The following is a 453,523-nucleotide window of genomic DNA, read 5'->3' as shown; positions in this document are numbered from 1 at the left end:
CCCAGGTCGGCAAGCTGCTGGAAAGCTCGCCGATCAGCGCCGCCGATATCGCCGACTACATCCATCAGCAAGTGGCCGCCGGCGAGTTCCTGATCCTGCCTCATGAGCAGGGCCGCGAAGCCTGGAAGCTCAAGCAGCGCAACCCGCAGATGCTCTACGACGAGATGGCCAGCATGGCCGAGAAAATGCGCGCCAAGGCGCGGCCGTCCCAGGCTTGAGCGTCGCCATCAGGTATTCTTGGCCATCCTTTGAACAGCCTTGAGTACCTGGTGTGATCAATTACCTGTGGTTTTTCCTCGCGGCGATCTTCGAGATCGGCGGTTGCTATGCCTTCTACATGTGGCTGCGCCTGGGCAAGAGCGCCTGGTGGATTGCCCCGGCCTTGCTCAGCCTGACCCTGTTCGCGCTGATCCTCACCCGGGTCGAAGCGGCGTATGCCGGGCGCGCCTATGCCGCCTATGGCGGTATCTACATCGTCACTTCGCTGTTGTGGCTGGCGCTGGTCGAGCGGGCGCGGCCGCTGGGCACTGACTGGATCGGCGCGTTGTTGTGCGTGCTGGGGGCCAGCATCATCGTCCTCGGGCCACGTTTGCAGAGTGCCTGAAGGGTCGAAAACTCAAGAAATCTGTAGGCAAAATCGCCCAGCTAAGTGGGATGGGTCTAATTCGCCGTCGGAGCATTGAAGGCGTCCGGCACCCCGTGCAGTCTCCGAATTCCCTGATTTGTGGAGGATCGGAGCATGTTGGTAATAGGCCGCGAAATAGGCGAAATCATCGCCATCGACGATGACATCAAGATCAAGGTGTTGTCGGTGGACGGCAACACCGTGCGCTTCGGCATCAGCGCGCCGCGGCACATCGAGGTGCACCGGGCGGAGATCTACAAGCGTATCGTCGAGCAACTGGCCAAGCAGGCCGGTTGAATCAGTCGAGCAGTTCCTTGGGCACGTCGTGCTTGGCCAGCAGCTGGCATTGCTGGCTTTCAAGGTCGAACAGAATGAACGCCTGTTTTTTTGCCAGCGCCTGGCGCACCCGCAGCACGCGGGTTTCCAGCGGGGTGTCGTCACCGTTGTCGGTGCCGTCGCGGGTGACGAAATCCTCGATCAAGCGGGTGAGGGTTTCGGCTTCCAGTTGGTCGTAGGGAATCAGCATGAACAGGACAGGTCTGGCGAAAAGGTAGCGCCATGCTACGCCAAACCTGTCCTGGCTGTGTAGGCGCTAGTTTTTGTTGCCGACCAGGCTGTCGACGGCCGGCACCCGGGTATCGCTTTCCATCTGTGCATCGTGCTCAAGCTGGTGGCTGAAACTTTCCAGCGAACTGCCGGTGGCTTGCGAGTCGCTGGCAAACACCGGCGGGCTGAGCAGGTAGGCGGTCAGCAGGCGGCTCAGCGCCGCCAGGCTGTCGATGTGCGTGCGTTCGTAGCCATGGGTGGCGTCGCAACCGAAGGCCAGCAGGGCGGTGCGAATATCGTGACCGGCGGTGATCGCCGAATGCGCGTCGCTGAAGTAGTAGCGAAACACATCGCGGCGAGCCGGCAGTTCGTGTTCGCGGGCAAGTTTGAGCAAGTGGCGCGTCAGGTGATAGTCATAGGGGCCGGCCGAATCCTGCATGGCGACGCTGACCGCGTGTTCGCTGGAGTGTTGCCCGGGCGCGACCGGGGCAATATCGATGCCGACGAACTCGCTGACGTCCCAGGGCAGGGCGGCAGCGGCGCCGGAGCCGGTCTCTTCGGTGATGGTGAACAGCGGGTGGCAGTCGATCAACGGCTGTGCGCCGCTTTCAACAATGGCCTTGAGCGACGCCAGCAGCGCCGCGACACCGGCTTTGTCATCCAGGTGGCGGGCGCTGATATGGCCGCTTTCGGTGAACTCGGGCAGTGGGTCGAAGGCGACGAAGTCACCGATGCCGATGCCCAGCGACTCGCAATCGGCGCGGGTGGTGCAGTAGGCATCCAGGCGCAACTCAATGTGCTCCCAACTGACCGGCATCTGATCGATGGCGGTGTTGAACGCGTGGCCGCTGGCCATCAGCGGCAACACGCTGCCGCGCAGCACGCCGCTGTCGGTGAACACGCTGACGCGGCTGCCTTCGGCAAAGCGGCTGGACCAGCAGCCCACCGCCGCCAGCGACAGCCGGCCGTTGTCCTGGATCGCCCGCACGCTGGCGCCGATGGTATCCAGATGGGCGGACACCGCCCGGTCGGGCGAGCTCTTGCGGCCCTTGAGGGTAGCGCGGATGGTGCCGCGACGGGTCAGTTCGAAGGGGATGCCGAGCTCCTCGAGGCGCTCGGCGACATAGCGCACAATGGTGTCGGTAAATCCGGTGGGGCTGGGAATGGCGAGCATTTCCAGCAGGACTTTCTGCAAGTACGTGAGGTCCGGTTCGGGAAGCTGTTGGGGCATGCGAACTCCTGTGCTCATGGCGCGGGTCGACTGTGGGGGAACAACAGGTCGACGAAGCGCTCGGCAGTCGGTTGCGGTTCATGGTTGGCCAGGCCGACGCGTTCATTGGCTTCGATGAACACGTAGTCGGGCTGGTCGGCGGCCTTGACCATCAGGTCCAGGCCCACCACCGGGATGTCCAGGGCGCGGGCGGCGCGGATGGCAGCGTCGACCAGCACCGGGTGCAGGCGCTCGGTGACGTCCTCCAGGCAGCCGCCGGTGTGCAGGTTGGCGGTGCCGCGCACAGCCAGGCGCTGGCCGGCAGGCAGTACGCTGTCGTAATCGACCCCGGCAGCGTGCAGGGTGCGCTGGGTTTCGTGGTCCAGGGGGATGCGGCTTTCACCGCCCGTTGCCGCCTGACGCCGACGGCTCTGGGCTTCGATCAGGGCGCCGACGGCGTGCTGGCCGTCGCCGACAATCTGCGCCGGGTGGCGGATGGCGGCGGCGACCACGTCGAAACCGATGACCACGATGCGCAGGTCGAGGCCGGCATGAAAGCTTTCCAGCAGCACGCGGCTGTCGAAGCGTCGGGCGCTTTCTACCGCTGCACTGATTTCATCGAGGGTGCTGAGGTTTACCGCCACGCCGTTGCCTTGCTCACCGTCCAGCGGCTTGACCACCACCGCGCCGTGGTCTTCGAGGAAGGCCAGGTTGTCATCGGCATTGCCGGCCAGTTGCTGCGCCGGCACCTGCAAGCCTGCGGCGCTCAGTACCTTGTGGGTCAGGCTTTTGTCCTGGCACAGGGTCATGCTCACCGCCGTGGTCAGGTCGCTCAGAGACTCGCGGCAACGTACCCGCCGACCACCATGGATAAGGGTGAACAGGCCGCCATCGGCATCGTCGACCTGCACCTCGATACCGCGCCGGTACGCCTCCTCGACGATGATCCGCGCATAGGGGTTGAGCCCGGTTTCAGGGCCTGGGCCGAGGAACAGCGGCTGGTTGATGCCGTTCTTGCGCTTGACCGCGAAGGTCGGCAGGTTGCGAAACCCCAGCTTGGCGTACAGGCGTTTGGCCTGGCGGTTGTCGTGCAGCACCGAGAGGTCGAGGCAGGTCAGGCCGCGGCTCATGAAGTGCTCGATCAAATGCCGCACCAGCACTTCGCCGACACCCGGGCGGGTGCACTGTGGGTCCACCGCCAGGCACCAGAGGCTGCTGCCGTGTTCCGGGTCGGCAAAGGCCTTGTGATGATTCAGGCCCATGACGCTGCCGATGATCGCGCCGCTGTCTTCGTCTTCGGCCAGCCAGTACACCGGCCCGCCCTGATGGCGCGGGGTCAGCAACTCGGGGTCGATCGGCAGCATGCCGCGGGCCTGGTACAGGGCGTTGATCGCCTGCCAGTCGCTGTCGCTCTGCGCCCGGCGGATACGAAAACCGCGAAACACCCGTTGCGCCGGGCGGTAGTCGCTGAACCACAGGCGCAGGGTGTCGGACGGGTCGAGGAACAATTGCTGCGGGGCCTGGGCCAGCACCTGCTGCGGCGCCGCTACGTACAGGGCAATGTCGCGCTCGCCGGGGCGTTCGTCGAGCAGGGCGCTGGCCAGGCTGGCCGGGTCGGGGTAGGTGTGGCCGATCAGCAGCCGCCCCCAGCCGCAGTGCAGCGAACGCGGCTGGTCGTGGGGCTGGCTGCCATCGCCGGCCAGTTGCGCCTGCAGTCGCTCATAGGACGGCACCTGGCCGCGCAGCAGGCGCTGGCCGTAAGGTGAGGCATGGGCTTTCATCGATCAGATTCCTTGTTCGCTGAGCCACAGGTTCAAGGCAGCCAGTTGCCAGAGCTTGGAGCCGCGCAGCGGCGTCAGCTGGCCGTGGGGATCGCTGAGCAGGCGGTCGAGGGCGGCGGGGTTGAACAGGCCGCGGTCCTGGCTGGGGTCAAGCAGCAACTCACGCACCCAGTCCAGGGTTGCGCCCTGCAGGTGCTTGAGCCCCGGTACCGGGAAGTAGCCCTTCTTGCGGTCGATGACTTCACTGGGGATGACCAGCCGCGCGGCTTCCTTGAGCACCTGCTTGCCACCGTCGGGCAGCTTGAAGCGCGCCGGGATGCGCGCCGAGAGCTCGACCAGGCGATAGTCGAGGAACGGCGTGCGCGCTTCCAGGCCCCAGGCCATGGTCATGTTGTCGACCCGTTTGACCGGGTCGTCGACCAGCATCACCGTGCTGTCCAGGCGCAGGGCTTTATCCACCGCATCGCTGGCGCCGGGCTGGGCGAAGTGCTGGCGGACAAAGTCGCCGGCGGCGTCGTGATCGAGCAGCCAAGGCGCTTGCACGGTGGCGGCATAGTCGTCGTAGCTGCGGTCGAAGAACGCCTCGCGGTAGGCTGCGAACGGATCGCGCGCGCCGTCCACCTGCGGGTACCAGTGGTAACCGGCGAACAGCTCGTCGGCGCCCTGGCCGCTTTGCACCACCTTGCAGTGCCTGGCCACTTCCCGCGACAGCAGGTAGAAGGCAATGCAGTCATGGCTGACCATCGGCTCGCTCATGGCGCGAAAGGCCGCGGGCAACTGCTCGATGATCTCCCGCTCATCGATGCGCAATTGATGATGGCGGGTACCGTAGTGGCGGGCGATCAGGTCGGAGTACTGGAACTCGTCGCCGCGCTCGCCGCCGGCATCCTCGAAGCCGATGGAGAAGGTCGACAGGTCATCGACACCGACCTCGCGCAGCAGGCCGACGAGCAGGCTCGAGTCGACACCGCCGGACAGCAACACACCGACATCCACCGCAGCGCGTTGACGAATCGCCACCGCCTCGCGGGTGCTGTCGAGGACGCGGTCGCGCCAGTCTTCCAGGCTCAGGTCCTGTTCGTCGGTGCGCGGGCCATAGTGCAGGTGCCACCAGACTTGCTGCTCGCAGCGGCCCTGGGCATCGATGCGCATCCAGCTGGCCGGTGGCAGTTTCTCGATATTGGCCAGCAGGGTGCGTGGCGCTGGCACCACGGCGTGGAAGTTCAGGTAGTGGTTGAGCGCCACTGGGTCGAGCACCGGGTTGATGTCGCCGCCCTTGAGCAGCGCCGGCAGGCTCGAAGCGAAGCGCAGGCGTTCGCCGGTGCGCGACAGGTACAGCGGCTTGACCCCGAGGCGGTCGCGGGCGAGGAACAGCTGCTGGCTGTCACGTTCCCAGATCGCCAGGGCGAACATGCCGTTCAGGCGCGGCAGCAAGTCGGCGCCCCAGGCGTGATAGCCCTTGAGCAGCACCTCGGTGTCGCCGTCCGAGTAGAAGGCATAGCCTAGGCTTTCCAGCTCGCTGCGCAGCTCGGGGAAGTTGTAGATGGCGCCGTTGAAGGCCAGCGACAGGCCCAACTGGTTATCGACCATGGGCTGCGCCGAGCCGTCGGACAGGTCCATGATTTTCAGCCGGCGATGGCCCAGGGCAATCGGCCCCTGGCTATGGAAACCCCAGGCGTCAGGGCCGCGAGGTGCCAGGTGATGGGTGATCCGCTCGACCGCGGCGAGGTCCGCCGGGCGTGGTGGGTGGGCAACAGGGGTGAAACGAAACTCTCCAGCTAATCCGCACATAAGTCCTTACCGGTTTTGCCGTTGGGGAAGGTGCCCGAAACCCGGGCACATGGAAACTGACCGGTGCGGATAGCGAGAGTTTTAGATCAATCGGTTATAAGCGGTAGCTGCAAGCGACAAGCTTCAAGCTGCAAGAGCACGCCGGGTCAATCAGCTTTTAGTGTGTGGCTTGGCGCTTGTCGCTGCTTTTTTATTCCTGATCAATTCACGCAACATGAAGCGATTCGGGTGGCAGGCTTCGGCCACGGCGCGGGGCACCGGCAGCGGTGCGTTGTCGGCCCAGGCGGCGATCATTTCGCCCGCCAGTGGCGCGGTGATCAGCCCCCGCGAGCCATGGCCGCTGTTGATGAACAGGCCTTCTAGCCAGGGGCAGGGGGTGGCGGGAATTTGCCGGGCATCGCGGGCCAGCACGGCGTAGTCCTGGTTGAACTGCGCCTGTTCGGCCAGCGGGCCGACAATCGGCAGGTAGTCGGGGCTGGTGCAGCGAAACGCGGCGCGGCCCTGCAGCGTATGCGGGTCGAGACTGTGGGCGCCCAGGCGCTGGGCCAGGTCGCTGGAGATCGCCTCAAGCAGGCCAAGGTTGCCGACGTGCTCGCCGGGGGTGGGCGTGAGGTCGGTGCTGTGAAAGTCGAAGCTGGCGCCGAGGGTGTGCTCGCCATTGCGCGGCGGCGCGACATAGCCGTCGGCGCACACCACCGTGGTCAATGCCTGGCTTTGCGCTGTCACGGGCAGGCGGGTGACCTGCCCGCGAATGCGCTTGAGCGGCAACCCGGCGCAAGGCTCGAAGTTGTGGATTTCGGCGGCGGTCGCCAACACCACCAGCGGCGCGCTGGCCAGCAGTTTGTCGCTTTCCCAGGCTTGCCAGAGGCCGTCGACCTTACGCAGTTGCAGTACCTGATGATGGGTCAGCAGGGTGATGTTCGGGTGCTGCAGTTGCGCCTGGCACAGCGCCGGCGGATGCACCCAGCCGCCTTCAGGGTAGAACAGCCCGCCGCTGTCCAGGGCAACCCCGGCCAGTTGTTCAGCCTGCTCACGGTCCAGGCGTTGCAGCAATTGCGGGTTGAAGGCTGCGGCCAGTTGCTGCTGGCGCTGGTCTTCCTTGGCGTCGAAGGCCAGCTGCAGCACCCCGCAGCCATCCCAGTCCTGGCCGCGCTGCAGGCGTTCGAGCAGCCGCCGGGTGTAGCCGAAACCGCTGAGGATCAGGCGCGACAACGCCGTGCCGTGTGCAGACAGCTTCAGGTACAGCACCCCTTGCGGGTTGCCCGAAGCTTCTGCTGCTGGCGTCGCATGGCGCTCCAGCACCTTTACCTGCCAGCCGCGGGCGGCCAGGCTGGCGGCGCTGGCGCACCCGGCAAGGCCAGCGCCGATCACCAGCGCCTGGCGTGGGCCGCGCAGGGCAGGCGGCCGGGCAAACCACGGCGCGCTGGCGGCCGGTTGCGGCTGCTCGGCCGGCCAGCCATTGAAGGTGCCGCGCAGCACTTCCCATTTCTTGCCGATGCCGGGAATGCGCTTCATGCTAAAGCCTACGGCGATCAGGCCGCGGCGCACCCAGCCGGTGCTGGTGAAGGTGCCGAGGGTGGTGCCGGGCGCTGACAGCCGGCCGATCTCGGCGAACAGCTCCGGGGTCCACATTTCCGGGTTTTTGGCCGGGGCAAAGCCGTCGAGGAACCAGGCATCCACCTGTGCATCGAGCTGCGGCAGTTGCTCCAGCACGTCGCCGATCATCAGGGTCAGGCGCACCCGGCCCTGCTCGAACGCGAACGGCTGGAAGCCTTCGTGCACTGCCACGTACTGGCTCAGCAACTGGCTGCTGAACGGCGCCAGCTGCGGCCACAGGGCCAGGGCGCGACTGAGGTCGGCGCGGGTCAGGGGGTATTTTTCGACGCTGATGAAGTGCAGCCGCGCATCAGCCGGGGCGCACTCGGCAAACAGCTGCCAGGCGCAGAAGAAGTTCAGGCCGGTGCCGAAGCCGGTTTCGCCGATCACCAGGCACTGGCCCGGCTGCATTGCGCTGAAACGCTGGCGCAAGTCGTTCTGGTCGATGAACACGTGACGGGTTTCCTCCAGGCTCTGCTCCTTGGAGAAATAGATGTCGTCGTATTGGCGCGAGTGCGGTCGGCCCTGGTCGTCCCAGTCGATCTGGGCGTATTGGGTTACTTCGGTCATGTTCGGCTCAGCATTGGCAAGAGGGCCATTTTAGCTGATCGGCGCCAGGCTGTTTGACTTGTGGCAGGCTTTGTTTTGTGCCGACAAAGGTTTCGACAATCCGCTAGTCTTGCTTATCCAAGTAGGGAGCCTGGTATGTTCGAATCCGCTGAAATTGGTCACGCCATCGACAAAGACACCTATGACGCCGAGGTCCCGGCGCTGCGTGAAGCGTTGCTGGAGGCGCAGTTCGAGCTCAAGCAGCAGGCGCGTTTCCCGGTGATCGTACTGATCAACGGCATCGAAGGTGCCGGCAAGGGCGAGACGGTCAAGCTGCTCAACGAATGGATGGACCCGCGCCTGATCGAGGTGCGCACCTTCGACCAGCAAACCGACGAAGAACTCGCCCGTCCACCGGCCTGGCGCTACTGGCGGGCACTGCCGGCCAAGGGGCGGATGGGCGTATTTTTTGGCAACTGGTACAGCCAGATGCTCCAGGGCCGCGTGCATGGCCAGTTCAAGGATGCCGTGCTCGACCAGGCCATCCGCGGCGCCGAGCGCCTCGAAGAGATGCTCTGCGATGAAGGCGCGCTGATCTTCAAGTTCTGGTTTCACCTGTCCAAGAAGCAGATGAAAGCCCGCCTCAAGGCGCTCAAGGACGATCCGCTGCACAGCTGGCGGATCAGCCCGCTGGACTGGCAGCAGTCCGAAACCTACGACCGTTTCGTGCGCTTTGGCGAGCGGGTGCTGCGCCAGACCAGTCGCGACTACGCGCCCTGGCATGTGATCGAGGGCGTCGATCCGCATTACCGCAGCCTGGCTGTGGGCAAGATTCTGCTCGAAGGGCTGCAGGCCGCGCTCAAGTCCGATCACGGGCCGATCCACCAGGCCAACATCGCGCCGCTGGGTGAAAGCATCGACCAGCGCAGCCTGCTCGGCAGCCTCGACCTGAGCCTGCGCCTGGACAAGGACGACTACCAGGAACAACTGATTACCGAACAGGCGCGCCTGGCCGGCCTGCTGCGTGACAAGCGCATGCGCCGCCACGCCCTGATTGCCGTGTTCGAAGGCAACGATGCGGCGGGCAAGGGCGGTGCCATTCGCCGGGTGGCGGCAGCCCTCGACCCGCGCCAGTACCGCATCGTGCCGATCGCCGCGCCCACCGAAGAAGAGCGCGCGCAGCCGTACCTGTGGCGCTTTTGGCGGCACATTCCGGCGCGTGGCAAGTTCACCGTGTTCGACCGTTCCTGGTATGGCCGGGTACTGGTCGAGCGGATCGAAGGCTTTTGCAGCCAGGCCGACTGGATGCGCGCCTATGGCGAGATCAACGACTTCGAAGAACAACTGAGCAATGCTGGCGTGGTGGTGGTGAAGTTCTGGCTGTCGATTGACGAACAGACCCAGCTCGAGCGCTTTCAGGAGCGCGAGCAGATCCCGTTCAAGCGCTTCAAGATCACCGAGGAAGACTGGCGCAACCGCGAGAAGTGGGGGCAGTACGCGGAGGCTGTGGGCGACATGGTCGACCGTACCAGCACCGAGATTGCGCCCTGGACCCTGGTCGAGGCCAATGACAAGCGCTGGGCGCGGGTCAAGGTGTTGCGCACCATCAACCAGGCGCTGGAGGCGGCGTTCAAGAAGCACAAGAAATGATAGCGGGGGCTGCGAAAGCAGCCCCAGCAGGAGCTCAGGGAATGAAGTACTGAATTCTTTTCCGCATTCTTGCCTGTCTCGCCACCAACCCAGCCCGTAGAATCCAGTTTCCCCCCACCAAAGGGCTATCGAGGCTGGTTATGCATATTTCTTCCGGACGCTGGGTCTACGGTCTGTCCTTGTCGCTGCTGACCGCCGTGCTCTGGGGCATCCTGCCGATCAAGCTCAAACAGGTGCTGCAGGTGATGGACCCGATCACCGTGACCTGGTTTCGCCTGCTGGTGTCCGGCGGCCTGTTGCTGGCCTGGCTGGCGGCAAGCAAGCGCCTGCCCTCGTTCAATGGCCTCGGGCGCAAGGGCTGGGGCCTGGTGCTGCTGGCTACCTGCGGGCTGGTGGGCAACTATGTGCTGTACCTGGTCGGGCTCAAGCTGCTCAGCCCCGGCACCGCCCAGCTGGTGGTGCAGATGGGCCCGGTGCTGTTGCTGGTGGCCAGCGTGTTCCTGTTCAAGGAACGCTTTAGCCTGGGGCAGGGCATGGGCCTGGTGATCCTGCTGCTGGGCTTTGGCCTGTTCTTCAATCAACGCCTGGATGAGCTGCTCACCTCCCTGAGCGTCTACACCACCGGCGTGCTGACCATCCTCCTGGCGACCTCTATCTGGGTGTTCTATGCCCTGAGCCAGAAGCAGCTGCTGACTGTATGGAACTCGATGCAGGTGATGATGGTGATCTACCTGTTTTGCGCAGCCTTGCTGACCCCTTGGGTGCATCCGTTGGAGGCGCTGCAATTGAGCCCGCTGCAAGGCTGGCTGCTGCTTGCCTGCTGTTTGAACACCCTGGTGGCCTACGGCGCGTTTGCCGAAGCCCTGGCGCACTGGGAAGCCTCCAAGGTCAGTGCGACCCTGGCGGTGACGCCGCTGATCACCTTCGTGGCGGTGGCCCTGGCAGCCTGGTTCTGGCCCGACTTTGTCCACGCCGAGCAGATCAACACCCTGGGCTACATCGGTGCGCTGGTGGTGGTGCTGGGCTCGGCGCTGACCGCCCTGGGCCCCTCGATCATGGCCGGCTGGCGGGCCAGGCGCGTTCGCCTGGCCCGGTGATTCAGCCCTTGGCGCCCGGTTCGAGCATTTTTTCCGGGCGCACCCACTGGTCGAACTGCTCGTTGCTCAGGTAACCCAGGCTCAGCGCCGCCTCGCGCAGGGTGGTGCCTTCGCTGTAGGCCTTCTTGGCGATTTCTGCCGCCTTGTCGTAGCCAATGTGCGGGTTGAGCGCGGTCACCAGCATCAGCCCGCGCTCCAGGTGCGCGGCCATCTGTTCGGGATCCGGTTCGATCCCGGCAATGCAGTGCTGCTGGAAGTTGCTGCAACCGTCGGCCAGCAGTTCGATGGACTGCAGCAGGTTGTGGATGATCACCGGCTTGAACACGTTCAACTGCAAGTGCCCCTGGCTTGCCGCAAAGCCGATCGCGGTGTCGTTGCCCAGCACCTGGCAGGCCAGCATCGACAGGGCCTCGCACTGGGTCGGGTTGACCTTGCCGGGCATGATCGAGCTGCCCGGTTCGTTGGCCGGCAGGCGTACTTCGGCAATCCCGCCGCGCGGCCCGGAGCCGAGCAGGCGCAGGTCGTTGGCCAGTTTCATCAGGGCCACGGCGAGGGTTTTCAGGCCGCCGGCGAGGGTGGTCAGCGGTTCATGCCCGGCCAGGGCGGCGAACTTGTTCGGTGCGGTAACAAACGGCAGGCCGGAAAGCGCGGCGAGCTCGGCGGCGATGGCTTCGGCAAAGCCGTGCGGGGCGTTCAGCCCGGTGCCGACGGCGGTGCCGCCCTGGGCCAGCTCGCACACCGCCGGCAAGGCCGAACGGATCGCCCGCTGGGCGTAGTCGAGCTGGGCGACATAGGCCGAGAGTTCCTGGCCGAAGGTGATCGGTGTGGCGTCCATCATATGGGTGCGACCGGTTTTCACCAGGTGCTGGTGGCGCGCCGAGAGTTCCGCCAGCCCCGACGACAGTTCGGTGATCGCCGGCAGCAGCTTGTGCTGCACGGCCTGGGCGGCGGCGATGTGCATGGCGGTGGGGAAGCAGTCGTTGGAACTTTGCGAGCGGTTGACGTGATCGTTGGGGTGCACTGGCGTTTTGCCGCCACGGCCATTGCCGGCCAGTTCGTTGGCACGACCGGCGATCACTTCGTTGACGTTCATGTTGCTCTGGGTGCCACTGCCGGTCTGCCAGACGACGAGCGGAAACTGGTCGTCCAGTTGCCCGTCGAGCACTTCGTCGGCGGCTTGTTCGATCAGCCGGGCGATGTCCGCCGCGAGGTCTCCGTTGCGGTTGTTGACCCGTGCCGCGGCTTTCTTGATCAGTGCCAGGGCATGCAACACCGCCAGCGGCATGCGTTCCTTGCCGATGGCAAAGTTGATCAGCGAGCGTTGCGTCTGGGCACCCCAGTAGGCCTGGTCAGGAACTTCGACCTGCCCCAGGCTGTCAGTTTCGATACGGCTCATGCTGCGCTCACTCCCTTGTGGTCTGAATTCGCAGTTTAGGTCCTTATTTGGCGTAGCGGTTCCATCGCGCGTCGACCCACTTGAGCACTGTGCCACTGTCGGCGCAGAATGCTCTACTCTGGGGTACTACCTCCTCTGTCTATTGAAGGAATTCCGATGACCCGTCTTCGCGCCCTCTGCACTGCTGTAGCGCTGGTCTGCGCCAGCGGCCAGGTGCTTGCAGATACCGCCAGCCACAACGCCAGTGCTGAAAAATTCCTCATGATGGCGCATGCCGACAAGCTCGGTACTCCGGTCTACATGCAGGTGCAGCAGATGTTTGCCCAGCGTTTCGAACAGACCAAGGCCCCAGCCTCGAAGAAATCCGTGCTCGACAGCTACCAGGCCAAGGCCAACGCCGCCCTGGACCAGGCCATCGGCTGGAACAAGCTCAAGCCGGACATGGTCAAGCTCTACACCACCACCTTCACTGAAAGCGAACTGAAAGACCTGGTCGCCTTCTACCAGTCGCCTCTGGGCAAGAAAGTCCTCGAGAAGATGCCGCAGGTGACCCAGCAATCGGCGCAGCTGACCCAGCAGAAACTGGAAAGCGCGGTACCGGTGGTCAACAAGCTGCTGGCTGACATGACCAAGGAACTCGACCCGAACGCCGGCAAGGCCGCCGCGCCAGCCAAGAAGTAAGCAGCGGAGCCCGACATGACCATGCAGCAAAAGATCGAGCACCGCCTGCAAGCGCTGGCACCCACGCACTTGCAGGTGCTCGATGAAAGCCACATGCACAGCCGTGGGCAGCAGACCCATTACAAGGCGGTGCTGGTGAGCGAGCAGTTCGAGGGGCTGAACAGCGTCAAGCGTCACCAGAAAGTGTATGCCACCCTCGGTGAGCTGATGAGCAAGTTTCACGCCCTGGCGCTGCACACCTATACGCCGCAGGAATGGCAGAAAATCGGTGTCGCCCCGGCGTCGCCGACCTGCGCCGGTGGCAGCAAGCACTGATTTCCTCGTCAGGTTTTTGCTAGAATGATCAACGCGCCGCTTGTCGGCGCGTTTTTATTTGGCATCCGGTCCGCCCTTTGCGAGGGTGACCACCTGGAGAAGTTACTGCATGTCCCAAGCTATCGTCGTTGCGGCGCTGTACAAATTCGTCACCCTGAAAGATTACCTCGAGCTGCGCGAGCCGCTGCTCGAGAGCATGATGGCCAATGGCATCAAGGGCACCTTGTTGCTGGCCGAGGAAGGTATCAACGGCACCGTCTCCGGTACCCGTGAAGGCATCGACGGCCTGCTGGCCTGGCTGCGCAGCGATGCGCGCCTGGTGGATATCGACCACAAAGAGTCCTACTGCGACGAACAGCCGTTCTACCGCACCAAGGTCAAGCTCAAGAAAGAGATCGTCACCCTTGGCGTGGCGGGCGTTGACCCGAACTACAAGGTCGGTACCTACGTCGAGCCCCAGGACTGGAACGCGCTGATCAGCGACCCTGAAGTGCTGCTGATCGACACCCGCAACGACTACGAAGTGGCGATCGGCACCTTCGAAGGCGCGATCGACCCCAAGACCACCACCTTCCGCGAGTTCCCCGAGTACATCAAGGCCAACTTCGACCCGGCCAAGCACAAGAAAGTGGCGATGTTCTGCACCGGCGGCATTCGTTGCGAAAAAGCCTCCAGCTATATGCTCGGCGAGGGTTTCGAAGAGGTCTATCATCTTAAGGGCGGGATCCTCAAATACCTCGAAGAGGTGCCACAGGATCAAAGCCGCTGGCAGGGCGACTGCTTCGTGTTCGACAACCGGGTCACCGTGCGTCACGACCTGACCGAGGGCGATTACGACCAGTGCCATGCCTGCCGCACCCCGATCAGCGTGGAAGACCGTGCGTCCGAGCACTACTCGCCAGGCATCAGCTGCCCGCATTGCTGGGACAGCCTGAGCGAAAAGACCCGGCGCAGCGCCATTGACCGGCAGAAGCAGATCGAACTGGCCAAGGCGCGCAATCAGCCTCACCCGATCGGTCACAACTACCGCAAAGCTGCCGAGGCCTGATTGATGTCCGCACGCCTGCTGTATGTGATGGACCCGATGTGCTCATGGTGCTGGGGCTTTGCCCCGGTCGCCGAGGCCCTGATCGCCCAGGCACAGGCGGCGGGCGTGCCGACCCGGGTGGTGCTCGGCGGCCTGCGTTCCGGCAGCCGTGCGCTGGATGCCTCGACCCGCGGCTACATCCTTGATCACTGGCAGGCGGTACACGACGCCACCGGGCAGGATTTTCAATTCGAAGGCGCACTGCCTGACGGTTTTGTCTACGACACCGAGCCTGCCTGTCGGGCCCTGGTCACCGCCCGTAGCCTTGACCCGCAATACGTGGGTGCCTTGCTCAAGCTGATCCAGCAGGCCTTCTACCAGCGCGGCGAAGACGTCACTCGTGCGCCCTTGCTGGTAGAACTGGCCGAGCAGGCCGGTTACCAGCGCGCCGCCTTTGCCGAAGCCTTTACCAGCGCCGAACAGCGCGCGGCCACGGCGGCGGACTTCACCTGGGTCCAGGACCTGGGCATTGCCGGTTTCCCGACCCTGCTGGCCGAACGCAATGGCCAGCTGGCCTTGCTGACCAATGGCTATCAAGCCCTCGAATCGCTTGAGCCGCTGCTCGGCCGCTGGCTGCAGCAGGCCGCCTGTGCTTGACCTGCCGGGTTCACCCGACCCGGTACCAGGGCCAGGCCCTGTGCATGCTGATCGCTTGAGCTGGGCAGAAATCCGCCGCCTGGCCCTGCGCCATAAAAAAGCCCTGTGGATCGCCAACGGCGTGGCCGTGCTGGCGGCGTTGTGCAGTGTGCCGATCCCCTTGCTGCTGCCGTTGCTGGTTGACGAAGTGCTGCTCGGCCATGGCGATGCCGCGCTCAAATGGATGAACCAGTTCCTGCCCGGCAACTGGCAGGTTGCTGGTGGCTACATCGGCCTGATGCTGGTATTCACCCTGACCCTGCGCTGCGCCGCCCTGGCCTTCAACGTGGTGCAGGCCAAGCTGTTCGCCGGCCTTGCCAAAGACATCGTCTACCGCTTGCGCATTCGCCTGATCGAGCGCCTCAAGCGCATTTCCCTGAGTGAATACGAAAGTCTGGGCAGCGGTACCGTGACCACCCACCTGGTCACCGACCTGGACACCCTCGACAAGTTCGTCGGCGAAACCCTCAGCCGCTTCCTGGTGGCCATGCTGACCCTGACCGGCACCGCCGCCATCCTTATGTGGATGCACTGGAAGCTGGCGTTGCTGATCCTGCTGTTCAACCCCTTGGTGATCTTCGCCACGGTGCAGTTGGGCAAGCGGGTCAAGCACCTGAAGAAGCTTGAGAACGACAGCACCTCGCGCTTCACCCAGGCGCTGACCGAGACCCTCGACGCGATCCAGGAAATCCGTGCCAGCAACCGCCAGGGCTATTTCCTCGGCCGCCTTGGCCTGCGCGCCCAGGAGGTACGCAACTACGCCGTCGCCTCGCAGTGGAAAAGCGACGCGAGCGGGCGTGCCAGCGGCTTGCTGTTCCAGTTCGGCATCGACATTTTCCGCGCCGCGGCGATGCTCACGGTGCTGTTCTCCGACCTCTCGATCGGGCAGATGCTGGCGGTGTTCAGCTACCTGTGGTTCATGATCGGCCCGGTCGAGCAACTGCTCAACCTGCAATACGCCTACTACGCCGCTGGCGGCGCCCTGAGCCGGCTCAACGAGCTGCTGGCGCGGGCCGACGAGCCGCAATACCCCGGTGGCATCGACCCGTTCAAGGGCCGCGACACTGTCGGCATCGAGGTGCAGGGCCTGCGCTTTGCCTACAACGACGAGCCGGTGCTCGACCAGCTCAACCTGTCGATTGCCCCCGGCGAAAAGGTCGCCATCGTCGGCGCCAGTGGCGGTGGCAAGAGCACCCTGGTGCAACTGCTGCTGGGCCTGTACAGCGCCCAGGCCGGGACCATCCGCTTTGGTGGCTCGACCCTGCAGGAAATCGGCCTGGAAACCCTGCGCGAGCATGTTGCGGTGGTACTCCAGCACCCGTCGCTGTTCAACGACACGGTGCGCGCCAACCTGACCATGGGCCGCGACTGCAGCGATGATGCCTGCTGGCAGGCGCTGAACATCGCCCAGCTCGACGCTACCATCGCCGCCTTGCCGCAAGGCCTGGACAGCGTGGTTGGTCGCTCCGGGGTGCGTTTGTCCGGTGGCCAGCGTCAGCGCCTGGCCATTGCGCGGATGGTGCTGGCCGAGCCCAAGGTGGTGATTCTCGACGAGGCCACCTCGGCCCTGGATGCGGCCACCGAATACAACCTGCACCAGGCTCTGACCCGTTTTCTCAGCGCCCGCACCACGCTGATCATTGCCCACCGCCTGTCGGCGGTGAAGCAGGCCGACCGGGTGCTGGTGTTTGACGGCGGCCATGTCGCCGAGGACGGCGATCACCAGCAATTGATCGCCGAAGGTGGCTTGTACGCCAAGCTGTACGGCCATTTGCAACAGAGTTAGGGCAAATTGGTTAGCAAGTGAGAAAAGCTCTGCAGGATTAATGGCAAATAGCCTAGGCTGTGCTTTGGTAGGTGGGATTCATCCGGCTCTGTTGCAAGGGACCTCATGAAGCGAAAACGGACTCTCGAAGCGCCAAAGTTGTTGGGCATTATCTGGCCATTTGTTGCTGTGGTGCTGTTTCAGGCCTTGCTCGGGAGCATCAGCCTGTACGCGCTGTCGGCAGTGCGTGGTTATGTGGCGGGCGAGAGCCTGTGGTCCAAGGGCCAGAAAGACGCCATCTATTACCTCAATCAATACGCTGACAGCCGCGACGAGGCGGTCTTCAAGAAGTATCGCAAGGCCATCGCCGTGCCCCAGGGCGGCCATGACCTGCGTGTAGCCCTCGACTTGCCGAGCCCGGATATCGACGCCGCGCGCCGTGGCATCCTCCAGGGCGGCAACCATCCCGACGACGTTTCCAGCGTGATCTGGCTGTACCTGAACTTTCATCAGGTCAGCTATATGCAAAAGGCCATCGAGCTGTGGGCAGTCGGTGACGGATTTCTGCGCCAGCTGGACGAAGTGGCCGAGCAGATGCACAGCGGTTTTCGCACCGGCCAGGCCGACGCCCGCAGCGTTGCCGGCTGGAAGGCGCAGATTGCCGCGATCAACGATGCCGTGACCCCGGCCGCGCGGGCGTTCAGCGATGCCCTGGGCGAAGGCTCGCGGATGTTGCTGCGGGTGCTGCTGGTCACTAACCTCGCTACTGCATTGTTTCTGATTGCCCTGGCCTGGATGCGCTCGAGCAAGCTGCTGGCCCAGCGCCAGGCCTTTGCCAATGCCCTTGAGGTGGAGAAGGAGCGGGCGCAGATCACCCTCGAATCGATCGGCGATGGCGTGATCACCACCGATGTCGAAGGCTGCATCGCCTACATGAACCCGGCCGCCGAGCAGTTGACCCACTGGCATGCCGCCCAGGCCCAGGGCCTGCCGCTGGCGGCGCTGTTCAGCCTGCTCGACGAGAACGCCGAAAAAGACAGCCTGACCCTGGTCGAGCGCGTGCTTGAAGGTGGCCTCAAGGGTGGCAGCGAACACACCAAGCTGATCCAGCGCCTGGACGGCAGCACCGTGTCAGTGACGCTGGTGGGCGCGCCGATCATGGCCGAAGGCAAGGTCAGCGGTATTGTCCTGGTGCTGCACGACATGACCCAGGAACGCCAGTACATCGCCAACCTGTCCTGGCAGGCGACTCACGACGCCCTGACTGGCCTGGCCAACCGTCGCGAGTTCGAATATCGCCTGGAGCTGGCGCTCAACGCCATGGCGCGCAAGCCGGCACGGCATTCACTGATGTTCCTCGACCTGGACCAGTTCAAGCTGGTCAACGATACCTGCGGCCATGCCGCTGGCGATGAACTGCTGCGCCATATCTGTGCGGTGCTCCAGGCCGGCCTGCGCGAAGGCGACACCCTGGCGCGGCTGGGCGGCGACGAGTTCGGCATCCTCCTCGAAAACTGCCCACAGGAGCAGGCCGAGCGGATTGCCGAGAGCCTGCGACAGGCCGTGCAGAGCCTGCATTTCGTCTGGAAAGGGCGACCGTTCATGACCACCGTGAGCCTGGGCCTGGTGCATATCGCCCAGGGCCCGACCACTCTTGAAGCTTCGCTGCGGGCCGCCGACATGGCCTGCTACATGGCCAAGGAGAAGGGCCGCAACCGCGTACAGGTGTACCACGCCGACGACAGCGAGCTGTCCATGCGCTTTGGCGAGATGGCCTGGATCCAGCGCCTGCACGTGGCCCTGGAAGAAAACCGCTTCTGCCTGTATGCCCAGGAAATTGCCGCCCTCGGCCCCCATGAGGGCGCCGGGCATATCGAGATTCTGCTGCGCCTGCATGACGAGAGCGGGCGCATTATTCTGCCCGACAGCTTCATCCCCGCCGCCGAGCGCTATGGCCTGATGACTGCGCTGGACCGCTGGGTGGTGCGCAGTGTGTTCAAGGTCATCCGCCAGTGCCTGGACGAGCAGCGCGAAGGCCCGTTGGCCATGTGCGCGATCAACCTGTCGGGCAGCAGTATTGGTGACGACAAATTCCTTGAATACCTGCAACGGCTGTTCAGCGAGTTCGCCATCCCGCCGCACATGATTTGTTTCGAAATAACCGAAACCAGCGCCATCGCCAACCTTGGCAGCGCCATTCGCTTTATCAACGAGCTCAAGGGCCTAGGTTGCCGGTTCTCGCTGGATGACTTTTGCGCCGGTATGTCGTCGTTCGCTTATTTGAAGCATTTGCCTGTAGACTTTCTGAAAATCGACGGAAGTTTTGTCAAGGACATGCTCGATGACCCGATCAACCGGGCCATGGTCGAGGTGATCAATCACATCGGTCACGTGATGGGCAAACGCACCATTGCCGAGTTTGTCGAAACCCCGTTGATCGAGCAGGCCCTGCAGGAAATTGGCGTCGACTACGCCCAGGGATACCTGATCGAGCGGCCACAGGTGTTCACCTGTGACAGCTTGCAGCGCAAACGGATTGCTGCAAGGCCCCTGTTGTTCAAGGCGCCGGGGACCTTTCGCTGAGATCCACCGATAATCACAAGGAACAAGGAGCTGACAGTGATTGACGCGTTCATACGTACTGGTCCATTGATGGACCCCAGCAGTTACCCGCTTTGGGCCCAGCAGTTGATCAAGGACTGCAGCGAGAGCAAGCGTCGGGTGGTGGAGCACGAGCTTTATCAACGCATGCGCGATGGCCGCCTCAGTGGCCGGACCATGCGCCAGTACCTGATTGGTGGCTGGCCGGTGGTCGAGCAGTTCTCGCTGTACATGGCCAAGAACCTCACCAAGACCCAGTACGCCCGCCACCCTGGTGAAGACATGGCGCGGCGCTGGCTGATGCGCAACATCCGTGTCGAACTCAACCACGCCGATTACTGGCGGTTCTGGGCCCAGGCCCATGGCGTCAGCCTCGAAGAGCTGCAGGCGCAGGAAGTTCCCAGCGAACTCAATGCCCTCAGCGACTGGTGCTGGCACACCTGTGCGACCGATGCGCTGGTAGTGGCGATTGCCGCCACCAACTACGCCATCGAAGGCGCAACCGGCGAGTGGTCGGCGGTGGTGTGCTCAACCGGTGTCTATGCCCAGGGCTTCCCGGAAGAGGGTCGCAAGCGCGCCATGAAATGGCTGAAGATGCACGCCCAGTACGATGACGCGCACCCGTGGGAGGCTTTGGAGATCGTCTGCACCCTGGCCGGCAACAACCCGTCGGCGGCGCTGCAAACCGAACTGCGCCGGGCCGTCTGCAAGAGCTACGACTATATGTTCCTGTTCCTTGAACGCTGCATGCAACAAGAACAGGAACAGCGCCAGCAGCCCGCCCGGGCCCGGGCGGAGCTGGCCGAGGGCTGAGCTTACTGGGCGTTGAACGCCTGGCCGTTGATGCCGGTGCTGTCCGGGCCCATCAGGTACAGGTAAACCGGCATGATCTGCTCTGGCAGCGGATTGTTTTCCGGTGTTTCTGCAGGGTAGGCCTGGGCGCGCATGCTGGTGCGGGTGGCGCCCGGGTTGACACTGTTGGCCCGCACCGGCGCCACCCCTTCAAGCTCGTCGGCGAGGGTCTGCATCAGACCCTCGGTGGCGAACTTCGACACTCCATAGGCACCCCAGTAGGCCCGGCCTTTGCGCCCGACGCTGCTGGAGGTGAAGATCACCGAGGCATCGGTTGACAGCTTGAGCAGCGGCAGCAGGGTGCTGGTGAGCATGAACATGGCATTGACGTTGATCTGCATCACGCGCATGAAGTTGTCGCCCGAGAGCTGCTCCAGCGGCGTGCGCGGGCCGATGATCGAGGCGTTGTGCAGCAGGCCGTCGATATGCCCGAACTCGGCTTCGATCATCGCCGCCAGTTCGTCGTACTGGTGCGGCAGGGCGGTTTCCAGGTTGAACGGGATGACCGCAGGCTTGGGGTGGCCGGCCGCTTCGATCTCGTCGTAGACCTGGCTCAGGTTGGCTTCGGTCTTGCCCAGCAGCAAGACGGTGGCGCCATGGGCGGCATAGCTCTTGGCCGCGGCCGCACCGATGCCGCGACCGGCACCGGTGACCAGGATGGTCCGGCCCTTGAGCAGGTCGGGGCGGGCAGAGTAATCGAACATGGGGTTACCTCCTGGAAATGGGTGTGACTTCATCGCGGGGCTGTGGGAGCGGGCTTGCCCCGCGATGCGTGTCTGAAATCAGCAGCCGCAAAGCGCGTTGTCGAGCACCTTGCGCAGCTCCAGCGGATGGTCGACCACCACATCCGCACCCCAGTTGTTGGGGTTGTCATCTGGATGAATATAGCCGTAGCGCACCGCAGCAGTACGGGTGCCGGCATCGCGGCCCGACTCGATGTCGCGCAGGTCGTCGCCGACGAACAGCACGCTGGCCGGGTCCAGGTTGAGGGTCTTGCAGGCGAGGATCAGCGGCTCGGGGTCTGGCTTGCTGTTCTTCACGTGGTCCGGGCAGATCAACAGCGCCGAACGCTCGCTCAGACCCAGTCGCTGCATGATTGGCTCGGCGAAGCGCACCGGCTTGTTGGTGACCACGCCCCAGATCAGCTTGCCTTTCTCGATGTCGGCCAGCAGTTCGGCCATGCCGTCGTAGAGCTTGCTGTGCACCGCGCAACCTTGCTGGTAACGCTCGAGGAATTCCAGGCGCAAGGCCTCGAAGCCTTCGTCCTCGGGGTCGAGGTTGAAGGTCACCGAGACCATGGCCTTGGCACCGCCCGAGACCACGTCGCGAATTTTCTGGTCTTCGATTGCCGGCAGGCCGCGCTCGGCGAGCATGGCCTGGCAGATGGCGATGAAGTCCGGCGCCGTGTCGAGCAGGGTGCCGTCCATGTCGAAAAGTACCGCTCGCAAACGCATGCTTATTCCTCGCGCAGGGTCTGGATCATGTAGTTGACGTCAACGTCGTTGGCCAGCTTGTAATGCTTGGTCAGCGGGTTGTAGGTCAGGCCGGTGATGTCCTTGACGGTCAGGCCGGCGTCGCGGCTCCAGGCGCCGAGCTCGGACGGGCGGATGAATTTCTTGAAGTCATGGGTGCCGCGCGGCAGCAGCTTCATGATGTATTCGGCGCCGATGATGGCGAACAGGTAGGCCTTGGGGTTGCGGTTGATGGTCGAGAGGAACACCTGGCCACCGGGCTTGACCATACGGAAGCACGCGCGAATTACTGAGGAAGGGTCTGGCACGTGCTCGAGCATTTCAAGGCAGGTGACCACGTCGAACTGCTCGGGCATCTCTTCGGCCAGGGCCTCGGCAGTGATCTGCCGGTACTCGACGTTGACCCCGGACTCGAGCTGATGCAGCTGGGCCACGGCCAGCGGCGCCTCACCCATGTCGATACCGGTCACAGTGGCGCCGCGCAGGGCCATCGCTTCGCTGAGGATGCCGCCGCCACAGCCGATGTCGAGGACCTTCTTGCCGGCCAGCTTGACCCGCTCGTCGATCCAGTTGACCCGCAGCGGGTTGATGTCGTGCAGTGGCTTGAACTCGCTTTCGCGGTCCCACCAGCGGTGGGCCAGGGCTTCGAACTTGGCGATTTCGGCGTGGTCGACGTTGCTCATGGAACAGTCCTCTGAAACTTGGATAATTTGCTTTTGCCCGCCAGCACTGGCTGCCGGACGTTTATTCGTTGCGCGCGCCGATCCGCTGGCCCCAGGCACAGGCGGTGGCGTGCAGGGCCTGTTCGTCCAGGCGGATCAGGCGCCGGTCGTCAAGCAGTGGCTTGCCGGCGACCCAGACATGCTTCACGCAGTCCCGGCCGCTGGTGTAGATCAATTGCGACACCGGGTCATACAGCGGTTGCTGGGCCAGGCCGGAAAGGTCGAACGCGACCAGGTCGGCGGCCTTGCCCACTTCCAGCGAACCGGTGATCGCCTCCAGGCCCAGTGCCCGGGCGCCGTTGAGGGTGGCCATGCGCAACGCCCGGTGGGCATCCAGGGCGCTGGCCGAGCCGGCCACGGCCTTGGCCAGCAGCGCCGCGGTACGGGTTTCGCCGAGCAGGTCGAGGTCATTGTTGCTGGCCGCCCCGTCGGTACCGACGGCGACGTTGACGCCGGCCTGCCACAAGCGCTCGACCGGGCAGAAACCGCTGGCCAGCTTGAGGTTGGACTCCGGGCAGTGCACCACACTGGTGTTGCTTTCTACCAGCAGGGCCAGATCCTCGTCGCTGACCTGGGTCATGTGAACCGCCTGCAGGCGCGGCCCGAGCAGGCCCAGGCGAGCCAGCCGGGCCAGCGGGCGCTCGCCGCGGGTGTGCAGCGATTGCTCGACCTCCAGGGCGGTTTCATGGATATGCATGTGGATCGGCGCGTCGAGCTCTTCGGCGATGACGCGGATCTTTTCCAGGTTGGCGTCGCTGACCGTGTACGGCGCGTGCGGGCCCAGGGCCACGGTGATGCGCGGGTGGTGGCGCAGGTCGCCGAACAGCTCGATGCCCAGCTGCAGGGCTTCTTCGGTGCTGCGCGCACCAGGGATCGGGAAATCCATCAGGGGCACGGCGATTTGCGCGCGGATGCCGCTGTGGTGCACGCGCTCGCTGGCTACCTTGGGGTAGAAGTACATGTCGCTGAAGCAGGTGATGCCGCCTTTTACCTGCTCGGCGATGGCAAGGTCGGTGCCGTCGCGGACGAAATCTTCGTCGACCCAGCGCTCTTCGGCCGGCCAGATCTGCTCCTGCAGCCAGGTCATCAACGGCAGGTCGTCGGCCAGGCCGCGAAACAGGGTCATCGCCGCATGGCCGTGGGCGTTGACCAGCCCCGGGCTAAGCAGGCAGCCCGGCAGCTCGCGGGTTTGCGCCGCGATGAACGCCTGGGCCTGGCTGCGCGGGCCGATGAACACGATCTGCCCGTCGCGCACGCCCAGGGCATGGTCCTGCAAAACCACCCCGGCAGGCTCGACCGGCACCAGCCAGGCAGGCAGGAGCAGCAGGTCGAGCGGCAAAGCGGGTTTGGGCATGTCAGGTTTCCCTGGGCGATAGAAGGTGAGGGCGAAGTATACCCGAGCGTCCGCGCCTGGGGCTCGCTATAATCGTCCGCTTTTGATGTCCGAATGATGGGGTGAGGCATGCGCGATCGACTAATGGCAGCAGAGAAGGTGAAAGCCATCGATTGGCGGGATGGCACCCTCTATCTGCTCGACCAGCGCGCGTTGCCGTCGGCGCAGGTCTGGCTGGCCTGCAAGGACGCCGCCGCAGTGGCCGAGGCTATCCGCACAATGGTGGTGCGCGGCGCCCCGGCCATTGGCATCAGCGCCGCCTACGGCCTGGCCATGGCGATTGCCCAGCGCCTGGCCGCCGGCGGTGACTGGGAAATGGCCCTGGAAGAGGATTTCGAGCTGCTGGTGCACGCGCGGCCGACCGCCGCCAACCTGTTCTGGGCCCTGAACCGCATGCGTGAGCGCCTGCTGCGGCTCAAGGATGGCGATGACGTGCAGGCCATCATGGCGGCTGAGGCCGTGGCCATTCATGAAAGCGACCGTGAAGCCAACCTGACCATGGCCCAGCTGGGCGTCGACCTGATCCGCAAGCACCAGGGCAACGAACAGGCCATTCTCACCCATGGCAACACCGGGGCCCTGGCCACCGGCGGCTTCGGTACCGCCCTCGGGGTGGTGCGCGGCGCTTACCTGGAAGGCATGATCGAGCGCGTCTATGTCGATGAAACCCGCCCGTGGCTGCAGGGCTCGCGCCTGAGCGCCTGGGAGCTGGCCGGCGAGGGTATCCCGGCTACCATCACTGCCGACTCGGCGGCTGCCCACCTGATGAAAACCAAGGGCATCACCTGGGTGATCGTCGGCGCCGAGCGCATTACTGCCAATGGCGATGTGGCGAGCAAGATCGGCACCTACCAGCTGGCGGTCAATGCCATGCACCACGGCGTGCGCTTCATGGTCGTGGCGCCGAGCTCGAGCATCGACATGAACCTTGAAAGTGGCGACGACATCCTCCTTGAAGAGCGCAGCCCCAGCGAGTTGCTGGAGCTCGGCGGCGAGTCGCTAAGCGCCGACTTCGAGGCGTTCAATCCGGTCTTTGATGTAACTCCGGCCGACCTGATCGACGTGATCATCACCGAGAAAGGCATCGTCGAGCGCCCGGACAAGGTGAAGATGGCGCAACTGATGTGTCGCAAGCGTTTGCATTGAGTCTTTGCCGTCGTCTGCGGCCTGTTGTAGCGGCTAACGGGCGTTATCGACGAGCAGTAGGGTAGTAGTGCCGCAGGCTACTCCCACCCTCTGGGCGATTGTGGTAACATCCGACGGTTTCCAAGGCCGCCCTGCGGGGCCGTCTTTACTGCGCAGATCCATGGCATAACTCGTTGATTTGTCGTAAGTCGTTGCAAGGAGTCACTTTGCAGCGGCGAGCTTCGTTCGTCCCATATGGATGTGACGAGGTTTCACCAGAAAAAGGAATCAGGCTTCTCATGGGCGAACTGGCCAAAGAAATCCTCCCGGTCAATATCGAAGACGAGCTGAGACAGTCCTACCTCGACTACGCGATGAGCGTCATTGTCGGGCGTGCACTGCCCGATGCGCGTGATGGCTTGAAGCCCGTGCATCGCCGCGTTCTGTATGCGATGAGCGAACTGGGTAACGACTGGAACAAACCGTACAAGAAATCCGCCCGTGTGGTCGGTGACGTGATCGGTAAGTACCACCCGCATGGTGATACCGCCGTTTACGACACCATCGTACGTATGGCCCAGCCGTTCTCGCTGCGTTACCTGCTGGTCGACGGCCAGGGTAACTTCGGTTCGGTCGACGGCGACAATGCCGCCGCCATGCGATACACCGAAGTGCGCATGACCAAGCTGGCCCACGAGCTGCTGGCCGACCTGCATAAAGAGACGGTCGACTGGGTACCCAACTACGACGGTACCGAGCAGATCCCGGCGGTCATGCCGACCAAGATCCCCAACCTGCTGGTCAACGGTTCCAGCGGTATCGCCGTGGGCATGGCGACCAACATTCCGCCGCACAACCTCGGTGAAGTCATCGACGGTTGCCTGGCGCTGATCGACAACGCCGACATCACTGTCGACGAACTGATGCAGTTCATCCCCGGCCCGGACTTCCCGACCGCGGCGATCATCAACGGTCGCCAGGGCATCATCGAGGCCTATCGCACCGGCCGTGGCCGTATCTACATGCGCGCCCGCTCGATGGTCGAAGACATCGACAAGGTCGGTGGCCGCCAGCAGATCGTCGTCACCGAGCTGCCGTACCAGCTGAACAAGGCGCGTCTGATCGAGAAGATCGCCGAGCTGGTCAAGGAGAAGAAGCTCGAAGGTATTACCGAGCTGCGCGACGAGTCCGACAAGGACGGTATGCGTATCGTCATCGAGCTGCGTCGTGGCGAAGTGCCTGAGGTGATCCTCAACAATCTCTACGCCCAGACCCAGCTGCAGAGCGTCTTCGGCATCAACGTGGTAGCGCTGATCGACGGCCGTCCACGGGTGCTGAACCTCAAGGAGTTGCTCGAGGCCTTCGTTCGCCACCGCCGCGAAGTGGTTACCCGCCGTACCGTGTTCGAACTGCGCAAGGCGCGTGAGCGCGGGCACATCCTTGAAGGCCAGGCGGTTGCCCTGTCCAACATCGATCCGGTGATCGCCCTGATCAAGGCTTCGCCGACGCCTTCCGAGGCCAAGGAAGCGCTGATCAGCACGCCGTGGGAATCCAGCGCCGTGCAGGTCATGGTCGAGCGCGCCGGCGCCGACTCCTGCCGTCCGGAGAACCTTGATCCGCAGTTCGGTCTGCGCGATGGCAAGTACTTCCTGTCGCCGGAACAGGCCCAGGCCATTCTCGACCTGCGCCTGCACCGCCTGACCGGCCTGGAGCACGAGAAGCTGCTGGCCGAGTACCAGGAGATCCTCAACCAGATCGGCGAGCTGATCCGCATCCTCAACAGCGCCGAGCGCCTGATGGAAGTGATCCGTGAAGAGCTGGAGCTGATCCGCGCCGAGTACGGCGACGTGCGCCGTACCGAGATCCTCGATGCGCGACTGGACCTGACCCTGGGTGACATGATTCCGGAAGAAGACCGGGTCGTGACCATCTCCCATGGCGGCTACGCCAAGACCCAGCCACTGGCCGCCTACCAAGCCCAGCGTCGCGGTGGTAAAGGCAAGTCGGCTACCGGCGTCAAGGACGAGGACTACATCTCGCACCTGCTGGTCGCCAACAGCCACACCACCCTGCTGCTGTTCTCCAGCAAGGGCAAGGTGTACTGGCTCAAGACCTATGAAATCCCCGAAGCCTCCCGTGCCGCGCGCGGTCGACCGCTGGTCAACCTGCTGCCGCTGGATGAGGGCGAGTACATTTCGACCATGCTGCCGGTCGAGGAATACACCGAAGGTCACTTCATCTTCATGGCCACCGCCAACGGCACCGTGAAGAAGACCCCGCTGGAATCCTTCAGCCGCCAGCGCAGTGTCGGCCTGATCGCCCTGGAGCTGGACGAAGGCGACGTACTGATTTCCGCGGCCATCACCGATGGCGAGCGTGAGGTCATGCTGTTCTCCGACGCTGGCAAGGTGACCCGCTTCAAGGAGTCCGACGTTCGCGCCATGGGCCGTACTGCCCGCGGTGTACGCGGCATGCGTCTGGCCGAAGGGCAGAAGCTGATCTCCATGATCATCCCGGAAGAAGGCAGCCAGATCCTTACCGCCTCCGAGCGCGGCTACGGCAAACGTACTGCCATTAGCGAGTTCCCGGAGTACAAGCGTGGCGGTCAGGGCGTAATCGCCATGGTCAGCAACGAGCGTAACGGCCGTCTGGTCGGGGCTGTGCAGGTGCTCGACGGCGAAGAAATCATGCTGATTTCCGACCAGGGCACCCTGGTCCGTACCCGTGTCGGTGAAGTCTCCAGCCTGGGCCGTAATACCCAGGGTGTGACCCTCATCAAACTGGCCAGCGACGAGACCCTGGTGGGTCTGGAGCGGGTCCAGGAGCCATCCGAAGAGGAAGGTGACGAGGACTTCGACGCCGACGTGGATGGCACCGAAGTGGACGCCGATGCGGCGCCACAGGCCGATGCCGTTGCCGACGAAGAGGCACAGCCGGAATAACCTATTAGTAGCGCAATCCTGGTGGGGGAGGTCGCGGCAGTCGGGCACGGCTCGCTGCCCGACCGGCTCCTGCGGACATCAAGAGCAGAGCGAGAGTGGATGTGAGCAAACGAGCCTTTAACTTCTGCGCAGGCCCTGCTGCGCTCCCTGACGCTGTACTGCAGCGCGCCCAGGCTGAAATGCTGAACTGGCGTGGCAAAGGCCTGTCGGTGATGGAGATGAGTCACCGTAGCGACGACTACGTGGCCATTGCCGAGAAGGCCGAGCAGGATCTGCGCGACCTGATGTCCATTCCTTCCAATTACAAGGTGCTGTTCCTGCAGGGCGGTGCGAGCCAGCAGTTCGCCGAGATTCCGCTCAACCTGCTGCCTGAAGACGGCACCGCCGACTATATCGAAACCGGTATCTGGTCGAAAAAAGCCATCGAAGAAGCCCGCCGCTACGGCAACATCAACGTTGCTGCCAGTGCCAAGGCCTACGACTACCTGGCCATCCCTGGTCAGAACGAATGGAACCTGAGCAACAACGCCGCCTACGTGCACTACGCCTCGAACGAGACCATCGGTGGTCTGGAGTTCGACTGGGTGCCGCAGACCGGTGACGTGCCGCTGGTGGTCGACATGTCCTCGGACATTCTCTCGCGTCCGATCGACGTCTCCAACTTCGGCCTGATCTACGCTGGCGCCCAGAAGAACATCGGCCCGAGCGGCCTGGTGGTGGTGATTGTCCGTGAAGACCTGCTCGGCCGCGCCCGCAGCAGTTGCCCGACCATGCTCGACTATAAGGTCGCGGCCGACAACGGCTCGATGTACAACACCCCGGCAACCTATTCCTGGTACCTGTCGGGGCTGGTCTTCGAGTGGCTGAAAGAGCAGGGCGGCGTCGAGGCCATGGAGCAGCGCAACCGGGCCAAGAAAGACCGCCTGTACGGCTTCATCGACAACAGCGACTTCTACACCAACCCGATCAGCGTCAACGCCCGTTCGTGGATGAACGTGCCGTTCCGCCTGGCCGACGAGCGCCTGGACAAGGCTTTCCTCGCCGGTGCCGACGCCCGTGGCCTGCTCAACCTCAAGGGGCACCGTTCGGTCGGCGGCATGCGTGCCTCGATCTACAACGCCCTGGGCCTGGACGCGGTCGAAGCGCTGGTTGGCTACATGGCTGAATTCGAGAAGGAGCACGGCTGATGTCGGAGCAGGAACTCAAGGCGCTGCGGGTGCGCATTGACAGCCTCGACGAGAAGATCCTCGAGCTGATCAGTGACCGTGCTCGCTGCGCGCAGGAAGTGGCGCGGGTCAAAACCGCGACCCTGGCCGAAGGCGAGACGCCGGTGTTCTACCGTCCCGAGCGTGAGGCGCAGGTGCTCAAGCGCGTCATGCAGCGCAACCAGGGGCCACTGGGCAACGAAGAGATGGCGCGGTTGTTCCGCGAAATCATGTCTTCGTGCCTGGCCCTGGAGCAACCGCTGAAGGTCGCCTACCTCGGCCCTGAGGGGACCTTCACCCAGGCCGCGGCGATGAAGCATTTCGGCCATGCGGTGATCAGCAAGCCGATGGCAGCCATCGACGAAGTGTTCCGCGAAGTGGCGGCCGGCGCCGTCAACTTCGGCGTGGTGCCGGTGGAGAACTCCACCGAGGGTGCGGTCAATCACACCCTCGACAGCTTCCTCGAGCACGACATGGTGATCTGCGGCGAAGTCGAGCTGCGTATTCACCACCACCTGCTGGTGGGTGAGAACACCAAGACCGACAGCATCAGCCGCATCTACTCCCACGCCCAGTCGCTGGCCCAGTGCCGCAAGTGGCTGGATGCCCATTACCCGAATGTCGAGCGCGTGGCGGTGTCGAGCAACGCCGAAGCGGCCAAGCGGGTCAAGGGTGAGTGGAACTCGGCGGCCATTGCCGGCGACATGGCGGCTGGCCTGTACGGCCTTACGCGCCTGGCCGAGAAGATCGAAGACCGTCCGGACAACTCCACGCGCTTTCTGATGATTGGTAACCAGGAAGTGCCGCCGACCGGCGACGACAAGACCTCGATCATCGTCTCCATGAGCAACAAGCCGGGTGCCTTGCACGAGCTGTTGGTGCCGTTCCACGAGAATGGTATTGACCTCACTCGTATCGAGACCCGTCCGTCGCGCAGCGGCAAATGGACCTACGTGTTCTTCATCGATTTCGTCGGCCACCACCGCGATCCGCTGATCAAGGCCGTGCTCGAGCAGATCAGTCAGGAAGCCGTGGCCCTGAAGGTGCTGGGTTCCTACCCTAAAGCGGTACTCTGAGGTATGAATGGCGTGCATGCAGTTTTGAACAGGGTCCAGCTCCGTGGTTGAAGTCGTGGTAAACAAGCCTGGGCCGATCATCGGCCGGCTGGTGGTGGTCGGGTTGGGCCTGATTGGCGGGTCTTTCGCCAAGGGCTTGCGTGAAAGCGGTCTGTGCCGCGAAGTGGTCGGTGTCGACCTCGATCCGCAGTCGCGCAAGCTGGCGGTGGAGCTGGGCGTGGTCGACCGCTGCGAAGAAGACCTCGCTGCCGCCTGCGTCGGCGCTGATGTCATTCAGCTGGCCGTGCCGATCCTGGCCATGGAAAAGCTCCTCGCGCGCCTGGCTCAACTGGATCTCGGCCAGGCGGTGCTGACCGACGTCGGCAGTGCCAAGGGTAATGTCGTGCGCGCCGCCCGCGAGGCCCTCGGTGCGCGATTGCCGCGTTTTGTACCCGGGCATCCGATTGCCGGCTCCGAGCAGAGCGGGGTGGAGGCTTCCAATGCTTCGCTGTTCCGCCGCCACAAAGTCATTCTCACGCCGCTGGCTGAAACCGAGCCGGCCGCGCTGGCGCTGGTCGATCAGCTCTGGCGTGCGCTTGAGGCCGATGTCGAGCACATGCAGGTCGAGCGTCACGACGAAGTCCTGGCCGCGACCAGCCACTTGCCGCACCTGCTGGCCTTCGGCCTGGTCGATTCCCTGGCCAAGCGCAATGAAAACCTCGATATCTTCCGTTACGCTGCCGGAGGTTTCCGCGATTTCACGAGAATCGCCGGAAGCGACCCGGTCATGTGGCACGACATCTTTCTCGCCAATCGCGAGGCTGTCCTGCGCACGCTGGATACATTTCGCAGCGACCTCGACGCCTTGCGCGACGCGGTCGATGCAGGGGATGGGCATCAACTGCTGGGCGTCTTCACGCGCGCCCGTGTTGCCCGCGAGCATTTCAGTAAAATCCTGGCCCGCCGGGCCTATGTGGACGCTATGAACTCCAACGACCTGATTTTCCTGGCAAATCCTGGTGGCCGCGTGTCTGGCCGTATTCGTGTACCAGGTGACAAATCGATTTCCCATCGCTCGATCATGCTCGGCTCCCTGGCCGAAGGCACCACCGAAGTGGAAGGTTTCCTCGAGGGCGAAGACGCCCTGGCAACCTTGCAGGCCTTCCGCGACATGGGTGTGGTCATTGAAGGCCCGCACCATGGCCGTGTGACTATCCATGGTGTCGGCCTCAATGGCCTGAAGCCGCCACCGGGCCCGATCTACCTGGGTAACTCCGGTACCTCCATGCGTCTGCTCTCCGGCCTGCTGGCGGCGCAGCCGTTCGACACCGTGCTGACCGGCGATGCCTCGCTGTCCAAGCGGCCGATGAATCGCGTGGCCAACCCGCTGCGGGAAATGGGCGCGGTGATCGAAACTGCCGCCGAAGGTCGTCCGCCGATGACCATCCGTGGTGGCCACACCCTCAAGGCCCTGACCTACACGCTGCCGATGGCCAGTGCCCAGGTCAAATCCTGCCTGCTGCTGGCCGGCCTGTACGCCCAAGGCAAGACCACGGTTACCGAGCCTGCGCCAACCCGCGACCACACCGAGCGCATGCTCCGTGGCTTTGGCTACAGCGTTGACGTTGAGGGTCCTACGGCTTCGCTGGAATCTGGCGGCAAGCTGACGGCAACTCATATCGAAGTGCCGGCGGATATTTCCTCGGCGGCGTTCTTCCTGGTGGCTGCATCGATTGCCGAAGGCTCTGAACTGCTGCTCGAGCACGTCGGCATCAACCCGACCCGTACCGGCGTCATCGATATCCTGCGCCTGATGGGCGGCGACATCACCCTGGAAAACCAGCGTGAAGTCGGCGGTGAGCCGGTGGCTGACCTGCGCGTACGCGGGGCTAAACTCAAAGGTATCGAGATCCCCGAGCACCTGGTACCGCTGGCCATCGACGAGTTCCCGGTGCTGTTCGTCGCCGCGGCCTGCGCCCAAGGCCGTACCGTGCTGCGCGGTGCCGAAGAGCTGCGGGTCAAGGAATCCGATCGCATCCAGGTCATGGCCGACGGCCTGCTGGCCCTGGGCGTAAAGTGCGAGCCAACCCCGGACGGCATTATCATCGACGGCGGCGTGATCGGCGGCGGCGAAGTGCACGGTCATGGCGACCATCGCATCTCCATGGCCTTCAGTGTGGCCTCGTTGCGCGCCACCGCGCCGATCCGCATCCATGATTGTGCCAACGTCGCGACCTCGTTCCCGAACTTCCTCGCCCTGTGCGCCGAAGTCGGCATCCGTGTGGCAGAAGAGGGCAAGTCGTGAATTCCAACGCACCGGTCATCACCATTGACGGGCCAAGCGGCTCGGGCAAGGGCACCGTCGCCGGCCTGCTGGCCCGCGAGCTGGGCTGGAAGCTGCTGGATTCCGGCGCGCTGTACCGCTTGCTGGCCTTCAACGCCAACAACCACGGTGTCGACCTGACCAACGAAGAATTGCTCAAGGCCCTGGCCGCACATCTGGATGTGCAGTTCATCGCCGCCGAGCCGGGCAAGCTGCAGCAGATCATTCTCGAAGGTGAGGATGTCAGCAATGTCATCCGTACCGAAACCGTGGGTGCCGGTGCTTCCATGGTCGCCTCGCTGCCGGCGGTGCGTGAAGCCTTGCTGCAGCGCCAGCGGGCGTTCCAGGAAGCGCCGGGGCTGATTGCCGACGGCCGCGACATGGGCACCGTGGTGTTCCCGAATGCGCCTCTGAAGGTTTTTCTGACCGCCAGCGCCGAGGAGCGTGCCCGCCGTCGTTACTTGCAGTTGAAGGGCAAGGGCGAAGATGTTAGTCTGTCGAGTCTGCTAGATGAGATTCGTGCGCGCGATGAGCGCGACACCCAGCGCGCAGTGGCCCCGCTCAAGCCGGCGGCCGATGCGATCCAGCTGGATTCCACGGAGTTGTCCATCGAGCAGGTGTTGCAACGCATCAAGAGCGAGATCGCCCTGCGCGATATCGCCTGATGACCAGGAGAGCAGGCAGGGGCACCAGTCAACGTCCTGTCGGCTTTCCTTTATATGAACGAAACCCACATTGTCTGGAATGTGGCTGATGGGCGTATGTCCCGCCCTAATCTACAGGAATTAAAATGAGCGAAAGCTTTGCAGAACTCTTTGAAGAAAGCCTGAAAACCCTCAATCTTCAGCCGGGTGCGATCATCACCGGTATCGTTGTCGACATCGACGGCGACTGGGTTACCGTACACGCTGGCCTGAAGTCCGAGGGCGTCATCCCGCTCGAGCAGTTCTACAACGAAGCTGGCGAGCTGACCATCAAGGTCGGTGACGAAGTTCACGTTGCGCTGGACGCGGTCGAAGACGGCTTTGGCGAAACCAAACTGTCCCGTGAAAAAGCCAAGCGCGCCGAGTGCTGGATTGTTCTGGAAGCAGCTTTCGCCGCCGAAGAAGTGGTCAAGGGCGTTATCAACGGTAAGGTTAAAGGCGGCTTCACTGTCGACGTTAACGGTATCCGTGCGTTCCTGCCTGGTTCCCTGGTTGATGTCCGCCCAGTGCGCGACACCACCCACCTGGAAGGCAAAGAGCTGGAATTCAAGGTCATCAAACTGGACCAGAAGCGCAACAACGTTGTCGTTTCCCGTCGCAGCGTCCTGGAAGCCGAGAACAGCGCCGAGCGCGAAGCTCTGCTGGAATCCCTGCAGGAAGGCCAGCAAGTCAAAGGTATCGTCAAGAACCTCACCGACTACGGCGCATTCGTTGACCTGGGCGGCGTTGATGGCCTGCTGCACATCACCGACATGGCTTGGAAACGTATCAAGCACCCATCGGAAATCGTCAACGTTGGCGACGAGATCGATGTCAAGGTTCTGAAGTACGATCGCGAGCGCAATCGTGTATCCCTGGGTCTGAAGCAACTGGGTGAAGACCCATGGGTTGCTATCAAGGCTCGTTACCCAGAAAGCACCCGCGTCATGGCGCGTGTTACCAACCTGACCGACTACGGCTGCTTCGCAGAGCTGGAAGAAGGCGTGGAAGGCCTGGTACACGTTTCCGAAATGGACTGGACCAACAAGAACATCCATCCTTCGAAAGTCGTACAAGTCGGCGACGAAGTGGAAGTCATGGTTCTGGACATCGACGAAGAGCGTCGTCGTATCTCCCTGGGCATCAAACAGTGCAAGTCCAACCCATGGGAAGACTTCTCTGGCCAGTTCAACAAGGGCGACAAGATCTCCGGCACCATCAAGTCGATCACCGATTTCGGTATCTTCATTGGTCTGGACGGCGGCATCGACGGCCTGGTTCACCTGTCGGACATCTCCTGGAACGAAGTCGGCGAAGAAGCCGTACGTCGCTTCAAGAAGGGCGACGAGCTGGACACCGTCATCCTGTCGGTTGACCCAGAGCGCGAGCGCATCTCGCTGGGTATCAAGCAACTGGAAAGCGATCCGTTCTCCGAGTACGTTGCTAGCAACGACAAGGGTGCAATCGTCAAGGGTGTTGTAAAAGAAGTTGACGCCAAAGGCGCCATCATCACCCTGGCCGACGACATCGAAGCCACTCTGAAAGCTTCCGAAATCAGCCGTGACCGCGTTGAAGACGCGCGTAACGTCCTGAAGGAAGGCGAAGAGATCGAAGCGAAGATCATCAGCGTTGACCGCAAATCGCGCGTCATCCAGCTGTCGATCAAGTCGAAAGACGACGCTGAAGAGAAAGAAGCTATCCAGAGCCTGAAAGAATCCGCTCCGGAAGCTGCTGCTGACACCACCATGGCTGCGCTGCTGCGTCAGGCAATGGCCAAACAGAACTAAGTTCTGCTGGTGTTAAAAAAGGGCGACTTCGGTCGCCCTTTTTTATGCCTGCGATTCTTGCTTGCGGCTGAAACCCTTACGCCAGTGAGCTTCGGCGTAATCAATGGCAAACAGCTATCATCCATTACGCCAAGGCGTATTTCTTCAAAATCCGATTAAGTCAAGAACCGCCCTGTTCAAATCCCTCAGGTCATGCTAAAAACAACGGAGCAATGATCTAGCTGCTTGATAAAGAAGGGAAAAATATGACGAAGTCGGAGCTGATCGAACGTATTGTCACCCATCAAGGGCTGCTCTCATCCAAGGATGTCGAGCTGGCCATCAAGACCATGCTTGAGCAAATGTCCCAGTGCCTGGCCACTGGCGACCGCATCGAAATCCGCGGCTTTGGCAGCTTCTCCCTGCACTATCGTGCCCCCCGCGTAGGTCGCAACCCAAAAACCGGTCAGTCCGTCAGCCTGGATGGCAAGTTTGTGCCACACTTCAAGCCAGGCAAGGAGCTGCGGGATCGGGTGAATGAGGAAGAGTCCCAAGAACACTAATCGGATAAAAGGAAGCCTCCGTGCGGAACTTCAAGCGGTTGATTTTGGTCGTATTTCTTTTGCTGCTAGCAGCGATGGTGCTGATTTTTGTGCTGGATAATCAGCAGCCGGCGTCATTGCATTTCATGGCCTGGACACTGCCTTCCCTGCCGTTGGCTGTATTTGTACTTATCGCATTGCTGGTTGGTCTGGCTGTGGGCCCCTTGTTGGTGCTGGCCGGCCGATTGCTTGGCAAAGAAGGGCGGGGGCGAGCCAAAGTTTGATTTTCGTAGCCTGCTTGGCGATTGCCAATGGCAAGGGCGTGGCTGTTATAGATGTAAAAACGCTCAACGATAAGAGCGCAGCGAAACCTGATAAGGACTGAATTATAAATGCGCAACACCCCCGAGAGTAATCGGTTAGATCCAGAGTTGGACGTGCTTGAGTTACTTGGAAGCCTTTGGGCGAAAAAACTGATTATCTTGTCAGTCATGTTCCTCGCCGTCCTGGCAGCTGTGATTTATCTGTTCATCGCCAAGCCTGTTTATGAAGCCCGGGTTTTTGTCATTCCGCCGACCCAGAATGGTATCGCCGATTTCAACTACGGTCGTACTGCCGAGGCTGAGCTGAAACCGTACTCGGTCAAGGATGTGTACGAGGTTTTTTTGCGTGATCTTCAAGCGGAATCGTTGCGCCGTAGTTTTTTTGAAGAGTTTTATCTGCCATCGCTCAGCGAGTCAGAGCGTGCGGGTTCGCAAACTCGACTTTACGAAAAATTTTCTCGTGAGTTGGTGATTTCACCCAGTGGAAAAGACTCCCCTGATCGCTATTCGTTGACAGTGCAAGGCGAGGATCCACAGCGTGTGGTCGCCTGGGCCAAGACTTACGTTATGCGCGCCGGTGATTCGGCTCGTGAAGAGATGATAAAGAACGTCACCCGCGAAGCAGAAGTTCGCGCGAGGAATCTGGCTCAACAGATTGATCGTTTGCGCGAAGGTGGGCAGAAGGTGCGCGAGGACCTTATTGTTCAGTTGCGCGAGGCGCTGAATGTTGCGCGTGCAATTGGTTTGAAAGAGCCGCCGATTATCAGTGGGAATTTGTCTACCGAAGTGTCTGCGGGTATGGATGGGCACTTGAGCTACATGCGTGGTACCAAGGCGCTGGAGGCGGAGATTCAGAACCTCGAGCAGCGCAGGTCTGACGATCCGTTCATTACCCGTTTGCGTGACCTGCAGGCCCGGTATGCGTTCTATATGAGTGTTGAAGTCAACCCTGAGAGTGTAGCGGTTTTTCGCATCGACGGTCCTATAGAACAGCCTGACGCCCCGATCAAGCCAAGAAAATCTGTGGTGCTGGCCATGGCTGCGCTGGCTGGATTGCTCCTGGGTGTAGGCTATGTCCTGTTGGCGGCAGCGATGCGCCGGCGGCCGGTTCGACCGCAATAATTAAAGTGCTCGGTCATGACTCCAAAAGCGGCGGCGCCGCTTTTGGTGTTTCCGGGGCAGGCTCTGTTTTATCGTGAGGCCCGCTTTGCTATCGTGCAGCAAGGCGGCCTGAAAGCGAATTTTCGAGGGTGTAGCATGATTCCGTTCAACAAACCACCTTACACCGGTGCGGAAGATCAGTACGTTATTGCGGCGATGCGCAGCGATAAAATGTCCGGAGATGGCGAGTTTAGTCAACGCTGCCAACAGTGGTTTGAGACAAGCTTTGCTTGCTTGCGCACGTTGTTAACGCCGTCCTGTACCCAGGCGCTCGAAATGGCAGCACTGCTTCTGGATATTGGCCCTGGCGATGAAGTCATCATGCCAAGCTATACCTTTGTCAGTACCGCCAACGCCTTTGTTTTGCGCGGTGCCAAAATTGTCTTTGTTGATGTTCGGGCTGACACCATGAATATCGACGAAACCTTGGTTGAACAGGCGATTACCGAACGAACAAAAGCGATCGTTCCTGTGCACTATGCCGGTGTTGCCTGCGAAATGGACACGTTGATGGCCATTGCCGAGAAGCACGGCCTGTTCGTTGTCGAAGATGCGGCTCAAGGCATGATGTCGACCTACAAAGGACGGCCGCTGGGCACCATTGGGCATTTGGCGGCTTACAGCTTTCACGAGACCAAGAACTATACCAGCGGTGGTGAGGGGGGCTTGCTGCTGATTAATGACGAGCGCTTTGTTTTGCGTGCAGAAGTCATTCGTGAGAAAGGTACGAACCGCTCGCAGTTCTTTCGTGGGCAGGTCGACAAGTACACGTGGCGTGACATTGGCTCAAGTTTCTTGCCGGGTGAGTTGCAGGCTGCTTACCTCTATGCACAGTTGGAAAAATCGAAAGAGATCAATGCCCGTCGACTGCAAATCTGGGATATGTATCACCAGGCCTTTGCGGCTTCGGAATTGCATGGGCTGGTTCAGCGTCCCCAGGTTCCGGAGGGCTGCGAGCACAATGGCCATATGTACTACCTGAAACTCCAGTCGCTCGACCAGCGTGCGAAGTTCATCAGCCATATGCGTCAGCGCGAAATCTTGACGCCATTCCACTATATCCCTCTGCATGCCAGCCCTGCAGGCCAGCAGTTCGGCAGGTTTGTCGGTGACGACGTAGTAACGACTCGTGACAGTGAACGACTGGTTCGCCTTCCGGTCTGGTTCAACATGACTGATGCCATGGTGGCTACCGTCATTGATGCAGCGCTCGAGGGGCTGAGTTCAATTCAATGAGTGCTGTCCGTTCAGCCCTGTTCACGGGTGGCGCCCATGCATCGAAAGTGCTCATGGGCTTCATCCTTCTTAAGGTCATGGCTGTTTATCTTGGTCCGGAGGGCGTGGGTAAGCTCGGGCACCTGATGAGTGTTGTCAGTGTGCTGACGATTCTTTCCGGAGGCGGCATCATCAATGCGTTGGTCAAGTACTGTTCTGAGTACCACCAGACGCCCAGGAAACTGCTGCGTTTCATTTCGGCTGCGGTCACCTATGCCCTGTTATTCTCCCTGTTGGTTTGTATTGCGGGGATAGTGCTTTCACGGCCGCTTTCACTGTTTGTATTTGGTGTCGATGACTATCAGTCGATCATCATTCTGCTGGCCATTGCCCAGTTGGCACTGGCGTTTGCAAATGTTGTTTTCGGTGTCACCAATGGCTTGCGTGTAACCCACGTTTTCGCCTACAGCCAGATTCTTGGCAACGTCCTGGCGGTCCCTTTGTTATGGCTCTGTATCTCCCGTTATCTGGAGTATGGGGCCGGGGTTTCCATCGTTCTGGCTTCATCCTTGTGCGCGCTACCAGCACTGTACTTTTACCGTCGCTCACCTTTTTGGGGGCGGATTCGCCTATTCAAGATTGATGGGCTGTCGTTCCGGCAATTGTTTGCCTATACCACAATGCTGGTGGTCAGCACGCTGGCATTCCCGCTGGTAGAAATCACTGTGCGCAGCATGTTGATTTCCCAGGTGGGCTATCACGATGCGGGGATCTGGCAGGCGGCGATTCGCTTTTCTGCGGCGTACTTGGGTTTCTTTACCATGTTCCTGGCCTTCTATTTTGTGCCACGGATTTCCCCTGAACAGAACAGTACTGTCGTGGTGAAGATGACACTCCGGCACCTGTATCTGGTTCAGGCTATTTTTGTCCTTGGTGCGGGGACGCTGTACCTGGGGCGAACGTTCTTCATAAAGCTTATTTTTTCCGAAGAGTTTAGCCCGCTGGCCGACCTGATTATTTATCAGTTGCTGGGGGACTTTTTCAAAATATCGGCCTATGTAATCGGTTTTATCGCCGTGGCGAAGGCGGCAACGAAGTTATATATTATTGCCGAGGTGCTCCAGGGCGGTTTGTTTTTGTTGGGTGCCTGGCTGATGAGTCGCGCTCAGGTGGGCGTTGAAAGTGTTATGCAAGCATACGTTGTTACTTATATCCTGTACTTCGTTATTTGCTTGATCGGTTTGCGGGTTTATATGAGGAAGCAGCGTTGAGTCTCAAGGAAACCGGTGCGTCCGAGCGGGCGCAGCAAGCGTTCAGTGCCAGGGTCATTCACTTGTCTACCAATGATTTTGGTGGTGCCGGCAGTGCGGCTTTGCGCTTTCACGCGTCCTTGCTGGCAGCCGGGCACGACTCGCAATTGTTTGTGGCTGAATCCCGATCGTCCCATACCGTGCCGGCGGTAACGCGGGTGGTGAGCGAACTGTTCAAGGTCCGTATCAAGGCGTTTGCCAGGAAGCACTTGCCATCAAAAGTGTTCTCCAGGGTGCGGGCCCACTTTGCCGCTCGCGAGCGATTTTCGGCAAAAAGAAAGTACCTGTTCTTTTCTGTCGGCGAGTCCGCGGTTCAAGGCATCAATCCCGAGCTGGTTCAGCGTATTACCTCGGCAGATGTGCTCTTTGTGCACTGGGTTGCGGGCTTTGCCAACAGCTTCGATGTCCTGCAGATCCAGAGAAAAACTGGTTGCAAGGTGTATTACACCTCAATGGACATGGCGCACCTGACCGGTGGCTGCCACTACTACTGGCAGTGCACGGGTTTCCAGGTCGATTGCTCTGATTGTCCGGCGCTCGATCAGCGCCAGAAAAATTATGCGGCTTATCAGTTGCGCGCCAAGTCGGTGAATATTCTGCAGATGAAGGCGACATTATTGTCGGGTAGCCAGCGCATTCATGAGGCCGGAAAGCGCTCTGCCATTCAATATGCTGACCATCAGCTGTTGTCGCTGCCGCTGGACGCCGACCTGTTCAAGCCAGAACTGGCGCAGCGTGCTCCGGAGCGTTCGGTGCAGTTCCGGATGCTTACCAATGCCAATGATGCTGACGACCCGCGCAAGGGTTTTGAATACCTCTCCCAAGTGCTCGTCTGTCTGGAGCAGCAGTTGCTCGCGGGGGAGGAGATTGGTCTCCTGTGCCTGGCGCCGGATCGCTTCTCTCATCTGGGTCTTGAGCGTGTTAAAGTGATCCAATTCGACTACTGTCAAGGCGATGCCGCGTTGGCGGCGCTTTATCGTAAGGCTGATCTGTTTGTCAGTACGTCAATCGAAGATGCTGGCCCTATGATGGTAGGGGAAGCGCTAATGTGTGGCGTACCCGTAGTGGCATTTGATGTCGGCATCGCCACGGAGCTCGTGGAAGAAGGTCGCAATGGTTTTATCGTCGACCGGCTTGATGTCCGGCAGATGGCAGTACGTATCCTCAGTGTTTACCGGGCGCAAGCGCCTGATCTCGAGCAACCCGGCGTCATTCACGAGCGCGCAGCGCGTGTGTTCAGCCATCTGCACTGGGCTGACAGGGTTTCTGATTTGATTTCGGCTGAAATATAGAACTGGATAATTGAAATGAAAAAGAAAGCTTTAATTACTGGCGTTACCGGGCAAGACGGTTCTTATCTCGCCGAATTGCTGCTGGAAAAAGGTTACGAAGTTCACGGAATCAAGCGCCGGGCTTCTTCATTCAATACCCAGCGTGTGGACCATATCTATCAGGATCCACATGTTGCCAATCAAAATTTCGTTTTGCACTACGGTGATCTTTCCGACGCTTCCAACTTGACCCGCATCATCAAGGAAGTTCAGCCTGATGAGGTCTACAACCTGGGCGCCCAGTCTCATGTTGCGGTAAGTTTTGAGTCGCCTGAGTACACCGCGGATGTCGATGCCTTGGGTACCCTGCGGATTCTCGAAGCCATTCGCTTGCTCGGCCTGGAAAAGAAAACCCGCTTCTATCAGGCGTCGACCTCTGAGCTGTATGGCCTCGTCCAAGAGACGCCGCAGCGTGAAACCACGCCGTTCTATCCGCGTTCGCCCTATGCGGTGGCGAAGATGTATGCCTACTGGATCACGGTCAACTACCGTGAAGCCTACGGTATGTATGCCTGTAACGGTATTCTCTTCAACCACGAGTCGCCGCGTCGCGGCGAGACTTTCGTGACCCGCAAGATTACCCGTGCCTTGGCCAATATCAGTCAGGGGCTGGAAGATTGCCTGTACCTGGGCAACATGGACGCGCTGCGTGACTGGGGGCATGCCAAGGACTACGTTCGCATGCAGTGGATGATGCTGCAGCAGGAAGTTGCTGATGATTTCGTCATTGCTACGGGTGTGCAGTACTCGGTTCGCCAGTTCGTCGAGTGGTCAGCAGCGGAGTTGGGTGTCTCGTTGCGCTTCGAAGGCACGGGTGTTGATGAGGTTGCGATCGTTTCCGCCATCGAAGGTGACAAGGCGCCAGCGCTGAAGGTTGGCGATGTCATTGTGCGTGTCGACCCGCGCTACTTCCGTCCTGCGGAAGTAGAAACTTTGCTGGGCGATCCAGCCAAGGCAAAAGAGAAGCTGGGCTGGGTGCCGGAAATTACCGTTCAGGAAATGTGTGCGGAAATGGTCAGCGAAGATCTCAAGGTGGCCCAGCGCCACGCGCTGCTCAAGTCCCATGGTCATGACGTGCATGTAGCGGTGGAGCGTTAATCGTGAGCAAAGAAACGGTTTTCGTTGCCGGTGACCGCGGTATGGTCGGCTCGGCATTGATGCGTGCATTGAAGCAGCAGGGCTACACCAACATCGTTACGCGAACCCGGGAAGAGCTCGACCTGCTGGATCAGCGCCAGGTCAGTGCGTTCTTTGCCGAGCAGCAGATCGATCAGGTTTACCTGGCAGCGGCCAAGGTAGGGGGTATTCATGCCAACAATGAATACCCAGCTCAGTTCATTTATGAAAACCTGATGATTGAGGCCAACATCATTCAGGGCGCGTACGCCAGCGGCGTAAAAAAGCTGCTGTTTCTCGGGTCTTCGTGTATCTATCCAAAGTTCGCTGAGCAACCAATTGAAGAGCGAGCGTTGTTGACTGGCGTACTGGAGCCTACCAACGAGCCTTACGCCATCGCCAAGATTGCCGGTATCAAGCTGTGTGAAAGTTACAACCGCCAGTATGGGGTGGATTACCGCAGTGTCATGCCGACCAACCTGTACGGTCCTCATGACAACTATCATCCGCAAAACAGCCATGTGATTCCGGCGCTGATTCGTCGTTTTCATGAGGCCAAGGTGCGGGGTGACCAGGAGGTGGTCATCTGGGGCAGCGGCACACCGATGCGCGAGTTTCTGCACGTAGATGATATGGCGGCGGCCTGCCTGCATGTCATGAACATGGAGTCGCAGGTGTATCAGCAGCATACCCAGCCGACCTTGTCACACATTAACGTGGGGACAGGCGTCGACTGCACTATTCGTGAGCTGGCTGAAACCATTTGTCGAGTGACCGGTTATCAGGGGCGTCTTGGCTTTGATGCCAGCAAGCCTGATGGCACGCCAAGAAAGCTGCTGGACGTCTCTCGTTTGAAGAACCTCGGCTGGCAGGCCTCTATCAGTCTCGAAGATGGCCTGGTCGATGCCTATCAGTGGTTTGTCGATCACGAAAGTTCGGCCAGACGCTAATGGCCGGCTATCTGCAGGCGGATGCATTCCGCACAGTCGTCATGCATACGCCTCTGATAGCGATTGACCTGCTCGTGTTGAATGAGCACGGGCAAGTGCTTCTGGGCGAGCGTTTGAATCGTCCCGCCCAGGGATACTGGTTTACCCCCGGGGGGCGGGTGCGCAAGAACGAGTCACTGGAACAGGCGTTTCGCCGCATCAGTCACTCCGAGCTCGGGGTGCAACTGTTAATGGCGAGCGCGACGTTTCGCGGTGTGTACGAACACTTCTACCGCGATAGTTACTTTTCGGCAGATGAGCACGATTCGGGCACTCACTATGTGGTACTCGCCTATACCCTGTTACTGGCAGATTCGGCACTTGAAAGCCTGCCACGTGAACAGCATGCTGAATATCGCTGGGTCGACGTGCGCACAACTTCGTTGCGCGTGCATCAGCATGTCTTGGACTATTTCGATCAGGGCTGAGGGTTAAGCGAAGCGGGCAGTTGCTCTGTTTCACATGGTCGCTCGGGGTTCTGTCTAGGGTTGCGTCGTATGCTTTTCTACTATCTGCCTTTCATGGTTTCGGCGCTACTCTCGTTGCTGGGTGGCAAGCGCAAGCTTTGCTACTGGGGCTTGGCCGCCTTGCTGATTGCCATGTGTGCCTTCCAGGCGCCCGGGGTATCGGACGATCACGGGAACTACCTTGATTATTATGCAGGTATTGTTTCTGGTGAATTTGGGCCGTTTTTTGTCGAGCCAACTTTTTTCGTTCTGGCGAAGCTGTCTTCGCTACTGACGGGTTCAGCGATACTGCTGTTTGTTTTTTACGCGGTTTTGGGCGTCGGTAGCAAATTTTATGTGATGGAGCGGGCAACACCGTATCGTTGGTTGAGTGTTGCAATTTACCTGTCTTACTTCTTCTTGCTGCAGGACTTCACGCAGATTCGTATCGGTGTGGCCACCGGCTTGGTAATGTGTTCAGCTTACCTGGTGTTTAATGGGCAGTGGTCGAAAAGTCTGGCGGTCTTGTGTGGGGCCGTGTTATTTCATTATTCGGCCATTCTGTTTCTGCCCTTTATGTTGCTCCGCGCAGCCGGGGTGCGTACGGTATTTTATATATATTTGTGTTGCTGCGCGCTGTTTGCACTCTACTTGCTGGACATCAGTGTGCTTAAAGGGTTTTTACAGCTCTTGTCGCTGCTGGAGAACCCTAGGCTCGACTTTTATATTAATAATATTCTTAGTGGTCAGGGTGGTTCGATCAACTTTTTTCGGGCGATATTTCATTTTGCGCTGTTATCGCCGTTGGTCTTTATGTTTGCTCGTATACAGCGCCAACAGCCCTTTATTGCTTACTCGGTGATCCTCCATCTAAGTGGCTTGCTGATCTTGCTGGCGTTGCACGATGCCCAGGTTGTGGCCTACCGGATATCGGATATTTTCAATCATTTCATGGTATTCTCGCTGCTTGCGTACGCCATTCTGTTTGGTCGCGTTGTCGGCGCTGCAGGGATGCTCGCAGTATCAACATTCCAAATCATCTATGTGTTGCAAGTCCTAGGCTTTGTGCAACCGTATACTTCGGTCCTGGGTGGCTTATGATTTTACCTATTGTGATGGCTGGCGGCTCCGGGTCGCGTTTGTGGCCAATGTCCCGTGAGCTCAACCCGAAGCAATTCCTGTCATTGGCAGATGAGCACACCATGCTCCAGGTGACGGTCGAGCGCCTGTCCGGTCTTACCGATCTGAAGCCGCAAATCATCTGCAACGAAGCCCATCGTTTCGTTGCCGCGGAACAGATGCGCCAGTTGGGTTTCGATGATTGCGAGCTACTTCTCGAGCCTGTGGCGCGCAACACCGCCGCTGCTATTACGCTTGCTGCCCTGAAGGCCGTACAGGACGGTCAGGATCCGCTCCTGTTGGTACTGGCGGCAGATCATTTGATCAGTGATGCCGAAGTTTTCCAGCAGTGCGTTCGCAGCGCATTGCCGCTGGCTCAGGCAGGCAAGCTAGTCACCTTCGGCATCCAGCCGCTGTCTCCGGAAACCGGCTACGGCTATATCGAACAGGGGCCGGCCGTGGGTTCTGGGTATGCGATTGCACGGTTTGTCGAAAAGCCTGACCTGGCCACCGCCCAACGCTATCTGGCCAGCAAGAAGTTCCTGTGGAACAGCGGTATGTTTCTGTTCAAGGCAAGCCGTCTGCTTGACGAGGTCAAGGCGTTTGCTCCGCAGATCCATGCTTGTTGCGCCGAAGCCCTGGAGCAAAGTTCCCGTGATCTGCATTTCACCCGCGTCGGTGCCGAGGCCTTTGCACGCTGCCCGAGCGACTCCATCGACTACGCCGTCATGGAAAAGACTGCCGATGCGGTAGTAGTGCCAATGAATGCCGGCTGGAACGATATCGGTTCCTGGTCCGCCTTGTGGGATGTTGGCCAGAAGGATGAAAGTGGCAACGTCGTCAGCGGCGATGTCATGGCTGATGAAGTGGAGCACAGCTACATCAAGTCGACCAGCCGCCTGGTGGCTGCCGTAGGGGTCCGCGACCTGATCATCGTTGAGACCAAGGATGCTCTGCTGGTAGCGCACAAGGACAAGGTCCAGGGGGTCAAGAAAATCGTTGAGAACCTCAAGGCCCAGCAGCGCCAGGAGTTTCATTGCAACAGCGAAGTGTATCGCCCGTGGGGTAGCTACGAGGCCATAGACCAGGGGCATCGCTACCAGGTCAAGCGTATCACTGTAAAGCCGGGCGCCAAGCTGTCGGTGCAGATGCATCATCACCGTGCCGAGCACTGGATCGTGGTCAGCGGTACGGCGAAGGTCACCAATGGCAAGGAAACCTATCTGGTGACCGAAAACCAGTCGACCTATATTCCTATCGGTCAGGTGCATGCCCTGGAGAACCCAGGAAAAGTGCCCCTCGAGCTGATCGAGGTGCAATCGGGTTCCTATCTGGGTGAAGACGACATTGTTCGTTTCGAAGATATCTACGGGCGGGCGTAAGCGAGGGGTTGCGGTTGAAAGTCTTAGTTGCGAGTTGTGTTTTTCCGCCGGAGCCGGTGGTGAGTGCCAGAACCAGTGCTGATGTCGCCCAGTACCTGCATGCCCAAGGGCATGAGGTGCTGGTGGCATGTCCGACACCAACCCGCAACGTCGCCGCCGAAGGGCTGGATGAGAAGATCGCCGGTTTGAACATGCCGTTTCCGGTGTCACGCCTGTTTGCCTTTTCTTCGAAAAAATCCAGCTTCGTCTCACGATTTCTGGAGAACATCTCTTTCGGGTTGTCAGTATTTTTCTTCATCTTGCGTCAGCGCAAGGTTGATGTGATCTACGCCAACGTGTGGCCGTTGTTCTCCCTCGGCCTGCTGCTGATGGCGGCCAGGCTCAAGGGCATCAAGGTGGTCGCCAGTGTCCAGGACCTGTATCCGGAGTCCTTGGCCGTGCAAAAGCGTATCGAGGAAACCGGCGGCATTTATCGCGGCCTGCTCAAGCTTGATACGCTCATCGCGCGTAACTGCGATCACTTGGTGGTGATTTCCGATGGATTCCATCGTGCTTATACCGAGACGCGAAAAATCGATCCATCGAAGGTGACGCTTGTCCGAAACTGGGTTCAAGGCAGTCAGATTCAGGCCTTACCCAAGGAGCAGGCGCGAGGGGAGCTTGAGAAGGTGATGGGCTTGCGCCTGGCGCCTGAGCAGTTTCTTTTCGTGTATGGCGGCAATATGGGCGTCGCTTCCGGCCTGGATGAGTTCATGGGTTATCTGGATGGCGTCGATCCACGGGCAGTGTTCCTGTTTGCAGGTGACGGATCGCTGGTGCCGGAGCTCAAGCGGTTGCTACAGGCCCGCGGTCTGGAGTCCCGTTGCCACTTCCTTTCGCCTTGGCCGTTCGAACTGACTCCGGCAGTGTTCGGTGCCGCAGATGCTTTGTTGCTGCCAACCGCCGCAGGTCAGGAGTTCGCCTCAGTGCCTTCCAAGCTGATCACCTATATGCTGGCTGGCCGGCCCATTCTGTTGCTGGCCGATGAGCGTAGCGAGTCGGCAATCGAGCTGGGCAAATCGGATGCGGGCCATACCATTGGTGTGCGTACCAATGCGGCAGTACTGGAGGGGATGAACTATTTGCTCAATGCCTCATCTGAGCGTCTGGCCGCAATGGGAAGCAACGGTCGTGAATACGCCCAGGAGTTTTACTCGGCTGAGCGAGCAGTGCCCAAACTGAAGGCAATTGTTGAGGATGTCTATGAAGCTTGAACGGGTTAGGTTGGTTGACAGTGCTCAGGTCCAGGCATTTGCCGACTTGCATGTTCAGGCGTTTCCAGGCTTTTTTCTCAGTCAGTTGGGGCCGAAGTTTCTGGCCTTGCTCTACACCCATTACCTGCAGTCCGAACAGTGCGCCTGCATCCTTGCCTCTGATGATTCGGCAGGCCGGGCGCCCAAGGGGTTGGCGGTTGCCATTCGCCAGCCATCGCTGTTCTACAAGGACCTGTTTGCCAAGCATTGGCTGGCATTTGCCTTGCGCGCCTTGCCGAGCCTGCTGAAGAACCCGTTGTTCGTCGCCAAAAAATTATGGGCGGCGGTGTTTTATCGAGGCGATCAGGTCGAGAGTCTCGATACCGAGAATGCGGTGCTGCTGAGCACCATTTCGGTGTCGCCGCAGGCGCAGGGGCAGGGTGTGGGCAGGCAACTGCTGCAAGAAGTAGAGGCGTGGGCTGCCGAATCCGGCGCCGCTTTTGTGTACCTGACAACTGATCGCGATGCCAATGTCGAGGTCAACGGTTTTTATCAACGCAATGGTTATGTGCTGGAGTCCACGCTGAAGAAAAGTGGCAATCGCATCATGAACCGTTACATCAAACGCTTGCGGTGAACCTATGCAGAATACTCCGTTCCTGCCCTTCGCTCTTCCTGAACTGGGTGAAGAGGAAATCAATGAAGTTGTCGACACCCTGCGTTCCGGCTGGGTGACCACCGGGCCAAAAGCCAAGCAATTCGAAGCGGACTTTTCCAGTTTTCTTGGTGGTGATGTTGAAAGCATTGCCGTGAACTCGGCAACCGCCGGGCTGCACCTGGCGCTGGAAGCCATTGGTATCGGCCCAGGCGATGAAGTCATTCTGCCGTCCTATACCTTCACGGCAACTGCCGAGGTTGTCCGGTATCTGGGCGGCACGCCGGTTATCGTGGATGTGCTGGAAGAGACCTTCAATATCGATCCGGCGGCGATCGAGGCGGCGATTACCGACAAGACCCGTGCGATCATGCCTGTGCACTTCGCCGGACTGAGCTGTGACATGGATGCGATTTTGCAGATTGCCCGTCGCCATGGCCTGAAGGTGGTGGAAGATGCTGCGCATGCACTGCCAACCACCTGGAAAGGCAGCAAGATCGGTACCCTCGAGTCCGATATCACAGTGTTCAGTTTCTACGCCAACAAAACCATGACCACCGGTGAAGGCGGCATGCTGGTGACCCGCAATGCGGAACTGGCCAAGCGCTGCCGGATCATGCGCCTGCACGGTATCAGTCGCGATGCCTTCGATCGTTATGTGTCGAAGACGCCGGCCTGGTTCTACGAAATTGTCGCTCCCGGTTTCAAATACAACATGAGCGACGTCGCCGCCGCCATGGGCATTCACCAGTTGCGTCGTCTTGAAGGCTTCCAACTCAAGCGTCAGGCCATGGCCGAGCGTTACCTTGAGGCGCTGAGCGATCTGCCATTGGTGTTGCCGCCAGTGGCCGCTGCTGGCGACATGCATGCATGGCATCTGTTCCCGCTGCGTCTGCGCGCAGAGGCAAATATCAAGCGCGACGACTTCATCATCAAGATGGCCGAACTGGGCATTGGTTGCTCGGTGCATTTCATTCCGCTGCACCTGCAACCCTACTGGCGTGAAAGCTGTGCCCTGAGTCCCGAGCAGTTCCCGGTAGCCCAGAGCCTGTTCGAGCAGGAGGTTTCGATCCCGCTCTACACCAAGATGACCGAAGCCGATCAGGAACGTGTGATTGCGGCGGTGCGATCGGTGTTGGCCAATGCTTAAGCGGCTCTTTGACATTGTCTGTGCTGCGCTGGGTCTCCTGGTGCTGTCGCCGTTGCTGTTGGCGATTTTTCTGTGGGTCAAGCTGGATTCGCCCGGGCCGGTATTCTTTCGACAGGAGCGTGTCGGACGTTTCGGTAATCTGTTCAGGATTCATAAGTTCCGGACCATGAAGCTGCACGCGGAAAGTGCCGGGCGCCTGACCATTGGCGAAGATTCGCGTATTACCCGCTCCGGTCGTTTTTTACGTCGCACCAAGATCGATGAGCTGCCGCAGCTCATCGACGTGTTGCTGGGGGACATGAGCCTGGTCGGACCGCGCCCGGAAGTACCAGAATTCATGAACTGCTATGAAGAATCGGTGCGCCGCAAAGTGCTCTCGGTGCGCCCAGGGATCACTGATCGGGCATCCATCGAGATGGTTGATGAAAGTTTGATCCTGGGCCAGTACCCGGATCCTCGGCAGGCCTATATTGATGTAATTCTGCCAATCAAGCAGAAGTACTATCTGGAGTATGTCGAGCAACATGGTGTGGTGACCGATATCAAGATCATTTTTGCCACACTTGCAAAGATCGTTTCTCGATGAGGTAGCCGTTACCCTGGTAAATCACAGGGTGGTGATGAATTGTTGCCACCGCTGGAGCGCCGGGAACGGGGTGTATGAACATGGAATGCTGCAGCAATGGCAGTGTCGGCTCAGGCGTAGTGGAGTTTGAAGATGGTGAAATACGATAGGCTACGGCTCTGGCTGGTTTCATTGCCGCGCCGTTACAAACGGTTGATTCAAGTCGCGGCAGACGTGGTACTGGTCTGGATTGCGCTGTGGATGGCGTTTGTCGTTCGCCTGGGTATTGAAGAAGCCATCAACCCTTTCACCACGCACCTGTGGATATTTGTTACCGCGCCGTTGATTGCCATTCCGCTGTTTATCCGTTTCGGCATGTACCGTGCGGTGATGCGCTACTTCGGCAACGATGCGCTGGTGACCATTATCAAGGCGGTGAGCCTGTCCTCGCTGATACTGGGCGTAGCGGTTTACTGGTACAGCAACCATCAAGTCGTGATCCCCCGTTCGATCGTGTTCAACTATTGGTGGCTGAGTCTGATCATGGTCGGAGGCTTGCGCCTGGCCATGCGTCAGTATTTTCTCGGTGACTGGTTCGCGGGCATTCAGAATGTACCTTTTACCAACCGTGACGATGGTTTGCCCAAGGTAGCCATCTACGGTGCCGGGGCTGCGGGCAACCAGCTTGTGGCCGCGTTGCGCATGGGCAAGGTGATGCGTCCGGTTGCATTCATCGATGATGACGCCAGCATCACTGACCGGACGATTTCCGGTCTGCAGGTTTTCAAGTCCAAGCATATCCAGCGCATGGTCGATATGACCGGCGCCCAGGAGATTCTCCTGGCCATTCCGTCTGCCACGCGCGCGCGCCGGCGGGAGATACTCAGTTACCTGGAAGGCTTCCCGCTGCATGTGCGTAGTGTGCCCGGCTTCATGGATCTGGCCAGTGGCCGGGTCAAGGTCGATGATATCCAGGAAGTGGATATCGCCGACCTGCTGGGCCGCGACGCGGTTCCGGCACAGGATGACCTGATCGAACGTTGCATCAAGGGGCAGTCGGTAATGGTGACCGGGGCCGGTGGTTCGATCGGTTCGGAGCTGTGCCGGCAGATCCTCAAGTCGCAACCTACTACCTTGCTGTTGTTCGAGCACAGTGAGTTCAACCTCTACACCATTCTCAGCGAGCTGGAGCAGACCATCAGCAGGTCTTCGTTGCCGGTAAGGGTCTTGCCTATTCTTGGCTCCATCCGTAATCAGGCGCAGTTGCTGGATGTCATGAAGACCTGGAGTGTCGATACGGTGTATCACGCTGCAGCCTACAAGCATGTTCCCATGGTTGAGCACAATATCGCCGAAGGCGTGTTGAACAACGTCATCGGCACGCTCAATACGGCGCAAAGCGCATTGCAGGCCGGAGTTGCCAACTTTGTCCTTATCTCCACGGACAAGGCGGTTCGTCCCACCAATATCATGGGCAGTACCAAGCGTCTGGCGGAAATGACCCTGCAGGCGCTCAGCCAGGAGCTCGCGCCGGTTCTGTTTGGTGACTCGGACAAAGTCTCTCAGGTCAACAAGACGCGTTTTACCATGGTGCGGTTCGGCAACGTGCTGGGCTCGTCAGGCTCGGTGATTCCGTTGTTCCACAAGCAGATCAAGGCGGGCGGGCCACTGACGGTCACCCACCCGAAGATCACTCGCTACTTCATGACCATCCCCGAGGCGGCCCAGTTGGTTATCCAGGCCGGCTCCATGGGGCAGGGTGGGGATGTGTTCGTGCTGGACATGGGCGAGCCGGTCCGCATTGCCGAACTCGCGGAAAAAATGATCCACCTTTCCGGGCTAAGCGTGCGTTCTGAAAAGAATCCGCACGGCGATATTGCTATTGAGTTCACCGGGCTGCGTCCAGGCGAGAAACTCTATGAAGAATTGCTGATCGGTGACAACGTCGTTGCTACCCGACACCCGATGATCATGAGCGCTGCCGAAGATCATCTGCCTTGGGAGACGCTCAAGGAGCGTCTGCACCGGTTACTGGCGGCGGTTGCCGGTGATGACTACGGGCGGGTTCGCCAGTTGCTGCGTGAAACCGTTAGTGGCTATACGCCGGACGGTGAAATTGTCGACTGGATCTATCAGCAGCGCCGCCTGGATCCGTGATCTGTACCATTAAATTGTGAGCCGCGCGCTGCCTTGTCTTCATCTGGGAGTGTTGATAGGGTGGTTCTTCGTGAAGCGTATAAAACGGTGAGGCGTTAATGGCATTCCTTACACCTGCTGAACTGGCGTCAAAAGGGTTCAAGAAACTGGGTTCCAACGTACTGATCAGTGACAAGGCCTCTATTTACAATTGCGACCAGATCGAGATCGGCGATAACTCCCGAATTGACGATTTCTGTGTCGTCTCCGGTAAGGTGTCGATCGGTCGCAATGTGCATATCGCCGTTTTCTGCAATGTTGCCGGGGGCGAGCCAGGTATCACCCTGGAAGATTTTTCCGGCCTGGCCTATGGCTGTCATGTATTTGCCCAGTCCGATGACTATTCCGGCAAGACCATGACCAATCCCACGGTCCCCGCGCAGTTCAAGGGCGAAACCAAGGCCGCGGTCCGACTTGGTCGTCACGTGATCATCGGCACCTCCTCGATCGTAGTGCCCGGAGTCAACGTCGAGGATGGCTGTTCTGTCGGGGCGATGACCCTGGTGACCAAATCCACTGAAGCCTGGGGTATCTATTTCGGAATCCCGGCCAAGCGAATCAAGAATCGCAACAAGGGCCTGCTCGAGTTGGAAACGCAGTACCTGTCAACACCCTGAGTCAAAACGCGCCGCCCTGGCGCGCCAGGATATTGTCGATCAATTGTGCTGGAATACCTTGCCTGCCGTTCGTCTGTTTCTGACGGGCAAACCCGAAAAAGTGCCTATTTTGCTGGGCTTTGCGACCTTTTGGTCGGGAACTTTTCCTACAAAGATTGGCCAGAGAGTGGTTTGCCTTTGCATAAACTGTCACAATGCGCGCCTTTCTCGTCTGATGACAGGGAAGTTTCTCCGGGATCGAGTCAATGGGGCAGGGAGCGCTGCTTACCAGGATTTTGGTGACACCTCGCTTGTCGTTGGAGCCATTGTTACTCGACCAGGCAGGCATGTGCGTGACCAGCATTTCCCGTATACCCCCCGTAAGCCAAAGTAGCGATATCGATTTTTTTGCCGTGGTTCAAAGCCTCTGGAAGCAGAAATTTCTGATCGTTGCTGTCACTCTGGCAGTTGGGGCGGCGGCGGGAGCCTATGCCTTCCTCACCACTCCCGAGTATCAGGTCAGCACCACGCTGCGCCCTGCTGCGCTCAACGATCTGGATGCCCTGAACCGCTCTGGTGTTTACTCGCTGCCGCGTGAGCAGGCGCTCACCCGCGTCGGCGCCGCGCTTGATTCCTACGATGTGCGCCTGGGTTACTTTCGCGCCAATCCTCAGCTTTTCGCTCCTTTGCGCATGCCTGGCCAGACCGACGAACAAGCTTTCGAAGAGTTCAACCGCAATTCCATCAAGCTGGTGCAGCCGGACCCCAAAAAGAAGGTTGACCTGCTCAGCGCCTACATTGGCATGGAGTTGCGCTATCCAAAGAATGTCGACGGTGACGAGATCCTCAACGGCTTCGTTAAATACGCCATTGAAAGCGAGCGCCAGCAAGTGGCCTCGGACTTGTCGGTCATTATCAAGAACCGCTTGAATGAACTGGATGGCAAGCTCGACGCAGCCCGTGCCGGATATGAAGCAGGCAAGGAGTCACAAATTGCCACGCTGCTGGAGAAGGACAATCTCACGCGCGCGCAACTGCAAGATGAACTTCGGGCACTGCGCGTTCAGCTCAAGGCGCGCCGTGCCGACCGAATCGCCCAGCTGGATGAAGCCATCAGCATCGCCCGTTCGCTGGGCTTGAAGAAGCCGTCTACCCCTTCGGCCATGGCCAGCGAAGGCGAGTCTGGTGGCAATGTGATCCGTACTGAGGTCAATAACCAGCAGATCCCGCTGTACTTCATGGGTACCGATGCCCTGGAGGCCGAGCGCAAGGCCCTCCGTCAGCGAACTTCCGATGACTTCACCGACCCGCGGGTGGCGCAGATCGGCAAAGAACTCATGCTGCTGAAGAACAATCGCCGGATCGAATCATTGAAACAGCGAGAGAACGAAGATGTGTTCTTGCAGAACATCGAACCGTTGCGTTCTGAAATGGCCCGCTTGAAAAAGCTCGATATCGATGTGATGCGCTTGAATCTGGTCACCATTGACCAGTACGCGCTGGAGCCACTCAAACCCGTCTGGCCGAAAAAGTCGCTGATGATTCTAGCGGGCCTGGCCGTGGGGGGGATGTTGGGGGTGTTGCTGGCGATCATTCGTTACTTTGTCGTCTTGCGGATGACGAAGGTGGCAAAGGGCGGCGAGCCATTGGGCAATCCCCAGTAAGTCAACACAGGTTCGCAGCCCTTGTACGGGCTGCGGGCAGGTCCGCTGCCTGGCTCCGTGAAAGGGGCATGGTTACTTCTCAAGTTAATGTGCACGGCAGACGGCTTTCTTGAAGGGCCGCGGCCAGCATTATTCAGTTCATCAAGACCAACTGGTCAGATTTTACATAGGGACGCGTTACATGTTCACTAACAAGACCATTCTCATCACAGGTGGTACCGGCTCCTTCGGCAACACGTTCGTGCCGATGACACTGGCCAAGTACAACCCCAAGAAGATCATCATCTTCTCGCGTGATGAAATGAAGCAGTGGGACATGGCGAAGAAATTCGAAGGTGATTCCCGCGTGCGCTTCTTCATTGGTGACGTGCGAGACAAGGATCGTCTGTACCGGGCGCTGGATGGCGTCGATTACGTGGTGCACGCGGCGGCAACGAAGATTGTTCCGACTGCGGAGTACAACCCGTTCGAATGCATCAAGACCAACATCAATGGTGCAATGAACCTGATCGACGCCTGCATCGACAAGGGCGTGAAGCGGGTCGTGGCGTTGTCCACCGACAAGGCCAGCAGCCCGGTTAACCTGTACGGCGCCACTAAACTGGCTTCCGACAAGCTCTTTGTTGCCGGTAACTCCTACGCTGGCGGCCATGACACGCGCATGTCGGTGGTCCGTTACGGCAACGTGATGGGCTCGCGTGGTTCGGTCATCCCGTTCTTCATGTCGATCAAGGACAAGGGTGAGTTGCCGATCACCGATGAGCGTATGACGCGCTTCATGATCTCCCTGGAAGAGGGCGTGGAACTGGTCTGGCATGCTTTCGAAGATATGGAAGGCGGCGAAATCTATGTGAAGAAGATCCCGTCCATGAAGGTGACCGACCTGGCACGGGTTGTCGCTCCCGAGGCTCGGCAGAAAGTCGTCGGTATCCGCCCGGGCGAGAAACTGCATGAACAGATGATCAGTGCTGAAGACGCTTATTACACCTACGAGTATGCCGAGCACTTCAAGATCCTGCCGGTCATCAATGACTGGGCCAACTGCGAGAAGCGCATCAAGGACGGCAAGAAAGTGCCGGAAGGTTTCGTCTACGCCAGTGACAACAACACGGAGTGGATGAGTGATGCCGATCTGCAAGAGTGGATCACCATCAACAAAGAAAAAATCGGGAGCATCTGAGCCATGATCCCTTATGGTCGCCAGGACATCAGCCAGGCTGATATCGACGCTGTCGTCAGCGTCCTGCAGTCCGACTTTCTCACTCAGGGCCCAATGGTGCCGGAGTTCGAGCAGCGGGTTGCACAGCATGTAGGCGCGCGTCACGCACTTGCGCTCAATAGTGCAACGTCGGCATTGCATGTTGCCTGCCTGGCCCTGGGGCTGGGGCCTGGTGATCGTTTGTGGACTACCCCGGTTACTTTTGTCGCATCGGCAAACTGCGCCTTGTACTGTGGGGCGCAGGTCGATTTCGTGGACATCGACCCACGCACCTATAACCTCTGCCCACAAGCCCTGGCGCGCAAGTTGGAGCTGGCGGAGCAAGCGGGGACGCTGCCCAAGGTTGTGGTCCCGGTGCATCTTTGTGGTCAGCCCTGCGACATGCAGGCGATCCATGCGTTGGCCGTGCGATACGGATTCAAAGTCATCGAAGATGCCTCGCATGCCATTGGTGGCCAATACCAGGGCGAGTTCATCGGTAACGGCAAGTACAGTGACATTACTGTGTTCAGCTTCCATCCGGTGAAGATCATCACCACCGCCGAAGGCGGTATGGCGGTCACCAACGACGACGCATTGGCACAAAAGATGGCCTTGCTGCGCAGCCATGGCATCACCCGCGACCCGCAACAGATGACCCATGAAGCTGATGGGCCCTGGTGCTACCAGCAGATCGATCTGGGTTTCAACTACCGCATGACCGAACTGCAGGCGGCCTTGGGTGTGAGCCAGATGCAGCGCCTCGATCAGTTCATCGCTCGCCGGCATGAACTGGCGGCGCGCTACAATGAACTGCTGGCAGCATTACCGCTGACCCTGCCGTGGCAGCATCCAGACAGTTATTCCGGATTGCACCTGTATGTGATTCGCCTGCAACTGGACAAGATCGACAAGACCCATCGCCAGGTTTTCGAGTCGTTGCGGGAGCAGGGTATCGGAGTCAATCTTCACTACATTCCGGTACATACCCAGCCTTACTACACCGCCATGGGGTTTGCCCGCGGCGATTTCCCTGAAGCTGAAGCCTATTACCGGGACGCCATCAGCATCCCGATGTTCCAGACCATGAGCGAGTCTCAGCAGGACGTGGTCGTCGCTGCACTGACCAAGGCCTTGCAGGCATGAAACTGGCGGTCATTCCCGCCCGTGGCGGCAGCAAGCGTATTGCGCGCAAGAACATCAAGATGTTCTGCGGCAAGCCGATGATCGCCTGGTCGATCGAGGCCGCCCTCAATAGCGGTGTTTTTGACCGGGTGATCGTCTCGACCGACGATCTGGAGATCGCCGAGGTGGCCCGCCAGTCCGGGGCACAGGTGCCATTTATCCGTCCCGCGCTACTGGCTGACGATCACAGCGGCACAGTGCCGGTGATTCAGCATGCCATTGAGTGGTTCGAACAGGACGGGCAGCAGATCGATTACCTGTGCTGCCTTTACGCAACGGCACCCTTTGTAAGGCCCGAGGATTTGCAGGCAGGGCTCGACGCCTTGATCCGTGAACAATGCGATTTTGCCTTTGCCGTTACCCGCTATGCATTTCCTGTCCAGCGGGCAGTACGGATCAACACCCAGGGCCGGATTGAAATGATCTATCCGGAGCAATTCAATACCCGCTCGCAAGATCTACAGGAAACCTTTCATGACGCTGGCCAGTTCTATTGGGGGCGTACGCAGGCCTGGCGGTTGGGCAAGCCCGTGTTTGGGCCCGGCTCGGTACCGGTAGTGCTGCCAGGCCACAGGGTCCAGGATATCGACACGCTTGAAGATTGGGTTCGGGCTGAATGGATGTTCCGGGAAATGAACCGGTAAACCTTGATCCGGCTCAGGAGTCGCGAAAGGGCTTTCAGGGTAAGTTGCCAGGGTTGTTGTGATGCTGCGTAAGATCATTGAGGTAGGCGGGTGGATCGATTGAAAGTTGTGTTCCGTGCAGACGCCTCCGTCGAGATTGGCATCGGGCATGTCATGCGCTGCCTGACCCTGGCCGATGAGCTGACCGCACAGGGCGCGCACTGTCACTTCATTTGCCGGGCGCATACCGGGAATCTGATCGAGCAGATCAGGTCCCGCGGCTATCAGGTCCATCCGCTGCAAGTGGTGACCGGCATTGCCGGCAATCCGGGGGCGGACCGCGGAATCTACGGTTATTGGCTGGGGGCCAGCCAGGTAGAGGATGCGGCTGCGTGTGCTGCGCTGCTTGAAAGCATCAGGCCGGACTGGCTGGTTGTTGATCATTACGCTCTGGACCAGCAATGGGAGGGCAGTATTGCGGGGTTGTCCCGCAAGTTGATGGTCATAGACGACCTAGCCGATCGAGCCCATCAGTGCGACCTGTTGCTTGATCAGTCGTTGGGACGTTCGCCTCAGGATTATTGCCGATGGGTGCCTGCGCACTGCAGGTTACTGTGCGGTGTACAGCATGCATTGCTGCGACCGGATTTTTCCGCGTTGCGGGGCGATAGCCTGCAGCGCCGGGCGGCATTTGCCCTCAGGAACGTGTTGATCACCATGGGTGGCGTCGATAAGGACAACGTCACGGGACGCATTTTATCGGTCCTGGAAACGCTTTCCCTGGCCACTATCTCCCGGGTAACCGTAGTGATGGGGGCTACCGCGCCCTGGCTCGAAGAGGTTCGTGCCCAAGCCCGGACCCTGCCATTCAGCACCGAGGTCAAGACCAATGTCAGCAACATGGCAGAGCTGATGGCTGCCTCTGACCTTGCTATCGGTGCGGCCGGTGCAACCTCATGGGAGCGTTGCTGCCTGGGTTTGCCGACGCTGATGGTTGTGCTGGCGGAAAACCAGGTATTTGCCGCCCGACAACTGGCAGCTACCGGCGCCGTGCTGACGCTGGCGCTGGATGAGACTTTGGGCCGCGACCTTGCCCGGTATCTGGAACAGGCGAGTGGGGATCCGTCCATGTTGGAACAAATGAGCCAGCAGGCACGAAAGATTGTCGACGGCTCCGGCTGCCGGGTCGTCGCGCAGGTTATGGCTGAATCGGAAAAGGATTGAACACGTGCAGGCATTTGGAAAACTGCGAAATATCGAGGCTGACGAAGTCGGCCTGATGCTTGAGTGGCGAAACGCACCCGCCGTGCGGGCCAACATGTACACCCGGCATGTAATCAGCGAGCAGGAACACCTGGCATGGTGGCAACGCCTGCAGCAGCGCCAGGACCAGCAGTACTTCATGTACGAGTGGCAGGGGGGGGCTGCGGGGATTGTCGGCTTCACCGACATCGACACCCACAGCGCCAATGCCAGCTGGGCGTTCTATGCCGCCCCGGATGCCGCCAAGGGCACTGGCAGCCGTATGGAGTTTCTCGCGCTGGAGCATGCGTTCAACGTGCTGCAGCTGAACAAGCTCAATTGCGAGGTGCTGGCATTCAACAGTGCCGTCATCAAGCTTCACCAGAAGTTCGCCTTCCAGGTGGAAGGTATTTTTCGCGAGCAGCACCGTGTGGACGACGCGTACGTCGATATATACAGGCTGGCGCTGCTGTCCCGTGAGTGGGATATGCACCGTGATGTCATGCAAGAAAAACTGAATAAATTAATTCGAGGCCAATGATGAATCCGATGATATCCATTGCAGGGCGGGCAATCGGTGCCGCGCATGCGCCTTACATCATTGCCGAGCTGTCTGCCAACCATAATGGCAAGCTCGAAACAGCAATGAGGATCATCGAGGAAGCGAAGAAAGCCGGCGCCGATGCGGTCAAGCTGCAAACCTACACCGCAGATACCATCACGCTGAACAGCGATGCTGAAGAGTTCCGCATTCACGGGGGGCTGTGGGATGGCCGTACCCTGTACGACCTTTATCTGGAGGCGCAGATGCCCTGGGAGTGGCACCAGCCGTTGTTCGAGCATGCCCGCAAACTGGGTATCACCATTTTCAGTTCGCCCTTTGACTTTACTGCCGTCGACTTGCTGGAAAGCCTGAATGCCCCGGCTTACAAGATTGCCTCCTTCGAGGCAATCGACCTGCCATTGATCAAATATGTGGCTGGCACTGGCAAACCCATGATCATTTCTACCGGCATGGCCGATGCCGAAGAGATCAGCGAAGCGATCGAGGCCGCGCGTGAGGGCGGCTGCAAGGAGCTGGCAATTCTTCATTGTGTCAGCGGCTATCCGGCGCCGGCTGCGGAATACAACTTGCGCACCATTCCCGACATGGTTCGCCGTTTTGGTTTGGTCACCGGGCTTTCCGATCACACCCTGGACAACACCACTGCGATTGCCGCCGTTACCTTGGGCGCTTCGATCGTCGAGAAGCATTTCACCCTGGATCGCAAGGGTGGAGGACCGGACGACAGTTTCTCGCTGGAGCCACTGGAGCTCAAGGCGCTGTGTCAGGACAGCAAAACCGCATGGGCGGCACTGGGTGACGTCAACTACGCGCGCAAATCCAGCGAGCAGGGCAATGTGCAGTTCCGTCGCTCGCTCTACTTCGTCAAGTCACTGGCCGCAGGTGATGTGGTTACCGCCGATGCGATCCGCAGCGTCCGTCCAGGGCGTGGTGTTGCGCCGAAATACTTCGATGACGTTGTTGGCAAGCGAGTAAAGACTGCGGTGCTGGAAAACACACCTGTCGATTTTGCCTCTCTCGATGTTGACTGAATAACCCGGTGCACGCTGGGCTCGAACCCGTAGTTCAAGGAGTTGAAAATGGCTGGGAGTACATTGAAGAAGATTGTCGGAAGGGTCTATCCGTTTCGTCGGCTGGCCTTTTTTACCCAGCGCCTGATCACCAGGCCTGGTCACCGCGAAGCGCTTTCCGAGGTGGCCTGCAAGCGACTTCCAGCCAAGTCTTCTTCGAGCCCATTGCCGCAACATGAACTGGGCGAACTGGGCCGCAACGGTTATGTCATGCTCGACGACCTGGTCACCTCCGACCAGGTTGCCCAGATGAAGGAATACTTCCAGGACAAGCAGGCATTCGACCGCTGGAATGCGGCGTCGGGGTTGTTCGATCCCGCGCATCCGCCTGCAGATTGCCATACCGCGCCATTCCTCAATTCCGATATCGCGCAGTCGCCATGGGCGTTGAAATGGGCCAACGACAGTCGCGTGCTGGCGATTGTTGAGAACTGGCTGGGCGCCAAACCGACATTGTCGAACCTCAGCGTGTGGTGGTCTTACCCCGGTCATGACACCCCACAAGAGGCCGAGTGCTTTCACCGCGATGTTGATGACCTGCGTTTCATCAAGTTGTTTATCTACCTTTCAGATGTCGACGAAGGCGCCGGTCCCCACGTCTTCGTGCCGGGCAGTCACAAACATGATGGTTTCAACAAGATCCGACGTTACAGCGATTCAGAAGTGATCGAGGCCTTTGGTCAAGACGGGATCAAGTACTTTACCGGAGAGCAGGGCAGTGCCTTCCTGGAAAACACCTTTGGCCTGCACAAGGGGCAACTGCCGACGCATAAGCCACGGTTGCTGTTTCAGGCGCAGTATTCACTGCATCCCATAGGTATTTACGAATATGCACCGGTAAGCGTCGAGCTGGGTGCGCCCCTGGATAATTATATCAATCGGTTGTACGTCAAATGAAAGGCACGCTGAAGCGCTTGTTCGAAAGCTTTTTCCGACTGTCGTTGGTCAGGGCGCTGGTGCGCGCGATGATTCATGTAGTTGATCTGCTGGGACGGTTCTGGACCTTTGTCAAAATCAGGGCTGTCGCCGATATTCCACGCGGTAGCAACTGTCACTGGAGTGTCGTCCTGAAGTACCCCGAGAACATCAAGTTTCATGGCCGGGTCATGATCAGTCCCGATTGCGTTATCGGGGCAAAATCACCTGTGCACCTGGGGAATGAAGTGCGCCTTTCCCAGGGTGTGCATATTGAAACGGCCTCCCTGGATATCAATGGTCCGTTGCCCTATCAGCATGTCTCGAAGCCGGTCTGTATCGAAGACGGGGTCTGGCTGGGCGCGCATTGCATCGTACTGGCCGGGGTAACCATTGGCCGTAACTCAGTGATTGGTGCCGGCGTCGTGGTCAGCAAAAGTGTCCCGGAAAACTCGATCGTAGTCGGATCGGGATTCAGGTTTATCGAGCGGAAAGAAAGCTACTGACCTATGAATATTGTACTGATAGAAAATAGGTACAAGACCTATTTCTGGGATGCGCTGGCCAAGTGCTTCATTGCTGATGGCCATAATGTCCAGTGGATTGTACAGAACCCGCTTTTTGCACCGGCCCATGGTCAGGCCAGGCTGATCGGCTTTCCCCGAGGGAAGGACTTCAGCCCGCTGGGTGGCGACGATCTGTTCACCCGGACACGTCAGTCAGATCGTTTCGTCAATTATTTTGGCGGTCAGCCTACCCACTACCACTACTACCGGCAGGCCATCTGGCAGGCGCTGGATGACGCCAAGCCGGACCTGGTCATTGGCGAGGCCACGCTGTTTCATGAACTGCTGGCGGTAGAATGGTGCAAGGCTCGCGGAGTAGCCTTTTTTCATCCCTCCATGCCCGGCTATCCGGGAGGGCGCTACAGCATCTACGCCGCAGACAGCAAGGAGGCTATTGGTACGTCCGCGGACTGCCCGGCGGACGAGGACTGTTTTGCCCTGGCTGAAGCTATTCGCAAGCGCGAGAAGGTTCCGGACTACATGCGTCCCGCCCTGCCTTCGGATCCGGGGCGGGTGTTTCCGTTGCACGGTTCCTGGCCCAACCGGCTGACGTTGATCAAAAGCTACCTGGGGGGGGAGCGGTTCAATACGCCTTCACCGGTAAAGAAGTGGTTGCTGGACCGGGCGGTAAAAGCGCGGCTGGCGCGTTGGGCGCAACTCAGTGGCGAGCGCTTCAGCCTGGATGCCGATCAACATTACCTGCTGTACCCAATGCAGATGCAACCCGAATCCAACCTCGACCTGTGGGGACAGGATTTCCGTAACCAGGCCGAGTTGATTGCAGCGTTGGCACGAGCGCTTCCCGCCCACTGGAAACTGCTGGTCAAACTTAACCCCAAGACCAAATATGAACTGGACGATGCCCTGCTTGAACAGATCGTATCCGTGGACAATATCATCCCGGTTCCCTACGAAGTCGCAATGGGTTCCCTGCTCGAGCACGTCAAACTGATCTGTACCGTTACCGGGACTATTGCCGTGGAGGCGGTCTTGTCGCGCAAGCCACTGGTTCAATTCGGTCCAGGCGTGCTTGCCGGCGAGCCAGGATACGTACAGTTGAGTGATGTCGAAGGGATTTCGCAGGTTATTCAGGACGTGGAAAGCGGAACATTCACGCTTGCCGACGATGCGGCCAGAACCCAGTTGGTCCGCAAGCTGTATACCACCACCTTTGCCGGGCTGGTCTCCGACCCTGCATCGTTGCCAGCAGTGCTCGACCAGGACAATGTCCGGCAAATTGCAAACAACCTGGTTCGAGTGGCGGAGCAACACAGATGAAACGCACCTTGGCGTCGCTGTTGGGGTTATGCCTGCCAGCATGTGCCCTGAAGAATATGATCCTGCGCGCCCTGGGCTGGCATATCGGTGCCGGGTGCCGAATCGGTTTTTCCTGGATTCGTGCCGAATCGGTCATGCTCGGCGAACGGGTTTCGGTTGGCCACGGTAACTACCTGGACTGCAAATGCCTGGTCATGCGGCCGGCGGCTTACATTCAGCACTTCAACCTGGTGAAGGGCGACATCTGGGTGTTCCTGTTGCCGAATGCGGCACTTGGCAACATGAACAAAGTGTACCGGGCACGCCGTGGCGTTACCTGGGGTCGGGCAGTGTTGCGGCTTGGGGTCTACTCGAAAATCACCTCGAAACACATCGTCGACTGTACCCGAAGTGTTCGCTTTGGCGATTACTCAACGCTCGCTGGATCGGGCAGCCAGATCTGGACGCATGGATACATGCATGCGCCTTCGGGGCTGGATCGTTTTCGGGTCGATGGTAGCGTGCGTATCGGTGACAACGTCTACATCGGCTCGATGACAGTGGTCAATGCAGCAGTGTCGATCAGCGATGGGGTTACGGTCGGGGCCGCTTCCTGCGTTTCCAAATCGTTGCTCAAGCCAGGGCTGTATGTCGCGCAGCCGCTGCGCTGGATCGCCCTGGATTATGAGCAGGCCATGGTTCGCCATCCCAAAGTCGAAGTCCGGGGATTGGTGGAGCGGGTCTATAACAAGAAGCCGGGGATTTAGCGTTGCTCATCCATGCCAAGCGGCTGCTGGTACAGGCAGGTCTTTTCGGGTTATCGAAATCAGCAGTGTTGTTCGCGCCGTTTCTCGCTGCCTGGACGTTGAGCAATGCCCAGTATGGTGCGGTTGAGTGGTGGCTATCAGTGTCGATGGCGCTGGGGCCGTTGCTTGCACTGGGCATGCATGGCGTCATCGCCTATGGCACCTTGGGTGGACCTTTAGCCAGTGGCGTACAAACTGCCACCGCGTATGTGCTTATCGCCTGCGCGACGGTCATGGCTGCGAGTTGGCTGGCATTTCATCTGGTCACGGAGCCATCGCTGGCTGCTGCCGCGGTTATCGGCTTGCAAAGTGCACTTGTCGTGCTGCAACTGGCAACCTCAGCCCGGCTTAAAGCGTTGGGCAAAGGCGCGGTGGCGTCGATATTCGAGAGTGCCCTGTATCTCACCCTGCTTTTTGGCTTGGCCTCACATTGGCTGGGTGTGGACTTCATGGCCTTCTATGTGCAGGTCATGGCGCTCTGTGGCGTGCTCATGATCGGGGTATTGCTCAAGGTCTCGCAACTGCCCGGGCGTGAGGCGCTGCGTTTGGGTGCGTTGCGTGGAGTATTTCGCCACAGCTACAAGTTCCTGCTGGGAGGGGTGTTGATGGGCGCGTTCATGGGCGGCCCGCGAATAGTGCTCGGGGTACTGGACACAGAAACCACCGTTGCGGCGTTTTCAATTGTATTTCGCTGGCTGTCCATTGCCATTGTCGTGCATCAATTTATCAACACTGTGTTCTTCCGGCGCGTCTATGGCAGCGTGGTCGCATTCAGAAGTACAGCAATCATGGCTTGCGTGACGCTGGTTGCCCTGGCTGCGGCCGTTATAGCGACAGTGCTCTGGTTTGTTCCCGGGGCCGAACTCGGCCTTCCCTGGCCGTTGCCGCAAGATCGCTGGTTGGTAAGTAGCATGGCGCTGGTCATGGTGCTCTGGGCGACCAGCGCAAGCCTTGAAGGCGTTTTGGCCAGTGCGGCACGACCGGGCTTGCAAACCCTGTGTGTCGCCGCGGGGATCAGTGTATTTGTGCTGTTTGTAGGCATTGGTTACCTGTTGCCGACTGTCAGCTTCACTGGGTTGATCACGCTGGCCTGGATCGCCGGATTTCTGATGATCGTGGGCATGCAACTGTATTGGGCAGTGAAACTGGAACTGTTCACCTTCAGGCTGGAGAACATATTGAAAGTGGGTTTGCGATGACGCCGTTGTTGATAAGGCTTGCGGTGTTTCCGCCCTACCGGATTTTTCTCTGGGGTGGCTTGTGCTGTCTGTTGATCTGGTTTTTTGCCCCGATTGACTACCTGTATGAAGCTGGCCCGTCTTCGCTCTTTATCCTCGTGGCCTATGTCTACCTGTTCTTCCTGGCCTTGTTTTTTTCGGCTGGCTTGACCCGGGCGAAAGTTCTGACGCTTGAATGTGATGCGCGCTCCATTGGCCGCCTGGTGTGGCTTGTTTATGGCCTTGGAAGCGTCGGTTTGGTGCTTCGGGTTATCGAACGGATCTTTATCCGGGCCGGCGGCAATATCAGTTCCGATTTTATGGAAAACCGCGAGCTGATTGCCACCGGTGGCTCGGGCAGCATTGCGCTGGTCGGTGCGGTGTTGTCTTCATTCTTTCTATTCTTACCCATCTTCATCTGCATGATGCGGGTGGCCGGCGCGCGCCGCTGGTATCACTTTCCGATGTTGTTCTGCTGCCTGTTGTTTGCCGTTTTCGACATGGTCCTGCAGGGCTCCAGAAGTGGACTGGTGGTGTTCATGGCGACTTCGTTGACCGCTGCACTGATGACCGGATATGTCAGGCTTTCCCTGCGCAACCTGTTGCTTGGCCTTGCACTGGCCGTTGCTTTTATCTGGCTGGGGGGCATGGTCTTCTGGATCCGTACCCAGCAAATGGGTCTGGATCCGGTAGCGTCAATGGAGCTTTCCGGTTATGCCCGATTTGCCCCAGCCAGCGCTCAGGTCGTGGAGTATCTGGGGCAGAACGACAGCTCGGGTCTGGCTGGACTGATTTATGCGCTGACCCACTTTTCTCAATACATCACCCACGGGTTGTACGAGTTTTTCTATCTGGCCTCGTTAGTTGATGGCGCCAGTACCTATGGGCTGCAGAGCTTCTACATTCCCGCCAAGATCATCATGTCGGCCCTGGGTAAAGGGGATATCGAGGAGGTGTTGATTGACGGTGTCATTCGCCCGGGTGTCTACACCACGTTGTTCGGGCCCGTGGTCTATGACTTTGGCATCTGGGGTGGGGCTCTGGCATGTCTGATCTTTGCCGTGGTGCTGGGGCTGGTAGCCAGGGCCGTGAGCCGTCAGGGTATCGCCTGGTTGCCGATGTACCTGATTTTTTGTTCGTTCTTGCCGTTCTTTCTGGTCGTCAATCTGTTTGTCAGTGGTATCGGGCAGTACGCAATGATTGCCGCAGTGCTCCTGGGATTGATACTCCGCGTGTTCTATTCAACGTTGTTCAAAGCGTCTGACGCGGTGTAACAGGCAGTCGCGGCAACACATTGATTTTTTGAAAATTTGCGATGGTGATGTAGTGAATATCAGGGTAGCGGTTGTTCATGATTGGCTGGTGACATTCGCAGGTGCAGAGAAGGTGTTGGCTGAAATTATCAGTCTCTGGCCTCAGGCAGATCTGTTCTCTGTGGTGGATTTCTTTTCTGACGCCGAGCGTAAAAAGATCGGTGGCAAAGTTGCCACGACGACCTTCATCCAGCGTCTTCCACAGGCCCGCAAGCGCTATCAACTGTACTTGCCGTTGATGCCACTGGCGATTGAACAACTGGACCTGTCGGGTTATGACCTGATCATCAGCAGCAGCCACGCGGTGGCCAAAGGGGTGATGACCGGCCCTGACCAGTTGCACATCTGTTATTGCCACTCACCGATCCGCTACGCCTGGGACCTGCAGAACCAGTACCTGATCGAGTCCAACAAGAGTGAAGGGCTCAAGGGCTGGCTGGCCCGTTACCTGCTGTTCAAAATTCGCAACTGGGACGCGCGCACGGCCAACAACGTCGAGCATTTCGTCTCCAACAGCAATTACATCGGCCGCCGTATCGGCAAGGTCTACAAACGTGAGGCGACCACCATCTACCCGGGGGTGGATGTTCAGGACTTTGCTTTCACGCCTGACAAGGAAGACTTCTACCTGACCGCTTCGCGCATGGTCCCCTATAAAAAAATGGACCTGATTGTCAGGGCCTTCAGTGCCATGCCCGACAAGAAACTGGTGGTGATCGGCGACGGGCCGCAGTTCGATAAAGTCACGCAGGCTGCCGGACCGAATGTGCAGGTGCTGGGGTATCAGCCTTTCGAGGTCCTGCGTGACCATATGCAGCGGTGTCGGGCATTTGTGTTCGCTGCCGAGGAGGACTTTGGCATCACCCCGGTCGAAGCCCAGGCTTGCGGCACGCCGGTCATTGCCTTCGGTAAGGGCGGTGCCCTCGAAACCGTCGTCGAGGGGAAAACCGGGATGTTTTTCTATGAGCAGACCGAGGCTGCGATTTGTGCCGCCATCAGCCAGTTTGAAAGCGCTGGGGATTTTGATCCGGCAAGCATTCGTGCGCATGCCGAACAATTTGCTCCCGAGATTTTTCGAGAGAGGTTCAAGCGTTTTGTCGATGACAAGTGCCAGACGTTTTTCGCTGGCTGGCGACACCATCAATAACGTGTGATGAAAGCTGGTGCTGTCGGGAGCAGACCAGCAGCCAGTCAACTTCGGGTTGGCTGCATCGATGGCGATCATGGGCAAAGAACCCAGGCGCCATAGGGCAATAACAAGCAACATTTTTATAGGACTTCCGGGGCGCGGCCAAGAGGCCGTCAGGCTCCGGAATGGGGGAGGATGTGTAGGGTATGGAACTGATCAATCGTTATCAGCCCACGTTTTCAGAGCGCTATCCGGTACCGTTCGTTGTAGCGTTGCTGGATATGTTGATTGTTATTGTGGCCTCCTTGCTTGCCCACGATTATCGATTTGCAACGTTTGACATGGCAGGCCGCTACAACACCACGACACTGCTGATCGCGGCGGTTGTTGTCCTGTGTATCACCTTTGGCGGCGGCTATGGATCGCAACGTGGCGTATCCATCTGGCGACAACTGGGCATTCTTCTGGCGTGCTGGTGTCTTGCTGCGGGAATCTTGTTGTCGCTGTCATTCTTCTTGAAAGTGTCGGGTAATTACTCGCGGATATGGTTTTCTTCGACCTTGATTCTGGGCGCAGTATTCAGCCTGTCGTTTCGCGTGATCGTTTATCTGGTCCTGCGCCAGCTGCGATCTTCGGGGATGAACCTGAAGTCTGTTTTGCTGGTAGACACCGGTGGCGAAACGGCACGGCGCCTGAACCGTACACGCAAGTTGAACGAGTTTGGCTTCAAGGTGGCGACGTCCTTCAACTATCGGGCAGACGAAAGCTGGTTGGCCGAGCTGGTCGAACAAGTTGAAAGGCATGGGGCTCATGAAGTCTGGCTGTGCTTGCCGCTTAGCGAGGGCGGCGGTATTCAGGCGGTAATGTACGCCTTGAGGCATCACACGGTGGCAGTACGCTTCATTCCGGAGTGGGGCGATATCCGCTTGCTCAATCATCGTGTCAGCTACATTGCCGGGCTGTATTCGCTGGACTTGAGCTGCAGTCCGATCGACGGGCCGGCGCAGATCGTCAAGCGCCTGGAAGATCTGGTGGTCGGCGGCCTGATCAGTCTGATGATCCTGCCGGTATGTGCCGTCATCGGCATTGTGGTCAAGCTCAGCTCGCCTGGCCCGATGTTGTTCAAGCAGTACCGCACCGGGATCAATGGGGTGCGCTTCAAGGTGTACAAGTTCCGTTCGATGGTCGTCCACGATGACAAGGATGTAACCCAGGCGACGCGCAACGATATGCGTGTGACCAAAGTGGGCGCGTTCTTGCGGCGCACCAGCCTTGACGAACTGCCACAGTTCTTCAATGTCCTTCAGGGGCGCATGTCTCTGGTCGGGCCACGTCCTCATGCACTGGTACATAACGAGTATTACAAGGACCTGGTCGAGTCTTATATGCAGCGGCACAAAGTCAAGCCGGGTATCACCGGTTGGGCTCAGGTCAGCGGTTTTCGTGGTGAAACCGACACCCTCGAGAAGATGCAGAAGCGGGTGGAGCATGATCTCTGGTACATCGATAACTGGTCGCTGTGGCTGGACCTGAAGATCATTGCCAGCACCGTGTTCAAGGGGTTCATCAACAAAAATGCGTTCTAGAAGGCGGTTTGATGTGAGTGCTGACCATGGGTAGCTACTGGAATGATGACAATCGTTGGCGGTACCTGACAGGCTGGGTGTTGGCACTGGGCTTGTTTGTGCTGATCAGTGGCAAGGTATGGTTGACCTCAGGGAGCGCGCGTAACAGTCAGGTGTATTTCCTCTTGCTGTTGCCGGCCCTGGTGTATGCAATAGCCGCCATCGCAAGCAGAAAAGTGCGCATGCCTGGTTTGTGCTATTGGATCTGGTCGAGCTACCTGGTGTGGGTCGCCTTATCCGGTTTGTGGGCAACCGGTAGTGAGCGTGATGTTCTGGCGCTGGCCAAGCGCGGTGTGTTCATAGCCTTGTTCATGGCTGCGGTTCACATCCTCGTCAATGGGTCGCCCCAGGTCTTTCGCAAGGCGCTCTACGCTGCGGTCATCGTCGTTGCCCTGGGGGCATTGGCTACGTTGTTCTTTCAGTTCTATTGGCTGGACCGCCCCTTGCACTACCGAGCCTTTCGCCTGGATCGCCTGGGCATCGGCGACTTTGCCAACTATCGCTATCCGGTCGCTGCCGGCATGTTTCATGGCGCTATAGCCAGCTGGGCGTTTGCGCTTGCAGTCGATAGAACAACTTCGTTGCGCAAGGCTGTTGCCTGGATGGCGGTGTTTCTGGTGCTTGCAGCTTATGTGCTGTTGACCTACGCGCGTGGCGCGTGGATCGGTTTAGCGGCGAGTTGTCTGGTGGCCATTTTGCTCCAGCGTTCAAAACTTGGGTGGTGGATTCTTGGTGCTGGTCTGCTAGTGTCCCTGGGCGTCGCGGTGATCTGGAAAGATCATGTACTCAACGAATTGTTGACGCGTCGTCTCTCCGGGCGTAGTCCCATCTGGGAGTATTTTTTCTCCAGTATGTCCGGCTCCTGGTTAGTCGGGCACGGGCTTGGTACTCCCTTCGCCTATCATTGGCCAGATGGCAAGACGGTGTCACCTCATGCACACAGTCTGTATTTGCAGCAAGTGTATGACAGCGGCCTGATCGCGCTGGGACTGCTATTGGCGGGGTTGGCCTGTGTATTTAAGAAAGCCTGGAGCATGCGCCGTGATCCGTTGATCTGCCTTACATTGCCCGCGCTGTGTTATGCACTGATCGTCATGCTGACGGATGTCGAGAGGATCTTCACCCGGCCGGGCGATTACTGGACCATAGTCTGGTTGCCATTGGCAGTGCTGCTTGCCGTTACTGATCAGGGCAAAAACCGCGGAAGTTGCACAGGCAAAGAGTGATCGGCCCTCGTTGCTGATGCCTTCACTACATGAAAAAAGTCGCCCATGGGCGACTTTTTTCAAGGTCTCAAGGCGTCAGTATTCAGGCGTCACTGAAGGGTAAAGCTTGACCGCCATTGTCGGTCAGGTACTTGCCAACACTATTGTTGGCGTGACGAAGTACCGAGCCTTCACCGGTAACCCGTACTGAAATGCCACGGGTATTGTCTTCGCTGCAGTGTTCCATCCAGACGGTACGTGAGCCCTGAACACTAAAGTTGATCGAGTGTTCACTCAGGCTGTCTTCGCAATGCACGCCATACCACCAGGAGATCCCCTGGCTAGCGATACTGCCGCCGTCGGCGATGTTCGTGCCAAGCGACTGTCGAATGTCGCAGCCAAGAACTGCCGCCAGGCCGCCGTCGCTCATCGACATGCCATTTTTGCCACTACGCTGATTGCCATGGGTGTCGATATCCCCGGCATAACGTACTTTAGTGTTGATGGCGATATGTTTAGGTTGCGCGTCATCTTTTTTGCGGGAACTGATGCCATGATCCCGACTGCGATAGATTTCACAGTTGTCGAGAACAACATAGCCGCCTTCGTTGGCGATACCTGAACCCGGGGAATACCAGAACGCGCAGTTCTTGAAGACCGCCTTGGACACCAGGCCAGAGGCATTCAGTACCCACGGCAGGACACCGAGGAACAATATGTTTTCGAAATAGGCTTCACCGCCTTGTACGCGCATTGTAGTGGTGCCGGGCTGGCGATACACAATGCCGAGGATATCTTTCAGTGCGTTGACATTAGTTGCAAGTTTTTTGCTGACATAGAGCGTGCGTTCTTTCTGATCAAAGAACCAGCCTTCCTCGCCAGCCTGTTCCAGGTCGGCGAACTCGCGCAGCGGCTTTGGCCGGGAGTATTCGTCCAGCACATTCGATACAGTAACGGCCCGTGGATCGGAGCCGGCCGGAATCAACGCGCGGTAAAACTTGCCGCCCTGGGCCCAGTCGAGCGCTTTGGGCTCAGGCCCCGGCGCGCGGATGACGGTCAGCTTGCTCAGGTCAAACGGGCCTTGGTTTGGATTGCTGGCGCCAATGAAACTGCGAGCACTGGCACCCGAGCCGTTGTCGATGCGGATCTGGAAAGGATCATGCGCGCCGGCTGCCAGCGACTCGGCATCGGCCGACGGCAGCATGGAAATCTTGTCCATGATCTTGGCCGCGTCTTTACTTACTGTAACGGTTCCATCGGCATTCAGGGCCAGCAAGTCAAACGGCAGCCAGTCCATGCCGGTTGGTGTTTTAAGTGCATTCGACGAACCCGAAACAATAACTTTCGTGGCGATCCCTGCCAGGGCAACCACGCCCAGGCCAACAATAAATTCCCTTCTACGCATTTGACTCCCCCTCACAAAGTGCGCGGGAGTTTACTACATCTGTTGTAGTGGGGCGCGTTTGCACAAGCGTTTGTGCTACAGCTACGCTCGAATACTGTTGAGACTTGTTTGGTAAAACAATCCGCTGTGGACACATTTGCGCCGACTCTCTTGCCGGTCTAGGTTTCGGTAGCAGCCAAGGAAATGCTGCTCTGCAAATTCATAGCCAAGGAGTTTCCCCATGCGCAACACCGTCCTGTCGTACCTCTTTCTGCCACTGTTTACTGCCGTCTCGCTTTCGGCAATGGCGGCGCAACCACAAGTCGAGCCGACGGCCGCCATGGTCACTTTGCCGGTTGCCAAGCTCGATTTGAACCAGGCCGATGCCACAACCCTGCAAACCACCCTGACCGGCATTGGCAAAACCAAAGCCGAAGCCATCGTCGCCTACCGTGATGAGCACGGCGCCTTCACCTCGGTGGATGAACTGCTCGAAATCAAGGGTATTGGCAAGGCACTGCTGGATCGCAATCGGGACAAGCTCACGGTCAATTGATCACCCACAGGGAAGGAGCCGGTCATTGACCGGCTTTTTCTTGGCTGTGCGATGCCTTTGGTCGGCTCGGGTTGATAAAATATTATGATCATAATATTTTTATCTGGCGCACTTGTTCCTCTCTTTCGTCGAGCCTTTGGAGATCACTGTCATGTCGAATTCTTCATTAACCACTACGGCACTGGTCACCGGTGCATCGTCAGGAATCGGTGCTGTCTACGCCGAGCGCCTGGCTGCACGCGGGCACGACCTGCTTCTGGTCGCACGGGACGGCCAACGCCTGCAGGCGCTGGCGAATGAGTTGCAGGCTCGTCATGGCGTAAGTGTCGAAGTGCTGACTGCGGACCTTGTCGAAGCCGCCGACCTTGCCCGGGTCGAGAAGCGTCTGCGTGACGACCACCGCATTGCGGTAGTGGTCAACAATGCTGGCATCGCCCTGCATGGCACCCTGGCGGAGGTTACCGCGCAACAGATCGATGCAGTGGTCGCACTCAACATCGTCGCTGTCACCCGCTTGGCTTCTGCTGCTGCGACACAGTTCGCCAACGCCGGCCGGGGGACCCTCATCAACATCGCTTCAGTCGTGGCCCTGGCGCCGGAAATGTTCAACGCCGTCTATAGCGCGAGCAAGGCCTATGTCCTGAGCCTGACCCAGACGCTGAGCGGTGAGTTGAAAGACAAGGGGATACAGGTTCAGGCTGTACTGCCCGGGGTGACCCGTACGGAAATCTTCGAGCGTTCAGGCCTTGACGTGAACCAGATCGACCCGCAGATGGTGATGGAAGTAGGGGAGATGGTTGACGCGGCACTGAGCGGGCTGGACCAGAACGAGCTGGTAACCATTCCTTCATTGCCGCAAGCGGCGGATTGGCAGGCGTATATCAAGGCGCGGGATGCGCTGGGGCCGAATCTTTCGCGCAGTTCGGCGGCGGCGCGCTACAAGTAACGCCGTGCGTTGCCGGGCCGTGCAGAAGGCTCAGCGATCCTGCGCATCCTTGGCATCCATCTCGGCATTGCGCTCATGCACACGTTTGAGCTGCTCCTCGGTCAGGGGCAGCTTTTTTGCGGTATCGCGCAGCAACATCAGACCACCGACGATGGAGCCGATTGCGAGCACCAGAATCAACCAGGCATACCAGGGCATGTAATTCTCCTTTTAAACAGCAAATGACACTGCTTCACTAAATTGGAGCCAAAGCATCATTCATTGGTTCAATTATAGGGGCAGGGGTGGGCCGCGGCCATTTCGCGATCATCGGCCCCCCACGGGCCGCCGCTTCGTTTACAATGCGCGCCGTTCAAGACTTGCCAAGAGACCCGCCCATGTCCGCCTGCCAGACGCCCATCATCGTCGCCCTGGATTTCCCTACCCGTGACGCCGCCCTGAAGCTGGCCGATCAGCTCGATCCTGCCCTGTGCCGGGTCAAGGTCGGCAAGGAGCTGTTCACCAGCAGCGCATCGGGCATTGTCGAAACCCTGGTCGAGAAGGGCTTCGAAGTGTTCCTCGACCTGAAGTTCCATGATATCCCCAACACCACCGCCATGGCCGTCAAGGCCGCCGCGGAGATGGGCGTGTGGATGGTCAACGTGCACTGCTCCGGTGGTCTGCGCATGATGTCGGCCTGCCGTGAGGTGCTGGCCCAGCGCAGCGGCCCGCAGCCGCTGCTGATCGGCGTGACGGTGCTGACCAGCATGGAGCGCGAAGACCTGGCCGGTATTGGCCTGGACATCGAGCCGCAGGAGCAGGTGCTACGCCTGGCGGCCCTGGCCGAGAAGGCCGGCATGGACGGCCTGGTGTGCTCGGCGCTGGAAGCGCCGGCACTGAAGGCTGCGCACCCGTCGCTGCAACTGGTGACCCCGGGCATTCGCCCGGCCGGCAGCGCCCAGGACGACCAGCGCCGCATCCTGACCCCGCGCCAGGCCCTGGATGCCGGCTCCGACTACCTGGTGATCGGTCGCCCGATCAGCCAGGCCGCCGACCCTGCCCAGGCGCTGGCAGCAGTGGTCGCCGAGATCAGGGCTTAAGCACCAGCTTGCCGAAATTTTCCCCGCTGAACAGCTTCAACAGTGTCTCGGGGAAGGTTTCCAGGCCTTCGACCACATCCTCCTTGCTCTTCACCTTGCCGGTTGCCAGCCAGCCGGCGATCTCCTGTGCCGCCTTACCGTAGTTGGCGGCATGGTCCATGACCACGAAGCCTTCCATGCGTGCACGGTTGACCAACAGTGACAGGTAGTTGGCCGGGCCCTTGACCGCCTGCTTGTTGTTGTACTGGCTGATGGCGCCACAGATGATCACTCGCGCCTTGAAGTTCAGACGGCTGAGCACGGCATCGAGAATCTCGCCGCCGACGTTGTCGAAAAACACATCGACGCCTTTCGGGCATTCGCGCTTGAGGCCTTCCAGGACGTCCTCTGCCTTGTAGTCGATGACCCCGTCAAAGCCCAGTTCATCTTTAAGGTACTGGCACTTTTCGCTGCCGCCGGCGATACCCACTACACGACAGCCCTTGAGCCTGGCGATCTGCCCGGCAATGCTGCCGACCGCGCCCGCAGCACCGGAAATCACCACGGTATCGCCTTCTTTCGGGGTGCCGACGTCGAGCAGGGCGAAGTAGGCGGTCATGCCGGTCATGCCCAGCGCGGACAGGTAGCGCGGCAGCGGCGCCAGTTTCGGATCGATCTTGTAGAAGCCCTGGGGCTCGCCGACAAAATAGTCCTGGATACCCAGGGCGCCGTTGACGTGATCGCCGACGGCGTAGCCCGGGTGTTTCGAGGCAATCACCTCGCCGACGCCCAGGGCGCGCATTACCTGGCCGAGGGCCACTGGCGGGATATACGACTTGCCTTCGTTCATCCAGCCGCGCATGGCCGGGTCCAGGGATAGATACAGGTTTTTTACCAGGATCTGGCCTTCGCCAGGTTCGGCCACCGGCACCTGTTCGTAGCTGAAGTCGTCGCGGGTCACGGCGCCGGTCGGGCGTTTGGCGAGCAGGAAGCGGCGGTTGGTCTGGGCAGTCATGGCAAGGCTCTCGATTGAAGGGCAATGCTTGTTGATAGACCTTGTTTGGCCAGGCGGCAAGGTTTACCCGCCTGGCGAATGCACGGTAATCCACTGCGCTGATCGATCCTGGGGAAGACAATCACCCAGGCCGATAGTGCGCCAACCGGCGCCCTGATGATGCTGCCCAATGGCGCTGATCGCTGCCTAGACTCCTGATCACTGACCTCACTTTGTTGCAGGAGCTAGCGATGAGCATGCGTTTTTCTGGCCAGGTTGCCCTGGTCACCGGTGGTGCTGCGGGGATTGGCCGGGCGACGGCGCTGGCGTTTGCCGCCGAGGGGTTGAAAGTGGTGGTGGCCGACCTTGATGCCGTAGGTGGCGAAGGCACGGTCGAGCTGATCCGCAACAGCGGCGGCGAGGCGCTGTTCGTCAGTTGCAACGTCACCCGCGAGGCCGATGTGCGGCAGTTGATGGGGCGCACGGTCGAGGCTTACGGGCGCCTGGACTACGCCTTTAACAACGCCGGCATCGAGATCGAGCAGGGCCGCCTGGCCGAAGGCAGCGAGGCCGAGTTCGACGCGATCATGGGCGTCAACGTCAAGGGTGTGTGGTTGTGCATGAAGTACCAGTTGCCGTTGATGCTCGCCCAGGGCGGCGGCGCCATCGTCAATACGGCATCGGTGGCCGGCCTTGGCGCCGCGCCGAAGATGAGCATCTACAGCGCTTCCAAGCATGCGGTGATCGGCCTGAGCAAATCGGCGGCCATCGAGTACGCCAAGAAGAAGATTCGCGTCAACGCCGTGTGCCCGGCGGTGATCGATACCGACATGTTCCGCCGCGCCTATGAGGCCGACCCGCGCAAGGCCGAGTTCGCCGCCGCCATGCACCCGGTCGGGCGCATCGGCAAGGTCGAGGAGATCGCCAGTGCGGTGCTTTACCTGTGCAGCGATGGTGCGGCGTTTACAACGGGCCAGGCCCTGGCAGTCGATGGCGGCGCCACGGCTATTTGACGCCTGCCAGCGCAGGCAGAGCGAGCGCCTTGTGGCTGCGTGCCAGGGCCAGGCCCACCAGCAGGCAGCCAACCACTAACACCAGGCCGAACACCAGCAGGGCATTACCCGGGCCGAGGCGATCGACCAGCAGCCCGGTAAGGATGACTGGCAGGCTGAAGCCCATGTAGGCCAACAGGAAGAAGCCTGCGCTGGCGCGGGTTTTTTCCTCGCCCGCCAGGGTGTTCACCGCTGACAGCCCGCCCAGGTAAATAAAGCCATAACAGGCACTGCTGGCGGCGATGGTGCCCAGCAGCACTGCCGCCAGCGCGCCGCTGTCGGCGCCCCAGGCTAGCAGCGCGTAGCTGCAGGGCAAGATCACCAGGCCAATGGCCGTGGCCCGCACCGGCGCCAGGCGCTTGGCCAGGGGCTGGAACAACAACCCGCAACTGATCACGCAAAAGGTCGAGAACCCCGACCAGTTGGCCAGGCCATGCTGTTTGAGGATCGACGGCAGCAAGGCAATCACCAGGCCGACACAGGCCCAGGCCAGCAGAATTGCCAAACCGTAGGGCAGGCTGCCGGCCGGGTAGCAGGGCAGGCGCAACAGCGCGGCAGGTGGGGCCAGGCGCCGGTCGGGCAATTGCCATACCGCCAGCATCGCCAGGCAGGCCAGCGCCAGGTGCAGGTGGAAGCTGCCCGGGGTCAGGCTTGGGCCACTGAGCAGGAACAGGCTGGTCAGCGCCGCGCCGAGGCCAAAGCCCAGCGAAGTGCTGGCGGTGACCCAGGTGGCGGCATGGCGGTTGTCGCCGCCGTGCATCAGTTCGCCCATGTAGGCAGTGCCGGTGGCCGACGCCAGCGCAGTGCCGATGCCCAGCAGCAGGCGCGCCAGGCCCAGGGTCTTTAGCCCCGGCGCCAAGAGCATGAGCAAGGTGGCAAGCATCGACAGGGCCAGGGCGATGAGGATCAGCGGCCGCCGCCCGACCCGGTCGGCCAGGCCACCGAGCAACAGCAGTACCGGGATTACCCCCAGCACATACCCGCAGAAGGCCATGGCCGTGGCCCCGGCGCCCTCACCGGAAAGCTCGGCGTAAGCGGTGTACAGCGGTGCCTGCAGGTTGACCGCAAAGGTGATCAGGCACAGGGCGAAGGCCAGGAGGGCGGGGTGGCGCGGGGTGGGCATGGTTCGGCTCCTTGTCGATGGGCCGACTATCCGGTGATCGCCTGGGCGTCACAAGGCACACTGGCGAGGGTTTTGTGGTTAACTGTTCGGATAAAATCAGCGAACACTTTGCCATGCACCTGAGCCTCGATCGCCACTCCTCCCGCCCGCTCGTGCAGCAACTGAGTGAGCAATTGCAGGCCTGGATCGAACACCAGCGCCTGCGCCCGGGTAGCCGCTTGCCGTCGATTCGCCAACTGGCCCGCGAGCAGGGTGTCAGCCAGTCCTGCGTGATCGAAGCCTACGACCGGTTGGTGGCGGCGGGCTGGCTGCAGGCGCGCCATGGCGCCGGATTCTTCGTCGCCGAACAGCGCCTGCAGGCGTCGCTGGTTGATCAGCCGATCCATGACGAGGCCTTCGACAGCCGCTGGCAGCAGTTCACCGATGACCCCGGCGAGTTGCTCAAGCTCTGCTGTGGCTGGGTACCTTCCAGCTGGCGCGCTACCGAAGCCATTGCCCAGGCGCTGCGCCAGGTCAGCCGCGGCGCGGTCGAGGACTTGATCGACTATTGCCCGCCGCTGGGCTTGGCCAGCCTGCGTACCCAGCTGCACAAGGGCCTGGGGCAGATCGGCATCGACGCCGCGCCCGAGCAGATCCTCACCACCCAGGGCGCCAGCCATGCCCTGGATTTGCTGGTGCGCACGTTGCTCAAGCCCGGCGACAAGGTGCTGGTGGAAAGCCCGGGCTACTACAACCTCTACAGCCTGTTGCGCCAGCATCACGTCGACATGCTCGAAGTGCCGCGTACCCCGCAGGGGCCTGATCTGCAGGTGCTCGAGGCGCTGCTCAAGCAGCACCGGCCACGTTGCCTGTACATCAACAGCCTGTACCAGAACCCCACCGGCAGCAGCCTGTCGCCCAAGGTCGCCTATCGCTTGCTGGAGCTGGCACGCGAACATGACCTGCTGATCATCGAGGACGACATCTACGCGGACTTTCAGGACGGTGCGGTGACGCGTCTGGCAACCCTGGACGCTGAACAGCGGGTGATTTACCTGGCGAGCTTTTCCAAGACCCTGAGCAGTTCGCTGCGGGTTGGCTACCTGGTGGCCAGGGCGGAACTGGTTGCGCGCCTGGCGGAATTGAAAATGGTCAGTGGCCTGGGGACTTCGCGGTTTACCGAGCAGGTGGTGGCGCAAATGCTCGGCAACGGCAGCTACCGCAAAAGCACGGCGCGTCTGCGCCTGCGCCTGGCCCAGCACATGGCCAAGGCGCTGGGCCAACTGGAGGCCTATGGCTGGGAGGTGTTTACCGAGCCCTATGGCGGCATGTTTGTCTGGGCGCGCTGCCCGGGACGCAGTTTTGCCGAGCTCAGCCGCGAGGCCCAGGCCTGTTCGGTGCTGTTGGCGCCGGGCAGTGCCTTTGACCCCCAGGGCGCTGCCTGTGACTGGCTGCGGATTAATGTCGCCTATGCCCAGGACCAGCGCGCGCAGGCGTTCTTTCAGCGCGCCGGACGACCTCGGCAGTCCTGAAAACGACGCAACTGTAGCTTTTTGCCATTATTCCGACGCCGGGATCTTGTGCCGCTGGTCGTGCCATTGCCACTCTTGAGGCTTGATGCATTTGCGGGCAGCAGGGGGTAGTGCGATGAGTTCGGCCAAGCGTGGTTTTTTCGCCAACCTGGGCATGGCCCGCAAACTCGGGCTGGGCTTTGCCCTGGTGCTACTGCTGACGGCGGTGGTGGCGGCAGCGGGGGTTGCCGCCCTGCACGGCGTCGGGCAGCGCTTCGATGGCTTGAAGCAGATGGCGGCGCTCAATACCGCGCTGCTCGATACCCGCTTGCAGGAACAGGCATTCGCCCTGCGCTCCGATCCCAAGTCGGTAGACGCGGTGCACCAGCGCCTCGAGGCCCTGCAAGAGCAAGCCCGGACGCTGGTGCAACTGAGCGGCGTCGAACAGGCGCTGAACGACTACCGCCAGGCCTTTGACCAGTTCGTCGAACTGACCCAGGCCAAGGAGCTGGCGCTGGACATGGCCAGCTGGTCGGTCTCAAGCGTGGCCAACAACCTGGATGTGCTGCAGTCCGGGCTCGCCGATGACGGCACCTATACCCTGAAGGACACCCAGGGCCAGCAGGGCGCCGAGTTCGTCGAGCAAGCCGGGCAGGTGGCACAAGTCGCACGGCTGATGCTGCAGGCCATGGACGAAGCGCGCGTGCGTCTTGAGCAGAATCGCAAGGGCGCCGACGATGCCCGCCAGGGCCGCATCGAACAGACCGAGCAGGCAGCAGCACTGGTCGAGCAATTGAAAACCGCGGTGACCGACGCTGGCTATCAGACCGTGCTCGGCGAGGTCAGCACGCACATCGCCAGTTTCACTGAAAAACTTGCTGAATACACCGACCTGCTTGGCCGTGAGCAGCAGCTCAAGCAGCAATTGCAAGCGCGTGCCGAACAGGTCACCCGCCAGGTCGACCAGGCCCGGCTCGCTGAAGACCAGGCCATGCAAGGCGAGCTGCAGCGCAATGCCGTGCTGATACTTGGCGCTGCGCTGTTGGCGCTGTTGGTCGGGGTGCTGGCGGCCTGGCTGATCACCCGTGCGGTGGTCGGGCCGTTGCGCCAGGTGATGGGCCGCGCCCAGCAGATAGCCGCCGGTGACCTGCGTGGTGAAATCAGTATCGATCGGCGTGATGAGGTCGGTCAGCTGATGCTGGCCATGCAGCAGATGGGCTCGGGCTTGAGCGCCATCGTCAGTGGCCTGCAAAACGGTATCGAGCAATTGGCGAGCAATGCTCAGTCGCTGTCGGCGGTTACCGAGCAAACCAATCGCGAGGTCAACAGCCAAAAGGATGAGACCGAGCAGGTGGCTACCGCCATGCAGCAGATGACCGCTACCGTGCATGATGTTGCGCGCAACGCCGAAGAGGCTGCCCTGGCGGCGCAAACGGCGGACGACAAGGTCGAGAGCGGTCAGCAGGTGGTGCGCCAGAGCATGCAGCGCATCGAGCAACTGGCGAGCTCTGCTGAATCAGCCAGCCAGAGCATCGACAACCTCAGCAGCGAAGTGCAGAACATCGGCCAGGTGCTGGAAGTGATCAAGAGCGTCGCCGAGCAGACCAACCTGCTGGCGCTCAACGCCGCCATCGAGGCCGCGCGGGCCGGCGAGCAGGGCCGCGGTTTTGCCGTGGTCGCCGACGAGGTGCGGGCACTGGCCCGGCGTACCCAGCAATCGACCGAGGAGATCGAGCGCCTGGTCAGCAGTTTGCGCAGCGGTGCCCAGGCCTCGGTGGCGCAGATCCAGGGCAGTGCCGAGTTGGTCAAGCTGGCCGTCAGCGATGCCCTGCATACGGAAAGCGCCTTGGGCAGCATTGCCGCGGCGGTGTCGTTGATCCAGCAGATGAACCAGCAGATTGCCGCGGCGGCGCAGCAGCAAAGCTCGGTGGCCGAAGAGATCAACCGCAGTGTCACCCAGATCCGCAGCAGCGCCGATCAGTCGGCGCTGGCCATGCAGGGCAACGCCAGCTCAAGTATCGAGCTGGCGCAGTTGGGCAATGACTTGAAGGGGATGGTCGGGCATTTTCGCCTGTAGGAGCGGCGTCCCTACGACTATTTACGCCAGTTGAGAATCATCAAGGTCAGCACCCCGGCGACGATCCCCCAGAATGCCGAACCGATCGAGAACAGGGTAAAGCCAGAGGCGGTGACCATGAAGGTGATCAGCGCCGCCTCGCGCTCCCTGGCCTCGTTCATCGCCACGGTCAGGCCATTCATGATCGAGCCGAACAATGCCAGGGCGGCAATCGACAGCACCAGCTCCTTGGGCAGGGCGGCGAACAGCGCCGCCAGGGTGGCGCCGAAGACCCCGGCGATGCCGTAGAAAATCCCGCACCAGACGGCCGCGGTGTAGCGTTTGCTGGGGTCTTCATGGGCATGCGGGCCGGTGCAGATCGCTGCACTGATGGCGGCCAGGTTGACGCCGTGGGAGCCGAACGGTGCCAGCAGCAATGAAGCCAGGCCGGTCACCGTGATCAACGGCGAGGCCGGCACCTGGTAGCCGTCGGCGCGCAGCACGGCGACACCGGGCATGTTCTGCGAGGTCATGGCCACCACAAACAGCGGAATGCCGATGCTGATGGTCGCCGCCAGAGAGAAACTCGGCGTGGTCCACACCGGGGTGGCCACTTCCAGGCTGAAACCGCTGAAATCCAGCAGGCCCATGGCCCCGGACAGCACCGTGCCGACCACCAACGCTGCCAATACCGAGTAGCGCGGCGAAACGCGCTTGATCAACAGGTAGCTGAAGAACATGCCCAGCACCAGCGCGGTCCGATGCTGGGCGGCAATGAAAATCTCGCTGCCGATCTTGAACAGGATCCCGGCCAGCAATGCCGAGGCCAGCGAGGCCGGAATGCGTTTGACCAGGCGCTCGAAACTGCCGGTCATGCCGCAGATCACCACCAGCACCGCGCAGGTGACATAGGCACCGATCGCTTCGCCGTAGCTGACCCCGCCCAGGCTGGTAATCAGCAGCGCCGCGCCGGGGGTCGACCAGGCGACGGTGATCGGGGTGCGATAGCGCAGCGACAGGCCGATACTGCACACCGCCATGCCGATCGACAGCGCCCAGATCCACGACGAGATCTGCCCCGTGGTCAAGCCGGCAGCCTGGCCGGCCTGGAACATCAGCACCAGGGAGCTGGTATAACCGGTGAGCATGGCGATGAAGCCGGCCACCACCGCAGACGGCGAGGAGTCGGCCAAAGGGCGCAATTGCGCGGACGTGGCGTCGGGCATGGGGGCATTCCTTGTTCTGGATGTAAGCAGTTTTTTCAGACTACCGTGCGTACTGTTGATCTTTGCCATACAGCAGGCATTGCAATTAGCCGTACAGTCGCCAACTATGGGCGCGGGTTCGATTCAGCATTACGAAGAGGGGGAGCGATGTACAAGGTTTACGGCGACTACCAGTCGGGCAACTGCTACAAGATCAAGCTCATGTTGCACCTGCTCGACCTGCCTTATGAATGGCATTCGGTGGATATCCTCAAGGGCGAGACGGAAACCCCTGAGTTCCTGACCATGAACCCCAATGGCAAGGTGCCGGTGCTGGAACTCGAGGATGGCACCTACCTGTGGGAGTCCAACGCGATTCTCAACTTCCTCGCCGATGGTAGCGAGTTCCTGCCCACCGAACCGCGCTTGCGCACCCAGGTGCTGCAATGGCAGTTCTTCGAGCAGTACAGCCATGAGCCGTACATCGCCGTGGCACGCTTCATCCAGTTTTACCTGGGGCTGCCGCAAGAGCGGCTGGAGGAGTACAAGACCCTGCACAAAGGCGGCTACAAGGCCCTGCGGGTGATGGAGAAGCAACTGCAGCTAACGCCTTACCTGGTGGGTGATCGCTATTCGATCGCCGACGTCGCGCTGTACGCCTACACCCATGTCGCCCACCAGGGCGGCTTTGACCTCGACGGCTACCCTGGCATCCAGGCATGGCTGGAGCGTGTGGCCAGCCATCCCCGTCATGTGACCATGCTCGGTTGAGCGATCAGGCGGCAAAACGCTTGTTGAGGTAGTCGATGATCACCTTGGATTCATACATCCAGGTGGTCTTGCCGTCTTCCTCGATACGCAGGCACGGCACCTTGATCTTGCCGCCTTCGGCAAGCAGGGCCTGGCGATCCTGTTGGTTGTTCTTGGCATCGCGCAGTGCCACCGGCACGTTCAGGCGGTGCAGGGTGCGGCGGGTTTTCACGCAGAACGGGCAGGCATGAAACTGGTACAGGCTCAGGCCCTTGGCCTGTTGCTCGACCAGGGCCTGGGCGGCCGGGTCGCGCTTGAGCTTGGCCGGGCGGCTGATCCAGTCACCGAACACAATCAACTGGCCGAGGCCCACACGCAGTGCTTTGACGATCATGGCAACTCCAAAGGATAAAAAAAGCCGACCACGAAAGGTCGGCTTGCAGTCTGGCCCGATTACTTGATCAGGCTGAGAAACTCGCTGCGGGTCGCGGCGTTTTCGCGGAATTCGCCGAGCATCACCGAAGTGATCATGGTCGAGTTCTGTTTTTCCACACCGCGCATCATCATGCACATGTGTTTGGCCTCGATGACCACGGCAACGCCCAGGGCGCCGGTGACCTGCTGGATCGCTTCGGCGACCTGGCGGCTGAGGTTTTCCTGAATCTGCAGGCGGCGTGCGTACATGTCGACGATCCGCGCCACCTTCGACAGGCCCAGGACCTTGCCGTCAGGGATGTAGGCCACGTGGGCCTTGCCGATGAACGGCAGCATGTGGTGTTCGCACAGCGAGTATAGCTCGATGTCCTTGACCAGGACCATTTCGCTGTTATCGGAGCTGAACAGGGCGCCGTTAGTCACTTCTTCCAGGGTTTGCTCATAACCGCGGCAAAGGTACTGCATGGCCTTCGCAGCCCGCTTGGGCGTGTCGAGCAGGCCCTCGCGGGAGACATCCTCGCCAAGCTGGCCAAGGATCGCGGTGTAGTTCTGTTCCAGGGACATGGATCTACCTGTGGGATTTATCGCAAACGCGAAGGGTACGGCGGCGACGGCGGCGCTGCAAGTACGGCGTTACTCGTCACGGCCTTCGAGCATGGTTCGCTTGAGCATGACATACACCGCGCCAGTACCGCCATGGCGGGCCTGACATGAGGTAAAACCGAGCACTTGAGGGTGCTGGCGCAGCCAGGTGTTGACGTGGCTCTTGATCATCGGTCGTTTGCCATCCAGGCGCACTGCCTTGCCGTGGGTGACGCGCACGCAGCGCACTTCGAAGCGGGTGGCTTCGGCAAGGAAGGCCCACAGTGTTTCCCGGGCCTTTTCGACGGTCATGCCGTGCAGGTCGAGGCTGCCTTCGAAGCCGATCTGGCCGAGCTTGAGCTTGCGCATCTGGCTTTCCTGGACGCCGTCACGGCTCCAGTGCAGATCGTCTTCGGGGCCGACATCAATCACAAACTGGTCCGACAGGCCATCGACCACGGTCTGGTCGCTACGGACCGTCGCGGCCTGGCGCAGGCTTGCCAGTTTCTTGCGGTCGGCCTTGGGTTTGCCGACTTCGGCGCGATCATGGGTGATCGGCTTGACGCCGCGCATCTCGCTTTTGAACAGGGAAAAATCGTCGTCTTGCATGTAAGCCTCCGCCAGGGCGGCGTAGTTTACGCGACTCCCCCAAAGCGTGCAGTCAATCGTGTTTTTTCATCAGGTGCGGTGACAGGTTGAGCTCGCGGCTGCGGCGCAGGCGCAAGCGGCTGCGGCGCCAGAACCACACGCCCAGGTACAGCAGCAACAGGCCAAGGCCCAGCAGGACGCTGGCGCCAGCCGGGTTGGCGTTGAGCTCGCCCAGAGCAGCGGGGTGGCCCAGCAGGCTGGCGGCGCCGGCCATGGCCAGCAGCACGCCGGCGGTTGCCAGCAACGCCGAAAACGCCGCCGCCAGGCGCATGCCCCAGTTACGGGGCGTGCGTGGGCGCAAGCGTTTGGCATCAAAACCATCGGATATTTTCATTCCGATTTCCTCTATGGATATCCGGCGTTGGACCGAAAAGCCTTGAGGTGGTTCCGCCCGGCTGCCGGGCGGTCGCTCAGATCAGGCTGGTGGTTGGTGCCACGCAGGCAAAGTTGTCGGCCATGATCGCCATCTCGCTCTGCTGGATCTGCGCCGCCGGAATCACGCCGTCCTTGAACGGCAGGTCGCGGGTGGCGCAGGCATCCTCGATCAGGGTGCAGCGGTAGCCGTAGTCTTTGGCCCGGCGCACGGTGGTACTGACGCTGGAGTGGCTCATGAAGCCGCAGACGATCAGGTCCAGGTGCCCGTACTTTTGCAGGGTCTCGTGCAGGGTGGTGTTCTTGAAGGCATTGGGCATGCGCTTTTCGATGATCACTTCATCGCCCACAGGCTCCAGGCCCGGGATGAATTCGCCGCGTGGGCCCTGCGGGTCGAACATGCCGCCGACGGTACCCAGGTGACGCACGTGGATGATCGGGCGCCCGGCCTTGCGGGCCGCCTCGAGCATTTTAGCGATGTTGGCCACGGCCGCGTCCATGCCCGAGAGCGCCAGGGGACCGCTGAGGTACTCCTTTTGCGCATCGATAATCACCAGGCTGGCGTTGTTCAGCTTGGCCGGCGGATAGCCGCGGCCGCTGAGGTGGAACATCGTCGTTGGAACAGACATCAAGGGCTCCTTTGGATAGGGCTTTTACCCTATTGTCCCCTGCCTGAGCAGTTATGTGAATCGCTTCGCGTACAAGCAGCGTCGTTAGTGGCCTGCAGCCACCCTGGCGATATCCTTACAGGGTGTTTTTGCCGATCATTTCTTTTGCCGGGCTGTTAGAATCGCAGGTCGTCTTTCAAGGAGTCTGTTGTGATCACTTCTCGCTTGCGCACCCTGCGCGATCATATCCGTTGGGCCGTCAGCCGTTTCCACGAGCATGGCCTGTTTTTCGGTCATGGCGCCGACAACGCCTGGGATGAAGCGCGGCTGCTGGTGCTGGGCTCGGTGCACCTGCCCTGGGAAGTCGCCGATGCCTACCTGGACTGCCAGCTGGAAGACGACGAGCTGGTCAACCTGCAGCGTATGCTCAAGCGCCGCATCGAAGACCGCGTGCCGACCGCCTACCTGCTGGGCGAGGCGTGGTTCTGCGGCTTGTCGTTCATCGTCGACGAGCGCGTGCTGATTCCGCGCTCACCGATCGGCGAACTGATCGAAAAACGCTTCGAACCGTGGCTGGCCAGCGAACCTGCGCGCATCCTCGACCTGTGCACCGGCTCCGGCTGCATCGGCATCGTCAGCGCCGAAGTGTTCCCCGAGGCTGAAGTGGTGCTGGCCGACCTGTCGTTCGAGGCACTGGAAGTCGCCAACCAGAACATCGAGCGCCATGGCCTGGAAGAGCGCGTGTATACAGTGCAGGGCGACGGTTTTGCCGGCCTGCCGGGTCAGCGTTTCGACCTGATTCTGTCCAACCCGCCGTACGTCGATGCCGAAGACTTTGCCGACATGCCCGAGGAATATCACCACGAGCCGGAGCTGGGCCTGGCCTGCGGTAACGACGGCCTGGACCTGGTGCGACGGATGCTGGCTGAAGCGGCCGATCACCTGACCGACAAAGGGTTGCTGATTGTCGAGGTGGGCAACAGCCAGGTGCATGTCGAGGCGTTGTATCCGGAGGTAGATTTCGCCTGGCTGGAGTTCGAGCGCGGCGGCCACGGGGTGTTCATGCTCACGGCTGAGCAGTGCCACCAGCACCAGGGGCTGTTTGCCTCGAAGGTGTAAGCACCAAGCCCGCTCCTGTAGGAGCGGGCTTGCCCCGCGATAGATTCAGCGGTGAGTCGCGATCCAGATCAACAACCCCGCCTGAAACACCGCAAAGGCCACCAGGCAAGTGATGGTAAAACGCAGCCCGCTGTCTTCACGGCGGTACTTGCTGACCCGCTCGTCACGCTCGCGCAGTTGCGCCTCTTTTTCCTGCAAGGTCTGCTCGGCCTGTTGCAGCATCTGCGCGGCATCGAGGATCTCGACCCGCTGCACCTTGTCAGTGTTCCAGCCGCCTTTTAGCTCGCCAACCTGGACATCGACGAAGCGCCCCTTCAGGTGCTGGGCATCGGCGTACTCGACCTCCAGGCCATGGCTGCGCAGCACATGGTCGCGGCGCAGGCGAGTGTCTTCGTTGAGCGCATCCTTGCTTGGCAGGGCCGCACCTTCGACCCGGTAGTGCGGCCACTTGCGCTGCGCCCACTGCACCGCCTGGTTGAGCAGAAAGCGCCCCAGGCCGCGGTTCAGCGGCTCGATCTGCAAGCCGGTGTCGGGCGTGAAGGTCACATGCTTTTCTTCATGGTCGACCCACACATCGAGGTGGTTCTGTTCCTTGCGCACTTTTTGCGCCGGCAGCTGGATGGCCATGCGCAGCAGGCTGGTCTGCTTGCTGTGGCGTTCGGCATAACCGTACTGGACAAAGCGCAGCGGCCGCGCACCGCTGTTGCGGTCGGTCGGCAACGGCGCCAGGCGCAGCATCTGGAAATGTTCGGGGGTAACATCGGCCCAGGGCAGGGGGGCAACTTCCGCTGCTGCCTGCTCGGCAGTCGTCTCGGCGGTGTCCTGGGGGGCGGCTTCGGTCATCACGGCAATCCTCATGTGCGCAGCGGGCTGGTCGCATTGACGATGCCAGCACCGCTTTATCGGCAGGATTGGCCTGGACTGGAGGCGTAATTTCTGCGAATTGGCCTCAGCTGGCGGGCAACCGCTGAATGAAGTCGACAACGCGCTGGCCAAGTTCGGCCGCTTGCGGCAGTTGCGGGTCAAGGTAGCTGTCGCGTTGCTGGCTGATTTCTTCGGGGGCGATGCGCAGCATGTGGTTCATGCCCTTGATCAACGCCAGTTCGGCATCCGGCTTGGCCGCCTTGAGGATCTCGGCGTTATCGACACCGACCTGGAAGTCATGGGTGCCCTGGATGATCAATGCCGGTACCTTGACCTTGGCGAAGGCCTCGGCCGGGTCCTGGCGGAACAGCGAAATCAGGTAGGGCTGCACGCTCGGGCGCAGGACGTCCTGCAGTGGCAGCGGCACGCGGGAAGAAGTCTTGCCGTTTTTCAAGCGGTCAAGGATGTCATGGGCACTGGCCATGTAGCGCCCGGGGATGCGGTCAAACATCTGCGCGCGCAGCGCCTTGTCGATCGGCCAGCCGCTGCCGGCAATGCTGATCACCGCGCTGGCGCCGCTGTGCTCGGCGGCAAGGCTGGCGATCAGCGCACCTTCGCTGTGGCCGAGCAGGACCAGGCGGCCGAAGCGTGGGTCGGCCTTGATTTTCTGGCTCCAGGCCACCGCGTCGGCAACATAGCGTTCCACCGTCAGGTCACGCTCATCCGGCGTAGCAGCCAGGCTGGCGGCGACGCCTCGCTTGTCGTAGCGCACGCTGGCGATATTGTTTTTCGCCAGGGTCAGGGCCAGTTGCTTGAGGTTGTCGGTATTGCCGCCGTAGGGGTTGTTACCGTCGCGATCGGTCGGCCCGGAGCCAGCAATGATCAGCACCACCGGTGGCGGCTGCTCGGTGCGCGGCAACAGCAGGCTGCCGTGCAGCACGCCGCTGCCGGTATCGAGGCTGAGCGGGCGCTGGAACACGACGGGGGCAGCAGCCTGGACCAGACCACTGAACAGCAGGGCGATTACTGCAACAATACGCAACATCATCAGGCCACTATCGAGAGAGTGCGGTTTGGACCGGGGCCAGCGCAGAAGGTTCGCCGTCAGGGATGAACTGAATGGTTAGCCTGCGTATACTGGCGGCCTTGTTCAAATCTGGCTGATTCGCGGAGCGTCCTGCATGTCCGGCAATACCTACGGCAAGCTGTTCACTGTCACCACCGCTGGCGAAAGCCATGGTCCGGCGTTGGTCGCCATTGTCGATGGCTGCCCGCCGGGCCTGGAAATTTCCCTGGCCGACCTGCAGCACGACCTCGATCGGCGCAAGCCCGGCACCAGCCGCCACACCACCCAGCGCCAGGAAGCCGACGAAGTCGAAATCCTCTCGGGTGTGTTCGAAGGCCGCACCACCGGTTGCTCGATCGGCTTGCTGATTCGCAACACCGACCAGAAGTCCAAGGACTACTCGGCGATCAAGGACCTGTTCCGCCCGGCCCACGCCGACTACACCTACCACCACAAGTACGGTGAGCGCGACTACCGCGGCGGTGGCCGCAGCTCGGCGCGCGAAACCGCCATGCGCGTGGCCGCCGGCGCCATCGCCAAGAAGTACCTGGCCAGCCAGGGTATTCGCATTCGCGGCTACATGAGCCAGCTCGGCCCGATCGAAATCCCTTTCAAGACCTGGGATTCGGTGGAGCAGAACGCCTTCTTCAGCCCCGACCCGGACAAAGTCCCGGAGCTTGAGGCCTACATGGACCAGCTGCGCCGTGACCAGGATTCGGTCGGGGCAAAGATCACCGTGGTCGCCGAAGGTGTCATGCCGGGCCTGGGCGAGCCGATCTTCGATCGCCTGGACGCCGAGCTTGCCCATGCGCTGATGAGCATCAACGCAGTCAAGGGCGTGGAGATCGGCGCGGGTTTTGCCAGCGTCGCCCAGCGCGGCACCGAACACCGTGACGAGCTGACCCCAGAGGGTTTTCTCAGCAACAACGCCGGCGGCATTCTTGGCGGTATTTCCTCCGGCCAGCCGATCGTTGCCCACCTGGCCCTCAAGCCGACGTCGAGCATCACCACCCCGGGCCGCTCCATCGACGTCGATGGCAACCCGGTCGAGGTCATCACCAAGGGCCGTCACGACCCGTGCGTGGGTATCCGCGCCACGCCGATCGCCGAAGCGATGATGGCCATCGTGCTGATGGACCACCTGCTGCGCCATCGCGGGCAGAATGCCGAGGTACGCGTGAACACCCCGGTACTGGGCCAGCTGTAATGCCGGCCTCGGCCAATCGCGCTGCGGCTCGCTGAGCCGTGGCGGCGATTCCCTACTGGCGGCTGTCCAGCTTCTACCTGTTCTACTTCGCCTTGCTTGGTTCGACCGCGCCGTTTCTGGCGTTGTATTTCGATCATCTGGGTTTTTCCAGCGCGCGCATCGGCGAGCTGGTCGCCATTCCCATGCTGATGCGTTGCGTGGCCCCCAACCTGTGGGGCTGGCTGGGTGACCGCAGTGGCCAGCGCCTGCTGATCGTGCGCCTGGGGGCGTTGTCGACCCTGGCGACCTTTTCGCTGATCTTCTTCGCCAAGAGCTACGCCTGGCTGGCGCTGGTAATGGCCCTGCATGCGTTCTTCTGGCATGCGGTATTGCCGCAGTTTGAAGTCATCACCCTGGCCCATCTGCAGGGGCAGACCGCGCGTTACAGCCAGATCCGCCTGTGGGGGTCGATCGGCTTCATCCTCACCGTAGTCGGGCTTGGCCGCTTGTTCGACTGGCTGAGCCTGGACATCTACCCGCTGGCGCTGGTGATTATCATGGCCGGTATCGTCCTGGCCAGCCTCTGGGTGCCCAATGCCCAGCCGCCGGGGCAGAATGAGCGGGCCAGCGGCGGCGGCTTTCTCAAGCAACTGGCCAGCCCCGGGGTTGCCGCGTTTTACCTGTGCGTGGCGCTGATGCAACTGAGCCACGGCCCGTACTACACCTTCCTGACTCTGCACCTTGAGCACCTGGGCTACAGCCGCGGCACCATCGGCATGCTCTGGGCGCTGGGGGTGGTGGCCGAGGTGCTGATGTTCCTGGCCATGAGCTGGATTCTGGCGCGGGTATCGCTGCGCCGGGTGCTGCTGGCCAGCTTTGCCCTGGCGGCAGTGCGTTGGGCGTTGCTCGGCAATTTTGCCGAACATTTGGGCGTACTGTTGCTCGCCCAGCTCTTGCATGCGGCCACCTTTGGCAGTTTTCACGCGGCCGCCATCGCCTTCGTGCAACGCAGCTTCGCGGCCCGCCAGCAAGGTCAGGGGCAGGCGTTATATGCCGCACTGGCCGGCACTGGCGGCGCCTTGGGCGCCCTGTATTCGGGTTACAGCTGGAACCTGCTGGGGCCGGCTACCACCTTTAGTATTGCCAGCATCGCAGCCCTGGCTGCAGCCGTTATCATTGCGCTTCGAATGAAAGAGGATAGTTGCCCCGATGAGCAGCCTTAGCGTGTATCACCAGTCCACCCCGGACACCCCAAACAAGGTACTGACTCACCTGGAGGACATCGCCGCGACCCTGCAAGAGCAGGGCGTGCGTTTTGCCCGTTGGCAGGCTGGCGCGCCGATTCAGGCGGGCGCCAGCGACCAGCAACTGATTGGCGCTTATCAAGCCAGTATCGATGCGCTAAAAGCCGAGACCGGTTACGCCCGTGTCGAGGTAAGCCGCGAAGCGGATACCAGCCTGCGCGATGAGCACACCTGTGGCGAAGAGCGACTGCACTTTTTTGCCGCCGGGCGCGGGCTGGTCAGCCTGCGGATCGAGGACTACATCTATGCGGTGTTGTGCGAGAAGGGCGATTTGATCGGCGTGCCGGCAGGGGTTCGGCACTGGTTCGACATGGGCGAGGAGCCGCGGTTCGTGGCGATCCGGGTGTTCAACCGGCCGGAAGGTGGGCTTGTACGGTTTACTGGCGATTCGATTGCCAAGATGTTCCCGCGGCTTGACGACTGATAAACGCCATCACGGGGCAAGCCCGCTCCTACAGGTAGGAGCGGGCTTGCCCCCGCGAAGTTACCGATAAGTCGGCAAGGCAAACCGCTGCTGGCTTTGCAGCATCGAAATCACCGGCAGCTCACTGGCCTGTTCAGCCAGGTCGCGGCGAATCGCACTGATCGCCCACGACAGTTGTTCGGCGCTATGCAGCTGGGCATAAGAAATCGAGCGCTTGGTCTGGGTACCGTCGGCTGCCCGCAGGGTCAGCAGAATTCCGCCATCGGGGCGCGCCTGGGTGGTGACATCGTAGGCGGAGAATACCGAGGCGAATTTTTCCTGGATGAGGTCCATATCAGCTCCTGACTGTTAGTGGCAGACATGGAGTGACAGGTGCAGCGACTGTGCCAGCTTTTTGATTTTATAAAATCTTTATAAATCAATGGCTTAGGATTTGGTTGGGAAAGGTGTGCCGTGCATTCTGCATGGTCGTGCATTTTGCACAGTGCATTTTGCAGTATCGCCTTGGCCAATAGATTTCTTCTGTCATGGCCATGACTTATCCACCGTTGACCCGCCGCGCTCCCTGCTCAAGACTTGGGCCTTTCCGATAGCCAGGAGGTTCCCCATGTCTGACCAACGCAGGCCAACGCCGATGAACGACGACGAGGCGGCAGCGTTTGCCGAAGAGGTCTTCGACCGGGCGCGCAAGGGCGACGCGGTGATACTCGGGCGCTTGCTGGAAAACGGCTTGCCAGTGAACCTGCGCAATGGCAATGGCGACACCTTGCTGATGCTTGCCAGCTACCACGGGCACCTGGATGCCGTGGCGGTACTGCTCGAGCACGGCGCCGACCCGCAGATCGCCAATGACAAGGGCCAGTTGCCGATTGCCGGCGCGGCCTTCAAGGGTAACCTGGAGATGGTCCAGCTGCTGGTGGACAAGGGCGCCGAGGTCGATGGCGCGTCCGCCGATGGACGCACCGCGCTGATGATGGCGGCGATGTTCAACCGCACGGTGATTGTCGACTACCTGCTGGCCCAGGGCGCCAACCCGCGCCATCGCGACGCCCGTGGCACCGATGCCCTGGGCGCGGCGCAAACCATGGGCGCGCCCGAGACCACCGAGCAGTTGCTCAAGCTGCTCGGCTAACCCCACGGGGCCTTTTGCGGCTATCCTTGGCGACTTTTTTCAGCGTCGCAGGGCCCCTTCATGAAACTCCAACTGGCCGAACTCATCGGCAAAATCAGCGCTGGCTGCATGGGCGAGGACGAAGTCGCGCGTATCGCCGACGAAGCCGCCCAGGCCTATGCCGACCCGCAGGCGTTTCTCGCCGCCAACCCGGACATCAACTACGACGACAGTTTCCCTATCCCGCTGGGTGAGTGGATTGTCGTCGGCAGCCTGCCCGACACCGTGTTGTTCCAGGCTGATAGCTATCAGGACCTGTTCCAGCAGATCACCGACTCTTTCGACAAGAGCGTGCCGTTCAACCTCAAGCCCAAGCAACTGGCCAAAGTCGAGGCGCTGACCGCGCTTAACCGCATCCAGGTGCAGATGGGGGCGATGAACAAGGAAGCCGGCGGCTATGTGCTGATGAACTTCAGCCAGTTGCTCGATGACGAGCTGCAGATGGTGCTGGTCGGCAACGACGACCTGCCGCGGGTGCTGGAGCTGTGTGCCGAAGTCGGCATCGCCGCAGCGCCGGCCCTGGAAGCGCTGCGGGTGGCCGTGCACGTTTAACCCAGGGCGGTATCGAGGAACATCATCACCGCAAAACCGCCCATCAGGCCCAGGGTTGCCGAGGTCTGGTGGCCGTTGCGGTGGGTTTCCGGAATCACTTCGTGGGACACCACGAAAATCATCGCCCCGGCTGCCAGGCCCATGCTCACCGGGTAGGCAATGGCAAAGCCGGTGGAAATACCCAGGCCGATCACTGCGCCAATGGGCTCCATCAAACCAGAACCGATGGCCACCAGCGCCGCCTTGAAGGTCGAGAGACCGGTGGCGCGCAGTGCCAGCGCCACGGCCAAACCTTCGGGAATGTCCTGGATGGCGATGGCGCTGGTCAGCGGCAGGCCGACATTAAGGTCACCGTTGGCAAAGCTGACGCCGATGGCCATGCCCTCGGGCAGGTTGTGCAGGGTGATGGCCAGGACGAACAGCCACACCCGGTTGATCCGCTCCGCCTGTGGGCCGCAGGGGCCGGTACTTTCGTGCTCATGCGGGGTGAAGCGGTCAAGGCCGAGCATCAGCAAGACCCCCAGGCCCATGCCGACCACCACCGTCAGTGCCGCGTACGGGCCGTTGCCGGTGATCTCCCGCGCGGCGTCGAGGCCCGGCAGAATCAGCGAGAAGGAGCTGGCGGCGAGCATCATCCCGGCGGCAAAGCCGAGCATCACGTCCTGGGTGCGCGCGCTGACCTCGCGCAGCACCACTGCCATGACTGCGCCAAGGGCGGTGGCGGCAAATCCGGCGAGGCCGCCGAGCATGGCCATGTGCAGGTTTTGCTGGTGGTCGCCATGCACAGCATTCCACGCGCTGGCGATCAGCAGGCCGAGCACCGCCAGCAAGCTCAGGCCCAAACCTGCGCTGAGCCACGGGCTGCTTTGTGCCTGTTGCATCCAGGCGTTCCACAAGGGGACGGGAGCGGGGCTGCTGTGACTGTGGGCGGGTGGCATAGGAACCTCTCTGGCGCAATTCAATCACTCGAGTGTAACCAGCGCTGCCTGGGCGCGGCGAACGATTCGCCTCTATGGGCCTGATAGCCAGCTATCCTGAGGGCAGACGCGACCAAGGGAGAAATACCATGGGTTCTACCTTCAATAGCCTGGTTGGGCTGATCATCCTCGCCCTGGACATCTGGGCGATCATCAATGTGATCAAAAGCGGTGCCAGCGGGGGCGCCAAGATTCTCTGGATCCTGCTGATTCTGCTGCTGCCGGTGCTGGGCCTGATTATCTGGGCGATAGCCGGGCCGCGGGGCAATGTGCGGCTGTAGCCCGGGATAATCTTCAGATCAGCCAGGTCCCCTCCAGTTCCAACAGGATCTGCTTGCGCTCGATCCCGCCGGCAAAGCCGGTGAGGGTGCCATTGCTGCCGATCACCCGGTGACAGGGGATGATGATGGCAATCGGGTTGGCGCCATTGGCGGTGCCCACTGCCCGTACCGACCTGGGGTTGCCGATGGCCTGGGCAAGTTCGCCGTAGCTGCAGGTGGTGCCGTAGGGAATGCGCTGCAGGGCCTGCCAAACCTCGCGCTGGAACGGTGTGCCGCGGGGCGCCACACGCACCTCGAAGGTCTCGCGCTTGCGCGCGAAATACTCGTCCAGTTGGCGCGCCACGTCGTCCAGCTGGTTGCTGGCCGGCAGCCAGTCCGCGGCCAGCTCCCAGGGCTGGGCGGCGTCCATGTGCAGCAGGCGCAGGCCCTGTTCATCGCCTGCCAGCAGCAGCGGGCCTAGCGGGCTTGGTAGGTAGCGAAAAAACATGGGGTAATGATCTCCCTGCGGATAACCCTGATTCTATTACGAAATTTTCACAAACGATTGCCGACAATTTGCGCGCGCAATTATCCGTTCGCCGAATGACCGTGCAACGCGCTCGCGTTTAGGGCACATTTGCCGATTCGTTTTACCGCCTTCCTCGAACCTGAACCCTAGGATCTTCCAATTCATGGCTAACACGGACGCCTTGAGTCAACAGCGGGCTGCGTCGCGCCCGTTGCAACCGACGCTGAAATCGCATCTGGCCTACACCCTGCTGTGCGGGCTGGTGATCATGCTGATGCTCAGCCTGGTCCGCCTCGCGTTGCTGGTCTACAACAGCGACATGATCGGCGACACGCCGACCTTGACCGTAGCCGAGGGTTTCCTCAATGGCCTGCGGTTCGACTTGCGGGTTGTGGTGTACCTGAGCATCCCGCTGCTGCTGGCGATCCTCAGTGCCCGCGCCATGGCTGCCCGCGGCCTGTTCCGGGCCTGGCTGACCATCGCCTCGAGCATCGTCATGTTCCTCGGTCTGATGGAGATGGACTTCTATCGCGAGTTCCATCAGCGCCTCAACGGCCTGGTGTTCCAGTACGTCAAGGAAGACCCGAAAACCGTGCTGAGCATGCTCTGGTACGGTTTCCCGGTGGTGCGCTACCTGCTGGCCTGGGCTTTTGGCACCTGGCTGCTGAGCCTGTTGTTCAAGGGCATCGACCGCCTGACCCGGCCTGCTGGCGGGTATGAAAGCCAGGTAGCAGGCACGCGCAGCGTTGCGCCCTGGTACGTGCGCGGCGTGGTGTTCTTCATGGTCTTGCTGGTAGCGGTCATCGCCGCTCGCGGTACCCTGCGCCAGGGCCCGCCGATGCGTTGGGGTGATGCCTTCACCACCGACTCGAACTTCGTCAACCAGCTGGGCCTGAACGGCACCCTGACTCTGATCGACGCGGCCAAGAGCCGTTTCGGCGAAGACCGCGCCAACATCTGGAAGTCGACCATCGAGCAAGGTCTGGCGACCCAGACCGTGCGCGACATGCTGCTGACCGCCAACGACAAGCTGGTCGATGCCGACAGCGCCGCCGTGCGCCGTGACTTCACCCCGCCGGCGGACAACACCCTGCCAATCAAGAACGTCGTGGTGATCCTCATGGAGAGCTTCGCCGGTCATTCGGTTGGCGCCCTGGGCAGCCCGAACAACATCACCCCGTACTTCGACAAACTGGCGAAAGAGGGCCTGCTGTTCGACCGCTTCTTCTCCAACGGCACCCATACCCACCAGGGCATGTTCGCCACCATGGCCTGCTACCCGAACCTGCCGGGCTTCGAATACCTGATGCAAACCCCGGAAGGTGGCCACAAGCTGTCCGGCCTGCCGGCGCTGCTCAGTGCTCGTGACTACGATGACGTCTACGTCTACAACGGTGACTTTGCCTGGGACAACCAGTCCGGTTTCTTCGGCAACCAGGGCATGACCACCTTCATTGGCCGTAACGACTTCGTCAATCCGGTGTTCTCCGACCCGACCTGGGGTGTGTCCGACCAGGACATGTTCGACCGTGGTAACGAAGAGCTGGCCAAGCACGATGGCAAGAAGCCGATCTACGCGCTGCTGCAGACCCTGTCCAACCACACGCCGTATGCGCTGCCCAAGGATCTGCCGGTCGAGAAGGTTACCGGCCAGGGCCGCCTGGACGAGCACCTGACTGCCATGCGCTACTCCGACTGGGCCCTGGGCCAGTTCTTCGAGAAAGCGCGCAAGGAGCCTTACTTCAAGGAAACCCTGTTCGTCATTGTCGGCGACCATGGCTTCGGCAACCACCAGCAGGTCACCGAGCTCGACCTCGGGCGCTTCAACGTGCCGCTGCTGCTGATCGCCCCGGGTATCCAGGAGAAGTTCGGTGCGGTCAACCACACCGTGGGTACCCAGATCGACATCGTGCCGACCATCATGGGCCGCCTGGGCGGCGAAACCCGTCACCAGTGCTGGGGCCGTGACCTGCTCAACCTGCCAGCCGGTGACCAGGGCTTCGGCATGATCAAGCCATCGGGCAGCGAGCAGATCGTCGGGCTGGTCAAGGGCGACCGGATCCTGATCGAGTCCAAGGACATGTCGCCACGCATGTACCGCTACGAGCTGGGCGCCAACTTCAAGGCCGAGCTGATCGAAGCCCCGGACCAGACCGAGCTGACCCACAAGCTTGAGTCGTTCATCCAGACCGCGACCAAGAGCCTGCTGGATAACACTGCGGGTGTAGTGCACGGCACCCCGGAATAACGACGTTGCGGGTGCTGTAAACAGGACCCCGGCTTGCCGGGGTCTTGGCTTTCTGGGCCATGGATGCTCAAATCGCGCGCTTGAGGAAGCGGGGGCTGCAACGGCGCCCATCAAAAAAGGATTTTTGCGTGCGCGTGTTCGTATTGTTTGCCGGCCTGTGCCATTCACTGTTGGCGCTGGCCGATGTTGCACCGGCGGATTACCAGACGCCCCCCGGCTGGCGTACCGAATGCATGGGCCGGGTGCAGTTCGATGTGCCCAAGGACATTGCCTGGCACACTTCCAGTGGCTACTGGCAGTACTACAATTTCGAGCTCCCCACTCCCACAATCACCCCTGGGGACAAGCAGATTGCCTACGGCGAAGGATTGACCGGCGAGCTGCCCTTTCTGGTCGACATTGAGGTCAGCCCGTTGACCACCCGTGCACTCTACGAACAGATCCGCTATGTGCAGGGCCTCACCCGTGGCCCGGCGCAGGAGCGGGTGGTGAAGGCGCAGATGGAGGCGCTGGATGCCGCCATCTCTGCGAGCCGTGACGACGAAACGCGCTACAGGGCCCTGAGTGATCAGTACTACGACTTGCGTGAAAAGCTCCAGCGCATAGGCTATGTGACTTCGCAACTGGTGGTGCTTGACGACATGATCAAGCAATTTACTGGCGAGGGGCGGTCGGTGGCGAAGCTGCAGGTCGAGCGCGATGCCTTCTTCGAGGAGCAGGCGCAATGGCCGACCGATGTAGAGTACGAGCATGAGCGCTTTATCGAGCTGGGTGTGCCAGACGCCTCTGCAAACTGGTATGAAGGCAATCTGACTGCCTACCTGTGGCGCGATCAACGCATCTACCGATTCAAGTTCTACAGTGGCGCCAATACCGCGACAGACACCGCGGCGCTGGCCCGGCTGGAGCCCAGGGCGCGCGCTGTGCTGGCCGCGTTCCGCATCCGCAAGCAATACGAAATTCCCCAGGACAACGGCTTCTGTGTGCCCTTCGGCTTCATTGCCGATGATGGCACGCCGCGCCATGCCATCACCTTGGGCCTCAACCCCGCAGACAACTCGAACCTGTTGCACCGCCTGAGCATGAGCAGTGACAGTGACAAGGCCGTCGAGATGGTGCCGATGCTGCTGGATCGACTGATTGCCAACCCGTTTCCGCTGCAGATCAGCGTCGATAAGTTCGGGCCCTCAAGCGTGCGGATCGGCGCCGCCAAGGGCAGGTTCGGCGGTGCACGCTTTCGCGTCTATGAGCCTGACAGTTTGAAGCCGGCGGCCACAGAAACGTTCAGGATGGTCGCCGGCGCCTTGGGCTCCGGCTACCAGCCCACTGTGGTGCTGGGAGTGACCGATGAACACTCCGAGCCGCCGCTGCAGTTCGAGCCTTCCAGGGACGATTTTCTACGCACGCTGCAAAGCATACGCGCGCTGCCAGGCGCTCATCGCTTCGAGCCGCAAGAAGACTGAACAACCACCGCTGTATCGAGGTCAACGGAAGGTAAGCCCGATTCACCCTGAACATCTGTACAGAGGAGAGTCCAATGAAAGCATGGGTCATTACCTTCGTTGACCAGAAGGGCGAGCGTACCTCGCTGCCGCTCAGCGCAGAGCTGGAACCGAGTATCGAAGAGGCGGCGCGGCTGATTCGCTCCCATCTGTTTCCGGTCCTGGGCGAGCTGGACCTCAATGATTTCCAGGACCGCGAAACCTCGCCAACGGCCAAATGGCTGAAGGAGCAGAACGGGGTGGAGATCACTGCCATCACTGAAGGGCCTTGAACCCGCATGCCGGCTGGCACGCTGGGCAATCAGGCGCTACGCTGCAGACAAGGTCGGGCGATTTTTTCTGATTGTCCGGGCTTGCCGATCCACGTCACGCAACAGCTCGAATTGCCCCCGCACGGCTTGTGTGGCGGGCAGGTGCGTTTTGCACTGAAAGTCTATCCATCGGTAATGAGGAGGACGATTCATGAGCAGCCAATACGAGGACATCAGCAGCACGGTCTTGCGTCGGATGAAAGAAGGCGGGTTCAACTTCGCGCAGATTCATCCCATCGAGTTTTATGCGGTCTTTCCGGACGAGGCACGGGCGCGGCGAGCGGCAGGTAAGTTTCGCGGCGAATCACTCAGTGCCCAGGTCCACGAGCGTGATGATGGCGCCTGGCACCTGGAGCTGAGCAAGGTGATGTTTGCAACCTATGGCGGTATCGGCGAATTCGAACAGGATTTCGAAGCGGTGATCGCCCCGCTGGGCGGAGAAATAGAAGGCTGGGGCGTCAAGCAGGAACGTCAACTGGCTTGACCGGCAAGCAAGCGCGGCGCTTCGCAATGAGGCGCCGCCGTCAAAGCGAGCGCAGCGGTTGCACAGATCTGGTGCGACCGTTCTTCGTTTAAAACGCAACATACTGAATAACAAGGAATTGTGCCGCTGGCACGGGGCTTGCGATGGCTCCGGTGCACGGGTGACAAGGAGTTCGGCATGATCCGCACCTTTTATGACGAAATGTACGCCGCTGACGGCCAGGTCCGTCCGCACTACCGGGAATTCGCCCGCTGGCTGGCCGAAACCCCGCCAGAGCTGCTGGCCCAGCGTCGACGTGAAGCCGACCTGCTGTTCCACCGCGCCGGCATCACCTTCACCCTCTATGGCGACGAGCAGGGCACCGAGCGCCTGATTCCCTTCGATACTATCCCGCGCAGCATCCCGGCCAGTGAATGGCGGGTGGTCGAACGGGGCTGCATTCAGCGGGTCAAGGCGCTGAACCTGTTTCTAGCCGACCTGTACCACGACCAGCGCATCATTCGCGCCGGGATCATTCCGGCCGAGCAGGTGCTGGCCAACGAGCAGTACCAACTGGCGATGCAGGGCCTGGACCTGCACCGCGACATCTATTCGCACATTTCCGGGGTCGACCTGGTGCGCGACAGTGATGGCAGTTACTACGTGCTCGAAGACAACCTGCGCACCCCCAGCGGCGTCAGCTACATGCTTGAAGACCGCAAGATGATGATGCGCCTGTTCCCCGAGCTGTTCGCTGCCCAGCGCATCGCGCCGATCGATCATTACCCCAACCTGTTGCTCGATACCCTCAAGAGCTCAAGCCCGCTGGACAACCCCAGCGTGGTGGTGTTGACGCCCGGGCGTTTCAACAGCGCCTTCTTCGAGCATGCCTTCCTCGCCCGCGAGATGGGCGTCGAGCTGGTCGAGGGCGCCGACCTGTTCGTGCGTGACGAGCGGGTATTCATGCGCACCACCGACGGCCCCAAGGCGGTCGATGTAATCTACCGGCGCCTGGACGATGCCTTCCTCGACCCGCTGGCCTTCAACCCCGATTCGATGCTCGGTGTGCCCGGGCTGCTGGCGGCTTATCGCTGCGGCAACGTGGTGCTGGCCAATGCCATTGGCACCGGGGTGGCCGACGACAAGTCGATTTACCCCTATGTCACCGACATGATCCGCTTCTACCTCGACGAGGAGCCGATCCTCAAGAACGTGCCGACCTGGCAGTGCCGCAAGCCTGAAGAACTGTCCCACGTGCTGGCGCACCTGCCGGAGCTAGTGGTCAAGGAAACCCAGGGTTCCGGCGGCTACGGCATGCTGGTCGGGCCGGCGGCCAGCCGTGCCGAGATTGAGGCGTTCGCCGCCCGGATCAAGGCCCGGCCAGCGGCCTATATCGCCCAGCCGACGCTGTCGCTGTCGACCTGCCCGACCTTTGTCGAAAACGGCATCGCCCCGCGGCATATCGACCTGCGCCCGTTCGTGCTGTCCGGGCGCGAGACCCGGGTGGTGCCAGGCGGCCTGACCCGGGTCGCGCTGCGCGAGGGCTCGCTGGTGGTCAACTCGTCCCAGGGCGGCGGCACCAAGGACACCTGGGTGGTCGAGGATTAAGTCATGCTGAGTAGAACTGCCTCTGATTTGTACTGGATGTCGCGTTACCTGGAGCGGGCGGAAAACCTCGCGCGGATGCTCGATGTCAGTTATTCGCTGTCGCTGATGCCGCAAGACGGGCGCGGCGATGGCCTGGATGAAATGGCCATGCCGCTGCTGATCACCGGCACCCTCGACGACTACCTCGAGCGCCATGGCCAGCTGCATGCCGAACGCCTGCTGCACTTCTTCGCCCTCGACCCGGAAAACCCGGCGAGCATTTACAGCTGCCTGGGTGCCGCGCGGGCCAGTGCCCATGCGGTACGTGGGCGGATCACCGCCGACATGTGGGAAAACATCAACGCCACCTGGCTGGAAATTCGTGGCATCGCCGAGCAAGGCCTGGGCCGTTATGGCATGAGCCGTTTCTGCGAGTGGATCAAGGAACGCTCGCACCTGTTCCGTGGCGCCACTTACGGCACCATCATGCGCAACGACGCCTTTCGCTTCATCCGCCTGGGCACCTTCATCGAGCGCGCCGACAACACCCTGCGCTTGCTCGATGCCCGCTACGAGATGCTTGGCGACGAGGCCGAGGCGGTCAGCGACAGCTCGGCGCGCGGTTACTACCAATGGAGCGCCTTGCTGCGCGCGCTGTCGTCATTCGAGGCTTACACCGAAATCTACCGTGATGCACCGGCCGCTCGCCATGTTGCCGAGTTGCTGCTGTTGCGCGCCGACGTGCCGCGCTCGCTGCGTGCCTGCACCGAGGAAATCGACCTGATCCTCGCCAGCCTGCCCGGCGGCAACGGCCGCCCGGCCCAGCGCCTGGCCGCCGAGGTGGACGCGCGCCTGCGCTACACCTCGATCGATGAAATCCTTGCCGAAGGGCTGCACCCCTGGCTGACCCATTACATCCCGCTGGTGCGTGAACTGGGCAACGCCATTCACAGCGCCTACCTGGAGGCCGTATGAGACTGACCATTAGCCACGAAACTGCCTACCACTACGAAGACCAGGTGCGTGCCAGCATCCAGTACCTGCGTCTGACTCCTCACGACAGCGAGCGTCAACAGGTGCTCAGTTGGCAACTGGACCTGCCGCGGCCGGTGCGCGCGCAACTGGACCCGTTCGGCAACATCCTGCATGTGCTGAGCCTGGAAGAGCCACATTCGGACCTGGTCATCGGCGCCCGTGGCCTGGTCGACATTGATGAAAGCCGCGAGGCCGAGCACGAGTTGCAATCGCCGCTGCCGTTCCTGCGCTTCACCCGCCTGACCGAAGCTGACGAAGCCTTGCGTGCCTTCGCCAGCCAGCAATGCCGCAAGCGCCGTGACCGCTCGACGTTGATCGAACTGATGAATGCCCTGAACCAGCGCATGGCCTACAGGCCCGGCAGCACCGCCGTGGATACCAGCGCCGCCCAGGCGTTTGCCGGCGGCGCCGGGGTATGTCAGGACCACACCCATGCCTTCCTGGCCTGCGCGCGCAGCCTGGGCATCCCGGCGCGCTATGTGTCCGGTTACCTGTTCGACAGCGACAGCCAGCAGATGGCCAGCCACGCCTGGGCCGAAGCCTGGCTGGAGGATGCCTGGTACAGCTTCGATGTCACCAACCAACTGGCCCGGCCTGAACGCCACCTGAAACTGGCGGTGGGCCTGGACTACCTGGATGCCTGCCCGGTGCGCGGCATGCGCCGCGGTGGTGGTTTCGAGCAGATGCACGCCAAGGTGCTGGTGACCCCGACCCTCAACGCCCAGCAGCAGTGAGCCTCAGGGTTTGCGCGTGGCCATGTGGGCCAGGTACGCCAGCAGCTCATCCAGCTCGCTATCGCTGATGACCGCTGCGGCAAACCCGGGCATTTTTGCCTGGGGCCACTGGCGCAGGCTTTGCGGGTCACGGATGTAACGCCGGAGGAAATCGGCCTGGAAGTACTCGGTCGGGTTGTGCGGCAGGTTCAGGTCCGGGCCGAACTGGGCGTCCCCGGCGCCGTTGAGGCGATGGCAGGCCAGGCAGTTCTTCTGGAACACGGCAAAGCCCTGGTTGACCGGGTTGTCGGCGTTAATGCCTGGCGCCGGGCGCATGGCCGGGAAGCGTTCGGCCACTGCCGCCAGGCGGCGAATGCTGGCGACCTGGAAAGGCCATTGCTCAGGGCTGATGCGCCCGGCTTGCGGGTCGGTCCAGACCAGGTAAAACGGCCCGGCACCGGGCTTGCCCTTGGCCAGTGCCGGCCAGGGTCTGGCCGGGTCTTCAATGGCCAGCCAGGCCCGCGCAGGGCCGTCCTTGAGCAAAGGCGCGGCGGGCATCTCGGCGGCGAAACCGTCCAGGGCAATGGCTTGCAGGTGATCATCGGCCTGCACTCCCTGTAGGAGCACAGCCAGTGGTACCGCGCGGTAATGCATGGTTCGCTTGTAGGAAACGTCGTTTTCAATCTGGATATCCTGCGCCAGCGGATGCGCCAGCAACTCGGCGCTCTGCCAGTGGCGGCTGCCGTTGCCCAGGTCGAGGGTCAACTGCGCCGCCTGCAGGGGCAGGCACAGCAGGGCGAGCAACAAGCTGAAACAGTGGCGCATGGGCAGTCTCCAACCATCAGGGTCGGCAGATTACCTGCACACAACCGGCTTGTGCCAGGCACAAACCGCGGGAAGAGGGCATGCCGCTCAGCCGAACAGGCGTGAAAGGTTCGGCAGGATCAACAGCAGCGTAGTGGCGAAGAGAATGAGCCCGGCTTGACGTACTTTGTGTTGTTTGAACATGGCTGACCGCCTTTTTGTTGTTATTCCTGAGTGCCCAGAGGCTTCCTTGTCGTCGATCTGGCGAACATCATTTAACGTGGTGAAACATTAAGTCGCGAACCGTTGCTAATGGGTATACAGCTAACCTTAGGGTCAACGTCACCCGTGTTTTAGAACGCTTTAATCTGTACTTATTACGCTTCAGATATTTTTCGCTATGAGGCCTTTGGCCATCCACCAGCATTCCCCTTGCTAGACGCCTGCGCCACATCGGCAAGTGGATCCCAAGCTCATGACCGTTCGTCCGAGCATCATACTTGCCTGCGCGCCTTATTCGGGGCAGGCTTTACGGGGCAATCCCGCCTTTGTCGTTCAGGACTATCTCTATGTCGCTACGCATCTGCATCCTGGAAACCGACGTCCTGCGACCGGAGCTGGTCGAGCAGTATCAGGGCTACGGACGGATGTTCGAGCAGCTGTTTACCCGCCAGCCAATCGCCGCCGAGTTTCGCGTCTACAACGTGTTGAACGACGAATACCCCGATGATGACCAAGTGTTCGATGCCTACCTGGTTACAGGCAGCAAGGCCGACTCGTTCGGTGATGATCCGTGGATTCACAAGCTCAAGGCGTTCCTGCTGGAGCGCTATCAGCGTGGCGACAAACTGCTTGGCGTGTGTTTTGGTCATCAACTGCTGGCGCTGCTGCTGGGCGGCAAGAGCGAGCGCGCGCACCAAGGCTGGGGGGTGGGTACCCACCGCTATGTGATGAACGCCAAGGCGCCGTGGATGAGCCCACAGGTCGAAGAGCTGACCTTGCTGATCAGCCATCAGGACCAGGTCACCCGCCTGCCGGAGAACGCCACGGTGATTGCCTCCAGCGACTTCTGCCCGAACGCCGCTTATCACATCGGCGACCAGGTGCTGTGCTTTCAGGGCCACCCGGAGTTCATCCACGACTATTCGCGGGCGCTGCTCGAGCTGCGCCAGGACAGCCTCGGCCAGGAGGTCTACCGCAAGGGCATCGACAGCCTGGCGCAGCAGCACCAGGGCAGCACGGTGGCTGAATGGATGATGCGCTTCGTCGCGCACAAGCCCCAGGGCAGTTCGGCCTGAGGCCTGCCGTTACAGCCAGCCGGAGCGCTTGAAGCTGGCGTACAGCGCCGTGCAGCCCACGGCGATCCCGCCCAGCACGGCAAAGTAGCCGTAGTGCCAGCTCAGCTCCGGCATGTTCTGAAAGTTCATCCCGTAGATCCCCGCCACGGCGGTGGGGAAGGCCAGGATCGCCGCCCAGGCGGCGAACTTGCGCTGCACGATGCTCTGGCGTGACGACTCCAGCAGCATGCCGATTTCGATGGTCTGGCTGGCGATGTCGCGAATCCCTGCCAGGTCCTCCATCTGCCGGGTGACGTGGATCTGCACGTCACGAAAGTACGGGCGCATGTTCTTGTCGATGAACGGGAAGGTCAGACGCTGCAGTTCTTCGCTGACCTCGACCATCGGCGCCACATAGCGGCGCAGGCGCAGGATGTCGCGGCGCAGGCTGTGGATGCGCTGGATGTCTTCTTCCTTGAGCGAGCCGCTGAGCACGCTGCGCTCAAGCTCCTCGATCTCGCCATGAATGGCTTCGCTGACCGGCTGGTAGTTCTCGGTGACGAAGTCGAGCAGGGCGTAGAGCACGAAGTCTTCGCCGTGCTCGAGCAGCAGCGGCCGGGCCTCGCAGCGCTGGCGCACCAGGGCGTAGGATTTCGAGTGGCCGTTGCGGGCGGTGATGATGTAGCCGTTGCCGGCAAAGATGTGGGTTTCGATGAACTCCAGCTTGCCTTCATGGCGCACTGGCGAATAAGTGACGATGAACAGCGCATCGCCGAAGGTCTCGAGCTTGGGCCGGCTGTGCTTTTCCAGCGCGTCCTCGATGGCCAGCTCATGGAGGTTGAACTGGCGTTGCAGGTTGGCCAGTTCCTGGGCGTTGGGCTCTTCCAGGCCGATCCAGACAAAATGTCCGGGTTTGCTTGCCCACTGGCTGCCTTCATCGAGGCTGATATTGGTGACTTTTCTGCCGGCGCTGTACACCGCCGCCGCAACGACTCGACCCATGGTTGTCCGCTTCTTCTGTTAACCGTGCCAGTAGCTTGGTATGACCGGCACGATTCGGCAACCGTTCACGCCTGGGTCAGTTCACTTTCCATGCGATCGATGCAGTGTTGCATCTGCAGGCGGCACTGTTCGGCCAGGGCCGGCACATCCTGCTGGGTCAGGCCGCTGGTGGCGATCGGCGCCAGCGAACGGATGATGACCTTGCTGCGCCGCCAGCCGTTGAGCTTCAGGCGGCTGGCATAGCGGCTGACGCACACCGGCACGATCGGCACACCGGCTTCCACGGCCATGTGGAAGGCACCCTTTTTGAAGGTGATCAGATGCTCGCCGGCATTGCGCGTGCCTTCGGGGAACACCCAGATCGAGGTGTCGTCTTCGCTCAGGGTGCGGGTGGTGGTCTGCATGGCCCGGCGCGCCTGGTAGGCATTGCCGCGATCGACCAGGACGTTGCCGCCCAGCCAGAACAACTGGCCGAACAGCGGGATCCATTTCAGGCTCTTCTTGCCGATGCACACGGTGCGCGGCGGCACCACATGGCCGAGCACGAACAAGTCGTAGTTGGACTGGTGGTTGGCGATGATCACGCAGCCCGGCGGCTGGTCGAACAGCGGGCCGACCTCGGCCTTGATCTCAAGGCGCATCAGCCAGGTGGCGGGCAGGCCGTAAAGGCGTGCACAAATTCGGCTGTTGTCCGGGTTGAACGGTCGGCACAGGCCGACCAGCACACCAAGAACACCGGCCAGGAGAAAATGCAGCCCCAACAGGAACATGCGGATAATAAAAAGCATTCGTACGACTCACACCAGGCAAACGCGGCGCAGTGTACGGGTGTGCACTTCTATCGGCAAACGCTCATTGGGCGGGACAGGCCTGATTACACAATTAGTTGCAATCAGGCCTTGGTAGGGGGTCAGCCGAGGTGTGCCTGGTCACGGATGATCGCGTCGTCGAGCAGCTCCAGCAGAGCTTTGCGCACCTTGAGCTTGGTGTGCTTGTGGGCGTTCATGTTGATCTTCTTCAACTGCCGGGCGGCAGTCAGCGCAGCTTCCTGAAGTTGCTCGACCGGCACGACCTTGTCGAGGAAACCGGCGTCCACGGCGCTGGCCGGGTCGAACATCTCGGCATTGATCACCGAGCGGTGGAATGCTGCACGGCGCAGTCGATCGCGGGCCAGTTCAATACCGGCGTGGTGCATGGTCATGCCGATCTGCACTTCATTAAGGCCAATGCTGAACGGGCCTTCGACACCGATGCGGTAGTCGGCCGAGAGCAGCAGGAAAGCGCCCTTGGCCACCGCGTGGCCCGGGCAGGCGACGATGATCGGGAACGGGTGCGAAAGCATGCGCCGGGCCAGGGTCGAGCCTGCGGTGACCAGGCTGACGGCTTCTTTAGGGCCTGCGGTCATGACTTTGAGGTCATAGCCGCCGGACAGAATGCCGGGCTGGCCGGTGATGATTACCACCGCGCGGTCCTGCACGGCCTGGTCGAGGGCGGCATTGAAGGCCTTGATGACGTCAGGCGAGATGGCGTTGACCTTGCCGTTGTTCAGGGTCAGGGTGGCAATGCCGTCTTCGAGGTGGTAGGTAATCAGCTCACTCATGACAGAGTTCCTTAAAGGGGAGTGGGGCAGACGTTACTCAGGCAAGTGCCCGAGGTAAAGCGCTGTGACTGACTGACCGGTCAGCTTGACGGCCCGTTCGCTCGTGCTGACGGGAGTAGGTGAATCGGCGCTGTCAAAGCACGCCAGAGAATGGCGGCTTTGCCCTGTGTACCGTGGTTTTTTGCTTGAATGGCTTAAGCGCATGAATATTCTGAAAAAACCTTTGCCATCAGAACCTCTTTCGACTACATTAGCGCGCCTCGACAGGCTGAACTGCTTGAAGAGAAACGGTGAAGTGTCCGAGTGGCTGAAGGAGCACGCCTGGAAAGTGTGTATACAGGAAACTGTATCAAGGGTTCGAATCCCTTCTTCACCGCCATATCTAGAAAAGCCCCCGACCTGAACAAGGTCGGGGGCTTTTTGTTTTGCCCATGAAAAAGGATGTTTCAGATGCTCAAAGAATGTTTTACCAAGGCGCAGATCCTCGCCGCCGAACAATTGCTGACCTTGGTCAGCCCGTCGGCGGCAATGGCCAGCCAGCATGTCCAGGCCCTGCGCGAGGTCGAGCTGGATGAAGACGACATCGAGGAATTCGAGGACGATCCGCAGCAACTGATGTACATCGTCAAGGACGTGGCGGACTGGGAGTCGGTGTTCTTTGTCGACTGGAAAGACACCGAGTCTTTTGTGCAGAGCGTGCAGCAGCTGGCCGAGGCACGGGATGCCGACGTTACGTTCGGCGTTGAGGACGCGGAAGATGAAGACTTCCTCGAAGGCACCACGGTGCCCGAACTGATGGTCACCGCCCACGACGAACTGCACAAGCAGGGCCTGGTGCTGTGGAACTGGTCTACCGACGGTGACTGCTACAGCGGTTTCATTACCACCAGGGACGTGGCGACGCAGCTGGTGGCGTTGGGTGAGGTGTTGGAAGTGGAAATTCGCGAGGGTAGCGAGCCGTTCTGACGGCGGTGTCTTCATCGCGGGTCAAGTCGACCCGCGATGAGCCCCTCAGAAGCTCACAGACGCCGAAACCCGTGCAGTGCGCGGCGCCCCCTGAAACAGATAACCATCCCCCAGGTACTCCCCGGCATCGCGCCAGTAGCGTTTGTCGAAGACGTTATCCACCATCAGCCGCAGCACCGTGTCGTAACCACCAATCCTGGTGCTGTAACGGCTGCCCAGGTCAAACACCGCATAGCTGCCGACCTCAACCGTTCCAGCCTGATTGGCGTACTTGCTGGCGCTGTAGCGCGCACCGCCGAGCAGGGCCAGGCCCGGGATCGGCAGGCTGTAGTCGGCCTGCACCGCAGCGCGCAAGTTCGGTACGTTGAGCGCCTGATGGTCTTCGTAGTCAGCTGTGCCGCTGTTTTTGACCCGCGCGCGAATTGCCGCAGCACTGGCGTTGATCTGCAGGTTGGAGGTCAGCCAGCCGCTGGCGCCCAGCTCCAGGCCGATGTTTTTTTGCTGGCCTTGCTGCACATAGGTGAAACCACCGGCACCGTCAGGTTGTGAATACTGATAGGCCTGGCGCAGCTGGAACAGCGCGGCGCTCAGGCTCAGGCGTTGCCAGTCGCGCTTGATGCCCAGCTCGATCTGATGCGAGGTGGTCGGGGCGAGGATGTCCTGGCTGTTCTGGGCAAACCATGGCGCCGCACTGCCCGCTGAAAGGCCTTTGCTGTAGCTGGTATACAGTGAGATGTCGGCCCGAGGTTTGTAGATCAACGCGGCATTGGGTAGGAGTTCGTACTGGCGAGTGTGCCGACGGTCGTTGCCAGCTTCATTGAAGGCTTTTTCGTCCAGGCGCACCACACGTGCACCCAGTTGGGTTTGCCAGTGCTCATTGAAGGTGATGCGATCGCTGGCAAAAATACCGTACTGACGGCTGTCCAGGCGCCGTTCGGAGTGCCCTGGCACGCCATCGAACGGCTCCAGTGCAGGGGTCGCCTGGTAGATGTTAGCGCTGCCGATGAGCTGGTTGAAGGTTGGTCGCTGGTCGAGGGTGCGCCGCTGTGCACCGCTGCCGACGGTCAGTTCGTGGCTCAACCCGGTCATTTCAAAGCGACCGTTCAACGCCACCTGTGCTTCGTCGATGCGGCGCGTGTCGTCGGGGCTGCGAAAATCATAGACGTCATAGTCGCCTTCCGGGCTGAAGTGGGCAGCCATGCCGCCTCCTGACCCCCAGGCAAACGAACTGTAGTCATCGATCACCACCTTGCTGCGCGAGGCGCTGACGCTGCCCGTCCAGTTGTCACTGAAGCGATATTCGAAGCGCCCGCCAAGGTTCAGCGAGTCGATGCTCACCGGGTTGGCCCAGTGCTGATAGGCCAGGCGGTCATGCGGGTCGATGCCGTGGGGCAGGCTGTTGCCGCCGAGCAACTGGTAGCCCGGCACCGAACGCTGCTCGCGCTGCTGGTATTCGGCATCCAGCTGCAGCACGGCGTCGGGGTTGATCTGCCAGTCGAAGGCCAGCGAGGCGAAGTCGCGCTTGCCGTCGGCGTGGTCGACGTAGCTGCGGATGTCCTCATGCGCCAGGTTGGCGCGCAGGCCGAACTGACGCTCGCTGCCGAACCAGCCGCCGAGGTCGGTGGCCAGGTAGCGCTCGCCTTGTTCGTTGCTTGAAACCGTCACCGAGCGCACATCCTCCGGGCGCTTGGTCACGTAGTTGATCAGGCCACCGGGTTCCGACACGCCGCTTTGCAAGCCCGACAGGCCCTTGAGCAACTCGACCTGTTGCTTGTTCTCCAGCGCCACGTTCTGCTCGCCGGCGATGGTCTGGCCGTTGATCTTGTAGCTGCTGGCGGCGTTGAGCTCGAAGCCGCGCACGTTGAAGTTTTCGTAGTATCCGATCGGCGCATAGCTTTCACCCACCGAGGCATCGCTTTGCAGCACTTCACTGAGCTTGCGCACCTGGCGGTCGGCCAGCAGTTGCTCGTTGAACACTGCAATCGAGGCCGGCGTATCGAGCAGTGGCGCCGGCTGGAAACCGCCGACCGCGGCTTCGCGGGCCTGGTACCCCTCGCTATAGACCTGCGACACCTGCAGCGGGGCCAGGGTGATGCTGTCCTCGGCCAGGCTGTGTGTAGCCGGCAGGGCCAGGCTCAGGCCGAGCAGGCGCAAGGGCAGGCGAGGGCGAGGCAGGGTCATGCAGGAGCTCCTTGAAAACGAACGCGAACGCGCCGTTATCGATCGGCTGCTGTCCGGCAGGGCGTATTTGCCCGATAGGCGATGAGGGGCGCGAGCCCGGGTGGCGAAAGCCTGCCGGGTATTGCGCCGGGCAGGCGGGGGCGCAATCTTAGCAGGGGCGACCGGTTGGCGGCGCCCCTGTTTTCAATCGATTGTCATGACCATGAACGTACGAGGGCTGTGCGGATTCAGCCGTTCGCTGCCGCCTGGCTGTGGCGTCGCCAATTGCCGTCGATTTTCGACCAGGTCTTCTTGTCGGTGATGGCCATCAGCTTGCGACCATCCTTGAAGGTCGCCAGGAAGGTCACTTCTTCTTCCTTGCCGCCTAGCCAAAGGCCGGCGATCAGGCCGACCGGGCCGGCCACCAGGGCGCCGGCAACGCCCCAGCCCAGCGCACTGCTCAGGCTGCGGCTGGATTCCTGATTGGCGACGATCAGATCGGTAATGCGGGTCAGGGCGATTTTCTCGCCAGGTGAGGGGCTGCGGGCGGTCTTGAGTGTGAGCGATCCATTGCGGTACTCGCCTTCACCTTGCAAGAAATCGCCGGATTGAACCGTGAGTCTTGTCATAGTGGCATCCAGGTTGAAAGGGCTGTTGACCAATCCCTACTCAGCGCCCGGGCCCGTCACAAGTCAATGGCCAGCCGACGGAGGGTCACCCGCTAGTTGTCACAAAAAAGTAAAGGCTCAGAATCAGCGGGTTATAACGGCATGTCGCATTCTTATAATTAAACTTCGATTATGCAACTAAAACTGTCGGGTCAGTTTTCGTCTAGGGCCGGGGTTTTTGTCAGTCTCGATATATCGTCGTTTGCGCAAATGTATACGCATTGGCTAAATCAAGGGTTTGCGCGTGTAGGACAATAAACAATTAGTCTTATTGAAAATTGACGTCAAAAAAAGCTGGACAGTTCAATTCCACCTGTGTCAGTTTTTCCCCGCCTCATTCAGGCGAGTGATAGGACGATCTCGCCGCAGGAGCGTCCTATCGGACAACAACTGCTTTTTTGTAAACAAGGAAGTGTCTGTATGTCGAAAGTCAAAGAAAGCGCTATTGTTTCAGCTGGCTCTGTATTGCAACCGCACGGTGCAAGTTCCGCTTACAGTCTGATCAATAGTTTCGGCCATCAATATGATCGCGGCGGCAGTGCGACAGTCAATGGCAAACCTTCGTTCTCGGTCGACCAGGCCGCTACCCAGTTGCTGCGCGACGGCGCTGCCTGGAAAGACCTGAACAAGGACGGCACCATCAGCCTGACCTATACCTTCCTGACCAAGGCACCTTCTGACTTCTATGGTCAGGGGCTGGGCTCGTTCAGCGCCTTTTCCGCGCAGCAGAAAGCCCAGGCCAAACTGTCCATGCAGTCCTGGGCGGACGTGGCCAAGGTCACCTTCAAGGAAGGCGCCTCGGGCGGCGACGGTCACATGACCTTCGGCAACTACAGCGATGGCAGCACCGGCGGCGCGGCATTCGCCTACCTGCCGTTCGACGGTCCGGGCTCGCACAAGGGCGAATCCTGGTACCTGATCAACAATCAGTACCAGGCCAACGTCAACCCGGAAAACGGCAACTACGGCCGTCAGACCCTGACCCACGAAATCGGCCACGTCCTGGGCTTGTCCCACCCCGGCGACTACAACGCCGGCGAAGGCTACCCGACCTATGCCGATGCTAGCTACGGCCAGGACACCCGTGGCTACAGCGTCATGAGTTACTGGGGCGAGAGCAATACCAGCCAGAACTTCACCAAGGGCGGTGTGCAGGTGTACTCCTCGGCACCGCTGATGGATGACATCGCCGCCATCCAGAAGCTCTATGGCGCCAACTACGCGACCCGCTCCGGCGACACCGTGTACGGCTTCAACTCCACCGCTGACCGCGACTTCTACTCGGCCACCTCGGCCTCGTCGAAAATCGTCTTCTCGGTGTGGGACGGTGGCGGCAACGACACCCTGGACTTCTCCGGTTTTACCCAGAACCAGAAGATCAACCTCAATGACGCGTCGTTCTCCGACGTCGGCGGCATGATCGGCAATATTTCCATTGCCAAGGGTGCCATCGTCGAGAACGCCATCGGCGGCTCGGGCAACGACCTGCTGATCGGCAACGCCGTGGCCAACGAGCTCAAGGGTGGTGCCGGCAACGACATCATCTACGGCGGCGGCGGTGCCGACAAACTCTGGGGTGGTGCCGGTTCCGACACCTTTATCTTCGCTGCCAGCAGCGATTCGACCCCGAGCAATCCCGACCGGATCATGGATTTCGTCAGCGGCCAGGACAAGATCGATCTGTCGGCAATGTCGGCCTTTGCCGTCAACAAGCTGCCGCTGCAGTTCGTTGATGCCTTCACCGGCCATGCCGGCGAAGCGGTGCTGAGCTTCGATCAGGCAAGCAACCTCGGTAGCCTGTCGATCGACTTCACCGGCAACAGCCTGTCTGATTTCCTGGTGACCACTGTAGGTCAGGCGGTCGCCACGGATATCGTGGTCTGATAGCAACCTGAAAGGGCGGCGCCGATGCGCCGCTCTTTCCGAGGCGGGCAGATAATGGCTTTGAAGCGAATGATCGCGCTTGGCGCGATTCCCCTGATGTTGATGACCGAGGTCGGTATGGCAAGCAGCCTGCTACTCCCCACGCCCGCGCAACTGGCCGGTGACTGGATGCTTTACCCCGAAAACGATCGGGCCGCGGGTTGTAAAATGCACCTGGATGCAGCGCAAACCTTGCGCGGCGATCTCGAATGCGTAGCAGGGCTGATTGGGCAGCGCCCCAGCGGCTGGCTGCCGACCACTGATACGCTGGCTTTGCTTGATGGCAGCGGTAGCGCGATGGTGCACTTTAACCGTTATAAGCCAGGTATCTTCAAATGGACTTCCATATCTGGAAAGATACTCTTGCTGGAACGTAAGAATAAAGAATAAAGCCTTGTAGGCGATTGCCGATTTTTCAGGGATAGAAAGGCGGACAATGAACAAGCCGACTCATAAAGCCGGGGCGCCCCTGTGGGCAGCACTGGCCGATCACAAGTCCACGCTATTGAGTGTGGGTTGTTTTACCGCGTTGATTAACCTGCTTATGTTGGTGCCCTCGATTTATATGCTGCAAGTGTATGATCGGGTACTGTCTTCGCAAAACGAAACAACCCTGTGGATGTTGACGTTGATGGTAGTCGGCTTCTTCGTATTTATCGGCGCGCTGGAAGCGATCCGCAGTTTTATTGTTATCCGGGTTGGCAACCAGCTGGAGCAGGGCTTTAACCTCAACGTGTACCGGGCGGCCTTTGAGCGTAACTTGCGCCAAGGCGACGGGCAGGCCGGGCAAGCACTTAACGACCTCACGCAAGTGAGGCAATTTGTCACCGGTCCTGCACTGTTTGCCTTCTTTGATGCACCCTGGTTTCCGATTTATCTGGCAGTGATTTTCCTCTTCAACGTCTGGCTGGGTGTCATGGCCTGTGCCGGGGCGCTGCTGCTGATTGCCCTGGCGGTGCTCAACGAACGCCTGACTCACAAGCCGCTGGTCGAGGCCAGCGGTTTCCAGCAGCAGTCCACGCACCTGGCCAGCAGCCAGTTGCACAATGCCGAGAGCATCCAGGCCATGGGCATGCTTGGCGCCTTGCGCCAGCGCTGGTTTGCCTTGCATTCGCGCTTTCTGAACCTGCAAAACCAGGCCAGCGATACCTCGGCGGTGATCACCGCGGTGAGCAAGTCGCTGCGCCTGTGCCTGCAGTCGCTGGTGCTAGGGCTAGGCGCCCTGCTGGTGATCGAGGGGCAGATGACCCCGGGGATGATGATCGCCGGTTCCATCCTCATGGGCCGGGTGCTCAGCCCGATCGATCAGCTGATTGCCGTGTGGAAGCAGTGGAGTGGCGCGCACATGGCCTATCAGCGCCTGGATGGCCTGCTGCGCGCGTTTCCTGAGCCGCCGGCGCCGATGGCCTTGCCAGCGCCAAGCGGGCGCCTGGGCTTCGAACAGGTCAGCGCCGGGCCGCCTGGCAAGCGCGTGGCCACCTTGCAGCAGATCAGTTTCAACCTGGGTGCCGGCGAAGTACTTGGTGTGCTCGGCACCTCCGGCTCGGGCAAGTCGACCCTGGCCAAGGTGCTGGTCGGCGTCTGGCCGACCCTGGCCGGTACCGTGCGCCTGGACGGCGCCGACCTGCACCGCTGGGACCGCGAGGCCCTCGGCCCGCATATCGGCTACCTGCCGCAGAACATCGAACTGCTGCGCGGCAGCATTGCCGAGAACATTGCCCGCTTTGCCGAGCTCGACGGCCTCAAGGTGGTCGAAGCCGCGCGCCAGGCCGGCGTGCACGAACTGATTCTGCGCCTGCCGCAAGGCTATGACACACGCCTGGGCGAAGACGGCGGCGACCTGTCAGGCGGGCAGAAGCAACGCATCGCCCTGGCCCGGGCCCTGTACGGCGGGCCGAGCCTGATCGTGCTCGATGAACCCAATTCCAACCTCGACACTAGCGGCGAAGCGGCGCTGGCCACTGCCATCGCCCAGATGAAAGCCCAGGGCCGCACCGTGGTGCTGGTTACGCACCGCTCTGCCGCCCTCGCCCAGGCGGATAAACTGCTGGTGCTCAGCGAGGGCCGGATGCAGGCCTTTGGCCCGACCCATGAAGTCATGCAGGCCCTGAGCCGGGCTCAGGAGCAGGCCCAGCGCCAGCCCGCAAATGCCGCACTGGCAACCGGAGGTGGCGCATGAGCCAGGTCGATAAAAGCCGCAGTGCCCGGTTTTACGTGCGCCTGGGCTGGCTGCTGACCCTGGTCGGTTTTGGCGGGTTCATTGCCTGGGCAACCCTGGCGCCGCTCGATCAAGGCATTGCCGTGCAGGGCACCGTGGTGGTCTCGGGCAAGCGCAAGGCGGTGCAATCTCTGGCCGGTGGCGTGGTCAGCCGCATCCTGGTCAGCGAAGGCCAGTTGGTTAAACAGGGTCAGCCGTTGTTTCGCCTCGACCAGACCCAGGTCCAGGCCGATGTGCAATCGCTGCAGGCCCAGTACCGCTTGGCCTGGGCCAGCCTGGCGCGCTGGCAGAGCGAGCGCGACAACCTCGGCGCAATCATCTTTCCAGCGCAGCTTGCCAGCAACCCCGACCCGCAGCTGAGCCTGGTGCTCGAGAGCCAGCGCCAGCTATTCAGCAGCCGCCGTGATGCCCAGGCCCGCGAGCAGGCTGGGCTGACCGCCAGTATCGACGGCGCCGTGGCTCAGTTGGCCGGCATGCGCCGCGCCCGTGGCGACCTGCAGGCCCAGGCCGATTCGCTGCGTGAGCAGTTGGAGAACCTCAAGCCGCTGGCAATTCAGGGCTACATTCCGCGCAACCGCTTGCTCGAGTATCAGCGTCAGTTGTCCCAGGTCCAGCGCGATCTGGCGCAAAACAGCGGCGACAGCGCGCGGCTGGAGCAGGGCATTGTCGAGTCGCGGCTGAACCTGCAGCAGCGGCGCGAGGAATATCAGAAAGAGGTGCGCAGCCAGTTGGCCGAAGCGCAACTGAAAAGCCTGACCCTTGAGCAGCAACTGACCTCGGCCGGTTTCGACCTGCAGCACAGCGAGATCCTCGCCCCGGCCGACGGCATTGCGGTCAACCTTGGCGTGCATACCGAGGGCGCGGTGGTGCGCGCCGGCGAAACCTTGCTGGAGGTGGTGCCCCAGGGCACCGCCCTGGAAGTGGAAGGGCGCTTGCCGGTCAACCTTGTGGATAAAGTCGCGATGCAGCTGCCTGTGGATATCCTCTTCACCGCCTTCAATCAGAGCAGCACGCCGCGGGTGTCGGGCGAGGTGGCGCTGATTTCCGCCGACCAGTTGCTCGACGACAAGACCGGCCAGCCGTATTACGTGCTGCGCAGCACCGTCAGCGAGCAGGCCCTGGCACGCCTGGACGGGCTGGTGATCAAGCCGGGCATGCCGGCCGAATTGTTCGTGCGTACCGGCGAGCGCTCGATGCTCAATTACCTGTTCAAACCCCTGCTCGACCGGGCAGGCACCGCGTTGACCGAACAATAAGGAAGCCCGTGGATGAGAAGCTTGATGACCGGGCTGCTTGCGGCGTTCGCCCTGACAACAGGGGCGGGCGCGCAGGCCATGGGGCCGTTTCAGGTGTATGAACAGGCGCTGCGCAAGGACCCGGTGTTCCTCGGCGCGCTCAAGGCCCGCGACGCCGGGCAGGAAAACCGCGCCATCGGCCGCGCCGGTTTGCTGCCAAACCTGTCGTACAACTACAACAAGGGTCGCAACGATTCCAAGGCCCGCTACCTGGGCGATTCGCGGCGCGAAGATGAAGACCGCCACTACAACAGCTACGGCTCGACCTTCATCCTTCAGCAGCCGTTGCTCGACTACGAGGCCTACGCCAGTTACCGCAAGGGCGTGGCCCAGGCGCTGTTCGCCGATGAAGCATTTCGCGACAAGAGCCAGGAGCTGCTGGTGCGGGTGATGACCAGTTATACCCAGGCGCTGTTTGCCGACGACCAGATCAGTATCAGTGTCGCCAGCAAGCAGGCCTATCAACAGCAGTTCCAGCAGAACCAGCAACTGTTCCAGCAGGGCGAGGGCACCCGTACCGACATCCTCGAAGCCCAGGCCCGCTATGAGCTGGCCGACGCCGAGGAGATCCAGGCCCGTAACGACCAGGACGCCGCCCTGCGCGAGCTGGGGGCGCTGATTGGCGAGCCTTCGGCGCGCATCGACGAGCTGGCGCCGCTCAACGACGGCTTTGCCCTGCTGGCGCTGCAGCCAGCGACCTACGAGGCCTGGCATGAGCTGGCCCTGGCCAACAACCCGCAACTGGCGTCCCAGCGCCAGGCCCTGCAAGTGGCCGGATTCGAGGTGGAGCGCAACCGGGCCGGGCACCTGCCCAAGGTCACGGCTTACGCGACTTCTCGGCAAATGCAGTCCGACAGTGGCAACACCTATAACCAGCGCTATGACACCAACACCATCGGCATCGAAGTCAGCCTGCCGTTGTTTGCCGGGGGCGGGGTGTCGGCGGCCACCCGTCAGGCCAGCCGCAACCTGGAGCAGGCCGAATATGAACTGGACGGCAATACCCGTACCACCCTGATCGAGCTGCGCCGCCAGTACAACGCCTGCCAGTCCGGCGTCAGCCGCCTGCGTGCCTATCAGCGCGCGCTGACTTCGGCCGAGGCGCTGGTGCAATCGACCCGCCAGAGTGTGCTGGGTGGCGAGCGGGTCAACCTCGATGTGCTCAATGCCGAGCAGCAACTGGCGACCACCCGCCGCGACCTGGCCCAGGCCCGCTACGACTATTTGCTGGCCTGGATCAAGCTGCACTACTACGCCGGGACCCTGCGCGAGGAGCACCTGGCGAGGGTCGATGAAGCCTTTGTGCGCCGTTAGGCGATACCCGGGCGCACGGCGCGCTGGCGTTCAGCCAGGCCCCAGACCAGCAGGGCCAGGGCGCCGATGCTCAGGCCGGCGATGACGATGCCGTCCCAGCCATAGCGCTGGAACAGCTGCGTGCCGAGCAGCGAGCCGAGGGCGCCGCCGATGAAGTAGCAGGTGATGTAGCCGGCATTCAGGCGGTTGCGCGCTTCCGGACGCAGGACAATCACCGCGTTCTGGTTGCTCACGTGCACCAGTTGCACCGCCAGGTCGAGCAACAGCACGCCAACCAGCAATGCCGCCAGCGACGACTGCGCAAAGGCCAGCGGTACCCACGAAAGCAGCAGTACCAGCAAGCCCACCGTGGTGCCCAGCGGGCCTTTGCCGCGGTCGGCCAGGCGCCCGGCCCAGTTGGCCGACAGGGCCCCGGCGGCACCGGCCAGGCCAAACAGGCCGATCACTGCGTCGGAATAGTGGTAAGGCTCGGCCGACAGCAGAAAGGCCAGCGGCGTCCAGAACAAGGCGAACAGGCTGAACGACAACAGCCCCAGCAGCGAGCGCAAGCGCAGGATCGGCTCGTCGACGAACAGGCGGAACACCGAGCCGAGCAGCGCCGGATAACTGAGCCCAGCGTGCTGGTGACGCTCGGGCAGGGCGCGGAGCAGGGCGATCGCCGACAGCCCCATCAATCCTGCCGCCAACAGGTAGATGCTGCGCCAGCTACCCAGTTCAGCCATGAAGCCGGCAGCCGTGCGCGCCAGCAGGATGCCCAGCAGCAGCCCGCTCATCAGCGTGCCGACCACCCGCCCGCGTTGCGCCGGATCACTCAGGCCCGCCGCCATCGGCACCAGCACTTGGGCGACCACCGAAAACAGGCCGGTGAGGGTGGTGCCGATCAGCAGCCATATCAGGCTTGGCGAAAAGGCGCTGATCAGCAGGCCCAGGGTGCTGATGGCAATCATGCTGACGATCAGCTTGCGTTGTTCGAACAGGTCGCCCAGCGGTGCCAGCAGCAACAGGCCGGCGCCGTAGCTCAGTTGCGCGGCCATGACGATGGCCCCGGCGCTGGCGGTGGTCAGGCCGAAATGCTCGGCGATGCTGTGCAGCAAGGGTTGTGCGTAGTAGTTGCTGGCGACCGCGAGGCCTGTGGCAGTGGCCATCAGCAAAATCAGGCCGCGGCTCAGGGGGTGGGTGGCAGAGGTCATGGACCGTCTCTAATCAGTGGCAGTTGGAGGTGACAGTATGGGAAATGCGCTAGCATGACGCCAATGTATCGTTTTCATTCTATCCATCTTGAAAATAGATCGATCCATGAATCTCAAGCAGATTGAATATGCCTTGGCGGTAGTCGACACCGGCAGCTTCACCCGCGCCGCCGAGCGCTGCCATGTGGTGCAGTCGGCCTTGAGCCATCAGATTGCCCGGTTGGAAGAAACCCTCGGCGTCAGCCTGTTCGAGCGTAGCTCGCGGCGCGTGCGCCTGACGCCTGCGGGGGAAGCTTTTGTGCAAAGCGCGCGGCCAGCACTGGAGGCGACTCGAAGGATTGCCGAGGATGTTGCCGCCGCCTGCGGTGAAGTGCGCGGGCAATTGTCGATCGGCGAGATCACCTCGCTGACCGAGCTGGACCTGGTCGATCTGCTGGCTGATTTTCATGCCCAACATCCACGGGTGGACATCCGCTGGCTGATGGCCAAGAGCGAGTTGCTGATCGCCGACGTGCGCGAGCGACGCCTGGACGTGGGTTTTATCGGAATCTGGCCGGGCGAGCGGCTGGAAGGCGTCGAGTACCGCCTGCTGGCCGAAGAAGAATTGGTGGCGGTGATGGCTGTCGAGCACCCTTTGGCAGGCAAGATTCGCTTGTCCCTGGCCGATCTTGAAGCCCAGCCGCTGGTGGATTTTCCCGCCGGTAGCGGCGCGCGCCGGCAAACTGACGAAGCCTTTGCTGCCGCCGGAGTGCGCCATCGGGTGCAGTTCGAAATGACCAACATCCGCCTGGTGGAGAAATTCGCCAAGCGCGGCCTGGCGATCGGCCTGGTGCCGGCGCGAATTGCCAACGGCTTCAATGGCGTGGCGTCGGTAGCGGTTGAGGATGCGCCGGTGCGTCACGTTTATGCGATCTGGTCGACGCACCCGACCCCGGCCGCCAGGGCCTTTGTCCAGTTGATTGAACAGCGCCTGGCCGACAGGGACGGTCATTGACTGGCCTCAGGCCGCGAAGCCGCCATCGATGCTCAGGCTTGCGCCAGTGATGTACGCCGCCTCCGGGCCGGCCAGGTAGGCGACGAAGCTGGCGATCTCATCGACGTGGCCGTAGCGACCCACCGCCATCAAGCCCATCAGGCTTTCAGCGAACTCGCCCTGGGCCGGGTTCATGTCGGTGTCCACCGGCCCCGGCTGGACGTTGTTGATGGTGATGCCCAGGGGGCCGAGGTCACGGGCCAGACCGCGGGTCAGGCCGACCAGCGCCGACTTGCTCATGGCATAGGGGCCGCCACCGGCGAAGGGCATGCGCTCGGCATTGGTGCTGCCGATGTTGATGATCCGCCCGCCCTGGCCCATGTGCCGGGCAGCGGCCTGGGTGGCGACGAAAACGCTGCGCACATTCACCGCCAGGGTACGGTCGAAGTCTTCCAGGCTGAAATCCGCCAGTGGCCCGACGGCCAGTACCCCGGCGTTGTTGACCAGGATATCCAGGCCACCGAAGGCCTCGACGGTGCTTGCCACAGCCTGCTGCACGGCGCTGGCATCGGCGCTGTCGGCCTTGATTGCCAGGGCCTTGCCGCCGGCGGCGATGATGCTCTGCTGCAAGGCATCGGCCTGGGCCGTGGCATTGGCGTAGGTGAAGGCGACACTGGCACCTTCGGCGGCCAGGCGTTTGACGATGGCGGCGCCGATACCGCGCGAGCCACCCTGGATCAGGGCTACTTTACCGTTGAGGCTGGATTGGGTCGACATGCTGTGCTCCCGAAAGAACAAGGCCGGATGCCTTGGATGGGGCCCAGTATCGGCCGCTGATTACCCTGCCGGTAGCCAGTAATCGCTATAGTCTGTGTAAACCAGAAGTATGGAATCGCCGCGATGGAGTCGTTCAGCAGTATCGAGTGTTTTGTCCGCAGCGCCGAGGTCGGCAGCTTTGCCGAAGCCGCGCGGCGCCTGAGCCTGACCCCGGCGGCAGTGGGCAAGAACGTCGCCCGCCTGGAGGCACGCCTGGGTGTGCGCTTGTTCCAGCGCAGTACTCGGCGCCTGACCCTGACCGAGGCCGGCCAGCGTTTTCTCGGTGAGGTAGCGGCGAGTTTCCAGACCATCCAGTACGCCGTGGCTAACCTTGCCAGTGCCGAAGGGCAGCCTGCCGGTACCCTGAAAGTAAGCATGGGCACGGTGTTCGGCCGTCTGTACATTGTGCCGTTGCTGGCTGAGTTCCTGCGGCGCTACCCGGCCATCAGCCCTGATTGGCATTTTGATAACCGCCAGGTCGACCTGATTGGCCAGGGTTTCGATGCGGCCATTGGCGGCGGCTTCGATCTGCCGCAAGGCGTGGTGGCGCGCAAGCTGACTCCGGCGCACCGGATTCTGGTAGCCGCGCCGGCCTACCTGCAGCAGCATCCGCCGATCACCCAGCCTGGCGACTTGCACGCACTCGATGGCATCCTCATCCGTTCGCCGCAAACCGGGCGCGTGCGCTCCTGGCCGCTGACCAGCCGCGAGCGGGAACAAAGTCCGTTGAGCCTGCGCCTGCGCATGACCATGAGCGATTCGGAAGCCGCCTGCGCGGCAGCGGAGCAGGGCCTGGGCGTAGCGCTGGTGAGTATGCCATTTGCCGTGCCATACCTGCAGGCCGGGCGGCTGCTGCGAGTGTTGCCGGGCTGGTATGTGGACGACGGCAACATCTCGCTGTACTACGCCGAACACAAACTGTTGCCGGGCAAGACCCGGGCCTTTGTCGATTTTATCATCGAGCAGTTTGCCAGCCAGGGGTTGGCGCAGCGCTTTGATGCCTTGGGATCTTTGTGAAGGCGCAGCCTTCCTGATCACAGAACCTTGAGGATGCAGTAACGCTGGGGCACGCCGCCAAGCACCAGGCTGACCTCATCCTCTTCGACCTTGCCGAGCAGTCCCTGACCCAGTGGCGAGCGCGGGGTGATCACCGTGACCAGGTGCTCGCCCTGGCCAATCTTCAGGCCCGCGCCTTCGGGGCCGAGGAATAACTGCTGGCAACTGCCGTTCTCGGCCTCGAGGGTCACCAGGTTGCTGACCTGGATGCCGCGTTGCGGGTCATAGTCGCGCAGCAGCAACTGCTGGTACGCCGCCCGCGCCTGGCGGATCTCTTCCATGCGCCGGGCTTGCCCGGTGGCCAGGTACGAAGCCTCAAGGCCCAGGGTGTCGTACTTGTTCTCGGCGATGTTCTCTTCGGCGGTGGCCGCTTCATAGGCGGTTTGCGCCGCGCGCTGGGCGACGTCCAGGTCGAAGGTCAGGGTATCGATGATGCGTTGCAACAGGTCGGCTTTGTTCATGGTGTCAGTTGCAAAATTCCAGGACATGGGCGCGACTTTTTTCCGTGGGCAGGTTGCGGTTTTGCTGCAGCCAGAACTGGCACTTGGGGTTGGACAGGTTGCGCATGCTGCCTTGTGCCTGTTCTTCGGCCTGCTGTACCTGCTGGTTGCGCAGGATCTGCTGGTACTGCTCGAACATCTGCTGTTGCGGGTCTGCCGCCGGCGGGGGCGCCGGGGCGATGGCGGGCGGCGCAAGCACCTGGCCGATCGGCGGCACCGTCGCGGGAAGCAGGCGCCCGGCCAGCCACAGGCTCAGGGCGATGGCCACGGCGCCAAGCCACAGGCCCAGGGCAATGCACAGGATCAGTTGCAGCGGCTTGAGGGTGATCTTCAGTTCGCGAGGGCGGGGCATGATGGCCTCCTGGCCAGGACACGGGTGGCCATTGTCGCATGGTGCAGCAGGTTTTTTACCTGCCATGCTTTTGTCTGCGATGATTTACCCGGACAATCGGCGCTTTTTCCAAGGGGCCCGCGATGAAAGCGCACTGGGACATCTTCTGTTGTGTCGTCGACAACTACGGCGACATCGGCGTGACCTGGCGCCTGGCCCGGCAATTGGTGGCCGAGCAGGGCCAGGCGGTGCGCCTGTGGGTGGATGACCTTAAGGCGTTCGTGCGTATTTGTCCCGAGGCCCGGGCCGATGCCGCCCAGCAATGGCAACAGGGCGTTGATGTGCGCCAATGGCCTGGCGAGTGGCAGGACACGGCGGTAGCGCAGGTGGTGATTGGCGCGTTCGCTTGTCAGTTGCCGCCCGCTTATGTGCAGGCGATGCTCGATCAGCCACGTGCGCCATTGTGGCTGAACCTGGATTATCTCAGCGCCGAAGACTGGGTCGAAGGCTGCCATGGTTTGCCGTCGCCCCAGGCCAATGGCTTGCGCAAGGTGTTTTTCTTTCCGGGCTTCACCCGCAAAACCGGCGGCTTGCTGCGTGAGGCGAACCTGTTGGCACAACGCGACGTGCTGCAGCAGGACCCTGCCGCACGCACCGCGTTTCTGCAGAGCCTGGGCGTGACGCCAGCGGCAAACGCCCGCCTGATTTCGCTGTTCGCCTATGAAAACCCCGGTGTGGCCAGCTGGCTCGAGGCCCTGGCTGGCGACAGCCGCGCCAATCATCTACTGGTGCCCGAAGGCCGGGTGCTGGGCGATGTTCAGGCCTGGCTCGGCGAGCCGCTGTGCGTCGGCAGTGTTGCCCGGCGCGGCGCACTGACCGTGCAGATCCTGCCGTTCGTCAGCCAGGACGATTACGACCGGCTGCTGTGGAGCTGCGATTTCAATGCAGTGCGCGGTGAAGACTCTTTCGTTCGCGCGCAATGGGCGGCACGACCGCTGCTTTGGCATATTTATGTGCAGGAAGAGTATGCCCACTGGGAAAAACTCGAAGCGTTTCTTGATCTGTACATCCAGGGCCTGAGCGCTGCGGCAGGCGACGCGCTGGTGCAATTGTGGCGCGCCTGGAACATGGACTGCGACATGGGCCAGGCCTGGCAGCAGGTGCTGCTGCACTGGGACGAACTCGACCAGCACGCCCGCCGCTGGAGCGCCGCGCAGGCCGCTCAGCCGGACCTTGCCACGGCGCTGGTACAGTTTTACCGAAATTGGCTATGATATGCGGCCTCGATTTTTGTAAATCCATCCAAATTCGGATATATCGCAATGAAAACTGGTAAAGAACTGAAACCCGGTACCGTGATCCGTATCGACAACGATCCATGGCTGGTTCAGAAGGCTGAGTTCACCAAGTCGGGCCGTAACAGCGCGATCATGAAAACCAAGCTGAAGAACCTGCTGACCGGCTACAAGACTGAAACCGTCTACTCGGCCGACGACAAGCTGGACGACGTAATCCTGGATCGCAAAGAAGCGACCCTGTCGTTCATCAACGGCGATACCTACACCTTCATGGACACCACTGACTACACCATGTACGAGCTGAACGCCGAAGACATCGAGGCCGTTCTGCCGTTCATCGAAGAAGGCATGGAAGACGTCTGCGAAGCCGTGTTCTTCGAAGAGCGCCTGGTTTCGGTTGACCTGCCAACCACCATCGTGCGTCAGGTTGACTACACCGAAGGTTCCGCTCGCGGCGACACTTCGGGCAAGGTCATGAAGCCTGCCAAGCTGAAGAACGGCACCGAGCTGAGCGTTGCTGACTTCATCGAAATCGGCGACTGGATCGAGATCGACACTCGCGAAGGCGGCTCCTACAAGGGCCGTGCCAAGGTCTAAGCCTGGTATTCCTGCGCAATCGAAAAACCCGGCCTTGGCCGGGTTTTTTTATGCCTGGGGTTTTATCACTCAGACAGTGACATGCAAGCGTACATCAACGTTGCCACGGGTGGCATTGGAGTACGGGCAGACCTGGTGAGCGGCGTCGACCAGTGCTTGCGCCTCAGCCTGGTCCAGGCCCGGCAGGTTGATGTTCAGGTCGATATCCAGACCGAAGCCACCCGGAATCTGGCCGATGCCGACCTTGGCAGTGATCGAGCTGTCAGCAGGCAGGGCCTTTTTCTGCTGGCCAGCGACAAACTTCAGGGCGCCGATAAAGCATGCCGAATAGCCGGCGGCAAACAGCTGTTCGGGGTTGGTGCCGTCACCACCGGCGCCGCCCAGTTCCTTGGGGGTGCTCAGTTTGACTTCCAGCTTGCCGTCGCTGGAGCTCGATTTACCGTCGCGGCCACCGGTGGATGTGGCTTGGGCAATGTACAGCGGAGTGACTTTTTGCATGATGAGCCTCGCTTGTGAGTGGCGCCGCGGCGCTGAGTGGGTACGGAAATTAAATTAGCGCGCAATTATTTAGTGCGCAAGATAATTTTTCGGCTGACCTACGAACGGTCATCTACCAGCATAGCCCTCAGAGGCTTTTTTGCAGGTTGGCGCGCAGTTCCAGCAAGTCGGCCTGCAGCTTTTGCAGGCGTTGGAGGTTCTCGCCACTGGCGGCGAGGATGCAGTGCGGCACATCCTTGGCCCGGGCTTGCAAGGCGCGGCCCTGGTCGCTCAACTGCACCAGCACGACCCGTTCATCTTCACGGCTGCGGGTACGCTTGAGCAGGCCTTCGGCTTCCAGACGCTTGAGCAAGGGAGTGAGCGAGCCTGGATCGGTGAGCAGGCGCTGGCTTATCTCGCCGACGGTCAGGCCGTCCTGTTCCCACAGCACCAACATCGCCAGGTATTGTGGGTACGTCAGCCCAAGCTTGTGCAGCAGCGGCTTGTAGACCTTGGTCATCAGCAGCGAAGTCGAATGCAGAGCAAAGCACACCTGGTTATCCAGGCGCAGTTCGTCGCAGGGAGCGGGCGCTTTCGGGTCGGCGTTCATGCACATCCTTTCATGGGTTGAGTCCTTTAAATTTAGCACGCAAGTCATTAGCGCACTTACTGCCAGCGCAGCTCGCTTTGCAGCGCCAGGTCCCATGGCGGGATCGGGCTGAAGCGGCTCTTGAGGAATTCGAGCAGCAAACGGCTGCGAGAGTTCGTTTCATGTTCCAGGCGCAGGGCATAGATGCCGCTGCTTTCGGCGCTGGGCAATCCGTTGTCACAGAATAGCGGCAGCAATTCGCCGCGCAGCAGGTACTCGCTGATCAGCCAGGTGGGCAGGTGGGCGATGCCCAGGCCGGCGAGGGCGCCGAACAGCAGGGTTTCGGCATTGTTGGCACTCATGCGCATGCGCGTCGGGCGGTACAGGCGCATCTGCCCCTCGACCGCGAAGCGCCAGGCGAAGGGCGGGGCCAGGCCGTCCCAGTCCAGGCCATCGTGTTCAGGCAGTTCAGCCGGGCTGGCGGGAATGCCGCGCTGGGCCAGATAGCCGGGGCTGGCGCAGCCGATGCGCACCATATAAGCCAGCGGCGTGGCCACCAGGCGAGTGTCGGCCAGCGGGCCGGCGCGCAGTACCAGGTCGACTTCGCCCAGGTGCGCGCCGTGCAGGTCGACGAAGCTGTCGATCAGGCGCAGTTGTACGTCCAGGCCGGGATAGGCAACGAGGAAATCGGCGATGGCCGGGGCCAGGTGGCGGCGGCCGAAGGCGGCCGGGGCGTCGATGCGAATCAGGCCTTCCGGGGCATTGCTCAGCGACACAGCTTCAGCCCGGGCCAGGCGCAGTTCTTCGACAATTCGCCGGGCGCGCTCGGCAAAGGCATTGCCCGCCGGCGTCGGCCTTAGCGCATGGGTACTGCGCACGAACAGGCGGCTGCCGACTGCGCTTTCCAGGCTGTCGATACGCCGTGCCACCGCCGAAGGCGTCAACGGATGACGCCTGGCAGTAGCGGAGAAGCTGCCGGTTTCCAGCACATCGAGAAACAGGCTGAGTTGTTCGGTCAGGGCGTCGGGGTTCATGGCGGCAGATCTGCTTTTGCGTATATGGCACAGCCATTGTGCGTTGCTGTGCGTTTCCCCGCTAGCGCCAGCTCGGTAGCATGCAGCGCTTGGCACTTAAGAGAGACAGCAATGATCGAGTGGGTGATGTACATAGCGCTGGGCGCGGCACTGGGCACCGTGGGCGGGTTGTTCGGCATTGGCGGCGGGCTGATCGCGATTCCGGCGCTGGGGGTGCTGTTCGGCCTCGACCAGCAACTGGCCCAGGGCACGGCGTTGGTGATGGTGGTGCCCAACGTGCTGCTGGCACTGTGGCGGTATCACCAGCGCAATCGCATTGAGCTCAGGCATGCGCTGCCTCTTGCGGCGAGCAGCTTTGTGTTTGCCTGGCTGGGTTCGATCTGGGCGGTGGGCGTCGATGCCCAGGCGATGCGCTTTGGCTTCGTGCTGTTTCTGGTGGCGCTGGCGGCCTGGAACCTGGCGCGGATGTTCATGCGCACGGCGCAACCGTCCAGCGAGCTGCGTCAACCCTGGCCGTGGCTGGGTGTGCTGGGCAGCGGCGCCGGGGTGCTGGGCGGCTTGTTCGGGGTCGGCGGGGCGGTGGTGGCAACGCCGGTGCTGACCAGCGTGTTCGGCACCACCCAGGTGGTTGCCCAGGGTTTGTCGCTGGCGTTGGCGGCCCCGAGCACGGCCGTTACCTTGCTGACTTACGGCCTGCATCAACATGTGCAGTGGAGCATGGGCATCCCGCTGGCGGTCGGTGGCTTGCTGAGCATCAGTTGGGGTGTGAAACTGGCTCACGCCCTGCCGGAAAAAGTCCTGCGTTCGCTGTTCTGCGGTTTTCTGGTGCTGTGCGCGGTAATGCTCGCGTTCAAGATCTGAAGCCCTCGATGATGTAGTCGGCCAGGCAGTCTGTCATTTCCGACTGCGTGGTGCGATTGCGCAGCAGCATGATGCTGGCGGTGGGCAGTGGGGGCAGGCCTTCGGCCTCGCCGATGATCTGCAAGTCGCTGGTGATCAGGCTCTGCAATTGCGCGGTGACCGCCAGGCCGGCGCTGACCACGGCCATGATCGCCGCGGTGCTGGCGCTGGTGTAGGCGATCCGGTACTCCTTCTCGATGGCATCCAGGGCGTTGCAGGCCCAGGTCCGGCAGTAACAATCGCAGTTGAACATCGCCAGCGGCAGCGGGTTGTGCTCATGCGGGCAGAAGCCCTGGGCCTGTACCCACACCGCGCGCTCGCGGCGCAGCAACTGGCCGATTTCGTTGCCAGGCTCGCGAGTGACGATGGTCAGGTCCAGATCCTGGCGTTGCATCAGCTGCCGCGAACTTTCGCAGTGCACCTCGACCTGCACCAACGGATAGGCCTGGGCAAAACTTGAGAGGATGCCTGGCAAAAAGCGCATGGCGTAGTCGTCCGGGGTGCCGATGCGCACCACCCCGACCATGTGCGGCATGCGCAGGGTATTGAACACCTCGCCGTGCAACTTGAGGATCCGCCGGGCATAGCCCAGCAGCACCTGGCCCTCGGCGGTCAGGCGCACCTGGCGGCCATCGCGCTCGAACAACTGGCGCTGGATGATGTCCTCCTCCAGGCGTTTCATCTGCATGCTCACCGCCGACTGGGTACGGTTGACCACTTCGCCGGCACGGGTGAAGCCGCCGTGTTCGGCGATGGCGACAAAGGTGCGCAGTACGTCGGAATCGATACTCTGGTACTGGGACAAGGCATCAATCTCCTAGATGTATTACATAAGAAACATTCGTTGGATTGATCTTATGCCCGAGCTGACACTGTCGTCATCCCAACAGGAGGGTAAGACGATGAAAGGTCAGAAATCGCTTGTTCTGCAGTACTCAACGTCCCAGCACAGCTGGATCTACCAGCTCACCCAAGGGGCGGCCCAGCAACTGCTGCGTTGGCGCCAACTGCGCCGTGAGCGCCGCGAACTGGCGCGCCTGAGTGACGCGGCGCTGGACGATATCGGCTTGAGCCGCGCCGATATCCTGCGCGAGGTGGAGCGCCCGTTCTGGGATGATCCGCTGAAAAAATGAGTCGCATCATGGCGGTGCCACGACTAGTGTAAGTGGGCTTGTTCACAAGGAGCCGGGCATGCCCACCACACAGTCGCTTTCCCTGGCCCAGGCGCGCCGCCTGGCGTTGTCGGCTCAAGGCTTCAACAATCGGCAGGCGAGCCCGTCGCTCGGTGCCGCGCAACTGAACCGGATGATCGAACGCCTGGGTGTGGTGCAGATCGATTCGGTCAATGCCCTGGTGCGTTCGCACTACCTTCCGCTGTTTTCCCGCCTCGGCAGTTATCCACAGGCGCTGCTCGATCAGCTGGCCTGGGGGCGCAACCGTCAACGCAAACTCTTCGAATACTGGGGGCATGAGGCCTCGCTGTTGCCGCTGCAGCTGTATCCACTGCTGCGCTGGCGCATGGAGCGTGCGCGCCAGGGGCAGGGGATCTATCAACAGCTGGCGCGTTTTGGCCGCGAGCAGCAAGCGACCATTGCCCGGGTGCTGGCGGCGGTGGCCGAGCACGGCGCCCTCGGCGCTGGCAGCCTGTCGACCCGCCAGGAGCGCGCCGGGCCCTGGTGGGACTGGAGTGCGGAGAAGCACGCGCTGGAATGGCTGTTTGCCGCAGGGTTGGTCAATGTCGCCGGCAGGCGCGGGTTCGAGCGCCTGTATGATTTGCCCGAGCGGGTACTGCCGGCTGCATTGCTTGAGCAACCACCACTGCCGGAGGCCGACGCTCAGCGTGGGCTTTTATTGCATGCCGCACAGGCGCTGGGCGTGGCCACCGAGAAGGACCTGCGCGACTACTTTCGCCTGGCCCCCGGCGACAGCCGCGCACGCCTGGCCGAACTGGTCGAGGAGGGGCAATTGCAAGCCTGTGCGGTACAGGGCTGGACGCAAGCGGCGTATTGCCTGGAGGCGCCAAAGGTGCCGCGCAAAGTGAGCAGCAGCGCCTTGCTTTCACCCTTTGACTCGCTGGTCTGGGCCCGTGAGCGCACCGAGCGGCTGTTTGACTTTCGTTACCGCCTGGAGATCTACACGCCGGCGCCCAAGCGCGTGTACGGCTATTACGTGTTGCCGTTTTTGCACAACGAACGCATTGCCGCGCGGGTCGACCTGCGCGCCGAGCGTGCCAATGACTGCCTGGCAATCCACGCGGTGCACGAAGAGCAGCCGGGGCTGGATGACGCGGGCATGCAGGCCCTGGCCGACAACCTGCAGCGCATGGCCAGTTGGCTGGGCCTGGCCGAGGTGCAGTTGCACTGCCCGCGCGCCAGCGCCGCACGTTTGCGCGTGGCGCTGGTCGCTGGCCGCGTTAGCGACGCACCTGCTTGAGGGTTTCGGCGATCAGGAACGCCAGCTCCAGCGACTGATCGGCATTCATTCGCGGGTCGCAATGGGTGTGGTAGCGGTCGCAGAGGGCGTCTTCGGTGATGGGGCGTGCGCCGCCGATGCATTCGGTGACGTTCTGCCCGGTCATCTCGATATGAATGCCGCCGGCATGGCTGCCTTCGGCCTGGTGCACCTGGAAGAACTGCTTGACCTCGCTGAGGATCTGGGCGAAATCGCGGGTCTTGTAGCCGCTGCTGGCCTTGATGGTGTTGCCGTGCATCGGGTCGGAACTCCACAGCACCTGGCGGCCTTCGCGCTCGACGCTGCGAATCAGCGCCGGCAGGTGTTCGCCGACCTTGTCGGCGCCCATGCGCACGATCAGGTTGAGGCGGCCGGGGTCGTTGCTGGGGTTGAGCACGTCGATCAGGCGGATCAGCTCTTCGGTGTTCATGCTTGGCCCGACCTTGACCCCGATCGGGTTGTTCACCCCGCGCAGGAACTCGACGTGGGCGCCATCGAGCTGACGGGTGCGATCGCCGATCCAGAGCATGTGCGCCGAGCAGTCATAGTAGTCGTTGGTCAGGCTGTCGCGGCGTACAAAGGCCTCTTCGTAGTTCAGCAGCAGCGCTTCGTGGGCGGTGAAGAAGCTGGTTTCCCGCAGCTGTGGCGAGCTGTCCAGGCCGCAGGCGCGCATGAATGCCAGGGTTTCGTCGATGCGGTCGGCCAGCTGGCTGTATTTTTCTGCCAGCGCCGAGTTGGCGATGAAGTCCAGGTTCCACTTGTGCACCTGATGCAGGTCGGCAAAGCCGCCCTGGGCAAAGGCGCGCAGCAGGTTGAGGCTGGCGGTGGACTGGTGGTAGGCCTGCAGCAGGCGCTCCGGATCGGGGATCCGGCTTTCTTCGTCGAAACCGATGCCGTTGACGATGTCGCCACGGTAGGCCGGCAGGGTGACGCCGCCAATGGTCTCGTCGCCCGCCGAGCGCGGCTTGGCGAATTGCCCGGCCATGCGCCCGATCTTGACCACCGGGCAGCCGGCGGCGAAGGTCATGACAATGGCCATTTGCAACAGGACCTTGAAGGTGTCGCGAATCTTGGCTGCGGAAAACTCGGCGAAGCTTTCGGCGCAATCACCGCCCTGGAGCAGGAAGGCCCGGCCCTGGGTGACTTCGGCAAACTGGCGGCGCAGCTCCCGCGCTTCACCGGCGAACACCAGCGGCGGATAGCTGGCCAGGGTCTGCTCGACCTTGAGCAGATGGGCAGCATCGGGGTAGCTTGGTTGCTGCTGGATCGGCAGGGCGCGCCAGCTGTCAGGACTCCAGGGGTGGTTCATTGCGGGCTCGATCTGTTCGGAAAGGGGCTGTCTGCCATGTTAACAGGTGGCGCATGCCTTGTTGCACTGGCGCTATTGACAGACAATGGCGGTTTTTGCGCGATACGGCGGCGTCTGCCGGGAGACAGCATGACAGTGGAACGGGTAGAGCGACTGCTGGCCCAGGTGCAGGACCAGTACGGCACCATCAGCGTGCTGGAAGTCGACGACTATCGCTTTCTCGAATTTGGCGAGGCGATCGAGCAGAGTTGCGTGTTCACCGCCGACCCGAGCTGGCTGGAGTACGACTACACCCGTGCCATGCTGATCGGCGCGCTGGCTCACGCCGAGCCCGAGAGCGCGTTGTTCCTGGGGCTCGGTGCCGGCACCCTGACCCAGGCCTGCCTGAAGTTCCTGCCGCTGGAAGACGTCGAAGCCATCGAGTTGCGCCCGGATGTGCCGCGCCTGGCCATCGAGTACATGGGCCTGGATGACGACCCGCGTCTGTACATTCGTATCGGCGATGCCATGGAACTGCTGGAGACGGCCGAATCCGCCGACCTGATCTTCGTCGACCTCTACACCGACCACGGCCCGGGGGTCGCGCACCTGGCCTGGAGTTTTCTGGAAAACTGCCAGAAACGCCTGAACCCTGGTGGCTGGCTGGTGATCAACCAGTGGGCCAGCGACGACGGCAAGCCGTTGGGTGCGGCGCTGCTGCGCGGCCTTTATCATCGGCATTACTGGGAATTGCCGGTGAAGGAGGGCAATGTGATCCTCATGGTCCCGGCTGACCTCGACCAGCAGCTCGATCTGCCGGGCCTGACCGCGCGGGCCGAGGCGCTGGCGCCGCAACTGGGCTACTCGTTGCAACCGCTGATCGGTGCGATTCGCCCGGCGTCCTGAGGCGCGTCACTGTGTCACTGGCGGAAAATCGATTCAGCCGCCAGTGTCGTCCACTTTCCGGGCCCGCCGTTACGTGGCCTGGCGCTGGTGTGTTTCATGAAAAAAATCTCCCGTGAATGGCGAATTCAGGTATAGTACGCGCCGGTCTTTCACCGGACCTCGTTTAAGGTGTGCAATTTCCCGAAGCCAGCTTCGGCTGCGCGTCCGCACTGCGGACTCTCCTTGACGTTCCTTTTTTTCTTCAATCGTTTTCGCAAATCCCCGCCGACAAAGCTGCCAGGGTGACCTTCGGGTCTTACAAGGCATGTGCAGCTTTGGAGCATGGGTCTTTGCGGATGCACTTAGAGGCAGACCCATGACCCAGGAAACCGGCGGCTTCGCCGCTCTCGAACTTCATCCGAGCATTGTTGCTGCAGTGCTGGCTACCGGCTACGAAGAGCCGTCCGCCATTCAGCAGCAATCGATCCCGATTATTCTCGCTGGTCACGACATGATCGGTCAGGCGCAGACCGGCACCGGTAAAACCGCTGCCTTCGCTCTGCCAATCCTGCACCGCATCGACCCGAGCAAGCGCGAGCCGCAAGCCCTGATCCTGGCGCCAACCCGTGAGTTGGCGCTGCAAGTAGCCACCGCTTTTGAAACCTACGCCAAGCAAATGCCGGGCGTAACCGTGGTGGCCGTATACGGTGGCGCCCCGATGGGCCCACAACTGAAAGCTATCCGTAACGGCGCGCAAATCGTCGTTGCTACCCCGGGCCGTCTCTGCGACCACCTGCGTCGCGACGAGAAAGTCCTGGCAACCGTCAACCACCTGGTGCTCGACGAAGCCGACGAAATGCTCAAGCTGGGCTTCATGGATGACCTCGAAGTGATCTTCAAGGCCATGCCGGAAAGCCGTCAGACCGTACTGTTCTCGGCCACTCTGCCTGCATCCATCCGTGCCATCGCCGAGCGCCACCTGCGCGAGCCGAAGCACGTCAAGATCCAGAGCAAGACCCAGACCGTTACCGCTATCGAACAAGCCCACCTGATGGTCCACGCCGACCAGAAGGTTTCTGCTGTCCTGCGTTTGCTGGAAGTGGAAGAGTTCGACGCGCTGATCGCCTTCGTGCGTACCAAGCAAGCCACCCTGGACCTGGCCAGCGCCCTCGAAGCCAAAGGCTACAAAGCCGCTGCGCTGAACGGTGACATTGCCCAGAACCAGCGTGAGCGCGTCATCGACTCGCTCAAAGATGGCCGCCTGGACATCGTCGTCGCTACCGACGTCGCTGCCCGTGGTCTGGACGTACCGCGCATCACTCACGTGTTCAACGTCGACATGCCGTACGACCCGGAGTCCTACGTTCACCGTATCGGCCGTACCGGCCGTGCCGGTCGCGAAGGCCGTGCGCTGCTGCTGGTTACCCCGCGCGAGCGTCGCATGCTGCAGGTGATCGAGCGTGTTACCGGTCAGAAGGTTGCTGAAGTTCGCCTGCCGAACGCCCAGGCCGTTCTCGATGCGCGCATCAAGAAGCTGACCAACAGCCTGGCGCCGCTGGTTGCTGACGCCGAGTCGACCCACGGTGATCTGCTTGACCGCCTGACCGCCGACATCGGTTGCAGCCCGCGTGCCCTGGCCGCTGCCCTGCTGCGCAAGGCTACCAACGGTCAGGCCCTGACCCTTGAAGCGGTCGAGAAAGAGCAGCCGCTGGTTCCGACCTACACTCCGCGTGAGCGCACTGGCGATCGTCCAGAGCGTGGCGAGCGTGAGCGTCGTGCACCCATGCCGCTGGGCGAAGGTCGTGCGCGTTGCCGTACCGCGCTGGGCGCGCGTGACGGTATCGCCGCCAAGAACCTGCTGGGCGCGATCCTCAACGAAGGCGGCCTGGCCCGCGAAGCGATCGGCCGCATCCAGGTGCGCGACAGCTTCAGCCTGGTCGAGCTGCCGGAGGAAGGTCTGGAGCGTCTGCTGACCAAGCTCAAGGACACTCGTGTTGCCGGCAAGCAGCTGAAGCTGCGCCGCTACCGCGAAGACTGATCCGCGAGCGATAAAAAAATCCCCGACTGGTTCGGGGATTTTTTTTGCCTGTACGAGGTGATGTGTTGGCTTGACCCGCGATCGGTCGCAATCCAGCGACAGGATCAATCGAACCGGTAAATATCCATCCCCAGCGCCCCCAGCGTAAACCCCTGATGGGCAATCCCGAATCGCCCGCCCGCACCCCGGGCGAAATACAGCGGCAACAGGTGCTCATCACTGGGATGATTGCGCACGGCAAACGGCGCCTGCTGGCGGTAGTCGTGCAAGGCGGGGGTGTCATCGGCTACCAGCTTGTCGATTATCCAGTCGCGAAACGCCAGGGCCCAGGGCTCGACGCTTTCGGGTCCAGCCTGCCAGTCGAGCTCGCGCAGGTTGTGGGTAATGCTCCCCGAGCCAATCAGCAGGATGTTGTCCTCGCGCAATTGCGCCAGCGCCTTGCCCACCTGCTCCTGCAGCTGCGGGCCCATCTGACTTGGTAGAGACACCTGTACTACGGGGATGTCGGCTGCCGGGTACATCAACGACAGCGGCACCCACACGCCATGATCAAACGGGCGCTTGGGGTCGAGGCGCGCGGCTAGCCCGGCATCGCCCAACAGGCCGATCAAGCGCTCGGCCAGTGCCGGCTCGCCAGGAGCGGGGTACTGAACGGCATACAGGGCGGCAGGAAAGCCACCGAAGTCATGCCAGGTTTCTGGTTGCGGGTGGCTGCTGACCCACAGCTCGCGGCTCTCCCAGTGCGCCGAGACCACCACAATGGCTTTGGGCCGCGGTAGCTCTGCGGCCAGGCGCGTCAGGGCCGGGCCGCTGGCACCGGGCTCGAGGGCGAGCATGGGCGAGCCGTGAGAAATAAACAGGCTGGGCAGCATGGAGAGGGTCCTGGCGGTTAAGATGGGTCCATCTTCCGGCAGATCATTGATCTGATTCCAATATAAGTTTTCGCATAATCTGATCGAATAATTCGAGGTATGCCATGCAGGCAGAGTTCTGGCACAAGCGTTGGGCAGACAACCAGATCGGCTTTCATCAGCGCCAGGTCAACGGCGACCTGCAACAGTACTGGCCCAGCCTGGGCCTGGCGCCCGGCAGCAAGGTGCTGGTGCCGTTGTGTGGCAAAAGCCTCGACCTGGCCTGGCTGGCCGGGCAGGGCCATCAGGTGCTCGGCATCGAGCTGTCCCAGCGGGCGGTGGAGGATTTCTTCAACGAACAGCGGTTGACGCCCGAAGTCGGCCAGCGGGGCGCGTTCAAGACCTATCGCAGTGGCAACCTGCAGCTGTGGTGTGGTGATTTCTTCGCCCTGAGCGCCGAAGATGTTGCCGACTGCACCGCGCTGTATGACCGGGCCGCAGTGATTGCCTTGCCGCCTGCGTTGCGCCAGCGCTATGCCGCGCTGCTCAGTGGCTATCTGGGGTCCGGGTGTCGGGGGCTGTTGATCACCATGGATTACGACCAGGCCCTGCTGCCGGGCCCGCCCTTTGCGGTGGTTGATGCCCAGGTGCGGCAACTGTTCGCTGACTGGCAGCCGCATGAGCTTGAGGCGCGGGATATTCTCGCCGAGAGCCCGAAGTTCGTTCAGGCCGGGGTGCCGATGCTATTTGAGCGGGTGTACCGCCTGCAGCGCTGAAATGCAAAAGGGCGACCGAAGTCGCCCTTTTTTATTGCTGCTACCGATCAGCCGCGACGGCGCAGGGCTTCGATGCGCTCTTCCAGCGGCGGGTGGCTCATCAGCAGGCCGGCCAGGCCCTGCTTGAGGCCGCCGTTGATGCCGAAGGCGTTGAGGGTGTCGGGCATGTGCACCGGCACACCTTGTTCCGAGCGCAGGCGCTGCAGGGCGCCGATCATCGCGTTGGTGCCGGCCAGGCGGGCGCCGGCTTCGTCGGCGCGGAACTCGCGTTTGCGCGAGAACCACATGACGATGATGCTGGCCAGGATGCCCAGTACCAGTTCGGCGACGATGGTCGCGATGTAGTAGGCGATACCCTGGCCTTCTTCGTTCTTGAAGATCACCTTGTCGACGAAGTTGCCGATGATGCGGGCAAAGAACATCACGAAGGTGTTGACCACGCCTTGCACCAGGGCAAGGGTGACCATGTCGCCGTTGGCCACGTGGCCGATCTCGTGAGCCAGTACGGCGCGCACTTCATCGGGCGAGAAGCGCTCGAGCAGGCCCTGGCTGACCGCTACCAGGGCGTCGTTGCGGTTCCAGCCGGTGGCGAAGGCGTTGGCCTCGTAGGCCGGAAAGATACCCACTTCGGGCATCTTGATGCCGGCTTCGCGGGACAGTTCCTCGACGGTCTGCAGCAGCCATTGTTCGTGGCGGGTGCGCGGTTGGCTGATGATCTGGGTGCCGGTGCTCATCTTCGCCATCCACTTGGAGATGAACAGCGAGATCAGCGAGCCGGCAAAACCGAACACCGCGCAGAAAATCAGCAGCTGGTCGAGTTTGAGGTCAACCCCGTTGGCCGCCATGAACCCGTTGAAGCCAAACAGGCTCAGGGTAATGCTGGCAATCAGCACAACCGCGAGGTTGGTGGCCACAAACAGTAAGATGCGCATCATGGTTGTTACGTTCTCCTGACGGATAAAAGTGTCACGTATGCGGGGTATATAAGGTGCGCGCTGCAGTGATTCAACCGGGCGACTATTTCAAACTGTGTACTTGCCTTTATTACAGACGAATTCCAGCAACCCGCACGCCAGAGCGGCGGGTGATGTAAGGGCTGAATGCTGGGTCTGAAAGGTCTGCGCCGAGGGCGGCGCAGACGTTTCCATATGCGCAGTAGGTTACTGCTGATATGTCTTCAGGAAGTTTCCGATGCGGCCAATGGCCTGCTCGAGGTCGTCGACCCGTGGCAGGGTCACGACGCGGAAGTGATCCGGCCACGGCCAGTTGAAGGCAGTGCCCTGGACGATCAGCAGCTTTTCCGACAGCAGCAGGTCGAGGACGAACTTCTCGTCGTTGTGGATCGGGCAGACTTTCGGGTCGATGCGCGGGAACGCATACAGCGCGCCCATCGGCTTGACGCAGCTGACCCCGGGGATGCTGTTGAGCAGCTCCCAGGTGCGGTTGCGCTGCTCAAGCAGGCGGCCTTGTGGCAGTACCAGGTCGTTGATGCTCTGGTAGCCGCCCAGGGCGGTCTGGATCGCGTGCTGGCTCGGCACGTTGGCACACAGGCGCATGTTGGCCAGCATGTCGATGCCTTCGATGTAGCTCATGGCGTGATGCTTGGGCCCGGAGATGGCCAGCCAGCCGGAGCGGAAGCCCGCCACCCGGTAGGACTTGGACAGGCCGTTGAAGGTCAGGCAGAGCAGGTCCGGGGCCAGCGAGGCGGTGCTGATGTGCACGGCTTCGTCGTAGAGGATCTTGTCGTAGATCTCGTCGGAGAACACCACCAGGTTGTGCTGGCGGGCCAGTTCGAGCATGCCCAGCAGCAGTTCGCGCGAGTACACCGCGCCGGTCGGGTTGTTCGGGTTGATGATCACCAGGGCCTTGGTGTTGGAGGTGATCTTGGCCTTGATGTCGTCCAGGTCCGGGAACCAGTCGGCCTGCTCGTCGCACAGGTAGTGCACCGGGTTACCGCCAGCCAGGCTCACCGCGGCGGTCCACAGCGGGTAGTCCGGGGCCGGGATCAGCACTTCGTCGCCATTGTTGAGCAGCGCCTGCATCGACATCACGATCAGCTCGGAGACGCCGTTGCCCAGGTAGATGTCTTCGATACCGACACCTTCGACCTGTTTTTGCTGGTAGTACTGCATCACCGCCTTGCGCGCGCTGAACAGGCCCTTGGAGTCGCTGTAACCCTGGGCGGTCGGCAGGTTGCGGATCACATCCTGGAGGATCTCGTCCGGCGCCTCGAAACCAAAGGGCGCCGGGTTGCCGATGTTCAGCTTGAGGATGCGATGGCCTTCCTCTTCCAGGCGTTTGGCGTGCTTGAGCACCGGGCCGCGAATGTCATAGCAGACATTGGCGAGCTTGTTCGATTTGCTGACCTGCATGATGTGATCCCGATTAGAAAAGATCGCCGCGCATTGCGCTGTGAAAACGTTTGAAATGCGTATGACGCGGGTGCCAGACTGATGTCTGATGAGGCGCAATAATATACGTGCCGCCCGCCCTGTGGAAAAGCCATGGCGCGGGGTTTTTGGACAGATGAGGCCTGATGATGGAAAAACTCGCGAAAACCCTTGAAGAATGGCGCGCCATGCTCGACCCCGAGCAGTACAACGTGTGCCGCCTGAAGGGCACCGAGCGGCCGTTCAGCGGCAAATACAACGGCACCAAGACCGACGGCGTCTACCATTGCATCTGCTGCAACGAGCCGCTGTTCGATTCGAGCAGCAAATTTGATTCCGGGTGCGGCTGGCCTAGCTTCTATGAGCCGATTGCCGACAGCGCGATGATCGAAATTCGCGATACCTCCCACGGCATGATTCGTACCGAAGTCACCTGCGCCAAGTGCGACGCCCACCTGGGCCACGTATTTCCCGACGGTCCGCCGCCGACCGGGCTACGCTACTGCATCAACTCGGTCTGCCTGGACCTGGTGCCACGCTGACAAAGGAGCAAGGTCATGGCCGACGCAATGCTGAAGATTCCCTGCATTACCCTGACCGGTGAGCAAAAAGCCCTGGCCGATTACCCGGCCAAGGCAGTGCTGGTGGTCAACACCGCCAGCCAGTGCGGATTTACCCCGCAATACAAGGGCCTGGAGCAGCTCTGGCAACGTTACCGCGAGCAGGGGCTGGTGGTGCTGGGCTTTCCCTGCAACCAGTTCGGCAAGCAGGAGCCGGGCGATGCGAGCGAGATTGCGCAGTTCTGCGAGCTCAAGTTTGGGGTCAGCTTCCCGTTGTTTCGCAAAATCGAAGTCAACGGCGCCGGAGCCCATCCGCTGTTTATCGAGCTGAAAAAGCGCGCCCCAGGGCTGTTCGGCTCCGAAGGCATCAAGTGGAACTTCACCAAGTTCCTGCTCGATCCGGCCACCGGCAAGGTCACCCGCTATGCTCCGAGCACCAAGCCGGACGCCTTGGCCGGTTCGATCGAGAAACTGCTCAGGTAGCCGTCAACGGCACCCAGTGATCGATCAGCGCCAGCAATTCCTCGCGGCGAAACGGCTTGGCCAGGTAGTCGCTCATCCCTGCGGCCCGGCAGCGCTCGCGCTCTTCGGGCATGGCGTTGGCGGTCAGGGCGACGATCGGCAGGTCTGGCCAGCGCCCGCTCTGGCGGATCCGCCGACTGGCTTCATAGCCGTCCATCACCGGCATGTTGCAGTCCATCAGCACCAGGTCGAAGGGTGACTGCTCCAGCTGTTCGAGGGCGTCGGCGCCATGGGCGGCGACGCTGACCTCACAGCCGAGCTTGGCCAGCATACCCTTGGCCACCAACTGGTTCACCGGGTTGTCCTCGACCAGCAGGATGCGTGCACGGCGTTCGCTGTGCGAGGCGCCGCCAAGTGGTGACTGGTTGATGTGGTCGGCGCCGTGCAGGGTGCGCCGCAGTGTCTGATACAGGGCGTTGCGGGCCAGCGGTCGGGCCTGCTGCTGCAAGGGCGCCAGGTGCGCGGCCTGTTCGCCGGGCAGGAAATTGCCATAGGCGGTAACCAGCAGGATTGGCGCACTGATCTGCGGACGCAAACTGAACAGGCAATCCAGGTCGTCGGTGATCAGCAGGTCCGGGGTCGCGTCCTTGAGTTGCTCTGGCGTGTCGTAGCGCTGGTAGTCCAGGCCCCAGCCGGGCAGCAGTGTCTGCAGCAGTTCGGCCAGGCCGCTGCTGGCATTGCTGATGGCCGCAACGCTGCCATGCAAAGGTTGCGCGGGCACCGCCGCGGTATGGCTGGGCAATGGCAGCTCGGCGCTGAACTGGCTGCCGAAGCCGGCTTCAGAACTGATGCTCAGGCGCCCTTGCATGGCTTCGCAGAGGTTATTGGTCAGCGCCAGGCCCAGGCCGGTACCGCCGTATTGGCGGGTGATACCGGCGCCGGCCTGGGTGAAGGGCTGAAAGATCCGTACCTGGGCTTCGCTGGGGATGCCGATGCCGGTGTCGCAGACATCCAGGCGAACGCCGCCGGCGTAGCTGCAAAGGCGCACATCGACACGACCAAAGCGAGTGAACTTCAAGGCGTTGGACAGCAGGTTGCTGACAATCTGCCGTACCCGTGTCGGGTCGCCGAGCACCATCGAGGGAAACTGCGGGTCGATCAGGCAGGTCAGCTCGACACTGGGCGCGGCGTTCTGCGACAGCAGGTTGGCGGTGTCTTCGACCAGCGCGCCGAGGTCGAAGGGAATGCGTTCAAGCTCCAGTTGCCCGGCATCGAACTTGGACAGGTCGAGAATATCGTTGAGCAGCTCGACCAGAACCTTGCCCGAGTCGTGGGCAATCGACAGCTGCTGGCGCTGCTCGGCATTGAGCGGGCTGTCCAGTGACAGCGCGATCATCCCCAGCAGGCCATTGAGCGGGGTGCGAATCTCGTGGCTCATGTTGGCCAGAAAGGCCGCGCGTGCCTGGGCCATGTCCAGGGCGCGGCGCCGGGCGTCTTCGAGTTCTTCGTTGGACTGGCTGAGGCGAGTGTTGCTGGCCTTGAGCTCGTTGGTGCGCGCCGAGACGATGTTCTCCAGCTCGTTGAGGTAGTCGGTCAGGCGGTTTTCGGCGTTGCGCCGCTGCTGGATCTCGGTGGCCATGCTGACGAACTGCTGGTTGGCGACCTTGACCAGCACGCCGATTTCGTCCTGCTCGTGGCCGGGTGGAAACGACAGTTTGGACTGCGCCGGGTTGCGCGAATCACTGTTGCTCAGGGCGCTGATCACCCGCACCAGCGGCTGGGTCAGCATGATGTAGAACAGGCCGAGAAGAATCCCGGTCAGGACCAGGCTGCGCACAAAGCCATTGAGCAGGGTGACTTCGGCGCGCTTGAGAAAGCGGCTGCCAAAGGCAAAGGTATCGACGTCCAGGTACAGGGTGCCGAGGTATTCGTCGGGCATATGGCTGAGAAACAGCTGGTCGCGAAACTGGCGCGATTCGCCGAAGAGGAAATCGCTGATCAGCCGGTAGCTGCTTTCCTGGCGTGGGCGCTGAACATCGGCGAGGACGGTGTCGTTGTTGTCGATCAGCCAGGCGCGGGTGATCGCCGGCGATTGCAGCAGGCCGCGGGTCAGTTCCTGGGCCAGTTCGGCATCGATGTTATAGGCGATGCGCGAAGCCGGGTTATGGCTGATTTGCAGCAGCGCCTGCATCTCGCGGTTGATGGAGGCGTCTTCACTGGCATAATCGATACCGATCTGGATGAGACTGAGCAATGTACCCAGGATGAAGCCGACCAGGACCGTCAGCCGGGCTTGCTTGTAGGACAGGCGATTGGTGAACTTGATATCCATGAGTCCCGAGCCAGTTTCACGTTCCGTGCGCTGCGCAAGCATAGCCGATCAGTCCCGGCTGCTGGCACGCCCTGTCACACATTCAGCTGTGCTTTTGTCCTTGCATCTGTCTTGAGGAATTCTTGTGGACTCACGTTTGAATGCTTTTCTGGAGCGCGCCGAAACCGTACTTGCGCGCCTTGAGCCCCTGTTGCCGGCGCCACGCCCGAGCATCGACTGGTCGCAATGCCTGGCTGCGCGCTGGCAGCGCGATGGCCGTAGCGGCTACCTGCTGCCGCTGCAGGTCAGCCTCGACATGCGCCTGTCCGACCTGATCGGCGTCGATCAGCAGCGCGAGCAACTGGGGCGCAACACCCGCCAGTTTCTCGATGGCATGCCGGCCAACCACGCATTGCTGTGGGGCTCGCGCGGTACCGGCAAGTCGTCGCTGGTGCGCGCACTGCTGGCCGAGCATGCCGAAGCCGGCCTGCGCCTGATCGAAATCGAGCGCGATCACCTGGCCGACCTGCCGCGGGTGGTCGAGCAACTGCAGAAACTGCCGCAACGCTTCGTGTTGTTTTGCGATGACCTCTCGTTCGAAGCCGGGGAGGGCGACTACCGGGTGCTCAAGAGCGTACTCGATGGCTCGCTCGAACAGGCGCCGGATAACGTGCTGCTGTATGCCACCTCGAACCGCCGCCACCTGGTGCCGGAAAAACAGAGCGACAACGAAAACTGGAAGATGGTTGACGGCGAGCTGCATCCCAACGAAGCGGTGGAGGACAAAATTGCCCTGTCTGACCGCTTCGGCCTGTGGCTGTCGTTCTACCCCTTCACCCAGGAGCATTTCCTCAACGTGGTCGAGCACTGGATCACCCAGCTGGCGCAGAGCGCTGGCCTGGCCTGGCGCCGCGACGAGGAGCTGGACATTCTCGCCGTGCGCTGGGCAACCGGTCGCGGCAACCGTAACGGCCGTTGTGCCTACCAGTTCGCCCGTTATTGGGTGGGACTGAAACTGTTGGAGCAAAAATCATGATCGACCTCAACGCTACCGGCGCCGGCCTCGAAGGCTACGGTCTGCTGGCGGCACAACTGGAAGCCCTGCTGGCCGATGAGCGTGACTTCATCGCCAACGCCGCGCAGTTTTCGGCGTTTCTCTACAGTCAGGTCGAAGACCTGAACTGGGCCGGCTTCTACCTCAACCGCAACGAGCAACTGCTGTTGGGGCCATTCCAGGGGCAGGTGGCCTGCGTGCGCATCCCGTTCGGGCGTGGTGTATGCGGCGCGGCTGCGGCCAGCCGGGAAACCCAGCGGGTGGAAGATGTGCACGCGTTTCCCGGGCACATTGCCTGCGACAGTGCATCGAACAGCGAGTTGGTGATTCCGCTGGTAAAGGATGGCCGATTGATTGGCGTGCTGGACCTCGACAGCCCTAAGCTTGCCCGTTTCAGTGAAGTGGATCAGGCGGGGCTGGAGCGTTTGGCGGGGATTTTCCTGCGACTGACCGATTGCTGACGAGCGCTTTGCACTCGATCGCTGGCAAGGCCAGCTCTCACAGGTCTTGTATGTAGCGAACCTTGTGGGAGCCGGCCTTGCCGGCGATTGGGTCAATTAGAACTCAGTCGTAGATGACCTTTTTCTTCCAGTCTTCGGTGGTATCGGTCTTCAGGCCTTCGGTCAGGGCGTTGGTTTCGTCCTCGGCCGGTTCCAGCTGGCTCAACACCTGGGCATTGGCGCGGGCCAGCAGCTTCTCCATGTATTCCAGTTGTTCGCGGTAAATCACCGGGTCAGGCTGCTTGCGCAGGTATTGCACGCCACGCTCGAAGGCCAGGCGCGCGTGCCCCGGCTGGTTCTGTTGCAGCGCCTGCTGGCCGAGGTTGTTGAAGAACTCGATGTGCAGCAGCACCAGGATGTGGCGAATTTCCTTGACCCAGTACTTGGCCTCGTTGGTCGGCAGGAAGCCTTCCTGGGCGGCGCGGGTGATCTGGTTGTGCATGCCTTCCAGCAAAAAACGCACATCCTTGGCCCGGGCTTCGGTCTGGATCGGCATCGGCGGGTTGTTCACCGGCAGTGCTTCACCTTTGGCAATCAGCCCTTCGAGTTCGGCGATCCGTGCGCGAATATCGCGGCTGTGCTTGTCCAGGGCCAACTGGCGCTGGTTGAGGTTGAGTTCCAGGCGGGTCAACAGCAACTTGAGGGCCGGGGTCATCAACTGGCCAGGAAAGGTTTCGGTGATTTCGCCACAACGGCGCAAACGTTCGGCCAGCTCGATCTTCAGCCGGGCACGCTCGAGCTTGTTGTTCTCGACCACGTTGTTCAGGTAGCCGATCACGATCAATAACGCGATCCCCGCTACTATAAGCAGGGTGATCAGAAGTGGTGTCACCGTTAACGCCTCATACAGGATGATTTACTGTTTGAGTGTAGTGGCTAAGCTTTTAGCCGGATAGAGCTGTTTGGCGGTTGCCCGGGGGCGATTGATGGCCTTTTGCTGGTAGATCGCCGTGGCTGCTGGGCCGAAGGCGGGTAGGGCGTCAGAAAATAATCGTCAAGCCTCAGGCGCGCGTTGCCCTGGCGCAAGGCTGCAAAGCGCCGGGAAGTCATTGATTTAAATAAATTTATACAGAGGGGTTGACGGCTTATCAAAGCATCCCTAGAATGCGCGCCACTTGCAGCGTAAAGCACACAGCGGAACGCGGCAGGGAGTGAATGTTGTAGCGTGTCCCCTTCGTCTAGTGGCCTAGGACACCGCCCTTTCACGGCGGTAACAGGGGTTCGAGTCCCCTAGGGGACGCCAATGCGGGAATAGCTCAGTTGGTAGAGCACGACCTTGCCAAGGTCGGGGTCGCGAGTTCGAGTCTCGTTTCCCGCTCCAGTTTACAAAGGCTTTGCTTAACGGCAGGGCTTGTAAAAACCCAGCGTCAGATCTTTATGGTTTGAGTTGGTAACTGAAGCATGCATTGCATGTTTCGGGCGTCGTCCCCTTCGTCTAGTGGCCTAGGACACCGCCCTTTCACGGCGGTAACAGGGGTTCGAGTCCCCTAGGGGACGCCATTTTTGCGGGAATAGCTCAGTTGGTAGAGCACGACCTTGCCAAGGTCGGGGTCGCGAGTTCGAGTCTCGTTTCCCGCTCCAAATATGGTGCTCCAGCGTTTGATAACGCTGTAGTGATGGAACAAGGGCGTCAGTGCTTGTTCTTGCCGGTCCGGCCGGTCGCTACAAATTTGCGGGAATAGCTCAGTTGGTAGAGCACGACCTTGCCAAGGTCGGGGTCGCGAGTTCGAGTCTCGTTTCCCGCTCCAAATAAAGAAACGCCGTTCGTTTGAACGGCGTTTTTTTTCGTCTCGATTTTATCCGCTGTCTGCGTGCGGCAGGGCTGTTGTCAGCCCTGCGCAGCTTCATCGCTTAATGCTTGCTGTCGTCGTCCGACATGCTCAGCAGCTGTTTTTCCTGGTTCCAGTCGAAGGGTTCATCATTCTGCTCGGCCTCGAAGCGGCGCTCTTCCAGTTCCTGGTACATGTCCAGTTCGTTCTCCGGCATGAAGTGCAGGCAGTCGCCGCCAAAGAACCACAGCAGGTCGCGCGGTACCAGGTGCGCGACCTGTGGATAACGCTGGATGACCTGGCACATCAGGTCCTGGCCAAGATAGGTGCTTTCCGGGTCGACGGGCAGTTGCAGCATCAGATCGTCGAAGCGCTCCAGAAACAACGCGTGGCTTTCTTCCGGCACCTGCTCGGCTTCGCCCAGGGCAACCAGGATGGTGCGCAGGTGGGTGAGCAGGGCGAGATGGTATTCCAGGCGATCGGTAGCCATGCAGGCAGTCCTCTTGAGCAAAAACGGGCGCGGGAGTATACGGCTCCCGGCGCCCGATGTCCCGGCCCTTAGCGAATCTTGCCGTCGGCCGGTAGCAGTTGCTCCTTGTCGAAGGCATCGACATCGATCACCCGCCGGCGTGCCGACTCAGCGGCATGCAGGCTTTGCGCCTCACTGGCTTGCAGCACGCCAGCGTGCAGCGCCGCGTCGATAGTCGACTCGCCTGGCGCAGGGTCAACCTGGCCACTCTTGACGGCCTGGTGCAGTTTTTTACGCAGCGGCGCGCCGGCGCTGAGTAAATCGCAGGCCTGTTGCAGGGCGGCAACCGGGTCGCCGTCCGCTTGCGGCCGATAACAACCGGCAAGCAGCTCCTCCAGCGCCGGGTCACCCTTGGCGCGGCCGATCAGTTCGGCAATCTCCGCGTCCAGTTCGTCGCTGGGCCCGGTATGCCGGCGGCCGAAGGGGAACACCACCAGGCGCAGGGCGCAACCGAGCAAGCGGTTGGGGAAGTTGTCGAGCAAGCGGTCCAGGGCTTTTTCGGCTTGGCCAAGGCTCTCCTCCAGGGCCCAACGCAGCAGCGGTTGCAGGTACTCGGGCGAATTCAGGTCGTGGTAACGCTTGAGCGCCGCCGAGCTGAGGTACAAATGACTGAGCACATCGCCCAGGCGCGCCGACAAACGCTCGCGACGCTTGAGTTCGCCGCCCAGGAGCATCATGCACAGGTCGGCGAGCAAGGCGAACGCCGCCGCCTGGCGATTGAGGGCGCGGAAGTAACCTTGGCTTAACGCGTCGCCCGGGACTTTCTCGAAATGGCCCAGGCCCAAGCCGAGCACCAAGGTACTGGCAGCGTTACCGACGGCAAAACCAATATGCTGCATCAGCAGGTGATCGAACTCCTTGAGCGCCTGGTCGTGGTCTTCGCGACTGGCCAGGGCCATTTCCTTGAGTACGAACGGATGGCAGCGAATCGCCCCCTGGCCGAAGATCATCAGGTTGCGCGAGAGGATGTTGGCGCCCTCGACGGTGATGAAGATCGGCGCGCCTTGCCAGTTGCGTCCCAGGTAGTTGTTCGGGCCCATGATGATGCCCTTGCCGCCGTGCACGTCCATGGCGTGCTGGATGCATTCGCGCCCGCGCTCGGTGAGGTGGTACTTGAGAATCGCCGACAGCACCGAGGGTTTTTCGCCCAGGTCCACGGCCTTGGCGGTGAGCAGTCGCGCACTGTCCATCAGGAAGGCGTTGCCGCCAATGCGCGCGAGGGATTCCTGGATACCTTCGAAGGCCGCCAGCGGCACGTTGAACTGCTCACGAATCTGCGCGTACTGGCCGGTCACCAGGCTGGTGTACTTGGCTGCACCAGTGCCCACGGCTGGCAAGGAAATCGAGCGGCCCACCGACAGGCAGTTCATCAGCATCATCCAGCCCTTGCCGAGCATGTCCTGGCCGCCGATGAGAAACTCCAGCGGCACGAACACATCCTTGCCGCTGTTGGGGCCGTTCATGAACGCCGCGCCCAGGGGCAGGTGACGCTTGCCGATTTCGACGCCGGGGGTGTCGGTGGGAATCAGCGCGAGACTAATGCCCAGTTCTTCTTTATCGCCCAGCAGGTGTTCGGGGTCGTAGGCCTTGAAGGCAAGGCCAAGCAGGGTCGCGACCGGTCCGAGGGTGATGTAGCGCTTTTCCCAGTTCAGGCGCAGGCCGATGACTTCCTCGCCTTGCCACTGGCCTTTGCAGATGATCCCGGTGTCGGGCATGGCGCCAGCATCGGAGCCGGCCAGCGGACCGGTGAGGGCGAAGCAGGGGATTTCGTCGCCGCGGGCCAGGCGCGGCAGGTAGTGATTGCGCTGCTCGTCGGTGCCGTAGTGCAGCAGCAGTTCGGCCGGGCCGAGGGAGTTGGGCACCATCACGGTGGAAGCAAGGTCGCCGCTGCGGGTCGCCAGCTTCATTGCCACCTGCGAGTGGGCGTAGGCCGAAAAGCCCTTGCCGCCGTACTCCTTGGGAATGATCAGGGCGAAGAAGCCGTGGCTCTTGATGTGCTCCCAGGCCGCGGGGGGCAAATCCAGGTCCTGGCCAATTTGCCAGTCGCTGACCATGGCGCAGAGTTCTTCGGTGGGGCCGTCGATAAAGGCTTGTTCTTCTTCAGTGAGTTCGGCCTTGGAGTAGCCGAGCAGGGTGTTCCAGTCCGGTCGGCCGCTGAACAGCTCGCCGTCCCACCACACGGTGCCGGCGTCGATGGCTTCGCGTTCGGTCTGCGACATTGGCGGCAAGGTGCGCTGGAACCAGCCGAACAGGGGCGCGGTGAGCACTTTGCGGCGCAGGTCGGGGAGCAGCAGGGGCGCGGCGACGGCGGCCAGCAGCAGCCAGAAAATCGTCAGCAGCCAGCCTGGGGCGTGGCTGAAAATGCCCATCGCCAGCAGGTACAGGGCAACGATGCCCAACGCCGGCAAGGCGGCGATGCGACGGTGGGCCAGGTAAGCCACGCCGATCACCAGGACCACTAACCACAACAGCAACATAGGAATTCCTCCGTGAAACATCGGGGCATTTCGCCATCCATCGAAGCTTAGACCGCATCGGCTAAACGGCTTGTCTGAACAGTGACAGGACATGACCTCAGGAGTTCGCCTGCACGCCAAACGATTGCCAGCGCGAGCGCCTGGAGTAGACTGGGCGACCAGCCAAATCATCAGGGAAACGACATGCTCAAGATCTGGGGCAGGAAGAATTCGTCGAATGTCAGGAAAGCACTGTGGTGCGCCGCAGAGCTTGGTCTTGAGTATGAGTCGATCGATGCCGGTGGCGCCTTCGGCCTGGTCAACGAGCCGCAGTACCGGGCGCTGAACCCCAACGGCCTGGTGCCGATGATCGAGGACGACGGCCTGGTGCTGTGGGAGTCCAATGCCATTGTGCGCTACCTGTCGGCGCAGTACGGCTGCGAGTCGGGCTGGTATGAGCAGAACGCACGCAAGCGTGCCGAGGCCGACAAGTGGATGGACTGGGTTACTTCCTCCCTGGCCACGCCGTTCCGGCCGTTGTTCTGGGGCATCCTGCGCACGCCTGCCGATCAGCAGGACTGGGTGGCAATCAATGCCGCACACAAGACCTGCGCGCAGTTGCTGTCGATTGCCGACCAGGCCCTGGCGCACCAGCCGTATTTGTCTGGCGACAAGCTGGGCATGGGCGATATCCCCCTGGGCTGCTTTGCCTACGCCTGGTTCGAGATGCCCATCGAGCGCCCCGAGATGCGCCACCTGCGCGCCTGGTATGAGCGCCTGCAAGAACGTCCGGCCTATCAGGCGGCGGTGATGACGGCGCTGACCTGATTGACGGTTACCGGGAAAGTGCGGTCAAGCTGATAGTTAATATCGATACACATGACTGTACTTGTCTGGTCTGCACAAGCACCATGCTCCTATTCACTGCGGCTGGCCTCGCCCGGCCGCGTCTAGAACCTTCCACACTGGTACGCGACCCGCTATGAGTTCTGCTCTGTCCATAAGGCAGCTAACCAAAACCTACGGCAACGGTTTCCAGGCCCTCAAGGGCATTGACCTGGATGTCGCCGAAGGTGACTTCTTCGCCTTGCTCGGCCCCAACGGCGCCGGCAAATCCACCACCATCGGCATCCTCTCGACCCTGGTCAACAAGACCAGCGGCAGCGTCAACATCTTTGGTCACGACCTCGATCGCCAGCCCGCCGCGCTCAAGCGCTGCATCGGCGTGGTGCCGCAGGAGTTCAACTTCAACCAGTTTGAAAAGACCTTCGACATTGTCGTCACCCAGGCCGGTTACTACGGTATCCCGGCCAAGGTCGCCAAGGAGCGGGCCGAGCAGTACCTGACCCAGTTGGGCCTGTGGGACAAGCGCGATGTGCCGTCGCGCTCGCTGTCGGGCGGCATGAAACGCCGCCTGATGATCGCCCGCGCGCTGATCCACGAGCCGCGCCTGCTGATCCTCGACGAGCCGACCGCGGGTGTGGATATCGAGCTGCGCCGGTCGATGTGGAGCTTTTTGACCGAGCTCAACCAGAAAGGCATCACCATCATCCTCACCACCCATTACCTGGAAGAGGCTGAGCAGTTGTGCCGTCACATCGGCATCATCGACCACGGCACCATCGTCGAGAACACCAGCATGCGCGCCTTGCTGAGCAAGCTGCATGTCGAGACCTTCCTGCTCGACCTCAAGCAGGACCTGCCCCAGGCGCCAAACCTGGTCGGCTATCCGTGCCGCTTGATCACCCCGCACACCCTGGAAGTGCAAGTTGACAAGGAAGTGGGCATTACTGCGCTGTTCGGCCAGCTGGCGCTGCAGAACATCGAGGTGCAGAGCCTGCGCAACAAGACCAATCGTCTCGAGGAGCTGTTCGTGTCCCTGGTTGAGAAAAACCTGGCAAAGGTGGCGGTATGAGTTCGGAACTGAGCGCCAACCTGGTCGCCCTCAATACCATCGTCTACCGCGAAGTACGCCGTTTTACCCGGATCTGGCCGCAGACCCTGCTGCCCCCGGCGATCACCATGGTTTTGTACTTCGTGATTTTCGGTAACCTGATCGGCCGGCAGATCGGCGACATGGGCGGCTTCACCTACATGGAGTACATCGTCCCGGGGCTGATCATGATGTCGGTGATCACCAACTCCTACGGCAACGTGGTCTCGAGCTTCTTCGGCAGCAAGTTCCAGCGCTCGATCGAGGAACTGATGGTGTCGCCGGTGTCGCCGCATACCATCCTCGTCGGCTACACCCTGGGCGGCGTGTTGCGCGGCTTGGCGGTAGGGGTGATCGTCACCTTGCTGTCGCTGTTCTTCACCGACCTGCAGGTTCATCACCTGGGCGTGACCATTGTCGTGGTGCTGCTGACGGCGACAATCTTCTCGCTGCTGGGCTTCATCAACGCCGTGTTCGCCCGCAACTTCGATGACATCTCGATCATCCCGACCTTCGTGTTGACGCCGCTGACCTACCTGGGCGGGGTGTTCTACTCGATTACCCTGTTGCCGCCGTTCTGGCAGACCGTGTCGATGGCCAACCCGGTATTGCACATGGTCAACTCGTTCCGCTACGGCATTCTCGGCGTGTCGGACATCCGCATCGGCGTCGCCATCAGCTTCATGCTGGTCGCCACGGCAGTGCTGTATATCGGCTGCGCGCGGTTACTGGTCAGTGGGCGAGGAATGCGCACCTGATTGTTTGACCTTGCGCCGGCGCCACTGCCTGCCGACCCACCAGCGCCAGTAGAGCATGGTCAGGCAGTAGGCGAGGGCGCCGAGCAGCACGCCACACACCACTGAGCCGAGCAGGAACGGCTGCCACAGGGTCGACAGCTGGTCGGTGATCCACTCGAAGGTCAGTTCTTCAGGCAGGGTGCGTGGTGGGATCTGCATCAGCCAGGCGCCCATCTGGTAGGTGCAGAAGAACACCGGCGGCATGGTGATCGGGTTGGTCAGCCACACCAGGCTGACCGCGATCGGCATGTTGCCGCGGACCATGATCGCCAGGCTTGCGGCCAGCAGCATTTGCATCGGAATCGGAATGAAAGCGGCGAACAGGCCGACAGCCATGGCGCGCGCAACCGAATGCCGGTTGAGGTGCCAGAGGTTGGGGTCGTGCAACAGCCGGCCGAGAAAGCGTAAGGATTTGTGTTCCCTGATGCTGGTCGGATCGGGCATGTAGCGTTTGAAGAGACGACGCGGCATGTGGGGTCTCGGCAATCTGAAGGGTGCCAGTATGCACGGATTCTAAAAGTGCCTTATTCAGACTTTGTGACAATTATTTAGCGAGCGGTTGCCGTCACTGATCTAAGCCTCAGGGGGTGGTTTACTTCTGGAGCTTCACGCTTATGCGCACAGGGATGTTGGCGCTTGCACTCGGGCTGCTCAGCCTCGGGTTCCTGCCGGCTTTGCCGCCCGTCTGGACACTTGTCCTGCTGGCAATTGCCGGGCTTTGCTGCCTGCCTACGCGGCTGTGGCCCGCCGGGCTGTTTCTGCTGGGCTTGAGCTGGGCCTGTGTCTCGGCGCAATGGGCGTTGGATGAGCGCCTGGCGGCGCAGTTCGATGGCCGTACCCTGTGGATAGAGGGCCGGGTTACTGGTTTGCCGGAGCAGGGTGCGCGCTCGGTGAGGTTCGAGTTGAGCGATGCCGAGTCGCGCCCGGGGGCAATTGCCAAGGCGCATGCAGCTCAGCTGGTTCGGCGGCCCGGCGGTCAATAGCAGTGAATACTGGCGTTTGGCAGTCAGCCTCAAGCGCCCCGCAGGTTTGCTCAATCCTCACGGCCCGGACCAGGAGGCCAACCTGTTGGCCCGGCGCATCGGCGCCACCGGCAGCGTCAAGGCCGGCGAGCGGCTGCTGCCGGCAACGGCGGCCTGGCGGGATGATCTGCGCCAGCGCTTGCTCAGCGTTGATGCCCAGGGCCGGGAGGCGGCGCTGGTGGCCTTGATACTCGGCGATGGCGGCGCTCTGGCGCGCCAGGACTGGCAAGCGCTGCAGGCCACCGGCACGGTGCACTTGCTGGTGATTTCCGGCCAGCATATTGGCCTGTTGGCCGGGCTGGTATACGCCTTGATTGCCGGGCTGGCGCGCCTGGGCTGGTGGCCGCAACGGCTACCCTGGCTGCCTTGGGCCTGTGCGCTGGCCTTTGCCGCAGCACTGGCCTATGGCTTGCTGGCCGGGTTTCAGGTGCCGGTGCAGCGCGCCTGCATGATGCTGGCCATGGTGCTGCTCTGGCGCCTGCGCTTTCGTCACCTGGGTGTCGGGCTGCCGTTGTTGCTGGCGCTCGATGCAGTGCTGCTGTGGGAACCATTGGCCAGCTTGCAGCCGGGCTTCTGGCTGTCGTTCATGGCCGTGGCCATTCTGATCTTCACCTTCAGCGGCCGCCTTGGCGCCTGGAACCCCTGGCTGGCCTGGAGTCGCGCCCAGTGGTTGATCGCCATCGGCTTGTTGCCGGTGCTGCTGGCGCAAGGTTTGCCGGTGAGCCTGACGGCGCCGCTGATCAATCTGCTGGCAGTGCCGTGGATCAGCCTTGCGGTGTTGCCAATGGCGTTGCTCGGCACTGTGTTGCTGCCGGTGCCGCTTCTGGGGGAAGGCTTGCTGTGGCTTGCCGGCGGCCTGCTCGACGGTTTGTTTCGCTTGCTGGCGCATGTGGCGGTTTGGCAACCGGCCTGGATCCCAGAACCATTGCCGTTCTGGGCCTGGTTGCTGGTGTGCCTGGGGGCATTGCTGGTGTTGTTGCCGCGTGGCATACCGATGCGGGTGCTGGGCTGGCCATTGTTGCTGTTGGCGGTGTTTGCGCCCCGGGAGCGCGTTCCGCAGGGGCAGGTAGAGGTCTGGCAGCTGGATGTCGGCCAGGGGCTGGCCTTTGTGCTGCGCACCCGGCACCACGCCATGTTGTATGACGCCGGCCCGGCCATGGGCGATTTCGATCTGGGCGAGCGGGTAGTGCTTCCCAGCTTGCGCAAGCTGGGGGTAAGCAAGCTCGACCTGATGTTGCTCAGCCACGCCGACGCCGATCACGCCGGGGGCGCCCGCGCCGTGCAGCGCGGGTTGCCGGTGCTGCGGGTGCAGGCTGGTGAGGCTGCGGCCTTGCCTGAAGTGCTGCAAGCGCAGCCGTGCAGCAGCGGCGAACGCTGGCAGTGGGACGGGGTGAATTTTTCACTGTGGCAGTGGCAGGATGCTGGCGACAGCAACCAGGATTCCTGTGTGCTGCTGGTCGAGGCAAACGGCGAAAAACTGCTGCTCACCGGCGATCTCGATGCCCGTGGCGAACGGGCCTGGGCGCGGGGCTGGCAGGCGACCACGGTCGACTGGCTGCAATCGCCCCATCACGGCAGTCGCAGCTCCTCCAGCGAGGCCTTGTTAAAGGCTACTACCCCGCGCGGCGTGCTGATTTCGCGCGGGCGCTACAACGCCTTCGGGCATCCGCACCCGGAGGTCATGGCGCGCTATCGGACGCATGGTATCCAGGCCTATGACAATGTCGACCACGGTGCCTTGCGCCTGCGCCTGGGTGTGTTCGGCGAGCCTGAGGGGTTGCGTGCCCAGCGGCGTTTCTGGCGTGAACCGAGATGACGACCTTCGGCAGATGAGCCCCCTGGGGTCCTATGGTAAAGTGGCGGACTTTTTCGAGGGGATGCTTACTGTGTGGGAATTGGTCAAGTCCGGTGGCTGGATGATGCTGCCGATCATTCTGAGTTCCATCGCTGCCATGGCGATCGTCGCCGAGCGTCTCTGGACCTTGCGCGCCAGCCGGGTCACGCCACCGCACCTGCTGGGCCAGGTGTGGATGTGGATCAAGGACAAACAGCTCACCAGTGACAAGCTCAAGGCCCTGCGCGCCGATTCGCCGCTGGGCGAGATCCTTGCCGCAGGCCTGGCCAACTCGCGCCATGGCCGCGAAATCATGAAGGAATGCATCGAAGAGGCCGCAGCGCGTGTCATTCACGAGCTGGAGCGCTACATCAACGCCCTGGGCACCATCGCCGCCATGGCGCCGCTGCTGGGCTTGCTCGGCACCGTGCTGGGCATGATCGACATCTTCAGCGCCTTCATGGGTACCGGCATGACCACCAATGCCGCAGTGCTCGCCGGCGGTATCTCCAAGGCACTGATCACCACCGCGGCCGGCCTGATGGTCGGTATTCCATCGGTGTTCTTCCACCGTTTCCTGCAGCGTCGTATCGACGAGCTGGTGGTCGGTATGGAGCAGGAAGCGATCAAGCTGGTCGAAGTGGTGCAGGGCGACCGTGATGTCGACCTGGCCGAGGGCAAGGCGTGAAATTCCGGCGCAAGCCACGGGAGACCGTGGACATCAACCTGGCCTCGCTGATCGACGTGGTGTTCATCCTGCTGCTGTTTTTCGTGGTCACCACCACCTTCACTCGCGAAACCCAGTTGCGTGTCGAGCTGCCGGAGTCGGTCAGCGGCGCGCCGGCACCGGATTCGGAGCTCAAGCAACTGGACATCACCATCAGCGCCGACGGCGTCTATTCGGTGAACAACCACCTGTTGCCCAAGAGCGACCTGGCGACCCTCATTGAAGCCCTGCAGCAGGAATCCGCAGGGGACACCAAACTGCCGTTGTCGATCAGCGCCGACGGCAAGACCCCGCACCAGGCGGTGGTGACTGCCATGGATGCGGCCGGCAAGCTCGGTTTCAGCCAGTTGCGCATGACCACGGTCGAGGCGACTCAGGGGACGCCCTGATGGCCTTTGCCGATCGTCTGCTCGATGCCTGGTACGCCGGGCATCCGGCCCTGGCGCTGCTGCGTCCGCTCGAAGCCCTCTATCGTCGCGTGGTGCTGGGCAAGCGCGCGCGCTTTCTCAGTGGCGAGAGCCCCAGCTACCGCGCGCCGGTGCCGGTCATCGTGGTGGGCAACATCACCGTCGGCGGCACCGGCAAGACACCGATGATCCTCTGGTTGATCGAGCATTGCCGCCAGCAGGGCCTGCGTGTCGGCGTGGTCAGCCGTGGCTATGGCGCCAGGCCGCCACAGTTGCCGTGGCGCGTGCGTGCCGAGCAAAGCGCGGCTGAGGCGGGTGATGAACCTTTGCTGATCGTCCAGCGCAGCGGCGTGCCGCTGATGATCGACCCGGACCGTTCGCGTGCGGTTCAGGCATTGCTGGCCAGCGAGCCGCTGGACCTGATCCTGTGTGACGACGGCATGCAACATTACCGCCTGGCCCGCGACCTGGAGCTGGTGTTGATCGATGCCGCCCGTGGCCTGGGTAACCGCCGCTGCCTGCCGGCCGGCCCCCTGCGCGAGCCGGTGGAACGCCTGCAGGACGTCGACGCGGTGCTTTACAACGGCGCCACGACCGACCGCGAAGACGGTTTTGCCTTTGCCCTGCAACCTACTGCACTGGTCAACCTGCGCAGTGGCGAGCGCCGTGGCCTCGACTTCTTTGAGCCAGGCCAGGCCGTGCACGCGGTGGCCGGCATTGGCAACCCGCAACGTTTCTTCAATACCTTGCAGGGGCTAAACTGGCGACCTGTGCCACACCCTTTTGCCGATCATGCCCAATACAGCGCCCAGGCCCTGAGCTTCAGCCCTGCGCTGCCCCTGGTCATGACCGAGAAGGACGCGGTCAAATGCCGCGCCTTCGCTGCCGACGACTGGTGGTACCTTGCGGTCGATGCTGTGCCTTCGCCGGCCTTCAAGGCCTGGTTCGACACACAGCTTGCACGCTTGCTGCCCGGGTCGCGGCCCTCCTGATTCGTTTCTTTTTCCGGCCACTGGCCTGAGGAATTTCCATGGACACCAAACTGCTCGATATCCTTGCCTGCCCGATCTGCAAGGGCCCGCTCAAGCTCAGCGCCGACAAGACCGAGCTGATCAGCAAGGGCGCGGGTCTGGCCTATCCGATCCGCGACGGTATCCCGGTGATGCTCGAAAGCGAAGCCCGTACCCTGACCGATGACGAGCGTCTGGACAAATGAGCCTGGCCTTTACCGTTGTGATTCCGGCGCGGCTGCGCTCCACGCGCTTGCCCGGCAAGCCGTTGCTGCCGATTGCCGGCAAGCCGATGATCCAGCACGTCTGGGAACAGGCTCGCAAAAGCAGCGCCAACCGTGTGGTAATCGCCACCGACGACGCGGATATCTTCAAGGCCTGCGAGGCCTTTGGCGCTGAAGTGCTGATGACCCGCGAAGACCATGACTCCGGTACCGACCGTTTGGCTGAAGTCGCCGCCAAGCTGGGCCTGGCTGCCGATGCCATCGTGGTCAACGTGCAGGGTGACGAGCCGCTGATTCCGCCGGTGATCATCGATCAGGTGGCGGCCAACCTGGCGGCCCATCCCGAGGCCGGCATCGCCACCCTGGCCGAGCCGATCAGTGACGTCGAAGCGCTGTTCAATCCCAATGCGGTCAAGGTGGTCAGCGATTGCAATGGCCTGGCCCTGACGTTCAGCCGCGCACCGTTGCCCTGGGCGCGGGATGCCTTTGCCCAGAACCGTGAGCAGATGCCGCAAGGCGTGCCGTACCGTCGCCACATCGGCATGTACGCCTATCGCGCCGGCTTCTTGCAGGACTTCGTCGCCTGGGGCCCGTGCTGGCTGGAGAAGACCGAATCGCTGGAGCAGTTGCGGGCGCTCTGGCATGGCGTGCGTATTCACGTTGCCGATGCCATCGATGCGCCGCCCGTGGGCGTCGATACCCCTGAAGACCTGGAGCGCGTACGGCGCTTGCTGGAGGCCTGATGCGGGTTTTGTTCGTGTGCCTGGGCAATATCTGCCGCTCGCCTACCGCCGAAGGCGTGCTGCGTCAGCAATTGCGCGCCGAAGGCCTGGCCGAACTGGTCGAAGTGGCGTCGGCTGGCACTGGCGACTGGCATGTCGGCAAGCAGCCTGATGCGCGCACCTGCCGCACCGCGCGCATTCGTGGCTATGACTTGTCGCAGCAGCGTGCGCAGCAAATCAAGGCCGCGCACTTCAATGACTACGACCTGATCCTGGCTATGGACAAGAGCAATCTTGGCCATCTGCAGGGCATGCGCCCGGCCACGGCCAAAGCCGAGCTGGACCTGTTCCTACGCCGCTATGACGGCGCGCTGGATGAGGTGCCGGATCCTTACTACGGCGCCGAGGAGGATTTCGAACAGGTCCTCGACCTGATCGAAATCGCCTGCAGCCGTTTGGTCACCGAACTCAAGGGTCGTCTATGAGCGGGCAGTGGCAGCAACAAGTTTCGCTCAAGCCATTTAACACCTTCGGTATCGACGTTAAGGCCCAGTTTTTCACTGAAGCCCACAACGACGAAGAGGCTCGTCAGGCCTTGGCCCAGGCGGCTGATCAGGGAGTACCGGTGCTGGTGGTGGGAGGCGGTAGCAACTTGTTGCTGACTGCCGATATCCAGGCGCTGGTGCTGCGCATGGCCAGCCGTGGCCTGCGCATCTTGTCTGACGATGGTGAGCGGGTGGTGGTCGAGGCCGAAGCTGGCGAACCCTGGCACCCGTTTGTGCAATGGAGTCTGGCCCAAGGCCTGGCCGGGCTTGAGAACCTCAGCCTGATTCCGGGCACGGTCGGCGCCGCGCCGATGCAGAACATTGGCGCCTATGGCGTCGAGATCAAGGACGTGTTCGCCGGGCTCACCGCACTGGATCGCCAGACGGGCAAGCTGCGCGACTTCAGCCTGCAAGAGTGCGCCTTCGCCTACCGCGACAGCCTGTTCAAGCGCAATCCTGGGCGCTGGTTGATCCTGCGGGTGCGCTTTGCCTTGAGCCGGTTCATGCATGCCCACCTGGATTACGGTCCGGTGCGCCAGCGCCTGAACGAGCAAGGCATCAGCCAGCCGACTGCGCAAAATGTCAGTGATGCGATTTGCAGCATCCGCCGGGAAAAACTGCCTGACCCGGTCGAGCTGGGCAATGCCGGAAGTTTCTTCAAGAACCCGGTGGTGGCAGCTGTGCTGGCCGACAAGATCCGTTTGCAGTATCCGGGGCTGGTGGCTTATCCACAGGCTGATGGCCAGTTCAAGCTGGCTGCCGGCTGGCTGATCGAACAGGCGGGCTGGAAGGGCCATCGCGAAGGCGATGCCGGGGTGCACCGATTGCAGTCGCTGGTGCTGGTCAACTATGGCCAGGCCACCGGTGTGCAGTTGCATCAGCTGGCGCAGAAGATCCAGGCCGATATCCTCGAGCGTTTCGGGGTTGAGCTGGAGATGGAGCCAAACCTTTATTAACCGCTCCCAACGGCAATAAAAAAGCCCCGCCAGTTACCTGGCGGGGCTTTTTTTCAGCCTGGAAGATCAGACGAGCGGTTTGTGCTCTTCTTTTTCTTCAACCACTTCTTCAGCCGGTGCAGCAGGCGCCTCTTCAGCGACTACAGCAGCGCTGGCTTCGGCGGCGGCCACTGCAGCAGCGGCTGCGGCAGCTTCGGCTTCACGCTTGCGACGGCGTACTTCACGTGGGTCGTTCGGTGCGCGACCGTTGCTGGTCAGAGCACTGGCAGGAGCTTCAACCGCTGGCTCTTCAACCGCTGCAGGCTCGGCAACTACTGGCGCAGGCGCTTCGACCACTTCAGCAACGACTACCGGCTCGGCCACTACAGGTGTCTGGACTTCAGGCGCTGGCTCGACCGCAGCAACCGGCTCGACCACTTCAGCCGGGGCAGCAACAGGGGCTTCGATAACCGGCGCGATGCTGGTTTCTACGGCTTCTGCTGCTTCGACCGGGGCAGTGAAGGGCTGTTCGACAACCGGCGCGGCAGCGACTTCAGCGACCTGGGCAGTTTCTACCACTTCGGTTGCTTCAGTTGCTTGAACCACTTCGGCGACTTCAGCCGCTTCAACGACTGGCTGAGTTGCTTCGACGACGGTTTCGCTGGCCGCGACTTCAACAACCGCCTGCTCTTCGACAGTAGCGGTGGCGCGTTCAGCCTGCTGGTTGGCTTGGGCTTCGGCAGCGGCGCTGATGTTGCTGGTGGCAACAGCGGCGGTCACGGCCAGGCCTGCGGCCAGTTCAGCACCCAGTTCGCTGGCTTGAGGCTGCTCGTCGCTGCCGTCTTCCGAACCTTCTACCAGGTTACCGTTGGCATCGCGTTGACGCTCACGACGGTTGCTGCGACGACGCTGGCCACGGGAGCGGCGGCGAGGGCGTTCGCCTTCGGTACCTTCCTGGTTGTCATCCTGCAGCAGCTCTTCGTTCGGCAGTTGCTCTTCAGCAGCGTCGGCAGCCTGTTCGGCCGGGCGCGGCTGGCGTTCTTCACGCGGTGGGCGCGGAGCGCGCTCTTCGCGTGGGTCACGCTCTTCACGCGGTGCACGTTCTTCGCGCGGTGCGCGCTCTTCACGTGGGGCGCGTTCTTCGCGTGGAGCACGTTCTTCGCGTGGAGCACGTTCTTCACGAGGCTGGCGCTCTTCACGTGGGGCGCGCTCAGGGCGTTCTTCACGGACCGCAGGGGTAGCGGCGTCCAGCGGCTCGCGCAGTTCGCGGACCGGACGCTCTTCACGGGAGCGGCGCTCTTCACGTGGGGCGCGAGCTTGACGCTCTTCGCGCGGCTGGCGTGGTGCACGTTCTTCGCGGGCCGGTGCTTCTTCGCGGGCTTCGCGAGGCTGACGCTCTTCACGCGGGGCGCGCTCGGCACGCTCTTCACGCGGCTTGCGGTCTTCGTCGCGACGGCCGTTGCGGTTGCGGCTCTGCTGGCGACCGTTGCGGCGCTCTTCGTTGCGCTGCGGGCGTTCGGTGGCGGGCTTCTCGGCAACCACAGGGGCGGCGGCAGGCTCGTCCTTGCCGGCGAACAGGCTGACCAGCGACTTCACCAGGCCTTTGAACAGGCTTGGCTCAGGAGCGTGGACTGGAGCAGCCACTGGCGCGGCAGCTTCGGCAGGTACTGGAGCGTTGGCGCGGGCCGGAGCGGTCTTGACCGCAGCTTCCTGGCGCACCAGGGTGCGGGTAGCGGCAGTCGGCTGGACTTCTTCGGTCTCGGCGGCGGCGATTTCGTAGCTGGACTGGCTGCTCAGGGCTTCCGGGCTGTCGTCGCGCAGGCGCTGGACTTCGAAATGCGGGGTTTCCAGGTGGTCGTTCGGCAGGATGACGATACGCGCCCGGGTGCGCAGCTCGATCTTGGTGATCGAATTGCGTTTCTCGTTGAGCAGGAAGGCGGCAACCGGAATCGGCACTTGCGCGCGGACTTCGGCGGTGCGGTCTTTCAGGGCTTCTTCTTCGATCAGGCGCAGGATGGCCAGCGACAGCGATTCGACGTCACGGATGATGCCGGTGCCGCTGCAGCGTGGGCAGACGATGCCGCTGCTTTCGCCCAGCGAAGGACGCAGGCGCTGACGGGACATTTCCAGCAGACCGAAGCGCGAGATGCGCCCAACCTGTACGCGGGCACGGTCGGCTTCCAGGCATTCGCGGACTTTTTCTTCCACGGCGCGCTGGTTCTTGGCCGGGGTCATGTCGATGAAGTCGATCACGATCAGGCCGCCGATATCACGCAGGCGCAGCTGGCGGGCGATTTCCTCAGCCGCTTCCAGGTTGGTCTGCAGGGCGGTTTCCTCGATGTCGCTGCCTTTGGTGGCGCGCGCCGAGTTGATGTCGATGGAGACCAGGGCCTCGGTCGGGTCGATAACGATCGAGCCGCCGGACGGCAGGTCGACGACGCGCTGGAAGGCGGTCTCGATCTGGCTTTCGATCTGGAAGCGGTTGAACAGCGGCACGCTGTCTTCATACAGCTTGATCTTGCTGGCGTACTGCGGCATGACCTGGCGGATGAAGGTCAGGGCTTCTTCCTGGGCGTCGATGCTGTCGATCAGTACTTCGCCGATGTCCTGACGCAGGTAGTCACGGATGGCGCGGATGATGACGTTGCTTTCCTGGTAGATCAGGAATGGCGCGGCGCGGTCCTGGGAAGCTTCCTTGATCGCGGTCCACAGCTGCAGCAGGTAGTCGAGGTCCCACTGCATTTCTTCGCTGCTGCGGCCAAGGCCGGCAGTGCGCACGATCAGGCCCATGTCGGCAGGGGCGACCAGGCCGTTGAGGGCTTCGCGCAGTTCGTTGCGCTCTTCGCCTTCGATACGACGGGAGATGCCGCCGGCACGCGGGTTGTTCGGCATCAGCACCAGGTAGCGACCGGCCAGGCTGATGAAGGTGGTCAGGGCGGCGCCCTTGTTGCCGCGCTCTTCTTTCTCGACCTGGACGATGACTTCCTGGCCTTCGCTGAGCACTTCCTTGATGTTCACCCGGCCTTCGGGCGACTTCTTGAAGTATTCGCGGGAGATTTCCTTCAGCGGCAGGAAGCCGTGACGCTCGGAGCCGAAGTCGACGAAAGCGGCTTCCAGGCTAGGTTCGATCCGGGTGATCCGGCCTTTGTAGATGTTGGCCTTCTTCTGCTCACGCGCGCCGGACTCGATGTCCAGGTCGTAGAGACGTTGGCCGTCCACCAGAGCTACACGCAACTCTTCGGGTTGAGTCGCGTTAATCAGCATTCTTTTCATGTAATACCGTCGGTTTCCGGGCTGCCGGAAACGGCGTTCGGCACACACGACTTCTCACGGTCGGTGTCAGGTGCGCAAGGGGTGGCGGGCCACCCCCGTGTCCAGCAACTTTCGAGTCCGACTGGTCACCCAGTACTGCCGAAGTCGCGACGACGCGTCCTGCTTGCTGTGGTGTCAAATGCACTCAGTCAGGAGGAGGAATCAGCCTTCGGCCGTGGACGCCCGTGGGGCATCTTGATCAAGACCGGGTCCGGTCGCCTGGCCAATAGGCCGGTGGACTGGACGCAGTACTACACGGTCCGACGGTTGTGCATCTCCACCCTACACGTATCCCTGATAATTCGGGTGCTGCCGCGCGCTGAATCCGCAACGGGTTGCATTTTCGCCAGCTCCATACGGGAGCCCGCGCCTTTTATGTCCAAGGCTGGTATTTCCGAAGCCGTCGCCATGACTGCGTGAAATTGACGGCACTGACAGAGTGGCAGCGAAAAAAACGTGGGGGAGGGTGAAATACCGCTCTTGTAGTTTTTTATCGGTCTTCTCTGCACGGCGCTGGTGGCGATTCCAGGCATTTCTGTAAACTGGCGAAAGCCCCGTCGGACGGCCTCGCGTCCTCGAGAATTGCGTCGGTCAGGGCCGGCTGAAAGCCGTGAGTCCGCTGGCCAGCCGCTTTTGGCGGCGTTCGCGACTATAGCAGCAATCATTAAGTGCTTCAAATCCATAAAAAATTGTTATGATTGGCAAATGACGACTACTGCCCCTCCGACCTCCGGCGTCCAGCTGATCGAGGTCGCGCCGGAACTTGCCGGCCAACGAATCGATAATTTCCTCGTAACGAAGCTCAAGGGTGTTCCCAAGACCTTGATTTACCGCATTTTGCGTAAAGGCGAAGTGCGCGTGAACAAGGGCCGGATCAAGCCCGAGTACAAGCTGCAGGCGGGCGACATCGTGCGCGTGCCGCCCGTTCGTCTGCCCGAGCGCGACGAGCCGGTACCGGTGGCTCAGGGCTTGCTTCAGCGCCTTGAGGCGGCGATTGTCTATGAAGACAAGGCCCTGATTGTGCTCAACAAGCCGGCCGGCATCGCCGTACACGGTGGCAGCGGCCTGAATTTCGGCGTGATCGAAGCCTTTCGTCAGATGCGCCCGGACGCCAAGGAGCTGGAGCTGGTCCATCGCCTTGATCGCGACACCTCGGGCCTGTTGATGATTGCCAAGAAACGCAGCATGTTGCGCCATTTGCACGCTGCCCTTCGCGGCGACGGTGTCGACAAGCGCTACATGGCCCTGGTCCGCGGTCATTGGGCCACCGCCAAGAAGCAGGTCAATGCGCCGTTGCTCAAGAGCAACCTGCGCTCCGGCGAGCGCATGGTCGAGGTCAATGACGAAGGCAAGGAAGCGCTGACGATCTTCCGCGTGCTGCGCCGTTTTGGCGAATTTGCCACCATTGTCGAGGCGCGGCCGATCACCGGTCGTACCCACCAGATCCGCGTACATGCCCTGCATGCCGGGCATTGCATTGCTGGCGACAGCAAGTATGGCGATGAAGATTTCACCCGTGAGATCCGTGATCTGGGTGGCAAGCGCCTGTTCCTGCATGCCTACGCCCTGACCGTGCCGCTGCCCGATGGTGGCGAGCTCAAGCTCGAAGCGCCGGTAGACGAAATGTGGGCCAAGACCGTGGAGCGCCTGGGTGCAGCGTAATTACGACCTGCTGATCTTCGACTGGGACGGTACCCTCGCCGACTCCATTGGCCGTATCGTCGAGGCCATGCACCTGGCCGCCGGTCGCGCCGGCTATGCCATCTGCGCGGATGACGCGGTCAAAGGTATCATTGGCCTGGCGTTGCCCGAGGCCATCAGCGTGTTGTATCCGCAGCTGGATGCCGAGCAGATCGTGCAGTTTCGCCAGCACTATGCCGACGTCTACATGGCCCTGGATGACCAGCCTTCGCCGCTGTTCGAGGGCGTGGTCGAGTCGCTGGAGGCCTTTCGGGCCGAGGGCTATCGCCTGGCGGTGGCGACCGGCAAGGCCCGGCGGGGGCTTGATCGGGTGTTACGCGCCAATGGTTGGGAAGATTACTTCGATATCACCCGTGCAGCCGACGAAAGCCGCGGCAAGCCGCACCCGCAGATGCTTGAGGAGATTCTTGCCCATTGCCAGGTCGAACCGCAGCGTGCATTGATGGTCGGAGATTCTTCCTTCGACTTGTTGATGGCCAGCAATGCCGGCATGCATTCGGTGGCGGTGGGTTACGGCGCCATGTCGCTTGAGGCCTTGAGTGCCTTCGGGCCACAGGTGTGTATCGATCATTTTTCACAGTTGCAGGCCTGGCTTCGCTGCACGCCTGCAGCAGTACATTCCAGGGTAGGTGAGCATGGCTGACGAGTGGAAGGCGCCCAGCGCCGAAAGTAACGACAGCAACGAAGAACAGAAGAGCTGGAAGCTGCTGGAGAAAACCCTCCTGGCCGGTGTTCAGGAGCAGCGTCGGGCGCGGCGCTGGGGGATCTTTTTCAAGCTGCTGACCTTTGTTTACCTGTTCGGCATTTTTGCCCTGTTCACGCCTTTGATGAACATGGACAAGGCGGCCTCGCGCAGCGTCAGCCATACCGCGCTGGTCGAGGTGCGCGGCATGATCGCCGACCAGGAGCCGGCCAGTGCCGACAATATCGTCAGCGGCCTGCGCGAAGCGTTCAAGGACCCGAAAACCAAGGCGGTGATCCTGCGTATCAACAGCCCGGGCGGCAGTCCGGTGCAGTCAGGTTACATCTACGATGAAATCCGCCGCCTGCGTGCCGAATACCCGACGATCAAGCTGTATGCGGTGATCAGCGATCTCGGCGCTTCCGGCGCTTACTACATCGCCAGTGCCGCTGATCAGATCTACGCCGACAAGGCCAGCCTGGTGGGCTCCATCGGTGTAACGGCGGCCGGTTACGGTTTTGTCGGCACCATGGAAAAGCTCGGCGTCGAGCGTCGTACCTATACCGCGGGTGAGCACAAGGCCTTCCTTGATCCGTTCCAGCCGCAAAAGCCTGAAGAGACGGCGTTCTGGCAGGGCGTGCTGGAAACCACCCACAAGCAGTTCATTGCCAGTGTCAAGCAGGGTCGTGGCGGGCGCCTCAAGGACAAGGAGCACCCTGAGCTGTTCAGTGGTCTGATCTGGTCGGGCGAGCAAGCCCTCTCCCTGGGCCTGGTGGATGGCCTGGGCAGCGCCGGTTACGTGGCGCGCGAGGTGGTAGGGGAGAAGGAGCTGGTTGACTTTACCGTCGAGGAGTCGCCGTTCGATCGCTTCTCCAAGCGCCTGGGGGCCAGTGTGGCCGAGTACCTGGCGATGTGGATGGGCTTTCAGGGGCCATCGCTGCGTTGATTGCCTGGTGCATTGAAAAAGCCGACCTTCGAGGTCGGCTTTTTTGTGCGCGTCAGGGCAGGCTGACGCCTTCGGCCAGCAGCATGTCTACCAGGCGGATCAGTGGCAGGCCGATCAGGCTGGTGGCATCCACGCCGTGGGTGCTCTGGAACAGGCTGACGCCCAGGCCTTCGGCCTTGAAGCTGCCGGCGCAGTCGTAGGGCTGTTCGGCGCGCAGGTAGCGCTCGATGCGTGGCAGGTCCAGTTCGCGCATGTTTACCGTGAACGGCACGCAGTCGACCTGGCAGTGGCCGGTGGCGCTGTTGAGCAGCGCCAGGCCGGTGAGAAAGGTCACATGGTTGCCGCTGGCTGCCAGCAGTTGCTCGCAGGCGCGCTCGAAGGTGTGCGGCTTGCCGAGGATCTGCTCGCCGAGCACCGCGACCTGGTCGGAGCCGATGATCAGTTGCCCGGGATGGCTGCCGGCCAGGGCCTGGGCTTTCTCCCGGGCCAGGCGCTTGACCAGCTCAAGGGCGGGCTCTTCGTCCAGCCGATGTTCGTCGATATCCGGCGAGGCCCAGCTGAATGGCAGGCGCAGGCGTTCGAGCAGTTCGCGCCGATAGGGTGAGCTGGAAGCCAGTAATAAAGGCAGCATGATAGACTCCTGAACAGGTGAAACGATTCTAACATGCTGAACGGAGCCGAATTTCCTTTGACAGGGGCGGGGGTCATCCCTAGAATGCTGCGCCTATGTTGAATGACCCGATTCCACCTCACGTTGACCCGCGCAAATTGGCCGATCGTGGTGTTTCCCTCGAAGGAACACTGCAGCTCGCCGATTTGGAGAGACTCTGCGACCCGCTTTCCGACACTGTCGGTACGGTGCAGGCTAAATTCGATTTTGAGCGCGACGAGCAGAAGGCTGTGGTTATCCACACCGACCTGCGCGTCGAGGTCAAGATGGTTTGCCAGCGTTGTCTTGAGCTGGTCACCCTGCCGATCCACAGCGAATGTACTTACGCCGTGGTGAAGGAGGGTGCGAATACCCAGTCGTTGCCGAAAGGTTATGACGTGCTGGAACTGGGCGAAGATCCTTTGGATCTGCAGGCCTTGGTCGAGGAAGAGCTTCTGCTCGCCTTGCCTATCGTGCCTGCTCATCATCCGGAAGAATGCCAGCAGCCGGCGGGCGCCGATGAGCCCGAACCGAGCAAGGACGAGGTAACACGGTCCAACCCGTTCAGTGTATTGGCGCAGTTAAAGCGTGACCCAAACGTTTAGGAGTTAATCAATTATGGCTGTTCAGCAGAACAAAAAATCCCGCTCTGCCCGTGACATGCGCCGTTCGCACGACGCCCTCTCGGAAAACGCTCTGTCCGTAGAGAAAACCACTGGTGAAGTGCACCTGCGTCACCACGTATCGCCAGAAGGCGTATACCGTGGTCGTAAAGTGATCGACAAGGGCGCTGACGAGTAATCCTTGTCCGCTCAGATCATCGCGATTGACGCAATGGGCGGGGACTTCGGTCCCCGCAGCATTGTTCAGGCGAGTATTGCTTGCCTGTCGGCTACCCCCTCGCTGCACCTGACCCTTGTCGGTCAACCCTCCCTCCTTGAAGATCTGATCGCTGGCCAGTCGGCAGCGGATCGCGCGCGCCTGCAGATCGTGGCCGCCAGCGAAGTGATCGGCATGGACGAGCGGCCGTCACAGGCGCTGCGCAGCAAGCCCGATTCGTCCATGCGCGTGGCCCTCGAATTATTGCGTGATGGCAAGGTTCAGGCCTGCGTCAGTGCCGGCAACACCGGTGCGCTGATGGCCCTTTCGCGCTATGTGCTGAAAACCCTGCCCGGTATCGATCGCCCGGCCATGGTTGCCGCCATTCCCACCCAGACCGGCTATTGCCAGCTGCTCGACCTGGGCGCCAATGTCGACTGCAGTGCAGAAAACCTCTATCAGTTTGCCGTGATGGGCTCGGTGGCCGCCCAGGCCCTGGGTATCTCGCGCCCGCGCGTAGCCTTGCTCAATGTTGGCACTGAAGACATCAAGGGCAACCAGCAGGTCAAGCTTGCGGCCAGCCTGCTGCAGAACGCCCGCGGCCTGAACTACATCGGTTTCGTCGAAGGTGACGGCTTGTACCGTGGCGAGGCGGATGTGGTGGTGTGCGACGGTTTTGTCGGCAATATCCTGCTCAAGTCCAGCGAGGGCCTGGCGACCATGATCGGCTCGCGCATCGAGGCGTTGTTCAAGGGCGGGCTCGGCGCGCGCCTGGCCGGCGCCGTGGCCATGCCCCTGCTGCGCCGCCTGCAGGCTGACCTGGCGCCGGCGCGACATAATGGCGCAAGCTTTCTCGGCCTGCAGGGCATTGTCATCAAGAGCCATGGCTCTGCCGGGGTGCAGGGCTTGCAGAGCGCTATCCAGCGCGCTTTGATCGAGATCCAGGAGAACCTGCCGCAACGTTTGCACGGGCGCCTGGAAGACCTGTTGCTTTAGGCATATGCCTCAGGAAGTGGTTAAATGTGACCGCTTGGTCCTCGCTACCATCCAACTCTTCAGTTTCTTGTGCTCAGCCTGGTGCTGGGCGCTTAATTTCCGACGACAAGATCACTAGGGGCTTGTTCAATGTCTGCATCCCTCGCATTCGTCTTTCCCGGTCAAGGTTCGCAGTCCCTCGGCATGCTCGCCGAGCTGGGCGGCCAGCATCCGCTGGTCATTGATACCTTCCGTGAGGCCTCCGAGGCTCTGGGCTATGACCTCTGGGCGCTGACCCAGAACGGTCCGGAAGAGCAACTCAACCAAACCGACAAAACCCAGCCGGCCATCCTTACCGCCTCGATCGCCTTGTGGCGCCTGTGGCTGGCTGAGGGCGGCGCGCGTCCGGCGTTCGTTTCCGGTCACAGCCTGGGTGAGTACAGCGCCCTGGTCGCCGCCGGCAGCCTGAGCCTGGGTGACGCCGTTAAACTGGTCAAGCGCCGCGGCGAGCTCATGCAAGAGGCCGTACCGGCCGGGCAGGGCGCCATGGCGGCAATCCTGGGTCTGGACGATGCCGCTGTCGTGGATATCTGCGCAAAAGCAGCCCAGGGCGAAGTGGTCAGCGCGGTGAACTTCAACTCGCCAGGTCAGGTAGTCATCGCCGGTGCCAAGGCCGCCGTTGAGCGTGCCATGGAAGCCTGTAAGGCTGCTGGCGCCAAGCGCGCACTGCCACTGCCGGTCAGCGTGCCGTCGCACTGTGAGCTGATGCGCCCGGCAGCCGAGCGCTTTGCCGAGTCGGTCAATGCCATCGACTGGCAGGCCCCGCAAATCCCGCTGGTGCAAAACGTCAGCGCTGCCGTTGCCGCGGACCTCGACACCCTCAAGCGCGATCTGCTGGAGCAGCTGTACAAGCCAGTGCGTTGGGTCGAGTGCGTGCAGACCCTGGCCGCCAATGGTGCGGTCAACCTGGTCGAATGCGGCCCGGGCAAGGTTCTGGCCGGTCTGAACAAGCGTTGCGCCGATGGCGTGACCACCTACAACCTCAATACCCCAGATGCTGTCGCCGCCACTCGTGCGGCGCTGGCCTGATTTAGGAGAAACTTGCATGAGCCTGCAAGGTAAAGTTGCCCTGGTTACCGGCGCCAGCCGTGGTATCGGCCAGGCTATCGCCCTGGAGCTGGGCCGTCTGGGCGCTACCGTGATCGGTACCGCCACCTCCGCTTCGGGCGCCGAGCGTATCGCCGCGACCCTCAAGGAGCACGGCATCACCGGCACTGGCCTTGAGCTGAACGTGACCAGCGACGAGTCGGTCACCGCTACCCTGGCCAAGATCCAGGAGCAGTTCGGTGCGCCGACCATTCTGGTCAACAACGCCGGCATCACCCGCGACAACCTCATGCTGCGCATGAAGGACGACGAGTGGTTCGACGTCATCGACACCAACCTGAACAGCCTCTACCGTCTGTCCAAGGGCGTGCTGCGCGGCATGACCAAGGCGCGCTGGGGTCGTATCATCAGCATCGGCTCGGTGGTCGGTGCCATGGGTAACGTCGGCCAGGTCAACTACGCTGCCGCCAAGGCCGGCCTGGAAGGCTTCAGCCGCGCCCTGGCGCGTGAAGTCGGCTCCCGCGCGATCACCGTCAACTCGGTGACCCCGGGCTTCATCGACACCGACATGACTCGCGAGCTGCCTGAAGCTCAGCGTGAAGCGCTGCAGACCCAGATCCCCCTGGGGCGTCTGGGCCAGGCTCAGGAGATCGCCAATGTGGTGGCTTTCCTGGCCTCCGAAGGTGCAGGTTATGTCACCGGCGCGACCATTCCGGTCAACGGCGGCATGTACATGTAAAATTGAATGTGACGGATTGCATCAAAAAAATGTCATACGAGCTGTCTAAAATCCGTTATAAAGCTGCAACCAGATTCTAGTCGGTTGGCAGGTGTGGTCTTGCAAGGCGTGTTGCGCTTGAAAAGCAGACGTCTTTCTATACACTTACACACCGGCCAGCTGCCTGACATATGTCCATTAGGAGTGAAAACAAGGTATGAGCACCATCGAAGAACGCGTCAAGAAAATCGTCGCCGAGCAACTGGGCGTTAAAGAAGAAGAAGTAGTGAACACTGCTTCCTTCGTCGAAGATCTGGGTGCCGATTCCCTTGACACCGTTGAGCTGGTGATGGCTCTGGAAGAGGAATTCGAGACCGAAATCCCTGACGAAGAAGCCGAGAAGATCACTACTGTTCAAGCTGCTATCGACTACGTCACCAGCCACCAGGCCTAAGACGTTGTAGTCGTCGCTTCTTGTCATGGAAAAACCGCACTGCCTTCGCCGGCGTGCGGTTTTTTCTTTACAAGAGATGTAGTCAATTGAATAAGGAGAGTGCTGTGTCGCGTAGACGCGTCGTGGTCACCGGTATGGGTATGCTGTCGCCACTGGGTACGGATGTGCCGAGCAGTTGGCAGGGCATTCTGGCTGGCCGCAGTGGCATAGGTCTGATCGAGCATACTGACCTGTCTGCCTACTCCACCCGTTTTGGCGGCTCGGTAAAGGGCTTTGAAGTCGAGCAGTACCTGTCGGTCAAGGAAGCCCGCAAGCTCGATCTGTTCATTCAGTACGGCCTGGCAGCCGGTTTTCAGGCAGTGCGTAACGCCGGCCTGGAAGTGACCGATGCCAACCGCGAGCGCATTGGCGTGGCCATGGGCTCGGGTATCGGTGGCCTGACCAACATCGAAGAAACCAGCCGGACCTTGCATGACCAGGGCCCGCGGCGTATTTCGCCGTTCTTCGTGCCGGGTTCGATCATCAACATGATTTCCGGTTTCCTGTCGATCCACCTGGGTGTACAGGGGCCTAACTACGCTATTTCCACCGCCTGCACCACCGGTACCCACTGTATCGGCATGGCTGCGCGCAACATCGCCTTCGGTGAAGCCGACGTGATGATCGCCGGCGGTGCGGAAATGGCCGCCTGTGGCCTGGGCATGGGTGGTTTCGGTGCGTCGCGGGCGCTGTCGACCCGCAACGACGACCCGACCCGCGCCAGCCGTCCGTGGGACAAGGGCCGTGATGGCTTCGTCCTCGCCGACGGTGCCGGTGCGCTGGTACTCGAAGAGCTCGAGCACGCCAAGGCCCGCGGCGCGACCATCTATGCCGAGTTGGTAGGCTTTGGCATGAGTGGCGATGCCTACCACATGACCTCGCCGCCAGAAGATGGCAGCGGTGCCGCGCGCTGCATGGCCAACGCCCTGCGTGATGCCGGCCTGAACCCCGGCGAAGTCGATTACATCAACGCCCACGGCACCTCGACGCCGGCCGGCGACCTGGCAGAAAGCTCGGCGATCAAGTCGGTGTTTGGCGATCACGCCTACAAGCTGGCCGTCAGCTCGACCAAGTCGATGACCGGGCACCTGCTTGGCGCTGCCGGTGCCGTCGAGGCGATCTTCAGCGTGCTGTCGATCAACAGCCAGGTGGCGCCACCGACCATCAACCTGGACGAGCCGAGCGAAGGTTGCGACCTCGACTTCGTGCCGCACCAGGCGCGCAACATGCCGATCGAGGTGGTGCTGTCCAACTCCTTCGGTTTTGGTGGCACCAACGGCTCGCTGGTGTTCCGCCGGTTCGCCGGCTGATGCACAGCTGGGTCGATGGCCTGCCGGCAGATGCACTAACCCTGCAAAGCCGGGGGCTGGCCTATGGCGATGGTCTGTTCGAGACCATCGCCGTGCGCGCCGGTCGGCCATCGTTGCTCGAGTACCACCTCGAGCGCCTGGCGCTGGGTTGCCAGCGCCTGGCGATCAGCGCCGATCACGGCCTGATTCGCGACGAGCTATGCCGTTATGCCAGCTTGCTGGGTGACGGCGTGCTCAAGCTCATTGTTACCCGCGGCGACAGCCAGCGCGGCTACGCGCCGGCCGCTGGCGTGGCGCCACGACGAATTCTCCAGGGCAATCCCTTGCCCACCTATCCCGCAGGGCATGCCGAACAGGGCGTTCGCTTGTTCGATTGCCAGACCCGTCTGGCCGAGCAACCCTTGCTGGCAGGCTTGAAACACCTCAATCGCCTCGAGCAGGTGCTGGCCCGTGCCGAGTGGCAGGATGCCGCGCACGCCGAAGGTTTGATGCGCGATGTTTCCGGGCGCATCATCGAGGGGGTGTACAGCAACCTGTTCCTGGTGCGCGACGGCCAACTGCAGACTGCCGACCTGAGCCGCTGCGGCGTGGCCGGGGTCATGCGCGCAGCCTTGCTCGATCACGCCAGGGACGCCGCAATCGCTGTGCAGATTACCGACCTGAGCCTGCAGGACCTGCAGCAAGCTGACGAAGTGTTTGTCTGCAACAGCGTCTACGGCATCTGGCCGGTACAGGCTTTTACATCGCTGAACTGGCCGCCGGGGCCGCTCACCCGTAAACTGCAGGCCATTGCCCGTACGCTACTGGATGCCTGATTTGTGAGACGTAAATTCTTGGTGCTGCTGGAGATCGGCTTGATCCTGGCCGGCCTGACGCTGGGCTATTCGGCCTGGAAGGTAAAATCGGCGCTGGAGCAGACCCTGCACGTGTCCCAGGAGCAGTTGCTCGACGTGCCCACCGGTACCACCCCCAACCGCATGTTCTACCGCATGCAGAACGACGGGGTGCTGGAAGACGCCTTCTGGCTGCGCCTGTACTGGCGCTTCAACATGGCTGGCGTGCCGCTGCATACCGGCGAGTACCGCATGACCCCGGGCATGACCGTGCGCGAGCTGTTCGAGGTCTGGCGTCGCGGTGATGTGGTGCAGTACACCCTGACGCTGGTCGAGGGCTGGAACTTCCGCCAGGTGCGTGCGGCGCTGGCCAGGCACGAGAAGATCAAGAAAACCATCGACGGCCTGAGTGATGCCGAGGTCATGGACAAGCTCGGCCATCCGGGGGTGTTCCCTGAAGGTCGGTTCTTCCCCGATACCTATCGCTTCGTGCGTGGCATGAGCGATGTCGAGTTCCTCCAGCAGGCCTACGCGCGCCTGGAAGAAGTGTTGGCCAAGGAATGGGCTGAGCGCTCCAGCGATGTGCCGTATCGCGACCCGTACCAGGCGCTGATCATGGCGTCGCTGGTCGAGAAGGAAACCGGCGTACCGCAAGAGCGCGGGCAAATTGCCGGGGTGTTCGTGCGGCGCATGCGTATCGGCATGCTGCTGCAGACCGACCCGACGGTGATCTACGGCATGGGCGAACGCTACAACGGCAAGATCACCCGCGCCGACCTGCGCGAGCCGACGCCGTACAACACCTACACCAACGCCGGCCTGCCGCCGACGCCGATTGCCATGGTTGGCCGCGAAGCCATTCATGCCGCGTTGAACCCGACGCCGGGCAGCAGCCTGTATTTCGTGGCGCGTGGCGATGGCAGCCATGTGTTCTCCGATGACCTCGATGCGCACAATTCGGCCGTGCGCGAGTACCAGATCAAGCGCCGTGCCGACTACCGTTCGAGCCCGGCCCCGGTTACCGAACCTGAACCCGAGGCCCAGCCGCCGGCGCCGCAATCGCCGGATGTCAGCCCTGAGCCGGCGACCGAGCAAGCGGCGCCGGCCAGCGACGCGGCCTCCCCGCAATGACCCACTGTAAGGACTGCCTGTGAGCGGCTTGTTTATCACCCTGGAAGGCCCTGAAGGCGCGGGCAAAAGCACCAATCGCGAGTACCTCGCCGAGCACCTGCGCGGCGCCGGCCTGGATGTCGTGCTGACCCGCGAGCCGGGCGGCACGCCGCTGGCCGAGCGAATCCGCGAACTGCTGCTGGCCCCCAGTGAAGAGAAGATGGATGCCGACACCGAGCTGCTGCTGGTGTTTGCCGCCCGTGCCCAGCACCTGGCCGAAGTCATTCGCCCGGCCCTGGCCCGTGGCGCGGTGGTGTTGTGCGACCGTTTTACCGATGCCACCTACGCCTATCAGGGCGGCGGGCGCGGCCTGTCGCTGGAGCGCATCGCCACCCTGGAGAATTTCGTCCAGGGCGATCTGCGCCCGGACCTGACCCTGGTGTTCGATCTGCCGGTGGCGATCGGTCTGTCGCGCGCTGCCGCCCGCGGCCGCCTGGACCGTTTCGAACAGGAAGGCCAGGCCTTCTTCGAAGCCGTGCGCCAGGCCTACCTGGCTCGCGCCCAGGCTTCGCCGCAGCAATACCGGCTGATCGATGCCGCTTTGCCGCTGGCCCAGGTACAGCAGGCGCTGGACGCCTTGCTGCCGCAGATTCTGGAGCGTTGCCGTGGCTGAGGCGTTTCCCTGGCAGCAGGCGCTGTGGCAGCAACTGGCCGGGCGCACCCAGCATGCCCATGCCTATCTGCTGCACGGCCCGCAAGGCATTGGCAAGCGGGCCCTGGCCGAGCGCCTGATGGCCTTGCTGCTGTGCCAGCGTGTGCAAGGGCTGCAGGCGTGTGGGCAGTGCAAGTCATGCCTGTTGCTCGCAGCCGGCAGCCACCCGGACAACTACGTGCTGGAGCCGGAAGAGGCCGACAAGCCGATCAAGGTCGACCAGGTCCGCGAGCTGGTGTCTTTCGTGGTGCAGACCGCGCAGTTGGGTGGGCGCAAAGTGATCTTGATCGAGCCGGTCGAGGCGATGAACGTCAACGCCGCCAACGCCTTGCTCAAAAGCCTTGAAGAGCCCTCGGGCAATACTGTTCTGCTGCTGGTCAGCCATCAGCCCAGCCGCCTGTTGCCAACCATCAAGAGCCGCTGCCAGCAGCAGGCCTGCCCGCTGCCGAGCCGCGAGCAAAGCCTGGCCTGGCTCGAACAGGCCTTGCCCGACTGCGACGAGCAGGAGCGCCTGGAGTTGCTCAGCCTGGCCGCCGGCTCGCCGTTGGCGGCCGTCAGTCTGCAGGCCCAGGGTGTGCGCGAGCAGCGCGCGCTGGTGGTCGATGGGGTGAAGAAGCTGCTCAAGCAGCAGCAATCGCCTAGTCAGCTGGCCGATGCCTGGAATGCCATTCCCTTGCTGCAACTGTTCGACTGGTTCTGCGACTGGTCCAGCCTGGTCCTGCGTTATCAGTTGACCCAGGACGAGGAGGGGTTAGGCTTGAGCGATATGCGCAAGGTGGTCCAGTACCTGGCGCAGAAGAGCAGCCAGGCCAGGGTCCTGGAGATCCAGGACTGGATTCTGGCCCAGCGCCAGAAGGTCCTGGGCAAGGCCAACCTCAATCGGGTGCTGTTGCTCGAGGCGCTGCTGGCGTCCTGGGCGATGTTGCCGGGCCAGCGTTGAGCTGCGCCGTTCCTTCATTTCTTTTCAGCGTTGTCATGCACCCATGCTTGTAGATTCCCATTGCCACCTCGACCGTCTTGACCTCACCGCCCACCAGGGCTCCCTGGATGCGGCCCTGGACGCTGCCCGCGCGCGCGGCGTCGGCCACTTCCTGTGCATCGGCATCAGCGCCGACAACGCCCAGGCGGTCAAGGACCTGAGCGAGCGTTACAGTGATGTCGACTGCTCGGTGGGCATCCACCCGCTCGACCTCACCCCCGATGGCGCGCCGCCGCTGGACTGGCTGCTCAAGGAGCTGGAGCACCCGCATGTGGTGGCGATTGGCGAGACCGGCCTGGACTATCACTACGAGCCGGACGCGGCTCAGGTGCAGCAGGACTCGTTCCGCCTGCACCTGGAGGCAGCCAGGGTAACCGGCAAGCCGGTGATCATCCATACCCGCGCGGCGCGCGCCGACACCCTGGCCTTGCTGCGTGAAGCGGACCTCAAGCAGGCCGGCGTTCTGCATTGCTTCACTGAAGACTGGGACATGGCCAGGGCGGCGCTGGACCTGGGCTACTACATTTCGCTGTCGGGCATCGTCACCTTCCGTAATGCCGATGCGTTGCGCGATGTGGCCCGCCAGGTGCCTGCCGATCGGCTACTGGTCGAGACCGACTCGCCGTACCTGGCGCCGATCCCCTACCGCGGCAAGGCCAACTTGCCAGAGTACGTGCGTGAAGTGGCGGAGTTCGTGGCGATGGTGCGCGGTGAAAGTTATGAGCAACTGGCTGAACAGACCACGGCCAACTTCAAGCGCCTGTTTCCGTTGGCGCGGGTGGCCTGAGCCTGCGGGCGGTAAAAACCGCAGGCAAAAAAAACCCGGGTTCTGGGGGGTGAATCCGGGTTAAGACCATTAGGAGTAAAACAAAGGCACGCGGTCCCTGAGCACCTTTATCGGCGCGCCACATGGGGGGATGCGCTGCGCCAACACCTGAAGTATTGGCCAGGATTGACGCGCCGCCAGCCACAGCTGGTCGTTTTTTAAACAGATTTGGAATACGCCTGCCGCTGCTGAGCACTCATCGCTCTGCGATCTCGCGCACAATGGCCAGAGTTTCGTCGATTATCTGCCTAGGTGTGTAGAAGTGCGGGGAAAATCGCACCCCGGGGCCACGCGGAATGCAGATCACCTGTTCCTGCTTGAGGCGCTGATAAACCTGGGCGTTCTCGACGCCCTCAATGCTGAAGGACACGATCCCTGAGCGACGCGCAGGCTCCTGCGGGCTGTGTACGCGGACCCCAGGGATCGCTGCCAGGCCTTCGTTGAGCCAGTGCACCCGCTCCAGCAGCGCTGTGGCCACCTGATCCATGCCCACTTCTTCGAGCAGCGCCAGGCTTGCCTCCAGCGCCGCTGCACCAAGCATGTTCGGGCTGCCGCATTCAAAGCGCCGGGCGCTGTGGGCCGGCTGCCATTCGCTGCGGCTGTAGTCGCCCATGTGTTCGAGCATGTGCCAGCCGTACTCGCTGAGCTTGAGCAGCGGGCGGACCTCGGCGCGGCAATAGAACACCCCGAGGCCTTCCGGGCCGAGCATCCATTTGTGCCCATCGGCCATGGCAAAGTCGCACTGATAGGCCTGGACGTCGAAGGGCAGGGCGCCCAATTGCTGGATGGCGTCGATGCAGAACAACACCTCACGCTCACGACAGCCTTGGCCCAGACGCACCAGGTCAAGGCGCAGGCCGCTGGCAAACTGCACGGCGCTGATTGCCAGCAGGCGCACCTTGGGGCCGCAGGCCGCGAGCAAGGCCGCCTCCGGGTCGCTGCCCTTGAGGCTTACCTGGATGACGCTGACGCCTTTGTCGACCAGGGCTTCCCAGACAATCCGGTTGGAGGGGAATTCTTCGTCGCTGATGACGATCTGGTCGCCGGCCTGCCAGTCGATACCGAAGGCGACGAAAGACAGCGCTTCGGAGGTGTTCTTGACCAATGCGATGTCATCCGTCGACGGTGCATTCGTCAGGCGCATCAGGCGTTCACGTAAACGCTGCTCCATGGCCATCCAGTCCGGATAGTCCCTTGCACCGAGCAAAACGTTCTCGCTGGCGAAGCGCGAAACCGCCTGGCTGGCGCGTTTGGGCCAGGGTGCGACCGCGGCATGGTTCAGATAACGAAGCCCCGGGGCCTGTTCAAACTCATCAAGAAACATAGACATGGTTGGATGATCCGTGCATTTTGGCGCAAGTTAGGCATAATAACCGGCTTCGATTTTGATCCAGTCCTTCTTATGCAGAAAGAACCTCGTAAGGTCCGTGAGTTTCGTCGCCGAGAGCAAGAAATTCTCGATACCGCGCTCAAGCTGTTTCTCGAACAGGGTGAAGACAGTGTCACCGTCGAGATGATCGCTGATGCCGTCGGTATCGGCAAAGGCACGATCTACAAGCATTTCAAATCCAAGGCGGAGATCTACCTGCGCCTGATGCTCGACTACGAGCGCGATTTGAACGAACTGCTGCACTCTGCCGACGTCGACCGCGACAAGGAAGCCCTGTCGCGCGCCTACTTCGAATTCCGCATGCGTGATCCGCAGCGCTACCGCCTGTTCGACCGTCTCGAAGAGAAGGTGGTCAAGGGCAACCAGGTGCCGGAGATGGTCGAGGAGTTGCACAAGATCCGCGCCTCCAACTTCGACCGCCTGACCCTGCTGATCAAGGGTCGCATCAGCGAAGGCAAGCTTGAGGACGTACCGCCGTACTTCCACTACTGCGCGGCCTGGGCCCTTGTGCATGGGGCCGTGGCGCTCTACCACTCGCCGTTCTGGAGCAACGTCCTGGAAGATCAGGAAGGCTTCTTCCAGTTCCTCATGGACATTGGCGTGCGCATGGGCAACAAGCGCAAGCGCGACCCGGATACCGCCGGTAGCTGAGACATTCAGCCAAACCATGGCGCTACTGGGATTGGGTGGCGAGGAATATACTCAGGTATGAGGCTTGCAAAAACCTGATTTTTGAGTCAGGTTTTGCAGGCCCGATTCACCCATGCCGGAGTCACCCATGATCGTCGACCGCCAAGGCAGGCGTTTTCGCAATTTGCGTGTCAGCCTCACGGCTGCCTGCAACTACGCCTGTACCTATTGTGTGCCCGACGGCAAGCGTCTGGTCGCGGCCCAGGACGAGCTCTCGGCCGAGGCCATGGCCCGCGGCGTGGCTTATCTGGTCGAGGCCGCCGGTATCGAGCGGGTGCGCGTCACCGGCGGCGAGCCGCTGGTCAGCCCCAAGCTGGAAACCTTCCTCAGCTCCATTGCCAATCTGGGCCTGGATGAAATCAGCCTGACCACCAACGGCCAGTTGCTGGCGCGCAAGCTGCCGTTGCTGCGCGCGGCGGGTATCCGTCGCCTCAACGTTTCCCTCGACACCCTTGATCCGGATGCCTTCCGGCGTATTGCCCGTGGCGGCGACCTGGCCACTGTGCTCGACGGCATGAGCCAGGCCAGCGCCGCCGGCATGCAGATCAAGGTCAACATGGTGCCGTTGCGCGGGCAGAACTTCGACCAGGTGCTGCCGCTGCTGGAGTACTGCCTGGCCCACGGCTACGAGCTGCGCTTCATCGAGCTGATGCGCATGGGGCACCTGGCGCGCGACAGCAATGACTTTTTGCAGCAGTTCGTCAGCCTTGAGCACTTGCTGCAATTGATCGGCGAGCAGTACGAGTACCTGCAGGCCAACGCGCCGGTGGATGCCACCGCCTTGCGCTACCAGATCCCGGGCCAGGGTTATTTTGGCGTGATCGCCAACGAGAGCGTGCCGTTCTGCCGTACCTGTTCGCGTTTGCGCCTGTCCTCCACCGGCTGGCTGCACGGTTGCCTGTCGTCGAGCAACCGTCACTATATCGGCGACCTGCTCGACAAACCGCGCCACCAGGCCTTGCCGGCGCTACAGGGCTTGCTGGTCAAAGCCCTTGGCGACAAGCAGTCGGTGGCGTTTTCCGGTGGCGCGACGGTGATGAAAATCATCGGCGGCTAAGACTGGCGCAAAAGCTGCATCTGCCAGCTGTTCGCCGGTTTTCCGTCACCGGCCACTGGAGGATAGATGCGTAGCCTGGTTTTGCTGCTGGCGCTGACGGCGCTGGGCGGCTGCATGAATGTCAGCGATATGGGCGAGGGTGCCCGTTATCACATGAGCGATGCCGGTCTGCTCGATCACAGCGACACCCGTCGTTCGCTGTCGGTGCGCCTGCAGCCTGATTCATTCATTTACATTGGCCAGGGTGCTTTCGTGCCATCAGGCAAGGGCCCGTACCCGCGGCCCAACGTCGTGGCTGAAGAAGCCTTCAAGGGCTTTGTCGAGTACTTCCCGCTGGTTCGCCGTGCCCCTGCGCCGCTGGGCCTTGAGCAAGCGCTGATCGAAGCGCGTGAAGTCGGCGCCCATTACCTGCTGTACACCCGTTTTGCCCGCGCCGACGATCGCATCGGCAATGGCGATGAGTGGTATGACGAGCAGGCGGTCGATCGTCTGGGTATCGATACTGGCGTGGTGCAGCTGATGCTGATCGAAACCAGCACCCGTTACCTGATCGACACCGCGCGGATCAAAAGCCGCGGCGGTTTGCTGACGTTCCACGACAACAAGCCGGAAGATTTGCTCCGCCCGCCACTCGAGGATTACGCTCGGAGTCTGTTGGGCATGAGTCGTTAAGGAGAGGGTGATGCAAGACACCGGCAAGGCCAATGATCTGCTGGCGCAGATTCCCAAGGCAGAAAAGGGCCTGCCGCCCGTGCACCTGTGGAACCCGGATTTTTGCGGCGACATCGACATGCGCATCGCCCGTGACGGCACCTGGTACTACCTGGGTACGCCGATCGGGCGCAAGCCGATGGTCCGGCTGTTCTCGACCATCATCCGCCGCGACGGTGACGACTACTTCCTGGTGACGCCAGTGGAGAAGGTCGGCATCAAGGTCGATGACGCGCCCTTTGTTGCGGTCAGCCTGGAGGTGCAGGGCGAGGGTGAGCAGCAATTGTTGCGCTTTACCAGCAATGTCGACGACCAGGTCGAGGCCGGCCCCGAGCATCCGCTGCGCGTTGAAATCGACGCGCAGACCCAGGAGCCTTCGCCGTACGTGCACATGCGTAGCAACCTCGAAGCGTTGATCCATCGCAATGTCTTCTACCAGTTGGTCGAACTGGCGGTGCCCAGGCAGATCGATGGCCAGCAGTGGCTGGGCGTCTGGAGTGGTGGCTGTTTCTACCCCATCGGCCGGACCTGATCGTCCGCCCGGTTTTCCCTGAGGGGTGACCGGGCTGCGCGATTTAATCTGCCAGAAACGAAAAAACCTCCAGTGCTCAGGGCAACTGGAGGTTTTTCAGGTGTTTGGCTCCGCGACCAGGACTCGAACCTGGGACCCAATGATTAACAGTCATTTGCTCTACCGACTGAGCTATCGCGGAATCTGTGGCGTATCTTACTGATTGCTAAGGGGAAGTCAAGCCTCCCCTATGCAATTGAGTAAATTACAGGACCTCGACGATCGCCTTGGTCACCACATGGATGTTGCTTTGGTTCAGCGAGGCGACGCAGATGCGACCGGTATCCAGAGCATAGATACCGAACTCATTCTTCAGACGCGCGACCTGCTCAACGGTCAGGCCCGAGTAGGAGAACATGCCGCACTGGCGACCGACGAAGCTGAAGTCCTGCTTGGCGCCGTACTCGGCCAGCAGCTCGACCATCTGCTTGCGCATGCCGTGGATGCGCTGGCGCATCTCGGCCAGCTCGTCTTCCCACATCTTGCGCAGCTCTGGGCTGTTGAGCACGGTGGCGACGATGGTCGCGCCGTGGGTCGGCGGGTTGGAGTAGTTGGTGCGGATCACGCGCTTGACTTGCGACAGCACGCGGGTGGCCTCTTCCTTGGACTCGGTGACGATCGACAGGGCGCCAACGCGCTCGCCGTACAGCGAGAAGGATTTGGAGAACGAGCTGGAGACGAAGAAGTCCAGGCCCGACTCGGCGAACAGGCGTACCGCGGCGGCGTCTTCAGTGATGCCGGCGCCAAAGCCCTGGTAGGCCATGTCGAGGAACGGCACGTGGCCCTTGGCCTTGACCACTTCGAGGACGTTTTTCCAGTCTTCTGGCGTCAGGTCGACACCGGTCGGGTTGTGGCAGCAGGCGTGCAGCACAATGATCGAGCCGGACGGCAGGGCGTTGAGGTCTTCGAGCATGCCGCTGCGGTTGACGTCGTGGGTGGCGGCGTCGTAGTAGCGGTAGTTCTGGACCGGGAAGCCAGCGGTTTCGAACAGGGCGCGGTGGTTTTCCCAGCTCGGGTCGCTGATGGCGACAACGGCGTTCGGCGACAGCTGCTTGAGGAAGTCGGCACCGATCTTCAGGGCGCCGGTACCGCCGACGGCCTGGGTGGTGATCACGCGACCGGCGCTCAGCAGTGGCGACTCGGCACCGAACAGCAGCTTCTGTACGGCCTGGTCGTAAGCGACGATACCGTCGATCGGCAGGTAACCGCGGGAAGCGTGCTGGGCAGCGCGCTGGGTTTCGGCTTCGATCACTGCACGCAGCAGTGGGATACGCCCTTCTTCGTTGCAGTAAACACCTACACCCAGGTTGACCTTGTTGCTACGGGTATCGGCGTTGAAAGCTTCGTTGAGGCCCAGAATGGGATCGCGTGGTGCCAGCTCGACAGCGGAAAACAGGCTCATTATTACCTTGGCTCTGAATGGAGAGTGGAAGAGGTCGCACGCTCCAGTCGCTTGCACTAGAGCGGTGCACAAACGGGGAGTCAGTATAGTGATACCGCTCGGTCACGGCGACAGTCTGTCGCAGCTTTTCCTGCTGTTTGACCGAATATTTTTCGACCGTTAGTCGATTTCACCGGTCCATACTCAGAAATGCCCGGGTTACTCAGTTGAAACTGGCGCAATGGGCCCTTAATTCGGTATAACTACTGTCTATAAATACAGTTGCCCGCGCCAGCGATGAAACCATCGCGATCACACAGAGGTTTGTCATGTCCGAGTTCCAGCTCGTCACCCGTTTCCAGCCGGCCGGCGACCAGCCCGAGGCCATTCGCCTGATGGTCGAAGGAATCGAGGCGGGCCTTGCGCACCAGACCCTGCTCGGGGTGACCGGCTCAGGCAAGACCTTCAGCATTGCCAACGTGATCGCCCAGGTGCAGCGCCCGACATTGGTACTGGCGCCGAACAAGACCCTGGCGGCGCAGCTGTATGGCGAGTTCAAGTCATTCTTTCCGAACAACGCCGTCGAGTACTTCGTTTCCTACTACGACTACTACCAGCCCGAAGCCTACGTGCCGTCCTCGGACACCTTTATCGAGAAGGACGCCTCGATCAACGATCATATCGAGCAGATGCGCCTGTCGGCGACCAAGGCGCTGCTGGAGCGCCGTGATGCGATCATCGTCACCACGGTGTCCTGCATCTATGGCCTGGGTAGCCCGGAAACCTACCTGAAGATGGTCCTGCACGTGGACCGCGGCGACAAGCTCGACCAGCGTGCGCTGCTGCGCCGCCTGGCCGACCTGCAGTACACCCGCAACGAAATGGACTTTGCCCGCGCTACCTTCCGCGTGCGCGGTGATGTGATCGATATCTTCCCGGCCGAATCGGACCTGGAAGCCATCCGCATCGAGCTGTTCGACGACGAGGTCGAGAACATCGCCGCCTTCGATCCGCTGACCGGCGAGGTGATCCGCAAACTGCCGCGTTTCACCTTCTACCCCAAGAGCCATTACGTGACCCCGCGCGAGACCCTGCTCGAGGCCGTGGACGGCATCAAGGAGGAACTGGCCCAGCGCCTTGAGTACCTGCACAAGGCCAACAAGCTGGTCGAGGCCCAGCGCCTGGAGCAGCGCACCCGCTTTGACCTGGAGATGATCCTCGAGCTGGGTTACTGCAACGGCATCGAAAACTACTCGCGCTACCTCTCCGGGCGCCCGGCCGGGGCAGCGCCACCGACTCTTTACGACTATCTGCCGGACGATGCCCTCCTGGTAATTGACGAATCCCACGTCAGCGTTCCGCAAGTCGGCGCCATGTACAAGGGCGACCGCTCGCGCAAGGAAACCCTGGTCGAGTACGGCTTTCGCCTGCCCTCGGCGCTGGACAACCGGCCGATGCGCTTTGACGAGTGGGAAAACGTCAGCCCGCAGACCATCTTCGTTTCTGCGACCCCCGGCAACTACGAGGCCGAACATGCTGGCCGCGTGGTTGAACAGGTGGTGCGCCCCACCGGCCTGGTCGATCCGCAGGTCGAAGTGCGCCCGGCCACCACCCAGGTCGACGACCTGCTCTCGGAGATCCGCAAGCGCGTGGCCGTGGAGGAGCGCGTGCTGGTCACCACCCTGACCAAACGCATGGCCGAGGACCTCACCGACTACCTGGCCGACCACGATGTGCGCGTGCGCTACCTGCACTCGGACATCGATACTGTGGAGCGGGTCGAGATCATCCGCGACCTGCGCCTGGGTACCTTCGATGTGCTGGTGGGCATCAACCTGCTGCGTGAAGGCCTGGATATGCCGGAGGTATCGCTGGTGGCGATTCTCGATGCCGACAAGGAAGGTTTCCTGCGTTCCGAGCGCTCGCTGATCCAGACCATCGGCCGCGCGGCGCGTAACCTCAATGGCCGGGCGATCCTCTATGCCGACAACATGACCGGCTCCATGCAGCGGGCGATTGGCGAGACCGAGCGGCGCCGCGACAAGCAGATCGCCTTCAACGCCGCCAACGGCATCGTGCCCAAGGGCGTGGTCAAGGACATCACCGACATCATGGAAGGCGCCAACGTGCCCGGCTCGCGCAGCAAGAAGCGCAAGGGCATGGCCAAGGCGGCAGAGGAGAGCGCCCGTTACGAAGCCGAACTGCGCTCACCGGGCGAGATCGCCAAGCGCATCAAGCAGCTGGAAGAGAAAATGTACCAGCTGGCGCGGGACCTGGAGTTCGAAGCGGCGGCGCAGTTGCGCGACGAGATTACCGCGCTGCGCGAGCGGATGATCACCACCTGAGGGCCTTATCGCTGGCCCTATGATTGCCATACCTGTGGGAGCGGCGGTGCGACGCCTCGACTTGACCCGCGATAAGGCGCCGCGATTAGTGCGCTTCCCCAGCCTTCAACCCCTGCGGCAATTTGCGCGTCATCACCACTGCCAGCATGCTGATCGCCAAGCCGATGCCGACAAAGTGAAAGGCATCGTTATAGGCCATGATCATCGCCTGCTGGTGGGTGATTTCACTCAGCTTGCCCAGCGCCGCCGCATCGCTGCCCAGTCGCTCTGCCAGTTGCGCCAGACGCTCCGCGACTTGCGGGTTGCTCGGCACGATCGACTCGCGCAGGTAATCGAAATACACCTTGGTACGTGCATCCAGCAAGGTCGCCAGCAAGGCGATGCCGATGGCGCCACCCAGGTTGCGCAAGATGTTGAACAGGCTCGAGGCCGAGCCGGCGTCCTGTGGCTGGATGTACGCGGTGGCAATCAGCGAGATGGTCACCATGATCATCGGTTGGCCGAGGGCGCGGATGATCTGGATATGGTTGAACTGCTCGCCGGCAAAGTCCGGGTTGAGCACCCCGGAGCCGAAACTGGCCAGGCCGAACAGGCCGAAACCCAGGGTGCAGAGGATCTTCGGTGAAATCACCTTCATCAGCTGCGGCACCAGCGGAATCAGGAACAGCTGCGGAATGCCCATCCACATGATCACTTCACCGATCTGCAGGGCGTTGTAGTTCTGGATCTGCGCCAGGTAAAGCGGCAGCAGGTAGATCGAACCGTACAAACCCACGCCCATGCCCAGGCTGGCAATGCTCGACAGGCCGAAGTTGCGGTTGCCAAGGATGCGCAGGTTGATCAGCGGGTTGGGTTTGGAAAACTGCAGGATCACGAAGGTGATCAGGCTGAGCAGGGCGATGCTGCCCAGGGTGACGATCAGGCTCGATTCCAGCCAGTCCTTGCGGTGGCCTTCCTCTAGAAACACCTGCAGGCAGCCAAGGCCGACGCCCAGCGTGACGATACCGGCATAGTCAGTGCTTTTCAGCAGTTCCCAATGGGCTTCTTTCTTCTCCAGGCCGTACAGCAAGCCGCCGATCATGATCAGCCCCGGCGGGATGTTGATGTAGAAGATGTACTCCCAGCCCCAGTTCTCGGTCAGCCAGCCACCCAGGGTCGGGCCGATCGAGGGGGCGAAGGTGGCGGTCATGGCGAACATGGCCATGCCCTTGGCCCGGTGGTGCTCGGGCAGCTTGATCAGGGTCAGGGTGAAGGCCAGGGGGATCAGCGCGCCGCCGGTAAAGCCCTGCATGGCGCGGAAGACGATCATGCTCTCCAGGTTCCAGGCCATGGAGCAGAGCAGCGATGAGGCCAGAAAGCCCAGCGACACCCACACCGCCAGGCGCCGCGCCGACAGCAGCTGCACCAGCCAGGCGGTGAGCGGGATCATGATGATCTCGGCCACCAGGTAGGAGGTGGAAATCCACGAGCCTTCCTCCAGGGTTGCCGACAGCGCGCCCTGGATGTCCTTGAGCGAGGAATTGGTGATCTGGATGTCCAGCACCGCCATGAAGGCGCCGAGCATCACGCTCATTACCGCGATCCAGTCGCGCCGGCTGGGTTCGCCGGCGGGACGGATCAACTGGTCACCGGCCATGGTCGGCGTTGTCGCGGATATCAACGGTGGCGGTTACCGACATGCCCGGGCGGATCTTGCCGTGCAGCGGGTTGTTGGCGGCGAAGGTCAGTTTTACCGGAATGCGCTGCACCACCTTGGTGAAGTTGCCGGTGGCGTTGTCGGGCGGCAGCAGGCTGAACTGCGCGCCGGAGGCGGCGAACAGGCTGTCGACCCGCGCTTCGATCGGGGTGTCCGGGTAGCTGTCGAACAGCAGTTCAGCCTTTTGCCCGGGCTGCATGTGGCCGATCTGGGTTTCTTTGAAGTTGGCCTGAATCCAGATGTCTTCATCGGGGACGATCGACAGCAGGTAGGCGCCGGCCTGGACCACCTGGCCATTGCGCGCGGCGCGCTGGCCGATGATGCCGCTGATCGGGGCGTGGATTTCGCTGCGGGTCAGGTTCAGCTCGGCCTGGGCCAGGTCGGCGCGGGCGTTGACGATCTGCGCATCGAGGCGCTTGATCTCGGCGGCCAGGGCGTTGACCTGCTGGCGCTGGCCTTGCAGGTCGGCCTGGGCCTTGCTCACCTGGGAGCGGGCGACGTGGTTTTCGGCTGACAGTGTGGTGACCCGTTCTTCCGAGACAAAGCCCGGTTTGCGCAGGGCCTCGGCGCGGTTCAGGTCCAGTTGCGCACGGCCGAGGGTGGCCTGGTTAGCGGCAACCTGCGCTTTTCCTGCGGCAATCAGGCTGGCTTGTTGGGTGAGCCGGCTTTCGGCCTGCAGGCGTTCGGCTTCGCGGGTATCGAGGGCGGCGCGGGCGCGTTCAACGGCCAGGCGAAAATCTTCGGGCTCAAGGCGCACCAGCAGGTCGCCCTTGGCCACGTGCTGGTTGTCCTGTACCAGCACTTGATCGATGCGCGCGCTCAGCTGGCTGGAAACCCGGGTTATTTCGCCCTGCACGTAGGCGTTGTCGGTGCTTTCATAGAAGCGTCCCTTGAAGTACCAGTGGGCCAGGAAGGCGAGGGCAATCAGCAGGACAAGGGCAAGAAAAATCAGCAGGCGACGCTTGAGTTGGGCAGGCATGGGTACGATCGTTGTAAAAATGTAAGCAAATTTAACAGCGTTTGCAGCCGTGCTTACAAGTGCCGATCGCGCCCATTGCTGGAGCCCGGTGCCCGCTCCCTGTTAACATCCAGCCTTTGTTTCATCTCTAGTTCGAGACTGTCCATGACCACCGTTCGCACGCGTATCGCGCCTTCGCCTACTGGCGATCCCCACGTCGGCACCGCTTACATCGCCCTGTTCAACTACTGCTTTGCCAAGCAGCACGGCGGCGAGTTCATCCTGCGTATCGAAGATACCGACCAGTTGCGCTCGACCCGCGAGTCGGAACAGCAAATCTTCGACGCTCTGCGCTGGCTCGGCATCGAGTGGAGCGAAGGTCCGGACGTCGGCGGCCCGCATGGCCCTTACCGGCAGAGCGAGCGGGGCGATATCTACAAGCAGTACGCCCAGCAACTGGTCGACCTTGGCCACGCCTTCCCGTGCTTCTGCACCGCCGAAGAGCTCGACCAGATGCGTGCCGAGCAGATGGCCCGCGGCGAAACCCCGCGCTACGACGGTCGCGCCTTGCTGCTGTCGGCTGAAGAAGTGCAGCGCCGCCTGGCCGCTGGCGAGCCGCACGTGATCCGCATGAAGGTGCCGAGCGAAGGCGTCTGCGTGGTCCCGGACATGCTCCGTGGCGACGTCGAAATCCCGTGGGACCGCATGGACATGCAGGTGCTGATGAAGACCGACGGCCTGCCGACCTACTTCCTGGCCAACGTCGTCGATGACCACCTGATGGGCATCACTCACGTGCTGCGCGGTGAAGAATGGCTGCCGTCGGCGCCCAAGCTGATCAAGCTGTACGAGTACTTCGGCTGGGAACAACCGACCCTGTGCTACATGCCGCTGCTGCGTAACCCGGACAAGAGCAAGCTGTCCAAGCGCAAGAACCCGACCTCGGTGACTTTCTACGAGCGCATGGGCTTCATGCCCGAAGCCATGCTCAACTACCTGGGCCGCATGGGCTGGTCGATGCCGGACGAGCGCGAGAAGTTCTCCCTGGCCGAGATGGTCGAGCACTTCGACCTGTCGCGGGTGTCCCTCGGCGGGCCGATCTTCGACATCGAGAAGCTGTCGTGGCTCAATGGCCAGTGGCTGCGCGAACTGCCGGTAGAGGAATTCGCTGCGCGCCTGCAGAAATGGGCGTTCAACAGCGACTACATGATGCAGATCGCGCCGCACGTGCAGGGCAGGGTAGAGACCTTCAGCCAGGTCGTGCCGCTGGGCGGCTTCTTCTTTGAAGGTGCGCTCAAGCTCGACGCCAAGCTGTTCGAAAGCAAAAAGCTCTCGGCCGACCAGGTACGCCAGGTGATCCAGCTGATCCTGTGGAAGCTCGAAAGCCTGCGCCAGTGGGAAAAAGAGCGGATCACCGCTTGCATCCAGGCGGTGGTCGAAGCCCTGGAGCTGAAGCTGCGTGATGCCATGCCGCTGATGTTTGCCGCCATCACCGGCCAGGCCAGCTCGGTTTCGGTGCTCGATGCCATGGAAATCCTCGGCCCGGACCTGACCCGCTACCGCCTGCGCCAGGCTCTGGACCTGCTCGGTGGTGTGTCGAAGAAAGAAAACAAAGAGTGGGAAAAGCTCCTGGGCACCATCGCCTGATTGCCTGACCTTGGTAAAACTTCGCGGGGCAAGCCCGCTCCTACCTGTTCAGTAGGCGCGGGCTTGCCCCGCGAAGAAGCCCGCAAACCCCTGTAAAACCGGGGTGTTTCATCCGCTCGGGCGGTAAGTGTTTGTTATCTCGGAAATTTTTTTTGAATTTTGTTGAAAATATATTTGACAGGTTCGCCATCCGATCTTAATATGCGCCCCGTCCACAGCGATGAACGAAAACGAAACGCGAAGCACCCAGCCAAGCGATTCAAGTTCAAAGCGACATTGTGGGGCTATAGCTCAGCTGGGAGAGCGCCTGCATGGCATGCAGGAGGTCAGCGGTTCGATCCCGCTTAGCTCCACCAAATTCCGATTCGCAGTCAGCTAGACTGACTGCGGAATCAACCGGGTTCCAGCGACCGGGTTGGTAAGGTAAGAAGGTTCGTCCCCTTCGTCTAGTGGCCTAGGACACCGCCCTTTCACGGCGGTAACAGGGGTTCGAGTCCCCTAGGGGACGCCAGTTTTACACAAGCGACGTCGAAATAAGTCGCTGGGCCGCGAGGCTAGAAATCTGGGGCTATAGCTCAGCTGGGAGAGCGCCTGCATGGCATGCAGGAGGTCAGCGGTTCGATCCCGCTTAGCTCCACCAATTTTGCCAGGATTCGTGAAAACGGATCTGCACGAAGGTTACAAGTCCCCTTCGTCTAGTGGCCTAGGACACCGCCCTTTCACGGCGGTAACAGGGGTTCGAGTCCCCTAGGGGACGCCATTTTACCCACTTTGTGGGATTTCAAGGCTCATTCGATTATTGAATGAGCCTTTTGTTTTTGTCTTGAAAAAACTTCTCCTCACGCCTTTCTTGCCTGACGCGACCAGCGGCAGCAATTTCTGCTTGCTAAAAAATATGATGAGAATAATATTCTAACCATAATATTTTGGAGGCGAGCATGAACGACAAAAAAGCCAAGACCCGCGAACGGATTCTCGATGCTGCCTGCAGTGCGCTGATCCAGCATGGCCCCGCCGAGCCCAGCGTCAATCAGGTGATGGGCGCCGCCGGCCTGACCGTCGGTGGCTTCTACGCCCATTTCGACAGCAAGGACGCGTTGATGCTCGAAGCCTTTCGCCAGTTGCTGGGCGAGCGTCGGGCGCTGCTCGCCGAAGTCGACCCGAACATGAGCGGCGAGGAGCGCCGGGCTCTGGTTGCCGCCTTCTACCTGTCGCGCAAGCACCGCGACGCCACCGAGCGTGCCTGCCCGCTGCCGACCTCGCTGGGCGAAATGGCGCGCCTTCCGGAAGCCTTCCGCGAAGTGCTGGCCGAACACATTGAACTGATGATGGCCAACCTCGCCGACAGCCCGGAAGAGGCCGACAAGGTGCTCGCCGACATGGCCCTGATGATTGGTGGCCTGGCCCTGGCCCGGGCCCTGGGCACTGACGAGCTGTCTGACCGCATCCTGCGCGCCGCCAAGTCGGCGGTTGTCTGAACTACGCGATATCCACCGGAGTGAAGCGATGAATACCTTGAGCTGGATTCGTAGTGTTAACGGCACCCTCGGGCATCTGGCGCCGGAACATATCGCACGCAAGATGCGCCGTGCCTTCATGACCCCGCGCAACCGGCCGCCGCGAGACTGGGAGCTGCCGCTGCTGGCCCGCGCCGAGCGCATCACCTTGCGTTTCGGCCTCTCGGCACTGCGCTGGGGCCAGGGCCCGACCGTGCTGCTGATGCACGGCTGGGAAGGGCGCCCGACCCAGTTCGCCCACCTGATCGACAGCCTGGTCGACGCCGGTTACACCGCCGTGGCCCTGGAAGGCCCGGCCCATGGCCGCTCGCCGGGCAACGAAGCTAACGTGGTGCTGTTCGCCCGTGCCTTGCTGGAAGCCGCCGCCGAACTGCCGCCGCTCAAGGCCGTGGTTGGCCATTCCATGGGCGGCGCCAGCATGCTCCTGGCGTTGCAGTGGGGGCTGCGCGCCGAAGTGGCGGTGAGCATCGCCGCGCCGGCGCAGTTGCTTGGCGTGATCCGCGGTTTCGCTCGTCACCTGGGCATGCCGGCGCGGGCGCGGGCGGCGTTCATTCGCCAGATTGAGCGCGATGTCGGCGTGCAGATTTCTCGCCTGGATGTCAGCGGCTACCAACTGGAGCTGCCCGGCTTGATCGTGCATGCCGAGGACGACCAGTTGGTACCGGTAGACGAGTCCGACGCCATCCACCGCGCCTGGTTCGACAGCCGCCTGCTGCGCCTGCCCGACGGTGGTCACCTGCGGGTGCTGGCTGACCCACAAGTGCGCGAAGGGGTGCTGGCGCTGCTGCAGCGCAGCAGTTCACCGGCCCGGCAATCGGCCTGAGCATCCGGTACACTCTGCCCGTTAACCACGGATCTGGAGCGGGCATGAGTTGGGACCTGGCAACACCGTTCATCATCGACCTGCGGGTCGCTGCCGACGACATCGACGGCCTCGGCCACGCCAACAACGCGGTCTACGTCACCTGGCTCGAGCGCTGCGCCTGGCGCCACTCCCAGCGCCTGGGGCTGGACCTGGCCGAATACCGGCGCCTGGACCGGGCCATGGCGGTGGTCCGCCACGAAATCGACTACCTGGCCGCTGCCTACGAAGACGACGAGCTGCAACTGGCAACCTGGATCGTCGACTGGGACCAGCGGCTGAAAATGACCCGGCGCTTCCAGCTGGTCCGCCCCAGCGACGGCACCACTTTGCTGCGTGCGCAAACCACCTTCGTCTGCATCGAGTTATCCACAGGGCGACCCAAGCGCATGCCGGCCGAGTTTATCGACGGCTATGGCCCGGCGCTGATGGCCGGAGCGCTGTAAGCCGCGGATTTTGCTAGACTGCCGGCCTTTTCCAGCCGAGATGCAACCCATGCAAATTGCCCTGGCCCCGATGGAGGGGCTGGTCGACGACATTCTTCGCGACGTACTGACCCAGGTGGGCGGCATCGACTGGTGTGTCACCGAGTTCATTCGGGTCTGCGACCGCCTGCTGCCGGCGGCGACCTTCGAAAAGCTCGCGCCGGAGCTGAGCCAGGGCGCCCGCACTGCAGCCGGGGTGCCGTTGCGGGTGCAATTGCTCGGTTCCGACCCGGTGTGCCTGGCCGAGAACGCAGTGCTGGCCTGTGAGCTGGGCGCGCCGGTGATCGACCTCAATTTTGGCTGCCCGGCCAAGACCGTCAACAAGTCGCGGGGCGGGGCGGTGCTGCTCAAGGAGCCGGAACTGCTGCACGCGATCTTGCGTGAAGTGCGTCGCGCGGTGCCTGCGCATATCCCGGTCACGGCCAAGATGCGCCTGGGTTTCGACAGCCCCGACGGCGCCCTGGACTGTGCCCGGGCCCTGGCCGAAGGCGGCGCCGAGCAGTTGGTGGTGCACGCGCGGACCAAAGTTGACGGCTACAAGCCGCCGGCCCATTGGGAGTGGGTGGCGCGGGTGCAAGAGGTGGTCAAGGTGCCGGTGTATGCCAACGGCGAGGTCTGGACCCTGGAAGACTGGCGGCGCTGCCGCGAAGTCAGTGGCGTTGAAGACATCATGCTGGGGCGTGGCCTGGTTTCGCGCCCGGACCTGGCCCGGCAGATTGCCGCCGAACGCGATGGCGTCGAGTTCGTGCCCATGGACTGGCAGAGCTTGCTGCCGCTGATCCAGGACTTCTGGGGCCAGGCCCGCGCGCAGATGACCCCGCGCCAGGCGCCGGGGCGTCTCAAGCAATGGGTGGCGATGCTGACCCGCACCTACCCCGAAGCGGTGGCGCTGTTCACCGAATTGCGTCGGGAAACCGACTGCAATCGGGTCGGGCAGTTGATTGGTGTACCGGTCAGCGAGGCGGCCTGAAAAATTTTTTGCAGGGTTGCTTGAAAAGCAGGCGAGGGTCCTTATCTAGGGAGTACGCGATGCCGAAGTCGGGTCGCGTTACTACACAACCTCGCTGATTTTCAGGAGATGCATCATGACTACTGCTTTTTCTCTGGCTCCACTGTTCCGCCATTCCGTGGGTTTCGACCGTTTCAATGACCTGTTCGAATCTGCGGCGCGTAATGAGGCGGGTAGCAGCTACCCTCCCTACAACGTTGAAAAACATGGCGATGACCATTATCGAATCGTCGTTGCTGCGGCCGGTTTCCAGGAGCAGGATCTGGACCTGCAGGTGGAGAAAGGCGTCTTGACCGTGACTGGCGGCAAGCGTGACAGCAACGCTGATAGCGTTACCTATCTGCATCAGGGCATCGCCCAACGGGCGTTCAAGTTGTCGTTCCGGTTGGCTGACCATATCGAGGTCAAGGCGGCTGGTCTGGCGAACGGGCTGCTGAGCATTGATCTGCTGAGGATTGTGCCGGAAGAGGCCAAGGCCAAGCGGATTCCGATCAATGGTGAGAGCAAGCCTGCTCTGAATTGATTGTTGTTTGTTCAGGAAAGGGTGCCTTCGGGCACCCTTTTTTGGCTCTGAGATTTTGGTGTTGATCCGGTTGTTTTGGTGGCGCGGAGTCACCTTTCCGCCCTTACGGCGGCTTACTTTTTTCAGTCGAAAAAAAAGTAAGCAAAAATTCTCGCCCCACCAGTGGGCCCTACGCTGCGCTTCGGGTTCCCTCGCTCCGGTGTCGCTACAGGGCATTGCGAACTACGAGTTGCAAGCAACTCTACGTTTCGCAACTTCGGCTACGCCGAAGGTGCTGCGCACTTGCCCCTTCGCAACACCTGCACTCGGCCCTTCTGGTTAACGGGGCCGGTAGATCAAGATCACAAGCAGATCAAAATCAAGAGCACAATTCGCGTTGCTTTTGTGGGAGAGCAAGCCTGCTCTGAATTGTTGTTTGTTTAGGAAAGGGTGCCTTCGGGCACCCTTTTTTCGCTCTGAGATTTGGGTGTTGATCCGATTGTTTTGGTGGTGCTGAGTCACCTTTCCGCCCTTACGGCGGCTTACTTTTTTCAGTCGAAAAAAAAGTAAGCAAAAATTCTCGCCCCACCAGTGGGCCCTACGCTGCGCTTCGGGTTCCCTCGCTCCGGTGTCGCTACAGGGCATTGCGAACTACGAGTTGCAAGCAACTCTACGTTTCGCAACTTCGGCTACGCCGAAGGTGCTGCGCACTAGCCCCTTCGCAACACCTGCACTCGGCCCTTCTGGTTGACGGGGCCAGGTGGATCAAGATCAAAAGCAGATCAAGAGCATGATTCGAGTTGCTTTTGTGGGAGCGGGCTTGACCCGCGATGCGATGTGGCGGGCGGGACGATATCGCGGAGCTAGCCCGCTTCTACATTTTCGAAAGCTTCAGTAGCCCGCCGGCGCTTCAAGCAACATCGCCCGAAACTCCCCCAGCGGCAACGGCCGGCTATGCAGGTAGCCCTGGTACAAGTGGCAGCCCAGCCGCTCAAGAAACTCCAGTTGCTCCGACAGCTCCACCCCTTCGGCAATCACCGCCAGGTCCAGGCTGCGGGCCATGGCGACGATGGCGCGGACGATTTCGGCGTCGTTGGGGTCGATCGGGGCGTCGCGGACGAAGGACTGGTCGATCTTCAGGGCATCCACCGGCAGGCGCTTGAGGTAGGTCAGCGAGGAGTAGCCGGTGCCGAAATCATCCATGGCAAAGCTCACGCCAAAGGCCTTGAGCTCGCGCATTTTGCTGATGGTGTCTTCGAGGTTCTGGATGACGATGCCCTCGGTGATTTCCAGCTTGAGGATCTTGTGCGGCAGGCGGTAGTCGTCAAGGCTGCGCATTACCCGTTCGACGAAGTCGTTCTGGCGGAACTGGCGCGGGCTGATGTTCACGCACAGGCTGAAGTCGTCGGGGTCGATCAGGCCGTCGCGCAGCATACCGGCGCAGGCGTCGCAGGCTTCGTCGAGGATCCAGCTGCCAACTTCGAGGATCAGCCCGCTTTCTTCCAGTACCTGAATGAACTGCGCCGGCGGCTGCTGGCCCAGTTGCGGGTGGTGCCAGCGCAACAGCACTTCGGCGCCGACGATGCGGTTGTCGCGGGCGTCGACTTGGGGCTGGAAGTGCAGGGCCAGTTCGCCGCGGGCCAGGGCCAGGCGCAGGTCGTTCTCCATGCGCAGGCGCTCGCTGGCAGCCTTTTGCATGGTGGTGTGGAACATTTGCGTGGTGTTGCGCCCGGAGTCCTTGGCCCGGTACAGGGCGATGTCCGCACGTTTGAGCAAATCGGCCGGGGTCGAGCCGTGGTCGGGGATCAGCGCCACGCCGATGCTCGGCGTCACCTGCAGGCGCTGGCCGTCCAGCGACATTGGCTCGGCCAGCAGTTCGCGCAGGGTGTCGGCCAGTTCGCGGACTTTTTCCGTGACTTCCTCGCGGCTGCCTTCAAGGCCGCTGAGCAGCACCACGAACTCGTCACCACCCAGGCGCGCGACGGTGTCTTCCAGGCGCACGCTGGCTTCCAGGCGCGCGGTGATGATCTTCAGCACCGTGTCGCCGACCGGATGGCCAAGCGAATCGTTGATGTGCTTGAAGTGGTCGAGGTCGAGAAACAGCAGGGCGCCACGCAGGTTGTGGCGCTTGAGCAGGGCGATCTGCTGGCTCAGGCGGTCCATCAACAGGGCGCGGTTGGGCAGGTTGGTCAGCGGGTCGTGGTAGGCCAGGTGGCGGATCTGCGCCTGGGCATTCTTCAACTGGCTGACGTCGCGGGCGGTGAGCAGCAGGCACTCGGTTTCGTTGAGGTTGATCGGCTCGATCGAAACCTCGACGGTGAGAATGTCGCCACGCTTGTTGCGCCCGAGCATTTCCCGGTGATGCACGCGGCCTTTGTCGTGGAATTCGTTGAGCAGCGCGGCGCGCTGTTTGTCGTCAGCCCAGATGCCGATGTCGTGCACAGTCTGGCCGATCACTTCAGCGGCGCTGTAGCCGGTCAGGCGGCAGAAACCGTCGTTGACCTCCAGGTAGCGGCCGCTGTCGCGTTCGGTGATGGTGATGGCGTCGGGGCTTGAATGGAAGGCCTTGGCGAATTTCTCTTCGCTGGCCTTGAGCGCCGCTTCGGCGCGCTGCTGCTGGGTGATGTCGCGCAGGGTGGTGACGCTGCAGGGCTGGTTGTCGACCTTGATCAGGCGGCTGGAAATCACGCAGGTCAGCGGCTGCCCGTCCTTGTGGTTGACCACCACGGCGACGTTGTTCAAGGCCTGGTCGCGGATCACCCGTTCGATGCGCCGGGCGCGTTCGGCCGACTCGGCCCACAGGCCGATCTGTTCGGCGGTGTTGCCCAGTACCTGTTCGGCGTTCCAGCCAAACACCTGGGTAAAGGCCGGGTTGATCTCGATGAACTGGCCGCTGTCCTGGCGGGTCACGCAGATCGGGTCGGGGCTGGCCTGGAACAGGCTGGCGAACTTTTCTTCGGAACTGGTCAGGCGCTGCTCGCGCTCCACTTGTTCGGTGATGTCCAGCAAGGTGCCGGCCATGCGCAGCGGGTTGCCCTGTTCATCGCGGTACAGGCGCGCGCGGCTTTCAATGAAGCGCGAGCTGCCGTCTTCCATCTGGATGCGGTAGGTGATCTGGTAATTGCCGGCCGGACCTTCGCGCAGGCTGCGGTAGGCCTGGCGCATGCTGCTGCGTTCCATTTCCGGCACGCCTTCGAAAAACGACTCGAAGGATTCGTGAAACGGCACCGGCTCAAGGCCGTGCAGTTCGGCGGCGCGCGCCGAGCCATAGAGCATGCCGCTGGGGATGTGCCAGTCCCAGGTGCCCAGTTGTGCCGAGTCCAGGGCCAGGTCCAGGCGTTCCTGGCTGTCCTTGAGCGCTTGTTCGGCGCGTTTGCGCTCGCTGGTGTCGACGAAGGTACTGAGCAGGTAGGCGGTGCCTTCCAGGTCGATGTTCTGGGTACAGAGCAGGCCGTCGTGGACTTCGCCGCTGCTGCCGCGAAACTGCACTTCGAGGGTCACCGGGCCGCTGGTGCCGCTGGTCGCCGCCAGCACCTGCAGGCGCTGCTGTGGATGCACCCACAGGCCAAGTTCGAGGGTGCTTTTGTTGATGATCTGGTGGCCCGGCCAGCCGAGGATGTTCTCGAAGTGCTGGTTGACCTCGTAGATCATGCCGTCGGCGCGGCGGGTCAGGAGGATGACATTGGGGCTCAGGTGGAAGAGCGTGGCAAAGCGCTTTTCCGAGTTGATCAGCGCCGCTTCCCGTTCACGCTGGCGGGTAATTTCGCGAATCACCCCGACCATCTGTCGCCGGCCGTTGCGGTCCTTGGTCATGCTGCCGTTGATTTCCAGCCAGTGCAGGCTGCCGTCGGGCCAGCGGATGCGATGGCGCAGGGCTTGCTCGACCGGCTCGCCGTTGACCACCGCATGAAAGGCCTGCAGGGCGCGGGCGCGGTCTTCCATGGGCACCAGTTCCAGGTAGTCCAGGTCATTGGGCAGCGGCTGGTGCGGGTCAAAGCCGAACAGCGCCTGGGTGCCGCGCGACCAGCTGATCTGCCCGGTCTCGACATCCCAGAACCAGGCACCCAGGCGCGCACCGTTAAGCGCCGCCAACAGTTGCGGGGCGTTTTCCCAGGTTTGCTCCGATTCCTGGGGGTCCGCTGCATGAATTCGGGGCATGCGCGGAAAACGGTTTGCTGATTTGGGCATCGATACCAGACCTTTGGCAGATAACGCGTCCTTGAGCGGGCGGGTGTGCCCGGGTACTACCTCAGTGGTTCAAGGGGCTTGCATGGCTGTCGAGCAATGCCATAAAGGCCCTGGCGGCATTCGATAACGTTCGTTCGGTGTGCAGAATGTAGCCTAGCTGGCGCGACAGCTGTATGCCCGGCAAGGCGATGGGCGCAACCTGCTCGTCGAGCATAGTACGCGGCAGCACGCTCCATGCCAGACCGATGGAGACCATCATCTTGATGGTTTCCAGATAGTTGGTGCTCATGGCGATGTTCGGCGTCAGGCCCTGGGCTTCGAACAGGCGCTGGACGATATGGTGTGTGAAAGTGTTACCACCGGGGAACACCGCCGGATGGTGGGCAATGTCGGCCAGGCTGACCGCGCCTTTGCGTGCCAGCGGGTGCTCTGGGGCGGCGACGAAGTCCAGCGGATCGTCCCATACCGGCACGGCGCGCACCAGATGGTGCGGCTCCGGGGCCAGGGTGATGACGGCGATCTCTGCGCGGCCATGGAGGATTTCTTCGTAGGCAACTTCCGAATCGAGAAACTGGATATCCAGCGCCACCGCCGGGTACTGGCGGGTAAAGGCTCGCAGCAGCGGCGGCAGGCGGTGCAGGCCGATGTGATGGCTGGTGGCCAGGGTCAGGCGCCCGCTGACCTCCCCGGTGAGGTTGGTCAGGGCCCGGCGGGTGTCGTCCAGCACATTGAGGATCTGGTAGGCGCGCGGCAGCAGGGCGCGTCCGGCCTCGGTCAGGTTGACCTCGCGGCCGAGGCGGTCGAACAGGCGCACATCCAGTTGCTGCTCAAGGCCGGCGATGCGTTTGCTGATTGCCGGCTGGGTCAGGTGCAGGCGCTCGCCGGCCCCGGAGAAGCTGCCAGTCTCGGCAATCGCGATAAAGGCATTGAGGTTGGCCAGGTCCACTACTCGAATTCCTTTTGGTTATCCAAAGCATAAAAATTATGAATTTGAGTTATTCAATCTATCGGCATAGCATCGTCCGTACAAGCCAAGGGGTTATTGGCATAGAAAGACGCTGATGAGGAACAGTCTGATGGCCGGCAAAACGCTTTACGACAAGCTCTGGGATTCGCATTTGGTCAAGCAGCGCGACGATGGTTCGGCGCTGATCTACATCGACCGTCACATCATCCACGAAGTGACGTCGCCGCAAGCCTTCGAAGGCCTGCGCCTGGCCAATCGCAAACCCTGGCGCATCGATGCCAACATCGCCACGCCTGATCACAACGTGCCGACCACCCCGGAGCGCAAGGGCGGTATCGATGCCATTGTCGACCAGGTCTCGCGTTTGCAGGTTCAGACCCTCGATGAAAACTGCGACGAGTATGGCATCGTCGAATTCAAGATGAATGACGTGCGTCAGGGCATCGTCCACGTCATCGGCCCGGAGCAGGGTGCGACCTTGCCGGGCATGACCGTGGTCTGCGGCGACTCGCACACCTCGACCCACGGTGCCTTCGGCGCCCTGGCCCACGGTATCGGTACGTCCGAGGTCGAGCACGTACTCGCCACCCAGTGCCTGGTGGCCAAAAAGATGAAGAACATGCTGGTGCGCGTTGAAGGCACATTGCCGTTCGGCGTCACTGCCAAGGACATCGTCCTCGCCGTGATCGGCAAGATCGGCACCGCCGGCGGCAACGGCCATGCCATGGAATTCGCCGGCAGCGCGATTCGCGAGTTGTCGGTCGAAGGGCGCATGACCATCTGCAACATGTCCATCGAAGCCGGCGCCCGGGTAGGTCTGGTGGCCACCGATGAAAAAACCGTCGAGTACGTCAAGGGCCGCCCCTATGCACCCAAGGGCGAGCAGTGGGCGCAAGCGGTCGAAGCCTGGAAAGACCTGGTCTCCGACGCCGATGCGGTGTTCGACACGGTGATCGAGCTGGACGCTGCGCAGATCAAGCCGCAGGTCAGCTGGGGCACCTCGCCGGAGATGGTCCTGGCCGTCGACCAGCGCGTACCGGACCCGGCTGCCGAGGCCGATCTGGTCAAGCGTGGCTCGATCGAGCGGGCGTTGAAGTACATGGGCTTGAATGCCAACCAGGCGATCACCGACATCCAGCTCGACCGGGTGTTTATCGGCTCTTGCACTAACTCGCGCATCGAAGACCTGCGCGCCGCCGCCGAGATCGCCAAGGGCCGCAAGGTGGCCGCGACCATCAAGCAGGCGATCGTGGTGCCGGGCTCGGGCCTGGTCAAGGCCCAGGCCGAGAAAGAAGGCCTGGACAAGATTTTCCTCGAAGCGGGCTTTGAGTGGCGTGAACCGGGTTGCTCGATGTGCCTGGCGATGAACCCCGACCGCCTGGAGAGTGGCGAGCATTGCGCCTCGACCTCCAACCGCAACTTTGAAGGGCGTCAGGGCGCCGGTGGCCGTACCCACCTGGTGAGCCCGGCCATGGCCGCCGCCGCCGCCGTTACCGGCCGTTTTGTCGATGTACGCGAGTTGATCCAAGGGAGCGTAGCATGAAAGCCTTTACCCAGCACACCGGCCTTGTCGCGCCATTGGACCGTGCCAACGTCGACACCGACCAGATCATTCCCAAGCAGTTCCTGAAGTCGATCAAGCGCACCGGCTTTGGCCCCAACCTGTTCGATGAATGGCGTTACCTGGATGTCGGCCAGCCGTACCAGGACAACAGCAAGCGCCCGCAGAACCCGGATTTCGTGCTCAACCACGCGCGTTATCAAGGTGCCAGCGTGTTGCTCGCCCGCGAGAACTTCGGTTGTGGCTCGAGCCGTGAACATGCGCCGTGGGCCCTGGAAGAGTACGGCTTTCGCAGCATCATCGCGCCGAGCTATGCCGACATCTTCTTCAACAACAGCTTCAAGAACGGCTTGCTGCCGATCATCCTCAGCGATGAGGAAGTCGACGAGCTGTTCAAGCAGGTTGAAGCCGATCCGGGTTACCAGTTGAGCATCGACTTGCAGGCTCAGACCGTGACCCGCCCGGACGGCAAGGTGCTGACCTTCGAGATCGATGCATTTCGCAAGCACTGCCTGCTCAACGGCCTGGATGACATCGGCCTGACCTTGCAGGATGGCGATGCGATTGCCGCCTTTGAAGCCAAGCACCGGGCCAGCCAGCCCTGGTTGTTTCGTGACGCTTGATTGATGCCAATCGCGGGGCAAGCCCGCTCCCACATGCCCCGCGATAAGGCCCCAGGAGATGCAGATGACCAGCACCACCCATAAGGACGTCGTCCAGCGCCAGTTCGGCGAACAGGCCAGTGCCTACCTGAGCAGCGCCGTGCATGCCCAGGGCAGCGAGTTCGCCCTGCTACAGGCCGAGCTTGCCGGCCAGGGCCGGGCACGCCTGCTGGACCTTGGCTGTGGCGCCGGCCATGTGAGTTTCCACGTTGCCCCGCTGGTGCGTGAAGTAGTGGCCTACGACCTGTCGCAGCAGATGCTGGATGTGGTCGCCGCCGCTGCCAGCGAACGTGGCTTCGAGAACATCGTCACCGAACGCGGCGCCGCCGAGCGCCTGCCGTTCGCTGACGCATCGTTCGATTTCGTCTTCAGCCGCTACTCGGCGCACCACTGGAGCGACCTGGGCCTGGCGCTGCGGGAAGTGAAGCGGGTGCTCAAGCCCGGCGGCGTGGCAGCCTTCATCGACGTCATGTCGCCGGGCAGCCCGCTGCTCGACACTTACCTGCAGAGCGTCGAGGTGCTGCGCGACACCAGCCATGTACGCGATTATTCGGCCAGCGAATGGCTGCAGCAGGTCAGCGAAGCCGGCCTGTTCACCCGCAGCCACAGCCGCCAGCGCCTGCGCCTGGAGTACAGCTCGTGGGTCGAGCGCATGCGCACCCCCGAGGTGATGCGTGGCGCCATCCGCCAATTGCAGCAGGCGATGGGCGAAGAAGTACGGCAGTATTACCAGATTGAAGCCGACGGCTCGTTCAGCACCGATGTCGTGGTGCTCTGGGCCGAACGCTAGGTTTTTTCCGGCAGGCCAACAGGGCGTGCCGCTTGAATTGAATAGAGGAAAGCATGAGCAAGCAGATTCTGATTCTTCCAGGTGATGGCATCGGTCCGGAAATCATGGCCGAGGCGGTCAAGGTGCTGGAACTGGCCAACGACAAGTTCCAGCTCGGTTTCAGCCTGGAGCACGACGTCATCGGCGGCGCCGCCATCGACAAGCACGGCGTGCCGCTGGCCGACCAGACCCTGGAGCGCGCTCGCAAGGCCGATGCCGTGCTGCTCGGCGCCGTTGGCGGGCCGAAGTGGGACAAGATCGAGCGCGACATTCGCCCTGAACGCGGCCTGCTGAAAATCCGCTCGCAACTGGGCCTGTTCGCCAACCTGCGTCCGGCGATTCTCTACCCGCAACTGGCCGACGCTTCGTCGCTCAAGCCAGAAATCGTCGCCGGCCTGGACATCCTCATCGTTCGCGAGCTGACCGGCGGCATCTATTTCGGCGCACCCCGCGGCACCCGCGAGCTGGAAGGCGGCGAGCGTCAGTCCTACGACACCCTGCCATACAGCGAGAGCGAAATCCGCCGTATCGCCCGGGTCGGTTTCGACATGGCCCGCGTGCGCGGTAAAAAACTCTGCTCGGTCGACAAGGCTAACGTCCTGGCCTCCAGCCAGCTGTGGCGCGAGATCGTCGAGGAAGTCGCCAAGGACTACCCGGACGTCGAACTCAGCCACATGTACGTCGACAACGCCGCCATGCAACTGGTGCGTGCGCCCAAGCAGTTCGACGTGATGGTCACCGACAACATGTTCGGCGACATCCTGTCGGATGAGGCTTCCATGCTCACCGGCTCCATTGGCATGCTGCCATCAGCGTCGCTGGATGCCGACAACAAGGGCATGTACGAGCCTTGCCACGGCTCGGCACCGGACATCGCCGGCCAGGGCATCGCCAACCCGCTGGCGACCATCTTGTCGGTGTCGATGATGCTGCGTTACAGCTTCAACCAGCAGGCGGCAGCCGAGGCCATTGAAAAGGCCGTCAGCCTGGTATTGGATCAGGGGCTGCGTACCGGCGACATCTGGTCGGACGGTTGCAGCAAGGTAGGTACGCAGGAAATGGGCGACGCAGTAGTCGCAGCGCTGCGGAATCTGTAATCTCTCGGGCCCGCTGCTGTTTTTCCTAGTGAAGCAGCGGCCCACTTTTTAGCAAAGGTGTAGTTGCGATGAAACGTGTAGGTCTGATCGGTTGGCGCGGTATGGTCGGTTCCGTGCTCATGCAGCGGATGCTGGAAGAGCAGGATTTTGATCTTATCGAGCCGGTGTTCTTCACCACCTCCAACGTCGGTGGCCAGGGTCCGGCAGTGGGCAAGGATATTGCTCCGCTCAAGGACGCTTACAGCATTGAAGAGCTCAAGACCCTCGATGTGATCCTGACCTGTCAGGGCGGCGACTACACCAATGAAGTCTTCCCCAAGCTGCGCGAAGCCGGCTGGCAGGGCTACTGGATCGACGCCGCCTCCAGCCTGCGCATGCAGGATGATGCGGTCATCGTTCTCGACCCGGTCAACCGCAAGGTCATCGACCAGCAGCTCGACGCCGGTACCAAGAACTACATCGGCGGCAACTGCACCGTCAGCCTGATGCTGATGGGCCTGGGCGGCCTGTTCGAAGCCGGCCTGGTCGAGTGGATGAGCGCCATGACCTACCAGGCAGCCTCCGGCGCCGGTGCGCAGAACATGCGCGAGCTGATTCGCCAGATGGGCGCGACCCACGCCGCGGTCGCCGATGACCTGGCCAACCCGGCCAGCGCCATCCTCGACATCGACCGCAAGGTTGCCGAGGCCATGCGCAGCGACGCCTACCCGACCGAGAACTTCGGCGTGCCGCTGGCCGGCAGCCTGATCCCGTGGATCGACAAAGAGCTGCCTAACGGCCAGAGCCGTGAAGAGTGGAAGGCCCAGGCCGAGACCAACAAGATCCTCGGCCGCTTCAAGAGCCCGATCCCGGTCGACGGCATCTGCGTGCGCATCGGCGCCATGCGTTGCCACAGCCAGGCACTGACCATCAAGCTGAACAAGGACGTGCCGATTGCCGACATCGAAGGCATGATCAGCCAGCACAACCCTTGGGTGAAACTGGTGCCGAACCAGCGTGAAATCAGCATGCAGGAGCTCAGCCCGACCAACGTCACCGGTACCCTGAACATCCCGGTGGGTCGCCTGCGCAAGCTGAACATGGGTTCCCAGTACCTGGGCGCCTTCACCGTTGGTGACCAGCTGCTGTGGGGCGCGGCCGAGCCGCTGCGGCGCATGCTGCGCATCCTCCTGGAGCGTTGATCGCCAGGCAGTGTTGAACCCAAGCCCGTGCTGGAAACAGCACGGGCTTTTTTGTGGGTGGTCCACGCTGTGGGAGCGGGGTTGACCCGCGATTCAGGTGTTCCGCGCATGAGAATCCAAGTAAAGTGCCGCTCCCGCCGTTTCAGCAGAGGATTTTTCCATGAGCCAGCCTATTGATATCGCCGTTATCGGTGCCACCGGTACTGTCGGTGAAACCCTCGTGCAGATCCTCGACGAGTGCGATTTCCCGGTCGGCACCTTGCACCTGCTGGCCAGCAACGAATCGGCGGGCAGCGGCGTGATGTTTCGCAGCAAGAGCCTGCGCGTGCGCGAGGTCGACAGCTTCGACTTCAGCAAGGTCAAGCTGGCCTTCTTCGCCGCCGGCCCGGCAGTGACCCGCAGCTTCGCGCCACGGGCCCAGGCGGCCGGTTGCGCAGTCATCGACCTGTCCGGCGGCTTGCCGGCCGAGCAGGCGCCGGCGGTGGTGCCGGAAGCCAACCCGGCAGTGCTCGACAGCCTCAAGGCGCCGCAGCAACTGAGCAGCCCAAGCGCCGCAGCGATTGCCCTGGCGGTAACCCTGGCGCCCCTCAAGGGCTTGCTGGAGCTTGAGCGCATTAATGTCACCGCGTGCCTGGCGGTCTCGGCCCAGGGTCGCGAGGCGGTCAACGAGCTGGCCCGGCAGACCGCCGAGCTGCTCAACGCCCGCCCGCTGGAGCCGCGCTTCTTCGACCGGCAAATGGCCTTCAACCTGTTGGCCCAGGTCGGTGCCAGCGATGCTGACGGCCATGGCGCCCTTGAACGCCGCCTGGTCAGTGAGTTGCGCGAAGTGCTCGGCTTGCCTTCACTGAAGATTTCGGTGACCTGCGTTCAAGTCCCGGTGTTTTTCGGCGATAGCTACAGTGTGTCCGTGCAAAGCCGCACGCCGGTCGACCTGGCGGCGGTCAACGCCGCACTGGAAGCCGCTGACAGCATCGAACTGGTGGAGGAGGGTGATTATCCGACGCCGGTGGGTGACGCAGTGGGCCAGGACGTGGTCTATGTTGGACGGGTACGGGGTGGAATTGACGAGGTTGAGCAGCTCAACCTCTGGCTGACCACCGACAATGTGCGCAAAGGTGCGGCCCTGAACGCGGTCCAGCTGGCGCAATTGTTGATAAAAGGCCTTGTGTAAAAGATACTTGCCGACAATTTGCTCCACTTGTTCTCGCTTGCCGGGGAAGGTTCATTCAAAGGAAGAGGTCATGCTTCGAATTCGCAAACTGGTCTTAGCAATAGCCGCGGCGTCGGCGCTGTCGTCCGGTATGGCGCATGCCCTCGGGTTGGGCGAGCTGACCTTGAAGTCAGCGCAGAACCAGCCCCTGGATGCCGAGATCGAACTGCTCGATGTCCGCGACCTGACCGCGGCCGAAGTAGCGCCGAGCCTGGCGCCGGCCGAAGAGTTCGCCAAGGCCGGTGTCGAGCGCCAGGCGTTTCTCAATGACCTGACCTTTACCACGGTGATCAACCCCAACGGCAAGAGCGTGTTGCGGGTGACCTCGAGCCAGCCGCTGCCGGCGCCGATGGTCAAGTTCCTGGTCCAGGTCATGTGGCCGAGCGGTCGCCTGCTGCGCGACTACAGCGTGCTGATTGACGCGGCCAAGTTCAACGCTCCGGCCGGGCAACCGGCGCCGGCCGGCGTTGCGCCTGCGGTAACCGCGGCCAACTACACCACCGTGCGTCGCGACACCCTGTGGGAAATCGCCTCGAAAGCCCGTCAGGGCGGGTCGGTGCAGCAGACCATGCTGGCCATTCAGGCGCTGAACCCGGATGCCTTCATCAACGGCAACATCAACCTGCTGAAAACCGGCCAGGTCTTGCGCCTGCCCGATCAACAGCAGATCACCAGTATTCCCCAGGCCCAGGCCGTTACCGAAGTGGCCGAGCAGTATGCTGCCTGGCGCGAAGGCCGGCGCCTGGGTCCGCGCGCACGCCAGCTGGACGCCACCCGGCGCAGCGGCACCGAGGCGGCGCCGGCACGTATCGCCAACCAGGACAACCTCAAGCTGGTCGCACCCGGCAGCAAAGGCGCTGCGGGCAGTAAAGGTCTCAACGACAAGCTGGCTGTGGCCCAGGAAAGCCTGGACACCAGCCGTCGTGACAATGAAGAGCTCAAAGGCCGCATGGCCGACCTGCAGAGCCAGCTGGACAAACTGCAGCGCCTGATCGCGCTGAAAAACGACCAACTGGCCAAGCTTGAAGCCCAGGGCGCCGCTGGCGCGCCGGCGCCTGAAGCTGCCGCGGCCCAGCCGCCGGCCATTGCCGCCGAGTTGCAGCCGGCTCCTGCCGAACCGGTGGTCACCCCGGCACCGGCTGCGGTCGATACCGCACCGGTTGATCCGGCGCAGCCTGCTGCCGACCAGGCACCGGCCGACTCGAACAAGATGCTCGACGATCTGCTCGGCAACCCGTTGTTGCTGGCGCTGATCGCCGGTTCCGCGTTGTTGGTGCTGTTGCTTCTGCTGCTGTTGCTGGCACGCAAGCGCAAGGCCGACCAGGAAGCGGAAAAACACCTGCGCATGGCCCGCGCCCTGGCCGAAGAGGGCGAGCGCGCCCCAGACCTGGACCTGCCGCCAAGCAGTTTTGAAGGCCTGGACATCGCGCCGCCGAGCGTGACCCTGGCACCGGCAGTGGTCGCGGCATCTGCCGCCGCCGCCACAGCCGCGGCCTTGCCTGCCGAGGAGCCGGCGCCTGTGGTGGCGGAGCCAGCGCCGAGCAAGCCGGTGCAAGGCCCGATTGCCGCGCCATTGGTTGCTCCGGCGGCCAGCCCGGCAGCCCCGACCGGCGACGCTGTGCTCGACGAAGCAGAGTTGAGCATTGCCCGTGGCCGCCTCAATCACGCCGCCGAACTGCTCGAGCCTGCGGTTGCCGCAGCCCCTGAGCGCAGCGACCTGCGCCTCAAGCTGATGGAAGTCTATGCCCGCCAGGGTGATCGCGATGCCTTTGTCGGCCACGAGCGGCAGCTGATTGCCACCGGCCAGAACCATGCCGATGTCGAAGCCCTGAAAAACCGCTTCCCGGCCATGCTCGCCGTCGCGGCGGCGGGCGTCAGCGCGGCGGCGCTGGCGGCCGAACTGGATGCCCAGTATGTCCAGGAGCTGCTGCAGGACGAGGTGCCAGCCGAACCGCTGGCAGAAGCCGAACCAGCCGTCGAGCCAGCCGTTGAGCCAGAAGCAGGGGCCGAGCCTGAACCTGAACCTGAACCTGTGGTTGAAGAATCGCTGGCCGAGCCTGAGCCTGTTCCTGAAGACGACCTGGACAGTGCCTTCGACCTGAGCCTGGATGACGACCTGCAAGGCCTGGAGCTGGACGCGCCGCCACTGCTCGACGAGCCCTCGCTGGCTGTTGAAGCGCCACAAGCCGAAGCAGTCGCGAGCGAAGCCAGCCCGGCGCAACCGGACTTCGACGCCTTGCTCGCAGAGCATCTTGCCGAGCCTGAGCAGGCCCTGGACGACCTCGCCGATTTCGACCTCGACGTCGCTGGCGACGAGCCGGCGCTGGCGCCGAACAGCGAGACCGTCGATATCGCCGCAGAGCTGGCGGCGTTCGATGAAACCATGCCCGAGTTCGACCCGTTGAGCGAGCTGGACCTGCCGGAAGACTTCGACCTGTCGCTGTCACTGGAGGACTCGCAGGCGGATAAAAACTTTGCCTCGGAGCTCGATGACGTCAACGCCGAACTCGACAAGCTGTCGCAAAGCCTGGAGCAGCCGTCGATCGAGCCGCACTTCAGCGAAGCGGACGCCGCGATCAGCGACGACCTCGACGATGATTTCGACTACCTCGGCGGCGCCGACGAAGTGGCCACCAAGCTCGACCTGGCCCGGGCCTATATCGACATGGGCGACCATGACGGCGCCCGCGACATTCTCGACGAAGTGCGCAAGGACGGCAGCGATGCTCAGCGCCAGGAAGCCGACGAGCTGCTCTCGCGCCTGGTCTGAGTTCACCCTGTGTAAAACCAACGGCAGCCCAAGTGGCTGCCGTTGTCGTTATAATTGCCGCCATCTGCTAAACCGACAGGCTGTATCCCCTTGGAAATCATTGATAACGCGGCTGCCGAAGTGGCCGCCGAAGGCTTCTTTCGTATCGCCCTGGGCGTTGAGTACAAAGGTTCGCGCTACCGCGGCTGGCAGCGCCAGGCCAGTGGCGTGGCAAGCGTGCAGCAAACCCTCGAAGAAGCCTTGTCGCGGGTGGCCGATTCGCCGGTCACCCTGCACTGTGCCGGGCGCACCGATGCCGGCGTGCATGCCTGCGGCCAGGTGGTGCATTTCGACACCCAGGCGGTGCGCAGCATGAAGGGCTGGACCATGGGCGCCAACATCAACCTGCCGCACGACATCAGCGTGTCCTGGGCCAAGCAGATGCCGGCGCACTTCCATGCGCGCTTCAAGGCCATTGCCCGGCGTTACCGCTACGTGATCTACAACGACCAGATCCGCCCGGCGCACCTGGGCGAAGAGGTGACCTGGAACCACCGGCCGCTGGACGCCGAGCGCATGGCCCTGGCCGCCGAGTACCTGGTCGGCACCCACGATTTCAGTGCCTTTCGCGCCGGCCAGTGCCAGGCCAAGTCGCCGGTCAAGAATCTCCATCACCTGCGTGTTAGCCGCCACGGCCAGATGATCGTCCTCGACATCCGCGCCAGCGCCTTCCTGCACCACATGGTGCGCAACATTGCCGGCGTGCTGATGACCATCGGCGCTGGCGAGCGCCCGCCGGAGTGGGCCCTGGAAGTGCTGCAAAGCCGCGAGCGGCGCGCCGGCGGGGTGACCGCGCATCCGTATGGGCTGTACCTGGTGCAGGTCGAGTACCACGACGAGTTCGAACTGCCCGCGCGTTACATCGGCCCACACTTCATTACCGGCTACGAGGCATTGACGGGCTGACGGCCCGCAAGCCATTTGCTAACATCCGGGACTTTCCGCTTTCTGCTGAGGTTCACAGGTCATGAGCGCCGTTCGCAGCAAAATCTGCGGCATTACCCGCATCGAGGATGCGCTGGCCGCAGCCGAGGCGGGCGCCGATGCCATCGGCCTGGTGTTCTATGCCAAGAGCCCGCGGGCGGTCGATGTGCAGCAGGCGCGGGCGATCATCGCCGCCTTGCCGCCGTTCGTCACCACCGTCGGCCTGTTCGTCAACGCCAGCCGTTGCGAGCTGACGGAAATCCTCGAAGCGGTGCCGCTCGACCTGCTGCAGTTCCATGGCGATGAAACCCCGGCCGATTGCGCAGGTCACAACCGTCCATGGATCAAGGCCTTGCGGGTGCGCCCGGGCGACGACCTGGAGGCCAGCTGCAAGCGCTACAGCGGTGCCAGCGGCATTCTTCTCGATACCTACGTGGCCGGCGTGCCCGGCGGTACCGGCGAGGCGTTCGACTGGTCGCTGGTGCCTGCGCAACTGAGCAAGCCAATCATCCTCGCCGGCGGCCTGTCGCCGGATAACGTCGCCCAGGCCATTGCGCAGGTGCGGCCTTATGCGGTGGATGTCAGCGGCGGCGTGGAGCAGGCCAAGGGCATCAAGGACCCGGCGCGGATCGAGGCGTTTATCCGCGCGGTCAAGCAGGCGTGAAAGCGCTGCATGCTGCGGATGTGACGGCTGGCCGCGCGCCATCGTCCATAGCTTTCGCAGCCCGGTGCTGCCGGATCGCGCCCATGGGCCGGTCGAAATTAGCGGGTGACGCCACGGGCGTCGCCCTTACAGGTTGACGAGGGTGCGGTATCGGGGTGGCTCGCTGCAGGCGGGCGCCGGAGCCGCATCTTCATCGCGTCATACACGAATTGAGCTCAAGGGCATACGCGCGAGCCGGCAGCCATAGCCTGCCGGTCGCCGCTACTGGAGAAAGAAAGCATGAGCAACTGGTTAGTAGACAAACTGATCCCTTCGATCATGCGTTCCGAGGTGAAGAAGAGTTCGGTCCCTGAAGGCCTGTGGCACAAGTGCCCGTCCTGCGAGGCCGTGCTGTATCGTCCGGAGCTGGAAAAGACCCTGGATGTCTGCCCTAAGTGCAACCATCACATGCGTATCGGCGCCCGCGCCCGTATCGACATCTTCCTCGATGCCGAAGGTCGCGCCGAGCTGGGCGCTGACCTGGAACCGGTCGACCGCCTGAAGTTTCGCGATGGCAAGAAGTACAAGGACCGCCTGACTGCTGCCCAGAAGCAGACCGGCGAGAAAGACGCACTGATCTCCATGAGCGGTACCCTGCTGGGCATGCCGATCGTGGTCAGCGCCTTCGAATTCTCCTTCATGGGTGGTTCGATGGGCGCCATCGTCGGCGAGCGTTTCGTCCGTGCCGCCAACTACGCCCTGGAAAACCGCTGCCCGATGGTCTGCTTCTCGGCCTCCGGTGGTGCGCGCATGCAGGAAGCGCTGATCTCGCTGATGCAGATGGCCAAGACCTCCGCAGTACTGGCACGCCTGCGCGAAGAAGGCATCCCGTTCATCTCGGTGCTGACCGATCCGGTCTACGGCGGCGTTTCTGCCAGCCTGGCGATGCTTGGTGATGTCATCGTCGGTGAGCCCAAGGCGCTGATCGGCTTTGCCGGCCCGCGGGTGATCGAGCAGACCGTACGCGAGAAGCTGCCAGAAGGCTTCCAGCGCAGCGAGTTCCTTCTGGAGCACGGCGCCATCGACATGATCATCCCGCGTCAGGAGCTGCGTCAGCGCCTGGGCAACCTGCTGGCCCAGATGATGGGCCTGCCGACGCCCACGTTCGTCGCCCCGGTGATCGAGCCGATCGTCGTGCCGCCGGCGCCTGCCACCGTATGACCCAACGTACCCTTGGCGACTGGCTCGCCTACCTCGAGCAGTTGCATCCGTCGGCCATCGACATGGGCCTGGAGCGTTCGCAACAGGTCGCTGCGCGGCTCGGGCTGGGTCAGCCGGCGCCACGGGTAATCACCGTGACCGGCACCAACGGCAAGGGTTCGACCTGCGCCTTCGTTGCCGCGTTGCTGCGCGCCCAGGGCCTCAAGGTCGGCGTCTACAGCTCGCCGCACCTGCTGCGCTACAACGAGCGGGTGCAGATCAACGGCGCTGAAGCCGGCGATGAGCAGCTGTGCGAAGCCTTCGCCGCGGTTGAAGCGGCCCGCGGCGACATCTCCCTGACCTACTTCGAAGCCGGTACCCTGGCGGCGTTCTGGCTGTTCAAGCAGGCGGCGCTCGACGCCGTGGTGCTCGAAGTCGGCCTGGGCGGACGCCTGGATACCGTCAACATCGTCGATGCCGACCTGGCGCTGGTCACCAGCATCGGCGTTGACCATGTCGACTACCTGGGCGACACCCGTGAGTTGGTGGCCTTCGAGAAGGCCGGGATCTTCCGCCAGGGCAAGCCGGCCCTGTGTGGTGACCTCAATCCGCCGCAGCCGTTGCTGGACAAGGCCCGTGCCCTGAACAGCCCGCTGTTTTTGCGCGGTCGCGATTTCGACCTGGCCAGCACTGACCAGTACTGGCAGTGGCGTGGGGTCAATGCCCGTGGCGAGGTGGTCGAGCTGCAGGATTTGCCGCTGCTCGACCTGCCGATGGAAAACGCCGCGTTGGCATTGCAGGCCTACCTGTTGCTCGACCTGCCGTGGGATGCCGGGCAGATTGCCGAGGCCCTGCGCAGCACGCGCATGGTCGGCCGCCTCGATCGGCGAGCCTTTACCTGGCAAGGCAAACCTTTGACTATCCTCATGGATGTCGGGCACAACCCGCATGCTGCCGAGTACCTGGCTCAGCGCCTGGCCACCCGGCCGCCGCAGGGCAAGCGCCTGGCGGTGTTCGGTTTGCTCGCCGACAAGGACCTCGACGGTGTGCTCAAGCCGCTGCAGCACCAGGTTCAGGCCTGGGCCGTGGCGCCGCTGGACACCGCCCGCAGCCGGCCGGCTGGCGAGTTGCAGGCGGCGCTGACGAACCTTGGCGCTGCGGTGCAGTCTTACCCCAGCGTCGCCGCCGCCCTGGAAGGGCAGTGCGCGCAGGCAACGGCGGATGACGAAATCCTGCTGTTCGGATCATTTTTCTGTGTCGGCGAAGCCCTGCAGTGGCTCGACCGGCAGGCCACGGAGGACGGGGCAAATGGCATTGCTGGATAAAGTGGTCAAGCAACGCATGGTCGGGGCGCTGGTGCTGGTGGCGCTGGCGGTGATCTTCCTGCCGATGCTGTTCTCGCGCGAAGACGAAATGCGCCAGGTGCGCGTCGAAGCCCCCGAGGCACCGGCTGCGCCGACCCTGCCGCAAGTGCAGGTAGAGCCGGTGCAGGTCCCCGAGCCGCAGGTATTACCCGAAGAGCCGCTGATCGTCGAGCAGGCCGCGGCACCGGTGCAGGCGCCAAGCACGCCGATTGCCCCGGCGCCCGCCGCCACGCCGCTGCCGACACCGGCCCCGGCCGCACCGGCTGTCGCGGCAAAACCGGCGACGCCGGCGCCCGCCAAGGTAGAAGCCAAGCCGGCAGCCACCGTCGCCGCTGCGACCAAGCCTGCTGCGGGCAAGATCGACGCCAATGGCCTGCCGGTCAGCTGGTCGATTCAGATGGCCAGCCTGGCCAACCGCGCCAGCGCCGACAACCTGCAGAAAACCCTGCGCAGCCAGGGCTACAACGCTTATATCCGTTCGGCCGAAGGCATGAACCGGGTGTATGTCGGACCGTTGATCGAGCGCGCCGAGGCCGAGCGCCTGCGCGATGTGATCAACCGCCAGCAGAAGCTCAAGGGCTTTGTCGTACGCTTCCAGCCCGAGCGCAGTTGAACCCTTGCCGCCCGGCCCGTACCGGGCGGTAAATCACTGCTTACCGACAGCCCGTTGCTCTGGTAAAATGCGCCGCCTTATCCGTTTGCAGGCAACACTGTGGCATTTACCTGGGTCGACTGGGCGATTCTCGCGATCATCGCCATTTCTTCGCTGATCAGTCTCAAGCGCGGCTTTGTCAAAGAGGCCTTGTCGCTGCTTACCTGGATCATCGCCGGTGCCGTGGCCTGGATGTTCGGTGGCTCGCTGTCGCAGTACCTGGAAGCTTATATCCAGACGCCTTCGGCCCGGGTCATCGCCGGATGCGCCATTCTTTTCGTCGCCACCCTGCTGGTGGGGGCCATGATCAACTTTCTCATCGGCGAGCTGATTCGCGTCACCGGGCTGTCCGGGACCGATCGCTTCCTGGGCATGGCCTTCGGCGCCGCCCGCGGGGCCTTGCTGGTGGTCGTGGCGGTCGGGCTGTTGAGCCTGGGGCCGGTACAACAGGATCAGTGGTGGCAGGAGTCTCGCCTCCTGCCACAATTTCTATTGGTGGCTGACTGGTCGAAAAACCTCATTCTGGGGTTCACCAGTCAGTGGCTAGCCAGCGGGATCAGCGCACCGGCTGATCTCCCGTTCCAGGAACAGCTGCTGGGGCCCAAAACGCCTTGAGCGCTTTTCAATCCAGTTTCATTAAGTAGGGGTTGCGTCGCATGTGTGGCATCGTCGGTATCGTCGGTAAGTCGAACGTCAATCAGGCGCTGTATGACGCGCTAACCGTCCTCCAGCACCGCGGCCAGGACGCTGCCGGTATTGTGACCAGCCATGATGGCCGGTTATTCCTGCGCAAGGACAACGGCCTGGTCCGTGACGTATTCCAGCAGCGCCATATGCAGCGCCTGGTCGGTCACATGGGTATCGGCCACGTGCGCTACCCGACCGCGGGCAGCTCGACCTCGGCCGAGGCCCAGCCGTTCTACGTCAACTCGCCCTACGGCATCACCCTGGCGCACAACGGCAACCTGACCAACGTCGAACAGCTGGCCAAGGAGATCTACGAGTCCGACCTGCGCCACGTCAACACCAGCTCTGACTCGGAAGTGCTGCTCAACGTCTTCGCCCATGAGCTGGCGGTGCGTGGCAAGCTGCAACCGACCGAAGAAGACGTGTTCGCCGCGGTCACCGACGTGCACAACCGTTGCGTTGGCGGTTACGCGGTGGTGGCGATGATCACCGGCTACGGCATCGTCGGTTTCCGCGACCCCAACGGCATCCGTCCGATCGTGTTCGGCCAGCGTCACACCGACGAAGGCGTCGAGTACATGATCGCCTCCGAAAGCGTTTCTCTGGACGTGCTGGGCTTCACCCTGATCCGTGACCTGGCGCCAGGCGAAGCGGTGTACATCACTGAAGAGGGCAAGCTGCACACCCGTCAGTGCGCGACCAACCCGCAACTGTCGCCGTGCATCTTCGAACACGTCTACCTGGCCCGGCCTGACTCGATCATCGACGGCGTCTCGGTGTACAAGGCGCGCCTGCGCATGGGCGAGAAGCTGGCCGAGAAGATCCAGCGCGAGCGCCCTGACCACGACATCGACGTGGTCATCCCGATTCCCGACACCAGCCGCACCGCAGCGCTGGAGCTGGCCAACCACCTGGGCGTCAAGTTCCGTGAAGGCTTCGTCAAGAACCGCTACATCGGCCGTACCTTCATCATGCCCGGCCAGGCCGCGCGCAAGAAATCGGTACGCCAGAAACTCAACGCCATCGAGCTGGAGTTCCGCGGCAAGAACGTGATGCTGGTCGACGACTCGATCGTGCGCGGCACCACCTGCAAGCAGATCATCCAGATGGCCCGCGAAGCCGGCGCGAAAAACGTCTACTTCTGCTCGGCCGCCCCGGCGGTGCGCTTCCCTAACGTCTACGGCATCGACATGCCGAGCGCTCACGAGCTGATCGCGCACAACCGCAGCACCCAGGATGTCGCCGAGCTGATCGGTGCCGACTGGCTGGTCTACCAGGACCTGCCGGACCTGATCGAAGCGGTCGGCGGTGGCAAGATCAAGATCGAGCATTTCGATTGCGCGGTGTTCGACGGCAAGTACGTCACCGGCGACATCGACGAAGCCTACCTGGACAAGATCGAGCAGGCGCGCAACGACGCCTCCAAGGTCAAGAACCAGGCGGTCAGCGCGATCATCGACCTCTACAACAACTAAGTTAGGAGCAGCGGCATGACACAGGAATGGGATGCCGGGCGCCTGGACAGCGACCTCGAAGGGGTCGCTTTCGACACGCTGGCGGTACGCGCCGGCCAGCATCGCACGCCGGAAGGTGAGCACAGCGATCCGCTGTTCTTCACCTCCAGCTACGTGTTCCGTACGGCGGCCGATGCCGCCGCGCGGTTCGCCGGCGAGGTTCCAGGCAACGTCTATTCACGCTACACCAACCCCACCGTACGCGCGTTCGAAGAGCGCATCGCCGCCCTTGAAGGCGCCGAGCAGGCGGTTGCCACCTCCACCGGCATGTCGGCGATTCTCTCGACCGTCATGGCCCTGTGCAGCGCCGGCGACCATGTGCTGGTGTCGCAGAGCGTCTTCGGTTCGACCATCAGCCTGTTCGAGAAGTACTTCAAGCGCTTCGGCGTGCAGGTCGACTACGTGCCGCTGACCGACCTGGCCGGCTGGGGCCAGGCGATCAAGGCCAACACCAAGCTGCTGTTCGTCGAGTCACCGTCCAACCCGTTGGCGGAGCTTGTGGATATTGCTGCCCTGGCTGAAATCGCCCATGCCAAGGGCGCGCAGCTGGTGGTCGACAACTGCTTCAGCACCCCGGCCTTGCAGCAACCGTTGAAGCTGGGCGCCGACATCGTCGTGCACTCGGCGACCAAGTTCATCGACGGCCAGGGCCGTTGTATGGGCGGCGTGGTTGCCGGGCGCAGCGAGCAGATGAAAGAAGTGGTGGGCTTTCTGCGCACCGCCGGGCCGTCCCTGAGCCCGTTCAACGCCTGGATCTTCCTCAAGGGCCTTGAGACCCTCAACCTGCGCATGCGCGCCCACTGCGCCAATGCCCAGGCGCTGGCCGAATGGCTGGAGCAGCAGGACGGCATCGACAAGGTCCACTACGCGGGCCTGCACAGCCATCCGCAGCACGAGCTGGCCAAGCAGCAGATGAGCGGCTTCGGTGCAGTGGTGAGCTTTGAGGTCAAGGGCGGCAAAGAGGGCGCCTGGCGCTTCATCGATGCCACCCGGCTGATTTCGATCACCGCCAACCTGGGTGACAGCAAGACCACCATCACCCACCCGGGCACCACCTCCCACGGCCGCCTGTCGCCGCAGGAGCGTGAGGCCGCCGGCATTCGCGACAGCCTGATCCGGGTTGCCGTGGGGCTGGAAGACGTCGCTGACCTCAAGGCCGACCTGGCCCGCGGGCTGGCGGCACTGTGATCGACTGGTCGGTGGGCGACAGCAGCCATAACGGCCGCGTCGCCCTGGTCACCGGCGCGGCGCGGGGCATCGGCCTGGGCATTGCCGCCTGGCTGATCAGCGAAGGCTGGCAGGTGGTGCTCACCGACCTCGACCGGGCCCGTGGCGCGAAAGTGGCCAAGGTGCTCGGTGACAACGCCTGGTTCGTCGGCATGGATGTCGCCGACGAAGCCCAGGTAATGACCGGCGTGGCCGAAGTGCTGGGCCAGTTTGGCCGGCTCGACGCCCTGGTATGCAACGCGGCGATTGCCGACCCGCACAACACCACCCTCGAAAGCCTGAGCCTGGCCCACTGGAACCGGGTGCTGGCGGTCAACCTCGGCGGCCCGATGCTGCTGGCCAAGCACTGTGCGCCGTACCTGCGCGCCCATTGCGGGGCGATCGTCAACCTGGCGTCAACGCGCGCCGGGCAATCGGAGCCCGACACCGAGGCCTATGCCGCGAGCAAGGGCGGGCTGCTGGCCCTGACCCATGCCCTGGCCATGAGCCTGGGCCCGGAGATTCGCGTCAACGCCGTCAGCCCCGGCTGGATCGACGCCCGTGATCCAGCCCAGCGCCGTGCCGAACCCCTCAGCGAAGCCGACCATGCCCAGCATCCGGCGGGCAGGGTAGGGACGGTAGAAGACGTGGCGGCGATGGTGGCCTGGTTGCTGTCGCGCAACGCCGGCTTCGTCACCGGCCAGGAATTCGTGGTCGACGGCGGCATGACCAAGAAGATGATTTATCGGTAGCGGCAAGCGACAAGCTTCAAGCGGCAAGATGTCCGCGTTGTGATTTTGCTTTTTCTTGTAGCTTGCAGCTTGAACCTTGAAGCTGTTTTTTCCACCTCCGTGAAAAAAACTTCAATCAGGCTATTGACTTAGGTTCGATACCTGCGTAAATTTCGCCACCTCAGCGAAGCACACGGGTGATTAGCTCAGCCGGGAGAGCATCTGCCTTACAAGCAGAGGGTCGGCGGTTCGATCCCGTCATCACCCACCACTTCCTGAGATGTTCCTGACCCGACACTTTCGCAAGAAGGTGTTACCAGAGAGGAACCGGACGCAAGTCCATATGCGCAGCGGTAGTTCAGTCGGTTAGAATACCGGCCTGTCACGCCGGGGGTCGCGGGTTCGAGTCCCGTCCGCTGCGCCACTTTTCTCCAGATCGGTTTAACGACCGGTTTGAGGTTCCAGGGCCAAACAGCCTTGTAGCCAGATCCCAGTTTCAAGCGGGCGCAAGCCTGTACGATACGCAGCGGTAGTTCAGTCGGTTAGAATACCGGCCTGTCACGCCGGGGGTCGCGGGTTCGAGTCCCGTCCGCTGCGCCATCTTCGCTTCGAGGCCCTTGAACTCCTCGAAGCAACAAAGAGAGCGACCTGAGGTTGCTTTTTTTGTGCCCGGGATTTGCAGCCTTTGCGCAGCCCGGGTGAGCACGACACGCAGCGGTAGTTCAGTCGGTTAGAATACCGGCCTGTCACGCCGGGGGTCGCGGGTTCGAGTCCCGTCCGCTGCGCCATATTGCAGTACCAGAGAAAGCGACCTTCGGGTCGCTTTTTTTGTGCCGAAATTTTGGCACCGTGGTACGTTCATCACCAGCAAGGCCGGCTCCCACTCTGTGGGAGCCGGCTTGACCCGCGATGCTTTTCAGGCCTGCTTGGTCTGCATCCAGTCCGCACAACCGGTATGCTAGCGCCTCAAGTCTTCCACTGAGGTTCAGGATGAACAATCTTCAAGACTCGATCGCGGTCATCACCGGTGCCGGACGCGGCCTGGGTGCCGCGTTGGCCATCTCCCTGGCCGACGCTGGTTGCAAGGTCGTGCTCTGTGGCCGCAACGAAGCAGCCCTGGCCCAAGTCGCTGCCACGATCGAAACCCGCACCGCTCAACTGCCATTGACTGTCCAGGTCGATCTCGCCGACAGCGCCAGCGTTACCCAGGCAACGCAGGCCATCAGCCAGCGCTTCCCCACTATCGATCTGCTGATCAACAACGGCGCCATGTGGCTGGAGCACAACGAGCAAGGTTATTCTCCTGAAGAGGTCCACGGCGTGATCAACGCTGCGGTCACCGGTACCTTCCTCTTCACCCAGGGCTTGCTGGCCTCTCTGCGCCGCTCTCAGCGCCCGGACATCGTCACCATAGGCTCGATCAGCGCGCTGCCCAATGCCGCCTTGCACAGCGTCTCAGTGCCGTTCTACGCCGCCAAGCAGGCCCAGCGTGCACTGGCAGAGGGGTTGCGTCAGCAACTGGCCGGTACGCCGATCCGTTCGCTGTGCGTGCACCCGCCGTACCTGGACGACATCTGCCCGACGCAACCGGCCTGGGAGGCCGCCGCCCAGCGCCAGAAGGGCGAGCGCGGCACCAACCGTGACGTGGTCGAGGCCGTGCTGTTTGCCGTGACCCGGCCGCGGCATGTGAGCCTGTCGTCGATCGTTATCGACAGCGACGACGGCGGCCTGTTCGGCTGACTTACCGGTTACACCCGAAAGCGCGCCACCAGCTGTTGCAGTTCACTGCCCAGGCGCGCCAGTTCCACCGACGAAGCCGCCGTCTGCTGCGACGCGGTGGACGACTGTTCGGCAACGTCGCGCACGCTGAGCACACTGCGGTTGATCGATTCGGCGACGCTGCTCTGCTGTTCGGCGGCGGTGGCGATCTGCAGGTTCATGGTCTGGATGCCGGTCACGGTCTGGGTGATGGCCTGCAGCTCGATACCGACCTGGTTGGCCAATTCCACAGTACCGCCGACCTGTTGCTGGTTGGCTTGCATCATTTCGGCGGCTTTCTGCGCGCCTTGTTGCAACGACAGAATCAGCGTCTCGATCTGCGCTGTTGATTGCTGTGTACGCTGGGCCAGCCCGCGCACTTCATCGGCGACCACGGCAAAGCCGCGCCCGGCCTCACCCGCGCGCGCCGCCTCGATGGCGGCGTTGAGAGCCAGCAGGTTGGTCTGTTCGGCAATGGCGTTGATCACCGTCATCACGGTGCCGATGCGCTCGCTTTCTTCCGACAATTGGCTGACCGCACTGGCGCAATTGCCGATGTCGTCGGCCAGCTGGCCGATCTGGCTCAGGGCCTGCTGCACTACGCGGTTGCCCTGTTTGGCCTGGCTGTCGGCCTGGTGCGTGGCTTCGCTGGCTTCTTCGGCGTTACGCGCGACTTCCTGGACGGTGGCAACCATCTCGCTCATTGCCGTGGCCACCTGGTCGGTTTCGACCTTCTGGCTGGTGATGCCAGCGCTGGTCTGTTCAGTGATGGTCGACAGCTCCTCGGCGGCGGTCGAAAGCTGGCGGGTGACATGCCCGGCCTGGCCAAGCATCTCGCGCAGGTTCTCGCCGCTTTGCGCCAGCGCCTGCAACAGCTGGCCGAATTCGTCGCGGCGCGGTTCGCTGGCAGTGTTGGTCAGGTCGCCTTGGCCAATGCGCCGGGCAATTTCCACCGCCTGACGCAGTGGCTGGGTGACCTGGCGGATGATCAGCGCACTGATCAGCACGCCCAGCACCAGGGCTGCGAACAGCAAGCCCAGCATCAGGCTGCGGCTGTCGCTGGATTCCTCGGTGCTTTTCAGGTTCTGCAGGGTGATCAACTGGTTGATCGCCTCCAGGCCCTGATGCACGGTCTGCAGCAACTGGTCATGCAGCTTGCTCTGCAGCAGGGTACCGCCGCTGGCCGCCTTGAGTTGCTCGAACTGTTGCAGGTACTGCTTGAGATCATCGCCAGTGGCCTTGAGCAGGCGCTGCGAGTCGGCATCGGGCAGGGCGCCGAGGTTTTCCTCGACCAGGCGGCTGGCCTCCTGGTGGGCCTGTACCAGCTGGCTGGCGAAGCTGCCTTCGCGGCGTTGCTCGAAGCTCAGCTGGGCGGCGCGCATTTCATTGAGGTTGTCGAGGATGTAGTTGACCGACACCAGGCGATCGGCGCGCTGGGTCAGGGTGTTCAAGCTGTTGATGGCGGTAATGGCGAGTAGCGCCATCAGTACCAGAATGGGCGCAAAGCCAAGCAGCAACTTGATTTTCACAGATAGGTTCTTCACCGAGATAACTCCTGTCGACCGGTAGGTGGTGATGGCTAGTTGCCAGCGTAGTCGTAGAATGGGCAGGGCAAAAGTCGGATGGGTCCGATCTGTTCGTAGGGCTCGAGCGAAGGATTTGTGGGTTTATCGACCAATGGTCAAACCCCGGCATCAGGGGCGATCACTGGCCCCTTGTATGAATTTTCTGCGGTGATTGCCCGCCTGTGGTTTCAGCATTCCGTCGATGTGTTGCACAATAGGCGCCGACCGTTTCCTCAGGATTTGCAATGTCAAAGTCAACCGTCTGCGGTGCGCTCGGGCTGGCCCTTGTGCTGGCGGGTGTTTCCGGCTGTTCTTCGAAGAAAGCTGCCATTTACGAACACGAGAATTTCGACGACTCGGGTACCTTCTCGCGCAACTTTGCGGTGAGTGAGGCCGGTACCTGCGAAGCGGCGCGCCGTGCCTTGCTCAGCCAGGGCTATATCATCACCAGCAGCGACGCTGGCCAGGTCAATGGCAACAAGAGCTTCCAGCAGACTGGCGATTCGCACCTGCAGATCAGCTTCAACGTGGTCTGTGCCCGCGACAGCGGCGACGAGCAGCGCTCGACCATGTTCGCCAACGCCCTGCAGGATCGCTATGCGCTGAAAAAATCCAACACCTCGGCCAGCCTCGGCGTTGGCGTGCTGGGTTCGGTGTCGATGCCGATCGGCTCCAGTGACGATTCGATGGTCAAGGTTGCCAGCGAGACCGTGACCTCGGCCAAGTTCTACGAGCGTTACTTCGCCCTGGTGGAAAGTTTCCTGCCCAAGGAAACCAAGAAGAAGGCTGAGGCAAAGCCTGCAGCCAAGCCAGCGGTGGAGCTGGGTGTGCCCGAGACCGCGCCGGCAGCACCAGCGGCCGCCCTGGCTCCGGCTCCGGTTGAAGCACCAGCGGCTGGCGTACCGGTCAGCGAACCGTCGCCGGCCCCGGCTGCCGAAGTGCCGGCCGCGCCGGTGGTAGATGACAGCAGTGGCTCGCAGCCGGTGCCGCCGCCCGCCGAAGCTGCGCCGATCAGCGTCCAGGACAGCAGCACACCGGCACCCGTAGAGCCGACCCCGACCATCGCCCCGGTAGCACCGGCCAGCAGCGAGCAGGCGCCGCTGTAAATTCGCCCGTCTCTGCTACGTTGTTTTGATAAGCGTCATTGTCATTTTTCTTTCATCGCGGCACTTTAGGCTCGTTGATGAATCAATGACATGAATGAGAAAAAACGGAGCAGACGATGGACGACTATCAAGAAGAACTACTCGAATACCGCGCCATTGAGCTCGACCCGGTCGAGCCGGCCGAAGACGCTACCGAGCTGTAATCAGCCGGTACGCCGCTGGCTGCGGCGAAACTCGCCCGGGGTGATGCCGTTCCAGCGCTTGAACGCACGCTGAAACGCCTCCGCCGAGGCAAACCCGAGCAAGTAGGCAATCTCGCCAAAGGCCAGTTCCGTGTCACGGATATAGGTCATGGCCAGATCGCGCCGGGTATCGTTGAGGATGGCGCGAAACTGCGTGCCTTCCTCGGCCAGCTTGCGCCGCAGGGTCCAGGTCGGCAATTGCAGGTGCCTGGCCACTTCCTCCAGATCCGGTTCCCGTCCGCCATTCAATAGCGGCCCCAGCAGGTGGGCGATGCGCTCGCCCAGGCTGCGTATCCGCGTGCGTTGCTCAAGCTCGGCCTCACACAGCTGCAGCAGGTGCTGCCAGGTGCTCGGACAGTGCGCCGGGTTGCGCAGGGCCAGGTTGGCGCGGCTCAGGCGCAGTTGATTGGTGGCGGCGCCAAACTGCACCGGGTTGCAGCTCAAGGCCTGGTAGTGGGCGGCGTAGGCGGGCGCCTCGAACTCGATCTCGACCCGTTCGGCCAGCAGCATCGTACCCGCCAGGCTCGACAGCTGCGCCAGCCAGCCGCCCAGCAGCGAATCCACCACGAAGCGGTTATAGGCGTTGTACGGGCTGATCGAATAGAACCGTAGCCAGGCGCCGCTGCTGTCTTCATGAAAGCTTGAGTGCCCGCGGTAGTTGGCCGCGTACAGTGGCTCGAAGCGCAACAAGGTGCGCGCCGCTTCGCCCACGGTGGGTGCTTGTGCCGCAGTGACGCCGGCCAGGCCGGCCTGGCCCAGGCGGCTGATGTGGCCCATGCGCAGGCCCAGGGCCGGGTCGCCGGTCAGTTCGATGGCGGCATGGCCCAGGTGCATATAGCGCGGGATCGACAGGCGCGCGCCGGCTTCGGCCAGGCGCGCTGGCTCCAGGCCGTAGCGGGCGAGCAGGGCCGTAGGATCGATGCCGCGTTGCTGCAGGGTTTCGCTCAGCGGCTGGATAAAACCGACCGACAGGTCGCCCAGGCGCACGCGGGGACGGTTCATGCCCTACAACCAGAGGTTCAGCAGGCGCGCACCGGGGCTGGACGTGCCGCCCAGGTTCACCCCGTTGAGCTGGGCAAAGCCCTGGCCATCGGCGGCCAGGTCCCAGAAGCGCCCGCGCAGGAACACACTCATGCTGCTGACCCTGGCGGCGTTGGCGTTCAGGGTCAGGCGTTGCCAGGCTTCGTGTTCGCTCACCTCACCGGGCTTTAGCGCCAGCGACGAGGCCAGGGGTTGATGCCGGTTGCCGCGCCACGGCGCGTTCCAGCTGTCATGGCCGCTGAGAAACACCGGGTTGGCGACGATCTGGGCAAACTGGTTGGCCAGTTGCTGCTGGTTGCTCGGGTACCAGCTGTCGCTGCCGATCAACACGCCCAGGCGCCCGGCCGGGGTTTGCAGCACCTGTGGCGGTTGATCGGTGCCGCTGCTGATAAAGCGCCGCACTTCACTGTCCGGGTGCTGCTGGCGTTGCGGCTGGCCGAGCACCGAGCCGTCGCTGGCGAACACCAGGCTTGCGTTGTACAGGGCGCCGGAGCCGATGCGCAGGGTACCGCGCTCGACGTAAGGTTCAGGCAGGACGATGGAGCCGGCCACCAGGGTCACGCCGAACTCCTTGGCCAGACCGCCAAACAGCTGCTGATAATCCTCGGCCATCTGCCCGGCTTTCATCCGCAGGTGGGCGTCGGCACGGCGGTCGTCACCCTCGGCGCCGAGCAGGGCCAGGCCGTAGCGCAGCGGGTTGCTCAGTTCCAGCCATTGCAGGGCTTCGCGGCGTTGGGTGACCTGGTACAGCTCGCTCTTCTCGCCTCGGGCCCACAGCCAGGTGCCGATGTGTTCGGGCAGGATGACGATGGTTTTGGCGTTGACCAGGCCCTGGGCGCGGGCGTGTTCAAGGTAGGCGGCCAGCTTGCGGTGCAGGCGCTGCAGGCTCTGGTAGTCACCGGGGAACAGCTGCGGCTCGACGCCCAGCAGGTTGCCGTGATCGGCCGGCACGCCTTCGCTCAGGGCCAGCTCGATGCGCAGGTCCGACAGGTAGTGCCCGGCCGGGCGCTGCTCGGTCCAGAAGCCGTAGCCACTGAGGACGGCAATGACAACCAGCGCCAGGGCGCTCAACAGAAGTTTTCGCATGAAACGGGACAGCGCCGAAAAGGGATTCGGCCCCTAGGGTAGACCCCGAGTGCAGCAGGATCAATAACTTGTCACTTTCGGTCATTGAGCCGCGCCCGCTGGCTCTTTAATGTCGGCCTCAGATAACTGACGGGCCCCGCCAGCCTTGGCGAGGCGCCCGCATTCCGTGATTACGCCTGTTGTGGAGTTCACTATGGCCGCCGCTCAATACCCGCATTTGCTCGCCCCGCTGGACCTGGGTTTCACCACCTTGCGCAACCGCACCCTGATGGGCTCGATGCACACCGGCCTTGAAGAAAAGCCCGGCGGTTTCGAGCGCATGGCGGCCTATTTTGCCGAGCGTGCCCGTGGCGGCGTCGGCCTGATGGTGACCGGCGGCATCGGCCCGAACGTGGAGGGCGGGGTGTATTCCGGCGCCGCCAAGCTGAGCACGCCGGAAGAAGCCGATAAACACCGCATCGTCACCAAAGCGGTGCATGAAGCCGGTGGCAAGATCTGCATGCAGATCCTTCACGCCGGGCGCTATGCCTACAGCCCCAAATCGGTAGCGCCGAGCGCGATCCAGGCGCCGATCAACCCGTTCAAGCCGCGTGAGCTGGACGAAGAGGGCATCGAGAAGCAGATCCAGGACTTCGTCACCTGCTCGCTGCTGGCGCAAAGCGCCGAGTACGACGGCGTCGAGATCATGGGGTCGGAAGGCTACTTCATCAACCAGTTCCTCGCCGCCCACACCAACCAGCGTACCGATCGCTGGGGTGGCAGCTACGAGAACCGCATGCGCCTTGCGGTGGAGATCGTGCGCCGGGTGCGCGAAGCGGTAGGGCCGAACTTCATCATCATCTTCCGCCTGTCGATGCTCGACCTGGTCGAGGGCGGCAGCAGCTGGGAAGAGATCGTGCAGCTGGCCAAGGCCGTGGAGCAGGCCGGCGCGACCCTCATCAACACCGGTATCGGCTGGCACGAAGCGCGGATCCCGACCATCGCCACCAAGGTGCCGCGCGCGGCGTTCAGCAAGGTCACCGCCAAGCTGCGCGGTGCAGTGCAGATCCCGCTGATCACCACCAATCGCATCAACACCCCGGAAGTCGCCGAGCAGATCCTTGCCGAGGGCGACGCCGACATGGTCTCGATGGCGCGGCCGTTCCTGGCTGACCCGGAGTTCGTCAACAAGGCCGCCGCCGGGCGTGGCGACGAGATCAACACCTGCATCGGCTGCAACCAGGCCTGCCTGGACCACACCTTCGGCGGCAAGCTGACCAGCTGCCTGGTCAACCCGCGCGCCTGCCACGAAACCGAGCTCAATTACCTGCCGGTAACCCAGGTCAAGCGTATCGCCGTGGTCGGCGCCGGCCCCGCCGGCCTGGCGGCTGCCACCGTGGCGGCCGAGCGCGGCCATGAAGTGACCCTGTTCGATTCGGCCAGCGAAATCGGCGGCCAGTTCAACGTGGCCAAGCGCGTGCCGGGCAAAGAGGAGTTCTATGAAACCCTGCGCTACTTCAAGCGCAAGCTGCAGACCACCGGTGTCGAGCTGTGCCTGAACACCCGCGTCGATGCCGAGCAACTGGCGGCGGGCGGTTTTGACGAGATCATCCTCGCCACCGGTATCGCCCCGCGCCTGCCGGCCATCCCTGGCATCGAGCACGCCAAGGTGTTGAGCTACCTGGACGTGCTGCTGCAGCGCAAGCCGGTAGGGCAGAAGGTCGCGGTGATCGGCGCTGGCGGTATCGGCTTTGACGTCTCCGAGTACCTGGTGCACCAGGGCGTGGCCACCAGCCAGGACCGTGAAGCGTTCTGGAAGGAGTGGGGCATCGATACCCGGCTTGAAGCCCGCGGCGGCGTGGCCGGGATCAAGGCCGAGCCGCATGCGCCGGCGCGCCAGGTGTTCCTCCTGCAACGGAAAAAAACCAAAGTCGGCGACGGCCTGGGCAAGACCACCGGCTGGATTCACCGTACGGGCCTGAAGAACAAGCAGGTGCAGATGCTCAACAGCGTCGAATACCTGAACATCGACGATGCCGGCCTGCACATCCGTATCGCCGAGGGCGAGCCGCAGGTGCTGCCTGTGGATAACATCGTCATCTGCGCCGGCCAGGATCCGCTGCGCGAACTGCAGGACGGCCTGCTCGCCGCCGGGCAGTCGGTGCACCTGATCGGTGGCGCCGATGTCGCTGCCGAGCTGGACGCCAAACGCGCCATCAACCAGGGCTCGCGTCTGGCCGCCGAGCTCTGACCGGCGCAGCGCGGCGGGCCGCCCGGCCCGTCGCGCTGTTACACTGCGTTGCCCTGGCAACCCTGTTGTGCCCCGCCCATGATTGGCAATTTCGACGACCTTCCGCTCGCCCCCCTGCAACCCTTGCCGCTGAACTGGCTACGCCCTCATGGCGTGAAGCTCGCGGTGTTGCGCCTGGACCTGATCGACCCGCTGATCAGTGGCAACAAGTGGTTCAAGCTGCTCGAACACCTGCGAATCGCCCAGGCCCAAGGGGCGCCCGGAGTGATCAGCCTTGGCGGCGCCCATTCCAATCACCTGCATGCCCTGGCGGCGGCGGGCAAGCGCTTCGGCTTTGCTACCGCCGGGCTGTTGCGTGGCCATGCCCAGGACACCCCGACCGTGCGCGACCTGCAAGCCTTTGGCATGCAGCTGCACTGGTTGGGTTATGGCGGTTATCGCGAGCGTCATCAACCGGGGTTCTGGCAGCCGTGGCAGGCGCTTTATCCGGGTTGGCAGTGTGTCGCTGAAGGCGGTGGCGGGGCGTTGGGCGCCAAGGGTTGTGCGTTGATCGTCGAGCAGGCGCAAGCGCAGTTGGCGGCGCTGGGCTGGGCGGATTACCACGGCTGGTGGCTGGCGGCCGGCACCGGCACCACCCTGGCCGGGTTGGTGTTGGCCGAGGCGGGCCGGCGTGAGGTGCATGGCGCCCTGGCCGTACCGCTGGACCACGGCGTGCCCGAGTCTGTAGAAACACTGGTTGGCAAGGCAGGTTACAGGCTGCATGAGGCCTGCCGTGGCGGCTTTGCCAAGGTCGATGACGAGCTGCTGGCGTTTATGGCCGACTGCGAATCTGAAACGGGCATGCCGCTGGAGCCGCTGTACACCGCCAAGGCCTTGCTGGCGCTGCGCCGGGAAGTCGAAGCGGGGGCTTTTGCCGCCGGCACCCGGCTGATCTTTTTGCACAGCGGCGGCCTGCAGGGCCGCCGCGGGTTCGCCTAGTTATTGCGTGGCAACATGCGCAGCAAGGTGTTGTCGCGCTGCACATAGTGATGGAACAGGCCGGCAACAGCATGCAGGCCGATCAACCAGTAGCCCCAGGTGCCGATGCGCTCGTGCCAGCCCTTGATGAACTTGGCCAGGTCCGGGTCCGGGGCTATAAGCGCCGGCAGCTCGAAGCCATAGAACGGGATCGGCTTGTTGGCAGCGCTGAGCAGCAGCCAGCCGGCCAGCGGCAGGCCGATCATCAGCAGGTACAGGGCCAGGTGCATCAGGTGCGCCAGGCCGGTCTGCCAGGCCGGCGGCGCCGGAATGATCGGCGGGGTCGGGCGGCCCAGGCGCAGGGCCAGGCGCAGCCAGACCAGCACGAATACCGTCAGGCCGAGCATGAAGTGCAGGTCTTTCATCAGCGCGCGCTCGGCGCTGTCCTTGGGGAACATGCCGCGCAGTTCGATAAAGGCGTAGACCGCCGCCAGCAGCACCAGCATCAGCCAGTGCAGGGCAATCGACAGACCGCCATAGCGGGCCTGGTTTTGGCTCAACGTCATGGGTATTCCTCATCATCAGGTCGAAGTCCGCGCTCTTGTGGCGCAGTCAGCTAACTGTAACCGCTTGCCAGCCGATTACCCGGCCATTGCAGCAGAAATTGGTCACGCAGGCCTTGATCTGTCGCTAGAATCCGGCGCTTGTGCCCCATTTCTACAAGGCTTGTACTTCATGCTGATGGCATCGCTGATATTCCTCCTGACCATTACCCTGGTGATCTGGCAGCCCCGCGGCCTGGGCGTTGGCTGGAGTGCCACGGGCGGGGCGCTGCTGGCGTTGCTCTGCGGGGTGGTGCAGTGGAGCGATATTCCGGTGGTCTGGCAGATCATCTGGAACGCCACCGGCACCTTCATTGCCCTGATTATCATCAGCCTGTTGCTCGATGCTGCTGGCTTTTTTGCCTGGGCGGCGCTGCACGTGGCGCGTTGGGGGCGCGGCAGTGGCCAGCGGCTGTTCTGCTTCATCGTACTGCTGGGGGCACTGGTGTCGGCGTTGTTTGCCAACGACGGCGCGGCGCTGATCCTCACCCCGATCGTGGTGGCCATGCTCCTGGCCCTGCGCTTCAGCCCGGCGGCGACCCTGGCTTTTGTCATGGCCGCAGGTTTTATAGCCGATACCGCGAGCTTGCCGCTGGTGGTGTCGAACCTGGTCAACATCGTCTCTGCGGACTTCTTCGGTATTGGGTTCAACCGTTATGCGGCGGTGATGGTGCCGGTCAACCTGGTTGCCGTGGCGGCAACCCTGGCGGTGCTGTTGTGGTACTTCCGCCGTGATATCCCGGCAGACTACGACCCGCTGCAACTGGATGCGCCGCGCAGCGTGGTGCAAGACCCGGCGACGTTTGTTGCCGGCTGGCTGGTGCTGGCGATCCTGCTGCTCGGCTGTTTTGCCCTTGAGCCGCTGGGCATCCCCATCAGCGCGATTTCGGCGGTGTGTGCACTGGTGTTGCTGCTGGTGGCGGCACGCGGGCACAGGATTTCCACGCGCAAGGTGCTCAAAGAAGCGCCCTGGCACATCGTGGTGTTCTCCTTAGGGATGTACCTGGTGGTCTATGGCCTGCGCAACGCCGGGCTGACCGATTACCTGGCCGGTTGGCTCAACGCATTCGCCAGCGGCGGGGTGTGGGGTGCGGCGCTGGGTACCGGGCTGCTGACCGCGGTGCTGTCGTCGATCATGAACAACCTGCCGACGGTGCTGATCGGCGCCTTGTCGATCGATGCCAGTGCCGCCACCGGGGTGGTCAAGGAAGCGATGATCTACGCCAACGTGATCGGCAGTGACCTGGGGCCGAAAATTACCCCGATCGGCAGCCTGGCGACCCTGTTGTGGTTGCATGTGCTGGAGCGCAAGGGGGTGAAGATTGGCTGGGGGTATTACTTCAAGGTCGGGATTGTGCTGACGCTGCCGGTGTTGCTGCTGACGCTGGTGGCGCTGGCGTTGCGCTTGACGGTGGTTTAGGGCTGGCCTGATCACGGGGCAAGTCGAGGCGTCGCACCGCCGCTCCCACAAAACCATTTACCCGGGAAGATTGGGCCAAAGGTCAGAGACCAGGAACAAGCGCTCGGCTTCCTCCCACTCGCCACGCTCGCCCTCGACCAGCCTTACCAGCAATTGCGCCGGTGCCAGCGGGTCCAGGGCCTGCAGCCAGGTTTCGAAGCGCTGCACCGACCAGCAGTCCTGCGCCGGATAACAGGCCGGCGCCAGCCAGGCATGGCGCGGTAGCGGCTGCCAGCGACCAGCCGCGCTTTGCGCCCGCAATGACGCCCAGTCCCGCTGATGCAACCAGAGCCCGCGCAAATGCTGCGGGTTGGCCCCACGCGGCGCTTGCGCCTGCCCCGGCCAGGGGTAGAGCAGGTAACCGCCCAGCCACAATTGCGCACTGAACTGCTCGATCTCCAGCGCCGCCAGCGCTTCGCGGCTTTCCGCGCGCGCCGAAATCGGCAACTGGTGTTCGGCCAGGTGGGCAAGCTTGCGGTCCAGGCGGTCATGGCAACCCGGCCCCAGCCACTGCGCCGGGTTCTCTCCCGTGCCGTTCTGCGGCCCCAGGTACAGCTTGATCGCCAGCTCCAGGTGGTGCACACCGTCGCTGTCGCGCAGCAACAGGTCCAGCTCGCCGAGGGTGTGCCCGCCATTGCGGATCGGCAGGTTGGCAGCCAACAGGGTAACGCCGGGAGCATGCTGGAGGACGAACTGCCATAGACGTTCGTAGTACAAACCCAGGCGCCGGGTGCTGGCCTGGGCCAGCCAGTGCAGCAGGGGCTGGCTGTCGCGGTCTTGTGCCAGCAGCCACTGGCGCAGTTGTTCAGGCTCGGCTACCCAGCGGCTGGCCGCCAGCGGGTGGCGCTGCGGCCACGGCGTGTCGCGCAGCATCGGCGGCGCCAGGATCACCCAGGCCAGGTCGCGCACCTGGGGCTGGCGCAACTGGCGGGGCAGGTCGGTCAGGCTGGGAAACGGGTTCATTCTGCGAGCATAGCCGCTCAGCCTGCGCGCTTGCTGAATTTCTCCGGCGTTTGCCGCTGCCCGGCGCTTTCGCCCATAATCGAACTCTTTGGCGAGCATCGCCTCTTTACCCGCCGCAGAGCCCTGGAGCCCCATGGAGCAATTTCGCAATATCGGTATCATCGGACGTCTGGGCAGCTCCCAGGTGCTCGATACCATTCGCCGACTGAAAAAATTCCTGCTGGCGCGGCATCTGCACGTGATCCTCGAGGACACCATCGCCGAAGTCCTGCCCGGCCACGGCCTGCAAACTTCGACCCGCAAGCTGCTGGGCGAGGTCTGCGACCTGGTGATCGTCGTCGGTGGCGACGGCAGCCTGCTCGGCGCCGCCCGCGCCCTGGCCCGGCACAACATTCCGGTACTGGGCATCAACCGTGGCAGCCTGGGCTTTCTGACCGACATCCGCCCCGATGAGCTGGAGGTCAAGGTCGCCGAGGTGCTCGACGGCCACTACCTGGTGGAAAACCGCTTCCTGCTGCAGGCCGAAGTGCGCCGTCACGCCGAAGCCATCGGCCAGGGCGACGCCCTCAACGATGTGGTGCTGCACCCGGGCAAGTCGACGCGAATGATCGAGTTCGAGATCTACATCGATGGCCAGTTCGTCTGCAGCCAGAAGGCCGACGGCCTGATCGTCGCCACGCCGACCGGCTCGACCGCCTACGCGCTGTCGGCGGGCGGGCCGATCATGCACCCCAAGCTCGACGCCATCGTCATCGTGCCGATGTACCCGCACACGCTGTCGGGGCGGCCGATCGTGGTTGACGGCAACAGTGAGCTCAAGATCGTCGTGTCCAAGGACCTGCAGATCTACCCGCAGATTTCCTGCGACGGCCAGAACCATTTCACCTGCGCGCCTGGCGATACCATCACGGTCAACAAGAAGCCGCAGAAGCTGCGCCTGATCCATCCGCTGGATCACAATTACTACGAGGTATGCCGGACCAAGCTCGGCTGGGGCAGCCGCCTGGGTGGTGGAGGCGAGTGATGCTCGATCCCGCTCGCAGTTTCGACCTGATCGGTGACGTGCACGGCTGTGCACATACCCTCGAACGCCTGCTCGACGCCCTCGGCTACAAGCGCCAGGGTGGCGTCTGGCGGCATCCGTCGCGCCAGGCCGTGTTCCTTGGCGACATCATCGACCGTGGCCCGCGGATTCGCGAAGCGCTGCACATCGTCCATGACATGGTCGAGGCCGGCCAGGCCCACTGCATCATGGGCAACCACGAGTACAACGCCCTGGGCTGGAACACCCCGGCGCTGCCCGAGAGCGGCAAGCACTACGTGCGCGAGCACACCCCGCGCCACGGCCGGCTGATCTACGAAACCTTGACCCAGTTCGAACAGCATCCAGGCGACTGGCATGACTTTCTCGAGTGGTTCTACGAACTGCCGTTGTTCATCGACGCCGGGCGTTTTCGCGTTGTCCATGCCTGCTGGGATGCGCGGCTGATCGACCCCCTGCGCCAGCAGTACCCGGACGGGCGCATCGACGAGCATTTCATCCAGGCTTCGGCAGTGCCTGAGAGCTTTGCCGCCACAGTCTGCAACCGCCTGTTGCGCGGCACCGACATGCGCCTGCCGGACGGTTTGACCCTGACTGGCGGCGACGGCCTGACCCGGGCGTTTTTCCGCACCAAGTTCTGGGAAGAAGACCCGCAGACCTACGGCGATATCGTCTTCCAGCCCGATGCGTTGCCCGAGCAGGTGGCCAGTGCGCCGCTCAGCCACAGCCAGAAGAACGCCTTGCTGCGCTACAGCGAGGACGAGCCGATGCTGTTCGTCGGCCATTACTGGCGCAGCGGCAAACCAGCGCCGATCCGCGCCAACCTGGCCTGCCTGGACTACAGTGCGGTGCTGTACGGCAAACTGGTCGCTTACCGCCTGGATGCTGAAACCCGCATCGACCCGCGCAAGTTCGTCTGGGTTGATGTCGACCGGCCGGAGGCCAGCCAATGACTGCAGTGGTGGTATTACGTATGCCGTTGAGTACCGATCTCAGCGGCTTTGTCGGCCTGTTGCGGCGCCTGCAGGTGCCGCACCGGGTCAGCGAGGAGGGCGGTGACCAGGTGTTGTGGGTGGCCGAGAACCTCGCCGAAGACGTACGCCAGCTTTACCAGCGTTTCCCCGAGGGCAATGCCGAGTTCGAACTGCCGGCCGATGCCGCCCTGGCGCCGCCGGCGCGTCCGAGCATCGGCGAGCAGTTGCGCGCCAGCAAGGCCACGGCGGCGATCCTCCTGCTGTGCCTGATCGTCGCCGGCCTTACTGGCCTTGGCGACAACTTCGCGACCTTGAGCTGGCTGACCTTCCTCGATTTTCGCGTGCAGGGCGACTACCTGTACTTCACCCCCTTGGCCGCCAGCCTTGCCGATGGCCAGTGGTGGCGCCTGTTCACGCCGATGCTGGTGCATTTCGGCATCCTCCACCTGGCCATGAACGGCCTCTGGTACTGGGAACTGGGCCGGCGCATCGAACTGCGCCAGGGGCCATGGAACCTGCTCGGCCTGACCTTGCTGTTCAGCCTGGTGTCCAACGCTGCGCAGTACCTGTTTGGCGGCCCGAGCCTGTTCGGCGGCTTGTCGGGGGTGCTCTACGGTTTGCTCGGACACATCTGGCTGTACCAGTGGCTGGCGCCCAACCCGGTGTATCGCATGCCGCGCGGCGTGCTGGTGATGATGCTGGTGTGGCTGCTGCTGTGCCTGTCCGGTTTGATCAGCCTGCTCGGCTTCGGCCAGATCGCCAACGCCGCCCATGTCGGCGGGCTGTTGGTCGGTTGCCTCAGCGGGCTCTTGGGCGGGGCGCTGGCCCGGCGTAAACTGACCGCTTGATTTTGGGAGACCTTATGTCCACTTTTGCGCAAATGATTGAAAACATCACCCCGGAAATCTACCAGAGCCTGAAACTGGCGGTAGAGCTGGGCAAATGGGCAGACGGGCGCAAGCTCACCACCGAGCAGAAAGAGCTGTCGCTGCAGGCGGTGATCGCCTGGGAGCTGCAGAACCTGCCGGAAGAACAGCGTACCGGTTACATGGGCCCGCAGGAATGCGCCTCGAAGTCGGCACCGGTGCCGAACATCCTGTTCAAGTCGGATGCGATCCATTGATCGAACTCGGCCGCGGCTCCATCAGTAAAATGTCGGCGCGTCTCGATGCGCCGGTGGTGCAGTACGCTTTTCGTCTGGGCGAGCAGGAAGTGCCGGTCAACCCCTTGATCGGCAAGACCCTGCGCCTGGAATACCTCGGTGCCATCCATTGCAGCCACTGCGGGCGCAAGACCAAGACCAGCTTCAGCCAGGGTTATTGCTACCCGTGCATGACCAAGCTTGCGCAGTGCGACGTGTGCATCATGGCCCCGGAAAAGTGCCACTACGATCAGGGCACCTGCCGCGAACCTTCGTGGGGCGAGCAGTTCTGCATGACCGATCATGTGGTGTACCTGGCCAACTCCTCAGGCATCAAGGTCGGCATTACCCGGGCGACCCAGTTGCCCACCCGCTGGCTAGACCAGGGCGCCAGCCAGGCGCTGCCGATCGTGCGGGTTGCCACCCGCCAGCAGTCGGGGCTGGTCGAAGACCTGTTCCGCAGCCAGGTGGCCGACCGCACCAACTGGCGCGCCTTGCTCAAGGGCGATGCCGAGGCGGTCGACCTGCTTGCCGTGCGCGATCAACTGTTCGACAGCTGCGCCGAGGGCCTGACTGCCCTGCAGGCGCGATTCGGCCTACAGGCCGTGCAGCCGTTGAATGATGGTGAAGTGCTGGAAATCCGCTACCCGGTCGAGGCCTACCCGAGCAAGATCGTCAGCTTTAACCTGGATAAGAATCCCGTGGCTGAAGGCACGCTGCTGGGCATCAAGGGCCAGTACCTGATCTTCGACACCGGCGTGATCAATATTCGCAAATACACGGCGTACCAGCTCGCCGTGCATCAGTAAAAAAGGACCGCCACATGCGTACCGAACAGCCGCAAGTGATCTACCTCAAGGACTATCAGGCCCCCGAATACCTGATCGACGAGACCCACCTGACCTTCGAACTGTTCGAGGACCACAGCCTGGTCCACGCGCAGCTGGTCATGCGCCGCAATCCGGCCCGTGGTGCCGGCCTGCCGCCGCTGGTGCTCGACGGCCAGCAGTTGGAGCTGCTCAGCGTCGCCCTGGACGACCAGGCCCTGGCCGCCGGCGACTACCAGCTCGATGACAGCCACCTGACCGTACAGCCCAAGGCTGCGACCTTCACCCTCGACACCAGCGTGAAGATCCACCCCGAGCGCAACACCGCCCTCGAAGGCCTGTACAAGTCCGGCAGCATGTTCTGCACCCAGTGCGAGGCCGAGGGTTTTCGCAAGATCACCTACTACCTCGACCGCCCGGACGTGATGAGCAAGTTCACCACCACGGTGATCGCCGAGCAGCATCGCTACCCGGTGCTGCTGTCCAACGGCAACCCGGTCGGTACTGGCCCGCAGGAAGATGGCCGGCATTGGGCAACCTGGGAAGACCCGTTCATGAAACCGGCCTACCTGTTCGCCCTGGTCGCCGGTGACCTGTGGTGCGTCGAAGACAAGTTCACCCGCCAGTCGGGCCGTGACGTGACCCTGCGCATTTATGTCGAGCCGGAAAACATCGACAAGTGCCAGCACGCCATGACCAGCCTGAAGAAGTCCATGCGCTGGGACGAGGAAGTCTATGGCCGCGAGTACGACCTGGACATCTTCATGATCGTCGCGGTCAACGACTTCAACATGGGCGCCATGGAAAACAAGGGCCTGAACATCTTCAACTCCAGCTGCGTGCTGGCCCGCGCCGAAACCGCCACCGACGCCGCGCACCAGCGGGTCGAGGCGGTGGTCGCCCACGAATACTTCCACAACTGGTCGGGCAACCGCGTGACCTGCCGTGACTGGTTCCAGCTGTCGCTCAAGGAAGGCTTCACGGTGTTCCGTGACTCGGAGTTCAGCGCCGACATGAACTCGCGCACGGTCAAGCGTATCGAGGACGTCGCCTACCTGCGCACCCACCAGTTCGCCGAAGACGCCGGGCCCATGGCCCACGCCGTGCGCCCCGACAGCTTCATCGAGATCTCCAACTTCTACACCCTGACCGTGTACGAGAAGGGCTCGGAAGTGGTGCGCATGGTCCGCACCCTGCTGGGCGCCGAGGGTTTCCGTAAAGGCAGCGACCTGTACTTCGAGCGTCATGACGGCCAGGCCGTGACCTGCGATGACTTCATCAAGGCCATGGAAGACGCCAACGGCGTCGACCTGACCCAGTTCAAGCGTTGGTACAGCCAGGCCGGCACGCCGCGCCTGGCAGTCAGCGAGGCTTACGACAGCGCCACGCAGACTTACAGCCTGACGTTCCGCCAGAGCTGCCCGGCCACCCCGGACAAGGTCGAGAAAAAACCATTCGTGATCCCGGTGGAACTGGGCCTGCTCGATGCCCAGGGCAACGACATTGCCCTGCGCCTGCAAGGTGAAGCGGCAGCAGACGGCACCTCGCGGGTGTTGTCGGTCACCGAAGCCGAGCAGACCTTCACCTTCGAGGGCATCGCTGCCAAGCCGCTACCCTCCTTGCTGCGTGGCTTCAGTGCCCCGGTCAAGCTGAGCTTTCCGTATGACCGTGACCAGCTGATGTTCCTCATGCAGCACGACAGCGATGGTTTCAATCGCTGGGAAGCCGGCCAGCAACTGTCGGTACAGGTGCTGCAGGAACTGATCGCCCAGCACCAGCAGGGCGCCAAGCTAATGCTGGATCAGCGCCTGGTGACCGCGTTGGGTACGGTGCTGGCCAACGAGCAACTGGACCAGGCCATGGTCGCCGAGATGCTCTCGCTGCCCAGCGAAGCCTACCTCACCGAAATCAGCGAAGTGGCTGACGTCGATGCCATCCACGCCGCCCGCGAGTTCGCCCGCAAGCAGATCGCCGAGCAGCTGTTCGATGCCCTCAACGCACGCTACCAGGCCAACCGCGCGCTATCGCGTGGCACCGAGTACGTTGCCGAAGCCGAGCACTTTGCCCGTCGCAGCCTGCAGAACATCGTGCTCTCGTACCTGATGCTCAGCGCCCGGCCCGAAGTGCTGGCTGCAACCCTGGAGCAGTTTGACGCCTGTGACAACATGACCGAGCGCCTCACCGCCCTGGCCGTGCTGGTCAACTCGCCGTTCGAGACGGAGCGGGCCAAGGCCCTGGAAAGCTTTGCCGAGCACTTCAAGGACAACCCCCTGGTCATGGACCAATGGTTCAGCGTACAGGCGGCCAGCACCCTGCCGGGCGGCCTGGCGCGGGTCAAGGCGCTGATGCAGCACCCGGCCTTCACCATGAAGAACCCGAACAAGGTCCGCGCCCTGATCGGTGCCTTCGCCGGGCAGAACCTGGTCAACTTCCATGCCGGCGATGGTTCGGGCTATCGCTTCCTGGCGGACCTGGTGATCGAGCTCAACGCCCTCAACCCGCAGATCGCTTCGCGGCAACTGGCGCCGCTGACCCGCTGGCGCAAATACGACAGCGCCCGTCAGGCGTTGATGAAAGGCGAGCTGGAGCGGATTCTGGCGTCGGGTTCGTTGTCCAGCGATGTGTATGAGGTTGTGAGCAAAAGTCTGGCCTGAAGACCCTATCGCGGGTCAAGTCGAGGCGTCGCACCGCCGCTCCCACAGGGAACTGCATGCACCGACCCTGTGGGAGCGGGCTTGACCCGCGATTGCTTCCCCGCAAATCCTGCGCTTAACAAAAGATAACGTCCCGTTCGTTGTCAGCCCTTTGCAAACCCCGATAGGATGGCTCTCAGCTATTGCGGGGCTCTGGAACACGGTTTTTGCAGTACCTGCATATAGATTGACCCAAATAACAATAAACGGGGGATAGATCTATGACTGAGCCTGTCATGGCGGGTCTCGGCGCTGCTGCGCGTAAAGCCGGCAATCGCCCTTGGGCATTGGCCGCCAGCGGCTTGCTGGTCTTGGCAATCGGGCTGTGGGCCAATACGGCCGAAGCCGCAGCCGCGCAAACCGATGACTACTCCACCCAATCGTCCAAGGCGGTAAAAAGCTTGCTGCTGGACGTCACCAAGGCCGGCGCACGCCTGGTCGCCGTGGGTGATCGTGGCCATATCCTGTTTTCCGATGACCAGGGCAAGTCCTGGACCCAGGCCAAGGTGCCGACCCGGCAACTGCTCACCGCCGTCTATTTTGTCGACGACCAGCACGGCTGGGCGGTCGGCCACGATGCGCAGATCCTCGCCAGCACCGACGGCGGCGCTACCTGGAGCAAACAATTCGAAGACCTGGCGCGTGAAGCGCCGCTGCTCGATGTCTGGTTCAAGGACACCCAGCACGGCATCGCCGTGGGCGCCTATGGCGCATTGCTGGAAACCACCGACGGTGGCAAGCACTGGAACGATGTCGGCGATCGGCTGCATAACGATGACCAGTTCCACCTCAACGGCATCGCCGCGGTAAAAGACGCCGGCCTGTTCATCGTTGGTGAGCAGGGCAGCATGTTCCGCTCCAGCGACGACGGCCAGACCTGGGAAAAGCTCGAAGGCCCTTATGAAGGCTCGCTGTTCGGCGTCACCGGCACCGCCCAGCCACGCACCTTGCTGGCCTACGGCTTGCGCGGCAACCTCTACCGTTCCAGCGATTTTGGCGACACCTGGCAACAGATCAAATTGAAAGCCGCGCGCGGCAACCTCGAATTTGGTCTGGCAAGCGCTACGCTTCTCGATGATGGCAGCCTGGTACTCGTGGGCAATGGCGGCAGCGTGCTGCGCAGCAGCGACGACGGTCAGAGCTTCAGCGTGTTCAACCGGGCCGATCGCATTGCCCTGGCCGGCGTCAGCGGGCTGAATGAAGGGCGCCTGGTGCTGGTGGGCCAGGGTGGCGTGCACCTGGCTTCGGCCCAGGGCGCCGAAGGAGTGCAGCCATGACCCGTCAGGAGCAGTTCAACATGAACCAGCAGCAACACCATCAGGACAAGGCGACCTTGCTTGAGCGCCTGATCTTCAATAACCGCCCGGTGGTGATCCTCATCTGCCTGCTGGTCAGCGTGTTCCTGTTCTGGCAGGCCACGCAGATTCGTCCGTCCACCAGCTTCGAAAAAATGATCCCGCTCGAGCATCCGTTCATCGAGAAGATGCTCGAACACCGCAACGACCTGGCCAACCTCGGCAACACCGTGCGCATCTCGGTGGAGGCCACCGACGGCGACATCTTCAGCAAGGACTACATGGAAACCCTGCGTCAGGTGCATGACGAGGTGTTCTACATCCCCGGCGTCGACCGCTCCGGGCTTAAGTCGCTGTGGAGCCCCAGCGTGCGCTGGACCGAAGTGACCGAAGAGGGCTTCGCCGGCGGCGAGGTGATCCCGCAGACCTACGACGGCTCGGCCGACAGCCTCGACCAGTTGCGCAACAACGTGCTCAAGTCCGGGCAGGTCGGGCGCCTGGTGGCCAACAACTTCAAGTCGAGCATCATCGACATCCCGCTGCTGGAGTCCTACCCCGACCCGCAGGACCAGGGCAGGCTGATCAAGCTCGACTACCAGCAATTCTCCCATCAGCTCGAAGAGAAGATCCGCGACAAGTTCCAGGCCCAGAACCCCAACGTGAAGGTGCACATCGTCGGCTTCGCCAAGAAGGTCGGTGACCTGATCGACGGCCTGATGATGGTGGCGATGTTCTTCGGCATCGCCCTGGTGATCACCTGGGTGCTGCTGTACTGGTTCACCTGGTGTATCCGCAGCACCATCGCGGTGCTGATCACCACCCTGGTGGCGGTGGTCTGGCAATTGGGCCTGATGCATGCGGTGGGTTTCGGTCTTGACCCGTACTCGATGCTGGTGCCGTTCCTGATCTTCGCCATCGGCATCTCCCACGGGGTGCAGAAGATCAACGGCATCGCTTTGCAGTCCAGTGATGCCGACAACGCCCTGACCGCGGCCCGGCGCACCTTCCGCCAGCTGTTCCTGCCGGGGATGATCGCCATCCTGGCCGACGCCGTGGGCTTCATCACCCTGTTGATCATCGACATCGGCGTGATCCGCGAGCTGGCCATCGGCGCTTCGATCGGTGTGGCGGTAATCGTCTTTACCAACCTGATCCTGCTGCCGGTCGCCATCTCTTATGTCGGCATCAGCAAGAAGGCCATCGAGCGCAGCAAGAAGGACGCCACCCGCGAGCATCCGTTCTGGCGCCTGCTGTCCAATTTTGCCAGCGCCAAGGTCGCGCCGGTGTCCATCGTCCTGGCCTTGCTGGCCTTCGGTGGCGGCCTCTGGTACAGCCAGAACCTGAAGATCGGCGACCTCGACCAGGGCGCGCCGGAGCTGCGTCCGGACTCGCGCTACAACCAGGACAACGCCTTCATCATCAACAACTACTCGACCAGCTCCGACGTGCTGGTGGTCATGGTCAAGACCCCGACCGAAGGCTGCTCGGTGCACTCGACCATGGCGCCGATCGACGAGCTGATGTGGAAGATGGAGAACACCCAGGGGGTGCAATCGGCGATCTCCCTGGTGACCGTGTCCAAGCAGATGATCAAGGGCATGAACGAGGGCAACCTGAAATGGGAAAGCCTGTCGCGCAACCCGGACGTGCTCAACAGCTCGATCTCCCGAGCCGACGGCCTGTACAACGCCGACTGCTCGCTGGCGCCGGTGCTGATCTTCCTCAACGACCACAAGGCCGAGACCCTCGACCGCGCGGTCAAGGCGGTGCAGGAATTTGCCGACACCCACAACAAGGAAGGCCTGGAGTTCCTCCTGGCGGCCGGTAACGCCGGTATCGAGGCGGCCACCAACGAGGTGATCAAGTCGGCCGAGCTGACCATCCTGATCCTGGTGTACATCTGCGTGGCGGTGATGTGCATGATCACCTTCCGCTCGTTTGCCGCAACCTTGTGCATTGTCCTGCCGCTGGTGCTGACCTCGGTGCTGGGCAACGCCCTGATGGCCTTCATGGGCATCGGCGTCAAGGTCGCGACCCTGCCGGTGGTGGCGCTGGGCGTGGGTATCGGCGTGGACTACGGCATCTACATCTACAGCCGCCTGGAGAGTTTCCTGCGTGCCGGGCTGCCGCTGCAGGAAGCCTACTACCAGACCCTCAAGTCCACCGGCAAGGCGGTGCTGTTCACCGGCCTGTGCCTGGCCATCGGCGTGTGCACCTGGATCTTCTCGGCGATCAAGTTCCAGGCCGACATGGGCCTGATGCTGACCTTCATGCTGCTGTGGAACATGTTCGGCGCGTTGTGGCTGCTGCCGGCACTGGCGCGGTTCCTGATCAAGCCGGAAAAAATGGCGGGCAAGCAGGGCGGTTCGATTTTCGCCCATTGATGCGGCAATCGCGGGGCAAGTCGGATCGCCGCACCGCCGCTCCCACCCTGGCTGTGGGAGCGGCGGTGCGGCGATCCGACTTGACCCGCGATGCTTTCAGGTATCATGGGGGTTTCCCGCCAGTGATATTCCTGCAATGACAACCCTCTCCCAAGCCCTCGAATCCTGCAACATGCTCCTGGTCGACGGCCTGCACGCTTTTGACTTCCGCTTCGACGAAACCGGCCTGTGCATCGAATTGATGGACGGCCGCGCCTTGAAAAAATACGCGTTCTCCCCCGAGCAGATCGGCGCCGCCCGGCTCGAAGGTACCGACTGGCTGATCACGGCCGACACCGGCGAGCATCGGCTAGTCTGTATGAGTGCCTTTAGTGCCCGCGAAGAGGATGACGATGACGCGCCTGCTGAAGAACCTGCTGATCGCCAGTAGCATGAGCCTGATGTTCACCGCCCAGGCCCATGAGCTGCTGGTCGGCAGCTACACCGCAGGCAGCAGCGAGGGCATCTACCGTTACCGCTTCAACAGCGACAGCGGCCAGATCGACCCCACGCCGCTGCAGGTGCTCAACAGTGAAAACCCGTCCTGGCTGACCCTCTCGGTCGACAAGCGCCTGCTGTTCGCGGTCAACGAGAATGGCGCCGGCAACGGTCAGGTCAGCAGTTTTGCCATCGGCAAGGACGGCAGCCTCAAGGCCCTGAACCAGGTGCCCAGCCTGGGCGACGAGCCGACCCATTCCAGCCTCAGCCATGACCAGCGCTACCTGTTCGTCGCCAACTACGGCGTGTTGCCCGCCCCGGGCGGCAGCCTCAGTGTGTTGCCGGTGAACCGTAAAGGCCGTTTGCAGGCCTCGGTGCAGCAAGACCGGCACAAGCCCAGCGGCGTCAACCCGGAGCGCCAGACCGGGCCGCACGTGCATTCGGTGGTGTCCTCGGACGACGGCAAGTACGTGTTCGCCAGTGATCTTGGCGCCGACAAGGTGTTTGTCTACCGTTACGACGGTGCCAGCCCCACCCAGCCCCTGAGCGCGGTCGAGCCGGTAAGCCTGCCGCCGGGCAGCGGGCCGCGCCATTTGCTGTTTGACCGCGACGGCAAGCATGCCTACCTGACCCTGGAAATGAGCGCGCAAGTGGTGGCGTTCGAGTACCAGGACGGCAAGCTGCTGGAGCTGCAGCGCCTGCCCTTGACCGAACAGGGTGATGCCTCGGCCCGCGCGGCGGGGGCCTTGCACCTGTCGGCTGACGGGCGCTTTCTGTATGTCAGCAACCGCGGTACGGCCAACGAGCTGCTGGTGTTTGCCGTCGATGACAAGACCGGCAAGCTGATGCAGGTGCAGCGGCGCAGTGTCGAAGGTGATCATCCTCGGGAATTCACCCTCGACCCGAGCGGCAAGTTCCTGCTGGTGGCCAATCAGAAGAGTAACCAGATCGTGGTGATCCGCCGTGATCCGCGCAGTGGCTTGCTCGGTGAAACCGTGCAGAAGCTGGCCCAGGATGCGCCCTCGGACCTGAAGTTCGTCAACTGACTATCAATTGCGCTGATGTTTGCTACTGCTGCAATGAATTTCTGTGCGCCGCGCCAGCGGCGTAAGTTTGAACCACGGCCCCAGACGGCCACTTCAAACCACAGACTTCGAGGGTCAGCGCCATGAACTTCAACCTTTTCCCGGTCATCGCCGCTTCCGCCATTTCTGCTTCGGTGGTCCTGCCGGCCAACGCCCACGTCGAGCTCAGCGAGCGCAAATCGTCGACCCAGAGCTATACCCAGAAGTACCTGCAACAAAGCGCCAACTTCTACGCCGCGCTGGACCACAAGCCTAGCGCGCCATGATCGCCTTGAACAGCGCCGACTCCAGCCAACCCTGCAGCCACGCCCGCAAGTGCGGGTAGGGCGCCTGGGCAAACCATTCAGGCTCGACCCCGGCGAACTGGCGCATCAATGGCAGTAACGCCGCATCCGCCAGGCTTGGATGGTCAGCGAACAGGTAGCCCTGGTGCGCCAGTCGCTCATTCAGCTCGGCCAGCCAGGGTTCAGCCTGTGCCCGGTACTCCTCACGCGAGTGCTGCGGGTAGCGTTCAGCGTACTTGTACAGATTGACCTGCACCTTGAACTGGCGATCATTGCGCTCGATCAGCGCCTCGGCGGCCTGCGCCGCCTGCGGGTCGGCCGCCAGTTGCCAGTCTTGCGGATCATGCCGGGCGAGGGCCCAGCGCATGATCTCCAGGCTTTCCTCCAGCACCAGGCCGTCTGCACTCAACACCGGTACCGTGCCCTTGGGCGACAGTGCCAGAAGCTCGGCAGGCTTGGCCTTGAGGCTGACTTCGCGAATTTCTACCGGACACTCGGCATAGCGCAGCGCCAGGCGCGCACGCATGGCCCACGGGCAGCGGCGGAACGAGTAGAGGATCATCCGCTGACCTCCACCGTGCTCAGGCCATTGCCCTGGCGACGCACCTGGATCTGCACCGGGATACGCTCGTGCATTTCCTGTACGTGGGAGATCACCGCGACCTTGCGGCCCTGGGCCTGCAGGCCGTCGAGGGCGTCCATGGCCAGTTGCAGCGACTCCGGATCAAGGCTGCCGAAGCCTTCGTCGATGAACAGCGACTCGATGCGCAAGGTGCTTGAGGCCATCGATGCCAGGCCCAGGGCCAGGGCCAGCGAGACCAGGAAGGTTTCACCGCCCGACAGCGAATGCACCGAGCGCAGCTCGTCGCCCATTTCCGTGTCCAGCACCAGCAAACCGAGCAGGCTGCCACCGCGCTTGAGCCGGTAGCGCCGGGCCAGCTGACGCAATTGGGCGTTGGCGTGGTGCACCAGCAGGTCGAGGTTGTAGCCCTGGGCGATCTTGCGGAAGGTGTCGCCGGTGGCCGAGCCGATCAGGGCGTTGAGCCGCGCCCAGCGCTGCCATTCGCCGTAGGCGCTGGCGATCCGTTCGGCCAGGGCCTGGTGCGCCAGTTGCCGGCGCTGGTCTTCAGCCTGGGCGGCACGCAGTTCGGCGCAGGTCTGTTCGCTGGCCGCCAGCTGTAGCTGCAGGCTGTCGATTACCTGCTCCAGGGCTTCGCGGGTGAGCTCGGCGTTGCCCTGGGTCTGATGCTGGTCCAGGCGCTGCTGGCGCTCCTGCAGCAGGGTGCGGGCCTGTTCGATGGCTTTCTCGGCGTCCTGCAGACCCTGACGCAGCTGCGCTACGGCGTTGTCGTCCAGTGCCAGCAATTGCTCCAGGCCACTGTCGTCCAGTTCCGGGTGGCCCTGGCGCCATTGTTCGATCTGCGCGCGAACCTCGTTGTGTTCCTGTTCCAGGTTGCTCAGGCGTTCGTCTTTGGCCTTGAGCTCGGCGGCCAGTTCGATCAGTTGCGCCTGGGTTTGCTGCAGTTGTTGCAGCGCCTGGGTTTCAGCCTGGCGTGCGTGCTCCACGGCCTGTTCCAGATGCTGCTGCCAGTGTTCGGCGCTGGCCTGTTCGCCGAGCAGGGCGGTGAGGCTGTCGCGGCTACTTTGATGCTGGTGTTCCAGCTCAGTGCACTGTTGTTGCAGCTCTTCGTGTTTTTGTACCCGCGCCTGTTGCTGCAGCTGGGCTTTGTCCAGGCTCTGCTGGCGCTCGGCATGTTCCTGCTGTTCGTCCTTTTGCCGTTGCAAAAGGTCCAGGCGCAGGGCCAGTTGCTGGTCCAGGCGCATGAAGGCGGCGGCCGGCTCCTGGCGCAGGTCGTTGAGGATGTCAGCGGGCAACAGGCTGGCGAAGCTGCCCAGTTCCTGTTCCAGGCGTTCTTCGTCACTGGCCAGCGCTGTTTGCTGCTGGCTCAGGTGCTGGCTGGCCTGCTGGCTGGCTTCTTGGGCTGCCTGCAGCTGCTGTTGCAGGCGGCTGGCGTCTTTTTGCAGGGTCAGCAGGGCGTTCTGGCGCTGCTCGTCACGACCGATGTCGTGGTTCAGGTTGCGTGCCTGCAAGTCCAGCCAGGTGCTGCGCTGGCTTGCGTCCTGAGCGGCCAGCGACGGGTACAGCGGGTGCGCTTGGAGGCTGGGCAGCAGCGCCTGTTGCTGGCTGCCCAGTTGCTCCTGCTGGTGCAGGTACTCCTTGATCTGGCCGTTGACCCCGCCCAGTTGCGTGCGCAGCTCATCGAGTTGCTTCTTCAGCCCGTCGACCACCTGCTGGGCATTGGCTTCTTCGTTCTGGTCGTGGCGGCCGAGGCTTTGCAGCAGGGCTTCGGGCTGATGGTAAGGGTGTTCCTGGCTACCGCAGACCGGACAGGGCTGGTCGTCCTGCAATTGCGCGCGCAGTTCTTCGACGCTCTGGCTGCGGGCCAGGCGCTGGCGTTCGAGCAACTGGCGAGTAACGTTCAGCGCCTGTTCGGCGGCGGTCAGCTGGTTTTTGCCATTGAGGCCTTCGCTGATCAGCTGTTCGCGTTGTTGCAGGGCAGCTTGCTGGCGTTCGCGCAGGGCTTGCAGGCGCTGTTCGAGCTCTTGCTGGTTGCTCCACAGCCGGCTCAGTTCTTCGACCTGGCGTTGCTGCTGGCGGTTTTTCTGCAACAGCTCGCCAAGCAGGCCGATCTGTTCGGCCAGTGCCTCGGGTTCGGCCTCGGCTTCGCGGTAGAGCAGGGCCAGGGCGGCGCGTTGCGTTTCAAGCTGGGCGTGGGCCTCGCTGGCGCGTTGCTGCAGGCCCGGCAGTTCGGCACGGCCCTGGTTGAGGCGGTTGCCCAGTTGCATCAGTTGCTGCAGGCGGTGGCGATAGGCATTCCAGGCTTCGCTCAAGCCAGCCAGCGCCACGCTTTGCTCAAGCTGCGCGCCGATCTGCTGCAAGCGTTGTTCGCTCAGGCGTTGCTGCTCATTGAGGCTCAGCAGCTGTTGCTGGCCTTCGGCACTGGCCTGTTCGGCCTGCTGCTTGAGCGCTGTGCTGTTGGTCAGCTCCTGCTGCAAACGGGTCAGGGTGTTTTGCTCGGCAAAGGCCTGGCGTAGCGCAGGTGCGCTGTCGCTTTGTTGCGCCAGGGCCAGGCCCAGGGCTTCGCGGGCCTTGGCCTGTTCGTCCTGCAGCTGCTGCTGACGGCTATGCAACTGCTCATGTTGCTGGCGCTGCGCGGCGATACTCGCGGCCAGCGGGCTGAGCTGGGCATTGAGCGCCTGCTGGCGGGCGAACTGGTGACGCTGCGGCGCCAACTGTTCCAGGCGCGCAAGCTTCAGCCGCTCACCGTGCAGGCTGTCGTGGTGGTGTTGGGCGCTGTGCAGTTGCGCGCTGGCGGCCTGCACTTGCTCTTGCAGTTGCAGCAGCTCGCTGAGCCAGCTGCGTTGCTGTTCGAGCAGGCGCAGTTGCGCCTGTTCGGCCTTGAACCCGTCGAGCGCTTGGGTGTAGTGCAGGTCCAGTTCGGCGCGAGCCTCGGCGGCCATGGGCAGCACGCCGCTGGCCTGGTCCTGCAGGGCTTTGTGCGCCTCTTCGGCTTCTTTGCTCTTGCTGTAGGCGCGGCGCCCCAACTGGCTGTAGATCGCCGTGTTGGTGAGCTTTTCCAGCAGCTCGCTGCGCTCTTTGTCATCGGCCTTGAGGAAGGCGCTGAACTCGCTCTGGGCGAGCATCACGGCACGGGTGAACTGCTCGAAATTAAGTCCCAGGCGCGACTCGATCAGTTGCTTGTATTCGGCCTTGCTCTGGTTGCTCAGCAGTTGCTCGCTGTCCAGGTCATGCAGGCTCTGGCGGCTGCCTTGCAGCTTGCCGTTGGCCTTGTCGCGGGCGCGGTTGGTTTCCCAGCGGGCGCGGTAGCGACGACTGTCGATGCCGACGAAATCCACCTCGGCAAAGCCGCTGCCCGAACCCCGACGCAGCAGGGTGCGCGGGTCGCTGGTAAGGATGTCGCTGTCGACTTCCGGCACTTTGGTTTCGCGGCCGATGTTGCTCAGCCGCGGCACCGCGCCGAACAGCGCCAGGCACAGGGCGTCGAGCAGGGTGCTCTTGCCGGCGCCGGTAGGTCCGGTAATGGCGAACAGGCCGGCGCTGGCCAGCGGCTCGGCGCTGAAGTCGATCTCGATCGGGCCTTCCAGGGAGGCCAGGTTCTTCAAGCGGATGGCGAGAATCTTCATGGCTGTTCTTGCTCCTGCTGGACGTCCTGCAGCAACAGGGCAAAGTCGGCCAGGGTCTGTTCATCGACGGCGTTGCCGTAGGCCTGCTCCCAGGCGCGGCTGAACAGCTCGTGCGGGGTCAGTTGGCCGAGTTCCAGCAGGTCGGCGCTGCTGTCGTCTGCGCTGCGGCCGTTGCCGGCATATTCGGCGGCGATGCGCACCAGGCGCACGGCCTTGCCGTGCAGGGCGCTTTCAAGTTGCGCGCGCAGGTCGGGCAGGGGTTCGTCCAGGCGTACGCGGATCTCCAGCCAGGGTTGGCGCTGCGGGTCGTCGAGCAGGTCGACCACCGGCAGCTCGGCCAGTTGCTCCAGCACCTCGGCCAGCGGCGCCGGGCCCAGGCGTTGCAGGTGCACGGCGCGCGGCACCAGGCGCGATTCGACGCTGGCAAGCTTGGCGCCGTCCAGTTCGATTTCCAGGACCTGGTGCTGATAGCCGATTTCCGAGAACGACAGCGGGATCGGCGAGCCGCTGTAGCGGATGCGCTCTTCGCGGTTGACCTTCTGCGGTTTGTGCAGGTGGCCGAGGGCGACGTAGCTGATCTCCGGGGCGAACAGCCGCGCCGGCAAGGCTTCGGCGTTGCCGATGATCAGGCTGCGTTCGGAGTCTTCCGAGATCGAGCCGCCGGCCATGTGTGCATGGCTCACGGCAATCAGCGCCTGGCCGTTTTTACGTCGTTGCAGGGCGGCGGCGATGAGTTTTTCGTGGACCTGGGCGATGCCGCGCAGGTAGTCATCGCCCAGGTGCGCACCGGTGACTTCTGTCGGGCGCAAAAACGGCAGCGCCAGGCACCAGGCGGCGACCTTGCCCTTGGCGTTGGTCAGCGGAATCAGCAGGCGCTCGCTGTCCAGCTCGCCTTCATCCAGCCATTGCACACGGCCCAGGGCGTGGGTGCGCAGGCTGCGCATCAGCGGCGCCGGCAACTCGATGCGCGAACCGGAGTCATGGTTGCCGGCAATCATCACGATGGTCAGCTTGGGCTGCTGTTCGTGGGCCTGGACGATGAAGTCGTAGAGCCGTTCCTGGGCTTTGACCGGCGGGTTGACGGTGTCGAAGATGTCGCCGGCAATCAGCAGGGCATCGGGCTGGCGCAGCTTGAGCTGGCCGAGCAGCCACTCGAGAAAGCAGGCGTGTTCGAAGTCGCGTTCCTGGCCATGCAGGGTTTGACCCAGGTGCCAGTCGGAGGTGTGAAACAGACGCATGAAGGGTTCCGCAGTGTGCCGGCGTGGCGCCCGGGGCGTCACGCCTTGAGGTTATTTGGGGTACAGCGGCGGCAAGCTGCCGTTCTCGCTTTGTGCAGGCTGGACCTGCTCGGCGGCCGGGATGGTACCGATGGCCCGCCATAATTCTTCGCCTTGCCAATACTGCCCGCTTTCGCTGTACAGCGCGCCGTTGAGGCCATCGAGGGCATCGGACAGCGGCACGAAACGCGCGGCCATCTCGGCCAGGGTTTCCGGTTGCTGGCGCGCCCAGGCATCCAGGGCCTGGCGCGTCGCTTGAGGGTCGTTGGCCTGGCACGCGCGCTTGAGGTCATCTAGCAGGGTGCGCGGGCTCGGCCCGCTTTGCGCCGCGCGCAGCACCGCCGGTTGCGAGCGCGCCCGCCACCACAGGGCAAAGCCCAGCAGGGTGGTCAGGGCCAGCACCAGGGTACTCAGTTGCCAGGGCCAGAGCAGGTAGGTGTGCACCGTGACCGGGTCGACGCTGGCCGGCTTGTCGGCGCTCAGCGCCGGGTTGTCCTCGATCTGCAGGCTGCGCGCCGGCAGATTGCTGCGCTCCAGATGATCTTCGCGGGTGTTCCACCAGACCACTTCCTGGCTCGGCAGTTCCAGCCTGCCGGCGTGGGTCGGTACCAGCGCTTCGCGCTCTTCACGCACCCCGAGCAGGCCGCGGTCATTGACCTGGTTGCGCAGTTGCGGCTGGTCCGGGTAGCGACGCAGGCCGCTCACTTCGGTGCCGGGCAGTGGTGGCAACTGGGCGCTGGACAGGCCCTCGACCTGGAGGATCACGGTGCGGGTCAGCGAGTCGCCGATTTGCGTCTGTTGCTGGGCCGGGTCCGGGCTCCAGTGTTCTTCCAGGGTCAGGCTGTTGGCCGGCAGCCACGGCGTATCGGCTGGGTAATCGGCCGGGATCGGGTCGACCGTCAACACCAGCGGCGTCGAGCTGACCTGCACCTGCTTGCCGGCGCGCGGGGTGTTGAGTTCCTGCTCGGCGTCGTTCTGCGCGGCGGTGGCGCTGAAGGTCAGGGCCGGGATTTTCAGGTCGCCGCTTTGCTGCGGGTAAATTGCATAGCGCATCTCGATCACGCCGTGGCGCACACCGTCGATGACTTTTTCGAAGGTGCGCGACTCACCCAGCGGCTCGACCCTGGCGTTGTCCAGCTGCAGCGGGCTGAGGCTGCTGTCGTCGTACAGCGGCACCGAGTGATAGATGCTCAGGGTCAGCACCGCCTGGGCCTGGACGTAAACCTCGGGCTGGTCGAGGCTGGCGTCGATGAACACCGGCCCGTGGTTTTCGCTGCTGATCTCGTTGGCCTGGATCTGCAGGCTGATCGGCTGGCTGCGCACCTCGCCCAGTTGCAGAGCGGGAATTTCCACGCTGCCGCTCTGGCGTGGCAACAGGGTGATGATCCAGCGGGTGTTGGCGCTGTTCTCGTCGAGGCTGTTGAGGCTGTTGACCTGGCGGGTGCCACGCACTTCGAAGCTGGCATCGAGCGGCGTCAGGTCGGGCTTGCCGAATTGGGTGACATCCTGGGTCTCGAGGGTCAGCTCAAGGGTTTCGCCGGCATTCAGGCGGGTGCGGTCGACACTGGCGAGCAGCGCCGCCGCCTGCACCTGCAGGGCGATAAAGAGGCTGAAGACCAGGACGCAGACGCGACTCATCGATGGGTTTCCTGATGTTGTTGCTGTTCATACCAGAATTTACGCCGCAACAGCTCGGCCGGGTTGTCCGGAATCTGTCGCAGCCATTGTTCCAGGGCCTGGCGCTGTTCGGCATCAAGGCTGCTGTCGGTCGGGCGCTGGGGCGGGCGGGTGGTGTCTTCGTCGTCCGCGCCGCTGGCCTGGTTTTGTGCCTGCTCGTTGGCGTTGTCTGCAGGTTTGCCTGCTTCATCGGCCTCTTGCGGTGGTTTTGCTGCGGCCTGGTCCTGGGCGTTCTGCGAGCTGCTGGCAGCGTCGCTGCTGCTGTTGGGGTCGCTTTGCTGGTTGTCTTCGGGCGGCTGCTCAGGCGTCTGTTCGGCCTGGCGTTGTTGCAGCAATTGCTCGACCAGGGCCTTGTTGGCCAGCGCCGGTTGCAGTTCCGGCTGGCGCTCCAGAGCCTGCTCGTAGGCATCCACTGCGGCTTCCAGTTCACCGCTGCGGGCCAGGGCGTTGCCGCGATTGTAATGGTCGGCGGCGCGGTTGCCCTGGGCGAACTGGCGCGCGGCGCCGTTGTAGTCGCCGGCCTCATACAAGGCCAGGCCTTTCCATTGCGGGTCTTCGAAGTGTCGCGCAGCTTCGGCCGGGCGCTGCTGCTCAAGCAGGCGCTGGCCTTGCTGGTCGGGGCGCAGCCACAGGTCGTTGAACTCGAAGGCGTAGCTTGGTTGCGGCAGGGCCAGTAGCAACGGCAGGCAGAACAGCCAGCCACGGCGGCCGGCGCAGGCGGCCAGCAGCAACAGTGGCAGCAACAGCCAAAAGCCCTGGTCGGCCCAGCTGTCGAGCTGCACGGTCTGGCCATCGTCTCGCAGGCTGCGCGGGTTGTCGAACAGGCGCAGGCCGCGCAGGTCGAGGTCGTCGATGCGGGCGCTGCGATAACGCCCGCCGGTACTGGTGATAAAGGCTTTGAGGCTGGCGCTGTCGAGGCGCGGCAAGAGGATGCCGCCCTGATCGTCCTTGAGGAACTCGCCGTTGGCCTGCCTGACCGGCGCCCCCTCGGCGCTGCCGACGCCGAGCATCAACAGGCTCGGGCCCTGGCGGCCAAGCGCCTGGACGATGCCCTGGCGCTCCTGGGTATCGAGCGATGAGCCGATCAACAGCAGCCGGCCCTGGCCGATGCCTGCCTGGGCGAGCAGGGCCAGGCCCTTGCGCACGGCAAGATCCGCGCGCTGGCCGGCTTGCGGCATGATCGCCGGGTCCAGGGCTTCGAGCAGGTTGCGGCTGGTGGCCAGGTCGTCGGACAGCGGCACCAGGGTGTGCGCGCTGCCCGCGTAGACGATGATCGCGGTCTGGCTGTCGCGGCGGTGCTCGAGCAGGTCGAGGATCTTGCGTCGGGCCTGTTCCAGGCGGTTTGGCGCGGCGTCGTCGGCAAGCATCTGCGGGGTCAGCTCAAGCAGCACCACCAGCGGGTCGGCCGGGCGCTGGCGGGTGTCCTCCAGGCGCTGCCAGCTTGGGCCTACCAGGGCCAGCACGGTGATCAGCCAGGCCAGGCCCAACGCGATCCACGGCAGTTTGCTGTCGCGACCGTTGCCGCCACCGAGCAGCACGGCATGGAAGGCCGCGGGCAGGATCATCTGCCAGCGCCCGGCGCGTTTTTGCCGGTGCCAGAGCTTCCACAGCAACCAGGCCAGCAGCGGCAGGACGACCAGCCACAGCGGGCGTAGCCATTGCGGCCACAGTTCGTTCATCGCCGCCTCCTCAAGCGCAGCCGTTGCAGGCGCTGGCGCCATTCCGGGTGCGGCTGCAAAAAGCGTGGGCGGCGCAGCAGGCGCTGCAACAGGTTATCGGGCCATTGCTGTTCGACCACCAGCAGCACGCTGAGCACCAACGCCAGGGCCAGCGGCCAGCTGTACAGCGGCTCGGCGGTGCGCGCCTGGGTCGGCTGCTGGGCCACAGGCTCCAGGCGGTCGAGGGCGTCGCCGATGGCTTGCAGTTCTTCGCCGTCGTGGGCGCGGAAGTAGCTGCCGCCGGTCAGTTCGGCGATTTCCTTGAGCGAGGCTTCGTCCAGGTCCAGGCTCGGGTTGATGCCCAGCAAGCCGGCGGTGCCGGTCTGCTCCGGGTCGGCACCAATGCCGATGGTGTAGATGCGCACGTTTTCCTGGGCGGCCAGGCGCGCGGCGGTCAGCGGGTGGATCTGCCCGCCGTTGTTGGCGCCGTCGGTGACCAGCACCAGCACCCGGCTCTGCGCCGGGCGCTGACGCAGGCGCTTGAGCGCCAGGCCGATGGCATCGCCAATGGCAGTGTTCTTGCCGGCGATGCCGATCTGCGCTTCGTCGAGGAAGGTGCGTACGGTGCGCCGGTCGAAAGTCAGCGGTGCCTGCAGGTAGGCCTGGCTGCCGAACAGGATCAGGCCGACGCGATCGCCCTGGCGCTCTTCGAGAAAGTCGCCGAGCAGTGCCTTGACCAGGGTCAGGCGGCTGACGTCGTCGCCTTGCCACTGCATGTCGGGAAAGTCCATGGAGCCGGAAACATCCACCGCCACCAGCAGGTCGCGGCCACTGGCGGCCACCGGCAGCGGTTCGCCCAGCCACTGCGGGCGGGCGGCGGCAAACAGCAGCAACAGCCAGACCAATACGAACGGCGCCTGCTGGCGCCAGGTCGGCAGGTTCAGGCGCGCGCGGCGCCCGGCCAGGCCTTCGAGTTCATCGAGGAAACTGACCTTGAGCACCGGCTCGCCGCTGTCGGCGGCCGGCAGCAGCAGGCGCGCCAGCCAGGGCAGCGGCAGCAGCACGAAGATCCACGGCCAGGCCAGTTCAAACATGTTTGCGGATCCAGGTTTCGACCGACTGGTTGAGGCCGTTGATGGCTTTGTCGTCGAGTTTGCATTCGGGCTTGTAGGCGCCTTCGACCAGTACCATCCAGCGGGTCAGGCCGGCGGCCGGGCAGCGGTTATCAAGAAACGCCAGCCATTGGCGGCCGTTGAGGGTATGGCTGTGGCTGCCCGGGTAATGGTTGCGGCACAGGCGCTTGAGCAGTGCGTTGATCTGCTGCAGCCAGGCCCCGGCCGGGGCACCGTCGTAGGGTTTGGGCAGGCGCGCGAGTTCGGCCAGGGCCTCGATGCGTACCGGGTCCAGAGGCAGTTCGGCGCGCACGATGGGCTTTTTGCCCGGGCGCCAATGGCGCAGGCGCCACAGGCCCCAAGCCAGTAGCGGCAGCAGCAACAGCAGTGCCCACCAGCCTGGCGCCAGCGGCCACCAGCCGATCGGCGGTGGGGCCAGCAGCGGCTGCAATTGATCGAGCGGGTTCACGAGGTTTTCCCCGGTCGTTGCGCGTTAAGGTACTCGCGCAGTTGCTCGATCATCTCGCTCTGGGTGCTCAGCGGCATCAGCACCACCCGCAGCTTTTGCGCCAGCAGCTCCCAGCGTTCGATGCGCGCCTCGCTTTGCTGGCGGTAGCTCTTGCGCAGGGTCGGGTCGAGGGTGTCGAGCTCCAGTTGCGCACCGTGCTGGGCAAAGCGCAGCAGGCCGGCGGCCGGCAGGGCATGGTCGAGCGGGTCGGACAACGGCAACAGCAGCAGGTCGCAATGACGCGAAAGCAGGCTCAATTGCTGCTCGACCGCAGGCGTCAGCGCCCGCTCGTCGCAGATGATGATTGCCAGGCTGCCCGGGCGCAGCACTTCGCGGGCGCGGCGCAGGGCGATACCGAGGCTGTCGGCCTGGGGCACGGCTTCGGTGTGCAGCGACTGGTTGACCCGTGCCAGGCGGTTGAGCAACTGCAACAGGCTCTGCTTGCTGCGCCGTGGCTTGATTTCGTAGTGCTCGTTGTCGCCGAACACCAGGCCGCCAATGCGGTCGTTGTGGCCCAGCGCAGCCCAGCCGATCAGGGCGGCGGCCTGGGCGGCGAGCACCGACTTGAACATCAGCCCGGAACCGAAGAACAGACGCTGGCTTTGTTCGACGAGGATGAAGATCGGCCGCTCCCGCTCCTCATGGAACAGCTTGGTATGCGGCTCCTGGGTGCGCGCGGTCACCCGCCAGTCGATGTTGCGCACATCGTCGCCGGCCTGGTACACCCGCACCTGATCGAAGTCGACCCCGCGTCCGCGCAGTTTCGAGTGGTGCAGGCCGACCAGCGGGCTGCGCTGGCCGGGCCGGGAGAACAACTGCACTTCGCGCACGCGATGGCGCATCTCGATCAGCTCGGCGAGGCTGATGCGGATTCCGGGCACGGCCAGCAGGCGATTGGGCATGGGTTCAGGCGACGGCGACGACGTCGAGGATGCGCTGGATCACCCGGTCCTGGTCAATCCCGGCGGCCTCGGCCTCGAAGGAAAGAATGATGCGGTGGCGCAGTACGTCGAACAGCACCGCCTGGATGTCTTCAGGGCTGACGAAGTCGCGTCCGGCCAGCCAGGCATGAGCCCGCGCGCAGCGGTCGAGGGCAATCGAGCCGCGCGGGCTGGCGCCGTAGGCAATCCAGTCGGCCAGCTCCAGGTCGAACTTGGCCGGGGTGCGGGTGGCCATCACCAGTTGCACCAGGTATTCCTCTACCGCGTCGGCCATGTACAGGCCGAGGATTTCCTTGCGTGCGGCAAAGATCGCCTGCTGGCTGACCCGTCGTTCCGGCTTGGTCTCGCCGTTGAGCGCCTCGCCCCGGGCCTGCTGGAGGATGCGCCGTTCGACGGCGGCATCGGGAAAACCAATCTTGACGTGCATGAGGAAGCGGTCGAGCTGGGCTTCGGGCAGCGGGTAGGTGCCTTCCTGCTCGATCGGGTTCTGCGTGGCCATCACCAGGAACAGCGGCGACAGCTCGTAGGTACTGCGCCCGACACTGACCTGGCGTTCGGCCATGGCCTCGAGCAGCGCCGACTGAACCTTGGCCGGGGCGCGGTTGATTTCGTCGGCCAATACCAGGTTGTGGAAGATCGGCCCCTGCTGGAACACGAAGCTGCCGGTTTCCGGGCGATAGATCTCGGTGCCGGTGATGTCGGCCGGGAGCAGGTCGGGGGTGAACTGGATACGATGGAACTCGGCTTCGACGCCTTCGGCCAGTTCCTTGATGGCCTTGGTCTTGGCCAGGCCCGGGGCGCCTTCGACCAGCATGTGGCCGTCGGCGAGGAGCACGATGAGCAAGCGCTCGACGAGTTTTTCCTGGCCCAGGATCTGGGTTGAAAGAAAGGTGCGCAGCGCGATCAGCGCCTCACGGTGTTCCATCGTTGACGGTTCCTGGAAAAAAGCCAGGGCGTGCGGCGTAAAAGCGCCCGGGCGGGGGCTGATACTTTAATCCATCCGGGGGCTTGCGACTAACGGCAGCAGGGAAAATTGTTCAAATCGTGAAGTCGGGGCTGCTGTGCAGCCCATCGTCGGCAACGCCAACTCCCACAGGGATCGCGCTGACCCTGTGGGAGCCGGGGTGTCAGTTCTTGAAGCTGGAATGCTTGCGGCCCTGGTCGCACAGGGCAAACACCACCACGAACACCGCCGCCACCACCAGAATCAGCGCCACGCCGTCGGTGGAGTGGGTCGCCGAGTTGGCCACCAGCGCCAGGCCGCCCAGCGGTGCCAGGCCGCCGGCCACGGCGGTGCCGATCTCGCGCCCGGTGCCAAAGCCCGAAGAGCGGGTCTGGGTCGGGAACTGGCGGCTGAGGAACGAGCCCTGCGGGGCAAACATCATCGGTGCGAGGATGCCGGTACCGATGGCAATCGCCAGGTAGATCATCATCGGCTCGCCGGTGTTGAGCAGGCTCAGGAACGGGTAGGCGAACAGCACCGAGAACAGCCCGCCAAGCATTAGCACGGTCTTGCTGCTCCATTTGTCGCACAGCCAGCCGAAGAACGGCACGGCGATAATCGCCACCAGGCTGGCGATGGTCACCGACAGCGAGGTGACATGGGCTTCGACGCCTTTGTACTGGGTCAGGTAGGCCAGCGAGAAGGTCTTGAAGATGTAGCTCAGGGCGTTGTAGCCGATGGCCACGAAGAACACCACGGCCAGGCCCTTGAGGTCGTTGCGAAACAGCAACTTGAGCGGCGAAACCTGGTCCTTGGCCGGGGTTTTGTCGAGCTCTTTGAAGTCCGGGGTTTCCGGGATGCTTTTACGCACCCACAGGCCGACGCCGACCAGCACGATGCTGCAGATGAACGGGATGCGCCAGCCGCCGGCGAGCAGGAACTCGTTGCCGTTCATGGTCAGCAGGTAGACGGTCAGCGACGACAGCAGCAGGCCCAGGTTCAGGCCCAGCGCCGGCCAGGCGCCCTGGCTGCCGCGCTTGCCTTCGCTGGCGTGTTCATAAGAGGTCACCGCCGCGCCAGACAACTCGGCACCGGCACCCAGGCCCTGGATGATGCGTACCAGTACGAGGATGATCGGCGCCCAGATACCGATCGAGGCGTAGCTGGGGATCAGGCCGATCAGGGTAGTGCACACGCCCATCATGCAGAAGGTGATGACCAGTACCTGCTTGCGCCCGAAGCGGTCGCCCAGGTAGCCGAACAGCACGCCGCCGAAGGGGCGGGCGATAAAGCCGATGGCGAAGGTGGAGAACGCCAGCAGCGACGCCACCGCCGGGTTGCTCGGGTCGAAGAAGATCTTCGAGAAGACGATCGCCGCCATGGTCGCGTACAGGTAGAAGTCGTACCACTCCAGCATCGAGCCGAAGATGGTCGCGGCGGCGACCTTGCGCAGGCGTTTGCGTTTTTGTTCCGGGGTTTCGCTCGCGGCCGCAGCCGCCTCATGTACCGACATGTGGGGTGTTCCTTTTTTGTCTTTGTAGTTAGGTGTGCAGCAGGATTCAGCGGGCCTTGAAGATCCTTTCGGCGATCATCTGGCCGATCGGGATGGCCGAGGTGGCCGCCGGCGAGGGCGCGTTGCAGACGTGCACCATGCGCGGCGTCTCGGCGAACAGGAAGTCGTGCACCAGGGTGCCGTCGCGCATCACCGCCTGGGCGCGGATCCCGGCCTCATAGGGCAGCAGGTCTTCGACATTCAGCGACGGGCAGTATTTGCGGCATTGCTCCAGATAGCCGCCTTTGAACAGTGAGTTCTTCATCTCGGCGGTGCCGGAACCAAGGTTGTTCCAGATGGTTTTCCAGAACCCCGGAAAACGCGCGTATTCGGCAACGTCGCGCCAGTTCACCGAGAACTTGCGGTAGTTTTCCCGGCCCAGCCCCAGTACCGCGTTCGGCCCGACGGTAACGCTGCCGTCGATCATCCGCGTCAGGTGCACGCCAAGAAACGGCAGCTCCGGGTCGGGAATCGGGTAGATCAGGTGGTTGACGATGTCGTTCTTGGCCGCAGGCAGGCGGAAGTATTCGCCGCGGAAGGGGATGATCTGGTGGTCGATCTTGACCCCGGCCATGGTTGCCAGGCGGTCCGATTGCAGGCCAGCACAGGCCACCAGCTGGCGGGCGCCCCAGACCTTGTCGTCGCTGCTGATGGTGACCTTGTCGGCGGTTTCGACAATAGCGCGCACGGTGGTTTGCAGCTGCACTTCGCCGCCGAATCGCTGGATGACCCGGGCCATGGCTTCGCAGACCTGCTGGTAGTCGACAATGCCGGTGGCATCGAGGAACAGGCCGCCGAGGCCGACGATGTTCGGCTCGCGGCGTTGCAGCTCCTTGGCATCCAACTGTTCGACCTTCAGGCCGTTCTGCTGCGAGCGCTCGTACAGGGCACGCATGCGCTCGACTTCCAGCGGCGTCGAGGCCACCAGCAACTTGCCGCAGACTTCGAACTTGATCTGGTGCTCGCTGCAGAACGCTTTGGTGGCCTGGGCGCCGCGCTTGCACAGGTCGGCCTTGAGGCTGCCCGGCGCGTAATAGATGCCTGCGTGAATCACGCCGCTGTTATGCCCGGTCTGGTGCTTGGCCAGGCTGCTTTCCTTTTCCAGGATCAGCAAGGAGGCGCCCGGTTGGCGTTCCAGCAGCGCCATGGCGGTGGCGAGGCCGACGATGCCGCCGCCGATGATGCAGTAGTCGTAGATCATGCAGGTGTCACCTTGGCTTGTTCTTATCAGAGAGTCTGCTTATCAGGTTGTCAGACTAAGTAGGTCAAACAAAAGGGCGCCATGCCGCAGCGCCCGTTCTATAGGGTGTTCAGTCGATACTCGGCAGGTCCAGTTTCAGGCGTTTGGCCGAGGCCCGCAGGTGCGCTTCGGCGCAGGCTGCGGCGCCAAGCCGGTCGCCATCGGCGATGGCCTGGTACAGCGCCTGGTGCTCGCGATGGGCATCGGCCGAACCGCCGACCGAATGCGCCGCCGAGTTTTCCCAGGCGGTGCGACGGGCTGCGGCCAGCTGGCCACGCAGAAAATCATGGAAAGCGACGAAATAATCGTTCTTGCTGGCCTCGGCGATGGCCCGGTGGAACTCCACGTCAGCGGCGGCAGCTACGGCAAACTCGCTGCGCTTGTCGAGCATCTCCTGCAGGGCCTTGCCCATGCGCGCCAGGTCAGCGGCGTCGCGGCGCTGGGCGGCTACCGAGGCGGCCTGGGTCTCGATCCACAGGCGCACTTCGAACATCTGCACCAGGTCCGGGCTGCGGCCTTGCGCAGCAGGGAAGCGGAAGACCGTGCCGGTCGGGGTTTGCGAAATGTACGAACCCAGGCCGCGGCGGGCGATCAGCACCCCGTCCGCCTTGAGCTGGGCCACTGCCTCGCGTACCACCGAGCGGCTGACGTTCAATTGCTCGGCCAGTTGCTGTTCGGTGGGCAGGCGCGATTCGGCCGCCAGGCGACCGGAATCGATTTCGGCGCGGATGGCGCCGACAACCCGTTCGACCAGGGTGTCGGGGCGCTGAAGCTCAAGCATGAGGGTGGCTCATTAATCAGGTTGTCAGACAATGCCTTTTGCAGCGGTTCCTTGTCAAGAAACCGCGTGGGCGATTACAGCTCGCTGACGTAGGTACCGGTGCCCTTGAGGATGTTCTGCAGGGTTTCTTCGACTTCGGCGAGGTCGGTGCCGTCGGCGGTAAGCAGGATTTCCAGAAAGTCGTCGCCATTGAGCGCATCGGTATCGCCCGCTGCCACTTCGATCATCAAGCGTTTGGCACTGAAGGTCACTTTGAGGCCGTCGAGGGTGCTTGGCTCGTCATCCAGGGTGATGTCCACCGTGTCTTCGTCCGGATAGCGCGTCATGAGGAACATCTGGCCCTTGTCGCTGTGGCAGCACAGGGTGGCCATGTTGTCTTCTTCATCATCGCAGGGGGTGGCGAAGAGCAGGGCGGTCTTGAATTGCATGAGCGGCTCGATCAATAAGTTGAAACACGATTCTGCCAGTGTTCGGCCTGTGGATAAACGTACGGTTGCACCTCAATGACCGAATATGTCGCAGCACCGCAAGCAGGGGCGGGCGGGCACTCGTTAAGCTGCGCTGTCGATGGACACCCGTAAAGACACAGCCGCGCTGGCAGTCGTTTTTGCAGATGCCCATCCGTGGAGCGGGAAGATGTGACTTGCGGGTCACCTTGAGCGCCTGTTTCTATGGTTTTACCGTCCTCCTGCTACGGGTTGGCTATCGTTGATCCGTAAACGGCGGACGCGCGCGACGCTTCACTCAATAATAAAGCCCAAGCGGAGTACCACAGATGGCGTTTTTCACCGCAGCCAGCAAAGCCGACTTCCAGCATCAACTGCAAGCGGCCCTGGCGCAGCACATCAGCGAACAGGCACTGCCACAAGTGGCGCTGTTCGCCGAGCAGTTCTTCGGCATCATCTCTCTGGACGAACTCACCCAGCGCCGTATGTCGGACCTGGCCGGTTGCACCCTCTCTGCCTGGCGCATCATCGAGCGTTTCGATCACTCCCAGCCTCAGGTTCGCGTCTACAACCCCGATTACGAGCGTCATGGCTGGCAGTCGACCCACACCGCGGTCGAAGTCCTACACCATGACCTGCCGTTTCTGGTCGACTCGGTGCGCACCGAGCTCAACCGCCGCGGCTACAGCATCCATACCCTGCAGACCACCGTACTGAGCGTGCGTCGCGGGCCGAAAGGCGAGCTGCTGGAAATCCTGCCCAAGGGCACCCAGGGCGAAGGCGTGCTGCAAGAGTCGCTGATGTACCTGGAAATCGACCGCTGCGCCAACACCGCCGAACTCAACCTGCTGACCCGCGAGCTTGAGCAGGTGCTGGCTGAAGTGCGTGTCGCCGTCGCCGATTTCGAGCCGATGAAAGCCAAGCTGCGCGAGGTCGTGGCGCTGGTTGAACAAACCGCCTACGCCCCGGCACAAAATGAAAAGGCCGAGGTCAAGGCGTTCCTCGAGTGGCTGTTGGGCAACCACTTCACCTTCCTCGGCTACGAAGAGTTCGTCGTCCATGGCGACGCCCAGGGCGGCCAGCTGCAATACGACGAGCAGTCGTTCCTCGGCCTGACCCGCATGCTGCGCGTCGGTCTCACCGCCGAAGACCTGCGCATCGAAGACTACGCCGTCAATTACCTGCAAGAGCCGCTGCTGCTGTCCTTCGCCAAGGCCGCGCACCCAAGCCGCGTGCACCGTCCGGCCTACCCGGACTACGTGTCGATCCGCCAGCTGGACGCCGACGGCAAGGTCATCAAGGAATGCCGCTTCATGGGCCTGTACACCTCCTCGGTGTATGGCGAGAGCGTGCGCGCGATCCCCTACATCCGTGGCAAGGTCGCCGAAGTCGAGCGCCGCTCGCACTTCGACCCCAAGGCCCACCTGGGCAAGGAGCTGGCGCAGGTCCTGGAAGTGCTGCCGCGCGACGACCTGTTCCAGACCCCGGTCGACGAGCTGTTCAGCACCGTCATGTCGATCGTGCAGATCCAGGAGCGCAACAAGATCCGCGTGTTCCTGCGCAAGGACCCGTACGGCCGCTTCTGCTACTGCCTGGCCTACGTGCCGCGTGATATCTACTCCACCGAAGTGCGGCAGAAGATCCAGCAGGTGCTGATGGAGCGCCTCAAGGCCAGCGACTGCGAGTTCTGGACCTTCTTCTCCGAGTCGGTACTGGCCCGCGTGCAGCTGATTCTGCGCGTCGACCCGAAAAACCGCATCGACATCGACCCGCAGCAACTGGAAAACGAAGTGATCCAGGCCTGCCGTTCGTGGCAGGACGACTACGCCAGCCTGACCGTCGAAAGCTTCGGCGAAGCCCAGGGCACCAACGTCCTGGCCGATTTCCCGAAAGGCTTCCCGGCCGGTTACCGCGAGCGTTTCGCCGCCCATTCGGCGGTGGTCGACATGCAGCACCTGCTGACCCTGTCCGAGCGCAAGCCGCTGGTCATGAGCTTCTACCAGCCGCTGACCCAGGCCGGCAAACAGCAGCTGCACTGCAAGCTGTACCACGCCGATACACCGCTGGCGCTTTCAGATGTGCTGCCGATCCTGGAAAACCTCGGCCTGCGCGTGCTCGGCGAGTTCCCCTACCGCCTGCGCCACGCCAATGGCCGCGAGTACTGGATTCATGACTTTGCCTTCACCGCCGCCGAAGGCCTGAACCTCGACATCCAGCAGCTCAACGACACCCTGCAGGATGCATTCGTGCACATCGTCAATGGCGATGCCGAGAACGACGCCTTCAACCGCCTGGTGCTGACCGCCGGCCTGCCATGGCGCGACGTGGCGCTGCTGCGTGCCTACGCCCGCTACCTCAAGCAGATCCGCCTGGGCTTCGACCTCGGTTACATCGCCAGCACCCTGAACAACCACACCGACATCGCCCGCGAGCTGACCCGGTTGTTCAAGACCCGCTTCTACCTGGCGCGCAAGCTCACCAGCGAAGACCTCGACGACAAGCAGCAGCGTCTGGAACAGGCGATCCTCACCGCCCTGGATGACGTCCAGGTGCTCAACGAAGACCGCATCCTGCGTCGCTACCTGGACTTGATCAAGGCCACCCTGCGCACCAACTTCTACCAGACCGATGCCCAGGGCCATAACAAGTCGTACTTCAGCTTCAAGTTCAACCCCAAGCTGATCCCCGAGCTGCCCAAGCCGGTGCCGAAGTTCGAGATCTTCGTCTACTCGCCACGGGTCGAGGGTGTGCACCTGCGCTTTGGCAACGTCGCCCGCGGCGGCCTGCGCTGGTCGGACCGTGAAGAAGACTTCCGCACCGAAGTGCTGGGCCTGGTAAAAGCCCAGCAGGTGAAGAACTCGGTGATCGTGCCGGTCGGCGCCAAGGGCGGTTTCCTGCCGCGTCGCCTGCCGCTGGGCGGCAGCCGCGACGATATCCAGGCCGAAGGCATCGCCTGCTACCGGATCTTCATTTCCGGCCTGCTGGACATCACCGACAACCTCAAGGACGGCGCCCTGGTGCCGCCGGCCAACGTCGTCCGGCATGACGACGATGACCCGTACCTGGTGGTGGCTGCCGACAAAGGCACCGCGACCTTCTCCGATATCGCCAACGGCATTGCCATCGACTACGGCTTCTGGCTCGGCGATGCGTTCGCCTCCGGTGGCTCGGCCGGTTACGACCACAAGAAAATGGGCATTACCGCCCGTGGCGCCTGGGTTGGCGTGCAGCGTCACTTCCGCGAGCGCGGCATCAACGTCCAGGAAGACCCGATCACCGTGGTCGGCGTCGGCGACATGGCCGGTGACGTGTTCGGCAACGGCCTGCTGATGTCCGACAAGCTGCAACTGGTGGCGGCGTTCAACCACCTGCACATCTTCATCGACCCGAACCCGGAGCCGGCCAGCAGCTTCGCCGAGCGCCAGCGCCTGTTCGACCTGCCGCGTTCGGCCTGGAGCGACTACGACACCAGCATCATGTCCGAAGGCGGCGGGATCTTCCCGCGCAGTGCGAAAAGCATCGCGATCACCGCGCAGATGAAAGAGCGCTTCGCCATCGAAGCCGACAAGCTGACCCCGACCGAGCTGCTCAACGCACTGCTCAAGGCGCCGGTCGACCTGCTGTGGAACGGCGGTATCGGCACCTACGTCAAGTCCAGTGAGGAAAGCCACGCTGACGTCGGCGACAAGGCCAACGACGCCCTGCGCGTGGACGGCAACGAGCTGCGCTGCAAGGTGGTGGGCGAGGGCGGCAACCTCGGCATGACCCAGTTGGGCCGGGTCGAGTTCGGCTTGAACGGCGGCGCCACCAACACCGACTTCATCGACAACGCCGGTGGCGTGGACTGCTCCGACCACGAGGTCAACATCAAGATCCTGCTCAACGAAGTGGTGCAGGCTGGCGACATGACCGAGAAGCAGCGCAACCAGCTGCTGGGCAGCATGACCGACGAAGTGGCCGGCCTGGTGCTGGGCAACAACTACAAGCAGACCCAGGCGTTGTCGCTGGCTGCGCGTCGGGCCAAGGAGCGCATCGCTGAATACAAGCGCCTGATGGCCGACCTTGAAGGCCGTGGCAAGCTGGACCGCGCCATCGAGTTCCTGCCGACCGAAGAGCAACTGGCCGAGCGCCTGGCCGCCGGCCAGGGCCTGACCCGTGCCGAGCTGTCGGTGCTGATCTCGTACAGCAAGATCGACCTCAAGGAGCAGCTGCTCAAGTCGCTGGTGCCGGACGATGACTACCTGACCCGCGACATGGAAACCGCGTTCCCGCCGTCGCTGGTGAGCAAGTTCGCCGAGGCCATGCGCCGCCATCGCCTGAAACGCGAGATCGTCAGCACCCAGATCGCCAACGATCTGGTCAACAACATGGGCATCACCTTCGTTCAGCGCCTGAAAGAGTCCACCGGCATGAGCCCGGCGAACGTCGCTGGCGCCTACGTGATCGTGCGCGACATCTTCCACCTGCCGCACTGGTTCCGTCAGATCGAGGCGCTGGACTACCAGGTCCCGGCTGAAATCCAGTTGACCCTGATGGACGAGCTGATGCGTCTGGGCCGCCGTGCGACCCGCTGGTTCCTGCGCAGCCGTCGCAACGAGCAGGATGCCGGGCGTGACGTGGCGCACTTCGGGCCGAAGATCGCTGCTTTGGGGCTCAAGCTTGACGAACTGCTGGAAGGGCCGACCCGCGAGCGCTGGATGACCCGTTACCAGGGCTTTGTCGAAGCCGGCGTGCCGGAGCTGCTGGCACGCATGGTGGCCGGCACTACGCACCTGTACACCCTGTTGCCGATCATCGAGGCTTCCGACGTCACCGGCCAGGACCCGGCCGAAGTGGCCAAGGCCTTCTTCGCCGTTGGCAGCGCCCTGGACCTGACCTGGTACCTGCAGGAAATCAGCAACCTGCCGGTGGAAAACAACTGGCAGGCCCTGGCCCGTGAAGCCTTCCGCGATGATATCGACCTGCAGCAACGGGCGATCACCATCTCGGTGCTGCAGATGATCGACGCCCCCGAGGACATGGACGCCCGCGTGGCCCTGTGGCTGGATCAGCACCGGGTCATGGTCGAGCGCTGGCGCGCCATGCTCGACGAGCTGCGTGCCGCTACCGGCACCGACTACGCCATGTACGCGGTGGCCAACCGCGAACTGGTGGACCTGGCCCTGAGTGGCCAGGCGATGGTGGTGCCGTCCTGAGCGTGAGCTGAAATGAAAAAGCCCCGGCATTTGCCGGGGTTTTTTTTGTGCCTGTCCCGGCCTCATCGCGGGTCAAGTCGGGTCGCCGCACCGCCGCTCCCACAGGGTGGATCGTGCTGTACCTGTGGGAGCGGGCTTGACCCGCGATGAGGCCGGTGAATTTTATTTGAACCTTCGCTCTACACCTTTCTCGACCAGAATCTTCGCCGCAATCTCTTCCACGGAGAAATGCGTGGAGTTGATGTGCGCAATGTTCTCGCGGCGGAACAAGTTCTCCACTTCACGCACTTCGAACTCGCACTGGGCAAAGCTTGCGTAGCGGCTGTTGGGCTTGCGCTCGTGGCGGATGGCGGTCAGGCGGTCGGGGTCGATGGTCAGGCCGAACAGCTTGTGCTGGTGGTTTTTCAGGGCCTGGGGCAGTTGCAGGCGCTCCATGTCATCTTCGGTCAGCGGGTAGTTGGCCGCGCGGATGCCGAATTGCATGGCCATGTACAGGCAGGTCGGGGTCTTGCCGCAACGCGACACGCCTACCAGGATCAAGTCGGCCTTGTCGTAGTAGTGGGTGCGCGCGCCGTCGTCGTTGTCGAGAGCGAAGTTGACCGCCTCGATGCGTTCCATATAGTTGGAATTGCCGCCGATCGAGTGGGATTTGCCCACCGAATAGGACGAATGGGCGGTCAGTTCCTGTTCCAGCGGGGCCAGGAAGGTCGAGAAGATGTCGATCATGAAGCCGTTGGAGGTGGCGAGGACCTCGCGGATATCCTGATTGACGATGGTGTCGAAGATGATCGGACGGACACCGTCTTTCTCAGCGGCGCTATTGATTTGTTGTACCATCACCCGCGCTTTTTCTACGCTGTCGATGTACGGACGCGTGAATTTATTGAACGGAATGGTATCGAACTGCGCTAGAAGACTCTGTCCCAGCGTCTCGGCGGTAATGCCGGTGCCATCGGAGATAAAGAAAGCAGATCGTTTCATTTGCGCCTTGGGCCTTAAGCTGGTGACGAATCTTGGATATGATAGGTTCGGTTTACCGAACACTGCGTTCGGCATTCTCACTTATTTTCCAGGTCCAGGCCACAAGCGCCCGGCCAAGCCAGAGCTGGCAGGCGGGCGACCTGAGCTTTTCCAACACAGTTAGTGGAGAGATCACCTTGGTAGAGTACGTAGTTTCCCTCGATAAGCTCGGCGTCCATGATGTAGAGCATGTGGGGGGCAAGAACGCATCCCTCGGCGAGATGATCAGTAACCTCGCGGGCGCCGGTGTCTCGGTCCCCGGCGGCTTTGCCACTACGGCTCAGGCGTATCGTGACTTTCTCGAGCAGAGCGGTCTGAACGCCCAGATCCACGCTGCCCTCGACGCGCTGGACGTTGACGACGTCAACGCCCTGGCCAAGACCGGTGCGCAGATCCGCCAGTGGATCATGGAGGCCGAGTTCCCCGAGCGCCTGAACGCCGAAATCCGCACTGCCTTCGCCGAAATGTCCCAGGGCAACCCGAACATGGCCGTGGCCGTGCGCTCCTCGGCCACTGCCGAAGACCTGCCGGACGCCTCGTTCGCCGGCCAGCAGGAAACCTTCCTGAACATCCGCGGCGTCGACAACGTCATCCGCGCCGCCAAGGAAGTGTTCGCCTCGCTGTTCAACGACCGTGCCATTTCCTACCGCGTGCACCAGGGCTTCGACCACAAGCTGGTGGCCCTGTCGGCCGGCGTGCAGCGCATGGTCCGCTCGGAAACCGGCACTGCCGGCGTAATGTTCACCCTCGACACCGAGTCGGGCTTTCGTGACGTGGTGTTCATCACCGGCGCCTACGGCCTGGGTGAAACCGTCGTTCAGGGTGCAGTCAACCCCGACGAATTCTACGTGCACAAAGGCACCCTGGAAGCCGGCCGCCCGGCGATCCTGCGCCGCAACCTGGGCAGCAAGGCGATCAAGATGGTCTATGGCGAAGAAGCCAAGGCCGGTCGTTCGGTCAAGACCGTCGATGTCGACAAGGTCGACCGCACCCGTTTCTGCCTGAGCGACGCCGAAGTCAGCGAGCTGGCCAAGCAGGCGATGATCATCGAGAAGCACTACAAGTGCCCGATGGACATCGAATGGGCCAAGGACGGTGACGACGGCAAGCTGTACATCGTTCAGGCCCGCCCTGAAACCGTGAAAAGCCGCGCCCAGGCCAACGTCATGGAGCGTTACCTGCTCAAAGAGACCGGCACCGTGCTGGTCGAAGGCCGCGCCATCGGCCAGCGCATCGGCGCCGGCAAGGTGCGGATCATCAAGGACGTCTCGGAGATGGACAAGGTCCAGCCCGGCGACGTACTGGTTTCGGACATGACCGACCCGGACTGGGAACCGGTGATGAAGCGCGCCAGCGCCATCGTCACCAACCGTGGCGGGCGTACCTGCCACGCGGCGATCATTGCCCGTGAACTGGGTATTCCGGCGGTGGTTGGTTGCGGCAACGCCACCCAGCTGCTCAAGGATGGCCAGGGCGTGACCGTGTCGTGCGCCGAAGGCGATACCGGTTTCATCTTCGAAGGTGAGCTGGGCTTTGACGTGCGCAAGAACTCCGTCGACGCCATGCCGGAGCTGCCGTTCAAGATCATGATGAACGTCGGCAACCCGGACCGCGCCTTTGATTTTGCCCAGCTGCCCAACGCCGGTGTCGGCCTGGCGCGCCTGGAATTCATCATCAACCGCATGATCGGCGTGCACCCCAAGGCGCTGCTCAACTACGCAGGCCTGCCTGCCGAGCTCAAAGAGAGCGTCGACAAGCGTATTGCCGGCTACAACGACCCGGTCGGCTTCTACGTCGAGAAACTGGTCGAGGGCATCAGCACCCTGGCGGCGGCGTTCTGGCCGAAGAAGGTCATCGTGCGCCTGTCGGACTTCAAGTCCAACGAATACGCCAACCTGATCGGCGGCAAGCTCTACGAGCCGGAAGAAGAAAACCCGATGCTGGGTTTCCGCGGTGCTTCGCGCTACATCAGCGAAACCTTCCGTGACTGCTTCGAGCTCGAGTGCCGCGCCCTCAAGCGCGTGCGCAACGAGATGGGCCTGACCAACGTCGAGATCATGGTGCCGTTCGTGCGCACCCTGGGCGAGGCCAGCCAGGTTGTCGACCTGCTCGCCGAAAACGGCCTGGCCCGCGGTGACAACGGCCTGCGCGTGATCATGATGTGCGAACTGCCGTCCAACGCCATCCTCGCCGAAGAGTTCCTCGAGTACTTCGATGGCTTCTCCATCGGCTCCAACGACCTGACCCAGCTGACCCTGGGCCTGGACCGCGACTCGGGGATCATTGCGCACCTGTTCGACGAGCGTAACCCTGCCGTCAAGAAGCTGCTGGCCAATGCCATCCAGGCCTGTAACAAGGCTGGCAAGTACATCGGCATCTGCGGCCAGGGCCCATCCGACCACCCGGACCTGGCCAAATGGCTGATGGAACAGGGCATCGAAAGCGTCTCGCTGAACCCGGACTCGGTCCTCGAGACCTGGTTCTTCCTGGCTGAAGGCCAGGCCGCGAACTGATGCGCTGAACCGGAGCCTTCACCTGGCGGTTACGCCGGTGAGGGTTCCGACCGTATTCCAGGGCGTGTTCCAGTGATGGATCTCGCCCTTTTTTGTGCAAGAACCCTATGCAAAGCAGCAGTACCCTTTTTCCCGTGGCCTTGCTCAGTGCCGAGCGCCGTGGCGACCTGAGCGAGGACGTGTACCGGATCAAAGCCGGTAACAGCCCGGATCGCAGCGTCGAGCTGGCGCTCACCCGCCTGGGCATGGCCGATCAAGCCGAGGTGCGTGGCACCCCGGTCATTCTGCTGCACGGCAGCTTTTCCAACCGGCGCTTCTGGTATTCGCCCCGGGGCATTGGCCTGGGCGCCTACCTGGCGCGCGCCGGTTTCGATGTGTGGATCCCGGAGATGCGCGGCCACGGCCTGTCGCCGCGCAACCATGGCTATCGCAACAACCGCGTGGCTGACTATGCCCGTTACGACCTGCCGGTAATTGCCGCGTTCGTCTGCGAGCAGGCCGGCAGGCCTGCGCACTGGATCGGTCACTCGCTGGGCGGTACCACCCTGGCGGCGGCCCTCGGTGGCCAGTACCTGGGCGCCGAGCAGGTGGCCAGCGTGGCGTTCTTCGGTACCCAGGTCAGCCGAACCTACTGGCCACTGAAGCTGCCGCCGGTGGAGTGGGGCGGGCGCCTGTTGCTCAAGCGCTTTGCGCAGATTTCCGGCTTGCGGCTCAAGCGCGGCCCGGAAGACGAGCCGATTGGCCTGGCGCTGGAAAGCATGCGCTGGTTCGGTCTGTTTGGCCGCTTTGGCGACAAGGATCGCGACTGGTGGGCGGGGCTGGCCGAAGTTGATGTGCCAGTGCTGGCGGTGGCCGGCGCGGGTGATCACCAGGACCCGGTGTGGGCCTGTCGCAAGCTGTTCGAGCAACTGGGCAGCGAGCACAAGCAGTTTGTCCGCCTGGGCCGTGAGGAGGGCTTCGACAACTTTGGTCATGTCGACATGCTGGTCAGCAAGCCGGCGCAGGCGCAGGTCTGGCCGTTGGTCGAGCGTTGGTTGCAGGATCCGCTGGCGGCGTTGCTGCCTGAGGCGACGCAGGCCGTTTCGCCGGCGAGCTGATGCCGTTAAGATATGACGATTGTGAAGGTTTTGGTCATTTTTTGGTTTTTCAGCGAACATCTGTTCACTGATTCCTTGCCCAAGGTGACCGCAACGGCAGTGACGTGTAGCCTTGGGCCTAAAGCCGCATCGCCGGGCCTCGTTCATTGAGTGAAACTGCGACATTCATCGTCTCGATAATCGACAGGAGTTTCCCATGCATTACATCACCCCCGATCTGTGCGACGCCTACCCGGAACTGGTGCAGGTGCTGGAGCCGATGTTCAGCAACTTCGGCGGCCGCGACTCCTTTGGGGGTGAGATCGTCACCATCAAGTGCTTCGAGGACAACTCGCGGGTAAAAGAGCAGGTCGAGCTCGATGGCACCGGCAAGGTCCTGGTGGTCGATGGCGGCGGTTCGCTGCGCCATGCCCTGCTCGGCGACATGCTCGCCGAAAAGGCGGCGAAGAATCACTGGCAAGGCCTGGTGATCTACGGATGCGTGCGTGATGTCGATGTCCTGGCGCAGACCGACGTCGGCGTCCAGGCCCTGGCCAGCCACCCACTCAAATCGGTACGCCGCGGTGTTGGTGAACTCAACATCCCCGTGACCTTTGCCGGCGTGACCTTCCGTCCGGGCGAATACATCTACGCCGACAACAATGGCGTGATCGTCTCGCCAAGCCCGTTGAAAATGCCTGAGTAAAGCTCTGAAACCGGTCAGTGGGGTAGGGATGTTCGAGGAAGAAAACGCGCAATGGGGGCTGGTGCATGCCCTGGTGCTGGATGGAAAAGGCGGTGCCCGTGCGATCGCCCGAACTGAACTGGACGCCCTTGCGTTGCAGCCCCAGGAAAGCCTGTGGCTGCACTGGGACCGCAGCCACCCGCAGACCCGCACCTGGTTGCGCCACGACAGCGGCCTGAACGAGTTTGCCTGCGACCTGTTGCTGGAAGAAAATACCCGTCCACGCCTGCTGCCCCTGCCGGATGCGCAGATGCTGCTGTTTTTGCGCGGGGTCAACTTAAACCCCGGCGCTGAACCCGAAGACATGGTCTCGGTGCGCATCTTCGCCGAGGCCCAGCGGGTGATCTCGCTGCGCCTGCGGCCGTTGCGCGCCAGTGACGAGCTGCTCCAGCAACTGGCCGAAAATCGAGGGCCGAAGACCGCCTCCGAGCTGCTGCTGAGCATGGCCCAACTGCTGACCGAAAAGGTCCAGGCGCTGATCAGCGACCTCTCGGAAGTGGTTGACGGCGAAGAAGAGCAGCTTGAAGCCGACAAGCGCTATGCCCCGGATCAGGGCAGCCTGCAGCAGATCCGCCGGCGTGCGGCGGGGCTGCGGCGCTTTCTCAACCCGCAGCGGGAAATCTACGCACAACTGGCGCGCAACAAGTGGAGCTGGTTCGCCGCCGACGATGCCGACTACTGGAACGAGCTCAACAACAGCCTGACCCGCTACCTCGAAGAGCTGGATCTCACCCGTGAGCGCGCTGCCCTGGTGCTCGAGAGCGAGGACCGGCGCCGCAGCGAGCGGATGAACCGGACCATGTACCGCTTCGGTATCATCACCTGCATCTTCCTGCCCATGAGTTTCGTCACCGGGCTTCTGGGCATCAACGTCGGCGGCATTCCCGGCTCCGACAGCCCCTACGGCTTTCTGTTCGCCAGCCTGCTGGTACTGGCCCTGGCGTTGGGGCAATGGTGGCTGTTCCGCCGCCTGCGCTGGGTGTGAAGATGAAATCTGTGAACATGCAGTCACAAACTGCCTGGGCGGTTCATGTGACCCGTTGTCTGGCGACCTCGTCTTTGACAGATATTGCGCGAGGTGCCTATGCACGATCCGTTTGAAGAATCCCTGCGAGACCTGCTCAAGGCATCGCCGTCCGGTCAGGACCGCGACGACGACGCCTGCCTGGGCCGGGTCCTGAAAACCGCCAACCGCCAGGTTGGCGCGGGCGATCTGTTCAGCCTGCTGGGCCGCTGGAGCCAGGCGCTGATGATTGCCGTGAACAATGGCTCGGCGCATGTCGCGCCGGTGCGCCGTAACGCTACCGCCCGTAAAGCTGATAAGGCCGATTGAATATGGAACTTGATCTCTGGACCCAGAGCCTGGTCACCGCGATGACAGCGTTGTGGACCAAAGTGGCGAACTTCATCCCCAACCTGTTCGGCGCCCTGGTTGTGGTGCTGCTCGGTTTCGTCGTGGCCAAGCTGCTCGACACCCTGTTGTCGAAATTGCTGGCCAAGCTCGGCCTGGATCGCCTGATGGGCGGCACCGGCCTGACCAAGATGCTCAGCCGGGTCGGCATCCAGGTGCCGATCTCGACCCTGATCGGCAAGATCGTCTACTGGTTCGTGCTGCTGATTTTCCTGGTTTCTGCCGCTGAATCCCTGGGCCTTGAGCGCGTCTCGGCGACCCTCGACATGCTCGCCCTGTACCTGCCGAAGGTGTTCGGTGCGGCGCTGGTACTGCTGGCCGGTGTGTTGCTGGCGCAACTCGTCAACGGCCTGGTACGCGGCGCCGCCGAAGGCATCGGCCTGGAATATGCCGCAGGCGTCGGGCGCATCGCCCAGGGCCTGGTGATTATCATCAGTATCTCGGTGGCAATCAGCCAGCTTGAGGTCAAGACCGACCTGCTCAACCATGTGATCGTCATCGGTTTGATTACCGTTGGTCTGGCCGTAGCGCTGGCCATGGGCCTGGGCAGCCGGGAAATCGCCGGGCAGATCCTGGCCGGAATTTACGTGCGTGAACTGTATCAAGTGGGCCAACAAGTGCGGATTGGCGAGGTCGAAGGGCAGATCGAAGAGATCGGCACGGTCAAGACGACCCTGCTGACCGATGATGGCGAACTAGTGTCGTTGTCCAACCGGATTCTGCTTGAGCAGCGAGTCAATAGCCGCTAACCGGGCAAATCCTGCTAATGTATGCCGCCGCAAAAATGCCCCAGGCAGGGGTATGCGGCGACATTGACCTGACTGTCGGCCAGATCCGTTTTGAATAAAGTTCACTCGCTGCCCATGCGTTACGACCCCCGCGAGCTCACTGATGAGGAGTTGGTGGCGCGTTCGCATGAGGAGCTGTTTCATGTTACTCGCGCGTATGAGGAGCTCATGCGCCGCTACCAACGGACCCTTTTTAACGTCTGTGCACGTTATTTAGGGAACGATCGGGATGCTGACGATGTCTGTCAGGAGGTGATGCTCAAGGTGCTCTATGGGCTGAAGAACTTCGAGGGCAAATCGAAGTTCAAGACATGGCTCTACAGCATCACCTACAACGAATGCATCACCCAGTACCGCAAGGAGCGGCGCAAACGTCGACTGATGGATGCCTTGAGTCTTGATCCACTCGAGGAGGCCTCGGAAGAGAAGGCGCCAAAACCGGAAGAGAAAGGCGGGCTGGACAAATGGCTAGTGCATGTCAATCCGATTGACCGCGAGATTCTGGTGCTTCGATTTGTCGCAGAACTGGAATTTCAGGAAATCGCCGATATCATGCACATGGGCCTGAGCGCAACGAAAATGCGGTACAAGCGTGCGCTTGACAAGCTACGTGAGAAATTTGCGGGCCTTGCTGAAACTTAGTAGCGCGCAAATATCTCTAACGTACCGGCAAGTTCTGCTAGACTTGCCGTCGAGTTGTCCCCCGGATGTTGGTGGGACTGCTTAACTATCACCAGATGGGGATTTAACGGATGAAATTGAAAAACACCTTGGGCTTGGCCATTGGTTCTCTTGTAGCCGCAACTTCCTTCGGCGCTCTGGCACAAGGCCAAGGCGCAGTCGAAATTGAAGGCAACGTCACCAAGCAGTACTACGACAGCGAACGTAACTTCAAGAACGACGGCACCAATCCTGGTGTTCGCCTCGGTTACTTCCTGACCGACGACCTGTCCCTGGACCTGGGCTACAACGAGACTCACAACGCTCGTGGCGAAGTCTTCAACAAAGACATCAAAGGTTCCAAGGCCAAGCTGGACGCTACCTACCACTTCGGTACCGTCGGCGACGCTCTGCGTCCATACGTTTCGGCTGGTTTCGCTCACGAAAGCCTGGGTCAAGCTACCCGTAACGGCCGTGACCACTCCACCTTCGCCAACGTTGGCGCTGGCGCCAAGTGGTACATCACCGACATGTTCTTCGCCCGTGCTGGCGTTGAAGCCATGTACAACATCGACAACGGCAACACCGAGTGGGGTCCGACCGTTGGTCTGGGTCTGAACTTCGGTGGTAGCGGTGGCAAGGTTGAAGCCGCTCCTGCTCCAGTCGCTGAAGTCTGCTCCGACAGCGACAACGATGGCGTCTGCGACAACGTCGACAAGTGCCCTGACACCCCAGCCAACGTTACCGTTGACGCTGATGGCTGCCCAGCTGTTGCTGAAGTCGTCCGTGTTGAGCTGGACGTCAAGTTCGACTTCGACAAGTCGGTCGTCAAGCCAAACAGCTACGGCGACATCAAGAACCTGGCTGACTTCATGAAGCAGTACCCACAGACCACCACCACTGTTGAAGGTCACACTGACTCCGTCGGTCCTGACGCTTACAACCAGAAACTGTCTGAGCGTCGTGCAAACGCCGTTAAGCAAGTTCTGACCAACCAGTACGGTGTTGAGTCGAACCGCGTTGAGTCGGTTGGCTACGGTGAAACCCGTCCGGTTGCTGACAACGCCACCGACGCTGGTCGCGCTGTTAACCGTCGCGTAGAAGCACAAGTAGAAGCCCAAGCCAAGTAATTGGTCCAGGCGCTACTGAAAAGCCCGGCCTAGGCCGGGCTTTTCTTTGCCTGCGATTCAGGCTGTCAGTTGCTGCAGCACTGCGCTGTGCGCTGCTGCCACCTCGCCGATCACCACAATCGCCGGGCTGCACAGCTTGAAGCGGGCGGCGTCCTGGCACAGCTGCGCCAGCGTGCTGCGTTGCTCGCGCTGCTGAGGCAGCGAGGCATTCTCGATCATGGCCACCGGCGTCTGCGCCGCCAGGCCACCTGCCAGCAAGCCCTGCTGCACGTCCTCCAGCTTGCTCACGCCCATGTACACCACCAGGGTAGTTCCGCCCTGGGCCAGCGCCTGCCAGTTCAACGGGCTGTCGTCCTGAGTGTGGGCGGTGACCAGGGTCACGCCACGGCTGACGCCGCGCAAGGTCAGCGAGATACCGCATTGGGTCGCGCCGGCCAAGCCTGCGGTAATGCCATTGACCAGCTCGGTTTCGACGCCATGAGCCTGCAACCAGGCCGCCTCTTCGCCGCCGCGGCCAAAGATGCACGGGTCACCACCCTTGAGCCGCGCTACGCAGCGGCCCTGACGGGCATAGCGCAGCATCAGGCGCTGAATGAAGGCTTGCGGCGTGGAGCGGCATCCGCCGCGCTTACCCACGGCAACCACCCGCGCCTGCGGGCAGTGTTGAAGAATGTGCGGGTTGACCAGGTCGTCGATCAGCACCACTTCGGCTTCCCCCAGGGCGCGTACCGCCTTGAGGGTCAGCAGCTCCGGATCACCGGGGCCTGCACCAATCAGCCAGACTTTCGCATGCATCGGGTTTTCCTCATCGGCATAGGGGCTGTCAGCCTTTTAGCAGGCTGATCAGCAGGATCAGGTTAAGCAGCAGGGACAGCAGCGCCAGGGTGCGCCAGACTTTCAGCGGCTCGCGCTCAAGCAGCGGCCGCGGGCGCACGCTGAGCGCCTGGCGGTCGCCCTGTTCAAGCAGCAACAGCCATTGCTCGGCGGTTTCAAAGCGTTGCCGTGGGTCGGCGAGCAGTGCCTGAGCGAGGTTGTGCTCGAGCCATTCGGGCAGGTCCGGGCGATAGCGGGCGGCGCTGATCGCCTGGGTGAAGCGCGGGCGCTGGAAGGCTTCGATTTCGCCATAGGGGTAATGTCCGGTGAGCAGGTAGTACAGCGTTACCGCCACGCTGTAGAGGTCCTGTTGCGGGCTGGGCGGCTCGGCGTCGAAGGCTTCCGGCGCAATAAACGAGGGCGTGCCCGGCAGTTCATGGGCGCGGTCTTCAGAAAGACCAGGGCAGAACGCCAGGCCGAAATCCAGCAGGCGCAGCTGGCCGTCATCGCCCAGGAGCAGATTCTCGGGCTTTATGTCGCGATGGAGGATGTTGCGTCGGTGCAGCGCGCCTACCGCCTGCAACAGTTGCCGGGCCAGCGCCTGCCATTGCGCCAACGGCAGGGGGCCGCTGGCGGCGAACCGTTGCGCCAGGGTTTGCCCGGAGTACTCGCGCATCAGGTAATACAGGTGCTGGCGCTGGCTGGCCGGGTGCACTTCGGGGAAGTAGCGCCCGGCCACCCGGCGCAGGAACCACTCTTCAAGCAGCAGGCCTTGCTGCGCGCCGGGTTCATCTTTGCGTTCGGCCGGCAGGGTTTTCAGCAGCCATGCCTGTTGCTGCGGGTCGCGCACGCGATACAGCAAGGATTGGCGGCTGTGGCCAAGCGCCCGCTCGACCTGCCAGCCGTCGAATGTCTGCCCGCTGCGCAAGGCGGGCGGCAGTGGCCATTGCTGCAATTGCGCCAGCGAATCACCGAGGTTGCTCGCACCCAGTTGTTCGACCCGCACCAGCAGGGCGCTGGCATTGTCCTGGCTGCCGCTGTAGTGAGCCGAGCTGACCAGGGTCTGGGCGGCGTCCTGCAGGTCGATCTGCTCGCGCAGCACCGCGCGAATCTGCGCTTCGCTGAGGCTGGCCCAGACGCCGTCGCTGAGCAGTACGAAACACTCACCGGCCTGCAGCTCGCCCTCCAGGTAGTCGACCTGCAGGTGCTGGTCCAGGCCCAGGGCGCGCTTGAGCACGTGCTGCATGCCGGGTTGATCCCAGACGTGGTCTTCGCTGATGCGCTGCAGTTGCCCGGCGGCCCAGCGGTAGATCCGGCAATCACCGACATGCGCCAGGGTAAAACGCCGACCACGCAGCACCAGTGCGCTCAGCGTGGTCAGCAGCGGCTGGCCGCCGCCATTGGCACGCAGCCAGCGGTTCTGCGCCAGTAGCAGGCGGTCCAGGGCCTGGGCCACGCCCCAGGTGGCCGGCGTGGCGTAATAGTCCAGGGCCAGCGCCTGCAGGCTGGCCCGCGCCGCCAGGCCGCCATCGGCGCACTGGCTGACGCCGTCGGCGAGGGCGAACAGGTAGCCTTTGCTGGCGGCCAGTTCCGGGTTGGGGGTGACCAGGCGCAGGGCGTCCTGGTTTTCCTCCCGGGGGCCGCTGGCGCTGGCCTGGGCAAAGCTCAGTTGCAGGCTCATGTTGTCATCCTCAAACCCGCGCCGCAGTCACCGCTGCCGAGCCCCAGGTGGTGCGCCAGCGCTGCTTGACGCCGTGCAGGCCGAACCAGGCAAGAATGCCCAGGCTGGCGAACAGCCACAGGCCCAGCTGATAGTCGCCGCTGTGCTGTTTGATCGCCCCCAGGCCCGCAGCGAGCAGAAAGCCGCCGATGCCGCCGGCCATGCCGATCAGCCCGGTCATCACGCCGATTTCCTGGCGAAAGCGTTGCGGCACCAGTTGGAACACCGCGCCGTTGCCGGCACCCAGGCCGAGCATGGCGCTGACGAACAGGGCCAGGGCAGCCACTGCGCTGGGCAGGTTGAAGCCGACGGCGGCAATGCAGATGGCGGCAACGCTGTACATCGCCAGCAGGGTGCGGATGCCGCCGAAGCGATCGGCCAGGGCGCCGCCCAACGGGCGCATCAGGCTGCCGGCAAAGACACAGGCGGCGGTGTAGTAGCCAGCGGTCACCGGGCTCAGGCCGTACTGGTCGTTGAAGTAGCCGGGCAGGGCACTGGCCAGGCCGATAAAGCCACCGAAGGTGACGCTATAGAAGAACATGAACCACCAGCTGTCGCGATCGCCCAGGGCCTTGAGGTAGTCGGCCGCAGCTTTCGGTTTGGGCCGTTCGGGGGCGTTGCGCGCCAACAGGCTGAACAGCACCAGGGTCAGCAGCAGCGGGATCACGGCAAAACCGAACACGTTGTTCCAGCCAAAGCCTGCGGCCAGGGCCGGGGCCAGCAGGGCGGCGAACACCGTGCCGGAGTTGCCGGCACCGGCGATGCCCATGGCCTTGCCCTGGTGCTGCGCCGGGTACCACTGCGAGGCCAGCGGCAGCGATACGGCAAACGAGGCGCCGGCAACGCCGAGGAACACCCCGAGCAACAAGGCTTGCTCATAACTGTGAATGCCCAGGCGCCAGGCGCAGAACAGTGCGACGATGACAATCACCTGGCCGATCAGCCCGGCGGTCTTGGGTGACAGGCGGTCCACCAGCAGGCCCATGACAAAGCGCAGGATCGCCCCGGCCAGGATCGGCGTGGCCACCATCAGCCCGCGCTGCTGGGTGGTCAGTTGCAAGTCGGCGGCAATCTGCACCGCCAGCGGGCCGAGCAGGTACCAGACCATGAAGCTCAGGTCGAAATACAAAAAGGCGGCGAACAGGGTGGGGACATGCCCGGACTTCCAGAAACTCGTCTTCATCGAACACCTCGTTGAACAGGGACGGAAACGAAAAAGACGTCGCCACCCGACCCGCTGGCGCGAGTGGGGGTGCGACGTCTTTGTCGTGAAGGGGGCAACCGCCGTTGGCTACCTGTGCTGTGGTGATAGCAAGAGCCGGGCCAGAGTGCTTCAGCCGAGCAGGTCGCTCATGGCAATGATCTGCTCGGCCACCTGGATCAGCTTCTGCTGCTTGCTCATGGCCTGGCGGCGCATCAGGGTGTAGGCCTGTTCTTCGTTGCAGTCCTTCATTTTCATCAACAGGCCCTTGGCCAGTTCGATGCGCTTGCGCTCCGCCAGTTGCTGGTCGCGGGCCTGCAGTTGGGCCTTGAGCGCCTGGTCGCTTTCAAAGCGGGCCATGGCCACATCGAGGATCGGCTGCAAGCGCGTAGCCTGGATGCCTTCGACAATGTAGGCGCTGACCCCCGCCTGGATCGCCTGGCGCATCACCCCGGGGTCGTGCTCGTCGGTGAACATGACGATCGGTCGCGGCCGGTCACGGCTGACCAGCACTACTTGCTCCATGACATCACGGCCCGGTGACTCGGTATCGATCAGCACCACGTCCGGATGCACCGTTTCGACGCGTGCCGGCAGGTCGATGGTCAGGCCCGACTCTTCGATCACTTCGAAGCCGGCCTGGACCAGCGCAGCCTTGAGGCGACCGACTTTTTTCGCGGTGTCGTCGATTAGCAGGATTCGCAGCATGAGAGCGTCTCCGTTCAGCGTCGGGCGAGGGCGGCGGGCGGCTCGGCCAGCGCGTGCAGACGAAAGCTGCGGGCGTAGCCGTGCGGGTCGCTGCCATCCCAGCGGCTGCCATCGATCAGCTGGCTGCTACGCATGTCGGAACCTGCGCAGGGCACGCCGACCGCCGTGGCGGCGTCGCGGTACAGCGCCAGTTGCTGCACCTGGCGGGCTACGGCGAGGTAATCGGGGTCTTCACGCAGCAGGCCCCAGCGGCGGAATTGGGTCATGAACCACAGGCCATCGGACAGGTACGGCAAGTTGGCCCGGCCCTGGTCATACAGGCGCAAGGCGTGGCGATCCTGCCACTGGTTGCCCAGGCCGTCCTGGTAGTGGCCGAGCAGGCGCGGCTCGATGCTCGACAACGGCGCATCCAGGTAGGCCTTGCTGCTGAGCAGTTGCGCGGTGCTGCGGCGGTTTTCGCGGCTCTGCTCGATAAAGCGGCTGGCGGCCAGCACCGCCATCACCAGGGCCCGCGCACTGTTCGGAAACTGTTCGACAAAGGCCCGGGTGCAACCCAGGACTTTTTCCGGGTGATCCGGCCAGATTGATTGGCTGGTGGCCAGGGTGAAGCCCTGGCCCTGTTCGATGGCGCCCGCCGACCAGGGTTCGCCGACGCAAAATCCGTCGATGCGTCCGGCTTGCAGGTGTGCGAGCATCTGGCCTGGCGGCACCACCACGCTGTTGACGTCATGCAAGGGGTGGATGCCCTGGCTGGCCAGCCAGTAATACAGCCACATGGCATGGGTGCCGGTAGGAAAAGTCTGTGCAAAGGTCAGTTTTGTCCTGCTTTGGTGCACGAAGCGCTCCAATGCCTCGGGACTGGTCACGCCCTGACGTTGCAGCGCAGCGGACAGATTGATGCCCTGGCCGTTCTGGTTCAGGCCCATCAGCACCGCCATGTCGGCGGCCGGACTACCGCCGATGCCCAGTTGCAGCGCGTAGATCAGGCCGTACAGGCTATGCGCGGCATCCAGCTCGCCGCTGGCCAGCTTGTCGCGCAGGCCGGCCCAGGAGCTCTGGCGCTGCAAATTCAGGGTCAGGCCGTAGGTTTGGGCGAAACCCTGGGTCGCGGCCACCACCACCGAGGCACAATCGCTCAGGGCCATGAAACCGAGATTCAGGCAGGGCTTTTCCGGGGCATCGCTGCCGTTGACCCAGGCCAGCGAGGTTGCGGGAATAGGGTTGGTCACGTCATTGCGCCTGTGTCGAAGGTCAGGCCGTACCGCTCGCGTGGCAGGCGTTTGATCAGGGTGCAAGCAACGCATATGCCAAGGCGGCCCTGTCCCCCGGGCGACGCCACCGCTATAATCGCCCCCTCACTCACGTCGAGCTAAACCCGCCCATGTATACCCTGGCCCGCCAGCTGCTGTTCAAGCTCTCCCCGGAGACCTCCCATGACCTGTCCCTGGACCTGATCGGCGCCGGTGGCCGTCTGGGCCTCAACGGCTTGCTGACCAAGGCGCCGGCTTCCTTGCCGGTCACTGTCATGGGCCTGAACTTCGCCAACCCGGTCGGGCTGGCGGCGGGTCTGGACAAGAACGGCGCGGCCATCGACGGTTTTGCCCAGCTCGGTTTCGGTTTTGTCGAGATCGGCACCGTCACCCCGCGTCCACAGCCGGGCAACCCCAAGCCGCGCCTGTTCCGCCTGCCGGAAGCCGAAGCGATCATCAACCGCATGGGCTTCAACAACCTGGGTGTCGACAACCTGCTCAACCGTGTGCGCGCCGCCAAATACAGCGGCATCCTCGGCATCAATATCGGCAAGAACTTCGACACTCCGGTCGAGCGCGCGGTCGACGATTACCTGATCTGCCTCGACAAGGTCTACGACCAGGCCAGCTACATCACCGTCAACGTCAGCTCGCCGAACACCCCGGGCCTGCGCAGCCTGCAGTTCGGCGATTCGCTCAAGCAACTGCTCGACGCCCTGGCCGAGCGCCGCTCGCAACTGGTGACCGAACGCGGCAAGCATGTGCCGCTGGCGATCAAGATCGCCCCGGACATGAGCGACGAAGAAACCGCGCTGGTCGCCGCAGCCCTGGTCGAGTCGGGTATGGACGCGGTGATCGCCACCAACACCACCCTCGGCCGTGAAGGCGTCGAAGGCCTGCAGCATGGTGACGAAGCAGGCGGCCTGTCGGGCGCGCCGGTGCTGGAAAAAAGCACCCACATCGTCAAGGTGCTGGCTGGCGAGCTGGGCGGCAAATTGCCGATCATCGCCGCAGGCGGGATTACCGAAGGCAAGCATGCGGCGCAGAAGATTGCTGCCGGTGCCAGCCTGGTACAGATCTACTCGGGGTTCATCTACAAGGGCCCGGCCCTGATCCGCGAGGCAGTGGACGCCATCGCCGCCATGGGGCGCTGAAACCGCAGGCATAAAAAAGGGCCCCCTCAAGGGGCCCCTGGGCCTCAGCCCGCCGCCCGGATAGGGCGCGCATGGTAATCGGATTCAGTTCCTCGTTCAGCCAACGGCGTGAAGTTCGTTGAGTCTATGGATACCCGCAGTGCCGGTCATACCGTCCCAGTTGTCGCCGCGTCCTTCGCGCCAGCCATTGATCCATGCCTGGCGTACAGACGGTAGAGTAAAGGGGCAAAGCTCGCGGGATTTGCCGGTGACCCCATATTGGTAGCCACGTGAAAAAGCTCGTTCCAACGGATCACGCTTAAGTCTTCTCATAGGGTGTTGCCCTCACTTGTTGACTGTAATGTCCCGTCGACCTCTAGAAGGTCGGGCAGAATCGTTCTGCCGGTTTGCGCTCGCTGCCGGCGTCGCGAGCGGATGTGTTGCCCCGTTGCGGTGACAACCTGAGACCAGTTCTAACCAATGCAGGACACAGTGTGAATGATCGTTTTGTCATAAGGACGTAACCTTTCATAGGGGTCACAGGATAAGTAAATAAATGCGTCTGATTAGGATCTGGCGCAAAGCCCGCTATGATCAGGGTTTGACCTGCTGCAAAGTCATCTGGCCATCGCTGTGTGATAATTTGTAACAACAGCGGCAAAACGACGAAGGGTCATTTTTCCCGGTTTTTTGCCTGAATTTTTCGTTCTGCCCGCCAATCAAAGACTTTTCAGCCCTCGGCAAAAGTCGGATTGGCGGGCGGCCCGGCGCGAGATAAAGCGCCACTCGAACGCTGTGGAAAGGCGTTCGATTAAACATCGGAAGGGCGATGCGCTTGCCTCTCCACTTTATTGCTCAAGGCTCTGGATACCCCATGTCGGACCGTTTCGAACTTTACCTCACCTGTCCCAAAGGCCTTGAAGGCCTGCTTGCCGAAGAAGCCCGCGGCCTCGGCCTTGAAGAAGTGCGCGAGCACACTTCGGCGATCCGCGGCACGGCCGACATGGAAACCGCCTACCGGCTGTGCCTGTGGTCGCGCCTGGGCAACCGCGTACTGCTGGTGCTCAAGCGCTTCAACATGAAGAACGCCGACGACCTCTACGACGGCGTCAACGAAGTCGAGTGGCAGGATCACCTGGAGGCCAGCGGCTCGCTGGCGGTGGAATTCAGCGGCCACGGCTCGGGTATCGACAACACCCACTTCGGCGCCTTGAAGGTCAAGGATGCGATCGTCGACAAACTGCGGACCAGCAGCGGCGAGCGCCCGTCGGTCGACAAGCTCAACCCTGACCTGCGCGTGCACCTGCGCCTGGAGCGTGGCGAGGCGATCCTGTCCCTGGACCTGTCCGGCCACAGCCTGCACCAGCGCGGCTACCGCCTGCAGCAAGGTGCGGCGCCGCTCAAGGAAAACCTCGCGGCCGCGGTGTTGATCCGCGCTGGCTGGCCACGCATCGCTGCCGAGGGCGGCGCCCTGGCCGACCCGATGTGTGGTGTGGGGACTTTCCTGGTCGAAGCCGCAATGATCGCCGCCGATATCGCACCGAACCTGCGCCGCGAGCGTTGGGGCTTCAGCGCCTGGCTCGGCCACGTGCCGGCCCTCTGGCGCAAACTCCATGATGAGGCGCTGGCCCGTGCCGAAGCCGGCCTGGCCCGCCCGCCGCTGTGGATTCGCGGCTATGAGGCCGACCCGCGGCTGATCCAGCCGGGGCGTAACAACGTCGAGCGCGCTGGTCTGAGCGACTGGGTGAAGATCTACCAGGGCGAAGTCGGCAGTTTCGAGCCGCGCCCGGACCAGAACCAGAAAGGCCTGGTGATCTGCAACCCGCCGTACGGCGAGCGCCTGGGCGACGAAGCGAGCCTGCTGTACCTCTACCAGAACCTCGGCGAGCGCCTGCGTCAGGCCTGCCTGAACTGGGAAGCGGCGGTGTTCACCGGCGCCCCGGACCTGGGCAAGCGCATGGGCATCCGCAGCCACAAGCAATATGCCTTCTGGAACGGCGCCTTGCCGTGCAAGCTGCTGCTGATCAAGGTTCAGCCCGACCAGTTCGTCACCGGCGAGCGCCGTCAGCCCGAGCGCAATGGCGAAGCAGCCGAACCGCGTACCCCGGCCGCCGTGGCCAGTGAGCCGGCACGCCTGAGCGAGGGCGGGCAGATGTTCGCCAACCGCCTGCAGAAGAACCTCAAGCAACTGGGCAAGTGGGCCAAGCGCGAGAACGTCAGTTGCTACCGCCTGTACGATGCCGACATGCCCGAGTACGCCCTGGCCATCGACCTGTACCAGGACTGGGTGCACGTGCAGGAATACGCCGCCCCGCGCTCGATCGACCCGGAAAAGGCCCAGGCGCGTCTGTTCGACGCCCTGGCAGCGATCCCTCAGGCCCTGGGCATCGACCAGAGCCGCGTGGTGGTCAAGCGTCGCGAGCGTCAGAGCGGTACCCGCCAGTACGAGCGCCAGAGCGCCCAGGGGCAGTTCCTCGAAGTGCAGGAAGGCGGCGTCAAGCTGCTGGTCAACCTCACCGATTACCTCGACACCGGGCTGTTCCTCGACCACCGCCCGATGCGCCTGCGCATTCAGCGCGAGGCTGCCGGCAAGCGCTTCCTCAACCTGTTCTGCTACACCGCCACCGCCAGTGTGCATGCGGCCAAGGGCGGCGCGCGCAGCACCACCAGTGTTGACCTGTCCAAGACTTATCTGGACTGGGCGCGGCGCAACCTGTCGCTCAATGGCTTCTCGGACAAGAATCGCCTGGAGCAGGGCGATGTCATGGCCTGGCTGCAAGCCTGTCGCGAGGAATACGAGCTGATCTTCATCGATCCGCCGACCTTCTCCAACTCCAAGCGTATGGAAGGCGTGTTTGACGTGCAGCGCGATCATGTCGAGTTGCTTGACCTGGCCGTGGCGCGCCTGGCGCCGGGCGGTGTGCTGTACTTCTCGAACAACTTCCGCAAGTTCCAGCTCGACGAAAACCTGGCTGAGCGCTACGCGGTGGAAGAGATCAGTGCCCAGACCCTGGACCCGGACTTTGCCCGTAACAGCAAGATTCACCGGGCTTGGAAAATTCAGGCGCGCTGATTGGCTGATTGTCGCGGGTGATGATTGCTACGTTAATGGCTAATGGCTATAACTCAATCAGAGCCCGCGATCCGCTGGACGCTGGCGTTTTGAGTGCTTTCTATGTCGATGCACGCCGCTCGTCCGAAGATGCTCGGCTTTGTCAGCGAGGAAGTGTCCGCCTGGCTGGTGGCCGGCGTGGCATTTGTCGCCGGCGGCCTGTTGACTGCGCTGCTGGCGCTGGCCACCCATGACCTGTACCGCCAGCAGTTGCGTCAACGCTTCGAACTGCTTGCCAGTGAGCGTTACAGCCGTATCGAAGAGCGTTTCGAGGACCAGGTGCAGCGTCTCGATGGCCTGCGCCGCTTCTTCGTGTTCTCCGAAAGCGTCACTCTCGCCGAGTTCAACGGCTACGCCAAGCCCCTGTTGTACCGGACCCAGGCCTACGCCTGGGCGCCGCGGGTAGCGGGCGATGAGCGTCAAGCGTTTGAGCGCAGCGCCGCGCAACTCCTCGGCAAGCCCTTTGCCATCCACGAACTGAATGACGCTGGCAGCCTGCAGGTAGCGGCTGAGCGTGCGCTCTATTACCCACTGTTGTACACCCAGGCCTCCAGCCACCAGGTCCAGCCCCTGGGCCTGGACATGCTCTCCCAGCCGCTGCGCCAGGCGGCCCTCGACCGTGCCCGCCAGCCCGGCAGCATGGCGGTGTCGGCACCCTTGAACCTGACCCATGTCGACCCGGCCTTCGCCCGCGGGGTATTGATGGTGGCGCCCGTTTTTGCCCCGGGCAGCGCCGCCGCCCCACCAGATGGCTACGTACTGGCGGTGATCAGCCTGCAGCAGCTGATGGCCGAGGGGCTGCCCAACCCGAGCGAGGACAACCTGGTGGTGCGCATTCTTGACCTGTCCGGGCAGGGCCAGCATGAGGTGTTGTTCCAATCCGGCAACCAGGGGGCCGACACCGATCTGACCGCCACCCATCTGTTGCGCCTGGCCGATCACGACTATCAACTGGATATCCAGCCCAGCCTTGCCTTCATGGACGCCAATCGCTCCTCGGCGGTCGTTGCCGTGGTGCTGCTTGGCGGCCTGCTCAGCCTGTTGCTCAGCGCCTTGCTGTTCAGCCTGTTCGGCCAGCGCCAGCGTGCCCTGACCCTGGTCGAGCAGCGCACCGCCGAGTTGCGCGTCAGCGAACAGTCGCTGCGCGATACCCACAACCAGCTGCGCAGCGTGCTCGATGCCGCCACCCAGGTGGCGATCATTGCCACCAGCCTGCGCGGGGTGATCAGTACCTTTAACGCCGGCGCCGAACGCATGCTCGGCTACCACAGCGCTGAAGTCATCGGCCGCCTGACCCTGGAAGAGCTGGTCTCGCCAGAGGAGCTGCAGGCCCGGGCCCGCGCCTTGAGCCAGCGTTATGGGCGCGAGGTCAGCCCGGCCCAGGCGATGTTCGCCGAGACCGTCCAGGAGGGTGAGAGCGAGCCTGGTGAGTGGACCCTGTTGCGCAAGGATGGCAGCCACCTGCTGGCTAACATGATGGTCAGCGCGGTGCTCGATGAGCACGGCCTGTGGGTCGGCCACCTGGCTATCTGCATCGACGTTACCGAGCGCAAGCGCGTGCATGAGGCCCTGGCGGCCCGCGACCGGTTGCTGGAAAAGCTCAGCGCCGAGGTGCCCGGCGGCATTTACCAGTTTCGCCTCGACCCCGACGGCAGCTCGTGCTTCAGCTATGCCAGCGAGGGCTTGCGCGATATCTACGAGATCGAACCGCAGCGCCTGCGCGAGGACGCCACGGCCGTGTTCGAGCGTATCCACCCCGATGACCTGGAACGGGTGCGCGCCTCGATCCGCTATTCCGCTGATCACCTCACGCCCTGGCGCGAAGAGTACCGGGTGCTGCTGCCGGTGGCCGGGATGCGCTGGATCCGCGGCGAAGCCACGCCGGAGCCGGCCGAGCAGGGCGGTACTCTGTGGCACGGCTACCTGACTGATATCTCCGATCTGAAGCGCGTCGAGGAGGAGCTGCGGGCGTTGTCGGTAACCGACTCACTGACCGGCATTCACAACCGCCGCTACTTTCAGGAGCGGCTCAAGGCCGAGCTTGAGCGGGCCCAGCGCGACAGCCAGGACCTGGCGGTGATCATGCTCGATATCGACCACTTCAAGCGCATCAACGACTTGTACGGCCATGCCGTGGGCGATCATGTGCTGCGCAGCCTGTGCCAGCGCATCAATCACCGCCTGCGTCGTACCGATGTGTTCTGCCGCCTGGGTGGCGAGGAATTCATGGTGTTGTGCCCGGGCAGCAATGCCGAGCAGGCCTACAGCCTGGCCATGGAGCTCTGGCAGGGCCTGCGCAGCGTGCCGGTGGACGGGGTGGGGATGGTCACGGCGAGTTTCGGCGTGGCCGGCTGGCGCCCGGGGGAGGGCGCCGATGCCTTGCTGCTACGCGCCGACTCGGGGGTCTACGCGGCCAAGCAGGCTGGCCGCGACCGGGTCGAGGGCGAACTGCCCTGAGTCAGGCTCAGGGCTGAACGGCGGCGGTGCTGTTGACCAGTTTCGGCTGGCGGTACAGGTCGAGCAGGACCTGGTCGAGCACGGCAGAAGCCCCCCAGGGTTTGGGGTCGTTGAGGATCGCCGCGACCGCCCAGGTGTTGCCGTTGCTGTCGCGGCTGAAGCCGGCGATGGCGCGCACGGTGTTCAGGGTGCCGGTCTTGATGTGCGCCTCACCGGTCATGGCGGTGCGCTTGAGGCGCTTGCGCATGGTGCCGTCCATGCCCACCAGCGGCATCGAGCTGATGAACTCGGCAGCGTACGGGCTGTTCCAGGCCGCTTGCAGCAGGGCGGCCATTTCCCGGGTGCTGACCCGTTCGGCGCGGGACAGGCCCGAGCCGTTTTCCATGATCAGGTGCGGCGCGGTGATGCCCTTTTTCGCCAGCCACTGGCGCACCACGCGTTGGGCGGCGCGGGCGTCGTCGCCGTCGGCGTCGGTACGGAACTGCGCGCCCAGGCTCAGGAACAGCTGCTGGGCCATGGTGTTGTTACTGTATTTGTTAATGTCGCGGATGATTTCCACCAGGTCCGGGGAGTAGGCACGGGCCAGCAGACGCGCGCTTTTCGGCACGTTGTCGACCCGGTCACGGCCCTGGATGCTACCCCCCAGTTCGTTCCAGATGGCGCGCACGGCGCCGGCGGCGTAGGTCGGGTGATCGAGCAGCGACAGGTAGGTCTGCGAGTTGCAGCCATCACCCAGCTGACCGCTGACCACGACGCTGACGCCGTCAGCTTGCACCACCGGGTTGTAGCGCACGTCGCCGCTGCACTGCTTGGTGTTGACCGCCTTGACCTGGTTGTCGATGCGGATGTTGGCAATCGGCGGCTCGACCGACACCAGCACCTTGCCCCCGTCGTTGCGGGCGACGAAGCGCAGCGCCTTGAGGTTGATCAGCAGCGAGTCGGGCTTGACCAGGAAGGGTTTGTTTTCGTCGCCACCATCATCGTTGAACTGCGGCAGTTGTGGCTGGATGAAGTGGCTGCGGTCGAGCACCAGGTCACCGCTGATGGTCTGTACGCCATTGGCGCGCAGGTCGCGCATCAGCAGCCAGAGCTTTTCCATGTTCAGCTTCGGGTCGCCGCCGCCCTTGAGGTACAGGTTGCCCTGCAGCACGCCGTTGCGCAGCGGGCCGTCGCTGTAGAACTCGGTTTTCCACTGGTGGGTGGGGCCGAGCATTTCCAGGGCGGCGTAGGTGGTGACCAGCTTCATGGTCGAGGCCGGGTTGACCGAGACATCGGCATTGAACACGGTCGGTGTGCCCGGGCCGTTGAGCGGCAGCATGACCAGCGACAGGGCCGAGTCCTGCAATTTGTTGGTTTTCAGCGCCTGCTGCACTTTTGGCGAAAGCGTGGTGTTGACCGCGGCGGCGTGGCTGGAAAGCGCCAGGGGCATCAGCAGGCCGGCAAGCAGAAGAGGGCGAAGAGATCTGATCATGTGCGATAAAACCCTGCGAGCGAGGGGTGAAAAAAACGGAGCGAAAAAAGGTGAAGGCCCCGATACGGAAAAATATAGCGCGCATTATGCCCCAAGCAGAACGCCCATGGGCCTGTGAATACAGGATCAAACAACAGCTTATCGGCTTTTATTCCGGCAATCGCGCGGTGAAACTGGTAAAGTGCCGCGCGTTAATACTCAAGAGGATTGTTTCATGGCCACTAACCGTTCCCGCCGTCTGCGCAAAAAACTCTGCGTGGATGAATTCCAGGAGCTGGGTTTTGAGCTGAACCTGGATTTCAAGGAAGATCTGTCCGACGAAGCCATTGACGCCTTCCTCGATGCATTCCTGGCTGACGCCATGGATGCCAATGGTCTGGACTATGTTGGCGGCGACGACTTCGGTCTGGTCTGCAAGGCCAGCCGTGGTTCGGTCACTGAAGAGCAGCGCGCTGCTGTTGAAGCCTGGCTCAAGGGCCGCAGCGAACTGACCAAGATTGAAGTCAGCCCGTTGCTGGACGCCTGGTATCCGGAAAAACCGGTCACCCCGGCTTCCTGATCCTGCTGAAACGGCGGCCCCAGTGGCCGCCGTTTTCGTTTCTGCTCCCCCGCCGCCTGTTCAGGTGGTGCCGCTGGAACAGCGCTGCTCCGGCAAGTGTTCGTGCAAATACCCCTGTAATGCCTGCTCAAGCACCGAGAGGATGTGCAGGATCTGCCGTTGCCGACGCTCCAGCATGGCCGGCGCCAGGTTGGCCTGGCAATCGGCCTCGAGCTGTTCGCAGGCGTGGATCAGGCCGTTGGCCTGAATGATCCGCGCCGGGCCGAGAATCTTGTGCGCCTGGCTCATCATTTGCGCTACATCGCGGCCAGGGTCGAGCGCCTTGAGTTGGGCGCCGTCGCGCTTGAAGCTGCGCAGCAGTTCTTCAAGCAACTGGCGCAGGTCGTTGATGCTGTTGCCGACCACAGGCTCCAGCCCTTGCAGATCGAACGGCAACTGCGCAGGGGGCGCCGGCCGGGCGCTCATCAGTGGCGCCCGGGCCAGGCGCTGGCCCAAGGCGTTGAGGCTGATAGGCTTGAGCAAACAATCATCCATGCCGACCTGGCGACAACGTTCGCGCACTTCCGGCTGGGCATTGGCGGTGTAGCCGAGAATGGTGCAGGGTGACCATTGGTACTGTCGCTCGTGGTCGCGCAACGCCTGGGTGAACTGGTAGCCGTTCATTTGCGGCATGTTGCAGTCGACGATTACCACATCGAAGTGCGCCTGACGCCAGGCATTGAGGCCGCTGAAACCATTGTCGGCACTGGCGTGTTCGAGCCCGAGAAAGTTCAACTGCTGGGCGATCAGCAGCAGGTTTGCCGGATGGTCATCGATCACCAGGATCCGCAGCGCTGGCAGCACCGCACAGGGCACCGCTACGGGGGAGTCCGGCTTGGCCGTTTCAGCCAGCAGGGTCAGGGGCATGCTGATGCACGCACGGGTGCCCTGGCCGAACACGCTGTGCAAGCTCAGGTTGCCGCCCATCGACTGGCACAGGTCGCGGCTGATGGTCAGGCCCAGGCCGGTGCCGCTGCGGGCCAGGTTGCTGTCCGGATCGGCCTGGGCGAAGGGCAGGAACAGGCGCTGCTGGTCTTGCGGGCGAATGCCGATGCCGCTGTCCTCGACCGTTATCTTCAGGGTCGGATGATCCGCTTGCGGGCCGGGCTCCAGAACCAGGTGCACGGTGACCTGACCCTGTTCGGTGAACTTGATCGCATTGCTGACCAGGTTGGAAAGAATCTGCTTGAACCGCAGCGGGTCGAGCAATACTTCGCAGCGTGCTTGCGTGGCGATGTCCAGGTTCAGGCGCAGGTCTTTCTGGCGGGCCACGCCATCGAACACGCGCCCGACCGACTCGACCAGCTCGGCCAGGTTAACGGGCTCTGGTGCCAGGCTCAGGTGGCCGGACTCGATACGGGCCATGTCGAGAATGTCGCCGATCAAGGCCAGCAGTTCTCTCGCCGAGTTGTAGGCCACTTCGATGGCCGGTCGGTCGATATGCCCCTGGTCGCCCCGTTTGAGGGTCAGTTCGAGCATGCCGATGATGGCGTTCATCGGCGTGCGGATTTCGTGGCTGATGGTCGCCAGGAACACGCTTTTGGCGCGATTGGCATCGTCGGCGCGTTGCTTGGCCAGGCGCAGGTCCTGGATCAGCTGGCGGCGCTCGCTGATGTCGATCCAGCCGCCAATGATGCCCTGTACTTCGCCAAGCGAGTCGCGGTAAGGCAGGATCCAGTGGTAGATGGTCAGTTCCCGTTCCCTGAGCAGCAGGGGCCGGTCAACGATCAGCGGAATGCCTTCGCGCATGACCTTCTGGTAATCGGCCTGGATCTGGCTGGCATAGCAGCTGTCGCCCAGGGTGCTGTCCTGGATGCGCTTGCCGAGGACGTCCTCAAGGCGCGCCTGCACCGCTTCCAGGTAACTGTCGTTGCAGCTTTGCAGCAACCCGGCACGATCGCGAACGTACATCGGGTGGGGGGTACCGTTGAGCAGTGCGCGCATGAACTCGAGCTGGTCGTTGAGGGCGCGCTCGGCGGCCTCGCGCTGCTTGATCTGGCGGCGCATCCAGGCGTTCCAGGCCAGCGACAGCAGCAACAGCAGGCTGGTGCCCAGTACAACCTGGAGGATCAGGCGCTGGTACTTCTGCCAATAGGCGTCGGTTTCGGTACTGTAGCCACGCCAGCGGCTGTTGATGATGCCCAGCTCTTCCGGGGCGATGCTCAGCAACGCCTTGTCGAGGATTGACGCCAGCTCCTGGGCGCCTCGCGCCGTGGCCATGGCGAAGGTCGCAGGCTCGGCGCCGACCGAGGCGCGGATCGTCAGGTCGCGCTGGGAGGCCAGGCTGAAGTTGGCGTTGATCAGCGCGGTGATGGCCGCATCGACATGCCCGCTGGCCAGCAGCGAGGTTGAGAAGAAGGTGCTTTCCGTTTCGATCAGCTGGATGCCGGGAAAACGCTGGCGCAAGTCTTCGAACAGCGGGCTGTCGCGGGTCAGGGCCAGGCGCCGGCCGTTCATCTGCTCCAGCGAGTCCGGCTGGTCGCTGCCTTTGCGTGTCAGTAGGACGTAGGAGTTTTCCAGGTAGGGGCGGCTGATCGCCAGGGTGCCCGCGCGCCGCGGGCTGGGGGAAATTGCCGCAATGACATCGGCCTGGTCATGGTTGAGGCGGTCGATCATGTCACTGATGCCGCTGGCCCGTTGTACCTCGAAACGCAACCCGGTGCGCAGGCGGATCAGCTCCAGCAGATCGGCGGCGATGCCGCGAAAATTGCCGGCGCTGTCAAAAAAGTCAGCGGCGCGGCGGTTTCGTTGACCACCACGCGCACCACCGGGTGGCCGCTGAGCCAGCGCTCTTCGCGTTGCGACAGCTGCAGCTTGCGGTCGGTGAGCAGCACGTCGCTGCCGGCGCTCCAGCGTTTGAAGATGCTTTCGCGGGTGCTGCTGGAGACGCTGTCGAGGGTGGCGTTGATCAGTTCCAGCAAAGGCTGGTTGTTGCGCTGCACGGCAAAGCTGAAACCGACCGGTTCGTGCTTGCCGAAATTGGCCATCTTGATGTTCTGCAAATGGCCCTGGTTGATCAGGTAATGGGTCGAGATGGTGTCACCGAGAAACACATCGGCCTGATCGAAGGCCACGGCGTTGAGGGCGTTCTGGTAGGAGGGGTAGGACTGGATGGTGGCGTCCGGGTAACTGGCCAGTACCTCGTCCATCGGCAGGTAGTGATAGACCATGCTCAGGCGCAGGCCGGCCAGGCCCATGTCGAGCGGGCGCGCCTCGTTCTCGCGAGTGACCAGCACCGGCTGGTCGACCGCGTAGGGCTTGGACAGGGCAATGCCGGGAGTTGCCGCCTCGTAGCCGTTGGTGCTGCCCAGCAGGTCGATCTGCCCTTGGGCCAGGGCCTTGACCGCATCCTGGCGGGTGGCGAAGCGCTTTACCTGGATGGGCAGGTCCAGGGCTGAGCCAATCAACCCGGCGAAATCGGCGGTCAGGCCTTCGTAGTCACGGCCGCTGGCGGTCATGTCGAACGGCGGGTAGTCCGGCGCTGAAGTACCCAGCACCAGCTGGCCCTTGCCCTTGATCCACAGGCGCTGGGCCGGGGTCAGCGACAGTTGCATGGCAATCGGCCCGGCCCGGCTGAACAGGGTGAACGGGCTGGCGGCGACTTCGTCTGCCTGCGTGACATGGCTCAGGCAGGCCAATACGCCGCACAACAACAGGGTCAGGCGCTGCCTAAGCATGAGTGGCCTCACACCAGTGCATTGCGTTTGGCCATTTCAATCAGTTCGACCAGCGAGCTGGCCTTGAGCTTTTGCATCAGCCGTTTCTTGTAGGTGCTGACAGTTTTGTTGCTGAGAAACATGCCCTGGGCAATTTCCTTATTGCTTCGGCCTTGGGCAAATAGTTGCAGCACCATTAACTCGCGGTCATTGACCTGTTTGAAAAGGTCCAGTTCCGAGGCGCAATCTTCGTGTTTGCGTGGCGGATTGATCGCTTGGCTGGGGAAGTAGTTATAACCGGAAAGCACCGCTTTTATCGCACTGAGCAGTTCACTGAGATCTTCTTGTTTGCACACATAGCCGGCAGCACCGGAGTGCATGCAGCGAATGGCAAAGAGTGCCGGCGATTGTGCGGTCAATATCAGGATTTTCAGCGGGATGCCCATGGCGTGAAAGCGTGAGAGCACTTCCAGCCCATCGAGCCGGGGGATGCTGATGTCGAGGATGATCAGGTCCGGCAGGCATTCGCGGACCATTTGCATGGCGTCTACGCCGTTGTCCGATTCGCCGACGACGCGATAGCCCTCATTCTCCAGAAGCATGCGCACCGCCAGGCGGATGACCGGGTGATCGTCGACGATGAATACAGAGTACATGGTGAAGTTTCCATAAAGGTGCCAGAGGGAGAAACGGCACCTTAGCGCAGATAGAACAGGTCGCACATGAACTCAAGGGGAGTTAAATGATATATAGGAAAAGTCCTACTGGTTTTGAAATGTAGGATTACAGGGGTTTCTGTATGGTGGCAGTGTCAATAGTGTTGATAGTAAGTTGATGTTGCGAAGGATAAGGTAAGTTTATTGTTGTTTGCAGTGTGTAGGTGGTTTCTCACATCTTATCGGCGAAATCGTACTGCCCGAATGCCGGGCAGTACGCTGTGGTCGCGATCAGGTCGGGCTTGAGCGGCCGGTCATTTCGCGGGCCATTTCGCTGGCATAGCTGTCGGTCATCCCGGCGATGAAGTCGATCATGCGCAGGAACGAGCTGTGCAGCGAGGCGTCAGGGTCGGGTGCGTTCTTGCCGAGCAGGTCGAGGATGCGCCGGCTCTTGAACGACGGCGTGCGTCCGCCATGTTGCTCAAGGGCCGCCCCACAGAACGAGTTGAGCAAAATCTCCAGGGTGGTGTAGGCGCCAATTTCGTGCAGGGTCTTGCGTTTATCCTGGAAGATTTTCTTGCGCGCAATGTCCTTGGCCTGCAGCACGCAGCGTTTGGCCGGGCCGTGCATGTGTTCGACCAGATCGCCGCCTAGGGTGCCGGCCAGCAGGGCGTCCTGTTGCTCGACAAAGGCACGCGCGGCGGCGTTGGTCAGATGTTCGATGGCCTTGCCACGCAGGATCGCCAGTTTGCGTCGGCGCGAATCGTCGGGGCCCAGCTGGCGATAGGTTTCCGGCAGGTCGTCGCCCACCAGGCTGAGCAACAGCGACTCGACCTCGGCATAGTCGAGCAGGTCCATTTCCAGGCCGTCCTCGAGGTCGATCAGCGCATAGCAGATGTCATCGGCGGCCTCCATCAGGTACACCAGCGGATGACGCGCCCAGCGTTGCTCTTCAAGCTGCGGCAGACCGAGCTTGCGGGCGATCTGTTCAAGCAGCGCCAGTTCGCTCTGGTAGCAACCGAACTTGTGCTTCTTGTAGCCCAGGGCGTCGGCATGGCGGGCGGTCCAGGGGTACTTGAGGTAGGTGCCGAGGGTGGCATAGGTCAGCCGGGTGCCGCCGTCGAACTGGTGGTATTCGAGCTGGGTAAGCACGCGAAAGCCCTGGGCGTTGCCTTCGAAGTTGAGGAAGTCGGCGCGTTCGGCCTCGCTCATGGCGTCGAGCCAGCCACGCCCGGCGGCCTGCTGGAACCAGTGGCGGATGGCGTCTTCGCCGGAGTGGCCGAACGGCGGGTTGCCGATGTCATGGGCCAGGCAGGCGGACTGCACGACCATGCCCAGGTCGCTGGGTTCGCACCATTGCGGCAGGCTGGCGCGCAGGGTTTCGCCGACGCGCATGCCCAATGAGCGGCCGACGCAGCTGACTTCCAGGGAGTGGGTCAGGCGGGTGTGGATGTGGTCGTTGCTGGACACCGGATGAACCTGGGTTTTGCGCCCCAGGCGGCGGAAGGCGCCAGAGAAGATGATCCGGTCGTGGTCTTTGTGGAACGGGCTGCGGCCGAGTTCTTCGGGGCTGTGCAGGGGTTTGCCGAGGCGTTCGCGGGTGAGCAGGGTGTGCCAATCCAAGGCCATTTCTCCGGTGCGGGGGGCAGGGGGGTAGCTTCGGGGTTTGGCGCTGGGGGTGCAAGTGGCTTGGTGGGCTTATCCGTTTGGGGGGGGGATCTGCGGGCCCCTTCCGCCCTTACGGCGGCTTACTTTTTTCAGTCGAAAAAAAAGTAAGCAAAAATTCTCGCCCCACCAGTGGGCCCTGCGCTGCGCTTCGGGTTCCCTCGCTCCGGCGTCGCTACGGGGCATTGCGAACTACGAGTTGCAAGCAACTCTACGTTTCGCAACTTCGGCTAACGCCGAAGGTGCTGCGCACTCGCCCCTTCGCAACACCTGCACTCGGCCCTTCTGGTTAACGGGGCCGGTGGATCAAGATCAAAAGCAGATCAAGATCAAGAGCACAATTCGCTTCGCTCTTGCTAAGCGTGTACTTCTGTGGGAGCGGGCTTGACCCGCGATCGAGCGCGCAGCGGTCGTAGTTCAGGCGCTGCACTTAACGCTTGCTACCAGCCCCTTGCATGGCCAGCTTCAACAATGGAATCAAGCTGGTCCCCAGGCGCACCAGGCGGCTGACGCTGCCGCTGCGGGCGCCTTTGCCGGTCAGGAAACCCAGCAGCACCACGGCGCCAATACCCCACAGCGGCGCGTGCTTGATACCCAGGCCGCCTTGCAGCGAATCGCCCATGGCGCGCAAGCGGGTCAGGGGGTTGAGCAGTTGCCCGGATTCGTGGCGAATTTCCTGGCGGTGCATCTCCAGGCGCAGGCGTACCAGGGCCTTGCGCAATTCGCGGCGGTTGGTGGTTTGCGGCAGTTCTGGCAGGCTCATGGCAACAGGCGCTCCCGGTCCTTGGCAAGTTCTTCGAGGGTCGAGCTGAACGGCGACGATTCATCGAACACCGCTGCCTTCAGGCGCAGGCCGCAAAACACTGCGGCAAGCCCGTAAAACACGCACAGGCCGATGATGCCGGCCAGGCGGTAGCTGTCCCAGAGCATCACCAGCACCAGGCCGGAGAGGGCGGTCAACAGCAGCAGGGCAAACACCAGGGCAAGCCCGGCGAACAGCAGCAGGCTCAGGGTTCGGGCTTTCTGCTCCTGCAGCTCGATGCCGAACAATTCGACATGCCCATGCAACAGGCCCAGTACTGCCGCGCCCAGGCGCTTGCTGGAGGGGCCGGCACCGGCCAGTGGTTCGCTTTCCATGCTCGGTCCTCAGCGGCGGGTGGCCAACAGGCCGATCAGAAACCCTACGCCGGCGGCAATGCCGATCGACTGCCAGGGGTTGCTCTGCACGTAGTCTTCGGTGGCGCTCAGGGCCGCCTGGCCGCGCTCGCGGACCGAGTCCTGGGTCAGTTGCAGGGTTTCCCGGGCGCGCAGCAGGCTGTCGTGGATCTGCTCGCGCAGGTCATCGGCCTGATCACCGGCCAGGGTTGCAGTGTGTTCCAGCAGCTTCTCGGTATCGCGTACCAGGGCCTGGAAGTCAGCCATCAATATGTCTTGAGCAGTCTTTGCCGATTTGCTGGCCATGGGGCTCTCCCTAACAGTGTGTGTGGCTATTTCGAGTCGTGGGCGCGGGCGAAGGTTCAAGTGCAATTGGCTGGTACAGCTTTTGCTTTGCCTTGGTGCGCCAGGACCGGTGCCCGCGCCGATTGTGGGCGCGGGCCCTTACCGGACCTGTAAACCTTAACCCAATCCACGACAAACCCAAGGAAAAACTCCCGTATCACCCGGATCGGCCAGGGAGGTGGCCGTCACAACGATCCAGGCTGGTGCACCAAGGAGTACTTCTGGGCTGTCTTGGTGCTTTTTTTTGCAGGCCTGCCGACTCCATGGAAAATTTGCAAAGCGCGGTGGACACCCTGGTCCACGGTTCCAACACGCTGTTCATCCTGCTGGGGGCGGTGATGGTCCTGGCCATGCACGCAGGCTTCGCCTTCCTCGAGGTGGGCACGGTGCGGCACAAGAACCAGGTCAATGCCTTGTCGAAGATTCTCAGCGACTTTGCCGTCTCGACCCTGGCGTACTTTTTTGTCGGCTACTGGATTTCCTATGGCGTGAGTTTTCTCCAGCCGGCCCAGGTATTGAGCCAGGAGCATGGCTATAGCCTGGTGAAGTTCTTCTTCCTGTTGACCTTTGCCGCAGCCATTCCGGCGATTATCTCCGGTGGCATTGCCGAGCGGGCGCGCTTTGCCCCGCAATTGTGCGCCACGGTGCTGATCGTTGCCTTCGTCTATCCGTTTTTCGAAGGCATCGTCTGGAATGGCAACTTCGGCCTGCAAGCCTGGCTGACGGCACGCTTTGGCGCAGGCTTTCATGACTTTGCCGGCTCCGTGGTGGTGCATGCCATGGGCGGCTGGCTGGCGCTGGCGGCGGTATTGTTGCTGGGGCCGCGCAACGGCCGCTATCGCGACGGCAAGCTGGTGGCCTTTGCGCCGTCGAATATTCCGTTTCTTGCCCTGGGTTCGTGGATTCTGATTGTCGGCTGGTTCGGCTTCAACGTCATGAGCGCGCAAACCCTGCAAGGGGTTAGTGGCCTGGTGGCGGTCAATTCCTTGATGGCCATGGTCGGCGGTACTGTCGCCGCCTTGCTGGTCGGGCGTAACGACCCGGGCTTCCTGCATAACGGCCCGCTGGCCGGGCTGGTAGCGGTGTGCGCAGGTTCTGACCTGATGCACCCGGTGGGGGCGCTGGCCACCGGGGCGATTGCCGGGGCCTTGTTTGTCTGGTGTTTTATTGCCGCGCAGAACACCTGGAAGATCGACGACGTACTGGGCGTGTGGCCGCTGCATGGTTTGTGCGGGGTATGGGGCGGGATCGCCTGTGGAATCTTCGGTCAGAGCGCGCTGGGTGGTTTGGGTGGGGTGAGCCTGGCCAGCCAGCTGATCGGCAGCCTGGCCGGGGTGCTGGTGGCGTTGCTCGGTGGCTTTGCCGTATATGGCAGCATCAAGTTGCTGCACGGCTTGCGCCTGAGTCAGGAGCAGGAGTACTACGGCGCCGACCTGTCGATTCACAAGATCGGCGCCACCAGTCAGGACTGAACGGCTCAGCGCCCGGCGAGCAAGCGCGCCTCGCAGGCTTCTACCGCGCTCAATGGGCCGCTGACCAATACGGCATCGCCGGCGTGCAGGCAGGTGCCGGTGTCGACATTCAGCTCCTCGCCCTGGCGCTGTACCGCCTGCAACTCAACGCCCAGTTGCTCCAGGCCCAGCTCGCTCAAGGGACGACCGCAGGCGTAGGCTTCGGCGCCGAGGTTGACTGCGTGCATCATCGCCTTGGGCAGGCCCTCGCTGTCGACCGGGCTGGTCTGGGCGCCATGGTAGAAGGCATGCAGCAAGCGGTAGCGGGTTTTGCGCACTTCATCGACACGCTGCTGCACCTGCTCTTGCGGCAGGCCGAGCATGACCAGGGCGTGGGAGGCCAGCATCAGGCTGGATTCAAGCAGCTCCGGGACCACCGCCGTGGCGCCGGCGGCGCGCAGTTCTTCACGCTGGCTGTCATCACGGGTGCGCACCAGGATCTGCACCTGGGCGTGCCGCTCGCGGGCGGCTTTCAACACGCTCAGGGCAATGTCGGTCTTGTCCACGGCAATCACCAGCAGGCGCGCGCGTTCAAGGCCGATGGCGGTGAGCAGTTCGCCGCGCCGCGAGTCGCCGTAATGCACGCAGTTTTCCCCGGCGGCAGCTTCCTGAACGCGCACCGGGTCGTCATCCAGGGCAATGAAAGGGATGTTCTCGCGCCGCAGGAATCGCCCGATCGATTGGCCGACGCGGCCGTAGCCGCAGATCAGCACGTGGCCATTCATTGCCGCGCTTTGCGCTTCGATCTCTTCCAGGTGGATCTCCTGGTTGGGCTTGCGGTGCAGGCGGGCGGCGATGCTCGGCGCTGCGCGCAGCAGTAGCGGGGTGACCAGCATCGAGCAGAAGGTCGCGGCCAGCAGCAGGTTGCCCAGCTCTTCTGGCAGCAGGCGGGTCTGTTGCATCTGCGCCATCAGGGCGAAACAGAACTCGCCACCCTGGGCCAGGGCCAGGCCGCTGCGCCAGGCGGTCTCGGCATCACTGCCGCGCAAGCGCACCAGGGCGGCCACCACCACACCTTTGATCAGCAGCAGGGCGAGGGTCAGGGCAAGCAGTTGCCAGCCGTGGCTGGCGAACAACTGCAGGTCGATGAGCATGCCGATACTGACGAAGAACAGCCCGAGCAGAATGTCGCGGAACGGGCGGATATCGGCTTCGATCTGATGGCGATAATTGCTTTCACCCAGCAACATGCCAGCGAGAAACGCGCCCAGGGCCGGGGACAACCCCAGCAGGTGGGTCAGCCAGGCGGTCAACAGCACGATCACTAGCGCCAGCAAGACGAACAGCTCAGCTGAGTGCGAGCTGGCCACCTCATGGAACAGCCGCGGCAGCAGCCAGCGGCTGGCCAGCAGCAGGCCGAAGAAGAGGATCACGGTCTTGCCCAGGGTCAGCGGCAAAGCCCAGTACCAGGCCTGGCCGCCTTGACCGGCAAACACCGGGACCAGGGTCAGCAGCAGCACCGCCACCACGTCCTGGAACAGCAGCACGCCGATGGCATTCTGGCCATGGCTGCTGAAGATTTCGCCAAGGCTGGTCAGCTCCTTGCTGACGATCGCCGTCGACGACAGCGCCAGGCCTGCGCCGAGCATCAGGGCGACGTTGGGTTGCATACCGAGCAGCACCAGCAGGCCGGCGAGGAGGATGCTGGTGCAGATCACCTGCAGGCTGCCGAGGCCAAACACCACCTTGCGCAAGGCGAGCATTTTCGACAGGGAAAATTCCAGTCCCAGGGAAAACAGCAAAAACACCACACCCATTTCAGCCAGGTCCGGCAGCTCTTCGCTTTCGTTGACCCAGTCCAGGGCGGTAGGGCCGACGAACAGGCCGACACACAAATAGCCAAGTACCGGTGGCAACTTCAGGCGCCGGAAGAACGCGATGACGACCAGCGATGAGGCCAGGATGATCAACAGGTTGGCAAACACAAAACACTCCCTTGCGAAAACAGCGAAAAAACCATTAAGTCTGAACGACTTACGCGATTTGGCCGTTGATGTACATCAGCACTTCATTGCCGTTGGCCGGCTTCAGGGGCGGCGCTCGACTGGCCCCGATTGCAGACCTAGAATAATGATCCGTTCCTACAGATGCTGGTACCCATAAATGCCTCCTGAATGCCAATTGTTCGGCACCTTGGGTTGTCACCTGTGCGAAGTGGCCGAGGCGCTGCTGATGCCGTTTGTCGAGCATGGCCTGATGGTCGAACTGGTCGATATCGCCGAGCACGAGGGGATGATCGACACCTATGGCCTACTCATTCCGGTGCTGCGTAGATGTGATACCGGTGCAGAGTTGAACTGGCCGTTTGACCCTGAACAGGTGGTGACCTTCTTGCAGTAAAGCAGGGGGCGCGGGGAGCGGCTTCCTGTCGTGCGTTGATTCAATGGTGCGAGGACAATCCCTGGTGAATACACAACGCCAAGGAATGGTCCCATGCAGCTGTCCGCACATTTTTCCCTCGCCGAGATGATTACCTCGGAGACTGCCGCTCGTCGTGGTATCGACAATAACCCCGAAGCGCAGGTCATCAGTAACCTGCAACGACTGTGCACTGTGCTTGAAGAGGTTCGCCGCCTGGTCGGCCGGCCGATTAGAGTCAGCAGCGGCTACCGTTCGCAGGCCCTCAACAAGGCAATCGGTGGCTCGCCCAGGAGTGCGCATACCCTCGGCCTGGCGGTGGATATCAATGTGACCGGGCTGGCGCCGAGCGAACTGGCCAGGCGAATCAAGGACAGTGAGGTGATGTTCGATCAGTTGATCCTCGAATACGACCAGTGGGTGCACTTTGGCCTCAGCACGCAAGTGCCACGCCGTCAGGTGCTGACCATTCGCCGCGGTAGTGGCTACCTGCCGGGTCTGGTCTGACAGCTGTCGTCTGATTGACGCAGGCGACTTCTCTGAATACGCTGTATATAAATACAGTAAAGGGATGGCGCTTGCGTCGAGGGTCCGGATCAATGGTCAATGTCGAACAACTGAAATACTCCGTCAATCGCATGGCTGTCGAGGTCGTGAGTGAAGCGGTGCTCGAGTTGCGCCTTGACGGCCTGGTGCTGGAAGGCAAGACGCCGTTCAATAAAGTGCATTTCAATACCTGCTTCGCCGAGATCGAGGCGCTGTTCCAGCGCGCGGGTTACCACCGGCCGCTGGATGTGGTCGGTTACCAGGGGTTGTTGTACGCCCTTTACGACCCCGGCCGCTGGGAGGCGGTCGAGGTGCTGCGCTGGCTCAAGGAGTTCACCGAGGCTGCAGCCACCGAAGCTGGCTGAGCGGGCGGGCATGGGCGATAATGCCCGGTCCTTTCGTCCTGAGTGTTCCCATGGCCACGCCTCCCTTCGATCCGGCACAGCATCAAGCCAGTACTGTCTGCCTGCCGCCCGGCAACTGGGCGACGGTGGTCGATTGCCTGAGCGAGCACTTCAAGGCCATCGGTCGCGAGCAGTGGCTCGATCGTATCGCCCGCGGCCGGGTGCTCGATGCCCAGGGTGCGCCGATCAATGCCGCGCTTGCCTACCGTCCGGGCCTGCGCATTCACTACTTTCGTGAAGTGCCGAACGAAAAACCGATCCCGGTCGAAGAGGCCATCCTGCACATCGATGAGCACCTGGTGGTTGCCGACAAGCCGCATTTCCTGCCAGTCACCCCGACCGGCGAATATGTCGAGCAGACCTTGCTGCGCCGGCTGATCCGCCGCCTGGACAATCCCCACCTGGTGCCTTTGCACCGCATCGACCGGCACACCGCCGGGCTGGTGCTGTTCTCGGCCAACCCGCAGAGCCGTTCGGCCTATCAGTCGCTGTTTCCCAACCGGCAGATCGACAAGCGCTACCAGGCCATCGCCCGCGCCTTGCCCGAGCGTGATTTTCCACTGGTGCACAAAAGTCGCCTGGTCAATGGCGAGCCGTTCTTCCGCATGCAGGAAGTGGAAGGGGTGAGCAACAGCGAAACCCTCGCCCAGGTGCTGGAGAAGAATGGCGAGCTGTGGCGCTACGGACTGTCGCCGGTGACCGGCAAGACGCACCAGCTGCGCGTGCACATGACCGCCCTGGGCGCGAGTATCTGCAACGATCCGTTCTATCCGGACATCGTTCAGGGGCCGGACGACTACAGCAAGCCGCTGAAACTGCTGGCGCACAGCCTGCGTTTCAATGACCCGTTGAGCGGTGCAGAGCGATACTTTGAAAGCCGGCTGACGCTCGACTGGTAAGGCGGGAAGCCGCGCACCGCCAATGGCGATGCGCGGCCGGGCTTAGCGGTTGAAGCGTTCCACCAGCGAGTACTGGCTGGTGGCGGTGCGGGTCAGTTCTTCGCTGAGCAGCGCCGAGTGCTGGGCCTGTTCCGAGGTCTGGTCGGCCAGCTGGGCGATGGTGCTGATGTTGCGGCTGATCTCGTCGGCCACCGCAGTCTGCTCTTCAGTGGCAGCAGCAATTTGCGTGGCCATGTCGGTGATGTTGGCTACCGCTTCGCTGATGCCGACCAATGCCTGGTCGGCTTCCATCACCCGTGCAACGCCTTCTTCAGCCTGGCGATGACCGCTTTCCATGGTCTGCACGGCGCTGTTGGCAGTCTGTTGCAGTTTGGCGATCAGGCCGTGGATCTGCCCGGTGGATTCGGCGGTGCGTTGCGCCAGCTGGCGCACTTCGTCGGCCACTACGGCAAAGCCGCGGCCCATCTCACCGGCCCGGGCCGCTTCGATGGCGGCGTTCAGGGCCAGCAGGTTGGTCTGGTCGGCAATGCCCTTGATCACATCGACCACGCCACCGATTTCGTCGCTGTCGCGAGCCAGCTGAGTCACGGTCAGGCCGGTCTCGCCGACGGCAGCCGACAGGCGCTGGATGGCTTCGCGGGTTTCCCCGGCGATGTCACGGCCGCGCCCGGTCAGGCGATTGGCTTCCTGAGTGGCATCGGCCGTGCGCTGGACGTGGTTGGCCACTTCCTGGGTGGTGGCGGCCATCTGGTTGACGGCGGCGGCAACCTGTTCGGTTTCCACGCGCTGGCGTTCCAGGCCCGAGGAGCTGTTGTGGGCCAGGGTGTCGGACTGGCGCGCCTGCTCGTTGAGGTGCTCGGCGGTATCCTGCAGGCGGGTCAGGCAGGTTTTCATCCGCGCATCCTGGCTGAGCATGGCCATTTCCAGGCGCGCCTGCACGCCGCGGCTGTCGGTGTACATCTGCGCGATCAGCGGGTCGGAAGTGGCTTGTTCGGCCAGGCGCAGCAGGCGCTTGAGGCCGCGTTGCTGCCAGCTCAGGCCAAGCAGGCCGAGCGGCACCGAAAGGCCGGCGGCCAGGGCAAAGCCCCAGGAATGGCCGAGCCAGTTGCCGATCAGGAAGCCGATCTGGCTGATGAGGATGAACGGCAGCCAGTCCTGCACCACCGGCAGCCACTTGTCGCGGCGCGGAATGGCCGGCTTGCCCTGGTTGATGCGCTGGTACAGCGCTTCGGCGCGGCGTACCTGTTCGGCGGTGGGCTTGACCCGCACCGATTCGAAGCCCACCACCTGGTTGCTCTCGAACACCGGCGTAACATAGGCGTTGACCCAGTAATGGTCACCCGACTTGCAGCGGTTCTTGACGATGCCCATCCATGGCAGGCCTTGCTTGAGCGTGGTCCACATATGCGCAAACACAGCAGGCGGCACATCCGGGTGGCGGACCAGGTTGTGCGGTGCGCGCATCAGCTCCTCGCGGGAGAAGCCGCTGATTTCGACGAAGGCGTCGTTGCAGTAAGTGATAACGCCCTTGGCATCAGTGGTCGAAATCAACCGTTGCTGAGCTGGGAAAGTCCGTTCGCGCTGGGTAATCGGCTGGTTGTTACGCATTAGCTGTTCAATCCGCAAGGCTTTCGAGAGGTATCGGCACGCCGGGGGTTTTGTTGAATGAATATTTGCAGGGCTTGATTTCGATCAATGAGTCCTGATCTGACCTGCGCTAAGTCACTCGTGCAAAGTTCAACAAATTAGCTGCATTCTTTCATGTTTTTGACACAAAAGTCAGCTAATGACCGCAAGTTCACAACGGCGCCAGCATCGGGTAACTGAAACCGGCGAAATGCGCCAGGTTCAGGCCGAAATGGCAGAGTACTGCGGCGAAAATGCCGCCATGACGGTATGCCAGGCCGTAGCCGACACCGGCAAGCCCAGCCAGCAGCACCCATTGCCAGCCGCCACCAAGATGGGCCAGGCCGAACAGGCTGGCGGCCAGCAGCAGGGCCAGGTTCTGGTTTTTCAGCAGGCGTTGCAGGCCGCCCTGGATGTAGCCGCGAAACAGCAGCTCTTCGGTCAGGCACACCAGCAGCAGGTTGTTCATGGCCCAGATCCACGCCTGTTCAGGCCACTTCGGCGCCCAGGCGATCATTGCCAGCAGCCAGGCGCCGCCCAGGCAGACCGCGATGACCAATGGCAAGGTCCAGGCCAGGCTCGCCAGTGGGCGCTTGTTCTTCAGGGCCAGCACCCAGGGGCACGCCAGCAGCAGCCAGAAGCCGATCAGCGGCTTGTCGAGGTTCAGGTACATGGAGAAGGGCAGGGCTTCGCTGCTAAAACGCACCTTGTCGATGACCTTGGCGCCGCTGAAACCGGGCAGCATGTGCAGGGCCAGGGCAAAGGCCAGGAGCACGAACAGGGCATGGCCGACCAGCTTTTGCCAGAGGCTCGCGCGGCGTACCAGCAAGCCTGCACACAGCAGGGCAATCAGGGTGGGCAGGGCCAGCAGGCCGAGGTTGCCCTTGAGCAGGGCGAAGAGGTAACCGAGGCCGAGCAGCGCCAGGCCGATCCATTGCGGGGCAAGCATGAGACATCCTTTGAAAAGCAAAACGTGAAACCTTCGACTGCGCTTTTACAATCGAGGACACGCCACTCGGCCATCCTTTGGCCGTTACTGCTTATCGTACGTGGTCTGCTCCATCAGGCAAAGGCCCGGTCACAGGGACCGGGCCGTTACTTCAGGCTGCGATCAATTGCCGCAGTACATAGTGAAGAATCCCGCCGGCCTTGAAGTACTCCACTTCATTGAGGGTATCGATGCGGCACAGCACTTCGATCTGCTCCTGGCGACCGTCCTCGCGGGTGATCTTCAGGTTCAGGGTCATGTGCGGCTGCACCTTTGCATGGCTCAGGCCAAGAATGTCGATACGCTCGCGGCCGTCCAGGGCCAGGCTCTTGCGGTTCTGCCCGGGCTTGAATTGCAACGGCAACACGCCCATGCCCACCAGGTTGGAGCGGTGGATGCGTTCGAAGCTCTCCGCCAGCACCGCCTTGACCCCCAGCAGGTTGGTGCCCTTGGCGGCCCAGTCGCGGCTGGAGCCGGTGCCGTATTCCTGGCCGGCAATCACCACCAGTGGCGTGCGATCGGCCTGGTAGCGCATGGCCGCGTCGTAGATCGCCATCTTCTCGCCGGTGGGCACATAGAGAGTGTTGCCGCCTTCTTCACCGCCGAGCATCTCGTTGCGAATGCGGATATTGGCGAAGGTGCCGCGCATCATCACTTCATGGTTGCCCCGGCGTGAGCCGTAGGAGTTGAAGTCGCGCGGCTCGACGCCTTTTTCCCGCAGGTAACGTCCGGCCGGGCTGTCTGCCTTGATGTTGCCGGCCGGGGAAATGTGGTCGGTGGTCACCGAATCGCCCAGCAGGGCCAGGACCCTGGCGCCGTGAATATCCTCGATGACCGGCAGCGGCCCGGTAATGTCGTCAAAGAACGGCGGATGCTGGATGTAGGTGGAATCGTCCTGCCAGACATAGGTGGCCGCCTGCGGTACTTCGATGGCTTGCCATTGGGCGTCGCCGGCAAACACCTCGGCGTACTCCTTGTGGAACATCGCGGTATCGACGCTGGCCACGGCGTCGGCAATTTCTTTCTGGCTGGGCCAGATGTCGCGCAGGTACACCGGCTGGCCATCCTTGCCGACGCCCAGCGGTTCGCGGCTGATATCCACGCGCACGCTGCCGGCCAGGGCATAGGCGACCACCAGCGGTGGCGAGGCCAGCCAGTTGGTTTTCACCAGCGGGTGCACGCGGCCCTCGAAGTTGCGGTTGCCCGAGAGCACCGAGGCGACGGTGAGGTCGGCGCTGGTGATGGCTTTTTCGATGGCGTCGTCCAGCGGGCCGGAGTTGCCGATGCAGGTGGTGCAGCCATAGCCCACCAGGTCGAAGCCCAAGGCGTCGAGGTATTGGGTCAGGCCGGCGGCCTTGTAGTAGTCGGTAACCACCTTGGAGCCGGGGGCCAGCGAGCTCTTGACCCAGGGCTTGCGCTGCAGGCCTTTTTCCACTGCCTTTTTCGCCACCAGCCCGGCTGCCATCATCACGCTGGGGTTGGAGGTGTTGGTGCAGGAGGTGATCGCCGCGATCACCACCGCGCCGTTTCTGAGCAGGTGTTGCTGGCCCTGGTATTCATAGCTGACTTCACCGGCCTGGTCGGCATTGCCCACCGCCACGCCGCCACCGCCTTCGCTTTCAAGGCGACCTTCTTCCTTGCTCGAGGGCTTGAGTTGCAGGCCGATGAAGTCATCGAAGGCCTGGCTGACATTGCCCAGGGCGACACGGTCTTGCGGGCGCTTGGGCCCGGCCAGGCTCGCTTCGACTTCGTTCATGTCCAGGGCCAGGGCGTCGCTGAACACCGGCTCCTGGCCGGGCAGGCGCCACAGGCCCTGGGCTTTGCAGTAAGCCTCGACCAGTTTCACCGTGGCTTCAGGACGGCCCGACAGGCGCAGGTAATCGAGGGTGATCTGGTCGACCGGGAAGAAGCCGCAGGTGGCGCCATACTCCGGTGCCATATTGGCGATGGTGGCGCGGTCAGCCAGGGGCAGGTCGGCCAGGCCGTCGCCGTAGAACTCGACGAATTTGCCGACCACGCCCTTTTTACGCAGCATCTGCGTGACGGTCAGCACCAGGTCGGTGGCGGTGATGCCTTCGCGCAGCTTGCCGGTCAGCTTGAAACCGATCACTTCCGGGATCAGCATCGACACCGGCTGGCCGAGCATTGCAGCCTCCGCCTCGATACCGCCGACGCCCCAGCCGAGCACGCCCAGGCCGTTGATCATGGTGGTGTGCGAGTCGGTGCCGACCAGGGTGTCGGGGAAGGCGTAGGTGCGCCCGTCTTCTTCACGGGTCCAGACGGTGCGCCCCAGGTACTCGAGGTTGACCTGGTGGCAGATACCGGTGCCCGGCGGCACCACGCTGAAGTTGTCGAAAGCATTCTGGCCCCAGCGCAGGAAGGCGTAGCGTTCGCCGTTGCGCTGCATTTCGATGTCGACGTTCTGGGCAAAGGCCTGCTGGCTGGCGTAGCGGTCGACCATCACCGAGTGATCGATGACCAGGTCCACCGGCGACAACGGGTTGATCCGCTGCGGGTCGCCGCCGGCCTTGGCCATGGCCGCGCGCATGGCGGCGAGGTCGACCACCGCCGGTACGCCGGTAAAGTCCTGCATCAGCACCCGCGCCGGGCGGTACTGGATTTCGCGGTCGGAACGCCGCTCCTTGAGCCAGTTGGCCAGCGCCGAAAGGTCGCCGCTGGTGACGGTCTTGCCGTCTTCCCAGCGCAGCAGGTTTTCCAGCAGCACTTTCAGCGACATCGGCAGGCGCTGCAGGTCGCCGAGGCTGTGGGCGGCGTCGGGCAGGCTGTAATAGTGGTAGAGACGATCATCGACCGTCAGGGTCTTAAGGGTTTTCAGGCTATCGAGCGAGGGCATTACCAACTCCTTCTGCGCCGGTGATCGGCAATCTTCCCTGCTGTCGCCGGTTCACCGCCTCTGTGACAGTCCGCACGGCACGGACCTGGCTGAACGGTCAGGGTAGCCCTGTTTGGCGGACCTGACCATGTACTGGACCGGCCGGAAGTGTCGCAGGTTCCGATCTTCCTTTATCATTCGCCGATTTACCGGCGCTGCGTATTGCGCCCGGTCAGGGTTGGCGGTAATGGCCGTCAGCCGTCCTGGAGTGAAGATGAATACCCTGTTTATGCATTGCCGGCCCGGTTTCGAGAGCGAAGTCTGTGCCGAAATCGCCGAGCACGCCGCGCGCCTGAATGTCGCCGGCTATGCCAAGGCCAAGCCGCAGAGCGCCTGCGCCGAGTTCATCTGCAACGACGCCGAAGGTGCCGAGCAACTGATGCGCGAGCTGCGTTTTGCCCAACTGATCTTCCCCCGGCAATGGGCCCGCGGCGCGTTCATCGAGCTGCCGGAAACCGACCGCATCAGCGTTCTGCTCGAGGCCCTGGCCGATTACCCGCAGTGTGGCAGCCTGTGGCTGGAGGTGATGGACACCAACGATGGCAAAGAACTGTCGACCTTCTGTCGCAAGTTCGAAGTGCCGTTGCGCAAGGCCCTGAGCAAGGCCGGGCGCCTGGTTGAGGATGCGCACAAACCACGATTGCTGCTGACCTTCGTCAGCGGCCGGCGGGTGTTTGTCGGCCTGGCGGCGGCGGATAACTCGGCGATGTGGCCGATGGGTATTCCGCGCCTGAAGTTCCCCCGCGAAGCGCCGAGCCGTTCGACCCTCAAGCTGGAAGAGGCCTGGCACCACTTCATCCCTCGCGATCAGTGGGATGCGCGCCTGTCCGACGACATGACCGGGGTTGACCTGGGCGCTGCGCCGGGCGGCTGGACTTATCAACTGGTCAAGCGCGGCATGCTGGTGACCGCCATCGACAACGGGCCGATGGCTGAGAGCCTGATGGACACTGGCCTGGTCCAGCACCTGATGGCCGACGGCTTTACCTACAAGCCCAGGCAGACCGTGGACTGGATGGTCTGTGACATCGTCGAGAAGCCGGCGCGCAGTGCCGCCTTGCTGGAAACCTGGCTCGGCGAGGGCTTGTGCCGCGAGGCGGTGGTCAACCTCAAGCTGCCGATGAAGCAGCGTTACGCCGAAGTGCGGCGCCTGCTCGAGCGCATCGAAGAGGGCTTCAAGGCGCGCAAGGTCAAGGTCTCGATTGGCTGCAAGCAGCTGTATCACGACCGCGAAGAAGTGACCTGCCACCTGCGGCGCCTGGATCTGAAACCGCGCTGAGGCTGTGGGAGCGGCTTGAGCGACAATAGCTGATTGTTTCCGGAGTTCTACATGACTGACTTCACCCCAGATGCCATCCTCGACGCCACCGGCCTGAACTGCCCGGAGCCGGTGATGATGCTGCACCAGTACATTCGCGACCTGGCCCCCGGCGGCCTGCTCAAGGTGATCGCCACCGATCCCTCGACCCGTCGCGATATCCCCAAGTTCTGCGTGTTCCTCGACCATGAACTGGTCCGGCAGCAGGAAGAGGCGGGCACTTACCTGTACTGGATCCGCAAGAAGCTCGGTTAACGCTTTTCAGCGCGGCGAATGTGCTTGGCGCTGCTGCGCGCCAAGCGAATCGCCAGCATCAGCGCCGCGCAGGTGAGGCCGGCAATCAGGCCTTCCCACAGGCCGTTAGGGCCGCTTGCCGGGCCGAACAGGTCGGTCAGGCCGAGCACGTAACCCACCGGCAAGCCGATGCCCCAGTAGGCGAACAGGGTCAGGATCATGGTCACCCGGGTGTCCTGGTAACCGCGCAGGGCGCCGGCGGCAATCACCTGGATGGCGTCGGAGAACTGATACAGCGCGGCATACACGATCAGCATCGCGGCAATCTGGATCACCGCCGTGTCCGGGGTGTAGATCGAGGCGATGGGCTCGCGCATCAGCAGGATCAGGCTGGCCGAAAAGCAGGCAAACACCAGCGCCGCACCCAGGCCCACCAGGGCGGCGAAGCGCGCCTGGCGCGGTAGCCCGGCGCCGATCGCCTGGCCAACCCGCACGGTCACCGCCGTCCCCAGCGAATACGGAATCATGAACAGCAGCGAGCTAATGTTCAGGGCAATCTGGTGCCCGGCCACCACGGTCGGGCCGAGGCTGCCGATCAGCAGGGCAATCACTGCGAAGATGCTCGACTCGGCGAATACCGCGATGCCGATCGGCAGGCCGACGCCGACCAGGCGCTTGATCACCGGCCATTGCGGCTTGTCCAGGCGCACCAGCACGCGCTGGCGGGCATAGGCCGGGGCCCAGTGGGTCCAGGCGGCCATGCTCAAGGCCATGAACCACATGACGATGCCGCTGGCCCAGCCGCAACCGACGCCGCCCAGAGCCGGCATGCCGAAGTGGCCATAGATCAGCACGTAGTTGAGTGGAATGTTCAGCAGCAGCCCGGACAAGCCGATAACCATGCTCGGCCGGGTCCGGCCCAGGGCATCGCTGTAGCAGCGCAACACGTAATAAAGGGCGACACCGGGGAAGCCGAAGGCAATGCCCTGCAAATAGCCCATGCTCGGCGCCACCAGTTGCGGGTCGACTTTCATCACCTGCAAGATCGGTTCGGCGCTGAGCAGCAGGCCACTGGCGATCAGGCCGACGCACAGTGCCAGCCACAATGCCTGGCGCACCAGCGGGCCGATCTCGGCATGCTGGCCGGCGCCATAGCGCTGGGCAACCTTGGGCGTGGTCGCCAGCAGGATGCCGGTCATCAGCAGGTACACCGGAATCCAGATCGAGTTACCCAGCGCCACGGCTGCCAGGTCGCGGGGGCTGACCCGGCCGGCCATCACCGCATCGACAAAACCCATGGCGGTGGTCGCCAACTGGGCAATGATGATTGGCGTGGCCAGCATCAGCAGGCCGCGCAGCTCGCTGCGGATCCGCGTCGGGCGCGACAGGGCGGGGGTTTGGGTCTCGGCGGTCATCGGTGTCACAAGGCAGGCGTCCACAGGAAAGATGGGCAAAGCCGGCTAGTCTACGCCTTGACGCGGCAGTCAGGAACCTCGCCTGCCTGTGGATCGCCCCACCCGTATCGGCCTACACTGCGCACCCCGATAGGAGAGCGCCATGCTGATTGTTGCTGACGAGAATATCCCGCTGCTCGATGCCTTCTTTGCCGGTTTTGGCGAAATCCGCCGCTACCCCGGGCGAGCGATCGATGCCGCCTGCGTCAAGGATGCCGATGTGCTGCTGGTGCGTTCAGTGACCAAGGTCGATCGCACTTTGCTCGAAGGCAGCCAGGTGAAGTTTGTCGGCACCTGCACCATCGGCACCGATCACCTGGCCCTGGATTATTTCGCCGAGGCTGGTATTCACTGGTCCAGCGCGCCAGGCTGCAACGCCCGCGGGGTGGTCGACTATGTGCTCGGCAGCCTGCTGACCCTGGCCGAGCTCGACGGCGCCAGCTTGCCTGCGCGCACCTATGGGGTGGTCGGCGCCGGGGAAGTTGGTGGGCGTCTGGTCGAGGTGCTGCGCGACCTTGGCTGGCAAGTGCTGGTGTGCGACCCGCCGCGCCAGGCGCGCGAGGGTGGCGATTATGTGAGCCTGGAGCAGATCATCGAGCAGTGCGACGTCATTAGCCTGCACACCCCGCTGACCCGTAGCGGCGAGCTGCCGACCTGGCACCTGCTGGGCCAGGCGCAACTGGCCCGCCTGCGCCCCGGCGCCTGGCTGATCAATGCCAGCCGCGGCCCGGTGGTCGACAACCAGGCCCTGCGCCAATTGCTGCGCGAGCGCGACGATATCCAGGCGGTGCTCGACGTCTGGGAGGGCGAGCCCCAGGTCGACCTGGCCCTGGCCGACCTCTGCGTGATCGCCACCCCGCATATTGCCGGCTACAGCCTGGACGGCAAGCAGCGCGGCACCGCGCAGATCTATCAGGCGTTTTGCGCCTGGCGTGGCGAACCTGCTGAGGTGCAACTGAGCGACCTGCTGCCACAGCCGTGGCTGGCCGAAATCGCCTTGCAGGCCGAGACCGATCCGGCCTGGGCCCTCGCGACCCTGTGCCGTGCGGTGTATGACCCTCGCCGTGACGATGCCGATTTTCGCCGCAGCTTGAGCCGCGACCCGGCGCAGCAGAAGGCCGCCTTCGACAACTTGCGCAAGCACTACCCACCGCGCCGTGAAATCGAAGGCCTGGCCGTGCGCCTGCACGGTGAAGCGCCGCAACTGGCACAGCTGGTCCGCGCCTTGGGCGGCGTGCTGGTGTAAATAGCGGGCAATAAAAACCCGGCGCGTGCGCCGGGTTGAAGAATTCGGGTGGGTCAGTCTTTCTTGGCGAGTTCTACCCGGCTTTTTTCCAGCTTCTCGCAGGCCTGCTGGATCATCTCCTCGGTGATGGTGATCTCATTGCCATCCTTGTCGATGATCGTGCCGCCTACCGATGCCTGCGGGTTAGGCGCGGGTTTTTCCTGGGTGTTGCCTTGATGTTGCAAGCTCATTTCCTGTCTCCTCATCAGGTTGCAAGCTCAGACTAGAATCGCCTCGTGACCGGCCTGTGACAGCTCCTTCGGTTATCACTGTGCGACGTGTCCAGTCCATCAGAAAGCCGAGTAAACCTCCAGTAGTACTTTAGACCGAAACGGTCTAGCCGGCTGTGGCCTGGGTCTTATATGCCCAGGTTCTGGTTCCGACGCCCAATCATTGCCCGCAGTTCCTTGGCGCTTGATCAACGGTCCGGTGTAGGCTGCTGTAAATAGCGGACAAACGGCGTACTCCATGCTCAACCAGTTTTCTTCACGCCAGCGCCAGGCCCTGCGCCTGGGCTGGCGTTTTATCCGTCCTTACCGCACGCAGGCGCTGCTGGCCTTGCTGGCACTCATCGTTACCGCAGCGATTACCCTGTCCATGGGTCAGGGTATTCGCCTGCTGGTGGACCAGGGCTTCATGACCCAGTCGCCGCACCTGCTCAACCAGTCCATCGGCCTGTTCCTGCTGTTGGTGATGGCCCTGGCGATCGGTACCTTCAGCCGCTTCTATCTGGTGTCGTGGATTGGCGAACGCTGTGTGGCCGATATCCGCCAGCAGGTGTTCGATCATCTGATCTACCTGCACCCGGGTTTTTTCGAAAGTAACCGCAGTTCGGAGATCCAGTCGCGGCTGACCGCCGACACAACCTTGTTGCAATCGGTGATCGGCTCGTCGCTGTCGCTGTTCCTGCGCAACGCGCTGATGGTGCTGGGCGGCATCGTCCTGCTGTTTGTCACCAACCCCAAGCTCACCAGCATCGTGGTGCTGGCCTTGCCGCTGGTGCTGGCACCGATCCTGATTTTCGGCCGCCGGGTGCGCAACCTGTCGCGGCAGAGCCAGGACCGGGTCGCCGACGTCGGCAGCTATGTGGCCGAGACCCTCGGCCAGATCAAGACCGTGCAGGCCTACAACCACCAGTCCAGCGACCAGCAGCGCTTCGGCGCCACGGTCGAGGCGGCCTTTGAGGTGGCGCGCAAACGCATCCTCCAGCGCGCCTGGCTGATCACCCTGGTGATCGTGCTGGTGCTCGGGGCGGTCGGGGTAATGCTCTGGGTCGGTGGCATGGACGTGATCGCCGGGCGTATTTCCGGCGGTGAGCTGGCCGCCTTCGTGTTCTACAGCCTGATCGTCGGCAGCGCCTTCGGCACCCTCAGCGAAGTGATTGGCGAGCTGCAGCGCGCTGCCGGTGCCGGCGAGCGGATTGCCGAGCTGCTGGCAGCGCGCAGCGAGATAGTCGCGCCTGCTGACCTGCAGCGCTCGGCGCCGCGGGTCAGTGGCCGGGTCGAGTTGCAGGACATCCGTTTTGCTTATCCATCACGGCCAACACCGCCGGCCATCGATGACCTGAAGCTTACCGTCGAGCCCGGCGAAACCCTGGCCCTGGTCGGGCCGTCGGGGGCGGGCAAGTCGACCCTGTTCGACCTGTTACTGCGTTTTTACGACCCGCAGCAAGGGCGCATCCTGCTTGATGGTCAGGACATCAGGTGCCTCGATCCGCAGGACCTGCGCCGCCACTTCGCCCTGGTAGCGCAGAACCCGGCGCTGTTCTTTGGCACGGTGGAGGACAACATCCGCTACGGGCGCGCCGATGCCACGGCCGAACAGGTCGAGGCTGCTGCCCGCAGCGCCCATGCCCATGAGTTCATCTTGCAGTTGCCCAAGGGCTATCAGACTCACTTGGGTGACGCCGGCCTTGGCCTCTCGGGCGGTCAACGCCAGCGCCTGGCGATTGCCCGGGCCTTGCTGGTGGATGCACCGATTCTGTTGCTGGACGAAGCCACCAGCGCCCTCGACGCGCAGAGCGAGCATTTGATCCAGCAGGCGCTGCCGACCCTGATGAGCGGGCGCACCACCCTGGTGATCGCCCATCGCCTGGCCACGGTGCAGCATGCCGACCGCATTGCGGTGATTGATCAGGGCCGGCTGGTGGCCATCGGCACGCATCGCCAGTTGATTGCCCAGAGCCCCTTGTATGCGCGGCTGGCGGCGTTGCAGTTCAATAACGTGACGGAAATGTGACAGCGTCCTACAGACTGTCACATTTCTGTAGCAATCCCTTGAGACTATCTGTTCCAGCTGTTGCGTAATGCTCGAACCTGGCTGCTATCGATCGATGGCAGCTTTTTTTTGGCCTGCCGTCAGTGGCCAGCGAACGAGGACAGGGACGTCTTTGCCTGGTTGGCGCCGAGTGGCGCCGCTCCCTTATTCCTTGTTCCGGGACTTCTTTCGATGTTGCGTAAATCCCTCCGAGTGCAAATTCTCGCCCTGCTCGGCGGCAGCCTGGCGGCGATCCTGCTGATCGCTCTGGTGTGCTTTCAGTTGTTGTCCTCCAGCGTGCGCGGCTACGGCCAGCTGATCGACGGGCCATTGCAGGCGTCGCAGTTGATCGATGAAGCCAACCTGCAGTTCAAGGTCCAGGTCCAGGAGTGGAAGAACGTGCTGCTGCGCGGCAAGCAGCCCGCCGAGCTAGACAAGTACTGGCAGCAGTTCCTGGCCCGTGAGCAGCAGGTGCAGGGCATCCTTGACCAGTTGATCGCCCGCAGTGAGCAGCCGCTCAAGGGCCGTGCCGAGCAACTCAAGGCCAGCCACCGACAGTTGGGTCAGGCTTACGCACAGGGGCGTCAGGCGTTTCTGGCGGCGGGCGCTGATCCTGTTGTAGGCGATCAGGCAGTCAAAGGTGTTGACCGCGCTGCCAGCGAGCAAATGAGTGAGTTGGTCAGCCAGTTGCGCAGCGATGCCCAGGCGCGTGCTCAGACCATCAACCAGTCGGCAGAGCGTACGGTCTGGCTGGGGCTGCTGGTGATGTTCGGCTCGGCGTTGGTGGTCGGGCTGTTCAGTCTGTGGCTGGTCAACCGCAGCCTGATCGAGCCGATTCGTGGCTTGATCGATTATGTCGCGCAGTTGAGCCAGGGGCGCTTCGCCGCGCGGGTCGCCAGCGATCGCCAGGATGAGCTGGGGCGGCTGGCGGTGGCGGCCAATACTCTGCGCGACTTTCTTGCCGACACCTTCAGCCGCCTGCAGCGCAATGCCGGTGAGCTGGAAAGCGCCAGCGGCGAGCTGCGCGGCATTGCCGGCAACATGGCCCGCGGCACCGATGACCAGTTCCAGCGTACCGACCAGGTCGCTACGGCCATGCATGAAATGTCGGCGACCGCCCAGGAAGTCGCCCGCCATGCCGCCGACGCCGCGCGCGCCGCCGATGAAGCCGACCACAGCGCCCAGGCCGGCGAGCAGGTGATGCAGGCAACCATTGCCACCATTGCCGGGGTCAACCAGGAAATTGCCGACACCGCCAAGGTGATTCGCCATCTGGAAGCCGACAGCGACCGCATCGGCAAGGTGCTGGAAGTGATCCGCGCGATTGCCGAGCAGACCAACCTGCTGGCGCTCAACGCCGCCATCGAGGCGGCACGGGCCGGTGAGGCCGGACGCGGCTTTGCCGTGGTCGCCGATGAGGTACGCAGCCTGGCCCAGCGTACGGCCGCGTCGATTGCCGAGATCAACCAGATCATCAGCGCCGTGCAGTCCGGCGCCGTGGCGGCGGTAAAAGCCATCGAGAGCGGCCAGCAGCGCAGCGAGGAGGGCGCCGAGCAGGTGCAGCAGGCCGGGCAGATGCTGCAGCGCATCACCGTTGCCGTCGAGGCTATCCGCGACATGAACCGGCAGATCGCCACGGCGGCGGAGGAACAGACCAGTGTTGCCGAGGACATCTCGCGCAACCTGGTGGAAATTACCCGGATTGCCACCACCAACCAGCAGGCGGTGCAGCAGACCGAGCAGGCCGGGCAGCACTTGCACGGCTTGTCCGGGCAGTTGGGGGAAGTCACTGCGCGCTTGAGTGCTTGAGCAAAAGCGGGGGAAATCCGCCACATCCAGCGGTAAAGGCCCGGCAATGTGGCGGATTGTCGCCAGCTAAACCGTTAAAGTCGGGGGTGCGACGACACGTCCTAGCTATTAGCCGTTGGTCTTGTAAAAGTTGGCCCGCTTCCTGCTTTAAGGCGACCCACCCTGACAGCGGCGGCCATGCCCCGCGTCTGGCGTGACGACCGTTCCCGATCCATCGAACAACCCCAGCCGCCATCCAGTGCGCGGGTGTCCGGGCCGATTGCCCGAGCACCAGCTACGCTAAGCCTTGGACTGCGCGAGCAACAACAAGAATCCGGGCGTGCACTACGGGACCTGCGGTCATTGCCAATTACTTCACTTCAATTGGATTGAACTATGAAAAAAATCCTGCTGACGCTCCTGTGCCTGAGTGTCATCGGTTGCTCCAAGCCCAGTGAGCCCGAGAAAACCGTAGACGTGCTGCTGATCGGCGGCGGCATCATGAGTGCAAGCCTGGGTACCTACCTCAATGAGCTGGAGCCCGGTTGGTCGATCGACATCTACGAGCGCCTGGACAAGGTCGCCGAAGAAAGCTCCAACGCCTGGAACAACGCCGGTACCGGTCACTCCGCGTTCTGCGAGCTGAACTACACCAGCGAAGGTGCCGACGGCAAGATCGACATCAGCAAGGCCGTTGGCGTCAACGAGCAGTTCGAGATCTCCAAGCAGTTCTGGGCCTACCAGGTCGAGCAGAAAGTGCTGAGCAACCCGACCTCGTTCATCAATAACGTGCCGCACATGAGCTTCGTCTGGGGCGACAAGAACGTCGAGTTCCTCAAGAAACGTCATGAAGCCCTGCAGCACAGCTCGCTGTTCCGTGGCATGGAGTACTCCGAAGACCACGAGCAGATCAAAAAGTGGGTACCGATCGTGATGGAAGGCCGCGCTGCCGACCAGAAGATCGCCGCCACCCGCATGCCGATCGGCACCGACGTCAACTTCGGCGAGATCACCCGCCAGCTGTTCGCCTCGCTGACCAAGCACGACAACGTCAAGCTGCACGTCCAGCACGAAGTCCGTGACATCGTCCGTAACGCCGACAACACCTGGACCGTGGTCGTCGCTGACCTGGCCAACAAGGGCGTCGAGAGCAGCATCAAGGCCAAGTTCGTCTTCATCGGTGCCGGTGGTGGCGCGCTGAAGCTGCTGCAGAAATCGGGCATCCCTGAAGCTGACGGCTATGCCGGCTTCCCGGTCGGTGGCCAGTTCCTGATGACCGACAACCAGGACATCGTTGCCCGCCACAAGGCCAAGCTGTACGGCAAGGCTTCGGTTGGTGCGCCGCCAATGTCGGTTCCGCACCTGGACACCCGCGTGATCGACGGCAAGGAAGTGCTGCTGTTCGGCCCGTTCGCCACCTTCTCGACCAAGTTCCTGAAGAACGGCTCGCTGCTGGACATGTTCGCTGCGCTGACCACCCACAACATCATGCCGATGACCCACGCCGGTATCGACAACATCGACCTGAGCACCTACCTGATGGGTCAGTTGATGCTGAGCTTCGATGACCGCATGGCGGCCCTGCGCGAGTACTTCCCGAACGCCAAGAACGAAGACTGGAAACTGCTGCAGGCCGGTCAACGCGTCCAGGTGATCAAGAAGGACCCTGAGCACGGCGGCATCCTGCAGTTCGGTACCGAAGTCGTTGCTGCCCAGGACGGCACCATTGCCGCGCTGCTGGGCGCCTCGCCAGGTGCTTCGACCGCTGCGCCGATCATGCTGAGCGTGCTGGAAAAGACCTTCAAGGATCGCATCAAGACCCCTGAGTGGCAGGCCAAGCTGAAGGAAATCGTGCCGACCTACGGCCAGAAGCTCAACAACAACCTTGAGCTGACCAACAAGACCCGTGAGTGGAGCAGTTCGCGTCTGAACCTGCTGTACGTTCCGGTGCTGCCGGAAGAAGCAGCTGCGGTACAGGCTGAGCCTGCGCTGTAAGCTTTCGCTTTGCCAGAAACAAACAAGCCCCTGTTCAGGGGCTTGTTTGTTTCTGGCCTGGCAAAAATATCGCCGGCTACTCGGTTGCGGATCAGTGGCGTTTCTTGCGATGACTGTCCGCCAGGTTGTTACCCAACGCACCACCAGCCGCGCCGCCCAGGCCTGCGCCAATTGCCGAGCCGGTGCTGCCACCGAGCTTGCCGCCGACCAGCGAGCCACCGGCCGAACCCAGGCCGCCACCAATGGCCGCCTTGGTCTTGTTGCCTTTTTTCGCGCCCATGGCACTGCCTGCCGCGCCGCCGACGCCGGCACCAATGGCCGCACCGGTGCTGCCGCCAAGCTTCTGCCCGACCACGTTACCCAGAACACCACCCAGGCCACCGCCTACAGCGGTCTGGCCATCACCGGCCATGGCGCCTTGTGCGCACAAAAGGCCCAGGGTCAGGGCGGCAAGAGTCTTACGCATGTGAATCAACCTTAATGTTCAAAAAGGCGCGCATTCTGCTGGCAGCGTCGCCGCCGCGCAATGCTGGCCACTGCTGCTCGTCTGCCAGGCACGAAAAAGCCCGCGCGAGGGCGGGCTTTTTGCTGAGTAAAGTGGTCGGAGAGACAGGATTCGAACCTGCGGCCTTCTCGTCCCGAACGAGACGCGCTACCTGGCTGCGCTACACTCCGATGGAGAAAATATTACTCAAAATCTTCTCCTCGACAAGCCCCAAAGGCGGCCTGTCGATCAGCTCACAGGTCCTTGACGGTACGGACCTGGTCCTTGTTGATGCGGGTGCGTTTGCCGTCCAGTTGTTCGAATTCGTAGAAGCCCGAGTCTTCGTCGTATTGCGGAGTATCGACCGCCTGGATTTCGCGGCCGTCGTTCAGGGTAATGACGGTCGGCGAAGCGCAGCCAGCCAGAGTGCCAAGACCCAGGGCGAGCAGGAAAGCGGGAAGAGTCCGTTGAATCATTGTGTTTCTCCAGTAAAGGATGGTGCGTAATGTTTCTTGAGACGCATGGCGCCTGCGCAAGTTCCATGCAGATTTCAGCATAGCGGCAATCTAGCATTATTGACCGGCAACAATGCCTGGGCCGCTGGCGGGCGCGAGGCAGGCAGGGCTGTGATATAACACCGCTCATTCGTTCCTATCAATGGATTCAAGGTCCCATGAAAGCCAAGGCAGATGTACCTTTCGTGCCGCTGAACATTGCCGTCCTGACGGTCAGCGATACCCGCACCCTGGAAACCGACACCTCCGGCCAGGTGTTCGTCGACCGCCTGAGCGAGGCCGGCCACGCTCTGGCGGCGCGGGTGCTGCTCAAGGACGATCTGTACAAGATTCGCGCCCAGGTCGCCACCTGGATCGCCGATGAGCAGGTGCAGGTGGTGCTGATCACCGGCGGTACCGGCTTTACCGGGCGCGATAGCACCCCGGAAGCCGTGGCCTGCCTGCTGGACAAGCAGGTCGATGGCTTTGGCGAGCTGTTCCGGCATATCTCCCTGGCCGATATCGGTACCTCCACCGTGCAGTCCCGGGCCCTGGCCGGGCTGGCCAATGGCACCCTGGTGTGCTGCCTGCCGGGCTCGACCAACGCCGTGCGCACCGGCTGGGACGGCATCCTTGCCGAGCAGCTCGACGCCCGTCATCGCCCGTGCAACTTCGTCGCCCACCTCAAGCAGGCCGCGCCCTGCGAAAGCCGTGGTTGAGGCGCCCATGCACACTCAACTGATGCCGGTCGAAGACGCCCTGGCAAAACTGCTGGCGCTGGCCGAAGCCGCGCCTATCACCGCTACCGAGCAGGTCGCCCTGGCCGACGCCGAGGGCCGCGTGCTGGCACATGAGCTGGTCTCGAGCCTCGACCTGCCGCCCTGGCCCAACAGCGCCATGGACGGCTACGCGCTGCGCCTGGCCGACTGGACGGGCGAGCCCTTGACGGTCAGCCAGCGGGTATTTGCCGGGCATTCACCCGAGCCGTTGCAGCCGGGTACCTGTGCGCGGATCTTTACCGGGGCGCCGGTGCCGGTGGGGGCGGATTGCGTTGAGATGCAGGAAAACGCCGACGTCCTGGACGATCAGCGCGTGCGCTTTACCGAGGCGCTGCGCGTCGGTCAGAACATTCGCCCGCAAGGGCAGGAAACCCGCGCTGGCGAGGCGGTTTTGGCCGCGGGTACGCGCCTGGGGCCGATCGAGCTGGGCCTGGCGGCTTCCTTGGGGTGCGCCGAGCTGAGCGTCGTGCGGCGGGTCAAGGTCGCTGTGCTGTCGACCGGCGACGAACTGGTCGAGCCCGGCTTGCCCCTGGGGCCCGGGCAGATCTACAACAGCAACCGGCGGCTGCTCGGCAGCTGGCTGCAACGCCTGGGCTGTGAAGTGATCGACGCTGGCATTCTGGCCGATGACCTGGAGAAAACCCGCAACTGCCTGGCTGCCCTGCAGGGCGTCGACCTGATTCTTTCCACTGGCGGTGTTTCGGTGGGCGAGGCCGATTACCTGGGCATCGCCCTGCGTGAAGAGGGCGAACTGTCGCTGTGGAAGCTGGCAATCAAGCCGGGCAAGCCGCTGACCTTCGGTCATTACAAGGGCGTGCCGGTCATTGGCTTGCCGGGTAACCCGGCTTCGACCCTGGTGACCTTCGGCCTGCTGACCCGCCCCTACCTGTTGCGCCGCCAGGGTGTTACCGAGGTCACGCCGCTGCAGTTCGCGGTGCCGGCCGGGTTTGACTGGCCCAAGGCTGGCACTCGCCGCGAATACCTGCGCGGGCGACTGGAGCAGGGCAGTGCATTGATCTACAAGAACCAGAGCTCGGGCGTGCTGCGCAGCGCCGCCTGGGCCGAGGGCCTGGTCGAAGTCCGTGAGGGCCAGACCCCGGGCAAGGGCGATATCGTGCAGTTCATTCCCTTGAGCGAGCTACTTGGTTGAACGGCTGAGCAGGGTGTCGCCCATCAGGGTGGCACCGCTCGGCGCACGCAGGCTGGGGCGCGCATGTACGCTTTCCAGCTGGGCAGCGGCGATGCTCCAGTCGTGGCGGCTGCAGACAAACTCCCGCGCCGCTTGCGACAGCTGGCGCAGGCGCCAGGGCTGATTGAGCAGTTGGTTAATCATCAACGCCAGCTGGTCGCCGTCGTCACTGGCCAGGTAGTGCTCGCCATGGGTCACCTGCAGGCCTGACACGCCTTTGGCTGTGGTTACCACCGGCAGCCCGGCGGCCATGGCTTCCAGTATCTTGATCTTCGAGCCGCCGCCATAACGTAGCGGCGCAAAGAAGATCGCCGAGTTGCGTTGCAGCTCGCGCAGGTCAGGCAGGTAGCCAATCCATTCGATTCGCGGGTCGCTCCAGCGCAGTTTCCAGCTGGGCGGCAAGGCGTGGCCAACCACGGCCAGGCGTACTGCGGGGTTGCTCAACCAGACTTGCGGCAGAATGTCTTCCAGCGCCCATTCGATGGCTTCAAGGTTGGCGCCGTATTCGAAATTGCCGACGAACAGCAGGCGCTGGCTGCACAGCGACGGCTGGATATCCTGGTAATGCGCGCAATCCACGCCATTGATCACCACCGACACCGCAGCGCCGGTCGCCTGGCTGATGTGTTCGGCGTCGGTTGGGCTGACCGCTACCACTTCATGGGCCTGGCTGAGCACGCGGTTTTCCCAGCGCCGGTAACGCCAGCGATCAAAGGCATTGAACGGTCGCAGCCACAGTGGCAAGCGGTCGTGGCAAGCGGCGCCATTGACCGATTCGATGTTGTGCTCGCTGAGCACGAACGGCAGCCCGCGAGCCTGCAGGGCCTTTTCGAACGGCTGGAAGCTGTAGCTGTGCTCGATCTGGATGACATCCCAGGGCTCTTCCAGCAATTGCTCGAAGCAGTGGCGCAGGTGCGGCGCCAGGCCATTGATGCTGGCGCGCATCGGATAGCTGGGGTAGATCGCCGCCAGCAGGTTCAGGGGGCTGTGGAAGGGGCGCCTGGGTAGCACGATCAGGCGTTCGAGCAAAGGTTCCAAGGCCTGTCGGGCCGCGTCGCTGGGCGGGATTTTCGATTGCACCAGCAGGGTGATGCGGTGACCCCGCTGCGCCAGGCTGCGCAGCAGGTGGTATTGCCGTGTTTTACCGCCGCTGGTGGTGGGCCAGGGCAGGTAGGGTAGTGTCCAGAGTACGCGCATGACCCCTTTCCTCTGTGTTCAGGCGGGTAACGGCATGCAGATAAAAATGGACGCGCCGGGGGAATCAGCTTGCGGCTGGCTCCGGGGCGCGTCCATAGATATCAGTAAAGCGCACGATGTCATCCTCGCCCAGGTATTCGCCACTTTGTACTTCAATCATTACCAGATCGATCACCCCGGGGTTGGTCAGGCGGTGTACCCGGCCGGGTTTGATGAAGGTCGATTCGTTGGTATCGAGCAGAAATTCCTCTTCACCATTGGTCACACAGGCCATGCCGCTGACCACGATCCAGTGCTCGCTTCGGTGATGATGCATCTGCAGCGACAGCGAAGCCTCGGGGCGGACCATGATGCGCTTGATCTTGAACCGCGGGCCTTCCTCGAGCACCGTGTAGGTGCCCCACGGGCGGTTGACCGTGCGGTGCAGGCGGAACGCGTCGTGGCCCTGGCGCTTGAGCTGCTGGGCAATCACCTTGACCTCCTGGCTGCGCGCGGCATCGGCAATCAGCAGGGCATCGGGGGTGTCGATGATAATCAGGTTGTCCAGGCCCACCGCGCCGACCAGGCGCCGTGGCGAGTCAATGTAGCAATTGTGCACATCGTGCAGCACGGTTTCGCCGGTGCAGCGATTGCCTTGATGATCACCGGCCTTGAGCTCGCGCACCGCCTCCCAGCTGCCGATATCGCTCCAGCCCAGCTGGCTGGGCAGTACCGCGACCTGTTGCGAGGTCTCCATCACGGCATAGTCGATGGAAATGTCCGGCACCAGGGCGAAGCTGTCCGGGTCCAGTTCCACCTGGCACTCACGGGCGCCTTCCTTGCACGGGCTCAGGGCCAGGCAGTGATTGACCGCCGCCAGCAGTTGCGGGGCGTGCTGTTCCAGTTCATGCAGGATGGCGTCGACACGCATGCAGAACATCCCGGCATTCCACAGGTGCTGGCCGCCATCGAGGTACTGCTGGGCGGTGTCGGCGTCGGGCTTTTCGACAAAGCGGGCAACCCTGAAGCCGTGGGCATCCAGGGCCTGGCCTTTTTCGATGTAGCCAAAACCGGTTTCAGCACGGGTCGGCAGCAGGCCGAAGGTGGTCAGCCAGCCCTGGGCAGCCAGCAAGCGGGCCTGGCTGACGGCCTGGTCGAAGGCGCTGAGGTCGTTGATCAGGTGATCGGCTGGCAGCACCAGCAATTGCGCATCCTCACCGTACAGCCGGGCGCAGTGCAGGGCGGCAGCGGCAATGGCGGCGGCGGTATTGCGGCCAAAGGGTTCGAGGATGTAGTCCAGGGCCAGGTTGGCCTTGTTCAGCTGGCGGAATTCGTCCTGGGTGCGGAAGAACACCTCGCGGTTGGTCACCGTCAGGATCCGTTCGACATCGGCCAGGCAACTGGCGCGGGCGAAGGTCTTCTGCAGCAGGCTCTGGCCGTCGGGCAGGCGCATGAACGGCTTGGGCATGGTTTCGCGCGATACCGGCCACAGGCGGGTGCCGGCGCCGCCAGCGATGATGCAAGGGATCAGAACACTCATCTCACAGCCTCGAGTCAGGGGCACTGCCTGGGCAGTGCAGCAAAAGTAAACAGAGCAACCTGGCAGGCTTTTGCGCAATGAGTCAATAAAATGACTTTTACCACTGGCATCGTCCATGAAGGCCAAATATTTGTCGAATGATGCCCCTCGGCGACGAAGCTTTCAATGATATTTGTGTGAATGGCATGCGAAACTCTGCTGAAACGTTACCTGCAATGCAGTAAAGGGACGCCGGAAACGGTCGAGATACTCGACGCTCAATTCATCGGGGAACGCACACATGGCGCAGCAAAAGGCATTGATGATCCTGCATGGCAAGCAGGCCATGAACGAAGAGGTGCGTGCTGCGGTGACCGGCATGCGAGAGCGCGGCTGGCAGTTGGACGTGCGCCTGACCTGGGAGGGGGGCGACGCCCAGCGCCTGGTCGAAGAAGCGCTGGCCGCCGGCTACCCGCACTTGGTGGCTGCGGGTGGCGATGGCACCCTGCGCGATGTCGCCGAGGCCATGGTGCGTGCCGACGCTGACGCCAGCCTGGTGTTGCTGGCGCTGGGCACCGCCAACGATTTTGCCAAGGCTGCCGGCGTGCCGCTGGAGCCGGCGCAGGCGCTGATGCTGCTGGAAGTACCGGCCCGGGCCATTGACCTGGGCGAGGTGGGTGGGCAGGTATTCCTGAACATGGCCACCGGTGGTTTCGGCAGCCAGGTTACCGCCAACACCTCCGAAGACCTGAAAAAGGTATTGGGTGCGGCGGCCTACCTGTTCACCGGCCTGTCGCGTTTTAGTGAGCTGCGCGCAGCCTCGGTGGCGCTGCACGGCCCGGATTTCCAGTGGCAGGGCGAGTTGCTGGCGCTGGGCATCGGCAACGGGCGGCAGGCCGGCGGCGGGCATGCGCTGTGCCCCCAGGCGCAGGTTGATGATGGTTTGCTCGACATCAGCATCCTGCCGGCACCCCAGGAAGTGGTCGGCACCTTGCGCGGCCTGCTCAGCGATGGCCTGGGGCTGGACAGCATGTTTGTCCGTGCGCGCTTGCCATGGGTCGAGATCAGAAGCTCGCAAGGCCTGGACATCAACCTCGATGGTGAGCCCCTGCAGGGCGACAACCTGCGTTTTGAAGTGCTGCCCGCGGCCTTGCGCGTGCACCTGCCGGTCGACTCGCCGCTGCTCAGTCGTCGAGGCTGATGATTTGCTCGCGCACGGCAAACAGCACCAGGCCAGCAACGTCGTAGATCTGCAGGCGTTTCATGATTTGCGAGCGGTGGGTTTCCACGGTCTTGATGCTCAAGCCCAGGCCCTGGGCGATTTCCCGGGTCGACTTGCCGCGTACGATCAGGCGCAGGATTTCCAGTTGGCGGGCGGTGAGGTTGTGCTTTTCCGCTGTCTCCGGCTTGCCCGACTGGGCGCGCAGCAGGGCCTGGTTGATTACCGTGTGGGCAATCGCCGGGCTCAGGTAGCGCTCGTTGCCGCGCAGTGCTGCCAGGGCCTGCTCAAGCTCGGTGGCGGTGGTGTCTTTGAGCAGGTAGCCATGGGCGCCGCTTTCCAGGGCCTGCATGATCAGCTCCGGGTCGGTGTGCATGGAGAGGATCAGTACCTTGCTGCGACAGCCCAGGGCGCGCAGGCGGGTCAGGGCATCCAGGCCACTGGTGCAGCGCATGGAGATATCCAGCAGGACAATGTCCGGGTCCAGTTGCATGACCAGTTCCGGCACCTGGCTGCCGTCGTTGGCTTCGCCGATCACGGCATAGCCGGGAATGTCGGACACCAGCGCGCGCACACCTGCGCGAATCAGTGAATGGTCATCGACCAACAGCAATGTACAGGTCATGGGACGTTACTTGTCTTGGCGCGTTCGAGGGTGCGCGCAGGCCAGGGGAACAGGGCGTCGATCTGGGTGCCCAGGCCGGGCTGGCTGTTGACCGACAGTGTGCCATTGAGCAGGCCGACGCGCTCGAGCATTCCGGCCATGCCGCGCTGGCCTTCATCGGCTGGGCTGCTGGCCGGCGAAAAGCCCAGGCCGTCATCGCTGATCGACAACGCCAGGCCTTCGGGCTGGCGCTGAATGCGCACCACCAGGTTCTTTGCCTTGGCGTGACGCAGGATGTTGGTCACCGCCTCTTGGGTAATGCGAAAGGCGGCGATGGCCATATCTTCCGGGAGGCCGCCCAGGCGCTGGCGGCATTCCAGGCTCCAGTGCACCTCGGTGTTTTCCAGGGCGCGCAGCAGGTGCGCGCGCAGGCTGGCTTCCAGGCCCAGGCTGGACAGTTGTCTTGGGTTGAGGATGGCCGAAACATCGCGCACGCTGGCCAGGGTGTCGTCCAGGGTGCTGCGCAAGGTTTTGCAGTGCTCCTGCAGCTCGCTCGGAGCGCGGCGCGCGAGCCAGTCGGCCTGGAGTTTGGCGGCGGTCAGCAACTGGCCGATATCGTCGTGCAGTTCGCGGCTCAGGCGCTGGCGTTCGCTTTCCTGCACTTTGAGCAGGCGGTCGGCCAGTTCCGCCGGGCGCAGGGCAATCGAGCGCGCCCACTGACGCAGTTGCCAGGCAATGCTCGACAGGGCAACCAGTTGCAGGGCCAGGGCGATGCCTGGCAGTGGTTGCTCAAGCAGGTACAAGGCCAGGTTGACGGCAACCGAAGCCAGGCACAGCAGGGCGGTTGCCCAGCGCAACAGAGAGGCTCCGGGGTGCCAGCGCTTGAGTGTCTTGAGGCTTGAGAACATAGAAATTGAAGCCACTGAAATATCGCTGTTGAAAGCCTTGCAAAGGTCGAACTAGAGGCGTTTGTCGAATTGCCTTCAATAACGTTTAAATGCCGGCGCCGGGGTAACCGCGATGAAAGTCTGCACGCGGTGTCTGGGGAGATCCGGGTAAGGTGCATGTGTCCATCAGCGCGCATGGTATCACTTCAAATACAATTGGTCGCGAACTCTGATAACTGACTGAATAGCCAGATTTTACGGGCTGGTACGACGGTTCCGATTGTCTTCGAATCTAGCATTTTGCCATCAGTTTGCGGGGCTGGGATTTTGCCCGAAATCAATTAAACGAAATGTTTGTTGCAGATAATTAGAGAGACCTGGAAATACACTAAGTTGGGTCTTAGTGTGCACTCGTCACAGGCTTGGTTAATCTCGCCGGGGCAGTATTGTTATGTCCCTTAGTTGCCCCTGGTTGGCGAAGAAAGTGCAGTGGCGTTCGCGCTGGTGGGCGCAGCCATTGAAGGGGCGGGGTGTTCGCAAGTGTGCCGGGTTTCGATGCAAGAGTCGCAGGCCAGAGCCTCCTGCGGGCTCAGGGCGGTGGCCAGGGTGTCGAGCAACTGCACCTGTTCCTCGGTATCCAGGCTCAGGCGGCCGGTGTGCGGATCGATCAATTCCAGCTGCCAGGCCAGCAGGGTCAGGCAGCTTTCCAGGGCTTGCAGGGCTTCACCTTGCAATGCCGGTTGCGCCTGTGCGGGTTCCAGCAGTGCCTGCAGATGTTGGCTGTAGCTTGCGACCTCGACCAGGCCAAGGGCCTGTGCGCGTTCTACCAGGGTGGCCAGGGTATCGTTGAGGCAGTGACAGGCATCCGGATCGTTGTCGATCAGTTGCAGGTGCAGCAGGCATTCCTCTGCCTTGGTCAGCAGCACCTGGGCGTCGATCAGGAAATCCTGCAGGGCGCTGTTGTGCAGTGCGTCGTTAGCCATCATTTGGCTCCAGCGCGTAAGGCTGGAGCAGGGGCTGGCCACCATGAGGCGATCGCTGACAAAAGCCTGACTCCGTTCATGCAATGAGAATGGCGTCACATTAATGGCTAATGGATATTGCGAACATCAGGTCTCACCCGATTGTCACTAGGGGATTCCCTGATGCGGTGTTTTCGATACGACCCTTTGCGGGTGTTTGCGACAGCGGAGAGGTGAGCGCAGTAAAGCATGATGGTAAAATGACATCAATGGGCTGCGGAGCATTTTCTTCACAGGGTCAAGCTCTGCGGCAAACGGCCGATACAGGGCCATTGGGATCATTTTCGACACACCTTGGGGGCTCTTCGATGGCTGGCATTCTCGACACGGTAGACCAAAGAACGCAGCTGGTGGGCGAGAACCGCCTGGAAATCCTGATGTTCCGCCTGGCTGGCCGGCAACTGTTCGCGATCAACGTGTTCAAGGTCCAGGAAGTGCTGCAGATGCCCAAGCTGACCCTGATGCCGCAACGCCATGCGTACGTCTGCGGCGTGGTCAACCTGCGCGGCCAGACCCTGCCGGTGATCGACCTGTCCCAGGCCATCGGCATGCGCCCGCTGGAGCCCGGCCCGGGCAGCACCATCATCGTCACCGAATACAACCGCTCGGTGCAGGCCTTCCTGGTCGGCGGCGTCGACCGTATCGTCAACATGAACTGGGAAGCCATCATGCCGCCGCCGACCAGCGCCGGTCGCCAGCACTACCTGACGGCGATCAGCAAGGTCGACGAGCAACTGGTGGAAATCATCGACGTCGAGAAGGTTCTGGCGGAAATCGTCCCGTACAGCGCCAAGGTCTCGCGCGACAAACTCGAAGACCCGGTGCTGGCCCGTGCCCGCGGCCGCGAAGTACTGCTGGTCGACGACTCTACCGTGGCCCTGGCGCAGTTGCGCGACACCTTGTCGCAACTGGGAGTGAAAATGCATGTGGCCAGCGATGGCCTCAAGGCGCTGCGCATGCTCAAGGGCTGGGCCGATGCCGGCGAGGATGTTTGCGAGAAACTGCTGATGGTTTTCACCGATGCCGAAATGCCGGAAATGGACGGCTACCGCCTGACCACTGAAATTCGCAACGACCCGCGCCTGCGTTCGTTGTACGTGGTGCTGCACACGTCGCTGTCGGGCAGCTTCAACGAATCGATGGTGAAGAAGGTCGGCTGCGACAACTTCCTTTCCAAGTTCCAGCCCGACAAGCTGGTCGATGTCGTGCGCCAGCGGCTGATGCTGGATGAAGCCACGGCCTGAGTCGGTATAAGCTAGGGCTTTATCCGACACAAGGCAGGTCATGATGCGCCTCAGTGCGTTGTACCGATACCCGCTCAAATCAGCGCGCGGTGAGGCGCTGCAGACTTCCTCGCTGGACCTTCTGGGGTTGAGCGGGGACCGCCGCTGGCTGCTCGTGGAGCGCGCCAACGGGCGCTTCCTGACCCAGCGCATGTACCCGCAGATGACCCAGCTGGCCGCGCTGCACAACGCCGATGGCAGCCTCACCCTTGAGGCGCCGGGCCATCCCACGCTGCACGTGGCCGTACCCGAGCCCGAAAACGACCTGCGCGGTATCACTATCTGGCGCGACACCTTTCGCGTACCCGATGCCGGCGATGCGGCCGCGCAGTGGCTTAGTGCATTCATCGGCAAGGACGTGCGCCTGGTTTACGTGCCCGATCAACGTGCACGCTTCCTGCCCAGTGGGTATGGCCTGAACAGCGACCGTGTGGCGTTCGCCGATGGTTTTCCCTTGCTGCTGATTGGCCAGGCATCGCTGGATGACCTGGTAGCGAAGGTCGGGCGGCCGCTGCAGATGCTGCGCTTTCGTCCCAACCTGGTGGTGGAGGGCAGTGCTGCCTTTGCCGAGGATGGCTGGAAGCGCATCCGTATCGGCGAGGTCGAATTCCGGGTGCTCAAGCCCTGCGAGCGCTGCATCATGACCACCATCGACCCGCAGACCGGCGAACGCAGCCCGGACCGTGAACCACTGGCGACCTTGCAAACCTACCGGCAGAAGGAAGGCGATGTGCTGTTTGGCCAGAACCTGGTGGCCGATGGGGTAGGAAGGCTTGAGGTGGGGATGGCAGTGACGGTGCTGGAGTAGTTCGGCTGTGGACTTCTATCGCGGGGCAAGTCGAGGCGTTGCCCCGCGATGGCATCAATCACTGATCGTCAAAATACCGCTCATGCCAGTCCACCAGCGGCTGCGGCGAATTGAGCTTTTGCCCGTAGATCACCGAATACGACAGCACGTTCTGCACGTACTGGCGTGTCTCGTCGAACGGGATCGACTCGACCCAAACGTCAAAGCTCAGGTGGTCGGCGCCACGCAGCCACTGGCGTACCCGGCCTGGCCCGGCGTTGTAGGCGGCCGAGGCGAGCACGCGGTTGCCGTTGAACTGGCTGTGCACCTGGCTCAGGTAGGCAGCGCCGAGCTGGATGTTCTTGTCCGGGTTGAACACCTGCGCCGGCGAGGCCAGCGGGATGCTGAACTTGCGCGCGGTCTCTTTGGCGGTGGCCGGCATCAGTTGCATCAGGCCACTGGCGCCAACGCTTGAGCGGGCATCGTCCATGAACGCGCTTTCCTGGCGGGTGATGGCAAACACCCAGCTCGAATGCAGGCCGCGCACCTTGGCCTCGCGCACCAGGGTGTCGCGGTGGGCCATCGGGAAGCGGATGTCCAGGTCGTCCCAGTACTTGGCCTGGCTGATGGTGCGAATGGCCGGGAAGTACCAGCGCATGTCATAGGCCAGCTTGGCCTGGGCGACCATCTCGTCACGGTTGAAGTGCCGGCTGACGTGATACCACTCGCGGCGACCGTCGACGATCTGCCCCCGGGCGTGGAACTCCAGTGCACGTTTGACCCCGGGAGTGTTGCGTACCTTGTTGATGAGCTGCTGGCTGAGTACCAGCGGCTTGTTGTTCAACTGGTAGGGGGTTTGCGCGCGGTCGGCGGCGAGGAAGCCGTAGAAGTCGCGCTCACGGGCCACGGTTTTGTACAGCAGCGGGATCTGCGGGTTCTTCGGCTGCGCCAGCTCCAGGCTGCGCGCCTGCCAGTAGCGCCAGCGGTTGCTGCTGGCCAGGTCCTGGGGCAGGCGCTTGGTCAGCTCGTAGGCATCTTCCCAGCGGCCCAGGCGCAGCAGCAGGCGCAGGCGCCATTCGGTGACGGTGTTGTCACGCAGCTCCGGGTCGTAGCGGGTCATCAGATCCAGCGCCCGCGGGTCGTAGCGGCGGGCCAGGGTCAGGCCGATTTCGCGGGCGATGGCGACCTTTTCGTCGCGGGAGAAATGCATGCGGTTGGCGTAGTCGTCGAGCAGGCTCATGGCCCGCTCCGGGTCCTGGCGGGCCAGGCGGCGCAGGCCGAGGCTGACCACGTCGGACATCGCCTCGTTGACCGGAGTGAAGCGCCCGGGCTGGTTGAGCAACTCGGGCTTTTGCGCCACGTCGATCAGCAGGCGGCCCTGCGGCGCCAGGGTGTTGAGGCTCTTGACCAGGGTGTTGGCTAGCGCATAGTTGCGGGTTTGGGCCGCCAGCTTGGCGCGCTCCCAGCGTTTTTGCTCGGTCAACTGGCCTTCGGCGGCCCAGCGTTCGAACAGGGCATCGCAGGCAGCCGGTTGCGACTTGCCGACCAGCCAGAGTTTCTCGGCGCTGGCGAAGCCTTCGGCGCGCAGGCCGTGGCTGAGCTGGTACTGGCCGTTGAGGCAGTCCAGCTCGGTGAAATTGAGCTTTGGATCGTAGTACTTGGTGAAGGTCGCCCAGTCGCCGCGCTCGGCCAGCCAGCGCAACCAGCGCAGCTTCATCCAGTTAGCCTGGGGCAGGTCGCCGTGGGCGGCGAGGAATTTCTCGATTTCGTCGTTGCTGGCAGTTTTAAGCCGGGCGGTGAGTTCGTCGTAGGCCAGGTAAGGCGTCAACGGATAATCGCGCAGGGCATCGGCGTAACGCAGGTACGGGCCCTTGTCGCCCTTGGCCAGGGCGCGTTTGGCTTCATCGTAGTATTGACGTTGCTGGGTGATGTCGGTGGCCTGGGCGACACCCACTGCCGAGGCAGTGAGAAGCAGGCTGGATACGAGGCAGAACAGGCGGCTGCGCATGAGACTTCCGGGCAGTTTGACCATGAAAAGTGACGGCGAAGCCAGCACTGTTGGAGTTGCATTGCCTTAGCTTAGCCGGTTGCAACAGGCGGATGAAAGCATTGTGCTTGTATCTGGTTGTAAAGAAGCGGCCCGTCGTCGGAAGGTACAGTAGGACGCGCTGCTTAATGTGAAGCCGGCCCAAGTCGGGTAGAATGCGCGCCCGGTTTTTGGAGAAGATCATGACCCTGCTCAAATTAAGCGATGTGTCCCTTGCGTTCGGCGCCACGCCGTTGTTGGACAAGGTGTCCTGGCAGATCGCCCGTGGTGAGCGGGTGTGCATCATCGGCCGCAACGGCACTGGCAAGTCGAGCATGCTGCGCCTGGTCAAGGGCGATCAGAAGCCTGATGAAGGCGACGTCTGGCGTGCCCCGGGCCTGAAGATCGGCGAGCTGCCGCAAGAGTTGCCGGTGGCTGACGGCCGTACCGTGTTCGACGTGGTAGCCGAAGGTCTCGATGGCGTCGGCGCCTTGCTGGCCGAATACCACCACCTGAGCCAGAACATCCATAGCGATGCCGACCTGGAAAAGCTCATGCATGTCCAGCACGACCTTGAGTCGCGCGATGGCTGGCGCCTGCAGCAACTGGTTGACAGCACCCTGAGCCGCCTGCAATTGCCGGCCGACAAGACCCTGGCCGAGCTCTCCGGTGGCTGGCGCCGCCGCGTGCTGCTGGCCCAGGCGCTGGTGTCCGAGCCTGACCTGCTGCTGCTCGACGAACCGACCAACCACCTGGACATCGGCGCCATTGCCTGGCTTGAAGATGCCCTCAGTGGTTTCGGCGGCGCCGTGCTGTTCATCACCCACGACCGTTCCTTCCTGCAGAACCTGGCCACGCGCATCCTCGAGCTGGACCGCGGCGGCCTGATCGACTGGAACGGCGACTACGCAAGCTTCCTGGTGCACAAGGAGGCGGCGCTGGCGGCCGAAGAAACCGCCAACGCCCTGTTCGACAAGAAGCTGGCCCAGGAAGAAGTGTGGATCCGCCAGGGCATCAAGGCCCGGCGTACCCGCAACGAAGGTCGCGTACGCGCCCTCAAGGCCCTGCGTGTTGAGCGCAGCGAACGCCGCGAGCGCCAGGGCAAGGCCAACATCATGCTTGATGTCGCGGAGAAATCCGGCAAGCAGGTGATGGTCCTGGAAAATGTCAGCTTCAGCCACCCCAACGGCCCGCAGCTGGTCAAGGACTTCTCCATGGTCCTGCAGCGCGAAGACCGCATCGGCCTGCTCGGCGCCAACGGCACCGGCAAGACTACGCTGCTCAAGCTGATGCTCGGCGATCTTGAGCCCACCAGCGGCAAGGTCGAGTCCGGCACCCGTCTGGAAGTGGCCTATTTCGACCAGCTGCGCCATCAGCTGGACCTGGAAAAGACCGTGATCGACAACCTCGCCGAAGGTCGCGATTTCATCGACATCGACGGCCAGAGCCGTCACGTGCTGAGCTACCTGGGCGACTTCCTGTTCAGCCCGCAGCGTGCCCGCACGCCGGTCAAGGCCTTGTCCGGTGGTGAGCGTGCGCGCCTGCTGCTGGCCAAACTGTTCAGCAAGCCGGCCAACCTGCTGGTGCTCGACGAACCGACCAACGACCTCGACGTCGAGACCCTCGAGCTGCTCGAAGAAGTGCTGTCGGCGTTCAAGGGCACCGTGCTGATGGTCAGCCACGACCGGGCCTTCCTCGATAACGTGGTCACCAGCACCCTGGTGTTCGAAGGCGAGGGCAAGGTGCGCGAATACGTCGGTGGCTACCAGGACTGGATCCGCCAGGGCGGTTCGCCGAAGCTGCTCGGCGTCACCGAAAGCAAGTCGGGCAAGTCCGAGCTCAACACGGCAGTGGTCGAGGCCGTGGCACCTGCGTCGGTAGCAGCACCAGCAGCGGTTGACGCGCCGAAGAAAAAGCTCAGCTACAAGCTGCAGCGCGAGCTCGAAGCCCTGCCGGGCCAGATCGACGCACTGGAGCAGAAGATGGCTGCGGTGCAGGAAGAAATTGCTGCCCCGGCCTTCTACCAGCGCCCGATCGAGCAGACCAGCGCCGTACTGGCAAGCCTGGAGAAGATGCAGGGCGAACTGGACGTGCTGGTCGAGCGCTGGGCTGAGCTCGACAGCTGAGGGGCAGGGCCCGGCGCTTGAAAGTGCGCCGGGTCCGCCAGAGGTTTACTCGGCTTTTTTCTGCAGGCGTACCGCCAGCACATCGCACGGTGCGCCATGCAGCACGTCATTGGCGGTCGAGCCCAGCAGCAGGGCCAGGCCGTGGCGGCCATGGCTGCCGACCACGATCAGGTCGCATTTCTGCTCCTTGGCCAACTGGTGGATTTCTTGGCGCGGCTGGCCGTAGGTCAGGTGCGAATCGCCGCGGTTGATGTCGGGGTACTTGTTGTACAGGCGCTCCATGCGCTCCTTGGCCTGGTCGAACTGCTGCTGTTGCAGCTGCGACAGGTCCATCGGCACGTCGCCGCCAAAGGCCATGGCCATGGGTTCGACGATATGCACCAGGGAAACCTTGGCGCGGGTAGGTTCAGCCAGCTTCATGGCGCGCTTGATGACCGGGTCGCATTCTTCGGTCAGGTCGACGGCAACCAGTATGTGTTCGTAGGGCATGAGAAGCTCTCCTGACAGTCGCGATAGTTAAAGTATGGTCGGTTTCAGGCTGATCGCTTCGAACCACGGCTAACCAGCTCATTTGCAAAGCTTTATGGGAACAACAGATATGACGGTCTGGGTAGTGGTGTCAATCCTTGCGCTGATTCTCAGCCCTTTGGCCTGGTTGCGTCCTTCACGCAAGCAGAGCGGCCAGATGGCCTTGCGCATGGAAGCCCGGCGCATGGGCCTGGCCATGCAACTGGCGCCCCAGGAGTGGCCACACTGGCTGCCCAAAGAGCCGCCAAGCCCCTGTGCCCAGTACCTGCGACCGCGGCGCCCGGGCCGCAGCGACAGCTGGAGCTATTGGCAGACCACCCCTGGGGTATGGCTCAACCAGTGGCGCGAGCCGTGCACCGATGCCGTGCATGCCGGTCAATTGGCACGCTTGCCAGAAAGCGTCTACAAGGTCGAGGCGGGTCCGCAGATGGTTGCCCTGTACTGGGGGGAGCGCGGTGAAACGGCTGTATTGCAGGATATTGCCGAGGTCCTCAAGGCGCTGGCCTGATCATCATCAATAAAAAGCCCGATTCACAGATCGGGCGGACAGGCCAGGCAGGCCGGCTTAAGGTTCAATCTCTCCCAGTGTAGCCATCTCGCGGCTATCTGCTGCAAATCCCAACTTTTTCCGTGTTGATCAATAGTAACGGCGTGTAAGCCGTTGAACACTATCGCGCCAGTGAATGGCTCAGCATCACCGCCACGGCGGTTTACCCGCGCTCAGCAGAAAATGACCGGAAAGTCGCGTTTTGCCGCTGCTTTTGGGTATTTGACAACGGCGATCTTTTCGTTGAATGTGTGCATACCCAAATCAAACGGGCGTATGAATTGAGCGTTTGTATTGTCAGACGGCTCTTACAGAATCCCGACTATCGCGCTGGCGGGTGTGCCTGGCGCAAGGGTTCGGCAACAACGGCCATTGGCCGGCCGGGCCTTTCACCAGCGATCGGCGTGTACAGTTCAGCTTCCATATCGTGGAGATCAGTTGATGATTTACGAAGGTAAAGCCATCACGGTTAAGGCTCTTGAAAGCGGCATCGTCGAACTGAAGTTCGACCTCAAGGGTGAGTCCGTCAACAAGTTCAACCGTCTTACCCTGAACGAATTGCGTCAGGCCGTAGACACCATCAAAGCCGACGCATCGATCAAGGGCGTGATTGTCAGCAGTGGCAAGGACGTGTTCATCGTCGGCGCGGACATCACCGAGTTTGTCGACAACTTCAAGCTGCCCGAGGCCGAACTGGTCGCCGGCAACCTGGAAGCCAACCGGATTTTCAGCGATTTCGAAGACCTGGCCGTGCCGACCGTTGCCGCGATCAATGGCATCGCCCTGGGCGGCGGCCTGGAAATGTGCCTGGCGGCGGACTACCGCGTCATGGCCAGCAGCGCCAAGATCGGCCTGCCGGAAGTCAAACTGGGCATCTACCCGGGCTTCGGCGGTACCGTGCGCCTGCCGCGCATCATCGGTGCCGACAACGCCATCGAGTGGATTGCCGCCGGCAAGGAAAACCGTGCTGAAGACGCGCTGAAGGTCGGCGCCGTCGATGCCGTGGTGGTTCCCGAGCTGCTGCAGGCTGCGGCCCTGGACCTGATCAAGCGCGCCATCAGCGGCGAGCTCGACCACAAGGCCAAGCGCCAGCCGAAACTGGAAAAACTCAAGCTCAACGCCATCGAGCAGATGATGTCGTTCGAAACCGCCAAGGGTTTCGTCGCCGGTCAAGCTGGCCCGAACTACCCGGCGCCGGTCGAAGCGATCAAGAGCATCCAGAAGGCCGCCAACTTCGGTCGTGACAAGGCCCTGGAAGTCGAAGCCGCAGGTTTCGTCAAACTGGCCAAGACCTCGGTTGCCGAGAGCCTGATCGGCCTGTTCCTCAACGACCAGGAGCTCAAGCGCAAAGCCAAGGCCCACGACGAAATCGCTCACGACGTGAAGCAGGCCGCCGTACTCGGCGCCGGCATCATGGGCGGCGGCATCGCCTACCAGTCGGCGGTCAAGGGCACCCCGATCCTGATGAAGGACATCAACGAAGCCGCCATTCAGCTGGGCTTGAACGAAGCCTCCAAGCTGCTCGGCAAGCGCGTTGAAAAAGGCCGCCTGACCCCGGCGAAAATGGCCGAAGCGCTGAACGCGATTCGCCCGACCCTGTCCTACGGCGACTTCGGCAACGTCGACATCGTCGTCGAAGCTGTGGTCGAGAACCCCAAGGTCAAGCAGGCCGTACTGGCTGAAGTGGAAGGCCAGGTCAAGGAAGACGCGATCCTTGCGTCCAACACCTCGACCATCTCCATCAACCTGCTGGCCAAGGCCCTCAAGCGTCCGGAAAACTTCGTCGGCATGCACTTCTTCAACCCGGTGCACATGATGCCGCTGGTCGAAGTCATCCGTGGCGAGAAGTCCAGCGAAGTGGCCGTTGCCACCACCGTGGCCTACGCCAAGAAGATGGGCAAGAACCCGATCGTGGTCAACGACTGCCCGGGCTTCTTGGTCAACCGCGTCCTGTTCCCGTACTTTGGCGGCTTCGCCAAGCTGGTCAGCGCCGGTGTCGACTTCGTGCGCATCGACAAGATCATGGAAAAATTCGGCTGGCCGATGGGCCCGGCCTACCTGATGGACGTGGTCGGCATCGACACCGGCCACCACGGCCGTGACGTCATGGCCGAGGGCTTCCCGGACCGCATGAAGGACGACCGTCGTTCGGCCGTCGATGTGCTCTACGAAGCCAAGCGCCTGGGCCAGAAGAACGGCAAGGGCTTCTACGCCTACGAGACCGACAAGCGCGGCAAGCCGAAGAAGGTCGCTGACGCGGCAGTCCTCGAAGTGCTCAAGCCGATCGTCTACGAGCAGCGTGAAGTCAGCGACGAAGACATCATCAACTGGATGATGATCCCGCTGTGCCTGGAAACCGTTCGCTGCCTGGAAGACGGCATCGTCGACACCGCGGCCGAGGCCGACATGGGCCTGGTCTACGGTATCGGTTTCCCTCCCTTCCGTGGCGGCGCGCTGCGTTACATCGACTCGATCGGTGTAGCCGAATTCGTTGCCCTGGCCGACAAATACGCCGATCTGGGTCCGCTGTATCACCCCACCGCGAAGCTGCGTGAAATGGCCAAGAACGGCCAGAGCTTCTTCGGTTAAGCGCCCAACGATATAGAGCGAGAGTGAATATATGAGCCTGAATCCAAGAGACGTGGTGATTGTCGACTTCGGTCGCACCCCGATGGGCCGCTCCAAGGGTGGCATGCATCGCAATACCCGCGCCGAAGACATGTCCGCGCACCTGATCAGCAAAGTGCTGGAGCGCAACACCAAGGTCGATCCGAGCGAAGTCGAAGACGTCATCTGGGGCTGCGTCAACCAGACCCTGGAGCAGGGCTGGAACATCGCCCGCATGGCCTCCCTGATGACCCAGATCCCGCACACCGCTGCCGGCCAGACCGTCAGCCGCCTGTGCGGCTCGTCGATGAGCGCGCTGCACACCGCCGCCCAGGCGATCATGACCGGCAACGGTGATGTCTTCGTCGTCGGTGGTGTCGAGCACATGGGCCACGTCAGCATGATGCACGGCGTCGACCCGAACCCGCACATGTCGCTGTACGCCGCCAAGGCCTCGGGCATGATGGGCCTGACCGCCGAAATGCTCGGCAAGATGCACGGCATCAGCCGTGAGCAGCAGGACCTGTTCGGCCTGCGTTCGCACCAGCTCGCCCACAAGGCGACGGTCGAAGGCAAGTTCAAGGATGAGATCATCCCGATGCAGGGTTACGACGAGAACGGCTTCCTCAAGGTCTTCGACTACGACGAAACCATTCGCCCGGACACCACCCTGGAAAGCCTGGCGGCCCTCAAGCCGGCTTTCAACCCCAAAGGTGGTACCGTGACTGCCGGTACTTCGTCGCAGATCACCGACGGTGCCTCGTGCATGATCGTCATGTCGGCCCAGCGTGCCCAGGACCTCGGTATCCAGCCTCTGGCGGTGATCCGTTCCATGGCCGTGGCCGGTGTCGACCCGGCAATCATGGGCTACGGTCCGGTTCCGGCAACCCAGAAAGCGCTCAAGCGCGCGGGCCTGTCGATCGCCGATATCGACTTCTTCGAGCTCAACGAAGCCTTCGCCGCACAGGCCCTGCCAGTGCTGAAGGATCTGAAAGTGCTCGACAAGATGGATGAGAAGGTTAACCTGCACGGCGGCGCCATCGCCCTGGGCCATCCTTTCGGTTGCTCCGGTGCGCGGATTTCCGGCACTCTGCTCAACGTCATGAAGCAGAATGGCGGGACCTTCGGCGTTTCGACCATGTGCGTCGGCCTGGGCCAAGGCATCACCACCGTCTTCGAACGCGTTTAACGCTTCGCTGGACGGAAACCGGGGCCTGGTGCCCCGGTTTTTGTTTTTGCAGCAAATTTTTTTCAAGAGGGTGAGCAACATGCAGATACAACCAGGCGTATACCGGCATTACAAGGGGCCTGAGTATCGTGTGTTCGGCACCGCGCGCCATTCCGAAACCGAGGAGTGGGTGGTGTTCTACCAAGCCCTGTACGGCGAATTCGGCCTGTGGGTGCGACCGCTTTCGATGTTTCTGGAGTCGGTCGAGGTTGACGGCGAGCAAGTGCCGCGCTTTGCTTTGGTCAAGGCTGAAACCGAGCTGTTTTCCCGCTCCGATGCCGAGGGTGGCTAAAGCCCCGCGCTTGACCTCACTCTGTTGCCACTATATATAGCGGTGCCGCGTCAGGTACCTGCCGTGTTTTTATTTTCAGTATTCAGGAATTTTCCGATCCATGGGCAAATCGCTGGTCATTGTGGAATCCCCGGCTAAGGCCAAGACCATCAACAAGTACCTGGGCAGCCAGTACGTGGTGAAGTCGAGTATCGGCCATATCCGAGACCTGCCCACCAGCGGTTCGGCCAGCGCCAGCAAGGAGCCTGCCGCCAAGCGCGGCAAGGCCGCCGCGGGCGAAGCGCCGGCCCTGTCGCCGAAAGAGAAGGCGCGCAAGCAGCTGGTTGCGCGCATGGGCGTCGACCCTGACCACGGCTGGAAGGCCAAGTACGAGATTCTCCCGGGCAAGGAGAAGGTCATCGACGAGCTGCGTCGCCTGGCCAAGGATGCCGACACCATCTATCTCGCAACCGACTTGGATCGCGAGGGGGAAGCCATCGCCTGGCACCTGCGCGAAGCCATCGGCGGGGACGACAGCCGCTACAAGCGCGTGGTGTTCAACGAAATCACCAAGAAAGCCATCCAGGAGGCGTTCTCGCAGCCTGGCGAGCTGGATATCGACCGGGTCAACGCCCAGCAGGCGCGGCGCTTCCTCGACCGCGTGGTGGGCTACATGGTTTCGCCACTGCTGTGGGCCAAGATCGCCCGCGGCCTGTCTGCCGGCCGGGTGCAATCGGTGGCGGTGAAACTGGTGGTCGAGCGCGAGCGCGAAATCCGCGCCTTCATCCCTGAAGAATACTGGGAAGTGCACGCCGACCTGGGTACCGCCAAGGACGCCAAGGTGCGTTTCGAAGTGGCCCGCGAGAACGGCGAAGCCTTCAAGCCGCTGAACGAAGCCCAGGCCATGGCAGCGCTTGCGCAGCTCAAGTCGTCCAGCTACACCGTGGCCAAGCGTGAAGACCGCCCGACCAGCAGCAAGCCGTCGGCGCCGTTCATCACCTCGACCCTGCAGCAGGCCGCGAGCAACCGTCTGGGCTTCGGCGTGAAGAAAACCATGATGATGGCCCAGCGTCTGTACGAAGCCGGCTACATCACCTACATGCGTACCGACTCGACCAACCTTTCGGTCGATGCGGTGGAAATGGCCCGCAGCTACATCGAAAGCGAGTTCGGCAAGAAGTACCTGCCCGAAGCGCCGATCGTCTACGGCAGCAAAGAGGGTGCCCAGGAGGCGCACGAAGCGATTCGTCCGTCCGACGTTAACACCCATCCGACCAAGCTCAGCGGCATGGAGCGTGACGCCGAGCGTCTGTACGAGCTGATCTGGCGCCAGTTCCTGGCCTGCCAGATGCCGCCTGCGCAGTACCTGTCGACCACCGTCAGCGTCACCGCCGGCAACTTCGAACTGCGCGCCAAGGGCCGTATCCTCAAGTTCGACGGCTACACCCGGGTACTGCCGCAGCAGAGCAAGCCGGGCGATGACGATGTGCTGCCGGAAATGAACCAGGGCGAAGTGCTCAAGCTGATCCAGCTCGACCCGAGCCAGCACTTCACCAAGCCGCCGGCGCGCTACTCCGAAGCCAGCCTGGTCAAGGAGATGGAAAAACGCGGTATCGGTCGTCCTTCGACCTACGCGGCGATCATCTCGACCATCCAGGATCGCGGTTACGTGACCCTGCACAACCGCCGCTTCTACTCCGAGAAGATGGGCGACATCGTCACCGAGCGCCTGTCCGAGAGCTTCTCCAACCTCATGGACTACGGCTTTACCGCCGGCATGGAAGAGAACCTCGATGATGTGGCCCAGGGCGAGCGCGACTGGAAAAACGTGCTCGACGAGTTCTACGGCGACTTCAGCAACAAGCTCAAGCTGGCCGAGGACGGCGAGAAGGGCATGCGTGCCAACCAGCCGACCCTGACCAACATTGCCTGCAAGGAATGTGGCCGGCCAATGATGATCCGCACCGCCTCCACCGGCGTGTTCCTCGGCTGCTCGGGCTACAGCCTGCCACCGAAAGAGCGCTGCAAGGCCACCGTCAACCTGGTCCCTGGCGATGAGATCGCCGCCGATGACGAGGGTGAATCGGAGTCGCGCGTGCTGCTCAACAAGCACCGCTGCCCGATCTGCTCGACTGCCATGGATGCCTACCTGCTCGATGAGAAGCGCAAGCTGCACATCTGCGGTAACAACCCGGATTGCACCGGCTACGAAATCGAAGAAGGCAACTACCGCATCAAGGGCTACGAAGGGCCGAGCCTTGAGTGCGACAAGTGCGGCAGCGAGATGCAGCTCAAGACCGGCCGTTTCGGCAAGTTCTTCGGTTGCACCAACGCCGAATGCAAGAACACCCGCAAGCTGCTCAAGAGCGGCGAGGCGGCGCCGCCGAAGATGGACGCGGTGAAGATGCCGGAGCTCAAGTGCGAGAAGGTCAACGACACCTACGTGCTGCGTGACGGCGCTTCGGGGTTGTTCCTGGCTGCCAGCCAGTTCCCGAAAAACCGCGAGACCCGCGCACCGCTGGTGATCGAAATCATCCCGCACAAGGACGAGATCGATCCGAAGTACCACTTCCTCTGCGAAGCGCCGAAGAAGGACCCGGACGGTCGCCCGGCAGTCATTCGCTACAGCCGCAAGACCAAGGAGCAGTACGTGCAGACCGAGGTTGACGGCAAGCCGACTGGCTGGCGTGCGTTCTACGACGGCAATGCCTGGAAGGTCGAAGACAAGCGCTGATCGCCAGGTCAGGTAAAAATCGCGGGGCAAGCCCGCTCCTACAGTCTGTAGGAGCGGGCTTGCCCCGCGATGCTTTTCAGGCCTGCACTAGTGTAGATTGATAGACCGCCTTGCAGCCTTTCGGAGGGCACCCAGATGGCCCAGGAACTCTACACCCGCACCAACCAGAAGATTTACTTCGCAGGCCTGGCCCTCGAAGCCCTTGGCAAGGCGCAGGAGAGCCGGGCCATGAACGCCCAGGCGCTGATCCAGGCCGAGCGCGAATCGGCGCTGTTCCACCTGTACGGCGCGTTGCTGGGCTTGTGTCACGAGATTGCCGGGTTCTATCGTTTGCCCCAGGCCGGCGCACCCCGCGCCGAGCTGCTGCTGACCCGTGAAGTGCTTGAGGCCATTGCCATTCCAGAGATGGCCGAACTGGTCGAGCTGGCTGAAAAGCGCGAAACCTGGCTGGCGCAACTGCTTGACGCTTATGCCGATTTGTTCCGACCGCCGGTCGCGAAAAAAGCAGCAAAAACCGACGTCACCCAGCCGCTGATCCAGGCGGTGAGCCTCGACGAACCCGAGGCGCCAGCGCTGTCGCGCGAAGAGCTGGAAAGCTGGCGGCAGAATCTCAAGCGCCTTACGGTTCGTTTTCGCGAGGGTTTGAGTGAGTGCTGATTGGGGCAACGGCTGGTACAATGCCGGCCTTTCGTGGAGAACAGCCCCTTATGCCAACGTCCTTTCTAGAAATTGTCGAGTTGCCTGATGGCCGGATCGAGCTGCGCCGTGCCGAGGACGAGGGTTCGTTGGTAACCCTGGATTTCTCCGAGGACGCCAAAGCCTTTTTGCAGGGTCAACACGTCGAAGTGGCCAAGGCCATGCTCAGTGTTGGCGTGCAGATGGCTGGCAAGCTGGTGGAAGGCGAGATCGAGCGCGACGACGGGCCGCGGGTTCTGCACTGATCGCCTGCATGGCTTCCTCGTCCTGAGGAAGCCTGGCGAAATCAACATTTGAAACAGACCTGAATATCAGCCGAGGCGGATGTTCAGGCTTTGTGCGTCTCCTGCACGGGCGGCATTGCTCAGTTGCTGACGGGCGCTGCTGCTGACGGTATTGAGCCAGCTAACCACAGTGTGGCTACGGCCCAGGCGCAGGGCTTCGCAGGCCAGTTGCAAGGCGCTCTGGTTGCCGCGCGGTTGCAGCAGCAGGATGCGCTCGCGGTTCAGCCCGGCCTCGCGCAGCCAGGCCTGAGTCAGGCTGGCGGGCGGAGCGATCAGGGTCAGCCAGCGGGCGTCATGTTCTTCGCTCAACTCGCTCAGTTCACGCAGCATCGGTGCCAGCAGGCTCTGGCAGCTACCCAGTGCGCCACGCAAGGACAGCTCGCTGAAAACCTGGGCCGCGCCGGGGTGGGGTGCAGGCCTGGTGTTTTTCAGTCCGGGCAGTACCGGCTGGGCCAGGAATGCTTCGAACAGTGGCAATTGTGCTTGCAGCGGTACGTTCTGTGACGCAGGGGGGAACTGCATGATGCCTCCTTTACCGGCGTATGACGCCGACACTCAAGCCCTCGATCACCAGTTCCTGGTCTTTCAGGTTGACTTCGATAGGGGCGAATTCGGGGTTCTCGGCAATCAGCCAGACCTTGCTGCCTTCGCGCTTGAAGCGCTTGACCGTGACTTCATCGCCGATGCGGGCGACGACGATCTGGCCGTTACGGGCTTCGCGGCAGGTGTGTACCGCCAGCAGGTCGCCGTCGACGATGCCGACATCCTTCATGCTCATGCCGTGAACGCGCAGCAGGTAGTCGGCACGCGGATGGAAGAACCCCGGGTTGATGTTGCAGGACTCCTCGATGTGTTGCTGGGCGAGGATCGGCGCACCGGCTGCTACGCGGCCGATGATCGGCAGGCCGCTGTCGTCGGGCTTGGCTTCGAAGCCCGGGATGCGAATGCCCCGTGACGCCCCGGGGGTCATTTCGATCGCACCCTTGCGGGCCAGGGCCTTGAGGTGCTCCTCGGCGGCGTTGGGCGATTTGAAGCCCAGCTCCTGGGCGATCTCTGCGCGGGTCGGCGGGAAGCCGTTGTCTTCCAGGCAGCGTTTGATAAAAGCCAGAATCTCAGCTTGGCGTGGCGTCAGTTTTAGCATGTCGATCGCTCTGTCTTTTTATACAGTGACTGGGATTATATACAGTGGGTGGCAAGCTGCAAGCGCCAAGCTTCAAGAAACGGCACAGGGGCGTTCTTGCAGCTTGCAGCTTGTGGCTTGCAGCTATGGTTTAATACGTGACCATATGGCCGCAAAACGGCTGCGCGGACTTGACAAATCACCACTTTGAAACGTATGTTTCAAACAAGTGTTTGTCAGGCGGAGAAGTCATGGCCCAGTCGGAAACCGTAGAGCGCATTCTCGATGCTGCCGAGCAGCTGTTCGCGGAAAAAGGTTTTGCCGAAACCTCATTACGGCTGATCACCAGCAAGGCCGGCGTCAACCTGGCGGCGGTGAACTACCATTTCGGTTCGAAGAAGGCCCTGATCCAGGCGGTTTTCTCGCGTTTCCTCGGGCCGTTCTGCGCAAGCCTTGAGCGCGAGCTGGAGCGTCGCCAGGCTCGCCCCGAGCAAAAGCCCACCCTTGAAGAGCTGCTGGAGATGCTGGTCGAACAGGCCCTGGTGGTACAGCCACGCAGTGGCAACGACCTGTCGATCTTCATGCGCCTGCTGGGCCTGGCCTTCAGCCAGAGCCAGGGTCACCTGCGCCGCTACCTTGAAGACATGTACGGCAAGGTATTCCGCCGCTACATGCTGCTGGTCAACGAAGCCGCGCCGCGCATTCCGCCAATCGAGCTGTTCTGGCGCGTGCACTTCATGCTCGGCGCTGCGGCGTTCAGCATGTCCGGGATCAAGGCCCTGCGCGCCATTGCCGAAACCGATTTCGGCATCAATACCTCGATCGAGCAGGTCATGCGCCTGATGGTGCCGTTCCTGGCCGCCGGCATGCGCGCCGACAGCGGCGTCACCGACGAGGCCATGGCTGCCGCGCAGCTGCGCCCGCGCAGCAAGTCCTCCAGCGCTCCGGTCGCCGCCAAGGTCTGATGCCACGGCTGGGCGCGGCGGGCCGCATCGGCTAAGCTAGCGCCCCATGGCCAGTCTCGATTTCCTGCATATTTCCCTTGCTGATCAATGCCTCTATGGGTTCGCCCAGGGGCAGTTGCGCCTGCGCCTCGAGATCTCCACCGCGCGCAATGGCGCGGGCGAGCTCAATGGTTCAGGTTGCACGCCGCGAGGGCGCCACCAGGTGCGTGCCAAGATCGGCGCCGGCCTGCCGCAAGGCGCGGTGCTGCGCGGGCGGCGCTGGACTGGCGAGACCTGGTCGGCCGAGCTGCATGAACAATTTCCCGGTCGCGACTGGATCCTTACGCGCATTCTCTGGCTCAGCGGTTGCGAGCCGGGCGTCAATCGCCTGGGGTCGGTCGACACCTTTCGTCGTTACATCTACCTGCATGGCACGCCCGATAGCGAACCTATGGGTGTGCCGTTGTCCCATGGCTGCGTGCGCTTGCGCAACGCCGACCTGCTGAGCCTGTTCGACCAGGTGCCGGTGCATTGCCCGGTGCAGATCGACGAAGCCGCGTGCCCCCAATGGGCTCACATCAGCGTCAACTGAAGGATCAATTATGAGTGCCAGCCTGCAAGGCTCCCTGATGGTCGACATCGCCGGTACCTGGCTGACCGCCGAGGACCGCCAGCTTTTGCGCCAGCCCGAAGTGGCCGGCCTGATCATCTTTGCCCGCAACATTGAAAGCCCGCGCCAGGTGCGTGAGCTGTGTGCCTCGATTCGCGCCATTCGCCCGGAGCTGATCCTGGCGGTGGACCAGGAGGGCGGTCGGGTCCAGCGCCTGCGCCAGGGCTTTGTGCGCCTGCCGGCGATGCGCGCGATTGCCGACAACGACAACGTAGACTATTTGGCCGAACAGTGCGGTTGGCTGATGGCCACCGAGGTGCTGGCAGTGGGCCTGGACCTGAGCTTTGCGCCGGTGCTGGACCTCGATCACCAGCGCAGCGCGGTGGTCGGCAGCCGTGCCTTTGAAGGCGATCCACAGCGCGCCACGTTGCTTGCCGGTGCTTTTATCCGCGGCATGAACGCTGCGGGCATGGCCGCTTGCGGCAAGCATTTCCCCGGTCATGGCTGGGCCGAGGCCGATTCCCATGTGGCGATCCCTACCGACGAGCGCAGCCTGGAGCAGATCCGCGCAGCCGACCTGGTGCCGTTCACCCGCTTGAGCGGACAAATGGCGGCAGTAATGCCGGCCCATGTGATCTACCCGCAGGTCGACAACCAGCCGGCCGGTTTCTCCCGCCGCTGGTTGCAGGACATCCTGCGTGGCGAGCTGGGTTTCAACGGGGTGATCTTCAGTGATGACCTGTCCATGGCTGGCGCCCACGTGGTCGGCGATGCGGCCAGCCGCATCGAAGCGGCGCTGAGTGCCGGCTGCGACATGGGCCTGGTGTGCAATGACCGTGCGGCGGCGGAACTTGCCCTGAGCGCGGCCCAGCGCCTGAAGGTCAAGCCTTCGCCGCGGATTGCGCAGATGCGTGGGCAGGGCTTTGCCCGTACCGACTACCGTCAGCAGCCGCGCTGGCTGGAGGCCCTGGGGGCGCTCAAGGAAGCGCAACTGGTCGATTGATGGCAATCGCGGGTCAAGTCGGATCGCCGTACCGCCGCTCCCACAGGGTGGGAGCGGGCTTGACCCGCGATGAATTCAACCGGATCTTGTGCCGTGCCGCTTCCCCGGCAACGGCGCAAACAGCGCATCGATATCCTCCGCCGCCAAACGCCAGTCCCCCGCCTGGCGCCCATCCAGCACACCCGCCGCCAACGCCGATTTCTCCAGTTGCAACTGCTGGATCTTTTCTTCCACCGTGCCCCGGGTAATCAGCTTGTAGACGAACACCGGCTTCTCCTGGCCGATGCGATAGGCACGGTCGGTGGCCTGGTTTTCCGCGGCCGGGTTCCACCACGGATCGTAGTGGATCACGGTGTCGGCCGCGGTCAGGTTCAAGCCCACACCACCGGCCTTGAGGCTGATCAGGAAGATCTGCAATTGCCCGCTCTGGAAGTCCTGCACCGGCGAGCGGCGATCGCGGGTCTCGCCGGTCAGCAGGGCATAGGCGATACCGCGGTGCTGCAGTTCGGCCTCGATCAGCCGCAGCATGCTGGTGAACTGCGAGAACAGCAGGACGCGTCGCCCTTCGGCCAGCAGTTCTTCGAGCATTTCCATCAGGCTGGTGAGTTTGCCGGAGTGGGCGCCGCGCGCGGTCGAGGCTTCGCTGTTGATCAGGCGTAAATCGCAGCACACCTGGCGCAGCTTTAGCAGCGCTTCGAGAATGATGATCTGGCTGCGCGCCACGCCCTTGCGGGTGATTTCGGCGCGCACTTTCTGGTCCATGGCCAGGCGCATGGTTTCGTACACGTCACGCTGGGCATCGCTTAGCTCGACCCAGTGGATCATTTCGGTCTTGGCCGGCAGTTCGGTGGCCACCTGCTCCTTGGTGCGCCTGAGCAGGAAGGGCTTGATTCGCGCATTCAGGTACTGCAGGCGTTCATCGTTGCCCTGGCGCTCTATCGGCACGCGGTAGTCGCGATTGAAGGCCTTGGCATCGCCCAGCCAGCCAGGCAGCAGGAAGTGAAACAGCGACCACAGCTCGCCCAGGTGGTTTTCCAGCGGCGTGCCGCTCAGGCACAGGCGCTGGCGTGCGTCGAGCTGGCGCGCCGCCTGGGCCGCCTTGCTGTTCGGGCTCTTGATGTACTGCGCCTCGTCGAGGATCAGCACATCCAGCATCAGGCCCTTGAAGTGCTCCAGGTCCTTGGGCAGCAGGGCGTAGGTGGTCAGCAGCAGGTCGTAGTCCTGCAGGTTGTCGAAATGCTTGCGCCGGCCAATGCCCTGCAGGGCCAGTACGCGCAAGCCAGGGGCGAAGCGCGCAGCTTCGTCCTGCCAGTTGGGGATCAGGCTGGTAGGCATCACCACCATCGCCGGGCGGGTCAGGCGTCCGGCGTTCTTTTCGCAGAGCAGGTGGGCGAGGGTCTGCAGGGTTTTGCCCAAGCCCATGTCGTCGGCGAGGATACCGCCAACCTGCAGCTCGCGCAGGGCCTGCATCCAGCTCAGGCCTTCGAGCTGATAGGGGCGCAGGGTTGCGTTCAGGCCATCCGGGGTTTGTGCCGGCTGCAAGCGAATATCGCGCAGCCGTTCGCCCAGGCTGCGCACCTGTTCGCCACCTTGCCAGCTCAACGGCAGGTCTTCCAGGTCGTTGAGGCGGGTGGCGTCCAGGGTTGGCAGGCGCACGCTGGTTTCGCCGGGTTCGCGCAGGTAAAAGTCACCCAGGGTGGCCAGCACCGGCTTGAGGCGGCCGTAGGGCAAGGCCACTTGCAGATTGCGCCGTGCTTCACCGGCGGGGGCGGGGATCTGCACCAGCAACTGCTCGTCGTCGCGACGCTTGTGCAGTTGCGCCGGGTTAAGCAGCTCCGGGTGGCTGCGTAGCACATTGAGCAGAATCGGCAACAGGCTCAGGCGCTGGCCATTGACCTCGATACCCAGCTCCAGGTCGAACCAGTCGCGGCCGCTGGCTTCGTCGATGTGCGCATACCAGTCGTCAACCTCGGCGAGGTTGAAGGCGAAGTCCTCGGTGTACTCGATCTCCCAGCCTTGCTCGCGCAGGCTGGGCAGATCGTTGAGCATGAAACGCAGCCAGGCCGCTTCGGAAGCCAGCTCCAGCAGGTCGCCGGCACTCTCCGGCAAGGCTTTGCTTTGCCGGGTGGCCACCTTGAAGCCCAGGCGTTGAAGGGTTTGGCGGATCTGACTTTCGGCTTCGGCGTGGCGCTGTATGCGTTGGCTGCTGACGTCCAGGCGGCCGGCTTCCTTGCCTTGCCTGCCGCTGGCACGAATGCCGTCATAGTTGAACGACAGCGCCGCCCGGTGCTGGTGCTGGCGCTGCATCCGGCCGGTTTGTGGCACGTAGGCGCTGAACTCGTGGCTGCCCAGGATCAGGTGAGGTGTGGGGGCAAGACCATCGTTAGGCATCGGGTTACTGCTCCATCATCTCCGCAGGCGCAGCGGGGGCGCTGACTGGGCGGTGGGTAGTAACTTTCAGCAGCACGGCCAGGTGTCCGCCATCGAGGAAGGTCAACTCGCCATTTTTCATGTTGCTGTTGCTCTGCTTGAATGCTTCGCTCTGCAGCACGCTGCCGTTGCCGTCGAACTGGTTGACCCAGAAGTTGGCTTCTGCGGCGATGAAGCGCTCTTCCTTGATGCTCAGGTTGCCGGCGATGGGGAACTGGCCGAAGTGTTCTTCGCCGTCGCTGATCGCCACTGTGCCTGCGTCCTGTTTCCAGGCCTTGTGCAGCAGCACGGTGTACTGCGGGTCGGCGGCAAGCTTGGCTGCTTCGTCATTGAGCGCCGGTTGGCGCAGGTCACCTTCCTGGATGGCCTGGGCGCCGTTGCGCCAGTCTTCCGGAGCCGACTTGATGGTGATCGCCGGCACGGCGTTTTGCCGTACCAGGATCATTTCGACCTGAAAAGTGCCATCGGCAAAGGCTGCCGGGGCGATCAGCGCCAGCAGCAGGGTCAGGCTACGCATTACACGCATGGAACTTCCTTCACGCAGATTGTGGGGTCAGGCGCTCGAACAGCGCCTCAAGGTTGTTGAAGCGTTCTTCCGGACGCTCCATCGGCACCAGGAATTTGAACTGGGTGGCGCCTTCGAACTTGTAGCGTTTTGGCTGGCTCTGGATCAGCTTGATCAGCACCAGCGGATCGACCGGGGTTTCCGATTCGAACTCGATCTTGCCGCCATTGGGCCCGGCATCGACTTTCTTGATCCCGAGTTTTTCCGCCTGCAGCTTGAGCAGGGTCAGGCGCACCAGGTTCTTGGTCGGCTCCGGCAGCAGGCCGAAGCGGTCGATCATCTCCACTTGCAGGTCCTTGAGGCCGTCTTCATCCACCGCCGAGGCGATGCGCTTATAGAGGATCAGCCGCGCGTGGACATCCGGCAGGTAGTCCTCGGGAATCAGCGCCGGCAGGCGCAGGTTGATTTCCGGGCCGCCGCCCAGCGGCTGGTCGAGGTTCGGCTGGGCGCCCTTGCGGATGGCCTTGACCGCGCGCTCGAGCATTTCCATGTACAGGGTGAAGCCGACTGCCTGGATCTGCCCGCTCTGGCCTTCGCCGAGCAGCTCGCCGGCGCCGCGGATTTCCAGGTCGTTGGTAGCCAGGACGAAACCTGCGCCCAGGTCCTGGGTGTTGGCGATGGCTTCCAGGCGCTTCTCGGCGTCCGGAGTGATCTGCTGGCGCGGCGGGGTGAGCAGGTAGGCGTAGGCCTGGTGGTGGCTGCGCCCGACCCGGCCGCGCAACTGGTGCAACTGGGCCAGGCCGAACTTGTCGGCGCGCTCGATGATGATGGTGTTGGCGCTCGGCACGTCGATGCCGGTCTCGATGATGGTCGAGGCGATCAGCACGTTGAAGCGCTTGTGGTAGAAGTCGCTCATCACCTGTTCGAGTTCGCGTTCGCGCATTTGCCCGTGGCCGATGCCGATGCGGGCCTCCGGCACCAGTTCGGCGAGGTCGGCGGCGCATTTTTCGATGCTCTTCACATCGTTGTGCAGGTAGTACACCTGGCCACCGCGCAGCAGTTCACGCAGCAACGCCTCTTTGACCGTGCTCTTGTTCTGCTCCATGACGAAGGTGCGTACCGACAGCCGGCGTGCCGGCGGCGTGGCGATGATCGACAGGTCGCGCATGCCGGCCACGGCCATGTTCAGGGTGCGCGGGATTGGCGTGGCGGTCAGGGTGAGGATGTCCACCTCGCTGCGCAGGGCCTTGAGCTGTTCTTTCTGGCGCACACCGAAGCGGTGTTCTTCGTCGATGATCACCAGGCCCAGGTCTTTGATCTTGACGTCGTCCTGCAACAGCTTGTGGGTGCCAATGACGATGTCGATCTTGCCTTCGGCCAGGTCCGCCACCGCGGCAGCGACTTCCTTGGGCGACTTGAAGCGGCTCATCACTTCAACCGTTACCGGCCAGTCGGCAAAGCGGTCGCGAAAACTGTTGTAGTGCTGCTGGGCGAGCAGGGTGGTGGGCACCAGGATCGCCACCTGGCGACCGCCATGCACGGCAATGAAGGCTGCGCGCATGGCCACTTCGGTCTTGCCGAAGCCGACGTCGCCGCACACCAGGCGGTCCATCGGCTTGGCCGCGAGCATGTCCTCGCGCACCGCCTCGATAGCGCTCTGCTGGTCGGGGGTTTCCTCGAAGGGGAAGCCTGCGCTGAAGGTGGCGTAGTCCACCGACGGGTCGGCGAAGGCATAGCCCTTGCGCGCGGCGCGGCGGGCATAGATGTCGAGCAGTTCGGCGGCCACGTCGCGCACCTGTTCGGCAGCCTTGCGCTTGGCTTTCTGCCAGGCTTCGGAGCCGAGCCGGTGCAGCGGCGCCAGGGCGTCGTCGCTGCCGGTGTAGCGGGCGATCAGGTGCAGGTTGGCTACCGGCACATAGAGCTTGGCGCCCTCGGCGTATTCGAGGGTGAGGAACTCGGCGGCCTGGTTGTCGATTTCCAGGGTCGCCAGGCCCAGGTAGCGGCCCACGCCATGGTCGATATGCACCACCGGCGCGCCTTCGCGCAGCTCGGTGAGGTTTTTGATCACCGCATCGTTGTTGGCGTCGCTGCGCTTGTCGCGGCGCCGGCGCTGCATCACCCGCTGGCCGAACAGCGGGCTCTCGGCGACCAGGGCAATGGCCGGGTCGTCCAGCAGCAGGCCTTCGTCCAGCGGGGCGATGGTGATCGCCAGGCGCGCCTTGCCAGCGACGAAAGCGCTCCAGCTGTCGACGGTCTGCGGGCGCAGCTTCAGGCGTTCGAGCAGTTCCAGCAATACTTCGCGGCGCCCCGCCGATTCGGCAGTGAACAGCACGCGGCCAGGGAACGTCTCGAGAAACCCCGACAGCGCCGCCAATGGCTGGTTGGCCTTGGCTTCGATGGCAAGGTTGGGCAGGACCTGGGCCGGGAAGCGTTCGCGGCCGACCCCGCTGTCGAGGTCATCCTGGCTGACCACCACCCGCGGCCAGCTTTTGAGCCGGGCGAAGCAGTCTTCCACCGGCATGAACAGCTCGGCCGGCGGCAGCAGCGGCCGCGCCGGGTCGATGCGGCGCTCCTCATAACGGTTGCGTACATCGCTCCAGAAGTGTTCGGCGGCCTGCTCGACACCGGGCAGGGAGAACACCTGGGTGTCCTGGGGCAGGTAGTCGAACAGGGTCGAGGTGTCGTCGAAGAACAGCGGCAGGTAGTACTCGATACCGGCCGGGGTGATGCCGCTGGAAAGGTCCTGGAAGATCGGGCAGCGGCGAAAATCAACGTCGAAACGCTCGCGAAAGCGCGCCTTGAAACGCGTCACCGCATCTTTTTGCAGCGGGAACTCGCGGGCCGGCAGCAGCCGCACCGACTCGACCTTGTCGATCGAGCGCTGGGTTTCCGGGTCGAAGGTGCGCAAGGTCTCGATTTCGTCATCGAACAGGTCGATGCGGTACGGCAGCTTGCTGCCCATCGGGAACAGGTCGATCAAGGCGCCGCGCACGGCAAATTCGCCGTGCTCGTAGACCGTGTCGACACAGCGGTAGCCGCTGGCTTCAAGACGCGTGCGCATCTGCTCGACATCGAGCTTCTGGCCGATGTCCAGCACCAGGCTGCTGCCGAGCAAGAAGCGCGTCGGCGCCAGGCGGTGCAGGGCGGTGGTGATCGGCACCACGAGAATGCCGTGATCGAGCTCCGGCAGCCGGTACAGGCTGGAGATGCGTTGGGAGATGATGTCCTGGTGCGGCGAGAACAGGTCGTAGGGCAGGGTTTCCCAGTCGGGGAACGGCAGCACCGGCAGCTCGGGCGCAAAAAAGCGCAGCTCCTGCTCGAGGCGGTCAGCGCTCTGGCTGTCGGCGGTCAGCAGCAGGGTGAAGCGTTTGGCGGCGCTGGCCGCTTCGGCAATGGCCAGGCTCAGGGCGGCGCCCGGCAGGTTGCCCCAGGTTTGTTTGCCGGCAGTGGCCGGCAGGTGCGGTAGACGCAGAACAGGCACGGGAGGTCGAGCTCCAAGCGTTGCGACAAAGACGCCAATTGTACCGGGCGCAGGCCCGCGCTGTCAGGTTTGTGCAGGCTAAAAGCATGTAGTGCGATGCTGGCGACAGGCGCTCATTGCCCGATGGGCTGCGGGGCGTCATAATGTAGCCCCTTTTTTCTGTCCCTACATGTGGAAGGTTCCCGTGACTCAGAAGCCCGACCAGTGTCTTGGTGAGTGGATTGATCGTGAAGCGCTTGCAGAAGCGATGATCCCGCTTATCGGTCAGCTCTACCGCAATAACAATGTGGTGAGCTCGATCTATGGCCGTAGCCTGATCAACCGCTCGGTGATCTCGATCCTCAAAGCACACCGCTTTGCCCGTCATCGCCAGACCGACGAAACCGAACTGTCTGTACACGAGACATTCCCGCTGCTCAAAGCCATGAGCGAGCTGAAACTGGGCGCCGCCTCGGTCGACCTGGGCAAGCTGGCCAACAAGTTCAAGCAAGAAGGCAACGGCCGTACTGCCGAGCAGTTCGTGCGTGAAGAAATGGCTGACGTGGTTGGCCAGCAAAACGCTTCGGCACGCAAAGGCACCGACGTCGTGTTGTACGGCTTCGGTCGTATCGGCCGCCTGCTGGCGCGCATCCTGATCGAAAAAACCGGTGGTGGCGACGGCCTGCGTCTGCGCGCCATCGTCGTGCGCAAAGGCGCCGAGAACGATCTGGTCAAGCGTGCCAGCCTGCTGCGTCGTGACTCGGTGCACGGCCCGTTCGATGGCACCATCACCATCGACGAAGCCAACAACACCATCACCGCCAACGGCAACCTGATCCAGGTTATCTACGCCAAGAACCCGAGTGAAGTCGACTACACCCAGTACGGCATCGAGAATGCCCTGATCGTCGACAACACCGGTGTATGGCGCGACGCCGACGGCCTGGGCCAGCACCTGGCCTGCCCGGGCGCGGCCCGCGTGATCCTCACCGCACCTGGCAAGGGCGCGCTGAAGAACATCGTGCACGGCATCAACCATGGCGAAATCAGCGCTGATGACAAGATCATCTCCGCGGCTTCCTGCACCACCAACGCCATCGTTCCTGTGCTCAAAGCGGTCAACGACAAGTTCGGTATCGTCAACGGCCACGTTGAAACCGTTCACTCGTTCACCAACGACCAGAACCTGATCGACAACTTCCACAAGGGCAGCCGTCGTGGCCGCGCCGCGCCGCTGAACATGGTTATCACCGAGACCGGTGCCGCCACTGCAGCCGCCAAGGCACTGCCAGTGCTCAAGGGCAAGCTGACCGGCAATGCGATCCGCGTACCAACGCCGAACGTGTCGATGGCCATCCTCAACCTGAACCTGGAAAAAGCCACCAATCGCGAAGAGATCAACGAGTACCTGCGCCAGATGGCCATGCACTCGGACCTGCACAAGCAGATCGACTACGTGAGCTCCCAGGAAGTGGTCTCCACCGACTTCGTCGGTTCGCGCCACGCCGGTGTGGTCGATGCCGAAGCCACCATCTGCAACGATAACCGTGTTGTCCTGTACGTCTGGTACGACAACGAATTCGGTTACAGCTGCCAGGTAGTGCGCGTGATGGAAGACATGGCTGGCGTCAATCCGCCTGCTTTCCCACGCTAAGCTTGGCTTGATCGTGAAAGACGGGAACCTCAGGGTTCCCGTTTTTTTTGCCTGAATTTTCCCTGGAGGCTGGATGCGCAAGGCAGTGTTGATCGGTGCGATGCTGGGCCTGGCCGGGTGCGGGCAGGGCAACACCCTGGAGCGCATCAGTGGCCCGACCATGGGCAGCAGCTACACCGTGCAGTATGTGCGTACGCCCCAGGGGCCGGCACCGGAGCTGGTCAAGCGCGAGGTCGAGCGGATTCTCGAGGGTGTCGACAGGCGTTTTTCCACCTACCGTAGTGATTCTTTGACCGAAGCTTTCAACAGGCTGCCGGCCAATAGCTGTCAGTCGATGCCGGCCGATGTACTGCAACTGGTGCGGGTCGGCGAGCAACTGGCGCAGCAAAGTGACGGCGCTTTTGACCTGACCGTGGAGCCCTTGCTCGACCTGTGGGGCTTTGGCCCGCAGTCGCGGATGGAAAAAGTACCGGATGCCCAGGCCCTGGCTGCCACTCGCCAGCGGGTCGGGCATGGGCATTTGCGCATAGTTGGCGAGCAGCTGTGCAAGGATGCGCCGGTGGAAGTGGACTTCAACAGCATCGCCGCCGGGCATGCCGTAGACCTGCTGGTGGAGCGGCTAAAAGCCCTGGGGGTCGCGAATTTGCTGGTCGAGGCGACAGGTGAACTCAAGGCGATCGGGCGCAAGGCCGACGGCAGCCCGTGGAAAGTGGCGCTGGAACTGCCCCGCGCTGACCGCCAGATAGCCCAGCAAGTGCTGGACGTGGACGGGTTTGGTGTATCGACCTCCGGTGACTATCGCAATTATTTCGAGGAGAATGGCCAGCGCTATTCACACACCTTCGATGCGCGCCAGGGAAAACCCGTGAAACACGAGCTGGCCTCGGTGACGGTGTTTGACCGCTCGACGCTGATGGCTGATGGTTATTCGACCTTGCTGCTGATTCTCGGGCCTGAGCGCGGCTGGGAGTTTGCCCTTCGACACGGGATTGGCGCAGTGTTCGTGACCCGGGTTGCCGATGGTTTCGTCTCCCGCAGTACGCCGGCGTTTGCCCAGGTGCTGGTGAACTGACAATGAATACATGTAGTGCAGAGAAAAATAGCCTACGACGCGACCAAGGGTTAATGTGCGCGGCGTTCAAGCTTGATTAGACTGCACCCGAATTTTTGCATGGCGCCGCTGGCGGCATGAGGTAGCCCCGCCCGCCGATGTGGCGCGTGGGCCTGTTCTGAAGGAGTACGCATGGCTGTCTACAACTACGACGTAGTGGTGCTGGGTTCCGGCCCCGCAGGAGAAGGGGCGGCAATGAATGCTGCCAAAGCAGGACGCAAGGTGGCGATGGTCGATAGCCGTCGCCAGGTCGGCGGCAACTGCACCCACCTGGGTACCATTCCGTCCAAGGCCCTGCGTCACTCGGTGCGCCAGATCATGCAGTTCAACACCAACCCGATGTTCCGGGCCATTGGTGAGCCGCGCTGGTTCTCGTTCCCCGACGTGCTGAAAAGCGCCGAGAAGGTGATCTCCAAGCAGGTGGCCTCGCGCACCGGCTACTACGCCCGCAACCGCGTCGACGTGTTCTTCGGCACCGGCAGCTTCGCCGACGAGCAGACCATCGAAGTGGTCTGCGCCAACGGCGTGGTCGAGAAGCTGGTGGCCAAGCACATCATCATCGCCACCGGTTCGCGCCCGTATCGCCCGGCCGATATCGATTTCCACCACCCGCGAATCTACGATAGCGACACCATCCTCAGCCTCGGCCACACCCCGCGCAAACTGATCGTCTACGGCGCCGGCGTGATCGGCTGCGAGTACGCCTCGATCTTCAGCGGCCTGGGTGTGCTGGTAGAGCTGGTAGACAACCGCGGCCAGTTGCTGAGCTTCCTCGACTCGGAAATCTCCCAGGCGTTGAGCTACCACTTCAGCAACAACAACATCACCGTGCGCCACAACGAAGAGTACGAGCGTGTCGAAGGCCTGGACAACGGGGTGATCCTGCACCTGAAATCCGGCAAGAAGATCAAGGCCGATGCCTTGCTCTGGTGCAACGGCCGTACCGGCAACACCGACAAGCTGGGCCTGGAAAACATCGGCATCAAGGTCAATAGCCGTGGCCAGATCGAAGTCGACGAAAACTACCGCACCCACGTGGCGAACATCTACGGTGCCGGTGACGTGATCGGCTGGCCGAGCCTGGCCAGTGCCGCCCACGACCAGGGCCGCTCGGCTGCCGGCAGTATCGTCGACAATGGCAGCTGGCGCTTCGTCAACGATGTGCCGACCGGCATCTACACCATTCCGGAGATCAGCTCGATCGGCAAGAACGAGCAGGAGCTGACCCAGGCCAAGGTGCCTTATGAAGTGGGCAAGGCCTTCTTCAAGAGCATGGCCCGGGCGCAGATTGCCGGTGAGCCACAAGGCATGCTGAAGATCCTGTTCCACCGCGAAACCCTGGAAATCCTCGGCGTGCACTGCTTCGGCTACCAGGCCTCGGAGATCGTTCACATTGGTCAGGCGATCATGGACCAGCCGGGTGAGCGCAATACCCTGAAGTACTTCGTCAACACCACCTTCAACTACCCGACCATGGCCGAAGCCTATCGGGTAGCGGCTTACGACGGCCTCAACCGGCTTTTTTGAGCGGCTCCGGCCGGTGGCCTGAGCCGGCCGGGGAGACCGATTTCAGCGATTCTCGAGGGTGGCGCTGGCCAAACCGGGAAAGTCTGTAATCAGGCTGTCTACGCCGAAGTCGGCGAGCCTGCGCATCAGCGCCGGCTCGTTGACTGTCCACACCGACACGTGCAAACCCTGGCGCTGGGCCTTGATCAGGCGCTCGGGGGTGCACAGTGTCCAGTTCAACGCCAGCAAGTTGCAGCCGTAGTTCTGGGCGACCTTCAGCGGGTCGAGCCAGGCGTACTCGGCCACCAGTCCCCTGGAAATATCCGGAGTCAGCTCCAGCGCTGCGCCCAGCACTTCCCGTGAGCTTGAGGTGATGGTGATCTTGTCGAGCAGGCCGAACTGCTGGGCCATTTCGCGGATCGCCAGCACAGTGGTGGCGGCGCGGGTGCGCGAGGCGCTCTTGACCTCAAGCTGCCAGTGCTCGAAATCGCACTTTTCAAACAGCTCCTCAAGTCGCGGGATCGGGCAGGGCGAGACCCAGCCCGGGCCACCCTTGCGCGCGTCGTAGGTGGCAAGGTCGGCGGCGCTATGTTCAACCACCTTGCCGCGCCGGCCGGTGGTGCGCTTGAGGCTGGGGTCGTGAATCACCATCAGCTGGTTGTCAGCCGACAGGTGCAGGTCGAGCTCGCAGCGGCGCACGCCATGCTTGAGGCACTGCTGGAAGCTGGTGAGGGTGTTTTCGGGGGCTTCGCCCTTGGCGCCGCGGTGGCCGTAAATCGTGGTCACGTCTGTTCCTTCAACAAATAAGTGAAACTCAGGAGGCGCTTGGGTCGTTCTGCTCCAGGGCCTGGCGTCGTTGTTGCGCTTGGCGTTGCAGGATGTAGCGGGCCAGCAGCTGGCGCTGGGCGTCGGTGGTGTCGACGAACTCGGTGCCGATCTCGTACTGGCCGTCGGCCTGGTGGTCGCAATGGGTGACCTTGGCGCGCAGCAGCAGGCCCAGGGCCTGGGGCATCAACACCATCTTCACGGCCACGCGCTCGCCGGCCGCCAGCGGCTCGGCGCGGTTGAACTCGATGCCGCCCTCGGACAGCACTACCGCCTGCGGCGCGCTCAATTGCCCGAGCAGGGTCTGCGCAACCACGGCACTGAGCAGGTCGATGCGTTTGTTCTGGGCCTTGAGAAAGGCCGCCAGGGTGCGGTCCTTGTCACTGAGCTGGCGCAGCAGGTGCTGGGACTCGAACTCGCTCAGGTGCAGTTCACTGAGCAGGTTGAACAGCGGTGAAGTATCTTGCAACAAGTCTGTGCCAAGCGCTTCGGCGGCGCTCAACGGGCTAATTTCCAGTGCGATCCGATCCTCGATACGGTAGTATTCGCGGCGATCTTCTTCATCTAATGTCGACATGGCGAACCCATGGTAGCGGCGGTGGTCTGAGTGTAAAGCTGCTAATCAAGCCCCGCCACAAGGACGTTCCTCTTTCATCCGAACAAGCCCCGACATGTTCAGACCTCTCTTCGTATTCATCGGCACGCGTTATACCCGTGCCAAGCGTCGCAACCACTTCGTCTCGTTCATTTCCCTGACCTCGATGATCGGCCTCGCCCTGGGCGTTGTCGTGATGATCGTGGTGTTGTCGGTCATGAATGGCTTCGATCACGAGATGCGCACCCGGGTGTTGGGCATGGTGCCCCACGCCACACTGGAAACCGGCCAGCCGATCAACGACTGGCCCGCCCTTGCCAGTCAAGTAAAGCAGAACCCGCAGGTTCTGGCGGTGGCGCCCTTCACCCAGATGCAGGGCCTGCTGACCCATGACGGCAAGGTGCAGAAGGTGCTGCTCAACGGCATCGACCCGGCCCAGGAGCGCAAGGTCTCGATCATCGACGACTTTATCCGCGAGGGTAAGCTCGATGACCTGGCCCCTGGCGGCTTCGGCATCATGATCGGCGACAAGGCGGCGGCCAAGCTGGGCGTCGGCATCGGTGACAAACTGACCTTCGTCGCCCCCGAGGTCACCGTCACTCCGGCCGGCATGTTCCCGCGCATGAAGCGCTTTACCGTGGTCGGCATCTTCCATGTCGGCGCCGGTGAAATCGACGGCTACCTGGGCCTGACCAACCTGTCGGACCTGTCGCGCCTGCACCGCTGGAAAGCCGACCAGGTGCAGGGCCTGCGCCTGAAGTTCGACGACCTGTTCCAGGCCCCCCGGGTTGCCTGGGACATCGCCCAGAAGCTGGGCGAGCAGGAGTTCTACGCCCGCGACTGGACCCGTAGCCACGGCAACCTGTACCAGGCGATCCGCATGGAAAAAGCCATGATCGGCCTGCTGTTGCTGCTGATTGTCGCGGTGGCCGCGTTCAACATCATTTCCACCCTGGTGATGGTGGTCAACGACAAGAAGGGCGACATCGCCATCTTGCGCACCCTGGGCTCGACGCCGGGGCAGATCATGGCCATCTTCATGGTCCAGGGCACGGTGATCGGCGTGGTCGGCACCCTGATCGGCGCGCTGGTGGGCATTTTCGCCGCGCTCAATGTCAGCGCCGCGATTGCCGGCATCGAGACCCTGATCGGGCACAAGTTCCTCAATGCCGACGTCTACTTCATCGACTACCTGCCATCGCAGATCATGGCCGAGGACGTGTGGATGGTCTGCGGCGCGGCATTGGTCCTGAGTTTCCTCGCCACCCTGTATCCGGCCTGGCGTGCGGCACGCACCCAGCCTGCGGAGGCGCTACGTTATGAGTGAGTTGGGCATGAGTGATAAAGCAGTGCTGAGTTGCCGCAACCTGGGCAAGTCCTACGAGGAAGGCCCGGAGAAAGTCCAGGTGTTGTCCGGCCTGCAGCTGGAGCTGCACCCGGGCGAGCGGGTGGCGATCGTCGGTAGCTCCGGTTCAGGCAAGAGTACTTTGCTCAACCTGCTCGGCGGCCTCGATACCCCGACCGAAGGCAGCGTCTGGCTGGCCGGCGAAGAGCTCTCGGCATTGGGCGAACGCGCCCGTGGCCTGCTGCGCAACCGCGCCCTGGGCTTCGTCTACCAGTTCCACCACCTGCTGCCGGAGTTCACGGCGCTGGAGAACGTGTGCATGCCGCTGCTGATCGGTCGCACCGCCATCCCCGAAGCCCGCGAGCGCGCCGAAGCGCTGCTCAAGCGCGTCGGCCTGGGCCATCGCCTGAGCCACAAGCCGGCCGAGCTGTCCGGTGGCGAACGCCAGCGCGTGGCCATCGCCCGGGCGCTGGTCAACCGTCCGGGGCTGGTGATGCTCGACGAGCCTACCGGCAACCTCGACCATCACACCGCCCAGGGTATCCAGGACTTGATGCAGGAGCTCAGCAGCTCTTCGCAGACGGCCTTCCTGGTGGTGACCCACGATCTCAACTTGGCGCGCCAGATGGACCGCGTACTGCGCCTGGAAGACGGGCACCTGGTACCGATCTGATTGCCCGCGCAACGTGCCCGCCGCTGTCAGGCGGGCACCTGGTTCCTTTTCTTTACCCGGGTGCTTTCGTTCATGTTCAGACCCTTGTCTATTTTCATCGGCGCGCGCTACACCCGCGCCAAGCGCCGCAACCATTTCATCTCGTTCATTTCCATGACCTCGATGATCGGCCTGTCCCTGGGCGTGCTGGCGATGATCGTGGTGCTGTCGGTGATGAACGGCTTCCAGCGCGAAATGAGCTCGCGCATCCTCGGCATGGTGCCGCACGCCAGCGTGCTCGGTGCCCAGCCGCTGGACGACTGGCGGCCGGTGGCGGCGCAAGCCTTGAAAAACCCTGAAGTGATCGCCGCCGCACCACTGACCGAGATGGAAGGCATGCTCTCTTACAAGGGCTCGATGCAGCCGATCCAGGTCAGCGGCATCGACCCGGCCGAGGAGGGCAAGGTCTCGATCGTTGCCCAGCATATCGTCCAGGGCAGCCTTGAAGACCTCAAGCCGGGTGAGTTCGGCGTGGTCATCGGTGAAATCACCGCGCGCCGCTTTCGCCTCAATGTCGGCGACAAACTGACCCTGATCGTGCCCGAAGTCAGCAGCGCGCCGGGTGGCATCACCCCGCGCATGCAGCGCCTGAACGTGGTCGGGGTATTCAAGGTTGGCGCCGAGCTCGACGGCTCGCTGGGCCTGATGCACATGGCCGACGCCGCGCAGATGCAGCGCTGGGCGCCGAACCAGGTGCAGGGCGTGCGCCTCAAGGTCAAGGACCTGTACGCGGCGCCGCAGGTGTCCAAGGCGATTACCACAAGCCTTGGCGAGCAATACCGCGCCGATGACTGGACCCACACCCAGGGCAGCCTGTTCAGTGCCATGAAGATGGAAAAGACCATGATCGGCCTGTTGCTGCTGCTGATCATCGCCGTGGCGGCGTTCAACATCATTGCCACGCTGATCATGGTGGTCAACGACAAGGGCGCCGACATCGCCATCCTGCGCACCATCGGCGCAACGCCGGCGCAGATCATGGGCACCTTCATGGTCCAGGGCAGCCTGATCGGTATCGTCGGTACCTTGATCGGCGGCGTGCTGGGGGTGATTGCCGCGCTCAACGTCAGCCAGATCGTCGGCTGGCTGGAGCGTGTCAGCGGCCAGCACATCTTCACCTCGGACGTGTACTTCATCAGTACCTTGCCGTCGGAACTGCAATGGGGCGACGTGGCGCTGATCTGTAGCGCCGGCCTGATCATGAGCTTCCTGGCCACCCTGTACCCGGCCTGGCGGGCTTCGCAGGTAGAGCCGGCGTACGCCTTGCGTTACGAGTGATGGCTGATCGCGGGGCAAGCCCGCTCCTACACCGGCTGTAGGAGCGGGCTTGCCCCGCGATGGTATTCACACCGTCGGCAAGTCGATCACGAACCGCGTCCAGCCCCCAGCCGACTCCCCGCGAATACGCCCGCCGTGCGCCTGTACGATCGAGCGGGTAATCGCCAGTCCCAACCCCGCATGCTCACTGCTGCCTTCGCGCCGTGCCGGGTCTGCCCGGTAGAAACGATCAAACAGCTTCGGCAGCACGGCCGGGTCAATCGGCTCACCGCGGTTGGCCACCTGCAGCCTTACTCCGTCTTGGTGTCGCTCGATGGTCACACGTATCTCGCCGCCGGCCGCGGTAAAGCGCAGGGCGTTGTCAAGCAAATTGGACAGCGCCCGGCGCAGCATATGCCGGTCGCCGGCAAGCGGCGCCTGGCCCTCACGGCTCAGGCTTATCTCGGCATCTTCAGCCAGCGGTGCGTAGTATTCGAGCAAGGCATCGGCCTCGTCCTCCAGCGCCAGATGCTGGCGGCTGGGCATCAGCAAGCCGTGGTCAGCCTTGGCCAGGTAGAGCATGTCGTTGACCAGTTGCGCCATCCATTGCAGCTCTTCGAGGTTGCTGTGCAGCGCCTCGCGGTATTCATCCAGGCTGCGCGGCCGGGTCAGGGTTACCTGGGTGTGGGTCAGCAGGTTGGACAGCGGCGTGCGCAGCTCGTGGGCAATGTCGGCAGAGAACGCAGAGAGGCGCTGAAAGGCATCGTCCAGGCGTTCGAGCATGGCGTTGACGGTCTGCGCCAGTTCTGCCAGCTCCACCGGCATTTGCCCTTCGGGTAGGCGTGTGGTCAGCGAGCGTGCCGACACCCCGGAGGCCACTTCGCCCATCTGCCGCAGTGGCCGCAGCCCGCTGCGCGCGGCCCAGGCGCCGAGCAACGCGGTCGCCAGCGCCGAAAGGCCGACAGTCAGCCAGATCAGCTGCTGCATGCGCTGGAGGAAATGCTGATGGTGGGTGATGTCGAGAAACAGCGTCAGCTGCGCGTCGCCACCGTTGAGGTTGACGCACAGGCTGCGAAAGTCGACGCCGCTGCTGTGCAGGGTGCTCAGGCCGAGCACTTGCGGCGACTCGGGCAGGCCGGCCTGGCTGTCGAACCAGATGCGCCCGTCCCGGCCGCGAATGCGCACGGCAAGGTCGGCCTGGTGGCTGAGTTCGGTTTGCAGGGCAGGCAGGCGCGGGGCGAGGCTGGCCGGGTCGTCCACGCCTTCGAGCATCTGGCGCAGCAGTGACAGGCGGCTGTTGAGCAGTTGCTGGTCGAGCTCGATGAAGTGGGTGGCGCTGGCGCGGCTAAAAAGGATACCGGCAGTCAGCGACACCACTGCCGTGCAGGCGGCAAACAGCAGTGCCAGGCGACTACCGAGGGACAGGCGGCGCATCAGGCGCTGCGCTCTTCAAGCACATAACCCATGCCGCGCACGGTATGGATCAGCTTGTTGTCGTGGGCATCGTCGATCTTCAGGCGCAGGCGGCGGATCGCCACTTCAATGACGTTGGTGTCGCTGTCAAAGTTCATGTCCCACACCTGCGAGGCGATCAGCGATTTGGGCAGCACTTCGCCCTGGCGGCGCAGCAGCAGTTCGAGCAGGGCGAACTCCTTGGCGGTCAAGTCGATGCGCTGGCCTGTGCGTTCGACCCGGCGGCGGATCAGGTCCAGGCGCAAGTCGGCCAGGCCCAGGCTGGTTTCCTGTGCCGGGCTGCTGCCGCGGCGCAGCAGGCTGCGCACCCGTGCCAGCAGTTCAGAGAAGGCGAACGGCTTGACCAGGTAATCGTCGGCGCCCAGTTCCAGGCCGTGCACGCGGTCTTCGACGGCGTCGCGGGCGGTGAGGAACAGCACCGGGATTTCCAGGCCGGCGGCGCGCACCGCCTGAAGGATCTGCCAGCCATCGCGGCCCGGCAGCATGACGTCGAGGATCAGCAAGTCATAGTCGCCGGTCAGGGCCAGGTGCTGGCCGGTATTGCCGTCGCTGGCAAGCTCGGTGGCAAAGCCCGCTTCACTGAGGCCCTGGCACAAGTACTGGCCGGTCTTGGTCTGGTCTTCGACGATCAACAATTTCATCGGCTGGCTCTTTTACGTGGATTGCCGCAGGGTTATACCGCGGCGGGCGTGGCGGGTGGCCAAGCTGACAAAGTTGTAATGTTTTTGTCAGGTGACTGCCAGCGGCGATTTTCTACAGTGAAGCCTGAACCGTCGCAACCCTGGAGTGGGCTTGAAATGAAACACCTTTTTATCATTGGCGCACTGGCGCTGTTCAGCCTTCCAGCCTTGGCGTCGCCCGCGCATTCCTACACCTTCGGCCAGCCTGCGCCTGCGAGCAAGGCCACCCGCAGCGTCGAGGTGGTGATGGGCGACATGTATTACGCGCCGCGCAGCCTTGAGGTCAAGGCCGGGGAGACCGTGCGCTTCGTGCTAATCAACAAGGGCGCGGTAGTCCATGAGTTCAGCCTCGGCGATGCTGTGATGCACGCCAGGCACCAGAAAGAAATGCTCGCCATGCAGGGCCAGATGGACCATTCGGCCATGGGCCACGGCAACATGAATCACGCCAGCATGCAGCACGACGATCCGAACACGGTGATGGTCGAACCTGGCAAAAGCGCTGAACTGACCTGGACCTTTAGCCAGTCGACGCCAATCGAGTTCGCCTGCAACGTGCCCGGTCATTATCAAGCGGGCATGGTCGGCAAGCTGACCATCGGCCAATAACAGCCGATTGCCCAAAGCATGGCCTAAAACCGATAAACTAGGCGCATTTGCTCCTACAGGTTTTAGCCATGCATCCTGCCGCCGAACATTCTCCGCTGGGTAAATCCAGCGAATACGTCTCCACCTACACACCCTCGCTGCTGTTCCCGATCCCGCGGGCGGCAAAATGGGCCGAGCTGGGCGTCAGCGCCCAGACCCTGCCATGGCAGGGCGTCGATTTCTGGAACTGCTTCGAGCTGTCCTGGTTGCTGGCGTCGGGCAAGCCGGTGGTGGCAATCGGTGAGTTCGCCATCCCGGCCGACTCGCCGAACATCATCGAGTCGAAGTCGTTCAAGCTGTACCTCAACTCGCTGAACCAGACCGTGTTCGAATCGCCCGCTGCCCTGCAGGCATGCCTGGTCAAGGACCTCTCGGCTGCCGCCGGCAAGCCGGTGGGCGTGCAGGTCCGCAGCCTGGCCGAGGTCGAAGGGCAGGGCGTGGTCGGCTTGCCGGGCGTGTGCATCGACGAGCTGGATGTCAGCATCAGCAACTACGAGCAACCGCAGCCGGAGTTGCTGCGCTGCGACAGCGACAACATTGTTGAAGAAACCCTGCACAGCCATTTGCTCAAGTCCAACTGCCCGGTCACCGGCCAGCCGGACTGGGGCAGTGTCACCGTGCACTACCGTGGCGCGGCGCTGGAGCATGCCAGCCTGCTGACCTACCTGATCAGCTTCCGCCAGCATGCCGACTTCCATGAGCAGTGCGTCGAGCGCATCTACCTTGACCTCAAGCGCCTGCTCAACCCCGAGCACCTGACGGTTTATGCCCGTTACGTGCGCCGCGGCGGCCTGGACATCAACCCGTACCGCAGTACTTCACAGGTGACCCTGGAGAACCTGCGACTGGTTCGCCAGTAACGAAAAGCCCCGTTCGATGACGGGGCTTTTTTATTCCGGCGGGCTTAGATGCCCATGCTTTGCAGGCTCTGAACGATATTGCGCAAGGTGGCGGTCAGGCCCGGGTGCTCGACTTCAAAGCGCTCCACGGCGAGGTTGACGCCATCGACCAGGTTGTTGTCCGGGGTCTTGGCTTCCAGTTCTATCTTCGCCTCAATTTGTTGCATCAATACATGCAGATCGGCTCGCTCTTCTTCGGTGAGCGGTGGATTTTGCTCCAGTTGCTCGCGCAGGGCGTCAAGTTGCTCTTGCAGTTCGCGGGCAGGCATGGGTGTTCTCCCTCTATGAATAGGCACAGTCATGGACCCCGTTAGCGGGTGAAAGGTCCATGCCCTGCCTACTAGAGTAATCCACCGGCCAGCGCTTTGCATGACCCTGATCAAAGGTGCTGTTTCAGGGTTTTTCACCTTTGCGCCGGCGCTGGCCGATGTCTGCCAGGCAGTCGGCCAGGGCTTCGAGGTGGTCGATCACCGAGTGCACGCCCAGGGCAAACAACTGCAAGGTGGCCTGGCCACGCTGGCGTTCCTGCTCTTTGGGGCCAAGGGCTTGCCACTGGCTGCTGGGCCCGCAGGCGGCCAGGCCGATGGTCCACAACCCGGCGTTGAGGCCCGACTGCAGCAGGCGTGGTTCGCCACTGACCAGCACGCAACCGTCGAGTTTGCCCGCCCTGAGGCTCATCAGTGCCTGCCAGCAGGCATCCGGTGCCGGCCAGGGGGTCTTGCAGGCCGGGAAGGCATTGAGCCAGGCCGGCAAGGGGCTGGCCATTTGTTTGCCGTCTGCAGCCGGCAGCTCATCGAGCCAGGCACAGGGAACCTTTTGCTGATACAGCCAGTCAAGGGTGGGCAGCGCGCCCGGAGTGGGGCAGGGTGCCTGGGCATCAGAGCCCGGGTTCACTTCGACAAGGCAGCCGCGCAAGCCGAACAGCAGGGCAGTGATGGCGGGGGAGTCTGGCATGGCAACGTCCCTGAAATACTTTGCAGGCTACGCTTGGGTTGTTACTTTTTGGTGACGCTGCCGATACACAGTTGTTCACATTTTTGCGACGTTGTTTATGCCAAGCTGCTTAACGGCAGCAGAGCCTTTATACTTGCTTCATTTTTTGGCGTAGGACGCGCGGCGTCTGCCTAGTTCGAGGAGTAACACTATGCGTAGGATCGGCCTGATCGATCGGATGACCCGGGCTTGTGTCTGTGCCGGCCTACTGTTGGCGCCTGTCGTCGCGGCCCAGGCGGCCACTGAAGAAGATCCCTGGGAAAGCATCAACCGGCCGATCTTCCGCTTCAACGACACGCTCGACACCTACGCGCTCAAGCCGCTGGCACAGGGGTACCAGGCGGTCACCCCGCAGTTCCTCGAAGACGGCATCCACAACATGTTCCGCAACCTGGGCGACGTCACCAACCTGGCCAACAACGTGCTGCAGCTCAAGCCGCACGCCGCCGGGGTTGATACTGCGCGGCTGATCGTCAACACCACCTTCGGTATTGGCGGGTTCTTCGATGTCGGCACCAAGATGGGCCTGCAGCGCAATGACGAAGACTTTGGCCAGACCCTCGGCTACTGGGGCGTGAGCAGCGGCCCGTACGTAATGCTGCCGTTGCTCGGCCCGAGCACCGTGCGCGATGCCATCGGCAAGTACCCGGACACCTACACCGAACCCTACCGCTACATCGACCACGTGCCGACCCGCAACACCGCCGCCGCCGTCGATGTGGTCGACACCCGCGCGAGCCTGCTGTCGGCTGAAAAGCTGATCAATGGCGACAAATACATCTTCATTCGCAATGCATACCTGCAAAATCGCGAATTCAAGGTCAAGGATGGCGCCGTCGTCGACGACTTCTGATCCGAGCGGGTAAACAAAAGGCGACCTTCAGGTCGCCTTTTTTGTGTCTGCAATTATTTCATGCTGAGGATGCGCAGCCCGAGTTTCTGCTTGCCGTCTTGCTGGTCGGCAATCCACACCACCTCTGTGCTCGCTTCCAGGCCCTTGAGTGCCGGATGGTCGGAGTCGATACGCACCTCGAGTTGATCGCCAACCGTGAACGGCTGCGGCGCCTGGACCTGCATGCCACTGCTGGAGAGGTCGAGGCAGACGGCGGCGATGACCTGCCCCTGGTGGATCAGGCTTATATCTGCTTCCACCCGCATGCGAATGAAATCGCGCTTCTCGCTGTAGTCCATGGGCCCTGAGCTCATCTCGGCATCCTTTCATTGCGTTGCGGTTGGAGGGGTTTTTATAACTCCCGGTGCTTTCGGCTGTAAAGAGCATCGGCGACCATCGGTGTGCCCTTGAAACGCCCGGCGGATGGGAGTACCGTCTGCGCCTTACAAGGCACCTCTGCTATTTGCCGGACAGGTTTTGATGTCCTACAACTCATAGAAGAGTAGCTCGAAGTGAATCCAGTACGTGGGCCGATGCTCACCTACGCCCAACCTATTCCTGGCGCCGTTTGCCCACATGCAGAAAACCAGTGCAACGCTGCTGATAATCGATGACGACGACGTCGTACGTGCGAGTCTTGCCGCCTACCTGGAAGACAGCGGTTTCAGCGTCCTGCAGGCAGCCAATGGCCAGCAGGGCCTGCAGGTCTTCGAACAGGAACATCCTGATCTGGTGATCTGCGATCTGCGCATGCCGCAAATGGGCGGCCTGGAGCTGATTCGCCAGGTAACCGAGCGCGCGCCGGAACTGCCGGTGATCGTGGTATCGGGCGCCGGGGTGATGAACGACGCCGTCGAGGCCCTGCGCCTGGGCGCGGCCGACTACCTGATCAAGCCCCTCGAAGACCTCGCGGTGCTCGAGCATTCGGTACGCCGGGCCCTGGACCGCGCGCGTCTGGTGCTGGAAAACCAGCGCTACCGGGAAAAGCTCGAAACCGCCAACCGCGAGCTTGAGGCCAGCCTGCACCTGCTGCAGGAAGACCAGACCGCCGGGCGTCAGGTGCAGATGAACATGCTGCCGGAAAGCCCCTGGGTGGCCGACGACCTGTCGTTCGAGCACCAGATCATTCCGTCGTTATACCTGTCGGGCGACTTTGCCGACTATTTCCGTGTCGATGACCGGCGAATTGCCTTTTACCTGGCAGACGTTTCCGGGCATGGCGCGTCTTCGGCCTTCGTCACCGTGCTGCTGAAGTTCATGACCACGCGCCTGCTGTTCGAATTCAAGCGCGGCGGCAACTTGCGTGACTTCAAACCGTCGGAAGTACTCGGACACATCAACCGCGGCCTGATCAACTGCAAGCTGGGCAAGCATGTGACCATGGTCGGCGGCGTGATCGACGAAGACACCGGTATCATGACCTACAGCATCGGTGGTCACCTGCCGTTGCCAGTGCTGTACACCCCGGGCCAGAGCCGTTATCTGGAGGGCCGCGGATTGCCGGTCGGCTTGTTCGAGGAGGCTACCTACCAGGACCACGTCCTGGAGTTGCCGCCGCAGTTCAGCCTGACCCTGCTGTCTGATGGCATTCTGGACCTTTTGCCCGGTGACACACTCAAAGATAAAGAGGCGGCCCTGCCTGAAATCATCAAGGCCGCAGGCGGTAGTCTGGATGGGCTGCGCCAACGATTCGGATTAGCTACGCTTGGGGAGATGCCGGATGATATCGCCCTATTGGTGTTGAGCAGGAACCTTCAATGAGTACGGGTAGAATCCAGTTCGCCGAGCAGAATGGCACCTTCGTGCTGAAGTTTGTCGGTGAAGTGCGCCTGACCTTGTGTTCGGCGCTGGATGCGACGATTGAAAAGATCTTCACGGCGCTGAATTTCTCGGCGATCGTCATCGATCTGACAGAAACCCACAGCATCGACAGCACCACCCTGGGCTTGCTGGCCAAGCTCTCGATCCTGTCGCGGCAAAAGGTCGGGTTGTTGCCGACGGTGGTCACCACCCACGCCGACATCACCCGCCTGTTGCAGTCGATGGGTTTCGATCAGGTGTTCAACATCGTTGACCGGCCGATCCCGTGCCCGGAATGCCTGACCGACCTGCCGTCGCAGGATCAGAACGAAGACGTGGTGCGCTCCAAGGTACTTGAGGCGCACAAGATCCTCATGGGTCTGAACGATTCCAACCGCGAAGCCTTCCACGACCTGGTCAACGCCCTCGAGCGCACCTGATCGTTGACCGGGCGCCGTTCTGGCGCCGGTCAAAAATCACTTAACAGTCAGCTTCGCGCGGTGGAAACTCGGTCGCCGCGCTGCCATCGGCGTTGAGCTGGAAAATCCGCGCCGGCTGCCCCTGTTCATTGAAAAATACCTGGCCCAGGCCCGCGCTGTTCCACAGCCGCTCGCCGGCCTTGCTGTGCGCGGGTGTGCGCGGCATCACCTGCATCTGCCGGCGCTTGGTAAACCAGTTGAGCGGTGAGCGCGGCGAGTACAGCCAGCGGTTTAGGCGATCGAAGGTGTCCAGCAGGCGCTTGGGGAACTGGTTCTTGATGCCGCTGCTGGTGATCTGCCACAGGTGCGGGGCGCGCTGGCGGTGGCGGATCAGCACCTCATAGACGAACGAGTAGTGCACGTCACCGGAAAGAATCACGTAGTGCCCCGGTGTGCGCGAGTGGCGGAAGATGTTCAGGATCACTTGCGCCGCGCCGCGATGGGCCATCCAGTTCTCGGCATCGACCAATAGCGGATAACCCAGCCAGCTGAATACCCGCTGCACGCTCTCGATCAGCTTGACGCCGAAGATCGGCGCCGGCGAGACGATGATCGCCGAAGGATGGTCGAGCAGCGCCTGTTGCAGCTCGCTTAAGGCTTCCCAGTCGAGCAGGCCCGAGGGTTTGTTGAAGTTGCTTTCACTGCGCCAGCGCCGGGTGCGGGTATCGAGCACCAGCAGCGCCGGGCTGCTGGGCAGGACGAACTGCCAGCCCTGAAAGCGCAGTACTTCGTTGATCAGCGCATCCTGCAGCGGCGTGTCGAGGTAGTCATCGGCGTCGGCACTGTGGCTGAAGGCCTGGCAATGCTCCAGTAGCCCGGTAAAGGCATCCGGGTTGTTGCCCCAGCCCTGGCACAGCATATAGCCGAGCAGGGCGTTGCCGATGATGCGCTTGGAGAACGGGTGGCCGTAGGCGGTTTCTTCCCATTGCGCCGACAGGTTCCAGTCATCGGTAATGTCGTGGTCATCGAAAATCATCAGGCTCGGCAAATGTGCCAATACCCGCGCCACCCCGCCAAGGCCGCTGGCAAAGCCGTCGATCAGTTGCTGTTCCTGGCGGTAGCGGGCCTGGCGCTCGGCATTGAGGCCGGGTGGCATCTGCACGTCGATCAGGCCCCAGGGCAGCGGGGACCAGACCAGCAGGTACATGGCCATGACTTCGGCGAAGGTCACCAGGTGGTTGTCGGCGTTGCTGCTGGTGAAGATCGGCTTGCGCGTGCCGCCGAAAAAGCGCTCGCGCAGGGTTTCGTTGCTCTCCAGTGCCGGCAGCAGGTCGGCGCGGTGGTAATAGCTGGCCGGGTGCTGGTAGAGCGCGGCGCTGTCATCGACTACCGCACCTTGCAGGTGCTCGCCAAACAGCCCCAGGCGCTCGATCAGCGCATGTATGGCGCGCAGCATGGGCCCGGCGACATCGTCGGCATACACCTGGTCACCGCTCATCATCAGCAGGGCCGGGCGCTGCAATGGCGTGGGGTGCTCCAGCAACAGGCGGTCGGCGCACAGCAGGCCGTCGGCCGCCGGGTGGTGGGGTTTGCGGCAGGAGCCGTGGAGCAGGTGCTCCAGGTGTGAACGCAGGACGAAATTCGGCCGTTGCGCGCCGGGGTAAAGCAGGTGCGGGGCGTACTCGGCGATACCTTGGTTGTTGACAATCAGGTCGTAGTCGATCTGTTCGTCACATGGCAGCGGGCTGTCGAGGCTGATGTCGAGCAGGTGGACAAACGCCTGGCGGCCAATCGGCACAACCGTGCAGTGGATGTCGGCAGTAATGCCTGCGCAGCTCAGGTGCAACTCGGCCTGCAGTGGCGTGGAGGCTACCAGCCAGAACACCATCCGGGTGGGTTCGAGGCGGCGCAGTAAAGGCCCGGCCAGTACTGCGGGTAATTCGGAAGATTCAGACATCAACATCTCTGAAAGCAAAGTCGAAAGCATCGCGGGTCAAGTCGAGTCGTCGCACCGCCGCTCCCACTTGATGGGTGGGAGCGGCGGTGCGACGACTCGACTTGACCCGCGATGAGGCCCTGAAGGCCGATAAGATGCTCTACGCTGCACCCCTCACTGGCAAACCCAGATTTGTATCAGGCCTTTGCCAACAACGCCTCAAGCTTCTCCTGGTCCCGGGCAAACTGGCGAATCCCCTCGGCCAGTTTCTCGGTGGCCATGGCATCTTCGTTCGACGCCCAGCGGAACTGGCTCTCCGTTAACTGCTGGCGCGCCTCGCCGGTTTTGCCAGGCTTGAGGATGCGCGGCAGCTCGCCCTGATCATCGCTCAACTGCTGCAGCAGCTCAGGGCTGATGGTCAGGCGGTCACAGCCGGCCAGTTGCTCTATCTGGCTGATATTGCGAAAGCTCGCGCCCATGACCACGGTCTTGTAGTCATTGGTCTTGTAGTAATCGTAGATGCGCGTCACCGACTGCACGCCCGGGTCTTCGGCGCCGACATAGTCCTTGCCGGTGGACTTCTTGTACCAGTCGTAGATGCGCCCCACGAACGGCGAAATCAAGAACACCCCGGCGTCGGCGCAAGCCTGGGCCTGGGCGAAGGAGAACAGCAGGGTCAGGTTGGTCTGGATGCCTTCCTTTTCCAGAACCTCGGCGGCGCGGATGCCTTCCCAGGTCGAGGCCAGTTTGATCAGCACCCGGTCACGGCCGATACCGGCCTGGTCGTACAGCTCGATCAACTGCCGGGCCTTGGCCAGCAGCGCCGGTTGGTCGAAGGACAGGCGGGCGTCGACCTCAGTGGAGATACGCCCCGGAATCACCTTGAGAATGCCGGCGCCAACCGCCACGGCAAAGGCGTCACAGGCGAGGCCGACATCGCCCTTGCTGTGCGCGACCGATTGCTGGAGCAGCTCGGCATAGCCAGGCATGGCCGCGGCCTTGAGCAGCAGCGAAGGGTTGGTGGTGGCATCGACCGGTTTCAAGCGGCTGATGGCATCAATATCACCGGTGTCGGCAACCACAGTGGTGAACTGCTTGAGTTGTTCCAGCTTGGAAGTCATGGGCGTGCTCTGTCCTGTGCAATGGATCGACATTACCCGAGCGCTGCCAGCCGCTCAAGGGCTGGCTGGCAGGCGGGGCGAAGGGGATAAGCCTTCGAGTGCCAAAGCGCGCACAGGTTCCGGGGTTAACGCCCCTGCAGCAGCTCGCCGGCCTGGTCGAGCAGGGCCAGCGGGTCCTTGCTCTTGTGGATATCCACCGACAGCAACTGGCGAAACTTGCGCGCCCCCGGGAAGCCCTGGCCAAGGCCGAGAATATGCCGGGTGATGTGATGCATGGCGCCGCCGCAGGCCAGGTGCGCAGCAATGTAAGGGCGCAATTTGGCCAGCGCTTCGCTGCGGCTGATCACCGGCGCGCTGCTGCCGAACAACTGCTGGTCAACTTCGGCCAACAGATACGGATTGTGATAAGCCTCGCGCCCGAGCATCACCCCGTCGAAAACCTTCAAGTGTTCCTGGCATTCCGCCAGGGTCTTGATCCCGCCGTTGAGCACCAGCTCAAGGTCCGGGAAGTCGGCCTTCAACTGCGCGGCGACGTCATACCGCAGCGGCGGAATCTCACGGTTCTCCTTCGGCGACAAGCCTTCAAGAATCGCAATACGCGCATGCACGGTAAAACTGCGGCAACCGGCATCACGCACCTGACCGACGAAATCACACAGCTCGGCGTAGCTATCGCGGCCATTGATACCGATGCGGTGCTTGACCGTCACCGGAATCTGCACCGCATCCTGCATCGCCTTCACGCAATCGCCAACCAGCGCCGGATGGCCCATCAGGCAGGCGCCAATCATATTGTTCTGCACCCGATCGCTTGGGCAGCCGACGTTGAGGTTGACCTCGTCATAGCCTGCGGCCTCGGCTAGCTTGGCGCAGGCGGCCAGATCAGCCGGCACACTGCCGCCCAACTGCAGCGCCAGCGGATGCTCGGCCTCGCTATGGCGCAGGAAACGCTCGGCATCACCGTGCAGCAAGGCGCCGGTGGTGACCATTTCGGTGTAGAGCAGGGCGTTGCTGGACAGCAGGCGCAGGAAGAACCGGCAGTGGCGGTCAGTCCAGTCCATCATAGGCGCAACACTGAACCGGCGAGACGGCTCAGGGCGCGGGTTTACTGGGGTTGAGGCGGATTCTAGAGGCATTTTTTAGTTACGTGTTTTGTACCATTTCTGGGCGTTTTAAGGCGTTTTTTGTACCCCGGTGGTACGATGTACCACCGACAATCTCCTTTGTACCACCGGAATCTATGGCAACGATCAGAGCACGAAAAAAGGCCGACGGAACGGTCAGCTACACCGTCCAGATCCGTCTTAAAAACAAGGGTGTCCTAGTCTACCAAGAGTGCCAGACATTCGCCCGCAAGCAGGCTGCCCAGGCGTGGGCAAAGCGACGAGAGACAGAGCTCGCTGAACCTGGTGCCATCGACCGGGCAAACCGCAAGGGGCACACCGTTCGCGAGATGATTGACCGCTACCTGGTCGAAGGCGCCAAGGTCCGGCCGCTTGGGAAAACCAAGAAGGCAACTTTGCTTGCCATTGCTGCCAGCCACTTCGGTGAGGTAATGGACTCTGCTATTAACAGCCAGATCCTGGTCGACTACGCTTTGTGGCGCATGAGCCCCGAGGGTGGCGCTGTACAGCCGCAGACGGCTGGAAATGATCTCGCGCACCTCGGGTCAGTGCTATCGGTGGCTCGGCCTGCTTGGGGGTATGAGGTGGAACCTCATGCCATGAGTGATGCCCGTACCGTGCTGAAGAAGCTCGGCTACAACATGAAAAGCCGTGAGCGTGATCGTCGGCCGGCGATGGATGAGCTGGACAGGCTGCTTGAGCATTTCTTCGAGATGCAGAAGCGTCGGCCATCGTCGATCAACATGCCAAAGGTGCTTGCCTTCGCCCTGTTCTCGACGCGCCGTCAGGAGGAGATCACGCGAATCCGTTGGGCTGATCTGGATGAAGAGCGGCAGGCTGTGAAGGTTCGGGATATGAAGAACCCAGGGCAGAAGATAGGTAACGATGTGTGGTGTCATCTGCCCGATGAGGCGTGGGCGATTCTTCAGAGTATGCCAAGGGAATGTGATGAGATTTTCCCCTACAACAGTGACTCAATATCTGCTGCGTGGACTAGGGCGTGTAAATTTCTATTGATCGCAGACCTACACTTCCACGATTTACGTCACGAAGGAGTTAGTCGATTATTTGAAATGGATTGGGATATACCGCGCGTCGCAAGTGTTTCAGGTCATAGGGATTGGAACTCGCTGAGACGGTATACGCATTTGAAGGGCAGAGGGGATTTGTATTTTGATTGGAAGTGGTTGAAGTGGGTGGTGGGGTCGGATGTGACTTTTGGGGCTAGGTTGAAATACAAAGGAAGGTGATAAGTCGTGGCTATAGATACTGGGTTTTGGGTTAGAAACTTTAGAGGCTTCAAGGAGGTCGGTGCGGGATTTGAAAGTATTAAATATTTAAATGTAATTGTGGGAAAAAATAATATAGGTAAGTCAAGCATAATTGAGGCGGTGCAGCATGTGTTTAGAGAACGAGGCACAGATTTTGAAATAGGAAAAAATGTAGAGTTGAGGGGGTGTTTTGCTGAAGATCAGTTGAGATCTCAGTTTCCTTCAAGTATGGGGGGTGGGTCTCTGCCTGGAAACCATTGGTCGGATCATGGGGCAAGTTTTTTAGGTGCAAAGATTGTCTGGAAAGAAACGGGTGGTAATGTCGAGGTCCTTGACGCCCTGGGGCGCGGACGGGCGCTAATACCTGGTGAAAAATCGAAACTGTCTAACGTGGTCGCTCAGGCGAAAAAAACTTACCAGCATGTACGGCTTGATGCGGATAGGGATTTAGTAAAAGAGCAGCATGTTTCTGAATTGAATCTTAAAAGTAATGGTGTGGGCGCTACAAATGTAATACAAAGTTATATAAATAGGTCGGATCTTAATCGAGATCTAATTCAAGTGAAGTTGCTTACTGCGCTTAACGTTATTTTTACTCCTGATACAGTGTTTACTGAAATCGCGGTTCAGTATCACTCAAATACTAATGAGTGGGAAGTGTATCTAGGGGAACATGGTAAGGGATTGGTTGCCCTTTCTGCTTCTGGCAGTGGTCTGAAAACTATAATTCTTACGCTGCTTAACCTGTTGGTGCGTCCAGACTTTGAACGAAAAGATATTGCTTCATATGTCTTCTCATTTGAGGAGTTGGAGAACAATTTGCACCCGTCTTTGCAAAGGAATTTGTTCTCATTTTTGCTTGGATATGCTCGTGAGAATAACTGTCATATATTTCTTACTACGCACTCTCAAGTTGCTATTGATTACTTTTACAGTGAGCCGGATGCGCAAATACTTCATGTCAAAAAAAATGAAGATGAAGTGCTTGGTGTCCTGTTGGATGATTTAAGTCATGGGTATTCTGTTTTAGACGATTTAGGGGCTAAGGCAAGTGATATTCTTCAGGCTAATGGGATTATATGGGTAGAGGGTCCTTCGGATCGAGTTTATCTCAATAAGTTTATAGAAATTTGGGGGGAGGGTGCCTACAAGGAGGGGCATCATTATCAATTTATATACTATGGGGGGAGCGTTCTGGCACACGTTAACGCAAATACTGATGAGGCTGAACTGGGGGAGGCGATCAGTGCTATTAAGATTAATAGGAATTTTATATTTGCATGCGATAGTGATAGACGGAACAAAAATGGCAAGCTGAAGAATAGGGTTACCGAGCTTCTTTCAGCGGTTTCTGTAGGTCGGGGGCATGTTTGGGTTACACGATGTAAGGAGATAGAGAACTATATTCCGAGAGAGTCCTTTGAGGCGGTACACGGGGCGTTTGCGCTACCTCAAATCGGTGAGTATGATTACATTCAGGATTATCTAAAAGCGCACAGGTTGTCAAAGGCATCTCAGTTTGCCAATAAACATCACTGGGCTGTTAAATATTGTGAGCATTTTAGTAAAGCTAACCTTAGCTTTAGGTCTGAATTGGATGAGGAAATCCCAAAGATCATCGAAACACTCATGGTCTGGAATAGTTGAGGGTGTAAAGGACGCCCAAGATAGGAGCCAGGAAATAGCTTGGTTGATTTCCTGGCTAGGTAAGAGCTATTTGTTCAGGCTTTGATGCTCTTTTAAAGCAATGCTCCGTTGGTACTCCAAGTATTCTGCAAGGTCGTTAACATGTATGCCTTTTGCGCTTTTTTGGCTATGTTCTAGACGGGTTATAGGGATTTTTATTTGCCCGGATAAAACTTTGCGCTGGAGCATTTCTGGTGTCAGGTGTGTGAAGTAGTCCTCGCAAACCTTTTGCAGAGGTATTATCGCGCTCCCATTGTACTGGGCCATTAGCAAAAAAACTGTATTCATAGTATCACCTGCAGCGAAAAACTAAGTCCCACCGCTACCTGTCGTACCCAGATACCCACCACCGGCTTGGCGCGGTTGAACCCTTTGACGCCGCCGCCCAAGTCACAGTACATGTGAAAGTGCTTGAGAATTTGCTTGCGAGGCATCATGCCGAGGTACCTCGCTGCGCGGTGATCTGCATCGCCTGGTCGAGCGTCATGACCCGACCGCTGAAGTACCACCGAGGATTGTCTACGTTGGTCAATACAAGAGTGTCCAGCAGCGGCACGGGCGCCCCCGCTTGCCAGTTGTCCAGTACGTTGCTGAGGCCAAGGGCCTTTGCAATGGTTCGTGCGTTGGAGGTCTTTCCGCAACCCTGTGGGCCGTGAACAAGACAGCTGAAGGGCGTGGCTTTGGTGGTAGTAGTCATGCTGCTTCTCCCGCACCCGCTGGTTTAGCCGGGGTGATACGCAACTGGGCATGTACCCGGGCGGCGAGCTCTTCGATGTAGCGTTGCTGGTCAGTAGCGTGTTGGGTTTGAGGGGCGACATGCAGGGCCTTCCAGGTGCGGGCAGCCAGCTTCAGAGTGTTGGCGGTTTTGGTTAGCAGGTCGTGGTCAGCCCTGGTCACCGGCATGTCGGTGTAGGACATGATCCGGTCTTCAAGCTCTTTGACCCTGCCTTGGAGAGCGGCTTTGATGGTGAGGTGCTTTCGTTGTTCGGCTTCAAGCTGGATGGCCAGCTCGTCTCGCTCGATGCGTATCGACGCGATTTGCTGAGAGTTGATTGCGTCGCGGGCTTCAAGCCCTGCCGCTCTTCCGCTTTCGAATGCGCGAGTCCGGGCTTTTGCGAAAAGGAAAGGCAGGAATGCAAGGGTGAACAGCCAGAGAGCTGCGAGGGCCAGGATGTAGTGTTGCTGTTGCATGTGCTGTGCTCCTAAGTAGCCTGCCACCGGGCAAGGTGAGAGTCGGTGGCGGGCTGAGAGCCCCTGTTGGCCGGGGCCGCCTGGTTCAAGCGGATCGCGTAGCTTGTTGAGCCTGTAGGTCGAGGTAGTCAGCTAGGTTGTGCAGGTAAACCACGTGCTGTGCCTTTGCGGAGTTGTGCAGCTTGTTCAGCCGCAACTTGATCTCGCCTTTGTTGATTAGCTCCCTAAACCGCCGGTCTGAGCCGATGTGAGGGAAGTAGCGCTCCCTCACAGCGGTCAGCGTTGGGCAGGGGGTGGTCCACTCGCTGCGCAGTTGTTCCAGCGTGCTCATGCGCACTCCCCGATCCCCTCATGGCCGAGCTGGAGCTTTGCTCGCACTGCTGCCGCTAGCTGCTCTTTGCTTGCGCCCGTGACAGCTGCGCACACCTCTCCCAGGCCGTTGGTTACAACCGCGCCGAGGGGAAGCTCCCGGTTGAGGGTGGTGATGACGTAGGCGATCTGGCCGACCTGCAGAACCTCGTCGACGCTCTCTTGTGCTTCCAGAAGGGTGAGTGCTTCTTCGGACTGGGCGCCAGAGTCGGCTCGGCCATTGGCCAGGTCTTGCAGAAAGTCGCGTAAGGACTGGCACTTGGTGGCCAGCCTGCGGGGGAGGGTTGCCAATGGTCACAAGAACGACGCTTTCGACGTTTTCTGCATCCTGATGCACGACGGTGACCAGCGGGCTGCGACCAGGGCGGCTGCGAAGGCCCTAGGATTGGATGTTAAGTCGCGTCCACCAGCCCCGCCGCCCCTCGGCGAGCTTCCCCGTGCCCCATCGGTAAATGAGCCCGCGAGTCTGCCAGCCGGTGCTGACGCAACTGAACAGGACGAAGGTGTGGCCCACGAAGCATTGGATAGCGAGGCAGCCAGCCCGGCCGGCTCCTCAGGCCAAGGGGGCGCGGGGGGTGATGCTTTGGACATCGACGTAGCGATGCGGCGGTTCGCCCTGGTCGAGGGCACCACCAATGTGTGGGACTTCGACAAGGGTAAGCCGATGAAGCGGACTGGCTTCGAAGCCTTGGTTGGTAAGCCGCTCGCGAAGGAGTGGATGGAGCGGACTGACAAGAAGTTGATCGCGTCGGAGAAGGTCCAAGAGCTCGACCAGGCACGGCGTCTGTCGGCCAAAAAAGGCGCCGCGTTGAAGATGGACCCTATCGAGCGCTACGTGTACATCGACGGCACAAAGGACGTCTGGGACCGCGAGAAGAAACGGCGCATAGCTGAAGGCGCTGTGAAGATGGCCCTGGGCGAGGAATATAAGTGGTGGTTGAACAGCCAGGATCGGCGAGTGGTGGACGTCGACCACATTGTGTTCGACCCGACCATGCGCAAGGACCCGAATGTTTACATCAACACCTTCGATGGGCTGCCCCTGGAGCCGGTGCGTGATGACGCCGCGTGCGAGAACCTGCGGTGGTTGATCTCATTTCTCTGCAACCATGACAACAAGGCGCAGGATTGGCTGGTCAAGTGGCTTGCATACCCGCTTCAGCACATGGGAGCCAAGATGGACACCGCCGTCTTGATGCATTCGATCATGGAGGGTTCCGGCAAGAGTTTGCTGTTTGCTGATGTGTTCGGCCAGCTGTATGGCCAATACGCGGCGACCGTCGGGCAGACGCAGCTGGAGGGCAGCTTCAACGCCTGGCAAAGCCGCAAGCTACCTGAAGAGACGCTGATACGGCCACCTCAATGGCGCGGTCGAGGCGGTGCTCAATGCCAACCAGGGGTTGGCCGACGAGCCGCAACCCTACCGCGCCGGTGTGCAGATCCTGCTGCCGGATCTGCCGACTTCGACCGAGGCACTAATGCGGCTCTGGGATTGAAGGCTAAGGAAGTAACTGGAATTTATCTGTTGGGATTTTTTTCAAGTATTTTGCTGCATTAATTGCGAAGCTTGCGCTATGTATGCATACATTCGTTAGGAGGAAGAAAAAGTACAACAGTGTGCCGTCCTCGGAGTTTATAGAAACCCAGCTTGAATGCGGGTTGGAGGCTCTAAGTTCAAGAGGAGTTAAGGTGTCAGGGATGTTGTCGAAATGTAAGTATCCTTTTTTTAGGATAAAAATTCCGTCAATGGAAGGAGAAGGGGTTTTTGTCCGAACGGGAAATGTTACCTTTGGAGGTTGTATGTGTAGCTTGCTATGGGTGGCGGTAAGCCAATTGTAAACTGTTTCGATCTTCGCCGGTCCGTCGTAGGCTACGACGAAATTTAAAATGCTCGGTAGTGCATAACCGACTTGACTAAATTTTAATAGGTTCGGCTTTAGCTTTTTCGCGTTTCGCGCTGCATTGACTGCCTGCTCAACACCGCTTGCGTCAAGTGTTGATTTGATTTCTATAGTTGCTATCACCGACTCAACTAAAAATGCATTGATGCCGCCTCCAAGGTCAAGCGTGGGGTAGTCCTTTCGGTATATGACCAAGTCAAATTGGTTTCTTGGCTCTCTAGGGGCAGAGGAGGAGTCAATTATCTCGCCAGTTCCAATCGCGAAAGTTGAGGGAAGGTGAGTTTCCAAAAACTCTCTTATGAAAGCCTCGCGCGGCGTGCCCTTATGCAATCCGTGGCCGCTGTTTCCGCTTATTTTAGAGCTGGCTAGAATTCTGTCTTCGATGGCGCTCATGTGGGCTGATAGCATTCTCAAATCCTATGAGTTTGTTGGTTTAATTATGTGTTTATGAGTGCTTATTAAAGGTGAGTGGAATGCGGCCTATATTCAAAGTGATTGCAGACGGCAAAGATATCACGAAAATTATCAATGATCGGCTGCTAATGCTTCGCACCTCGGACAAGCCCGGCATGGAGTCGGATGAGTTCGAGTTGCGCATCGATGACCGCGATCAGGGCGTGGCGCTGCCTTCGCGGGGCGCACACATCGAGGTCTTCCTGGGCTATGCAGGTCAACCCCTGGCCCGCTTGGGGCGTTACACCGTGGATGAGGTCGAGCTGTCCGGCCCGCCCGATTCCCTGGTCATACGCGGCAAGGCCAGCGACATGCGCGGTAGCGGCAAGACCACGCGCAGCGGCAGCTGGGAAGACGTGCCGCTGCAACAGATTGTTTCTGACGTGGCGGCACGCAACGGCTGGCAACCGGTTTGCCCGGTGACCACCAAGGTGCCCCGCGTTGACCAGTTCAATGAGTCTGACTTCAACTTCATCACCCGCCTGGCCAAGCAGTACGACTGCACCGCCAAGGTCGGCGACGGCAAGTTACTGGTGTTGCCGCGACAGGCCGGGCAAAGCGCGAACGGCAAGGCCCTCGGCACGGTCACCATCACCCGTCATGACGTCAGCCGCTACCAGTTCCGCCTGGGGGACAAGTCGACCCAGAAGGCGGTGCAAGCCAAGCATCAAGACAAGAAGAGCGGGGCGCTGAGGGTGGTCGAGCTGGGCAACGACGAGGCACCGGACGGCCTACCGCCGGTGGCCTCAATGCCACCATGGGCAAGTACGCCATCATCACCCGCCTGCGCATGGCCGCGTTCATTGCCCAGATCGGCCACGAGTCTGGCCAGCTGCGCTATGTCCGTGAGCTGGGCGGTGACACCTACCTGGCGAAGTACGACACCGGCAGGCTGGCCCAGCGCCTGGGCAACACGCCTGAGGCTGACGGCGACGGCCAGAAGTATCGCGGCCGAGGGCTGATTCAGGTCACCGGGCGTGCCAACTATCAGGCCTGCAGTGAAGCGCTGTTCGGCGACAGCCGATTGCTCAACACCCCTGAGCTGCTTGAGCAGCCTGTCTATGCCGCGATGTCGGCGGGCTGGTTCTGGCAGCGGGCGGGGCTCAACTCCCTGGCCGATAAGGGCGACTTTCTCGCCATCACCAAGAAAATCAACGGCGGTACCAACGGTCTGGCGGATCGCGAGGAGCTGTATGAGCGCGCCTTGAAGGTACTGCAGTGAAGGGCCTGAATTGGCAACTGCTGGCCCTGGCGCTGCTGCTGGGGCTTGCCCTGGGCGGCGGTGCTGCCTGGGTCTGGCAGGCAAACAGCTACGAGAAGGCGCTGGCCCTGCAGAACACTGACCATCAGAGGGAGCGAGAAGACGCCGCGACCGCCGCGATCAATCAGCTCGGCCAGGAACAAACCCAGCGCCGGGCGCTGGAGGATCGCCTGCAGGCGAGTGATCAAACCCGTTACCAGGAGCTGCTCGATGCCCAACAAACTCAGGCTCGCTTGCGTGACCGCCTTGCTACTGCTGATCTGCGGTTGTCAGTCCTACTCGACACCACCCAGGGTAGTGACTGTGGGGTGCCAGCCACCACCAGCTGCACCGGCGTGGTTCATGGCGCCGTTCGAGCCAACCTTGACCCAAGACATGCTCAACGAATTATCAGCATCACCGATCGAGGCGACAAAGGATTGATCGCCCTCAAGGCCTGTCAGGCCTACGTGCGCGCTATCACGCGCTGAAGTGAAAAGGAGCGGGCCACGTGGATGCGTCAACATCCACCTGGCCCACCGAACCCGCAGACCCTTCCTGCAAGTCCAGCCGAGGCTCCTGCTCCGTGCACAAAGCGCGGCGAGCCTATCACCTGTTTATCCATACAGTAAAGACTTGCTATCAAATGACGACTCCAATCATTCCCTGGATGGGCGGCAAACGCCGCCTGGCCGACCGCCTTATCCCACTCTTTCCCCCTCACGAATGCTACGTCGAGGTCTTCGCCGGTGGTGCTGCGCTGTTCTTCATGCGTCCGCAGCCCGCCCCGGTGGAGGTGCTCAACGACCTCAACGGCGACCTGGTGACGCTTTACCGGGTGGTGCAGAACCACCTTGAAGAGTTCGTCCGCCAGTTCAAATGGGCCCTCAGCTCGCGCCAGATTTTCGAATGGCAGAAGATGACCCGGCCCGAAACCCTCACTGATATCCAGCGTGCCGCCCGGTTCTTCTACCTGCAGCAGCATGCCTTCGGCGGTAAGGTCACGGGCCAGACATTCGGTACCGCGACAACCGGTCCGGCCATCAACCTGCTGCGCATCGAGGAGAACCTGTCGGCCGCGTGGCAACGGCTGGCCGGTACCTACGTGGAGAACCTCTCCTGGCTGGAATGCGCCGAGCGCTACGATCGAGCCCACACCTTCCACTACATGGACCCGCCGTACTGGCAGACCGCCGGGTACGGGGTCGACTTTCCGTTCGACAACTACGAGCGGATGGCCGAGTTCATGCGGCGGTGCAAGGGCAAGGTGATGGTCAGTATCAACGACCATCCGGACATCCGGCGTGCTTTCGAGGGCTTTCATTTTGAAACCCTAAATATCAGGTACACCACGGCCAACCAGCGGCAAGGCAAGGCTGAGGTTACGAGGGAGCTGGTCATCATGAACTGGATGCCCTCTGCACTTGGCGGTCTGTTCTAACCAATCACCAGCATCCGGATCAATCGGATGAGTTCGATTGCCAAGATCAAAATGAGTTGAAAGGTCATATAATTCTCCGGGATGAGTTTGGCCGTCCGGCGCGTTATTGGGCGTCGGCTGTGGTTTTCCTTAAATGGCTTGGCGATTAAATATAAGTTTAGGTCGGGCTGTCAATGCTCTTCAGGAAACTTTCTGGGGGCGGGCCGCTAAGCCGCAGCCCGCCGTTGTCAAGGGGTGGATTTTAGGGGGAATTATTGGTCTGCTTAAGTTAGGTGGGCTGGGTAGCCTAAGTAGGCTGTGTAGGTTGTTTGGTTTAGAAAGATTCTAGATATCTTTTGATATCTATCGTTAGCACTAAATATCTAAAGATATCTAAAGAGTGTTTGTTTAATGTCCTAAGGGTGTTTATTAGATACCCTTTTAATATCCGTATTGGAGTTGAGCTTAGTGAAATTTCACCCGTTGCGCGCAACCTCGAATTCGTGCGTCAGCCGCTATTCTCGACCCTCGGGGTAATCAAGCCTGCTCCTTGGTTTCGAACGTTACCTACGGAGGCGCCAACCCGAAACCACTCGAATGCCTCTGAGGACTCGCCCAGGTTCAGGGCCATTTGCTCGGCCTGTTCTTTAGATGTGGTCGGAGCAAGCCACTCCCTGGCCAGATCCGGTGCCAGGACTACAGGTCGGCGGTCATGCACGTCGACCATCCCGCCTACGCTGTCTGCAGTGATGATCACGAAGCCATCATGCTCATTCGGCTCGGCGCCGAACTGGCCGATACCTGCGCACAGGGAAGGGCGGCCATCCTTTCTTCTGATCAGGTAGGGCTGTTTTTTCGGTCCACCTTCATCGACCCATTCGAACCAGTTGTCGATTGGCACGATAGCCCGGTGCGGCCAGATCGATCGGAAGAAGGGGCCGTGGGCTACTGTCTCTACTCGAGCATTGATCGGCGCTGCTCGGTCCTTTGCCCAGTGTGGCCGCCAACCCCAGCGCACCAGATCGGCATGAAGCACACCATCATCCAGCCGCAGCAAAGCAACGCGGGTGGTTGGGGCAACATTGTATCGACCGAGTGGCTGCTCGCCGACGGAGTTGGCCAGCGGGTGGCTCATGCTCAAGGCGTCTACGAAGTCATGAATGCCACGGTACTGGCTCAGTCTTCCGCACATCCCGGCTCTCCTAAGTTATCCGCAACTACAAATCCCTGCCCATGGCAGGTCTCACAGTCTTCGCGCTGAGCGAACGAATCACAGCACGCCGGACAACATTTAAACGGCGAGTACCTCACCCGGTCCCGCAATAGGCGGTATCGCGACCACTCTTTCTCCTCAAACGCTTCCTGCGCCAAATCAATCAGTAGCCGGTATGCATCAGGGTCACCAGCACCCTGCAGCATCTTGCCTTCAATCATCCTCGCGGTCTCAACCAGGCGGTAGACCCTGCCGTCGGTACCAACGAGCTGCAGTCCCTGGATAACCCCCAGCTCACCTGAAGTGCGCAGCACGACTCGAAGGCGATCCGGCTCTTGGATCACCATGCCGTCGCAACTGAATGCCTCCGTTCGGTTCTTCTCATAGTAGTTGCCCTGGCGGATGCAGCCGATTCGCCGGTGCCTACCCACCGGCACAACGTTGTAGCTGGATGCTCTGCAGTACAGGTCATGGGCGAACTGCTCTTCTAGGGCGGCGCTGTAGGCTGCGTGGGCTTGTTCACATAGATCGTGCAGTTCCATCGGGTCGAACAGGTCTAGAGCCTGCAGATCGGCGGTGGCCATTCGCATGACCTGCAGGTAGACCTCGGGGTTGCTCAGCCTGAGGTGCTCGTTGCGCAACGATCCGTTCCAGCGAGCCAGGGCTTCTGGCTTGCTCGGTGGCTTCTTGTTCACTGGGTGATTGCCCCTGGGTGAAGATCATTCGATCAAATGAAAGTCATCCCTGGTCCTGGGGCACGGTGTAGCTCCCCTTAAATTATCTCCCTTCATTGGTTGGTGGCCTGGAAGGAAGAACAATCCTTCTGCCTCCTGGGAGTAGGCGAGGGCCTGCATCGTGACGCGGCGCAGCCCGGCCCCATCCTCCAGACGCCTAATCGCTCCAGGTGATACGCCCGAACGGAATGCCAAAGCTTCAATGCTCCAGCCAAGCATCGTGCGTGCTTCGGCGCAGTGGTCACTGCGAAAGCCCAGTGGCAGGTTTTCCATAAGCCATTCCATGGTTGGTTTCTGTGTTTCATCCAGAGCCAATCGAATGGGTTGAATGTCGTCTCCGCCTGCAGGCATTGGTGCTCTCACCATGCTGTATTTTTGTACAGTATGGGGCTTGGGGAAAGTCCACGCAAAAAATGGTAGGCACTGCTGCGCCGGGGTATGTGAGCGGGCGTTGCGCTGCAGCGGGCTCTCGCCAGGCGTCCGCTCTCTGCGAGACGCAGGCGTGCATGAAAATTCTTCAGCGGGTCCAAGATCGGAAAGGTCTCAGACGAAACCAGGGTTTACCCTGACGTGGAAATCATGTCATTGTGATACTAGTTTTCATCTATCAATTAGGCCTACGCCATCTACCGGTTGAAGAAACTAAATATGACAAAAGCTAATGTGGAACTTTCCATCAAAGGTGAAAGTATTCAAAGCCTTTATGGGTATTATTTGAAGAACACGTTTCTGGTAAATAGGCGATATCAGCGAAAGCTGGTGTGGACGTTAGACGAAAAGCGAGCATTCATAGACTCGATAATAAAGGGGTATCCGGTTCCTCTTATCTTGTTGGCGGACATAGTTAGTAATGATACAAGAAGGCTGGAGATCATTGATGGAATGCAGCGTCTAAACGCAATCATGTCCTTCATTGAGCAAGAGTTTGATGTAAATAATGAATTCTTTAACTTGGATTCTATTGCAGATACTAAGCTCCTTAAAGATGAAGAGAAGCTAGTTCAGCAAGGAACTCCGATGGATCGAGAGGTCTGCGCGAATATTGCGAGATATCAAGTCCCTTTATCCGTGTTCCAGGAAAAAGGGGCGAGTCATGTTGATGAGGTGTTTCGTAGGTTAAACGCCAATGGTCGGCATTTATCCAAGCAGGAGTTGAGGCAGGCCGGTGCGACAAGTAAGTTTGCATCAATTGTACGGAAGATCGCTAGCAGCATTCGGGGAGACTCAAGTGCTAACGATATTCTAAATTTAAGTGCCATGAAAAACATAAGTATTACGAGTAAAAACTTAACTTACGGAATCAACGTGGATGATGTTTTTTGGATTAGGAATAACATCATTACTAGGGAGTCTCTGCGGGAGTCTAACGACGAAGAGATTATCGCAGACATCGTTGCATGGACTAGCATAGGCAAGAGTCTTCGCTCCAGCTCTGATATTCTCAACCAGCTGTATGGCTTCGAAGCTGAAGATGGCGACACAAACCTTGCTCAACAGGTTGAGCTCGCCATCCAAAAAATCAATGAAGATCAAGTCATATCAAATGTCCAAAAAGTCTTTGATATAATCATATCGATTTTAGAAGCTTCCGGAAAAACTTTCAATTCCTTGCTGTTCGAGAAGCAGCAGCCAAAAATTTCGCGCTATTTCCAAATTGTATATCTCGCAATTTTTGAGCAGGTTGTAGAGCAAGGTAAGGAAATTACCAACATGCCTGGACTGGTGAAGGCTCTGGATAAAGCTGGCGATAGAATTATAAAGCTTAGCCAGGGTGGTGGGAATTGGTCCGCTAGGGAAAAGCAATCAGCTATCGAGGCTTTGGAAGGTCCATTAAGAAAACATTTTTCAAAAACAAAAGGAAACGACCCCACGCATCAGCAGTGGATTACGCGATTAGAGAATATTCTAATGCAGTCTACTACTGAGCAGAGCCTGTATGACTTCAAGTTGGGGCTTCATTCGCTCGCCGGTAAGAAGTTTGATACTGCCTTGCTTTCCAAAATAATAAAAACTTTGACTGCTATGGCCAACACAATGCGAAATGCAACTGGCTATTGCATCATAGGTATTGCGGATACGTTGAAAACTGCAAACTCCTTCGAGAAGCGCTATGGTGTCAAGGGCAATAGCTACTCTAGTTTTTGGATCACTGGCGTCGACGCGGAGGCAAACGAATACCATCAGGGGGTTGACGCGTATTTTACTAAGGTAACTCAGCTGATTAAATCTCAGCCAATTAGTGAGCGAGACAAAGATTATATTGCTCGGAATATAACGACCGTCCGCTATTTCGATAAGACACTGATAATCTTAAAAATCGAGTCTGGTCCTGTTCCTTCTATATATGATCGACAATATTTTGTGAGGCACGGCAGCAACCTCTCGGAGGTCCCCCCGGAGCAGTTCCATACGCTTTTCGCTCGCTTCCCTCAGGGAGATGCTAACTAAAAAATAAACGCATTCGATGGCTAAAATTGGTACATGGCCGAGCCGGGGCGCAGGTCTACGGGTCGAGGCATACTGGAGCCGCAATCCGATGTGTCGCGGGAGAGATTTAAGGGCGGCGGTGTTGGTCCAGGTATGTACCAACTAATACCCCAGCACAATGATCGATGGCTATGCGCCGCAAGCTGATGGATGGAGGTCGAACAATGGCGGTGGGGAATCTGTGGGAGCCGGTGTCAGGCGTCTTCTGGGCGACGGCGCCGTCTATATTGGATGGATCCAGGTGGATAGCGGACCTGAATGGGTCGTCATTTTTTATTACCGTTTTTGGAGCATTGGTTGGTGCGTTTGCAGGTGCGTGGGCCGCACAGCGATCAGCCAAAAATGGAAAGCGGCGTGATGAATTAGCTACTGAAATTCGAGTTGTAAATGCCGGAATTATTTTGAGTCATGCAATCTTCGAATCTGTCTTGTCGGCACAGGTGGAGTATATCGGTCCTGCAAAGGACAGGTATGAAGCAGAGCGTGATAAATACTTAAAGGCTCTTGAGTCGCCGCCTGTTAGTGGCGAAATACTTATCAATTTCAATTTGCAGCGCTTTCCTGAGTTGCCAACACCAGTGGATCAGCTCCAGCCTCTTATACTTCAACAGGGCTCGACACCTGCTCTGCGAGCTATTGTAGCTCTAGTTGAGTCAAGTGGTTTACTGCATGAGGCTATAAATCTCAGAAATGTGTATCTGGACAAATTTGAGAGAAAAGAAATTCCTCCCGGATTTTCATATCCGGATGTGTATTTTGGACTGGCCGCGAAAGACGGTCATCACCAGCATTTTAGTAGTGTTGTGGCGGCGATATCCTTGTATGGTGATGATGTTGTTTATTACTCTCGAAGGTTATGCGAGCATCTGAGTCAGCATGGTAAGATCCTGAAGAAGGAATTGAAAAAAATCTCCGGGGAGCCTGTGGGGATTGTTGAATTCAATTTTGTTGAGGTAGACAAGAAAGGGCTTTGTCCTCCGCAAGAAAATTATAAGGGCTGGGAGGGGGGGTATGTTGAGGAACACCAGCGTCATCGCTGGTGGAGATGGTGGTGCAAGTAGTCAGACGCTGCTGGAGTCGCGCCTTTCAGGAATGCATGCTGGCGGTTGTTAGAGGGTAGCTGTGACAGGCGTGGCAGCACTTCCTTGGTTTTTAAGAGCAGAAAATTCGGTGTCATGGTTGACCGAAAAGGTGAATGTTGAATCGAATGGTACAAAAATGGTACGAGTGTTAAGTTTTCGGCGTGAAAGTCCAGCAGTTAAAGGCTTTCAAGAAGACTTGGTCCAGTCCATCATAGGCGCAACGCTGAACCGGCGAGACAGCTCAGGGCTTGGGTTTACTGGGGGTGAGGCGAATGCTAGGGGCATGTTCTACGACGCATTTGCAGCCATTCAGGGGTGTTTTGCTTTGCACGGTTTGTTACAGCTTGCCGGCGCGAAGCAACAACAGGGGTGCGTTAGTCTACCAAGAGTGCCGAGTGTTCGCTCGTAAGCAGTCTACGATGAGAGGCGTTTCGTACAGCCCCTGAACAGGGCTCATGTAACCCGACAATGCGCCGATACCGTGCTGCGGAAAGTCCATAAAAGGCAGGAGCCTGAACATTGTTCGAACACATCTGGCGCAGCATCCATTCCCCGGGCTACTTCCCCAATGTACTGGAATGGATGATCGATATTCTCCTCAACCCGTTCATGGTGGTTATGTGCCTGATGGTCGGGGCGCTGGCCGGTAAAGGGTGAGCCATCCCCTACGGCAGCCTCACCTGTTATGTGCTGTTCCTGAGCCGCTCGCCATTCTATCGGTGGGAAAGCATTTTTCCCGTAGCCGGGCTGCCTGCGCTGTTGATTGATGGCGCACTGTTGGCCCTGCTCGGTTTCTATTTGAAGGGCGTACTCAGAACCCGCTCAGCAGCAAGACCCGAAGGTCATTGGTTGCGCTGGCTTTATCAAAGCCTGAAGGTTGTCATGCTGACAATCGTGGTGGTGTTCTGGGTACTCGTTGTGCTGTTTGTCTTGATCTTCACCGTCTCGGTCGCTACCCAACCGTCACTGGCGCACTGACCCAATTCCTGCTTGGCAACCCAGAACCGTTTCAGGCCGTTGCAGCCGGCAAGCTCATGTTCAGCAACGGGAACGGCCGGCCTTCGCCATCCAGCGGCGAACGGCCAGTCTGAACAAAGCCGTAATGCAGATAAAACCCCACCGCCTGGGGATTTTGCTCGTTTACGTCAACGCTCAGGGTATCCCGCGAATCATGCGCGTAATCCAGTAGCGCTCGGCCAATGCCTTGCCCGCGCAGGTCGGGATCAATGAAGAGCATCTCAACGTGGGTTTCGTTGAGCCCGATAAAGCCCAGCGGGCGGTCTTCAGTGTCTACTGCAACCCATAACTCAACCGCGGGTAGGTAGACGTCGCGCAGTTGCGGCAGCAGCGCGTCTATGTCGGATGCTTGCAGGAAGTGGTGGGTGGCGCGCACGGAGCGCAGCCAGAGGTCGAGCAGTTGCGGGTAGTCGGCAGCGTTAGCCTGACGAATGATCATGGAATCATCCTTGTGCACTTGATATCGGAGTAGAGGTACGCCAGGGAAGTGTCGGCATCTGTATGACCGCTTCGCGAGTTAACGCCTGGGCAGTGCACGGCAGAGGTAGCCGAAAAGGAGGGGCGGAAAAATTACTGAGTCTCTTTCGATGTGTCAAGAAAACTGGACGCTTGCGAGGCGTCAAGGAGCAACGCTGGGACATCAGTGCTCAGGATGCGATAGCATTGAGCCATTAACGAAGATTTTGCTCACCTGCAAGGGAATGTCTGATGTCGAAAAAAATGGGTTCTCTCGGATTGGCCTTGGCCGTGACCCTCGGAGCCAGCTCGTCGGCAATGGCCGAAGAAAAGCTGTTCAAGGATTTTGCCTTTGACTCGCCACGGTCAGCCTATACCGAAGCCAAGGGCTATTACGACTGCTCGGAAGATCTTCTCGCTCCCGCCATGTGCAAGGATGATGTGGACTTTATCGGCCACAAATTTACCCTGGCCCTGGTATTTGCAGGCGGCAAACTGAACACGGTTTCGCTGATCAGTGACTTCGATCAGGAGATTTACAACAACGCCATGACAGCACTGAACAAGACGTTCATGTTGAGTTCGATGTCGGACGCCAACACGCAATTGGACTTGATCGAGCTGGCGAGCAGTGCGCGCAATCGCGACGACTACTTGACCCGGTATACCCGCTATGAAGAAGTGGGCGTCGCGGCGGGGGATTTCACTTACACCTTCCTTGAGGGGGCCGATACCTCGAAGAAATACTCCAGTGTCCCCACCTTGCTAAATGGCTCTGCAGATAACATCCGCTGCGCCGAGCTGATGCTGACCGGTGAGGGGGCTGACTCGGCGCTGTACATCCGCTTCTCCTTTCCTAACCTGGAGATGAAAAAAGCCGAAGCTGCGGCGCAGAAGCCGGTCGAATCCTTCTGACCGTCACCGCCAGAGCAAACCCCGCCCCGAGCGGGGTTTTTCATGTCTGTCGGGCAAGCAGAAATAATAAATCTTCCAGGTATTCCAAGTTGTTATAGTTGTGTTCGTTATTTTTATTTCAACTTTGACTGCCTGCTTTATAGGCTGTTTGGAATAGCAAGGAAGCCGCTGCCTTGCCGATGTCTGAAAGTATGTTATGCTCGGAAAATAACCCCCGCCGCACCCTCTCTCCCTACCTGTTTTTCTCGCCTAAATTGATGATCTACATCAGTTTTTTGCTCGCCTGCGGGCTCTATATTGAATTTAAAGGAATGAACAACTCTCCCCGCCACGCTGCGAAGTTCTGGTGTGAAAGTTTATAAAACAATAAGGAATCGCCCGTTAGGTTGAGTGCTGTTTTTACGGCGCTCGATCATCATCCGGTGTTACCCATGAAGTCGACCGTTGTCTCTGTTGCGCGCAAACTCAAACTCTATCAATTGGTGGTCTTCGACCAGGTCCTGCGTAGCGGCTCGCTGGTGGGCGCGGCCCAGGCGTTGAACCTGACCCAGCCGGCCGTGACCAAGATCATCCACGAAATGGAAGCCTTCCTCGGCGCCGCCTTGCTGGTGCGCGGCAACCGCGGGGTGCGTGCCACCGAGCTGGGCGGGGTGGTGGTGCGCCGCGCCCATGCCATGCTCACCGAACTGCGCAGCCTCACCGATGAGGTCAATGCCTACCACAGCGGCACCACCGGCCAGGTCATGGTCGGCTCGCTGACCTCGTCATCGGCCTTGCTGTTGCCGCATACCCTGCGCCTGCTCAAGGAGAGCGCGCCAGGGGTGCTGGTGACGGTGCGGGTCGGGCATATGGACCAGCTGTTCTCAAGCCTGTTGGCCGGTGAGCTGGATATTGTCGTCGGGCGCATTCCCGATGACTGGCGCTGGCACGAGCACGAGCCGCGGCTCAAAGTCGATGTGCTGTGCGAGGAGGGATTGTGCATCGTCGCCGGTGCCGAGCACCCACTGCACGCCAGCGGCGGGCCGCTGAGCCTGGCCGAGCTGCATCCGTTCCCGTGGATTCTGCCGCCGCGCAGCGGCCTGTTGCGGCGTACCGTCGACCGCCTGTTCGAGGAACTGGACCTGGGCCCGCCGGCCAACGTCATCGAGTCGATCGCGGCCCTGACCAACTACGAATTGATGCAGGACCAACAGACCGTCGGCTTCTTCCCCCTGCAAACCACCCAGCAACTGGCCCAGGGCGGCAAGCTCAAGGCCTTCGACCTTGGCAAGCCGCTGAGCTTTGGCAGCATCGGCTGCTTCTACTCGGCCAATCGCAGCCTCGACCCGGCCAGCCGGCTGTTCCGTGAATGCCTGACCCTGGCCAACCAGCCCGGCGAGCAAAGTTAACCAGGTATTCCATATCGCTATAGCTACAGCCGCTCTATTCATGAGGTATGGCCAATTGCCACACCTACAATGCGGGTAATTACACCCGATTGATCTCGCAATAACGGATACCCAGCGCATGAGAAGCAATCTGCCGGTCACCCAGCAGGAAGTCATCTTCCAGAACCAACAGCGGCTGATTTCTGCCACCGACCTGCACGGCAACCTGACCTACTGCAACGACGAGCTGGTGGCCATCAGCGGCTTCAGCCGTGAAGAGCTGATCGGCAGCCCGCACAATATCGTCCGCCACCCGGACATGCCCGAAGCGGTGTTCGCCCACATGTGGTCGTACCTCAAGGCCGGCAAGAGCTGGATGGGCATCGTCAAGAACCGCTGCCGCAACGGCGATCACTACTGGGTCAGCGCCTATGTCACGCCGATCCTCGAGGGGGCGACGGTCGTCGGCTACGAGTCGGTGCGGGTCAAGCCGCAGCGTGCCGATATCGAGCGTGCCGCCGCGCTTTACCAGCGCATCCGTACGGGCAAAAAGAGCTGGAGCTTCAAGCACCTGGCCAAGGCTGTGAAAGAGCAGGCGCTGGCGCCGGTGGCGCTTGGCGTGCCTTGCCTTGCCGCCGTGTGGTACCTCGATAGCTGGGCGGCTCTGGCCGTGCTGGCCTGTGGTTTTGTCGGCATGCAGGTGGCTGCGCACTGGAACCTGCAGCGCAAGTTCGCCCTGGCCCGGCGTGCCACCGCCGACAGTTTCGACAGCGAACTGATTGCCCGCACCTACACCGACGAGCATGGCGCCGTGGCGCAGTTGATGATGTCGCTGATCAGCGAACAGGCCAAGGTGCGCACCGCCCTCAGCCGTTCCGGCGACTACGCGCAGAAGACCGAAACCATGGCCGGCGAAAGCGGCAAGCTGGCTCAGGCCTCCGAGTCGTCGTTGCAGCGCCAGCGCGACGAGACCGACATGGCCGCTACTGCCATGACCCAGATGGCGGCGTCTATCTCCGAGGTTTCGACCCACATCCACGACACCGCCCGTGAGGCCGACGACGTCAACCAGCTGACCCGGGTCGGCTCCGAAGAAGCCGGCAAGACTCGCCTGGTGATCGAGAAACTGCAGGACACGGTGAACCAGATCAGCCAGTCGGTGGAAAATTTTGCCGACGAGACCCAGTCGATCCAGATCGCCTCGAACATGATCCGCCAGATCGCCGACCAGACCAACCTGCTGGCGCTCAACGCCGCCATTGAAGCGGCGCGGGCCGGCGAGCAGGGTCGTGGTTTTGCCGTGGTCGCCGATGAGGTGCGGGCGCTGGCGTTCAAGACCCAGGAGTCGACCGAAACCATTCAGACCATCATCCAGTCGCTGCACAGCGCCGCCAACCAGGCGGTGGATATCGCCCGCCAGGGCAGTGACGAGGCCCATGCCGGTGTCGATCAGGTGATCGCCACCCAGAACGCCCTGGAAGGCATCGGCGTGGCGGTCGAGCATATCCACCAGATGACCGAGCAGATGGCCGCCGCCTCCGAACAGCAGGCCCATGTCGCCGAAGACATCAGCCGGCAGATCACCACCATCGCCCAGGTGTCCGAGCAGAACGTCGACATAGCCGCCAGTTCCGCCAGCATCGGCCGTGAGCTTGAACACACGGCGCATGAAATGTATGCGCTGGTGGACCGCTTCAACCGCTAGGCCGCGATCATGACCCGAGAGGATTTCGACAAGCTTGCGGCCAACGCTGAGCGTGAGCTGACCAGCATTCCCTACGCGATTTTCGAGGCCGCCGCCGATGCGATTGTCATCACCGATGAATGGGGGCGGGTGCAGGCGATCAATGCCGCGGCGCAGAAGCTGTTCGGCTACAGCTTCGCCGAACTTGCCGGTGCGAATATTTCCCGGCTGATGCCCAGGGCCTACGCCGAGCACCATGATCAGTGCCTGGCGTCCTACCGTGCGGGCGGCGGGCGCAAGCTCAACGGCCTGGTACGCGAGCTGCTCGGCAAGCGCAAGGACGGCTCCTTGTTCGATTTGCACGTAAGTGTCGGCGAGCTGTTGCTGGGTGGCCGGCAACTGCTGATCGGGGTGTGCTATGACATCAGTGAACAGTTGCAGATGCACCGGCGCATCAACCACCTGGCCAGCCATGACACCCTGACCCACTGCATGAACCGCAGCGCCCTGCATACGCGCCTGCAGCAGGAGATCGCCCTGGCGCAAGCGCAGGTGCAGCAACTGGTGCTGGTGTTCATCGACCTCGATGGCTTGAAAATCATCAACGACAACCATGGTCATTACGTCGGTGATCGGGTGCTAGTTGGCGTCGCCGAGCGCTTTCGCCAGTGCCTGACCGGTGCGGGGTTGCTGGCCCGGGTTGGCGGCGATGAGTTCGTGGTGGTGATGCGTCAGCCGTTTGCCGAACAGGGTGGCATGGGCCTGGCCACACGGCTGTTCGAGTGCCTGCAGGCGCCGCTGCGGATCGACGGCATGGCCTTGGCTGTGCGCGCAAGCCTTGGCGTCAGTACCTGCGCCAATTGCCGGGAAGGGCAAGCGCCGGCGCCGGATCAACTGATCATCGATGCCGACTTTGCCATGTACCAGGCGAAGAAGGCCGGCGGCAATCGCATCGCTTGTTTCAACCCGGCCATGCGCATCACCCAGCAGCGCGAGCAGCAGCGCCTGGAGCGTCTGCGCCAGGCGATCGAGACCGAGCAATTGCAGCTGCATTACCAGCCGCAGTTCGAGCTGGCCGACCCGCAACGGATCACCGGCCTTGAGGCTTTGCTGCGCTGGAACGACGGCGCCAACGGCCCGGTATCGCCCGAGGTGTTCATCCCCCTGGCCGAGCAGAACGGGCTGATGTCGGCGCTCAATGTCTGGGTGGTGACCCGTGCCTGCGCCGACAACCGGGCGCTGATCGAAGCCGGCCTGCTGGATGTGCCGGTGGCGGTGAACATGAGCGGCTACTCGTTCATGCAGTGCGATTTTGTCAGCAAGTTGGCGGCGGTTCTCGAGCGTAGCGGCCTGGCGGCCAACCGCCTGGAAATCGAAGTGACCGAAACCGCCGCGCTCAAGGATATCGAGCAGGCCCGGCAGAACGTTTTGCGCTTGCAAGGCATGGGCGTGCAGGTGTCGATCGACGACTTCGGTACCGGCTATTCATCGCCCAGCACCTTGCGCGCCTTGCCGTTCGAGAAGCTCAAAATCGACCGGGTGTTCATCAGCGAGGTGCAGAGCAACCCGATCGACCAGGCTATCGTCAATGGCTACCTGATGCTGGCCGAGAGCCTGGATCTCCAGGTGGTGGCCGAGGGCATCGAAACCCGCGAGCAGCTCGATTACCTCAAGGCCCAGGGCTGTAGCCTGGGCCAGGGCTTCTGGTTCTGCCGGCCGTTGCCGATGGACAGGTTGCTGCAGTTCATCATGGGCCGTGAGCATGCCGGACGTCGGTTGGTGAGGTAGCGCCAGCAAGGCTTGCCTACACTCATCGGTCGCCTGTGCAATGGATGCATGGGGCCATTTCATGGAGATCAGTGGCAATGAATTCGCCCGGAAAAGGACTTCCCGAGACCTTCCTGCAAGCCGCCGCCCTGCGCGAGCACGACCGCTACCCCGAGGATATGGACTGGCAGGCGCTGGTCCATGCGTTTTTCCCCGACAGCGTGGTCGGCATGGCCCAGTCGCTGTCGAACATCACCGGAGCCTTCTATGGCCTGATGCTGGAGCAGGCCGGGGAAATGTTTGGCCGCGAGCACATCAATCGCCTGTCCGAGCGCATGTTCTATCGCCTCGGCCGGCGCATGGCAGCGCGGCACATGGCCAGCCAGGTGCAACTGGAGCGCGACGCCCGTGGCCTCGGCCGGTTGGTGGTGGCGGCGATCTTTACCTCCAGTCCGGAATACCGCCTGCACATCCTCGAATTCGGCGCCGAGCAGGTGTTTATACGCATCACCGGCGCCGACCGCTACCACCGCATCGCCCGTGAACTGGGCTTCGAAGACGTGCTGCAGTGGCCGGTACTGCGCGAGTTTTTCCGTGGGCTGGGGGATGAGCTGGGGATTACCGAGCGCTTCGCACTGGCCATGGAACTGGTAAGCCTGGATGACGACAGCCGGTGTGATTATTCGCTGGCTATCGTCAGGCGCTCAGATCGAACGCTGGCCGACCCGCTGTGACAAGGCCTCGGCCGACTCCTTGCGCTCGGAGTAGCGATCGACCAAATGCTCGCTGCGCCCGCGCAGCAGCAGGGTGAACTTGACCAGCTCTTCCATGACGTCGACCACGCGGTCGTAGTAGGCCGAAGGTTTCATCCGGTCGTTACCGTCGAATTCCAGCCAGGCCTTGGGCACCGAGGACTGGTTGGGGATGGTGAACATACGCATCCAGCGCCCCAGTACCCGCAGCTGGTTGACCACGTTGAATGATTGCGAACCACCACACACCTGCATCACTGCCAGGGTTTTACCCTGGGTCGGACGCACCGCGCCCATGGCCAGCGGCACCCAGTCGATCTGCGCCTTGAACACCGCCGACATGGCGCCGTGGCGCTCGGGCGAGCACCACACCTGGCCTTCGGACCATTGCATGAGGTCGCGCAGTTCGACCACCTTGGGATGGTCCTCGGGCGCGTCGTCGGGCAGGGGCAGGCCGCTGGGGTTGAAAATCCGGGTTTCGGCGCCCAAGTGCTCCAGCAGGCGCGCAGCTTCCTCAGTCAGCAGGCGGCTGAACGAGCGTTTGCGGGTCGAGCCGTAAAGCAGCAGGATGCGCGGCTTGTGCCCGTCATGGGCGGCGTTGGCAGGGATCAGGTCGAGGTCGAGATTGGGCAGTTGATCATTCATGGGAGAGTCCTTTTACAGGGTGCCGATGCGGTCAATTTCAGCCTGCAGCTGATCGCGGCTCAGGCGCTCGAAGGGCAGGGCGAGGAAGGTTGTGCAGCGCAGCGCGATACGCGCCAGGGTGGCGTCGAAGGCGGCATCGAGCTGGGTGTCGGTGCCGTGGATTTCGGACGGGTCCGCCAGCCCCCAGTGGCTCTTCAGTGCCGGGCCGAAGTACAGCGGGCAGGCTTCGCCAGCGGCGTTGTCGCAGACGGTGATGACGATGTCCGGTGGGTTGTCGACGAAGGTGTCGTTGCCTTTGCTGGTCAGGCCGCTGATACCGATGCCGGCGCGTTGCAAGGTCGACAGGCTGCGAGGATGCACCTGGCCCTTGGGGAAGCTGCCGGCACTGAGCGCTTCGAAACCGGCCGGGGCCAGGTGGTTGAACAGCGCTTCGCACAGAATGCTGCGGCAGCTGTTGGCGGTGCACATGAACAGGATTCGCATGGGGCGGACTCCTCAGCAGCAGGTTGCGCGGGCAGGGCGATCACCCATGCCGTCGAGGCGGGTGCTGTCGGCGCTGAGCCACTGGCCGTTGGCTTCAAGGGTCAACAGCAATACCTGGTTGACCCAGGCCGGCAGTTGCGGGTTAAGCCGGTAGTACACCCACTGGCCCTGGCGGCGGTCGAGCAACAGGCCGCAGCTGCGCAGTTGCGCCAGGTGGCGGGAGATCTTTGGCTGGCTGTGGTCGAGCGCGCACATCAGCTCGCAGACGCACAGCTCACCTTCGCGGGCGATTAGCAGCGTGGCGCGGGCACGGGTTTCATCGGCGAGGCATTTGAACAGGGCGGTGGGGCTGAGCATCGAATCGGCCTTTTACATGTGGAAATTCGAATATACGGATTTCCATATGTTTTTGGCAAGCCGGTTGTCTAATCAGCCAGCCGCTGGTGAACTCAGCATCATTACCCTGGAGCAGTACTTTCAGGATGCCCAGCGTTAGAATGCGCCGTTTACCTGAAACGGAATTCATCATGAGCGCACCGTTGCACGCCGCTTTTCTCACCTTGCTGGCCTTGCCCGGTGCTGCCCACGCTGCGGCGGCAGAACCGGTACCGCTGTACCAGCCCCTCAAGGACTGGGTGGTGGGCTGTGACAATACCCGCCAGTGCACGGCGCTGGCGGCCGATACCCGGGCGGACATGCCGCTGGGCATCCAGGTAATGCGCGGGGCCGGCCTCGATGGCCAACTGCAGGTGACGATCTTCAGCAACAGCTCGCTGGAGGCGCCGTTGCAGCTCGATGGCCAGCCGCTGGCACTACCCTTGAGCGAGGCTCAGGAGGACGGCGTGGTGTTCTGGCACGCCAGCGGCGAGCAGGCGATGGCCCTGCTCAAGGCCATGCGCAACGGCGCGCGCCTGACCTCGCAGAGCAATGATGGTGAGCTCGGTAGCTCTCTGAACGGCCTGACGGCTTCGTTGTTGCTGATCGATTCGGTACAGGGGCGGGCAGGGCATCGCAGTGCCTTGGTGCGCGCAGGGGATGCACCGGATAGCGCCGTGCCACCTGCGCCAGTGCTGCCCAAACTGACGCCATTCGTACGCCCCGAGCCGATGGGCGAAGCGCAGGCCAGGCGCATCAGCGAGGTGGTCATGACTGCCACCGCAAACGACTGGCGCGATCCCGACGCGGACTGGACCCCGGACAGTGCCCAGGCCTATGCCTTGAGCAAGGACACGGCGCTGGTGAGCTTTCGTTTCGGCTGCGGTGCCTACAACTGCGAGTACGCGCTCTACACCACTTCGCGGGCGCATCCCGAGCAGGCGAAGGCGCTGCAACTGGAGAAGATTGCGGCGCAGGAGCAGTGGGACGATTTTGGCGGTTCGGTGGGCTATGACCCGGACACCGGGGTGCTCAGCAGTTTCATCCTGGCGCGGGGCATTGGCGATTGCGGCATGGAACAGAGCTGGCGTTTTGACGGGGAGCGCATGCGACCGCGCTCGCTGTCACGCATGGGCAGTTGCACTGGGAACTGGCCAGACAAGTGGCCGGTGCTGTGGCGTACGCAGGATTGACCCTGGGGCTACTGCGTAGCCCATCGCCGGCAAGGCCGGCCCCACAGGGATTGGTGTTGCCTGAAAGCCTTGATCAGAACGCCAGCTTGTAGCCAATCATCAGCAGCATGCCCGCCAGGCACGGGCGCAGGATGCTGTCGGAAATTCGCCCGGTCAGGTGGCTACCCATGTAGATGCCCGGCAGCGAGCCGAGCAGCAGGTAGCCGAGCAGCGACCAGTCCATGTTGCCCATGCTCGCATGGCCGAGACCTGCGACCAGGGTCAGGGGCACGGCGTGGGCGATTTCGGTGCCGACCAGGCGGCGGGTGACCAGGTACGGATAGAGCAGAAACAGCGCCACGGTGCCCAGGGCGCCGGCACCGATCGAGGTCAGCGAGACCATGACGCCGAGCACCACGCCGGTGACTACGGTCAGCAGGTTGAGGCTGGTGCCGCTCAGGTGGTAGCGGTCGCCGGCGTGTTTGCTGGCGAAGGCCTGGAGTTTGCTTTTGAACAGGATGGCCAGGGCGGTGAGCGCCAGGACCACGGCCAGGCCTTGCTTGATAATGGCGTTGGCGGCCTGGGTGTCGGCATCGAGGCTGGAGAGGAACCACAGGGTCAGGGCGGCGGCCGGGACGCTGCCGAGGGTCAGCCAGCCGGTGATTTTCCAGTCGATATTGTTGTTTTTGCCGTGGACCCAGACGCCGCTGGCTTTGGTGATGGCGGCGTAGAGCAGGTCGGTACCTACGGCGGTGGCGGGGTTGATGCCGAACCACAGCAGGATCGGGGTCATCAGCGAGCCGCCGCCGACGCCGGTCATGCCGACGATGAATCCAACTACCAGGCCTGCAATGGTGAAACCGAAAGAACCTACATCCATAAGTAACCTAAACGCCCAACGTGCCCGTGATCGGATGGCAGCCAGCATAAAGGTTTTTTTATAGCCAAATAGACTTGTTCGTTATTAGGTTATAACTGGGTCGAGCTTCGGGAGGGTTTGCACCATCCATTTGCCAGGGTGTGGCTTAGTCACCTTTCCGCCCTTACGGCGGCTTACTTTTTTCAGTCGAAAAAAAAGTAAGCAAAAATTCTCGCCCCACCAGTGGGCCCTGCGCTGCGCTTCGGGTTCCCTCGCTCCGGCGTCGCTACGGGGCATTGCGAACTACGAGTTACAAGCAACTCTACGTTTCGCAACTTCGGCTAACGCCGAAGGTGCTGCGCACTCGCCCCTTCGCAACACCTGCACTCGGCCCTTCTGGTTAACGGGGCCGGTAGATCAAGATCAAGAGCACAATTCGCTTCGCTCTTGTTGAGCGCGTAGCGCTGTGGGAGCGGCGGTGCGACGTCTCGACTTGACCCGCGATGCGGTGTTACAGACAACGCTGTTACCGATCCGTCATCACCACCATCACATGCGCATCCCCACCATCTTCGGTCTCCGACAGATAGATATGCCCGACATTGCTGTTGAAGTAGGCCGTCTCCTGGGGGCCGATACTCACCGCCTCACCGGTCTCGAATACGATGCGCACACGCCCGCTGAGCACCAGGGCAAATTCCTGCCCGGGGTGGCGGATGAATTCGTCGAACTGTTGCCGTTCGCGGGCGATGATCCGGGCGTACATCGGGGTCATCAGGCGCTGCGGGAATTCGCCGGCAATCGGGTGGTAGTCGTAGGTGCCGGTGCTGTAGCCGGGGGCGCTGGGCAGGGAGTTGACCACTACGGTGGTCGGCACTGGCACATCACTTACGCCTGAAGCGCGAAACAGCTGGGCGATATCCACCTGCAACGCCCGCGCCGCCGCCGCGAGTTTTTCGTAGCTCACCGAGACTTGCGCCAGTTCCATTTTCGACAGGGTCGAGACCGGTACTCCGGACAGCGCCGAGAGTTGCTTGAGCGTCAGTTGCTGGGCCTTGCGCACGCTGCGCAGGCGCGCGCCGACTTCGGCGCGGTCAATCAGCGGCAGCGCGCCAGGGCGGGTGTCGGCAGGGGAGCGGTCGGCACTCATCAAGCATCTCGGTCAGGCAAAACGGATGCGCATCTTACCGTGAGCGCTTGCATAATCCGAAATTCTCAGATATTAGAATTCTCACAAATGATAATTTCATCTCGCAGGTGATTGCATGGCTATGACACAGACCTTCGACATCGTGATCATCGGCGCCGGTATTGCCGGTGCTTCATTGGGCTATCGGCTGGCGCCAGGGCGCCAAGTGCTGATGCTTGAACGCGAAGCCCAGGCCGGCTACCACTCCACCGGGCGCTCGGCGGCGATGTTCATGGAGGCCTATGGCACCCCGCAGATCCAGGCGCTGACCCGCGCCAGCCGGGCCTTTTATGAGTCGCCGCCGCCGGGCTTCTGCGAGCATGCACTGCTCGAACCGCGGGGTTGTCTGTATGTGGCGACCCTGGAGCAACAGGCGCTGCTCGACAGCACCTATGCACAGAGCCAGGCCAACGGTACCGAAGTGACCTTGCTCGACCGCGACGGGGCGCTGGCGCTGGTGCCGAGCCTGCGCGCCGAGGTGGTGGCCGGCGCGGTACTCGAACCCGGCGCCATGGACCTGGATGTACACGCGCTGCACCAGGGCTTCTTGCGCGGTTACCGCCAGGCCGGCGGGCACTTGCACTGCAATGCCGAGGTGGTCGAGGGCAGTTACCACGAAGGTTACTGGCAGCTCGTGATGGCCGACGGCAGCTGCATTCAGGCGCGCCAGTTGGTCAACGCCGCTGGCGCTTGGGCCGATCACATCGCGGCGGTCTGCGGCGTACAGCCGGTCGGCCTGCAGCCGTGCCGGCGCTCTGCCTTTACCTTCGACGGCCCGCCAGACCAGGCCTTCAGCCGCTGGCCGGCAGTGATCGGCGTCGATGAGAGCTTTTATTTCAAACCCGATGCCGGGCAGTTGCTCGGCTCACCGGCCAACGCCGACCCGGTCGAGCCCCAGGACGTGATGCCCGAAGAGCTCGACGTCGCCATCGGTATCTACAACATCGAGGCCATCACCACCCTGGCGATTCGCCGCCCCAGTCATAGCTGGGCCGGGCTGCGATCGTTCGTTGCCGATGGCGACCTGGTGATTGGCCGCGATCCGCACAACCCGGCGTTTTTCTGGCTGGCGGCGCAAGGCGGTTATGGTATCCAGTCCGCCGCTGGCGCTTCGCAACTGGCCTGTGCGCTGTTGCTTGAGCAACCGTTACCGGCAACCCTGAGCGCCGAAGGGGTCGAGCCGCAACGCTTGTCCCCGGCGCGTTTTCGTTAATTCCCGAAGGAGATTTCCCATGAGTTCGACTATCGAGCGTATCCCCAGCCACCTGCCATATCCGTTTTCCAAAGCGGTCAAGGTCGGCGGTTTTCTGTTTCTTTCCGGGCAGATCCCCCTGCACGCCGACGGTGAAGTGGTGCGCGGCGACATTCAGGTTCAGACCCGGGCGGCGCTTGAGCGTATCGGTGAAACCCTGGCCGAGTGCGGCGTCGGTTTCGACCAGGTGGTGAAGGCCACCGTGTGGCTGTCCGACATGGCTCATTTCGCCGGTTTCAACGAGGTCTACAAAAGCTTCTTCGCCAACGGCTACCCGGTGCGTTCCACCGTCAGCGCCGGTCTGGCCCTGGGCGTGGATGTCGAGATCGAAGTGCAGGCCTGGCTCGGCAACGACTGAGTCAGCACGGCAACACTGGGTAAAAACAACAACAAAGGCCCCGCAGGGCCATCGATACCAGAGGGCTGAAAATGAAAGAGCAGCTGAAAATTGCAGGCGCCTTTATCGGCGTGATCGTCGGCGCAGGGTTCGCCTCGGGGCGGGAGCTGTTGCTGTTCTTTGTCGACTTCGGCCTCTGGGGCCTGCTTGGGGCGCTGGTCAGTGCGGCGTTGTTCACCTTTCTCGGCATGGCCCTGGCAAGGCTCGGCAATCGCTTGCAGGCGGCCTCGCACAAGGACGTGGTGTACGCCATCTGCGGGCGTTACCTGGGCTTGTTCGTCGATTTTCTGATCACCTTTTTCATGTTCGCCGTCACTGTGGTGATGCTTGCCGGCGGTGGGGCCTTGCTCGAGCAGCAGTTTGGCATTCCGGCGCTGGCCGGCAGTGTGCTGGTGACGGTGCTGGTGGTGGCGGTGGTGTGCCTGGATGTACAGAAGGTGATTCTGCTGATCGGTGCGGTGACGCCGTTCCTGATCCTGGTCGCCACGGCGATTGCCTTGTACGCGGTATTTACCCGCGAGCTGAGCTTTGCCCAGCTTGACCAGGTGGCCAGCCAGCAAGAGGCGGGCACCCGCCATTGGCTGCTCGGTGCGTTCCTGTATGTGTCGTACAACATCGTTGCCGGGGCGCCGATCCTGGCGATTCTCGGAGGTTCTGCGCGCCTGGAGAAAACCGCGATCTGGGGCGGGATTCTTGGCGGCGCGGCGTTGGGCGGGCTGATGCTGGTGATGAGCGCCGGGCTGTTGTCGCGCCTGGACAGTGTGGCCGAGCTGCCGATGCCGATGCTGTCGATTGCCAGCGAAATCTCCCCGGCACTGGGCGTGATCATGTGCGTGATCATCTTCGGCATGATCGTCAACACCGCCGTGGGCACGCTGTATTCGTTTCTGGCGCGGCTGTTGCCGGCCGGCACCCGCAGTTTTCGCCTGGGTTCGGTGGCGGCGGGGGGGGCGGCGTTTGTCTGCAGCCTGATCGGCTTTATCAGCCTGGTCGGCCAGGTCTATCCGTTCTTCGGTTACCTGGGTTTTGTGCTAATGCTGGCGGTTTTGATCGGCTGGCTGCGCCTGGGGCGGGCCAAGCAGGTGCTTGCGGTGTAGCGCGAGAGGATGAAAAAAGGGGCCGCAAGCGGCCCCTTTTGTTTTTCACAGCGGTCAGATCTTGAAGCTGTCGACCAGTTGCTTGAGGCGCCCGGCCTGTTGGGCCAGGGCATCGCAATGACGCAGGGTGTCATTGAGGTTGGCCACGCCTTGCTGGTTGAGCACGTTGATCTGGGTGATATCCAGGTTCAGGCTTTCCACCACGGCGGTCTGCTCTTCGGTCGCGGCGGCCACCGACTGGTTCATGCCGTCGATCTCGCCGATGCGCTGGGTCACGCTGCTCAGGCGCTCGCCGGCCTGGTTGGCAACCATCACGCTTTCTTCGCTGGAGACCTGGCTGGCGTTCATGTTGTGCACCGCCTCGCGCGAACCGACCTGCAGGGTGGTGATCATCTTGTGGATCTCTTCGGCCGACTCCTGGGTGCGGTGGGCCAGGTTGCGGACCTCGTCGGCCACCACGGCAAAACCACGCCCGGCTTCACCGGCACGGGCCGCTTCGATGGCGGCGTTGAGCGCCAGCAGGTTGGTCTGCTGGGAGATGCCCTTGATCACGTCGAGGATCTGGCCGATGTCGTCGGTGCTGGCGTTGAGGGTTTCGATCTGCTCGCACGATTCGCTGATCTTCTGCGACAGCGAGGTCATCGCCGAAATGGTTTCCTGCACCACCTGACGACCGTCGTTGGCCTGCTCGCTGGCGCCACTGGCGTGTTGCGAGGCATCGGCGGCGTTGCGGGCGATTTCCTGGGTGGCGGCGCCCAGTTCGTTGATCGCCGCAGCCACGCTGTTGGTGCGCATGCTTTGTTCTTCGGAGCCGATGATCGAGGCGTTGGAGGCGCTCATCACGCGCTCGGACAGGTCGTGGACCTGGCGAGTGGCCGAGGACACTTCGGCAATCGAGGCATGGATACGCTCGACGAACTGGTTGAAGGCACCGGCCAGTTCACCGAACTCGTCCTTGTTCTCTACCACCAGGCGGCGGGTCAGGTCGCCTTCACCCTGGGCGATGTCCTGCATGGCGCGGCCCATGGTGGTCAGCGGACGCATCAGCACCGGGATCAGCAGGCTCAGCAGGCCGGCGATGGTGGCCACGGCAATGAGCATGGCGATAATGGCCGAGGTACGGAACTGGCTCAGGCCGGCGTAGGCTTTGTCGCGATCGATCGACAGGCCGATGTACCAGTCAGCCGTCGGCAGGCCGCTGATCGGGGCGAAGGAGATGATCCGCTCCTGTTTGTTCAGGGTGACCTCGTGGGTGCCCGGGGCGATGTGCAGGTTGCTGCCCGGGTAAATGTCCTTGAGGTTCTTCATCACCTGGTCTTTGTCCGGGCTGACGATCACCTGGCCGTTACGGTCGACCAGAAATGCATGGCCGATACCGCCGAAGTCCACGGCGTTGATGATGTCCACCAGGGTCGCCAGGCTCAGGTCGCCACCGACCACGCCGAGCAGCTCGCCGCTGGTTTTGCTTTTCACCGGCATGCCGATGGTGACCACCAGGCCGCCGACCGCAGCCATGTATGGCGGGGTCAGCATGGTCTGGTTGGCAGCGACGGCCGCGGTGTACCACGGGCGCTGGCGCGGGTCGTAGCCGTCAGGCATCTTCGCGTCCGGGCGCTGGGTGAACACGCCGTTGGCCTGGCCAACGTAGGTGAACTGGAAGTTGTTGGTGTACGAAGGCTGGTCGACCAGGCCCGGCAGGTCGGCGTTGGCGCCTTGCTGGGCGACGTCCTGGGCGAGGTTTTCCAGGACCAGAATGCGCCCGCTCATCCAGTTCTGCACACTACTGGCAGCTAGTGCACCGGCCTGTTTGACCGACGAGTCGATGTTCTGTTTGATGGTGTTGCGTTGCAGGTAATCGTTGTAAAGGGTGAACAGTGCAAATGCCAGAACCACGACGCCGCAGGCGCACAGCAGGATCTTGTGGCGAAATTTCAGGTTCATGTTCCGAGACCTTGTGCCAGTAAAGAGGAGTGCCGAGCGGCGCTTTTGGCGTGTGCTCGTACCTATCCAGACGGGTATCGGCCGCAAAACTGAAAAATTGATAGGAGTTTTTGCCGCAGGGGCTGACAGGATTTTCCTACAGCCTGCTCTGGCGTGCGTGTTTCAGCCGGGCGCTTTATTGTACGGCCAATAAACGCACCAGCGCCTGTGCGGCTTTTTGCAGTGGCTGGTGCTGGCGCCAGAAGGCATGTACCGGCAACTGCAACTCGTTGCGGGTGTTGCTGAAGTCCAGGCGCACCAGGCGCCCGGCGCCGAGCAATGGTGCTACCCGCGACAACGGAAAGTCGCCCCAGCCAAGGCCGGCTTCGACCATTTCGATGGCCATGGCCAGGCTGTCGGTGCGCCAGTACGCCTTGCCGATCAGCGCGCGGGTGTCGCTCAGGGGCAGGTCGCGGCTGGCCACCAGGATCTGCCGGACGTTGGCCAGGTCTTCGAGGTAAACGATTTGCCGGGGGCGCTGTTGCAGGGCCGGGTGCTGCGGGCCGATACAGGCCACCAGCGACTCCATGCCGATGTTCTGAAAGCGCTGGCGGGCGTCCACCGACAGCCCGGCGAAGGCCAGGCACAGGCTGACGCGGCCGTCGTGCAGCAGTTGCAGGGCATCTTCCTGCGGTGCGCTCAGCACCTCGACATTCAGCAACGGGTGGCGCTCGCTGAGGGTTCTGATCGCCGCCAGCAGGCGGGTGTGGTCGATGTCCGGCACCACGCTGATGCTCAAGGTGCTTTCCAGCCCCTGGGACAGCTCCAGGGCATGCACCTGCAATTGCCCCAGTTGGTTGGCGATCATCCGTGCATGCGGCTCCAGGGCCTGGGCCATGGCGGTGGGGCGGGTTTCCCGGTGGGTGCGTTCGAACAGGCTGAAGCCCAGTTCCGCTTCCAGGTTGCCGATGGCCATGCTCACCGCCGACGGCACCCGTCCTAGAGCCCGGGCGGCAGCGGAAAACGAGCCGCGGTCGAGTACGGCGAGAAACAGTTCGATGTTGTCGCTGGAAAAGTTCATGGCAATCTCCTGTCAGATAATCTGATAGCTGCTGACTTTGGCTGTCAAGAATATTGACGCATGCTTGCCCGCCTCAGTTGCCCAAGAGGGCGACGTTTTACGGCAAAACCGAGGTTAGCAACGTGCAAGGTGTCAAACGCAAACTGGTCTACGTGACCGCCTATGAACTGATCGGACTGTGCATGTCGACCCTGGGCCTGGCCTACCTGGCCGACAGCGCGCCGAGCAATACCGGGCCGCTGGCGGTGATGATCACCACCATCGCCATGGCCTGGAACTTCATCTACAACACCCTGTTCGAGTACTGGGAAAGCCGCCAGGCCAAGCGTGGGCGCAGTGTTGGCCGGCGGCTGGTGCATGCCATCGGTTTTCAGCTGACCCTGGTGGTGTACTTGATCCCGCTGATTGCCTGGTGGCTGGACATGAGCCTGCTGGAGGCCTTTGTCGTCGACCTGGCGTTCATCATCCTGATCCCGTGCTACACCTTCATCTACAACTGGCTGTTTGACCGCATCTTCGGCCTGCCGACCTCGGCCCAGGCTCAGCCCGACAACCGCGTCGCCGCATAAGCCGCGCGTTTATTGGGCCGGCAGGGTGATCACCTGGGCTGCGGGTTGCGGCTCGCGCTCGGGGTCTTCGGCGGCCAGCAGGCTGTCTTCTATCTCACCCGACAGGTAGTAGACCCCGGCCATGGCGCCGGTCTTGCGGTTCTCCATCAATTCCCGCCATTCCTCGTTCAGCGCGACGTTGAGGATCACCCGCAGTTGCTCGATCATCGCCGGTTGTTCGCGGTTGTGGGTCATCACCCCGATGCCGGTGGCCGCCAGGGAAATCACCGTGCCCGCCGCACGCCCGACGGCTGCCGCCACGGCGCTGGCGATGCCCCGTGGCGCCAGGGTGGCGCCGAGCTTTTCACTGGCTTGCTGGGCGACCGATGACAGGCCGATGTCGGCGCGCTGGGTGCCGGCGCGCACGGCGCTGTGCAGGCGTTTGACCAGTGCGGCGTAGGCGGGTTGCTGTTCCAGCGGCTTGCTGAACAGCAATTGATGGAGCGAGGCATTGTTGTTGGCCGGGGGGCCGAGGCCGATGGCCTGGATTCGCGTCAGGTGCAGGTTGAACTGCTCCGGCGGCGCCCGGTAGCGCTGGGCAATCTGCTGCAGTTGCTGGCCAAGCAGCTGGATATACAGCTCCATGGCCCGGTCGCGAATGGCCTCGGGGTCGATCTCCTTGGCCACCGGGTCCAGCACCCGTTCGTGGTACTGCTCCTGCAGGTACTGGGCCAGGCGCTTTTCCGGGGTTTCGCTGCCGTCGCCACTGTTCATTTTGTACCAGGCCACTTTCATGGTCAGCCATTGCTGGGTCCAGTAGCCGGTGAACCAGGGGATGAACTCGCTTTCGGTGTACTGCTGCACGCGGTCTTTCCAGACCCGCATGGAGCGCCGGGCATAGTCGTTGACCGAACTGGTGGCCGCCAGCGAAGCGTCGATGATGTCGCGGTCGATCTGTTGCCAGGTCGCCGCATTGACCGGGATGGGCGGCGGCTCGCTGACCTTTTGCCGTGAGCCGCAGCCGCCCAGCGCCAGGAGCACGGCGAGCAGCAGGGCGATGAGCGGGGAACGCGGAATCAAAGCGCAGCCCCCCTGTGGTCAGGCAAGCTCGAATGGTGTGGTTACCTGAGTATAGGTGCCGTCACTCGCGCTGCTGTTCGGCCTCGGCCTCGTCCAGGGCCAGGAGGATATCGGCCCAGATCTCCTTGCAGAAAAACCACACCCAGGTGGCGTTCAACAGGCGGTCGATATGGCGCCGCCACCAGCTGTCGCGGCGTGCCTGGAGGGTTTCTTCGATCTCCTCCTGCAGCCAGGTCTCGTCGAAACCGGTCCAGACCGGCGGTACCGGCGTCATGATGTTGCCGTAGCAGGCGGGGGCGACTTCGCTGTAGAAGATTTCCTTGAGCAGCTCGCGGTCAAAACCCACCAGGTGGCGGGCGATCCACAGGTATTCGACGTGGGTGTCGACGAAGGCATCGGACATTGCTGCGCGCACTTGCTGGCGCTGCTGCGGTGTCATGTGCGGCGCAGGTGTCATCAGGGTGCCCTCCAAGGCGGTCATCGGTCCATCTGTTAGGAGCGGGCTTGACCCGCGATAGCGTCCTGTCGGCCACATCGTATCGCGGGGCAAGTCCCGCTCCCAGGCGAAAATGCTCAACCCTCCAGGTCGAGCTTGGCCTCGATATGATCCAGATGCTCATGCATCAACGCCAGCGCCGCCTCGCCATCGCCGTTCTCCAGCGCATCGATGATCGCCGCATGCTCCTGCCAGGCGCAATGGCTGCATGGTCGTGCTTCGTACTGGGCAATGATCAGCGAAGTCTGCGGTACCAGGCCGTTGAGAAAACGCGCCAGCGGCAGGTTGTCGGCCATGTCCGCAAGTTTGAGGTGAAACTCGCCGCCCAGGCGGATCGCCGTGCAGCGCTGGCCCTGTTCATGGTGCTGGCGCTCGCGGGCCACCAGTTCGCGCAACTGGCGGATCTTGGCCGGCCGTGCGCGTTTGGCCGCGAGGCTGATCAGGGTGGTTTCGGCCAGGCGCCGGGCGCTGAGGATCTGCCGTGCATGCTGCGGGTCAGGCGCAGCCAGGCGTGCGGTGTGGCTCGGGCGCTGGACGATCACCTGTTGGTCCGACAAACGCCCGAGCACCCGCCGGATCACCGTGCGGCTAACCCCGAAAGCATCGCCCAGGGCTTGCTCGGTCAGGGCGCTGCCAGGAGCCAGGCGCTGCTCGAGGATGGCATCGAACAGCCGTGGGTAGATCTGCTCGGCCGACAACCTGCGCTCACCCTGGGCAAGCAACGAGGGCAGGGCGGTGTCATGGGCGTGGGCGCTGGCGTTCATGGTCGCACTCCTGGGGTCAGTTGCCCGGATGATCGTCCGGGATGTTCAGTTCGATGCCCATGCGCCGGCCTTCCTGAAGGATATGGTGGCGCATCTGCGCGCTGGCCTGGGCGCTGTTCTTGTTGCGGATGGCGCGCACCACCGCTTCGTTTTCCTCAAGCCGCGCCGCCAGGTGCTCGGGCGAGTTGCGCAGCACTGCGGCGCTTTGCTTGAGGGCGTTGCTGGTCTGCTGCACCACGCTCTGGAAGATCGGGTTGGCGGTCAGGGTGAACAGCTCTTCGTGAAAGGCGATGTAGGCGTTGACCCCGGCTTCGCTGTCTTCGGCCTCGAGGGCTTCGCGCATGTCCATCAGGGTCAGGCGCAACTGACCGATTTCCTTGCTGCTGATCGACTGCGCCACCAGGCCGACGATAAACGGCTCGAGGGTGTAGCGCAGTTGCAGCACATCCTCGAGGCTGGCCTCGGCGACACCGCTCTGGGGCGAGGTGCTTTGCGCCGCATCGGCGTCCAGTACCAGCACGCCCTTGCCCGGCATCGAGCGCACCAGGCCGAGGGTTTCCAGCACGGTCACCGCTTCGCGCAGGCTTGGCCGGCTGATGCCCAGTTGCTCGGCCAGTTCGCGCTGGCCCGGCAGCATGTCGCCGGAGCGCCACTGGCCGCGGGCCAGGGCCTGGCGGAGTTTTTCCACCACTGAGTTGACGACGGTTGATGAAGTAATCATTGGTCACTCCATGAGAACACTTGCATGGTTTGCTCCTGTGGCCGGCAGTTTTGCTGCCGGCCCTGTTGCTCAGAACTCTTGTTGATGGGCGTTGGGGGTTTTGCGCTGGGCAAAGCCGAAGCCCTGTTTGCCCGACAGCACATTGTTGGCCCGTTCCATGTCGATATCGCCTTCCCAGCGACCGATGGCCACGGTGGCCACGCAGTTGCCGATCAGGTTGGTCAGCGCCCGGCCGATGCCCATGAACCAGTCCACCGCCAGCACCAGCACCAGGCCGACCACCGGGATCGCCGGAATCGCGGTGAGGGTCGCGGCAAGGATCACCAGCGCCGAACCCGGAATGCCGTGGGCGCCCTTGGAGGTAATCAGCGACACCAGCAGGATGGTCAGCAGGTCGGTCATCGCCAGCGGCGTGCCGGTGGCGTTGGCAATGAAGACGATGGCCAGGGTCAGGTAGATCGAGAAGCCGTCGAGGTTGAACGAGTAACCGGTAGGAATCACCAGGCCCACCGTCGAGCTGCCGATGCCCAGGTGCTCGAGCTTACGCATGATCTGTGGCAGCACGGCGTCGGAAGAAGCGGTGCCGAGGACGATGGTCAGCTCTTCGCGCAGGTACTTGATGAACGGCAGGATCTTCAGCCCCGACAGGCGCATCACGGTGCCCAGGATCAACAGCACGAAACCGGCGCAGGTCAGGTAGAACAAGGCCACCAGGCCGCCCAGGTGCTGCAGCGATTCCAGGCCATATTTGCTGGTGGTGAAGGCGATGGCACCGAACACGCCGATCGGCGCCAGGCGCACGATCATGCCCATGATGCGGAAGATGATGTGGCTCAGTTCGTTGATCAGCCGCGAAATACCCGAGGCCGCTTCACCGACCAGGTTCAGGGCGCTGCCGAACAGCACTGAAAACAGCAGGACCTGGAGGATGTTGTTGTCGGCAAAGGCGCCGACCACCGAGGTCGGGATCAGGTCCATGAGGAACGCTGCAGTGCCATGGATGTGCTGGCCGCGTTCGGCCAGGTTGCTGGCTTCGCTGCTGGCCAGTTGGTCCAGATGAATGTTGGCGCCGCTGCCAATGCCCGAGGTAAAGGCGAACACCAGGCCGATCACCAGGGCGATGGTGGTCAGGATTTCGAAGTAGATCACCGATTTCAGGCCGATGCGCCCGACCTTCTTCAGGTCGCCAGCACCGGAGATGCCGCTGACCACCACGCAGAACACGATCAGCCCGATCAACATCTTGATCAGCTTGATGAAGCCGTCACCGAGGGGTTTGAGTTGCAGGGAAACTTCAGGAAAGCTCAGGCCGCAGGCTATGCCTAGCACAAGGCCCAACACCACTTGGAGGAAGATCGAACGCGAGCACCATTTGAGCATGGGAGGGATCTCTGGTCGGTGTCCCTGCTTCGATGCCACGGCGGGCGAAAGAGCGGAGGACTTAATTATTGTGGTCTTACCGGTATGTCCAGTGCGTGGGCAGTGTAGGCGCGATTTTTTTGGGTTTGCAAGGGGTTTTCGGCTGAGCGGGCAAGAATTGGCTTTACCGGTCTGACCAGTTGCGGTGCAATAGCCAGGCAAAAAAAAGCGGCAGGGTCGACCTGCCGCTTTTCGGGGTTGCCGCCACTAAGGCTTGGACAAGGCCAGGTCTACCGCTGCGATCAGCTTTCCCAGGTCTTGGGAGGGCGTTTTGTGAATGACGCCGAAGAGGTAGGCACGCTGCTCGTCTTCGTCGTTCTCTTCGGCGAAGAAGGCTTTGAGTTTGATCCCCAGCACTTCGGAAAAGCTCGACAGGGCTTCCACGCTGGGAGTGTAGGTGCCGGTTTCGAAGCGACTGATGGTCTTGGGGTCAAAACCGGTTTTCTCGCCAAGTTCAGCCTGAGTGAGCCCGGCTACCTTGCGGTAACGTCTGATGGCCGAACCCAAACTTGAAATTGTCATCGCTTAATTCCCATTTAGAATCAAGAACTTAACGATATCTATCGGCAAGAGGCAACGCCACAATTCATCACCTTTGTTTGCATAATGTGATGTAATTCGTAGAATTGATCGTTTGGACAGGTCAAAAGCCATCGAGTTTCAACCGCGCTGACCCAGCTGAGACTATTCAGCAAAGCACCCCGGTAGAAGGCTGATCTCGGTGTCGGACGAATGGTTTGGGCGCTGCGCAGGACAACCTGGCAGACCCCTGCAAATGGAGTTTTATCGTGCGTCTCAACATGCCGGTTACCTCGGTCGAACAGACTTTCGGCGAGGATCAACGGCTTATTTCCGCCACCGACACTGCCAGCAATATTACCTACTGCAACGCCGAATTCGCCGCCATGAGCGGGTTCAGCCAGGCCGAGCTGATCGGTAGCCCGCACAACCTGGTGCGCCATCCGGACATGCCGCCAGCGGTGTTTGCCCTGATGTGGCAGTACCTCAAGGCCGGCCAGAGCTGGATGGGCATCGTCAAGAACCGCTGCAAGAACGGCAACTTCTATTGGGTCAGCGCCTATGTCACGCCGATTCTCGAGGACGGCCGCCTGGTCGGCTATGAGTCGGTGCGGGTCAAGCCCACTCGCGAGCAGGTGCGCCGTGCCGAAGCACTGTATGCACGCTTGCGCGAGGGCAAGCCGGCAGTGGCGAGCGGGCGCCGGCTGGCTCAGCTCGGCCAGGTGATGGGCCTGCCCCTGGCTGCAGGCGCGCTGGCGGTGGCGGCCAACCAGGTGCTGCCGGGCTGGCCGGGCCAGGGGATCACCCTGGGCCTGTTCGCGCTGCTCGGCCTGTGGGCGCATGGCCGTCTGGGTCGTCAGTTGGGGCAGATCGTCGGGTGTTCGACGCACACCTTTGCCGACCAGATCAGCGCCCTGACCTACAGCGACCTACTGGGCCCGGCGGCGCAGTTGCAGATGATTTTGATCAGCGAAGAAGCGCGGCTGAAAACCGCGCTCACCCGCCTGAGCGACCTGGCCACACAAATGGCCGAAGCCGCCAGCGACTCCAGCCGTTTGTCGCGCAACACTGAAACGGCACTGCTGGAGCAGCGCGGCGAAACCGACATGACCGCCACCGCCATGACTGAAATGGCCGCCTCCATCGGCGAGGTGGCCGAGCATGTGCAGCAGACCGCCGTGCAGGCGCAGACCGCCAACCAGTTGGCCGAGCAGGGCAGCCAGGTCGCCGGCACCAGTCGCGAGGCCATCCAGTTGCTGGCCACTACCGTCAGCCAGATCAACCAGGCGGTCACCCACCTGGCCGGGCAGACCCAGGACATCATGCTCGCCGCTGAAGTGATTCGCGCGATTGCCGAACAGACCAACCTGCTGGCGCTCAACGCCGCCATCGAAGCGGCCCGCGCCGGCGAGCAGGGCCGTGGCTTTGCCGTGGTCGCCGATGAGGTTCGCGCCTTGGCGGCCAAGACCCGGCACTCGACCGTGCAGATCCAGGGCATCATCGAGAACCTGCGCAGCGGCGCCGACGAGGCGGTGAGCATCGCCAGCCTCGGTATCAACGAGGCCGAGCAGGGCGTGGCCCAGGTGCTGGAGGCGCAGCGTGCCTTGCAGGGTATTCGCGCCGCGGTCGAACGCATCAGCGACATGAGCCAGCAGATGGCCGCCGCCTCGCAAGAGCAATCCTCGGTGGCCGAAGACGTGTCCGAGCAGATCAACAAGGTTGCCAGCACCGTGCAGGCCACCGCGCTCAACGCCAATGCTGCAGCCAGCCGCGGCGCCGAACTGGAAAGCATTTCTTCGGGCCTGCGGGCCCTGGTCGAGCGTTTCAATCGCTAGCCACCAGGGTGCAGAGGAATTCATGGACGATAACTACCGCGCGGCAGTCGATGCCGCTGCGATCTTTTCCGAAACCGACCTGAGCGGCCGGATCACCTACGTCAACGAGCAGTTCTGCAGCATCTCCGGCTACAGCCGCGAGGAACTGCTGGGCGCCAACCACCGGATCCTCAACTCCGGCCTGCACGGGCCGGAGTTCTTCATCGGCATGTGGCGCGCACTGGTTGCCGGGCGGGTGTGGAAGGGCGAGATCTGCAACCGCGCCAAGGACGGTTCGCTGTACTGGGTCGACAGCACCATGGTGCCGTTGATCGACCCGGCCACGGGCAAGGTGCGCAAGTACGTTTCGATCCGCTTTGACGTCACCGAAAAACGCCAGCTGCTGCATACCCTGCAATGGCGGGTCGGCCACGACGTGCTCACCGGCCTGCCCAATCGGGCCTACCTGTCCGACCTGCTTAACCAGGCCCTGGAGTTCTCGCGCAACGAGGACATTCCGCTGGCGGTGTGCATGCTCGACCTGGACGGCTTCAAGGCGGTCAACGATGGCTACGGGCATGCCAGCGGCGATCTGCTGCTGGTCGAAGTGGCCACCCGGCTCAAGGGCATCCTGCGTGGCGGCGATGCCGTGGCGCGCTTGTCGGGCGACGAGTTCGTGCTGATTCTGCGCCACGTGCAAGACCCCACCCACTTGCAGGCGGCGCTCGACCGGGTGCTGACCGCGATCGCCGCGCCATACCGGATTCGCGAGCAGGAGATTCGCGTCAGCGCCAGCATCGGCGTGACCCTGTTCCCCCAGGACAACGAAGACACCGACACCCTGGTGCGCCACGCCGACCAGGCCCTGTACGTGGCCAAGCAGAGCGGGCGCAACCGCTTTCACCTGTTCGACGTGTCGCTGGACCAGGAGGTCAAGGCCACCCACCAGACCGTGGCGCGCCTGCGCCAGGCCTTGCACCAGGGTGAGCTGTGCCTGCATTACCAACCCAAGGTCAACATGCACAGCGGCGTGGTGATCGGCTTCGAGGCGCTGCTGCGCTGGCAGCACCCGGGCAAGGGCCTGGTACTGCCCGCCGATTTTCTGCCGCAAGTCGAACAGACCGACTTGATCGTCGAGATTGGCGAGTGGGTGATCGACCAGGCCATGAGCCAGATGCAAAGCTGGCAGGCGCTGGACCATCAGTGGCCGGTCAGCGTCAACATCGCTGCCCGCCATGTGCAGCGTGACGACTTTGTCGAGCGCCTGCAGTTGCTGCTCGGGCGTCATCCGGACGTGGCGCCGGCGATGCTCGACCTGGAGATCGTCGAGTCGGTGGCGATCGAAAACATCCAGCGCGTCAGCCAGTGCCTGGAGGCCTGCCAGCGTTTGGGCGTGCAGTTCTCCCTGGATGATTTCGGCACCGGCTATTCGTCGCTCAGCTACCTCAAGCGCCTGCCGACGCGGACCATCAAGATCGACAAATCGTTCGTGCGCGACATCCTCCACGACCACGACGACCTGGCCCTGACCCGCGCCGTCATCGGCCTGGCCCGGGCCTTTGGCCGCCAGGTAATCGCCGAAGGCCTGGAGACGGTAGAGCATGGCCAACTGCTGATGGGCCTGGGTTGCGACATCGCCCAGGGCTACTGCATCGCAAGGCCGATGCCGGCCGAGCAGGTGATCGGCTGGGTTGCCGGTTACCAGCAGCCAGCGCAGTGGAAAGTCCTGTAGGGGCGGGCCTTCTGTGGGAGCGGGCCTTGCCCCGCGATCGAGCGCGCAGCGCTCGCAATCCAGGCGACGCTGGGCTCTCTAGTACTTCCCCAACTGTACCAAGCCGGCACCCAGCATCAACCAGATGCCCCCTACTACCGTCAGCCAGCAAGACACCTTCATTCGGCGTTGCAGGTAGGCTGGAAGCTCGAGAGTTTCTTGCGCTTCAAGCACCCTCCTGCCAATACCGATGCTCGACCAAGCTAGCGCGCCACTGATAGATGCAACTACCAGGGTGCGTGGCATAATGCCCCTGCGTCCCCATAGCTGAATTTGTTGCTCCAGCCCGCGATTGTTCTGTAGCGCTGCACACATCACCTCAAAATGTCGTGAGCAGGCGATATGCACGTCGATGGCAACGCCGGATAACGCGATAACGAAAGGCGCCAGGCCGAATCCGATCTGGGCGTGAAGGGGCCAGGTGTTGATATCTATCATCGCTGTGCCTCGTAAATGCTTTCCCCGACCCGCTCTCCAAAACCTGCAACTCCGCCACCCCCAGCAAGCGAGCCAGATCCGACCATCACAACAGCACAAACAGCTGCGCCAACGGGTCCAAAGCTGCGGCATACCACGATGGCCGCTCTGTTTCCGAGGAGCGCTCCTACGGCTCCTCCTGCGAGCCCACCCGAGAAGCTACCGGTTTCTGTAAACCGGATTTTTCTGCATTCCTCATTTTCGCCAGCCCGGCACGCTGTCCGGACCTTTAACCAAGAAGCAGTTCCACCCAGTCCAACTCCAACGTACCCACCATACTTGAGATACTTGGCCGTCCTTGCCACCTGTTCCAAATGAGTTGCATAGCCAGGAATCTGTCCAGCCCCACCCGCGCGGTTCCAGTGGTGGACCAGACTGCGGGTGGAAATTCCCAGGCTCTTACGTAAGGTCTCGTGGTTGCCAAGGCTGAGATGTTTCTTAAGGAAGATACTCGTCAGTTGTGCATCAAGCTGTTGGAAGAGTGCGCGTCGGGCATTGAAGAACGCAGGACTGTTCAACCTGCCACTGCGATTGAACTCATGCTGGTGCAGTTGTTCGATACTGCGCAATGTGCTTTCGATCTGCCTCAAACCCTTGTCCAGCATATCTTTGCCAATCCCCATCGACAGGCTTGCTGTGCCCAGCATGCTGGCGATTTCCGGTAGGTTGCGCATCATGAAATCAGCTTCTTGCGCAGTGAGCGTGGCCAGGCTTGTGCGTACCTGGGTTGCGGCATTCATCAGTTCGGCCTCTTCGCGAGTACAGGCATTGTCGATGTCCGGATCGCCAATAATGAAGATTTCGCCCGCCTTGAAGCCGCTGGCAAAGGTTGGGTTGAGTCGCTGCAACCGGGCAGTCAAGTGCGGTTCATGCTCACTGGAAAGTTGAGCCAGCACCTGTGCACCGGACATGCTGCGCGGCACGATGTAGAAGCCCGGCTGCAACGTACCGCTTGTGGCGGTCATTACAGGAACAGGGGTGAAAAGCGAGGGTGCCATCCTTGTCATGCGCGGGCTCCTTGGGCAATTGAGACCCGGAACCTAGCACCGGCAATCCAAGCCTGGCGCCCCGCTGGGCGGAATAGGAAACTTCCCACAAATTTCTATGCACTGCCCCGGTGGGAGCGGGCCTTGCCCCGCGATCGAGCGCGTGGCGCTCGCTATCCAGGCCCCGCCGCATCGCGTTATTTACGCATTCTTTATGCCCGCCCCTGGCTCTCGATCTCGCCCCTTTACAGCCTCTCTACCGACAATGATCGTCAGCGGCACGTGCCGTAAGGACGGAGAGTTTTCATGAGCATTCTGGACGGGGTGTCACTGCTGCTGGCAGTGGCCTTGATGATCTACCTGCTGGTCGCGCTGCTGCGCGCCGATCGGGGTTAGGAGCGACCATGCACAGTTACGATTACGCGTTGCTGCTGGCGTTCTTTGCGCTGGTACTGCTCCCGGCACCCTTGCTCGGGCGTTTCTATTTCAAGGTGATGGAGGGGCAGCGCACCTGGCTGTCGCCGCTGCTGGGGCCGGTCGAGCGTGGCTGCTACCGGCTCGCCGGGGTCGATGCCAGCAAGGAGCAGAGCTGGCAGCAGTACACCCTGGCCTTGCTGGCCTTCAACCTCGCAGGCTTTTTGCTGGTGTTCGCCGTACTGCTGTTGCAGGGCTACCTGCCGCTCAACCCGCAGCACCTGGCGGGGCAGGAGTGGTCGCTGGCGTTCAATACCGCCGTGAGCTTCGTCACCAACACCAACTGGCAGTCCTATAGCGGCGAAGCCTCGGTCAGTTACCTGAGCCAGATGCTCGGCCTGACCGTGCAGAACTTCGTCAGCGCCGCCACCGGCCTCGCCGTGCTGGTTGCCTTGTGCCGTGGTATCGCCCGCCGTTCGGCACAGACCCTGGGCAACTTCTGGATCGACATGACCCGCGCCACGCTCTACGGCCTGCTGCCGCTGTGCCTGGTGCTGGCCTTGCTGCTGGTGTGGCAGGGCGTGCCGCAGACCTTCGCCGATTATGTTCATGCCCTGACCCTGCAAGGCGCCGACCAGACCATCCCGCTGGGCCCGGCTGCCAGCCAGATCGCGATCAAGCAACTGGGCACCAACGGCGGTGGCTTTTTCGGCGTCAACTCGGCGCACCCGTTCGAGAACCCGACGGCCTGGAGCAACCTGTTCGAGGTGGCCTCGATCATTCTCATTCCGGTGGCCCTGGTGTTCACCTTCGGCCATTACGTCAAGGACATGCGCCAGAGCCGGGCGATCATCGCCGGCATGCTCGCGCTGTTCCTGATCGGCGGCGGCACCGCGCTGTGGAGCGAGTACCAGGCCAACCCGAACCTGAGCAGCCCGCTGGTTGAACAGACCGCGCCGCTCGAAGGCAAGGAAAGCCGTTTCGGCACCACCGCCAGCGTGCTCTGGACGGTGACCACCACCGCCGCTTCCAACGGCTCGGTGAACAACATGCACGACAGCCTCAACCCGCTCAGCGGCATGGTCGCGCTGGTCAACATGATGGTCGGCGAGGTGATCTTCGGCGGCGTCGGCGCCGGGCTCTACGGCATGCTGCTCAACGTGCTGATCGCGGTGTTCCTCGCCGGCCTGATGATCGGCCGCACCCCGGAATACCTGGGCAAGAAACTGCAGGCGCGGGAAGTGCAGTTGCTGGTGGCGACCCTGCTGGTAATGCCGGTCGGCGTGCTGGTGCTCGGCGCCCTGGCGGCCAGTTTGCCCGGCCCTGCGGCGGCGATCAGCAACCCCGGTGCCCACGGCTTCAGCCAGTTGCTGTACGCCTACACCTCGGCCAGCGCCAACAACGGTTCGGCCTTTGCCGGCCTGGGTGCCAACACCACCTTCCACAACCTGATGATCGGCCTGGGCATGCTGATTGGCCGCTTCGGCTACATCCTGCCGGTGCTGGCCCTGGCTGGCAGCCTGGCACTGAAAAAATCCGCACCGGTGGGGCAGAACAGCTTCCCGACCCACGGCCCGCTGTTCGTCACCTTGCTGGTGGTGACCATCCTGTTGGTCGGTGGCCTGACCTTCCTGCCGGCCCTGGCCCTGGGGCCGGTGACCGAATACCTGAGCCTGGGCTTGTGAGGAACAACTGATGAACATGCCGATTCCTGAAGTAAAGGCGCAGGCCCCCGAGGCTGCGCGCACTACCTTTGCCGCCCTGTGGCGCCCGGCGCTGGTGCAGGCCTTCGTCAAGCTCGACCCGCGCCAGCTCAAGCGCTCGCCGGTGATGCTGGTGGTGGAACTGACCGCGATCTTCACCACCTTGCTGTGCTTCGTGCCCGACAGCCGCGTGCCGACCGCCGTGGCGGTGCAGATCGCCCTGTGGCTGTGGTTCACGGTGCTGTTTGCCAACTTCGCCGAAGCCCTCGCCGAGGGCCGCGGCAAGGCCCGCGCCGATAGTCTCAAGGCCGGCAGCCAAGGGCTCAGTGCCCGCCGCCGGACGGCTTCGGGCAGCTTCGAGATTGTCCCGGCTACCAGCCTGCGCAAGGGCGATGTGGTCAAGGTCTCGGCCGGGGAGATGATCCCTGGCGACGGCGAGGTGCTCGAAGGTATCGCCGCAGTCAACGAGGCGGCGATTACCGGTGAGTCTGCGCCGGTGATCCGCGAGTCCGGCGGTGATCGTTCGGCGGTGACCGGCAACACCCGGTTGGTCTCCGACTGGCTGCTGATCAGCATCACCAGCAACCCCGGCGAGTCGACCCTGGACCGCATGATCGCCCTGGTCGAAGGCGCCAAGCGGCAGAAGACCCCCAACGAAATCGCCCTGGATATTCTGCTGATCGGCCTGACCCTGATCTTCCTGGTGGTGGTAGTGACCCTGCAACCGTTTGCCCATTTCGCCGGGGGCAGCATCCCTCTGGTGTTCCTCGTGGCGCTGCTGGTCACGCTGATCCCGACCACCATCGGCGGCCTGCTGTCGGCCATCGGCATCGCCGGCATGGACCGCCTTGTGCGCCTGAACGTCATCGCCCGTTCCGGCCGTGCGGTAGAAGCGGCAGGCGACGTGCATGTGCTGATGCTCGACAAGACCGGCACCATCACCTTCGGCAACCGCCGCTGCAGCGCCCTGCATGCTGCGCCCGGCGTCACCGCCCGCGAGCTTGGCGAGGGCGCCTTGCTGGCGTCGCTGGCCGACGACACCGCCGAAGGTAAATCGATTGTCGAATACCTGCGCCAGTTGCACGACTTCAACGAACCCAACACCGAGCAGTTCACGCCTGTAGCCTTCAGCGCCGAAACCCGGCTGTCCGGCATCGACTACCAGCAGCGTCGCTACCGCAAGGGCGCGGTGGACTCGGTGCTGGCCTTCGTCGCCATGCAACGCCTGGAAATGCCCGCGCCCTTGGCCCGCGAAGTGGACAAGATCGCCCAGAGCGGCGGCACGCCCTTGCTGGTCTGCGCCGACAAGCGCCTGCTAGGGGTGATTCACCTCAAGGACGTGGTCAAGCCGGGCATCCGCGAGCGCTTTGCCGAACTGCGCAAGCTGGGTATTCGCACGGTGATGGTCACCGGTGACAACCCGCTGACCGCCGCCGCGATTGCCGCCGAAGCCGGGGTCGATGACGTGCTCGCCGAAGCCACCCCGGAGAAGAAACTGGCGCGCATTCGCCAGGAGCAAAACGACGGCCGCCTGGTGGCGATGTGCGGCGACGGCGCCAACGACGCCCCGGCGCTGGCCCAGGCCGATGTCGGCATGGCCATGAACGACGGCACCCAGGCCGCGCGCGAGGCGGCCAACATGGTCGACCTCGACAGCGACCCGACCAAGCTGCTGGATGTGGTCCAGGTCGGCAAGGAGCTGCTGGTGACCCGCGGCGCGCTGACCACCTTCTCGATTGCCAACGATGTGGCCAAGTACTTCGCCATCCTCCCGGCGCTGTTCGCGGCGATCTACCCGCAACTGGGCGTGCTCAACCTGATGCACCTGAGCAGCCCGCAAAGCGCGATCCTCTCGGCGATCGTCTTCAACGCCCTGATCATCGTCGTGCTGATCCCCCTGGCCCTGCGCGGGGTGCGGGTACAGGCGGCCAGCGCCGCCCACCTGCTGCGCCGCAACCTGCTGATCTATGGCCTGGGCGGGCTGATCGTGCCGTTCGCCGGGATCAAGCTGATCGACCTGTTGCTCACCGCCCTGAAGCTGGTCTGAACCAAGGAGATGACCATGACTAACCCTATTCGTCCGGCCCTGAGCCTGATCCTGTTGATGACCCTGATTACCGGCGCGGTGTACCCGCTGGTGGTCACCGGGGTGGCGCAGCTGGCCTTTCCCGAGCAGGCCAATGGCAGCCTGCTGCGCGACGGCCAGGGCCAGGTGCGTGGCTCGCAGTTGATCGCGCAACGCTTCGAGGGTGACGCCTGGTTCCAGTCGCGGCCGTCGGCCGGTGACTACGCCACGGTATCGAGCAGCGCCAGCAACCTGGCGCCGAGCAACCCGGCGCTGGCCGAGCGGGTCAAGAGCAGCGCCGCGCAGTTGTATATCGAAGCGCAGGGGCCGGTGCCGCTGGCCTTGCTGACCACCTCCGGCAGCGGCCTGGACCCGCACCTGTCGCCGGCGGCGGTGGCTTACCAGCTGCCGCGGGTGGCGGCGGCGCGCAAGGTTGCCCCCGAGGCCTTGCAAGTACTGGTCGAGCAGTCCACCCTGCACCCCTTGATCGGCCCGCCGGTGGTCAATGTACTGGCCCTGAACAGCGCCCTTGAGCAGCTGTCGCCGGCGTCGAAATAAGGACAGGCAGTGAGCATGAGCAATTCCGAACGCGCTGATGCGTTGTTGGCCGGGCTGCCGCGCGAAGGGCGCGGCCGGCTCAAGGTATTTCTGGGTGCGGCACCGGGGGTAGGCAAGACCTACGCCATGCTCCAGGCCGCCCATGCCCAGCTGCGCCAGGGCGTGGCGCTGCTGGCGGCGGTGGTCGAAACCCATGGCCGCGCCGAGACCGAGGCGCTGCTCGGCGGCTTGCCCCAGCAGCCGCTGCTACGCAGCGAATACCGCGGCATGCTGCTGGAAGAAATGGACCTCGACGGCCTGCTCAAGGCCCGTCCGCAACTGGTGCTGGTCGACGAGCTGGCCCACAGCAACGCCCCCGGCAGCCGCCATGCCAAGCGCTGGCAGGATGTCCAGGAACTGCTGGCCGCCGGCATCGACGTCTACACCACGGTCAACGTCCAGCACCTGGAAAGCCTCAACGACCAGGTGCGTGGCATTACCGGTGTGCAGGTGCGCGAAACCCTGCCCGACTGGGTGCTGCAGGAAGCCTTCGAGCTGGTGCTGATCGACCTGCCGCCGCGCGAACTGCTCGAGCGCCTGCGCGAGGGCAAGGTCTACGTGCCGGAGCAGGCACGGGCGGCGATCGATGCATTCTTCACCCAGACCAACCTTACCGCCTTGCGCGAGCTGGCCATGCAAACCGCTGCGGCCCAGGTCGATGCCGACCTGGCCCACGATTACCGCCAGCTTGGCCAGGATGCGCCGGCCTTGCGCGGGCGTTTGCTGGTTGGCGTCGATGGCGATGCCCAGGCCGAACGCCTGGTGCGTCACGCCAGCCGGGTGGCGCAGCGGCGTCATCTGCCGTGGACCCTGGTGCACGTCGACAACGGCCGGCTACGTGACGAAACCGCGCGCCAGCGCTTGCAGGCGGCCCAGCAACTGGCCGAACGGCTGGGCGGCGAAGTGGTGCTGCTGCGCGCCGGCGAGGTGGCCAAGACCCTGATCCAGCATGCCCTGGAACGCCGCGCCAGCCTGGTGCTGGTCGGCCAGTCGCGCGATCGCCTGCGCCGGCGGTTGTTCGGCGCTGGCGTGGCGACGCGCTTGCTGCGCGATGCCCACGGCCTGGAAATCAACGTGCTCGACCGCGACACTCAGCCCGAGCCGCCCAGTGCAGCGGCGAAAAAGGTCTGGGTCTGGCGTCATTACCTGTTGGCCTTCGCCGCCACGGTCCTGGCCACCGGCCTGGCCTGGGCGGTGGCCAGCGTGCTGGCGCTGCCGAACATTTCGCTGGTGTTCCTCGCGGCGGTGTTGCTGGTGGCGGTGCGCAGCAGCCTGGGCCCGGCATTGGCCTGTGCAGTGATGTCGTTCCTGGCCTACGATTTTTTGTTCATCCCGCCGAATTTCTCCTTCAGCATCCAGCGTGAAGAAGACGTACTGACCTCGCTGTTCTTCCTGTTGATGGCGGCGCTTACCGGCAACCTGGCGGCGCGCCAGCGCCGGCAATTGCAGGCTTTGCGCGAAACCCAGGAGCAGACCAGCCAGTTGCTCGACCTGTCGCGCAAGCTCACCGCTGCCACCGATCGCCAGGCGGTATTCACCGCCGCCGGCCAGCACCTCGATGGCTGGCAGGACCTGCAGGTGTGCCTGCTCGAGCGCGACGCCGAAGGCCGTCTGCAGGTGGCCAGCGGCGGCAACCTGCAGTTCAGCGACAACGAGCGTGCCGCCGCCGACTGGGCCTGGCAGCACGACCAGGCCGCGGGTCTGGGCAGCGATACCCTGCCTAACGGTCGTTGGTGGTGGTGGCCGCTGTCGGTGGACGATGCGCGTCTGGCGCTGCTCGGCGTGCGCCCGCACAAGGGCGAGCAACTCACCGCTCAGCATCGGCGCCTGCTCAAGGCCCTGAGCCAGCCGCTGGCCCAGGCCCTGGCGCGGGCGCGCTTGGCCGAGCAGCTGGAATCGGCGCGTTTGCACGGCGAAACCGAGCAACTGCGCAGCGCCTTGCTGGCCTCGGTGTCCCACGACCTGCGCACGCCGCTGACCGCCATGCGCGGCAGCATCGACAGCCTGCTGGCCCTCGGCGAGGCGATCCCCAAGGCCGACCGCCAGGAACTGCTTGAAGGCACCCGCAATGAAGCCGAGCGCCTGGATCGCTATATCCAGAACTTGCTCGACATGACCCGCCTGGGCCATGGCGGCCTCAAGCTTGCGCGCGACTGGGTGGCGCCCAGCGACATCGTCGGCAGCGCCCTGAACCGCCTGCGGGTGGTGCTGGCGCCGTTGCAGCTGCGCACCGAAGTGCCGGCCGACCTGCCGCTGTTGTTCGTGCACGCGGCGTTGATCGAGCAGGCGCTGATCAATGTGCTGGAGAATGCCGCGCGCTTTTCGCCGGCGGCTGGCCGCCTGGACCTGCAGGTCAGCGTCGACGGCGAGTTGCTGTGCTGTGCCGTCAGTGATGAAGGCCCGGGCATTCCCGAAGCCGACCGCGAGCGGATTTTCGACATGTTCTATACCGCCGCGCGTGGTGATCGAGGCGGGCAGGGCACGGGGCTGGGCCTGGCTATCTGCCAGGGCATGATCGGCGCCCACGGTGGGCACATCCGCGTCGCTGACGGTATCGATGGCAAGGGCACCTGCATCACTCTATGCTTGCCGCTGCCGACCCAACCCGAGCCTGAAAGCGAAGCCCCATGAGCCAGAGCGCGACCCTGCTGGTCATCGATGACGAACCGCAAATCCGTAAATTCCTGCGTATCAGCCTGAGCTCCCAGGGCTACAAGGTAGTGGAAGCCGGCAGCGGCGCCGAGGGCCTGACCCAGGCGGCACTGGCGCGCCCGGACCTGGTGGTGCTTGACCTGGGCCTGCCGGACATGGACGGCCAGCAGGTGCTGCGTGAATTGCGCGAGTGGAGCGCGGTGCCGGTGCTGGTGCTGTCGGTGCGTGCCAGTGAAGTCCAGAAGGTCGAAGCCCTGGACAACGGCGCCAACGACTACGTCACCAAGCCCTTTGGCATTCAGGAATTCCTCGCTCGCGTACGCGCCTTGCTGCGCCAGGCGCCGCAGGCATCAGCCAGCGCCTCGGCGCTGAGCTTCGGGCCGTTGACCGTCGACCTGGCGTTTCGCAAGGTGACCCTGGACGGCGTCGAGGTGGCGCTGACGCGCAAGGAATATGCACTGCTGGCGCAGCTCGCCAGCCATCCCGGGCGGGTGATTACCCAGCAGCAACTGCTCAAGGACATCTGGGGGCCGACTCATGTCGACGACAGCCATTACCTGCGCATCGTCGTCGCCCATGTGCGCCAGAAGCTTGGCGATGACCCGACGGCGCCGCGGTTCATCGTGACTGAGCCCGGGGTGGGGTACAGGCTGATCGGACCGGAGTAGGGCCAAGCCCGCTCCCACAGCAAGTGTAGGAGCGGGCTTGCCCCGCGATGCTGTTAGTCATCAACGCCGCTCCGCTTCATAGTTATCCAGCGTGTCCCGGGCAATCTCCCGCCCCAGGGCGATCAGTTCCGGCGCCTTGTAGAACTCGAAAAACCGGCACACCCGCTTGGGCACGTTGATCAGTACATCCGGCGGGTAGCCGGCAATCTTGTACTGCGCAAGCGACGTTTGCATCACCTCGAAACTCTGGTTGATCAAGTCCAGCAATGACGCCGGCCCGACGTTGTCGATGATGAACGAACCGGTCGCCGATTTCGGCGCGCCTTCAATTTCTGGCGCTGCCGCCGGTTGCTGGGCTTCGGGGTCGGCAGCATCGCTGAGCCAGGGGTTGGGGATTTGCGCCGCCTCCGGTTGCAGGCCCTGCTCGATACGCATCAGTTGTTCGGCCGGTTTGCGCCGGAACGGCAAGTGCGAACCCAGCGAGTTGATCAGGTTGTCAAAGCGCAGCTTGAACGCCGCCGGGCGTTCGATCACTGGCAACTGGTACTGCTTCTGGTTGGTCGAGTTGAGGTTCACGGCGATGATCAGGTCGCAGTGGCTGGACACCACCGGGATGATCGGCAAGGGGTTGAGGATGCCGCCGTCGACCAGCATGCGGTTGCCTTGCACCACGGGCGTGAACAGGCTGGGGATCGCCGCCGAGGCACGCATGGCCTGGTGCAGGCAGCCTTCCTGAAACCAGATTTCCTGCTGGTTGGTAAGGTCGGTGGCCACCGCCGTGTAGGGGATGCGCAGGTCTTCGATGTTGATCTCGCCGACGATCTTGCGGATCTGGCCGAAGACTTTCTCACCACGGATCGCCCCCAGGCGAAAGCTCACGTCCACCAGGCGCAGGACGTCGAGGTAGTCCAGGCTTTCAATCCAGTTGCGGTATTCATCGAGCTTGCCGGCGGCATAAATTCCGCCAATCACCGCGCCCATGGAGCAGCCGGCGATACAGGCGATGTCATAGCCACGGCGTTCGATTTCCTCGATCACGCCGATGTGTGCATAGCCCCGGGCCCCGCCCGAACCCAGAACCAGTGCGACGCGTTTTTTCATGATGCTTCCCCGGTGTTCTGCTTCCATGGTCTAACAATGCGCCCAATTGTGTCTGTGCTTCAATCGTCACTGGCACTGGGCTACGCTGAACAGGGCACTTTTCTCGCTGTTTACCGTCGAAGTCGCCACCCTGAACTTTTTCTTTTGAGGTATTGCCGATGAAAGCCTGGATTTGCCTGCCCCTGATTGCCCTGGTTCTGACCGGTTGCGCTGGCAAGACAGCCTACCGCGACAGCTGCGCCAATCAGCTGGACTCGGCCTGGAAGGAGCTCGACCTGGCCAAGGCCGAAGGTTTCGCCGGTACTGTCAGTTATTCAAAAGCCCTGTCGTTGTTGACCGGGGCCAAGACCCAGCAGCAGTTCGAAGCGTTCGAGGGCTGCAGCAAGAAGGCCGAGAAGGCTCGCTTCTACATTCGTGAATCTCGCGCCGGGCGCTGATACAGGAGTAGACCATGTCGTCGGCCATGCTCGACCACGTCATTGCCCAGGTGCTGAGCCTGCAGGTGCGCCTTTTGGCCTGCCAGGCGCGCCTGGTTGCCGATACCGACAGCGAGGCGCTGCACGACCTGCGCATCGGCGTGCGGCGCTTGCGCAGTGTGTTGCGACCGTTACGGGCACTGCCCGGTGTCGATCAGCTGGAAGCTGCGGCCAAGGCCCTGGGCAGCTTGACGACGCCGTTGCGTGACCGTGAGGTACTGGCCGCGCAGCTGCTTGAGCGCCAGCAAGTGGCCGCCGCGCAGGCACGCCTGGCCCAGCGCCGGCAAACCTTCGCCAGCGTTGCCGCCAGTGCCGAACTGGCGCGCCTGCTGGCGATCATCGACGCCTTCCCGGTGTTCCTGCGCGCCGCCCAGCGCCAGGGCTTGATCCGCCGGCTGCAACAGCGCATCGACAAACGCCTGGTAAAACAGTGGAAGCAACTGCGTCAGGCCCTCGACGACCCGGCCCACGACCGCCATCGTCTGCGCCTGCTGATCAAACGGGTGCGCTACGCGGCTGAAGCCTACCCGCAACTGCAGCACTCCAACTCGCGCCTGCAAAAGGCTCTCAAGCGTGCCCAGAGTGACCTGGGCAGTTGGCACGACCTGTTGCAGTGGCTGCTGCAGGCCGAGCAGCAACGCGATCTGGCGCCGTGCGTCAGCCATTGGCAAGCGCAGTTGGCCAAAGCCGAACAAGGCGCCGACGCCACCCTCGAACGCCTGCAGGCGCAGCTTGCGCAGCGATAGCCCGCTGAAATGGCCGAAATGCGTGCTGTAGACCGCTTGCTGGCTGGTTAAGATCAGTTTTTTCCTGATCGCTGAGGTCGGCATGAACTTCTCACAATTGCTCACGGCGGTCCGCCAGCATCCCCAGTCGGTAGTTATTGATTCCAGCTGGGCCCAGGGCCGCGCCTGTTTCGGCGGGCTGATGGCGGCCTTGCTGTATGAGGCCATGCTGGCCAAGACCTCGCCGGGGCGCCCGGTGCGTTCCCTGGCCATCACCTTTGTCGGCCCGGCCGAGCCGCAAATGCCGATCAGTTTTGAAGTGGAACTGCTGCGCGAAGGCAAGGCGGTCAGTTCGCTGCTGGGCCGCGCCGTGCAGAACGGCCAGGTGGTTACCCTGATGCAGGGCAGCTTTGGCAGCGGCCGCGATTCGCTTATCGATGTTCCGGCCTTGCCGGCGGTAGACATGAAGCCGCTCGAGCAGTCGAGCACGGAGCTGCCGTACATCAAGGGCGTGACCCCCGAGTTCATGCGCCATGTGTCACTGCGCTGGGCCATCGGCGGCATTCCGTTCAGCAACAACAAGTCCCGCGACATGGGCGGCTGGGTGCGTTTTCGCGACAGCGAACGGGAAGAGCCGATCAGCGAGGCGCACTTGCTGGCGCTGGTCGATGCCTGGCCGCCGACCTTGCTGTCACACCTGAACAAGCCGGCGGCTGGCAGCACCCTGACCTGGACCATCGAGTTCATCCAGCCGGTGGCGAGCCTGACCACCCTGGACTGGTGCCGCTATCACGTCGAAACCGAACATGCCCGCGATGGTTACGGGCATGCGGCGGCTGCGCTGTGGAGCGACAAGGGCGAGTTGCTGGCGCTCAGCCGCCAGACCGTAACAGTGTTCGGCTGACGCCACTCAATGCCGGTGGCGGTCGCGCCAGGCGCGCCACCAGGCACCGCTGAGCACAAAGCGCGGGAAGGTGATGAACTGCTCCACCAGCAGGCGGCCGATGGCGTCCTGGCGGTTGGCGAACGGCTCGGGTTGCTGGGCCTCCAGGCGATGCCCCTGGCGTTGCAGGCCGAGCCCGGCGATCAGGGCGATGATACCCACCGCCAGTTGCCCCAGGTCCAGCGAGAACAAACCGGACAGCACCAGCAGCACGCCGAGGATGAACAGCGGCACGGCAATCAGGTGCAGCACCAGGTTGGTCGGGTTGCGGTGGTTGTGGTGGTAGCCACGCCATTGCCAGGCGGGCAGGTTGGGCAGGCGTTTGCTCATGGAAATGTTCCTCAGGGTCTTGCCTGAAGAATAGTGCGGCCCCGGTGAAGGGGCCAATCGATGGCGGCTATGACGCCTATAGCTTGAGCTGACCGATGGCCTTGTTCAGCTCACCGGCCAGGGTCGCCAGCTCGCTGCTGGTGGTGGCCGAGTCGACAGTCTGCTGTACGGTCTCTTCGGTCACATCGCGGATGCTTACCACTGCCCGGTTCATTTCTTCGGCCACCTGGCTTTGCTGCTCGGCGGCCACGGCAATTTGCGTGTTGCTTTCGCGCATCTGTGCCACCGCGCTGGTGATTTCCGCCAGGGCAGCGCCGGCTTCCTGGGCCTGCTGCACGCAGTCGTCAGCCTTGAACGAGCTTTCCTGCATGAAGTCCACGGCGTCGCGGGTACCGGCCTGCAGTGCCGAGACCATGGTGGTGATTTCGTCGGTGGAGGCCTGTACGCGCTTGGCCAGGTTGCGCACCTCGTCGGCGACCACGGCAAAGCCGCGGCCCAGGTCACCGGCACGGGCGGCCTCGATGGCAGCGTTGAGGGCCAAAAGGTTGGTCTGTTCGGCAATGCTGTGGATCACCCCGACCACGCCGTTGATCTTCTGGCTGTCGTCGGCCAGTTGGCGAATCATCTCGGCGGTCTGCTGCACGCCGCTGGACAGCCCGGCAATCGAGGTCTGCACCCGGCTGACCACCTCCTGGCCACTGCCGGCCAGGGAGTCGGCGCTCTGCGACAGGTCGCGGGTGGCGCCGGCGTGCTGGGCAATGTGGTAGACCGTGGCGGTCATTTCGTTGATGGCGGTGGCGGCCTGGTCGGTTTCGCTCTGTTGGCCGAGCATGCCGTGGCGCACATCGTTCATGCTCGCGGCCAGGCGCGCGGCGCCGGAATCCAGCTGCGCGGCAGTGCGCGCGACGGTGTTGACCACCCGGTGGTAGGTGGTCTGCATGGCATTGAAGGCGCTGGCCATCTGCCCGACCTCATCGCCACAGGCCAGCGGCACGCGGGCCGACAGGTCGCCGGTTTTTTCCACGTGCAGCATCACATCCTTGAGGGTGTTGAGCTGGCTGAGCAGAAAGCGGATCAACAATTGCGAGGCACAGAGCATCGCCAGCATCAGGATCAGTACGCACACGGCGTAGTTGGTGAAGCGGTCGGTGAACACCTGGATCAGGCTGGGGGAGGGGGCGAGTACGGCAATCTGCTGGTCACCGCGGCTGATCACCTGGGCGCCGGTCAAAGGGTTCTCGCCCAGCAACGGCAAGCCTTCGAGTTCGACCCAGCCTTGGGCAGTGGCCAGTGCATCGAGGCTTTGCCCTTCAAATTGCGGTACCTGGCCGGGGCTGTAGGTCAGCCACAGGGCGTTGCTCGGCAAAGTTTGCCCGGCAGGCCAGGCGGCCAGCAACTGCGCCTCGGCTTCAGCTTTGCTTTGGGCGGTCTGGGCCCGCGCCTGTTGTTCCAGGTGCACGGCATACAGCACCAGGAACAACGTAGTGACAAAGGCGACCGCGTTCACGGCCCAGAACTTGTATTTCAGGGAGATATTGCTAAGCCAGGCACCCATGGTAGGTCTTCTCTGATTGAGCGGAAACATTGTTGGCAAGGTGCCATCATTGTGCCGACTCGATCATCAAGACGTTTTGATATGCGTCAAATAATCGCGGGCAGGTTAAAGAAGGCCCGTGCCGTGGCGGTGCTGTGGGCGGCCAGTTGCTCGACGCTTTCGCCACGGTGCAGGGCCACTTCACGCAGCACTTCGGTGAGGAACGCCGGTTCGTTGCGCCCGCTTTTCGGTTTGGGCCGCAGGCTGCGCGGCAGCAGGTAGGGCGCATCGCTTTCGAGCATCAGGCGGCCTTGGGGGATGCTGCTGACCAGCGGGTGCAGGTGGGTGCCGCGGCGCTCGTCGCAGATCCAGCCGGTGATACCGATGTGCAGGTCCAGGTCCAGGTAGCCGAACAACGCTGCGCGCTCGCCGGTAAAGCAGTGCACTACCGCTGCCGGCAGGCGGTCGCGAAAGTCCTTGAGGATCGCCAGCAGGCGTTCGCTGGCGTCGCGCTCGTGGAGGAACACCGGCATCTGCAACTCGACCGCCAGGGCCAGCTGTTCTTCCAGGGCCTTTTCCTGCTGCGGGCGCGGCGAAAAATCGCGGTTGAAATCCAGCCCGCATTCACCCACCGCCTGCACCCGCGGCTGTTCAAGCAAGGCCCGCAGCTGACGGCTGCTGGCACTGCTCCAGCTGCTGGCGTCATGGGGGTGCACGCCTGCGGTGCTGAACAGGTGCTGGGCGCTTTCATCGAGTTGCTGGCACAGCTCCAGGGCCTGTTCGCTGCCCTCAAGGCTGGTGCCGGTGACCATCATCTGCACCACCCCGGCGGCCAGGGCGCGTTCGAGAATTGCCTGGTGTTTGTCGGCAAAACTTGGGTTGGTCAGATTGACGCCGATGTCGATGAGTTGCATGGTGCTACCTCAGGCCGGAAGCCGGCCAGCATAACAAAGCTCGACCGAAATCGATAAAGCCAAGAACTTCAACGAGTTGTCGTGGTCTTTTGCGGTCAATTGTCATGGAACGACTGCAAACTATGGCGCCAACCCCACACGCGCGGACCTCGCAACGGATGACCCGAGCGCTGTTTTTGTTGATCGTGCTGAGCTTCTCGCTGCTGCCTGCCGGGCCGGCCAGCGCGCGTCTGGCCGGGCCGCAACAGGCGGTGCCCAAGACCCCGGCGCGCGACCTTGCGCAAATCCGCAGCAGCCGGGTACTGAAGGTGCTGGTCAACCAGAGCCGCAACAGCTCCGGTGAAGTCAAGGGCGAGCCGGTGGGGGTCGAGTATCACCGCCTGCGCGCGTTCGAGCATTACCTCAATGCCCGCGCCCGCGATGGCGAGGAAATCCGCCTGAAGATCATCCCTCGCGCCAAAGACCAGTTGCTGGCCGCCTTGCAGCGCGGCGAAGCCGACCTGGTGGCGCCTGGCGAGCTGGTCGACCCGACCTCTACCCGCGGTCTCAGCGCCAGCGACCCGGTAGTCGACAAGGTGCCGCTGGTGCTGGTCGGGCGCAAGGGCGAGCGCAGCGTCCAGCGCGTCGAGCAGTTGTCCGGGCGTACCCTGGCGCTGACCAGCTCCAGCGCGGCCGGCGACACCCTGCACGAGATTAACCAGAAACTGGCCCTGCGTAAGCTTGCGCCGATCAAGGTTGAGTGGGTCGACCCGACGCTGGCCGTGGAAGACGTGCTGGAGATGGTCCAGGCCGGGATCTTTCACCTGACCGTGGTCGAGCAGCCGATTGCCGAACGCTGGGCCAAGGTCATGCCCAAGCTGCGGGTCGAGCGCAAACTGCACCTGGCCAGCCCCGAGGCCATGCGCTGGTACGTGCGCCGGGATGCGGTGATGCTGCACGCCAGCGTCGATCGTTTTTTGCAGGGCTACAAGGCGCCGGCCAACCAGGACGCAGCGTTCGAGCGGATCTACCGGCGCCTGTACCGGGTGCACAACCCGTTGGCGCGTAGCGACCGCAAGCGCCTGGAAGCCCTGCGGCCGGTGTTGCAGCGCCATGCCAGCGCACAGAATATCGACTGGCTGAACCTGGCGGCGGTGGCCTTCAAGGAGTCTTCCCTTGACCCGAGCGCGCGCGGCGCCGGTGGCGCTCATGGGCTGATGCAGATCACCCCCAGCGCTGCCCAGCGGGTCGGGGTGAGCAATATTTCCAATGTCGATGGCAATGTTCAGGCCAGCGCCCGCTATATGGCGCTGATCCGGCGCAAGTTCTTTGCCAGTAACCAGCTCAACGAGCGTGAGCGCATGGCCTTTACTCTGGCGGCCTACAACCTGGGGCCGGAGCGGGTCCAGGCGATGCGCGCCGAGGCCCGGCGGCGGGGGCTCAATGGTAATCAGTGGTTTTTCCAGACCGAGCGCATTGCCATGGAGCAGGTGGGCATGGGGCCGGTGAGTTATGTGAACAGTGTCAACAAGTACTTCCTGGCGTTTGATCGGGAGCGGGCTTCGCTGGAGCCCAAAGGGGGGAAGGGTAATGGGCGTTAGTAATGGGGTGTTTGGAATGGCTCATTAAGGGTCCGGATGGGGCGGGGATGCTGAGTCACCTTTGCGCCCTTACGGCGCCTTACTTTTTTCAGTCGAAAAAAAAGTAAGCAAAAATTCTTGCCCCACCAGGGGCCCTGCGCTGCGCTTCGGGTCCCCTCGCTCCGGTGTCGCTACGGGGCATTGCGAACTACGAGTTGCAAGCAACTCTACGTTTCGCAACTTCGGCTATCGCCGAAGGTGCTGCGCACTCGCCACTTCGCAACACCTGCGCTCGGCCCTTCTGGTTAACGGGGCCGGTGGATCAAGATCAAAAGCAGATCAAGATCAAGAGCACAATTCGCTTCGCTCTTGCTTTGTGGGTACGACGACTGCGCAGGGCACATATTGACATTCCACCCGCAGCGCCTCTAGGATGCTGACTTGCGCCGATTTAAACAGCTACTTGCGGGGCGCAGGGTTACCTCTTCGGGGGTTTCACCAAATACCGCTAAAACGCTGGTTCGGTGACGCCTCCCACCGCAGCCCAGCGGGTTTTGCGAGGCGGAGATCTAACCCCATGAGTTGTCCACGTTCCAGTGTTTGCCTGACCCCGTTGCCCGCCAGCCAGGGCACGCGCACGCCGCGTATTCTTCTGGGCGGCAGCCATCAGCCAACCCTCCTGCGCTACCTTGACGGCTGGCCGCGTCGCAACAGCCGCAACACTGCCTTCCTTATCCAGTTCGCCGACAGCCGCGATTCCCTTGGCCAGTTTGCCAACGACCGTTTCGATCTCGCCGTGATCCAGTCGCCCAGCGCCGACGACGCTGCCGAAGTTATCGGCCACCTGACCCGCGTCGCCCGCCAGGGTTTGATCACCCGGGCCTGAGCAGCCCGGGCCCGGGCGTCAATGCGCCTTGGCTTTCCTGATCCGTAGCAAAATCACCAGCAGGGTCAATATCACCACCGGCGCCATGCCCAGCAGCGCTTCGCGGGCAGTGATCTGTGCGCCGAGGGTGTGCAGGCCGGCATAAAAGAGCTTGAACAGGCTCAGCAGGTAGTAGCTGATGGCGATGATCGACAGGCCTTCGACTGCCCGCTGGATTTTGATCTGGGTGTCGGCGCGGGCGTTGAGGCTGCGCAGGATCTCGGCGTTCTGTTCTTCCATCTCCACCTGCACCCGCGCCTGCAACAGGTCGCCGAGGTTGGCGACGCTTTCGGCCAGGTGCTCCAGACGCTGCTCGCTGGCCGCGCAGTAACGCACGGTGGGCTTGAAGCGCCGCTCGATGAACACCCCCAGGCGCTGGCAATCGCCGACATGGCTCTCGCGCAACTCGCCCAGGCGCTCGAACACCAGTTGCGCATAGGCCTGGGTGGCGCTGAAACGGTGGCGGTGCTTGACCGTGCTGCCGACCACCTGGCGCGACAACTGGGCGATATCGGCCAGCAGCGCCTTGGCATTGCCGCCGTCGCTGCTGACGTTACGCTCCGACAGGCTCACCAGTTTGCGGTCATAGGCGTCCAGTTGCGGGCCCAGGGCCTTGGCGGCGGTCAGCGACAAAGACGCCATCATCCGGTAGGTCTCGATCTCCAGCAGGCGGCGGATCATGCGCCCCTGGCGGTAGGCATTGAGCCGGCGGTTGATGAACAGGAAGCGGTTGGTGCCATCGGCAGTCAGGCGAAAATCACTCCACACCACGGCATCGCCACCGCCCACGCATGAGCCGCTGGGGTCCTTGAAACCGTAACGGCTGAGGTCGAGGTTGTGTTCATCGCGCACCAGCACCTGCACCGAGTTGATCATCTGCTCACGGTAGGGCTCCACACCTGCAGCCAGGGCGGCGGGCAAAGTGCTCCAGTGCAGCTCGGCGCTGGCGGCGGGCACTACCAGGGTCAGGGTGAAGAACTCGGAATGGCGCTCCCATTTGAACGGATGGCCGTCCAGCGTGGTGATGCCCTGGGCGGCATCGGGCTCGAAGGCGCCCGGGCAGCAACGCTGCAACAGGGCATTGCAGTCGGCATCGGCGCCGAGAAACGCCAGGTGGAAAACATGCGCGGGCTCATCGAAATACAGCGACGGGCGGGCGTGCAACTCGTTGTGCAAGGCGGTGCGTTGGGCGTGCATGCGGGTCAGACCGTATTGTTGTGGTTGTCTGCTGTTGCAGTGCCATGAGGGCACTCTCATGGGACTGGAACAGGCATGCACGAGTCACGTTGGCGCCGATTCAGAAGCCGCTTTCGCGCAGGGCAATCGCCGCCAGGTGGATCAGCCCCTCGCCTAGAAGGCTGCGCCGGGCAGCTTCGATCTGCAGGCGCCCGCGGGTTTGCGCCAGGTGTGGCGGCGCCTGTTCAAGTTGCACCAGAACATGGAACAGCGCCGGGGTCGGGATCAGCTCCTGGCTTTTTGCCGAGGTGTTCAGCGGGCCACCAAAGCGCGCCGCGAGCATTGGATGGGCTAACTGGCTGGCGCGGGTAGTGCCGATCGCCACCAGCTTGCCGACTATCGCGCTGGCCTCGCCTTCGGGGTAGAAGCGCACCGCAGCACCTGGGCTCAGGCGCTGCACCTCGTCCTGCTCGACATAGGCATCGACCTGCCAGCGACTGGGGTCGACCAGCACGCCGATAGCCTGGCGGCTGTTGAGCCACTGGCCGGGTCGCCAGTCCGGGTCAAGGTCCAGCCAGCGCCCGCGAAACGGCGCCTGCAGTTGCAGGCGGTCGATTTCCAGGCGGGCGGCGCGGCGGGTTTCCAGTTGTACGTTGAGGCGCTGGCGGGTGGCCAGGTCTTCACTGAGGCCGGCCGGGTCGGCAAGCAGGCCGTTCTGGCGTGCCTGATAGCCTTTGAGGCTGGCTTCGCTGCTGTTCATCCGTGAGCATGTCCGGTTCCTCAAGGCTGACCAGGGTGCTGCCGGCTTCGACCACGCCACTGGGGTGCACGGCTTGCAAGCGCGCCGGGTAGGGGGCATAGACGCGCAGTTGCTGTTCGGCGCGGGCGACGCCGATCGCCTGGACATGGCTGCGCCAGGGGAGCGCCAGCAGCAACAGCAGTAACCCCGCCAGCAGCCACAGGCTGTAGCGTCGGGCGTTGCTGACCAGCTTGCGACGCTGCCACCAGGCTTTCATTTCGCGCCCGACCGGCATGAGGATGAACCAGGAAATTTCCACGATGAACAAAATGATCCCGAGCAGTTTGAAGAACAGCAGGTAGACCGCCACGGCGATCCCCAGAAACAGCACCAGGCGGTACAGCCAGGTGGCGATGGCAAAGGCGATCAGGGCCCGCCGCGGGCCGCGGGCGAAGGGCTCCGGCCAGGCTTCCGGCAAGCCCAGCACGCTGCGGCGCAAGGCTACCCGTGCCAGGGCCGAGGAGCGTTCGTGAAGGTTGGGGAAGTCGAGCAGGTCGCAGAGGATGAAATAGCCGTCAAAGCGCATGAACGGGCTGGCGTTGAGGGCCAGCGACAGCACCCAGCTGGTGGTGGCCAGGTACAGCAGGCCGTTGCGCAGCGGGCCGGGGTCGCACAGCGCCCAGCCCAGGGTGGCGAGGCCGGCCAGGCCCAGTTCGGTCACGATGCCGGCGGCGGCGATGGCCAGGCGCTGCCGGGCATGGCGCAGTTTCCAGTTCTCGCCGGTGTCGGTGTAGAGCATCGGCCAGAGCACCACGAAGGCGATGCCCATGTGCCCGACGCGCAGGCCCAGGCGGGTTGCCACCAGGGCATGGCCAAGCTCGTGCAGGGTCTTGGCCAGAATCAGCGCCAGGGCAAAGCTGAGCAGCCCGGCGGTAGAGAACGACTCCACCAGGGCGTGGGTGAAAGTATCCCACTGCTGGATTACCAGCAGCACCCCCAGCAGGCTGAGCAGCACCACCAGTACCGCGGTCAGGGGTTGGAACAGCCAGTCCAGGCGCCCGGCCAGGCGTTGCAGCCAACGCTCTGGGTGTAGCAGCGGCACGCGAAAAAACAGGTAGTGGTGCAGCCACCAGCGCCAGGTCAGCCAGGCATTGCCCTGGCTACGGCTGGCCAGGCGCCCGACCGCTTCCGGGCCGGGGCGCAACAGTTGGTGCTGGTCGAGGAACTGGCAGAACTCCAGCACCTGCTCGACGTCCGGGCGCAGTGCGGTCCGCGCATGGATGTCCTGGCAGATCTGTGCCGGGCTCTGTTGCCAGCGCAGCAGGCATTCGAACTCCAGCCAGCCGATCCGGTAGAAGCGGTTGGTCACCGTGTCCTGCAGGGTCCAGGCCGGTTCGCCGTCCTTGCCCGGTGCCACTTCATGCAGGCGCAGGTCGTCGCGCAGGGCGGGGGTCGGCAGGCTCGCCGCCGCCGCGATCACAAGCCGCTCCAGGCCCGCAGTGCGGCAATCGGCCGGCGCAGCAGGTAATAGCCAAGGACCACCCGCTCGCCATACAGCTTGGCCGTGCCGTGCAGGCCGAGGCGGGCATGCTCGGGCGCCTCCTCGATGCTCGCCAGCAGGCGATAGGCAACCACGCCATCGTCACTGGCCTGGGCCTGGTAGCTGGTCTCCAGTACCTGGCCCTTGAGTGGCGACAAGGGGTAGGCGGTGAGGAACAGGGTGACTTCAGCGCCGGGCTCCAGGGCGATGGCATCGGCCACCGGCAGCTGGATGCGCATCGCCGGCTGGCTGGGGTCGGCGACCTGCAGGATGCGCTCACCGGTGACCACTGGCTTGCCCAGCCAGTCGTTGGGGTCGCTGAACACGGCAACGCCAGCGCGCGGCGAGCGCACCTGGGTACGTTGCAGCTGCGCCTGTACCGCGGCCAGCTCGGCGCGGCGCTGCTGGACGCGGCCGTTGAGCAGGGTCAATTCGCCTTTGCTTTGCGGGTTGTCGAAGGCACGCTGGCTGGCGGCCATGAGCTCGGCATCGGCCACCGCCAGCTCTTTGCCCAGCACTTCGGCACGGCTGCGCAGGGTGGTTTCATCCAGGCTGAACAAGGGCGCATCCTGCTCCACCGGCTGGTTGGGGCGCACCTGCATGGCCTGGATCACGCCGTCGATCGGCGAGCTGATGTTCTGCGCCTGGCGCGAGACGATCTCAGCCGGTGCCAGGGCGCTCTGGCGCACCGGCACCAGCAGCAGGCCGGCGCCGAGCAGCAAGGCCAGGCCGACCTGGCGCTTGTTCGGTCGCCAGCCCAGCAGCCGTGGCTGGCGGCTGAAGCCTGCCCAGCAATGGGCCCACGTCTGCCAGACACCTTCCATCAACGGCGCCAGGCCGGTCGGCGGGCTGTCCAGCAGGTACACCACCAGGCCCAGGCGCGTGCCGTGGCGGTCGTTCAGCGGGATGCACCAGGCACCGGCCGGCCACCACTCGGCCCAACCCTGGGCAATGTCGGCATCCGGCGCGACGGCTTCACGGGCCAGCCAGCGCGGCTGGCCATCGGTGACCTGGGCGGCCAGCCAGCGGCTGGCGCGGCGCAGCCACACCAGGTAGGGCGAATCTTCGGCGGGCTTGGCCAGGCCCGAGACGCAAAGCAGCTCCAGCGTCTGCTCGCGCTGGGCAAACACCAGGGCCTGGCGGTGCTGCAGGAGGGGGAAGGGGTCGTTGGCGATGGAGAACGCCAGGGCGTTGAGCGAGTCGGCCGCCAGCGCCCGGTCACGCAGGGCGCTCAGGCTCAGCAACAGCGGTGCCGGTGGCAGGCGTTCAGTCATGGGCCGGGCTTAAGGTGGCAGTGCCACTCATGCCGGCAATCAGTTCCGGGTATTCGGCGTCCAGGCGCGCTTCCAGTTCCACGGTCTGCGCGACCGCATCGACCCGCGCATTGATGGCACTCAGGTGCGCCGGGTAAGCCTTGCCGGTTTCGTGGATGCTGACTTGCAAGGGATTGCCGGTCTTGAGCCCGGGCAGCAGGTTGGACGGGACGTTGAGGCGCACCTTGAGGGCGCCATCGCTGACCAGGTCAAACAGCGGTGTACCCGCCACCACGGTCTGGAACGGTTTGACATGCACCTTGGCGACCCGTCCGGCAAAGGGTGCCTGCACCTGGCAGTAGGCGTTCTGCGCCTGTGCCAGGGCCAAGGCGCCTTCGGTTTTTTTAACCTCGGTGCTGGCCATGGCCACTTCCAGATCGCCCACCGCCTCGAGTTTGCGCAGGTTGCGCTTGGCGTCGAGGTTCTGCCGGGCCATGGTCAGTTCGGCGCCGGCAACCTTGGCCCGGGCCTGGGGTTCGGCGCAGTCGAAGCGGGCCAGCACGCTGCTCTTGCCAACCGGTTGGCCGAAGCTTGCCTTGAGCTCACCCAGGGTGCCGTTCATCTGGCTCGACAGGGTGGTTTCCAGGTCAGCGGCGAGCAGCACGCGAATGGCGCTGGCATCGTCACCGGCATTGACTTGCGCCGTGGCCGGCGCCATCAGGCAGGCCATCAGCAGGGCGAGCAGCGGGCGCTCAACGACGTACGACATTGGCGGTTCCTTGTTGGCTAAGCAGCAGGCTTTGGTGTTCCTGGGTGTCCAGGGTTTTTTGCAGCGCCTGCGACAGGCTCTTGATGTCGTGTTTGTCGATCTCTTCAGGCAGCACGTTGAGGCCGACCGAGTTGTACAGCCGCCCCCAGGCCGCCTGAGCACTGGAGTAGGCGGCTTCGCGCTGGTAACGCGAAAGCAGGTAGCGGCCTTCGGCGCGGATCAGCTCCAGCTCCGAGCCGTAGGTGGTGTTGCGCGCGGCCTGGGCGTAGTCGAGCAGGCTCTGGTCGGCGAATTCCACTTCCTGGCGCGCCAGCTGGTAACGCAGGGTGCCGACCCGTACCTGGGTCAGGATCGCCATCGACAGGGCCACCCGGCGCATGTCGTCGGTCTTGCCCTGGGACTCGGCGGCGCGGTTAATGGACGGCAGCTGCAGCAGGCGCAACAGGTTCAGCGACACCTGCAGGCCGGTCTCGGTCCAGTTGCTGTTGTACAGGTACTTGTTGGAGTCGTAGCGGTAGCCGACATCGACGGCGACGTTGGGCCACAGCTGCGCCTTGGCGATCTTCAGGTCGTTCTCGTTGACCCGCTTGCGGTACCACTCTTCCATGATCTCCGGACGGTTTTCCAGCGACAGCTGCTCCAGCCGGCCAATGTCGGTATCGAGCACTGGCAGCGCCGGCTCGCTGCTGTCGGCGAGAATCAGGCGCGAGCCCGGTGGCAGCGACATCAGCGCGGCCAGTTCCGACTGGGCGAACTCCAGGTCCTGGCGGCGCACCGTCAGCAGGTAGATGGAGTCGAGCAGGGCGCGTTGATAGGCCAGTACCTCCTGGCGCGGCAGCAAGCCCTTGCCTTCGGCCTGGCGTGCCGAGAGCAGGGCCTGGTGCGTGCGCACCAGCAGTCGGTCGACCTGGGGCATCAGGCGCTGGGCGCCGACTGCGCGCCAGTAGGCGTTGCGCACGTCCTGAAGGACGTTTTGCGCCACCTTGCGCCGACGCTCCTCGGCCATCAGGATCTGGTCGCTTTACTGCTGGGTGCGGTAATAGGCGACGCCGAAGTCCAGCAGGCTCCAGCTCAGGCCCAGGCCATAGAGTTCGCGGTAGCGCTCTTCGGAGGTCGACGCGCGCAGGCTTTCTTCGCGGTCTTCGATACCGATCGAGGTGCCGCCGGAGTCGTTGTTGCGCCCGGCGTAGCCTGCCGAGGCCACCAGGCGTGGCAACATCTCGTGGCTGGAAACATCGCGCAGGTCAGCGGCCAGCGCGCCTTCCATCAGTTTCAGGCGGTAATCCAAGTTGTACTTGAGGGCGCGCGCGGCGGCTTCATAGAGGGTGATGGGGGTGGTCACCGGCTCCTGCTCGGCATACATCTGCGCCTGGTCGGCAACGATTCGCTGACGCTGTTCGTCCTTGCTGTACTCATGCGGCTTCATGGCCGAACAGGCTCCCAGCAGCAACGCACAGCCAATGGCGGTGCTCAACAGGTTCAGGGGGGCTTTTGGCATGGTCAGTCCTTGGTCCTTGCGTGTTCGGTCGGTAGGTCGGCGCTGGCGCGCAAGCGCTGCGCGGCCTCGCGCAATTGCGCGCGCAGGCCCGGGGCGGTGCGGTTTTCGGCCGCTGCGGCGAGCTGGCTGTCGCCACGGGTCAGGTTGTCGCGGCTGCTGGCAAACACCGAGGGATCGGCCAGCAGGCCGTCGGCACTCAGGTTCAGGCGGCCATGGCGGCCGAGCATCCAGGCCAGGTCCTGTTCGCTGTCGTTGCGGCTTTGCGCCACGCTGCTGGCAACGAACTGGCCGGGCACCAGGCCGAGCCTGGCCTTGAGCGTGGCACTGCGGATTTCGGGGGTGCGCCCCAGGCTCAGGTCGCTGCCATCGGCTGCCCAACCGGACAGCTCCAGGTCCCGTTCGTCCTGCTCGACCACCGGCGTGACGAAGATCGCCGGTTCCAGCGTCGGCAGCGGCAGGCGCCCGAAGCGGTCGCGGCCGGCGCTGTCCAGGTGCGGGCCAGCCGGTGCCGGAATGAACGGCGCAGCGATGTCCAGGTCGATGACCAACTGGGCCAGGTCGGTAGCCCCGGCCCGGTCGCCGACGGTGTAGGTAAAGACATCCTGCAACACCCGGCCCAGGCCCGCGGCGGCCAGCACCTCGGGGTTGCTCAGGTCGATCTGGTAGCGGTAGCTGCCATCGGCATTGATCACCAGGGTGCCGTAGCGCCCTGCCAGCGGCTGGCCAACACTGCCGCCGGTGCCCGTGGCGGCCTCGCTGCCGGTGCGAATGCCGACTACCTGCAACTGGTCGGCGGCGTCCACGTCGGAGTCGTTGGGCAATACGTTGCCGGTGGCTTGCGGGGCGGCGGTCTGGTCGCTGGCGACGGCATGGTCGTCACGGGCGACCGGGTTGTCGTTGGCCCCCTGGATGAGGATGTGCAGGCGCGCTTCGGACTGCGCGCCGGCAGTATCGCGCATGCGGTAGGTGAACACTTCGCGCAGGGTCTCGCCGGCCGTGCGCAGGGCCTGGACCTGTGGGTTGTTGTCGTCGAGCTGGTAGCGATAGCTGCCGTCGCTGGCCAGCAGCAGTTGCCCGTAGCGACCTTGCAGTACTTGCCCGGCCAGGGCCACGCTACCGTCTTCGTTGCGCACCTCAAGTACCTGGCGGGTTTCGCCGTACTCGACGCCGTCGACATCGCTGTCGTTGTCGAGCACGTTGCCGCTGGCCGGTTGGCCCGGGGTGGCGTTGTCGACACCGCCGGCCTCGATGGCCACGCCGTGGTCATCCTGGGCAATCGGTGTGTCGTTGCGACCTTGCAGGGTAACGATCAACTGCGCCTGGCTTTGCCCGCCGAAGCGGTCGACCACGGTGTAGGTGAAGACTTCCCTGAGGGTCTGGCTGCCGGTGCGCAAGGCCTGCACGGCGGCGAGGCTGTTGTCCACCACATAGCTCCAGCTGCCGTCGGCATTCACCGTCAGGTCGCCGTAAAGGCCGCGCAAGGCACTGCCGAGGGTACCGGCGGTGCCGCCTTCCAGGCGCCCGCCGGTGCGTACGGCGGCAACGCTGAGAATGTCGTGGTCGACGTCGGTATCGTTGCTCAGCAGATTACCGCTGGGGTTCAGCCCCGGCTGGTTGTTGTTCAAGCCGCCGGCCTCGATGGCCACGGCGCTGTCGTCGCGGGCCTGGGGTGCGTCGTTGCGACCGCGAATGAGGATGGTCAGCTGGGCCTGGTCGCTCAGCCCGCCCAGGTCGCTGACCTGGTAGGTGAACACCTCGGTGATGAACTGGTTCGGCCCCAGCGCACGGATCACCGGGTTGCTTGAATCCAGGCGATAGATGTAGCTGCCGTCGGCGCCGACGATCAACTGGCCGTAGAGGCCGTTGATCAAGGTGCCGTTGCTCAGGTCGGTGCCGTCGCTGACTGCATCCAGGCTGCCACCGGCGGCTTCGCTGCCGGCGCGGATGCCGGTAACGACCAGGCGGTCGCCGCCATCGACATCGCTGTCGTTGGGCAGCAGGTTGCCGCTGGGGTCGATGCCGGCGCTGCTGGCGCTTTCGGCGACGGCCAGGGCGCCATCATCGCGGGCCACCGGCGCGTCCCAGGCACCGCGTACCTGCACTTGCAACTGTGCGGTGTCGCTGGCGCCGGCGCGGTCATGCATGCGGTAGGTGAACACCTCCACCAGGCTTTCGCCGGGTTTGAGCGCTTGCACGGCGGCCAGGTTGTTGTTGACCACATACTGATAGCTGCCATCGGCATTGAGCGTCAGGGTGCCGTACAGGCCGGCGAGGCTCAGGCTGCCATTGATGGTGCTGAAGCTGCCGCCTGCGGCTTCGCTGCCCAGGCGCAGGCCATCGACGCGCTTGAGGTCATTGGCGTCGACATCGCTGTCGTTGGCCAGCACATTGCCTTGCGGGTTGAGGCCCGCGGTGGCGTTGGCCGTACCGCCGGCTTCGATGGCAATGGCGCTGTCGTCATTGGCCTGCGGGTTGTCGTTGCTGCCATGAATGCGAATGCTCAGCACGGCGCTGCTGGTGGCCCCGGCCAGGTCGCGGATGCTGTAGGTGAAGGTGTCCAGCAGGCGGTCGGCCGGGGTGCGCAAGGCCTGTACCTGCGGGTTGCTGTTGTCCAGCTCGTAGTGGTAGCTGCCGTCGGCGTTGAGCACCAGGGTGCCGTACAGGCCTTTGAAGGCGCTGCCCAGGCTGGCGATGCGGCCGTCCTGGCTGAGCTGGGTGACCTGCAAGGTTTCGCCATAGGCGTCGACATCGCTGTCGTTGTCCAGCACATTGCCGCTGGGGTTGACCCCGGCGCTGCTGTTGTTCAGGCCGCCGGCCTCGACGGCGATGGCCAGATCATTGCGCGCCAGCGGCGCGTCGTTGGCGCCACGGATGGTGATACTCAAGGTGGCGCGGTCTTCGGCGCCGGCGGTGTCGATTACCGTGTAGCTGAAGCTGTCCTCGAGGGTGTCGCTGCTGCTGCGCAGGGCTTGCACCGCCGCCATGCTGTTGTCCAGGCGGTAGCTGTAGCTGCCGTCGGCGTTGAGCGTGAGCCAGCCGTAGGTGCCGCGCAGCTCGGTGCCCAGCACGCCATCGGTGCCGGTGGCGGTTTTGCTGCCGGTGCGCACCGAGGACACGGCTTTGGTTTCACCGTTGAGCCGGCTGTCGACATCGTTGTCGTTGGTCAGCACGTTGCCCACTGGGTCCCGCCCCGGCAGGCTGTTGTTGCTGCCGCCGGCCTCGATCGCTTCGGCCTGGTCATCGGTGGCCACCGGGTTGTCGTTGCGGCCGAAAATCAGTACCACCAGCTGGGCTTCCTGCGGGGTGGCGGTGCCATCGCTGACGGCGAAGGTAAAGCGTTCCAGGAGGTTGTCGGAGGCATCGCGCAAGCCCTGGACCTGGGCGTTGTCGTTGTCCAGCAGGTAGGTGTAGCTGCCGTCGGCATTGAGCGTCAGGGTGCCGTACTGGCCACGGAAGGCCTGGCCGAGAATGGCACTGGTACCTAACTGGTCGTGGCGCAGCGAAACCACCCGGATCGGGTCGCCATCGGGGTCGGTGTCCTGCGCCAGAGCATTGCCCGAAGGGTTGAAGCCGGCGCTGGTGTTGGCCACGCCGCCACTTTCAATGGCGACGGTGTAGTGGTTCTGGGCCACGGGCGGGTCGTTGACCCCGCGAATGGTGATCACCAGTTGCGCCCGGTCGGTCAGGCCGCTGCTGTCGACCACCTGATAGGTGAAGACTTCGCTCAGGGTCTGGCCGGCAAGCAGGGCCTGCACCGCCGCGTTGCTGCTGTCGACGTCGTAGAAGTACGAACCGTCGGCGCCGATGCGCAGTTCACCGTAGCTGCCGAGCAGCACGGTGCCGTCGTTCGAACTGGTGCCGCCGGCCACCGCAAGCAGCGCACCGCCAGCCAGTTCGCTGCCGGTGCGGATGCCATTGATCTGCAGCAGGCTGTTGGGCCGGTCGGTGCGGTCGACGTCAAGGTCGATGCCGTTGCCTCCCGGCTGGTCGGCCGGGCCCGGGCGGCTGGGGAAGAGGATGACGTTGCCACGGGGGTTGCTCTCGCCGATGGCATTCGGGCCGGAGCCGGCCTGGGCCACGGCCTGGTCGTCACTGGCCAGCGGATTGTCCTGGGCGCCCTGGATGGTGATGCGCAGCTCGGCGATGTCGTTCAGGCCGCCGGCGTCGGTAACCTGGTAGCTGAAATACTCGAACAGGCTGTCACCGGGCACCATGCGCTGCACCGCCGTGTTGCTGTTGTCGACGACATAGCGGTAACTGCCATCGGCGCCGATGGTCAGGGTGCCGTAGCTGCCGACCAGCAGCGTACCGTTGCTGCTGGTGGTACCGGCGGCTACCGGGGTGATCGTGCCGGCCGCACTCTCGCGCAGCGAACGGATACCGGTGACGCTCAGCACTTCGCCATTGGCCTGGCTATCGACGTCGGTGTCGTTGCTCAGCACGTTGCCGGTGGCGTCGCTGCCGGCAGTGCCGTTGGCAACGCCACCGGCCTCGACCGCGATGCCTTCGTCATTGACTGCCACCGGGGTGTCGTTGGCGCCATGCACGGTAACCGTCAGCGCTGCGCTGCTGCTGGCGCCGGCCAGGTCGGTGGCGGTATAGATGAAGCGTTCGACCAGGGTCTGCCCGGCCAGGCGCAGGGCCTGGACCTCGGCGTTGTTGTTGTCGACCAGGTACAAAAATCCGCCGCTGGAGGACACGATCAGGCTGCCGTAGCGACCGCTGATCACGACCGCGCTGCCTGAGGCGAGGTTCTGCGCCGGCTGGCCTTCGAGGCCGATGGCGCTGACCCGCAGCACGTCGGCGTTGGTGGCGATATCGACATCCTGGTCGTTGCGCAGCAGGTTGCCGCTGGGGTTGACCCCCGGCAGGCGGTTATTGGTGCCCCCGGCTTCTACCGCATCGATGGCATCGTCAACTGCCAGTGGCGCATCGTTGACCGGTGCGAGGATGATCTGCAGGCTGTCCTGATCAGTGCGCGCGTCCTGCGGGTTTTGCCCGGGCAGGCCGTCGCCGTCGCCATCGCCGAAGCCGCCGCGGTCGTTGCTGAGCACCGTGAGGGTATCGATGCCGTTGAAGTTGGCATTGCCCAGGTAGACCAGATTGGCCAGGGCCTGGTTGAGCGCTGTGAGGTTGCCGGAGAGGCTCAGGGTACCGCTGCCGTTGCCCACCACCGAAACCCCGGCGGGCAGGGCAGACAGGCTCAAGGTGCCGTGCAGCACACTGAGGGTGATGTCCATGATGCCGTTGCCGATATCGACATCGCTGACGCGAATGCCGCCGATGGCCAGTGGCGTGTCTTCAAAGCCGTTCTGGGTGCCGGGCAACTGGTTGACCGGGGCATCGTTGAGCTGCACGAAGCCGGCGTCGGCGTTGGCGCTGCTGCCTTCGCCCAGGTTGATGTCGATGCGCCCCAGCGCGCTGCCGGCATCCGAGTCGATGCGTACGCGCAGCTCGCCCAGCGGCTGCGGAAAGGCGACGGTGCCGCTGGGCACGTCGATACGGAACACGCCGCTGGGCAGCACACCAAAATGGTAACGGCCATTGGCGTCGGTGGTGGTGGTAAACACCTTGTTGTCGGCGCTGCTGTCGAGGTTGCCGTCCAGGCCGGCCCAGGTCAGGGTCACGGTCTGGCCGGCCAGGCCCGGGCCATCGGGGATGGCGCTGGTCGTGGCCGAGGCGGTGTCGTCCCAGAGTGTGCCCTGGATAAGTCCCAGGCCCGCAGCGTCGCTGAGGATATAGGTGTTGGGGCTGGCGCCAGCGCCGGTGCGTTCGCCCTCGGCGCTGCCGTCGCTGCCGACGCTGGAGCCGCCCCAGCTGTTGAAACTCTCCGGCAGGCTGGTCCAGGTCAGAGTGGCATTGCTGCTGGCGATTGCGGCCAGGTTGGGCAAGGTGACCTGGTAGGTGACCTTGACCTGGTCGCCGACATTGAGCTTGGCAAAGTCGACACCGAGCCCGCCGCTGGTGCCGAACGTCACCCCCGCCGGCAGGTTGCTGGCCGTGTACAGCGTGCCGTTGAGCTCGATGCCGAGCAGGCTGTAGCTGCTGCCGGTCGGGAAGCTGTCGCGTAGCTGCGCGTCGTAGGCGGCAATGCCGCCGGTGTGGGTGAAGGACAAGGCCAGGGTGGCCGTGCCACTGCTGCCCGAGGGGTTGGGGTCGAAGTCGACCACGCGTTTGTCCAGGCTGTTGAAGCGCGGTTCGACCAGGTCCTCGTAAACCGCCTGGCTGCGCGATAACTGCACCCCGCGCGACTGGTCGATGGCAACCGCCGACAGCGACAGGCCGGCGACGTTGGACGCCTGGTTGAGCACCCGTACGTTGAACTCCAGCGACACCAGCTCTTTGTCCAGGTCATTGTCGTGGTTGACCACATCACCCAGGTGAAAGGTGATGACCGTGTTGCCGTTGGCATCGGTGCTGACGCTGATTTGTGCGCCATTGAGAATGCCGCCGGGTGCGGCGCCGAGCAGGTCGGCGCTGATCGGCTGCGCTTCCTGGGCATTCTGTGCGCCATTGATGTTCAGTTGCCCGCCGTTGATCAACGAGGCGATGCTGCTGCTGATGCCCTGGTCGGAAATGAACGCAATGCGGGTGTTGCCGTCGTTGAGAAACCCCAGGCCGTTTTGCAGGGTGACCTGCAGGCTGTAGTCGCTGGTGCTGCCCTGGGCCAGTACCGCCACCACCCGGTAACGGATGATTTCGCCGATGGCGACCTGTTCGCGCTCGCTGTTGGTCGGGTTCGGCGCGGCGCTATCGCTCAAGCCGCCGACCCGGGATATCTCCACGCCCTGGTTGACCGGCACACGAACACTGAACGCGGTCTGGTAGTCGTTGAGCACGCCGCTGTTGAGCATGCCATCGGCCCCGGTGCGCTCGCCGGCCGGGTCGAAACCGATGTTGCCGGTGCCATTGAGGCTGCTCCATTGCACGCTGGCGAGGTTGTCGAAGCTGGCCACGCTGGCGGCGCTGGCGTTCACGTCGCCGACCACGGTAATGAAGATTCGCCCGCCCTTGGCGATGTCGATGTTGGCACCGTTGACGCTGCGCAACTGGTTGCCGACCAGTTCGAAATCGCCGCCGCCGTTGTTGCTGGCGCCGCTGTAGTTCACCGACAACAGTTGCAGGTTGCTCAGTTGCGTGGGCAGGTTGTCGAGAAAGCGAATGTCGAAGGCATCGAAGTCGCTGGCACTGCTACCGTTGCTGATGACGATCAAGTAGCGCACCCGCTGGCCTTCATCGACGCCCAGGCCCGGGCCGAAGTCGGCCGCGATGTCCACCACCAGGGTCGGCTCGCGCACGGTGACGGTCGGCCGTCCGCCGCTGAGGGCGACGGTACGGTCAAGGGCGTTGCTGCCGTTGGCGGTATCGCCATCGGGGTCGCTGAAGTGGATTTGCGCACTGTTTTGCAGGGAACGGTTGCTCTGGTTGCCGTCGACGTTGCTGACCGTCAGGCGCACGCGAATGACAAAGCTGTTGTTGTCGCCGCGGTTGTCGGCGGTTGCGCCGGCATTGCTGAAGGCCAGGCGCAAGCTGACGCCGTCGCCGCCAAGGCTGCCGCCGATGGCTGAGATAGCCTGGCTGCCGAGGCTGCCATTGAAGTCGGCGGTCAGCGCCGCGCTGCCGGCCACTGTGGTGATCAACTGGTAGCCCTGGCCGCCATTGAAGCTGGTGTCCAGGCGCAGGCCCGGCGGGATCAGGTCGTCGATGCGCAGGTTGCGGGTGTCGCCTTCGGGCAGGGTGACCTTGATGTCGTAGAGCATGCTTTCGCCGACCACCAGGTCGCTGCCGCTGGTATGGCTGGCGCTGGAGTCGCCGTTGTCGAGGCTGCCGCCGGCGAAGGTCTTGCGTACCTCGGGGGTGGCCACTTGCTGGTTGGCCAGGTCTTGCAGGTCGGTGGGGGTGAAGTCGCTGCCGCCGTTGACGCTGGCATAGTTGCTCAGAGTCGCGGTGCTCTGCAGGGTACGCCCGGCCTCGATGCTGGCGACGACCTGGACGTCGTAGGTGATGACCACGATGTTGGCGCCAGTGGTGTCGGCGGCGGTCCCGCTGCGCCCGGGCAACAGGCTGGCCACGGCGCCGGCGTCGAGGAAGCTGATCTGATTGCCGTTGACCTCGTAGTCAACGCCACGCACCAGCAGGCTGCCATCGCCGCGATAGACCTGCAGGTTGGCGGCGCCCAGGCTGCCGCCGACAAAGCCCAGGCCATTGGGCAGGCTGATGCCGGTGACCACGTCGAAGGCGCCGCCGCCGCCGGTGTTCTCGATGGCGGTGGCCAGGCGCAGGGTGTCGCCGCCATCGATGCCGCTGACGTTGCCGTCGATCTGGCTCAGGCTGGTGATCTGGCCGCTGAACGGCACGCCGCTGGTGCCCGGTGCTTTCCAGCTGCCGCTGGTGCCGGTGACGCTGCCCTGGCTGCTGGACACCACGCCGTGGGTGAGGGCCAGCACTGGCTCGGCGATCGAGGCAATCAGTGCGACATCGGAAGAAATCAGCGGCCGGTTGTCGATGGTGGTGAGCTGGCTGGATTGCGCCAGGACGTCGAGCGAACGTTGGTCGGCGAAGGGTTGGTCGCCGACCCGCAGGGTGAACTGCACCTCGATCCGGCTGCCATTGGTCAACGCCGTGGTGTAGTCGCCAAAGTCGAAGATTACCGCGTTGCCGGGGCCGCTGGTGACGCTGTCGACGCCGTCCGGGTTGCTGTTGCCAGCACCGAACGACCACTGGCCGACACCGTTGCCCTGGCTCCAGTTGATGGCGCCCAGGTCGAACAGTGGCAAGGGCAGGTAGGCGGTGAGCTTGAACTGCTCGTAGTCGCCGGTCACCAGGTCGTAACTCAGGCGGAACGTCACCAGGTCGCCGGGACGCAGCTCGCCGTTGGCCGGCGGCACGCCGTTGTTGACCGTCACCAGTTCGATATCCACGGTGCGCGTGGGGATGGTACTGGTGGTAGTGGAGCGGTCGCTCTGGTCGTAGCCGGTCAGGTTGAGGGCATCCTGGATCAGGGTTGCACTGACCTGGGCATTGTTGCCCAGGCTGTCGCCTTCGTTGATCTCGCTGTGCGGCGGGTAGGGCGTGGTGTAGCTCTGGGCAACCACGGCGTTGTAGCCGATTACCGCCGTGGTGGCGCCGCGGATCAGGTCCTGGAACGCCAGGTCGCCCAGCAGGGCGCCGAGGCTGCCGTTGGCATTGCGCAGCGACTGGGCAATGTCGAAAGTCAAGGTGGTGCTGCCATCGACATTGAGCGTGGTGCCGGTCACCAGCGCCACGGTCTGGGTACGACCGGCCGAGGTGATGGTCAGGGTGGCCGGGCCGGAGACGCTCAGGCCATCTCCGACCTGGTCGACGACCACGAAGCGGCCTTGCTGGAACAGGGTCTGGCCGAAGGCAAAATAGTCGGAAATCGCCAGGTTCAGGCTGTAGTGCAGGGTGTCGCCGGGGGTGATGCCGGCCTGGCCGAGGTCGGTGATCAGGCTGACCTGCTTGAGCAGGGTGATCGACTTGGCAACAAAGTTGGTGTCCTGGCCGGTGGCGGTAAAGTCGATGTCGTTTCCCGGAGTCGAGACGTCACGCGGGTCGAGCGGCACCCAGTTGCCACTGACGGTGGCGCCGGCGACGGTGATGGTGCGCTCGTCGCCGGTCAGGGGGTCGATGACCTGCTGGCCGTTGGCATCGACATCCGGTACATAGAAATCCACCACGGTGCTGGTAGCGGCGCTGAGGGTGGCATAAGTGACGGTGTAGGCGTCGATGAACACGTCCCTGGCGGCGATCAGGGTGGCGATCTGCGCGGGGTCGGTAATCACCCGGCCATCGTGCAGGGTGATCGAGGTCAGGCTGCCGCCGGGGCCGGGGGTGATGGCGTTGACCTGGACATTGGGCGGCAACGGCTGGGTCACCACGACATTGCTCAGGGTCTGGCCCGGCGCCGGGGTGACGGTGCTGGTCAGGGTGCGTTCGTAGTTGGGGCCGGTCGCGGTTTCGCCTTCCGGGGTGGTGACGGTCTGGGTCTGGGTCAGCACCGTGGGGTGGACCACGAAGCTTTGCAGGCTGGCTTCCACCAGGCTGGGGTCACTGGCCGGGTTGTCCAGGGCATCGTTGCCGAACTGGAAGCCGCTGCGCGCGCGAATGGTCAGGTCTGGCGAGCCGTTGGAGAAGTCGGTATCGGCCAGTTCGCTCAAGCGTGCGTTGATCTGCACGCTGATGCCCGGTTGCCCCTGGGAGACACTGGCGTACGGCAGTTGCAGCACCACCAGCTGGTCGCCGGCGCGCAATCCGAGGCTTGCGGCATCGAGAATCAGTGCGTTGCCGCTGCTGTCCTTGGCCAGCGGGTGGCTGGCCTTGCCATTGGCGTCGAAGGTAAGCACATACGATTGCACGTTCTGGCCAAGATAACTGGCCGAGACAAAGCTGACGCCGTCGTCGCCATCCTTGCCGGTGGCCGGCATGAACAGGTCGATATAGGGCGCGAAGCCGACCTGGCTTGAGGGGTTGCTGAAGGTCAGGTCAAAGCTGAATGCGCCGCCGAGCAGCACGTCCGAGCCGCCAGACGAAATGCCCAGGGTCGGGCTAGCATTGGCCAGCAGGCTGTCGAAGCTGCTCAGGGCTGTCGCAGACAGGGCGATGGCCTGGTCGATGTTGCCGTTGCGCACCTCCAGGTTCCAGTCGCCGCCCAGCCGCGCGCTGCCGCTGTCGTTGCTCGAGGCGCCGACGTCGGCACCGGTCCAGCGTGCCAGCTCATCGACCAGGGTACGCCCGGCGCTGCCTTCGCCCACCTTGCAGCCGTACAGCTGGATATCGGCACCCTCGCTGAGCGCCTGGCGCCACTGGCCCAGCGGCGTGGCGAACTGCTCGATATTGTCGGCGCTGAGGGTGCTGCTGCCGAGGGTGAACTGGCCGGCGGCGCCGTGGGAGAGGATCTGGATCGAATCGACCTGGCCCAGTTGCGCCAGGCTTGCGGAAATCGCCGCCAGGCCATCTTGCTGACTGTCGACCACCAGTACCTGGACATCTGCCGGCAACTGGGCGAGCAGTTGTTCGCGGCCTTCAATGCGGCTGTCGAGCACCAGCAGGTGGCGCGCGGCCGAGGGTTGGGCCGGGGCATCGCTGCGAGCTTCGGTGTGAGTGGCGGGGGTGGCCAGGGCGCTGTCCTTGTTGCCCGCGCTGTTGTCGTCGCCAGCGTGCTGCTGGTCGGCCGCTGCGGCAGCGGCGCCGTCGAACAGGATCCGCTGCTCCAGCGCCATGGCCCGGCGCTGTGGTTTGAAAAAAGGCGGTTGTACGCCAGGTCCGGTCATCCTGTCCATTTCATCACCTCAGGCCTGCTTCGCTTGGGCAGGCCAACGCAGAACAAACACCTTCAGTGACCTGCCCGGCAGACACTGAAAAGGTCCCTATGTTTGCAACGACGGTTCTACTGTGTGCTGACCTGTATCAGGCCTGGCAGAACCCTGGCACTTCACATTCCTTGTGATTTTTTGCTGTAGGTGATTTCTATTTATATCGCCAGATGTTTCAACGCGCTAGTGGCAGTGGCGTGCTTCACGTCAAGTTTTCGCTATTTACACCGTCTGGCTGGCGCAGTTCGCCTGCTCTGAGGCACAGTTGCAGCCTGAGCACATGCCGGCTGCTGGCTGGCGGTCACCGAGCGAGAACACTGTTGAGCACGAAGATCATCACACGTGGCGGCTACGACGCCTTGAAGCAGGAGCTGGATCAGTTGTGGCGGGTCACCCGCCCCGATGTCACCCAGAAAGTCACCTGGGCAGCGTCGCTGGGCGATCGCAGCGAGAACGCCGATTACCAGTACAACAAGAAGCTCTTGCGCGAGATCGACCGCCGCGTGCGCTACCTGCGCAAACGCCTGGAAGACATGCGCGTGGTCGACTATTCGCCAGAGCAGGAAGGCCGGGTGTTTTTCGGCGCCTGGGTCGAAATCGAGAACGAGGAGGGCGAGAGCAAGCGCTTTCGCATCGTTGGCTACGACGAGATCTACGGGCGCATGGACTACATCTCGATCGACTCGCCCATGGCCCGCGCCTTGCTGAAAAAAGAGGTCGGCGATGAAGTCATCGTCCAGACCCCTTCCGGCGAGATGTGCTGGTGGGTCAACGCCATCGACTACGTCAAACCCTGATCAGCCCTCACGCAGTACCGCCAGCGGGCTGGCATTGAGCGCCCGGCGCGTGCCGTAGACCCCGGCACCGCCGACCAGCAGGGCGCCGAGGACCGGCAGCAACAGCAGCCATGGGTGCGGGCTCCAGTGCAGGTCGAAGGCGTAGCGGTACAGCACCAGGGTGATCAGCTCGCAGCCAATCGCCGCCAGCAGGCCGCTGGCCGCCCCGAGCAAGCCGAACTCGATGCGTCGGGCCTTGACCAGCAAACCGCGCCCGGCGCCCAGGGCGCGCAGCAGGGCGCCCTGGCGAATACGCTCGTCGAGGGTCGCCTGCAAACCGGCGAACAGCACCGCCAGGCCCGCCGCCAGCACGAACAACAGCACGTACTCCACCGCCAGGGTGACCTGGGCGAGGATGCTGCGCAGTTGTTCCAGCAACGCATCGACCTGAAGGATGGTCACCGCCGGGAACGCCCGCGACAGCGCTACCACCTGCTGGTCATGCCCGGGGGCCAGGTAGAAGCTGGTCAGGTAGGTGGTCGGCAGGTCCTGCAGGGTCTGGGGCTGGAAGATCATGTAGAAGTTGGGCTGGAAACTGTCCCAGTTGACCGTGCGCAGGCTGCTCACCTGCACCTGACGTTGCAGGCCGCCGATGCTGAAGGTCAGCTGGTCACCGAGTTTGAGCTTGAGGCTCAGGGCCAGTTCGGCTTCCACCGAGACGCCGGGCAGGGCATCGGCCGGCGGTTGGGCCTGCCACCACTGGCCTTCGCTCAGGGTGTTGCCCTGGGGCAGGTCGGCAGCCCAGGTCAGGCTCAGGTCGCGCTGCACCGCGCGGTCGCCGGTGGATTCCTTGCTGACGATCTGTTGCACCGGCTCGCCGTTGATTGCGGTCAGGCGTCCGGGGATGACCGGGTACAGCGGCGCGGCTTCGGCGGAGAACTCGCTCAGGCGCTGGGCGAAGCTGTTCTTGTCGTCGGGCAGGATGTTCAGGGCGAAGTAGTTGGGGGCGTCCTTGGGCAGCTGGTTCTGCCAGGTGTCGAGCAGCTCGGCGCGCAGCAGGGCAATCAGCGCCATGGCCAGCAGGATCAGGCCGAAGGCCAGCGATTGCCCGGCCGCCGCCAGCGGATGGCGCAGCAACTGGCCAAGGCCCAGGCGCCAGGCCAGCGGGCTGCCGGCGAGCAGGCGGCGCAGGCTGCGCAGGCCGAGCAACAGCAGGCCGCCCAGCAGCAAGGCGGCCACCAGGCCACCGCCGAGCAGGGCGAAGGTCAGCAGCAGGTCGAGGCTCAGCCGCCACATGATCAGCCCGAGGGCGAACAGTGCGGCGCCATACACCAGCCAGCTGCTGGCCGGTACCGGCAGCAGGTCGCGGCGCAATACCCGCAGCGGCGGCACCCGGCCCAGGGCGGCCAGCGGCGGCAGGGCGAAACCGGCCAGGGCCACCAGGCCGGTGGCAATCCCGGCCAGGGCCGGGCCGATGCCGCCAGGTGGGATCTGCGCCGGCATCAACCCCTGCAGCAACTGGAACAGGCCCAGTTGGGCCAGCCAGCCGAGCGCCGCGCCACACAGCGCAGCGATGCTGCCAAGAATCGCCAGTTGCAGGCAGAACAGGCTCAGCGCCTGGCGCCGCGACAGGCCCAGGCAGCGCAGCAGGGCGCTGGCATCGAAACGGCGGGTAGCGAAGCGGCTGGCCGACAGGGCCACGGCGACACCAGCGAGCAGCACTGCCACCAGGCTGGCCATGTTCAGGTAGCGTTCGGCCTTGCCCAGGGCGCCGCCGATTTGCTGGTTGCCATCGCGCGAATCCTGCAGGCGCTGGTTGGCGGCAAGGTTTTTACTCACCGCGTCACGGTAGCTGGCCAGGGCTTCGGGCTCGCCGCGCCAGAGTTCGCGGTAGCTGACCCGGCTACCCGGTTGCACCACCCCGGTGGCCTCAAGGTCGGCAAGGTTGATCAGTACCCGTGGGGTCAGGCTATAGAAGTTGCCGGCGCGGTCGGGCTCGTAGGTCAGTACCCGGCTCATGCGCAGGGTTTTCATGCCGACATCGATGCTGTCGCCGATCTTCAGCTCCAGCGCTGCCAGCAGCCGTGGCTCGACCCAGGCCTCGCCCGGTGCCGGGCCGCCACCGGCGGTTTCGCTGGCATAGGGTTCGGCGGCGCTGCGCAGCTCACCGCGCAGCGGATAACGGTCGTTGGCCGCCTTGATGCTCGACAGCTGGATGCCGTTGTCGGTGGCGATCACGCTGGAGAACTCGACCACCTGGGCATGCTGCAGGCCCAGGGCGGTGCCGCGGCTGATCTGCTCGGGGGCGGCCGGCGAGCTGCCCTGCAGCACCAGGTCGGCGCCGAGGAATTCGGTGGCGCGCAGCAGCATGGCGCCATTGAGGCGGGCGCCGAAGTAGCCGATCGCGGTACTGGCCGCCACCGCCACCAGCAGGGCGAAGAACAGCACGCGCAACTCGCCGGCGCGGGCGTCGCGCAGCAACTGGCGCAGGGCCAGGGGGAACAACGGCAGGCGTTTCATCAGGGCTCCAGCGGCGCGACCAGGTGGCCGGCGTCCAGGCGGATCAGGCGACGGCAGCGCTGGGCCAGGCGTTCGTCATGGGTGACCAGTACCAGGGTGGTGCCGCGCTCCTTGTTCAGTTCGAACAACAGGTCGCTGATGCGCTCGCCGGTGTGGCTGTCGAGGTTGCCGGTCGGCTCGTCGGCAAACAGCACCGCAGGCTCGGCGGCAAAGGCGCGGGCGATGGCCACCCGTTGTTGCTCGCCACCGGACAACTGGCGCGGCGAGTGGCTCAGGCGCTGGCCCAGGCCCACCCGTTCGAGCAGGCTGCGGGCGTGCTCGCGGGCATCGCGGCGACCGTCCAGCTCCAGCGGCAGCATGACGTTTTCCAGGGCGTTGAGGCTGTCGAGCAACTGGAACGACTGGAACACGAAGCCGACATGCTCGGCCCGCACCCGTGCGCGCTGGTCTTCATCCAGCGGGCCGAGGTCGTGGCCGGCCAGGGTCACGGAGCCTGCGCTAGGCAGGTCGAGGCCGGCCAGCAGGCCGAGCAGGGTCGATTTGCCCGAGCCCGAGGCGCCGACGATGGCCAGGCTGTCGCCTTGTTTCAATTCCAGCGAGAGTTCGTGCAGGATGGTCAGGTCGCCTTCCGCGCTGGGGACCACTTTGCTAAGGTTGCGCGCACTGAGAATGCTGGGGCCCATGGAGAATCCGATGCGAGTGTGGTTATTGAGTGCTGGCCTGGCCTTGATGTGCCTGGCCCAGGGCGCAGCCGCGGGGACCGTGCTGATTGTCGGCGATAGTATCAGTGCCGCTTTCGGCCTGGATACCCGCGAGGGGTGGGTTGCCTTGCTGGAAAAACGCCTGAAGAGCGAGGGTTTCGACGCCAAAGTGATCAATGCC

396 protein-coding genes, 16 tRNA genes and 14 pseudogenes (2 of these 426 cut by a window edge) are annotated in these 453,523 nt (G+C 62.5%); 268 read left to right on the top strand and 158 right to left on the bottom strand.

Translation table 11 applies throughout. The annotated features are described in order from the left end of the window. From ACZ9A3_RS16785 to csrA, 3 genes are all read left to right on the top strand, one after another. Nucleotides 1-218: the final stretch of an SDR family oxidoreductase gene (locus tag ACZ9A3_RS16785; protein ID WP_093380391.1), read on the top strand. Its footprint begins 598 nt before the window's first position; only the last 218 of its 816 coding nucleotides appear in the window; its start codon lies beyond the left edge, outside the window; its stop codon occupies nt 216-218. 53 nt (nt 219-271) lie between these two features. Continuing rightward, entirely contained in the window at nt 272-604 is a 333-nt protein-coding gene (locus ACZ9A3_RS16780) for a YnfA family protein (RefSeq protein ID WP_045195432.1), read from the top strand. Nucleotides 605-739: 135 nt separating this feature from the next. Continuing rightward, nucleotides 740-922 carry a carbon storage regulator CsrA gene (gene csrA / locus ACZ9A3_RS16775; protein ID WP_045195430.1) on the top strand — a complete coding sequence of 61 codons (183 nt, stop codon included), beginning with the start codon at nt 740-742 and terminating at the stop codon, nt 920-922. Between the two features lies 1 nt (nt 923). Here the strand turns inward: csrA and ACZ9A3_RS16770 are convergent, their stop codons facing one another. The 5 genes from ACZ9A3_RS16770 to mnmC all read right to left on the bottom strand — a co-directional run bounded on the left by ACZ9A3_RS16770 (nt 924) and on the right by mnmC (nt 8,119). Then, complete coding sequence (locus ACZ9A3_RS16770) at nt 924-1,151, bottom strand: YheU family protein (protein ID WP_045195429.1); 228 nt, start codon at nt 1,149-1,151, stop codon at nt 924-926. Nucleotides 1,152-1,217: 66 nt separating this feature from the next. Beyond that, entirely contained in the window at nt 1,218-2,402 is a 1,185-nt protein-coding gene (locus tag ACZ9A3_RS16765; RefSeq protein WP_045195427.1) for an osmoprotectant NAGGN system M42 family peptidase, read from the bottom strand. A 14-nt stretch (nt 2,403-2,416) separates the two neighbouring features. After that, a complete protein-coding gene (ngg, locus tag ACZ9A3_RS16760; RefSeq protein ID WP_045195425.1) occupies nt 2,417-4,162 on the bottom strand; it encodes an N-acetylglutaminylglutamine synthetase in 1,746 nt (581 codons plus the stop codon). 3 nt (nt 4,163-4,165) lie between these two features. Next, nucleotides 4,166-5,953: an N-acetylglutaminylglutamine amidotransferase gene (locus ACZ9A3_RS16755; RefSeq protein ID WP_045195423.1), complete on the bottom strand. Its 1,788-nt coding sequence runs from the start codon at nt 5,951-5,953 to the stop codon at nt 4,166-4,168. Nucleotides 5,954-6,103: 150 nt separating this feature from the next. Beyond that, nucleotides 6,104-8,119, bottom strand: a complete 2,016-nt coding sequence (gene mnmC, locus ACZ9A3_RS16750) for a bifunctional tRNA (5-methylaminomethyl-2-thiouridine)(34)-methyltransferase MnmC2/FAD-dependent 5-carboxymethylaminomethyl-2-thiouridine(34) oxidoreductase MnmC1 (protein ID WP_093380395.1) — start codon at nt 8,117-8,119, stop codon at nt 6,104-6,106. Between the two features lie 135 nt (nt 8,120-8,254). Between mnmC and pap the strand changes: the two genes are divergently transcribed. Both pap and ACZ9A3_RS16740 read left to right on the top strand, forming a co-directional pair. Further along, nucleotides 8,255-9,748 (top strand): polyphosphate:AMP phosphotransferase, encoded by a 1,494-nt coding sequence (gene pap / locus ACZ9A3_RS16745; RefSeq protein WP_045195420.1) that lies wholly within the window; start codon nt 8,255-8,257, stop codon nt 9,746-9,748. Between the two features lie 140 nt (nt 9,749-9,888). Continuing rightward, a complete protein-coding gene (locus ACZ9A3_RS16740) occupies nt 9,889-10,845 on the top strand; it encodes a DMT family transporter (protein ID WP_093380397.1) in 957 nt (318 codons plus the stop codon). Between the two features lies 1 nt (nt 10,846). On the opposite strand, the gene ACZ9A3_RS16735 is transcribed toward ACZ9A3_RS16740, so the two are convergent. Continuing rightward, entirely contained in the window at nt 10,847-12,241 is a 1,395-nt protein-coding gene (locus tag ACZ9A3_RS16735) for a class II fumarate hydratase (protein WP_045195415.1), read from the bottom strand. Nucleotides 12,242-12,397: 156 nt separating this feature from the next. On the opposite strand from ACZ9A3_RS16735, the gene ACZ9A3_RS16730 reads away from it, so the two are divergent. The 7 genes from ACZ9A3_RS16730 (at nt 12,398) to ACZ9A3_RS16700 (ending at nt 20,139) form a co-directional block, all read left to right on the top strand. Beyond that, nucleotides 12,398-12,922 (top strand): DUF2059 domain-containing protein, encoded by a 525-nt coding sequence (locus ACZ9A3_RS16730; protein WP_093380399.1) that lies wholly within the window; start codon nt 12,398-12,400, stop codon nt 12,920-12,922. Nucleotides 12,923-12,937: 15 nt separating this feature from the next. Continuing rightward, nucleotides 12,938-13,237, top strand: a complete 300-nt coding sequence (locus tag ACZ9A3_RS16725) for a BolA family protein (protein ID WP_476252926.1) — start codon at nt 12,938-12,940, stop codon at nt 13,235-13,237. Between the two features lie 109 nt (nt 13,238-13,346). Then, complete coding sequence (trhO, locus tag ACZ9A3_RS16720) at nt 13,347-14,285, top strand: oxygen-dependent tRNA uridine(34) hydroxylase TrhO (RefSeq protein ID WP_045195410.1); 939 nt, start codon at nt 13,347-13,349, stop codon at nt 14,283-14,285. A 3-nt stretch (nt 14,286-14,288) separates the two neighbouring features. Next, complete coding sequence (locus tag ACZ9A3_RS16715) at nt 14,289-14,921, top strand: DsbA family protein (RefSeq protein ID WP_045195409.1); 633 nt, start codon at nt 14,289-14,291, stop codon at nt 14,919-14,921. After that, entirely contained in the window at nt 14,914-16,746 is a 1,833-nt protein-coding gene (locus tag ACZ9A3_RS16710; protein ID WP_093380404.1) for an ABC transporter ATP-binding protein, read from the top strand. The genes ACZ9A3_RS16715 and ACZ9A3_RS16710 overlap by 8 nt, the downstream gene beginning before the upstream one ends. Nucleotides 16,747-16,851: 105 nt before the next feature. Beyond that, nucleotides 16,852-19,308, top strand: a complete 2,457-nt coding sequence (locus ACZ9A3_RS16705; protein ID WP_093380407.1) for an EAL domain-containing protein — start codon at nt 16,852-16,854, stop codon at nt 19,306-19,308. A 36-nt stretch (nt 19,309-19,344) separates the two neighbouring features. Next, on the top strand, nt 19,345-20,139 hold the full coding sequence (locus tag ACZ9A3_RS16700) for a TenA family transcriptional regulator (RefSeq protein WP_093380409.1): 795 nt from the start codon (nt 19,345-19,347) through the stop codon (nt 20,137-20,139). A 2-nt stretch (nt 20,140-20,141) separates the two neighbouring features. Here the strand turns inward: ACZ9A3_RS16700 and ACZ9A3_RS16695 are convergent, their stop codons facing one another. The 4 genes from ACZ9A3_RS16695 to ACZ9A3_RS16680 all read right to left on the bottom strand — a co-directional run bounded on the left by ACZ9A3_RS16695 (nt 20,142) and on the right by ACZ9A3_RS16680 (nt 23,726). Next, on the bottom strand, nt 20,142-20,882 hold the full coding sequence (locus tag ACZ9A3_RS16695) for a YciK family oxidoreductase (protein ID WP_476252925.1): 741 nt from the start codon (nt 20,880-20,882) through the stop codon (nt 20,142-20,144). Between the two features lie 78 nt (nt 20,883-20,960). Further along, nucleotides 20,961-21,632 carry an N-acetylmuramic acid 6-phosphate phosphatase MupP gene (gene mupP, locus ACZ9A3_RS16690; RefSeq protein ID WP_045195400.1) on the bottom strand — a complete coding sequence of 224 codons (672 nt, stop codon included), beginning with the start codon at nt 21,630-21,632 and terminating at the stop codon, nt 20,961-20,963. Between the two features lie 2 nt (nt 21,633-21,634). Beyond that, nucleotides 21,635-22,333 (bottom strand): bifunctional 2-polyprenyl-6-hydroxyphenol methylase/3-demethylubiquinol 3-O-methyltransferase UbiG, encoded by a 699-nt coding sequence (gene ubiG, locus ACZ9A3_RS16685; protein WP_045195398.1) that lies wholly within the window; start codon nt 22,331-22,333, stop codon nt 21,635-21,637. Nucleotides 22,334-22,394: 61 nt separating this feature from the next. Beyond that, a complete protein-coding gene (locus tag ACZ9A3_RS16680) occupies nt 22,395-23,726 on the bottom strand; it encodes a TRZ/ATZ family hydrolase (protein ID WP_476252924.1) in 1,332 nt (443 codons plus the stop codon). Between the two features lie 108 nt (nt 23,727-23,834). On the opposite strand from ACZ9A3_RS16680, the gene mtnA reads away from it, so the two are divergent. The 24 genes from mtnA to ACZ9A3_RS16560 all read left to right on the top strand — a co-directional run bounded on the left by mtnA (nt 23,835) and on the right by ACZ9A3_RS16560 (nt 52,213). Beyond that, nucleotides 23,835-24,911 (top strand): S-methyl-5-thioribose-1-phosphate isomerase, encoded by a 1,077-nt coding sequence (gene mtnA, locus ACZ9A3_RS16675; RefSeq protein ID WP_476252923.1) that lies wholly within the window; start codon nt 23,835-23,837, stop codon nt 24,909-24,911. 278 nt (nt 24,912-25,189) lie between these two features. Beyond that, nucleotides 25,190-27,832: a DNA gyrase subunit A gene (gyrA, locus tag ACZ9A3_RS16670; RefSeq protein ID WP_093380415.1), complete on the top strand. Its 2,643-nt coding sequence runs from the start codon at nt 25,190-25,192 to the stop codon at nt 27,830-27,832. Nucleotides 27,833-27,933: 101 nt separating this feature from the next. Then, entirely contained in the window at nt 27,934-29,019 is a 1,086-nt protein-coding gene (gene serC, locus ACZ9A3_RS16665; RefSeq protein ID WP_045195761.1) for a 3-phosphoserine/phosphohydroxythreonine transaminase, read from the top strand. After that, nucleotides 29,019-30,113, top strand: a complete 1,095-nt coding sequence (gene pheA, locus ACZ9A3_RS16660; RefSeq protein WP_093380418.1) for a prephenate dehydratase — start codon at nt 29,019-29,021, stop codon at nt 30,111-30,113. Before serC ends, pheA begins: the two co-directional genes overlap by 1 nt. A gap of 43 nt (nt 30,114-30,156) precedes the next feature. After that, nucleotides 30,157-32,397, top strand: coding sequence for a bifunctional prephenate dehydrogenase/3-phosphoshikimate 1-carboxyvinyltransferase (locus ACZ9A3_RS16655; protein WP_045195387.1), 2,241 nt, complete (start codon nt 30,157-30,159; stop codon nt 32,395-32,397). Continuing rightward, nucleotides 32,394-33,080, top strand: coding sequence for a (d)CMP kinase (gene cmk / locus ACZ9A3_RS16650; RefSeq protein ID WP_093380420.1), 687 nt, complete (start codon nt 32,394-32,396; stop codon nt 33,078-33,080). Before ACZ9A3_RS16655 ends, cmk begins: the two co-directional genes overlap by 4 nt. Before the next feature lie 125 nt (nt 33,081-33,205). Then, complete coding sequence (gene rpsA, locus ACZ9A3_RS16645; RefSeq protein WP_045195383.1) at nt 33,206-34,885, top strand: 30S ribosomal protein S1; 1,680 nt, start codon at nt 33,206-33,208, stop codon at nt 34,883-34,885. Nucleotides 34,886-35,130: 245 nt separating this feature from the next. Next, nucleotides 35,131-35,427 (top strand): integration host factor subunit beta, encoded by a 297-nt coding sequence (ihfB, locus tag ACZ9A3_RS16640; protein ID WP_045195381.1) that lies wholly within the window; start codon nt 35,131-35,133, stop codon nt 35,425-35,427. A 20-nt stretch (nt 35,428-35,447) separates the two neighbouring features. Next, the gene (locus ACZ9A3_RS16635; RefSeq protein WP_045195379.1) at nt 35,448-35,690 is read left to right on the top strand and encodes a lipopolysaccharide assembly protein LapA domain-containing protein; all 243 of its coding nucleotides are present in this window, start codon (nt 35,448-35,450) and stop codon (nt 35,688-35,690) included. 108 nt (nt 35,691-35,798) lie between these two features. After that, nucleotides 35,799-36,851, top strand: coding sequence for an LPS O-antigen chain length determinant protein WzzB (locus ACZ9A3_RS16630; RefSeq protein ID WP_093380422.1), 1,053 nt, complete (start codon nt 35,799-35,801; stop codon nt 36,849-36,851). Nucleotides 36,852-36,986: 135 nt separating this feature from the next. Then, nucleotides 36,987-38,126: a dTDP-4-amino-4,6-dideoxygalactose transaminase gene (gene rffA / locus ACZ9A3_RS16625; protein WP_093380425.1), complete on the top strand. Its 1,140-nt coding sequence runs from the start codon at nt 36,987-36,989 to the stop codon at nt 38,124-38,126. Further along, a complete protein-coding gene (locus ACZ9A3_RS16620; RefSeq protein WP_476252922.1) occupies nt 38,123-39,376 on the top strand; it encodes an O-antigen translocase in 1,254 nt (417 codons plus the stop codon). Before rffA ends, ACZ9A3_RS16620 begins: the two co-directional genes overlap by 4 nt. Continuing rightward, nucleotides 39,373-40,707: a glycosyltransferase gene (locus ACZ9A3_RS16615; protein WP_093380431.1), complete on the top strand. Its 1,335-nt coding sequence runs from the start codon at nt 39,373-39,375 to the stop codon at nt 40,705-40,707. The genes ACZ9A3_RS16620 and ACZ9A3_RS16615 overlap by 4 nt, the downstream gene beginning before the upstream one ends. Before the next feature lie 15 nt (nt 40,708-40,722). Then, on the top strand, nt 40,723-41,844 hold the full coding sequence (gene gmd / locus ACZ9A3_RS16610; RefSeq protein WP_045195372.1) for a GDP-mannose 4,6-dehydratase: 1,122 nt from the start codon (nt 40,723-40,725) through the stop codon (nt 41,842-41,844). Nucleotides 41,845-41,846: 2 nt separating this feature from the next. Beyond that, complete coding sequence (fcl, locus tag ACZ9A3_RS16605; RefSeq protein ID WP_093380434.1) at nt 41,847-42,812, top strand: GDP-L-fucose synthase; 966 nt, start codon at nt 41,847-41,849, stop codon at nt 42,810-42,812. Next, complete coding sequence (locus ACZ9A3_RS16600; protein ID WP_045195367.1) at nt 42,812-43,279, top strand: GDP-mannose mannosyl hydrolase; 468 nt, start codon at nt 42,812-42,814, stop codon at nt 43,277-43,279. The genes fcl and ACZ9A3_RS16600 overlap by 1 nt, the downstream gene beginning before the upstream one ends. A gap of 69 nt (nt 43,280-43,348) precedes the next feature. Continuing rightward, nucleotides 43,349-44,398: an EpsG family protein gene (locus tag ACZ9A3_RS16595; protein ID WP_045195365.1), complete on the top strand. Its 1,050-nt coding sequence runs from the start codon at nt 43,349-43,351 to the stop codon at nt 44,396-44,398. After that, the gene (locus ACZ9A3_RS16590; RefSeq protein WP_045195362.1) at nt 44,395-45,798 is read left to right on the top strand and encodes a mannose-1-phosphate guanylyltransferase/mannose-6-phosphate isomerase; all 1,404 of its coding nucleotides are present in this window, start codon (nt 44,395-44,397) and stop codon (nt 45,796-45,798) included. The genes ACZ9A3_RS16595 and ACZ9A3_RS16590 overlap by 4 nt, the downstream gene beginning before the upstream one ends. Before the next feature lie 59 nt (nt 45,799-45,857). Continuing rightward, a complete protein-coding gene (locus ACZ9A3_RS16585) occupies nt 45,858-47,051 on the top strand; it encodes a glycosyltransferase family 4 protein (protein WP_176794229.1) in 1,194 nt (397 codons plus the stop codon). Between the two features lie 190 nt (nt 47,052-47,241). Beyond that, nucleotides 47,242-47,667: a GNAT family N-acetyltransferase gene (locus ACZ9A3_RS16580; RefSeq protein WP_213603513.1), complete on the top strand. Its 426-nt coding sequence runs from the start codon at nt 47,242-47,244 to the stop codon at nt 47,665-47,667. A gap of 4 nt (nt 47,668-47,671) precedes the next feature. Next, entirely contained in the window at nt 47,672-48,835 is a 1,164-nt protein-coding gene (locus tag ACZ9A3_RS16575) for a DegT/DnrJ/EryC1/StrS family aminotransferase (protein WP_045195356.1), read from the top strand. Then, complete coding sequence (locus ACZ9A3_RS16570) at nt 48,828-49,421, top strand: sugar transferase (RefSeq protein ID WP_045195354.1); 594 nt, start codon at nt 48,828-48,830, stop codon at nt 49,419-49,421. Before ACZ9A3_RS16575 ends, ACZ9A3_RS16570 begins: the two co-directional genes overlap by 8 nt. Before the next feature lie 132 nt (nt 49,422-49,553). Next, nucleotides 49,554-51,557 carry a polysaccharide biosynthesis protein gene (locus tag ACZ9A3_RS16565; RefSeq protein ID WP_045195352.1) on the top strand — a complete coding sequence of 668 codons (2,004 nt, stop codon included), beginning with the start codon at nt 49,554-49,556 and terminating at the stop codon, nt 51,555-51,557. A 98-nt stretch (nt 51,558-51,655) separates the two neighbouring features. Further along, a complete protein-coding gene (locus ACZ9A3_RS16560) occupies nt 51,656-52,213 on the top strand; it encodes an acyltransferase (RefSeq protein ID WP_093380442.1) in 558 nt (185 codons plus the stop codon). A 1-nt stretch (nt 52,214) separates the two neighbouring features. Here ACZ9A3_RS16560 and ACZ9A3_RS16555 read toward each other — a convergent pair whose 3' ends face one another. Beyond that, nucleotides 52,215-52,556 carry a hypothetical protein gene (locus ACZ9A3_RS16555; RefSeq protein ID WP_177329135.1) on the bottom strand — a complete coding sequence of 114 codons (342 nt, stop codon included), beginning with the start codon at nt 52,554-52,556 and terminating at the stop codon, nt 52,215-52,217. Here ACZ9A3_RS16555 and ACZ9A3_RS16550 point away from each other — a divergent pair. From ACZ9A3_RS16550 to ACZ9A3_RS16475, 16 genes are all read left to right on the top strand, one after another. Beyond that, nucleotides 52,546-53,856, top strand: a complete 1,311-nt coding sequence (locus ACZ9A3_RS16550; protein ID WP_052676505.1) for a Wzz/FepE/Etk N-terminal domain-containing protein — start codon at nt 52,546-52,548, stop codon at nt 53,854-53,856. The two genes, ACZ9A3_RS16555 and ACZ9A3_RS16550, sit on opposite strands and share 11 nt — an antisense overlap. Nucleotides 53,857-54,037: 181 nt before the next feature. Next, nucleotides 54,038-55,036, top strand: a complete 999-nt coding sequence (gene pseB / locus ACZ9A3_RS16545; protein WP_045195347.1) for a UDP-N-acetylglucosamine 4,6-dehydratase (inverting) — start codon at nt 54,038-54,040, stop codon at nt 55,034-55,036. 3 nt (nt 55,037-55,039) lie between these two features. Further along, on the top strand, nt 55,040-56,200 hold the full coding sequence (pseC, locus tag ACZ9A3_RS16540; protein ID WP_476252921.1) for a UDP-4-amino-4,6-dideoxy-N-acetyl-beta-L-altrosamine transaminase: 1,161 nt from the start codon (nt 55,040-55,042) through the stop codon (nt 56,198-56,200). Continuing rightward, nucleotides 56,197-56,883: a pseudaminic acid cytidylyltransferase gene (gene pseF, locus ACZ9A3_RS16535; RefSeq protein ID WP_093380444.1), complete on the top strand. Its 687-nt coding sequence runs from the start codon at nt 56,197-56,199 to the stop codon at nt 56,881-56,883. The genes pseC and pseF overlap by 4 nt, the downstream gene beginning before the upstream one ends. 90 nt (nt 56,884-56,973) lie before the next feature. Beyond that, nucleotides 56,974-58,086: a UDP-2,4-diacetamido-2,4,6-trideoxy-beta-L-altropyranose hydrolase gene (gene pseG, locus ACZ9A3_RS16530; RefSeq protein WP_476252920.1), complete on the top strand. Its 1,113-nt coding sequence runs from the start codon at nt 56,974-56,976 to the stop codon at nt 58,084-58,086. Between the two features lie 4 nt (nt 58,087-58,090). Next, a complete protein-coding gene (pseH, locus tag ACZ9A3_RS16525) occupies nt 58,091-58,645 on the top strand; it encodes a UDP-4-amino-4,6-dideoxy-N-acetyl-beta-L-altrosamine N-acetyltransferase (RefSeq protein WP_249744406.1) in 555 nt (184 codons plus the stop codon). Further along, nucleotides 58,642-59,700 (top strand): pseudaminic acid synthase, encoded by a 1,059-nt coding sequence (gene pseI, locus ACZ9A3_RS16520; protein ID WP_249744407.1) that lies wholly within the window; start codon nt 58,642-58,644, stop codon nt 59,698-59,700. Before pseH ends, pseI begins: the two co-directional genes overlap by 4 nt. 48 nt (nt 59,701-59,748) lie before the next feature. Beyond that, a complete protein-coding gene (locus ACZ9A3_RS16515) occupies nt 59,749-60,636 on the top strand; it encodes a phytanoyl-CoA dioxygenase family protein (protein WP_213603520.1) in 888 nt (295 codons plus the stop codon). After that, nucleotides 60,633-61,160 carry an acyltransferase gene (locus tag ACZ9A3_RS16510; RefSeq protein ID WP_249744408.1) on the top strand — a complete coding sequence of 176 codons (528 nt, stop codon included), beginning with the start codon at nt 60,633-60,635 and terminating at the stop codon, nt 61,158-61,160. The genes ACZ9A3_RS16515 and ACZ9A3_RS16510 overlap by 4 nt, the downstream gene beginning before the upstream one ends. Before the next feature lie 3 nt (nt 61,161-61,163). Next, entirely contained in the window at nt 61,164-62,498 is a 1,335-nt protein-coding gene (locus tag ACZ9A3_RS16505) for a capsular biosynthesis protein (protein ID WP_213603521.1), read from the top strand. Continuing rightward, on the top strand, nt 62,495-63,244 hold the full coding sequence (locus tag ACZ9A3_RS16500) for an acyltransferase (protein WP_213603523.1): 750 nt from the start codon (nt 62,495-62,497) through the stop codon (nt 63,242-63,244). Before ACZ9A3_RS16505 ends, ACZ9A3_RS16500 begins: the two co-directional genes overlap by 4 nt. Before the next feature lie 2 nt (nt 63,245-63,246). Beyond that, nucleotides 63,247-64,482 carry a hypothetical protein gene (locus ACZ9A3_RS16495; RefSeq protein ID WP_213603525.1) on the top strand — a complete coding sequence of 412 codons (1,236 nt, stop codon included), beginning with the start codon at nt 63,247-63,249 and terminating at the stop codon, nt 64,480-64,482. Further along, entirely contained in the window at nt 64,479-65,774 is a 1,296-nt protein-coding gene (locus ACZ9A3_RS16490) for a hypothetical protein (protein WP_213603527.1), read from the top strand. The genes ACZ9A3_RS16495 and ACZ9A3_RS16490 overlap by 4 nt, the downstream gene beginning before the upstream one ends. A gap of 58 nt (nt 65,775-65,832) precedes the next feature. After that, nucleotides 65,833-66,960: a glycosyltransferase family 4 protein gene (locus ACZ9A3_RS16485; protein ID WP_045195753.1), complete on the top strand. Its 1,128-nt coding sequence runs from the start codon at nt 65,833-65,835 to the stop codon at nt 66,958-66,960. A 194-nt stretch (nt 66,961-67,154) separates the two neighbouring features. Then, on the top strand, nt 67,155-68,528 hold the full coding sequence (locus ACZ9A3_RS16480) for an undecaprenyl-phosphate glucose phosphotransferase (RefSeq protein ID WP_082075420.1): 1,374 nt from the start codon (nt 67,155-67,157) through the stop codon (nt 68,526-68,528). 26 nt (nt 68,529-68,554) lie between these two features. Next, nucleotides 68,555-69,793 carry an O-antigen ligase family protein gene (locus tag ACZ9A3_RS16475; RefSeq protein ID WP_213603529.1) on the top strand — a complete coding sequence of 413 codons (1,239 nt, stop codon included), beginning with the start codon at nt 68,555-68,557 and terminating at the stop codon, nt 69,791-69,793. Between the two features lie 82 nt (nt 69,794-69,875). Here the strand turns inward: ACZ9A3_RS16475 and ACZ9A3_RS16470 are convergent, their stop codons facing one another. Next, entirely contained in the window at nt 69,876-71,177 is a 1,302-nt protein-coding gene (locus ACZ9A3_RS16470; RefSeq protein ID WP_213603531.1) for a hypothetical protein, read from the bottom strand. Nucleotides 71,178-71,397: 220 nt separating this feature from the next. On the opposite strand from ACZ9A3_RS16470, the gene ACZ9A3_RS16465 reads away from it, so the two are divergent. Further along, nucleotides 71,398-71,712: a ComEA family DNA-binding protein gene (locus tag ACZ9A3_RS16465; RefSeq protein WP_045195325.1), complete on the top strand. Its 315-nt coding sequence runs from the start codon at nt 71,398-71,400 to the stop codon at nt 71,710-71,712. A gap of 151 nt (nt 71,713-71,863) precedes the next feature. Continuing rightward, nucleotides 71,864-72,658, top strand: a complete 795-nt coding sequence (locus ACZ9A3_RS16460) for an SDR family NAD(P)-dependent oxidoreductase (RefSeq protein WP_093380462.1) — start codon at nt 71,864-71,866, stop codon at nt 72,656-72,658. A 30-nt stretch (nt 72,659-72,688) separates the two neighbouring features. Here the strand turns inward: ACZ9A3_RS16460 and ACZ9A3_RS16455 are convergent, their stop codons facing one another. Next, nucleotides 72,689-72,856, bottom strand: coding sequence for a DUF2897 family protein (locus tag ACZ9A3_RS16455; RefSeq protein WP_010224101.1), 168 nt, complete (start codon nt 72,854-72,856; stop codon nt 72,689-72,691). Nucleotides 72,857-73,035: 179 nt separating this feature from the next. Between ACZ9A3_RS16455 and pyrF the strand changes: the two genes are divergently transcribed. Then, a complete protein-coding gene (gene pyrF / locus ACZ9A3_RS16450) occupies nt 73,036-73,737 on the top strand; it encodes an orotidine-5'-phosphate decarboxylase (protein WP_038994059.1) in 702 nt (233 codons plus the stop codon). Here the strand turns inward: pyrF and ACZ9A3_RS16445 are convergent. Further along, nucleotides 73,727-74,731, bottom strand: coding sequence for an NADP-dependent oxidoreductase (locus ACZ9A3_RS16445; RefSeq protein WP_195884787.1), 1,005 nt, complete (start codon nt 74,729-74,731; stop codon nt 73,727-73,729). The two genes, pyrF and ACZ9A3_RS16445, sit on opposite strands and share 11 nt — an antisense overlap. A 230-nt stretch (nt 74,732-74,961) precedes the next feature. Between ACZ9A3_RS16445 and ACZ9A3_RS16440 the strand changes: the two genes are divergently transcribed. Next, entirely contained in the window at nt 74,962-75,723 is a 762-nt protein-coding gene (locus tag ACZ9A3_RS16440; protein WP_045195319.1) for an SDR family oxidoreductase, read from the top strand. Here ACZ9A3_RS16440 and ACZ9A3_RS16435 read toward each other — a convergent pair. Continuing rightward, nucleotides 75,716-76,885: an MFS transporter gene (locus ACZ9A3_RS16435; protein WP_093380470.1), complete on the bottom strand. Its 1,170-nt coding sequence runs from the start codon at nt 76,883-76,885 to the stop codon at nt 75,716-75,718. The genes ACZ9A3_RS16440 and ACZ9A3_RS16435 overlap by 8 nt on opposite strands. A gap of 113 nt (nt 76,886-76,998) precedes the next feature. Between ACZ9A3_RS16435 and ACZ9A3_RS16430 the strand changes: the two genes are divergently transcribed. The 3 genes and pseudogenes from ACZ9A3_RS16430 to ACZ9A3_RS16420 all read left to right on the top strand — a co-directional run bounded on the left by ACZ9A3_RS16430 (nt 76,999) and on the right by ACZ9A3_RS16420 (nt 80,452). Continuing rightward, the gene (locus ACZ9A3_RS16430) at nt 76,999-78,396 is read left to right on the top strand and encodes an aminotransferase-like domain-containing protein (protein WP_093387389.1); all 1,398 of its coding nucleotides are present in this window, start codon (nt 76,999-77,001) and stop codon (nt 78,394-78,396) included. Between the two features lie 85 nt (nt 78,397-78,481). Then, nucleotides 78,482-79,591 (top strand): annotated as a pseudogene (locus ACZ9A3_RS16425) (HAMP domain-containing protein); the annotation flags it as partial. Beyond that, the gene (locus ACZ9A3_RS16420; RefSeq protein WP_408980601.1) at nt 79,571-80,452 is read left to right on the top strand and encodes a methyl-accepting chemotaxis protein; all 882 of its coding nucleotides are present in this window, start codon (nt 79,571-79,573) and stop codon (nt 80,450-80,452) included. The pseudogene ACZ9A3_RS16425 and the gene ACZ9A3_RS16420, both read left to right, overlap by 21 nt. A 17-nt stretch (nt 80,453-80,469) precedes the next feature. On the opposite strand, the gene ACZ9A3_RS16415 is transcribed toward ACZ9A3_RS16420, so the two are convergent. Beyond that, nucleotides 80,470-81,657: a benzoate/H(+) symporter BenE family transporter gene (locus tag ACZ9A3_RS16415; RefSeq protein ID WP_045195313.1), complete on the bottom strand. Its 1,188-nt coding sequence runs from the start codon at nt 81,655-81,657 to the stop codon at nt 80,470-80,472. A gap of 147 nt (nt 81,658-81,804) precedes the next feature. Here ACZ9A3_RS16415 and ACZ9A3_RS16410 point away from each other — a divergent pair, with 147 nt between their 5' ends. Next, nucleotides 81,805-82,407, top strand: coding sequence for a glutathione S-transferase family protein (locus ACZ9A3_RS16410; RefSeq protein ID WP_045195312.1), 603 nt, complete (start codon nt 81,805-81,807; stop codon nt 82,405-82,407). 4 nt (nt 82,408-82,411) lie between these two features. Here the strand turns inward: ACZ9A3_RS16410 and ACZ9A3_RS16405 are convergent, their stop codons facing one another. The 5 genes from ACZ9A3_RS16405 to ACZ9A3_RS16385 form a co-directional block, all read right to left on the bottom strand. Next, the gene (locus tag ACZ9A3_RS16405; protein ID WP_045195311.1) at nt 82,412-82,780 is read right to left on the bottom strand and encodes a glutathione S-transferase N-terminal domain-containing protein; all 369 of its coding nucleotides are present in this window, start codon (nt 82,778-82,780) and stop codon (nt 82,412-82,414) included. A 59-nt stretch (nt 82,781-82,839) separates the two neighbouring features. Next, nucleotides 82,840-83,385, bottom strand: a complete 546-nt coding sequence (gene folE / locus ACZ9A3_RS16400) for a GTP cyclohydrolase I FolE (RefSeq protein WP_045195310.1) — start codon at nt 83,383-83,385, stop codon at nt 82,840-82,842. Nucleotides 83,386-83,454: 69 nt separating this feature from the next. Further along, nucleotides 83,455-84,012, bottom strand: a complete 558-nt coding sequence (locus ACZ9A3_RS16395; RefSeq protein ID WP_038994072.1) for a Smr/MutS family protein — start codon at nt 84,010-84,012, stop codon at nt 83,455-83,457. 52 nt (nt 84,013-84,064) lie between these two features. After that, nucleotides 84,065-84,385: a hypothetical protein gene (locus ACZ9A3_RS16390; protein WP_045195308.1), complete on the bottom strand. Its 321-nt coding sequence runs from the start codon at nt 84,383-84,385 to the stop codon at nt 84,065-84,067. Nucleotides 84,386-84,461: 76 nt separating this feature from the next. Further along, nucleotides 84,462-85,052: a cysteine hydrolase family protein gene (locus tag ACZ9A3_RS16385; protein ID WP_093380478.1), complete on the bottom strand. Its 591-nt coding sequence runs from the start codon at nt 85,050-85,052 to the stop codon at nt 84,462-84,464. Between the two features lie 189 nt (nt 85,053-85,241). On the opposite strand from ACZ9A3_RS16385, the gene prmB reads away from it, so the two are divergent. Beyond that, entirely contained in the window at nt 85,242-86,150 is a 909-nt protein-coding gene (prmB, locus tag ACZ9A3_RS16380) for a 50S ribosomal protein L3 N(5)-glutamine methyltransferase (RefSeq protein WP_476252919.1), read from the top strand. A gap of 45 nt (nt 86,151-86,195) precedes the next feature. On the opposite strand, the gene ACZ9A3_RS16375 is transcribed toward prmB, so the two are convergent. Continuing rightward, nucleotides 86,196-86,993, bottom strand: coding sequence for a hypothetical protein (locus ACZ9A3_RS16375; protein WP_045195305.1), 798 nt, complete (start codon nt 86,991-86,993; stop codon nt 86,196-86,198). Nucleotides 86,994-87,099: 106 nt separating this feature from the next. Further along, nucleotides 87,100-88,062, bottom strand: a complete 963-nt coding sequence (locus ACZ9A3_RS16370; RefSeq protein WP_093380483.1) for an alpha/beta hydrolase — start codon at nt 88,060-88,062, stop codon at nt 87,100-87,102. Between the two features lie 133 nt (nt 88,063-88,195). Between ACZ9A3_RS16370 and aroC the strand changes: the two genes are divergently transcribed. Genes aroC through ACZ9A3_RS16355 form a run of 3 tightly spaced genes read left to right on the top strand, consistent with a single transcriptional unit; the run spans nt 88,196 to nt 90,994 of the window. Further along, nucleotides 88,196-89,287 (top strand): chorismate synthase, encoded by a 1,092-nt coding sequence (aroC, locus tag ACZ9A3_RS16365; protein ID WP_045195301.1) that lies wholly within the window; start codon nt 88,196-88,198, stop codon nt 89,285-89,287. A 38-nt stretch (nt 89,288-89,325) separates the two neighbouring features. Beyond that, nucleotides 89,326-90,489, top strand: a complete 1,164-nt coding sequence (locus ACZ9A3_RS16360; RefSeq protein WP_258607672.1) for an MFS transporter — start codon at nt 89,326-89,328, stop codon at nt 90,487-90,489. Then, nucleotides 90,476-90,994, top strand: a complete 519-nt coding sequence (locus tag ACZ9A3_RS16355; protein ID WP_195884783.1) for an acireductone dioxygenase — start codon at nt 90,476-90,478, stop codon at nt 90,992-90,994. The genes ACZ9A3_RS16360 and ACZ9A3_RS16355 overlap by 14 nt, the downstream gene beginning before the upstream one ends. Before the next feature lie 60 nt (nt 90,995-91,054). Here ACZ9A3_RS16355 and ACZ9A3_RS16350 read toward each other — a convergent pair whose 3' ends face one another. Then, complete coding sequence (locus ACZ9A3_RS16350) at nt 91,055-91,327, bottom strand: DUF3509 domain-containing protein (protein WP_045195296.1); 273 nt, start codon at nt 91,325-91,327, stop codon at nt 91,055-91,057. 274 nt (nt 91,328-91,601) lie between these two features. Between ACZ9A3_RS16350 and ACZ9A3_RS16345 the strand changes: the two genes are divergently transcribed. Beyond that, entirely contained in the window at nt 91,602-92,126 is a 525-nt protein-coding gene (locus ACZ9A3_RS16345; RefSeq protein WP_045195295.1) for an ankyrin repeat domain-containing protein, read from the top strand. A gap of 60 nt (nt 92,127-92,186) precedes the next feature. Beyond that, nucleotides 92,187-92,717, top strand: a complete 531-nt coding sequence (locus ACZ9A3_RS16340; protein WP_045195293.1) for a hypothetical protein — start codon at nt 92,187-92,189, stop codon at nt 92,715-92,717. Here the strand turns inward: ACZ9A3_RS16340 and ACZ9A3_RS16335 are convergent. Further along, on the bottom strand, nt 92,714-93,655 hold the full coding sequence (locus tag ACZ9A3_RS16335) for a ZIP family metal transporter (protein WP_045195291.1): 942 nt from the start codon (nt 93,653-93,655) through the stop codon (nt 92,714-92,716). The genes ACZ9A3_RS16340 and ACZ9A3_RS16335 overlap by 4 nt on opposite strands. Before the next feature lie 128 nt (nt 93,656-93,783). On the opposite strand from ACZ9A3_RS16335, the gene ACZ9A3_RS16330 reads away from it, so the two are divergent. Continuing rightward, entirely contained in the window at nt 93,784-93,975 is a 192-nt protein-coding gene (locus tag ACZ9A3_RS16330; protein WP_045195289.1) for a PLDc N-terminal domain-containing protein, read from the top strand. A 13-nt stretch (nt 93,976-93,988) separates the two neighbouring features. On the opposite strand, the gene ACZ9A3_RS16325 is transcribed toward ACZ9A3_RS16330, so the two are convergent. Then, nucleotides 93,989-94,462 (bottom strand): methylated-DNA--[protein]-cysteine S-methyltransferase, encoded by a 474-nt coding sequence (locus ACZ9A3_RS16325; protein WP_093380494.1) that lies wholly within the window; start codon nt 94,460-94,462, stop codon nt 93,989-93,991. 184 nt (nt 94,463-94,646) lie between these two features. Here ACZ9A3_RS16325 and ACZ9A3_RS16320 point away from each other — a divergent pair, with 184 nt between their 5' ends. The 7 genes from ACZ9A3_RS16320 (at nt 94,647) to ACZ9A3_RS16290 (ending at nt 102,363) form a co-directional block, all read left to right on the top strand. Continuing rightward, on the top strand, nt 94,647-96,731 hold the full coding sequence (locus ACZ9A3_RS16320) for an LTA synthase family protein (RefSeq protein WP_476252918.1): 2,085 nt from the start codon (nt 94,647-94,649) through the stop codon (nt 96,729-96,731). 128 nt (nt 96,732-96,859) lie between these two features. After that, on the top strand, nt 96,860-98,194 hold the full coding sequence (locus ACZ9A3_RS16315; protein WP_476252917.1) for a hypothetical protein: 1,335 nt from the start codon (nt 96,860-96,862) through the stop codon (nt 98,192-98,194). Between the two features lie 74 nt (nt 98,195-98,268). Then, the gene (locus ACZ9A3_RS16310) at nt 98,269-98,505 is read left to right on the top strand and encodes a hypothetical protein (RefSeq protein WP_045195283.1); all 237 of its coding nucleotides are present in this window, start codon (nt 98,269-98,271) and stop codon (nt 98,503-98,505) included. 190 nt (nt 98,506-98,695) lie between these two features. Further along, entirely contained in the window at nt 98,696-99,028 is a 333-nt protein-coding gene (locus tag ACZ9A3_RS16305; protein WP_010226349.1) for a ribonuclease E inhibitor RraB, read from the top strand. A gap of 177 nt (nt 99,029-99,205) precedes the next feature. Then, on the top strand, nt 99,206-100,615 hold the full coding sequence (locus tag ACZ9A3_RS16300; RefSeq protein WP_093380500.1) for a circularly permuted type 2 ATP-grasp protein: 1,410 nt from the start codon (nt 99,206-99,208) through the stop codon (nt 100,613-100,615). A 3-nt stretch (nt 100,616-100,618) separates the two neighbouring features. Continuing rightward, nucleotides 100,619-101,569 carry an alpha-E domain-containing protein gene (locus ACZ9A3_RS16295; protein ID WP_045195278.1) on the top strand — a complete coding sequence of 317 codons (951 nt, stop codon included), beginning with the start codon at nt 100,619-100,621 and terminating at the stop codon, nt 101,567-101,569. Then, on the top strand, nt 101,566-102,363 hold the full coding sequence (locus tag ACZ9A3_RS16290; RefSeq protein WP_045195277.1) for a transglutaminase family protein: 798 nt from the start codon (nt 101,566-101,568) through the stop codon (nt 102,361-102,363). The genes ACZ9A3_RS16295 and ACZ9A3_RS16290 overlap by 4 nt, the downstream gene beginning before the upstream one ends. A gap of 3 nt (nt 102,364-102,366) precedes the next feature. Here the strand turns inward: ACZ9A3_RS16290 and ACZ9A3_RS16285 are convergent, their stop codons facing one another. Continuing rightward, nucleotides 102,367-103,167 (bottom strand): cytochrome c, encoded by an 801-nt coding sequence (locus ACZ9A3_RS16285; RefSeq protein ID WP_476252916.1) that lies wholly within the window; start codon nt 103,165-103,167, stop codon nt 102,367-102,369. 548 nt (nt 103,168-103,715) lie between these two features. Between ACZ9A3_RS16285 and ACZ9A3_RS16280 the strand changes: the two genes are divergently transcribed. Further along, nucleotides 103,716-104,444: an amidotransferase gene (locus tag ACZ9A3_RS16280; RefSeq protein ID WP_093380506.1), complete on the top strand. Its 729-nt coding sequence runs from the start codon at nt 103,716-103,718 to the stop codon at nt 104,442-104,444. A 9-nt stretch (nt 104,445-104,453) separates the two neighbouring features. On the opposite strand, the gene ACZ9A3_RS16275 is transcribed toward ACZ9A3_RS16280, so the two are convergent. The 3 genes from ACZ9A3_RS16275 to ACZ9A3_RS16265 form a co-directional block, all read right to left on the bottom strand. After that, nucleotides 104,454-105,425 carry a magnesium and cobalt transport protein CorA gene (locus ACZ9A3_RS16275; RefSeq protein WP_045195270.1) on the bottom strand — a complete coding sequence of 324 codons (972 nt, stop codon included), beginning with the start codon at nt 105,423-105,425 and terminating at the stop codon, nt 104,454-104,456. A gap of 65 nt (nt 105,426-105,490) precedes the next feature. Continuing rightward, nucleotides 105,491-106,213 carry a lysophospholipid acyltransferase family protein gene (locus ACZ9A3_RS16270; protein WP_045195267.1) on the bottom strand — a complete coding sequence of 241 codons (723 nt, stop codon included), beginning with the start codon at nt 106,211-106,213 and terminating at the stop codon, nt 105,491-105,493. Nucleotides 106,214-106,335: 122 nt separating this feature from the next. Next, nucleotides 106,336-107,025, bottom strand: a complete 690-nt coding sequence (locus tag ACZ9A3_RS16265; RefSeq protein ID WP_476252915.1) for a crotonase/enoyl-CoA hydratase family protein — start codon at nt 107,023-107,025, stop codon at nt 106,336-106,338. Nucleotides 107,026-107,314: 289 nt separating this feature from the next. Here ACZ9A3_RS16265 and ACZ9A3_RS16260 point away from each other — a divergent pair. Both ACZ9A3_RS16260 and ACZ9A3_RS16255 read left to right on the top strand, forming a co-directional pair. Further along, nucleotides 107,315-107,404, top strand: a tRNA-Ser gene (locus tag ACZ9A3_RS16260). A gap of 71 nt (nt 107,405-107,475) precedes the next feature. Next, nucleotides 107,476-107,991, top strand: a complete 516-nt coding sequence (locus tag ACZ9A3_RS16255) for a DUF6630 family protein (RefSeq protein ID WP_195884776.1) — start codon at nt 107,476-107,478, stop codon at nt 107,989-107,991. Between the two features lie 45 nt (nt 107,992-108,036). Here ACZ9A3_RS16255 and ACZ9A3_RS16250 read toward each other — a convergent pair whose 3' ends face one another. Together ACZ9A3_RS16250 and ACZ9A3_RS16245 are read right to left on the bottom strand one after the other, a co-directional pair. Continuing rightward, nucleotides 108,037-110,172, bottom strand: a complete 2,136-nt coding sequence (locus ACZ9A3_RS16250; RefSeq protein WP_476252914.1) for a TonB-dependent siderophore receptor — start codon at nt 110,170-110,172, stop codon at nt 108,037-108,039. Nucleotides 110,173-110,399: 227 nt separating this feature from the next. After that, nucleotides 110,400-110,780 carry a hypothetical protein gene (locus tag ACZ9A3_RS16245; protein ID WP_045195746.1) on the bottom strand — a complete coding sequence of 127 codons (381 nt, stop codon included), beginning with the start codon at nt 110,778-110,780 and terminating at the stop codon, nt 110,400-110,402. Between the two features lie 459 nt (nt 110,781-111,239). On the opposite strand from ACZ9A3_RS16245, the gene ACZ9A3_RS16240 reads away from it, so the two are divergent. From ACZ9A3_RS16240 to ACZ9A3_RS16220, 5 genes are read left to right on the top strand one after another with little or no spacing between them, the layout of a single operon-like run. Beyond that, nucleotides 111,240-112,703 (top strand): serralysin family metalloprotease, encoded by a 1,464-nt coding sequence (locus tag ACZ9A3_RS16240; protein ID WP_093380511.1) that lies wholly within the window; start codon nt 111,240-111,242, stop codon nt 112,701-112,703. Between the two features lie 24 nt (nt 112,704-112,727). Further along, nucleotides 112,728-113,132, top strand: coding sequence for an AprI/Inh family metalloprotease inhibitor (locus tag ACZ9A3_RS16235; protein WP_476252913.1), 405 nt, complete (start codon nt 112,728-112,730; stop codon nt 113,130-113,132). A gap of 46 nt (nt 113,133-113,178) precedes the next feature. After that, the gene (locus ACZ9A3_RS16230; protein ID WP_258594485.1) at nt 113,179-114,921 is read left to right on the top strand and encodes a type I secretion system permease/ATPase; all 1,743 of its coding nucleotides are present in this window, start codon (nt 113,179-113,181) and stop codon (nt 114,919-114,921) included. Next, entirely contained in the window at nt 114,918-116,216 is a 1,299-nt protein-coding gene (locus ACZ9A3_RS16225) for an HlyD family type I secretion periplasmic adaptor subunit (protein ID WP_093380515.1), read from the top strand. The genes ACZ9A3_RS16230 and ACZ9A3_RS16225 overlap by 4 nt, the downstream gene beginning before the upstream one ends. A 12-nt stretch (nt 116,217-116,228) precedes the next feature. Next, nucleotides 116,229-117,569 (top strand): TolC family outer membrane protein, encoded by a 1,341-nt coding sequence (locus ACZ9A3_RS16220; RefSeq protein ID WP_371128639.1) that lies wholly within the window; start codon nt 116,229-116,231, stop codon nt 117,567-117,569. On the opposite strand, the gene ACZ9A3_RS16215 is transcribed toward ACZ9A3_RS16220, so the two are convergent. After that, the gene (locus tag ACZ9A3_RS16215; protein ID WP_045195252.1) at nt 117,566-118,759 is read right to left on the bottom strand and encodes an MFS transporter; all 1,194 of its coding nucleotides are present in this window, start codon (nt 118,757-118,759) and stop codon (nt 117,566-117,568) included. The genes ACZ9A3_RS16220 and ACZ9A3_RS16215 overlap by 4 nt on opposite strands. 106 nt (nt 118,760-118,865) lie before the next feature. Here ACZ9A3_RS16215 and ACZ9A3_RS16210 point away from each other — a divergent pair, with 106 nt between their 5' ends. Then, complete coding sequence (locus ACZ9A3_RS16210; protein ID WP_093380517.1) at nt 118,866-119,753, top strand: LysR family transcriptional regulator; 888 nt, start codon at nt 118,866-118,868, stop codon at nt 119,751-119,753. A gap of 6 nt (nt 119,754-119,759) precedes the next feature. Here ACZ9A3_RS16210 and ACZ9A3_RS16205 read toward each other — a convergent pair whose 3' ends face one another. After that, nucleotides 119,760-120,509, bottom strand: coding sequence for a 3-oxoacyl-ACP reductase family protein (locus ACZ9A3_RS16205; protein ID WP_045195248.1), 750 nt, complete (start codon nt 120,507-120,509; stop codon nt 119,760-119,762). Nucleotides 120,510-120,632: 123 nt separating this feature from the next. Here ACZ9A3_RS16205 and ACZ9A3_RS16200 point away from each other — a divergent pair, with 123 nt between their 5' ends. After that, nucleotides 120,633-121,565: a LysR family transcriptional regulator gene (locus tag ACZ9A3_RS16200; RefSeq protein WP_045195247.1), complete on the top strand. Its 933-nt coding sequence runs from the start codon at nt 120,633-120,635 to the stop codon at nt 121,563-121,565. 17 nt (nt 121,566-121,582) lie between these two features. Here the strand turns inward: ACZ9A3_RS16200 and ACZ9A3_RS16195 are convergent, their stop codons facing one another. Then, nucleotides 121,583-122,065, bottom strand: a complete 483-nt coding sequence (locus ACZ9A3_RS16195; RefSeq protein ID WP_401291372.1) for a GreA/GreB family elongation factor — start codon at nt 122,063-122,065, stop codon at nt 121,583-121,585. Nucleotides 122,066-122,069: 4 nt separating this feature from the next. After that, complete coding sequence (locus tag ACZ9A3_RS16190; RefSeq protein WP_045195243.1) at nt 122,070-122,456, bottom strand: hypothetical protein; 387 nt, start codon at nt 122,454-122,456, stop codon at nt 122,070-122,072. A gap of 122 nt (nt 122,457-122,578) precedes the next feature. On the opposite strand from ACZ9A3_RS16190, the gene earP reads away from it, so the two are divergent. Together earP and ACZ9A3_RS16180 are read left to right on the top strand one after the other, a co-directional pair. After that, entirely contained in the window at nt 122,579-123,709 is a 1,131-nt protein-coding gene (earP, locus tag ACZ9A3_RS16185) for an elongation factor P maturation arginine rhamnosyltransferase EarP (protein WP_476252912.1), read from the top strand. Between the two features lie 48 nt (nt 123,710-123,757). Beyond that, a complete protein-coding gene (locus ACZ9A3_RS16180) occupies nt 123,758-124,330 on the top strand; it encodes an elongation factor P (protein ID WP_038994110.1) in 573 nt (190 codons plus the stop codon). Nucleotides 124,331-124,399: 69 nt separating this feature from the next. Here ACZ9A3_RS16180 and ACZ9A3_RS16175 read toward each other — a convergent pair whose 3' ends face one another. The 3 genes from ACZ9A3_RS16175 to ACZ9A3_RS16165 all read right to left on the bottom strand — a co-directional run bounded on the left by ACZ9A3_RS16175 (nt 124,400) and on the right by ACZ9A3_RS16165 (nt 126,430). Then, nucleotides 124,400-124,828, bottom strand: a complete 429-nt coding sequence (locus ACZ9A3_RS16175) for an organic hydroperoxide resistance protein (protein WP_045195238.1) — start codon at nt 124,826-124,828, stop codon at nt 124,400-124,402. Between the two features lie 127 nt (nt 124,829-124,955). After that, nucleotides 124,956-125,417, bottom strand: a complete 462-nt coding sequence (locus ACZ9A3_RS16170) for a MarR family winged helix-turn-helix transcriptional regulator (protein ID WP_093380528.1) — start codon at nt 125,415-125,417, stop codon at nt 124,956-124,958. A gap of 56 nt (nt 125,418-125,473) precedes the next feature. Then, nucleotides 125,474-126,430, bottom strand: a complete 957-nt coding sequence (locus ACZ9A3_RS16165) for a LysR family transcriptional regulator (protein WP_476252911.1) — start codon at nt 126,428-126,430, stop codon at nt 125,474-125,476. 111 nt (nt 126,431-126,541) lie between these two features. Between ACZ9A3_RS16165 and ACZ9A3_RS16160 the strand changes: the two genes are divergently transcribed. Beyond that, nucleotides 126,542-127,291 (top strand): sulfite exporter TauE/SafE family protein, encoded by a 750-nt coding sequence (locus tag ACZ9A3_RS16160; protein WP_093380533.1) that lies wholly within the window; start codon nt 126,542-126,544, stop codon nt 127,289-127,291. On the opposite strand, the gene ACZ9A3_RS16155 is transcribed toward ACZ9A3_RS16160, so the two are convergent. Further along, nucleotides 127,281-128,135: a LysR family transcriptional regulator gene (locus ACZ9A3_RS16155; protein WP_093380535.1), complete on the bottom strand. Its 855-nt coding sequence runs from the start codon at nt 128,133-128,135 to the stop codon at nt 127,281-127,283. The genes ACZ9A3_RS16160 and ACZ9A3_RS16155 overlap by 11 nt on opposite strands. 97 nt (nt 128,136-128,232) lie before the next feature. On the opposite strand from ACZ9A3_RS16155, the gene ACZ9A3_RS16150 reads away from it, so the two are divergent. Beyond that, a complete protein-coding gene (locus ACZ9A3_RS16150) occupies nt 128,233-128,463 on the top strand; it encodes a DUF1127 domain-containing protein (RefSeq protein WP_123567225.1) in 231 nt (76 codons plus the stop codon). 58 nt (nt 128,464-128,521) lie between these two features. After that, nucleotides 128,522-129,763, top strand: coding sequence for a winged helix-turn-helix domain-containing protein (locus ACZ9A3_RS16145; protein ID WP_476252910.1), 1,242 nt, complete (start codon nt 128,522-128,524; stop codon nt 129,761-129,763). Here the strand turns inward: ACZ9A3_RS16145 and ACZ9A3_RS16140 are convergent. After that, a complete protein-coding gene (locus tag ACZ9A3_RS16140) occupies nt 129,744-131,090 on the bottom strand; it encodes a class II 3-deoxy-7-phosphoheptulonate synthase (protein ID WP_093380541.1) in 1,347 nt (448 codons plus the stop codon). The genes ACZ9A3_RS16145 and ACZ9A3_RS16140 overlap by 20 nt on opposite strands. A gap of 129 nt (nt 131,091-131,219) precedes the next feature. Between ACZ9A3_RS16140 and ACZ9A3_RS16135 the strand changes: the two genes are divergently transcribed. Beyond that, nucleotides 131,220-131,975 (top strand): spermidine synthase, encoded by a 756-nt coding sequence (locus ACZ9A3_RS16135; protein WP_045195222.1) that lies wholly within the window; start codon nt 131,220-131,222, stop codon nt 131,973-131,975. Between the two features lie 355 nt (nt 131,976-132,330). Next, entirely contained in the window at nt 132,331-133,992 is a 1,662-nt protein-coding gene (locus ACZ9A3_RS16130; protein ID WP_036996503.1) for a DEAD/DEAH box helicase, read from the top strand. A 104-nt stretch (nt 133,993-134,096) separates the two neighbouring features. Here ACZ9A3_RS16130 and ACZ9A3_RS16125 read toward each other — a convergent pair whose 3' ends face one another. Then, the gene (locus ACZ9A3_RS16125) at nt 134,097-134,864 is read right to left on the bottom strand and encodes a DODA-type extradiol aromatic ring-opening family dioxygenase (protein WP_093380543.1); all 768 of its coding nucleotides are present in this window, start codon (nt 134,862-134,864) and stop codon (nt 134,097-134,099) included. A gap of 104 nt (nt 134,865-134,968) precedes the next feature. On the opposite strand from ACZ9A3_RS16125, the gene ACZ9A3_RS16120 reads away from it, so the two are divergent. Further along, nucleotides 134,969-135,619, top strand: coding sequence for a thiopurine S-methyltransferase (locus ACZ9A3_RS16120; RefSeq protein ID WP_476252909.1), 651 nt, complete (start codon nt 134,969-134,971; stop codon nt 135,617-135,619). 47 nt (nt 135,620-135,666) lie between these two features. On the opposite strand, the gene htpX is transcribed toward ACZ9A3_RS16120, so the two are convergent. After that, the gene (gene htpX, locus ACZ9A3_RS16115; protein ID WP_045195215.1) at nt 135,667-136,554 is read right to left on the bottom strand and encodes a protease HtpX; all 888 of its coding nucleotides are present in this window, start codon (nt 136,552-136,554) and stop codon (nt 135,667-135,669) included. 225 nt (nt 136,555-136,779) lie between these two features. Then, nucleotides 136,780-137,991 carry a pyridoxal phosphate-dependent aminotransferase gene (locus ACZ9A3_RS16110; RefSeq protein ID WP_123567230.1) on the bottom strand — a complete coding sequence of 404 codons (1,212 nt, stop codon included), beginning with the start codon at nt 137,989-137,991 and terminating at the stop codon, nt 136,780-136,782. 167 nt (nt 137,992-138,158) lie between these two features. Between ACZ9A3_RS16110 and msrB the strand changes: the two genes are divergently transcribed. Together msrB and ACZ9A3_RS16100 are read left to right on the top strand one after the other, a co-directional pair. Continuing rightward, complete coding sequence (msrB, locus tag ACZ9A3_RS16105) at nt 138,159-138,551, top strand: peptide-methionine (R)-S-oxide reductase MsrB (protein ID WP_045195211.1); 393 nt, start codon at nt 138,159-138,161, stop codon at nt 138,549-138,551. A 15-nt stretch (nt 138,552-138,566) separates the two neighbouring features. Further along, complete coding sequence (locus tag ACZ9A3_RS16100; RefSeq protein WP_045195209.1) at nt 138,567-139,052, top strand: glutathione peroxidase; 486 nt, start codon at nt 138,567-138,569, stop codon at nt 139,050-139,052. Here the strand turns inward: ACZ9A3_RS16100 and ACZ9A3_RS16095 are convergent. Beyond that, nucleotides 139,045-141,405 carry a response regulator gene (locus tag ACZ9A3_RS16095; RefSeq protein ID WP_093380552.1) on the bottom strand — a complete coding sequence of 787 codons (2,361 nt, stop codon included), beginning with the start codon at nt 141,403-141,405 and terminating at the stop codon, nt 139,045-139,047. The genes ACZ9A3_RS16100 and ACZ9A3_RS16095 overlap by 8 nt on opposite strands. Nucleotides 141,406-141,487: 82 nt before the next feature. On the opposite strand from ACZ9A3_RS16095, the gene ACZ9A3_RS16090 reads away from it, so the two are divergent. Together ACZ9A3_RS16090 and ACZ9A3_RS16085 are read left to right on the top strand one after the other, a co-directional pair. Next, nucleotides 141,488-142,378: an ATP-binding protein gene (locus ACZ9A3_RS16090; protein ID WP_045195206.1), complete on the top strand. Its 891-nt coding sequence runs from the start codon at nt 141,488-141,490 to the stop codon at nt 142,376-142,378. Then, complete coding sequence (locus tag ACZ9A3_RS16085; protein ID WP_093380555.1) at nt 142,375-142,857, top strand: GAF domain-containing protein; 483 nt, start codon at nt 142,375-142,377, stop codon at nt 142,855-142,857. Before ACZ9A3_RS16090 ends, ACZ9A3_RS16085 begins: the two co-directional genes overlap by 4 nt. 103 nt (nt 142,858-142,960) lie before the next feature. Here ACZ9A3_RS16085 and ACZ9A3_RS16080 read toward each other — a convergent pair whose 3' ends face one another. Further along, entirely contained in the window at nt 142,961-143,728 is a 768-nt protein-coding gene (locus ACZ9A3_RS16080) for a hypothetical protein (RefSeq protein WP_045195204.1), read from the bottom strand. Between the two features lie 335 nt (nt 143,729-144,063). On the opposite strand from ACZ9A3_RS16080, the gene ACZ9A3_RS16075 reads away from it, so the two are divergent. The 5 genes from ACZ9A3_RS16075 to ACZ9A3_RS16055 all read left to right on the top strand — a co-directional run bounded on the left by ACZ9A3_RS16075 (nt 144,064) and on the right by ACZ9A3_RS16055 (nt 144,644). Continuing rightward, nucleotides 144,064-144,139 (top strand) — tRNA-Glu (locus ACZ9A3_RS16075). A 2-nt stretch (nt 144,140-144,141) separates the two neighbouring features. Further along, a tRNA-Gly gene (locus ACZ9A3_RS16070) sits at nt 144,142-144,217 on the top strand. 103 nt (nt 144,218-144,320) lie between these two features. Continuing rightward, nucleotides 144,321-144,396: transfer RNA gene (locus ACZ9A3_RS16065), tRNA-Glu, on the top strand. A gap of 5 nt (nt 144,397-144,401) precedes the next feature. Next, a tRNA-Gly gene (locus tag ACZ9A3_RS16060) sits at nt 144,402-144,477 on the top strand. A 91-nt stretch (nt 144,478-144,568) separates the two neighbouring features. Next, nucleotides 144,569-144,644 (top strand) — tRNA-Gly (locus ACZ9A3_RS16055). Nucleotides 144,645-144,747: 103 nt separating this feature from the next. On the opposite strand, the gene ACZ9A3_RS16050 is transcribed toward ACZ9A3_RS16055, so the two are convergent. Beyond that, nucleotides 144,748-145,155 carry a PA2817 family protein gene (locus ACZ9A3_RS16050; protein ID WP_045195203.1) on the bottom strand — a complete coding sequence of 136 codons (408 nt, stop codon included), beginning with the start codon at nt 145,153-145,155 and terminating at the stop codon, nt 144,748-144,750. Nucleotides 145,156-145,223: 68 nt separating this feature from the next. Beyond that, nucleotides 145,224-147,671 (bottom strand): acyl-CoA dehydrogenase, encoded by a 2,448-nt coding sequence (locus ACZ9A3_RS16045; RefSeq protein WP_476252908.1) that lies wholly within the window; start codon nt 147,669-147,671, stop codon nt 145,224-145,226. Nucleotides 147,672-147,854: 183 nt separating this feature from the next. Between ACZ9A3_RS16045 and ACZ9A3_RS16040 the strand changes: the two genes are divergently transcribed. From ACZ9A3_RS16040 to ACZ9A3_RS16030, 3 genes are all read left to right on the top strand, one after another. Then, on the top strand, nt 147,855-148,478 hold the full coding sequence (locus ACZ9A3_RS16040; protein ID WP_093380561.1) for a glutathione S-transferase: 624 nt from the start codon (nt 147,855-147,857) through the stop codon (nt 148,476-148,478). A 154-nt stretch (nt 148,479-148,632) separates the two neighbouring features. Beyond that, the gene (locus ACZ9A3_RS16035; protein WP_045195197.1) at nt 148,633-149,565 is read left to right on the top strand and encodes an ABC transporter ATP-binding protein; all 933 of its coding nucleotides are present in this window, start codon (nt 148,633-148,635) and stop codon (nt 149,563-149,565) included. Beyond that, on the top strand, nt 149,562-150,341 hold the full coding sequence (locus ACZ9A3_RS16030) for an ABC transporter permease (protein ID WP_045195195.1): 780 nt from the start codon (nt 149,562-149,564) through the stop codon (nt 150,339-150,341). Before ACZ9A3_RS16035 ends, ACZ9A3_RS16030 begins: the two co-directional genes overlap by 4 nt. Here the strand turns inward: ACZ9A3_RS16030 and ACZ9A3_RS16025 are convergent. Then, a complete protein-coding gene (locus ACZ9A3_RS16025) occupies nt 150,309-150,851 on the bottom strand; it encodes a DUF2062 domain-containing protein (RefSeq protein ID WP_045195193.1) in 543 nt (180 codons plus the stop codon). The two genes, ACZ9A3_RS16030 and ACZ9A3_RS16025, sit on opposite strands and share 33 nt — an antisense overlap. 143 nt (nt 150,852-150,994) lie before the next feature. On the opposite strand from ACZ9A3_RS16025, the pseudogene ACZ9A3_RS16020 reads away from it, so the two are divergent. The 8 genes and pseudogenes from ACZ9A3_RS16020 (at nt 150,995) to murB (ending at nt 157,827) form a co-directional block, all read left to right on the top strand. Continuing rightward, nucleotides 150,995-153,218: pseudogene (locus ACZ9A3_RS16020) on the top strand (DNA internalization-related competence protein ComEC/Rec2). Between the two features lie 70 nt (nt 153,219-153,288). After that, nucleotides 153,289-153,924, top strand: coding sequence for a MotA/TolQ/ExbB proton channel family protein (locus ACZ9A3_RS16015; RefSeq protein ID WP_176794233.1), 636 nt, complete (start codon nt 153,289-153,291; stop codon nt 153,922-153,924). Beyond that, the gene (locus ACZ9A3_RS16010; protein WP_476252907.1) at nt 153,921-154,352 is read left to right on the top strand and encodes an ExbD/TolR family protein; all 432 of its coding nucleotides are present in this window, start codon (nt 153,921-153,923) and stop codon (nt 154,350-154,352) included. Before ACZ9A3_RS16015 ends, ACZ9A3_RS16010 begins: the two co-directional genes overlap by 4 nt. After that, complete coding sequence (gene lpxK / locus ACZ9A3_RS16005; protein WP_093380565.1) at nt 154,352-155,362, top strand: tetraacyldisaccharide 4'-kinase; 1,011 nt, start codon at nt 154,352-154,354, stop codon at nt 155,360-155,362. Before ACZ9A3_RS16010 ends, lpxK begins: the two co-directional genes overlap by 1 nt. Before the next feature lie 38 nt (nt 155,363-155,400). After that, nucleotides 155,401-155,586: a Trm112 family protein gene (locus ACZ9A3_RS16000; RefSeq protein WP_038994143.1), complete on the top strand. Its 186-nt coding sequence runs from the start codon at nt 155,401-155,403 to the stop codon at nt 155,584-155,586. Further along, entirely contained in the window at nt 155,583-156,347 is a 765-nt protein-coding gene (kdsB, locus tag ACZ9A3_RS15995) for a 3-deoxy-manno-octulosonate cytidylyltransferase (protein WP_045195184.1), read from the top strand. The genes ACZ9A3_RS16000 and kdsB overlap by 4 nt, the downstream gene beginning before the upstream one ends. Beyond that, nucleotides 156,347-156,811, top strand: coding sequence for a low molecular weight protein-tyrosine-phosphatase (locus ACZ9A3_RS15990; protein ID WP_045195182.1), 465 nt, complete (start codon nt 156,347-156,349; stop codon nt 156,809-156,811). The genes kdsB and ACZ9A3_RS15990 overlap by 1 nt, the downstream gene beginning before the upstream one ends. After that, nucleotides 156,808-157,827, top strand: a complete 1,020-nt coding sequence (gene murB / locus ACZ9A3_RS15985) for a UDP-N-acetylmuramate dehydrogenase (protein ID WP_476252906.1) — start codon at nt 156,808-156,810, stop codon at nt 157,825-157,827. Before ACZ9A3_RS15990 ends, murB begins: the two co-directional genes overlap by 4 nt. Nucleotides 157,828-157,893: 66 nt before the next feature. Here murB and rne read toward each other — a convergent pair whose 3' ends face one another. Next, entirely contained in the window at nt 157,894-161,079 is a 3,186-nt protein-coding gene (gene rne, locus ACZ9A3_RS15980; protein WP_476252905.1) for a ribonuclease E, read from the bottom strand. A 744-nt stretch (nt 161,080-161,823) separates the two neighbouring features. On the opposite strand from rne, the gene rluC reads away from it, so the two are divergent. From rluC to ACZ9A3_RS15965, 3 genes are read left to right on the top strand one after another with little or no spacing between them, the layout of a single operon-like run. After that, nucleotides 161,824-162,780: a 23S rRNA pseudouridine(955/2504/2580) synthase RluC gene (rluC, locus tag ACZ9A3_RS15975; protein WP_045195176.1), complete on the top strand. Its 957-nt coding sequence runs from the start codon at nt 161,824-161,826 to the stop codon at nt 162,778-162,780. Beyond that, complete coding sequence (locus tag ACZ9A3_RS15970; protein WP_045195174.1) at nt 162,770-163,462, top strand: HAD family hydrolase; 693 nt, start codon at nt 162,770-162,772, stop codon at nt 163,460-163,462. Before rluC ends, ACZ9A3_RS15970 begins: the two co-directional genes overlap by 11 nt. Then, the gene (locus ACZ9A3_RS15965; RefSeq protein WP_476252904.1) at nt 163,455-164,447 is read left to right on the top strand and encodes a S49 family peptidase; all 993 of its coding nucleotides are present in this window, start codon (nt 163,455-163,457) and stop codon (nt 164,445-164,447) included. Before ACZ9A3_RS15970 ends, ACZ9A3_RS15965 begins: the two co-directional genes overlap by 8 nt. Nucleotides 164,448-164,499: 52 nt before the next feature. Here the strand turns inward: ACZ9A3_RS15965 and ACZ9A3_RS15960 are convergent, their stop codons facing one another. Beyond that, complete coding sequence (locus ACZ9A3_RS15960; RefSeq protein ID WP_476252903.1) at nt 164,500-165,078, bottom strand: Maf family protein; 579 nt, start codon at nt 165,076-165,078, stop codon at nt 164,500-164,502. Between the two features lie 95 nt (nt 165,079-165,173). Here ACZ9A3_RS15960 and ACZ9A3_RS15955 point away from each other — a divergent pair, with 95 nt between their 5' ends. From ACZ9A3_RS15955 to ACZ9A3_RS15900, 12 genes are all read left to right on the top strand, one after another. After that, nucleotides 165,174-165,701: a YceD family protein gene (locus ACZ9A3_RS15955; protein WP_045195168.1), complete on the top strand. Its 528-nt coding sequence runs from the start codon at nt 165,174-165,176 to the stop codon at nt 165,699-165,701. A gap of 13 nt (nt 165,702-165,714) precedes the next feature. Beyond that, the gene (gene rpmF, locus ACZ9A3_RS15950) at nt 165,715-165,897 is read left to right on the top strand and encodes a 50S ribosomal protein L32 (RefSeq protein ID WP_010223221.1); all 183 of its coding nucleotides are present in this window, start codon (nt 165,715-165,717) and stop codon (nt 165,895-165,897) included. A gap of 3 nt (nt 165,898-165,900) precedes the next feature. Further along, complete coding sequence (gene plsX, locus ACZ9A3_RS15945) at nt 165,901-166,911, top strand: phosphate acyltransferase PlsX (protein WP_082075402.1); 1,011 nt, start codon at nt 165,901-165,903, stop codon at nt 166,909-166,911. 129 nt (nt 166,912-167,040) lie between these two features. Further along, on the top strand, nt 167,041-167,979 hold the full coding sequence (fabD, locus tag ACZ9A3_RS15940; protein WP_476252902.1) for an ACP S-malonyltransferase: 939 nt from the start codon (nt 167,041-167,043) through the stop codon (nt 167,977-167,979). A gap of 16 nt (nt 167,980-167,995) precedes the next feature. Next, nucleotides 167,996-168,736 carry a 3-oxoacyl-ACP reductase FabG gene (fabG, locus tag ACZ9A3_RS15935; protein ID WP_038994156.1) on the top strand — a complete coding sequence of 247 codons (741 nt, stop codon included), beginning with the start codon at nt 167,996-167,998 and terminating at the stop codon, nt 168,734-168,736. 196 nt (nt 168,737-168,932) lie between these two features. Next, the gene (gene acpP / locus ACZ9A3_RS15930) at nt 168,933-169,169 is read left to right on the top strand and encodes an acyl carrier protein (protein ID WP_003175607.1); all 237 of its coding nucleotides are present in this window, start codon (nt 168,933-168,935) and stop codon (nt 169,167-169,169) included. A gap of 104 nt (nt 169,170-169,273) precedes the next feature. Next, nucleotides 169,274-170,518: a beta-ketoacyl-ACP synthase II gene (fabF, locus tag ACZ9A3_RS15925; protein ID WP_045195160.1), complete on the top strand. Its 1,245-nt coding sequence runs from the start codon at nt 169,274-169,276 to the stop codon at nt 170,516-170,518. Further along, entirely contained in the window at nt 170,518-171,333 is an 816-nt protein-coding gene (pabC, locus tag ACZ9A3_RS15920) for an aminodeoxychorismate lyase (protein WP_093380584.1), read from the top strand. Before fabF ends, pabC begins: the two co-directional genes overlap by 1 nt. Nucleotides 171,334-171,336: 3 nt before the next feature. Beyond that, complete coding sequence (mltG, locus tag ACZ9A3_RS15915; protein ID WP_401294029.1) at nt 171,337-172,482, top strand: endolytic transglycosylase MltG; 1,146 nt, start codon at nt 171,337-171,339, stop codon at nt 172,480-172,482. A gap of 19 nt (nt 172,483-172,501) precedes the next feature. Continuing rightward, a complete protein-coding gene (tmk, locus tag ACZ9A3_RS15910) occupies nt 172,502-173,134 on the top strand; it encodes a dTMP kinase (RefSeq protein ID WP_045195155.1) in 633 nt (210 codons plus the stop codon). After that, the gene (locus ACZ9A3_RS15905; protein ID WP_258594441.1) at nt 173,127-174,113 is read left to right on the top strand and encodes a DNA polymerase III subunit delta'; all 987 of its coding nucleotides are present in this window, start codon (nt 173,127-173,129) and stop codon (nt 174,111-174,113) included. The genes tmk and ACZ9A3_RS15905 overlap by 8 nt, the downstream gene beginning before the upstream one ends. Nucleotides 174,114-174,156: 43 nt before the next feature. Further along, the gene (locus tag ACZ9A3_RS15900) at nt 174,157-174,939 is read left to right on the top strand and encodes a TatD family hydrolase (RefSeq protein WP_093380593.1); all 783 of its coding nucleotides are present in this window, start codon (nt 174,157-174,159) and stop codon (nt 174,937-174,939) included. A 235-nt stretch (nt 174,940-175,174) separates the two neighbouring features. Here the strand turns inward: ACZ9A3_RS15900 and ACZ9A3_RS15895 are convergent, their stop codons facing one another. Continuing rightward, the gene (locus ACZ9A3_RS15895; RefSeq protein WP_476252901.1) at nt 175,175-176,308 is read right to left on the bottom strand and encodes an aminotransferase class V-fold PLP-dependent enzyme; all 1,134 of its coding nucleotides are present in this window, start codon (nt 176,306-176,308) and stop codon (nt 175,175-175,177) included. A 72-nt stretch (nt 176,309-176,380) separates the two neighbouring features. Between ACZ9A3_RS15895 and ACZ9A3_RS15890 the strand changes: the two genes are divergently transcribed. The 4 genes from ACZ9A3_RS15890 (at nt 176,381) to ACZ9A3_RS15875 (ending at nt 179,358) form a co-directional block, all read left to right on the top strand. Next, nucleotides 176,381-177,019, top strand: a complete 639-nt coding sequence (locus ACZ9A3_RS15890; protein WP_045195146.1) for a TetR/AcrR family transcriptional regulator — start codon at nt 176,381-176,383, stop codon at nt 177,017-177,019. A gap of 127 nt (nt 177,020-177,146) precedes the next feature. Then, nucleotides 177,147-178,115, top strand: a complete 969-nt coding sequence (locus ACZ9A3_RS15885; protein WP_476252900.1) for a GTP 3',8-cyclase MoaA — start codon at nt 177,147-177,149, stop codon at nt 178,113-178,115. 66 nt (nt 178,116-178,181) lie between these two features. Next, complete coding sequence (locus tag ACZ9A3_RS15880) at nt 178,182-178,787, top strand: DUF4823 domain-containing protein (RefSeq protein ID WP_476252899.1); 606 nt, start codon at nt 178,182-178,184, stop codon at nt 178,785-178,787. A 10-nt stretch (nt 178,788-178,797) separates the two neighbouring features. Continuing rightward, nucleotides 178,798-179,358, top strand: a complete 561-nt coding sequence (locus ACZ9A3_RS15875; RefSeq protein WP_045195140.1) for a DUF1285 domain-containing protein — start codon at nt 178,798-178,800, stop codon at nt 179,356-179,358. Between the two features lie 105 nt (nt 179,359-179,463). On the opposite strand, the gene ACZ9A3_RS15870 is transcribed toward ACZ9A3_RS15875, so the two are convergent. Next, a tRNA-Asn gene (locus ACZ9A3_RS15870) sits at nt 179,464-179,539 on the bottom strand. A gap of 63 nt (nt 179,540-179,602) precedes the next feature. Continuing rightward, nucleotides 179,603-180,799: an amino acid aminotransferase gene (locus tag ACZ9A3_RS15865; protein WP_093380602.1), complete on the bottom strand. Its 1,197-nt coding sequence runs from the start codon at nt 180,797-180,799 to the stop codon at nt 179,603-179,605. Nucleotides 180,800-181,107: 308 nt separating this feature from the next. Here ACZ9A3_RS15865 and uvrB point away from each other — a divergent pair, with 308 nt between their 5' ends. Then, nucleotides 181,108-183,123, top strand: coding sequence for an excinuclease ABC subunit UvrB (uvrB, locus tag ACZ9A3_RS15860; protein ID WP_045195137.1), 2,016 nt, complete (start codon nt 181,108-181,110; stop codon nt 183,121-183,123). Between the two features lie 85 nt (nt 183,124-183,208). On the opposite strand, the gene ACZ9A3_RS15855 is transcribed toward uvrB, so the two are convergent. After that, on the bottom strand, nt 183,209-184,759 hold the full coding sequence (locus ACZ9A3_RS15855) for an MDR family MFS transporter (RefSeq protein WP_045195135.1): 1,551 nt from the start codon (nt 184,757-184,759) through the stop codon (nt 183,209-183,211). Continuing rightward, the gene (locus ACZ9A3_RS15850; protein WP_045195134.1) at nt 184,749-185,798 is read right to left on the bottom strand and encodes an HlyD family secretion protein; all 1,050 of its coding nucleotides are present in this window, start codon (nt 185,796-185,798) and stop codon (nt 184,749-184,751) included. The genes ACZ9A3_RS15855 and ACZ9A3_RS15850 overlap by 11 nt, the downstream gene beginning before the upstream one ends. Before the next feature lie 144 nt (nt 185,799-185,942). Here ACZ9A3_RS15850 and gltX point away from each other — a divergent pair, with 144 nt between their 5' ends. The 10 genes from gltX (at nt 185,943) to ACZ9A3_RS15800 (ending at nt 191,820) form a co-directional block, all read left to right on the top strand. Continuing rightward, nucleotides 185,943-187,424: a glutamate--tRNA ligase gene (gene gltX / locus ACZ9A3_RS15845; protein WP_045195132.1), complete on the top strand. Its 1,482-nt coding sequence runs from the start codon at nt 185,943-185,945 to the stop codon at nt 187,422-187,424. A 280-nt stretch (nt 187,425-187,704) separates the two neighbouring features. Further along, a tRNA-Ala gene (locus ACZ9A3_RS15840) sits at nt 187,705-187,780 on the top strand. Nucleotides 187,781-187,859: 79 nt separating this feature from the next. Continuing rightward, nucleotides 187,860-187,935, top strand: a tRNA-Glu gene (locus ACZ9A3_RS15835). 53 nt (nt 187,936-187,988) lie between these two features. Next, nucleotides 187,989-188,064, top strand: a tRNA-Ala gene (locus ACZ9A3_RS15830). A 44-nt stretch (nt 188,065-188,108) separates the two neighbouring features. After that, nucleotides 188,109-188,184 (top strand) — tRNA-Glu (locus ACZ9A3_RS15825). A 178-nt stretch (nt 188,185-188,362) separates the two neighbouring features. Further along, complete coding sequence (locus tag ACZ9A3_RS15820; protein ID WP_045195130.1) at nt 188,363-188,902, top strand: TetR/AcrR family transcriptional regulator; 540 nt, start codon at nt 188,363-188,365, stop codon at nt 188,900-188,902. Nucleotides 188,903-188,930: 28 nt separating this feature from the next. Continuing rightward, nucleotides 188,931-189,764 (top strand): alpha/beta fold hydrolase, encoded by an 834-nt coding sequence (locus ACZ9A3_RS15815; protein WP_123567284.1) that lies wholly within the window; start codon nt 188,931-188,933, stop codon nt 189,762-189,764. A 44-nt stretch (nt 189,765-189,808) separates the two neighbouring features. Further along, nucleotides 189,809-190,249: an acyl-CoA thioesterase gene (locus ACZ9A3_RS15810; RefSeq protein ID WP_045195126.1), complete on the top strand. Its 441-nt coding sequence runs from the start codon at nt 189,809-189,811 to the stop codon at nt 190,247-190,249. Nucleotides 190,250-190,298: 49 nt separating this feature from the next. After that, nucleotides 190,299-191,258, top strand: a complete 960-nt coding sequence (locus ACZ9A3_RS15805; RefSeq protein WP_401292113.1) for a tRNA dihydrouridine synthase — start codon at nt 190,299-190,301, stop codon at nt 191,256-191,258. Between the two features lie 115 nt (nt 191,259-191,373). Further along, nucleotides 191,374-191,820 (top strand): Hsp20 family protein, encoded by a 447-nt coding sequence (locus ACZ9A3_RS15800; protein ID WP_045195122.1) that lies wholly within the window; start codon nt 191,374-191,376, stop codon nt 191,818-191,820. An 870-nt stretch (nt 191,821-192,690) separates the two neighbouring features. On the opposite strand, the gene ACZ9A3_RS15795 is transcribed toward ACZ9A3_RS15800, so the two are convergent. Next, on the bottom strand, nt 192,691-195,987 hold the full coding sequence (locus ACZ9A3_RS15795; protein ID WP_045195120.1) for a PAS domain S-box protein: 3,297 nt from the start codon (nt 195,985-195,987) through the stop codon (nt 192,691-192,693). Nucleotides 195,988-196,048: 61 nt separating this feature from the next. Next, nucleotides 196,049-196,933: a LysR family transcriptional regulator gene (locus ACZ9A3_RS15790; protein ID WP_093380610.1), complete on the bottom strand. Its 885-nt coding sequence runs from the start codon at nt 196,931-196,933 to the stop codon at nt 196,049-196,051. 130 nt (nt 196,934-197,063) lie between these two features. Between ACZ9A3_RS15790 and leuC the strand changes: the two genes are divergently transcribed. From leuC to ACZ9A3_RS15685, 21 genes are all read left to right on the top strand, one after another. Next, on the top strand, nt 197,064-198,497 hold the full coding sequence (gene leuC, locus ACZ9A3_RS15785) for a 3-isopropylmalate dehydratase large subunit (protein WP_476252898.1): 1,434 nt from the start codon (nt 197,064-197,066) through the stop codon (nt 198,495-198,497). Further along, nucleotides 198,494-199,138, top strand: coding sequence for a 3-isopropylmalate dehydratase small subunit (gene leuD, locus ACZ9A3_RS15780; protein WP_045195114.1), 645 nt, complete (start codon nt 198,494-198,496; stop codon nt 199,136-199,138). Before leuC ends, leuD begins: the two co-directional genes overlap by 4 nt. A 64-nt stretch (nt 199,139-199,202) precedes the next feature. After that, the gene (locus tag ACZ9A3_RS15775; protein WP_123567286.1) at nt 199,203-199,967 is read left to right on the top strand and encodes a class I SAM-dependent methyltransferase; all 765 of its coding nucleotides are present in this window, start codon (nt 199,203-199,205) and stop codon (nt 199,965-199,967) included. A 53-nt stretch (nt 199,968-200,020) separates the two neighbouring features. Then, entirely contained in the window at nt 200,021-201,103 is a 1,083-nt protein-coding gene (leuB, locus tag ACZ9A3_RS15770; protein ID WP_045195110.1) for a 3-isopropylmalate dehydrogenase, read from the top strand. A gap of 68 nt (nt 201,104-201,171) precedes the next feature. After that, nucleotides 201,172-202,284 (top strand): aspartate-semialdehyde dehydrogenase, encoded by a 1,113-nt coding sequence (gene asd / locus ACZ9A3_RS15765; protein ID WP_045195108.1) that lies wholly within the window; start codon nt 201,172-201,174, stop codon nt 202,282-202,284. 160 nt (nt 202,285-202,444) lie between these two features. Further along, nucleotides 202,445-203,455: an aspartate-semialdehyde dehydrogenase gene (locus tag ACZ9A3_RS15760; RefSeq protein WP_045195107.1), complete on the top strand. Its 1,011-nt coding sequence runs from the start codon at nt 202,445-202,447 to the stop codon at nt 203,453-203,455. Nucleotides 203,456-203,525: 70 nt separating this feature from the next. Then, complete coding sequence (locus ACZ9A3_RS15755) at nt 203,526-206,264, top strand: motility hub landmark protein FimV (RefSeq protein ID WP_476252897.1); 2,739 nt, start codon at nt 203,526-203,528, stop codon at nt 206,262-206,264. Nucleotides 206,265-206,384: 120 nt separating this feature from the next. Further along, entirely contained in the window at nt 206,385-207,209 is an 825-nt protein-coding gene (gene truA / locus ACZ9A3_RS15750; protein ID WP_476253342.1) for a tRNA pseudouridine(38-40) synthase TruA, read from the top strand. Between the two features lie 61 nt (nt 207,210-207,270). Beyond that, complete coding sequence (locus ACZ9A3_RS15745) at nt 207,271-207,891, top strand: phosphoribosylanthranilate isomerase (RefSeq protein ID WP_045195103.1); 621 nt, start codon at nt 207,271-207,273, stop codon at nt 207,889-207,891. Between the two features lie 279 nt (nt 207,892-208,170). Continuing rightward, nucleotides 208,171-209,091: an acetyl-CoA carboxylase, carboxyltransferase subunit beta gene (gene accD, locus ACZ9A3_RS15740; protein ID WP_045195100.1), complete on the top strand. Its 921-nt coding sequence runs from the start codon at nt 208,171-208,173 to the stop codon at nt 209,089-209,091. Beyond that, complete coding sequence (folC, locus tag ACZ9A3_RS15735; RefSeq protein WP_093380618.1) at nt 209,088-210,395, top strand: bifunctional tetrahydrofolate synthase/dihydrofolate synthase; 1,308 nt, start codon at nt 209,088-209,090, stop codon at nt 210,393-210,395. The genes accD and folC overlap by 4 nt, the downstream gene beginning before the upstream one ends. Then, nucleotides 210,379-211,047 (top strand): SPOR domain-containing protein, encoded by a 669-nt coding sequence (locus ACZ9A3_RS15730; RefSeq protein ID WP_476252896.1) that lies wholly within the window; start codon nt 210,379-210,381, stop codon nt 211,045-211,047. Before folC ends, ACZ9A3_RS15730 begins: the two co-directional genes overlap by 17 nt. A 99-nt stretch (nt 211,048-211,146) precedes the next feature. Continuing rightward, nucleotides 211,147-211,701 carry a CvpA family protein gene (locus tag ACZ9A3_RS15725; protein ID WP_045195095.1) on the top strand — a complete coding sequence of 185 codons (555 nt, stop codon included), beginning with the start codon at nt 211,147-211,149 and terminating at the stop codon, nt 211,699-211,701. 41 nt (nt 211,702-211,742) lie between these two features. Continuing rightward, nucleotides 211,743-213,248 (top strand): amidophosphoribosyltransferase, encoded by a 1,506-nt coding sequence (gene purF, locus ACZ9A3_RS15720; protein ID WP_010223267.1) that lies wholly within the window; start codon nt 211,743-211,745, stop codon nt 213,246-213,248. Between the two features lie 15 nt (nt 213,249-213,263). Then, nucleotides 213,264-214,475 (top strand): O-succinylhomoserine sulfhydrylase, encoded by a 1,212-nt coding sequence (locus ACZ9A3_RS15715; protein ID WP_476252895.1) that lies wholly within the window; start codon nt 213,264-213,266, stop codon nt 214,473-214,475. Between the two features lie 11 nt (nt 214,476-214,486). After that, nucleotides 214,487-215,245 (top strand): SDR family oxidoreductase, encoded by a 759-nt coding sequence (locus ACZ9A3_RS15710; protein WP_476253341.1) that lies wholly within the window; start codon nt 214,487-214,489, stop codon nt 215,243-215,245. A gap of 174 nt (nt 215,246-215,419) precedes the next feature. Continuing rightward, nucleotides 215,420-215,495, top strand: a tRNA-Val gene (locus tag ACZ9A3_RS15705). 76 nt (nt 215,496-215,571) lie between these two features. Next, nucleotides 215,572-215,648: transfer RNA gene (locus ACZ9A3_RS15700), tRNA-Asp, on the top strand. A 99-nt stretch (nt 215,649-215,747) separates the two neighbouring features. Beyond that, nucleotides 215,748-215,824, top strand: a tRNA-Asp gene (locus tag ACZ9A3_RS15695). A gap of 111 nt (nt 215,825-215,935) precedes the next feature. Further along, a tRNA-Asp gene (locus ACZ9A3_RS15690) sits at nt 215,936-216,012 on the top strand. Nucleotides 216,013-216,214: 202 nt separating this feature from the next. After that, nucleotides 216,215-216,964: an SDR family oxidoreductase gene (locus ACZ9A3_RS15685; protein WP_213603603.1), complete on the top strand. Its 750-nt coding sequence runs from the start codon at nt 216,215-216,217 to the stop codon at nt 216,962-216,964. Nucleotides 216,965-216,972: 8 nt separating this feature from the next. Here the strand turns inward: ACZ9A3_RS15685 and ACZ9A3_RS15680 are convergent, their stop codons facing one another. Further along, entirely contained in the window at nt 216,973-218,526 is a 1,554-nt protein-coding gene (locus ACZ9A3_RS15680) for a methyl-accepting chemotaxis protein (RefSeq protein WP_476252894.1), read from the bottom strand. Between the two features lie 266 nt (nt 218,527-218,792). On the opposite strand from ACZ9A3_RS15680, the gene ACZ9A3_RS15675 reads away from it, so the two are divergent. Beyond that, the gene (locus tag ACZ9A3_RS15675) at nt 218,793-219,653 is read left to right on the top strand and encodes a DUF2242 domain-containing protein (RefSeq protein ID WP_476252893.1); all 861 of its coding nucleotides are present in this window, start codon (nt 218,793-218,795) and stop codon (nt 219,651-219,653) included. Nucleotides 219,654-219,856: 203 nt separating this feature from the next. Here ACZ9A3_RS15675 and ACZ9A3_RS15670 read toward each other — a convergent pair whose 3' ends face one another. Then, nucleotides 219,857-220,897 (bottom strand): AraC family transcriptional regulator, encoded by a 1,041-nt coding sequence (locus ACZ9A3_RS15670; RefSeq protein ID WP_476252892.1) that lies wholly within the window; start codon nt 220,895-220,897, stop codon nt 219,857-219,859. 3 nt (nt 220,898-220,900) lie between these two features. Then, nucleotides 220,901-222,022, bottom strand: coding sequence for a carbon-nitrogen hydrolase family protein (locus ACZ9A3_RS15665; protein WP_213603604.1), 1,122 nt, complete (start codon nt 222,020-222,022; stop codon nt 220,901-220,903). A gap of 193 nt (nt 222,023-222,215) precedes the next feature. Between ACZ9A3_RS15665 and ACZ9A3_RS15660 the strand changes: the two genes are divergently transcribed. Further along, a complete protein-coding gene (locus ACZ9A3_RS15660; RefSeq protein WP_213603605.1) occupies nt 222,216-224,252 on the top strand; it encodes an NADPH-dependent 2,4-dienoyl-CoA reductase in 2,037 nt (678 codons plus the stop codon). 78 nt (nt 224,253-224,330) lie between these two features. Beyond that, nucleotides 224,331-225,230, top strand: coding sequence for a 1-aminocyclopropane-1-carboxylate deaminase/D-cysteine desulfhydrase (locus ACZ9A3_RS15655; protein WP_093380635.1), 900 nt, complete (start codon nt 224,331-224,333; stop codon nt 225,228-225,230). Here ACZ9A3_RS15655 and ACZ9A3_RS15650 read toward each other — a convergent pair. Continuing rightward, a complete protein-coding gene (locus ACZ9A3_RS15650) occupies nt 225,227-225,775 on the bottom strand; it encodes a cytochrome b (RefSeq protein WP_093380638.1) in 549 nt (182 codons plus the stop codon). The two genes, ACZ9A3_RS15655 and ACZ9A3_RS15650, sit on opposite strands and share 4 nt — an antisense overlap. A 169-nt stretch (nt 225,776-225,944) precedes the next feature. On the opposite strand from ACZ9A3_RS15650, the gene ACZ9A3_RS15645 reads away from it, so the two are divergent. Then, the gene (locus tag ACZ9A3_RS15645) at nt 225,945-227,231 is read left to right on the top strand and encodes an arsenic transporter (RefSeq protein ID WP_045195073.1); all 1,287 of its coding nucleotides are present in this window, start codon (nt 225,945-225,947) and stop codon (nt 227,229-227,231) included. Nucleotides 227,232-227,288: 57 nt separating this feature from the next. Here ACZ9A3_RS15645 and ACZ9A3_RS15640 read toward each other — a convergent pair whose 3' ends face one another. After that, the gene (locus ACZ9A3_RS15640; RefSeq protein WP_093380641.1) at nt 227,289-228,233 is read right to left on the bottom strand and encodes a DUF1853 family protein; all 945 of its coding nucleotides are present in this window, start codon (nt 228,231-228,233) and stop codon (nt 227,289-227,291) included. A 133-nt stretch (nt 228,234-228,366) separates the two neighbouring features. Here ACZ9A3_RS15640 and ACZ9A3_RS15635 point away from each other — a divergent pair, with 133 nt between their 5' ends. The 11 genes from ACZ9A3_RS15635 to ACZ9A3_RS15585 all read left to right on the top strand — a co-directional run bounded on the left by ACZ9A3_RS15635 (nt 228,367) and on the right by ACZ9A3_RS15585 (nt 240,417). Then, on the top strand, nt 228,367-229,257 hold the full coding sequence (locus tag ACZ9A3_RS15635) for an NAD(+) kinase (protein ID WP_045195070.1): 891 nt from the start codon (nt 228,367-228,369) through the stop codon (nt 229,255-229,257). Further along, complete coding sequence (locus ACZ9A3_RS15630) at nt 229,257-230,228, top strand: metallophosphoesterase (RefSeq protein WP_093380644.1); 972 nt, start codon at nt 229,257-229,259, stop codon at nt 230,226-230,228. The genes ACZ9A3_RS15635 and ACZ9A3_RS15630 overlap by 1 nt, the downstream gene beginning before the upstream one ends. Continuing rightward, nucleotides 230,225-231,097 (top strand): rhomboid family intramembrane serine protease, encoded by an 873-nt coding sequence (locus ACZ9A3_RS15625; protein ID WP_045195066.1) that lies wholly within the window; start codon nt 230,225-230,227, stop codon nt 231,095-231,097. The genes ACZ9A3_RS15630 and ACZ9A3_RS15625 overlap by 4 nt, the downstream gene beginning before the upstream one ends. A gap of 14 nt (nt 231,098-231,111) precedes the next feature. Then, nucleotides 231,112-231,372 (top strand): YeaC family protein, encoded by a 261-nt coding sequence (locus ACZ9A3_RS15620; protein ID WP_045195064.1) that lies wholly within the window; start codon nt 231,112-231,114, stop codon nt 231,370-231,372. Next, nucleotides 231,369-232,199, top strand: a complete 831-nt coding sequence (locus ACZ9A3_RS15615; RefSeq protein WP_045195062.1) for a DUF2797 domain-containing protein — start codon at nt 231,369-231,371, stop codon at nt 232,197-232,199. The genes ACZ9A3_RS15620 and ACZ9A3_RS15615 overlap by 4 nt, the downstream gene beginning before the upstream one ends. Nucleotides 232,200-232,213: 14 nt before the next feature. Next, nucleotides 232,214-234,871 (top strand): aminopeptidase N, encoded by a 2,658-nt coding sequence (gene pepN / locus ACZ9A3_RS15610; protein ID WP_476252891.1) that lies wholly within the window; start codon nt 232,214-232,216, stop codon nt 234,869-234,871. Between the two features lie 260 nt (nt 234,872-235,131). Next, nucleotides 235,132-236,187, top strand: coding sequence for a YCF48-related protein (locus ACZ9A3_RS15605; RefSeq protein ID WP_093380649.1), 1,056 nt, complete (start codon nt 235,132-235,134; stop codon nt 236,185-236,187). Nucleotides 236,188-236,207: 20 nt separating this feature from the next. Then, the gene (locus ACZ9A3_RS15600) at nt 236,208-238,589 is read left to right on the top strand and encodes an efflux RND transporter permease subunit (protein ID WP_093387402.1); all 2,382 of its coding nucleotides are present in this window, start codon (nt 236,208-236,210) and stop codon (nt 238,587-238,589) included. A gap of 136 nt (nt 238,590-238,725) precedes the next feature. After that, a complete protein-coding gene (locus ACZ9A3_RS15595; protein WP_258594399.1) occupies nt 238,726-239,019 on the top strand; it encodes a DUF5629 family protein in 294 nt (97 codons plus the stop codon). Further along, nucleotides 238,982-240,112, top strand: a complete 1,131-nt coding sequence (locus ACZ9A3_RS15590; RefSeq protein ID WP_256326710.1) for a lactonase family protein — start codon at nt 238,982-238,984, stop codon at nt 240,110-240,112. The genes ACZ9A3_RS15595 and ACZ9A3_RS15590 overlap by 38 nt, the downstream gene beginning before the upstream one ends. A 122-nt stretch (nt 240,113-240,234) precedes the next feature. After that, entirely contained in the window at nt 240,235-240,417 is a 183-nt protein-coding gene (locus tag ACZ9A3_RS15585) for a hypothetical protein (protein ID WP_093380655.1), read from the top strand. Here ACZ9A3_RS15585 and ACZ9A3_RS15580 read toward each other — a convergent pair. From ACZ9A3_RS15580 to ACZ9A3_RS15520, 13 genes are all read right to left on the bottom strand, one after another. Next, nucleotides 240,404-240,997, bottom strand: coding sequence for a glutathione S-transferase (locus tag ACZ9A3_RS15580; protein WP_258607597.1), 594 nt, complete (start codon nt 240,995-240,997; stop codon nt 240,404-240,406). The genes ACZ9A3_RS15585 and ACZ9A3_RS15580 overlap by 14 nt on opposite strands. Beyond that, nucleotides 240,994-244,641 carry an AAA family ATPase gene (locus tag ACZ9A3_RS15575; protein ID WP_476252890.1) on the bottom strand — a complete coding sequence of 1,216 codons (3,648 nt, stop codon included), beginning with the start codon at nt 244,639-244,641 and terminating at the stop codon, nt 240,994-240,996. Before ACZ9A3_RS15575 ends, ACZ9A3_RS15580 begins: the two co-directional genes overlap by 4 nt. Beyond that, nucleotides 244,638-245,879 (bottom strand): exonuclease SbcCD subunit D C-terminal domain-containing protein, encoded by a 1,242-nt coding sequence (locus ACZ9A3_RS15570; protein WP_476252889.1) that lies wholly within the window; start codon nt 245,877-245,879, stop codon nt 244,638-244,640. Before ACZ9A3_RS15570 ends, ACZ9A3_RS15575 begins: the two co-directional genes overlap by 4 nt. A gap of 51 nt (nt 245,880-245,930) precedes the next feature. After that, nucleotides 245,931-247,556: a BatD family protein gene (locus tag ACZ9A3_RS15565; protein WP_476252888.1), complete on the bottom strand. Its 1,626-nt coding sequence runs from the start codon at nt 247,554-247,556 to the stop codon at nt 245,931-245,933. Next, nucleotides 247,553-249,274 (bottom strand): tetratricopeptide repeat protein, encoded by a 1,722-nt coding sequence (locus tag ACZ9A3_RS15560; RefSeq protein WP_258594391.1) that lies wholly within the window; start codon nt 249,272-249,274, stop codon nt 247,553-247,555. Before ACZ9A3_RS15560 ends, ACZ9A3_RS15565 begins: the two co-directional genes overlap by 4 nt. Continuing rightward, on the bottom strand, nt 249,271-250,347 hold the full coding sequence (locus ACZ9A3_RS15555) for a vWA domain-containing protein (RefSeq protein WP_045195041.1): 1,077 nt from the start codon (nt 250,345-250,347) through the stop codon (nt 249,271-249,273). The genes ACZ9A3_RS15560 and ACZ9A3_RS15555 overlap by 4 nt, the downstream gene beginning before the upstream one ends. Continuing rightward, on the bottom strand, nt 250,340-250,834 hold the full coding sequence (locus tag ACZ9A3_RS15550) for a DUF4381 domain-containing protein (protein ID WP_093380674.1): 495 nt from the start codon (nt 250,832-250,834) through the stop codon (nt 250,340-250,342). The genes ACZ9A3_RS15555 and ACZ9A3_RS15550 overlap by 8 nt, the downstream gene beginning before the upstream one ends. Then, nucleotides 250,831-251,775: a DUF58 domain-containing protein gene (locus tag ACZ9A3_RS15545; RefSeq protein ID WP_093380676.1), complete on the bottom strand. Its 945-nt coding sequence runs from the start codon at nt 251,773-251,775 to the stop codon at nt 250,831-250,833. The genes ACZ9A3_RS15550 and ACZ9A3_RS15545 overlap by 4 nt, the downstream gene beginning before the upstream one ends. Before the next feature lie 4 nt (nt 251,776-251,779). After that, complete coding sequence (locus tag ACZ9A3_RS15540; RefSeq protein ID WP_038994235.1) at nt 251,780-252,739, bottom strand: AAA family ATPase; 960 nt, start codon at nt 252,737-252,739, stop codon at nt 251,780-251,782. A 202-nt stretch (nt 252,740-252,941) separates the two neighbouring features. After that, nucleotides 252,942-254,270: an MFS transporter gene (locus tag ACZ9A3_RS15535; RefSeq protein ID WP_045195035.1), complete on the bottom strand. Its 1,329-nt coding sequence runs from the start codon at nt 254,268-254,270 to the stop codon at nt 252,942-252,944. Nucleotides 254,271-254,316: 46 nt separating this feature from the next. Next, nucleotides 254,317-255,510, bottom strand: a complete 1,194-nt coding sequence (lhgO, locus tag ACZ9A3_RS15530; RefSeq protein ID WP_476252887.1) for an L-2-hydroxyglutarate oxidase — start codon at nt 255,508-255,510, stop codon at nt 254,317-254,319. A 109-nt stretch (nt 255,511-255,619) separates the two neighbouring features. Further along, the gene (locus ACZ9A3_RS15525; protein ID WP_045195031.1) at nt 255,620-256,330 is read right to left on the bottom strand and encodes a FadR/GntR family transcriptional regulator; all 711 of its coding nucleotides are present in this window, start codon (nt 256,328-256,330) and stop codon (nt 255,620-255,622) included. A 74-nt stretch (nt 256,331-256,404) separates the two neighbouring features. Beyond that, entirely contained in the window at nt 256,405-256,758 is a 354-nt protein-coding gene (locus ACZ9A3_RS15520; protein WP_045195029.1) for a hypothetical protein, read from the bottom strand. A gap of 347 nt (nt 256,759-257,105) precedes the next feature. On the opposite strand from ACZ9A3_RS15520, the gene ACZ9A3_RS15515 reads away from it, so the two are divergent. Beyond that, on the top strand, nt 257,106-261,971 hold the full coding sequence (locus tag ACZ9A3_RS15515) for an NAD-glutamate dehydrogenase (RefSeq protein ID WP_093380682.1): 4,866 nt from the start codon (nt 257,106-257,108) through the stop codon (nt 261,969-261,971). A 162-nt stretch (nt 261,972-262,133) separates the two neighbouring features. Here the strand turns inward: ACZ9A3_RS15515 and ppsR are convergent, their stop codons facing one another. Further along, nucleotides 262,134-262,952 (bottom strand): posphoenolpyruvate synthetase regulatory kinase/phosphorylase PpsR, encoded by an 819-nt coding sequence (gene ppsR / locus ACZ9A3_RS15510; protein WP_045195025.1) that lies wholly within the window; start codon nt 262,950-262,952, stop codon nt 262,134-262,136. A 176-nt stretch (nt 262,953-263,128) separates the two neighbouring features. Here ppsR and ppsA point away from each other — a divergent pair, with 176 nt between their 5' ends. The 8 genes from ppsA to ACZ9A3_RS15470 all read left to right on the top strand — a co-directional run bounded on the left by ppsA (nt 263,129) and on the right by ACZ9A3_RS15470 (nt 271,314). Further along, nucleotides 263,129-265,504, top strand: coding sequence for a phosphoenolpyruvate synthase (ppsA, locus tag ACZ9A3_RS15505; RefSeq protein ID WP_195884705.1), 2,376 nt, complete (start codon nt 263,129-263,131; stop codon nt 265,502-265,504). Between the two features lie 107 nt (nt 265,505-265,611). Then, on the top strand, nt 265,612-266,601 hold the full coding sequence (locus ACZ9A3_RS15500; RefSeq protein ID WP_476252886.1) for an alpha/beta fold hydrolase: 990 nt from the start codon (nt 265,612-265,614) through the stop codon (nt 266,599-266,601). A 196-nt stretch (nt 266,602-266,797) separates the two neighbouring features. Then, nucleotides 266,798-267,286 (top strand): ribonuclease E activity regulator RraA, encoded by a 489-nt coding sequence (rraA, locus tag ACZ9A3_RS15495; RefSeq protein WP_038994247.1) that lies wholly within the window; start codon nt 266,798-266,800, stop codon nt 267,284-267,286. Between the two features lie 28 nt (nt 267,287-267,314). Continuing rightward, the gene (locus ACZ9A3_RS15490; protein WP_045195019.1) at nt 267,315-268,310 is read left to right on the top strand and encodes a zinc transporter ZntB; all 996 of its coding nucleotides are present in this window, start codon (nt 267,315-267,317) and stop codon (nt 268,308-268,310) included. Nucleotides 268,311-268,403: 93 nt separating this feature from the next. Next, on the top strand, nt 268,404-268,658 hold the full coding sequence (locus tag ACZ9A3_RS15485; protein WP_371128640.1) for a CrfX protein: 255 nt from the start codon (nt 268,404-268,406) through the stop codon (nt 268,656-268,658). Between the two features lie 2 nt (nt 268,659-268,660). Further along, on the top strand, nt 268,661-269,485 hold the full coding sequence (locus tag ACZ9A3_RS15480; protein ID WP_038994250.1) for a mechanosensitive ion channel family protein: 825 nt from the start codon (nt 268,661-268,663) through the stop codon (nt 269,483-269,485). A 114-nt stretch (nt 269,486-269,599) separates the two neighbouring features. Beyond that, nucleotides 269,600-270,166: an RNA polymerase sigma factor SigX gene (sigX, locus tag ACZ9A3_RS15475; protein WP_036990388.1), complete on the top strand. Its 567-nt coding sequence runs from the start codon at nt 269,600-269,602 to the stop codon at nt 270,164-270,166. 110 nt (nt 270,167-270,276) lie between these two features. Beyond that, entirely contained in the window at nt 270,277-271,314 is a 1,038-nt protein-coding gene (locus ACZ9A3_RS15470; protein WP_045195013.1) for an OmpA family protein, read from the top strand. Nucleotides 271,315-271,371: 57 nt separating this feature from the next. Here ACZ9A3_RS15470 and cobA read toward each other — a convergent pair whose 3' ends face one another. The 5 genes from cobA to ACZ9A3_RS15445 form a co-directional block, all read right to left on the bottom strand. Next, a complete protein-coding gene (cobA, locus tag ACZ9A3_RS15465; protein WP_045195011.1) occupies nt 271,372-272,109 on the bottom strand; it encodes a uroporphyrinogen-III C-methyltransferase in 738 nt (245 codons plus the stop codon). Between the two features lie 28 nt (nt 272,110-272,137). Beyond that, nucleotides 272,138-273,808, bottom strand: coding sequence for a bifunctional protein-serine/threonine kinase/phosphatase (locus tag ACZ9A3_RS15460; RefSeq protein ID WP_476252885.1), 1,671 nt, complete (start codon nt 273,806-273,808; stop codon nt 272,138-272,140). A gap of 10 nt (nt 273,809-273,818) precedes the next feature. Beyond that, nucleotides 273,819-275,030: a nitrate/nitrite transporter gene (locus tag ACZ9A3_RS15455; RefSeq protein WP_476252884.1), complete on the bottom strand. Its 1,212-nt coding sequence runs from the start codon at nt 275,028-275,030 to the stop codon at nt 273,819-273,821. Between the two features lie 150 nt (nt 275,031-275,180). Next, a complete protein-coding gene (locus ACZ9A3_RS15450; RefSeq protein WP_010223325.1) occupies nt 275,181-275,756 on the bottom strand; it encodes an ANTAR domain-containing response regulator in 576 nt (191 codons plus the stop codon). A gap of 14 nt (nt 275,757-275,770) precedes the next feature. Continuing rightward, the gene (locus ACZ9A3_RS15445; RefSeq protein WP_476252883.1) at nt 275,771-276,985 is read right to left on the bottom strand and encodes a CmpA/NrtA family ABC transporter substrate-binding protein; all 1,215 of its coding nucleotides are present in this window, start codon (nt 276,983-276,985) and stop codon (nt 275,771-275,773) included. Between the two features lie 152 nt (nt 276,986-277,137). Here ACZ9A3_RS15445 and ACZ9A3_RS15440 point away from each other — a divergent pair, with 152 nt between their 5' ends. Next, entirely contained in the window at nt 277,138-278,160 is a 1,023-nt protein-coding gene (locus ACZ9A3_RS15440) for a quinone-dependent dihydroorotate dehydrogenase (protein ID WP_045195001.1), read from the top strand. 96 nt (nt 278,161-278,256) lie between these two features. On the opposite strand, the gene rmf is transcribed toward ACZ9A3_RS15440, so the two are convergent. Continuing rightward, on the bottom strand, nt 278,257-278,472 hold the full coding sequence (rmf, locus tag ACZ9A3_RS15435; protein WP_010223328.1) for a ribosome modulation factor: 216 nt from the start codon (nt 278,470-278,472) through the stop codon (nt 278,257-278,259). A 541-nt stretch (nt 278,473-279,013) separates the two neighbouring features. Between rmf and rlmKL the strand changes: the two genes are divergently transcribed. Beyond that, on the top strand, nt 279,014-281,212 hold the full coding sequence (gene rlmKL / locus ACZ9A3_RS15430; protein ID WP_093380696.1) for a bifunctional 23S rRNA (guanine(2069)-N(7))-methyltransferase RlmK/23S rRNA (guanine(2445)-N(2))-methyltransferase RlmL: 2,199 nt from the start codon (nt 279,014-279,016) through the stop codon (nt 281,210-281,212). Nucleotides 281,213-281,314: 102 nt separating this feature from the next. Beyond that, nucleotides 281,315-283,708 (top strand): sensor domain-containing diguanylate cyclase, encoded by a 2,394-nt coding sequence (locus ACZ9A3_RS15425; RefSeq protein ID WP_093380699.1) that lies wholly within the window; start codon nt 281,315-281,317, stop codon nt 283,706-283,708. A 7-nt stretch (nt 283,709-283,715) separates the two neighbouring features. On the opposite strand, the gene dacB is transcribed toward ACZ9A3_RS15425, so the two are convergent. Then, nucleotides 283,716-285,179: a D-alanyl-D-alanine carboxypeptidase/D-alanyl-D-alanine endopeptidase gene (dacB, locus tag ACZ9A3_RS15420; protein ID WP_045194994.1), complete on the bottom strand. Its 1,464-nt coding sequence runs from the start codon at nt 285,177-285,179 to the stop codon at nt 283,716-283,718. 214 nt (nt 285,180-285,393) lie between these two features. Here dacB and ACZ9A3_RS15415 point away from each other — a divergent pair, with 214 nt between their 5' ends. Further along, nucleotides 285,394-285,738: a YggL family protein gene (locus tag ACZ9A3_RS15415; protein WP_093380705.1), complete on the top strand. Its 345-nt coding sequence runs from the start codon at nt 285,394-285,396 to the stop codon at nt 285,736-285,738. 60 nt (nt 285,739-285,798) lie between these two features. Here the strand turns inward: ACZ9A3_RS15415 and ACZ9A3_RS15410 are convergent. The 6 genes and pseudogenes from ACZ9A3_RS15410 to ACZ9A3_RS15385 form a co-directional block, all read right to left on the bottom strand. Further along, nucleotides 285,799-289,454: pseudogene (locus tag ACZ9A3_RS15410) on the bottom strand (transporter substrate-binding domain-containing protein). 8 nt (nt 289,455-289,462) lie between these two features. Continuing rightward, nucleotides 289,463-290,089, bottom strand: coding sequence for a response regulator transcription factor (locus ACZ9A3_RS15405; RefSeq protein WP_045194987.1), 627 nt, complete (start codon nt 290,087-290,089; stop codon nt 289,463-289,465). 291 nt (nt 290,090-290,380) lie between these two features. Continuing rightward, complete coding sequence (locus ACZ9A3_RS15400; RefSeq protein WP_093387412.1) at nt 290,381-291,712, bottom strand: deoxyguanosinetriphosphate triphosphohydrolase; 1,332 nt, start codon at nt 291,710-291,712, stop codon at nt 290,381-290,383. Nucleotides 291,713-292,184: 472 nt separating this feature from the next. After that, the gene (locus ACZ9A3_RS15395; protein WP_045194984.1) at nt 292,185-292,517 is read right to left on the bottom strand and encodes a hypothetical protein; all 333 of its coding nucleotides are present in this window, start codon (nt 292,515-292,517) and stop codon (nt 292,185-292,187) included. Further along, on the bottom strand, nt 292,514-292,891 hold the full coding sequence (locus ACZ9A3_RS15390) for a phage holin family protein (protein WP_045194982.1): 378 nt from the start codon (nt 292,889-292,891) through the stop codon (nt 292,514-292,516). The genes ACZ9A3_RS15395 and ACZ9A3_RS15390 overlap by 4 nt, the downstream gene beginning before the upstream one ends. Before the next feature lie 9 nt (nt 292,892-292,900). Further along, complete coding sequence (locus ACZ9A3_RS15385; RefSeq protein ID WP_045194981.1) at nt 292,901-293,215, bottom strand: ElaB/YgaM/YqjD family protein; 315 nt, start codon at nt 293,213-293,215, stop codon at nt 292,901-292,903. Nucleotides 293,216-293,517: 302 nt separating this feature from the next. Between ACZ9A3_RS15385 and ACZ9A3_RS15380 the strand changes: the two genes are divergently transcribed. Further along, on the top strand, nt 293,518-294,726 hold the full coding sequence (locus ACZ9A3_RS15380; RefSeq protein WP_045194978.1) for an ammonium transporter: 1,209 nt from the start codon (nt 293,518-293,520) through the stop codon (nt 294,724-294,726). Nucleotides 294,727-294,731: 5 nt separating this feature from the next. Here the strand turns inward: ACZ9A3_RS15380 and ACZ9A3_RS15375 are convergent, their stop codons facing one another. Then, complete coding sequence (locus ACZ9A3_RS15375) at nt 294,732-296,690, bottom strand: monovalent cation:proton antiporter family protein (protein WP_045194975.1); 1,959 nt, start codon at nt 296,688-296,690, stop codon at nt 294,732-294,734. Nucleotides 296,691-296,868: 178 nt separating this feature from the next. Between ACZ9A3_RS15375 and ACZ9A3_RS15370 the strand changes: the two genes are divergently transcribed. The 4 genes from ACZ9A3_RS15370 (at nt 296,869) to ACZ9A3_RS15355 (ending at nt 298,972) form a co-directional block, all read left to right on the top strand. After that, on the top strand, nt 296,869-297,105 hold the full coding sequence (locus ACZ9A3_RS15370) for a glutaredoxin family protein (protein ID WP_123565427.1): 237 nt from the start codon (nt 296,869-296,871) through the stop codon (nt 297,103-297,105). Between the two features lie 93 nt (nt 297,106-297,198). Then, nucleotides 297,199-297,630, top strand: coding sequence for a D-Ala-D-Ala carboxypeptidase family metallohydrolase (locus tag ACZ9A3_RS15365; RefSeq protein WP_093380720.1), 432 nt, complete (start codon nt 297,199-297,201; stop codon nt 297,628-297,630). Between the two features lie 92 nt (nt 297,631-297,722). Next, on the top strand, nt 297,723-298,034 hold the full coding sequence (locus ACZ9A3_RS15360) for a hypothetical protein (protein ID WP_045194969.1): 312 nt from the start codon (nt 297,723-297,725) through the stop codon (nt 298,032-298,034). A 50-nt stretch (nt 298,035-298,084) separates the two neighbouring features. Continuing rightward, nucleotides 298,085-298,972, top strand: coding sequence for a pseudouridine synthase (locus ACZ9A3_RS15355; protein WP_093380723.1), 888 nt, complete (start codon nt 298,085-298,087; stop codon nt 298,970-298,972). A 42-nt stretch (nt 298,973-299,014) separates the two neighbouring features. On the opposite strand, the gene ACZ9A3_RS15350 is transcribed toward ACZ9A3_RS15355, so the two are convergent. From ACZ9A3_RS15350 to acnA, 3 genes are all read right to left on the bottom strand, one after another. After that, nucleotides 299,015-300,580, bottom strand: a complete 1,566-nt coding sequence (locus ACZ9A3_RS15350) for a methyl-accepting chemotaxis protein (RefSeq protein WP_045194965.1) — start codon at nt 300,578-300,580, stop codon at nt 299,015-299,017. Nucleotides 300,581-300,770: 190 nt separating this feature from the next. Continuing rightward, nucleotides 300,771-301,547: a CPBP family intramembrane glutamic endopeptidase gene (locus ACZ9A3_RS15345; RefSeq protein WP_045194963.1), complete on the bottom strand. Its 777-nt coding sequence runs from the start codon at nt 301,545-301,547 to the stop codon at nt 300,771-300,773. 151 nt (nt 301,548-301,698) lie between these two features. After that, entirely contained in the window at nt 301,699-304,440 is a 2,742-nt protein-coding gene (gene acnA, locus ACZ9A3_RS15340; protein ID WP_476252882.1) for an aconitate hydratase AcnA, read from the bottom strand. Between the two features lie 253 nt (nt 304,441-304,693). Between acnA and rlmM the strand changes: the two genes are divergently transcribed. Both rlmM and tusA read left to right on the top strand, forming a co-directional pair. Continuing rightward, the gene (gene rlmM, locus ACZ9A3_RS15335; RefSeq protein WP_045194959.1) at nt 304,694-305,758 is read left to right on the top strand and encodes a 23S rRNA (cytidine(2498)-2'-O)-methyltransferase RlmM; all 1,065 of its coding nucleotides are present in this window, start codon (nt 304,694-304,696) and stop codon (nt 305,756-305,758) included. Nucleotides 305,759-305,809: 51 nt separating this feature from the next. Beyond that, entirely contained in the window at nt 305,810-306,052 is a 243-nt protein-coding gene (gene tusA, locus ACZ9A3_RS15330; protein WP_093380735.1) for a sulfurtransferase TusA, read from the top strand. Here tusA and ACZ9A3_RS15325 read toward each other — a convergent pair. Beyond that, nucleotides 306,049-307,446, bottom strand: a complete 1,398-nt coding sequence (locus tag ACZ9A3_RS15325; protein ID WP_476252881.1) for an MATE family efflux transporter — start codon at nt 307,444-307,446, stop codon at nt 306,049-306,051. The two genes, tusA and ACZ9A3_RS15325, sit on opposite strands and share 4 nt — an antisense overlap. A 142-nt stretch (nt 307,447-307,588) precedes the next feature. On the opposite strand from ACZ9A3_RS15325, the gene pdxB reads away from it, so the two are divergent. After that, a complete protein-coding gene (gene pdxB, locus ACZ9A3_RS15320) occupies nt 307,589-308,731 on the top strand; it encodes a 4-phosphoerythronate dehydrogenase PdxB (RefSeq protein ID WP_476252880.1) in 1,143 nt (380 codons plus the stop codon). Nucleotides 308,732-308,784: 53 nt separating this feature from the next. On the opposite strand, the gene ACZ9A3_RS15315 is transcribed toward pdxB, so the two are convergent. Next, nucleotides 308,785-308,961 carry a PA1571 family protein gene (locus ACZ9A3_RS15315; RefSeq protein WP_176794234.1) on the bottom strand — a complete coding sequence of 59 codons (177 nt, stop codon included), beginning with the start codon at nt 308,959-308,961 and terminating at the stop codon, nt 308,785-308,787. Between the two features lie 277 nt (nt 308,962-309,238). Between ACZ9A3_RS15315 and ACZ9A3_RS15310 the strand changes: the two genes are divergently transcribed. From ACZ9A3_RS15310 to mqo, 4 genes and pseudogenes are all read left to right on the top strand, one after another. Next, on the top strand, nt 309,239-311,008 hold the full coding sequence (locus ACZ9A3_RS15310; RefSeq protein ID WP_476252879.1) for an ABC transporter transmembrane domain-containing protein: 1,770 nt from the start codon (nt 309,239-309,241) through the stop codon (nt 311,006-311,008). 210 nt (nt 311,009-311,218) lie between these two features. Further along, a pseudogene (locus tag ACZ9A3_RS15305) lies at nt 311,219-311,902 on the top strand (methyl-accepting chemotaxis protein); the annotation flags it as partial. A gap of 165 nt (nt 311,903-312,067) precedes the next feature. Beyond that, nucleotides 312,068-312,835 carry a methyl-accepting chemotaxis protein gene (locus tag ACZ9A3_RS15300; RefSeq protein ID WP_408980599.1) on the top strand — a complete coding sequence of 256 codons (768 nt, stop codon included), beginning with the start codon at nt 312,068-312,070 and terminating at the stop codon, nt 312,833-312,835. 375 nt (nt 312,836-313,210) lie between these two features. Beyond that, on the top strand, nt 313,211-314,809 hold the full coding sequence (gene mqo / locus ACZ9A3_RS15295) for a malate dehydrogenase (quinone) (RefSeq protein WP_045194946.1): 1,599 nt from the start codon (nt 313,211-313,213) through the stop codon (nt 314,807-314,809). Between the two features lie 91 nt (nt 314,810-314,900). On the opposite strand, the gene ACZ9A3_RS15290 is transcribed toward mqo, so the two are convergent. The 3 genes from ACZ9A3_RS15290 to ACZ9A3_RS15280 form a co-directional block, all read right to left on the bottom strand. Continuing rightward, nucleotides 314,901-315,275 (bottom strand): bacteriocin, encoded by a 375-nt coding sequence (locus ACZ9A3_RS15290; RefSeq protein WP_038994310.1) that lies wholly within the window; start codon nt 315,273-315,275, stop codon nt 314,901-314,903. 132 nt (nt 315,276-315,407) lie between these two features. After that, nucleotides 315,408-315,484 (bottom strand) — tRNA-Pro (locus ACZ9A3_RS15285). Between the two features lie 63 nt (nt 315,485-315,547). Further along, the gene (locus tag ACZ9A3_RS15280; protein WP_010223359.1) at nt 315,548-315,769 is read right to left on the bottom strand and encodes a YgdI/YgdR family lipoprotein; all 222 of its coding nucleotides are present in this window, start codon (nt 315,767-315,769) and stop codon (nt 315,548-315,550) included. Nucleotides 315,770-315,966: 197 nt separating this feature from the next. On the opposite strand from ACZ9A3_RS15280, the gene moaB reads away from it, so the two are divergent. Both moaB and ACZ9A3_RS15270 read left to right on the top strand, forming a co-directional pair. Beyond that, nucleotides 315,967-316,506: a molybdenum cofactor biosynthesis protein B gene (moaB, locus tag ACZ9A3_RS15275; RefSeq protein ID WP_217975436.1), complete on the top strand. Its 540-nt coding sequence runs from the start codon at nt 315,967-315,969 to the stop codon at nt 316,504-316,506. A gap of 7 nt (nt 316,507-316,513) precedes the next feature. Next, nucleotides 316,514-317,716: a molybdopterin molybdotransferase MoeA gene (locus ACZ9A3_RS15270; RefSeq protein ID WP_093380744.1), complete on the top strand. Its 1,203-nt coding sequence runs from the start codon at nt 316,514-316,516 to the stop codon at nt 317,714-317,716. On the opposite strand, the gene ACZ9A3_RS15265 is transcribed toward ACZ9A3_RS15270, so the two are convergent. Beyond that, entirely contained in the window at nt 317,705-318,952 is a 1,248-nt protein-coding gene (locus tag ACZ9A3_RS15265; RefSeq protein ID WP_258607565.1) for a glycosyltransferase family 4 protein, read from the bottom strand. The two genes, ACZ9A3_RS15270 and ACZ9A3_RS15265, sit on opposite strands and share 12 nt — an antisense overlap. 64 nt (nt 318,953-319,016) lie before the next feature. Continuing rightward, on the bottom strand, nt 319,017-320,471 hold the full coding sequence (locus tag ACZ9A3_RS15260; protein WP_258594358.1) for a mannose-1-phosphate guanylyltransferase/mannose-6-phosphate isomerase: 1,455 nt from the start codon (nt 320,469-320,471) through the stop codon (nt 319,017-319,019). A 280-nt stretch (nt 320,472-320,751) separates the two neighbouring features. Between ACZ9A3_RS15260 and yegS the strand changes: the two genes are divergently transcribed. Beyond that, a complete protein-coding gene (gene yegS, locus ACZ9A3_RS15255) occupies nt 320,752-321,651 on the top strand; it encodes a lipid kinase YegS (RefSeq protein WP_258594356.1) in 900 nt (299 codons plus the stop codon). On the opposite strand, the gene ACZ9A3_RS15250 is transcribed toward yegS, so the two are convergent. From ACZ9A3_RS15250 to ACZ9A3_RS15240, 3 genes are all read right to left on the bottom strand, one after another. Then, on the bottom strand, nt 321,635-322,294 hold the full coding sequence (locus ACZ9A3_RS15250) for a response regulator (protein WP_045194934.1): 660 nt from the start codon (nt 322,292-322,294) through the stop codon (nt 321,635-321,637). The genes yegS and ACZ9A3_RS15250 overlap by 17 nt on opposite strands. Then, the gene (locus tag ACZ9A3_RS15245; protein ID WP_371128641.1) at nt 322,291-323,130 is read right to left on the bottom strand and encodes a sensor histidine kinase; all 840 of its coding nucleotides are present in this window, start codon (nt 323,128-323,130) and stop codon (nt 322,291-322,293) included. The genes ACZ9A3_RS15250 and ACZ9A3_RS15245 overlap by 4 nt, the downstream gene beginning before the upstream one ends. A gap of 488 nt (nt 323,131-323,618) precedes the next feature. Then, nucleotides 323,619-324,143, bottom strand: a complete 525-nt coding sequence (locus ACZ9A3_RS15240) for a histidine kinase (protein WP_082075399.1) — start codon at nt 324,141-324,143, stop codon at nt 323,619-323,621. A gap of 347 nt (nt 324,144-324,490) precedes the next feature. Between ACZ9A3_RS15240 and ACZ9A3_RS15235 the strand changes: the two genes are divergently transcribed. Both ACZ9A3_RS15235 and ACZ9A3_RS15230 read left to right on the top strand, forming a co-directional pair. Further along, nucleotides 324,491-325,426, top strand: a complete 936-nt coding sequence (locus tag ACZ9A3_RS15235) for a chemotaxis protein CheV (protein WP_038994319.1) — start codon at nt 324,491-324,493, stop codon at nt 325,424-325,426. 40 nt (nt 325,427-325,466) lie between these two features. Further along, entirely contained in the window at nt 325,467-326,273 is an 807-nt protein-coding gene (locus ACZ9A3_RS15230; protein WP_082075398.1) for an MOSC domain-containing protein, read from the top strand. A gap of 58 nt (nt 326,274-326,331) precedes the next feature. Here the strand turns inward: ACZ9A3_RS15230 and ACZ9A3_RS15225 are convergent, their stop codons facing one another. Further along, nucleotides 326,332-328,260, bottom strand: coding sequence for a transglycosylase SLT domain-containing protein (locus tag ACZ9A3_RS15225; RefSeq protein WP_093380758.1), 1,929 nt, complete (start codon nt 328,258-328,260; stop codon nt 326,332-326,334). 221 nt (nt 328,261-328,481) lie between these two features. Between ACZ9A3_RS15225 and ACZ9A3_RS15220 the strand changes: the two genes are divergently transcribed. Next, nucleotides 328,482-330,404, top strand: coding sequence for an ATP-binding cassette domain-containing protein (locus ACZ9A3_RS15220; RefSeq protein ID WP_213603648.1), 1,923 nt, complete (start codon nt 328,482-328,484; stop codon nt 330,402-330,404). A 45-nt stretch (nt 330,405-330,449) separates the two neighbouring features. Here the strand turns inward: ACZ9A3_RS15220 and ACZ9A3_RS15215 are convergent, their stop codons facing one another. Continuing rightward, complete coding sequence (locus ACZ9A3_RS15215; RefSeq protein WP_045194918.1) at nt 330,450-330,893, bottom strand: universal stress protein; 444 nt, start codon at nt 330,891-330,893, stop codon at nt 330,450-330,452. A gap of 109 nt (nt 330,894-331,002) precedes the next feature. Here ACZ9A3_RS15215 and ACZ9A3_RS15210 point away from each other — a divergent pair, with 109 nt between their 5' ends. The 7 genes from ACZ9A3_RS15210 to ACZ9A3_RS15180 all read left to right on the top strand — a co-directional run bounded on the left by ACZ9A3_RS15210 (nt 331,003) and on the right by ACZ9A3_RS15180 (nt 339,260). Continuing rightward, entirely contained in the window at nt 331,003-331,440 is a 438-nt protein-coding gene (locus ACZ9A3_RS15210; protein WP_045194916.1) for a hypothetical protein, read from the top strand. Nucleotides 331,441-331,920: 480 nt separating this feature from the next. Continuing rightward, entirely contained in the window at nt 331,921-334,068 is a 2,148-nt protein-coding gene (gene fadB / locus ACZ9A3_RS15205) for a fatty acid oxidation complex subunit alpha FadB (RefSeq protein ID WP_045194915.1), read from the top strand. 31 nt (nt 334,069-334,099) lie between these two features. Beyond that, the gene (fadA, locus tag ACZ9A3_RS15200) at nt 334,100-335,275 is read left to right on the top strand and encodes an acetyl-CoA C-acyltransferase FadA (protein WP_045194913.1); all 1,176 of its coding nucleotides are present in this window, start codon (nt 334,100-334,102) and stop codon (nt 335,273-335,275) included. Between the two features lie 79 nt (nt 335,276-335,354). Next, entirely contained in the window at nt 335,355-335,606 is a 252-nt protein-coding gene (locus ACZ9A3_RS15195; RefSeq protein ID WP_045194911.1) for a DUF1653 domain-containing protein, read from the top strand. A gap of 100 nt (nt 335,607-335,706) precedes the next feature. Next, nucleotides 335,707-338,319, top strand: coding sequence for a type I DNA topoisomerase (gene topA, locus ACZ9A3_RS15190; protein WP_010226976.1), 2,613 nt, complete (start codon nt 335,707-335,709; stop codon nt 338,317-338,319). A 135-nt stretch (nt 338,320-338,454) separates the two neighbouring features. Further along, complete coding sequence (locus tag ACZ9A3_RS15185; RefSeq protein WP_476252878.1) at nt 338,455-338,976, top strand: DUF6586 family protein; 522 nt, start codon at nt 338,455-338,457, stop codon at nt 338,974-338,976. Between the two features lie 50 nt (nt 338,977-339,026). Next, entirely contained in the window at nt 339,027-339,260 is a 234-nt protein-coding gene (locus tag ACZ9A3_RS15180) for a hypothetical protein (protein ID WP_045194907.1), read from the top strand. A gap of 66 nt (nt 339,261-339,326) precedes the next feature. Here the strand turns inward: ACZ9A3_RS15180 and sulA are convergent, their stop codons facing one another. After that, complete coding sequence (gene sulA, locus ACZ9A3_RS15175; protein ID WP_045194905.1) at nt 339,327-339,821, bottom strand: SOS-induced cell division inhibitor SulA; 495 nt, start codon at nt 339,819-339,821, stop codon at nt 339,327-339,329. A 10-nt stretch (nt 339,822-339,831) separates the two neighbouring features. After that, entirely contained in the window at nt 339,832-340,440 is a 609-nt protein-coding gene (gene lexA, locus ACZ9A3_RS15170) for a transcriptional repressor LexA (RefSeq protein ID WP_045194902.1), read from the bottom strand. 230 nt (nt 340,441-340,670) lie between these two features. Between lexA and ACZ9A3_RS15165 the strand changes: the two genes are divergently transcribed. From ACZ9A3_RS15165 to nagZ, 3 genes are read left to right on the top strand one after another with little or no spacing between them, the layout of a single operon-like run. Continuing rightward, a complete protein-coding gene (locus ACZ9A3_RS15165; RefSeq protein WP_093380768.1) occupies nt 340,671-341,384 on the top strand; it encodes a TetR/AcrR family transcriptional regulator in 714 nt (237 codons plus the stop codon). Nucleotides 341,385-341,430: 46 nt separating this feature from the next. After that, on the top strand, nt 341,431-341,955 hold the full coding sequence (locus tag ACZ9A3_RS15160) for a L,D-transpeptidase (protein WP_045194898.1): 525 nt from the start codon (nt 341,431-341,433) through the stop codon (nt 341,953-341,955). Nucleotides 341,956-341,977: 22 nt separating this feature from the next. Next, nucleotides 341,978-342,976 (top strand): beta-N-acetylhexosaminidase, encoded by a 999-nt coding sequence (gene nagZ, locus ACZ9A3_RS15155; RefSeq protein ID WP_476253340.1) that lies wholly within the window; start codon nt 341,978-341,980, stop codon nt 342,974-342,976. 75 nt (nt 342,977-343,051) lie between these two features. On the opposite strand, the gene ACZ9A3_RS15150 is transcribed toward nagZ, so the two are convergent. From ACZ9A3_RS15150 to mfd, 3 genes are read right to left on the bottom strand one after another with little or no spacing between them, the layout of a single operon-like run. After that, complete coding sequence (locus ACZ9A3_RS15150) at nt 343,052-345,367, bottom strand: DEAD/DEAH box helicase (RefSeq protein WP_093380774.1); 2,316 nt, start codon at nt 345,365-345,367, stop codon at nt 343,052-343,054. Nucleotides 345,368-345,371: 4 nt separating this feature from the next. Then, on the bottom strand, nt 345,372-345,932 hold the full coding sequence (locus ACZ9A3_RS15145) for a CsiV family protein (protein ID WP_045194890.1): 561 nt from the start codon (nt 345,930-345,932) through the stop codon (nt 345,372-345,374). 10 nt (nt 345,933-345,942) lie between these two features. Further along, nucleotides 345,943-349,392 carry a transcription-repair coupling factor gene (mfd, locus tag ACZ9A3_RS15140; RefSeq protein ID WP_045194889.1) on the bottom strand — a complete coding sequence of 1,150 codons (3,450 nt, stop codon included), beginning with the start codon at nt 349,390-349,392 and terminating at the stop codon, nt 345,943-345,945. Between the two features lie 169 nt (nt 349,393-349,561). On the opposite strand from mfd, the gene ACZ9A3_RS15135 reads away from it, so the two are divergent. The 3 genes from ACZ9A3_RS15135 to sthA all read left to right on the top strand — a co-directional run bounded on the left by ACZ9A3_RS15135 (nt 349,562) and on the right by sthA (nt 353,663). Next, nucleotides 349,562-351,025 carry a glyceraldehyde-3-phosphate dehydrogenase gene (locus ACZ9A3_RS15135; protein WP_045194887.1) on the top strand — a complete coding sequence of 488 codons (1,464 nt, stop codon included), beginning with the start codon at nt 349,562-349,564 and terminating at the stop codon, nt 351,023-351,025. Nucleotides 351,026-351,098: 73 nt separating this feature from the next. Then, the gene (locus tag ACZ9A3_RS15130; protein ID WP_045194886.1) at nt 351,099-352,097 is read left to right on the top strand and encodes an FAD:protein FMN transferase; all 999 of its coding nucleotides are present in this window, start codon (nt 351,099-351,101) and stop codon (nt 352,095-352,097) included. A 171-nt stretch (nt 352,098-352,268) separates the two neighbouring features. After that, on the top strand, nt 352,269-353,663 hold the full coding sequence (sthA, locus tag ACZ9A3_RS15125) for a Si-specific NAD(P)(+) transhydrogenase (RefSeq protein ID WP_038994353.1): 1,395 nt from the start codon (nt 352,269-352,271) through the stop codon (nt 353,661-353,663). Nucleotides 353,664-353,705: 42 nt separating this feature from the next. On the opposite strand, the gene ACZ9A3_RS15120 is transcribed toward sthA, so the two are convergent. Then, on the bottom strand, nt 353,706-354,428 hold the full coding sequence (locus tag ACZ9A3_RS15120; protein ID WP_045194882.1) for a glycerophosphodiester phosphodiesterase: 723 nt from the start codon (nt 354,426-354,428) through the stop codon (nt 353,706-353,708). Between the two features lie 28 nt (nt 354,429-354,456). Further along, nucleotides 354,457-355,044 carry a PilZ domain-containing protein gene (locus tag ACZ9A3_RS15115; protein WP_093380777.1) on the bottom strand — a complete coding sequence of 196 codons (588 nt, stop codon included), beginning with the start codon at nt 355,042-355,044 and terminating at the stop codon, nt 354,457-354,459. Between the two features lie 94 nt (nt 355,045-355,138). Between ACZ9A3_RS15115 and ACZ9A3_RS15110 the strand changes: the two genes are divergently transcribed. The 3 genes from ACZ9A3_RS15110 (at nt 355,139) to ACZ9A3_RS15100 (ending at nt 358,397) form a co-directional block, all read left to right on the top strand. Further along, on the top strand, nt 355,139-356,389 hold the full coding sequence (locus ACZ9A3_RS15110; RefSeq protein ID WP_045194878.1) for a lipoprotein-releasing ABC transporter permease subunit: 1,251 nt from the start codon (nt 355,139-355,141) through the stop codon (nt 356,387-356,389). 7 nt (nt 356,390-356,396) lie between these two features. Beyond that, nucleotides 356,397-357,080 (top strand): lipoprotein-releasing ABC transporter ATP-binding protein LolD, encoded by a 684-nt coding sequence (lolD, locus tag ACZ9A3_RS15105; RefSeq protein WP_176794235.1) that lies wholly within the window; start codon nt 356,397-356,399, stop codon nt 357,078-357,080. 72 nt (nt 357,081-357,152) lie between these two features. After that, nucleotides 357,153-358,397, top strand: coding sequence for a lipoprotein-releasing ABC transporter permease subunit (locus ACZ9A3_RS15100; RefSeq protein WP_093387417.1), 1,245 nt, complete (start codon nt 357,153-357,155; stop codon nt 358,395-358,397). 66 nt (nt 358,398-358,463) lie between these two features. On the opposite strand, the gene ACZ9A3_RS15095 is transcribed toward ACZ9A3_RS15100, so the two are convergent. Both ACZ9A3_RS15095 and ACZ9A3_RS15090 read right to left on the bottom strand, forming a co-directional pair. Further along, complete coding sequence (locus ACZ9A3_RS15095) at nt 358,464-359,813, bottom strand: heavy metal sensor histidine kinase (protein ID WP_476253339.1); 1,350 nt, start codon at nt 359,811-359,813, stop codon at nt 358,464-358,466. After that, the gene (locus tag ACZ9A3_RS15090; protein ID WP_045194874.1) at nt 359,810-360,490 is read right to left on the bottom strand and encodes a heavy metal response regulator transcription factor; all 681 of its coding nucleotides are present in this window, start codon (nt 360,488-360,490) and stop codon (nt 359,810-359,812) included. Before ACZ9A3_RS15090 ends, ACZ9A3_RS15095 begins: the two co-directional genes overlap by 4 nt. A gap of 156 nt (nt 360,491-360,646) precedes the next feature. Here ACZ9A3_RS15090 and ACZ9A3_RS15085 point away from each other — a divergent pair, with 156 nt between their 5' ends. After that, entirely contained in the window at nt 360,647-361,138 is a 492-nt protein-coding gene (locus ACZ9A3_RS15085; protein WP_045194873.1) for a cupredoxin domain-containing protein, read from the top strand. A 68-nt stretch (nt 361,139-361,206) separates the two neighbouring features. Next, on the top strand, nt 361,207-362,037 hold the full coding sequence (gene queF, locus ACZ9A3_RS15080) for an NADPH-dependent 7-cyano-7-deazaguanine reductase QueF (RefSeq protein ID WP_258594337.1): 831 nt from the start codon (nt 361,207-361,209) through the stop codon (nt 362,035-362,037). A 44-nt stretch (nt 362,038-362,081) separates the two neighbouring features. Here queF and ACZ9A3_RS15075 read toward each other — a convergent pair whose 3' ends face one another. Further along, nucleotides 362,082-362,345, bottom strand: a complete 264-nt coding sequence (locus tag ACZ9A3_RS15075; protein WP_093380787.1) for a DUF4404 family protein — start codon at nt 362,343-362,345, stop codon at nt 362,082-362,084. Between the two features lie 124 nt (nt 362,346-362,469). Next, nucleotides 362,470-363,030 carry a hypothetical protein gene (locus tag ACZ9A3_RS15070; protein ID WP_045194865.1) on the bottom strand — a complete coding sequence of 187 codons (561 nt, stop codon included), beginning with the start codon at nt 363,028-363,030 and terminating at the stop codon, nt 362,470-362,472. Between the two features lie 190 nt (nt 363,031-363,220). Between ACZ9A3_RS15070 and ACZ9A3_RS15065 the strand changes: the two genes are divergently transcribed. After that, entirely contained in the window at nt 363,221-363,922 is a 702-nt protein-coding gene (locus ACZ9A3_RS15065; RefSeq protein ID WP_045194864.1) for an MlaA family lipoprotein, read from the top strand. 53 nt (nt 363,923-363,975) lie between these two features. Here ACZ9A3_RS15065 and ACZ9A3_RS15060 read toward each other — a convergent pair whose 3' ends face one another. Next, a complete protein-coding gene (locus ACZ9A3_RS15060; RefSeq protein WP_045194861.1) occupies nt 363,976-364,275 on the bottom strand; it encodes a PilZ domain-containing protein in 300 nt (99 codons plus the stop codon). 262 nt (nt 364,276-364,537) lie between these two features. On the opposite strand from ACZ9A3_RS15060, the gene rssB reads away from it, so the two are divergent. Further along, nucleotides 364,538-365,722: a two-component system response regulator RssB gene (gene rssB, locus ACZ9A3_RS15055; protein ID WP_045194857.1), complete on the top strand. Its 1,185-nt coding sequence runs from the start codon at nt 364,538-364,540 to the stop codon at nt 365,720-365,722. Beyond that, nucleotides 365,719-366,201, top strand: coding sequence for an anti-sigma factor antagonist RssC (rssC, locus tag ACZ9A3_RS15050; protein WP_038994382.1), 483 nt, complete (start codon nt 365,719-365,721; stop codon nt 366,199-366,201). The genes rssB and rssC overlap by 4 nt, the downstream gene beginning before the upstream one ends. Nucleotides 366,202-366,241: 40 nt before the next feature. Here the strand turns inward: rssC and ACZ9A3_RS15045 are convergent, their stop codons facing one another. The 3 genes from ACZ9A3_RS15045 to dusA form a co-directional block, all read right to left on the bottom strand. Beyond that, nucleotides 366,242-368,137 carry an alkaline phosphatase D family protein gene (locus tag ACZ9A3_RS15045; RefSeq protein ID WP_258594332.1) on the bottom strand — a complete coding sequence of 632 codons (1,896 nt, stop codon included), beginning with the start codon at nt 368,135-368,137 and terminating at the stop codon, nt 366,242-366,244. 176 nt (nt 368,138-368,313) lie between these two features. Then, nucleotides 368,314-369,237, bottom strand: a complete 924-nt coding sequence (tal, locus tag ACZ9A3_RS15040) for a transaldolase (RefSeq protein WP_476252877.1) — start codon at nt 369,235-369,237, stop codon at nt 368,314-368,316. A gap of 125 nt (nt 369,238-369,362) precedes the next feature. Then, a complete protein-coding gene (gene dusA, locus ACZ9A3_RS15035; RefSeq protein WP_195884676.1) occupies nt 369,363-370,373 on the bottom strand; it encodes a tRNA dihydrouridine(20/20a) synthase DusA in 1,011 nt (336 codons plus the stop codon). Between the two features lie 104 nt (nt 370,374-370,477). Between dusA and ACZ9A3_RS15030 the strand changes: the two genes are divergently transcribed. Beyond that, nucleotides 370,478-371,611 carry a site-specific integrase gene (locus ACZ9A3_RS15030; RefSeq protein WP_476252876.1) on the top strand — a complete coding sequence of 378 codons (1,134 nt, stop codon included), beginning with the start codon at nt 370,478-370,480 and terminating at the stop codon, nt 371,609-371,611. Between the two features lie 6 nt (nt 371,612-371,617). Then, nucleotides 371,618-373,279, top strand: coding sequence for an ATP-dependent nuclease (locus tag ACZ9A3_RS15025; protein WP_476252875.1), 1,662 nt, complete (start codon nt 371,618-371,620; stop codon nt 373,277-373,279). Between the two features lie 66 nt (nt 373,280-373,345). Here the strand turns inward: ACZ9A3_RS15025 and ACZ9A3_RS15020 are convergent, their stop codons facing one another. The 4 genes from ACZ9A3_RS15020 to ACZ9A3_RS15005 all read right to left on the bottom strand — a co-directional run bounded on the left by ACZ9A3_RS15020 (nt 373,346) and on the right by ACZ9A3_RS15005 (nt 374,840). Beyond that, the gene (locus ACZ9A3_RS15020) at nt 373,346-373,606 is read right to left on the bottom strand and encodes a pyocin activator PrtN family protein (RefSeq protein ID WP_476252874.1); all 261 of its coding nucleotides are present in this window, start codon (nt 373,604-373,606) and stop codon (nt 373,346-373,348) included. A gap of 145 nt (nt 373,607-373,751) precedes the next feature. Continuing rightward, nucleotides 373,752-374,015 carry an AAA family ATPase gene (locus tag ACZ9A3_RS15015; protein WP_476252873.1) on the bottom strand — a complete coding sequence of 88 codons (264 nt, stop codon included), beginning with the start codon at nt 374,013-374,015 and terminating at the stop codon, nt 373,752-373,754. Continuing rightward, nucleotides 374,012-374,509: a hypothetical protein gene (locus ACZ9A3_RS15010; protein WP_476252872.1), complete on the bottom strand. Its 498-nt coding sequence runs from the start codon at nt 374,507-374,509 to the stop codon at nt 374,012-374,014. Before ACZ9A3_RS15010 ends, ACZ9A3_RS15015 begins: the two co-directional genes overlap by 4 nt. Nucleotides 374,510-374,594: 85 nt before the next feature. Further along, entirely contained in the window at nt 374,595-374,840 is a 246-nt protein-coding gene (locus ACZ9A3_RS15005; RefSeq protein WP_476252871.1) for a pyocin activator PrtN family protein, read from the bottom strand. A gap of 321 nt (nt 374,841-375,161) precedes the next feature. Between ACZ9A3_RS15005 and ACZ9A3_RS15000 the strand changes: the two are divergent. Then, a pseudogene (locus ACZ9A3_RS15000) lies at nt 375,162-376,211 on the top strand (primase-helicase family protein); the annotation flags it as partial. A gap of 16 nt (nt 376,212-376,227) precedes the next feature. Continuing rightward, nucleotides 376,228-376,374 (top strand): annotated as a pseudogene (locus ACZ9A3_RS14995) (tail protein X); the annotation flags it as partial. A 3-nt stretch (nt 376,375-376,377) separates the two neighbouring features. On the opposite strand, the gene ACZ9A3_RS14990 reads toward ACZ9A3_RS14995, so the two are convergent. Beyond that, entirely contained in the window at nt 376,378-377,172 is a 795-nt protein-coding gene (locus ACZ9A3_RS14990; protein WP_476252870.1) for a DUF6602 domain-containing protein, read from the bottom strand. Nucleotides 377,173-377,252: 80 nt separating this feature from the next. Between ACZ9A3_RS14990 and ACZ9A3_RS14985 the strand changes: the two are divergent. From ACZ9A3_RS14985 to ACZ9A3_RS14970, 4 genes and pseudogenes are all read left to right on the top strand, one after another. Further along, a pseudogene (locus ACZ9A3_RS14985) lies at nt 377,253-377,975 on the top strand (contractile injection system protein, VgrG/Pvc8 family); the annotation flags it as partial. A 14-nt stretch (nt 377,976-377,989) separates the two neighbouring features. Beyond that, nucleotides 377,990-378,454: a glycoside hydrolase family 19 protein gene (locus ACZ9A3_RS14980; RefSeq protein WP_476252869.1), complete on the top strand. Its 465-nt coding sequence runs from the start codon at nt 377,990-377,992 to the stop codon at nt 378,452-378,454. Beyond that, nucleotides 378,451-378,963, top strand: a complete 513-nt coding sequence (locus ACZ9A3_RS14975) for a lysis system spanin subunit (RefSeq protein WP_476252868.1) — start codon at nt 378,451-378,453, stop codon at nt 378,961-378,963. Before ACZ9A3_RS14980 ends, ACZ9A3_RS14975 begins: the two co-directional genes overlap by 4 nt. 155 nt (nt 378,964-379,118) lie before the next feature. Beyond that, nucleotides 379,119-379,913 (top strand): DNA adenine methylase, encoded by a 795-nt coding sequence (locus ACZ9A3_RS14970; RefSeq protein ID WP_476252867.1) that lies wholly within the window; start codon nt 379,119-379,121, stop codon nt 379,911-379,913. Nucleotides 379,914-380,400: 487 nt separating this feature from the next. Here ACZ9A3_RS14970 and ACZ9A3_RS14965 read toward each other — a convergent pair whose 3' ends face one another. From ACZ9A3_RS14965 to ACZ9A3_RS14955, 3 genes are read right to left on the bottom strand one after another with little or no spacing between them, the layout of a single operon-like run. After that, nucleotides 380,401-381,084: an SOS response-associated peptidase gene (locus ACZ9A3_RS14965; RefSeq protein ID WP_476252866.1), complete on the bottom strand. Its 684-nt coding sequence runs from the start codon at nt 381,082-381,084 to the stop codon at nt 380,401-380,403. Next, the gene (locus ACZ9A3_RS14960) at nt 381,069-381,800 is read right to left on the bottom strand and encodes a hypothetical protein (protein WP_476252865.1); all 732 of its coding nucleotides are present in this window, start codon (nt 381,798-381,800) and stop codon (nt 381,069-381,071) included. Before ACZ9A3_RS14960 ends, ACZ9A3_RS14965 begins: the two co-directional genes overlap by 16 nt. Before the next feature lie 24 nt (nt 381,801-381,824). Then, entirely contained in the window at nt 381,825-382,058 is a 234-nt protein-coding gene (locus tag ACZ9A3_RS14955) for a helix-turn-helix domain-containing protein (protein ID WP_476253338.1), read from the bottom strand. A 429-nt stretch (nt 382,059-382,487) separates the two neighbouring features. On the opposite strand from ACZ9A3_RS14955, the gene ACZ9A3_RS14950 reads away from it, so the two are divergent. The 3 genes and pseudogenes from ACZ9A3_RS14950 (at nt 382,488) to ACZ9A3_RS14940 (ending at nt 386,386) form a co-directional block, all read left to right on the top strand. Then, entirely contained in the window at nt 382,488-384,287 is a 1,800-nt protein-coding gene (locus ACZ9A3_RS14950) for a GmrSD restriction endonuclease domain-containing protein (RefSeq protein WP_414867352.1), read from the top strand. Nucleotides 384,288-384,457: 170 nt separating this feature from the next. Continuing rightward, complete coding sequence (locus ACZ9A3_RS14945) at nt 384,458-385,387, top strand: hypothetical protein (RefSeq protein ID WP_414867353.1); 930 nt, start codon at nt 384,458-384,460, stop codon at nt 385,385-385,387. Between the two features lie 540 nt (nt 385,388-385,927). Next, a pseudogene (locus ACZ9A3_RS14940) lies at nt 385,928-386,386 on the top strand (hypothetical protein). Between the two features lie 31 nt (nt 386,387-386,417). Here the strand turns inward: ACZ9A3_RS14940 and ACZ9A3_RS14935 are convergent. Further along, entirely contained in the window at nt 386,418-386,864 is a 447-nt protein-coding gene (locus ACZ9A3_RS14935) for an acetyltransferase (RefSeq protein ID WP_093380906.1), read from the bottom strand. A gap of 269 nt (nt 386,865-387,133) precedes the next feature. Here ACZ9A3_RS14935 and ACZ9A3_RS14930 point away from each other — a divergent pair, with 269 nt between their 5' ends. The 6 genes and pseudogenes from ACZ9A3_RS14930 (at nt 387,134) to ACZ9A3_RS14905 (ending at nt 393,348) form a co-directional block, all read left to right on the top strand. Then, complete coding sequence (locus ACZ9A3_RS14930) at nt 387,134-387,796, top strand: hypothetical protein (protein WP_045194840.1); 663 nt, start codon at nt 387,134-387,136, stop codon at nt 387,794-387,796. A 431-nt stretch (nt 387,797-388,227) separates the two neighbouring features. After that, nucleotides 388,228-389,184 (top strand): LysR family transcriptional regulator, encoded by a 957-nt coding sequence (locus ACZ9A3_RS14925; RefSeq protein ID WP_045194839.1) that lies wholly within the window; start codon nt 388,228-388,230, stop codon nt 389,182-389,184. A 118-nt stretch (nt 389,185-389,302) separates the two neighbouring features. Then, nucleotides 389,303-389,563, top strand: a pseudogene (locus ACZ9A3_RS14920) (PAS domain S-box protein); the annotation flags it as partial. 357 nt (nt 389,564-389,920) lie between these two features. Further along, nucleotides 389,921-390,868, top strand: a pseudogene (locus tag ACZ9A3_RS14915) (methyl-accepting chemotaxis protein); the annotation flags it as partial. Nucleotides 390,869-390,877: 9 nt separating this feature from the next. Next, nucleotides 390,878-392,635 carry a putative bifunctional diguanylate cyclase/phosphodiesterase gene (locus tag ACZ9A3_RS14910; RefSeq protein ID WP_258594244.1) on the top strand — a complete coding sequence of 586 codons (1,758 nt, stop codon included), beginning with the start codon at nt 390,878-390,880 and terminating at the stop codon, nt 392,633-392,635. A gap of 77 nt (nt 392,636-392,712) precedes the next feature. Next, complete coding sequence (locus ACZ9A3_RS14905) at nt 392,713-393,348, top strand: hypothetical protein (protein WP_093380918.1); 636 nt, start codon at nt 392,713-392,715, stop codon at nt 393,346-393,348. Here ACZ9A3_RS14905 and arsH read toward each other — a convergent pair. The 3 genes from arsH to ACZ9A3_RS14890 are packed head-to-tail and all read right to left on the bottom strand — an operon-like array spanning nt 393,319 to nt 394,851. Further along, the gene (gene arsH, locus ACZ9A3_RS14900; protein ID WP_093380921.1) at nt 393,319-394,011 is read right to left on the bottom strand and encodes an arsenical resistance protein ArsH; all 693 of its coding nucleotides are present in this window, start codon (nt 394,009-394,011) and stop codon (nt 393,319-393,321) included. The two genes, ACZ9A3_RS14905 and arsH, sit on opposite strands and share 30 nt — an antisense overlap. 12 nt (nt 394,012-394,023) lie before the next feature. Beyond that, nucleotides 394,024-394,494 (bottom strand): arsenate reductase ArsC, encoded by a 471-nt coding sequence (locus tag ACZ9A3_RS14895; protein ID WP_093380924.1) that lies wholly within the window; start codon nt 394,492-394,494, stop codon nt 394,024-394,026. A 12-nt stretch (nt 394,495-394,506) separates the two neighbouring features. Then, the gene (locus tag ACZ9A3_RS14890) at nt 394,507-394,851 is read right to left on the bottom strand and encodes a metalloregulator ArsR/SmtB family transcription factor (protein WP_195884665.1); all 345 of its coding nucleotides are present in this window, start codon (nt 394,849-394,851) and stop codon (nt 394,507-394,509) included. A 170-nt stretch (nt 394,852-395,021) separates the two neighbouring features. Here ACZ9A3_RS14890 and ACZ9A3_RS14885 point away from each other — a divergent pair, with 170 nt between their 5' ends. Beyond that, nucleotides 395,022-396,062: a DUF1176 domain-containing protein gene (locus tag ACZ9A3_RS14885; RefSeq protein ID WP_476252864.1), complete on the top strand. Its 1,041-nt coding sequence runs from the start codon at nt 395,022-395,024 to the stop codon at nt 396,060-396,062. A 73-nt stretch (nt 396,063-396,135) separates the two neighbouring features. Here ACZ9A3_RS14885 and ACZ9A3_RS14880 read toward each other — a convergent pair whose 3' ends face one another. Together ACZ9A3_RS14880 and ACZ9A3_RS14875 are read right to left on the bottom strand one after the other, a co-directional pair. Further along, complete coding sequence (locus tag ACZ9A3_RS14880) at nt 396,136-396,921, bottom strand: sulfite exporter TauE/SafE family protein (protein WP_476252863.1); 786 nt, start codon at nt 396,919-396,921, stop codon at nt 396,136-396,138. Between the two features lie 505 nt (nt 396,922-397,426). Beyond that, nucleotides 397,427-398,050: a helix-turn-helix domain-containing protein gene (locus ACZ9A3_RS14875; RefSeq protein WP_045194826.1), complete on the bottom strand. Its 624-nt coding sequence runs from the start codon at nt 398,048-398,050 to the stop codon at nt 397,427-397,429. Between the two features lie 121 nt (nt 398,051-398,171). On the opposite strand from ACZ9A3_RS14875, the gene ACZ9A3_RS14870 reads away from it, so the two are divergent. The 3 genes from ACZ9A3_RS14870 (at nt 398,172) to ACZ9A3_RS14860 (ending at nt 400,835) form a co-directional block, all read left to right on the top strand. Continuing rightward, a complete protein-coding gene (locus ACZ9A3_RS14870) occupies nt 398,172-399,302 on the top strand; it encodes an NAD(P)/FAD-dependent oxidoreductase (RefSeq protein WP_258717209.1) in 1,131 nt (376 codons plus the stop codon). Nucleotides 399,303-399,321: 19 nt separating this feature from the next. Beyond that, nucleotides 399,322-399,699 carry a RidA family protein gene (locus ACZ9A3_RS14865; protein ID WP_213603747.1) on the top strand — a complete coding sequence of 126 codons (378 nt, stop codon included), beginning with the start codon at nt 399,322-399,324 and terminating at the stop codon, nt 399,697-399,699. A gap of 71 nt (nt 399,700-399,770) precedes the next feature. Beyond that, entirely contained in the window at nt 399,771-400,835 is a 1,065-nt protein-coding gene (locus ACZ9A3_RS14860; RefSeq protein ID WP_476252862.1) for a YkvI family membrane protein, read from the top strand. A gap of 54 nt (nt 400,836-400,889) precedes the next feature. Here ACZ9A3_RS14860 and ACZ9A3_RS14855 read toward each other — a convergent pair whose 3' ends face one another. The 3 genes and pseudogenes from ACZ9A3_RS14855 to ACZ9A3_RS14845 form a co-directional block, all read right to left on the bottom strand. Further along, complete coding sequence (locus ACZ9A3_RS14855) at nt 400,890-401,630, bottom strand: methyl-accepting chemotaxis protein (protein WP_408980598.1); 741 nt, start codon at nt 401,628-401,630, stop codon at nt 400,890-400,892. Between the two features lie 162 nt (nt 401,631-401,792). Further along, a pseudogene (locus ACZ9A3_RS14850) lies at nt 401,793-402,776 on the bottom strand (cache domain-containing protein); the annotation flags it as partial. Between the two features lie 175 nt (nt 402,777-402,951). Further along, nucleotides 402,952-403,836: a LysR family transcriptional regulator gene (locus ACZ9A3_RS14845; RefSeq protein WP_476252861.1), complete on the bottom strand. Its 885-nt coding sequence runs from the start codon at nt 403,834-403,836 to the stop codon at nt 402,952-402,954. A 122-nt stretch (nt 403,837-403,958) separates the two neighbouring features. Between ACZ9A3_RS14845 and ACZ9A3_RS14840 the strand changes: the two genes are divergently transcribed. Continuing rightward, nucleotides 403,959-404,405, top strand: a complete 447-nt coding sequence (locus tag ACZ9A3_RS14840; RefSeq protein ID WP_476252860.1) for a PACE efflux transporter — start codon at nt 403,959-403,961, stop codon at nt 404,403-404,405. Between the two features lie 9 nt (nt 404,406-404,414). Here ACZ9A3_RS14840 and ACZ9A3_RS14835 read toward each other — a convergent pair whose 3' ends face one another. From ACZ9A3_RS14835 to ACZ9A3_RS14810, 6 genes are all read right to left on the bottom strand, one after another. Beyond that, nucleotides 404,415-405,461 carry a hypothetical protein gene (locus tag ACZ9A3_RS14835; RefSeq protein ID WP_476253337.1) on the bottom strand — a complete coding sequence of 349 codons (1,047 nt, stop codon included), beginning with the start codon at nt 405,459-405,461 and terminating at the stop codon, nt 404,415-404,417. Between the two features lie 64 nt (nt 405,462-405,525). Beyond that, nucleotides 405,526-405,945 (bottom strand): DUF7079 family protein, encoded by a 420-nt coding sequence (locus ACZ9A3_RS14830; protein WP_082075396.1) that lies wholly within the window; start codon nt 405,943-405,945, stop codon nt 405,526-405,528. A gap of 92 nt (nt 405,946-406,037) precedes the next feature. After that, nucleotides 406,038-406,724, bottom strand: a complete 687-nt coding sequence (locus ACZ9A3_RS14825; protein ID WP_045194811.1) for a GntR family transcriptional regulator — start codon at nt 406,722-406,724, stop codon at nt 406,038-406,040. A gap of 16 nt (nt 406,725-406,740) precedes the next feature. Beyond that, on the bottom strand, nt 406,741-407,445 hold the full coding sequence (locus ACZ9A3_RS14820) for a FadR/GntR family transcriptional regulator (protein ID WP_045194809.1): 705 nt from the start codon (nt 407,443-407,445) through the stop codon (nt 406,741-406,743). A gap of 69 nt (nt 407,446-407,514) precedes the next feature. Further along, nucleotides 407,515-408,825 carry a C4-dicarboxylate transporter DctA gene (locus ACZ9A3_RS14815; RefSeq protein ID WP_093380948.1) on the bottom strand — a complete coding sequence of 437 codons (1,311 nt, stop codon included), beginning with the start codon at nt 408,823-408,825 and terminating at the stop codon, nt 407,515-407,517. Between the two features lie 246 nt (nt 408,826-409,071). Continuing rightward, nucleotides 409,072-409,386 (bottom strand): helix-turn-helix domain-containing protein, encoded by a 315-nt coding sequence (locus tag ACZ9A3_RS14810; protein WP_045194806.1) that lies wholly within the window; start codon nt 409,384-409,386, stop codon nt 409,072-409,074. A 278-nt stretch (nt 409,387-409,664) separates the two neighbouring features. Between ACZ9A3_RS14810 and ACZ9A3_RS14805 the strand changes: the two are divergent. The 3 genes and pseudogenes from ACZ9A3_RS14805 to ACZ9A3_RS14795 all read left to right on the top strand — a co-directional run. Then, nucleotides 409,665-409,934, top strand: a pseudogene (locus ACZ9A3_RS14805) (PAS domain-containing protein); the annotation flags it as partial. Between the two features lie 174 nt (nt 409,935-410,108). Next, nucleotides 410,109-411,218 (top strand): methyl-accepting chemotaxis protein, encoded by a 1,110-nt coding sequence (locus ACZ9A3_RS14800; RefSeq protein ID WP_476253336.1) that lies wholly within the window; start codon nt 410,109-410,111, stop codon nt 411,216-411,218. Between the two features lie 22 nt (nt 411,219-411,240). Next, nucleotides 411,241-412,929 (top strand): putative bifunctional diguanylate cyclase/phosphodiesterase, encoded by a 1,689-nt coding sequence (locus ACZ9A3_RS14795; RefSeq protein ID WP_476252859.1) that lies wholly within the window; start codon nt 411,241-411,243, stop codon nt 412,927-412,929. Between the two features lie 78 nt (nt 412,930-413,007). On the opposite strand, the gene ACZ9A3_RS14790 is transcribed toward ACZ9A3_RS14795, so the two are convergent. Then, nucleotides 413,008-413,406: a hypothetical protein gene (locus ACZ9A3_RS14790; RefSeq protein ID WP_476252858.1), complete on the bottom strand. Its 399-nt coding sequence runs from the start codon at nt 413,404-413,406 to the stop codon at nt 413,008-413,010. Beyond that, nucleotides 413,403-414,452, bottom strand: coding sequence for a hypothetical protein (locus tag ACZ9A3_RS14785; RefSeq protein ID WP_476252857.1), 1,050 nt, complete (start codon nt 414,450-414,452; stop codon nt 413,403-413,405). Before ACZ9A3_RS14785 ends, ACZ9A3_RS14790 begins: the two co-directional genes overlap by 4 nt. Nucleotides 414,453-414,737: 285 nt before the next feature. On the opposite strand from ACZ9A3_RS14785, the gene kdpF reads away from it, so the two are divergent. The 6 genes from kdpF to ACZ9A3_RS14755 are packed head-to-tail and all read left to right on the top strand — an operon-like array spanning nt 414,738 to nt 422,530. Beyond that, on the top strand, nt 414,738-414,827 hold the full coding sequence (gene kdpF, locus ACZ9A3_RS14780) for a K(+)-transporting ATPase subunit F (RefSeq protein WP_036996387.1): 90 nt from the start codon (nt 414,738-414,740) through the stop codon (nt 414,825-414,827). Between the two features lie 8 nt (nt 414,828-414,835). Further along, nucleotides 414,836-416,530: a potassium-transporting ATPase subunit KdpA gene (gene kdpA, locus ACZ9A3_RS14775; RefSeq protein ID WP_476252856.1), complete on the top strand. Its 1,695-nt coding sequence runs from the start codon at nt 414,836-414,838 to the stop codon at nt 416,528-416,530. Nucleotides 416,531-416,540: 10 nt separating this feature from the next. Then, nucleotides 416,541-418,595: a potassium-transporting ATPase subunit KdpB gene (kdpB, locus tag ACZ9A3_RS14770; RefSeq protein WP_476252855.1), complete on the top strand. Its 2,055-nt coding sequence runs from the start codon at nt 416,541-416,543 to the stop codon at nt 418,593-418,595. A gap of 15 nt (nt 418,596-418,610) precedes the next feature. Next, nucleotides 418,611-419,171 (top strand): potassium-transporting ATPase subunit KdpC, encoded by a 561-nt coding sequence (kdpC, locus tag ACZ9A3_RS14765; RefSeq protein ID WP_093380956.1) that lies wholly within the window; start codon nt 418,611-418,613, stop codon nt 419,169-419,171. A gap of 15 nt (nt 419,172-419,186) precedes the next feature. Continuing rightward, nucleotides 419,187-421,841 (top strand): DUF4118 domain-containing protein, encoded by a 2,655-nt coding sequence (locus ACZ9A3_RS14760; RefSeq protein ID WP_476252854.1) that lies wholly within the window; start codon nt 419,187-419,189, stop codon nt 421,839-421,841. Further along, nucleotides 421,838-422,530, top strand: a complete 693-nt coding sequence (locus ACZ9A3_RS14755) for a response regulator (protein ID WP_213603759.1) — start codon at nt 421,838-421,840, stop codon at nt 422,528-422,530. Before ACZ9A3_RS14760 ends, ACZ9A3_RS14755 begins: the two co-directional genes overlap by 4 nt. A gap of 60 nt (nt 422,531-422,590) precedes the next feature. On the opposite strand, the gene ACZ9A3_RS14750 is transcribed toward ACZ9A3_RS14755, so the two are convergent. Next, entirely contained in the window at nt 422,591-423,631 is a 1,041-nt protein-coding gene (locus tag ACZ9A3_RS14750) for a patatin-like phospholipase family protein (RefSeq protein ID WP_045194791.1), read from the bottom strand. A 158-nt stretch (nt 423,632-423,789) separates the two neighbouring features. Here ACZ9A3_RS14750 and ACZ9A3_RS14745 point away from each other — a divergent pair, with 158 nt between their 5' ends. From ACZ9A3_RS14745 to ACZ9A3_RS14735, 3 genes are all read left to right on the top strand, one after another. Beyond that, entirely contained in the window at nt 423,790-424,068 is a 279-nt protein-coding gene (locus ACZ9A3_RS14745; RefSeq protein ID WP_028941416.1) for a hypothetical protein, read from the top strand. 14 nt (nt 424,069-424,082) lie between these two features. Further along, nucleotides 424,083-424,853: a CHAD domain-containing protein gene (locus ACZ9A3_RS14740; protein ID WP_249744415.1), complete on the top strand. Its 771-nt coding sequence runs from the start codon at nt 424,083-424,085 to the stop codon at nt 424,851-424,853. Between the two features lie 82 nt (nt 424,854-424,935). After that, nucleotides 424,936-425,736, top strand: coding sequence for an acyl-CoA thioesterase (locus tag ACZ9A3_RS14735; protein WP_045194787.1), 801 nt, complete (start codon nt 424,936-424,938; stop codon nt 425,734-425,736). Between the two features lie 6 nt (nt 425,737-425,742). Here the strand turns inward: ACZ9A3_RS14735 and ACZ9A3_RS14730 are convergent, their stop codons facing one another. The 3 genes from ACZ9A3_RS14730 to ACZ9A3_RS14720 all read right to left on the bottom strand — a co-directional run bounded on the left by ACZ9A3_RS14730 (nt 425,743) and on the right by ACZ9A3_RS14720 (nt 428,553). After that, nucleotides 425,743-426,105, bottom strand: a complete 363-nt coding sequence (locus ACZ9A3_RS14730; protein WP_045194785.1) for an Mpo1-like protein — start codon at nt 426,103-426,105, stop codon at nt 425,743-425,745. A gap of 76 nt (nt 426,106-426,181) precedes the next feature. Further along, a complete protein-coding gene (locus tag ACZ9A3_RS14725; RefSeq protein ID WP_045194783.1) occupies nt 426,182-427,660 on the bottom strand; it encodes a methyl-accepting chemotaxis protein in 1,479 nt (492 codons plus the stop codon). 86 nt (nt 427,661-427,746) lie between these two features. Further along, entirely contained in the window at nt 427,747-428,553 is an 807-nt protein-coding gene (locus tag ACZ9A3_RS14720) for a TatD family hydrolase (RefSeq protein ID WP_045194781.1), read from the bottom strand. A 158-nt stretch (nt 428,554-428,711) separates the two neighbouring features. Here ACZ9A3_RS14720 and ACZ9A3_RS14715 point away from each other — a divergent pair, with 158 nt between their 5' ends. Together ACZ9A3_RS14715 and ACZ9A3_RS14710 are read left to right on the top strand one after the other, a co-directional pair. Continuing rightward, nucleotides 428,712-430,133: an MltF family protein gene (locus ACZ9A3_RS14715; protein ID WP_213604378.1), complete on the top strand. Its 1,422-nt coding sequence runs from the start codon at nt 428,712-428,714 to the stop codon at nt 430,131-430,133. A gap of 556 nt (nt 430,134-430,689) precedes the next feature. Then, complete coding sequence (locus ACZ9A3_RS14710; RefSeq protein WP_045194777.1) at nt 430,690-430,998, top strand: hypothetical protein; 309 nt, start codon at nt 430,690-430,692, stop codon at nt 430,996-430,998. A gap of 18 nt (nt 430,999-431,016) precedes the next feature. On the opposite strand, the gene ACZ9A3_RS14705 is transcribed toward ACZ9A3_RS14710, so the two are convergent. From ACZ9A3_RS14705 to ACZ9A3_RS14680, 6 genes and pseudogenes are all read right to left on the bottom strand, one after another. Beyond that, nucleotides 431,017-432,234: a DUF3422 domain-containing protein gene (locus ACZ9A3_RS14705; protein WP_476252853.1), complete on the bottom strand. Its 1,218-nt coding sequence runs from the start codon at nt 432,232-432,234 to the stop codon at nt 431,017-431,019. A 100-nt stretch (nt 432,235-432,334) separates the two neighbouring features. Then, nucleotides 432,335-434,429 (bottom strand): annotated as a pseudogene (locus tag ACZ9A3_RS14700) (site-2 protease family protein). Further along, a complete protein-coding gene (locus tag ACZ9A3_RS14695) occupies nt 434,429-435,766 on the bottom strand; it encodes an efflux RND transporter periplasmic adaptor subunit (protein WP_045194774.1) in 1,338 nt (445 codons plus the stop codon). Before ACZ9A3_RS14695 ends, ACZ9A3_RS14700 begins: the two are co-directional and overlap by 1 nt. Next, nucleotides 435,759-436,514 (bottom strand): efflux RND transporter periplasmic adaptor subunit, encoded by a 756-nt coding sequence (locus tag ACZ9A3_RS14690; protein WP_045194772.1) that lies wholly within the window; start codon nt 436,512-436,514, stop codon nt 435,759-435,761. Before ACZ9A3_RS14690 ends, ACZ9A3_RS14695 begins: the two co-directional genes overlap by 8 nt. After that, nucleotides 436,498-438,012 (bottom strand): annotated as a pseudogene (locus ACZ9A3_RS14685) (TolC family protein). Before ACZ9A3_RS14685 ends, ACZ9A3_RS14690 begins: the two are co-directional and overlap by 17 nt. Nucleotides 438,013-438,014: 2 nt before the next feature. Then, complete coding sequence (locus tag ACZ9A3_RS14680; RefSeq protein WP_476253335.1) at nt 438,015-449,303, bottom strand: VCBS domain-containing protein; 11,289 nt, start codon at nt 449,301-449,303, stop codon at nt 438,015-438,017. Nucleotides 449,304-449,665: 362 nt separating this feature from the next. On the opposite strand from ACZ9A3_RS14680, the gene greB reads away from it, so the two are divergent. Then, on the top strand, nt 449,666-450,142 hold the full coding sequence (gene greB, locus ACZ9A3_RS14675) for a transcription elongation factor GreB (protein WP_045194766.1): 477 nt from the start codon (nt 449,666-449,668) through the stop codon (nt 450,140-450,142). Here greB and ACZ9A3_RS14670 read toward each other — a convergent pair whose 3' ends face one another. Continuing rightward, nucleotides 450,143-452,641, bottom strand: a complete 2,499-nt coding sequence (locus ACZ9A3_RS14670) for an ABC transporter permease (protein ID WP_045194764.1) — start codon at nt 452,639-452,641, stop codon at nt 450,143-450,145. Beyond that, nucleotides 452,641-453,324: an ABC transporter ATP-binding protein gene (locus ACZ9A3_RS14665; RefSeq protein WP_045194762.1), complete on the bottom strand. Its 684-nt coding sequence runs from the start codon at nt 453,322-453,324 to the stop codon at nt 452,641-452,643. Before ACZ9A3_RS14665 ends, ACZ9A3_RS14670 begins: the two co-directional genes overlap by 1 nt. 10 nt (nt 453,325-453,334) lie before the next feature. Here ACZ9A3_RS14665 and ACZ9A3_RS14660 point away from each other — a divergent pair, with 10 nt between their 5' ends. Next, nucleotides 453,335-453,523, top strand: partial view of an arylesterase gene (locus tag ACZ9A3_RS14660; RefSeq protein ID WP_176794241.1) — the beginning only. It continues 417 nt past the right edge of the window; only the first 189 of its 606 coding nucleotides appear in the window; its start codon is at nt 453,335-453,337; its stop codon lies beyond the right edge, outside the window.

Source organism: Pseudomonas sp. TE4620, assembly GCF_056279045.1.
The sequence above is the reverse complement of the archived record's forward strand: the minus strand, read 5'-3'. Positions and strand labels throughout refer to the sequence as shown.

Bases quoted from the DNA above. Each gene is read 5' to 3' on its own strand.
- ACZ9A3_RS14980 (WP_476252869.1), top strand. From the start codon at position 377,990: ATGGGCAAGTACGCCATCATCACCCGCCTGCGCATGGCCGCGTTCATT.
- ACZ9A3_RS14880 (WP_476252863.1), bottom strand. From the start codon at position 396,921: ATGGATGTAGGTTCTTTCGGTTTCACCATTGCAGGCCTGGTAGTTGGA.
- ACZ9A3_RS15015 (WP_476252873.1), bottom strand. From the start codon at position 374,015: ATGACTACTACCACCAAAGCCACGCCCTTCAGCTGTCTTGTTCACGGC.
- aroC (WP_045195301.1), top strand. From the start codon at position 88,196: ATGTCCGGCAATACCTACGGCAAGCTGTTCACTGTCACCACCGCTGGC.
- ACZ9A3_RS15145 (WP_045194890.1), bottom strand. From the start codon at position 345,932: ATGCGTGTAATGCGTAGCCTGACCCTGCTGCTGGCGCTGATCGCCCCG.
- ACZ9A3_RS14705 (WP_476252853.1), bottom strand. From the start codon at position 432,234: ATGCACGCCCAACGCACCGCCTTGCACAACGAGTTGCACGCCCGCCCG.
- ubiG (WP_045195398.1), bottom strand. From the start codon at position 22,333: ATGAGCAACGTCGACCACGCCGAAATCGCCAAGTTCGAAGCCCTGGCC.
- ACZ9A3_RS15460 (WP_476252885.1), bottom strand. From the start codon at position 273,808: ATGAGCCTGCAACTGAGCTTTGCCCAGGCCAGCGCCAGCGGCCCCCGG.
- pepN (WP_476252891.1), top strand. From the start codon at position 232,214: ATGCGTACCGAACAGCCGCAAGTGATCTACCTCAAGGACTATCAGGCC.
- queF (WP_258594337.1), top strand. From the start codon at position 361,207: ATGCATCCTGCCGCCGAACATTCTCCGCTGGGTAAATCCAGCGAATAC.
- ACZ9A3_RS16040 (WP_093380561.1), top strand. From the start codon at position 147,855: ATGCTCAAGATCTGGGGCAGGAAGAATTCGTCGAATGTCAGGAAAGCA.
- ACZ9A3_RS15380 (WP_045194978.1), top strand. From the start codon at position 293,518: ATGGAAAATTTGCAAAGCGCGGTGGACACCCTGGTCCACGGTTCCAAC.
- ACZ9A3_RS14990 (WP_476252870.1), bottom strand. From the start codon at position 377,172: ATGAGCGCCATCGAAGACAGAATTCTAGCCAGCTCTAAAATAAGCGGA.
- ACZ9A3_RS15065 (WP_045194864.1), top strand. From the start codon at position 363,221: ATGCGTAGGATCGGCCTGATCGATCGGATGACCCGGGCTTGTGTCTGT.
- ACZ9A3_RS16405 (WP_045195311.1), bottom strand. From the start codon at position 82,780: ATGATCGTCAAAGCACTGCGTGTGGGCCTCGGCCAGTTGATTGTGTTC.
- ACZ9A3_RS14740 (WP_249744415.1), top strand. From the start codon at position 424,083: ATGTCGTCGGCCATGCTCGACCACGTCATTGCCCAGGTGCTGAGCCTG.
- ACZ9A3_RS15300 (WP_408980599.1), top strand. From the start codon at position 312,068: ATGGCCCGCGGCACCGATGACCAGTTCCAGCGTACCGACCAGGTCGCT.
- ACZ9A3_RS14710 (WP_045194777.1), top strand. From the start codon at position 430,690: ATGAGTTGTCCACGTTCCAGTGTTTGCCTGACCCCGTTGCCCGCCAGC.
- ACZ9A3_RS15395 (WP_045194984.1), bottom strand. From the start codon at position 292,517: ATGAGCCTGCCAGAACTGCCGCAAACCACCAACCGCCGCGAATTGCGC.
- ACZ9A3_RS15365 (WP_093380720.1), top strand. From the start codon at position 297,199: ATGCAGCTGTCCGCACATTTTTCCCTCGCCGAGATGATTACCTCGGAG.
- ACZ9A3_RS15645 (WP_045195073.1), top strand. From the start codon at position 225,945: ATGCTGATGGCATCGCTGATATTCCTCCTGACCATTACCCTGGTGATC.
- ACZ9A3_RS15440 (WP_045195001.1), top strand. From the start codon at position 277,138: ATGTATACCCTGGCCCGCCAGCTGCTGTTCAAGCTCTCCCCGGAGACC.
- ACZ9A3_RS14785 (WP_476252857.1), bottom strand. From the start codon at position 414,452: ATGACAAGGATGGCACCCTCGCTTTTCACCCCTGTTCCTGTAATGACC.
- ACZ9A3_RS15470 (WP_045195013.1), top strand. From the start codon at position 270,277: ATGAAATTGAAAAACACCTTGGGCTTGGCCATTGGTTCTCTTGTAGCC.
- ACZ9A3_RS16290 (WP_045195277.1), top strand. From the start codon at position 101,566: ATGAGACTGACCATTAGCCACGAAACTGCCTACCACTACGAAGACCAG.
- gltX (WP_045195132.1), top strand. From the start codon at position 185,943: ATGACCACCGTTCGCACGCGTATCGCGCCTTCGCCTACTGGCGATCCC.
- ACZ9A3_RS15090 (WP_045194874.1), bottom strand. From the start codon at position 360,490: ATGAAATTGTTGATCGTCGAAGACCAGACCAAGACCGGCCAGTACTTG.
- lolD (WP_176794235.1), top strand. From the start codon at position 356,397: ATGAGTGATAAAGCAGTGCTGAGTTGCCGCAACCTGGGCAAGTCCTAC.
- ACZ9A3_RS14950 (WP_414867352.1), top strand. From the start codon at position 382,488: ATGACAAAAGCTAATGTGGAACTTTCCATCAAAGGTGAAAGTATTCAA.
- ACZ9A3_RS16050 (WP_045195203.1), bottom strand. From the start codon at position 145,155: ATGGCTACCGATCGCCTGGAATACCATCTCGCCCTGCTCACCCACCTG.
- ACZ9A3_RS15600 (WP_093387402.1), top strand. From the start codon at position 236,208: ATGAACCAGCAGCAACACCATCAGGACAAGGCGACCTTGCTTGAGCGC.
- ACZ9A3_RS14845 (WP_476252861.1), bottom strand. From the start codon at position 403,836: ATGAACTTTTCCAGCGACAACATCGAACTGTTTCTCGCCGTACTCGAC.
- ACZ9A3_RS15310 (WP_476252879.1), top strand. From the start codon at position 309,239: ATGCTCAACCAGTTTTCTTCACGCCAGCGCCAGGCCCTGCGCCTGGGC.
- ACZ9A3_RS15385 (WP_045194981.1), bottom strand. From the start codon at position 293,215: ATGGCCAGCAAATCGGCAAAGACTGCTCAAGACATATTGATGGCTGAC.
- ACZ9A3_RS15195 (WP_045194911.1), top strand. From the start codon at position 335,355: ATGCAGATACAACCAGGCGTATACCGGCATTACAAGGGGCCTGAGTAT.
- ACZ9A3_RS14905 (WP_093380918.1), top strand. From the start codon at position 392,713: ATGAATTCGCCCGGAAAAGGACTTCCCGAGACCTTCCTGCAAGCCGCC.
- ACZ9A3_RS16755 (WP_045195423.1), bottom strand. From the start codon at position 5,953: ATGTGCGGATTAGCTGGAGAGTTTCGTTTCACCCCTGTTGCCCACCCA.
- ACZ9A3_RS16225 (WP_093380515.1), top strand. From the start codon at position 114,918: ATGAGCCAGGTCGATAAAAGCCGCAGTGCCCGGTTTTACGTGCGCCTG.
- ACZ9A3_RS16085 (WP_093380555.1), top strand. From the start codon at position 142,375: ATGATCGACCTCAACGCTACCGGCGCCGGCCTCGAAGGCTACGGTCTG.
- acnA (WP_476252882.1), bottom strand. From the start codon at position 304,440: ATGCCCTCGCTCGATAGCCTGAAAACCCTTAAGACCCTGACGGTCGAT.
- ACZ9A3_RS15165 (WP_093380768.1), top strand. From the start codon at position 340,671: ATGGCCCAGTCGGAAACCGTAGAGCGCATTCTCGATGCTGCCGAGCAG.
- dacB (WP_045194994.1), bottom strand. From the start codon at position 285,179: ATGATCAGATCTCTTCGCCCTCTTCTGCTTGCCGGCCTGCTGATGCCC.
- ACZ9A3_RS16410 (WP_045195312.1), top strand. From the start codon at position 81,805: ATGTACAAGGTTTACGGCGACTACCAGTCGGGCAACTGCTACAAGATC.
- ACZ9A3_RS15130 (WP_045194886.1), top strand. From the start codon at position 351,099: ATGCGCAAGGCAGTGTTGATCGGTGCGATGCTGGGCCTGGCCGGGTGC.
- ACZ9A3_RS16560 (WP_093380442.1), top strand. From the start codon at position 51,656: ATGGCATTCCTTACACCTGCTGAACTGGCGTCAAAAGGGTTCAAGAAA.
- ACZ9A3_RS15650 (WP_093380638.1), bottom strand. From the start codon at position 225,775: ATGACGTTGAGCCAAAACCAGGCCCGCTATGGCGGTCTGTCGATTGCC.
- ACZ9A3_RS15260 (WP_258594358.1), bottom strand. From the start codon at position 320,471: ATGAGTGTTCTGATCCCTTGCATCATCGCTGGCGGCGCCGGCACCCGC.
- kdpF (WP_036996387.1), top strand. From the start codon at position 414,738: ATGAGCATTCTGGACGGGGTGTCACTGCTGCTGGCAGTGGCCTTGATG.
- ACZ9A3_RS14925 (WP_045194839.1), top strand. From the start codon at position 388,228: ATGAAGTCGACCGTTGTCTCTGTTGCGCGCAAACTCAAACTCTATCAA.
- ACZ9A3_RS14930 (WP_045194840.1), top strand. From the start codon at position 387,134: ATGTCGAAAAAAATGGGTTCTCTCGGATTGGCCTTGGCCGTGACCCTC.
- ACZ9A3_RS15800 (WP_045195122.1), top strand. From the start codon at position 191,374: ATGACTACTGCTTTTTCTCTGGCTCCACTGTTCCGCCATTCCGTGGGT.
- ACZ9A3_RS15370 (WP_123565427.1), top strand. From the start codon at position 296,869: ATGCCTCCTGAATGCCAATTGTTCGGCACCTTGGGTTGTCACCTGTGC.
- ACZ9A3_RS16435 (WP_093380470.1), bottom strand. From the start codon at position 76,885: ATGCCCACCCCGCGCCACCCCGCCCTCCTGGCCTTCGCCCTGTGCCTG.
- pseI (WP_249744407.1), top strand. From the start codon at position 58,642: ATGATGAATCCGATGATATCCATTGCAGGGCGGGCAATCGGTGCCGCG.
- fabD (WP_476252902.1), top strand. From the start codon at position 167,041: ATGTCTGCATCCCTCGCATTCGTCTTTCCCGGTCAAGGTTCGCAGTCC.
- ACZ9A3_RS15010 (WP_476252872.1), bottom strand. From the start codon at position 374,509: ATGCAACAGCAACACTACATCCTGGCCCTCGCAGCTCTCTGGCTGTTC.
- ACZ9A3_RS14815 (WP_093380948.1), bottom strand. From the start codon at position 408,825: ATGCTCAAATGGTGCTCGCGTTCGATCTTCCTCCAAGTGGTGTTGGGC.
- ACZ9A3_RS16310 (WP_045195283.1), top strand. From the start codon at position 98,269: ATGAAAGCATGGGTCATTACCTTCGTTGACCAGAAGGGCGAGCGTACC.
- ACZ9A3_RS15990 (WP_045195182.1), top strand. From the start codon at position 156,347: ATGCGGGTTTTGTTCGTGTGCCTGGGCAATATCTGCCGCTCGCCTACC.
- ACZ9A3_RS16320 (WP_476252918.1), top strand. From the start codon at position 94,647: ATGGCTAACACGGACGCCTTGAGTCAACAGCGGGCTGCGTCGCGCCCG.
- pdxB (WP_476252880.1), top strand. From the start codon at position 307,589: ATGCTGATTGTTGCTGACGAGAATATCCCGCTGCTCGATGCCTTCTTT.
- ACZ9A3_RS16565 (WP_045195352.1), top strand. From the start codon at position 49,554: ATGGTGAAATACGATAGGCTACGGCTCTGGCTGGTTTCATTGCCGCGC.
- ACZ9A3_RS16180 (WP_038994110.1), top strand. From the start codon at position 123,758: ATGAAAACTGGTAAAGAACTGAAACCCGGTACCGTGATCCGTATCGAC.
- sulA (WP_045194905.1), bottom strand. From the start codon at position 339,821: ATGCAGTTCCCCCCTGCGTCACAGAACGTACCGCTGCAAGCACAATTG.
- ACZ9A3_RS15540 (WP_038994235.1), bottom strand. From the start codon at position 252,739: ATGGAACACCGTGAGGCGCTGATCGCGCTGCGCACCTTTCTTTCAACC.
- ACZ9A3_RS15315 (WP_176794234.1), bottom strand. From the start codon at position 308,961: ATGAGCTTGCAACATCAAGGCAACACCCAGGAAAAACCCGCGCCTAAC.
- ACZ9A3_RS16120 (WP_476252909.1), top strand. From the start codon at position 134,969: ATGCAGGCAGAGTTCTGGCACAAGCGTTGGGCAGACAACCAGATCGGC.
- ACZ9A3_RS15685 (WP_213603603.1), top strand. From the start codon at position 216,215: ATGAACAATCTTCAAGACTCGATCGCGGTCATCACCGGTGCCGGACGC.
- ACZ9A3_RS16325 (WP_093380494.1), bottom strand. From the start codon at position 94,462: ATGTTTTTTCGCTACCTACCAAGCCCGCTAGGCCCGCTGCTGCTGGCA.
- rluC (WP_045195176.1), top strand. From the start codon at position 161,824: ATGACGACTACTGCCCCTCCGACCTCCGGCGTCCAGCTGATCGAGGTC.
- ppsR (WP_045195025.1), bottom strand. From the start codon at position 262,952: ATGAAACGATCTGCTTTCTTTATCTCCGATGGCACCGGCATTACCGCC.
- ACZ9A3_RS15220 (WP_213603648.1), top strand. From the start codon at position 328,482: ATGACCCTGCTCAAATTAAGCGATGTGTCCCTTGCGTTCGGCGCCACG.
- ACZ9A3_RS14755 (WP_213603759.1), top strand. From the start codon at position 421,838: ATGAGCCAGAGCGCGACCCTGCTGGTCATCGATGACGAACCGCAAATC.
- rlmKL (WP_093380696.1), top strand. From the start codon at position 279,014: ATGTCGGACCGTTTCGAACTTTACCTCACCTGTCCCAAAGGCCTTGAA.
- ACZ9A3_RS15815 (WP_123567284.1), top strand. From the start codon at position 188,931: ATGAATACCTTGAGCTGGATTCGTAGTGTTAACGGCACCCTCGGGCAT.
- lpxK (WP_093380565.1), top strand. From the start codon at position 154,352: ATGGCCTTTGCCGATCGTCTGCTCGATGCCTGGTACGCCGGGCATCCG.
- ACZ9A3_RS14965 (WP_476252866.1), bottom strand. From the start codon at position 381,084: ATGTGCGGAAGACTGAGCCAGTACCGTGGCATTCATGACTTCGTAGAC.
- ACZ9A3_RS15250 (WP_045194934.1), bottom strand. From the start codon at position 322,294: ATGACCTGTACATTGCTGTTGGTCGATGACCATTCACTGATTCGCGCA.
- ACZ9A3_RS15635 (WP_045195070.1), top strand. From the start codon at position 228,367: ATGGAGCAATTTCGCAATATCGGTATCATCGGACGTCTGGGCAGCTCC.
- asd (WP_045195108.1), top strand. From the start codon at position 201,172: ATGAAACGTGTAGGTCTGATCGGTTGGCGCGGTATGGTCGGTTCCGTG.
- ACZ9A3_RS15865 (WP_093380602.1), bottom strand. From the start codon at position 180,799: ATGAGCCTGTTTTCCGCTGTCGAGCTGGCACCACGCGATCCCATTCTG.
- pseB (WP_045195347.1), top strand. From the start codon at position 54,038: ATGTTCACTAACAAGACCATTCTCATCACAGGTGGTACCGGCTCCTTC.
- ACZ9A3_RS15075 (WP_093380787.1), bottom strand. From the start codon at position 362,345: ATGCCTGCCCGCGAACTGCAAGAGCAACTTGACGCCCTGCGCGAGCAA.
- pabC (WP_093380584.1), top strand. From the start codon at position 170,518: ATGCACAGCTGGGTCGATGGCCTGCCGGCAGATGCACTAACCCTGCAA.
- ACZ9A3_RS16420 (WP_408980601.1), top strand. From the start codon at position 79,571: ATGCTGGCCATGCAGCAGATGGGCTCGGGCTTGAGCGCCATCGTCAGT.
- csrA (WP_045195430.1), top strand. From the start codon at position 740: ATGTTGGTAATAGGCCGCGAAATAGGCGAAATCATCGCCATCGACGAT.
- ACZ9A3_RS16135 (WP_045195222.1), top strand. From the start codon at position 131,220: ATGACAGTGGAACGGGTAGAGCGACTGCTGGCCCAGGTGCAGGACCAG.
- rlmM (WP_045194959.1), top strand. From the start codon at position 304,694: ATGAATACCCTGTTTATGCATTGCCGGCCCGGTTTCGAGAGCGAAGTC.
- ACZ9A3_RS15545 (WP_093380676.1), bottom strand. From the start codon at position 251,775: ATGCCCAATCGCCTGCTGGCCGTGCCCGGAATCCGCATCAGCCTCGCC.
- yegS (WP_258594356.1), top strand. From the start codon at position 320,752: ATGGCGCAGCAAAAGGCATTGATGATCCTGCATGGCAAGCAGGCCATG.
- ACZ9A3_RS15890 (WP_045195146.1), top strand. From the start codon at position 176,381: ATGCAGAAAGAACCTCGTAAGGTCCGTGAGTTTCGTCGCCGAGAGCAA.
- ACZ9A3_RS14760 (WP_476252854.1), top strand. From the start codon at position 419,187: ATGAGCAATTCCGAACGCGCTGATGCGTTGTTGGCCGGGCTGCCGCGC.
- ACZ9A3_RS16765 (WP_045195427.1), bottom strand. From the start codon at position 2,402: ATGCCCCAACAGCTTCCCGAACCGGACCTCACGTACTTGCAGAAAGTC.
- ACZ9A3_RS16295 (WP_045195278.1), top strand. From the start codon at position 100,619: ATGCTGAGTAGAACTGCCTCTGATTTGTACTGGATGTCGCGTTACCTG.
- ACZ9A3_RS14725 (WP_045194783.1), bottom strand. From the start codon at position 427,660: ATGGGTGCCTGGCTTAGCAATATCTCCCTGAAATACAAGTTCTGGGCC.
- rpsA (WP_045195383.1), top strand. From the start codon at position 33,206: ATGAGCGAAAGCTTTGCAGAACTCTTTGAAGAAAGCCTGAAAACCCTC.
- ACZ9A3_RS15525 (WP_045195031.1), bottom strand. From the start codon at position 256,330: ATGCTTGAGCTTCAGCGCCCCGACACCCTGGTCGAACGGGTTGTCGGC.
- ACZ9A3_RS15085 (WP_045194873.1), top strand. From the start codon at position 360,647: ATGAAACACCTTTTTATCATTGGCGCACTGGCGCTGTTCAGCCTTCCA.
- ACZ9A3_RS15005 (WP_476252871.1), bottom strand. From the start codon at position 374,840: ATGAGCACGCTGGAACAACTGCGCAGCGAGTGGACCACCCCCTGCCCA.
- ACZ9A3_RS15390 (WP_045194982.1), bottom strand. From the start codon at position 292,891: ATGGAAAGCGAACCACTGGCCGGTGCCGGCCCCTCCAGCAAGCGCCTG.
- ACZ9A3_RS15480 (WP_038994250.1), top strand. From the start codon at position 268,661: ATGGAACTTGATCTCTGGACCCAGAGCCTGGTCACCGCGATGACAGCG.
- ACZ9A3_RS16440 (WP_045195319.1), top strand. From the start codon at position 74,962: ATGAGCATGCGTTTTTCTGGCCAGGTTGCCCTGGTCACCGGTGGTGCT.
- rpmF (WP_010223221.1), top strand. From the start codon at position 165,715: ATGGCTGTTCAGCAGAACAAAAAATCCCGCTCTGCCCGTGACATGCGC.
- ACZ9A3_RS14735 (WP_045194787.1), top strand. From the start codon at position 424,936: ATGAACTTCTCACAATTGCTCACGGCGGTCCGCCAGCATCCCCAGTCG.
- ACZ9A3_RS16230 (WP_258594485.1), top strand. From the start codon at position 113,179: ATGAACAAGCCGACTCATAAAGCCGGGGCGCCCCTGTGGGCAGCACTG.
- ACZ9A3_RS16275 (WP_045195270.1), bottom strand. From the start codon at position 105,425: ATGGGTCGAGTCGTTGCGGCGGCGGTGTACAGCGCCGGCAGAAAAGTC.
- ACZ9A3_RS16505 (WP_213603521.1), top strand. From the start codon at position 61,164: ATGAATATTGTACTGATAGAAAATAGGTACAAGACCTATTTCTGGGAT.
- earP (WP_476252912.1), top strand. From the start codon at position 122,579: ATGAAAGCGCACTGGGACATCTTCTGTTGTGTCGTCGACAACTACGGC.
- ACZ9A3_RS16395 (WP_038994072.1), bottom strand. From the start codon at position 84,012: ATGCAAGACGACGATTTTTCCCTGTTCAAAAGCGAGATGCGCGGCGTC.
- ACZ9A3_RS16125 (WP_093380543.1), bottom strand. From the start codon at position 134,864: ATGCTGCCCAGCCTGTTTATTTCTCACGGCTCGCCCATGCTCGCCCTC.
- ACZ9A3_RS15585 (WP_093380655.1), top strand. From the start codon at position 240,235: ATGAACTTCAACCTTTTCCCGGTCATCGCCGCTTCCGCCATTTCTGCT.
- ACZ9A3_RS15965 (WP_476252904.1), top strand. From the start codon at position 163,455: ATGGCTGACGAGTGGAAGGCGCCCAGCGCCGAAAGTAACGACAGCAAC.
- ACZ9A3_RS15955 (WP_045195168.1), top strand. From the start codon at position 165,174: ATGTTGAATGACCCGATTCCACCTCACGTTGACCCGCGCAAATTGGCC.
- ACZ9A3_RS15810 (WP_045195126.1), top strand. From the start codon at position 189,809: ATGAGTTGGGACCTGGCAACACCGTTCATCATCGACCTGCGGGTCGCT.
- ACZ9A3_RS15415 (WP_093380705.1), top strand. From the start codon at position 285,394: ATGGCCACTAACCGTTCCCGCCGTCTGCGCAAAAAACTCTGCGTGGAT.
- ACZ9A3_RS15060 (WP_045194861.1), bottom strand. From the start codon at position 364,275: ATGAGCTCAGGGCCCATGGACTACAGCGAGAAGCGCGATTTCATTCGC.
- ACZ9A3_RS16100 (WP_045195209.1), top strand. From the start codon at position 138,567: ATGGCCGACGCAATGCTGAAGATTCCCTGCATTACCCTGACCGGTGAG.
- ACZ9A3_RS14895 (WP_093380924.1), bottom strand. From the start codon at position 394,494: ATGCGAATCCTGTTCATGTGCACCGCCAACAGCTGCCGCAGCATTCTG.
- ACZ9A3_RS15265 (WP_258607565.1), bottom strand. From the start codon at position 318,952: ATGCGCGTACTCTGGACACTACCCTACCTGCCCTGGCCCACCACCAGC.
- ACZ9A3_RS14970 (WP_476252867.1), top strand. From the start codon at position 379,119: ATGACGACTCCAATCATTCCCTGGATGGGCGGCAAACGCCGCCTGGCC.
- ACZ9A3_RS16285 (WP_476252916.1), bottom strand. From the start codon at position 103,167: ATGCGCCACTGTTTCAGCTTGTTGCTCGCCCTGCTGTGCCTGCCCCTG.
- ACZ9A3_RS16630 (WP_093380422.1), top strand. From the start codon at position 35,799: ATGCGCAACACCCCCGAGAGTAATCGGTTAGATCCAGAGTTGGACGTG.
- moaB (WP_217975436.1), top strand. From the start codon at position 315,967: ATGAAAGCCAAGGCAGATGTACCTTTCGTGCCGCTGAACATTGCCGTC.
- kdpC (WP_093380956.1), top strand. From the start codon at position 418,611: ATGACTAACCCTATTCGTCCGGCCCTGAGCCTGATCCTGTTGATGACC.
- ACZ9A3_RS15555 (WP_045195041.1), bottom strand. From the start codon at position 250,347: ATGTTTGAACTGGCCTGGCCGTGGATCTTCGTGCTGCTGCCGCTGCCC.
- dusA (WP_195884676.1), bottom strand. From the start codon at position 370,373: ATGCCTCTAGAATCCGCCTCAACCCCAGTAAACCCGCGCCCTGAGCCG.
- ACZ9A3_RS14795 (WP_476252859.1), top strand. From the start codon at position 411,241: ATGGACGATAACTACCGCGCGGCAGTCGATGCCGCTGCGATCTTTTCC.
- ACZ9A3_RS16460 (WP_093380462.1), top strand. From the start codon at position 71,864: ATGTCGAATTCTTCATTAACCACTACGGCACTGGTCACCGGTGCATCG.
- ACZ9A3_RS16740 (WP_093380397.1), top strand. From the start codon at position 9,889: ATGCATATTTCTTCCGGACGCTGGGTCTACGGTCTGTCCTTGTCGCTG.
- ACZ9A3_RS16280 (WP_093380506.1), top strand. From the start codon at position 103,716: ATGTCGCTACGCATCTGCATCCTGGAAACCGACGTCCTGCGACCGGAG.
- ACZ9A3_RS15045 (WP_258594332.1), bottom strand. From the start codon at position 368,137: ATGTCTGAATCTTCCGAATTACCCGCAGTACTGGCCGGGCCTTTACTG.
- kdpB (WP_476252855.1), top strand. From the start codon at position 416,541: ATGAACATGCCGATTCCTGAAGTAAAGGCGCAGGCCCCCGAGGCTGCG.
- ACZ9A3_RS16730 (WP_093380399.1), top strand. From the start codon at position 12,398: ATGACCCGTCTTCGCGCCCTCTGCACTGCTGTAGCGCTGGTCTGCGCC.
- rffA (WP_093380425.1), top strand. From the start codon at position 36,987: ATGATTCCGTTCAACAAACCACCTTACACCGGTGCGGAAGATCAGTAC.
- gmd (WP_045195372.1), top strand. From the start codon at position 40,723: ATGAAAAAGAAAGCTTTAATTACTGGCGTTACCGGGCAAGACGGTTCT.
- htpX (WP_045195215.1), bottom strand. From the start codon at position 136,554: ATGATGCGCATCTTACTGTTTGTGGCCACCAACCTCGCGGTTGTGCTG.
- ACZ9A3_RS15345 (WP_045194963.1), bottom strand. From the start codon at position 301,547: ATGCTTGCCCCGCAATGGATCGGCCTGGCGCTGCTCGGCCTCGGTTAC.
- ACZ9A3_RS16335 (WP_045195291.1), bottom strand. From the start codon at position 93,655: ATGCCACCCGCCCACAGTCACAGCAGCCCCGCTCCCGTCCCCTTGTGG.
- ACZ9A3_RS15855 (WP_045195135.1), bottom strand. From the start codon at position 184,759: ATGGCCGGTGACCAGTTGATCCGTCCCGCCGGCGAACCCAGCCGGCGC.
- pseC (WP_476252921.1), top strand. From the start codon at position 55,040: ATGATCCCTTATGGTCGCCAGGACATCAGCCAGGCTGATATCGACGCT.
- ACZ9A3_RS15280 (WP_010223359.1), bottom strand. From the start codon at position 315,769: ATGATTCAACGGACTCTTCCCGCTTTCCTGCTCGCCCTGGGTCTTGGC.
- cobA (WP_045195011.1), bottom strand. From the start codon at position 272,109: ATGCATGCGAAAGTCTGGCTGATTGGTGCAGGCCCCGGTGATCCGGAG.
- ACZ9A3_RS16475 (WP_213603529.1), top strand. From the start codon at position 68,555: ATGGGTAGCTACTGGAATGATGACAATCGTTGGCGGTACCTGACAGGC.
- ACZ9A3_RS15675 (WP_476252893.1), top strand. From the start codon at position 218,793: ATGTCAAAGTCAACCGTCTGCGGTGCGCTCGGGCTGGCCCTTGTGCTG.
- ACZ9A3_RS16095 (WP_093380552.1), bottom strand. From the start codon at position 141,405: ATGCTTGCGCAGCGCACGGAACGTGAAACTGGCTCGGGACTCATGGAT.
- ACZ9A3_RS15760 (WP_045195107.1), top strand. From the start codon at position 202,445: ATGAGCCAGCCTATTGATATCGCCGTTATCGGTGCCACCGGTACTGTC.
- ACZ9A3_RS15775 (WP_123567286.1), top strand. From the start codon at position 199,203: ATGACCAGCACCACCCATAAGGACGTCGTCCAGCGCCAGTTCGGCGAA.
- ACZ9A3_RS14730 (WP_045194785.1), bottom strand. From the start codon at position 426,105: ATGAGCAAACGCCTGCCCAACCTGCCCGCCTGGCAATGGCGTGGCTAC.
- ACZ9A3_RS16620 (WP_476252922.1), top strand. From the start codon at position 38,123: ATGAGTGCTGTCCGTTCAGCCCTGTTCACGGGTGGCGCCCATGCATCG.
- ACZ9A3_RS16470 (WP_213603531.1), bottom strand. From the start codon at position 71,177: ATGCGTAGAAGGGAATTTATTGTTGGCCTGGGCGTGGTTGCCCTGGCA.
- ACZ9A3_RS16160 (WP_093380533.1), top strand. From the start codon at position 126,542: ATGATCGAGTGGGTGATGTACATAGCGCTGGGCGCGGCACTGGGCACC.
- mqo (WP_045194946.1), top strand. From the start codon at position 313,211: ATGAAAAAAATCCTGCTGACGCTCCTGTGCCTGAGTGTCATCGGTTGC.
- uvrB (WP_045195137.1), top strand. From the start codon at position 181,108: ATGTCCGAGTTCCAGCTCGTCACCCGTTTCCAGCCGGCCGGCGACCAG.
- ACZ9A3_RS16465 (WP_045195325.1), top strand. From the start codon at position 71,398: ATGCGCAACACCGTCCTGTCGTACCTCTTTCTGCCACTGTTTACTGCC.
- ACZ9A3_RS14680 (WP_476253335.1), bottom strand. From the start codon at position 449,303: ATGACCGGACCTGGCGTACAACCGCCTTTTTTCAAACCACAGCGCCGG.
- ACZ9A3_RS15360 (WP_045194969.1), top strand. From the start codon at position 297,723: ATGGTCAATGTCGAACAACTGAAATACTCCGTCAATCGCATGGCTGTC.
- ihfB (WP_045195381.1), top strand. From the start codon at position 35,131: ATGACGAAGTCGGAGCTGATCGAACGTATTGTCACCCATCAAGGGCTG.
- ACZ9A3_RS16455 (WP_010224101.1), bottom strand. From the start codon at position 72,856: ATGCCCTGGTATGCCTGGTTGATTCTGGTGCTCGCAATCGGCTCCATC.
- ACZ9A3_RS15520 (WP_045195029.1), bottom strand. From the start codon at position 256,758: ATGCAATTCAAGACCGCCCTGCTCTTCGCCACCCCCTGCGATGATGAA.
- ACZ9A3_RS16350 (WP_045195296.1), bottom strand. From the start codon at position 91,327: ATGGACCTCATCCAGGAAAAATTCGCCTCGGTATTCTCCGCCTACGAT.
- ACZ9A3_RS15885 (WP_476252900.1), top strand. From the start codon at position 177,147: ATGATCGTCGACCGCCAAGGCAGGCGTTTTCGCAATTTGCGTGTCAGC.
- ACZ9A3_RS14935 (WP_093380906.1), bottom strand. From the start codon at position 386,864: ATGATCATTCGTCAGGCTAACGCTGCCGACTACCCGCAACTGCTCGAC.
- mnmC (WP_093380395.1), bottom strand. From the start codon at position 8,119: ATGACCGAAGTAACCCAATACGCCCAGATCGACTGGGACGACCAGGGC.
- ACZ9A3_RS15850 (WP_045195134.1), bottom strand. From the start codon at position 185,798: ATGCCTGCCCAACTCAAGCGTCGCCTGCTGATTTTTCTTGCCCTTGTC.
- ACZ9A3_RS15135 (WP_045194887.1), top strand. From the start codon at position 349,562: ATGTGGAAGGTTCCCGTGACTCAGAAGCCCGACCAGTGTCTTGGTGAG.
- mupP (WP_045195400.1), bottom strand. From the start codon at position 21,632: ATGCGTTTGCGAGCGGTACTTTTCGACATGGACGGCACCCTGCTCGAC.
- folC (WP_093380618.1), top strand. From the start codon at position 209,088: ATGACCCAACGTACCCTTGGCGACTGGCTCGCCTACCTCGAGCAGTTG.
- ACZ9A3_RS16110 (WP_123567230.1), bottom strand. From the start codon at position 137,991: ATGCAGGTCAGCAAATCGAACAAGCTCGCCAATGTCTGCTATGACATT.
- ACZ9A3_RS16145 (WP_476252910.1), top strand. From the start codon at position 128,522: ATGCCCACCACACAGTCGCTTTCCCTGGCCCAGGCGCGCCGCCTGGCG.
- ACZ9A3_RS15515 (WP_093380682.1), top strand. From the start codon at position 257,106: ATGGCGTTTTTCACCGCAGCCAGCAAAGCCGACTTCCAGCATCAACTG.
- fabG (WP_038994156.1), top strand. From the start codon at position 167,996: ATGAGCCTGCAAGGTAAAGTTGCCCTGGTTACCGGCGCCAGCCGTGGT.
- ACZ9A3_RS16165 (WP_476252911.1), bottom strand. From the start codon at position 126,430: ATGAACCCCGACGCCCTGACCGAACAACTCAGCCTGTTTCTCGATGTG.
- ACZ9A3_RS15895 (WP_476252901.1), bottom strand. From the start codon at position 176,308: ATGTCTATGTTTCTTGATGAGTTTGAACAGGCCCCGGGGCTTCGTTAT.
- rmf (WP_010223328.1), bottom strand. From the start codon at position 278,472: ATGAGAAGACTTAAGCGTGATCCGTTGGAACGAGCTTTTTCACGTGGC.
- ACZ9A3_RS15020 (WP_476252874.1), bottom strand. From the start codon at position 373,606: ATGAATACAGTTTTTTTGCTAATGGCCCAGTACAATGGGAGCGCGATA.
- ACZ9A3_RS15560 (WP_258594391.1), bottom strand. From the start codon at position 249,274: ATGAACGAACTGTGGCCGCAATGGCTACGCCCGCTGTGGCTGGTCGTC.
- ACZ9A3_RS15030 (WP_476252876.1), top strand. From the start codon at position 370,478: ATGGCAACGATCAGAGCACGAAAAAAGGCCGACGGAACGGTCAGCTAC.
- ACZ9A3_RS15535 (WP_045195035.1), bottom strand. From the start codon at position 254,270: ATGTCGGTACATGAGGCGGCTGCGGCCGCGAGCGAAACCCCGGAACAA.
- ngg (WP_045195425.1), bottom strand. From the start codon at position 4,162: ATGAAAGCCCATGCCTCACCTTACGGCCAGCGCCTGCTGCGCGGCCAG.
- leuB (WP_045195110.1), top strand. From the start codon at position 200,021: ATGAGCAAGCAGATTCTGATTCTTCCAGGTGATGGCATCGGTCCGGAA.
- ACZ9A3_RS16500 (WP_213603523.1), top strand. From the start codon at position 62,495: ATGAAACGCACCTTGGCGTCGCTGTTGGGGTTATGCCTGCCAGCATGT.
- ACZ9A3_RS14830 (WP_082075396.1), bottom strand. From the start codon at position 405,945: ATGACCGCCTTGGAGGGCACCCTGATGACACCTGCGCCGCACATGACA.
- arsH (WP_093380921.1), bottom strand. From the start codon at position 394,011: ATGAATGATCAACTGCCCAATCTCGACCTCGACCTGATCCCTGCCAAC.
- ACZ9A3_RS16025 (WP_045195193.1), bottom strand. From the start codon at position 150,851: ATGCCGCGTCGTCTCTTCAAACGCTACATGCCCGATCCGACCAGCATC.
- ACZ9A3_RS16515 (WP_213603520.1), top strand. From the start codon at position 59,749: ATGGCTGGGAGTACATTGAAGAAGATTGTCGGAAGGGTCTATCCGTTT.
- ACZ9A3_RS16680 (WP_476252924.1), bottom strand. From the start codon at position 23,726: ATGCCCAAACCCGCTTTGCCGCTCGACCTGCTGCTCCTGCCTGCCTGG.
- ACZ9A3_RS15605 (WP_093380649.1), top strand. From the start codon at position 235,132: ATGACTGAGCCTGTCATGGCGGGTCTCGGCGCTGCTGCGCGTAAAGCC.
- ACZ9A3_RS15660 (WP_213603605.1), top strand. From the start codon at position 222,216: ATGGCCGCCGCTCAATACCCGCATTTGCTCGCCCCGCTGGACCTGGGT.
- ACZ9A3_RS16210 (WP_093380517.1), top strand. From the start codon at position 118,866: ATGAATCTCAAGCAGATTGAATATGCCTTGGCGGTAGTCGACACCGGC.
- ACZ9A3_RS16305 (WP_010226349.1), top strand. From the start codon at position 98,696: ATGAGCAGCCAATACGAGGACATCAGCAGCACGGTCTTGCGTCGGATG.
- ACZ9A3_RS14820 (WP_045194809.1), bottom strand. From the start codon at position 407,445: ATGATTACTTCATCAACCGTCGTCAACTCAGTGGTGGAAAAACTCCGC.
- ACZ9A3_RS14790 (WP_476252858.1), bottom strand. From the start codon at position 413,406: ATGATAGATATCAACACCTGGCCCCTTCACGCCCAGATCGGATTCGGC.
- gyrA (WP_093380415.1), top strand. From the start codon at position 25,190: ATGGGCGAACTGGCCAAAGAAATCCTCCCGGTCAATATCGAAGACGAG.
- tusA (WP_093380735.1), top strand. From the start codon at position 305,810: ATGACTGACTTCACCCCAGATGCCATCCTCGACGCCACCGGCCTGAAC.
- ACZ9A3_RS16595 (WP_045195365.1), top strand. From the start codon at position 43,349: ATGCTTTTCTACTATCTGCCTTTCATGGTTTCGGCGCTACTCTCGTTG.
- murB (WP_476252906.1), top strand. From the start codon at position 156,808: ATGAGCGGGCAGTGGCAGCAACAAGTTTCGCTCAAGCCATTTAACACC.
- ACZ9A3_RS16705 (WP_093380407.1), top strand. From the start codon at position 16,852: ATGAAGCGAAAACGGACTCTCGAAGCGCCAAAGTTGTTGGGCATTATC.
- ACZ9A3_RS16300 (WP_093380500.1), top strand. From the start codon at position 99,206: ATGATCCGCACCTTTTATGACGAAATGTACGCCGCTGACGGCCAGGTC.
- ACZ9A3_RS15290 (WP_038994310.1), bottom strand. From the start codon at position 315,275: ATGCGTAAGACTCTTGCCGCCCTGACCCTGGGCCTTTTGTGCGCACAA.
- ACZ9A3_RS16445 (WP_195884787.1), bottom strand. From the start codon at position 74,731: ATGACTGCCCAGACCAACCGCCGCTTCCTGCTCGCCAAACGCCCGACC.
- ACZ9A3_RS15215 (WP_045194918.1), bottom strand. From the start codon at position 330,893: ATGCCCTACGAACACATACTGGTTGCCGTCGACCTGACCGAAGAATGC.
- ACZ9A3_RS15640 (WP_093380641.1), bottom strand. From the start codon at position 228,233: ATGAACCCGTTTCCCAGCCTGACCGACCTGCCCCGCCAGTTGCGCCAG.
- rne (WP_476252905.1), bottom strand. From the start codon at position 161,079: ATGAAAAGAATGCTGATTAACGCGACTCAACCCGAAGAGTTGCGTGTA.
- ACZ9A3_RS15820 (WP_045195130.1), top strand. From the start codon at position 188,363: ATGAACGACAAAAAAGCCAAGACCCGCGAACGGATTCTCGATGCTGCC.
- rraA (WP_038994247.1), top strand. From the start codon at position 266,798: ATGCATTACATCACCCCCGATCTGTGCGACGCCTACCCGGAACTGGTG.
- ACZ9A3_RS14695 (WP_045194774.1), bottom strand. From the start codon at position 435,766: ATGACTGAACGCCTGCCACCGGCACCGCTGTTGCTGAGCCTGAGCGCC.
- ACZ9A3_RS15900 (WP_093380593.1), top strand. From the start codon at position 174,157: ATGCTTGTAGATTCCCATTGCCACCTCGACCGTCTTGACCTCACCGCC.
- accD (WP_045195100.1), top strand. From the start codon at position 208,171: ATGAGCAACTGGTTAGTAGACAAACTGATCCCTTCGATCATGCGTTCC.
- pheA (WP_093380418.1), top strand. From the start codon at position 29,019: ATGTCGGAGCAGGAACTCAAGGCGCTGCGGGTGCGCATTGACAGCCTC.
- ACZ9A3_RS15325 (WP_476252881.1), bottom strand. From the start codon at position 307,446: ATGACCGCCGAGACCCAAACCCCCGCCCTGTCGCGCCCGACGCGGATC.
- ACZ9A3_RS14750 (WP_045194791.1), bottom strand. From the start codon at position 423,631: ATGAAAAAACGCGTCGCACTGGTTCTGGGTTCGGGCGGGGCCCGGGGC.
- ACZ9A3_RS16600 (WP_045195367.1), top strand. From the start codon at position 42,812: ATGGCCGGCTATCTGCAGGCGGATGCATTCCGCACAGTCGTCATGCAT.
- ACZ9A3_RS16140 (WP_093380541.1), bottom strand. From the start codon at position 131,090: ATGAACCACCCCTGGAGTCCTGACAGCTGGCGCGCCCTGCCGATCCAG.
- ACZ9A3_RS15715 (WP_476252895.1), top strand. From the start codon at position 213,264: ATGACACAGGAATGGGATGCCGGGCGCCTGGACAGCGACCTCGAAGGG.
- ACZ9A3_RS15625 (WP_045195066.1), top strand. From the start codon at position 230,225: ATGACTGCAGTGGTGGTATTACGTATGCCGTTGAGTACCGATCTCAGC.
- fadB (WP_045194915.1), top strand. From the start codon at position 331,921: ATGATTTACGAAGGTAAAGCCATCACGGTTAAGGCTCTTGAAAGCGGC.
- lexA (WP_045194902.1), bottom strand. From the start codon at position 340,440: ATGCTAAAACTGACGCCACGCCAAGCTGAGATTCTGGCTTTTATCAAA.
- ACZ9A3_RS14720 (WP_045194781.1), bottom strand. From the start codon at position 428,553: ATGCAACTCATCGACATCGGCGTCAATCTGACCAACCCAAGTTTTGCC.
- ACZ9A3_RS16245 (WP_045195746.1), bottom strand. From the start codon at position 110,780: ATGACAAGACTCACGGTTCAATCCGGCGATTTCTTGCAAGGTGAAGGC.
- ACZ9A3_RS15570 (WP_476252889.1), bottom strand. From the start codon at position 245,879: ATGCGTCTGTTTCACACCTCCGACTGGCACCTGGGTCAAACCCTGCAT.
- ACZ9A3_RS15210 (WP_045194916.1), top strand. From the start codon at position 331,003: ATGACGGTCTGGGTAGTGGTGTCAATCCTTGCGCTGATTCTCAGCCCT.
- ACZ9A3_RS15240 (WP_082075399.1), bottom strand. From the start codon at position 324,143: ATGGCTAACGACGCACTGCACAACAGCGCCCTGCAGGATTTCCTGATC.
- ACZ9A3_RS15160 (WP_045194898.1), top strand. From the start codon at position 341,431: ATGGCCAGTCTCGATTTCCTGCATATTTCCCTTGCTGATCAATGCCTC.
- trhO (WP_045195410.1), top strand. From the start codon at position 13,347: ATGTCCCAAGCTATCGTCGTTGCGGCGCTGTACAAATTCGTCACCCTG.
- ACZ9A3_RS16205 (WP_045195248.1), bottom strand. From the start codon at position 120,509: ATGTCGACCCAATCCAGCCTCAACGGTAAAGTAGCCCTGATCCAGGGT.
- ACZ9A3_RS16390 (WP_045195308.1), bottom strand. From the start codon at position 84,385: ATGAAAATATCCGATGGTTTTGATGCCAAACGCTTGCGCCCACGCACG.
- ACZ9A3_RS16000 (WP_038994143.1), top strand. From the start codon at position 155,401: ATGGACACCAAACTGCTCGATATCCTTGCCTGCCCGATCTGCAAGGGC.
- tal (WP_476252877.1), bottom strand. From the start codon at position 369,237: ATGACTTCCAAGCTGGAACAACTCAAGCAGTTCACCACTGTGGTTGCC.
- ACZ9A3_RS15630 (WP_093380644.1), top strand. From the start codon at position 229,257: ATGCTCGATCCCGCTCGCAGTTTCGACCTGATCGGTGACGTGCACGGC.
- ACZ9A3_RS16715 (WP_045195409.1), top strand. From the start codon at position 14,289: ATGTCCGCACGCCTGCTGTATGTGATGGACCCGATGTGCTCATGGTGC.
- msrB (WP_045195211.1), top strand. From the start codon at position 138,159: ATGGAAAAACTCGCGAAAACCCTTGAAGAATGGCGCGCCATGCTCGAC.
- ACZ9A3_RS16370 (WP_093380483.1), bottom strand. From the start codon at position 88,062: ATGATGTTGCGTATTGTTGCAGTAATCGCCCTGCTGTTCAGTGGTCTG.
- ACZ9A3_RS15070 (WP_045194865.1), bottom strand. From the start codon at position 363,030: ATGCCAGACTCCCCCGCCATCACTGCCCTGCTGTTCGGCTTGCGCGGC.
- ACZ9A3_RS16510 (WP_249744408.1), top strand. From the start codon at position 60,633: ATGAAAGGCACGCTGAAGCGCTTGTTCGAAAGCTTTTTCCGACTGTCG.
- ACZ9A3_RS15235 (WP_038994319.1), top strand. From the start codon at position 324,491: ATGGCTGGCATTCTCGACACGGTAGACCAAAGAACGCAGCTGGTGGGC.
- ACZ9A3_RS15875 (WP_045195140.1), top strand. From the start codon at position 178,798: ATGCAAGACACCGGCAAGGCCAATGATCTGCTGGCGCAGATTCCCAAG.
- ACZ9A3_RS16345 (WP_045195295.1), top strand. From the start codon at position 91,602: ATGTCTGACCAACGCAGGCCAACGCCGATGAACGACGACGAGGCGGCA.
- ACZ9A3_RS16195 (WP_401291372.1), bottom strand. From the start codon at position 122,065: ATGAACAAAGCCGACCTGTTGCAACGCATCATCGATACCCTGACCTTC.
- rssC (WP_038994382.1), top strand. From the start codon at position 365,719: ATGAGTACGGGTAGAATCCAGTTCGCCGAGCAGAATGGCACCTTCGTG.
- ACZ9A3_RS15730 (WP_476252896.1), top strand. From the start codon at position 210,379: ATGGCATTGCTGGATAAAGTGGTCAAGCAACGCATGGTCGGGGCGCTG.
- ACZ9A3_RS14860 (WP_476252862.1), top strand. From the start codon at position 399,771: ATGAAAGAGCAGCTGAAAATTGCAGGCGCCTTTATCGGCGTGATCGTC.
- ACZ9A3_RS16330 (WP_045195289.1), top strand. From the start codon at position 93,784: ATGGGTTCTACCTTCAATAGCCTGGTTGGGCTGATCATCCTCGCCCTG.
- sthA (WP_038994353.1), top strand. From the start codon at position 352,269: ATGGCTGTCTACAACTACGACGTAGTGGTGCTGGGTTCCGGCCCCGCA.
- ACZ9A3_RS16170 (WP_093380528.1), bottom strand. From the start codon at position 125,417: ATGAACGCCGACCCGAAAGCGCCCGCTCCCTGCGACGAACTGCGCCTG.
- ACZ9A3_RS14690 (WP_045194772.1), bottom strand. From the start codon at position 436,514: ATGTCGTACGTCGTTGAGCGCCCGCTGCTCGCCCTGCTGATGGCCTGC.
- ACZ9A3_RS16340 (WP_045195293.1), top strand. From the start codon at position 92,187: ATGAAACTCCAACTGGCCGAACTCATCGGCAAAATCAGCGCTGGCTGC.
- ACZ9A3_RS15425 (WP_093380699.1), top strand. From the start codon at position 281,315: ATGTCGATGCACGCCGCTCGTCCGAAGATGCTCGGCTTTGTCAGCGAG.
- acpP (WP_003175607.1), top strand. From the start codon at position 168,933: ATGAGCACCATCGAAGAACGCGTCAAGAAAATCGTCGCCGAGCAACTG.
- kdsB (WP_045195184.1), top strand. From the start codon at position 155,583: ATGAGCCTGGCCTTTACCGTTGTGATTCCGGCGCGGCTGCGCTCCACG.
- ACZ9A3_RS15450 (WP_010223325.1), bottom strand. From the start codon at position 275,756: ATGCTGCGAATCCTGCTAATCGACGACACCGCGAAAAAAGTCGGTCGC.
- ACZ9A3_RS15620 (WP_045195064.1), top strand. From the start codon at position 231,112: ATGTCCACTTTTGCGCAAATGATTGAAAACATCACCCCGGAAATCTAC.
- ACZ9A3_RS14885 (WP_476252864.1), top strand. From the start codon at position 395,022: ATGAGCGCACCGTTGCACGCCGCTTTTCTCACCTTGCTGGCCTTGCCC.
- pyrF (WP_038994059.1), top strand. From the start codon at position 73,036: ATGTCCGCCTGCCAGACGCCCATCATCGTCGCCCTGGATTTCCCTACC.
- ACZ9A3_RS16255 (WP_195884776.1), top strand. From the start codon at position 107,476: ATGCTCAAAGAATGTTTTACCAAGGCGCAGATCCTCGCCGCCGAACAA.
- ACZ9A3_RS15150 (WP_093380774.1), bottom strand. From the start codon at position 345,367: ATGCCTAACGATGGTCTTGCCCCCACACCTCACCTGATCCTGGGCAGC.
- ACZ9A3_RS16220 (WP_371128639.1), top strand. From the start codon at position 116,229: ATGAGAAGCTTGATGACCGGGCTGCTTGCGGCGTTCGCCCTGACAACA.
- fadA (WP_045194913.1), top strand. From the start codon at position 334,100: ATGAGCCTGAATCCAAGAGACGTGGTGATTGTCGACTTCGGTCGCACC.
- ACZ9A3_RS15670 (WP_476252892.1), bottom strand. From the start codon at position 220,897: ATGAACCGTCCCCGCGTGCGCCTGGGCGACCTGTCGGTCGGTTTTATC.
- ACZ9A3_RS15960 (WP_476252903.1), bottom strand. From the start codon at position 165,078: ATGCTGCCTTTATTACTGGCTTCCAGCTCACCCTATCGGCGCGAACTG.
- ACZ9A3_RS16190 (WP_045195243.1), bottom strand. From the start codon at position 122,456: ATGCCCCGCCCTCGCGAACTGAAGATCACCCTCAAGCCGCTGCAACTG.
- ACZ9A3_RS14800 (WP_476253336.1), top strand. From the start codon at position 410,109: ATGGGCCTGCCCCTGGCTGCAGGCGCGCTGGCGGTGGCGGCCAACCAG.
- ACZ9A3_RS14870 (WP_258717209.1), top strand. From the start codon at position 398,172: ATGACACAGACCTTCGACATCGTGATCATCGGCGCCGGTATTGCCGGT.
- ACZ9A3_RS16265 (WP_476252915.1), bottom strand. From the start codon at position 107,025: ATGAGTGAGCTGATTACCTACCACCTCGAAGACGGCATTGCCACCCTG.
- ACZ9A3_RS16150 (WP_123567225.1), top strand. From the start codon at position 128,233: ATGAAAGGTCAGAAATCGCTTGTTCTGCAGTACTCAACGTCCCAGCAC.
- mtnA (WP_476252923.1), top strand. From the start codon at position 23,835: ATGCGCGATCGACTAATGGCAGCAGAGAAGGTGAAAGCCATCGATTGG.
- ACZ9A3_RS15100 (WP_093387417.1), top strand. From the start codon at position 357,153: ATGTTCAGACCCTTGTCTATTTTCATCGGCGCGCGCTACACCCGCGCC.
- ACZ9A3_RS14745 (WP_028941416.1), top strand. From the start codon at position 423,790: ATGAAAGCCTGGATTTGCCTGCCCCTGATTGCCCTGGTTCTGACCGGT.
- ACZ9A3_RS15795 (WP_045195120.1), bottom strand. From the start codon at position 195,987: ATGCCCAAATCAGCAAACCGTTTTCCGCGCATGCCCCGAATTCATGCA.
- ACZ9A3_RS15665 (WP_213603604.1), bottom strand. From the start codon at position 222,022: ATGCGAAAACTTCTGTTGAGCGCCCTGGCGCTGGTTGTCATTGCCGTC.
- ACZ9A3_RS14865 (WP_213603747.1), top strand. From the start codon at position 399,322: ATGAGTTCGACTATCGAGCGTATCCCCAGCCACCTGCCATATCCGTTT.
- ACZ9A3_RS15565 (WP_476252888.1), bottom strand. From the start codon at position 247,556: ATGAGTCGCGTCTGCGTCCTGGTCTTCAGCCTCTTTATCGCCCTGCAG.
- ACZ9A3_RS16735 (WP_045195415.1), bottom strand. From the start codon at position 12,241: ATGAGCCGTATCGAAACTGACAGCCTGGGGCAGGTCGAAGTTCCTGAC.
- ACZ9A3_RS16570 (WP_045195354.1), top strand. From the start codon at position 48,828: ATGCTTAAGCGGCTCTTTGACATTGTCTGTGCTGCGCTGGGTCTCCTG.
- ACZ9A3_RS14670 (WP_045194764.1), bottom strand. From the start codon at position 452,641: ATGAAACGCCTGCCGTTGTTCCCCCTGGCCCTGCGCCAGTTGCTGCGC.
- ACZ9A3_RS15580 (WP_258607597.1), bottom strand. From the start codon at position 240,997: ATGATCCTCTACTCGTTCCGCCGCTGCCCGTGGGCCATGCGTGCGCGC.
- ACZ9A3_RS15355 (WP_093380723.1), top strand. From the start codon at position 298,085: ATGGCCACGCCTCCCTTCGATCCGGCACAGCATCAAGCCAGTACTGTC.
- ACZ9A3_RS16590 (WP_045195362.1), top strand. From the start codon at position 44,395: ATGATTTTACCTATTGTGATGGCTGGCGGCTCCGGGTCGCGTTTGTGG.
- ACZ9A3_RS15745 (WP_045195103.1), top strand. From the start codon at position 207,271: ATGAGCGCCGTTCGCAGCAAAATCTGCGGCATTACCCGCATCGAGGAT.
- ACZ9A3_RS16415 (WP_045195313.1), bottom strand. From the start codon at position 81,657: ATGCCCGACGCCACGTCCGCGCAATTGCGCCCTTTGGCCGACTCCTCG.
- kdpA (WP_476252856.1), top strand. From the start codon at position 414,836: ATGCACAGTTACGATTACGCGTTGCTGCTGGCGTTCTTTGCGCTGGTA.
- ACZ9A3_RS16270 (WP_045195267.1), bottom strand. From the start codon at position 106,213: ATGCTTTTTATTATCCGCATGTTCCTGTTGGGGCTGCATTTTCTCCTG.
- ACZ9A3_RS14875 (WP_045194826.1), bottom strand. From the start codon at position 398,050: ATGAGTGCCGACCGCTCCCCTGCCGACACCCGCCCTGGCGCGCTGCCG.
- ACZ9A3_RS16725 (WP_476252926.1), top strand. From the start codon at position 12,938: ATGACCATGCAGCAAAAGATCGAGCACCGCCTGCAAGCGCTGGCACCC.
- ACZ9A3_RS14810 (WP_045194806.1), bottom strand. From the start codon at position 409,386: ATGACAATTTCAAGTTTGGGTTCGGCCATCAGACGTTACCGCAAGGTA.
- ACZ9A3_RS15405 (WP_045194987.1), bottom strand. From the start codon at position 290,089: ATGTACTCTGTATTCATCGTCGACGATCACCCGGTCATCCGCCTGGCG.
- ACZ9A3_RS15110 (WP_045194878.1), top strand. From the start codon at position 355,139: ATGTTCAGACCTCTCTTCGTATTCATCGGCACGCGTTATACCCGTGCC.
- ACZ9A3_RS16695 (WP_476252925.1), bottom strand. From the start codon at position 20,882: ATGTTCGATTACTCTGCCCGCCCCGACCTGCTCAAGGGCCGGACCATC.
- ACZ9A3_RS15455 (WP_476252884.1), bottom strand. From the start codon at position 275,030: ATGAAGACGAGTTTCTGGAAGTCCGGGCATGTCCCCACCCTGTTCGCC.
- ACZ9A3_RS14855 (WP_408980598.1), bottom strand. From the start codon at position 401,630: ATGCGCACCAACAGCGTGGCTGCGGCGATCAACGAACTGGGCGCCGCC.
- ACZ9A3_RS16035 (WP_045195197.1), top strand. From the start codon at position 148,633: ATGAGTTCTGCTCTGTCCATAAGGCAGCTAACCAAAACCTACGGCAAC.
- ACZ9A3_RS15185 (WP_476252878.1), top strand. From the start codon at position 338,455: ATGGCCCAGGAACTCTACACCCGCACCAACCAGAAGATTTACTTCGCA.
- ACZ9A3_RS16240 (WP_093380511.1), top strand. From the start codon at position 111,240: ATGTCGAAAGTCAAAGAAAGCGCTATTGTTTCAGCTGGCTCTGTATTG.
- ACZ9A3_RS16430 (WP_093387389.1), top strand. From the start codon at position 76,999: ATGCACCTGAGCCTCGATCGCCACTCCTCCCGCCCGCTCGTGCAGCAA.
- ACZ9A3_RS16385 (WP_093380478.1), bottom strand. From the start codon at position 85,052: ATGTCTGTTCCAACGACGATGTTCCACCTCAGCGGCCGCGGCTATCCG.
- ACZ9A3_RS15880 (WP_476252899.1), top strand. From the start codon at position 178,182: ATGCGTAGCCTGGTTTTGCTGCTGGCGCTGACGGCGCTGGGCGGCTGC.
- ACZ9A3_RS16175 (WP_045195238.1), bottom strand. From the start codon at position 124,828: ATGCAAAAAGTCACTCCGCTGTACATTGCCCAAGCCACATCCACCGGT.
- ACZ9A3_RS14890 (WP_195884665.1), bottom strand. From the start codon at position 394,851: ATGCTCAGCCCCACCGCCCTGTTCAAATGCCTCGCCGATGAAACCCGT.
- pseF (WP_093380444.1), top strand. From the start codon at position 56,197: ATGAAACTGGCGGTCATTCCCGCCCGTGGCGGCAGCAAGCGTATTGCG.
- ACZ9A3_RS14955 (WP_476253338.1), bottom strand. From the start codon at position 382,058: ATGCTTGGCTGGAGCATTGAAGCTTTGGCATTCCGTTCGGGCGTATCA.
- ACZ9A3_RS16130 (WP_036996503.1), top strand. From the start codon at position 132,331: ATGACCCAGGAAACCGGCGGCTTCGCCGCTCTCGAACTTCATCCGAGC.
- ACZ9A3_RS15500 (WP_476252886.1), top strand. From the start codon at position 265,612: ATGCAAAGCAGCAGTACCCTTTTTCCCGTGGCCTTGCTCAGTGCCGAG.
- ACZ9A3_RS16045 (WP_476252908.1), bottom strand. From the start codon at position 147,671: ATGTTGCTGTTGTGGTTAGTGGTCCTGGTGATCGGCGTGGCTTACCTG.
- ACZ9A3_RS14715 (WP_213604378.1), top strand. From the start codon at position 428,712: ATGACCCGAGCGCTGTTTTTGTTGATCGTGCTGAGCTTCTCGCTGCTG.
- purF (WP_010223267.1), top strand. From the start codon at position 211,743: ATGTGTGGCATCGTCGGTATCGTCGGTAAGTCGAACGTCAATCAGGCG.
- ACZ9A3_RS16030 (WP_045195195.1), top strand. From the start codon at position 149,562: ATGAGTTCGGAACTGAGCGCCAACCTGGTCGCCCTCAATACCATCGTC.
- ACZ9A3_RS15655 (WP_093380635.1), top strand. From the start codon at position 224,331: ATGATTGGCAATTTCGACGACCTTCCGCTCGCCCCCCTGCAACCCTTG.
- rssB (WP_045194857.1), top strand. From the start codon at position 364,538: ATGCAGAAAACCAGTGCAACGCTGCTGATAATCGATGACGACGACGTC.
- ACZ9A3_RS15225 (WP_093380758.1), bottom strand. From the start codon at position 328,260: ATGCGCAGCCGCCTGTTCTGCCTCGTATCCAGCCTGCTTCTCACTGCC.
- ACZ9A3_RS15755 (WP_476252897.1), top strand. From the start codon at position 203,526: ATGCTTCGAATTCGCAAACTGGTCTTAGCAATAGCCGCGGCGTCGGCG.
- ACZ9A3_RS14945 (WP_414867353.1), top strand. From the start codon at position 384,458: ATGCGCCGCAAGCTGATGGATGGAGGTCGAACAATGGCGGTGGGGAAT.
- ACZ9A3_RS14825 (WP_045194811.1), bottom strand. From the start codon at position 406,724: ATGAACGCCAGCGCCCACGCCCATGACACCGCCCTGCCCTCGTTGCTT.
- ACZ9A3_RS16770 (WP_045195429.1), bottom strand. From the start codon at position 1,151: ATGCTGATTCCCTACGACCAACTGGAAGCCGAAACCCTCACCCGCTTG.
- ACZ9A3_RS15490 (WP_045195019.1), top strand. From the start codon at position 267,315: ATGTTCGAGGAAGAAAACGCGCAATGGGGGCTGGTGCATGCCCTGGTG.
- ACZ9A3_RS14665 (WP_045194762.1), bottom strand. From the start codon at position 453,324: ATGGGCCCCAGCATTCTCAGTGCGCGCAACCTTAGCAAAGTGGTCCCC.
- ACZ9A3_RS15595 (WP_258594399.1), top strand. From the start codon at position 238,726: ATGACAACCCTCTCCCAAGCCCTCGAATCCTGCAACATGCTCCTGGTC.
- leuD (WP_045195114.1), top strand. From the start codon at position 198,494: ATGAAAGCCTTTACCCAGCACACCGGCCTTGTCGCGCCATTGGACCGT.
- leuC (WP_476252898.1), top strand. From the start codon at position 197,064: ATGGCCGGCAAAACGCTTTACGACAAGCTCTGGGATTCGCATTTGGTC.
- ACZ9A3_RS15590 (WP_256326710.1), top strand. From the start codon at position 238,982: ATGACGCGCCTGCTGAAGAACCTGCTGATCGCCAGTAGCATGAGCCTG.
- folE (WP_045195310.1), bottom strand. From the start codon at position 83,385: ATGTCCCTGGAACAGAACTACACCGCGATCCTTGGCCAGCTTGGCGAG.
- ACZ9A3_RS15270 (WP_093380744.1), top strand. From the start codon at position 316,514: ATGCACACTCAACTGATGCCGGTCGAAGACGCCCTGGCAAAACTGCTG.
- ACZ9A3_RS16200 (WP_045195247.1), top strand. From the start codon at position 120,633: ATGGAGTCGTTCAGCAGTATCGAGTGTTTTGTCCGCAGCGCCGAGGTC.
- topA (WP_010226976.1), top strand. From the start codon at position 335,707: ATGGGCAAATCGCTGGTCATTGTGGAATCCCCGGCTAAGGCCAAGACC.
- sigX (WP_036990388.1), top strand. From the start codon at position 269,600: ATGCGTTACGACCCCCGCGAGCTCACTGATGAGGAGTTGGTGGCGCGT.
- ACZ9A3_RS16375 (WP_045195305.1), bottom strand. From the start codon at position 86,993: ATGACCGAAGCCGCCCCCCAGGACACCGCCGAGACGACTGCCGAGCAG.
- ACZ9A3_RS15230 (WP_082075398.1), top strand. From the start codon at position 325,467: ATGATGCGCCTCAGTGCGTTGTACCGATACCCGCTCAAATCAGCGCGC.
- pap (WP_045195420.1), top strand. From the start codon at position 8,255: ATGTTCGAATCCGCTGAAATTGGTCACGCCATCGACAAAGACACCTAT.
- ACZ9A3_RS15805 (WP_401292113.1), top strand. From the start codon at position 190,299: ATGCAAATTGCCCTGGCCCCGATGGAGGGGCTGGTCGACGACATTCTT.
- ACZ9A3_RS16235 (WP_476252913.1), top strand. From the start codon at position 112,728: ATGCGCCGCTCTTTCCGAGGCGGGCAGATAATGGCTTTGAAGCGAATG.
- ACZ9A3_RS15350 (WP_045194965.1), bottom strand. From the start codon at position 300,580: ATGCGTAACAACCAGCCGATTACCCAGCGCGAACGGACTTTCCCAGCT.
- ACZ9A3_RS14910 (WP_258594244.1), top strand. From the start codon at position 390,878: ATGACCCGAGAGGATTTCGACAAGCTTGCGGCCAACGCTGAGCGTGAG.
- ACZ9A3_RS16575 (WP_045195356.1), top strand. From the start codon at position 47,672: ATGCAGAATACTCCGTTCCTGCCCTTCGCTCTTCCTGAACTGGGTGAA.
- ACZ9A3_RS15180 (WP_045194907.1), top strand. From the start codon at position 339,027: ATGCCAACGTCCTTTCTAGAAATTGTCGAGTTGCCTGATGGCCGGATC.
- ACZ9A3_RS16555 (WP_177329135.1), bottom strand. From the start codon at position 52,556: ATGCTGGTCACGCACATGCCTGCCTGGTCGAGTAACAATGGCTCCAAC.
- ACZ9A3_RS16355 (WP_195884783.1), top strand. From the start codon at position 90,476: ATGAGCAGCCTTAGCGTGTATCACCAGTCCACCCCGGACACCCCAAAC.
- lhgO (WP_476252887.1), bottom strand. From the start codon at position 255,510: ATGATCTACGACTACTGCATCATCGGCGGCGGCATCGTCGGCCTCGCC.
- ACZ9A3_RS16490 (WP_213603527.1), top strand. From the start codon at position 64,479: ATGACGCCGTTGTTGATAAGGCTTGCGGTGTTTCCGCCCTACCGGATT.
- ACZ9A3_RS15115 (WP_093380777.1), bottom strand. From the start codon at position 355,044: ATGTCGACATTAGATGAAGAAGATCGCCGCGAATACTACCGTATCGAG.
- ACZ9A3_RS15575 (WP_476252890.1), bottom strand. From the start codon at position 244,641: ATGAAGATTCTCGCCATCCGCTTGAAGAACCTGGCCTCCCTGGAAGGC.
- ACZ9A3_RS16250 (WP_476252914.1), bottom strand. From the start codon at position 110,172: ATGACCCTGCCTCGCCCTCGCCTGCCCTTGCGCCTGCTCGGCCTGAGC.
- ACZ9A3_RS16215 (WP_045195252.1), bottom strand. From the start codon at position 118,759: ATGACCTCTGCCACCCACCCCCTGAGCCGCGGCCTGATTTTGCTGATG.